Genomic DNA, 461,373 nt, shown 5'->3' on the forward strand with positions numbered 1-461,373 from the left:
TCTACTTAAGTCCTAGAAAACCGTGTAAAAGTGAATGTTTTTTGTCGAAAAAACATAAGCATCCTGACGGAAAAAGATTGAATCTATTTCCATAATTTCTAAAGAGAGGAGGGCGATTATGAATCTTTTGAATGATATTAGTTTTCAAAGGTTACAAGGTGCACTCGATGCCTCTAACATTAGACAACGAACGATTGCTGACAACATTGCGAATGCGGACACCCCGTATTTCAAGCGTTCGGACGTTTCTTTTGAAGAAATGCTAGAGGACCAAATGAATGGAGATATGCCTGTTCTTAAAGGGAAAGTAACGGATTCAAGGCATTTTGTCATAGGTCCTTCCTCTTCCATACCTACACCAGTAGTTAATATGGACCAGTCAACTTCTATGAATAACAACCAGAACAACGTCGATGTAGACAAAGAAATGAGTCTTCTGGCGGAGAACCAGCTGCGTTACAACGCTTATATTCAGCAAGTGAATGAACAGATCAAAATGATGCGTGTTGGAGTCGAAGGGAGATAACTTAGGTGAACATCAGTAACAGTTTCAGTATCAGTGCATCGGCTCTAACAGCTCAGCGTTTGCGGATGGACGTTATATCTTCCAACATTGCCAACGCGGAGACGACGCGCGCAAGTGTAACCAATGGCGAGGCAGTTCCTTACAAGCGCAAGATGGTTGTGCTTGAACCCAACAAGACTTCCTTCAACAGTTTGCTTCAAAATCAGATGAAAAGCAGTGGGTCTGGAGAGGGAGTAAGAGTATCGGAGATTCGTGAAGATCAGTCACCTCTGAAACCGGTCTATGACCCTTCACATCCGGATGCCAACGCTGAGGGATATGTGTACATGCCTAATGTGGATATCGCGAAAGAAATGGTGGACATGATCTCGGCTTCACGCTCATATGAAGCAAACGTCACAGCTTTGAACTCAACCAAAGCAATGATATCCAAGGCATTGGAGATAGGAAGAGCCTAGTTAATGGCTTAAAGATGGAAATATCCATAAAACCAAAGAACAGAAATGAAAGGGAGGGACATTAATGATTCAGAACAACATGTTTAGCACACAGGGGATTCAACCGCTTCAGATGCAAAGTACGGCACAAAGTAAACCATCTACACCAGCCGAAACCATTCAGAGCTTCGGTACATACCTACAGGATGCGCTAGGGTCTGTAGCTGCACAGGAGACCCAAGCACATGAAATGTCAAACCAATTCCTGGTTGGAAAAGTGAACGTTGATCAGGTGATGATCGCTTCTGAACAGGCCCTGTTGAGTCTTCAACTTACGACTCAAGTCCGAAACAAAGTAGTCGAAGCATATCAGGAGATTATGCGTACGCAATTGTAAATTGGCTTAAATGCGCTTCGACAACAGCGCTGATTACTACAACAAGCAGCTGCGATGCTGCTCCTGACCGTTAAACTTTAGAACATATAGAGATTGCGGAAGGACAGACCAAGCAAAGTTTCGGATGGGGTGACAGAGTGAATGAGAGAATTGCCCAGTACAGGGATAAGGCATCCCAGTATTGGAATAGTTTTAGCAAAAAGCAAAAAGTATTATTTATTTCCACCTTCCTGTTTTTAATTTTGGCTGCAGTTGTACTAACCATGCAATTGTCAAAGACGGAATATGAAGTTGCCTTCACGGATTTGAATGCAAGTGACTCTGCAGGCGTCATTAGTTATCTTGATTCATCCAGTATTCCATACAAATTAAGTGCAGACGGCAAGACCATATCTGTACCGAGCACGGATGTAGCTATTGCAAAAGTAAATATCGGATCACAAGGAATTATTCAGAATGGTTCATTAGGATATAAGTCATTCGAGGAGTCATCATCTCCAATCGGGATGACGGATAAAGAGTTCGATGTGAAGTATAACAATGCATTGAACGGAGAAGTGGAGCAGTTGCTTCAACGGATGCAAGGCATACAGGATGCTAAAGTACTGGTCAATATGCCCAAAGATAATATCTTTGCTGGTCTAGAAGAACAGGATAAAGCATCTGCATCGGTGGCCCTGCAGTTTAAACCGGGTTATCACCCTAATCAGGCTGCGGTAGATGGATATTTTAATTTGGTCAAGACAGCCATTCCCAATCTACCTATTGAAAACATAACGATTACTAACACGGATGAAGCGGAACTGATTCCGACGGCCCGAGGTGGTAGCGGGGGATTATCTTCTGAAGTTCAAGAGAACATGGCGTTACAGAAGAAATTCGAAAATGATGTTCGCAATAACGTGAAACAATTTCTTTCCCAGATTGTGGGTGACGAGAACGTCAATGTTCTGGTTGCTTCCAAGCTTAATTTTGACAAGGAAACGCGGAAAGAAAACCTGGTTACACCGGTCGATGTAGATAATATGAAAGGCATCGAGATCAGTGTACAAGAGATTCAAAAGAGCTACACTGGGGCAAGCAATCCGACAGGCGGTGTTGCTGGCACAGGTCAAGAGGAAGTTCCGGGTTATCCATCATCGGATGCATCAGGTAACTCAACCTCGGAAGAAACATCTAGCACCAAAAACTACGATGTCAACCGAATTGTTAAAGATATCGTTTCTAGTCCATATACTGTAAAAGATTTAACCATTAACGTTGCGGTTGAACCACCGGCAGGACAAACAGAATTACAAGCGCCGGTTCAGGATGCAATTGAAAATATTTTGGTTAACATTGTTCGTGCATCATTGGCGGACTCAGGCACTGTAACAAGTGACGCAGACTTGGCCAAAAAAGTTTCAGTAATGTCTCAAGGTTTCCAAACTGCTGCGGCAACCAATACAGGCTTCCAGCTTTCCACCGGAATGATGTGGGGTATAGGAGCACTGGTGGCAGCACTGATTGCAGCGGTTGTTATTTTGTTAGTACGCCGTCGTCGCAAACAAAACGAAATAGAAGAAGAGGATATTCCTCTTCCGGTAGCAACAGAGTTTCCGTCCATTACGTTGGACAGTGTAACGAACGAAAGTCAAGTGCGCAAACAATTGGAGAGTTTGGCCAAGAAAAAGCCAGACGAATTCGTCAATCTGCTGCGTACGTGGCTGGCTGACGAATAGAGGTGAACGCATTGGCGAAGGCAAGCAGTCAAGGTCTGACTGGAAGACAAAAAGCAGCAATTTTGTTGATTACATTAGGTCCGGAAGTATCCGCGCAAATCTTCAAACATTTGCGGGATGAGGAGATCGAACAACTGACGTTGGAAATTGCCAATGTTCGCAAAGTGGATGCTTCTGAAAAAGATATGATTATGTCTGAGTTTCATCAGATCTGTCTGGCACAGGAATATATCTCTCAGGGCGGTATTACGTACGCGAGAGAAATTCTGGAGAAAGCGCTCGGGTCGCAAAAAGCACTTGAAGTTATTAACCGTTTGACGGCTACGCTGCAAGTTAGACCATTTGACTTTGCGCGTAAGGCGGATCCGAATCAAATATTGAACTTCATTCAGAACGAAAGCCCGCAAACGATTGCTCTGGTATTATCGTATCTGCAATTTGAGCAGGCAGCAGCAATCTTATCCTCGTTACCACAAGAGAAGCAGGCCGATGTAGCACGCAGAGTTGCTGTTATGGACAGTACGTCTCCAGAAGTCATTTCTCAAGTGGAGCGGGTGCTCGAACAGAAATTATCTTCTACTGTTACGCAAGATTATACAAATGCGGGTGGTATCGAATCCATCGTTCAGATCTTGAACGGCGTCGACCGTGGTACGGAACGTACTATTCTCGACTCGCTGGAAATTCAAGATCCGGAACTTGCAGAAGAAATCAAAAAACGCATGTTTGTATTCGAAGATATCGTCAATGTGGACGATCGTTCGATCCAGCGTATTATCCGGGATATCGACAACGGAGATTTGCAGTTAGCACTCAAAGTGGCAAGCGAAGAAGTACGGGATGCTATATTCCGGAATATGTCGAAAAGGATGTCCGAGACATTCAAGGAAGAAATGGAATTCATGGGACCCGTTCGGTTGCGTGATGTTGAGGAAGCTCAGACTCGTATCGTAGGAACGATCCGTAGATTGGAAGAAGCCGGTGAGATCATTATTGCTCGCGGTGGAGGAGATGATATCATTGTCTAATTTGATTAAATCTTTCCAGTATGTACCGGTCGATGACCGCAAACGACTCGAAAATCATCATCATTATGGTGGACCGGAGTCTGATGCGGAGTTAGATGGTGAACGTGCTGAAGGTTCCGAAGCTGAGATGCTTCAAGCACGAGTGGACGAAGAAACACAACGTCTTACCGCGGAGATGCTGGAGGATGCCAAGGAGTTTGCAGAAAAGCAGGTACGTGAAGCTTCGGAGGAAGCGGAGCGATTGCTTCAAGAAGCCCGTGAACAGATTGATAGCTGGTGGCAGGGACAGCGTCAGCAGGATGAACATCTGACTGAAGCGCTTCGTTCACAAGGTTTCCAGCAGGGTTTTGAAGAAGGCAAAGTACAGGCCGAACTGGATCTCCAGGTGAAGATCGAAGAGATGATGAAGGAAGCCCGTGGGGTGCTTGAAGAAGCTTACGTTGCCAAAGATCAGATTATTCAGGAAGCAGAGCCTTTCCTTGTGGATCTCGCCTGTGGTATTGCTGAGAAGGTGATTGACAAACAACTTTCGGTTGAACCAGAACACACGCTTGAACTGATTCGTCAGAGTTTGTCTCGCAAACGTGAACAGGGGATGATCACCTTATGTGTGGCACCTGATCAATTTGCTTTTGTGCAGGCCGCACGTGAAGAGTTGGCTATGGCAATTGACTCTCAGGCAGAATTGCAGATTTTGCCTGATGCTACGGTAAAAGACAAGGGATGTGTTATACGGTCGTCGTTTGGAAGCGTAGATGCCAGAATTGATACCCAGCTCGCTGAAATTAAAAAAGAACTGATCCGCATAGCACTTGAGGATGAGGGGCGAAAAAATCAACATGAAGATTCTTAGCTCACAGCGATACATGGAACATCTTAAGCAATTTGATCCCGTTCGCATTAACGGTAAGGTCACTCAGGTCATTGGTCTTATGGTTGAGTCGGAAGGTCCGGATGCTAGCATTGGTGATGTATGTTACATCTACCCCGGAAAAGCTGCCAAGCCACTTCAGGCAGAGGTTGTCGGGTTTCGGGATAACAAAGTTTTGCTCATGCCACTCGGTGAACTTCAATCCATTGGTCCTGGATGTGATGTGGTCGGAACGGGTAAACCACTTGGGGTTCAGGTTGGATCAGAATTGCTTGGTAAGGTGTTAGATGGATTGGGACAACCTTTGGACGGATCCTTGTTACCTTCCAGAATGCCGATGTACTCTACATCCAATACGCCAGTGAATCCGATGGACCGTCCACGGGTACTCGAAACGATGGGTGTAGGTGTGAGAGCCATTGACGGTCTGTTGACGGTTGGCAAAGGACAGAGGGTCGGCATATTTGCCGGATCGGGTGTTGGTAAAAGTACGCTGATGGGCATGATCGCCCGCAATACAGCAGCAGATGTCAATGTAATTGCTTTGGTGGGGGAGCGGGGCCGTGAGGTTCGTGACTTTATTGAACGAGATTTGGGTCCGGAAGGACTGGAACGATCCGTCGTTATTGTCGCTACCTCTGATCAACCTGCTCTGATTCGAATCAAAGGCGCGGTCATCGCAACTACGATTGCGGAGTATTTCAGAGACAGAGGCATGAATGTCATGTTGATGATGGACTCCGTTACACGTTATGCCATGGCACAGAGGGAAGTGGGACTTGCCGTGGGAGAACCTCCTGCAATGAGAGGATACACTCCTTCTGTTTTTGCAAGTTTACCTAAGCTGCTTGAGCGAGCGGGGACTGGACCCACAGGTTCGATTACGGCTTTTTACACCGTCCTTGTCGACGGGGATGATATGAACGAACCGATTGCAGATGCGGTGAGAGGTATATTGGATGGTCATATTGTACTGAATCGGTCCATCGCAAACAAAGGTCATTTCCCAGCCATTGATGTGCTTGCGAGCATTAGCCGGGTTATGAAGGATATTGCTCCTGAAGAGCAGCTGGAAGCCGTTAATAATATGAAGAGACTCATGGCTGTGTACAAGGAATCAGAGGATTTAATTAACATTGGGGCTTATCAAAGAGGTTCAAATGCTGCCATTGATGAATCGATAGAACAGATTGATAGCATCTGGAATTTTACAAGGCAGAAAGTCGATGAAAAAGTAACGTTGAGTGAAGTGCAGGAACGTTTGATTCTTGAATTTGCAAGGAGATGAATGGGTAAACGATGAAATTTCGATATCATTTCCAGAAGGTTGTTGACCTGAAAAGCAATGAAAAAACGCAAGCGGAGTGGATGTTATCCACAGCGATCGGGAAACTTCAGACTGAGGAAGAGCATCTTTTACAACTATTGAATGATAAAAAGGAACTGATTGATGTCATTCAATCCGCTACGGAAAGTACGGCTTCCGTATCCAGCTTGCAGGAGATACAGCGGTATGTACATCACCTTGACGAGTGCATTTCACGCAAAAGTAGTGATGTCAGACATGCTGAGGTCAATGTGCAACGGAATCAGACGTTTCTGAACGGCAAAATGATGGACGAAAAAGTATGGCTTGGGGCGAGAGACAAGGCCAAAATCAAATTTCAGCAGGAGATGCTCCTCCGGGAACAGAACGATCTGGACGAGATGGCTACTGTACGCTTCGCTGCCAAAGTCGGACGCGCGAATTGATGTGGCCGGACGCGAAGTTGTCTCGTGAAGGAGGGAAGAACAATGGCTGTTAAAGACACAGATATGGAAAAAGAGTCGAGCGGCGGTTGGGAAAAGTTTCTGATGATTTCAATCCCAATTGTGTTCACTGTGGTTTTGTTGGGTGTTTTGCTCACTCTATTTAATGTAGATATTCGCAACAACCTGCTTGAAGTAGCTAACAAAATTCCTGTCGTAAAGGACTGGGTACCTGATCCTGTGCTAGATCCGGAGAAAAAGAAACTGGAGAAGAGCGAGCAGCAGGTCGAGAGTGCAGAAGCGACAATAGATAAGCTGAAGGCACAAGTAAGCGAGAAAGAAACAGAGCTCAAAGTAGCGAAGGATGCCACAACCACAGAAGCAAAGAAAGCAAGTGATTTGCAAAAGAAATTGGATGATGCGGAAAAAGCTGCTGAAACCGCTGCGCAGAATCCAGAGACCGAGTCTGATTATCAGAAACAAATTAAAGATTTGGCTAAGATGTATGCGGACATGAGTCCCAGTAAAGCCGCTCCGATTTTGCAAAATATGACGAATGAAGAGATGGTATTGCTTCTGAATGCGATGCAATCGGCTGCACGGACCAAGGTGCTGGAAAAGATGGACCCAAAAACAGCGGCTGATGTCACGATGATGATGAAGGATGCGAAACCATCCGGTGATCTGGCCCTGGATGCACTGCAATCCCGCTTAAAGAAAGAGACTGCAACGACATCTACGGCGTCTACAACTAACTCCAAAAATTTGGATAAAAACCAACTTAGTCAAACGTTTGCTTCCATGTCGGCCTCTAGTGGAGCCAAGCTGTTACTCGAAACATACAAGCTGAGTCCGGACAAAACCTTGACCATTTTGAATTCTGTAGATGATGCTACACGGTCTCAATTGCTTGAGAATATGTCGACTGAAAATTCGGTAGAAACTGCAAAAATATTAAATAAATTAATGGGTAACAAGTAGATTAGTAGCGTCTGTTTACTAAGGAGAGGAGGTGAAAACAAATGTCGATTGTATATCAAATGACATCTACATCATCCGCCAAGACAACAGGAGCAGCGCAAACAGCTGGAACTGGATCCAAAGGTGCAACTGCTGGAAGCGGTGATTTTCTGCAAACTCTTGCCCAATCATTGAATGGTGGTGCAACGGCGGAGAACAGCTCGACTGCAGCAGGGAGCTTAACAGCGGATCCGCTTATGTTTACCTTTGCAGCTAGTGAAGATGGAGAACAAACATCGATCACCGATATCTTGAGTTCGTTATTCGCAGATTTGGATTCGCTAGATGAAGCTTTGGAAAATGATCCGTCACTGCTTGGGGAATTACAAAGTCTGATTCAGCAGATGTACGCTCAATTAGATGCTAATTCTGGTATTCAAGCCGAAGGTTCTGATGAGCCTACAAGTGAAACAGGAAATGCAGCATCAGCAATTGATCTGACGGAACATCCAGCAGCAGTGCGCTTTGTATTACAGGATGTGCTTACACAGTTAACTGCGGGTATGAATGAGCTGGATAGTACCGTTGTTAAAAACGCTCCAGAATTCAAGCACCTGCTTCAATCTCTTCAAAGTCAGCTGCAAGATGCTGGCGTTGACACCAGTCTTAACAAAGGGTGGACTGAACTTAAATCCATTCTGGATACATTAGCGGTGGCTAAGGATCAGGCTGTGCAAGTGGTTCCAACAAATCCCGTTCAAACGTCCAAGCAAGACTCAGTGGCATCACAAGTTCTTGTTGCGGCCGCTTCAAATAATGGAACTAAAGTTTCAGTTGAAACGGACTCAACACCTACTGCAAATGAAGTTGGAGAAGTGGACCATTCAAGTATCATTACGGCAGGAGAGTTGTCCTTACGTTCATCAGGTACATCAGCAGGTAAACCGGCTGAACCTGTCATGCAAACATCCCAGTTTGCAAAAGAGATGACACAGTTTGTTGTGAATAAGTTGGATATTGTGCAACAAAAGGGATTTTCGGAAGCGACTATCTCACTACGTCCGGAGCATCTGGGTAAGCTGGATGTGCAGATTACTTTGCAAAACGGACAATTGGTTGCACGTTTTATGACCGAGCATACGATGGCGAAAGACATGCTGGAACAGCAAATGATGCAACTGCGTAGCTCTCTTCAAGCTCAAGGCATTCAAGTGGAACGACTTGAGGTTACTCAGAACAGCTCACTTGGTTCACAAATGTACCAGGATGGGGGACGCCAGCCAGGAAGCAATTCTCAGCAGCAACGTCGCTCACGTGAACGTGAAGAACAATCGGATGATGCTGTAACTACAGCAACTCTCCAGGAAGAATTGCGCAACTGGCGCAGTGAACATGAGGAAGGCAACGACCTGCGGAGAGACACGTTTACAGCAGAAGCTTAAACAGAAATGAGGTGAAAATATGGCTAATGAAGCGATTTCTACCAATAATACCTGGCCTAACTATTCGGCAGCGAATAAAGCCACAACAAGCGCTGCAACAAAAGAGCTGGGCAAGGATCAGTTTCTTAAAATATTGATCACTCAGCTACAAAATCAGGATCCGATGCAGCCAATGGAAGATAAGGAATTTATCGCTCAGATGGCTCAGTTCAGTTCGGTAGAACAACTGGTGAATATTTCGTCTCAGCTTAAGACTTTGAATCAGTCTCTTGGGACAGTTTCTGGCATGATTGGCCGCGAGATCAGTTGGCTTTCTTCTAATAAAGAGGATAACGGAACCCTCCGTCAAGGAATTGTGGATTCCATCATCGTACGAGATGGTGTTCAATACGCAAAAGTGGGCAATGACGAAATCAAGTTGGATGAAATTATTCAGGTAACTAACCCAACACAGGCTGAGGAAAATGAAACTCCAGTTCAGGACGCTGCAGATTCAACTGTAACGAACGAAACCAAGGAACCAGAACCATCAGCACAGCCTGAAGACAATGGAAACATGTTATGAGTGACCGCATAACAGTAGGCCAACTGTACACAGGTCCAATTACACCCAATTTGCTTAACCGCTCCAAAGCGGGAGAAGCATCGAATGTACCTGAACGCCCTTTTGCACAGGTATTGGAAGACAACCTCCTGAAATTGAGTAATCATGCTGCCAAAAGGTTGGAACAGCGAGGTATTGAACTCAAGACTGAGCAGATGCAGCAGATTGGAACTGCACTGGATAAGGCTGCTGCCAAAGGAGCCAAGGAATCCTTGATTTTGATGAAAGATATGGCTTTTATCGTTAATGTCAAAAATCGTACTGTTGTTACAGCCATGGATAGTGAAAGCATGAAGAATAATGTATTCACCCAGATTGATAGTGCTGTAATCATTTCTTGACCGGCTGGCCCTTCTCGGGAGCCGGAATGCCGCTGACCGACTGACGCGGTAACCAAATTAAGGCTGGGAGGATTTTTAAAAAATGTTGAAATCAATGTACTCAGGCGTTTCCGGGATGCGGGGTTTTCAAACGAAACTTGATGTTATCGGTAATAATATTGCGAACGTGAATACGGTTGGTTTTAAAGGTAGCCGTGTCATGTTTAAAGATATTATGAGCCAAACAACGGCGGGGGTAACAGCGCCTGGAGATGAAAACGGTGGTGTAAATGCAAAGCAGATTGGTTTGGGTGTATCAGTAGGATCGATTGATACGCTGCATCTTGCGGGCAGCCCAATGACAACTAATAATCCAACCGACCTGCGTCTCAATGGTGATGGTTTCTTCCTGGTGACCCTAGGCGGGGAACAAGAAGTTCCTTTTTTAACCCGTGCAGGAGATTTCCATGTGGATGCTAACCGTAACCTCGTGACATCCGATGGTCTGTTCGTTGTTGATAGTGGTGGAGAACCTATCACTTTGGATGAAGCAGTAGTTTCTTTCACTATTGGTCAAGATGGAATTATCAACCAGACGATGGATGATGGAACAACTGAAGCTGGAGCACAACTGGGCATAGGGAAAGTAACAAATCCAGAAGGTCTAGAAAAAATCGGTGGTAACTTGTATCGCATTACTGCCAATGCCAATGCTGACGGGGAATTCGAAATTGTCACTGCCAATAGTACTGAATTTGGTACAGGCTCCGTTATTGCAGGACAACTTGAAATGTCCAACGTGGATCTAACAGGTGAATTTACAGAGATGATCGTGGCTCAGCGTGGATTCCAGGCGAACTCACGGATTATCACAACGTCCGATGAAGTGCTTCAGGAAGTTGTTAACCTGAAACGTTAATAACTGATTAGTAATTTTTAATGCGTGGGGGAGCTTGCTCCTCCACTCTGATCGAGGGGGCTTAGCATGATTTCGGTTACGCGGTTAAATGGTTCTCCCATGTGGTTAAATGCGCTGATGGTTGAAATTGTGGAAGAGACACCAGACACGTATATTACTCTGGTAACCGGAAAGAGACTTATTGTGCTTGAGAAAGCCGATGAGGTTATTTCCAAAATTAAAGATTACAACCGTGAAATCGGGGTTCAGGCAGCCACTATTAAAGTGCAGCAAACGGAGGAGTCCTGATGAAAAAGATGTTGCCTTGGCTTGCAACAAGCTTGCTAGCTATAACACTCATTGTGGTGGTTGTGTTTGTATTTATGCAAGGACAGAACGGGAATAAGATTGATACACATACGGCATCCGCTGCAGAGAAGAAGATGACTGCGGATGAGATTGTTGCAGTTTCCTCAGAGCTTGGAGAAATTAAAACTAATTTGGCTGATATAGACCATATTGTAGTTGTAAGTTTTTCTTTCAAATTATCCGACAAAAAGGCTAAAGAAGATTTTGAGAAAATCAAGGAAATCACGGTGAAGCCTATTATCATCCAGACTTTTGCGGATACCAAGTCTGATGAACTGGCTACAGCGAAAGGTCGCATTCAATTTAATAAAAAATTGACTGAACTTATTAATGAAGCTTTACCAGAAGGTAAGCTGGCCAGCACTAGTTTTTCTGCTTTTGTGATGGCGCCAATGTAATGAACAGGACACGCTGTAAATCTGTAAGGGGGTGAGAACATGGTGGATGTATTATCACAAAATGAGATTGACGCCCTATTAGCTGCCCTTTCCTCTGGTGAGATGGATGCTGAGGAATTGAAAAAGGAAGAAACTCAAAAGAAAATTAGATCGTACGATTTTAAGCGGGCGGTTCGTTTTTCCAAAGATCATATTCGAAGCTTGACCCGTATTCACGAAAACTTTGCACGCTTTCTCACCACTTATTTTTCAGCCCAACTGCGGACGTTCGTTCAGATCAATGTCGTTCAGGTTGAACAGTTGCCTTATGACGAGTTTATCCGTTCTATTCCGAAGATGACGATATTGAACATATTTGAGGCGGAGCCATTACAGGGACGGATGGTGATGGAGGTTCATCCCAACGTGGGTTATGCAATGCTGGATCGCCTGCTTGGCGGAACAGGAAATGCACCGACAAAGATCGCATCGATGACGGAAATTGAGACGACGATTATGGAGCGGATTTTCAGCCGTGCGTTTGAGAGTTTGCAGGAAGCATGGAAGACTGTGTTGGATATTTCTCCAAGGATGGAAGCGCTGGAGACCAATCCGCAATTTATGCAGATTGTTTCCCCCAATGAGACCATTGCTTTGATCTCACTGAGTACCAAAATCGGTGACACCACAGGCATGATCAATTTGTGTATCCCGCATGTCGTTCTTGAACCTATTATGTCCCGGTTGTCGACTCATCAGTGGTTTGTTTCGGAGAAAAAGACGAGAGCTCCGGAAGAATATGATGCTCTCAAAGAGCGTGTGAACAAAGCCAAATTGCCCGTCGTTGCGGAGTTGGGAGAATCTAGGATTTCGATTGCTGAATTTTTGGGTCTGTCTGTTGGCGATGTCATTACGTTGAACAAGCCCGTTGATGAGGGACTGTCCATTAAAGTTGGAGATAGGCTGAAGTATATGGGTAGCCCGGGAACCATCAAGGATCGTGTGGCTGTGCAAATAGACAAGATTGTCACCGAAGGAGTTGAAGAATTTGACGAGTAAGGATTATTTATCCCAAGAAGAAATCGATGCTTTGCTCAGACAATCGGAATCGATGAACAGTTCGGAACCGGCTGAGAAAACAGTTGATGATTTTTTGACCGAGCTGGAACAGGATGCCTTGGGGGAGATTGGTAACATTACATTTGGTAGTGCGGCGACAGCTTTGTCCACGCTATTGGGCCTAAAAGTAGATATTACAACACCTAAGGTGTCCATCATCAGCCGTACACAGTTTGATGAAGCATTTCCTAAGCCCCATGTTGCAGTCCATGTGAATTATGTAGATGGATTTGAAGGAATCAACTCGCTAGTCATCAAAAAACGGGATGCTCAAGTCATAGCCGATCTGATGCTTGGCGGTGAAGGAAATCCGGTTGATGAAGAACTGAATGAAATCCATATCAGTGCAGTACAGGAAGCGATGAATCAGATGATGGGTTCGTCTGCTACATCCATGTCTACAATCTTTAACCGTTTCGTGAATATTTCTCCTCCGGGAATTGATATTCTCAATATGGAAAGTGGCGAGGGAGTCAGCAATCTTCCAGATGATGAGACTTTAATTCAAGTATCGTTCCGTCTGTTGATTGGCGATCTGATTGATTCCAATCTCATGCAGCTGCTTCCCGTGCATTTTGCGAAAGAAATGGTAGAGATGTTGATTGGCGGAGCCCAAGAGTCTACTGCTAGTGCGCCAGTTGCATCTACGCCTGAGCCAGCACCGGCAGCAGTACCTGTTGCCCCTGAGCAACCTCCAGTTCAGCAACAGATACCGCCACAGGCACAACAGCCGCCTGTTCAAGATTATAATGGCTATGGTCAGGCTCCAATGGGGATGCCGCAAGGAATGCCGCCACAGCAGCCTTATGGCATGCCTCCGCAGCAACCTTATGGTGTACCGCAGCATTACGGCGGTGTGCCGAATAGGAATGTAAACGTACAACCGGTTCAATTCGCCAATTTGCAAAATGGGGCGTTTGGCCAGGTAGACGAAAACAATTTGAATTTATTGATGGACATTCCCCTTAAAGTCACCGTAGAATTAGGAAGGACCCAGAAGCAAATTAAGGATATTTTAGAACTGTCACAAGGTTCAATTGTCGAGCTGGACAAACTGGCCGGTGAACCTGTCGATATTTTGGTGAATAACAAGTTGATTGCCAAAGGTGAGGTTGTCGTAATCGACGAAAACTTTGGTGTTCGTGTTATAGATATCGTAAGCCAATGGGACCGAATTCAGAAATTACAATAAGCACAATTTAGGGAGGACTTGAATCAAGATGGCAAACCGAATTTTAGTCGTGGACGACGCTGCATTTATGAGAATGATGATCCGGGACATTTTGTCCAAAAACGGATACGAGGTCGTTGGCGAAGCACAGGATGGATCACAAGCAATTGAGAAGTTTAAGGAGCTTCGTCCTGATCTGATCACAATGGATATTACCATGCCTGAGATGGATGGTATTGCAGCTTTGAAAGAAATCAAAAAAATTGATGCTAACGCAAAAGTGATTATGTGCTCTGCGATGGGTCAACAAGCGATGGTTATTGATGCAATCCAGGCCGGAGCTAAAGATTTCATCGTGAAGCCGTTCCAATCTGACCGGGTTATCGAAGCAATCAGCAAAACGCTGGGCGTTTAAGAGACATGATGATGGCTCAGGATAAGATTCCAGATGATGTGGGCACGGGAGTCAATTATTATTTTCAGCTTGTATGGGTGATTGTTGTCCTGGCCGTCATTCTGGTTCTTATAGTCTATCTGATTCGTTTTCTAAACAAGCGGAATCAGCGATGGTTCCGGAACGGCACAATTCGTATTTTGGGTGGGGTCGGACTGGGACCAAACAAGTCGCTGCAAATTATAGAAATTGGCGGTAGCGTTTATCTACTCGGTGTGGGTGATGACATACAGCTGGTGGATAAGATTTCGGATCTTGAAGAGGCTCAGCGAATCATTGATTCATTTGAACGGGATGCTTCAGCGCAACAGGGAAGCCTTTCGCCTCTCATTGCAAAGTTGGCAGCCCGCTTGCGCAAAGATGAACCGCCGCGAGAAATGGAACTCGAGGATACAACCTCTTTTCACGAACTGTTTGAATCTAAACTTCGGCAGATGCCTAACCGTAAAGAGAAGATGGAGAAGGTCCTGGAAGAAGACAATACTACAGATCGGTCGAGGGATTCATGAAGAAAAAGATTTGGTTAGCGTGTTTTTTCATAGGACTCATCAGTCTGGCCTCCGTCACTGCTGCCTTTGCCGAACCGATTCCGAATATTGATATTCAAATTGGAAACGGGGATGGGGGCACACCAAGCACGAGTTCACTTTCCATTATCCTGTTGATCACGGTACTTAGTATCGCACCAGCCTTGCTGGTACTGATGACCAGTTTTACCCGGATTGTTATCGTTCTCGGTTTTGTGCGGACATCCTTGGGCACGCAGCAAATGCCACCCAATCAGGTGCTGGTCGGTTTAGCACTTTTTCTGACACTGTTCATCATGTCTCCGACGTTGTCATCCATCAATCAGGTAGCGCTTCAGCCCTATCTCAAGGGTGACATCACACAAACCGAAGCGTTGGAAAAAGCTGCGGACCCCATGAAGAAGTTTATGTTCTCCCACACTAGGGAGAAAGACCTATTGCTGTTTATGAAGTACAATCAAACCGAAAAGCCTAGCACATACCAGGATATTCCAATTACTGTGATGGTACCGGCATATGCAATCAGTGAGTTGAAGACAGCATTCCAGATGGGATTCATGATCTTTATCCCATTCTTGGTTATAGACATTGTAGTTGCGAGTACACTCATGGCTATGGGGATGATGATGCTTCCACCTGTCATGATTTCATTACCTTTTAAAATACTGTTATTTGTACTTGTCGATGGCTGGTATCTGGTCGTGAAGTCACTGTTGCTGAGTTTTAACACTTGAGCCGGAATATTAAAGGAGGACGGTCATGACTTCGGAGTTTATTATCGGTCTGGCCGGGAAAGCGGTCTATACTTCACTGCTGGCCAGCGCACCCATGCTTATTCTAGCTCTGGTTGTAGGACTCATTATCAGTGTGTTTCAGGCAACCACTCAAATTCAGGAGCAAACCCTGGCCTTTGTACCTAAAATTATTGCTGTACTTCTGGCAGTACTTTTGTTTGGTCCTTGGATATTGAATATACTGGTCGATTTCACGTATAACATTCTCGATAATTTATACAGATACATAGGGTAGGCTGTTGCAGATGGAGACATTATTGCAAAGTTTTCCTGTCGCTCTGCTTATGTTTTGTCGAATAGCATCATTTTTTGTAACTGCGCCAGTCTTCTCGGCTCGGAATGTGCCGAATTCTCTAAAAATTGGTTTATCGGCATTTGTAACCTTTACTGTGTATATGGTATACGGCATAGACCAGGTTGTACCTACAGATCTGAGTTATATCCTGCTGGTTATCCGTGAGATATTGATTGGCTTGCTCCTAGGCTTTGTTGCTTATCTGTTAATGACGGCTATACAGACAGCAGGAACCTTTATTGATCTTCAGATTGGTTTTGGTATGGCCAACGTATATGATCCAATGACAGGTGCATCTGCACCGCTTACAGGTAACTTCAAATATGCTTTTGCGGTATTGCTCTTTCTGACAATGAACGGACATCATTATCTGCTCGATGCCATTGTATACAGTTATCGCTGGATTCCGTTGTCGAATGTATTTTTTCTACGATTGGCAGATGGAAGTATTGCTGAATTTTTGGTTCGTACATTAGGCCAATCATTTATGTTGGCTTTTCAGATGTCTGCGCCGATTGTAGTTGCTCTGTTTTTGACGGATGTAGGATTGGGATTCTTGGCGAAGACGGCTCCTCAATTTAACGTATTTGCCGTTGGAATGCCGCTTAAGGTACTCGTTGGGCTTGCTATTTTGCTTTTGCTGGTTCCCAGTTTTGCCTTTGTGTTTAGTCAATTGTTCGAAGTAATGTTCAGATCCATGGAAAACTTGCTTGGGACCATTGGACAAAGGCCAGGCTGAGTGAAACGGAGGACAAGATTCGAATGAAATATCAACTCGACCTCCAGATGTTCGCAGGGGAAAAAACAGAGAAGGCTACCCCGAAAAAGAGGCAGGATACGCGAAAAAAAGGACAGGTTGTCAAAAGCATGGAGCTGTCCGGCGCATCCATTCTCCTATTCACCTTTTTGATCATGATGATGTTCAGTAACTTTTACAAAGAACGTATGGTTCGACTGTTTACAGACATCTTCATTAATCGGCTGAGTATGGAGGTCACCGGGGAGAACGTCGTAGCCTTAATGATGCGTTACGGCATCGAGGTGATGCTATTGCTTGCTCCTGTTTTGCTCGGTGCAGTACTTGTTGCGTTAATCGTCAATTACATGCAGGTAGGTTTCCTGCTTGTAGGAGAGGGTTTAAAGCCGAAACTGGAAAAGCTGAATCCGATTAAAGGGTTCAAAAACATTTTTTCTCTTCGTTCTTTGGTGGAGTTTGCTAAATCAATTATGAAAATGTCGATTATCGGCTTTCTGGTTTACAGTACCATCACAGGTTATCAGTCAGATATTGCTTCACTGTCCCATTTTTCATTGGATGCGATTCTGCATTTTGCTGCTTCAATCACCTTAAACTTAGGAATCAAGATTGCAGTAGCCCTGTTAGTACTTGCTGTACTCGACTATATGTACCAGAAGTATGATTACGAGAAAAACATTAGGATGTCCAAGCAAGACATCAAGGACGAATACAAAAAAATGGAAGGTGACCCACTGATCAAGGGGAAAATCAGGGAGCGTCAGCGTCGTATGGCTGTTCAGCGCATGATGCAGGAAGTTCCCAAAGCGGACGTAATTATCACCAACCCGACCCACTTTGCCGTTGCGCTTAAGTATGAGGGCTCGGAGATGGAAGCGCCGCAGATTATAGCCAAAGGTCAGGATTACGTCGCCTTGCGCATTAAGGAAATAGCCAAAGAGCACGGTGTCATTACAATGGAAAACAAGCCGCTGGCACGGGCATTGTTCCAGAGAGCCGAGATTGGTGACGCCATACCGGCTGATTTGTTTCAAGCGGTAGCCGAAGTGCTGGCTTATGTATATAAATTAAAGGGCAGAACGAAATAAAAAGGGATCGGAGGCCGTACATCCATTGAAAATTAAAGATATAGCTGTCCTTGCGGGTATCATCGGCATCGTGTTGATGATGATTCTCCCGATCCCAACCTGGTTGTTGGACATACTGCTTGTCATCAATATTTCACTGGCATTGATGATATTGCTTGTTGCGATGAACAGCAAAGAGGCACTGCAATTTTCCATCTTTCCTGCATTGCTGCTGATCACGACGTTGTTTCGGTTAGCACTCAACATATCAACAACAAAACTGATTTTGGGTCAAGGAAACGCAGGATCGGTAGTCGCTACCTTTGGTAGCTGGATTGCTGGCGGACAGATAGCCATCGGATTTATAGTGTTTCTGATTCTCGTCGTTGTTCAGTTTATCGTTATCACGAAGGGATCAGAGCGTGTAGCTGAAGTCGCAGCACGATTCACCCTTGATGCGATGCCTGGTAAACAGATGAGTATCGACGCAGACTTGAATGCCGGTCTGATCAACGAGCAGCAAGCACGTGAACGTCGTTCCAAAATTGAACGCGAAGCTGACTTCTACGGGGCCATGGATGGAGCGAGTAAATTTGTAAAAGGGGACGCTATTGCGAGTATCATTATTCTCCTGATTAATCTCATTGGTGGATTTATCATCGGAATGACGGTTCATGGTCTCGATTTTGCAGAATCGCTGTCTACCTACTCTGTGTTAACGATCGGGGATGGACTGGTAAGCCAGATTCCTGCACTCCTGATATCTACAGCAGCAGGTCTTATTGTAACAAGAGCATCATCGGAAGGGAATTTGGCCGATGACATTACGGGACAATTGTTTACATACCCGACGCTCCTTTATATTGTATCTTTTGTAATAGCAATGCTCGGTTTTTTCACGCCGATCCACATTATTACAACGTTGCCCCTTGCAGGTTTGTTGGCTTTTGCCGGATGGAGGATGCAGAACAATCTGAATCAGAAGCAAGAGGCAGAGGAGCAAATGGAAGAGGAGCAGCAGATCGAAGAAGTTAGAAGTCCGGAGAGTGTAATCAACCTTCTTCAGGTGGACCCTATTGAGTTTGAATTTGGTTACGGTTTGATTCCTCTGGCTGACAATCAGCAGGGCGGGGACTTATTGGATCGGATCATTATGATTCGTAGGCAGTGTGCTCTTGAACTGGGGTTAGTCGTTCCAGTAATCCGGATTCGGGATAATATCCAATTAAGACCGAATGAATATGTCATCAAGATTAAGGGTAATGTTGTTGGCGGCGGAGAACTGTTGCTGAATCATTATTTGGCCATGAGTCCGGGTTACGAAGAAGAATCTGTTACAGGAATCGAAACGACAGAACCAGCTTTTGGACTTCCAGCGTTATGGATTGATGAAGTAACCAAAGACAGAGCTGAACTTGCAGGATATACAGTTGTAGATCCTCCTTCAGTTGTAGCCACACATCTGACTGAATTGATTAAGAAGCATGCGCATGAGTTACTTGGCAGACAAGAAACTAAAGCACTTGTGGATAATCTCAGAGAGAATTATGCTGCGCTGGTGGATGAACTCATCCCATCTGTCCTCTCCATCGGAGATGTACAGAAAGTGCTCGCCAAGTTGTTGCGTGAGAAAGTTTCCATTCGTGATATGGTTACAATCTTCGAGACACTGGCGGACTACGGGACGTATACCAAAGACCCGGATGTGCTGACGGAATACGTGAGACAATCCCTCTCTCGTCAGATTACCCAACAATTCTCCCAAAAAGGGGAGACACTTAGAGTAATCACTGTTGGACCTGGTCTGGAGAAGAAAATTGCAGAGAGTGTACAGCAATCCGAACAAGGCAGTTACCTTGCATTGGATCCGGCTTCAACACAAAGTGTATATCAAAAATTGACTGAACAAGTCAATCGATTGATCCAGTCGGGCCAGCAGCCTGTTGTATTAACTTCTCCAACCATTCGTATGTATCTGCGCCAGGTGATTGAACGTACCATGCAGGATATACCAGTGCTTTCCTATAGTGAGTTGGAGCCGAATGTTGAAATCCAAAGTGTCGGGGTGGTGAACTTATGAGAGTAAAACAATACGTCGTTGAGACCATGCCCGAAGCTATGCTTCAAATTCGTAAAGACCTGGGAAGTGATGCCGTCATTTTGTCCACCAAGGAAATCAAGGTGGGCGGTGTGCTGGGGATGTTCCGTAAGAAAAGGATCGAAGTTGTAGCAGCTGTAGATAAGGAAGAAAAAAAACAGGCTACAAATCAAGTGCAAAATCAATTTTCACCCGTACCTCGTGCATTTGTACCTGAAGCATATCGACAAACGGCTCGTTCGTTTGTCGTTGCTTCTGACGAATCGGCTGCGAGTATCGCTGAAAAAAATGTGCAAGAGAAAACTACGGATGCCACAGCTGTGTCTGAATCGAGTAAACTCGGTTCAGACATGAGCAACGGCAGATCTTCTTTGAGTATCGAGCATAAACCGCGACCGCAAGGGGCGGATTTTTCGGGTTTAACATCAGCCAGAGGGCAGCAGGAGCAGGCGACCGATCCGCAGCAGGGCCAACTGATGTCTGAATTGCAGGAGCTCAAACTGATGATGACCAAGTTGTCTAAGCAAGGAGCTTCGGCAGACCCGTTACCAGAGGAGTTTTATGCTCTTCGAGAAAGGTTGATGGAGCAAGATATTTGGCCAGAAGTATGGGAATCTTGGTTTGACGTTGTTCTGACGAAGCTCTCTGAAAAAGGATTAAATGAAGTAGAAGCTGTTCAAGCAGTTCAATTAGAAATATCACATTTTTTGGAGAAACGTATTGACGTGGGCATTTTGCCGACCACACGCATTGTATATGTAGCTGGGCCAACTGGCGTTGGTAAAACAACGACCATTGCCAAGCTGGCTGCTGAACAGATGTTCAACAATCAGCGAAAGGTAGGCTTCATTACTTCGGATACCTATCGTATCTCAGCGGTAGAACAACTTAGAACATACGCATCCATTTTAAATGTCCCGCTTGAGGTCGTACAATCCCCAGGTGACACACAACGAGCGATCTCCCGTCTCGAGGAATGTGATCTGATCTTCATGGATACAGCCGGAAGAAACTATAGAAATGAGTTGCTTGTTTCAGAACTGCAAAGTTTACTCGCGCCTGTGGAAAATAGTGAAACCTTTTTGGTTTTGAGCATGACTTCCAAAAGTGCTGATATGGTTCAAATTACGGAGCATTTCAGCAAATATGGGCTGGATAAGGTCATTTTTACCAAGATGGATGAGACCGGAAGCTACGGCCCGATGTTTAACCTGCTGCATCGTTTTCCACTTAAACTTGCTTATGTGGCTAACGGACAAAATGTGCCGGATGATTTACTCAAGCCTGATGCGGGTTCTCTGACCAAACAATTGTTAGGAGAGCTTGTACGATGAAGGACCAGGCAGCCTCACTCAGAAGTATGGTCTCAATGCCTAACGGAGTGGAGGGAAGGGGACGTGATTCACGCTCCTCCAAAATCATAACCGTTGCCAGTGGAAAGGGAGGGGTGGGTAAATCTAACTTCACACTTAACTTTGCACTGAGCTTACAGGCAATGGGGCAAAAGGTATTGGTGTTTGATGCAGATATAGGGATGGCTAATATCGATGTCCTAATGGGAACCTCATCTCCCTATAATCTGTACCATCTGTTATACCGACAGAAATCCATACAGGAAATCATACAGCTTGGTGCAAGCGGGTTGCCTTATATCGCCGGAGGTTCGGGGATGAAAGAATTGTTCTCATTGTCAGATCGAGATCTGGAGTTTTTTGCTGGACAAGTTGAAGAGATCGCACAGGAGATGGACTATGTCATTTTTGATACAGGGGCAGGACTTTCCAGAGAAAACATGAAATTTATCGGTGCAGCCGATGAATGCCTGATCATCACCACACCTGAACCGACTTCAATAACCGATGCTTATGCTTTAGTTAAAGTTATGCATGGCCAGGAAAATGCCACACCCTTTCGGATGATCGTTAACCGGGTTGAAGACCAACAAGAGGCGGAACGGGTGGCGGATAAAATAGCTGCAGTGGCAAAGAGGTTTTTACAGATCGATATCCCGCTGCTTGGATATATTTCCGAAGATGCCCAGGTTGTAAAGGCAGTTAAAAGGCAAGTGCCATACAGTCTGGCATATCCGAATGCAAAAGCTTCCAGGGATATAGAGAAACTCGCACATCACTATTTGGCTGCACCTGCTGCTCCGGGATCCGAAACCTTGACAGGAATCAGAGGATTTATGAAAAAGTGGCTAAAGCGGACAACATGATTTCTGAATAAAGGAAACAGGGGTGGAAACAACATGGCGGTGTATCAAGTATTGGTTGTCGATGATTCCGCTTTTATGCGTAAAATTGTTTCAGATTTAATTGAAGCAGATTCGGAGTTTAAGGTTACGGCAACAGCCTCAAATGGTAAAGAAGCTATTCAAAAAGCAATAGATTTGAAGCCCGATGTCATCACAATGGACGTTGAGATGCCTGAAATGAATGGGTTGGACGCATTAAAATCGATCATGAAGCAATCCTTCGTTCCGGTGATTATGCTGTCGGGTATCAATGAACAAGGCATGAAGGAGACCATCATGGCGCTCGAGGCCGGTGCGTTTGACTTTATTCGTAAGCCATCGATTGTGCATGATCAGGATATTGCCCAAGTAGGTAAAGCGCTGGTTGAGCGGATGCGAGCAGCTATGGATGAAATTAAGCGAAAAGCCGATCGTGAAGCATCGATGAAGAAACGGGATGAAGCACAGAGCAAATTGCTGCAACAGTCCCAGCGAGTTCAGGTTGATCATCCCTTACAAGACCGCAAAGGTGCTTTGAGGAAAACAATAGAACCTGCCCAGCAGCCAGGAACGCGACTTGGTAGCGGACAAACTGAATCCTTACGAGCAAAACCGAAGCAACCTGCTGTTCCACTGACGAAGCAGAATACGGGACGTCTGGACAAAAAGATGGAGCCTTTGAGAGATGCAAATCGAGCTTCGGATGCCAGCACTGACAACCTAGCAAAGCCAAACAAGCTAACGCAGCCTCCCAAGGAAAACCGTTTGTCCAATATATCTCGATTGGCAGAACAGGAGACAGCTGCAGCTTCAGCTGAACCATCCAAAGATATTGCCAAGGTAATTCCGTCTCATAAGGGAGCAGGAGGACCAGAAGGATCATTTAACAAACTTGTGGCTATTGGTTGTTCAACTGGCGGACCGAGAGCCCTCAAGACTTTGCTGGAGCAACTGCCAGGTGATTTACCTGCTCCAGTCATTATTGTACAGCATATGCCGCCCAACTTTACCCGATCCCTTGCCCAGCGATTGAATACGTTCAGTGAACTGCATGTGGTTGAAGCTGAGGAAGGCATGGTTCTACGAAAAGGAACGGCCTATATTGCTCCTGGTGGCTTTCATGTCAAAGTCAACAAAACTGCAGATGGAAGGTTCACCATAAAGCTGACAGAGGAAGAACCAGTCAATGGACACAGGCCTTCAGTAGATACGATGTTTGAGTCGCTGCTGCCGTACACGTCATTGCAACGACATCTGGTTTTGCTGACAGGGATGGGCAGTGATGGCGCTCGTATGATGAAAGAATTGTATGAAGCGGGTGTCACATCAACCTTTGCAGAGAATGAAGAAACTTGTGTTGTGTATGGTATGCCGCGTTCTGCTGTAGAGCTGCAATGCGTGCGTCATCTTCTGCCATTGCAGGAGATTGCGCCTAAACTTGTTCAAGCTGTGAAATAAACGGAGTGTAACTCATGGAGGAGGTGCCTCACAATGGACATGAATCAATATTTATCTATGTTTATTGATGAGTCTAATGATCATCTGCAGTCCCTTAACGAAAATATGCTTCAACTCGAAGGCAGTCCGGAGGATCTGGGAATTGTTCAGGTCATATTCCGCTCTGCTCATACGTTGAAGGGTATGGCTGCTACAATGGGTTTTGAGGATTTGGCATCATTGACGCACAAAATGGAAAATGTGCTGGATCTGGTGCGCAACGAAAAGTTGAAAATGCAGGATTTCATTTTTGATACCCTGTTCAAGAGTTTGGATGCTTTGGAAACAATGGTTCAGGATATTACCGAAGGTGGAGAGGGTAAAGCGGATGTCTCCTCCATCGTAGCTTCTCTCCAAGCAATTGAGAGTGGTGAATGGACGGGAGGTACTGCTCCCGTAGCCGCAGTAAACCAATCACCAAGTACAGCGACACCAAGTGCGGTTGAACTGGACGAATTCCAGTACTCCGTATTGGATCAGTCCATAGCCGAAGGCCACCGTGTGCTCTATGTTGAAGTTCTTGTCAGCGAGCAGAGCCAGCTGAAGGGCGTACGTGCTTATATGGTCTTCGATCTATTAGAACGCTCGGGTGAGGTTGTTAAATCGTTCCCAACAGTTCAGGATATCGAGCAAGAGAAGTTTGAGCGCAGTTTCTCGTTGTATTACATAACGACCAAAGAGGCGCAGGAACTTGAAAAAGGCATTATGAGCATCTCTGAAATTGAGAGTGCCAAAGTCATTCAGCTGGATCAAGAGACTCTTCAGCAGATGACCAATCAGGCAGCGGCAACAGCTGAAGTGGAAGCTGCACCTGTTCCTGCTCCAGTAGAAGCATCCTCGGAACCGAGTTCTTCATCGAAAGAAGAACCAAAGAAACCGATAGCCACCAAAACAGCTGCACCAAAACAAGCTGCTGCACCTTCACGTACCATCCGCGTGGATATAGAACGTCTGGATGTACTGATGAACTTGTTCAGCGAGTTACTGATCGATCGTTCACGACTGGAGCAGTTGGCCAGCGAGACGGGTAATAATGATTTATCAGATACGGTAGCTCATCTGAGTAGAGTCAGTACAGATTTGCAAAATATTGTACTGAAATTGCGGATGGTTCCTGTGGATACGGTATTCAACCGTTTCCCGCGTATGATTCGTGACCTGGCTAAAACACTCGACAAAAAGATTGATCTGGTCATTACGGGTGCCGAAACGGAACTTGATCGGACGGTAATTGATGAGATCGGCGATCCACTGGTGCATTTGCTGCGTAATGCAGTTGACCATGGTGTTGAATCGATCGCAGAACGTGTGGCAGCAGGTAAACCTGAATTGGGAACAGTTAATCTTCGGGCTTTCCACAGCGGAAATCATGTATTTATCGAAATCGAAGATGACGGTAAAGGCATTTACCGCGATAACCTTTTGAGAACAGCGGTCAAACGTGGAGTTGTTACCGAAGAACAAGGTGCCAAGATGAGCGATGATGAAGTGAACCAGCTGTTGTTTGCACCAGGCTTCAGTACCGCTGATAAAATCTCGGATATTTCCGGCCGTGGAGTAGGTTTGGATGTTGTGAAATCCAAAATCACTTCTCTTGGTGGTAATGTAACCATTCATTCGACACCGGGTAAAGGAACCAACTTCTCTGTTCAGTTACCATTGACCCTGTCCATTATCGCTGCGATGCTTGTTCGACTTGGATCCGAGAAATACGCCGTTCCTTTGTCTTCCATTGTGGAAACAGCCATTGTACAGCGCGAACAGGTTCGCAACATTCATGGCAATAAAATGATTACGTTCCGGGAGTCTCTAATTCCGTACCTGTCATTGAGCGAAGTTTTTGGAGTGCCTGATTTCAATGATGCGGACGAACAGGAAACTGAAATCGTGGTCATTCGCAAAGGTGAACGTCTTGCAGCTGTAGCCGTTGAAGAATTTATTGGACAGAGTGAGATTGTTCTTAAATCGATGGGTACTTATCTTCCTTCCATTGAAGGGATCTCTGGTGCAACGATTTTGGGAGATGGACAAGTAGCTCTGATTCTTGACCCTAATGCATTTATTAAATAAGCACATAAGATAAGTCTTACATTTAATAGGGAGGTTTTTTCCATGGAAGAAGAGTTGAAAGTCATTGTCTTTAAATTAGGTTCCGAAGAGTACGGTATTGAAGTAGACAAGGTTCAGACGATTGAGCGTATGATGCCTATTACCCGTGTTCCTAAGACCTTCTCTTTTGTAAAAGGAGTTATTAACTTACGCGGTGTTGTTATTCCTGTCATTGATCTACGTGGTCGATTCTCTTTGCCAGAAACAGAATACACCGATCAAACTCGTATTGTCATTGTAGGTGTGGACGATATGCAAGTGGGCTTTATCGTTGACTCTGCCAATGATGTTATTGACATCAAGCGTGACGCTATTGATAGTCCGCCTGAAGTGGTAGGTGGAGTTAAAGCAAGATACCTGCGCGGTGTAGCTAAGCTGGAGGATGCGCGCTTGTTGATTATGCTTAACCTGAACGAAGTATTAAATAAAAGCGAGGTTGTACAGCTGGAAAGTATCGAGGGCTAACACCGTGGAACTGTTCAACCGATTTGAGGGATTCCAAATGGATGTGCTCAAAGAGGTCGGTAACATTGGAGCAGGCAACGCCGCAACGGCGTTGTCTCAGCTTCTCAATAGACCGATTGACATGGGTGTACCTACAGTACAGATGCTTCCTTTTGAAGAAGTTGCTGAAAAAGTGGGCGGAGATGAACGTATTGTTGTTACCGTATTTCTTCGTGTTGAAGGCGAAGCACCAGGCAATCTGTTCTTTATGATGGCACCTGAGGCTGCCAAAATGCTGCTGAACCGGCTTGCCGGTTTTGATCTGAAGGAAGGCCTTGCATTCACGGAAATGGAACAATCGGCTCTATCCGAAATCGGGAATATTTTGGCGGGTTCATACCTTTCTTCTTTGGCAGATTTCACGAAACTATCTATGTATCCGACCGTTCCTGGACTTGCTATTGATATGGCAGGAGCTATTTTGAGTTATGGTTTATTGCAGTTTGGTGAAATGGGCGACGATGCATTATTGATTGACACTTCCTTCTTTGAAGGCGAAGATCAGGTAGAGGGTCAATTTTTCCTGATTCCGGATCCACCCTCATTTGCTAAGATATTTGAATCTCTAGGGGTGCCACTGGATCATGATTGAGGACAAAAGCGTCGTTAAAGTCGGTATGGCGGATTTGAACATTGCTCATCTACCCGGCGTAATCCGTACGACTGGCTTGGGATCTTGTGTAGGATTAACGATGTATGATCCGCATTTGAAGCTTGCCGGAATGGCGCATGTCATGCTCCCCACTTCAGAGATTGCTCGTGAAGGAACTTTGAACAAAGCCAAATATGCGGACACGGCATTGCCGGAATTGTTACAAAGAATGATACAACTCGGTGCATCTCGTTCACGTATTGTGTCCAAAATGGCTGGAGGATCTCAGATGTTTGCCTTCGCTGGGGCAGGGGATACGATGCGTATCGGACCGAGGAATGCGGATTCTTGTCGGGAATGGTTAGAAAAGCTTGGGGTTCCACTTCTTGCCGAAGATACCGGTGGGAATTACGGACGAACGATTGAAATGGACTGTGAAACTGGACTTTTGACTATTCGAAGTGTCCAAATGGGTGTAAAGGAACTATAAGACATGATAGGAAACTACCGCATTAATCTTGGAGCAGGCATAGTCGGATTTATTCTGACTTTTTTTGTAGCATACAGCAGCAATGTGTTGATGACCAGTTTAATTCGTGGGTTAATCGGCTTTGTAGCCTGGTTTGTCCTTGCTTATGGTTTACGCTGGGGACTGGGATTGTTGCTAATCCCTCGGGCAGAGGGAATTGGGTATGATTCACCGGGCGCTGAAGAACTAAGAGGTTCACAGGTGGACATTAAACTCGAAGACGATGGACAAGAGCTGAACGACTTGCTCAAACATGGACAGAACGCCTCCTCTGGGGAGAACCTTCCACCATCTGAGACGAAAGCTCCAACGGGATTTGCCCCTTTGGATCCGCCTAAACTTGTCCGGACCAAGGATCCGGAGGAGTTGGCGCAGGCCGTTCGTCACCTGACAGACAAATAAGGAGGGTGAAAGCAATTGAACGAGCGTAAAGCTTCACATTTGAACCACGCTGATTTGTGGGAAAAGTGGAAAGAACAAGGCGATCTTGAAGCCAAGAAAAGTTTGATCGAAAAGTATCTTCATATTGTAAACTATGTATCCGGGCGTTTGGCTGTCGGTCTGCCCAAAAATGTCCCGAAAGATGATCTGGAGAGCAATGGAGTCATGGGATTGATTGATGCGTTGGAGAAATTTGACTATGAACGTGGTCTGCAATTTGAGACGTACGCATCCTGGCGGGTCCGTGGTGCGATCCTTGATGGTTTGCGTCAGGGAGATTGGGTGCCTCGTTCCGTGCGGGAGAAAGCAAAGCGGATTGAAGATGCTTATCAGCAACTAGAGCAGACGTATTTGCGCTCTGTTAGTGATGAAGAAATGAGTCAGTATCTCGACGTGTCGACGAAAGACTTTCAACATATGCTTCAGGAAGTGGCAGTTATGTCGCTTTGCTCTCTTGAAGACCCGATCCGGGAAGAAGAGTCTGAGACTCGACTCTCATTAATGGTCGACGAAAAAGCCAAAAACCCGGATTATAAAGTAAATGAATTCTATTTAAAAGAAGCTTTGGTGCAAGGGCTTGAGAAATTGACGGTCAAAGAGAGAACAGTTGTTTCACTGTTATATTATGAAGATCTGTCTCTTAGTGAAATTGCTGAGGTAATGTCTCTTTCTCCGTCACGTATCTCGCAGCTGCACTCAAAGGCCATTTTACGGTTACGTGGAACGCTGGATAAACAAAAAGACTTGCTTATGCGTAAAGATTAATATATTAATATATTAATATATTAATAGAGAGCTTTAAACTTGGATATTGGGGAGTGGAAAGTCTAAAAGGGGGAAGAAATGCATTGACACAGCGGACTGTTTTGGAACAGTGTTTGAGCATTGTTTTATCAGATGATAAAAGTACGGCCTACCTTGAATTTTCCAAACAGGAAGAAGGTTTTGCCAGTACACCGGATGAGCTCGAGAAATATATAGCGAGTCAGGGTATTAAGTATGGTGTGCTGCGCGAAGCGTTGCTTGTTTTTGTGAGTCATCCTGAGAGGTATGTGAAGGATCGATACAAGATTGCCGAAGGTATTAAACCAGTACCGGGAACTAATGGCTTTATTAAAGTGCTGGTGGGCATGGACGATTCCAATGAACGGCGCCCTCTGGAGGCAGAGGACGGAAAAGTTGATTACAAAGAAGTGACTCGCTTAAACAATGTTAGAACAGGTCAAATTATTGCCGAACGAATTCCTCCTGTGGATGGCACGGTGGGTAGGGCTGTAACAGGTGAAGAAATACCGTTTCGTCCAGGGAAAGAAGCACGCTTCAAAGTGGGGAAAAATGTTGTCGTTAACCCTGATGGATCTGCGATGTATGCCGCTCTGGATGGATTGGTTACCAAAACAGACGGCAACAAATTGAATGTGTTTCCGGTATACGAGATCAATGGCGATGTGGATTATAACACCGGTAACATCGATTTTGTGGGTACAGTTGTCATTCGCGGCAATGTGCTTACCGGATTTAAAGTAAAAGCGGCGGGCGATATACGTGTCGTCGGAGGTGTCGAGGGAGCGGAGCTGGAAGCAGGTGGCTCTGTCGAAATTACCGGCGGTATTATTGGTTATAACAAAGGGCTTATACAAGCTGGACATAACGTGAAATGTACCTTTATTCAAGAAGGTAACGTCGATGCGGCTGAAAATGTCCTTGTATCTCAAAGTATTATGCATTCCACGATTCGTGCAGGTAATGCAGTAATCTGTGAAGGCACAAAAGGACTTATCGTTGGCGGGTCGATCCAGGCTGGTGAAAACGTCTCAGCACGCGTCGTCGGCAACAGCATGTCTACTGTGACTTCCATTGAAGTAGGCGTATTGCCTAAGCTCCGTAATGAGCTGAATGACTTGCGTAAGGAAGCCAGGGAGCAGATGGATGCTTTGGATAAAACGAAAAAAGCTTTGACATTACTGGATCAGTTAGCTGCTGCAGGCCAGCTGAGCCCGGATAGAATGTCCATGCGAATCAAACTGAGTGCTACACAAAAATCTGCCCTTCGTCTTAGCGAGGAAACAAAAACACGTATCTTTGAAATTGAGAAGGTACTTGAAGATACAAGCAGGGCTCGCGTCGATATTCATAAGATGATTTATGGTGGCTCTAGAATAGTTATCGGCAGATACACCAAATTTATTAAAGATCCGGTGAGTCGAATATCTTTTTATTATCATGATGGGGATATATCGATGGTCCCATTCGTATAAGTACAGCATTCAAGCACATGAAGAAATCCATTCGATACCGTGAGGTGAGCGTATGAGTTTCAAAGCGGTTGAGTTGCAGATTGCCGTACCTAGAACAAGTGAGGCGGGGCGTTATCAGAGTGAAGCTCAGCAGAGACCGGTCATTGACCAGAACCTGCTAGCGGAACAAACGGCCAAAGAAGCAAATGAAGCAAGGCAACGAAGTGAGGCGCTGGATGAAACAGCGCACACAGATGTACGCGATGGTCAATCTAGAAACAAAGAGCAGCAGAGCAGCTCCAACGAAAATGAAACTATTTCAGCGCTGGAAACTGTCAAGCCTGCTGAGCATCCATACAAAGGTAAACATATTGACCTGTCGTTGTAATGGATGATATGTGACTCACATGTAGTCTTGAGCACCGATGGTTGCATTAAAAGGAGAGAACCCAATTTGTCACCATGGATCATTATTGTCATATTAGGAGCCTGCGCAATTGCATATGCGCTTATCATGCCCAAGAAAAACAAAGTGCAGGAGCCTGGGCATCACCTGGTGCAAGAGATGGAATCTACGCTTGAACATTATATGGCTGAGATAGAAAACGATAATGATGCTCTCATTCAGCGTGTTGCTGAGATGAAGGGTGAGGCGACGGCGGCAGATCAACGTATGCAATCGCAGCTTCAGGAATTACAGCGGAGGCTGGATCAACTGGAAGAAAGTAAAACGACTGAAACAGATATACCCTCCAATATAATTCCGCTACATAGCGCAAGCGGATTGCAAGCTCAGGCACTTGTAGACAGTGTGCGAGCAGATTCGGCCCAACAGGTGTCAGAAGCAGAACAGCAGGCCGCTGAACAAGAATCTAAGCCGGCACGTGAATCCATTAAGGACCGATATGCAGAGCTGTTTAATTTATATGCTGAAGGAAAGTCAGTGGATGCCATTGCCAAGCAAACGGGCATACAACGTGGAGAAGTACAGCTAATTTTACAGCTGGCAGAACGGGAGGAGAGCTAACAGATGGACAAGCGCTCCTTATGGATTGGACTTGGAAGTGGCATGATTGTTGGTGCGGTATTGTTGCAGCTTGCAACGGTTGGACAAAACGCATTGTCTGAGAGTAATCTCGACCCGGAGCTGGCTACAGCCGACCTGACAAAGGAACAGTTGGAAGCGGTCGCGAAGAGCATGGATATGAAGCTTGTAGCTTCTGATGATGAGCTGTATACAGAAGCTGAGTGGGTAGGGAAGAAGAAACAAGAAAGCAGTGAACTGCAGGGGAAAACGGCAACAGCACCTGAAGCGGCAGAATCGGCTGTGAAACCGGAGCAACCTGACGATCCAAAGCAACCTGTCACCAATGAAAGCGACAAACAGGACGAAGTCGATCAGCCAAAGACGACCGAACCGTCAACTCCTAACAGTCCCGAAACTGCGGCTACTGTATCGTTCAAAGTACGTTCAGGCAACAGTCTGGCCATTGTGGCGGGGAATTTGGAGAAAGCCGGTATTGTCGATAGCGCGCAAGCTTTTATAAAGGCGGGCAGAGCAGAGCGAATTAATACTAAAATACAAGTCGGCACCTATGACTTGGAAAAAGGCGAAAGTTTCAAATCCATTATTGCCAAGATTACAAAAGAACCGCCAAACTGAGTGCGCTCAGGCAGGGCGGTTTTTTTTGTGTAAATAATGACAAGTTTTGTGTCGCTATGAAGGAACGGAAATTTGCTTTGAAAGACTGTTGCATCAGGCAATCAGTTATGCTATATTAGATAACGGTGTTAAAACACACGCATGTGCTAATTTTGTTGAGGGTGCTTTCCTGATGGAGAGTCTTGGCGAAAAATGATGCCGGCGGAGGACACAATAAAACCATATTAGGAGGTGTGTGAAGATGGCAGTAATCTCCATGAAGCAGCTTCTCGAAGCTGGGGTACACTTCGGTCACCAAACTCGTCGTTGGAACCCAAAAATGGATCGTTATATCTTCACTGAAAGAAACGGAATTTATATCATTGACTTGCAAAAGACAGTGAAAAAAGTCGAAGAGGCTTACAACTTCGTTAAAGGAATCGCAGGAGAGAATGGTAAAATTCTTTTCGTGGGTACTAAGAAACAAGCTCAAGATTCCGTTAAAGAAGAAGCTGAACGCGCTGGTCAATTCTACATTAACCAACGTTGGCTCGGCGGTACCCTGACTAACTTCTCAACTATTCAAAAACGTATTGATCGTTTGAAACAGTTGGAAGCTTGGGAAGAAGACGGTACTTTCGCTGTATTGCCTAAAAAAGAAGTAATCTTGCTTCGCAAAGAGAAAGATCGTCTGGAGAAATTCCTCGGCGGTATTAAAAATATGAAAGGCCTGCCAAGCGCCCTGTTCATCATCGATCCACGCAAAGAGCGTATCGCTGTTGCGGAAGCTCGCAAATTGGGTATCCCAATTGTAGGTATCGTTGATACTAACTGCGATCCGGATGAGATCGATTATGTTATCCCGGGTAACGACGACGCAATCCGCGCCGTTAAGCTGTTGACAGGTAAAATGGCTGATGCCGTTATCGAAGCTAACCAAGGCGAAGAAACTTCCGCTTAATAGATTCGAACATATCTAATAAATTAAATGAAAAGGGTGGTTGGTAGGTGGATAACCTCTCACTGCCCTTTTTTTAGAGTGTACGTACAATTACTTATTTTGGAGGGAATTAATAATGGCAGTTAATGCGAGTGCAGTAAAAGAACTCCGTGAAAAAACGGGCGCAGGTATGCTCGATTGCAAAAAAGCACTGGAAGAAGCAAACGGTGACATCACGAAAGCAGCTGAATTGCTTCGTGAAAAAGGTCTTTCAGCAGCAGCAAGCAAAGCTGGCCGTGCAGCAACTGAAGGCGTTGTAGAATCTTATATCCACGCTGGTGGCCGTATTGGTGTACTGGTAGAAGTTAACTGTGAAACTGACTTCGTTGGTAAAACAGACCAATTCAAAGAGTTCGTTAAGGACATCGCTATGCAAATCGCAGCAGCGAACCCGAAATTTGTTACTCGTGAAGAAGTTTCCACTGAAGAACTGGAAAAAGAGAAAGAAATCTTGAAAGCTCAAGCTCTGAACGAAGGAAAACCAGAAAAAATCGTTGAGAAAATGGTTGAAGGCCGTATCGGTAAGTATTACGAAGAGTTCTGCCTGTTGGAGCAACCTTTTGTTAAAGATCCAGACAAAACGATCTCCCAACTGTTGAACGAAAAAGTTAGCCAAATCGGTGAAAACATCTCCATCCGTCGTTTCGTTCGTTACGAACTGGGTGAAGGTCTTGAGAAAAAAGTAGACAACTTCGTAGAAGAAGTAATGTCCCAAGTAAACAAATAAGACGGTTTTCAAACCGGCAAGCAAGAATGATTTTCGAAGATATAAGAATGATGAAACTTCGAAGCGCTACTCCCTTATATCCTAGGAAAACAATGCCTTACCGGTTGAACGTTTTTCCTAAAAGAGCGGAACACAACTGTGTTCCTTTCTTTTTAAGCAGGAGGCCATGCGCGAGAAGTTTTGTTGGTTGAACGCCGAGGGTGTTCAATTCAAAGTGGAGGGTGAATAATTGGAACAGCCAGTATTTAAACGTGTTGTCTTAAAGGTCAGCGGAGAGTCTCTTTCCGGTCAAAACGGCTACGGTATTGATGCAGAGACGATCTCGTCGATTGCCCAGCAAGTAAAAGAAGTAGTTGAACTAGGTGTACAGGTTGCTATCGTATGTGGCGGCGGAAACATCTGGCGTGGAATTGCCGGTAGCGAAAACGGCATCGACAGAGCGACTGCGGATTATATGGGGATGCTGGCGACGGTTATGAACTCGCTCGCACTGCAAGATGCACTGGAACAGATTGAAGTGCCTACACGCGTACAGACATCGATTGCCATGCAACAAATTGCAGAGCCTTATATTCGTCGTAGAGCTATTCGTCATCTGGAGAAAGGCCGGGTCGTTATTTTTGCAGCAGGTACAGGTAACCCGTTCTTCTCCACCGATACAACAGCAGCACTGCGCGCAGCGGAGATCGAAGCAGAAGTCATCTTGATGGCCAAAAATAAAGTTGATGGTGTATACTCAGCAGATCCGTTTAAAGACAGCACCGCTGTCAAGTTTGATCAGTTGACTTACATGGATATACTTAACAAAGATCTTGGTGTAATGGACTCAACGGCGTCCTCACTTTGTAAGGACAACAACATTCCGTTGATCGTATTTGCCATTACGGAACAAGGTAACATCAAACGTGTTGTTCTTGGTGAACGCATCGGGACAATCGTTAAAGGGAGTGTAGATTAATGCCACAAGCGGTTAAAAAACATGCCGAAGAACGTATGGATAAAGCGATTCAAGCGTTACGACGTGATCTTGCCACTTTGCGTGCAGGTCGTGCAACTCCGGCTCTTCTCGACCGGATTCAAGTGGAGTATTACGGTGCAATGACTCCGCTCAACCAATTGGCTAATATCAGTACACCGGATTCCCGGACACTGATGATCCAGCCGTGGGATAAATCCTCTATGGGGGACATTGAGCGTGCGATTATGAAATCCGATCTTGGCCTTACGCCAGCGAACGACGGAACTATGATTCGTCTGTCCATTCCAGCACTTACGGAAGAACGCAGATCAGAACTGGTGAAGTTGACGAAAAAGTTCGGTGAAGAAGGCAAAGTAGCCATTCGTAATATTCGCCGTGATGCGAATGATGATATTAAAAAAATGGAGAAGTCAGACATTTCCGAGGACGAGTCCCGGAGACATCAAGACGACATCCAAAAATCGACCGACAAGTTTATTGCTGAAGTCGATAAGGTACTCGCTGCCAAAGAAAAAGAAATCATGGAAGTGTAAGACAAGCGCAGCCCCTCCAATACGGTGGGGTTTTGTCTCTTTTTCCAAGCTTCAGGTGAAGAAACTTCAGGGATTTTGGAGGAACAGGAATGATCAAACGGGTTCGGTCGTGGTGGAATGGGGCTGACAAGCAGGAAACGCTGACTATATCCGAGGATAATATCCCGCAGCACGTCGCCATCATTATGGACGGCAATGGACGATGGGCGAAACGTTTGGGTCTCCCACGAATAGCTGGCCACCAGAATGGGATGAAGGCGGTCAAACGTGCGACCATCGCGGCGGATGAACTGGGCATCAAATATCTGACGATGTACGCTTTTTCGACAGAAAACTGGACGCGTCCAAAAGAAGAAGTTGATTTTCTGATGCGGCTTCCGCAGGAATTTTTGGCGATAGAGCTGGATGAGCTTATAGAAAAAAATGTACGCATCCGTATGATGGGCCAGGAGGAGCACTTGCCTTCCCATACCATTAATGCTTTGCGTGAAGCTATTCGTCTTACGGAACATAACACAGGGCTTGTTTTGAATTTTGCAATGAATTACGGAAGTCGTCGCGAAATGACGGACTGTGTCAAACAGATCGCTCTGCAGGTAAAGTCGGGGGAACTATCGGCAGACGACATTACGCCTGAACTCATTGACAGACATATGCTCACTGGGGATATGCCTGATCCGGATTTGCTGATCCGGACGAGCGGAGAGTTGAGATTAAGCAATTTCATGCTTTGGCAGCTTGCTTATAGCGAATTATGGTTTACGGATATATACTGGCCCGAATTTGGCAAAAAGCATTTGCTTGAAGCAGTAGCCGAATATCAGCGCAGAACAAGGCGTTACGGCGGTTTGAAATAGATGGAGGATGAAGCCGTTGAAACAGCGATTAACGACAGGAATCATAGCAGGTGTGTTGTTTTTGGGTTTTTGCATGCTGGGCGGACCCTGGTACCATGGCTTGGTATTGCTTATGGCTCTCATCGGTTATTATGAATTTGTGAAAATGACCGGGGTACAGCCTTTTTCAGGTGTAGCCCTAATCGGTTATGCAGGTATCTTTGCGATTGTGTTTCCTTGGGAAATGGTTTGGGAAGCCAGACCACTAACGTTATTCCAGATCGGATGGCTTGTGATGCTTGTATTAATGACGGCCTCTGTGGTAACTAAAAACAAGATTCCTGTAAACACTGTTGCCATGCTCTTTCTTGGAGTAATGTATATTGGAATCGGTTTTTATTACATCGCAGAATCCAGACATTTGCATCATGGGTTGTTCTGGACGTTTCTGCTTTTGGGCTCCATATGGGCAAGTGATGCAGGTGCCTATTTTGTAGGGAAACTTATCGGGAAGAACAAACTTTGGCCGTCGATCAGTCCTAACAAAACGGTGGAAGGTGCACTGGGTGGTATTGTGATCGCGGTAGTCACTTCTGTTGTTTTTGCACTGGTGTCAGACGGCTTGTTGTCTTGGCAAAGAGCGGTATGGATTGGGATTGCATGCGCGGTTGTAGGACAAATGGGAGATCTGATTCAATCTGCTTACAAACGTGTGTATAACATCAAAGATTCCGGCACTTTGCTCCCGGGGCATGGCGGTATTCTGGATCGATGCGACAGCTGGATTGTCGTTTTTCCATTCGTACATATACTAATGCTTCTGCCCTATTAAAAATGAGCACAAGCCATATGACGAACTATTCGTCATAGGCATTGGATAAATAAAGATGAGGTGCAGCATGAAAAAAATTGCGATTCTCGGGTCAACCGGTTCCATTGGAACTCAGACACTGGATGTAGTCGATATGCATCCCGAACGCTTTCAAGTAGAGGGACTGGCTGCTGGGAGCAATATAGAGCTGCTGATTGAGCAAGCGAAGCGTTATCGACCCAAAAAGGTATCAGTTGGCTCAAAAGAGCTAGCAGAGACCGTGGCACCGCACTTACCTGTCGAAACACAGCTCTTTTATGGCAAAGAAGGACTAGTGGAAGTTGCTGCCGGAACGGATGCAGATACGGTTGTTACTGCTGTAATGGGGAGTGTTGGGCTTGAGTCGACCCTGGCTGCTATTGATGCAGGCAAACAGATCGGGCTGGCTAACAAAGAGACGCTAATTACAGCGGGACACATTGTTACTGCCAGAGCGGCAGCGAAAGGGGTACCGATTCTGCCTGTGGATAGTGAGCACTCGGCTATCTTCCAATGCTTGAATGGAGAACCTCGTGGACGAGTGATGGGAATTACGCTTACGGCCTCTGGAGGATCATTCCGTGATCTGACTCGTGAACAGCTGAAGGAAGTTACCGTAGAAGATGCACTCAAACATCCGAATTGGTCCATGGGATCGAAGATCACGATAGACTCAGCAACGATGGTGAATAAAGGACTGGAAGTTATTGAAGCGCATTGGCTTTTTGGACTAAGTTATGATCAGGTTGATGTATTGCTTCACCCGGAGAGCATCATTCATTCCTACGTGGAGTTCAATGATACTAGCATTATTGCGCAGCTTGGCAATCCGGACATGCGCGTTCCGATTCAGTATGCACTGACCTATCCAGACCGCTTGCCATCACCTGCACAACGTCTATCCCTAGCACAAGCGGGCAAGCTGCATTTTCGTGAGATGGATATGGAACGGTTCCCTTGTTTAAGAATGGCATACGAGTGTGGTAAAATGGGGGGAACCGCAACAACGGCGTTTAATGCAGCCAACGAGGTTGCCGTAGCGCGTTTCTTGCGTAAAGAGATTTCGTTCCTTAAAATAGAGGATATTATTGCTTCTGTGCTGGAAGCACACCGCAATGTGGACGAGCCTGATCTGGAGGAAATCGCAAGATGTGATCAGGAGAGCCGTCAACTTGCGTTCAGTCTGTAATCTCTTTTTTCAAGATAAAATGGAAGAAGTGATTCTCTTGTGCGGCATCAGAGAATAATGATAATCTAAAGGGACAGACTGCGGTTCGTGCCGTGAAGGAGGATGGATAGGGATTGGAAACCATACAAGTGGTATTTCTAACGGTGCTCATGTTCTTTGTCATCGTGACGGTTCATGAATGGGGACATTATTATTTTGCCAAACGCGCCGGTATTCTTGTACGGGAATTTGCGATCGGTTTTGGTCCCAAATTGTTCTCATATAAAAGAAACGAGACCCAGTTCACACTGCGTCTGCTGCCTTTTGGCGGATATGCACGTATGGCTGGGGAAGACCCGGAACTGGTAGAAATACAAGAAGGTCAGACCATTGCAGTAAGGTCGGCTGATGACCAAGTCAAAATGATCTACCTCGATCAATTGGATAATCGCAAAAATGTAATTCGTGGTGAAGTGATCTCCATTGATATGGAGAATGCATTAAAATTGCAACTCGATGTGGATGGCGAAATTCAGCAGTACCGGATACATCCGCAAGCGATGTTGGTAAGTCGTGGAAAACAAACCCAGATTGCACCGAAAGATCGCCAATTTGGCAGTAAAACGGTGGGTCAGCGGGCAATGGCGATTTTTGCCGGACCACTCATGAATTTCATTCTGGCATTTGTTTTGTTTGCAGTCTATGCACAGATGGCTGGGGTTCCAGTTGAGAATCCGAAAAATCTGGAGATTGGTGAAGTGCTTGAAGGTGGAGCTGCCTACCAAGCGAACCTGCAAAAGGGAGATATCATTGAGACGATCAATGGTACTGCTATTGGTACGGATTCGCAAAAAATGGTGACGATGATTGCCGATTCCAAAGACAAACCGATGGAATGGACACTGCGTCGGGGGAATGAAACGTTTAATATAACGATTACACCTCGTGCCGTAGAAGGACAAGAGGGTGGAAAAGTTGGAATTGTACCTACGCTCCCAACCCGATCTGTTGGATTTGTGGAGACCTTTAAGGTTTCGGGAATTGCAATGGTCGATACAACCAGAGTCATCTTTGAAGGCTTCAAACATCTGATCAATCAGTTTAACATGGATGATATTGGAGGTCCTGTTCGTACTTTTGAAGTAACAGGCCAAATTGCGAAGCAGGGGATTGAACAGTTGACGAGATGGGCGGCTATTTTGAGCCTGTACCTGGGTATTTTCAACTTGTTGCCGATTCCTGCACTGGATGGAAGCCGTCTTGTATTCCTCGGAATTGAAGGTCTGCGAGGCAGACCCGTTGACCCCAACCGGGAAGGCATGGTTCATTTTGTCGGATTCGCCATGTTGTTTGTACTGATGCTAGCTGTAACATACAATGATATATTACGATTAATTAACGGATAATTATGGTTTGACTACACTCTGACTATTCAGAGATAGTCGTTATGGGAGGACGCTGGAGTCTTATGTCAAAGGAAAATGATAAACAGTTCGTGACTGAAATTACACCTCAGGGAGAGGATTTCTCACGCTGGTACATTGATGTTATTAAAAAAGCTGATCTCATGGACTATTCACCCGTACGCGGTTGTATTGTTTTCAAACCAGACGGCTTCGAAATCTGGGAGCACATTAAGGATGAGATGGACCGTCGTTTCCGTGAAACGGGTCATCGTAATGCTTACTTCCCGATGTTCATCCCCGAGAGCTTTTTCCAAAAAGAAAAAGAACATGTTGAAGGCTTCAATCCCGAATTGCCTTGGGTAACGGAAGCAGGCGGAGAAAAGCTGGAAGAGCGTCTGGCGATCCGCCCAACCTCGGAAACCATCATTGGTCACATGTACTCCAAGTGGATTCAGTCTTACCGGGATCTCCCGGTATTGATCAACCAGTGGGCTAACGTGGTTCGCTGGGAGAAGAGAACATTGCCTTTCCTTCGCACAACAGAGTTCCTGTGGCAAGAGGGCCATACGGCGCATGAAACAGAAGAAGAAGCACGTGAAGAGACGATGAAAATGCTTGAAATCTACCGCGAAGTTGTGGAAGAATATTTGGCAATTCCCGTTATTACAGGTCAAAAAACAAAATCCGAGAAGTTTGCAGGTGCTGTAGACACCTTCTCCATCGAAGCGATGATGAAAGATGGACGTGCGGTACAAGCCGGAACTTCTCATTATATGGGTACGAATTTTGCAAAAGCATTTGAGATTCAGTATCTTAGCCGCAACAACGTGCTGGAACTGGCTCACACCACTTCATGGGGAACAAGCACACGTCTGATCGGTGCGTTAATCATGGTTCACGGGGATGACCGTGGTCTGGTGCTTCCTCCTAAAGTTGCACCAACACAAGTGGTTATGATTCCAATTGGACCGCCAAAAACGCGTGAGGCCGTTGTAGGTCGTGCGGACGAGTTGTTCGCTGAACTGAAACAAGCGGGAATTCGTGTGAAAATGGATGATCGCAGTGATGTTCGTCCAGGCTGGAAATTCAACGAATATGAGATGCGTGGTGTTCCGATTCGTCTCGAAATTGGTCCGCGTGATATGGAGAACGGTGTATGTGTTCTCGTTTCCCGGATTACTGGAGAGAAGAAAGTTGTTGAACAAGCAAATCTAGTGGAAGAAATCCAGACTATGCTGACTCAAGTGCAAGCTGATATGCTGCAACGTGCTCGCACGTTTATGTCGGACAACTTCTACTCTGTAGATACGCTTGATGAGATGAAGGAATTGATGGAAAACAAACGCGGTTTCACACTGGCTGGATGGTGCGGTTCAGATGCTTGCGAAGATAAAGTAAGAGAAGTAACAGGTGCAACAAGCCGGAACATTCCGTTCCAGCCTGCGGAAGAAAAGCATACGTGTCTGGCTTGTGGTGAAGAAGCGAAACACACGGTAGTGTTTGCAAGAGCGTACTAAGTCAGAAAGACTTGACTAACGGCACTTATTCACCGTAAGAGTAAGGAATGGAGAGCTTCTGTCGGATAAAATGAGTCGGTGCGGGTTCGGATCGGGGACATTTTTGAATGCAGAGGCTTTTCCTGTTTTAAGGGGGTACAAGGAGGAACACGATGAGTGGATTCGAGGAGAAGAGAAAACGGTTTGAGTTGTTGATGAAACAGACGGAGCTTCCGGCTGGCCTAATAGAGCCCTACTTTTTGGATGGATGGATTGAACGGGTGGAGACAAGTCGTAGCAACCGCGACTGGACTATTGTGATTGCAAAGGATACCTTGGTTCCTGCTCCAATCTATCGTACATTTTGTCTGCACATCCAGGAGAAAATGAATCATATCTCTAAGATTACGTTTGGTTTCAAATATAGTGAGCAGGTCGAGATTGGTGATATTGTCAGTGAGTATTGGAACTTGTTCCTTGAGTGGGTTACACGGGAGATTCCATCCGTTAATGGTTGGATGAATCGTACCAAGTTTGAATGTGAAGCGGATCTGCTGCAATTGACCATGAGTGATGCAATGTCGATGGAGCTCGCGAAGAAGAAGCAGATCGATCAGGCTATAACCACTTTTTATGATAAGTATTTTCAATTACCCTTGCGGGTCAAATTGCTGGTTGGTGAGGTTGAAAGCAACAAAGAGGCGATGGAACAATTCCAGCTCAAGAAGCGGGAAGAAGAGCTTCAAGTTATCGAACAAATGATGAGTGAAGTGGACTCAGAAATGCCTGAAGAGGAAGATCAGGGCGATGTTCGCTTACAGATGGGATATGAGATCAAGGAACCACCTGTACCTATGCAGGAAATTCAAGATGAAGAGAAAAAGGTTACGTTGCAGGGAACGGTCTTCGGTCTGGATCGCAAGGAATTGCGGAACGGGAATACCTTGTTTACTTTTTATCTGACGGATTTCACGGATTCCATGCAAATGAAGATGTTTGCCAAAACAAAAGAGGATGTCAAAATCTTGAGTTTGTTGGCAAATGGAAAATGGGTGAAAGTGCGTGGCCGTGTAGAATACGATCGGTTCATGCAAATACCGGAACTTGCCATGATTCCGTCAGATTTGGTTGAAGTAAAGGCACCGCCATCCCGTAAAGATAATGCAGCTGAGAAACGGGTTGAGTTCCATCTGCACTCCACAATGAGTACAATGGATGCCGTAACTTCGATCGACAAATACGTAAAGACTGCAGCGGAATGGGGACACAAGGCAATCGCCGTAAGTGATCATGGTGGTGTGCAGGTGTATCCGGAGGCGTCCAAAGCGGCCAAGAAAAACGGAATTAAAATGATCTACGGCCTTGAGGCCAATGTGGTGAACGATTCGGTTGCTGTTGTACTGGCACCACAGCCGTTGGAACTCAAATCAGCGACATATATCGTCTTTGATATTGAGACCACAGGTCTGTCTGTAACCCAGAACAAAATCATCGAAATTGCGGCAGTGAAGGTAGAGGACGGTAAAGAAATTGACCGCTTTGCTACGTTTGTAAATCCGCATGAGCGCATCCCATATAACATTCAGCAGTTGACTAACATTAACGATGAAATGGTGAAGGATGCACCTGAGCTAGAACCAGTTATCCGTGATTTTGTAAAGTTTGCCGAAGATGGCGTATTGGTTGCGCATAATGCTCGATTCGATATGGGCTTTATTCAGGCTTCGCTGAAACAGCTTGGCATGCCTGAGCTTCAGAACCCTGTACTCGATACGTTGGAACTGGCACGGTTGTTATATCCAAAAATGAAGAATCACCGTCTGAATACGCTGGCGGATAAATATAAAGTAGCACTGGAAAGCCATCACCGGGCGATTGATGATACGATTGCGCTCGCAGGGATACTAAATGGATTGGTTAATGATGCCGCCCAGATGAAAGGCCTGACAATGCTTGATCGGCTAAACGATTATGTCGGAGTTGATCTTTCAAATACGCGACCATTCCATTGTGGAATCTATGCTTTGAATGATGTCGGCAAAAAGAATCTCTATAAACTGGTATCTCTTTCCCATACGGAGCATTTCAAACGGGTACCTTGTATTCCAAAATCGAAGCTGATCAATTTACGTGAAGGCCTCATTATTTTATCCGGTTGTGAAAAAGGTGAGTTTTTCGAGGCTGTGCTAAACAAATCGCTTGAAGAGGCGGAAGAGATAGCTCATTTCTATGACATTCTGGAAATCCAGCCTCTGACAATGTATATGCATTTGGTGGACAAAGGGCTGGTGGCTACACCAGAGGAATTGAAGCTCGCTGTTCGTAAAGTTGTTGACATTGGTCAAAAATTGGGAAAACCGGTAATAGCCACAGGTAACGTGCATTATCTGGAGCCGCGCGACAAGCTATATCGGGATATCACCATTCATGGCATTACAGGGTTCAGCCCGCTCAAAGATCAACGTAAACCGGATGCTCACTTAAGAACGACGGATGAAATGCTGGAAGAGTTCAAGTATCTGGGCCAGGATAAAGCCTACGAAGTTGTCGTTACGAATACGGTTGAATTGGCGGATCGATTCGAGGAAATCAAACTGTTCCCGGACAAGTTGTTCACTCCGATTCTGGAAGGCGCGGACGATGAAATCCGTAATACCTGCTATAATACCGCCAAGTCGATTTATGGTGAGGAACTACCGGAAGTAATTGTGGCACGACTGGAAAAAGAATTGAATCCAATCATCAAATATGGTTTTTCTGCGAACTATCTGATCTCGGAACGTTTGGTTAAAAAGTCGAATCAGGATGGCTACCTTGTCGGCTCCAGGGGATCAGTTGGTTCGTCTGTAGTTGCTACTTTCCTGGGTATTTCCGAGGTTAACCCGTTGCCAGCACACTATATTTGTGTGAATCCGGAGTGCAAGCACAGTGAGTGGTTCCTAGACGGCAGTGTGCCGAGTGGATTTGACCTTCCTGAGAAAGAATGCCCTGATTGTGGGGGCCGATTAAAAGGCGAAGGGCAGGATATTCCGTTTGAGACCTTCCTTGGTTTTAAAGGGGACAAGGTTCCCGATATCGACTTGAACTTCTCGGGTGATTATCAACCGCATGCCCATAACTATACGAAGGTGCTTTTCAGCGAAAAAAGTGTGTTCCGTGCGGGGACGATTGGCACGGTGGCTGAAAAGACGGCGTTTGGTTTTGCCAAGAAATATGAGGAAGAACATCATAAGAAATGGCGCGGGGCTGAGCTGAACCGTTTGGCTTCCGGTTGTACCGGGGTTAAACGTAGCACAGGACAGCATCCCGGTGGTATTGTCGTTGTACCGGATTATATTGAAGTAGAAGATGTAACGCCTGTACAATTCCCGGCGGATGACGTTAATGCGGAGTGGAAAACAACACACTTTGACTATCACGCCTTCGAAGAGAACTTGCTAAAACTCGATATTCTGGGGCACGATGATCCAACCATGATGCGGATGCTGCAGGATTTGACGGGTATCGATCCAACAACCATTCCGATGAATGATCCTAAGGTCATGAGCATGTTCAACTCTACGGAGGCACTCGGTGTTACACCAGAGCAGATTCGTTCACCAGTTGCCACTTTTGGTGTACCAGAGATGGGGACGAAGTTTGTACGTCAGATGCTTATCGAATCCCAGCCTTCGTCTTTTGCCGATCTACTCCAGATCTCCGGATTGTCTCATGGTACGGGGGTATGGCTTGGTAACGCACAAGATCTTATCAAAAATGGAACATGTAACATCAAAACGGTGATTGGTTGCCGGGATGATATCATGTTGTTCCTAATTTATAAGGCGGGCATGGACGCCAGTCTTGCCTTTAAAATTACGGAGAGTGTGCGTAAGGGACGTGGTTTGCCGCAAGAATGGATTGATGAGATGAAAAATTGCAAGGTGCCGCAATGGTACATTGATTCCTGTCTTAAAATCCAGTACATGTTTCCGAAGGCCCACGCGGCCGCTTATGTTATCTCGGCAGTGCGTACAGCTTTCTTTAAGCTGTATCACCCAATTGAATACTACGCGACATACTTCACAGTTCGTGCGGATGAGTTTGACATTGAACTGGTATGTCAGGGCTATGAGCCCATCTATCGCAAGATCGTAGAGATCGAACAATTAGGTTTCCAGGCACCGCCAAAAGAAAAAAACATGCTGCCTGTTCTTGAGATGGCATTGGAAATGGCAGCACGCGGATTCTCGCTCAAGCCGATTGATCTGTATCGTTCGGAAGCGACGAAGTTTATCGTTGACGGAAATTCACTTATTCCTCCGTTTTCGGCACTGGGAGGAATCGGGGATAATGCTGCACGCAATATCGCTGCGGCAAGAGATCATGGAGAATTCCTTTCGATCGAAGATTTCCAGCAGAAGTCCAAAGCAAGTAAAACAATTGTTGAGCTGCTGACGGGTATGGGATGCTTCCGTGGTTTGCCGGAAAGCAATCAATTATCCTTGTTCTAAAATGGCATTTTGAGTATCCATTTATGGTCTATGATGTGATTACGTAAATTTTTCTTCATTAGTGGTTAAAATGGCTGAGTGATCGCTTACTTGTCACTATTACCAGACTATGTTATAATTTTTGAAGTGAACGAGATAGTACGAATTTCTAAAGAGTGGGGAAACCCACTCTTTAGTCTTTGGTATACAAGAATCTTGGGTAATGAAGAAATTGCCAGTCATTATTTGCTGGTGTAACCTAAGTTGGAGGTTATCGGTTTTGAGCACAACGAACATTAAATCTACCGTGGAAGAAATGATCCAACCCTACTTGAACGAACAAGGCTTCGAGCTGGTTGACATCGAATACGTCAAAGAAGGCAGCAACTGGTTTTTACGGGTGTATGTCGACAAAGAGGGTGGCATCGACATCGATGATTGTGTCTTGATCAGCGAAAAGCTAAGCGCCAAGCTGGATGAGAACGATCCGATTCCGACCATCTATTTCCTTGAAGTGTCTTCTCCCGGTGCGGAGCGTCCACTGAAAAAACCAGAGGACGTTTCCAAATCCGTAGGTAAAAATGTATTTGTTACAACCTACGAGCCGGTAAATGGAATAAAGGAATTTGAAGGCAAGCTGCTTTCCTTTGATGACGGGGAACTTGTGATCGAAGCAGGCAAGAAACAGCATGCCATTCTTTATGACAAGGTTGCGAGTGCGCGCCTGGCCATTCTGTTTTAAGTGCCTTGTTCACTTATTAATGAAAAAAGACACATCTCACGATAACGGCAAGGTGCTCATGAGTCTAGAGCCTTTCGCCGTTTTACGTATGAGATGCCATGTTTGAAAGGGGGATCAACATTCATGAGTATGGATTTTATTGAAGCAATGAATGAATTGGAGCGGGAAAAAGGGATCAGCAAAGATGTGCTGTTTGAAGCGATTGAGGCAGCACTCATCTCCAGCTACAAGCGTAATTTCAACACCGCCCAGAATGTGCGTGTTGACATGAACCGCAATACGGGTGTTATACGGGTGTATGCCCGCAAATTGATCGTGGAAGAAGTCCTGGATTCACGTACCGAAATTTCATTGCCTGCTGCACGAGAGATCAACCCACACTTCCAGCTGGAAGATATTGCGGAGATTGAAGTTACGCCGCGTGATTTCGGACGTATCGCCGCACAAACTGCCAAACAGGTAGTGACCCAGCGGATTCGTGAAGCCGAACGCGGCCTGATCTACAACGCTTTCGTTGATAAGGAAGAAGATATCGTTACGGGAGTGGTGCAGCGTCAGGATTTGCGCAATATCTACATCGATCTGGGCAAAATCGAAGCGGCATTGCCGCTGACCGAATTGATGCCGAACGAGAAGTTTGTTCATGGTGACCGTATTAAAGCGTACATCACCAAGGTCGAGAATACGACCAAAGGGCCGCAAATCATTCTGTCCCGTACACATCCGGGCTTGTTGAAACGTCTCTTTGAACTGGAAGTACCTGAAATTTTCGATGGTGTGGTTGAGATTCGCTCCGTCGCACGTGAAGCGGGCTTCCGCTCCAAGATTGCTGTTCATTCCCGCAATGAGGAAGTTGATCCGGTTGGATCATGTGTAGGTCCTAAGGGAATCCGCGTGCAGACCATTGTGGGTGAGCTGCGCGGTGAAAAAATTGACATCGTTCGTTTCTCCGATCAGGTAGACGAATATGTGGCTAATGCACTTAGTCCTTCCAAAGTATTGGAAGTTCAAGTATTCGAGGAAGAAAAGATGGCTCGGGTTATTGTTCCTGACTATCAACTGTCCCTCGCCATTGGGATCAAAGGCCAAAATGCCCGATTGGCAGCCAAACTGACCGGTTGGAAAATCGACATTAAGAGCGAGAGCCAGGCGGAACAGGAATTCGGCAGAGAGAAAGATTCTTCTTCGGAAATGCACCAAGATTCCGTCTCCGTCGACTAAAGTAAAGCACGGGGGGGCGCTAACGTATGAAAACTAAAAAAGTGCCGCTGCGCAAATGTGTGGCGTGTCAGGAAATGATGCCCAAAAAGCAGCTGATCCGTATCGTTAAAACACCAGAGGATCAAGTGCTGATCGATTTGACTGGCAAAAAGTCCGGACGTGGTGCTTATTTATGCGGCAAAGAGTCCTGTTTTAAGCTTGCACTCAAAAACCGGTCTTTGGATCGGGCGCTAAAGGGCAAAGTCTCACCGGAAATTTATGAGCAATTGGCAGCTGATTTCGTTGCGGTAGAGGACGAATTCATAGCAGCACAGGAGCGTGAACATGATGAATAATAAAACATTGTCTTATCTGGGACTCTCCATGCGTGCAGGCAAACTTGTGACAGGTGAAGAAATTGTACTTAAAGCGATCCGTTCTTCCGAAGCTAAAATGGTTATTGTTGCGGGTGACGCCTCGGCCAATACACAAAAGAAATTTCGCGACAAATGCGGGACATATAAAGTTCCACTGGTGATCGGATTTGACCGGGATAGTCTGGGTTCAAGTATCGGTAAAGAAACGCGGGTTGTTCTTGCAGTAACGGATCGAGGGTTTGCAAAAATGATCTCCAAGCAAGTCGGTATAATGTCGGAGGTGGAGTATATTGAGTAAACAGGAAAACAAGGATAAATTGCGAGTTTATGAATATGCGAAGTCCCTTAATATGAGTAGTAAAGAAATTATAACCATTCTTAAAAAGCTGGATATTCCCGTAAACAATCATATGAGTGTCATGGAGAATGGTTCAGTCGGTAAGGTGGAACAATTTTTTAAAGATATAAAATCCACTGCCGCTTCCAAACAAAGTAACGAAGCAAAATCCGTTGCTACTTCGTCAGTGCGCAGTGACAAAACAGTGGACAGCAACAAGCCGGCCGGCGGAGTGAACACGCCGAATAGCAGCAACCCATCCGGTAGTCCCGTACAAACAAAAATACAACAGGAAAAGCAGGTAGGTATGAACAATAGACCAAATTCCAACAATAACAATGGCTCCCAAAGACCTAGCGGCCAAGACAGCCGCAACAGAACGAACTCTTCCCAAGGCTCAAGCCAAGGAGGACAATCAAGTAATCGTCCAAGACCAGCTCAAGGTGGACAAAGTAGTACAGCATCCCGTCCGCAAAGTACGGGACAACGTCCATCGAACAGCGGTGGCGGTCAAGCAAGAAGTGCAGGCCCGAACAGCGGTGGCAACACTGGCACTGGCGGCAACCGTACTGGTGGCCAAGGACAGAGCTCAGGACAAGGCCAACGCAGAGGCGGCCAAGGTAATTCCGGCAACAACAACAACAACAATAGCGGCAACCGTTCGAACAGCGGTGGCGGTGGACGTCGTTATGACGACAACCGTGGCGGCAACTTCCGCGGTAATCGTGGTGGCAAGAACAATCGCAACAGAAATCAACAACAGTACCAACAACGTGAGAAAATTGATAACACACCTAAGAAAATCATCGTACGTGGTGACATGACTGTTGGTGAAACAGCGAAGCTGCTCCATAAAGATGCTTCCGAAGTTATCAAAAAACTCATTGCCATGGGTGTTATGGCAACGATTAACCAAGAGCTTGATATCGAAACGATCCTTCTGCTTTCGGGTGAATTCGGTGTTGAGGTTGAAGTGAAAATCGTGCTTGAAGATGACCGTTTCGAAACACTGGAAGAAAATGATGATCCTGCAGAATTGCAATCCCGTCCTCCAGTTGTAACGATCATGGGTCACGTTGACCACGGTAAAACAACATTGCTCGATGCGATCCGTTCCACGAATGTAACCGGCGGAGAAGCAGGCGGAATCACGCAGCACATCGGTGCGTATCAAGTTGAAATCAATAACAAAAAAATTACGTTCCTCGATACTCCGGGTCACGAAGCGTTTACCGCCATGCGTGCACGGGGAGCACAGGTTACGGATATGACGATTATTGTTGTAGCTGCAGATGACGGTGTTATGCCACAAACGGTTGAGGCGATTAACCATGCCAAAGCTGCTGGGCTGCCAATTATCGTAGCTGTCAACAAAATTGACAAGCCGGGTGCAGATCCGGATAAAGTTAAACAAGAATTGACCAACTATGAACTCGTTCCGGAAGAGTGGGGCGGAGACACCATCTTTGTTAACGTTTCAGCGAAACAAAGAATGGGTCTGGAAGGTCTGCTTGAAATGATCCTGCTCGTTGCAGAAGTAAACGAATACAAAGCAAACCCGGACAAACGAGCTCGCGGTACAGTGATTGAAGCCGAGCTGGATAAAGGACGTGGCCCAGTTGCTCGTATCCTCGTTCAGCACGGTACACTGAAAGTCGGAGATGCATTTGTTGCAGGTAACTGCTTCGGTCGCGTACGTGCGATGGTGAATGACAAAGGTCGTCGTTTAAAAGAAGCTGGACCTTCAACACCAGTAGAAATTACCGGTCTGACTGAAGTTCCAGGTGCGGGAGATCCATTTATGGTGTTTGAAGATGAGCGCAAAGCGCGTTCTATCGCTGACAAACGTGCCATCACACAACGTGAATCCGATCTGGGTACAAACACACGTGTGACACTGGATGATCTGTTCCAACACATCAAAGACGGCGAAATCAAAGATCTGAACGTAATCATCAAAGGTGACGTACAAGGTTCGGTTGAAGCATTAAAAGGTTCCCTTGCGAAGATCGAAGTTGAAGGTGTACGCGTGAAAATCATTCATAGCGGCGCTGGTGCAATCACAGAGTCCGACATCATTTTGGCTGCAGCATCCAATGCCATCGTGATTGGTTTCAACGTTCGTCCTGATAACCAGGCGAAAGCGACTGCAGATCAAGAGCAAGTAGACATTCGTCTGCATCGCGTTATCTACAGTGTTATCGAAGAAATTGAACAAGCAATGAAAGGTATGCTTGATCCGATTTACAAAGAAAAAGTAATCGGTCATGCTGAAGTTCGTAGCACGTTCTCCATCAGTAAAGTCGGCACCATTGCTGGATGTATGGTTACCTCGGGTAAAATTACGCGTTCCGCGGAAGCACGTCTGATTCGTGATGGCATCGTCCTTTACGAAGGCAAGCTGGATTCCCTGAAACGTTACAAAGATGATGCCAAAGAAGTAGCCCAAGGTTACGAGTGCGGTATCACGCTGGATAAATACAATGATCTCAAAGAAGGCGACATTATCGAAGCCTTCATTATGGAGACAGTACAACGATAAGCAAGGAAGCATGAGGTGAACAACAATGGCTAAGATTCGTACAGGTAGAGTGGGCGAGCAGATCAAGAAAGAATTAAGTCTGCTCATCCAGTCTGAACTGAAAGATCCTCGTATCGGCTTTATTACCGTAACGGGAGTCGAAGTGACAGGCGACTTGTCGCAAGCCAAGGTTTATCTGAGTGTCTTCGGTGAACAGGAACAAAAGGATAACTCGCTTAAAGCGCTGGCAAAAGCAAATGGATTTTTGCGTTCAGAACTGGGCAAGCGTATCCGTTTTCGACATGTTCCCGAGTTGATATTCAAGATTGACGAATCTATTGCATATGGCAGCCGAATTGAGAAGCTGCTTGGTGATATCGGTACCGACAAGAACGAATCCGAGTAACAGAATAAAGGAGACGGCAATGCACACTTATGAACAGGCGCTTCAGGACGGAAAGCAATTTCTGCTGGAGCATGATGATTACCTGGTCGTGTCGCATGTACAGCCGGACGGTGACGCAGTCAGCTCGACGGTAACGGTGGGCTGGCTGCTGTCATGTCTGGGCAAGACATTCACGATGATTAATGAAGGTGAAATTCCACAACGCATGAATTTTCTGTGGGAAGCTGGTAAGATCGTGAACATGACCGAACAACCACCGGCGCGGAAATACAAAGCGATAATCTGTGTGGATTGTGCAGACTTTTCCAGAGTAGGCCTGACTCGTCATTATTTCGAAGAAGATGCTGTCATTTTAAATATTGATCATCATCCGACCAATGACGCGTATGGAACAGTAAACATCATTAAGCCAGACGCTGCAGCAACGGCTGAAATTCTGTTTGATTTCATCAACCTTTTCCCAGTGAAATGGAACAAGGATGTGGCTACAGCAGTCTACACGGGATTGTTAACAGACACAGGTGGATTCCGCTATGCCAATACGAGTCCTAATGTGATGACCACCGCATCCAAATTGCTTGAACATGGTGTGGATGGACCTTATCTCGCACAGATTTTGCTTGAGCAGGTTACGCTTCCCCAAGTCCGTATATTGAATCAGGCACTCTCAAGTCTGCAAATGACTGACGATGGCAAGATTGCTTGGGTAGTCATTACACCAGAAGATATGATCGCTTGTGGTGCGGCCAATGAAGATCTTGAAGGGGTAGTCAATTACCCGCGTAACATTCTAGGTGTGGAAGTGGGCATCTTTTTTAAAGTGATCAATGACAATGCGGTGAAGGTATCTCTTCGGTCAGCTGGCAAGGTTGATGTTGCTTCGCTTGCACAGAACTTTGGTGGAGGCGGTCATGTACTCGCAGCTGGATGTCGCGTTGAGGGTAAGTTGGAAGATATTGTCGAACTAGTGCTGAAGCAGGTGAATGCTCAATGGTAAAACCATTTGAAGGCGTACTTCCGGTGTACAAACCAGCGGGATTTACTTCTCATGATGTTGTGGCCAAAATGCGTCGCATTCTCAAAATGAAACGTATTGGTCATACAGGCACATTGGACCCGCAAGTTACTGGTGTACTTCCGCTCTGCCTTGGACGGGCAACACGTGTGGTAGAGTACATGCAGGAGCTTCCCAAGGAGTACCTGGCAACGCTACGACTGGGTCTGTCTACTGACACGGAGGATATGACGGGTGAAGTTATTGAGCGGTCGGAGACGGCTGTTGAGGTGACACAGGAACAGGTTCAGCAGGTGCTGGAGCAATTCCTGGGCACCATCTCACAGGTTCCGCCTATGTACTCTGCGGTTAAAGTGGATGGAAAGCGACTCTACGAGCTTGCTCGTGAAGGCAAAACGGTAGAGCGCAAGAGTCGTGAAGTTACGATCTATGAGCTGGAATTGACAGGAATTGAGAATCAAGGCGACACTACGGATATATCGTTCCGTGCTTTATGTTCCAAAGGGACATATATTCGAACGTTATGTGTGGATATCGGTAGAAAATTGGGATATCCGTCCACAATGCTACACCTGGAACGCACGATATCGGCAGGGATTTCTGCTGATCATTGCCTTCATTTCGAAGAAGTGGAACAACGCATGATCGATGGAACGTTAGCCGAGGTGTTGATTCCGGTTGATGAAGCCATCGCTTCCATTCCGGCACATACGGTGGGTGCGGATCAGACCAAGGGAGCACTTCAGGGCCAGAAATTGTCGGCGCGTTTGCTCGAACCGCCTGCAGAGCAACCGGGTCTACTGCGGTTATATGATCAGGATGGGACGTTTCTGGGGATATTTGAGCGGGATGAATTGAAAGCAACGGTGAGAGCTGTTAAAGTCTTTTTGCCGGAATAAAGAGGTTCCTGGTTTGAGTGGTGGTACTCAAGCCTGGCCTATCAAGTGAAATGCAGGTGAATGATTGTGAAAACCGTAATGCTAACCTATCCGCAGACGTTACAATCGGCTGTTCAGGGCACACATCCCCAAGTGCTCGCGATCGGTCAATTTGACGGGCTGCATCTCGGACATGCAAGTGTCATTTTGTCAGCTGTCCGCATTGCACGCGAAACGGGCATGCAGGCAGCGGTGATGACCTTTCATCCTCATCCGAAGGAAGTTATGCGCAAAGGGGATTACGAGGGTTATCTAACTCCCTTGAGAGATAAAGAAGACATCCTGGCAGGCATGGGTGTAGACGTGCTCTACGTGGTCGAATTCAATGAGGAGTTCTCAAGGTTGACGCCGCAGCAATTCGCACATGATCTGCTGCTCCCGCTTCAGACTCGAACAGCGGTAGTTGGTTTTGACTTCCGCTTCGGTCACAAGGGAGCAGGGGATGAGCAGCTTCTTCGCACATTGGGAGAAGGCGAAATGACGGTGGAGACTGTGCCTCCATTCCTGTTAAATGGTGAGAAGGTAAGCAGTTCTCTCATTCGTGGCCTGTTGAAGCGTGGAGAAATCGACGAAGCCAGTCAATGGCTCGGACGACCTTACAGCATCAGGGGAACCGTAATTCATGGGGAGAAACGTGGACGGACCATTGGTTTTCCTACCGCTAACCTTGAACTTACGGATCATTATGTTACGCCAGCGAAAGGCGTTTACGCTGTTCGTGTGCAGTATGGGGAGCAGGAACTGCGTGGCGTCATGAACCTTGGTGTGAAACCTACCTTTCACGAAAACGGGATGAAACCTACGTTTGAGGTGCACTTGCTTGATTTTGATGGGCAGATATATGACCAGGAATTAAAGGTTGATCTCGTTCACTACATTCGTGCAGAACGAAAATTTGACTCGATTGATGCCTTGATCAGTCAGATTCGTGAAGATGCATTAACCGCTGCCCGCCTGTTATCTTAAGTCTCAGGATAAAATATAGGTTTACATTTACTTTGTCTGGGCAACTATGATATAATGTACTACGTTGTCGTTTGAGACAACACATAACCTTGGCTTGGTTACTTGCTCTCACCGGCGGTGACGAGGCTAATGGCGATTATAATGAAGGAGGTGAATAGGATGGCATTGACTCAAGAACGTAAACAACAACTGATCGACGAGCACAAAACTCACGAGTCCGATACTGGATCACCTGAGGTGCAAGTTGCTATCCTTACGGAAAACATCAGAAGTTTGACAGACCACTTGCGTACGCACAAGAAAGACCACCACTCACGTCGTGGACTTTTGAAAATGGTAGGTCAACGTCGTAAGCTTTTGGCTTACGTGAAAAACAAAGATGTTAAACGTTACAGCGCACTGATCGAAAAACTCGGATTGCGTCGTTAATTATCGTACATGTTTTCAAAATCAACCTGGCTGTTATCCGTCATTCCTTTGTCTAAAAGGACAAGCGGAGCTTACAGCCGGGTTGTTTTGTAGATGAACATGTTGCCATATATTTGTAGCTGCTGGCTCCGCAAGGAGCTTTTGTTTTGCAAGTGAGCATGTTGCTGTGGAGTTAATGAATGCAGGACAAGCAGGAAATACTGTGAAAATGCAGAATCCATTGTGTTAGGAACGAATAAAAGGAGGGATTTCATGGAACAGCGTGTTGAAATGCAGCTTGGTGGAAGAACGCTTACGCTTGAAACAGGGCGTTTGGCCAAGCAGGCTAATGCTGCCGTTAAGGTAACGTACGGGGATACCGTTGTATTGTGTACCGTAACAGCATCAAATGAGCCTAAAGATCTGGACTTTTTCCCATTAACGGTAAACTATGAAGAAAGATTGTATGCCGTAGGTAAAATCCCAGGTGGATTTATTAAACGTGAAGGCAGACCAAGTGAGAAAGCGATTCTTTCGAGCCGTTTGACAGACCGTCCGATTCGTCCTTTGTTCCCGGAAGGTTTCCGTAATGATGTACAAGTTCTGAATATCGTTATGAGTGTGGATCAGGACTGCGAACCGCAAATTGCTGCCATGATCGGTACATCGGCTGCACTGAGCATTTCGGATGTTCCATTTAGCGGACCGATTGGTGGCGTAAAAGTTGGACGTATTGATGGCCAGTTCATCATTAACCCAACGATTGCACAGCTTGAAGTAAGTGAGATTGAGCTCGTTGTTGCAGGAACTAAAGATGCCATCATGATGGTTGAAGCGGAAGCGAACGAAGTTCCGGAAGAAGTAATGCTGGAAGCAATCATGTTCGGACATGGTGAGATCAAAAATATTGTTGCAGTAATTGAACAGCTCGTACAAGTGGCTGGTAAAGAAAAAATGGCTGTGAAATTGCATGCCGTTAATGCTGAAGTTAACAGCAGTGTACGTGAGTTCGCCAGTGCTCGTCTGGTTGAAGCTGTTAAAATCGCTGAGAAACATGCGCGTCAGGATGCAATCGATCTCGTGAATGACGAAACCGTTGCTCACTTTGAAGAGAAGTATATTGAGACTCCAGAACTGCTCAAAGATGTGAAAGAAGTGCTGCACGATATCGTCAAAGAAGAAGTGCGCCGTCTTATCACACATGATAAAGTTCGTCCGGATGGACGTGGACTCGCTGAGATCCGCCCAATTGAATGTGATACTTCCCTGCTGCCACGTACTCACGGTTCAGGTCTGTTCACTCGTGGGCAAACACAGGCGCTCAGCATTTGTACACTTGGTGCACTGGGTGATGTTCAGATTTTGGACGGAATCAGTCTTGAAGAAACGAAACGTTTCATGCATCACTACAACTTCCCGCCGTTCAGCGTAGGTGAAGCTCGTCCATTGCGTGCTCCAGGCCGTCGCGAAATCGGACATGGTGCTCTGGGTGAGCGTGCTCTTTCCAAAGTAATTCCTTCCGAAACAGACTTCCCATACACGATTCGTCTGGTATCCGAAGTATTGGAATCCAACGGTTCAACTTCCCAGGCAAGTATCTGTGCCAGCACACTGGCTATGATGGATGCAGGTGTACCAATCAAAGCTCCAGTTGCGGGTGTAGCTATGGGTCTGATCAAAGACGGAGATCATGTATCCATCCTGAGTGATATTCAAGGTATGGAAGATCACCTCGGTGACATGGACTTCAAAGTAGCAGGTACACCTGATGGTGTAACAGCTATTCAAATGGACATCAAAATTGATGGTATTGATCGTCAAATTTTGTCCGAAGCATTGGCTCAAGCCAAAGAAGGTCGTATGCACATTTTGAGCAAAATGACCGAAGTGATGAAAACTCCACGTGAGCAATTGTCACAATATGCACCTAAAATTACAACCATGCATATCAATCCGGACAAAATCCGTGATGTTATCGGTGCAGGTGGTAAAATTATCAATAAAATCATCGAGGAAACCGGTGTTAAAATTGATATTGAACAGGATGGACGTGTCTTTATCGCTTCTTCCAACCAAGAGATGAATGATAAAGCCAAATCGATCATCGAAGGCATCGTACGTGAAGTACTGGTCGGCGAGATTTATGTAGGTAAAGTGAAACGTGTTGAGAAGTTTGGTGCATTCGTTGAAGTGTTGCCGAACAAAGAAGGTCTGGTACACATTTCACAATTGTCCACAGAGCGTGTCGCTAAAGTGGAAGATGTTGTTGCCATTGGTGATTCCATTACGGTAAAAGTAACGGAAATTGACCCACAAGGCCGTATCAACTTGTCCCGCAAAGCCGTATTGACTGCCGAAGCTCCGGCTCAATCATAGGCTGTGTGCCACCGTTTTTTTTGAAAAGATAGATTGAATGAAGAGACAGAATGTGAATTTCTGGCTCTTTTTTTAACGTTTAAATACCTTTATGAAATCGTTTGGCTACCCATAAAGCCTTTGAATCAAGCTTTGAAGATACTTTACATGAACAGCTTGTTTTATTCATATTCTTGCCCTTGTCCTCATATGATGGGGACAAAGACGGCGGGAGGATGGAGCTGTGGGAAACCAATCCAAAAAGCTGGCGGCTGTTCTGGTAGGTATGGCAGCGGTCATACTGGTCGGACAAGTGGGCAGTGTACGTACATACATTACGGAAATCCGTGATGGGCCAGGCACGCAAAATGCATTTGATATGTTCAAAGAGGCAACCGGAGAAGATCAGCTGTTGTCGGCGATCCGGGATAAAGCGGCCGAAACGAAAATCGCTCCGGTAAATGCCAGAGTGGATCGGGTCTGGAAAGCGATACCCGGGTATAACGGAATAGAGATCGATGTGGAAGCCACGTATCGCAAAGCACTTGGTGGGACGCTGAATACCAAGATAGCGTATGTCTATCGGCAGACTGTACCTGAAATTCAGCTTAAAGATTTGGGTGCACACCCCATTTACCGGGGGAATGCCGAAAAACCAATGGTGTCTTTCATGATTAATGTTGCGTGGGGCAATGAATTCATTATCCCGATGCTAGATACGCTTGATGCTGAAAAAGTCAAAGCTACTTTTTTTCTCGATGGAAGCTGGTTGAGCAAAAACGAGGAACTGGCCAAAGAAATCCAAAAGCGTGGACATGAGTTATCAAATCATGCATACTCACATCCGAATATGAGTCGGTTGAGTACGGAGCGGGCGAAACTGGAAATCAGCAAAACCCAGGACCTGCTCAAAGATAAGTTGGGTGTGGAGAACCACTGGTTTGCTCCACCTTCCGGTGATTTTAATCAACAAACGGTCGACATTGCTTCCGGCATGGGGCTTCAAACGGTACTTTGGACACTGGATACCGTGGATTGGCGCAAACCAAGTTCTGATTCTGTTGTAGCCAAGATCGCCAAAAACGTGGAAGCCGGTACATTAATTCTGATGCATCCCACTGCTGCTTCTTCAGGAGCTTTAAAAGGAATGATTGATTCCATACGGGCCAAGGGTTTGACGCTTGGAACTGTTAGCGAAACATTGTCATCCGAGCGGGTGAAGGGATCAGCGGTTGAGTGAATGATGTTTTTTTGTTAATATCAAACAGTTGGAACCAAATGTCGATTTCAATTTCACGTTGAAATCCAGGCAATTATAGAGATGTAGGAGGGCCAACCGTGAAAAAAATTCAGCTGGGCAATGGCCTCAGAGTTGTCATGGAACAGATTCCGACCTGTCGTTCCGTGTCATTTGGAATATGGGTCAAGACAGGTTCTCGCAATGAGCAGCCTGCAAGCAACGGAGTATCCCATTTTATTGAGCACATGCTGTTCAAGGGAACGGATCGTTATGATGCCAAGGCGATTGCGGAGCAATTCGATGCCATTGGTGGCAACGTGAATGCGTTCACTTCGAAAGAATACACTTGTTATTACGCGAAAGTATTGGATGAGCATCTGCCAATAGCTGTCGATGTGTTGTCCGATATGTTCTTCCGCTCTAAAATGGATGATGGTGAACTGCTCAAGGAGAAAAACGTCATTCTGGAAGAAATATCGATGTATGAGGATACGCCGGATGACATGGTCCATGATCTTATGGCCTTGGCCGCCTATGGTGAGCATCCGCTCGCTTATCCGATTCTGGGTACCGAAGAGCGTCTCAAAGCGATGGACTCCAGCCATCTGCGTGCATATATGAAAGAGCACTACACGATTGAGAATACCGTTATTAGTATTTCAGGTAATATTGATGACAGTGTGATCGATTTGATGGAAAAGCATTTTGGTGCTTTTGATGTCAACGGTGTAGCTGAACAGGTAACTCTGCCTGCATTCCAGAGCGGACAACTCTTTCACAAAAAGAAAACGGAACAGAATCATATCTGTATCTCGTTCCCGGGATGTAAGATCGGAGATCCGCTTCAGTTTGCCATGGTCGTGCTGAATAATGCAATTGGCGGAGGTATGAGCTCCAGACTGTTCCAGGAAATTCGGGAGAAACGCGGTCTTGCTTATTCCGTTTATTCGTATCATAGTTCCCATGCGGATAGTGGACTCTTCACCATCTATGCAGGTACAGCGCCGAAACAGACGAAAGAAGTTCTGGATCTGACCAAAGAGGTCCTGCACGACCTGGCTGTAAATGGTTTGTCTGAAGATGAGCTCCGCAAAGGAAAAGAACAGCTGAAAGGCAGTCTGATCCTCAGTTTGGAAAGCACGGGTAGCCGGATGAACCGTCTGGGCAAAAATGAGCTGATGCTGGGCAGACACCACACGCTGGATGAAATGATAGCCAAAATAGAAGAAGTGACGATGGACGATGTCGATGCTGTTCTGAACCTGATGTTTGCTGAGCCGTTTGCGCTCGCTATGGTTGGTGCTTCGGATCGTACGATCGCTGGATTAAGAAGGGATGATTTTGTTGCATTACGTTCAAATTCAAAAGTTACCGGGCAATGAAGATATTAAGTTGCCTCAAAAAATGTCAGAGCTGGCCTCCGGCTTTGATGTAGTTGCGGCATTACAGGAAGAGGTTGTATTGCAGCCGGGACAGCGTACGTTGATTCCTACGGGACTCGCGATGGCTATGCCAGCTGGATTGGAGGCACAGGTTCGCCCTCGCAGTGGTTTGGCTTTCAAACACGGAATTACTTGTCTGAACACGCCGGGCACCATTGATGCCGATTATCGTGGTGAAGTTAAGGTCCTTTTGATTAATCTTGGCCAAGAGCCATTCACCATTGTACGTGGGGAGCGTATTGCCCAAATCGTCTTTCAAACCGTTCCAGCAGTTGAATTAACAGAGGTAGCCGAACTGTCGGAAACTGTACGTGGAGAAGGTGGATTCGGTCATACCGGAAAATAAAAGCTCCGAAACCAAGCTGTAAATAGGAGCATCCTCTGTAATTAGAGCTTCACAGTTTGCTTTACTGAGCATGTTCTCGAAGAGTCGTCCCCGAGGGGGGCGGCTCTTTTTCTTTTTTTTAACGATAGAGACAATAGAGACAATGTTTTCTTTGCATGCTTCAATTTTAATGTTTCACCCCCCTGTGGGCCACTGCATACGATAAGGCATACATGTGGTGAAAGGAGTGACGTCCCGATGCTGACCGGTGTCCGGATTATAGTCCTGGGCGGAGATGCGCGGCAGCTTGAAGTCATTCAAAAATGCGCAGAGCTGGATGCTACGGTAAGTGTGGTGGGCTTCGACAAGCTGGAGCGTTCCATTCCGGGTATCGAACACCAGGAATTGGAGGACGATGTATTTGCTTCGGCAGATGTGCTGGTGCTTCCTGTGGTTGGGTGTGATGATCAGGGGAAAGTGAGCACTTCGTTCAGTGATACACCGATTTTTCTGAAAAAGGAACATATTGCGGCATTGCCGGAGCATTGTATTGTGTTCACGGGTATGGCGAAGCCTTTTTTACGTGATTTGTGCCGGGAAAATGGTCTACGGCTTGTTGAAGTACTCGATCGTGATGACATCGCACTCTACAACTCCATTCCGACAGCCGAAGGCGCCATTGCCATGGCGATTCGGGAGACGGACTTCACGATCCACGGCTCGGAATGCATTGTGCTTGGCTTGGGTCGAACAGGTTTCACAATGGCCAAAACGCTTCAGGGACTTGGGGCAAATGTAAGGGTGGGAATCAGGCGCGAAGAGGATGCTGCTCGAGCAGCCATAATGGGCTGGAAGCCTTTCATGACAACGGATTTGGCCGCTCAAACCGGGGAAGTTGACTTGCTTTTTAATACGATACCGACTATGATAATCACAGCACAAATCCTGTCCAAAATGCCGCAAAAAGCAGTCATTATCGACCTCGCATCCGCTCCTGGCGGCTGTGATTTCAGGTATGCCGAAAAACGCGGTATCAAAGCGCTACTTGCGCCTGGCCTCCCCGGCATTGTTGCTCCCAAAACGGCTGGCGGCATTATTGCCGACGTGTTAATCCGTTTGCTTTTGGAAGAACAAAACGCACGGGAGGTTGAACAATGAACTGGCAGGGAAAAACGGTAGGTTACGCAATTACAGGTTCTCATTGTACGTTTGAAGAGGTTATGCCGGTGATTAGCCGCTTCGTGGCCGAAGGTGCCAATGTTGTCCCGATTATTTCCAATTCGGTTCTGACTACGGATACACGCTTCGGTACCGCGCAAAATTGGCAAAAACAGTTGAAAGATATAACGGGGAATGATATCATTTCTACAATTGTTGAGGCAGAGCCGTTAGGTCCTTCCAAGCTGCTCGATGTGCTCGTAATTGCTCCGTGCACAGGCAACACGACGAGCAAGCTGGCTAACGCGATGACGGACAGTCCGGTTTTAATGGCAGCCAAAGCCCAGATGCGAAATCAGCGTCCGCTGGTACTCGCCATTTCCACTAATGACGGGCTTGGGTTGAATGCTGCGAACATCGCCAAACTGCTGGTGGCCAAATATTTGTATTTTGTGCCATTTGGGCAGGATGATCCGGTGAAAAAACCGAACTCGTTAGTGGCCAAAATGGAGCTGATTCCGGAGGCATGCTGGAGTGCGCTTGAAGGCAAACAGTTACAGCCAATGATTGTGCAGCGTTCTGCACAGGCTTGATGGTTCTTGGATCCGCCGTAACATTAGTTTGTTATTATAGACATAGTTCTGTACAGACTTAGTTACGGGGATAACGGTTATACGCTTGAAGAAATGAAGATGGTTCGAGAGACAAAGAAAATCATGAGGGACGTTATGCTGGCATAAACAGCTACCTGTGTCCACGTTCCTTTCATTAAAAGGGAATTCCTGCTTGCAACGATTAGGTTAGGCAAGCGGGATCAGTGCACGGGGAACGTGTGCGTCATGATCTCGATAACAACCGCGGCCTTCATTTGGGATTGTTTCACTAATCTTTGATGAGGAGCGGCATGAAATGCCGTATAAAATGCTGAAATTATCGCATCGGAACGCTCCCTAGGGTGATCCATTTGTTGATTGACCCGTGTCCAGTCTTCTTGCGTACACAAATGGAGGAATAAAGATGCGCATCATGGTACAGAAATTCGGAGGTACGTCTCTCTCTACCGTTCAGGCGAGAGAGCATGTGCTCCGTCATGTTAAACGTGAACTTGAAGCAGGATTGAGTCTGGTCATTGTTGTGTCAGCGATGGGTCGCCGCGGTGAGCCTTATGCGACTGATACGTTACTGGACTGGGCTGCACAGAACGGAAATGCACTCTCCGCACGCGAAAAGGATTTACTGCTGTGCTGTGGTGAAATTATTTCTGCGACGACTTTGAGCAGTCTGCTCGAACATGAAGGCATTCCAACTACAGTACTGACCGGTGCACAAGCAGGTTTTGTGACGGACGACAATTTCGGGAATGCCCGAATTTTGGATGTCCGTCCTGTTCGTGTGCTGGAGCAGCTTCAGAGTGGGCGTGTTGTTATTGTTACAGGTTTCCAGGGGCAGACCGAGAACGGTGACTTTACGACACTTGGTCGTGGAGGAAGTGATACGTCAGCCACAGCCCTTGGTGCAGCATTACACGCTGAGATGGTGGACATATACACGGATGTAAATGGGATACTGACAGCAGATCCACGTATCGTGGAGGACGCTCGTCCATTGACTGTTGTAAGTTATGCCGAGATATGTAATATGGCCCATCAAGGAGCCAAAGTAATTCACCCACGTGCAGTCGAGATTGCGATGCAATCCCAGATTCCAGTGCGTGTACGGTCTACCTTTGCAGATAGTGAAGGGACGCTGGTAACGCATCCTGAAGGATTCCAGGATGTGCAGACAGGCATTGTAGACCGATATGTAACAGGGATTGCTTATGTAAGTAATGTTACGCAAATAACGGTGGAAGTGCCGGGCGGTGCAGATCGTTTGCAGCTAAAAGTGTTCAAAACGATGGCTGAAAATTCGATTAGCGTAGATTTTATTAATGTTACCCCCTTGGGAGTTGTCTATACCGTTTTCGATAGTGATTCCGAGAAAGCCATACATGTACTGCAGGAAATTGGTCTTAAACCGCAAAGTCTTTCGGGATGTGCCAAAGTTTCCGTCATCGGCGGAGGCATCAACGGAGTGCCAGGCATTATGGCACGGATCGTGGAATCCTTGACACTGGCGGACATCCAGATCCTGCAATCTGCAGATTCCAATACAACGATTTGGGTACTTGTGAAAAAAGAAGATATGGTTCAAGCTCTGAGGGCACTTCACGCCTCATTCGAACTTCACTTGTAGGACTTTGAAGTCAGCGGAGCCGGACCTGTTTTGAAGGAGGAATCGAATTGGACTTTGGAAGATTGATTACAGCAATGGTCACTCCGTTCAACGAACAAGGGGAGATCCATTGGGAGGAAACTGCACGTCTAATTGACTATTTGATTGAAGATCAAAAGTCAGAGACGCTCGTTATTTCAGGAACGACTGGAGAATCTCCCACGCTTAGCGACAAAGAAAAAGTAGAGCTATTCGAATTCGCAGTAAAACATACGGCTGGACGGTGCAAAATCATTGCTGGAACGGGTAGCAATAACACCGCCCATTCAATCCATCTGACTCAGGACGCTGAACGTGCTGGTGTAGATGGCGTTTTGCTGGTTGTTCCTTATTACAACAAACCAAGTCAAGAGGGAATGTTTAGACACTTTGAAGCGATCGCAAACGCGACGAAACTGCCGGTTATGTTGTATAACGTTCCTGGACGTACGGCAGCCAGTCTTTCGGCTGCAACAACGCTTCGTTTGGCACAGATTCCTAACATTGTAGCTACGAAGGAATGTGTATCGTTGGAGCAAGTCACGCAGATTGCTGCGGGTGCACCGGGACATTTCAGGGTGTATTCCGGTGACGATGCTTCTGGCTTGCCAGCCATTGCTGTAGGTGCTTACGGGATCGTTAGTGTTGCTAGCCATGTGGTAGGCGCTGAGATGAAACAAATGATTGATGCCTACTTCGGTGGTGCGCCTGTACAAGCGGCTCAGATACATCAGAAACTGTTTCCAGTATTCAAAGGTCTGTTCGAGTGCCCGCAGCCTTTACCGAACCCTGTAGCGGTGAAGTACGCTCTGACATTACGCGGTCTGAACGTAGGATCTGTACGCCTTCCGCTTATAGCAGCAACAGAGGATGAGCAGGGCTTTATTCGTGCCTTGTTTAACTAGCAATAATACGATATCGAACTGATTTGTTAACTTTTATAAACCCTATAGAAATTGCAGAAGAACCGCTTCTCATTTAAGAGGAGGCGGTTCTTTTTTTGACGATGATTGTTAGGTTTCTTTTCACAACTGAAGGCAAACGTAGAGGTTAACGAGAGAGTGACTTGTTTTTTTTGTTTTTAATCATGTATAATGATGTCAAGTGACTGGGTGCGGTATTTTTTTGAAATTGAAAGCGACATCGTTTCTTGGTGTAGCTTTGTGGTGAAAAAGGAAGGAACGGCTAAGAAGGATCATTTCAAAATCCATCTTGTTGGTGAAGGGGAATAACTTCGAAGAACTTCTTCCAAATATCGTGAATAAAGGTGCTCTTTTGCATTCATCCCTATTTACGGGCATGGGTGTAATGGACTGCTTTTCTTAACTTACAATAAAATAATAAGGTACGACGTCCAACTACCATAGGAGGTTTAGATTCATTTGTCTAAGAAAAATAACAACGATAAACTGATGATTTTTGCATTGGGCGGCGTAGGCGAGATTGGTAAAAATATGTACGTCATCCAATACGCGAACGACATTGTAGTCGTAGATGCTGGCCTTAAATTCCCGGAAGAAGATATGCTTGGAATCGATATTGTCATTCCTGACATTTCTTATCTGACTGAAAACCGTGACAAAGTAAGAGGTATTATTTTGACTCACGGACATGAGGATCATATCGGTGGTCTGCCATATGTTCTGAAACACTTGAATGTTCCTGTATACGGAACAAAGCTCACTCTCGGACTTGTAGAGAACAAGCTGAAAGAAGCCAATTTGCTGGGTGAAACAAAACGCATCCTGATTGATGCGGATTCCGAGATCCAACTCGGCTCTGTATTGAAAGCAACGTTCTTCGCTACTAACCATAGTATTCCGGATTCCGTCGGCGTATGTGTCGAAACACCGGAAGGCGCTGTTGTTCATACAGGTGACTTCAAATTTGACCACACTCCAGTCAATGGTCAATATGCAGATCTCCAGCGTATGGCACAGATCGGAACCAATGGCGTACTTGCCCTCTTGTCCGATAGTACCAACGCAGAGAAACCTGGATTTACACCTTCGGAGAAAAATGTGGGTATCGTTCTGGAAGATATCTTCCGTAAAGCAAGCCAACGTGTCGTTGTAGCAACATTTGCTTCCAACGTACACCGGATTCAACAGGTTATCAATGCAGCTGAAGTAACTGGACGTAAAGTCGCAGTTATTGGACGCAGTATGGTAAATGTGGTGGGTATTGCTTCTGAACTGGGTTACCTTGAGATTCCAGACGGCATGATCATTGAGCCGGAAGAAGTAGGCAAAATGGCTGCTGACCGTGTAGTAATTCTCTGCACAGGTAGCCAAGGCGAGCCGATGTCAGCATTGACACGTATGGCTCGTTCTACTCATCGTAAAGTAGATATTTTGCCTGGAGATACAGTAATTATTGCTGCAACTCCAGTTCCAGGTAATGAGAAATATGTAGGCCGTACGATTGACGAACTGTTCCGTCTAGGTGCTAACGTGCATTACAGCGGTGCAAACAGTGGCGTTCACGTATCCGGTCACGGTAGCCAGGAAGAGCTGAAATTGATGCTTAACCTGATGAAACCGAAATATTTCCTGCCGATTCACGGTGAATTCCGTATGCAACGCCGCCACGCGGTATTGGCTGAATCTGTAGGTATTGATCCAGACAACATTTTCATTACGGATATCGGTGAAGTGGTTGAAATTCAAGGCGGAGCAGCACGCAAGGCAGGTAAAGTTACTGCAGGTAACGTGTTGATCGACGGCTTGGGTGTAGGCGATGTAGGTAACATCGTATTGCGTGACCGTAAATTGCTGTCACAGGATGGCATTCTGGTTGTCGTGGTAACACTGAGCAAACAGGATGGAAAAATTGTTTCCGGTCCGGACATCATCTCCCGTGGATTTGTCTATGTACGCGAATCGGAAGGACTGCTTGATGAAGCCAATCGCATCGTCAGCAGCACATTGCAGAAGTTGATGAGTGAGAACGTTAACGAATGGGCTTCACTCAAAACGAATGTTAAAGATGCACTCGGACGCTTCTTGTATGAGCAAACTCGTCGTAGACCGATGATTTTGCCAATCATTATGGAAGTTTAAAATAAATCAAACAAAAACATAAATTCAGGCACACAGTCGCCCCTTCTCTACGAGTAATATTGGACGGTTCCTCGTAGAGAAGGGGCTTTTTTTGTTGTTTTCTGGCCCTACACCAGATTATGGAGAAATAGATGAGTAATCGGGTATAAGTCAGCTGGAACATTCCCCATACTAAGGAAATACATTACATGTTTCTGGAGAAGGGGAGTAATCGAATGAGCGAATACATGAAAAACAAGCAAACACCGAAATCGGAACAACCGGGCACGGAGGCACCGGAAGTGCCTGCACAAGAGGAAAAGGGCATGTCGCCTGTAACGGAGGCTATTCAGCAATTTGGACAGACGCAGTCACCCGCAGCTGAATCGAACATTTTCTGTATGACCATTATCGGTCAGGTGGAAGGGCATTTAATTTTACCTCCGCAAAATAAAACAACAAAGTATGAACACCTCATTCCGCAGCTGGTTGCAGCAGAGCAGAACCAACGAATCGAAGGCATTTTGATCATTTTAAACACGGTAGGAGGAGATGTAGAGGCGGGTTTGGCTATTGCGGAAATGATTTCTTCACTCAGCAAACCTACGGTTACCGTCGTCATTGGAGGAGGGCACAGCATCGGGGTTCCAATCGCAGTAGCCTCAACCTATTCCCTGATCGCGGGTAGTGCAACAATGACCATTCATCCGATCCGTATGAACGGACTCGTTATAGGCGTGCCTCAGACGTTTGAGTACATGGAGAAGATGCAGGAACGTGTCGTAAGATTTGTTACGTCGCACTCCAATATCTCTGAAGAAATGTTCAAAGAACTGATGTTTAAGACAGGTGAACTCAACCGCGATATTGGAACAGCTGTGGGTAGCGCAGATGCGGTCAAATATGGATTAATGGATGCCGTAGGCGGGATCGGCCAGGCTATCGCGCAGTTGAATCAACTCATAGGAGACAAAAGACAGACGCTGCAGGCAGGGGGTTATACCCAATGACACTCTACACAGTGATGCCACCTGAACTGCTGTGGTCAGGGATGTGGAATGAGGGAGAAGACACCCGGGAGATCAAGATGAACGGATTATTGATGCAGGTAAGACCTGTTAATGAAAATGAGGCTGTCATTGTACGTTTACTTGAATGCCCCTTGGAAGCTTATCTGAATCCCGCCAATATGCCCGGATCGATCGTTCCACTTTCGGGTAACCCGGGACCAACATAACGCGACGAAATAAGACAAATTGAGCAGAAAAAGAACATATGTACGGAATATATTTGTATGGTATAATATTCTTCTGGGGGTGACCTGATTTTGGCCAGAAGAAAAAAGAGGAAAAAAAAGGCTGCAGCATTTAGCGGCGTTTTAAAATATGAAATTTACGGCATTGTGCTTATTACCCTTGCCGTCATTGCTTTGTCGGGTGAAGCAACCGTAGGACGCTCGCTCTCCAAGATGTTTGGATTGATGCTTGGCAAGTTCTATTTTGCGATTCCACTTATAGGGATTTATTATGGCTTAATGGTGATGATTCATCGAAAATGGCCAAGCGGTTGGACAACGCGCAAGACAGGGCTCGTATTGCTGGTGTTTGCTTTAACCCTGATGAGTACCGTCTCTGCCATGCACCAGAAGCTTATACCGGTTGGAGCTCTTGAGCCTGGTGCTGTACTTACACAGATACATAATGATATGCAAACCGAGTTGCTCACGCCTGCTGCGCCGGGCGAACGGGATTCGATGCTCAATAAGGACATTAGCGGCGGTTATATTGGAGCGGCGCAGTTTGCCTTGTTCTTGTGGTTGTTTGGCAGCTTGGGGGCACGATTGATTATGATCGTCATGTTCGTTATCAGTTTCATGCTGATTACCAATCTTTCTTATGTCGATCTAATTCGCATTTTCAGAACCAAGATATGGGATGCAGGAAGTGCGATGTACAAAAAGCTGGAAGCTAGACCAGCAGCACGTGCCACTTCAAGCTCTGCGGGCAAGAAAAACGGGAATGTCCGTAAAGTGGTGCCTGTTCCAGTGGACGACGAGGAAGATGATGACGATGATATGCAGGATCAGCAACTACCGAAACGAAAAGCACCGATATTTTTCCAACTCTTTGGAAAATGGGGTTCTGATCGGGAACGGACGAAGGCTGAGCGTGGAGTGGACGAGGATGATTCTTTAGATACGGAACATATCGTCTACCGAGCCGAGCAGGAAACGCCTGCAGATTCATGGCATGACGAGCCAAACATCGCATCCGATGTTATGGCTCCCGCAGCAGTTCCTGCGCAATCAAGACCTAATTCAGCTCCAATTATCCGTGACTTCTTTGAGCATGTCAGATCCGAGGATGCAAGTAAAGATGATGATCTGGATGATGCGTATCCTTTCCCAGATGATCTAACGGCTAACATGCAGGGAGAAGAGCTTCCAATCAAGATCTCAGATGAACTTGTGGATAACAATGAGTGGCCTGGAGCGGCGGATGCTGGAACAGCTGTAATAGATGCTGTTGAAGGTAGTTCAGACGTTGGATCTACGTTGAGCAATGCGGCTCAAGGTTCGGTTGCTTCGGATATGGAGGGGCAGGAAGTGCAGCCAGTTAAGCCTCCATCACCACCTCCGAAACCTTATAAACTTCCGTCATTCAGGCTTCTTTCCAAGCCGAACAATGGAGGCAAGGGTGGCGACCAGAAGGATTATATGCAGACTGCACGCAAGCTGGAAGCAACGCTGGAAAGCTTCGGCGTTCGCGCCAAAGTACTTGAAGTAGTCAGAGGACCTGCTGTTACACGATATGAGATACAGCCGGACATTGGTGTGAAGGTCAGCAGAATTGTAAGTCTGACAGACGATATTGCATTAGCCCTAGCGGCAAAGGATATCCGGATGGAAGCACCAATTCCCGGCAAATCCGCTATCGGTATTGAGGTACCTAATGGAGAGGTATCCGTAGTAACAATGCGGGAGGTTATGGAAACTGCCACATTCCAGGAAGCCGAATCCAAAGTGACCATTGCATTTGGACGAGATATCTCTGGACAGACGATCATCGGTAATCTGGCGCGTATGCCCCATTTGCTGGTGGCTGGTGCGACGGGTTCAGGTAAATCCGTATGTATCAATGGCATTATTACCAGCATTCTGTACAAAGCGAAGCCGGATGAAGTGAAATTTTTGATGGTCGATCCCAAAATGGTCGAGCTGAACGTATATAATGGTATTCCGCATCTGATGGCACCGGTCGTAACTGATCCTAAAAGGGCTTCACTTGCTCTCAAAAAGATCGTTGTTGAAATGGAGAAAAGGTATGAGCTGTTCTCCAAATCCGGTACACGTAACGTTGAAGGTTACAACAATCTAATGAAAGACAACCCAGCGGCGGTTTTGCCTTACATCGTTGTTATCGTGGACGAGCTGGCTGACCTCATGATGGTTGCCGCGGGTGACGTGGAAGATGCGATTGCCCGATTGGCTCAGATGGCGCGTGCCGCCGGTATCCATCTGATCATTGCCACGCAGCGTCCTTCTGTGGATGTTATCACTGGTGTAATCAAAGCCAACATCCCATCCCGGATTGCCTTCGGTGTATCCTCTCAAGTGGATTCTCGAACCATTCTGGATATGGGTGGGGCCGAGAAGTTGTTGGGTCGTGGAGATATGCTGTTCATGCCAATGGGAGCTTCGAAGCCGGTTCGTGTACAAGGCGCTTTCATGAGTGATGAGGAAGTTGAAAATATCGTGAATTACGTGCGTGGTCAAGGTGAAGCGCAGTATGACGAATCCATTGTGCCTGAGGTGGATGATTCCGTTCAGGCAGCAGATGAAGTGCAGGATGAGTTATACGAACAGGCGGTGCAGATTATTTTGGAGGCGAAGCAAGCCTCGGTTTCTCTGCTGCAACGCCGAATGCGAGTTGGTTATACCCGTGCAGCACGTTTGATTGACTCCATGGAAGCCCGAGGCGTAATCGGTCCTTACGAGGGTAGCAAACCAAGGGAAGTATTGATCTCGCTGGAACAGTATCAACAGAATAAAATAAGCTCGTAAATACACAGCATGTGTAAACGATCCAAGCCCTTAACCTTATTGGTTGAGGGCTTTTTGCATGCCATTTGACTGAAGATTTGCCATGATGTCCAATGATCGGAGGATTTGGTGCATAGGAACGAAGTATGCTTGTCATAATAACCTTAGCGATTCTGTTAATCCCACAAGAGAAAGGTAGAGCACAGTCGATGCGAAAAATGAACATATGGCTTTTCACTGCTATTTTGCTGATGTCCGCATTGGGAATTCGTTATTTGCTTCCTGGGAATACAGCAACCGAAAGTCCAAACCCAAGTACCCCGCAAGTCGAAGAGAAGTCGTTACCCACCTTTAGCACCAATGCTGTGAAATATGGAAGTTACGGTCAGGATGTATACGAGCTTCAAGGCCGGCTGAAATATTTGGGATTTTACAATGGTAAAATTGACAGTAATTTCGGCAGCACTACATTGAAATCGGTAAAATGGTTTCAATCGGAATTCGGCATGAAGGCAGATGGTGTCGTTGGAGCCAAAACCAAGCTGAAACTTTACAATGCTTCAAAACAATGGTCGCCAACAGAAACACCGTTGCACAAGGATCAAACTTCAGGAGATAGTGGGAAAAATAACAATACTGCGGATAAAGAGCAGGACAATATGGGCTCAGCCAATTCCATGGGTTTGTCGGAGAACGAAATCAAAATTATGGCTAACGCCGTATATGGTGAATCTCGCGGAGAGCCGTTTGAAGGTCAAGTGGCTGTAGCGGCAGTTATCCTGAATCGCGTTAAATCGCCGAGTTTCCCGAACACACCGTCAGGAGTAATTTTCCAGCCGGGTGCGTTCACCGCCGTTGCAGATGGCCAGATTTATCTGGAACCGAATGCGCAAGCTAAAAAAGCAGTTGAACAGGCGATGAATGGTTGGGACCCATCCGGTGGATGCCTCTATTATTTTAATCCGAAGACAGCTACATCCAAATGGATCTGGACACGTCCTCAGGTGAAAACAATCGGGCAGCATATATTCTGTATGTGATGATCTTGGAAGCAACCAGAAGGCGTGACTTCGGTTGCTTCTTGCCTTTTGAATGGGTTAAAATGGTTGTTACGTTTAAGCTTCACTTATTGCACGACAAATGACGCCGTAAAGGGGTTTTGACATTTGAATACATCAGGATTTGAACGAGGAAACCGAAAAGAATTCCGCATACATGTTCTTCCTACGAAACGTTTTAAGACATTTGCGATATCACTTTACGCAGGGGTTCCCCTGCAGGAAGATACGGTTACCAAAGTAGCCTTAACACCTTTCGTGCTTCGGCGCGGGACCGAATCCTATCCGGAAACAACGCAATTTCGTGAACAGTTGGAACATTTGTATGGAGCGGGTTTTGGCTTTGACGTCTATAAACGTGGCGATTACCAGATCGTACAGTTCCGTATGGACACCATTAATGATTCCTTTGTTGGCGGGGATGAGCAACTGTTGGATCGTTCTTTTGCTTTTCTGGGAGAGGTACTAACACGTCCTGCACAGGAGGATGGACATTTCCGAACCTCTTATGTGCATGCTGAGCGGGAGACTGTTCGCAAAATGCTGGAGTCCATCGTCAATGACAAAATGCGTTATGCTGCGGAACGTAGTATTGAGGAGATGTGTAAAAACGAACCATACCGTTTGCACCCGCTTGGTGAGCGCAAGGATTTGTCGGGCATTGATCCAGATACATTGACAGCTTCGTATCAGGAATGGTTACAGCAGGCAAATATGGACTTGTATGTGGTGGGGGACACCACGCTGGAAGAGGTAGAGAACCTGGTGCAGCGTTATTTTAATGTAGAACGTGTGACCTCTTCAGATTATCACACACAGGAAGCTATTCGTGGAGATAAAGAAGTGGAAACTGTTGTAGAACGGCTTAATGTTAATCAGGGTAAGCTCAATATGGGGCTTCGCACGTCGATCACTTATGGTGACACTCAGTATGCAGCAGCATTGATGTATAACGGCATTCTCGGAGGATATCCTCATTCCAAGCTGTTTGTTAATGTTCGTGAAAAAGAAAGTCTTGCGTACTATGCCTCTTCGCGTTATGACGGACACAAGGGTATTGCAACGATCCAATCCGGGATAGAAATCCCCAATTACGAAAAAGCCGTCATGATTATCAAGCAGCAGCTGGATGAAATGAAGAACGGGAATATCACTGACCTGGAGATGTCCCAGACCAAAGCGATGATCCGTAATTTGCTCAAGGAAATGCAGGATTCTGCATTTGAACTGATTGCTTATGATTTCAATCGACAGTTATCCGGCAAAGAGCGGACCGCCGAGGAACTGCTGGCCCAGGTAGAACAGATCAGCAAAGAAAATGTTCGTGAGGCGGCAGAGAAATTCCGTCTGGATACGATTTATTTCTTGCGTGATGAGAAGGGGGAATAGTCGGTGGAGAGCATAACATACGATCGTTTGCAGGAAACGCTGTATTACGAAGTGATGGATAACGGGTTGCATGTTTATATTTTGCCTAAACCGGGATTCCAGAAAACATATGCCACTTTTGCAACCAAATACGGTTCGGTTGACAATCATTTTCGGGTTGAAGGACAGGAAGAAGTGAAGGTTCCGGACGGAATTGCTCATTTTCTGGAACACAAAATGTTTGAAGAACCAACTGGCGATATTTTTGCAACATTTGCTTCTCATGGAGCTTCTGCCAATGCCTTTACCAGTTTTGACCAGACGGTTTATTTGTTTTCGGCAACGGAGCATGTCAATGAAAATATACAAACATTAGTTGATTTTGTGCAAAATCCTTACTTCACCGATCAGAATGTGGAAAAGGAAAAAGGGATCATCGCTCAGGAAATTAATATGTATGCTGATAATCCGGATTGGCGCGTTTATTTTGGCTTGATCGAGGCGATGTATCAGAAACATCCCGTGCATATTGATATCGCAGGAACCGTTGAATCCATTGGTACCATAACCAAAGAAACGTTGTACACGTGTTACAACTCTTTTTATCATCCAAGCAACATGCTTCTGTTTGTCGTGGGTGGAGTAGACCCGCAGGAAGTGATCGATATGGTTCGTTCGAACCAGGCAAAGAAAAATTACAAGCCTCAAGGGAAAATCGAGCGGATATTTGAACCGGAACCTAAGCAAGTGGGGGAAGCCAGACGTGAATCCAAATTGGCCGTTTCCCTGCCCAAATGTTTGTTTGGTTTTAAGGAAACGGATGTGGGACTTACCGGAGAAGAACTGTTGCGCCGAGATATGACAACCAAACTAATGATGGATCTGTTATTTGGTTCCAGTACCCCGCTATTTCAAAAATTGTATGATGAAGACCTAATTTCGGACAGCTTTGGACATGAATATAACAGTTCGCCGCAATATGCTTTTTCTGCTATTGGCGGGGACACCAAAGACCCGGATCAACTGCTTGCCCGCATCCGTGAAGAAGTCGATGCTATTGTGGAAAAAGGATTTGATGCAACCGACTTTGAGCGCGCACGCAAAAAGAAAATAGGTGGATATTTGCGTATGCTCAATTCCCCAGAAAACATTGCAAATGAATTCACGCGGCAGCAATTCCGTGGTGGTGATTTTTTCAACATGCTCCCGTTATATGAATCGCTTACACTGGAAGAGGTAAACCGCAGATTGAAAGAGCATATTCGTTGGGATCAACTGGCGATATCGCTTGTCGTGAGTCCTTAATATGGAGAGGGGAACAGGACAATTGAAGCCAATTGGAGAAATGACGGTACTTGTAACGGGCGCGAGCGGAGGCATTGGAGCGGCCATCGCAGAGCGTTTTGCCAAGGTGGGCATGAATGTAGTGATTCACTATATGAAATCGCATGAAGCAGCTAATGAAGCTGCGAGAAGGTGCATGGAACAAGGCAGTGGTAAAGTCATGACGGTGTCTGCTGATCTTCGCAGTCGGGAGCAAATCGAACGTATGCGTGAGAAGCTGGAATCACATGGGCTGTTGCCGGATATTCTGGTGAATAATGCAGGGATATCTCATTATGGAATGCTGTCCGATGTTACGGAAGAAATCTGGGATGAAGTGATGGCGATCAACCTGAAAGGCACGTTCTTGTGTACACAGGAAATGATGCCTCACATGATCTCCCAAAGATACGGTCGAATCATTAACGTGTCGTCTATCTGGGGACTGTCGGGTGCCTCTTGTGAGGTGTTGTATTCTACTACCAAAGGCGGTGTAAATGCATTCACCAAAGCTCTTGCCAAAGAGTTGGCTCCATCTGGCGTAACGGTGAATGCTGTAGCTCCGGGTGCCGTTCAAACATCCATGTTGAATCATCTGGACCAGGATGAACTAAAAATGCTAGAAGAGGAAATTCCGGCAGGAAGACTCGCCCAGCCAGATGAAATCTCATCGCTGGTCTACTTCCTTGCACTTCCCGAGTCTGGATACATTAATGGGCAGATTATAAGTCCAAATGGTGGCTGGCTCACGTAATATATTGGGGCGCGAATTCAATTTTGTTTTAATTTCGGGGTAGTTTCTTGATGGAAATTAATGATTCGTAGATGATCTTCGATTAATTCAAAAATGCTCGTATATAAAATGTCCGGGAAGCACATATTACAACTGTTGATTTTAAATCTCATGCGTCAAGCAAAGGAGGATTTATCATGTCAACAGACAAAACGGTGCTCACGAGTTTTGACACTTGGAAGAAGTTTTTGGGTGACCGCGTACAGCAAGCAGAGAAGATGGGGATGAATGAAGAAACCATCAACAAACTTGCGTATGAAATCGGTGACTTCCTGGATGAGAAAGTAGATCCGGCGAACCCTTCCAACCGGGCATTGAAAGAACTATGGGAAGTCGGCGACGAGAATGAACGTCGTACGATTGCGTGCCTGATGGTCAAATTGGCCAAACAAAACGCATAAGATTACAGATGGAAAGCTCCCGCAAGGGGGCTTTTCTCTAATGATTACACATTGATTACAGACCTGTTCTTGTAATTCATTTTCTTTTTATATATCATTAACGTGACCCATTTTTAGAAGATATCTCAGATTGTCGTCCAATGGACGCGTTCTGTTACTGTCGAATAATGTGGAATAATGCTTTACGGGGTGTTTAAATGGAATCTAAACAATGGTATATGGAGTATAAAATACATAAGAACAGACCCGGCCTTTTAGGGGATATTGCCTCTATGCTGGGGATGCTTGAAGTAAATATATTGACCATCAACGGTGTTGAAGGCAAAACCCGGGGGATGCTTTTGGAATCGGACGATGATGAGAAGATCCGTCTGCTGGGTGAAATGCTTGGCAAAGTGAACAGCATAACTGTGTCTGCTTTGCGTCAACCGAAACTGGTAGATATTCTGGCTGTGCGTCATGGTCGTTATATTGATCGTGATTCGGATGATCGCAAAACATTTCGTTTTACGCGGGACGAACTTGGGTTACTTGTGGACTTTTTGGGTGAAGTATTTAAGAGGGAAGGCAATCAAGTCATTGGTTTGCGTGGAATGCCGCGTGTAGGCAAAACGGAATCCATTATTGCGGGCAGTGTATGTGCGATGAAGCGCTGGACGTTTGTTTCCTCCACACTTCTTCGTCAGACCATAAGAAGCCAGATGTCCGAGGACGAATTGAATCCAAACAATGTGTTTATCATTGACGGAATTGTCAGTACGATTCGTTCAAGCGAACGGCATTATAATCTGTTACAGGACATCATGACGATGCCAAGCACCAAGGTTATTGAACATCCGGATATTTTTGTGCAGGAGTCTGAATATGATTTTAATGATTTTGACATTATTATTGAACTGCGCAACAATCCGAATGAAGAAATTATTTATGATACGTTTACGGCCAGCTACACCGACGAACTGTAACGCTCCGTACGGGATCATGAAATAGATAAGCAACAACCATAGAGATAAACATAAGGAGGAGATGGCATGTCTGAACTGGGTCAGCAGTTAAGAGAGGCCCGGCTGCAAAAAGGGATGAGTCTTGACGATGTACAGGAAATGACTAAAATTCGCAAGAGGTATTTGGAGGCAATAGAGGCAGGAGACTACAAAGTGCTGCCTGGTAGCTTCTATGTGCGTGCATTTATCAAAACCTATGCGGAAACGGTGGGACTAAATCCTGATGAGCTGCTGGAGGGACATAAGAAAGATGTACCTGCAGAAGAAACGGAAGCAACCATGGAGCCGGTTATTCAAAAGCGTTCAAGCCGCCCGGTAGAGCGCAGTAACCGCTGGATGTCTGTTGCACTGATGTGGACTTTTCCGGTATTAATTCTTGTGCTGTTGTACGTGTATGTAGTGATGAACAGGGATGATTCGGATACACAAGGGCTGGATCAGACGAAGATCACAGACAGCCAGCAGCAACCTCAAGATAAACCGGATGAGCCTACAGATAATGGCCAAGCTTCTAATCCTCCAGCCAATGAATCAGGTAGCGGAGAAACGAATGAAGGCGAAGCAGGCGGTAACGGTGGCGGAACAGCAGAGGGGCAGACTGACGGACAGACGGATGGGCAAACGACGGGTGAAAATGAAGAGAATCCAACGGATAATCCGCCAGCTTCTGTAACTGTTGCTGAAGACGGAAAATCAGGCAATATTACGAACTTCAAAGTAAACGGCAGTGCAGGGCAGCCTGTGACGGTTACGATTAAAGCAACGGGGCACAGTTGGCTGGAAGTATACAAGGGTGAGAACTCTAGTGGAGAAAAGTTGGAGTACGGCAACACCGCTGAGGGAGACAGTTATACTTTTGAATTGGACAGTGCAGGAATGTACATTAAGTCCGGTTACGCTGCAGCGACCACGATTGAGGTTGCAGGGCAGGTTGTGACAGACGGGAAAGCGACAAACCGCATTCGGTTAAGACTTGGTGAGGATACGTCCTCCACAGGTACTGAAGGCACTACGACGAATGAAACAGGAAGCACTACCGAAGGAAACACCGGCACTAGCGGCGAATAACCAAAGTTTCTGCGGGAGACACTAACCTTGTCTTAACTTGCAGTCAACTTTTGGTGAAGTGAGGTGGATGGCTGTGACAGTCAGCTGGATCGTAACAGGTTTGGGGATCATTGTCAGCCTCCTGGGTTATTACTTGACTCCAACTGCCTGGGGTTACGGAATTTTGGGTTTTGGACTTGCACATGTGCTTCTGGGTGTGCTCGACATGTTCAGACAGCCTAATCGCAGCCGTTATTAGAATGGCAGCCGCACGGCAAGCATTTTTGGCAACCATCTCAGTGGCAGCCAAAAATGCTTTTTTATTTTGAAAAACCTCATAAAATTAGACTTTTGCTTGGCGTATCCTCTATAATGTTACAGAACATATGATTAACTGAAAGGGTGACTGGTTTGAGTTCAGAAAATTCATTTGATATCGTGTCCAAAATGGACTTGCAGGAATTGACAAATGCCGTTACACAAACGGAAAAGGAAATTGGCACGCGTTATGACTTCAAGGGCAGCAAGAGCAGTCTGAAACTGGATAAGGATGCGTTAACGATCGTATCTGATGATGAGACCAAACTCAAGGCTGTTATCGAGGTGCTGCAATCCAAGATGGCTAAGCGAGGTTTACCTTTAAAAAACATTGATTATGCAAAAGTAGAGCCGGCTTCTTCAGGTACAGTCCGCCAGCGTTTGAATTTCAAGCAGGGGATTGATCAGGATATCGCTAAAAAAATTAATATTCTGATTCGTGACTCCAAGATGAAAGTGAAGAGTCAGATTCAGGGAGATCAGCTCCGGGTAACAGGTAAAAGTAAGAATGATTTGCAAGCAGTTATGCAGTTGTTGAACGGTGCCAATCTACCTCTGGATCTTCAATATACAAACTTTAAGTAATATCTCCTCATTTGTAGCTAGGCATGTTTTTTGACACTGCAATTGGCGTATATTATACTAAGTGTGCATTGCTGGCAGATAAGCATCAAAGTCCAGTCATCATCGTTTGCTGACTTTGTGAAAAGCAGTACATCTTCTGAAGTCACCGGAACGTTTAAAACGGTTTTGCGTTTGAACGGTTGACTTTATTTTTTGCGTTTTTACATAGTGAGAGCACTTTAGTGCTGATTGACAGTGAAACTGTAAATTTCATGTTCCGGATGATGAATACGGGATTAAGATGAATGTTTGGAGTAATGGAGGATAAGAGGGAGGGCGTCTTGTGAATTTACCCAACCGGATTACGCTTGCACGAATTTGCTTAATCCCTTTTTTGATGGTGTTCCTGCTCGTAGATTTTCCGTTCTATCCAGAGCCGTTGCAATTGGGAAGCTTATCGCTTCCGTATAATCAATTGATTGCTGCTATCATTTTTATCATTGCAGCAAGCACGGATGGAATTGACGGCTATCTGGCGCGGAAAAATAATATGGTCACCAATCTGGGGAAATTGCTTGATCCGCTGGCTGACAAGTTGTTGGTTACTGCGGTGCTGATTTCGCTTGTGGAAATGGGCAAGTTGGATTCCTGGATTGCTGTGGTCATTATTAGTCGTGAGTTTGCGGTTACTGGCTTGCGTCAGATTGCATTATTGGATGGTTCGGTTGTTGCGGCAAGTGCCTGGGGCAAACTGAAGACCGTCGTGCAAATTGTGGCGATTGTGCTGCTGTTGTTGAATAATTTCCCGTTCTCATTCACGGGTATTCACATGGACGTTATCGCCGTTTGGGCTGCAGCGATTATTACGATTTGGTCAGGCATTGATTACTTTATCAAAAACAAAAATTTGCTTCATTTATCAAAAGCGTAACGTTTTTAAGGTTAAATGGGGAAGCATGAAGAAATCATTTGTACGAAGGGCAATAGGAAATTATCCTATTGCCCTTTGATCACTCACCACGTGTACAGGAGGATGCTGAATGAAGGCAGAAATCATTGCAGTTGGCACAGAATTGTTGCTTGGACAAATTGTGAATACCAATGCCAGATATCTATCCCGTGAATTGGCTGCGATCGGGATTGATGTATATTTCCAAACGGTGGTTGGTGATAATCTAAATCGACTTAGTGACGCCATTCGCATCGCTCAGGGTCGTGCAGACGTCATTTTATTTTCTGGGGGCATCGGTCCTACACAGGATGACCTGACCAAGGATGCGATCGCGGCGGTCTTGAACCGCAAGCTACATATAGATCGAATGGCCATGGACAAAATCGAGAGCTTCTTCCGAGATCGCAATGTAGACATGACCGAAAACAATCGTCGTCAGGCGATCGTTATAGAAGGCGGGACACCGCTGGCGAACGAAACAGGCCTTGCCGCAGGAAATGCAATTTCCGACAATGGCAAGCATTATGTAGTGATGCCTGGACCACCGAAAGAGCTAATTCCTATGTTTGAACAGGAAGTTAAGCCTTGGTTGTTCCAGCATGTACTGACAGAAGAAATGCCGATCTACTCGAAAATGCTGAAGTTTGCAGGAATTGGCGAATCGGCATTGGAAGACCGACTCCTTGATCTGATTGATACACAGACAGATCCTACCATTGCTCCTTATGCAAGTGAGGGAGAAGTTACGGTACGTGTATCTACAAAGGCTCCAAGTGAGAGTGAGGCAAAGCTGAAGCTGGATGCAATGGAAGTTCAGATTCGGGAACGATTGCCAGAGCATCTCTACGCGAACGAGGATGTGCCTATAGAGTACACAATTGTTACCATGATGTCTGATATGGGTTTGACCCTTAGCGCGGCTGAGAGCTGCACAGGAGGGCTCGTCATGCAGAGTCTGACATCAGTTCCTGGCAGTGCGTCGATGCTTAAGGGCGGAATTGTATGTTACTCCAATGAAATTAAAGAAAAGCTGCTCCATGTGCCGCATTCCTATCTGGAAGGTGAAGATGCACCGGGCGCAGTGAGTCCGGAAGTCGCCAAAGTGTTGGCAGAGCAGATTCGCATGATTGGGGATGCCGACTTCGGTCTGTCAGTGACAGGTGTAGCGGGACCTGGTTATTCCGAACGCAAACCGCCAGGACTTGTCTTCATCGCTCTGGCCCAACGTGGTAAAGAGACAGAAATTCATGAACTGCGCATTAATGGCAATCGGGAGACGGTTCGGATCCGTTCAGCGAAAGCGATTCTTTACCGTTTGTGGCGCAAGCTTGTGGAGATGGACTAGTCACAGTTCGGATTGCATTTGCCATGGCAAACAAGTATAATAAAGGAAGACGGAAGAACCGTAGAATCAGGCTCTACAGCCTTGTTTACGGTTCTTTTTTCTGTTTAATGGAAAGTTTCCTTGAGGAAGAGGCGCCTCGGCCTTTGCAAAAAAAACGAATGTATGTTCGAAAAAAAGCTTGGCAAACGTGTTAAAACAAGGTATCATTATCTTATAAACAGTAAAGGGTGTGAGCTTATTGTCAGACCGTCGTGCCGCGCTTGATATGGCGCTCCGTCAAATAGAGAAGCAATTTGGTAAAGGATCCATCATGAAACTGGGTGAGTCGACTCACATGAATGTGGAAATTATACCCAGCGGTTCCTTGGCTTTGGATATTGCATTAGGAACAGGCGGCTTGCCTAAAGGCCGTATTGTTGAAATATATGGACCTGAATCTTCTGGTAAAACAACCGTAGCATTGCATGCTATCGCTGAAGTACAAAGAGTGGGTGGACAAGCTGCATTTATCGATGCCGAGCATGCTCTTGACCCACAATACGCAAGCAAACTTGGTGTTAACATTGACGAATTGCTTCTGTCTCAGCCAGATACGGGTGAGCAAGGGCTTGAAATTGCAGAAGCTCTTGTACGTAGTGGTGCTGTGGATATTGTCGTTATTGACTCTGTGGCTGCATTGGTACCAAAAGCAGAAATCGAAGGCGAAATGGGTGATTCCCATGTCGGTTTGCAAGCGCGTCTGATGTCTCAGGCACTGCGTAAACTGTCTGGTGCAATCAGTAAATCCAAAACGATCGCGATCTTTATCAACCAACTTCGTGAAAAGGTCGGGGTTATGTTTGGTAACCCAGAAACAACACCAGGTGGTCGTGCCCTGAAATTTTATTCCACGGTACGTCTGGATGTACGCCGTATTGAGAGTATCAAATCAGGAAATGACATGATTGGTAACCGTACGCGTATTAAAGTGGTGAAAAACAAAGTAGCACCTCCGTTTAAACAAGCGGAAGTGGATATCATGTACGGTGAGGGTATTTCGAGAGAAGGCAGTATCATTGACATTGGTACAGAGCTGGACATCGTCAATAAAAGTGGTGCATGGTACTCATACGAAGGTGAGCGTTTAGGACAAGGCCGTGAGAACGCGAAGCAGTTCATGAAAGAGCATAAAGATATTGCTGAAATCATTGAACAAAAAATTCGTGTAGCCAGTAACTTGACTACTGCAGTTCCTGCGCCAACTAGCGAAGAGCAACAAAAAGAAGCAGCAGAAGAACAAGAACTATTTGAAATTAACGAGTAACCCTCCCTTGTAGGGAGGGCGCTGCCCTCTGAACTCCCAAAGCTTGTCTGATTGAGCTTGGGGTATGGTTTGTGCGCTCGCGCTGTCCAACAGCCTCTGTCCGAATGGGCAGGGGCTGTTGGCACGTTTACTGTTAGGGAGAGGCCGGATATTGTTTCCGGCCTTTTGTATTAGCGTCTGATGTCTCTATGAAGATACGCTAAACGTATTCAGTGTAGCTGTGTTATCTCCGTCGGAGATGTGCTAATCGTATCCGAGGAAGTCTTTTAATTTGCTATGTACTTGTCAGTTAGGCCGTGCAGTTCACAGACACACAAAATGACATGGAAGGGGAGACCGAAATGGATCAACATGAAGATGATTTATATGAAGAAGCCGAGCTGGAGGGAATCTCCCAATTCCCGGATAACGAAGAACTTACCATTACACGAGTTGAACGAACGAAGAGCAGGGAAGCTCGTTACCGAATTACCTTTGGTTTATATTCGATCACGGTGCTTGAAGATGTAATGATTAAATATCGGATGACCCGGGGAAATACGTTTCTGAAAAAGGACTTGGAAGATATCATAGTAGCTGACGAGCGACAGCGGACGTATGTGCAGTCTTTGCGATTTCTGGAGCATAAACCCCGCACACGCCACGAATTAAGTCAGAAGCTTCGTCAGAAAGAGTTTGCTGCACCGTTGATTGAAGAGGCCCTGGATCGGCTTGAGCGGGAGAATTTGGTCGATGACGAACTGTTTGCGAAGGAATGGACTCGTCAGCGTATGGAGGGCCAGCGGAAGGGAAAACTGTGGATAAGGCAAGAGCTGCGTCAGAAGGGCATTGCCAATGAGCTAATTGCTGAAGCGCTGGAAGGTGTAAGTACAGATGCGGAATATGAGACAGCTCTAACCGCCGGACGCAAAAAATGGAATCAGGTCAAAGGAGACATCCAGGAGAAGAAACGTAAAACGCTTCCCTTCTTGATGCGACGAGGTTTTTCCATGGATATGGTGCGTCGGGTCGTGAATTGTTTAATTGAAGAAGACGAGGCTAAAGACCTCGAAGATGACGAAGCGTTGTTATGGGATTAGCAGACTGGACTCACTATACTGCATTCTCTTGACAATTTCTTTCGTCAAATACTAAAATGGACATGAGTCTGTAAGAAATGGACAACCCTTTTTCCTTCCAAAAAAGCGGTTTCTGTTTTTTAAGATTTATACCATTCATGATTATGGGTTCGCTGGAAACGGTGAATAGTACATGGAAGCATGTACATGTGAAATGAAAATCGGCGGGGGATCGCCGTGAGTATTCGTTATTCCCAAAAATATGTAAGGCTTGAAAACAACAAATTGACCCAAGGAGTGCCTTGGAGGAACCAACGAGGAGGTGAACAGTATGGACATCGTAATCACGATCGTTCTCGTTGTGGCCGCGCTCGTTATTGGGTTCGGAGTAGGGTATTTTATTCGCAAATCTCTTGCAGAGGCTAAAATCTCCAGTGCGGAACAAGCTGCCGTGCAAATCGTGGAGAACGCGAAGAAAGAGGCAGAGGCACTGAAGAAAGAAACGGTGCTGGAAGCGAAGGACGAAATCCATCGCATTCGCGCCGAAGCTGAAAAAGACACTCGTGAACGTCGGAACGAAATTCAACGACAAGAAAGACGATTGTTGCAAAAAGAAGAGTCGCTGGATAAAAAATTGGAATCACTCGAACGTAAAGAAGAGCAAGTGGCTAACAAAGAGAAACGAATTGATGAGACACAGCAGCAGATCGAGATGATCTACAAAAACCAGGTGACGGAGCTGGAGCGCATATCCAACCTCACTATGGAAGACGCACGCAGTATCATACTGTCCAACGTAGAACAGGAAGTTCGTCATGAGACGGCTCAAATGATCAAGGACATTGAACAGCAAGCGAAGGAAGAAGCGGACAAAAAGTCCCGCGAGATTATTACACTCGCTATCCAACGCTGTGCGGCTGACCACGTGGCGGAAACAACGGTATCCGTTGTTACTTTGCCAAATGAAGAAATGAAAGGCCGGATTATCGGTCGTGAAGGACGTAACATCCGTGCGCTTGAAACCCTTACAGGGATTGACCTCATTATCGATGATACGCCAGAAGCTGTTATTCTGTCGGGCTTTGACCCGATTCGCCGTGAAATCGCCCGTACTGCCCTCGAAAAACTGGTGGCTGATGGACGTATTCACCCGGCACGGATTGAAGAGATGGTGGAGAAATCCCGCAAAGAAGTGGATGAGCGTATCCGTGAATACGGTGAGCAAGCTACCTTTGAAGTGGGCGTGCATGGTCTGCATCCGGATTTGATTAAAATTCTGGGCCGGTTGAAGTTCCGTACAAGCTATGGTCAAAACGTCTTGAAACATTCGATGGAAGTCGCTTATCTGGCTGGATTGATGGCTGGCGAACTCGGAGAAGACGTAACCCTGGCAAGACGTGCAGGTCTATTGCATGACATCGGTAAAGCGCTGGATCACGAAGTGGAAGGATCACACGTCGAAATCGGCGTGGAACTAGCGAAGAAATACAAAGAACATCCGGTTGTAATCAACAGTATCGCGTCCCATCACGGGGATTGCGAAGCGACTTCGGTTATTGCCATGTTGGTTGGTGCAGCAGATGCGCTTTCCGCAGCAAGACCAGGCGCACGCCGCGAAACGCTGGAAACGTATATCAAACGACTGGAGAAGCTGGAAGAGATTTCGGAATCGTTCGAAGGTGTCGAGAAATCGTATGCCATTCAGGCCGGACGCGAAGTTCGCGTTATGGTACAGCCTGAGAAAATCGATGATGCTGAAGCATTCCGCCTCGCGCGTGACATCACGAAGATGATCGAGAACGAACTCGATTATCCGGGTCACATCAAGGTCACCGTCATCCGGGAAACCCGTGCGGTTGAATACGCAAAATAGAGCATTACGGAAAAGTGGCCGCAGTAGTGGGCCACTTTTCCTGTTGATAGCCTGTTAAAAGGCATTTTCATAATAAAATTGGTGAGCAAGAGATAGAGATCCTGCGAAGTTTCGGATGCTTTGAAGAAGGTTCCGCTTGGTAGGGATTAAGGAGGCAGTAACATGAAAGTTTTGTTTATTGGTGATATTGTGGGGAACGTGGGGCGTAAGGCATTGAAGGAGAACCTCCCCTACCTCAAAACGAAGTATAAGCCACATGTGGTCATTGTAAATGGGGAAAATGCAGCGGCAGGCCGGGGAATCACCGGGGCAATTGCGAATGAATTTTTCAACTGGGGTGTGCATGGCATCACTCTTGGTAATCATACCTGGGACAATAAGGACATATTTGATTTTATAGATGATGAGCCACGTATGATTCGTCCTGCGAACTTTCCTCCAGGAACACCAGGGCGTGGATACACCGTAGTCAAAGGAGAAGGCAAGGAGCTGGCGATTGTCAATCTGCAAGGGCGGACGTTCCTGCCCGCTCTGGATTGTCCATTCCGCGTTGCTGATGAAATTGTGGATGAACTGCGTCAAGACCATAAATGCATTCTGGTCGATATGCATGCCGAAGCAACGTCAGAGAAGATTGCCATGGGCTGGCATCTGGATGGACGTGCATCGCTGGTCGTAGGTACACATACACATGTGCAGAGTAACGATGATCGTATTTTGCCAGGAGGAACAGCTTATTTAACCGATGCAGGCATGGTAGGGCCGCGTGACGGCATATTAGGCATGGAGCGTGAAGCGGTGCTTCGCAAGTTCTACACCCAGCTTCCGGTACGATTTGTTGTGGATGATGGCAAATGGCATTTCCACGGTGTATTTGTGGAGATTGATGAAGCCACAGGTGCTGCAACACGCATTGAAAAAATTCGTCTGATGGAGGACGAGTGGCGCATGGAATAGGGGTATTGTCCCAATTTGAAGGGAAACCCGTCTAAAAAGAAGGAATTTTTTTGCCTCCCGCGAATAACATCTATTAAGTGGAAACAAACATTCAACATTCCCAGGGAGGTACTTACCATGGATGTATTAAAAGTTTCAGCAAAGTCCAATCCTAATTCTGTAGCCGGCGCTCTTGCAGGGGTTCTTCGTGAACGTGGAAATGCTGAACTGCAGGCAATTGGAGCGGGAGCACTGAACCAAGCCATTAAAGCGGTAGCGATAGCCCGGGGATTTGTAGCACCAAGCGGAGTTGACTTGATTTGTATTCCAGCTTTTACAGACATTGTGATCGACGGCGAGGACCGAACGGCCATTAAGCTGATTGTGGAGCCCAGATAATACATGCACTTATGCATTGAACCTGTTTACGAAGTAGACAGGTTTTTTTGCGTTTTATTACATAACATAACCGTGTAGAAGGAGAGATTGTGATGCACAACTGGCGAGTAGCCGATTTTCATTGTGATGCTTTGAGTAAAATGCTGATGAACCCAAGCCTTTCATTTAAAAATGCTTCACAACTGGATGTGAATCTGGAACGCCTGAGGGAAGGCAACATTCGTTTACAGGCCTTTGCAATCTATTTGCCCGAAGTGCTTGGCAGAGGCAAGTTTGAACATGTGATGGGGCAGTTGGACATCTACCGCAAACGAGTGGAGATAACCAAAGAACGATCTGAAGGTACACATACATTATTATGGCGGGAACAGCTTACGCAGGTAGAGCAGACGGACAGACCATGGGGGCTACTTACACTTGAAGGTGTCGATGGACTGGAAGGCAACCTCTTTTATCTGGAGTTGTGTTATCAAATGGGTGTGAGGATCGTTGGACTTACCTGGAACTATGCCAATTGGGCAGCTGATGGTGTTTTGGAGAAACGTGGGGCGGGACTAACCGAGAAGGGCAGGGAGCTGGTTCACCTTTGTAACCAAATCGGCATGCTGCTGGATGTTTCACATCTGACCGAGGAAGGTTTCTGGGAGCTTGCTGACCTTAGTGAACGCCCTTTTATCGCTTCGCATTCCAACAGTTACGCCATATGCCCGCATGTGCGTAATCTGAAAGATGATCAGATTCGGGCCATTATTGCTCGGGAAGGTCGTATCGGACTGACGTTTGTGCCTTGGTTTGTGAAGCAGGAAGGCGAAGTATGTATTGAAGATCTATTGCCTCATATTGAGCGGATATGTGCTCTGGGTGGGGAGCATCATCTGATGATGGGGTCTGATTTTGACGGAATTGCTACGTATATCCATAACCTTGAACATACCGGGCAGTATCCAAAGCTGATCAATACTCTGCTCAAGCACTACGACGAATCACTGGTTCGTGGTTGGATGTGGGGTAATGCGATGAGTTATTTAGGAGAAAACTTGCCGGAGAAAAATTTGAAGATGGAACATTTAAAATGATGAAGCTGTAGGTCCCTGAAGAAAACGAGATGGAAGCAAAAGTCGCACATGTTCAGACGAATTTACCAAATGCAGGGGATTAATGATTGCAAAATAAGTGTATTTCATGAATTTTCAGCAGTTCGTTTTCATTTCACTTCAAAAAGGGGTATAATACCATAGGATTGTTAAGAGCCTGGCTACAGGCCATAGATAAATAAGGAGTGAAATTCACAATGAGCAAAACAGTACCTGTGGGCGTATCTGCCCGTCACATTCATGTATCTCAAGAGCACGTTGAAATTTTGTTTGGTAAAGGCTACGAATTGACTGAATTTAAACCTCTGTCCCAACCTGGGCAATATGCTGCTAACGAAACAGTAGCGGTTATTGGTTCGAAAGGACAGTTTGATAAAGTGCGTATCCTTGGACCTGTTCGTCCGGAAACACAACTGGAAATCTCGATGACAGACTCTTTCGCTATTGGTGTTAAGGCACCTGTACGTGAATCCGGAAGCATCGAAGGTACTCCAGGTATCACGATTAAAGGACCTGCTGGCGAAGTTACAATTGATAAAGGTGTTATCGTTGCTGCTCGTCACATCCACTTCCATACTTCTGATGCTGCTAAATGGGGTATTGAGGACAAACAATTGCTGAAAGTCCGTCTGGGTGGAGATCGTGGTCTGGTACTGGAAAATGTACTGGCTCGTGTATCGGATTCCTTTGCACTGGACATGCATATTGATACGGATGAAGCTAATGCAGCTGGCGCTCGTAACGGCGATACTGCTGAAATCATCGACTAATCACATGGAACAATCTTCAGGCGCGATCCTAGCGGCTTGAATGAACCTATAAACCTGAGTATATCCACAGCGTCGACTACAATCGACCTAAGGGTAAGCTCAGGTTTTTGTGTGTTTTCGGGGTGTTCAGCAGACCTGCGCAGATTTCGGGATAGGTGAAGGGGCAGCGGCTTTGGATGTGGAACTACAGCCCAATTCATGTTATAATTTGCTGTAATGCTCTTTTGATGTATAAAGCGTGCAAATCACGTGAAACAAGATGAAAAAACGAATTTTTATTAATAGAGGCTGTAAGGAGTGACCGAAGGAAATGGCTAAAGACTCAAAAAAGGATTACTCCCAATATTTTGATTTCTCCGATGCCAAAGTAATTTCGCAAGATGAATTCAGCAGAAAGATAAGAATCCGGGGCCGGGAGATTAACATCAAGTCGGAACCCAATCATCGTCAGGAGAAACAACGGGGCAAGGAAGACGTTCAGGTGCTTTACGAAACGGCCGTACCCGATGAACTGAAAAACGTGGGGAAAGGCAAACGCTATATCGTATATACGTATGGATGCCAGATGAATGAGCATGATTCGGAGACTATTAAAGGATTACTTGAATCGATGGGCTATCAGGCTACCGAGGATCGCAAAGAGGCAGATATCATTCTGTTAAACACATGTGCGATTCGGGAAAATGCGGAAGATAAAGTGTTTGGTGAACTGGGCCATCTGAAAACCCTGAAAACCGAACGTCCAGGCTTGTTGCTGGGTGTGTGTGGTTGTATGTCGCAGGAAGAAGGCGTCGTGAACCGGATCATGCAGAAGCATGGCTTTGTGGATATGATTTTTGGTACACACAACGTACATCGGCTGCCACATCTGATTCAGGAAGCGCTGTTCAGTAAAGAAATGGTTGTTGAGGTATGGTCCAAGGAAGGCGACATCATTGAGAACCTACCGAAAAAACGTGAGGGCATGCGCGGCTGGGTGAACATTATGTATGGTTGCGACAAGTTCTGTACATATTGTATCGTCCCGTTCACACGGGGTAAAGAGCGCAGTCGACGTCCAGAAGATGTTATTGCCGAAGTTCGCGAACTGGCAAGACAAGGCTTCAAGGAAATTACGCTGCTCGGCCAGAACGTCAATGCTTATGGCAAGGACTTCACGGATCTGAAGTACAGCTTCGGTGACCTGATGGATGATATTCGAAAAATCGATATTCCACGGGTTCGGTTTACAACCAGTCATCCACGTGACTTCGATGATCATCTCATTGAGGTGCTTGCAAAGGGCGGGAACCTAGTGGAACATATCCATCTGCCTGTGCAGTCTGGCAGCACGGAAGTGCTGAAACGTATGAGCCGCAAGTACAGTCGGGAACACTACTTGAAGCTTGCTGACAAAATTAAAACTGCAATTCCAGATGTCGTGTTAACCACTGATATTATCGTTGGTTTCCCGGGGGAGACGGAAGAACAGTTTGAAGATACGCTGTCACTGGTCAAGGAAGTCGGCTACGACTTTGCCTATACATTCATCTACTCTCCGCGTGAAGGTACACCTGCTGCGGTGATGGAGGATAACGTGCCGATGGACGTGAAGAAGGAACGTTTGAAACGCTTGAACGAGACGATCAATGCATACAGCCATAGCAGCAATGAGAAGCAGCGCGGCAAGGTTGTTGAGGTGCTGGTCGAAGGTGAGAGCAAACGGAATTCCAATGTTCTGGCAGGACGTACACGCAGCAACAAGCTGGTACACTTTGAAGGACCTAAAGACTTGATCGGTACTTTTGTGCATGTGGAAATCACCGATCCAATGACTTTCTATATTCGGGGCAATCTGCTCTCAGAGCCAGTAGCCGCCAATCAGTAATACACAAACCTAATAAGATGAAATCGGATGTTGGGATATTAGAATTTGGAATGACAGCGAAAGTAGCGAAGGAAACGGAATCCATTCTGTAGAAGCGTAGCGTTCGCCTTTGTCCCCAAATTTTAACCGTTAAAATTCAATCAGAAAAATTTGGGGACAACAGCGATCGAAAGAACGATCCGTAGCCGTAGCGGGCATGGAGCAGTTGTCCGACTCTAATATTATTCATCCGTTTCATCTTATATCATCTCATAGAATGGAGCGATTTCGAGTGGCGCAGGAAGAAGTGCAGTACAACGATTATGGAATGCCTACCTACGATACGCGCAATCTGGTTATACGCGACGACATTATGGGAAAAGCCAAAGAATTGGCTGATATGCTTGGAACGAGCGAGGAAGTTAAACAGTTCCAACAGGCTGAGTCCAAAATTCGTGATCATGAACGCATCCAGCAATTGATTGCAACGATCAAGAAAAAACAAAAGGAAATCGTTGCTTTTGAAAGCTTCAAAAATGCAGATATGGTCAGCAAAATCGAACAGGAAATTGAGGATCTGCAGGAAGAGATGGACAGCATTCCACTGGTTACGGAATTCCAGCAAAGTCAAAGCGATATCAATTATTTGCTTCAGCTTGTTATTTCTGTAATTCGGGATACCGTCTCCGAGAAAGTGAACGTGGAGGCAGGTACGGATTCACCTCCGACCAGCTGCGGGTAAGTGAACGGAAGGGTGCGGACGCAGTCCGCGCCTTTTTTGATCATTTCAGACTCTACGTGGTGGGGTTATTTTGTGTGGTGGCCTGATCAAGACAACTTCACTGGATAAGACCTGTTCCGTAAGAGCAGGCTTTATATAATGACGAAGCACTTTAAATCAACTACGAAGAGAAGCAATGCTGGAAATATCATTATTTAAAAACAACATACATCATGGGCTTTATACTTAAAGTGCACTAAAGGGGAAATCAATAATGGGTATTTTGGACAAAATGGTTGAAGAAGGAAACGGAAGATTTTGGGGCTTTCTCGGTTGTCGTTTTATTAAAGGCGACGGAAAAGAAGTACAGATCGCGCTGACAGCGGGTGAACATCACACCAACTCCATGGGGATTATTCATGGTGGTGTGCTGACATCTCTCATGGATCAGTCGATGGGTATGGTAGCTACAGCCGCAATGGCAGTTGACAGTTGTGTGACCACCAATCTGAATGTGCATTTCTTGGCACCCATGAAACAAGGGGAATTAATCGTGACATCAACGATCCTGCATCAAGCGGGGCGTAGTGTGACGGCACAATCTGAGGTCCGGGATGCATCTGGTACGTTAGGGTGCATGGCAACAGCTACATTCCGTATAGCGCGAGTAAAAGCGCAAAACACGGAATCTCAAGGTTGACAAAAGATATTATTATGTCATAATGAAAATATCAAAATGAGAATAGTCGGTGGTGCCCATGAGCGAAAACTACGAACAATTCAATACTGAAAGCGATGAACAGGCAGCACGTGCCTATAGTTCCAAGAAATATCGTACCCCCGATGGTGTTCCCGCGGATATCGTCATGTTCACCTTGACCAAGCGGGAGCGCAAGACCGTAACCAAGACACTCCCCATCCGGGAGTTGAAGGTCATGCTGATCAAACGCAAAGGTTGGCCTTTTGCGGGAAGATGGGCGTTGCCAGGTGGATTTTGTCAGGAAAATGAATCCATCTATGGTGCTGCAAAGCGCGAGTTGATGGAAGAGACAGGTGTGGACGGCGGACATCTGGAGTATTTGAATGTATATAGTCAGCCTGGGCGTGACCCCAGAGGATGGATTATCTCACATGCGTTTTTTGCACTGGTAGAGGAATGGATGCTGGAACACCGTCAGGCGGCGGATGATGCTGAGGATGTTGGATTGTTTACGATTCAGGAAGCATTGCAGGAGCTCGAACTTGCCTTTGATCACCGCACGATTATAGAAGACGCGTACCGGCGTATTCAGCAGCAAATGCTGGAAACGACAATTGCACGACAGTTCCTGCCTCGTGATTTTACACTAAGCGAGTTATACCAAGTGATTCAGAGTGTTGTACCTGACTTTGAAGAACCGAATTTCATTCGGAAAATCACTTCAACACGCAGCCGCAAAGGCATTGTGGAAGAGGTTCGGGATGAGGAGGGCAACCTGCTAAGCTCCAATCAATACTCACAGCGTCCGGCGCAGTTGTACCGTTTTACCGAGCTTGTACCTCGTCTTTCCATCTATACTTAATTCGCAAGCGAATCATGATGGATTGAATCAGGATCAACCTATTCTCAAAAAGGGAGTGTGGACGATGAAAGCACTGATTGTAATCGATTTTACACGTGATTTTGTGACAGGTTCGTTGCCTGTAGGCCAGCCTGCTGTGGAGATTGATGAGACGATTGCAGCGATAACGGAGGCTTATTGCCATAACAAGCATGAGGTTGTTATGGCTGTGGACTTGCATGAAGAGAATGATCCTTACCATCCGGAAACTGCCCTTTTTCCGCCCCATAACATCAGGGGTACGGAGGGAAGACAGCTTTATGGTCGTCTGGCCCAGGTTATGGAAGAACGGGAATCCCAGATTCGTTGGATGGATAAAACAAGATATAGCGCATTCTGTGGTACAGATCTGGAGCTGCGGCTGCGTGAACGTGGAATAACAGACATTGCACTGATCGGTGTTTGTACAGATATTTGCGTACTGCACACTGCAGTGGATGCTTATAATAAAGGTTTTCACATAACGGTATATGAAGACGCCGTAGCGAGCTTCAATCAAGCGGGACATGATTGGGCGCTCGGACATTTTCGTTCTAGCCTTGGGGCTCAGGTAGTCAAAGCGAGCGATACCGTTCTCGCAGGCTTGAACCTGTAAACGAACCTGTGATCATATCCATCATACCTTGTTGAACAAGTGTTATGATGCAGGGGAATATGGTGAATAGGAATAACCGGAGACTTATGCAATCGTAACCAGAATCATGAATCATGAGCAATGAGTCTCCACATGTTGACCCGTGTCAGCAGGCAGAGCCTGCCGGCACAAGCGGAAGTCAGAGAGGATGAGACAAATGCAGACGACTAGCCTGGCTTTACATACGGATAAATATCAAATCAATATGATGTACGCCCATTGGGTGAATGGAACTCACAAACGGAAAGCGGTGTTTGAAGCCTATTTCCGCAAGCTTCCTTTTGGCAACGGATATGCCGTATTTGCCGGATTGGAACGCATTGTGAATTATATCAGCCAGCTTCGGTTTACGATGGAGGACATCAAATACTTATCCAAACAAGAGGAAAATTACGATCCGGTCTTTCTGGAAGAGTTGCTCCAGTTTTCATTTCAGGGGACGATTCATTCCATGAAGGAAGGGGCGCTCGTTTTCCCTGATGAACCGCTCATTCGGGTAGAAGGCTCCATTATGGAGACACAACTGGTGGAGACGGCGATACTTAACTTCATGAATTATCAGACGTTAATTGCAACCAAGGCTTCCCGGATCAAACAGGTGGCAAGTCAGGACACGTTGCTCGAATTCGGGACACGACGCGCACAGGAAGCGGATGCGGCCATTTGGGGGGCGCGTGCCTCGTATGTGGCAGGTTTCCATGCAACGTCCAATATGCTGGCTGGAGAGCGCTTCGGAATCCCGACAGCAGGGACACATGCCCATTCATGGGTGCAGAGCTTCATGAGTGAGCAGGAGGCGTTTGACGTCTATGCCAAAGTGCTGCCAGATCAAGTGACACTGCTGGTGGATACCTTTGATACATTGAACAGTGGTGTTCCCCATGCAATCAAGACCGCCAAGAAACTTGAGAGCCAAGGCAAAAAGATGAACGCGATTCGTCTGGATAGCGGGGACCTTGCTTATCTATCCATTCAAGCTCGGCAGATGCTGGACGATGCCGGACTGGATTACGTGAAGATTGTAGCTTCCAACGATCTGGATGAAAATACAATTTTCAACCTTAAGGCGCAAGGAGCTCGCATCGATACATGGGGAGTGGGTACACAGCTAATTACCGCTTCCGACCAACCTTCTTTGGGTGGCGTGTACAAATTGGTGGAGCGTGAAGTGGATGGTGCCATGCTGCCTACGATCAAAATTTCGGCCAATCCCGAAAAAGTCTCCACACCAGGTAAAAAAGAAGTTTTCCGGATCATTGATCCGAAACATGGCAAGGCGATTGCAGATTATATCTGCTATCCAGGAGAAGAGCAGCCGCTACAGGGAGGGCCGCTCAAGCTGTTCAACCCGCTACACCCTTATCTGAAAAAGACGGTAACCCGCTACGAAGCAGTGAACATGCTGGAACCGATCTTTGTGAATGGACGCAAAGTGTATGAACTGCCTACCCTGGATGAGATTCGCAGTTATCACCGCGAGCAGATGGATCTCTTCTGGCCGGAATATTTGCGTAAACTCAATCCTGAGATTTACCGTGTAAATATCAGCCCTGCGGCCTGGAATATGAAGCAGAAGCTCATTGCTGAGCACGTGCAATCCACCGAAGAATAAATCAAATAAAGGGGCATAACCGGAAGGAAGTAAACCGGGTTATGCCTTTTTGCTCTTCCACCATTGTGTTCAAAGGACGACGGATGGTGTGTGAAACATCATGGACAGACAGTCCATGAACTGCGGTATACTATACCTTCAACGGACGCAGGTTTACAGGGAAATGAAGCAATTATTTCTCGGGAAAGCGCAGGAGACGTCAAATGCTGCATCTTTCAGAGCTTGCCTTTCGACAGGATCCGTTTCTGTGTCTGTTTCAATTGCGTATCTGCCGGGGATGAATGAAAGAGGAGGTGCAACCATGAGATGGATTTTGGCACTGATCTGGCTGGCCTTCATTGTGTATGCCTGGTTTTGGGTACCTGGGCAGCCGCTTGGGATTGACCCTGTGTTTAAAGAGCTGGTTACACTGCAAAGTAAGGAACCCTGGCTGCTAACCGTATTTTCGTGGCTTGGGATTTATCCGGCCATTTTTGCTTGCCTGCTGTTAAGGAGGTCAGGGAAAGCGAGAGGATCTCGTGTACCGGCTTGGCCCTTTGTGTTGCTGTCTTTCGGTTTGGGAGCCTATGCGCTGCTGCCTTATTTTGCGTGGTCCTCACAAACGCACAGAGGTTCGGGGTACGAACGCCTCTCCTTTGGCAGTCAGCGTGAATCAGGTATTGGACGTGTGGCAGCTCATAAGCTGACCCATGTGGTTCTTTTGCTGCTTACATTGGGCACAGGCCTCTATGCAGTGACTCAAGGCAATCCTGATGTATACATGGAAGCGTTCAGGGAGTCTTCCTTTGTACATATTATGACGATTGATTTCGTCATCCTGACTTTGCTTTCCGTGATCGCATTGTTCAGAGATTCTTCTGACAATCGTCGTTTTCGCGGGTGGGCCGTTGCAGGGGTGATCCCATTGATAGGCCCACTCATTTATTTAATGACAAGCCGGAGAGATTGAGTTTGACGGATGCCGCCCTTATACTTATTTAATTTGAAGACGAACAATTCATGATGTGAATAGAAAAATATGTAAATCATAATTAAGGAGAGGATAACGAATGAAAAACACTTTTCCTGCGTATGTCGTGCGTAAAGAAGAACAAGGTGGCGTGAAGGCTGCTATGGAGCAGCTGACGAAAGAGGACTTGCCTAATGGTGACGTAACCCTACAGGTTCAATACTCAAGCGTCAATTTTAAAGATGGACTCGCCACAACAGAAAAGGGCGGTGTGGTTCGCGAATATCCGATCGTACCGGGAATCGATCTTGCAGGGATTGTTGAGGAATCCGTGAGCGGCCGGTTTGCACCGGGGGATCGGGTGATCAGCACAGGCTTCGAGCCGGGTGTGTCTCATTTTGGAGGGTATAGTCAATATGCGCGTCTGCGCAGCGAATGGCTTGTTCCTCTGCCGCATGGACTCAGTGAGAAGGAAGCGATGGCAATTGGAACGGCAGGATTCACGGCAGCACTTTCGGTAGATGCTTTGTTGCGGGCTGGAGTGACTCCGGAGATGGGCAATATTCTGGTGACGGGAGCTACCGGAGGGGTAGGAACTATGGCGGTGGCTATTCTGGCGAAGCTGGGATTTGAAGTGACAGCAAGTACAGGCAAAAAAGATCAACAGGAGCAGCTGCTTCGGAATCTGGGAGCCTCACATGTCATTTCACGTGAAGAAGCGGATGCGCCAGCCAAGGGAGCAATGGGCAAACAGCTGTGGGCTGGTGTTATTGATCCGGCAGCAGGTCCGGCACTGGCCGAGCGTCTGAAACAGATTCAATACGGAGGCGCTGTCGCCGTATCAGGCTTAACCGGAGGGGCTGGGTTTGAGTCCACCGTATTTCCATTTATTTTGCGGGGGATTCAATTGATTGGGATTGATTCTGTCTATTGCCCGATGGAACGGCGGGAACGGATATGGAAGCTGCTTGGCGGAGAATGGAAGCCGGATCGAGCTCTGGAGCTGGGGATTCAGGAAATCTCATGGGCACAACTGCCTCAGACACTCGAAACGATCCTCAAAGGCGGTGCTGTAGGTCGTACTGTAGTTAATACGCTGTCGGAAACGCCTGCCGAATAAGATTCTTTTCTCCTAGACATGCTAACTCTACCTGAGAGCGTCACCCTGCATGTGGCGGGAAAGGAAGGATGAGTATGCGTGTTAACAGAAAAGGATTGCATCATAGATCTGGACTTGTGAAGTCTGTTCTGGTCAGTATGATCGTGGTGCTATGTGCTATATCTGCAGTGGCTTGTTCGGCCTCAAATGTTGAGCAGGAACGGAAAATATATACCCGACAAGCGACGGATGAAGGAAATGTTCGGGCAAAGAGTCAGGGTCACGGGTTAAATGGTCCATTAATTCAGGAGCTGGATGAAGCTTTTGCTGCAAAAGGCATGAAGTTGATGAATAATATGTCTGCTGATGATGGTGAGGGTGGAATCTCTTACATGTACTTGCTGAATGGAAGTGGCAGACATATTATAAAGGTCCACATTTTCAGTGATGCCCCTACAAGAGTAGCCCAGATGAACGAAATGTACGGTAATGATGGCGATGAGGCTGTGATGGAAAATGTACTTGGCAAAACAACGATTCGCAGCAAAGACTATGTGTCACTGGTCTATACGGCTTCAGGTGGAGAAAAGGACGATTATGAAGAAGACGTTATGCAGGTATTCCAGCAAGTGCTTGAGCAACTGAAGTAATCGACTCCACTAAAATAAATCCGAAAAACCCGTCTGATTATTCAGACGGGTTTATATATTTCACGCATGACATGCCTCAGCTCTGGCAAAATGAGTTTTTCCATTGCCAGCTTGACAGCTCCCTTGGAGCCTGGCATGGAGAATACGGCTGTACGCCCAATCGTTCCGGCAACCGCCCGGCTAAGAATGGCAGCAGAACCGATATCCTCGGTATAACTAAGGAAGCGAAAGATTTCACCAAAGCCAGGCAACTCCTTATCGAGGAGTGAGGATACTGCCTCATATGTTGTATCACGAGGTGCAATTCCGGTTCCGCCGCTGAGCAGTACGGCTTCGATATCGTCACGAACGGCTGCATCTTGCAGGATGCTTTGAATAGTTTCGGTCTCATCCGGTGTAATGATATAATCGACGATCTGGTAGCCTGAATCGGTTAGCAGCTTGTGCATAAGTTGTCCACTTGTATCGGTGTCCTTGGTGCGGGTATCCGATACGGTTACAATCATGCAGGATACCGTGTCAGGCGCTTCCTGTCGATGTTGTTCCACTGAATTGGTCATCATGCATCCTCCTCTAATCAACACGTTCTCATAGCATAGACCATTAAGAAGAGTGAGGCAATGGACTTGCAAATAGAAGGCCAGGATTGCGCAAAGATTGCAGGATAGTGTACACTCGCTAGGATAGTGATAGACCAGTTTCATTGGACAAATAGAGAGGTGAACAACGATGAGTGAATTAAAAACAAATGAATCATCCATACCTGTATATATATTGTCAGGCTTCTTGGGTAGTGGCAAAACGACACTGCTTGTTCAACTGATTGAACATTGGCAGCAACAAGGTCTCCGGCCCGCAGTGGTCATGAATGAATTGGGTGAAGTGAATCTGGATGGTCAGATTGTGGATGCTTCCGTGCCAATGATGGAAATGTTAGGAGGGTGTATCTGCTGTACTGTTCGCGGTGACTTGGGGCTGCAACTTGCTGATCTTGTGCAGGAGGAATCGCCTGATGTCATTATCATCGAAGCAACGGGTGCAGCAAACCCGATGGAGATTCTGGATGCTGTAACGGAAACTTCCCTCTATATGCGACTGAAACTGAAAAGCCTGATTACTGTGGTAGATGCAGCTCATCTGTCAGGGCTGTACCAGGAGCAGAAGGGCCAAACCTTCAAGCTGATGCAGGAACAGATTCGCTGTGCGTCTGTACTTCTCCTGAACAAAACGGACAGGGTGAATGAGCAGCAGTTGGCAGATCTGCGAGACCTGTTGGCACGCTGGAACGGTTTTGCTCCGGTACTGCCTACGGTGAAGTGTGAAGTCGACATGGATATGCTGCTTCGTAGCGGAGACAATGTGCATGCCTATCAATCTGTAGAAGAAGCGAGTAAGAATGCAGAGCAGGCACATCACGTTCATTCCGAAGCTTGTGCGGAGCATGGATGCAGTCATGGTCATGAATACCATGAGCATGTGCATCATGATCACAAAGCCCATCAACAATCCCAGGAGAATGTCCATGGTTCTCCTCATGATCATGACCATAATCATGCCCATACCCATGCTTCGCATGAACATGTCATGGTGTATACGCACTATTTCACCCAGCCGGTGAACAGTGAGGCCTTTGAGCGTTTGATAGCTGAGTTACCACGCGACGTGTATCGGGCAAAAGGGATTTTATCTTTTAGCGATACGTCCAGTCGGTTCTGGTTCCAATATGCTTACCGGGAATCGGATTATATGAAGATCACGCCTCAGGGGGATGTGCCTAACGTAGCTGTGTTTATAGGTGAGCATTTCGATCAGTCGGTCATTCGCAACCAATTGCTGGAATTAGAGGCAATAAATCAGGCTAAATGATTCAAGGTTCCTCCAGACGGGGTATTAAGAAGCATAGCAAACTTAGTCTGGGAGGTAACTTTAAATGACACAACAACAATATCAACAATGTATCGATGCTTGCCTGGAGTGTATGAATGCTTGCAATGTATGTTACATATCGAGTCTGAAGGAATATGATCTGGCGATGCTGCGTGATTGCATTCGTTTGGATCGGGAATGTGCAGAGATCTGCAATTTTGCTGCTCAAGCCATGACACGCGGAAGTGATTTCATTGCCGAAATTTGCGAACTGTGTGTGAAAGCGTGTGAAGCTTGTGCTGCTGAGTGTGGCAAACATCAACATGATCACTGCCAGGCTTGCGCAGAAGCTTGCCGCAAATGTGCAGAGGCTTGCCGCATGATGGCCGCAGTAGCGTAAATATAACTCCATTGAATTGAATTAAATTGAAAATAAAAAGCCTGGGCATATGCAAGATGCTAGGCTAATCCCCTCACAGAAAACAACGAAATAAGGCATCCGATAAGATGTTTTTCAACGTTGTCTGCTGGAGGGGATTTTTTATGGATACAGCATAGTAACATTCTTCACCATCAGCAGGCGAGAACTTCTATTGTAAGCAGGTTCTCCATGGGGAAATGCATGTAACAGGTTGCCAAAGCAGAGCTTGATCTGTATAATGATGGCAATGAATTGAAACGATGAATATCCGTGATCGGGAGAGTAGCCAGAATCCATGCATGACAGCGAGCCGGGGCAGGTGGAAGCCGGTATGACATGACCTGAGTGAAGCGCACCCGTGAGATGGTTGTCCGAAGGAATGTTTACATCCTTAAGGGGTGCAGAGCAGGTAGTAGAGGGCAATCCGGTAGGCGGCCGTTAATCGCACCAAGCGGAGCAGGCTGTGAATGTACTATGATGTGCATTCGCAATCTGCTCACTAAGAGTGGTACCGCGGGAACTGTGAAGATCAGCTCTCGTCTCTGATATAGAGACGAGGGCTTTTTTTGTTTTCTATAGCATGGCTAAATACGATAATGATTAGGAGTGTTCGACATGTTGATGAATCAGGCAGCAGCACATATTGCTCCCTTAACGGGATTGAAGCAAGACGAGGTGTTGAGATTATTGGAGGTTCCACCACAGGTGGAGATGGGAGATGCGGCGTTTCCCTGCTTTATTCTGGCCAAGTCGTTGAAAAAAGCACCCGCGATCATCGCTGCTGATATTGCAGCCGAATTACAGACAGTTGGGCTGGATGCTTCACCAGCAGGACCCTATGTAAACATACGTTTCAATCGGGAAGATCTGGCGCCGAAGCTGCTGCAAGAACTGGGACATAAAACATTTGGCAAGCTGCAGCTGGGGGCAGGTGCACGCGTCGTAATCGACATGTCGTCGCCTAACATTGCCAAGCCGTTCGGAATCGGTCATCTGCGCTCCACCGTGATTGGGGCAGCATTGTATCGGTTATATAACGAGGCAGGCTATACTTCGGTCAGTGTGAATCATCTGGGGGATTGGGGAACGCAATTCGGTAAACAGATTGCAGCCTACAAACGTTGGGGTAATGATGAAGCGCTACAGGCTGAGCCGATTCGTACATCATTGGAACTGTATGTGCGGTTTCACGATGAGGCGGAGAGTGATCCATCTCTGGAGATTGAAGCACGAGATTGGTTTCGCAAGCTGGAGCAAGGGGATGAAGAAGCACAGCGGTTATGGACCTTTTTTGTAGAAGTGAGCATGAAAGAATTCAACCGGATGTATGAGCGTCTGAATGTACAGTTTGACCATACGCTGGGTGAGAGCTTTTATAACGACAAGATGGGTGCTGTAGTTGAAGAACTGAAATTCAAAAGATTGCTGGAAGAGAGTGAAGGCGCACTGGTGGTACGTTTGGAGGATGAGAATATGCCACCTTGCCTGATTATCAAAACCGATGGAACAACCATCTACCCAACACGGGATCTGGCAACAGCCGTTTATCGTCATGATGTGATGAAGGCGGATAAGATGCTGTACGTGGTTGGGGGTGAGCAGAAGCTTCATTTCCGTCAGGTATTTGCGGTATTATCCCGGATGGGGTATGCGTGGTCTGAGATTTGTGAACATATTCCGTTTGGTTTGATGCGTTTCGAAGGACGGAAGATGTCTACCCGCCGGGGGAAAGTCGTCTTTTTGCAGGAGGTACTGGATGAGGCGGTTGCTCGGGCATTACAGATTATTCAGGAGAAAAATCCGAATCTTCCGAATTCGCAGGAGGTTGCGGAAGCGGTTGGTGTAGGTGCGATTGTATTCGGAGATCTGCGCAATAACCGGTTGAACGACGTCGATTTCTCGCTTGAAGATGCGGTGAGCTTTGAAGGAGAGACAGGACCTTATGTGCAATATACGCATGCCCGGATTAATAGCGTGCTTGCCAAGGCGGCAGAGGCAGAGCGTGTGGAAAATGAAAATCAATTGGACCATGTTAGTAGTAGTAGTAACAATGCTGCGGCAAACTCAGAGAACAAACCGGTCATGGTCGGTGACACTTCATGGGCATTGCTAAAACTGCTGGCAGATTATCCGCAGCATCTGGAAAAAGCAATTCATCGCAATGAGCCTTCAGTCATTGCCAAATATGCGATAGATGTTGCCCAAGCGTTCAACCGCTTCTATCATGCGGAACGGATTGCGGATGCGCCGGCTGATGTAAAACCCTTCCGGGTGGCGTTAACAGAGCGTACGGCGGAGCGTCTGGCCAACAGCCTATATTTACTTGGCGTTCAGGCTCCTGAACGGATGTGATTCTATGGGATGGAGGGCAAGTAGATTCTTCGATAAAGCAGGAAAAGCAGCAGCAGACTCAAACGGACGTATCATATCGCTACAACAGGTGAGCAAACGACTTGGGGATGTGCAGGTATTGAATGATATCAATCTGGAAGTAGTTCAGGGTGAGTGTATCGTCCTGGTGGGCAGGAATGGCTCAGGCAAAAGCACGTTGCTGCGTGTGCTGGCGGGCATGTTAATGCCTGACTCAGGTTCGCTGCGCAAGCCCAGGCATGGGCGGATTATGTATGCACTGGATGGACTGTCACGCCTGCCCTTCACATCAAGAGAGTACCTGTGGGAAATGGGACGTATTCGTGGCATGCGCCCTGAAATATTGCGTCAACGGATAGGCGAATTGAGTGAGCTGTTATTCTTGGGCACGGCGCTGGATCAGATGCTGCCGCAGCTGTCCAAAGGTACTTTGCAGAAGGTGAATTTGATTCAGGCTTTGCTGCCTGGCCCTGATGGGTTATTGCTGCTTGATGAACCATTGTCCGGTCTGGACGTTCCGGCGCAGGAAGCAATCGTAGCTTTGCTCAGACAGTGGAAACAGGAAGGAAGCCAGATCGTTACAGCTTGCCATGAGCCATTGCTGATTGAATATCTCGCTGATCAGGTCATCGTGTTACAGAATGGAACGTTGCTTCGTCGCTGGAGTCAGGAAGATTTGCAGCAAGCTGGTGAGCCCGCTGTGAGTATCCAAAGTGTGATGGAAGGGCTGGAACAATCCGTTATCGATGCGCTGCTTGTTGATCAACCGGGAATCATTGAATCCCATCGCATCATGGTTCGTCAGGATTATGGTCGAGAAGTATGGGATTGGAAGGTGTCACGCAGTTCGGCAGATCGGATTCTTGGAATGATTCTGGCAGCTGGCGGTTCCATTGTGTCTGTACAGCCGGAAGAGAGCCGATTAAATATGGAAGGATTGATGGAGGGGCGGCACCCAGGTGAGGCTATAAGCAGGGAAGTTGCTGAGAACCTTTCCTCCATATCTACGGCAGGAGGCGACCTCCAATGATCTACTTGACTCGTTATTTGTTAAAACATTACATACGTTCACAGAAATATGTTGCGCCGGTGATCTTTTATATCATTACGATGCTGCTTATCTATTCCTACAAACCTAATCCGGTTGCGGACAGTTACAGTGTTACGGCCATGCTGCTCTTTTTTGGTGCGGCCTGGCTGGGCTTGACGGTAATGAATACGGAACCTGCTGGGCAGTATCAATTGCTTGTTCTGCATGCAGGAAGCAAACGTAAGGTTGTCTTCGCACAACTGATCTGTGCGTTGATCATGCAGTTTGGTCTGACTGCAATTACCGTGTTATATCCGGTTATTACGGGCATGTTTGGAAGTGTACCGAGTACTGGGGAGTGGATCATGGCTTGGGCCGGACATTTGGCTTTGTCGCTCCTGGGTCTGGGGTTCAGTGTTTTCTTCCAAAAATCATACATTCCCATGCTGAGCCGCAGCATGCCGCCTTTCATTGTGGTGATGTTGTTGTCGTTTGTCCAAGGTTCATTAAGTGGACGTTTGCCTGAATCCATACAGTGGGTTGTCAAGATTCTGCCACCGGCATTTTATCTGGTTCGTGAGATGATGTTATTTAAAGAATCGGAGTTGGGGGCTGTTGTTTTGACGACAGTGTGGGCTGTACTCTATGCCATAGTTCTACTTATCATTCATGTGTGGTTATCGGGAAGAAGGGATTTACGGAGTTAGATGCTATTATTCTGCTTAACTTGAATGTTAGTCTATGTTTCGTTACCATAGAGGGACGTTAGAATGGAACGTATTGTACGGAGATAAAGGGGGCGCTCGCTTATGCAAAATACAGACATGCAGCATGGTGACATGCTGGACAGCGAACACTCCAGAGAATTGTTTGCATATTACGGATTGGCTGTATATTATGGACAGGCGCTTGAACAGCAACTGGTCAATCTGATTTTATTAATGAAAATGTCCCAGGGCAAAGTTGTTTCCGAAGAAGATCTGGAAGATCTGTACGAACGGAAGATGAGCAGTTCACTCGGGCAACTCATTCATGAGGTGCGCCATCACTTTACTTTTTCGGAGGAAGAGACTCGTCAGTTGAATGAACTATGGAAGCAGCGTAATAGCATTGTACATCACTATTTCAAGGAACGAATTCATGAGACATTCAGTCCTGAAGGACGATCACGCATGATCAAGGAGCTGGAAGATTTCAAAGACCGTGCACAGGAACTGGAGATTAGTCTTCAGCAGTACACAGGTGCCTGGATTGCAGAGCTGGGGTTGGATGCTGAATCCGCTGCAGCGCTGCAGACACTCGAACGTATGCATGCAGAGAGCATGCACGCCCGGGCACTGGAAGAGGATGAATCATTGTGATGGAAGGCAAGTCCCGGATACGTAAAATAAAAAGCAGACACTGGCTTGTAATCTCCATTGCATCCCTAGTAATGATTGGGGTTATATGGACGTTAACTACGGCCTCGCTCATCTGGACCTTCACCGATGAGGAATCTTCCAGAAAGAGTGATGCGGCTATTATCCTCGGTGCAGCCGTAGAAGGGGATAACCCTTCACCCGTATTTCGCGAACGTATTGAACATGCCATTTTATTATATCAACAGGGGACGATCAGCCATCTGCTCTTTACTGGTGGTTCTGGCAGTGCAGGAGAACGAGCCGAAGCCGAAGTAGGACGAGATTATGCTGTTGCATATGGTGTAGATCCTTCAGATATTCAAATGGAGACAGAGTCGAGAATTACGGAGGAGAATCTGGTGAACTCGCTTAGCGTTGGGAAACAGGCGGGGTTTAACACCTACACGATTGTAAGTGACCCGCTGCACATGAAACGGGCGATGAAGCTCGCTAGCGGACTCGGCATGGATGCTGTTCCGTCCCCAACACGAACGACGGCTTACCAGACCTGGCGCAGCCAATTTCCCTTTCTGGCAAGAGAAACGATACTATATATGGGATATATGGTCAAAGGATGGATAGACAATCCGCAACAGCATGGAGAGTGACTGAACTGCGAGATTGTCTTTTTTTTGCGCATTTTTACCCGCTGTTTCTATGTTCCGGGATAATTAATCGCTGCACTAACCAATGCAGCCACCCCAAAACCGATGAACCACCAAGGCCAGCGCCGATTATTGTTTTTGCGCATGCTGCTGATCAAACTGATGATCCCCGTAAGTAATACCACGGTAGCCAAGCTGCTGCCAACGATCCAGCCGATGCTCATATGTTTACCTCCTCTATATGGAATGGAATGAATAGCTCCCTATGGTGAGCTTCCCACCTCTGACTTCTGCTTGAAATGGATAAGTACCGTTACGATACGTATGTTGATTATGATTGGATTGAAGCGGGAGATCACTGTTGAATCGGCCCCCAGCCTGCTTGAAGTCTAACTTGAATCCATCGTTTTCTGGTGGGATTCGCACTTCAACGTTACAACCTGTGGAGCGACTATCCAGAGATTGAAGCATCGTTGAGGAGTGAATGGTGAGTTGGCTGCCTGTCACTTTGGATTGAATATGGGTGAACTGACCGGATAACTGAACAGGTGAAGAAGTGGCTTGCAGTTGCATATGTTCGGCATGGAGGTCTGTTGCTGTAACCCGACTGCCCACTGATCGTAGACGGATATGCTGGGCATGGCCAGTTAAGGTGAGCTTGCCGGATGTACAGTCACAATCCCATTGTTCCGAAGAAACGTTATCTACAAGAAAGTGGGAACCAACTCCGTTGATCGATAGCCTTTTCAAGACCGCAGGCGGCAGTGCAATGTGGAGCGATGTGCGGTGAAAGTTTATGCCAAGCGGAAAAACTTGTTTTCGTCCATCGATCAGATGGAATAAACCGTGGCTGACGTTAGCTTCAAAACATCGAGTTCTTGGAAAACGAGCGGATCCCCATTGAGTAACACGGATAACCGCTTCTGTACCTTGGCTGATATGCACTTCACCTTGCATCCATTCCAGAGAAAGGGCGAGAAGGGGTTCTTCGGACAACCATTCTTTGCAAATCATATGTCTATTAGGTTTCAAAATGGTTATCCCTCATTTCTGTCATCCTCTTCATCCAGAATAGGATAAGCGCCCATCGCAGCATGTTGGTCTAGAATACGTTCAATTAGTGATTCACTCACAATATCGGCACCAAGCATTTCCATCAACCGCTGTAAAAAATAAAGACGTTGCTTTGTTTCGCTTGAATTGCGGCCGAACAGTGTTGGATTAATCCATATATTGACCAGCATCATGAATACTTCTGCACAAGCTTCGGGATCTTCGGTATGAATAGATCCATCTGTAATGCCTTCACGCAAAATCGCTGCAATCACCGGGGCATCGATTCGCACGGCCTGTTGAATCCCTCGTACAATGAACACTGGATTTTTGATCTGGGTTCGAAGTATGCGATCCAGGGAATGGGCCTGTTGATCAGAGACGACATGCTCCAAAATCTGAACTAACTTCTCTCTTGCTGGGGTGGTCGTTGTATTTGTAACTAATTGATCCAGCATTTGAGCCGAATAGTTGAACTGTTGTTCCATGACCGCGTCCAATATCTCCTCTTTGGATCTAAAGTGATGATACACAGCTCCCTTGGACATGCCTAGGGCAACAATGATGTCCTGAATACTCGTCTTTTCAAATCCTTTATCTGTGAACAACTGCGCAGCGATGTTCAGAATCTGCTGTACCGTCTGTTCAGGGTGCTTGTTTCTGGCCATAATAACCTCCTTATATTTTAGATACCGACCGTTGGTATGTATAATACAGGGAGATTTATCCATTGTCAATAAGAGGAAATTAGAAGTTATGAATATATTAAAGGAAATCTAAACCCAATTGAATCTGAGTTAATTGAGAAATAGGTAAGGTCAAGAAGAGATAAACAAGAGCGGAGAAATGTAGAGTGGAGCAGAGTAAAGTAGATTAGAGGACCCAACCTTCTTTCGGATTTTGGGTCATGGTGGACAAAATAAAAACCGATATCCCTACAGACCAAGAGGTCCGCGGGCATATCGGTTGGTGTTGAATTATATTTGCATTCATTCCCGTGCTACTACACGCCGCCTCCAGCAAAGGAGGAAGTGGTTCGAATGGCCTCACCCAATGGGTTGTTTCCACTCGTATCCGGTGCTGCTTGAGCACCTTGTTGCAGCTGATACATCTGATAATAGCGTCCCTTGAGTTCCATCAGCTCATCATGAGCACCTTGTTCAACAATTCGTCCGCGATGCAGGACTAGAATCTGGTCTGCTGAACGAATCGTGGACAGACGGTGGGCGATGATGAAGGTGGTCCGTCCTTTTTTGAGGACTTCGAGCGCATTTTGAATTAATGCTTCTGTTTCGGTATCAATGTTCGCCGTAGCTTCATCGAGAATCAGGATGGCTGGATCGAATGCCAGTGCACGAGCGAAGGAGATCAATTGCCGTTGTCCGGCAGATAAGGTGCTCCCTTTTTCGATAACCGGCTCGTCGAATCCTTGTGGAAGATGGGCAAGAATTCGCTCTGCACCTACGTCGCGCAGCGCCTGTTCAATCTGTGCACGAGTAATCTTTTCATCGCCGAGACTGACATTGGACGCCACGGTACCCGTAAACAGGTACGGATCTTGCAATACAATGCCCATATGTTCGCGAATCCACTGTTTAGGCAGATCCTTGACGTTCTGACCGTCGATCGTGATCTTGCCTTTCTGTGGATCATAGAACCGGAACAGCAGGTTGATGATGGAGCTTTTACCGGAACCGGTATGGCCCACCAGCGCGACCGTTTGACCTTGTGATGCTTTGAACGAGATATTGTTCAGCACATAATCTTTTTTATAAGCAAAGGATACATCGTCAAACACGACATTCCCCTTGTATCTCGGCATCGATCCATCGGTTACCGGTTCACCTGGTTCATCCATCAGTTCAAATACACGTCCGGCGGATACCAGGGAGGAGTCCAGGTTCGCGAGTTGGTTCACCATACCTGTAATCGGCTGGAACAAACGTCCGAGAACATCAACGAATGCATACAGCACACCCAGCGAGATGATACTTGTGCCGTCCAGCACACTAGAGCCGAAGTACCACAGAACAACCGCAAAAGCGATATTCCGCAAAACGTTAACCAGGTTGTGTGAGGTGAAAGCGTTCAGATTGAGCATTTTGTTCTGGTGTTTCATATAATCATCATTTAGATCCTCGAATTCCTGCTTGGTCTGTTTCTGATGACGGAATACCCGAATAATGGACATCCCCTGAATGGATTCGTTAATAATTGCATTAATCTCGCTCAGACGTGAACGAATAATCGTATTGTAACGAGTAGCGATTTTACGATAGAGCACAATCCACAGAACCAGCATCGGTACAACGAACAGCGAGATCAATCCGAGACGGAAATCCAGCAGAAAGAGCGCAATGTACACTCCAGTAATTGTAATGATCCCTGAGAAAAAGTTCGACAAAACTGCAACGAACAAATCCTTTACGGCTTCGGTATCGTTGGTGACCCGAGAGACCACTTTACCTGCAGGCAGGTTGTCGAAAAAGTGTACAGGCAATCGCTGGATATGTGCATACACATCGTTACGAAGTCTTTGGATGACTTTGTTGGCAGATGATTGCAGCCAGTATGTTTTACCAAACTCCATAATGACAGAGATGACAAGGAAGATCATGTAATACACAATCAATTGATAGATGCTTGGCATTTCGGGGTTGTAAAAGGCAAAGAGTTCACCAGCGGATAAAGGCACCGCCGCATATTGACCCGTCACTTCCCCTGCGCGTGTAACCGTCAGTGTTCCGTCCGCATAGGTTCGATCCCCATTGGGGGCACTAACGGGTTCATTGACAAAATAAAAACTTCTTCCGGCTTGCAGTACGCGCACCTGGGTACCTTTCGTTTCATCCGTTGCAAACCGGCCTTCACGTTTGTAGTTCTTTCCATTGTAGACCGCCGCTTCGCTTGAAGCTGTAGTCTCATAGAAAGGCTGCTCAATAGCGAGCAAATGATTGTCGATCATGGACTTGGCGATGAAAGGGCCGGCAAGTTCAGCCGCAACTCCAATCGTAAGCATAATTAAAGCGGCAATAAACGTACCTTTGGCTTTTAGAGCATATTGAAGCAGCCGTTTGCCTGTATTAGACTTCAAAGCGTTGACCTCCTACGTGGACAAATTAGACTCCACCTGTTGCCGTTCATACTGTTCACGGTACCAGCCGTTCATAGCAAGCAGTTCCTGATGGGTTCCTTCTTCCGTTATTTTCCCTTGCTCCAGTACGATGATTCGGTCAGCGTGTTCAATAGCGGACAGGCGGTGAGTCGAGATCAGCGTTGTTTTGCTCGAGCGTTTGTTGCGTATATTTTCAATAATTTTGGCTTCGGTTCGTGCATCGACGGCAGATAAAGCATCATCCAGAATCAAAATGTCCGGATCGGCGATAAAGGCACGCGCCAGCGATACCCGCTGTTTCTGTCCACCGGACAGCGCAATTCCTTTTTCACCAACGAGTGTGTCCAGTCCATCGGATAATGTGCCCAGATCTCCATCAAAGGCTGCAGTGCGAATCGCTTCCATAATTACACTATCATCTGCACCCGGCTTGCCGAATTGAATGTTCTGGCGAACCGATTTGGAGAACAGCACCTGTTCTTGTGGAACATATCCAATCCAGCTGTGCAGGTCATCTTTGGCGATATCCTGAATCGGATGACCGGAGATGCTTAACTTACCCGATCCGGCCGGGTATTCATGAAGCAATTGTTTGAGCAGGGTGGACTTGCCGCTACCTGTACGTCCCACGATACCCAGTGTCTGCCCGCGTCGAAGTGAAAAGCTGACATGACTGAGATTGTCTACAGTAGAACTAGGATACCGGAAAGTAACATCCTGCATGGCGATTTCTTCAGGATTAGTAATATGAGCAGGCTGATCAACATCTTTCACGGCAGGTTCTACAGATAGAGTCTCATTAACACGATCCAGTGAGGCACTACCACGCTGCATCAGGTTAATCAATTCTCCAATGGCGAACATTGGCCAGATCATCATCCCCAGGTACATATTGAACGATACGAGATCCCCTAGGGTAATTTCATTATGAAAAACAAGATAAATGCCGTAGGCAAGTGCAATCACATAACTGAGTCCGACACATAACCGGATGGTAGGTTCGAACAGTGCATCCATCTTGGCAACGGCCAGATTTTTGCGGTACACATCTTCGGTGACATCAGCGAACCTTTTCTCGTCCATACGTTCCTGAACATAGGCACGCACGACTCGAATGCCGGCAATAGATTCAAGCACCTGATCGTTCATATCCCCGAATGCATCCTGTGCCAATGTGTATCGTTGATGGACGGCTTTACCATAGATCATCATGGCGATGGCGATAAAAGGCAGAGGCAGAATTGCGGCCAAGGTCAGTTTCCAGCTAACTAGAAAACCCATGGCGAATAATACAGTTGCCAGAAAAGCAGTGGAGTCGGTTAACGTCAGCATGCCGAAGCCTGCTGTGGTGGCAATGGAACGAAGATCATTCGTGGCACGTGCCATCAGATCGCCGGTTCTGTTTTTCTCAAAAAAGGGAGGGGTCATCCGCAGCAAATGGTCCATAAAGCGTGACCGCAGCAAGCGTTCAACCAGATTGGCACCGCCAAACAGTTTGTGCATCCATATGTACGTTGTCAGATAGATAATGATGACCGATCCTAGAATAAGTAAAATGTAGCGTGTGAGTGAGGCGCCGGTGACGGAACCGCGTACAATCTCGTCAATGGCATTGCCCAGAAGACGAGGTGGCAGCAGTTCAATGATGCCCACCATAATAAGCAAGGTGACACCAATGAGGTATCGTTTGCGTTCCAGCCGGAAAAACCAGGCCAGATTTTTAAGTACAGAGAACAAGTGGTATCCCTTCCTTTCAAGTTCGTGAAATGCATGTTCCGTTCATGTTTAGCCATTTGAGCCCACAAAAAAAGACATACCGCACGCAGGCGGTATGTCTTGGGTATCATTCATACGGCAGCATGGCTCCGAGAGCAGAGCCACCACCGTAGATAAAGTTCGATTTTGAGAGTACAAAACAGCAAACCTGATTAGAGGCTTCTGTGATGCGGTCTTATGAACGGAATAACGATTTCATGGGTGCTCCGGTATTTAGTTGTATGCTGAATTGATGTAGATCGTCATTGTTAAACACCGTAACCACCCTTTCTTTTTTGGTAATAAATTGCATGTGGATCTCGTATGTTTGCATCTTAACACCGACTTTTACAATCTGTCAAACGTTTTTCCAAAACAGAAGATGCTGCGCATTGTGATGAAATTATGACAAGTGAATGAACTTTTTTTGCGTATTTGGGGTGGTTGAGGTTTGTAATCAGGCCATTGTAGCGATATGATGGAACATATATATAGAGAAGGAGCTGACACCAAATGAGTACCATACATGTATCTGACCGCGCTGCTCGCTGGTATAAGGAAGAACTGAATTTGAACGAAGGAGACAGCATTCGATTCTTCGCCCGTTATAGCTCCGGCGGAGGTCTTCATCCTGGCTTCTCCCTCGGAATCGCCGTGGAGGAACCGAGACATCCTGCTGATCAAACGAAGGTATCGGGTATCCATTTTTTTATGGAAGATCATGATTACTGGTATCTGAAGGGTCATCAACTTCATGTAGATGTCGTTGAAGAGGGACAGGATATCGAATATCGCTACACTGAGATTTAACGTGATATCTCTGCGTATATAGAATGGCTCATCACCGGTCGCACCGATTTTCGAACAGGAGGAGATACGACATGAATCCGCCAGCCCGAGATTTGGCCCAGTATATCGCGAATCGCTCTCATATTGTTGTTAAGGCGGCGGTTCGGGCCGAGAATGAACAAGGTGAATTATTGCTGATCCAGCATGCTGAACACGGACATTGGCGTATTCCTGCGGGACAAATGCGCCCGGGAGAAGCCATTGAGGACACCGCCCACAGGGAACTGTGGGAAGAAACGGGGTGGACCACCAATCATATGACACTTGAAGGATTGCATTCTGGTCCGAATCTGAGACATTTGCATGCCAGTGGGGATGAAGAATATTATGTCATTGCTATGTTCAGGGCACAAATTGTCCAGAATTCGCTCGTAGAATCACGAGTAAATAGCGAAGCAGGGCTGAAGTTTTTTGATCTCAAATCATTACCCAGGCTGAATGATTTTAGCCGCTTGCTGCTCAGGTCTTCCGAAATAGAATAAACACAACAAAGAAGACGCCTTTCCTGTCGGGAAGGCGTCTTCTTTGTTGTGGCAATCAAAATCTATGGACCATTATCCATGAGTACAATGATTATTCTTGTGAACCAGCAGGTTCATGTCCTAACTAGACTTGATCAAGCGGTTCTTCATCATCCATCGCAAAATCAAAATCGTCAATATCGAAGACCTGCACGGGAGATGCCGATTCAATAATACGTGCGATCAATTCGACCTGATCGGTAAGTATGGGGGTATCCAGGCGCTGTGAAGTGAGAAGCAGCTCGGTCTCAATGGGATCAAAATATTCACCATATTGTGCGGTATCAACCGCATTAATGATGGCGATGGAGACCTGATCACCAAACAGAATGGACGGACTTTTGGCCCAGGGAACAGCCAGGGCGCGCTCTATTTTTTTCTTATTCAAAGGTTCTTCAAAATAAGAAATCATTTCGTTAATCTTGGATTTCACATGCTGGTCATCCGCCGGATTATCCATCAAAGGGTCAGGGCTGGTCTGAAATTCATATAACTCAAGGATGGTGGTGTAAGGAACAATATATTCAACAGGCGCCGGCGGCGCGAGCAATTGACCGTAAATTGCCACCATCACGGCTTCTGTAACAAACTGACGTGACATGGGTTCCTGAATCCTCCTGCGGCCATTAATAGTTGCGAGGTGAATCAATTTATTTTGTATGAAGGAACATCAAATTGATTTCTCTGCTATGGACTTGGATGCTTGAATTGCATGAATAGAAGTATATCATACAACGGTGGGAAAAACAGCCAGTCAGCAGAAGGATGTCAAGTCCCAACTTTGATCATGATTTTCCGAGCAGTAAGGATAAAATTCCTGCTGCAATCAGGGGACCGACAGGTACACCCTTGAACAAGGCAACCCCAAGCACCGTACCAATAAGCAGCCCGGCAACGACGGTAGGCTGTGTACTCATTAGCGTAGCTCCTCGTCCTCCGAGATGGGCGACAAGTAATCCCACACCAATGGCGAGCAGCGATTTCCAGTGCAGAAAAGACTCTCCAATTGTCTGCAGACTGATTTTGCCGCTGGCGAGTGGTGCCATAACACCAATGGTCAGGATGATGATACCAATCGTAAGTCCGTACTTTTCCAGCCAGGGAAAAGCCTGATTTAGGTTCAGTACCCGCAGCAACAACAGAAATACCATGGCTACGGTTACGGGTGTATTACTGCTGATAATACCTAGCGCGGCGAACACAAGCAACAGCAGTGAGGTCATATCCATCGATTTCATTCCCCTTCGGTCTGCCCGCGATGACGACCTACGATATGTTCTGCAATATATCTTCCGTGCCAGCGCCCGGATTCAATAAATACTTCATTAGCATTGCGTCCTGATGCGATTACTCCACCAACGTATATGCCTGGTACGCTGCTTTCCATTGTCTGCGGGTCATATACCGGTTTATCCATATCCTCGGACATCTCGACACCTACGGAAGAAAGTAGCTTGCGGTCAGGACGGAATCCGGTCAAGGCCAGCACAAAGTCATTGTCGAGTTCACTTGTGGATCCATCAGAATGGAGTAAACGAATGGAATCGTCCAAAATTTCATTTACACGTGAGCCAAGGTGAAGTGAGATTCTGCCTTTTTGCACCATGCTTTCGAATAATGGACGAACCCATGGTTTAATATGTTCCGAAACACCGCTACCACGATAAACCATGTCAATATGTGCACCGACACGAACCAGCTCCATGGCAGCATCGACAGCTGAATTACTGCCTCCAATAATGGCGACACGTGTACGTGTGTAAGGATGAGCTTCACGGAAATAATGAGTGACTTTATCCTTGTCTTCTCCAGGGATGCCAAGATAGTTAGGGTGGTCAAAATAACCTGTAGCAACAACGACATTTCGTCCTTCATGAACGATTGCCTGCCCACGCCGATTGACCGTATGTACCTCGAACGTGCCATCGTCCTTGCGTTTGATTTCTTGGGCTTCCTCATAGTTATGAACACGCAGGCCGAAACGTTCGGCTACCTTGCGATAATAGGCGAGTGCCTCGTAACGAAAAGGTTTGTCGTTCGGTGTGCTGAACGGAACATTCCCAATCTCAAGCAATTCCGCTGTACTGAAAAACTGCATATGGGTTGGATACAGATAAATAGATTGGACGATATTGTACTTCTCAACAATTACAGCGGACAGTCCCAGCCGCTCGCATTCAATGGCAGCAGATAGACCGCATGGGCCTCCGCCGATAATAATGACATCTTCCATGTTCTTAATCCTCCTTATTTCAAGCACTATAATCCTACCGTAAATATAGGTTCAATGCCAGTTCAAGAAGGATACGGACGTAAAGAAATGATCTTGATCCTGGGGAATTGACTTAAGAGAGGGAAAAGACTAATATCAAATTAGATGATCATCTAAACGGAAGTGAGTTGAACGAAATGCAACTGGAGAAGATTGTGGCTTACCATAAAGCCCTGGCTGATCCGACCCGACTTCGGATGCTGCTGCTGTTATCCCAGGGAGAACTTCATGGTCAAGCGCTTGCCGAGAAGCTTAACTTGTCTCAGCCAACCGTTACACATCATGCATCCAAGCTAAGAGAAGCAGCGCTAATCAAAGAACGCAGAGAGAAAAATACGGTGTTTTTCTCGCTCAATCCTTATTTTATCCGGGAGCACGCACAGGCTTCAGTAGATTTTATTTTTAGACAAGAGGAGGTTGCCGATATGAGTGATGTGAATGAGACGCTGAAGGCATCCGTGATGCGGAATTTCTTCTCGAAGGATGGACGATTGCGTCAGATCCCGGCTCAATATAAGAAAAAGTTGATTGTACTGGGTCATTTGGTGGAGCAGCTTGAATCCGGACGGAAATATACGGAGAAAGAGATCAATGCATTCATTCAAAACTATCATGAGGATTTTGCCACCATTCGTCGGGAGTTTATCATGCACCAGTTCATGTTTCGGGAAGATGGGATCTATGAACTGAATCCGAAGGAGATGTGGACACGGTGGGATCAAGTAAAATAAGTGAAAAATAATTAGACTTGACAAAAGCGGTTGAAGCTGTGTAACATGATGGATAATTCTACAAGGGAGGCGATGTTAAATGACAAATCTAATGGCAGTATACGTTAATTTGAATATGAACAGCGTCTCCGGAACGGATCAAGGCATGTAATTTTACGGCAGTTGGGCAATATTGTCCATATGTACGTAACACAGAATAACATGCACAGATGAAGCCACGGGTGACGTACCCGTGGCTTTTTGTATGCCGAAAATGGGTTGTTTCTGGATAACGAGTATCGGATTGTCGTAATGATGCGTCCGATATGAAAGCCATACAAACAATCCTCTATTCGGCTAACTTCTTATTGCCGCGGGTGCAGTGCTGCTCGTGGCTTATTTGGTTTTGATGCCGGACCGGAGCATTCATTGTTGATTGTTGTCAATGTCAATGAAGGATAACACACCATTTATCGGGAGGAATTTTTATTTTGAATAACACGATGGAGAAATACGGCTGGTCTGCTAAGTGGCAGGAGTTGTGGGAGCAGACTGGTATGGAAGAACAATTAAGAAAACCGGCAAGAATTATTGCGGATCACGGGCAATTGCTTCGCCTGATTACGGCTGAGGGAGAATGCTGGGGACGGGTATCCGGGCGGATGCGTCATGATAATGAGGAGACTGGCATTGTACCAGCTGTTGGGGATTGGGTCGCTGTTACAGGGCAAGCTGGAGAAGAAGCCATCATTCACAGCATTGTGCCACGTCAGAGTAGGGTATCCCGACAAGCCGCTGGTCCAGTGACCAAAGAGCAATTGATTGCGGCGAATGTGGATACATTGCTGATTGTTGCCGCTCTTAATCATGATTTTAATCTGAGACGGCTCGAAAGATACATTATGATGGCCTGGAATGGTGGAGTCAGACCTGTCATCATTCTAAGCAAAAGTGATCTGAGCGAAGATGTGGAAGAACAAATTTCGCTGGTGGAAGGCATTGCTCCTGGAATTGAAGTGTTGGCAATATCGGCTGTTCAGGATCAGGGCAAATCTTTACTTGAAAAATTTCTGTCTCCAGGCACAACGGTAGCCTTGACGGGTTCTTCCGGTAGTGGCAAGTCTACCCTGGTCAACTGGATGATGGGCGAAAGTGTACAGCTCACGCAGGCCGTTCGTGAGGACGACAGCCGCGGACGACATACGACCACTCATCGGGAAATATTTGTACTGCCGCAGGGAGCGGTATTGATTGACACACCGGGAATGCGTGAACTCAATCTGTGGGATGAAGGTCAGGATGGTTTGTCACATGCTTTTGGTGAAATTGAGCAGCTTGCAACGGAATGCAGGTTTCAGGATTGCACTCATACCGGGGAAGCTGGTTGCGCCGTCAAGGAGGCTATTCAGGAAGGTTCATTGGATGAAAAAAGGCTGGGCAACTACTTGAAAATGCAAAAGGAACTGAAATTTCAGCAACGTAAGGAAGAGGCCGCATCCAAAAGACGGACCGCTTCAAGCAAACCCGTCAGTTCCCGCAAACCGAAACATGTCCGCAGTACAAAAGACTGGGAAGAGGCCTGAGACCAGGTGGGCATCCCTCTATATCCTGCATAGGATAGATCAGGAGGGATGTCATCATGCCAGATTACAGCATCATCGTGGACCTGTCGGATCATATGTTATATCTTTTGGATGGCTCACAGGTGGTTAAGGGTTATCCTGTCGCTATAGGCAAGATGCTCACGCAGACGCCTAACGGCGTGTTTACGATTATTAACAAACAAGAGAACCCTGGAGGGCCATTTGGCGTTCTTTGGATGGGGTTGTCGGCGCCGCATTATGGGATTCATGGAACGAATGATCCTTCATCCATTGGCAAGTCCGTTTCTCATGGATGCATACGCATGTATAACTCGGATGTGCTGGACCTTTCTTCCAAAGTGTCAGTCGGCACACAAGTAACGATCCGGCCCTAGGGCCGGATTTATCTGATGAAGGGGATTGTAAAGTCACGGCTTGGCCGAGAGAAAGGGAGTAATAACATGCAAATCAGACCAGCGCGTGAAGGGGATGCGGAAGCCGTAGCCCATGTACATACAGAGAGTTGGAAGACAACATATCGAGGGATCGTGCCGGATGATTTTTTGGACAATCTGACTACAGAATCAAGGTTGTCCCAATGGGAACGAAATATCCGTTCTGGCGAAAAGGATCAGATTCTGGTGGTGGCTGAGCAGGAAGATGGGAAAATTGTCGGATTCGCCTGCGGTGGAAAGGAACGTGAAGGCAAATTGCCTTACGATGCTGAGTTGTATGCTATTTATTTACTGAAAGAAGTGCAACAAACGGGTATCGGCCAGCAGCTGGCGAAACACGTCGTTCGTTATCTCCATTCCCTGGACATGAGGAACTTGCTGATCTGGGCACTGGAGCAAAATTCAGCCTGTCGTTTCTATGAAAAAATGGGCGGAATCCCTGTCCAAACACAGCAAATCCGAATTGGGGGTCAAGATCTGTTAGAGGTTGCTTATGGTTGGGAGGACTTGACTCTATTTGGAGAGAACGGTTCCCAGTAGTTGAATAAATGCAAATTTAGATTAATCTATTAGGCTTTGAGAAGCATTTTCCCATCAGAGGATGAAAGGATTCATCTGTTCTTCACGTTTGCGCAATCCTTAACAAGGTTAATGAACTACTACACCGCTTTGAGGTGTGACATTCAATCTTGATTGGGAGGCGTTATTCAGATGACTTTAATGGAGACAGAACATACAACATGGACGAAACAATTTATTAATGGCGAATGGGTAGAAGGCTCCGGCGAGAAAACAGTGGAAAATAAAAATCCGTACACGGGAGAGGTCATCGCAACCTGGCGATCCTCGAACAAGGAAGATATAGATCAGGCATATGAGGCGGCTCGAAAGAGCTCGGTGGAATGGAAGAAGTCTCTGCCGGCGGTAAAAGAGGGTGTACTCCGCATAGTTTCGGCTCTAATGGTTGAGCGCAAAGAGGAAATTATAAAATTGCTGATTACGGAATCCGGGAGCACACGCATCAAGGCCGACGCGGAGTTTGCTTCTGCGAAACGGATTGTGGATGAAGCAGCTTCGTTCCCTTATCGGATGAAGGGGGAGATTCTGCCTTCAAATACACCCGGGAAAGAGAATCGTGTTGTGCGGGAACCCAAGGGAGTTATCGGCGTTATCGGCCCTTGGAATTTTCCTTTGCACCTGTGTCTGCGTTCCGTAGCTCCGGCTATTGCTTTGGGTAATGGAGTCGTTATTAAGCCTGCGTCCGATACTCCTATTACGGCTGGTTGGCTTATTGCTGATCTATTTGAGCAGGCTGGATTGCCTGAAGGTGTACTGAATGTGGTAGCTGGGAGCGGGAGTGAGATTGGAGATTATTTTGTAGCGCATCCGGTACCCAAAGTCATTTCCTTTACAGGCTCCACAGAGGTGGGGCAGGGCATCGGTAAACTCGCGGGTGAGCATTTGAAAGAAACTGCGCTTGAACTTGGGGGGAACAATGCGATGATTGTCCTGAAAGATGCGGATATCGAACGTGCTGCAGAGTCTGCGGTGTTCGATAAATTCCTGCATCAAGGGCAAATCTGTATGGCACTTAATCGTATTATTGTACATGCTGATATTTACGATAAGTTTGAGGAGTCCTTTGTCGCCAAAACGAAAAAAATTCAGGCTGGTGATCCTTCGGATTCCCAAACGCTGGTAGGTCCGCTCATTCGTGAGAAGGAAGTGGAGCGCCTGCTGGACTTGATTAAGGGAGCCCAGGCGGAAGGAGCAAGATTGCTGCTGGGCGGTACTAGCAAAGGCAGTGTGCTGGAGCCGACCATACTCGCAGATGTGAAACCTGAGCAGCATATTGTGCAACAGGAACTGTTTGGACCTGTCGCGGTATTAATGAAAGCCCGGGATGAGCAGGAGGCCGTGCGTTTGGTTAATGATACGCCCTATGGATTGAGCGGCTCCGTATTCACCGGAGATCTGGAAAGAGGGTATCAAGTTGCCCAGCAGATTGAATCAGGCATGGTGCATGTAAATGATCAATCCGTGAATGATGAGGCGCATGTGATGTTTGGTGGTGAGAAATCATCGGGTATTGGTCGTTTTGGTGGCGATTGGGCTATTGAGAAGTTCACACGGACTCGCTGGATCAGCATTCAGTATCAATATCGGGAATATCCGGGAGTGCAATAATTCGACAGTGAACATGGATTAGAAAATACTTTATTTTATAATCAGATAGGGTTCGAGAAAGAGTGACAAAGATTGCGCAGAGTCCGCCACAAGCTTGATGGGGCGGCCTTTTTCATGTTTTTACACGTTTGAAAAACAGGCGAGGAAATGGTGTGAATAAGCTGTTTGGCATACCTGTAATCTGGTTATTTATGGATACACGGGCAGAACAGATCCGTAAATCCAATAGGTAAAGGGGCCTGAACTTCATGTCCATTGACCGTTTCATTCTGAGAAAGCTGAATACTTGTCAGGAAGAAAATACACGTGATAATCTGGTTCGGTTGTTTGTCATTCGAATCCAAAAGGCCGAGATGGAAGAAGAACACGAAAATGCTTATGTCGTCAGCCGATTGCATTAGAAATAGATAAAAGAGATGTGGTACACAAAAAAAGGAAGCTTGTCCTTAGCGGCAAGCTTCCTTTTCCTTATGTTCGCGAATGAATGAATTCGCAGTTTCCATGTTGAATTAAACAACTGACTCATCTTAATAAAGCGATAAGGCGAGGGAGTCATTTTCGCTACGGCTGTGAAGAATGGCTTCACCACCGACAATCTCAATACTAATCAATGATTGCAGACATTTCTGTAAAGCACGTTTACCATTGCTAATCTTGTTCTCAAGTGCACTGCTAAGCAATCGTAGTGTCTTTTGTACAGGTTGTTTGTTTTCTTGATTGAAATATACAGGGATTGATTTGTTTTGAAAAGTTATTAGTGTTCTCACTAGAAATCACCTCACGAGAGTTATTTCTTACTGGTTATATTAAATTCCAATGCTTAAAATTACCTTAAAATCAGCTTATGAAAACATAAAGGTGAGCAATGTTTGAAAAGTGTTCACAATTCAATTGTGGGCGAAGCATTAAAAAGTCCCGAAAAATCAATATACAGCTTCCATTTATATGGAAGAAAGACATGTAGTTTCGCATCCTTGCAATAATTAACGTGACTACTGCCTCGAAAGTTCTGAGTCGAATGGACGATATTTTAATATATACGTGGGTCATATGTAACAAAATTACAGGTTGCACATTGCAAACAGGGTGTTTATGTAAGAAAATAGGGATGGAATAGCGTTTCATCTGCATTTTTTTGATTTAATTTGACACTAGGACAATTTACATATGAGACCATGGGAGGGATTATTTTGATTCTTACCGTGTATTCCGGTCGGGAGGAAGGCGAGTGGTTCGACATCGAGGTACCGGATGAATGTACTATTGAACATCTGAAGACATTGCTGGGAGTCCGTATTTTCGGTCAGGCACCGGGAGAGGGCATTCAGTACATCCTTGAAGCCAAATTTCCGGAAGGATTGTGGTTCTCGCCACAAAACTCACAACAGTTAATGGAAACAGGGCTGCGTCAAGGAAGTTGTGTACGGGTCCAGCGGGCGTTTTCCACCACTTCTGAAGAAGCGCCGGTGTATGGAAGACGTTCATTGTTTCAGCAGGACAGCAACGAATGAAGAATCTGAACGTATATATTGTTTACGGCAATGAAATATAAGGAGGTCTTCTCTTCGTGAATGTGTTATATCAGCGTTCTCCAAGAATGACACCGGTTCTCAAGGAAGAAAGGCTGGAAATTCTAAGGCCTCCTGCAGAACCAAACAAACCTACATTTTCAATGATTTCTATTATTGTACCGATCATGATGACGATGGTCAGCATCGGTTTCTACGTATATATCAATATGAGCGGCAAAATGAACAATCCCAATTATATGATGTTTCAGATGATGACGGTTATGATGATGCTTACTTCATACACGATTCCGTTTTTTGTATATCTGAGCAACAAGAAGTCCTATCGCAAAAAGTTGGAAGAGCGTACTACCATGTATCGTGCACAACTGGAGAAACATCGTGAAGAGCTGAAGGAAGCTCAAGCGGAGCAAGTGAAGAGTCTGTATGAAATTCATGGGGATCCCAATGTATGTCTTCAGTTGGTGAAGAATCGCAACAGTTCGTTATGGGAACGTTCCCCGGAAGATGATGACTTCTTGCAGGTGCGAATCGGCACAGGCGAAATTCCGTTTCGAATCAAACTTCAGGTTCCTCGTGTGGACGGTTATGAAAAGGATGAGTTAATTGAAGCGGCTCATGAATTGGCAGCTGAGTTCGAGACGGTGCCCGAAGCATCGATTACACTGCCTTTATTTCAGTCGAAAGTGATGGGGTTGGTCGGCAATCGTGAGGAAGTACTCGCTTCATTGCGCGTAATTATTTCACAACTGACCGTCCGTCATTCACCGGATGAATTAAAGATTGCTGCCTTTTATGAAGAAAAGGAATCAAAGGAATGGGATTGGCTGCGCTGGTTGCCCCACATTTGGGATGAAGATCAGGGACAACGCTATATGGCCGACAGGCACAGCGGTGCGCATCAATTGGCGGACAGCTTGTTTTCCGTGTTGAACCGTAGGCGCAATAATAAGGAAGATCGCTACAAGAAAACCGTGCAAACTCCATGTTATGTGGTGGTTCTCTCGGATACGCAATTAATAGAAGAAGAGCCGTTGCTTCCCCTGCTGCTGGAATCAGCTCAGGAGATCGATGTATGTACCATCATATTGGCAAACCGTAAGGAATCGCTACCCATGCATTGTCAGTTAATTATGGAGGCTTCCAAAGGCAAGGGGCTTTATATCAAAAAAACCGAGGATGCCGACGTGATCAGGCAAACGTACACGCCAGATGTGATCTCCAGAGAATCCGCAGAGGCGCTCTCGCGTTATATGTCACCGATCCGCCTGAAACGTTCATCCGCTTCGGATATACCACAGGTGCTTCCATTATTCGACATGTTAAGTACATCACGAGTAGAGGATCTAGATGTGGTCACACGCTGGAGCCAGACACGATACCCGGACACACTTCCCGTACCTATGGGCGTGCGAGCTGGCGGCAAGAAAATTGCGATTAACTTACATGATAAAATTGAACGTCAGGGTCATGGCCCGCATGGTCTGATCGCAGGGACAACGGGCTCAGGCAAAAGTGAAGTTATCCAGTCGATTGTGGCCTCTCTGGCTGCCGAGTTCCATCCACATGATCTGGCCTTTATGTTGATTGACTATAAGGGCGGCGGGATGTCCAATACATTTGTGGGCTTACCTCACGTTGTCGGCACGATCACCAATCTGGATGGGAATTTGATTGAACGAGCCAATATCTCACTGCGGGCCGAACTGGTCAGAAGGCAAAAAATATTAAATGATGCTGGAAATCTCCAGCACATTGATGAGTATTACAAAATTCTGCGTTCCAGACATGAACAGCCGTTGCCGCACTTAGTTATCATCATTGACGAGTTTGCGCAATTAAAGCGGGATCAGCCGGAGTTCATGGATGAATTAATCAGCATAGCGGCCATCGGCCGGACACTAGGTGTACATCTTATACTGGCAACCCAGAAGCCTGCAGGTGTGGTTGATGATAAAATATGGAGCAATTCGCGTTTCCGTATCTGTCTTCGCGTTCAAAGCGAAGGGGATAGTCGGGATATGATCAAAATTCCGAATGCGGCTTGGATCACCAAGCCGGGTCGTGGATACTTCCAGGTAGGCAGTGATGAAGTGTTTGAGGAAATGCAATTCGCCTGGAGCGGTGCGCCGTATAATCAGCAGGAAGATACAACGACGGTACTGCCTGTTATGGAAGTTCGTTTGAATGGGAAACGGGAGCCACTCTTGACTGGAGAGCGCAGAGCTGTGCTCAAAGGTGAGGATGTGCCCAAGCAGCTTCAGGTATTTATTGATTATGTGGCAGAAGCGGCAGCAGAGGCGGGGATCACCCGATTACCGGGACCTTGGTTGCCACCGTTGCCTGAGACACTCGAATGGGAAAGCCTTAACGACTGGCAGGAAGAAGAGAATCGTGAAGTATTGCTTGACGGCGGTGCCTCTGGCCTGAAACCTGTAGTTGGCCTGCTGGATGATCTGCCTAATCAACGACAGCAGCCGCTCGCACTTCCGGTGGATCAGGGACATCTGGTTGTATACGGTATGCCTGGTCTGGGGAAAACGACGTTTGTGCAAACCTTGCTGATGTCACTGGCACGTTCTAAGCGGACTGAACCTTGGCATGGCTATATTATTGATATGGGCCGGATGATGAAGGATTTCGCAGGCTTGCCTCAGATCGGTGCGGTAATGATGTCTGAAGAGGAAGATCGGATCAAGCGGTTATTCCGATACATCCTGAAACTGTCTGCACAACGCAAAGACATGATCTCGGAAGCCGGGGTTAAGACAATATCAGCCTACCGTCGCACAGCCCATGCAGCCGTGCCGCAAATTGTAGTTGTTATCGATGGTTATCTTTCTTTCCGAAATGCGTATCCCGAGGAGAATGAACTTCTGGAAACGATCCTTCGTGAAGGCGGTAGTCTGGGAATCACATTTATCCTCACGGCCAACCGTGTTACGGATGTATTTGAGAAATTCAGAAGCAATATTCCCAATGCGGTTTCGTTTGAATTATCTGATCCAAGCGACTATTATTACGCAGTGGGTCGGCCGTCCAAGGCACCTAGCCAGCTTCCACCTGGAAGAGGACTGGTCAAAGGACAGGTTCCTCCATTGATGTTCCAGGCGGCATTGCCGTCATCCGGAGCAGATGAAGGCAAACGTTCTTCCGCTCTGCGGCGCACGATTGCAGAGATCAGAGAAAACTGGAACGGAGAAGAAGCACCGCAGATTGCGCCGCTCCCGGAAGAGGTTAAGCTCAAAGATGTGCTTATCCGTACAGGAACCTTCGGGCAAGTCGGAGACGTATCATCCTTAACAGTACCCGTAGGTTTGCTGACTGATGATCTGGAACCCTTCCAGTTAAATTTGCGTGAAGGGCCACATTTCATGGTTACGAGTCCGATGGAAGGTGGCAAAACGACATTTTTGCTGACCTGGATGTTATCCCTTGCCTATCATGCGTCTCCTGAAGACGTGCAAATATACACGGTAGATATGCGGTATGGTTCCGGAGGACTGGGGGAAATCAGCAGTTTGCCCCATGTCCGTGGACATGTATCCCGTGAAGAACAGCTTGCACCTGTGATCCAACAGTTGTACGATGAAGTTCTAAAAAGAGGCGAGTTAACCGGTGGACCGGAGATCGTTCTCGTTATCGACGATGCGGATACGTTATCCAAGCAATTAAATGATTTTAATGTGAAGGATCAATTGGGAGCGATCGTTCGTCAAGGCAGGGATCGAGGCATACATGTGATTCTGTCAGGAGTTCCGGCAGACTTTCCAACCTTTGGTTCTGACTGGGTGAACGATGTGAAGGCTTCCCAGAGCGGATTGTTGTTCGGGACTTTAGACCCTAATGATCTCTCGTTCTTCCGTATACCTTATTCGGAGTCCGGAGGGAGTTCAACTGGGCTGAAGGTACTGCCTCCGGGTCAAGGTTATTATGTTAAACGTAAATATTCCAGGGTTAAAGGTGCAATTCCATGTGATGGCACCTGGAAAATGACCGATTGGATTTCTGAAATTCGTGACCGATGGCATGTTGTAGTTTGAGGGGAGGTGGCTCATAATGTTGACGGTTCATGATTCCAAGCAAAAGGTAGTCACTTTGCAAATAAAAGAGCTTTTTTTCCTGGCCGGTATTCTCGGTTCAGACCGATTGCTTGGCGTGGAAGATCCGTTCCGCGGGTATATGGCGGAAGACATTGCTTTGGAGTGGGAGCGTGTAAAGACCTCCCTGCTCGACAAAGGATATCTGATTCAGGATCAGGACAGCAATGAGCTGATCATGACACCGACCGTTTTCTCCAGGGTAGCCATTGCGGGACTGTCCGACAGGGCTTGCTGGATTCGCTACACGCACAGCGGCAAGTCGTATGAAAGTTATGTGCACTGCACGGATGAACGTGTCGTTGAAGTATCCCGTGTTGCAGACGAACCGGACTCGTTCCGGCTGAGTGATTTGGGGAATGTTCGTGAAGCGATTGATTTTCTGATTCAAAGAATGAATTGGAGTGGTCATTCTCCGGCGGAAAAGCCGGCTCTGATGTGCTCCAAGAAAAAATTCTATGATGTGATGAATGATCTGAAGAACAAAGAATTACAGGCAGTGGCTGATGAGTTAGTACAAGAGACAAGCGATCCCGAGGGGTCACTTGCGCTTGCGCGCTGTCTGGTGAACAAGGAATCTGAAGGGGAACTGCGGTTGCTCGTATGGAACGGAGAAGGATGGAAATCACAGTCTGCGGCTTTCGCTGCAAGTACGATATCCAACTGGCTGTTCCGCATGAGTACTGCGGCTTCGGATGATTGGCTTGTTGCAGCACTGACGACAAGAGAACAGTTTCACGAGATGCTGCTGGACTGGCTTAAACAGCCTGCAGGGGAAGAGGAAAGGTGATGGTAAATGCGCATTCGTGTGGAACCGGATGTGCTTCGGGCACTGAGCAGGCAGATTCAGTATGCGGCGGAGCAAATACAGCAAAAGATGACAGTATTGGATCAGGCCATTCATTCGCTGGAGTGGGATATTGAAGCCCGCGCCGCGATCATGAATGAATGGAATCACAGCAAGCGACTCTGCGAAGCAGCAGTACTTCGTTTTATGGACTTGAGCGTACAGCTGGGACGCAAGGCCTTGTTATTCCAGCAGGTGGACATGGAGTATCGTACAGTGTTGAGTCATGTGAACACAGCCTATGGCAATGCGGTCAATATGTTGAATGTTCTTCAGACGGAGCGTGCAGGAGAAATTATGCCTGCGCATTCGGCAACTGCTGCTGTTGTATCCGATCCATTTTCCGCGGTAGCGGCAGTGTACCGTGTACAGGATGCCGCACCGCCTGATGGCTCACCGGCGACCTTGATTCAGGCCATGCAGCCTGAACCTGTGGCGTGGAGATTCACAGATCCCTCCTTTCGTGGGAGAAGAGGAACCGAACCTGTGGTTTCCTGAGCTCACGGGGTACAAGGCTGAATAAGCAAGACAGCAGAAAGTGATTTTTTTTATAAATAGGCTGTTAGGCGAAGTTTCGAATGCCAAAAATGGGGTAAATAGGATTAGGTCCTTCGGCTTTTGTCCGATCGATCCTTGTATAGTACAATTTGAACAAGTGAATTTAATTGCACAAACCAAGGAGGTATTACAAATGGCAGGACGTATTTTAGTTACCCCAGAACAGCTTGATCAGGTTTCCAACCAATTTAAACAAAGCGGTGAGCAAAGTCAGCAAATCGTTTCTACATTGACTCAATCCATCACAAGCATGGAAGGACAATGGGAAGGTATGACGAAACAACGCTTCTTCCAGGAATTCCAGGAAGCCAGCAAACAAATGCAATCTTTCGTTCAAACGCTGAATAGCATCAGCGCGGAACTGACGGCTATTGCCAACAAATTCCGTACGGCAGACCAAGCTCGCTAATCTGCGATACATAGTTCGGGCAGGTTCCATATCCGAATTCGCCCAGAATCATATGCAGGAAGCAAGCTGAAGATTTACAACTACAGCAAAAACCGGGCGTTTTCACAACACCCGGTTTTTGTTGCACTATAACAGAATGACAGAGAGAGGGATGAGCATGTCTTTTCAACCAAATCCCGGGGATGAAGTGGTGATTAACGACATTGCCTATATCATTGGGCAGCATCCGGCTGCACCTGGTCTGGCTTACGCCCAAGCTGGAAGGCAGGGTATCGTCTATCAGTTGTTACCCCGTAACGGTTCCATAAGTGGGGCCAAAGCACTAAAAGTATTTTTCCCTAAATTCCGTATCCCGGCTATGGTGTATCAGTCTGAGCATATGGAGTCTTATAGTGAACTGCCAGGTTTGCAGGTATGCAAGCGTGATGTGCTCACTCCGGAAAGAAACGGAGCGCTCATTGGAGAACATCCTGATCTGTTGTATGCGGTATTGATGCCGTGGGTGCATGGTCTGACCTGGTTCGATGTAATCAGCGATCAGAAGCAGCTGACAGCAGAGGAAAGTCTGAAGCTGGCGAGAGCCCTGGCCGGGATCGGCTCGGCCATGGAACAGCGTGGACTGGCTCATTGTGATTTGTCCGCACCCAATGTGATGATTCCGTTTTTTTCCGAAGTGGAGAACCTGAGAGGGGTTTCAGCAGTTGAACTGGTAGATGTAGAGCAGATGTACGGTTCCAGAATGGATCGTCCGGATGCATTGCTTGCCGGTTCACCAGGGTATGCGGCCCATCGGACAGTGCACAGCGGTTTGTGGAGTGCGTATGCCGATCGTTTTGCCGGAGCAGTTATCATTGCTGAGATGTTAAGTTGGTCTGATGCAGCGATTGTGGAGAAAGCATGGGGAGAAAGTTATTTTGACCAGCACGAAATGCAGACGGTAAATGAACGTTATTATGCAATGAGAGAATCGCTCCAGAAGCGCTGGGGCTCCAAGGTGTCAGATCTGTTTATTCGTGCCTGGGAGAGTCATGATCTCAGCAGCTGCCCTACGTTTGGCGAATGGTTTGTGGCGCTGGCTGCTGTGGACATCCATCTGGCAAGCGCAGCATCTGTTGAAGAATCTGAAGTCATGGCTTCAGACCAGACAAATGCAGTCGAGACGAACCAGATTAAAGGGACAGGAGCAGCAAGCGGTATATCGGATAAGCAGGGAAATACGGACCAGAACGTGCCCGCTGTGGAACCTTCTCCTGGTCAGGAAGCGGTAGTGAATCGCCTCTTCCTTCAGGCGAGAGCATTGGAGGATGAAGGCAAACCGGCCGCGGCGTTGGAAGTGTATCGTTCATTACATCATTTCATTCCGGATAACAGTGCGATGCAGATGGAAGTTGAGGCTGCGATTCAAGAGCTGGACGCGAAGCTAAATCCCAAGCATGATGATGCAGCTCAGCCAGCCAAGATTCCTTTTTACCGATCCAAAAAGTTTATGATTTCTTCGGCGGTGCTGATTGTTCTGCTGGCTGGAAGCGTGCCAACGGTTAAAATATTGGCCGATCAGGCTGAGGTTAAACAGAAGGAGCAGGAGGCGGCTGCCAAACAGGCCGAACTAAAGGCTGCGGAAGAGGCCGAAGCTGTGAGGGTGACTGCTCTGAAGCAGCAGGAAGAAGAAAAGAAACAAAAAGAAGCAGATGCGGCGAAACTTGATGCAGAGGAAAAGAAAAAGCTGGCTGAAGCGGAGAAAAAGCAGGCAGAGGCCAAGAAGAAAGAAGAAGAGCGTAAAGCGCTTCAGGCCAAGTATGATAAGCAAGCGAAATATGAGGCTTATCTTGCCAAGCAGAAGCAACAGAAGCTTGAAGCAGCCAAGAAGGCTGAACAGGAAAAGTACGACAAACAGGCAAAATATGAAGCCTATCTGGTGTGGAAAAAAGAAAATGACGCCAAAATTGCGAAGCAGGAAGCCGAGCGTAAGGCAGCAGCCGAGGCTCAGCGCAAACAGGAGGCGTCCCAGAAAGCTGCGCTCAAGAAAATACGGGCCCAGAATGTCGTCACACTGATTGCCCATTACAATAAAACGTATAATGCGCAAAAAGGCAGAAAAATTGAGAATGCCGAATCATACGCGCGTGATTTCAAAAATCTGTACAACACCGACGCGTCCTATTTCAAAGGTGTCGGTAAAGTGGCAGCACGAATGAATGCAATCAATAAATTCCTAAGCAATACGGATTATACATTACCCAACTTGTAAAATAACGTAAACGACGGAGGTGACACATCCCAGATGAACTACACAATTCAAGCATCCCAGCGCACACCCGCACTGATTATCTATTTAATTGATATTAGCGCCTCCATGAACATGGTTCTGGACAACCGTCGGCGGATTGATGTCGTCTATGATGCCTTATCTCTGGCTATTCGCCAAATGGTGTTTCGTTCGACCAAGGGGAACAGATTGACACCCCGTTACAGGATCGCGATTCTGGCATACAGCGACGATGTGTACGATCTGTTGAACGGGATTAAGGGCATCGACGAAATCGCTGCTGTGGGTTCCTTGCCCGACTTAACGCCGAAAAGATTCTCGGATTCAGCGAAGGCTTTCCTGCAGGCCGAGAAAATTCTACAGGCTGAAATTCCAAATATGCAGGATTGTCCTGCGCCGCTTGTATGTCATATGACCGATGGGGTAGCTACAGGCGAAGATCCGGAGCCCATTGCCAAAAGAATCATGGGTATGAGTGTGCCTGATGGCAATGTACTCGTTGAGAATATTTTTATATCCGATCATCTGCTGGAAGGCCCTATTCCGGAGCCCCGAAGATGGAAGGGAATATCTCAGGAAACGGTCCTTCAGGATGAACATGGGGAGAAGCTGCGCAATATGTCCTCGGTTCTGCCGGAAAGTTATCGTGAAATGCTGGTTGAGGCGGATTATTTGCTTTCACCTGGTGCACTGATGATGCTTCCTGGTACTTGTGCAGAACTGGTATCCATCGGGTTTCAGATGTCCGCTGCTACGCCTGTGAGATAGGAGGGGAATCATGAGAGCGATGCGTTTGGCAACATTGTCTGCTGGAGATAAGGGAAGCCGTGCGGACCATTATCAGGGCAACTTTCGCTATGTGAGTGTCCAGACGGGGGAACAGCCCTTGACCCGTTATCAAGGTACATTCAAGTGCAGGTACGGTTATGGAAGAGCGGCGGAGACCGTTAATCAGGGAGACACCGGACAGGATTTTGCTGCTGTTCGCATGAATGGTAATGTGTGTACTTTCGTATTATGTGATGGGGTAGGCATGAGTTACCTTGGTGATTTTGCTGCACGCTTTCTGGGGAACGCCTTGTTGGAATGGCTGGAAACGACTCAGCATCCTTCTTTGGATGCTATGGAACGTCTGCTTCATGATTTAACCAGTCCGGCATCCGAACAGCTGGAGAAGTTGCAGCCTTTGGAGAACTCGCCTATACTGCTTCGGGAAGTGCTGATGGAGAAGCGGAGCAAGGGAAGTCAGGCCATGTATGTGTGTGGACGCATCGAGCTCTCGGCAGGCAATCGAAAAAGCAAAGTGTGGCTAGCCTGGCAAGGAGACTCGCGAATCCGTCTCTGGCGTAACGCTCAGGAACAATCGGCAGCATTTCAGGTGAACTGCCGTACGAATGAACGTTGGTCTACATTAGAGGGGCCAGTTGGTGGCAAACCGCATATCTATGAGGCGAAAATGTCTGCGAATGAAGTGATTCGTCTGCAAATGTACACGGATGGCCTGAATGACCTGGATGCGATCCAGGCTTATATTCCGGATGAGCACATCCAGGTGCTGCTGGATGCGAGACATACGGGCGGGCTTGAAGATGATGCCGCTTTCATTGAGCTGGAATGGTGAGGTCGGGTGAAGCATTACAGGATGATCTGATCATCCTGCTGAAAATGGTGAGCATCACCCACGAAAAAACTTGTCCGTGTTGATTTAAAAGAGACTCTTTTTGGGTAATCTTGTGAAGAATCTACTTACAGATATTGCATGAACGTACATTCTTACATAATTACTGAGCGAGAAGGAGTGGAATGGATAATGACACAACATAACGGCAAGTCACGGTTCGAAGGCAAAGTCGCCATTATTACAGGGGCTGGTTCGGGGATTGGCAAAGCGGCAGCGCTTAAACTGGCGAGTGAGGGAGCACATGTTGCGCTGCTCGATCTGGTTAATGATCGGATCTCGGAGACGGAAGCCGAAATTAATAAGCTGCGTGCAGGTGCGGCAAGAGCATTCGATGTAGATATTTCCGATCCTGCCCGGGTGGAAAAAGCAGTCCTGGAGACCATTGAATTGTTCGGCGGTCTGGATATCGTTTTTGCCAACGCAGGCATTAATGGTGTATCGGCACCGATTGAGGAAATTCAGGTTGAGGATTGGCAGCAGATTATTACGACGAATCTGAACGGGACTTTTTTCACGATCAAGTATGCACTGCCTCATATGAAGAAACGTGGTGGCGGCAGTATCATTATCACGAGCTCCATTAATGGTAATCAGCGCTTCTCCAGCTTCGGCATGTCGGCGTACAGTACATCTAAGGCGGGGCAAGTTGCTTTTGCGAAGATGGCTGCGCTGGAATTGGCGAAGTTCAAGATTCGTGTCAATGTCATCTGTCCTGGAGCGATTGCAACGAATATTGACCAAAGTACGGTCAAAACGGATGAGTTGCAGCAAATTGTCATTCCAATGGAATTCCCGGAAGGCCAGCAACCGCTTGCGGACGGACCGGGTCAGCCAGAGCACGTCGCTGATCTGGTAGCGTTCCTGGCTTCTGCGGAGTCCAGACATATCACAGGTGCGGAAATTGTCATTGACGGTGCAGAGTCGCTGCTGAGCTAAATGAGCATTTTGTATTCATCCATAGAGCTACTTTCAATCAGCGTTGTGAGCGAGTTAAATGGAAGGATGTAAAATGTTGAAATGGATGTATCTATGAAGTCGTTCCTCTGGAACGGCTTTTTTTGTTATAATGCTAACATTCGAATAGACACGTGGAACATTAATTAGGAGAGATGAGATGAAGACGGATTTACCGATACAACCAATTATTCCTGAGCTGAGGCGGTTATTTCAGGAGAAGGATACAGGTGTGTTAATTGCGGAGCCGGGTGCGGGTAAAACGACCATAGTACCGCTGGCACTGCTGGAGGAGCCATGGGTTGCCGGACGGAAAATCATTATGCTGGAGCCTCGTAGACTCGCGGCTCGCTCGGCAGCTGCACGAATGGCAGCTTCACTAGGTGAAAAAGCGGGACAGACCGTAGGATATCGGGTGCGGATGGATACGCGTGTAAGTCAGCACACTCGCATAGAAGTGGTGACGGAGGGTGTATTGACCCGGATGCTTCAACAGGACCAGGGCCTGGAAGATACGGCGATGATTATCTTCGATGAATTTCATGAGCGGCATCTGCATGGTGACCTTGGTCTGGCGCTTGCGCTTGAATCCCGGGCCATGCTGCGTCCTGATCTGAAACTGCTGGTGATGTCGGCCACGCTGGACCCTGTTCCTGTCTGTGCGTTGCTTGGCGAGGGAACCAGATGGATTGACTGTCCTGGACGAACGTTTCCGGTGGAAACCCGATATGTATCCAAACCGGCATCTGAGCAGATCGAGACTTTTACAGCTCAGGCCGTCGTTAAGGCACTGGTAGAACAGGAAGGGGATGTGCTGGTTTTCCTACCGGGCGCAAAAGAAATTCATCGCACAGAGCGAGAGCTGTCAAACCTCATGCTTCCTGCTCATGTTGAGGTACATGCTCTATATGGCAGCATGCCTGTAGAACGGCAGGATGAAGCTGTGCGACCCGCAGATGAAGGTAAACGGAAGGTTGTACTGTCCACGTCCATTGCTGAATCCAGTCTTACCTTGGCTGGAGTTAAAGTCGTGGTGGATGCGGGACTGAGCCGTGCCTCGGTATTCTCGCCGCGGACCGGCATGAGTCGGCTCGTCACCCTGCCGGTGTCCAAGGCGTCAGCCGATCAGCGGCGGGGGCGCGCGGGGCGAATTGCACCGGGCGTGTGTTACCGGCTATGGAGCGAAGAGGCCCATGGCGTGCTGCCTGATGCAGCAAAGCCGGAGATTGCCTCCGCGGACCTTGCGCCGCTGGCGCTGGAGCTTGCCGCCTGGGGTGTCCAGTCCCCTGCAGAGCTGCAGTGGCTGGACACCCCGCCTGCCGCAGCCTACGGCCAGGCACAGGCGCTGCTGCGCCAGCTGGGCGGCCTGGACGATGCAGGCCGCATCACGCCCTTCGGGCTGCGGATGAACACGCTTGGCGTGCATCCGCGACTGGCCAGCATGCTGCTCCGCGCGGCGGAGCTTGGGCTGGCCAGCTACGCCAGCATGCTGGCGGCACTGCTGCAGGAGCCTGCCGGCCTCCGCAGCAGTGGTAGTGCAGGCGCGGGCACCGATCTGCGCCCGCGCGTGGAAGCGCTGCTGACTGCGGACAGCAGCGGCATGCCGCAAGCGGCAGCGTCTGTCGCAGACAGTGCTGCCGTGCGGCGCATGCTCCAGGAGAGCCGCCAGCTGCGCTCGGCGCTCGGCCCGGCGGCCGATCCGGTACGGCCGGATGAGGACAGCTGCGGATGGCTGCTGTCCTTCGCTTATCCGGACCGGATCGGGCAACGCCGGGAGGACGGCCGGTATCTGCTGAGCAGCGGCCGCGGGGTACGGCTCGCAGCGACAGAATCGCTGAGCCGTTCAGCCTATCTGGTCGCAGCCGAAGCCGACGACCAGGGCGCGGATGCGCGCATCCTGCTGGCTGCGCCAGTGCAGGAGAAGAGATTGCTGGACTTTGGTCCGCATATGCTCCATGAAGAGGTTCAGGTAGCCTGGGACCGAAACACCCGCAGTGTGCGTGCACATAGAAGGCTGCGAATTGGAGCCATTACGTTGAAAGAGAGCAGCATTGCACAGCCACCCGAAGACCAGGTGCTCGAAGCATTACTCTCAGGAATACGTATCGAGGGGCTGGATTGTCTGCCCTGGACAAAATCATCGCGACAGCTGGCGGACAGGATGCGCTTTTTACATCATCATTTGCCGGAATGGCCTGATCTTATTGAAGATCATCTGACCGAAGAACTGGCAGAATATCTCAGCCCTTTTCTGACAGGCATGAGATCTGCTGCGGATCTCAAGAGATTGTCGATGCAGGATGTGCTGCTAGGCGGACTAAGCTGGGAGCAGCGACAGCAATTGGATCGTGAAGCTCCTACACATATTCAGGTGCCTAGTGGTTCGCGCATTCCGGTGGATTACAGTCGTCCTGAAGATCCTACGCTCGCAGTGAGACTGCAGGAGATGTTTGGGCAGCAGGAGACCCCGCGTATTGGCGGTGGTCGAGTACCACTGACCATACATTTGCTGTCCCCTGCACAGCGGCCTGTACAGGTCACACGAGATCTGGCCAACTTTTGGCGGGAAACTTATTTTGAGGTCATGAAAGACTTGAAAGGACGTTATCCCAAACATTATTGGCCGGATGATCCGCTCGAAGCGATAGCGACTAACCGGGCCAAACCGCGAGTTTAGTTAGAATGGGTTTTCAAACCTCGGTCTGAAAGTTGGATCTGGACATGCCCTGAACGGGATAGTATGCGACGATGGGCAGATTAGGCGTCTTGGGCGCTAACGAACATGAGACGTGTTATACATGAGTTTGAAGCGACTACAGAAGGATAGCGAACCTGAGACACGTTATATCGGAATTTGGAGCTGTTTGTGGCGTTATTTAGGGCGTTTTAGGGGAATAACGTGTCTGGTGCTCCTTACAATTGAAAATTAGAGCATAGGGTCCAATTAAGACGTCCTATGTTCTTTAGAAAAAAGCATGCTGAGCCCACTTGGACTCTTCTGCCCGATTGCTCCGAAATAGGAGCCAACTCCAGATCAGGCTTGGCATATCAACAGTTTATTTTCTGTGTTCGTCTTCGTATCACACCACGTGCAGCTCCTAGCGCGGTGACTCGCTGAATATCAATGGTCGGTCATTCTCCTAGGCCTTCAAGGATATGATTTTGCGGTGGAAGCGTTTGAAAGAAAACAAGGCGGGTAATAACATAGCGAACCACTCAATTAGATGAGGAGGGATTCACTATGCAGAAGAAAATCGTAGGTGTGTTTAATACAGAACGTGAGGCATCATCAGCAATCGAGGGATTGAAAGCGCAAGGATTCACTTCAGACGAAATCTCGGTAGTCACACAGGATCGGGATGAGCTGAAGGCCATTCGCGAAGAGACGGGTACAAAAGCACCCGAAGGTGTAGCTGCAGGTGCGGCAACAGGCGGGGTGCTCGGCGGAGTAGCCGGATTGCTCGCTGGTATTGGGGCATTGGCGATTCCGGGCATAGGTCCTATTCTGGCCGCTGGCCCAATTGCCGCAGCCTTTACGGGTGCCGCTGTAGGTGCAGGAGCAGGCGGACTTGTAGGTGGACTCGTCGGTCTCGGTATTCCGGAAGAGGACGCCAGACAGTATGAGGAATACGTGCAAAGTGGTAAAATTCTGTTGCTCGTGGACTCAACGGATCGGGATACTGATGTTTATGACGTGTTCAGCAGTAACAGTTATGTGAACCGGGACAGTATCGATGCCCATCGAGAAGATGTGCCTACTGAGCGCCCGGATCTCGATATGGAAGAGCGCAGACTGGAAGCTCGGGATAAGGCAGCTCGATTTGGCAACAATACTTTTCTATAATTCGGATCACCAAAGACAGGATTCTTCAACTGGAATGATATATGTGAACCACCAGGTGGTCATCAGCCGGTTTCCTTAGAGGAAGCCGGCTTTTGTACCTGTGTATGATGCATAAATGAACGTCAGAGGTTCAGGTGTTAAACCTGCCAGGCAGGGAATAACAATACATACAGTAATACGGCCAGGGCCAGTCCAATCACCAGCAGCATCAGTGTCAGGAACCGAATCAATTTCGTGGATGCCTGGAACGTTTGTGAATTGATCTGATTGCGTTTTCGGTGGTAAGCGGCTGCAGAACACAGGATGATCAGAATACCGCTGACCAAGGAAGTAATACCAATGATGATTGCCGCGATATGGGCCATCCGATCATAGGCCGTTGAACTGAAGCCGAAGCCGGCTGCAAGAAAGCCGATCCCAATCATGGCAATGCCGGTACGAACCCAGGCCAAAAAGGTCCGCTCGTTAGCCAGATGCTGTTGTACATATTTGGAGTCAATGGTAGTTATGTCTTGGTCTGTATCTGAGATGTGAATCACCCCGTTCATCAATATATGGCTTCATTGTACGTCGTTTTCATGGCAAAACCAAGAAAGGAGGCTGTCTGTTATGCCTCGTAAAGAACGAATTACAGGAATTGAGAGTCTGAGGGGAATTGCTTTTGCGGCAGTCGTCCTTCAGCACTCCATAGCTCATTATTCCGTGGTCCCAGAAGCGGGACTGGAAGACGGTGTATTGCTCGCGATCCTGCTGATGCTGTCCAAATTTGCAGTACCCCTGTTTATTTTTATCACAGGTATGGTGCTTTTCTATAATACAGGAGACAAGTTGCATTATGGACGTTTCATGCAAAAGCGATTAACCGATGTAATCGTCCCCTATATTATCTGGTCACTGATCTACTTCACACTCGCGCCTCGCGGCTGGAACGGATTTGGTTGGCAGGATATTCCTGACCTTGGTTTAAAATTAATCACGGGTAAAACGACCTCGCATTTTTGGTACATTATTATGCTTATTCAGTTTTATCTGTTGTTTCCCCTTTTTCTGCGAGCAATCCGTTATTTCTATAATCGATATGAGGGGAAGGGGCGCACAATAGCTCTTCTGATCTCGGGTGTGGTGTACCTTGTGCTCGCGGATCAATTGCGAAATATCGCCAAATTTATGGAATGGTTGAATATCCCGGTGCTGACCGATGCCTTTACAACCTATGCGGATCGAAATTTCCTGTATTTCTTTTTTTATTTTGTGCTTGGTGCGGCAGCCGGGCTATCGGTTCAACGCTGGAATGAGTGGATTCAACGTTTGCGCTGGGGATATTGGACCGTGTTTATTGTACTTGGTCTTCGGTTTATATATAAGTTAATGCAGGAGTTCCAGAAGCCGGAGGGCATACAGATTACGTTCTATACCGTCAGTCTCATCCGGCCGGATATGATCTTATTCCTCATTGCTTCCATCATGGTGATGTACCAACTGGCTGGCAAGCTTCACAATATCAGAGTAACACGATTGCTGGCGTGGATTGGCGGGGTTTCGTACGGGGGATACCTGATGCACATGCTGATGTTGCGCTACAGCTACATTCCGGATGAACAGTTTTATGTGGCATTGGGTTTAAACCCCGTAGTTCGCATGATCATCACCTGGTTGCTGGCGCTTACGTTATCCTGCGTACTCACATGGCTCATCTCTCGCGCAAGCTGGGGCAAGTGGATTGTGGGAACCGTACCGAAGTCAAAACCTGATTAACAGGTGAATACATCATTATATGAAAAATTCAGAACAACAGTGAGTTGAGGGCCAATAAAATGAAGGCAACAACCTGAAAAAAAGTGACGCCAATACCATGATTAACACTTTTTGAAATAAATTTAAAAATTTCATTACATGAAAAATTCATAATAGAAAACCCAAATTCTCGCTCTACCTTACGTTCCTGCCTATCCATCATTTCTCCTTCTTGCCTTCCAACGCCCATGGATTAAAGGGAGAAAGACGGATAAAGATGGCAGAAGGGGAACATAAGATTTATAATACTAGATATATAGAGCTGACAGGAGGGGAATGAACGTGGCTTTTATGATTGCGCAGCGGGCATTTATTAAGCTGTATCTGATTACGATGGTCGAACAGCACAGGGGATACGGTTATGAGATGCTGGAGGCAATGAAGCAGGAATTCAAAGCCTACGGTTATGTACCACCCCAGAGCGAGATCTACCGGGCGCTGCATGAATTGGTTCAACAGGGTGTCTTTTATCGTACGAAGAAGCTGAAGGGCAGTGATCCCAAAGTCGATTTTCAGGAAATCGTTTTATATCACTTCACGGATGATGGTGCGGAGAAAGCCGAATTATATAAAAAACAGGTTAAAGCCGATCTCGATCGTTGTCTCGGCATGTTACACAAGGCAGAAGAGGACAATTACGGAGTGAAAGGAAGATAAGCATGGACAGACACTTACAGTGGGGTGTACTTGGTACATCTACAATCGCGAAAAATGCAGTCATTCCGGCGATTCAACAATCCGAAAGTGGTGAGGTCTTGGCGATAGCCAGCCGCAGCAAAGAGAAGGCTGAAGCACTTGCGAATGAACTCGACATTGCCAGAGCGTATGGCAGCTATGATGAACTCATTGCGGACCCGGATATTGAAGCTGTGTATATTCCTCTGCCGAACCACATGCATAAGGAGTGGACGATTAAGGCTGCTCAGGCTGGAAAACATGTATTATGTGAGAAACCGGCTGCTCTGAATTCAGATGAAGCGGCGGAAATGATTGAGGTATGTCAACAGCACGGTGTACTGTTTGCAGAGGCCATTATGTATCGATACCACCCCAAGCATAAACGTGTGCAAGAAATTATAGCCAGTGGGGAGATTGGTACGGTCAGAGCCCTCCACGGCAACTTTACCTGCAATACCGCTGACGATAAAGACAATGTAAGATTCAAAAGGGAGATGGGCGGAGGATCATTATTTGATCTTGGCGTATATCCAATCTCGGCAGCCCGCATGTATCTGGGGCAGGAGCCGGAAGCGGTAACGGTACACGCTCTATTTTCCGAAGAACATGATGGCGTCGATATGATGGCTTCAGGACTTGTGGAGTTTCCCAATTCAGTAGCGTTAACGTTTGACTGTGGCATGTGGGCCTCTGGACGAGCTGAGATGGAGATTCTCGGTACCGATGGTCGGATTGAACTGCCCAAGGTGTTCGGCTGGGAGAACAGTGATATTCCACCACAGATTATCGTGCACACCGATTCCGTCAGCCGAGAGGAACGTGTATCGGTATCCAACTCCTATGTTTTGCAGGTGGAGACATTTGCAGCCGCGGTGCTTGAGGGAGAAGCATTGCCGTTCAGTCCGCAAAATACCATTGAGAATATGCGTGTCATTGATGCATGCCTGGAATCGGCACGAACCCGTCAACGGGTGCAATTAGTGGATTAAAACAGGAGCTAACATAATAGCATGATAGATGATAGGACATGATCGAAATGGTAGACTCCATCCCCCGGGATGTGAGTCTTTTGTTGTAATTAATTGTTATGTTTATATATTTTTACAATAATAACGGTTAAATTTGATATTTACTCCAAAATGATGTGATATAAATAGTAAATAGATGGCTTGTTCACTATAATCTAGCAGAACGTACATCCAGGCAGAATTATTCACATCTCATATTACTTACATAGTGGCAACGTTCATCCATTTTAAGTCATTGGGAGGCTGGATTTATGAAAAAGTTTTTGTCTACAGCTCTGCTCGCGGTTATGTTAACGATTGTCTTCTTCACAGGTTCACAGTTCGCTCCGGTTGGACAGCAGAAGGCTGCAGCGGCAACGTGTACCATCATCAATACGTTTACTGGTGTGGCCAACTATCTCAGCGCCAATGGACAACTGCCATGCAATTACATTACCAAAGCACAGGCAACGGCACTGGGCTGGGTATCGTCGCAAGGTAACCTCGCTACGGTTGCTCCGGGCAAAAGTATCGGTGGAGACGTGTTTAGCAACCGGGAAGGATTGCTTCCAGCAGCGAGTGGCCGCACTTGGCGTGAAGCGGATATCAACTACACTTCCGGTTTCCGTAATTCTGACCGCATCCTGTACTCCAATGACGGCTTGATTTACAAAACGACAGACCACTATGCATCATTTACTCGCTTGAAATAAGGAAGGACATGACCGACATGAAGAGGGTAGTGCTTAACGGTGAGGACTTTTCTAGCACGACAGAGTTGCATGAGTTGTTGAAGCAAAAGCTTGAACTGCCAGACTTTTACGGTGCAAATCTGGACGCCTTGTGGGACTGCCTTACAGGCATGATTGAGCTGCCGCTTGAATTAACCTGGACGAACTACCAGATCAGCAAGGAACGGCTGGGTAGTGAGGCAGAGAAGGTGTACCAGTTGATGCTGGAGGCGGAAGAAGAGAGTATTGGATTTCAATTCAAGACTGAGGACTAGTAGATGAACTACGAATCATAACAGCAAATTTTGGTGCAAAGAGAACAGACCCTTCGGTCTGTTTTTTTGTGTTTTATGGGGACGAACACATCGTTAAAAATATTTTCACGAAAGGGTTGATTTTCGCATATCATACGTTAAAATAAAATTAACATTAAAAATATTTTCACGTTGAGAGGCGGAGTAATCATGAGCGAAGGTACAGTCGCACGCAAACAAGGGATCGGGGAATTAATTCGGATTAAACCTTATGTGCAGTTTATGGTGAGCAAGGTTGTATCCAGATTTGGCGATTCGATTGATTCCATTGCCTATAGCTGGATGGTGTACATTCTGACAGGTTCAAAGCTGCTGATGGGAACACTGCTGGCTGTTAATTTTTTGCCGAGTATCTTTCTGGGGCTGTTTGTCGGTGCACTGGTTGATCGCATGTCGCCCAAAAAGGTGATTGTGCTCACGAATACTGGTCGAGGATTATTTGTTGGCATTACAGCACTATTGTTTGGTCTGGGTGAGCTGCAAGTCTGGCATCTGTTCGTCATCACCATTTTGAATTCCCTTCTGGAATGTTTCGCGTCACCCGCAGAGGTATCCAGTGTACCGCGATTACTTCCCAAATCGATGCTGCTGTCTGGTAATGCCATGGCCTCATCTGCAACCCGGGTTGCAGAACTCGCAGGACTTGCAGTGGCGGGAACGTTAATTGCAACGGCAGGGATTACATGGACGATATTGATCGATGCGGGCTTGTTTGCCTTAAGTGCACTCCTGATGAGCCGTGTGGGGTACCCGAAAACCTCAACATCATCTAACAATGAAAATACATCACTAGATTCATCTGATTCTCCTCCAGCAAGAAAAAGTATATTCTCTGAAATGACAGAAGCCTTTCATTTTATGCGTAAACATGTGTTGTTACTAATCGTCTCGATTCTGTTTGCCTTCGTCAACTTCTGTCTGATGCCATTCAATGTCCTTCGCACGCCATATGTCATTGAAACGTTGCACGCCGGCGCGGGAGGATTAAGTCTACTCAGTGGGCTGATTGTGGCAGGCATGGTACTGAGCGGCTTGTGGCTGTCTCACCGAGGATCGAATTACCGTAAAAGTGTGCTGGTCATCGTAGGCATTGTCATGTTGGGGCTCAGTTATGCCATGACTGCACTCCCGGCTTACATGACGTCCTACCAGCTGCCTGTTGCTGCTGTCTTTTGTCTGATGATGGGCGTGGGGATTCCACTCGCTACAACACCCCTTGCGTCCTATCTGATGGAAGTTACGCCTTCCGATATGCTTGGCAGAGTGTATGCCCTTCAAAGTATGCTCGTCGTGAGTGTTGCTCCATTAGGCAGCTTGGTTTCAGGAGCTCTTGCCGATTGGGTAGCAGTGCCGATTCTGTTTATCGTGTTTGGTGTTTTGCTTGCTATGTCAGCCGCTCTGGTGCTTCTGAGCAAGACTTTCCGCACTGTTCTATAATAGGGCTTCCTGAAGCCTGTTATCTTCAGCCTGTTTTGACCGAAGCCCTGTTCTGACGGTATAATATACACATGATGGGCAACAGGTACCCCGGAAATGAGGATACAGGTATGCAGCGCAAAGTACTTTCAACGATTGAAGAAATTAAGGTCTACTCCGATCCGTATCGGATACAGATCATGAATATGTTTAATAAACAGGGCAGACCCTCTACGGTTAAAGAGATCGCAGACCAGATGGGCGAAGTACCAGCCAAGGTACATTATCATGTGAAGAAACTGGAGAAAATCGGTCTGCTCACCATCGTATCCACTCGTGAAATTAATGGAATCATCGCCAAATATTATGAGCCCTTCAAGGGAGAAATCCAGCTCCGTAACGAAGATGAAGAGAATTCACCTTTGAAGGAGGTATTTCGTTCCGAAACCTTCAAATTGTTAAATGAAATGTTTGAGCAGAGCCGTAGGCGATTTATGAATCAGGCGGAAAACGGGGACCGTATGTTTATCTCGGATATGACGTTGTATGCTAGCCGGGAAGAAGTAGAGCAGTTGTACAACAACATTACGAAGATGTGTGAACCCTATTTAACGAAAGACAGGCATGATGCGGACCAAGAGGTCTTTCATTTATTCAGTTCCCTATCCAAAGATACGGTGAATAAGCCCGTTTTGAAAAACGCTGGAAAATTGAAAAAGAAGGCTTCACCCGATAAGGGCAAGTCTGTTGCGAAAACGTCAAGACCTGCTAAAAAGCAGAAGGAATCCTCGTCTGGTGGTCAGGCGGAAGAGTAACCGAAGCATATTCATCGGCTTTATTGAAGTTCCGTCTGTGTAAAGACGATATGCTGGACCAAGAAAAAAGCCGCCATTGGCGGCTTTTTCATGCGTAATTTGGCATGATGGAAGACATGTACCTATTTTAGCGTAAACGACCTTAATTCGTTCATAAACTACATGTTTTCATCATAATCTTTCACGTCACGTTTGGCTGCGGTTGCGGGGGAGTTCGATGTGCCATATTCCTCGACAGCTTCCCAGGCGTCAGCGTTATCGAACTTGCCAGCATTGCGCTGTCTTACTTCACCGGCACCGCTTGGCGGCATCGTCATGACTTCCTCCTCAACGGGCCGTTCGTTGCTTAACTCGCGGTTAGGCGTATCATCGATACAGTAGGCTGTGTAAGGGATCGCTTCGAGTCGTTCAAAGGGAATATCCTTACCACAGGTCACACAGGAGCCATACGTTCCTTGTTCGATTCGCTCCAGCGCTTCATTCACCTGGTTGAACTCGTCGGTTAACGTATCATCTATCGCCAGGTCACGGCTTCGCTCAAACGTCTCCGTCCCAGCATCTGCTGGGTGATTATCGTATGATGACAGCTCACCAGTTGAATCTTTCAGGGACTCGGCTGGAGCACCGTCTTCCATGCTGGATTCAAAATGACGCTGTAGGTTTTCACGTTGTTCCAAAAGAGCGTTTTTCAGCTCTTGAAGTTGATCTTTGGTTAATGTACTCATAAGGACATGCTCCTTTCCCGCAATGGGGTTGTAGTCAGTCCTTACCCGAATTTCATAAGAAGCAATCAGTTTCGTGTGTAAAGAGGGTCGTTCGATTTTATATCTGACGGATAATGTGTTATAAAAAATATAGAGAGAAAATGCGGCGGTATCGAAGATCTTCTTGTGCTTACCGCGGCGCGTTTGATAATGGAGGGTTGTCAATATGGATGAGCATATGAAACGAAGATTGGACAAACAAAGACAATTGTTCAAACAATTGGGCGTGCAGCTAGACGCTTTATCGATTCATGAAAAACAATTCAATTATAAACTTCGTGGTTATGATCCGGATGAGGTGGATGCTTATCTTGATTTGGTTATTAAAGATTACGAACGTTTCTATGCCAATATAGCGGATCTGATGGACAAGTGGCAAGAGCAGCAGTTAACGATTCGGGATCTGAAGTCATCGGCGAAGCCAGTGGAAGATCCAACGAAGATTGATCGCAAACAACTGGATGATATTGTGAAACAATTGGAATACAGCGTTCGGCAGTTAAAAATTCGGGCACGCCCTGAACAGGACCTGTTCTCCGAGTAAGTCTACACATCTGGGATTATATAAAATCAGCATTATAATGCTCAAATAAAAGGTGGTTAATCATGAGTACTCATTTTTCGGTCAGTGTGCATTGTTTGTTGTTGTTGTCTTTCAGCGCGCCTGAACGAATCACTTCGGCACTGATTGCAGGTAGTGTGAATACCAACCCTGTCGTGGTCAGACGTATTCTGGGCGGGTTGAAAAAGGCAGGACTTGTGGACTCCTCACCGGGAACAAGAGGATTTTACCTCGCCAAACCCTCAAGCGAAATCACATTAGCCATGATCTATCAGGCTGCCAAGGATGAAGGCCCATTGTTTCCGATTCACGGTAACTGTAATCCGAATTGTGATGTTGGCCTTCGTATTGACAGCCTTCTGACCAATCTGTATCAGGTTGCCGAATCAAAGGTGGAACAATTCTTCGCATCCATTACACTTGAAGATATGGAGCGTTCCTGTTCCCAGCTTGAAGTTCTTCCATCACATGCCGAATAAAGCGTAATATAAGGGAAAGGGAAGGTGTGCTGTACTATGAAAATTATTGTCATTTCGGACACTCATTTACCTCGAAGAGCACGTAAGTTACCCGATCCCTTGGTTGAGGCGCTATCAGATGCCGATCTGATTCTCCATGCCGGGGATTGGTCGGACTGGAGTGTATACAAGCTGCTCAGCGCTTATGCACCAGTTGAAGGTGTTGCAGGCAATACGGACCCGCCAGAAATAGGTCGAAAACTCGGGTTCTCCCGCATCGTTGAGGCAGACGGTTTGCGTCTTGGTCTTGTACATGGTCATCTGGGAACGAAGTCTACCGAGCAGAATGCGATCCACACTTTTGCAGGGCAGCAGGTGGATGCCGTGATTTTTGGACACTCGCACATTCCGGTGATGCATACGGTCAATGATGTGCTGATATTTAATCCGGGTTCTCCTACGGATCGGCGCTTTCAACCCCAATATTCTTTTGGTATCATGACTACAAATTTAGGGGGATTGCAGGCGGAACATGTCTTTTTTGATGAAAAATAAAAGTTGAAAACCAGGCATCTCGAATCAGAAGGCTCTTCTGTTATTCGGGGTGCTTTTTGCTATGTGCGTGTTCAAAAAGGAACTTGCAAGTTATCTCTGAATGGGGAATATGGTCTGCTGTTTATCTGTCATTCATCTCTTCTCGTTGCCCCCTATGGTGGCCTTCGTATGAATGATACAATGCGTTTACAACAATAAATTGAATACGTTTACATAAGGAGATGAATGTTGATGAAATTGTCTGTATTCACTGTTGCCACACCGGACTTGACCGCAGAAGAATTGGCTTCTGCTGCAGCCGCAGCAGGCATTGAAGGGATCGAATGGAGATATCGCGGAATACCGGAGGATGCTTTGGCTGAAGAACCTTCTTATTGGAGACATAATCGTTGCTCGATAGATCCAGACCAATGGGAGGAACAGGTACCTGCATTTCGAGAAGCGGCAAAAAAGCATGGCAGACAGTCGATTGCATTGGTGCCATATCTGAGCTGTGGAGATCTGCTTGCCACGGAGCAAGCATTTCAAACTGCACAAGCCTTAGGAGCATCCATGATGCGTGTTGGGGTTCCCGGTTATGATCGCAAAACCAGCTATCCTGAATTATACAAACAAGCTGTGCATTATCTGAACGAGGTTCAAGAGATGGCCCAACAGTATAAGGTAAAAGCTGTAGTAGAAACCCATCATCAAACGATTGCCCCCACTGCATCACTAGCTTATCGGCTCGTGCAATCGCTGGATTCACAGCATGTAGGGGTGTTGTACGATCCAGGCAACATGGTGCATGAAGGATATGAGAACCATCGTATGGGACTGGAATTACTGGGACCTTATCTGGCACATGTGCATGTGAAGAATGCGGCTTGGTTCAAGGATGAATCAAACAAGAATTCGAATTCCAGTGTGAATGAACAAAATACAGAAATCTTGCTAACATCAAACTGGCATTGTCAGTGGGCCCCCTTGACTGAAGGCGTGGTGAACTGGTTGCAAGTATTCCGTGACCTTAAATCCGTTGGGTATGATGGATATTACGGGATTGAGGATTTTAGCGGGGTCTTGCAATCGAAGGCGATGTTACAGCATTTTGCAGATGTTTTTGCCGAAATTGAACGTCGTGTGGACGAGGAGGTACAGGTATGAGTTTGGTTCGAGTAGCCGTTATTGGAATTGGGAATATGGGTGCAGCCCATGCCAGAACGTTGGTAGCAGGAGAGGTACCTGGTGCAGAACTGGTGGCTGTGTGTGATGTGAGACAAGAAATGGAGAGCTGGGTATCCAGCAATCTTCCGGCTTCAGTCACTTATTGGCAGGATGCGGAGCAGATGATGTCATCAGGGACGATTGATGCGGTAATTATAGCAACCCCGCATTATGACCATCCCGAAAAGGCCATTCAGGCTTTTCAGAATGGTTTGCATGTCATGATTGAGAAACCTGCCGGAGTATACACCAAACAGGTACGCAAGATGAATGAAGCCGCGGCTACCAGCGGCAAAGTGTTTTCCATGATGTATAACCAGCGAACCAACCCTTTATATATCAAACTAAAAGATCTAATTGCCTCGGGAGAACTGGGTGAGGTACGGCGTACCAACTGGATTATTACGAACTGGTATCGCTCTCAGAGCTATTATGATTCAGGCGGCTGGCGGGCAACGTGGGCTGGTGAAGGGGGCGGTGTCCTGATCAACCAAGACCCTCATCAACTGGACCTGTGGCAATGGACCATCGGCATGATGCCGGTGCGTATGCGTGCCTTCTGTTCATTCGGCAAATACCGGAACATTGAAGTGGAAGATGATGTAACGGCATATGTCGAATATGAAAATGGAGCAACAGGTGTATTCGTGACCACAACGGGTGAAGCACCAGGCACCAACCGATTCGAAGTCAATGGGGATCGTGGGAAAATTGTCATTGAAGATGGTCAGTTGACCTTCTGGCGTCTTCGTGAACCCGAGCCTGAATTCAATCAGAGATTTACCGGAGGATTTGGACAGCCGGAATGCTGGAAATGCGAGGTGCCAATTACGGGTGTGGAAACCGGACATCCTGGCCTGATTCGCAACTGGATCGATGCCATCCTGAACGGGACACCGCTCATTGCTCCCGGTGAAGAGGGTATCCATGGTTTGACTTTGTCTAATGCTATGCTGCTGTCAACCTGGACGGATAACTGGGTAGATCTGCCGATCGATGAGGATTTGTTCTATGAGCATTTGCAGCAGCGGATTGCCAGTTCAAATACAAAGAAAGACAAGGTAGGCAGCAGCAGTCAACCTGCTGATCTGTCAAAGACATTTAAGTAAGTGGAACTTATACACCAAGCTGAACTTAAGGCGTGTACAGGATAACTGAACCGATAAACGGAAAATCCAATTGAATTGGAAAGGTGGAGAAGGTATGGCTAAAGACGGCATGTTTTATGCACCAAAGAGTCTGAAAAAAGAGATCGTATGCGGTCCAGGTGAGTTTACCATTGCTGCTGTAGCGTTGGACCATGGACATATCTACGGCATGGTTGGCGGGCTGGTGGAAGCTGGGGCAACGCTTAAATGGGTATATGATCCTGACCCAGCTAAAGTCGAGGCTTTTCGGAAACAGTTCCCGCAGGCACAGATTGCGGCATCTGAAGCAGATGTACTTGCCGACGATGAAGTACAGCTCGTAGCCGGAGCAGCCATTACATCGGAACGTGCGCCACTCGGCATGAGAGTCATGGCCGCAGGTAAAGATTATTTTACGGATAAAGCCCCTTTTACTACATTAGATCAACTGTCCCTTGCACGTGAAGAGGTTAGACGCACTGGGAAGAAGTATATGGTCTATTACAGTGAGCGTCTGCACGTGGAAAGTGCGATCTATGCCGGACAACTGATCGAACAGGGAGCCATCGGCAAGGTTGTTCAGGTTATGGGGACAGGGCCGCATCGATTAAACGCGGGAGGTCGGCCTGAATGGTTCTTCCAGCATGAAAAGTATGGCGGCATCCTCTGTGATATTGGAAGTCATCAGATCGAGCAGTTTCTGACCTTTGCTTCGTGTACGGATGCAGAAGTGGCGTTCAGTCGGGTGAACAATTTCAATCATCCACAATTCCCGGAACTGGAGGACTTTGGCGAAGCATCACTCATCGGCGACAACGGGGCTTCCGGTTACTTCCGCGTAGACTGGTTTACACCGGATGGTTTGGGTACCTGGGGCGATGGGCGAACGGTTATTTTGGGAACGGACGGATACATTGAGCTGCGCAAGTATATCGACGTGGCCAGAGAGGCTGAGGGTGATCAGGTGTACCTGGTTAACCATGAAGGGGAATATCGCTACAGTGTTAAAGGACAGGTCGGTTATCCATTCTTCGGTGAACTGATCCGGGATTGTCTGGATCGAACAGAGAATGCGATGACACAGGAGCATGCGTTTAAAGCGGCAGAACTCTGCTTAATTGCACAGCATAAGGCAATGAGTGAGAGAGTGGTATGGAGCAGTGGTACGAAGTAAAGGGTTTTATTTAAGATAGTAATAGAATATGTAGGTGGAGAGCGGCCTGATGTAATGGCCGCTCTTTTGTTTGTTGTAGTACCTTCGCAAATGGAACAATATGGTTTATTATGTATGTAGTTCAGAAATCGAGATTGATTGTGTGGTGTTTATGAAGTACATAAATTAGATGTTATACGGAACACTTCGAAAGCAGGAAAACATGAAAACAAATAAGGCGATGAGAAATTTATTGAATGAGCTTGCTAAATCAAAGGAATCGATCAGTTCGAATTTATTTAACCCTACTTTTCATGAATGGGACGATTGCATTTTAGTTGATGCTTCAAGTTTAAGAGAGACAGATTCTATTGAAGAAACCATTTATCAAGATCGAACAGATTTAGAAGCCTCAATTAATCATTACCATATAGAGGATTTAAGGACTGGAATAAAACTCATTTCGAATTGGAGAGAGAATATAAAGTTGAACTACCCTGAAAAAGACTTTATTTTAATTTTAAGTTCTACAATCGAAGGAGAAGATGTGGTAATTAGATTCTATCAATTTAGAGATCATGAACCTGAATGGATTAAACTAAACGATCTTGAAGGTTATAAAGAAGAAGCTATTTTAGTCATTGAGATTTTGAATGCAGTTCAATGAAGCGAAGTGCTTCGTATAACATAATATTCATGCTTTGGCTCCGATGGAGCCTTGGTCTGCTAGATGGATTTCGAGGAGGCATTTCGGCAGACAACCCCTTTGGGGTTCATGAATACAGAAACGTTATGCGAAACCCAGTAAAACATATTTATAAGTCTGAAGGAGGAATAATGAAAAACCTATTTCTTATTTTATCTTTTATACTGATCCTCACGGGATGTTCAATACAAAAAGAGCAACAAAAAAAGGATTTGGCAAGTGAGATGGATAGTGTTATCAATTACAAGTTGAACGCAGTAGAAGCGGAACATGCAGAAAAGGTCAATCAATGGTTAGCGAAAGCGCGAGATACTGGAGAAGTAGGACAATATTTCATTTATCAAGATGGTACTAATAAAGAAGATTTGTATTCTTACGTATATCGAAAAGGCTATATCGATTATGAGGTTTCATTTATTTATAACCCAAGTGATCCCAATAATAAAGGAAAGATTCATGTTACAGGGCTCAATAAAGATCTAAAAAACGACAATTTTGTACAAATCAAATCTATGAATGATCTCTCAATTCTCTTCATATTATCTGATGAAAGTTTAAAGAGTAAATTAAAAGATTAAATTGAGGTATTTCAAGGAAGACGGGGAATCGTATAACAATATATTCACGCTGCGGCCTGACGGCCCTTGGTTCGCCCGATGAGGAAGAAGCTGAATGTGAAATCAGGCGAACAACCCTGCGAACCTAACCGCATCGCGGCCGGCAGTTAAAGCTGCCTTAAGGTTCTCGGGTTCGTGAATACGGAAACGTTAAGTGAAATTACTGAAGAGAGGGAAAGTACTTGATTTTAGAATATTTAGATAAATATGCTCAGAAGGCTTATCGAGAGGTTACTTCAATAATAACTTGTCCAACTTTTTTGTTTTCTAATGACCCTACTCTAATCAGAAATGAAGCAAATTATAATTACGTGTACATCCATGGATTCAATAGACTTATAAAGAATAATAGAATATCATCAGATCAATTGATTGAAGTGTTTTCTTTTCTTGAGAAAGAAATTGAGATATACCTTATGAAGCACTACACAGGTAAAAATTTTATGTATTACTTGAAGGCGGATGCTCTAGTCCCGGCATTTACAATAACAATTGTATCGCATTATGAAGATAAGGAGGTGCAAGAAAGTGTATCTTTATTTGAATTAATTGATTGGTACAAAGAAAATGCATGTTTTGATGGATTGGAGATAATTGCGAGACAGATAAGTGATGAAAGTAAAGAAGCAGAGTCTAAAGGAGCTTTTCCGGATTCAGTAAAAACATATACAAAGACAATTAATACCTAGACAGCAATTCAAAGAGGTTCGTAACTCCACTTAACATAATATTCACACATCGGGCATACGCCCTCGGTGCGGCTGAGGGATTTCAGGGAAGCAGGAGCAGGCGGACACTTCCGACTCCGTCGGACGTCGTGAATACAGGAACGTTATATGTAATAGCTGCAAAGAAATAATAAAAAAAATTTAAATTACTTTGGAGGTAAGTCGAGATGGAAAGCAGAAAAATCGATAGTAATGAATTCCCGATATTGGAATTTGATGAATCGCGAGTTGCAATAATAGAAGCAACTAATTTTATCAAGCCAAAAGAAGAATTTGAATACTGTGTAATAACATTTTTTCGAGATGTAATTGAAAAAATGAAAACGGAGGGAAAGTTGAAAGAAGTTGCATCTCTACATTGCGAGACTGTAGATTTGCCAATATATGAAACATATTATCAAGGAAAAAAAGTACATATTACTTTGGGGTATTTAGGAGCTGCAGGTTCAGCAGGATTCTTAGAAGAACTGATAGCCTATGGTTTTCAGAAATTTATAGTTTGTGGTGGTGCAGGTGTATTACAGAAAGACATTGCTGTTGGACATGTAATAGTACCAGTTTCGGCAGTGAGAGATGAAGGAGTATCATACCATTACATTAAGCCATCAAGAGAAGTTGAATGTAATCTAGAGGTATTAAAATTCATAGAGGACGATTTTAATATACATAATATAAGGTATATTAAGGCCAAAACTTGGACGACAGATTCATTTTATAGAGAGACTAAAGAAAAGGTTGAGTTGCGGAAAGCAGAAGGGTGTGTAACTGTAGAAATGGAAGCAGCAGCATTTATGGCTGTTTCACAATTTAGAAATGTAAAATTAGGTGTTATCTTGTATGGCGGTGATGATTTAAGTGGTGTCGAATGGGATAGTCGAAGTTGGAATAGCAGATCAGAAATAAGAGAAAACCTTGTTCAAATATCAATGCGGATATGCAGTTCTTTATAACTGAAATAGCTATAATTCATTTATTAATGCATTTATTAAAAGGGAAATGCTAAATAGACAACACCGTATTCACGCTGCGGCCCCTGATGGGTCTTTGGTCTGCAAGGCGCATTTTGGAGAGGTGGATTCAGCAGACAATCCTGCGAGGCTAAGTGGCGGAGCCACCCGGTCTTAGCGGACCTTAAGCCTCTCGGGTTCGTGAATACAACAACGTTATGCGCCATTACCGGTAAATATTAAAGATAATATTTAAGGAGATAATTTATGAAAGGTAAGATACTCTTCTTATTTTTTATTACGATAATGTTTTCATCTTGTCAAAATATTAGTCAATCGACTACTTTGAATAGCGAAACTAAATCAATAATGAATTCTGAACTGCCTCCTGATGTAGAGAGTAAAGGTAATGGAACAGAATCGAAAGAAATAACTGAAGGTCGATCAGAGCCTTCTAACAATGAAGTGTTATCCATGAGAATTGGGAACTACGATTTAAAAGGAGAATTTTATGATGAAATGCTTCGAAATCCTATAGATCATGATTATGAAGTAGAATTTAATGAATTTCAAAATTCCAAAGAGATTATTACAACAATGGGATGGGGAGCGTTGGAAAGCAAATATACAGAAATTTGGGATAAAGAGTTGAATCAAATATATAAAAAGCTTCTTTCTAAGTTGGATAGAGAACCAAGAGAAGCACTAATCAAATCGCAGAAAGAATGGTTACAGTATCACTTAAGGGAAACAAAATTTGTAGAGAAGACATTTATTAATAATGGTTACCTTGGATCAAAAGGATCGGTAAGCCTAGGCACGGTTATACGGGAGAGAATTAGGGAAAGAACAATGCAATTATTTGAATATCGATATTTGCTAGATAGTGAAGTTGAGTTTTTATACCAAAGTAAAAAATAGAGTGGGAAGCTTGATCAAAGGTTTCTAGGTGATGCTTCGAAGACAGTAACGGCACATAACAATGTATTCATGTTGCGGGGCTACAATCTCGGTTATCAGATGTATAATCATGGAAGGATACTCAGACAACAAACGACCCAGCTTAAGAGAAGAGCTATCTAAGGCTGGGTCGTTTCGTGAATACAAGAGCGTTATGTGAAAGATATTCAGATCTAAATCAGAAGGGAAGTCAAACATAATGATCAGAGTCGATGTAGCTTATTCCTTAATTACTGACCCAACCAATTCCAAAATATTAATGGTAAGGAATGTAGATGATTCTAGTGACCGATGGTCACTTCCAGGCGGGGCTGTTGAAAGAGAAGAAGCATTAGAGCAAGCAGCAATAAGGGAAGCTAAAGAAGAAACTGGACTAGATATTAAAGTTCATGGAATAGTGGCAGTAAATGAATGTAAATTTCCGAAAAAAGAAGAACATGTAATATTTATAACATTTAAAGGTGAGGTAATCGGTGGGAATGAAGAAATAGTTAGACCTAATGAAATTTCTGAAATAGCTTGGATTGATATAGAGAAGGCTGAACAATTGATGCCTTACTATAAAGATGGATTAAGAAGACTAATAGATGGACATGAAATAACATATTTTAACGAAGGCAATAAGTAATTTTGTTAGTTGTTCGCGAGGTCCATTTCCCTAAGATAAGAGCTCTCTAAGGGGAATGGACCTCGCGAATACAGAAACGTTATTTGAAACTTTGGAATGGCGGAAAAAAGAAAAAACAATAAAGGAGATTACCTCAATGTGTACTAGTTTCGCTGTTCATTTAGACAAGACATTTATTGGTATGAACTTTGACATTTCTCGAAGACCAATCAAAATTGTTTTGATTGGTGAAGATCAACTATTAGTTCTTCAGAATGATGATGGACAATTTTATCCAGCATTCGGTTTGAATAGTAGTGGTACATTCATGAACTTATTAATGGTCGATCCAATTGAAGAAGGCAAATATAGACGTGGAAAGAATTGCGTACATATTATGAAATTGTTTGATGAAATTCTTTCAGGACGGATCGAGTTATCTCAATTAAGTGAATATTTAACCAATAACGTAATTGTTAATGTCCCGAGTCATAGTGTCCACAGTTTGATAGCCGGGAGAAATCGGAAGACATATATTGTTGAGCCTGGAAGAAAGAACATTGATATTAACTCTTCCGATAGGGACTTCATGGTACTAACTAATTTTCCTGTATCGGATAATTTCGATAATGAATATAAGAATGTTGAAGGACCAGGAAAAGATAGATATATAAAGGCCTATGAAGCCATTACAAATAACAAAGAAACATTTAATATTGCAACAGGCCTTAACTTGCTTAAGGATACTGCTCAGCAAAGTGGGGATTATCCAACCCAATTTTCACTTATATTTATTCCAGAAGAAAGTAAAGTTCATTTTACTTTGAATGGAGATTTTACAAAGATATTTGAATTCTCATTTATCAATAAGCAAATTCAGAGTATTGAAGGTTTTACAAGCAATAATAGTCTTAAACTTACCAAAAAAGGTGTATTACTTTCAGAACTTGAAGAGTGGTAATGACTGTATAGATATAGGAATAGGATTTTGAGAGTTATTCAATGAATACGGAAGCATCACATAACACTATATTTATGCTTAGGGCCACTAGGCCCTTGTTCCGACCGGAGTTAGAAGAGGATTCGATGAGGCATTTCAGCAGCAGGGAAGTAGATTCAACCGGACACACCCGCACCACCTAACCGCATCGCGGCCGTCCCTTCGGGTCTTAAGGTGGTGGGGCGTCGTGGATACGAGAACGTTAAGTGAAAGATCGGTAAAAACCATAATAGAAATAGGAGAGAATCTTATGGACCGCTTGGTAGTCATGACGGTTGGTAAAACTCATAGTGGCAAAACCACCTTTGCCAAAGAATTAGAATCCGTATTACAACAAGCCATTGTAATTGATCAAGATAATCATGCTGAATTTATTAATGAGCATTACAAGAAACTTCGCCCTATAGAAGGCCCGAACACTTTAAAATTCTCTGTAACTGACGCAATTGTTAACTATGCTATGGAGCAAAGCAATTTCCACATTATCTTAAGTAACTCTAATTTGAATAAATCAGGAAGAGAAAAAGTTCTCCGATATTTTCATAACAAAGAATTTAAAAGTATTATTGTTTATTTTGATTTACCCAATGATTTACTGAAAGATCGTGTTATACGCACTCAAAGAAGCAAAGCTATATTTAGAAGTGCTTCAAGCTTTTTGGAAGTATTGGAGAGACAAGAAAATTTGTCAGAAATACAACCTAGTGAAAATGAAGCAAATTATATATTTATCATTAAGGACCCAAATAATACAGCGGAAGTTATTCAACAAATAATAGCAATCACGGGTACGAGATGATTCGATGAAGGCTGATCCTTCAGATAACATAATATCCAAGCTGCGTGGGTTTACGCCCCTTGGTCGTCCCGATGTATAATCATGGTAGATAATCGGACGACACACGAGCCGGCCTAAGATAGGAGCTATCTAAGGCCGGCTCGCGTCGTGAATACAGGAACATTAGGTGAAATTACCGTAAAGCAGGTCAGAGAGGGAAATCAAAGATGGAAAACCTATATCTTTTAAAACATGACTCATCTAAAGATATTTACACAAAAATTGACGAGATAGTAGACGACTTTTGGATATGGTCAAAACTCTAAATAACTTATTATATTTAATTGCAAGAGACAATGAATGCGAAACGATAATAGATAAACTAAGTGAAAGATCATCAAGTTTTTTGTTCCTTGCAGAAGAGGCTCTTAGGTATTCTGATAATGATGCTAGGTGGCAATTCGCACACTATTTAATACAGGTTAAAGACCAGAAAACTAAAGTAATAGAATTAATTAAGAAATATAGTGAGGACTATGTTGAATATGTAAGAAGGAGAGCTCTTGCAGCTCTAAGAATAATCAATGGTAAGTAACGGAAGAAGACGGTAAAATCAACTAACACTATATTCGAACTGAGGTCTATACGGCCCTTAAACTACCAGAAAGTATATTCGAGAAGAGTAATCAGGCAGATAGCTATTCCCCTAAGAGCTATCTAAGGCGAATGGACGTCCCTAATATATCAACTTTATATGAAATCATAGAGTGATATTTAATGAAAGCATCTAAAGGAGGCTTGTATGAAGACAATTATCTATATGGTTAGGCATGGAGAATCACCATATAACGAAGGAAATGAAAGAACAAGAGGGCTTACCCCAAAAGGAAAGATCGATATTGAAAAAGTAACGAAGTTACTTATAGGTGAAGGAATAGACATGATTATATCAAGTCCTTATACTCGAGCAATTCTGAGTGTTGAAGGATTGGCCGAGCACTTAAAGTTAGATATTAAAGTATTTGAAGATCTTAGAGAACGAAATTTTGCATCTTATAATATTGAAAATGCAGAGTTAATGTCTAGTATCAGAGAGAGTTTTAATGATTATGATTATACCTTGCCGGGTGGAGAGTCCAATGCTGATTGTCAGAAAAGAGCACTCTCAGTTCTAAAACCCATATTAAAGGAACACAGAGGAAAGAAAATAGTAATCGGGACTCATGGTCTTGTGATGACTTTGATGATGAATCATTTTGATTCAGCTTTTGGTTTGGAGTTTTTGAATCAATTAAAGAAACCAGATATTTATAAAATGCAATTCGAGGACTTAGAATTAGAAGAAGTAACAAGAATGTGGAATGATTAGATTTCCTAAGGTTTATTAAAGAGGATTGTGACATTACATGACAGAGTATTCACGCTGCGGGGACAAGCTCCCTTGGTCTACCCGAAGCAATTCGGTGAAGATACCTATTTGAAATTCAATTCGACTGCTAGAAATACTCCACGAACGCTTTATTATTCTCCTCAATAATCTATCCCCTTATGACTTTCAGAGGAAGCTAAGAACTCAAGTTCTAGGCGTAATAACATTAGATATAGCACTTCAAAGGTTTATATGGCATAACCGCCATCACACTGCACAAATTGAATCACTAATAATATCAAAAGGTTGGTAAAGTGGTAATTTGTAAGTTTTTCAAAGAAGACAACAACTACGCCTAACATCATCGGCCCTCGGTCAACGAGAAGTCAACCGGCTGTGAATCGAATTTAGCAAATACCTCTGAACCGAGTAACGGCATCGCGGTCGGCTCTTAAACGCAGCCTTAAATCGGTAGGACGTCATGAAAATCAGAAAGCTGAACGAAATATTTGCAATTTTAAATCTAGTCAGAAACTATATTATAGAGTAAATTGAGATCTCAATTTTAGAAAAGGATGGTGTTTCTTGTGTCGAACAACAGCCAACTTACAAGATCTCAGAACGCAGCGATTGAATATATAAGTAATTGCGCGAGATCCCAAAAAAGAGAAGCTCAAGCATCACTCAAAGAAATTTTTCAGTTTTCAAATATTCCTTGGAATACCTTTGAAGAAGCAGTTCATAAGATTAAATCCCATGCACGGGTGGCTTTGCATTTTCATCCGGATCGTCCGGTTTTAGATATGAAAAGTGTAGCTCAATCTTTATTAGAGCATGGAATCTATAAAAGTCAGTTCGAGACTTTCATATCCAATGGGAGCGTATCTGCATACGTAGGTGGTGCAAGAGATCTTTGGGAGGAAAAACTATTTGGCGGAGCATATCAGTTAGAAGGTGCAACCAACTTTGAACGGCCAAAGTATGGTGCTCTTCATTTGTTGTTACATCCGGATGGGCCCTCTCCACGATTCGGCTCTTGTTATTTTCTTTTAAAACCGAATGCTTCACATCGCTGTACGTTCACTTACGGTGGCTCTCAAGATGCTCCAAAGGAAAAGGGGACATATGAGGAATTAGACGATATTTTATCTGCGCTTTTTACGGATGCTTTCTTTCGGGATTATGCTATTGGAGAAAAAGATCTTACTCCTAAAAAATTGATAGATCAGCTATTGTACAATCTGGAACGTCCGTTAGAGGATCCGTCAAAACTGGCCCCACATCGGAATCTTAACCATTTTATCGAAACGCAAATTCATGGAGATATATATCTTGAAGATGATGTGGAAATTTTAGTAGCTGACTCATCGTTCAAAGGAAAGGAAATAGGGAATTACTTAGAGCAAATCTGCATCAAATATTCCATTGAACTATTTTGGCATATGGGATTTGCGATGCGTGTAGAAGAAGTGCCCTCTGATTTTAGAGGTCCAACCATGCCATCATTAGCGAAGCGAATTGCAAGCAATGGTATCATTGACGCAAGTGTGATCGGGAAAGCTGTCAACGATTTGAAACGCAATCCTGATCTCTGGTCTGACAGAGGTAACTACGAAGAAGTGCTTCAGGAATTAAAATACATGTGGCATATACTCGTTCGATATGGAAAATCGATTGAAAAGCGGTATAAAGGATGATTCTACTGAGGACATCATTATTAATAAAATTAATAAGTGCTGTATTATCAACGATTATTATGTCTTTTATCTGCGCAACGATATTCTTTCCTGATGAGTTCGGAAGTACATTTTTATTGGGGATAATAATGTTCATGCTGTTATATGGTATTGGAGGCATTCCATTTTCAGTAGTAGCATCAGCGATAATAAAAACCTCAAGAGTTTCTTATAAATTCAACCTAATTGATTTAATAGTGCATCTATTGGGTGGGTTAATAATTACAATACTATTGTTAGCAATTACAGGAGCTGAACATGGAATAGATCTATTCTTTTCGCACGAAGTTATCATCTTTTACGAAATTGGTATGTGTAGTGGCCTCATATTCAACTTAATTGAACAGTTCATAAAAAAATTGAAATTAAAAGAGGTACAGTTTTAGATATTTAGCAATTCGAAGAAGTCGTAGACACTCAAACATAACCCATGCAGAGGAAGATGAGAAAATGGATAAAGGGAAAATTATATTTCTGAATGGCGTAACCAGTTCAGGTAAAACTTCAATCGTAGAAGCGATGCAAAATTACGCTGAACCCTTTTTTTATGTTGTGGCCAATGATCTTTTTGAAAATACGATTGGTGATAAACATTTGCAAACAGACTACTGGAAGTATTTAAGTGAAGCCATCATTCTAATGTATCATACAGCAAAATTATTTTCGGATCATGGAAAGAATGTTTTAATCGATGGGGTACTTGTTGAAAGACCGGAATTAAAGCCGCATTATGATAAAGTCCAAGATATATTTGATGGATATCCTTTGGATATCGTTGAGGTGTACTGCCCGTTAGATCTTTGTCGTAAGCGAAATATAGAACGTGGTGACAGAAGAGAAGATCAATCCGATGAGCAAAATAAAATAATGTCCCAACACATTCACTATAGCTTTTCAGTCGATACGAGTTTGAATACGCCGGAAGAATGTGCAGAAATGATTATCACATCAGTATTCAAAAAATAATGATTGGAAATATCAGTTTAAGAAAGCAAAAACACTTCAAACTTTCATTGAAGGGAGGAAGAAGTATGGGTTCAAGAATAATGCATCTGATTGTAGCAAATAGAATTGCAGATTCCCTATCTATTGTAGATAAGACGTCTTTTTTACTTGGAAATATTGCACCGGATGCTGTTACAACAAAAGATTCATCACATTTTTTTGCTGGTGAAATTCAGGATTATTCAAGGAACGTAGACTATAAAGGATTTTTACATAAGTATCGATCACATTTTCCTGATAAATATTATATTCTCTATGCCAATAAGAAGAGATACTTTCAAGCTTCGAATGATTTTTGCCCAGGTTTAGTTTGTTTTATTGAGTCGGTCGATATCGAGAGTAACGTAAAGAAGATAAGAAGTGAAATGCCAAATTGTAAGAATGCTCATAGATATTCGATAAAAATTTTTGAATTTATGGTTAATTGGTTACGGACAAATAAGGCAAGTCATGATAGTAAACTCGAGGAAGGGGCAATCATCTTATAATAATATGTTCACGCATCGGCGGACAAGCCGCCTCGGTCCCGGAAGGATAAGTTGAAGAAGAAGTTACCAGGACGCATCCGTACGACCTAACCCTATCGCGGGCGGCTCCTATGGAAACTTAATGTGGTGGGACGTCCTGAACACGAACACGTTATGCGAGATAATTTTAAGTATTCTCTACACAAGATTTATGGGGGGATTATTTGATAGATGAATAAACAAGACATTTTTTATAATATATTCTTTGATGAACTAGAGTCTCTGTTCTCTGCAGACATAATGTGCTGTCAAACATGTATAGATAGATTTATTATTCAATGGCCTGGAGTATATAACAGGGATCAGGATTTTCAAAGGAACGTCATTTCTTTAAAGTCTTTTTATTTTAGTTCGCGTGTAAGTGATTATTATAGCGAGAATGAATTTAATAAGTATTCTCGGAAACTTAAATGTCCCAATTGCGGAAATTATCTCAATGGATACATTTGGCCATATAACATGAATTTTGAGGTTCCTGAAGGATTTCAAAATAACTTATTTGAAATTGCGGAAATTGCATCAGAAACTCCCTTTTTATTATTAAAGCACCCATTTGCACAACAAGTTTATAGTGAAATAAATAATATATCAAATACTATTCTACCGGTGTACTTAAGTAAAAACTTGTTTCGTGCTCGTGTGTTTGAGCAAGAAAAGAATTATTCCGATAATGATTTTTTAGCTCCTCCAAAACGCTTGATTAAAGAAGGGAGATATAACCATACTGGTTACCAAGTTCTGTATTTGGCAGAAGATCCAGATACTTGCTTTTACGAGATGAGGTTACCTGATGAAGGAATAATGATAGCTACTGTAATTATTGAGAAACCAATAAAAATATTAGATTTGATGAAAGATTCAACTATTGAGAATAACATAGTCGATGTTATTAAATCGTCATCACTTTTATCCTCTCCAGAGGAAGGGGAGGGTTGGCACAAACCACATTATATTTTCACAAGGTTTATAGCAGATATTGCTAAAGCAACTGGTTTTGATGCAATAAGATACCCGAGTGTAAGATTTAATGAAGGCTATAACATCGTGATAATTAACTTTGAGAAGTTAAAAGAAAGTATTAAAATAATTGATATGTACTCCTTTAATAAGGAGGATTTGGAAATTAATAAGGATACAGAAATATTAAGTCATTATTTAGAGACATACTTAACTAATTCAAATAGAAAAACCTGAAAGTAGTGTCTAAGAAGAATTACATCGCAATCATTATATTCACGCTACGTTTCCTATCGGAGTTTTCTACCGGAGGCGATTCGAGAGGAGTCGTATAAGGCAGACAACCCTGCTAAGTCTTCGACCCGGCGCTAACGCCCCTTACCCTTCTCGGATTCGTAAATACGAGAACGCTAGATGAAATAGCCGGCATTTACGCTGTCAAACGGAGTAATCCCTTCAGTTAAAATCGATCTTTACCACTGAACTATGGGAGTAAGGGATATAGATTATTTAAGGTTTGTTAGGTGCATTAGTATTTTATTGTGACGTAAAAAAATTATATTATAGGGTATGGGGGATTGAAATGAAGATTGTTTTTAGAAATTTCGATGATTCTTATTATGAACAAGTTTGTGATTTTTTGATTGAATTATCAAAAGATGACCGTAGGCATATAAATTGGAACTGGGCAAGGTGGGAGTGGATGTTTTATCATCCTGAATTTAATCGAGATTTAATGGATAAGATTGGCTTGTGGTATTGTAATGACGAGTTAGTAGGTATAGCAACCTATGACCACTATTTTGGTGAAGCATTTTTTGCTACTAGACAAGGGTTTGAAGAATTAGAAGAAGATATATTAGAATATACCACTACTACTTTCGGTAATGAAAATGGCGTTGGGATTGCGGTGAATGACAAAGATACTCACACTCTAGATTTATTGCGCAGTCAGAAGTTTGTGGAGAATGATCTGACTGAAAACATACTTGAACTTACACTAGAGAATGTTAGCCTTGAATATGTAATTCCTGAAGGCGTAATTTTAAAGAATATGGATGTCAAAAATGATTTATTTAAGTATCAGAAATTACTATGGAAGGGCTTTAATCAAGAAGGTCCTGTGCCTGATGATGAAATCACCATTGGTAAGAAAAAAAGAATGTTGTCAGCAAGAAATATGAATTCATTCCTACATATTATTGCTGAAAATGAAGATGGGGAATATGTTGCTTATTGTGGCTTGTGGTACAGTCAGAAAACGGACTATGTTTATGTTGAACCTGTATGTACAATTCCGGAGTATCGGCAGAAGGGGCTTGGAAAAGCAGTAGTTTTAGAAGCCTTGAAAGAGGGCACTCCTTAGGGGCTGAAAAAGCAAATGTTATTTCGGATAGTTCTTTTTATAACTCAATAGGCTTTCAACAGCACTCTCATTATACTTTCTATTTGCATAACATCTGATACTTTCTTTAGCCTTTCGGGTTCGTGAATGTAGAGAACGCTATCTAAAAGGGAAAGAATTGTAAGAAAGGATGAACGCATGAATATTCAGGACCTCCCAAATGAAATAATAGAACAAATCGGAAAAGTTCAGAGAATTACTTTTCCCAGGCAAGGTCATACTTCTATCGTGGCTATTTTGGATACGTGCGATAAAAAGTACGTAATCAAAAAGACAGAAAACGATCTCTATAATGAATGGTTGTCAGAAGAATACAAGGTGCTTCAATATCTTTATCATACGGGACTACCAGTTCCGCAAGCATATTTATATCATGTCGAGAATCAATCGAGATGGCTTTTAATGGATTATATTGATGGAATAAGTTTGAGAGAATTTCTATCTAAAGAGCCCGATCTCAAAGATAAAGAAAAAGCTATTTTTAACTTTGGACTTTGTTTAAAGAAAATACATGAATGTTCTTGTCCTAATGAATTATTAAAAAATGATAATTCTTGGTTAGATACGATGCTAAATAAAGCAGAATATAATCTAACCCACTTTGCTGTAGACGGAACAGAAGAACTACTTAAACGATTGAAAAAAGTAAGACCTAAACCAATAGATAACACTTTAATTCATGGCGATTTTACAATAGATAATGTATTAGTTAATGAATGCAATATAGTTGGAGTTATTGATTGGTCAGGAGCTACGTACGGGGATCCAAGATATGATTTAGCATTGGCAATTAGACCAAAATATAATGCTTTCGATAATGATAGAGATAAAGAAATATTTTTTAACGCATATGGCAACTTAAGAATAACTGATGAAGAGTATAACTACTTTGAAGACGGGTTATATAGCTTCTTTTAGTATCCCTTCGCAACGTATCCAGCAGATAACAACATGTTCAGGCATCAAGCCATTTGGCCTTTAAGTCGATGAAGGTTCGAGATTTCAGTGAATTTTTAGGAAGTGAACCTTTATAGATCATCATGAGATTTTACCGATTATTAGAAGGTTTGAGGAGAATGAATTAATTTATGATGGTTCGACAAAAACATAATATTTGCTGCTCAAGAAGTGCTGACTGTAAGATCGATTACAAAGGGCATTAGCTAAACTAATGAGCAACGAACAAAAAAAATTATATTGAGGAGGTAATCAGGATGAATAAGCATAGTGTTTATGAAACAAACAGCGCCTATTGGGATACAAAAGGAAGAAAAACAAATTGAAAAGGCAACGCAACATTTGACAACGTGCGGTCTTTCAGCAAAATTGATTTGTTCTCCCATGGAAGAAGAGTGTGACCTCCCCGTGGATTATTTTGACTTTGTTTATTCGATTTACGCCATAGGTTGGACAACCGATCTTGAAGGTACTTTTTGCCGGATCGCTTCTTATTTGAAAAAGGACGGTATATTTATTTTCAGTTGGTCTCATCCAATTCACAAATGTGTTGTTGAAGAAAATAATAGATTGGCTTTTAACAAGTCTTATTTTGATGAATCTTGGTATTCGGTCGCTCCTGATTTTTGTCAAGGCGAGCTAACTTTGTCTGATCGTAAACTATCAACCTATATAAATGCGTTAGCGAAAGCAGGGTTTGTTATCGAACAAGTGAATGAAGAAACCGATCAGGAAATAATCCAATTGCATGATGAAAACAATGATCTCGTAAAAAGAGCGAAGATGTTTCCTGTAACCTTCGTTATCAAAGCAAGAAAACTTTGAATCTACGGGGGGTTACTCATGGTAACGTTAAAATTACATACAGAGAAACCGATTCTACAATCTGAACTAATGGGTCTTTATCAAGATGCTGGTTGGTGGCCTAACCGGGATGAGAATGGAATATTACAGCTACTTGTTAGTGGTGTTGCAGTAGGAGCTTGGAAAGATGATATATTAATTGGTTTCTGTAGGTCTATTTCAGACGGAATATATCGGGCTTATGTAGAAGATGTTGTTGTACTAAGTACGTACAGAAATAAAGGAATAGGAGAACTAATGGTCAAAAGACTTTTAGATGAACTGAAAGATATTGACGTTATTAGTTTGTTTTGTACAGAGGATTTGGATGGTTTTTACGAATTGTCAGGTTTTAAACGGACAAAGCAAATTGTAATGCATTATAAGAATCAGAGAATTTAAAAGTCTAGGCAGCATCACTGACCCTTTTAGGTCTGGCTGAAGATGAAGATCAGGAAGACAACCTTGCCAGGCTAAGTGGCAAAGTACCTCGGGGATACGATTTTTAAGCATTTAAGGTTAATAAATTAAGTGTAAAACAAAAAGAGGGTCCGAAGACCCTCTAAATGCTAGAGTTTTGTAACTCACAATAAAGTTGGAGAGCATCTTTGAAACCTTGTATGTAGATACTTCTTTCTAGAATGGACTGGAGAGAAATTTGAGCGTCTTCGTAAAGAAAGACGGTATGTTGAAGTTGATCGGGTAAAGCTTCACGAAGCGTTCTGAAATATTGATCTGTTTCTGAAGAAAGCTGACTGTACTCGTTATGATGTTCTGATAGTTCAGTGTAGAGTAATTCCAGACGCATTCTTATAAGTGGTTCTACTAGTGAATCTAATGTATTAACCATTGACACTCCTCCTAATTAACTCTATAGAGTTAATATATAACCTCAAAGAGTTAATTACAAGGTGAATTTTTAACTTTATAGAGTTAATAGTTCTCTTTTCATTGATGATTGCTGATATGGGAGATAAGATGGAATTATGGAGGGGAAAAGATGACCGTAATCAAGTGCAATATTAGAGAACTCATGGCAGAACATCGAATCGATGATATAACAGAATTGATGGCGAAATCCGGCTTAAGTAGGAATTCAATCAATAAGTTATACCGGGAAACCAATATAGAAACAACTAAATTAGAAACCTTATTCAAGCTATGCGATACATTTAACTGCAAGTTATCTGATTTGATTGAATATGTACCTGGAGAAAAGATTTAGCGAAGGTAGATTCAAGAAGAGTTTCTGTCGTTTAACATTATAATCAAGCAGCGGCTCCATTGGAGCCTTGGTCTGCTGGAAGGATTTTGTCGAGTTTCTTTAGTAGATACGCTCAGCTATGTCAGACGTTATGAATATTGAAACGTTATAGGCAATTGTTCTAGAACTTAATATTACCGTCTAGAAAACTTGAGGAAGCAGGCATTAGCATATAATTTATGTTTTTGCATCGGGGATACAAGTCGTATGAATGAATACAGAAAGCATAGATGAAATTACAAGCAAAATTTAATACATAGAAATAAAGGAGAGCGAAACAATGTTTAAATACGAAATGGATGATCATTCTTATTTATCGCTATTGGAAATTAAAGATGCAGAACAATTATATAATTTGATTAACAGTAATAGGGATCATATAGGTGAGTGGTTGAAGTTTCCTAGTATTACTGTAGAAGCAGATGATTCAAAAACCTTCATAGAAAGAACACGGATAAGATATGCCAAGGAAGAAGGTTACTGGTTAGGAATATGGAGTGAGGATAAACTTGTGGGTTCTATTGGTTAATTATATCTAGATCAAGAGAACAAAAAAACTGAAATCGGATATTGGCTAGGTAAAGAATATGAGGGTAAGGGATTAATTACTAAATCTATTAAAGTACTAATAAATCATGCTTTTGACGAACTGAAATTAAATAAAATTGAGATAGGAGCAGCTACAAACAATTTAAAGAGCCGTGCATTCCTGAGAAATTAGGGTTTAAACGTGAAGGTGAACTAAGAGATTACGAGTATATCAATGGAAGGTTTCTAGATAGAATAATCTATGGATTGAAAGCTAATGAATGGATAACGGAATAGTATTTTTTATAGAAAGCATATGACATCATCTGAGATTAAATTTTTACGATTGGGCTTATGCCCTTGTCGTTCAATGAACAATCAGGGAAGTTGACTCTGACGACATGAGCCGACCTTAGATAGTAGCTATCTAAATCTAATATAGTGACAGGAGGCGAAAGTTTGATTTCACAGAAAAAGCTTAAACGGGTTGAACTTGTTCGTACTCTTGTTCTTGAAACGCTACTTACTATAGAGAATACCTCCAAGAAAGAGGAAGCATTGGTTAATCTTTTCGGGGTTTCTAGCTTCGCTTCTTTACTTGCCATACGAAGAGAACAAAATTCGGAAATTGCTGCGATCGCAGGGTTGCTCCATGATTTTTATTTCTATAAAACCGGCCTAAAATACTTCCCTGGCCTTAACAGTGCGGATTCGGTAAGACCGATTTTGCGTAGCACCCAAATCTTTACCAACGAAGAGCTATCTGTCATTCTTCGATCGATCTTTTATCAAAACGATAAACATCAGGTCCATGGACCATATGAAGAAATTATTAAAGACGCCATACTTATACAGATGTATGTTCAGAATCCGGAGGATCTTTTTTCTGATATTGAGATAAATAGATTACAAAAAGGTTTTATTGAATTAGGGATTCCGGTAGAACAGGTAGAGGTGAAGTGCAAGAGTAACAGAGGAACGATAAACAAAGGAACTGAAGATAGACGGTTTAATTTGGCTGAAATTGCGGAAGCGCTTGCAGGTCAAGGGATTTTGGGTATTCCAGAGGATGAAAACTTTCGGGAAATATGCAAGTACTGGCCTGACTCGGATATTTATAAAGTACTGGAATCAAATTGGTGTGCTGCATTCGTCTATCATTGCTGTATGCAGGCTGGCATCATACTCCCTATTCGATACCCGAATCATAGTTATCGATTAGCTGGGGCTGGCGCGTGGTTAGATTGGGCTCAGCTACCTGAAACCAATTTTTTATATCAAGATGGATATCATGGTTTTAAACCAAAGCGTGGTGATATTGTCATTTTTGAAAAGCTTCTATCCGATAATTCGCATGATCATATTGGAATTGTTTTGGCATGCGAGGGAAACCGATTATTGGTTGCAGAAGGTAACAAAGACAATAAAAACTTCTCCAGCGTTTTTTACAGGGATAGAGAACATTGTATTTACGGATATATACGTATTGACGACAGCTATCAATTTCATTTTGATGGGGAATACAACCCGATCGTTTCTAAATGGAGTAAGAAACTTTAAAACCGAAGGAGATGGTCACTATACTCCTAGTATATTGGCGGTATTTTCTTTATGTTTTGGATCATAAATTAAACGTTCTAATCGAATGTTGGCAAGAAGGATTATATCTTCAAGGGATAATCCATGACATGTCTAAATTCTCTCCTCACGAATTTTTTCCTTATGCACGTAAATTCTATTCAAATCAGAAGGACGAGAATTCCGAGCTGAGTTGGAAGAATGCGTGGCTGCACCATCAAAATCATAATAAGCACCACTGGGAATATTGGATAGTAAATAAAAATACTAGAGAAGCCTTACCAATGCCAAAGAAATATTTGATAGAAATGGTATGTGACTGGCGGGCTTTCTCAAGAAAATGGGGGCGTAAAGTTAAAGAAACTAATTTATCAGAAAGAATGATGACATCTGAAAGTATAATATTACATCCAAAGACAAGGGAAGAACTTGAAAACTTCATGAAGAAAAAACAACAACAATAAACATTTTTGAAATTTATTTCAATGAAGTCGATCATTTTATATAATTTCGACTTCGTGCTGCGAACCGATTAACATTGTCCCTTGTCCCGCTCTAGGCTATAGCAGTAATTTCAAGGAGGATACAACATGTCAAGATCCGTTTATATTATTTCTGGCCCTGCCGGTGTTGGAAAATCAACTACTTCAAGGAAACTTGTTGCACATTTGAATCGCAGTTCATATATATCTGGTGATGATATTAGTCATCTACCTGTAAACGGGAGGGGCAAGCCGTGGATCTGTCAAGAAACTCATAAGCTAACGTGGATAAATATTTTAAGTTTAGTGAAGAATCTAATTCAATTTAATTACGATGTTGTTATAGATTATGTGACGTTTCCATCGGAGGCTAATTGGTTAGCTAGTGAGCTGGAGAGTATGAATGTAAGGATTATTTATGTAGTATTTATGGTCGATGATGAAACAATTATTAGAAGAGATCAGTTAAGAGATCCATCGATACAAATGGGAGAACGAAGCCTAATCCTATTGAATGAATTTAGAGAAGTATTAAAAGACGACAGACATATATTAAATACCCAAGAATATTCTGTTGACCAGGTAGATGAAGTGATTGAAGAGATATTAAACAATGATAGATTTTTGATAAGCTAATTTGAAGAAGTGGTGACATCGTTTAACATATAATCAAGCTGCGGCTCCTGGGAATACCTGATTCAGCAAAATGGGTCTGGAAGAGGCATTTCATGCTAGTCTAATGATAAATTTTTACTGTATAAGAATATATGTTCTGATATAATTAAACTGAGAATAGTAAATCTCTTCCTCTAAATTTGGTTACAAATAAAAACAGTGAGGTGAGTGAGATGGAACAAAGGAATGCGCCAGAGGTAAGAATTGAACTATGGGACGAAGGAGATCTAGATTTGCTTCGCCAATTAAATTCGCCTGAGATGACAGTACACTTCGGAGGACCAGAGACTGAGGAGGAAATTCTAGCTCGCCATAAGCGCTATTATGAAATCGCCCAAAATGGAACAGGGAAAATGTTTAAGATCCTTTTGCTTCCGCATCTTGAAGTCGTAGGTAGTGTGGGATATTGGAATCAGACTTGGAATGAAGAATCTATTTACGAGATAGGGTGGAGTGTTTTATCGGAATTTCAAGGTAGAGGAATAGCGACAGAAGCAACAGCGAAGGCCATAGCTTCCATCCGTTCTGAAAAGAAGAAACATAAATTCATTCACGCTTTCCCTAAAACCAAAAATCCCGCTTCGAATGCCATTTGTCGCAAGCTAGGCTTTTCGTATATTGGTGAGTGTGATTTTGAATACCCTATTGGGACTAACATACGATGTAACGACTGGAGATTGGCAGTCGAGGAAAATTAAGATTAAGAGCATGGTGGGAAATTTATATCACCTGCATGGCTTTCTCCATATTTCAGGGCAGATGAGAGACCATCTGCTTTTTTTTTGCTTGATTTACTTCATATATGTAATAATATGGGTTAGTACTTAGTGCATATAATTTCCTGATTATAGGGACATGATAGATGCCTAGTCTCTATGGATTTATCTTTATTTGAATCCTAGAGATGCTGAGTGAAACTACTTAAACCATTAAGGAGAACTAAAATGTCGCAGTTTCCCGAATTAGAAACAAAAAGACTTGTATTAAGAGAACTAACAGAGAATGATTCCACAGATATATTTCAATTTTTTTCATTGGATGAAGTTACGAAGTTTTATGATGTGGAGAGTTTTACAAATATTAAACAAGCAGAAGATTTATTTCAAAGATGGAATGAAAGATATGAAACAGGACAAGCCATTCGTTGGGGAATCACTTTGCAGTCGGAAAACAAAGTAATTGGAACATGTGGCTTTCATGGCTGGATGAAGAAGCATTATAAAGCTGTCATTGGATATGAACTAACACCAGAATATTGGCATCAAGGTTTTATGACCGAGGTTGTTGAAAGGGTAATTGAATATGGATTTAATACGCTTGGCTTAAACCGAATTGAAGCATTTGTAGAACCGGAGAATGTGGGATCAAGAAAGGTTCTTGAGAAAATCGGCTTCAGAGAAGAAGGCATATTGAAGGAAAATTATTATTGGAAGAATCGATTTGTTGATAATGCCATTTATGCATTTCTCAAGAGTGACTATAAAGTTCATTAATAGCTAACGAAAGAAGGATAACCAGATGATTACAATCAGATTTGTTTCAAATGAGGATATCCCACACATTCAATCCATAGCTCAAGAAACATGGAATTATACTTATAAAGGCATATACTCCGAAGGCTACATACAAAATTTTCTAAGTAGAGCATATTCAGATGAGAATTTAAGTCGATCTGTCGAGAGAGATCTTCATAGTGCCAAACGGAGTTTTTTAATAGCAGAATATAATGGCAAAGTCGTTGGATATGCTCAAACAAGACAAGTGAAAGAAGAAGAACACGAATTACAAAGAATCTATATACGACCTGGATATCACAAAATGGGAATAGGTCAAGAGTTCATTCGGAGATTCACTCAAGTTTTAAAGCCAATAAATCAACTGTTTGCCTGGGTAGGGAAAGAGAATTATATAGGAAGAGCATTTTATGAGAAAAGTGGATTTAAAGAAATAGAAGAGATGATTGAAACCATAGAAGGGCACAGCAAAACGCAAGTTAAATATGAATTGGAAATCTCGTAGGGATAGACAAGCAGCTCATATTCAGAAAGGAGAGGGGACAATGAAACGAGTCAACGTAACATACACTTTAATTACAGACGAATCAAAATCGAAAGTCTTAATGGTCAAAAATGTAGGACGTTCGAGCTGGTCTTTACCAGGAGGAGCAGTAGAACCAGATGAATCATTAGAGCAAGCTGCTATCAGAGAAGCCAAAGAAGAGACCGGTTTTGATGTTAAAGTCTATGGCATCGTGGCTATAAATGAATGTAAATTTGAACATTTAAATGAACATGCAATTTTTATAGTCTTCAGGGCTGAAATTACTGGAGGTACTGAACAAATTGTAAGACCTAATGAAATCTCCGAAATTGCTTGGAAGGATATAGAGGAGGCGGATAAATTAATGCCCTTTTATAAAGGCGGGATAAGGAACTTAATTGTCGGTAATGAAATAACATATTTAAATGAAGGAACTAAGTAACTAACATATAAAGTGAATTGATAAAAACATACGTACTGTGGCGTTCGCCCCCCTGGTTTGACAGGTACATGTTCTAAGACTAGGAGAACTAACCTGATACGCTCAGCTTCTTAAGATAAGAGATTTGAGAGCTATCCAAGCGTGAGGGGCGTCATGATGAGTACATAAAACGTTATATGAGATGGGGGAATACTATTATTAAAATACAGAAAACGCACATTATCACGGTAGTACTTCTTCTTGTAGCTTATTTCTCTTATCAATATCTAAATCAAAAAAATGAACAGTTAAATAAGGAGATTTCTATTAATCAAATCAAAAGTACCCAAATGACAAAAGCAGTCTACTCGCACAAAACACCTAACATTACATTTGTGGATATTAAATTGACAAATGAACAAATTAACAAAATTGTTGGCTGGATCAATTCTGTGCCTGAATCCTCAATTATCGAACTTCATCAAACGCCTTCAAACATCAGTGCTGGAATAGCATTTCGACTTCATTCAAGAAGAGATATTACAATCCAATATGATCTTGAGCAAATATATATCACACGAACAGATATAAAGAATAAAGATACGAAGTATTCCATTGTACAAAACGAATTAAAATCATTTTTTGATGAACAACTCAAGGGATTTTATTATGGAAAGGATAAAGTAAACGAATAACCCTAAGAGAGGACTATCTATATCTATGAATCCACCTAAGCTATCGTTTCGGCGGCAGCGATTGTAATGAATGAGAACAATGAAATTTTGCTAATCCGGGGACCTAGAAGAGGATGGGAAATGCCTGGAGGGCAAGTTGAAGAAGGAGAATCCTTACAGGATGCGGCAGTCAGGGAGACAAAATAAGAATCAGGGATTGATATAGAGATTATTCGATTTTGTGGAATATTTCAGAATGTAGATGGTTCAATCGTGAATACATTATTTTTAGCAAGACCGATTGGGGGAGAACCCATAGTAACTAGTGAAAGCCTGGAGACAGGATGTTTTCCAATAGAGGAAGCATTAAATAAGGTGACTTGGAAGAACTTCAAACAACGAATTGAATATTGTTTAAGGCCAGATTTGCAACCATTTTATATTGAATTCTAAAACAAGATTACGATAAAACTGGAGTGTGCTCATGGAAATTGAATTAGAAGTAATTCAGAGTATGTTAGTTAAATTTAAGTCTGAAGGTAAATGGACTCTCCAAGCAATCTCACAATTATCAGAAGAAGATATCACCTGGTCACCAAATCAAGAAAGTAATAGTATTGCAAATCTGGTTGCACATATAAGAGGTTGTGTTCACTCAAGAATAGAAACGATATTTTATGATATTGCTGATTCAAGAGACAGGGATAAGGAGTTTGAACATGGGCTTAAAATGTCGATAGAAGAAGCCTATAACATGACTAAGGAATCATTTGATATTATCATTCAATATCTCGAACACCTCAGTTTCAACCCAAATTTGTTGTTATCTCAACCGTTCACTAATCGTCCCCCTCTTACATTCAGTCAAGTAAATAATGAAACAACGGTTTTGAATCTAATGATAGCAATGGTAAGAGAAATTCACTATCACACTGGTCAAATCATATATGCAGCCAAAGTCAGGAAAGGACAGCTAGTTTGGCAATACGATTGATATCAACACAAAGTAATAATGATCTGAAAAAAGGAGAATTAAATGATACAAATCCTAGAAGAACCAACAGGAGCAACATATAAACAATTGGTATCTCTGGCTTTTAGCTTGTGTGATGAGTTCATATTGGTCAAAAGAGATCAAATTAAATTAAATGTAGATGGAAAAAGATTTATTGAAGAAATAAAGCCTTATATTAAAGAGATTAAAAAGCAGGAGGGCTGGCCCGGGACGCAATTATTTGGCCATTACGCAGATGTTTTTTATTTTGATTGTAACGAGGAATTGAAACAGATCGTATTAAAAAAAGTCGATAGACTATATGAATGGTTACAACCAGAATTACTAGAAGATCTATGCTTTTATAAAAATAATAAAGAATGGCTAGTAACAATTGCTCATGAAAAACAGGGGATTATAAAAACAACAGATCATCAAGAAATACTAATGATAAGGGAAATCGAAGGCATAATGATATATTACCATGAGTAGAAATCAACGAAAATCTTAACAAAAATATTTGATAGGAGTTGGATTGATGGATTTTATATATGGAGAATATCTTATCAGTGACAACAAAGAGCTTATGGACATCCATGCGGTAAAGGGTTTCTTATCTAGAAGCTATTGGGCCAATAGGAGATCCGATGGAAAAATTGAGAAGTCCATCCATTCTTCAATATGTTTTGGGATTTATAAAGAAGAAGTTCAAGTTGGTTTTGCAAGGGTTGTCACAGATGATGCGACAATGTATTGGCTTTGTGATGTTTTTATTCATGAGGAAAATAGGGGCCAAGGACTTGGTAAGAAACTAATTGAAGTGATAACACAATCGGATCGCTTTAAAGATTTAATGGGGTTACTCGGAACATTGGATGCACATGAATTATATGAACAATATCAATTTAATAGAAATAGTGAACGCTTCATGATAAGACTTCCTGATTATTTGAGGGCGTGATGACTTTGAAGAGAGCTGTTTATTTTCTTTCTTTGATCATTGGAATAGTTTTTATAGCCCTTGGAGTACTACCAGCTATTTTTGCCTATCCCTTCAGTGATGAACCAAACTCCGGGCCGGCAAGCTTTTGGGAACTGATTCTAATCATTAGTTACGAACAATGGATATTGTTTCTGATTGTTGGTCTGATATTAAGTCTGTTTAACGTGTTACAACTACGAAAGATATAAAGGGAGATTTTATCAATGTACAAACTTAAAACAAAAGAAACAGACAACAGCGTCATTGAATTTATTGAAAGTGTTGATAGTCCCAAAAAACGTGAAGACGCGTATCAGCTATTAGATATTTTCACTGAAACAACAGGGTATAAAGCAAAGATGTGGGGACCGAGTATTATTGGATTCGGCGCTTATCATTATAAATATGAATCTGGTCACGAAGGTGATGCACCACTGGTGGGCTTTTCTCCTCGAAAAGCAAAAATCAGTTTGTATTTTGCGACAGGTGATGCCGAGCGAGAGAATCTATTAAAAGACTTTGGAAAACATACGACAGGAAAAGCATGTGTATACGTCAATAAAGTTGCAGATATCAATCTAGATGTATTACAAGCGTTGATCAACCAATCCATCAAGTTCTTGAAAGAAACCTATCCGAATCATTAATTCCTATTAACTGTTATTATTGGAGGTCACGTGATGAAAGAAGAGAACATTCATATACGATGGGCGAACGAAAATGATGCAGCGAAGCTTCTAAAGCTCAATGATGCTTTTAATGGAGTAGGTACATCCATAGAAGAAGTAAAAGAGAGCCTTGCTTTATCTAATGAGTTGATTGCTCTAGCTGTTATTGACGGCCAGACAGTTGGATTTGCTTGTGCTCAATATTTTAAATCTTTATGTTATCGTGGTCTCCAGGGAGAGATCACAGAAATGTATATTGCTGAAGTTGCCCGGAGAAGAGGATTGGCTACGTTGCTAATTGCTTTTATAGAGGAGGAACTCAGAGAACGAGGTGTTACCAGTGTAAAGATTCTGACAGGCCAAAGAAATGAAATGGCTATAAAGACATACGTAAAATCAAACTATGTGAGAACAGAAGAAGTATTGCTTCAAAAGAATCTATGAACCAATAAACGTCGTGCACACATGGACAGGCGCTCAAACACTAAAAATGCACAATAGGGAGCATAATCGAATGTCTGAATATTATTGGGATAATAAAATTGAATACCTAAGAAATACGAGATGGCTTTATTACAATGACGATTACCTGCAATTTTTAGTGCAATTTGTTTGGAAGATAGATAAACCTGTAAGCGTTATCGATTATGGGTGTGGGTTTGGTTATTTGGGTCTTAAACTGCTGCCTTTGTTACCAAAAGGGTCAACCTACACTGGAGTAGATAAGGGTGAAACATTAATCAATGAAGCTAAGACGATCTTCTCCCAACTTCCTTATGATACAGAATTTATTACTTGTGATATAGAAGACGTTGTATTGGAGAGGAAGTATGACATTGCATTGAGTCATGCTTTTTTATTGCATATGGATGACTCTGTGAAAACACTCCAAAGGATGATTGAAAGTGTGCTGGAGGGTGGAAGAATCATCTGTTTTGAACCTCATTGGATTGGAAATATGGCGAACTATCATGTGGAAGGCGTTGAACAAAGTGAAATCATTAAACTAGGCGTTTTACAGAGATTATTTGAACAAGATCATATACGTACAGGTAAAGATGGAAATATTGGAATGCGATTGCCCATATTAATGAGTCAATTAGGATTAACGAATGTGGAATGTAGAATGAGTGATAAGGTCAACTTTCTAGATCAAAACATGGACTCTGCCAGAAAAAACATTCTCTATCACTCAATTAAAGAAGAAGGTATAGGACAGGACCCTGGTGATTCAGTAGAGGTAACCGAATGCTTATCAACTCGGGGCTTAACCCAAAATGAAGCAAAGGCGCAGTATGAAGCTGAATTAATACTCTCCAAAGTTTTTAATGATGAATCTTGGTTGACTTATGCAGCCAGCATGAAGATTTCATTTGGAACGGTCCGAAGGGAAGGGTGATAAGAACTGTGGGTTCACATGAAGGTATCTTGAAAAACAACATCGTTGTTGTGGTTAAGGGAGTCATTGAAAATAAAGGCAGGATATTGATATTAAAACGTTCAGGTGCAGATGAAGTTGCGGCGGAAAGTTGGGAAACCGTTGGTGGAAAGATCGATTTTGGAGAAGAACTAGAAGAAGCTGGGCTTAAAGTGAGTGTTGAGAAGTTACTATTTGCTACTACTTTTTTTACGGATCCGCATAGACAGATCGTGTTACTGACATATTTGTGCAGAGCAATAGATGATCAAGTGATACTTTCAGAAGAACATAGCGAGTATATGTGGGCAACCCGATCAGAGTTATATGACTATTTACCACAAACTATTTTAAATGATTTTAAAAAATATAACGTAATCGATACAGTTGAAATCATAGCTAAACAATATGAACTCAAGTAAGTCATTAATCTACTCCAACGAAATATAATTCGGCAAACGAAAGGGATATTTGAATGAACCCAATTACTATAGAGCCAATCGATAAAATGAATTGGGAAGAAGCGATCGCGATATCTTTACTTGAAACGCAAGTAAATCTTGTACCGACGGTCATCGAATCTTTAGCATATGCATACGTGAAGCCTTGGGATGCAGCTTTTGATCCATATCTTTTGCGTGAAGGCGATAAAGCTTTCGGTTTTTTCTATTTATCCTACACACCAGCAAGTACGGATAATTATTGGATTGGAGGATTTCAAATAGATAAGGACTATCAAGGAAAAGGATTAGGAAGTCAATCACTTTATACGATACTGGAAAGTATTCAGGAAAAACATCCACAATGCCAAATCATCTCACTAACCGTAGAAAGAAGTAATGCTCATGCAAGAGTGTTATATGAGAAGATAGGATTTATTGATCAGGAAATGGAAAATCAGGATGGTGAAGTGGTATATAAAATGAAATTGAAATAAGCAGAAATCAGTCATTTTGAAGGTGAAATGATCCATTTTAATAAAAAAAAGTGGGGATAGTATGATGTACGACGATCTCAATAAAACGATGACCACCGAGAGGTTGCTGTTAAGATTATTTATAAAAGCAGATGCTGAAACCGTTACCAGACTATGTAATGACTACAACATTTATAAAAGTACCCTGACATTACCCTACCCATATACATTAGAATGTGCAGTGTCTTGGATAGAGCACCATAACGAAAATTTTAATGCGGATAAATTATATGAATTTGCTATTTGTGATAGGGAAACAGGTGATTTATACGGGGCAATAGCATTATCTAATCAACAACGTTACGATAACGGTGAGTTATCTTATTGGGTAGGTCAGCCGTTTTGGGGAAAAGGTTATGCAACGGAAGCTGCTAAAGCCATGTTAGACTTCGCTTTTGATGTGAAAAAATATCATAAGGTATATGCGCGACACTTTGCTTCTAACCCGGCATCCGGACAAGTTATACAGAAAATCGGCATGTTAAAAGAAGGAGTACTGATGGATCATGTCAAGAAAGAAGGCCTGTATGAGGATCTGATTTACTACGGAGTAGTGAGAAATAAGATGAAAGAATAAATTTCAAACCAAATGGGGAAGGAATACATATTGAAAATTAAACCGGGTAAAAAAGTTTTACTTTTTTGATGGATTGTTAGAGATCGCCTGACTGCTTTCTGTTTTTTATAAAACCATATGCAAATTCTATTGTTATTTTTAATGGAGGTAAAGATATGAATCCACTGATTCCATCCTTAGATTTGATTAAAGAAATTGAAATCTCTGAAATCGATTATATGACAGATCGCATGCTTGCTATACAAGGTCGGGACTCTAATCCAGAAGGAATTGAGATTCAGCAATTTGGAAATGCCATCTGTTTCTACAGTAAAACCATGCCATGGCCCACGTTTAATACGGTGAAGGGCTTAACAAATAATGATCTGGAACATATGGATGCTATCATTGATTTTTATAGACAGCGTGATCGAAAGGTTCAGTTCGAAGTCATTCCATCTGTGGTGGATCAGAACTTCTTGAAACGTTTAACCGACTTAGGCATGTATGCATCGGGATTTCATTCATCTCTTATCATCAAGCCTGAAGAAAAAAAGAATCACTCAGATCATATCCGAATTCAAGAACTTGAAGAGGATCAATTCGAGCTATACGCTACCATTCATTGCAGGGGGACCGGTTTGTCGGATGACGGTATCCCTTATGTCGCCCAGAATAATCAGGTTCTTTATCACCGTCCAGGTTGGAAATTTTACATCGCATATGTCAATGACATCCCTGCTGCGGTAAGTGTTCTGTTTATTAAAAATCAAAAGGCATCCTTAACCTTTGCAGCAACATTACCTGAGTTTAGAAATCAGGGTGTACATCAGCAGCTTTTAAATAGACGAATAATGGAAGCTGTGAATAAGGAATGTAATCTGGTGGTAGGGCAATGTTCATTTTTATCTCAAAGCCATCGAAATATGGAGCATGTTGGCATGAAGTTGGGATATATCCGAACAGCATGGACTGAAAGATAAAAACTAGATTGAATTAGGAGGCAGCTCATGAACAATACAAATAAAATCCTGGGTGCGGTTCTCATGATTAGCAGTATTTTTATTTCAACCTTAGATAGAATTTCCGTGAGAATATCCATAGCCATAGTCGAAGCGGGATACGCTTCAGGTGGGAAAACACGCGAGATAATCCCAGCGAGCGATAATGGTTTCACGGGTTTTCTCGTATACTTCTTATTTTTCGTCGGATTTGTGTTATTGATTGCTGGATTCCCGGGGAATTCCAGAAAGGATAAAACAAATAGGTACCCACAAAATCGATCATAGGAGGAGTTCATTTTGCCAGAGTACGAAGAAGCCCTAAACGGAGGCAATGTGAATAAGGTTGTAAAAGTAGGTAGCACAGTTCGGCGTGACGCTATACCGAATCCGTATGTATATGAATTGCTTAAGCACCTTGAAAAGGTGGGTTATGCGCATTCCCCTAGATATTTGGGAGTAGATGAGCAGGGTAGAGAAGTCCTTTCTTACCTGGATGGTGTGGTCCCGGGAAATGACTATCCTGAGATTGAAAGTTATATGTGGTCTGATGAGACCTTAGACAAAGTAGCGAAACTTTTAAAAAGCTATCATGATGCTACAGTGGATTTTGTTACATCTACGGTTTCTTTAAATAATTGCCCAAAGATATCTTCAAAGGAAGAAGTAGTCTGCCATAACGATTTTGCATTGTATAACGTTGTGTTTAAAGATCGGCTTCCTGTCGGAATCATTGATTTTGACATGGCAGGGCCTGGTTCGCGTCTATGGGATATCGTTTACAGCTTGTATACCTCTGTTCCACTAGCAGGGTTTTCACCGGATAAAGATGAAAGGGAAGTCGTTCCATATAATAAACAGGATCATGCATCTGAGCGGAAAAGACGTATAGCGTTATTTTTTAATGCTTATGGTATGGATGTACCGACAGATCTAAAGGAATGGATGATTTCTCGAATTCATTTCATGTGTACCACACTATCTGATCGGGCGGCGTCTGGAGAAATAGCTTTTATCAAAATGATTGAAGAGGGTCATTTGGCTCATTATGAGAAAGAAGTAAGGTTCCTTGAGAAGCATTTCGGTGACTGGAGTTAATCGAAAAAAACGAAACGAGTGATATTATTGTGATCAGATTAATACCTACTACAAGAGAGAACTGGAAAGATGCATTAAACTTACAAGTTCAAGCCAATCAAAATCATTATGTTCCATCAGTAGCCGTGTCCCTAGCGAAGGTGCACATTCGTCCAGATGGGGATGATTACAAGTATCTACCATTTTGCATATTTAATACGGAGGATAGCTTAGTGGGTTTTGTCATGATCACAGTCGATGAAACAACAGATTGGTCCTATTGGTTAAATGGTTTTATGATCGATGTAAGCTATCAAGGTAAAGGATATGGAAGAGCAACGATAGATGCAGTAATTAGCTATATAAAAGAGAACTATGTCCATAGCAAGTGTTTGAATTTAACTGTATGTGCAGAGAATGAAGTTGCCAGAAAGCTTTATGATAAAATGGGTTTTTCAGAGACCGGAGAAGTATATGATGATGAAATTGTATATCGATTCGTTTTTTAAAAAGCATTTTAACTTACTCCTACTTCTGCTTGACCAGTACAACACCGATGATGATGACCACAAGCCCAATCCACGTTTTCCAAGAAGGAACTTCCTTCATGAACCAGTATCCCATCCATATGGAGATGAGCACTTCTATGCATTTGGCAATGACCAGGACATAGCCCAGTTGGCTGACAGCTTTCATTCCAAACTTGACGCCGTATCCTACGCTCAGATTAGCGGCGAGAAATAAAGGTAGCATCCAAAGATGGAATTTAAATGTGGACCAGAACTGAGTGTCAATATGCTTGCTTTGATATGAAAAAATAATGTTGATACAGGCTAAGCCAGCAAACATGAGCACAAAGCTGATAAGGTACAGCATAACATCACTCCCAAGGATAAGTAGTATGATTAATGTTTCCTCGAACCAAAAATTTTATCCATGGGCATGAAATGATGTTAGCGAAGATGAGTGGACCAGCTAAACCGATGATAGTGAGGTTGTTTCGAAGGGTCAATGATTCCAAAAATCAGGCGATATTCGTTACGTTCAGTCAAGTAATCTGGAAAACATTTCTATGATAAATTTTACATAAAAGCAATATAGAATTCATTAAATTCCACACGTCCTTTTATATACTTAGTTTGTTTGACTCAGCGAACTAAAAGGACTAGGTGGTCGTTTAAATGTTGAAAAAACGAGACTTGCACGAATGTTACTCACTGTATGATTTGATGGTGGATCCCGCTGTTTTTCCATACGTTCGTCATAAGTGCCGATCTTATGAGGAATATTTATTTGCAACTAAACAGGTGATTGATGAAGAAGAGCAAAACACATGTATTTCCAGAACGATCCTTAATGAGCTGGGACATCCCATCGGAACCATTGATTTATATCACATGGAACATAAGACAGGTTTTCTTGCGACATGGATTGGAGCCCCTTATTTTGGAAAAGGTTACAATCAACGAGCAAAGGAAGCCTTTTTCGCTGAGTTGTTTCTTCAACGTGAAATTGAAACAGTATTTCTTAAAATTCGAAAACAAAACATTCGATCCAAGAAAGCGGTTGGGAAATTGCCTTATGTCAAATTAGCCAATGATATATACCACGAAGTGTATAAGTTGATAAACAATACGGAACAAATTTATGATTTGTATTACGTGAATCGTTCTGACTTTATGGCAAGTGAAGAGATGAAGCATGTGGTTGCTACGTAACAACTAAAAACGTCTTTCTATCTATTCAAACGAAATCCCGCCAGGTTTATCCTGTCGGGATTATTATTATTTTCTTTGACAGTCCATAATTTTGCAGATAGGAAACAATAAGTAGGGATGCAGGAATATGGAAATTAAGGTCGAAAGAAGAGATATAAGCAAGAATGAAACAACGTTATAAGCAAATCGCAAAGTATTTTAATTCTGAGGTGTTGTAATGGAGATCAAAAAAATAGAGAATCTATCCAATGAAGATTGGCTTCAACTTGGAAGCTTTGGTTATAAATCTACTCAAAAATATCAGCTTACCAAGAAAGAGACACAAGGTTCCTTTAGTATGCATTTAACGTTAATAAATTTGGATGACATATACGAAAAAGAAGAAATGAACAGTACAGATGATTTGGAACGATATGAAGAAATCATACAACTGGGATTTTCTTATGGAATATATATAGATGGGAAAATCATAGCGCTCGCCATTTCCGAACCACAAGCTTGGAATAATACGCTGATGATATGGCATCTTCAGGTGAATGAAAAATACATAAGAAAAGGATATGGGAGACTGTTGATCAATAAAGTGAATGAGATTGCCCAGGAACAAGGCTTCAGAGCTATCACGTTAGAAACCCAGAATACGAATGTTCCAGCCATTAATTTTTACATGCAATGTGGTTATCAAATTGAAGGAATTGATGTATCACTATATTCAAATAATCATATCCAAAACGAAGAAATAGCTTTGTATATGAGAAAAAAGATCCAATAAGAGTAACTGGGTATTACCTTGAAACCGCTTAAATCTATTGTGGTAGGGCTTCCGGTAAATCGATAAGTCTTGGAGGTAGGTTCAGTGACGAAAAAGCGGAAAATAGTAGTTGCTTTATCACTCATTGTATCTGGAATCATTGGTGTATATTTAATATTGAATCAATATATAGTGCTTGATCGAACGAGTCAAGAATTAGGCAATTATGATTTCGTTACATCCCAAGCTGATGTGGAGGTTTTAGTTGAAGGAACAGGTAAACAAAATATACTAGGAGACAGAGTTTCTACCAAGATAAAAATTGTAAACATCTTATTTAACAATACCTCCAGTAATCTTGTTGAGGGAAGTGAAATTGAAGCTAATGAGTATTTAGTAGTGCATCATAATAGACAAGTGAGTGGACTGCAATGGACCCCAGGAAGAAGTATCTTCAGTATGGGCACAAGCTACAAACGGTTGGAAAAAGGTGAACAAAAAACAATTCACTTAAAACTTAATAAAGAAACGAATCAATTTTGGATAATGCCTGAAGAGTTAATTATACAGTGAATTTAAGGCTAATCAATGAAGTTATGGAAGCGTATATTCAATTCAATCTACATGCGTTGTAGTGACGAAAAAATAGTATAAGGGTGAATGCAATGACTGTTGGAAGAAAGGTTTTTGTTTTAAAGGATGAATCACGTATTGATCCGATAAGTAAGGAAACCAGAGAAGTGCTCATTAGTATATACTATCCTTCCAATCCTGTGGAACATGAGTCGAAGTATATTTCGTTATTTGAACCTAATATCACTTTAGCTGTTGATATGCTCTCTAGTATGGGAGTGGATAAGGATTATATTTGTAATCTGAATACAAAAATACATAATGATGAGAGTGTTGATATTAATGCTAAAAACTGTCCCATTATTTTTATAGCTCCGGCTTTTGGTGTAGTTAGGGATATGTATTCCTTTTGTGTAGAACATTTAGTAGAGTGCGGATTTGTTGTCATTACTATAGGAGCCACTCATGAATCTATATTTTCAATTTTTCCTGACGGACGTTTTGTCCAGCAATCCAATGAGATATCTGAAATAGACAGTTTAGATATTCATTCTTGGAAACAATTATTGAAGCTTAGAGTAGAAGATATGAGTTTGGTTATGAAAAATGTAGATAAGGTCTTGGATTCAGATAAGGATCTTAGGGCCATAATCGATGTGAATGAAATGGGGATCATTGGTCATTCATTAGGTGGGGCTGCTGCTTACGAATTGCTTAAAAGAGAAAAGAGAATTAAGGCTAGCATTCTATTAGATCCTAGTTTCCATTTAATGACGACGAATAAGGAAGAGGGAGTATCTGTTCCGTTATTGATAGCTCGGCAAGAGAAATGCTCGTTTGAAGAACTGGAAAATGAAATCTCTCCAGACCTATTGCCTTTGTTGCTGACTGGGTATGAGTCTTTGTTTAACTCGAGTGATCTGAATAGTTCATTTATTAAATTAAACGGTGCTCATCATATGACTTTTAGCGATATCCCGATACATTACAACGAAGATGGGATAGAACACAAGCATTCCACTATTAATAAGTATATCTCTGCTTTCCTTGAGGAGCATTTAAAGAAGGAAGAAAGTAAATTTCATGAGCTGCTGAAAAATAAGATTAATGATGGAATTGATCAAGTAAATAGTAAAGGACATGTTATTTAAGGAGGGGACTAGAAATGTTTAGATAACACATGCCTTAAATATTTTATAGGTAGTTAGCATTGATGAGGAGGAATGACGCATGGAATTAAATAATTGGTCTGAGGAACTTAATTTTCATGATTTATCAAATGAATATTCCATTCAAAAGGCTGAGCCCGAAGAATGGGGACTGTATTGTTCTGTCTATTATAATATGGCCTATACTGGATTTTTTAGAGAGGAAGGCTACTTCAATGTTTCGCGGAATAACTCTTTTTGGATTTATAAAGGAGAGTCAAAAATCGGTGGGGTAAGGATGGCACCCAATACGTTATATCATCTATTCTTTATGCCCCCATTCAATGATTCATTTGAGGTACTGAAACTTCTTAAAAGAATACTCATAAAATGGTCTGATCCAACTCAACGTATCAAGATATATGAAATTCTCCCCGATCAAGTACATTTATTTACGAGGGCTGGATTCTGGCCAGATGAGTTCAGATGTCGCTGGATGCAGCGCCCGACAGATCATTTCAATGTGCGTTGGGATCATGATTTTATAGTTAAGAGCCCCGAAATTATCGAGAATGAAACGGGTGCTAAGCAATACATTAATGAAGATGAAATTGCTCAGTGTGACTTTGAAAGCTTTGTAGGCGGTTTCGAAGCCTTACGCAGAAAGAAAACATCCCTTGAAGACTTTATCCCGAACGAAGAAGTCCATTATACCAATGAGGACCTAACTCAAGCTTCTACACTTGTATATGATAAGGTTACTGGACAGCTCATAGCCAACTGTCGCCTATGTTTGCAGGATAATCAAGCAGCAGTATATAGCATCGGAGTCAACCCCGCTTACAGAGGAAAAGGACTTGCTACACGCATGCTGCAAAGAGCCTTGACTGAACTTAAAGACAAGTATCCAGTTCTAAGGTTATATGTCATGGAAGGCAATGATGCCGAATCAGTCTATTTTAATCTTGGATTTGTTCCTGGCGTTCAAGAGATACAAACGATGTATATTCCTGTAAATGAATAGTCACGGTTAAATTAATCAACTAACAACCCGAGAGGATCTTTTGAATGGGACAGTATCAACTCATAGCACGGCGTGTCATGTTCCTTGTGGAAAGGAAGGTTATTATTGGAGACTATATTAATGTTGGTAGTGTCTTTGTTTCTTGGTATTTTTGTTGTGAAAATTGGAATAGATAATTCCAAGAGTAACCAGTATACCAAAGAAATATTACAAGAATTAAGAGAGATCAAGGAAATTCTAAGAGATCAACGATGAAGACAATATCGAGGAGGAGTTAAGGTGCTTTATGATTTAAAAGGCGAAGCCAAAATGTCACCTGTTGTTGGTATGTTATTTGCTGCGGTTATAGAAAACAGCCAACGACTCCAACGAATCACGGACGGTATGTCGAAAGAAGAAATAGATTATAAAGGACCTAATAACAACTTCAATAGTACCGCTCAATTAATAAAAAATATCACCTACGTCGATCTGAATGGGGCTTATCGAATAAAGGGACGACCACTTCCTCAAAACTTAAGAGAGCAACATGGTCCTATAATTGATGAAAATGGCAGACTTCCGATGGTTCAGGAAATATCTTTGAGTACACTTATGTCGACATATGTAGGTGTCATAACCATGTTAAAGGACGCGTGTACACAATTAACGGATGATGATCTAGCGAGGATTGTCACTTTTGGACATGAGAATGAGAAGCAAGCGAGCATACGCTGGGGTATATGGCATATCGCTGATCACAGTCGTTATCATCAAGCCCACATTAATCAACTTCGAAGATGGTATCATGAGGCTCACTAAAGAACATTGAAAAAGCGTTGTGGTGATAAGTTGAGGCACAAAGAAGAGGTGAGGGTATAGAAACTTTATCTGAACTGAGCCATTTTAATGTTGAAGAAAACACGATTTTTGAAATACAGGCTGCCCTGGAAAAGGGAGAGCTTTGCTCAAGAGACCTGGTTCTGTATTACTTATATCGTATTGCACAATATGATCAAAATGGGCCAAAGATCAATTCCGTGCTGGAAATAAACCCGGATGCGATTTTTATTGCAGAGGCCTTGGATACTGAGAGGAAATCAGTGGGAGCGAGAGGAGTTCTACACGGAATTCCGGTTCTGTTGAAAGATAACATAGAAACCAACGACAGAATGCATACAACTGCTGGAGCACTGGCTTTGGAAACTCATATTAGTTCTAAGGATTCTTTTCTTGTTAGTAAACTGAGGGAAGCCGGGGCAATCATACTTGGAAAAACTAATATGACAGAATGGGCAAATGGCATGTCTTCGGATATGTGGGCAGGGTACAGTGCTAGAGGTGGACAAGTTTTGAATCCTTATGGCGATTTTTTTCCAGGGGGTTCAAGCACAGGTTCCGCTGCTGCGGTAGCTGCTAACTTTACGATGGTTTCCGTAGGAACGGAAACATCTGGTTCCATATTAAGTCCATCCATTCAGAACTCTATTGTTGGTATCAAGCCAACTGTAGGTTTAATAAGTCGTGCTGGTATAATACCGTTCTCACACTCGCAAGATACTGCTGGTCCAATGGCAAGGACTGTAACAGATGCAGCAATTCTATTAGGGATACTTTCTGGAAAAGACGAGGATGACCCTGCTACTTGGAAAAATCCGTATTCTACAATAGACTATACAACATGTTTAGACTTTAATGGGTTGAAAAATGCAAACATAGGCATCTTCCGGAAAGCCCCCCTTACACGATATCGTGATAACGAAGAATATGATGAAGTTCTATTGGAGAACGCTGTTATTCAGATCAAAGAAGCTGGGGCTAATATTATTGAAGATATAGACATCCCATCGTTTGACCGGAAGTGGGAGTGGAACAAGTTGAATTATGAATTTAAGCATAGCGTTGAACATTATTTGCAAAGTCTTCCATCGCATCTACCTGTGCATACCCTCAGTGAATTAATCGAATGGAACAAGCAAAATGCAGAAAGGGCTTTAAAATATGGGCAAAACCATCTCGAATATAGAGAACAGTTGAATAATCCATTGAATAATTCGAATTACATCTTAGAGTTAATAACGGATCTATATCATTCGCAAAATAACGGCATAGATTATGCTTTACATAAATTTGGACTGGACGCCATTGTTTTCCCCTCTTACGTTGGTGCTGATCTTTGTGCAAGAGCTGGGTATCCATCAATCGCTGTACCTGCAGGATATAAGGAGAGTGGAAGGCCATTCGGAATAACGTTTGCTGGTAAAGCTTTTAGTGAATCAGTGCTGATTCGTATTGCATTTGCCTTTGAACAGCTAACAGCGGATAGAAAAAAGCCGAACTTATAACATCGAAAGAGCACCTGGTGAGATGAGGAACATTCAGTTCATATGAAAAAACAAAGGATGTGATTCCATTGGTAAACAAATAAAATGAGAAAATCTAAATGTTGATTTAAATAAGCATGTAGATTTTCTCTCTTATGAATCAAGAATTTATTATAGAGGAGAATGTACATGCTAAATCAATTAAGTGAATCCATCTATTATCTATCTAACCAAAATGATAAAGAAAGACCGACATTGGGGTTAGTTTGCGGTGATAAATACAGCCTCGTCGTTGACGCTGGAAATTCGGTTCAACATGCCAAGGATTTCTTACATGAAATAGAGAAGTTAAACGTTCCGCCTGTTAAATATGTGGTCATCACTCATGCCCATTGGGATCATTTTTTAGGAATGAATGAATACGGAGCTACGATTATTATGAATAGTCTAACTAGCCAAAAGATGAATGATTGGCGGAACTATTCTTATGATGACCGCTCTCTACAGGAGTATGTGGATTCCAAGAAGATGAACACACTGTGCATGGAAACGATACAAAATGAAATACCGGAGAGAGACACATTTCAATTAAGTCTCCCGGATATCATTTTTGAAAAGTCTCTCCATCTGGACTTGGGCAATAAAGTTTGTGTGCTTGAAACCATTCGAAGTACGCATACGGATGATTCAACAGTCGTGTATATTCCGGATGAAAAGGTCATTTTTCTGGGCGACAGTGCTTACAACACAACTACAAATTCGCTATATCATATTAAACAAGATAAGTTATTGCCTATGATTGAGGACATTCAGCAATATGATGCCGTTCATTTCTTGCTTGGTCATGAGTCGATCTGTGACGTGGAGGAGATGGATACGTTTTGGAGAGAACTCATCTCAGCCAATGATGCTGTGAAATCCACATCCTTAGAGGAAGCGATCGAGCGATTTGAGGCAGCCAATGATCGAACAGCAAATGACAATGAGCTTTTCTTCTTACAAGGATTCGTGAATGATCAGATATTACAATCAAAAGCAACGGAATAAAAGAACATCCTTGAAAACCCATTTCAATTGATCTATGTGAAGTTCTCTGATATACTTTTCGCAAGATATTTGATTGGGGGTTACTCAGATGGCAATGCTGAATTGCTCGTTAGCTAGAAATAACTCATGCAAAGCCTGATCGGGGGCGATACTTTGCGTGGGGCGCGATAGCTTAGATTCTTTCGCCCATACTTAATTTTATCGTTTCTAATAACAGGCTTTGCCCTTATTGATTTTTTTCTATGAAAAATAAGGAGCTGAAAGCTATGAGTACACCATTTATTAGAAACCACCAATATAATTTGATTAAAAGACAAGCGGAATTTGTTCGCAAAACCGTGCAATCCGCCGCGGATCGCAGGGTTCTGGAGACTGTAAGATACAGTGCTGCAACAAACATCATTGATGCATTTACGAATCTGACAGAGAACCAGCAGCAAATGCTGGAGCAAATCTCGTCGCTGGGGACAACAGACGATTTTCAACGGTATATGAAAGCATTAGAACCATACCTGGAGTTGTATCCACCGATTACGTTGAAACAAATTCAGAAGTTATTTCCGAAGAACAAAAAGATGAAAATGCCTGATCTACAATCCATTGATTTTCGATATGTAACGTATCTGAGCTGGGTAGATATTGCGACGAACAAATTATTCGTTGTATATCCGTTTGAAGGACAGTTTATTGGTATTGAGGGAAGAATAACGCCGACACACAAGAAGGGGTACTGCCTATTCTGTAATCGGCATCAAGAGCTTGCATTCTTCACGGTCAAGACCAAGAACGCTTTACCGGATAATTATTCTGCGATTGGTCAATACGTATGCATGGAGAACCAAGGATGTAATCACAGCATTACCAATACAGAATCGCTTGAGAAGTTCATTCTCTCCATTCGTAAATAAGGTTATATCAAGTAAAGGGCTGCCTGCAAAGGCGGCCTTTTTTACTTATGCTTTCATTCCTAAGGCAGTTCAGAAATCATTGGAAAAAGAGGTTGATAATTGTTAACATATAATCATACTGTGTGTAAACGGAGAAGAGGTGGGAAATTGGAAATCAAAGATCGTCCAAAGATAACAATCCCAAAAACATTACTGGAAAAAATTTTAGATATCACAACCATCATTTTATTTATTATTGGCATTATATACTGCTTACAACAATGGATGACCTTACCGGATCAGATACCGATTCATTTTAATATGAAGGGGGAGCCTGATGGCTGGGGAGGAAAATGGGGAGTGTGGTTGCCCTTAGTCATTGGCCTTATATTATGGATTGGGCTTTCCCAACTGGAGAAGTATCCTCATACGTATAATTACCTCAATTTGAATATGGAGAATGCCGAGAGACAATATAAAAATGCACGGCTCATGATTAATCTGATGAAGACGGAGATATCCATATTTTTTATTTATATCAGTTGGATGATCATGGAGTTTTCAAGTGCGGACAAAGTCACTCATAATAATTGGTTGCCCGTTGTCATATTCATTATCGTTTTATTTAGTTCCATAGGTTTCTTTATATACAGATCATTTAAACTCAAATAAAGTTGGAACTTTGCTCTGATTGAAGAAATGAAACGGAACTATAAAACTCACAAAGGAGAACGTATATGACGGTCGTTGGGATCTTGGGGACAATTCACAATCACGAGTTAAGAGAAAAGTATGGAACGACTCTTGCGCTTTATAGAGATTTGATTACAGAATTCAATCCGGATATCATCTGCGGTGAAGTGCATCCCCTGAGTTGGAAGAAGTATATCAAGGATAAACAGGATAAGGGATATTGGGGGGAGCCAGCCAGTGAGTATTGGGAGCTTATCTTTCCTTTATGCGAAGAACGGAATATAGAGTTTGTGCCTATTGACTGGTTTGAGTTAGATGTCTGGAATGATTTTGATCCATTTAACGGATTCTCAGAAGAGCAGCGTAAAGCGTTGGAGAGGATCGATGATGAATGGTTTGCTAAACAAATGAATACACATGACGTTGGAGCGATTCCCTTTAACTCGGATGCGTTTGATAACATGACCAAACAAAAATATGAATGGTTGGATCAGATTAATCCAAAAGCAAATAACTTTAGATGGATCGTACGAAATCAGATTATGATTCAACGTGTGAAGAACACGTATCATTCGAATCCTGGTAAGAAAATTCTATGTGTTGTGGGAGCAGATCATAATTATATTTTCAAAGAGGAATTAATTAATGAACCTATTGAATTGGTATATCCATTACGATAGTTCAATTAATAAACTATAAACCTTCAGGAGGCTTATTCCATGATCAGATTGTGCAACAGTATGGACGCAGATGCAATGGTTGAGATCATTAATGATGCAGCAAAGGCATACCAGGGTGTAATTCCTGAGGATCGCTATCATGAACCTTATATGCCATTGCAAGAATTGAATCAGGAAATCCGTGATGGGGTCGTATTTTGGGGCTTTGAAGAAAATAATAGAATATGGGGCGTTATGGGAATTCAGGATAAAGGTGATGTTGCTTTAATCAGGCACGCATATGTAAGAACTCACCAACGGGGAAGTGGAATAGGCACCAAACTGTTGGCTCATCTGGTGGCATCAACCAATAAACCGATATTAATAGGAACCTGGGATTCCGCAGAATGGGCTATAAAATTCTATTTGAAAAATGGCTTTACCCTTGTTTCATCGGATGAGAAGAAGCAGTTATTAACTCGATACTGGGACGTTCCCGAAAGACAAATCGAGACCTCTGTCGTTTTATGTGACGGGAAGTGGGGCTCCGTTGGAATTTAAGAGCATTTTTCCGAGGCTTAAGAATCACTAAATGATGTGAGGTGCTTGAATGCTTTATCATTTTAGCGAGGTTTCAGATATCCAAGTTTTTATTCCAAGAGAGAAACAAAACAGAGCTGAATTTCCAGCAGTGGTGTGGGCCATTGATGAAGAGCATGAATATTCATATTACTTTCCAAGAGATTGCCCGAGAATCATTTGCAAAAAGACAGACACTTTAAGTGATGAAAATAATGATAAGTTTTTCAAACATTCTAATGCAGCTATCATAGTTACGGTTGAAAGTTCATGGTATCCGAGGATGATGAATCAGATCATATACAGGTACCATTTTGATAACACCAATTTTGAACTCTTTGATCCAACGGCGGGATACTACATTTCTGATCAGGTTACAAAGCCTCTACATATAGACCGTATGGATTGTTTAATGGAGAGATTATTTAAGAAAGGAATTGAACTCAGATTTACTCCAAATCTGTACCCACTGAGAGAGGCGATACTTACATCGGATTTCAAAGAATTTGGAATACATAGATTCAATAACGCAACGAAAGTTTAGAGCGATTACTTTTCGCTATGACTTGCACGCACAATGGGCTTGAGATTGATTTGTTCGTAGCGTTGCAGTAGTTATAGGCTTTTTTACGATACAGAATCTTCTATTTCGTATATAATAGAAATTCATATGAGTCTGTATAACTACATAACATCGAGAGGTGCACCAATCTTATGCCAACCATCTATGACTTTAGCGTAACCAAAACGAGTGGAGAACGTTTCCCGCTCTATCAATACGAAGGAAAACCTGTACTGATCGTGAATACAGCGAGCAAGTGTAAGTACACGCATCAGTTCGACGACATGCAGAAGCTTTATGATCGATATAAAGAGCAAGGGCTTCAGATCATTGGTTTCCCGTGTAATCAGTTTGCGGAGCAAGAACCGGGAAGCAGCGAAGAAGCGGAGTCCTTTTGTCAGATTAACTATGGCGTGAAATTCCCCATGTTCTCCAAAATGGATGTCAATGGAGAAGCGGCGCATCCGCTGTATGACTTTTTGAAAAAGTCGGGACCTTTTGCAGGCTTTGATGAGTCGGATGTACAAGCGAAACTGCTGAAGCTGATGGTGGCGGATAAAGCACCGGAATGGTTGCATGGTGATGCAATCAAGTGGAACTTCACGAAGTTTCTGATTGATGCCGAAGGGCATGTGGTTAATCGTTTTGAACCTGTTGACTCGATTGACGAGATCCAGGCGAGTATTGAACAGCTACTGTAAGTTATCTTTCAAAATCCTAAAGGGCCATGACACGTACCGTGCAAACAAACGGGTATGTGCATGGCCTTCTATATTTCAAAGTCTGTCCAGTACTATCCGATATGATGTGAAACGGGTAAAATGGTAAGAAACCTCTCCAGAACAGGAGGTACTTGAACGTGCCAAGTGTAATGCAATTTAGTGGTCCACTGGAATATAGCTACCGCTCCACCAGCACGTACGACCCTGGAGCATCGGACGGATTTCATTCGCATCCGCAATATGAAGTGTACTATTTTCATGATGGTGAATGCACCTATCTGATTGGAGATCGAGTGTACAACCTTGAACCGGGTGATCTGGTCCTGATGCATGGCATGACCCTTCATAGGCCACATCCCATGCCAGGCAGACCGTATGTGCGAACGACGCTGCACTTCGATCCCTCGGCTATCCGCAGCAGTCTGCACCCGGACCGGGTGAGCGAAGTGTTAAAGCCGTTCGAAGAACTGAGAAACTGTCGGATCAATCTGACAGGCAATATCCGCTCCGAATTCGAAGCTTTGCTGCTGAGTTTGCATCAGCTTACGGTGAATCCGGGGGATTTCAAAGAGGAACGCATGAATGTTCGCTTATGTGACCTGCTGTATGTTATAGCGGGGATCTGCCGAGGCAGGGTCGAGGACCACCTTCCCTCTTCCGAGAAGGAGCGGCATGTACAGCATATCATTGGTTATGTTGAAACCCATTATATGGAAGATATTGGTCTGGATGATCTGGCAAGTGAGCTTCATCTGTCCAAGCCTTACTTGGCAGGATTGTTTAAAGAAATGACGGGTAGTACCATATTTAAATATGTGTATGACCGCCGCATTAATCAGGCCAAGCTGTTATTCCAATTCCAGCCGGATATCAGTGTGACAGAGGCCAGCCGGTTGGCCGGGTTCAAACGTTTATCCCATTTCAGCCGTATGTTCAAACAAAGTGTAGGGTGTGCACCAGATCTGTATCGCAGTCGATTACATCGATCGTTTGATTAATGTAGTGTTACGGATCAAAAATTTTACATGCTGCACAGCCTGAGGAGGTTTACTGAATGCAATCTGAACAACCATTCAAGCTTGATTACCGAATTGGATCAGCCGATGCCGATTACAGATCACAATGTCGTCCATCTGCGTTACTGGAACATATGCAGTTGGCAGCAGACCGCGATTTAGCAGGTATGGGAGTTACCGTATCGCAGATGCTGGATCAGGGATTGGGCTGGATGCTATTAACGACAGATGTCACGATCATGCGCCCAGCCCGATTGGAAGAAGAAGTATCCTTGCAGTCGTGGCATAAAGAAAATAAAGGTGTGACATGGTTAAGGGATTATATCCTTACAGATGGAGAGGGAACACATCTGGCTGAGGCTCTCACGGCTTGGGCGTTGGTCGATCTTAAGAGACGCAGAGTCGTCAGACCATCAGCTTTGCCTTTTGAAGTGAAATCGCATCCTGATTTATCTTTAGGTGAAGCCCCTGCTAAAGTGACAGTTCCCTCTGAACTCAGCTTGCAGGAACAATATCGTCTAACTGTGCAATACAGCAGCACAGACAGTAATGGTCACATGAATAACGCCCGGTATGCAGACGTATGTTGTGATGCATTAACACTGGATGAACTGGCTGTAGGCATGATCCGTCTGCAAATTTCATATCATCGTGAGATTCGTATGCAGGAGCAAATGATTGTTGAGCGTTCAGCGGTTACGCAGGGAGCTGTGTGGATACGAGGGAGATTGGCTGAAGAGAATGAGAGTATTATTTTTGAAGCCAAATTGACTCTCGGAGATTTCATTGCTTTGCCCAGTGATCAATAAAATGGAACTGAATACAAGTAGATGAAGCCACCAGTCCGTTCTGGTTGGCTTTTTTTCTATTTTACCTCCTGATGCAGACATAGATGCACCTGTTACGTTCATCTCATATCCGCTCCGTGTTTAGAAGCCAGACAGAAAAGGTAAAAGAAGGGTAAATGAAAACTGAGGAGGAATCACGAATGAAAGAGCGCACACCGGATCAAAATAACAAGGATGCACATAAGGATCGTTTCCATGATAATCCCGAGCAGTATCGGACAGAGCAGGAGAGTTTGCTTGATTTACATGAGGAAGAGCAGACGGTGGACCCGATTCCAATGGAAGATCTGAATATGGAGAAGCAGGAAGAGAAGGATAAGGATCAGACCAAGAGCAATTCGTCATCGGAAGAGAAATATCGAGCAGATTACCGCGAGTCCAAGTGATCATATTCATGCAATAGCTGTTTGAAATAAATATAATGTACATTTAGTGAAAATAAAATAGTTTGTTGACTAATGTATGTTACTATATTATAGTTACTGTGTTGGCAATTTAGGAAATACCATTTTGGGAGGCGAATATTTATGTCTAAATCTTTCTTTGAAGCGTTGAAAAACAGAAGATCTTATTATGGAATCAGCAAGGAATCCACAATCTCGGATGCTAAAATCCAGGAAATCGTGGAAGAAGCGGTAAAATACACTCCAACTTCATTCAACTCACAAACATCTCGTGCCGTAGTATTGCTCGGCGAACAACACGACAAACTGTGGAATCACACGGAAGAAATTTTGCGTGAAGTGGTTGGCAATGAAGAAGCTTTCCAATCTACAGCTGAGAAAATGGCTGGATTCCGCAGCGGTTACGGTACAGTACTCTTCTTCGAAGACAACAATGTGATCGCGCAGCTTCAACAAAATTTTGCAGCTTATGCGGATAACTTCCCGATCTGGGCGAACCAGTCCAACGGTATGTTGCAACTGGTGATCTGGACTGCATTGGAGCAAGAAGGTCTTGGCGCTTCCCTGCAGCACTATAACCCGTTGATTGACGAGAAGGTCAAACAGGAATGGAACATTCCCGAGAACTGGAGACTGATCGCTCAAATGCCATTCGGCAAACCAACAGCAACACCAGGCGAGAAAGAATTCCAACCGATTGAACAACGTGTAAAAGTACACAAGTAAGACTTTTGCCTGAACCCGATTGTGACCTCGATTCATAAAAAATTGAGGTGACATCGCTCAGCGAATTTCCCAATATTTAAGCACATACGGCCTCGCTTCAATTTGATACGATGATGTAGATCGTACTCCATTGAAGCGAGGCTTTTTGATGTGAATAATAGAATATACAAACGTACCCGGCGAAAGCTATGGAATGCTGTTTTGTGCGGCGTACTGACCATAGGATCAATCTCCATCGGTGCATCCACAGCTCAGGCAGCAGCGGCTCAGCAGGTGTTCCATGATACAACCTCTAGTTATGCTAAGGATGCCATTGCACACCTGGTCAAGGCGGGAATTGCTGCCGGAACCTCCGAGAATACGTTTGAGCCCAAAAAGGCAGTCACTCGTGCTGAATTTGCAACATTTGCTGTGAGACTGCTAGGTTTGAAGCCCGTTAAAAACAATATTAATCCATATAACGATGTCAGCATAAACGCTTGGTATTACGGCAACGTTGCAGCCATGACCAATCTTTCCATTCTTGAGGGCAAGAGTCAGGGAGTGTTCCAGCCAAACGCCTCCATTACTCGGGAAGAAGCGGCTGCACTGCTGGTGAGGATGCTGAAACAATCTTCCAAATCAACGAACCTCCTTTCATCCACATATAACGATGCAGCTGAGATATCCGACTGGGCGCGTCCTTATGTGCAGACCGTATATCAGCTTGGCTTGATGCGCGGCAGTGATGGCAAGTTTCGCCCGCATGACCAAGTGACCAGAGAAGAGGCAGCAGTTATGCTGGATGCCATTTTGCAAAAGAAAACCTGGTCAGATCAGCTGAAAAGCGAGGATCAGCTCGGTATTCAGCTAGGATGGCAATATAACGCTTCTACAGCTGAGTTCAAGAAACAGATTGAACAGTCGGAAGCCAACACACTGGTTCCCCGTTGGTTCTTCCTAAATAGCAGCATGAAAGTCACGGATCTCACGGACACGTCGCTATTATCCTGGGCATCTGCTACAGACAGACAGGTATGGCCGTTGCTTGGCAATCGTTCGAACCCGGACCTTACCCACCAGATGTTATCGAGTTCAGCCAACCGGGCAGCCGTGATCTCACAGGTCACATCTTTTGTGAAAACATATAAACTGGATGGCATTAACGTGGATTTCGAGAACGTACTGCCAGCTGATCGTGAAGGAATGACCGCATTTATTACTTCACTGACAACGGCTCTGCATGCACTTGGCGCTGTTGTGTCCGTAGATGTATCACCAGATCTGGGGACAGACTGGACCGATGCATTTGATTATGCGCAATTGGGTGCCGTATCGGATTACATGGTACTAATGGGATATGAGGAACATTGGAACGGCGACCCGCAAGCAGGGTCTGTGGCATCTCTTCCTTGGGTTGAAAAGGCTCTGGATACCATGCTCGCTGAGGTAGTTCGCGCCAAAACAATTCTGGCCCTGCCTTTATATACACGGGATTGGTCTTCCGTTAATCCGGGAGCCAGTTCATGGGACATCACTTTGGCAGAACAGGGAACACGTGCACGAGCTTCAGGTTCTGTGAGACGATGGGATGCAGATCTGGTCCAATATGTCATCGGCTACAACAGTAATGGGACGCCGAGATATATATGGGCAGAGGACAGCCGTTCATTATCCGCGAAAGTAATGATGAGCGAAGAGCGTAATATTGCCGGATTGGCCTACTGGTATATGGGCGGAGAGACGGCAGATGTATGGAATGCCATTTCGAACGCTTCACGATTTGAATCATACATTTTCTAAATTCCGGAATAATAATTCTTTCTTAAACCGACCCAAACGCACCGTTATTCAGACGGATGGTTTGGGTTATTTTATTTTGGTAAAAGCTAAGTTGTAACGGATTACGTTTGATTCTGGTTGAGCGGTGTAAATGGATAGAAGGATAGTGAACTGTCCAATAACATATAAGAGATAGAAGCATAGGAGGGAGATGGAGCATGCGAGAGTATGATTGCATTATAGTAGGTGGAGGACTCGCAGGACTTCAGGCAGCCATTCAGATGGGGCGTTACTCTTCCCATCGGGTGTTGGTGGTGGACGCAGGAGAAGGCAGATCAACGTTATGCCGAACCTATCATAATATTCTTGGTTTTCCCGATGGAGTCTCCGGTGAAGAGCTGCGGTCCAAAGGAAGAATGCAGGCAGAGCGGACTGGAGTGTCTTTTGAGAAAGACCGTATCATTAAGGCAGGACGCCGGGGGGAACAGATTCAATTGTTCGGCTCTTCCGGCTCTGAATATATGGCAAAAACAGTCTTACTGGCAACTGGACTAACGGACAGGATACCGGCCATTCCAGGATTAACGCCAACCTTAGGACGAACAGTATATGTGTGCCCGGATTGCGATGGATATGAGATTCAGGATCAGCGCACGATATTGCTGGGTGCAGGCGAAGCCGGTGCAAACATGGCTATGGTTTTGATTCAACGTACCAATGAGTTGTTGTACATCAACCATGAGCAGTCGCCAATCTCCGCTGAGCTTCATCGAAGCATGAAAGAGGCAGGAGTTCGTTACCTTGAGGCGGCCGTCCAAGAAGTGCAACAGATGGAAGATGGCCATATTACGGGTGTGCTGACGGAAGATGGACAGATTTTTGAGTCAGAGCGTGGATTTATCGCGTTTGGAGGCAATCGTGTACATTATGAACTGGCAGAGCAGCTTGGAGCCGTCATCTCGGATAATAAACACGTGGAAGCCAACGCACGAAGCATGCAGGCCGCACCTAATGTATGGATTGCCGGGGATCTGGGCCTGCACGCGGAACAAGCTACGGTTGCCATGGGCGAAGGTTCGATTGCCGCGATCTGGATTCACAAGGCATTGCAGCAGATGAAAAAGGAAAACAAAGTGAATCAGATCTAAACGCCACTGGTGAACAGCCCCATTCATAGAAAAAATAATTTAAAAGTCCCCCGACCGTTATGATTAAGGTTGGAGGACTTTTTGCATTGTACGCAAACTGCTTGCAAAAGGATGGTCAGAATTTATTTGCTGTTTGTATTGCGGATCTCGGTCGTTTTGGCTTTGTGAGGATGAGTGATGTTGTCTACGATTTCTCCTACGGCTTCTTCAATCATGTCGGTTGGGCCGGGATTGTTCGGATCGGGTTCAATAATTGCATTCACACCAGGCTCAAGATCCTTGTTTTTTCGCTCTTTTTTATATTCATTCATGGAAAATCCCTCCTTATTCAGGTATGTTTAAGGTGTTCCTTAACATATCCAATCCTTGTAATCTATATGTAAACGATTAACCAATCAAATCAAATTGAAACGCTATGTGTTAGGGGAGGAGGAGTTCATCTGTTCAAAAAAACGAGCATGCTCCTGTTACTTCTGATTTTATGTGTGTGGACATATTGGAGAACAGATAGCGATGATCAGAATCCATATCTGATTACCGACTACAGCCGCCTTCATCCGGTTAAGGTTGAACGTGTAGTGGAAGGTCATGAAGAGCAGCAGCTCGTTGAACTGCTTCAGGATGCCCGAGAGCGGAACCTGACAATATCCATTGCCGGGCAGCGGCATAGTCAGGGAGGACACACCTATTATAAAGATGGCATTGTCATAGATATGACCTCTTATAACAAAGTGCTGGAAGTCAATACCGATGCCAAAAAGGTGCGTGTACAGGCAGGGGCGACCTGGGCTGACGTACAGCGAGCCATTAACCCATATGGATTGGCGGTCAAAAATATGCAGTCCCAAAATATTTTCACCGTAGGCGGATCTATCAGTGTAAATGCACACGGTCGAGAGCTTCATCAAGGTTCCTTGATTGAAAGTGTCGATTCCTTTCATCTCTTGACGGCAGATGGTCAGATTCGGCAAGTGAGTCGCACCGAGAATGCCGAGCTTTTCCCGCTTGTACTCGGGGGTTACGGACTGTTTGGCGTGATTCTGGACGTTACGTTGACGTTAACGGATGATGAAGTCTATAGTCTCACAACGGAGCAGGTGCAGGTTGGGGACTACCCGTCTTATTTTCAAAAGAATGTCCTGGGAGACCCGATGATGCGTATGCATCTGGCCCGAATTTCAGTTCAGCCCGGTGAAGGCTACTTTCGCGAGATGTACGCATTGAATTATGCCTCTGATCCAACGGCTTCACTGGATGATTATAATCATCTGGATGAACGTGAAAGGGGCGTGCTCACGAGCAAACTACTGTTCAACCTGAACCGTGAATTCGAATGGGGGCGGGCCTGGTTTTGGCCGCTGCAACAGCGGTATTTCGAGTCACAGGATGGCAAGAGGCTCAGCCGCAACAATGCGATGGCTTCTGCGTCTGCCTTCATGGAGTATCATCAGCCGGGTGAAAATGATCTGCTGCAGGAATATTTTATTCCGGTTGATGCCTTCCCCGCATTTGTTCAGGAGATGGGTGAGATTGTATCTCAGGAGCAATTGGATCTGCTTAACATTACAGTCAGGTATGTGAAACATGATGAAGAAGCTGTGCTTTCATATGCGACGCAGGATATGTTCGGACTCGTCTGTTTATTTCACGCTTCGTTGTCCGAGGCAGAGCAAGAAAAGTTTAAGCACAGTATGCAGCAACTGATAGATGCCGTCCTTCGATATAACGGAACATATTATCTTCCCTATGCAGGTTATGCAACTTTAGAGCAATTCGAACAGGCCTATCCACGAAAGAATGAGTTTTTTGCAGACAAAGAAAAGGTTGATCCCAATCATCTTTTTATGAACTATTTTATTGAGCAGTATGGAGGGAATCATCCATGAATATCAAGTGGCTTGTTCGATCTCAAAGTATTGTTACGCTCGCTTCGGGCATGATTTATCCGTATTATCTTTTGTTTCTCAAAAATCTGGGTAACAGCTTCTCCAAATATGGGCTTGCCTTTGCCGTATTTACAATCAGTTCGGCTGCTGCTTCGCAATGGCTCGCTCCCCGGATGGATCGACACGCCAAGCAGTGGCTCATTGTGAGTTCGGTGGGGATGGCCGCAGCCATGATTGCATTTCCTTGGGTCATTTCCTACATTTGGGTGCTGCTGCTGCAAATCATGATGGGGATATGTAATGCGATGCAGCGAATGAGTGAACGGGTGCTACTCGCCAATTATACGGTGGCTGGGCGACGTGGCACGGCTATAGGTAACTATCATTTCTGGACATCCGCCGCGTCTGGATTTGCGGTTATTGTTGGCGGTGTGCTGATTGATTGGCTGACGATCGATGTATTATTTTATCTGAGTGCCATGCTGTATATGTGGGGAGGTCTGGCAGTATGGCGATTAGGAAGCATTTCTGAGGAAGCAGTTGATGGCTAAAGGATAGAAATGGTCTGATTAATCTCCAGCGAGAAGTTTATATTATAGATAACCTGGTATGATTAAGCATTTTGCTTACATTCCACAAAGCGAGTATTCTCAAGGAGGTTTTTCAGATGAATGAACAAAATCATGTTATCCATAAAGATGGCCAAGTTTCAACCGACAAGGTAGACAATGCGATTGATAAGATTGCGCCGGAGGAACGGGAACAGATTTTACAGAACTTTGATGCCTTTAAAGGATATCTGGGCAAACGAATTGCAATGGGAGAATCGATTGGACTGGGTGAGGAACAGATGGCCAAAATCGCCGAGAAAGTAGCCGACTATTTGGCAGCCCGTGAAGAGCCGCTTAACCGTGAAGAGAAGTTGCTCCAAGAACTGTGGAATGTTGGGAAAGAGGAAGAACGCCATATGCTGGCACATATGCTTGTGCGTCTGGCACAAGGTTCAACCCCGAATCATTAAGATCGAGCTGAAACTAAAAGCTAAGCCAATAGTGACTCTGGATGCCATGGCGTTCAGGGTTTCTTTTTTATGACACCTATTGTAACTATTTTTCATCTGGCTGATACTTTTGCAGTGTGTACACCCAGTATGATAGGGAGAGTAAAAGAAAGATTAAATATTCATATGAGCGTTTGAAGAGAAAGCCTTCCGGTTAAGGAATAGTAACGTTCATAATAAGGAGAGATGCTGCCTATGAAGAACGCGGCGAAACAATGGAAATTACGAATGCTGGGTGCGGCTGTTGCATTGCTTGGCATGATTGTGCTTGCTACATATTTGCTTACACCAGCGAACGCTGAGGAGAGCACGGACTCTGTACAGGCTTCTGCCAAAGCGCAAGCTGCAAACTCCGAGATGTTTACAGCGTATGTGGAAGACATACAGCATGAGAATGGTAAATTGTACTTGATTGTAGACAAGATTGGCTGGTACCAAGGTGCAGAGGCTGATAAAGTTTTTGAACAACGTAATCCGGGCTCTGGTATAGATGGTGCTCCTGATGGTTATTATATTGTCAATGACAGCAAAGAGCAGGAAAAGGTAGAAGTAAGTGCTAATGCTGAAGTGTTGATGCAGTTGTATGATCGTGATGGTACAGTGTCGGGCACCACCATTCAATGGAATGAGTCAGTGGCGCTCAGCAAATTCGAATCCTTGTATGACAATACCAATATTCTTGATCTGTCCGTATTCCCGTATCACCTCACTGTGCAGGACGGAAAAGTGATCAAAATTGTACAGCAGTACATTCCTTAAAAGTAAATCAAAATTAAACGGTTAAGCATTCCTCCGGTTCCATTGAACCGTTGGGATGCTTTTTGGTTATGACAAATTCATGAAGGAGATTGTAATTCATGGTATGTACATGTATCATTATAGGAATGGTGTTTTTACATAGTTCAGGAGGCTTCTCATGCTTAAAGACATGATTGCATTAACGAAACCCGGACTTTTGCGGCTAAATGTGTTTGCGGTAGCGGTAGGGTTCTGGGTCGCTTCAAAATGGGATATCTCGTGGATATCTCTGCTCATGGTGTTGATTGGATCAACCTTGGTCATCGCTTCGGCTTGTGTAATTAACAACTACTGGGATCGTGAATTGGATCAGAAGATGGAGCGCACCAAAAAGCGGATTGATTACATCAACCATCTCAGTCCAAAGTTTGTACTCGGGTATGGAATTGTTCTTGGTGTGGTTGGTTTTGCGCTACTGTACTTCCTGGTCAATCCGTTATCCGGTTGGATGGCACTGCTCGGATGGTTTGCTTATATCGTGATCTACACGATGTGGCTCAAACGCAGCTCGACCTGGAGTACGTCATTAGGTGGAATTGCGGGGGCGATGCCGCCTGTAATCGGTTATTGCGCGGTAACCAATCAGATTGATGTAGGTGCCTGGTTGCTGTTTGCGCTGTTATTCCTGTGGCAGCCACCTCACTTCTGGTCACTCGGGATTCGCAGAGTGGAAGAATATCGTGCAGCCGGTTTCCCACTGTTGCCAGTAGTCAAAGGTGTGAAGCGTACAAAGGTGCAGATGATTCCTTATGTGTTTCTGTTGCTTCCTGCTGTATTTCTGTTGTATTACTACAACTATGTTGGGCTTGTGTTTCTGCTTGTATCCGTCATTGGTGGTCTGATCTGGTTTGTCCATACACTAAGCGGATTGAAAACTCAGGATAATGAGAAATGGGCTAAGGTTAACTTTCTGATCTCCGTCAATTATCTCATGGTTGTATTCATTGTAATGGTGGCAAACACAACCTGGTCCTGAGCGATTCATCACTTTTGTGAAATATTCGAATATGAAGATGCCAACATAGCTGGCACCTTACGAAAAAGCACACTGTAGAATAGGCTTGGACAACCTCTGGTTGTTCCGGCCATACTTCTCAGGGTGTTTTTTTGCTATAATTATACTATGGAAAATGATTTTGGAAGAATGGGAAGTGGAGTAGATGAGCGATTTGGAGCAGGCTATCCTCTTGAGGACGGAGGGGAAAATGCAGGAGGCGATAGAGCTGCTGCAGAAACTGGCATTAGAAGAACCGGACAATGCGCAGGTTTGGTACCAGCTCGCTTGGGCTCATGATTCACTTGGACTGGAACGAGAAGCGGTACCGCATTATGAGAAGGCTCTAAGTCTAGGGCTTCCGGTTGAGGACAGGACAGGTGCCATACTTGGACTTGGCAGCACGTATCGGACTCTGGGGCAGTATGAGCAGGCGAAGGCCTGGTTTGAAAAGGGGTTAAGTGAATTCCCGGAGAACCGGGAATTTGAAGTTTTTCTTGCCATGGTGCTCTACAATCTGGGCGAGCATGCGGAGGCAATGAAGCGGCTGCTGGTACAACTGGCCGATACATCAAGGGATAAGGGAATAACCGACTACAGCAGAGCAATCCGTTTCTATGCAGATCAGTTGGATCGGGTATGGGATTAGGTTGAAGCAACTGGGAAGCGATTATAAAGATGGTGTGAGCCATTCCTGTACCGCTTCAATAAAACGACGCGAAGCAGGGGACAGGTTAGTGAGAGACGGGCAAGCGATGCCAATTGTACGATAAGGATCTCCAGTGAGTGGAACGAGAGAGAGCTCGTTCGTATGGTGTTGAAGAACCATTTCAGGCAAAAGACTGATGCCAAGACCGTTTCGAACCATCGCCATGATGGCCTGATCTTCGGCGACCTCATAGACCACATTCAGCTTGGCCGCATGCTGTCGGATCAACCGTTCGATCTCGTTATCACCACCCCATTTAGGTAAAATAAAGGGCTGTTCCAGCAATACATCAAATGAGACAGACTTCTCCGTAGCGAGTGGATGTTCCAGAGGCAGGATGCACATCATCCTGTCTTTTTGTAATGGAATCGCCTAGGGACAGAAAACCGAGATCGATAGCACCTCCTGCCAGCCAGCCTTCAATTTCTGCGTAGTCCCCTTCCCACAGCTTAATTTCGATTCCGGGATGACCGAGGCGAAATTGCTTCAGGATGCCAGGCAGCCACTGTGTGGATACACTGGCGAATGTGCCGATGCGCACGGTTCCAATCTCGGCGCCGCGAATCAACGAAATCTCCTGGTTCATCAGTTCCGTCCAGCGCAGAATTTCACGAGTATAGCCCAGAATCCGTTCCCCTTCGGCAGTTAGTCGTACACCGGAGCGGCCGCGATTCAGCAGTGAAAAACCACACTCGGTCTCCAGACTAGCGATAGCATGACTGACCGCTGATTGGGTAATATTCAATGCTTCTGCTGCTTTGGTGAGGCTGCCGTATTCCACTACGGCATTCAAAATTTCGTATTTGACCAATGACATGAAAAATTTCGTTCCTCTCTTCATTTAATACATGAGTTTATTTCATATTATCTATTATAAATATTCATTTTTATAATGCAAAGAGATCGTTTATACTTGCCAAGGCGAGTTAGTTCGACAGAGCCTTGGTTAGATTATAATACATAGAATGAAGGTAGAAGCAAGATGAACGGAGTACGTGCACCACAAGGTCAGGCATCAAGAAGAGCGGATTTGCAGATGCTGCTCGCAACGGTAATATGGGGATCATCCTATCTGTTTATGAAATCAGGACTGGAGTCCATGCAGGAGCTGAATTTGGTCGCTTTCCGGTTCGGAATTGCCTTTATCGCGGCGGCTGTCCTTTTCCATCGGCGACTGTTCAGAATGGATCGAAGAACGCTTGCAGCAGGGGCTATTATGGGAACAGCGTTATTCGCGGCCTTTGTATTTATCACTTATGGAGTACAGCGCACAACGGCTTCCCAGGCAGGATTTTTGATCAGTTTGGCAGTGATCTTTGTGCCCATCCTGACGACAATTCTGCATCGCAGAATGCCAGACTTGCGGTTAACGATAAGTATTCTCGTGGCGGTAACCGGGCTCGCATTGTTGACACTTCAACATGAGCTTAGCCTGCATATGGGGGATATCCTCTGCATTCTCGCAGCATTAATGTACGCGATCTACATTATGATTGCTGGCAAGTATACGCCGAAGCATGATCCGCTAACCCTGGGTACGGTTCAACTGGGCGTTGCAGCCCTGTGGGGGCTGGCTGCTACATTTATGCTGGAGACACCACGTCTGCCTGACACACCACAATCTTGGGTAGCCATTCTGGGTCTGGGGGTACTATGCAGTGGCATTGGTTACATTTTGCAGATACTCGCGCAGCGGCATGCATCACCAACGAGAACGAGTCTGATCTTTTCGCTCGAACCGTTGTTTGCGGCAGCATTTGCGTTTACCTTTCAAGGGGAGTCCCTTACGCTGCAAGGGTATGCGGGTGCAGTACTGATGCTCATTGGTGTTCTGATTACGGAGATCAGAGTTCCTTATCCGTTATTCTGGCGCAGAAAGCGGACAGCATTACAGACCGAACTGGGAGATCAGGGAGCACCAGGTGTATAATTCTGAAAAAATCAAGAGTTCTTCTATCATCTTCAGGTTGTGAAGGTGGTGGAGGAACTTTTTTTGTTATTTATCCGAGAGAGTTTCAGAATTCCTAGCAAATCATCAACCTAACAAAATGAATTTTTGCATAACTTGTTTTGTTGAATCACTTTTTTTATGCTACACTAAATGAAAAAATAAAGGAAAAACGGGTGAGAAGGATGGCCAAAAGAGTAACCATGCAGCAAATTGCCGATGCTGCGGGGGTATCCAAATTCGCAGTTTCTCGTGCGTTGACCGGCAAACCTGGCGTCAGTGAACATACCCGGGAGATGATTGTTAGGACGGCAGGACAGCTCGGATATTTCAAAGCTGAACCGAAACGTTATCTGGTGGAATCCCCTGCTGAACAGGAGATGAAGATGGATAGACAGGGAACTATTCTGATCTTATTTCCTAACATTCGTTCGCAGAATCGTTCCTCCCTGTACTGGGGACCCATCTTTGACGGAATATCTGCACGCCTGAATGAGAAGGGCATGGATATCCTGACCTTGACGGAACCTTCCTCGGATCGCATGTTTTCGGTCCTTAATCCCGAAGCCATCAGCGGAATTATTACTGTCGGTTCCATTTCCACATCCGTATTGCTCGAGATTTATCGACTGCATATTCCACTTGTGATGGTTGATCATGAAGACCCGGCAATTCATGGAGATACGGTGTTTACAGATAACATGAAATGCATGAAGGAACTGGTGTTGATGCTCGTTGGAAAGGGATACAGACGGCTACAGTTTGCTGGTGAATTGCCTGATGCAGCCAGTTTCAGAGAGCGATGGCTCGGCTATCGTTCGGTACTGGAAGAGATGCAGCTGCAGGTTTCGCAGCAAGCAGATTTGCTGGGACCTGATCTGGATCACATTCGGGAATCCATTGTGGGCATGAAGATGGAGGATATCCCCGAAGTGATGGTCTGTGCCAACGACCACATGGCCGCTGTTGTGATTGGTGCACTCCAAAGCAGGGGCATCGAGGTGCCGGAGCGCTGTGCAGTAACCGGATTCGATAATACCCGTACAGAAGAGCCTATTCTTGCTACGGTGCATATCGATAAGGAGAATCTGGGCAGACGTGCGGTGGACCAGTTATTGTGGCGCATGGAGCATCCGGACGGGCCTTTTGAAAGAAAGCTGATTTATTCGGAATTAATCATTCGTGATGAGTACAATGCTATTTTAACGTGAAGCTAACGAACGTGAATTTAGAAATGTTAAAAATAACACACACCAGTACGCTATAAACTTGGGGTGAAAAGACATGGAGAGATTGAGCTTCATGTCTTTTTTTGTTTGTCGGATAGGTTTTTTAGAAATAATTCACAAAACAGATTGACTGAATTGAGCATATCATGTTAATTTTGTTTTGTGAGTTATTCATTTTTATAATAACAAAACCTAACAAAGTGTTTTCTTTAAACTACTTCAATGATAACGGAGGCTGTCATGAGCAAAATACAATCGCAGACTTTTCAGAATTGGATGTTCAAGGCTTGTGAGGATCAGGAATGGATGCCGGCTCACGTACCCGGCTGTGTGCATACGGATTTGCTGAAACTGGGTAAAATACCGGATCCTTTCTATGGAACTAACGAAAAAGAAATTCAATGGGTCGATAAGAAAGACTGGGAATATCGCACCGAATTTGATGTGAATGATGCACTGCTGTCGTCGCAGCATCTGGAGCTGGTCTTTGATGGTTTGGATACATATGCAGATGTGTATGTGAATGAACAACATCTGTTGTCGGCAGACAATATGTTCCGGGTGTGGACAGTCGACGTGAAATCTGTTGTAAAGACAAGTGGCAACGTTCTCCGAATACGTTTTCGTTCCCCGATTAATGAAGATCTGCCGAAGCTGGAGAAGCTCGGATATGCCCTGCCTGCATCGAATGATCAATCTGACGTGGGGGGATTAGGCGATAAAAGAGTGAGTATTTTTGCACGGAAAGCCCCGTATCACTACGGTTGGGACTGGGGTCCACGTTTTGTAACCAGCGGAATCTGGCGCGAAGCACGCCTTGAAGGCTGGACGGACGTACGAATTAATGATGTATTCATTCAACAAAATGAAGTAACCGCTGCTTCCGCTTCGCTCACTGCGGTCGTGGAAGTGGAGTCTACGCAATCGATAGAAACAGTTATTCGAGTAGGAACGGATGAACAGAGTTGGGAGCAGGCTGTAACCCTGAAACCGGGCGTCCAAACTGTGGAGGTTCCAATCTCTATTGTTGAGCCGAAGTTGTGGTGGAGCCGCGGATTGGGTGACGCGCATATGTATTCTTTCCATACGGAAGTGATTCAGGGCGAACAGGCTGTGGCTGAGTCTACAGTCAAAACGGGTATTCGGTCCATTCGTCTGGTTCGTGACAGTGATAAAGCGGGAGCATCCTTTTATTTTGAGTTAAACGGAGTTGCTGTTTTTGCCAAAGGTGCGAACCACATTCCCAATGACAGCTTCATAACAGAAGTGACACGTGAGCGCTATCTGCATGAGATTGTATCTGCTGCCGAGTCGAACATGAATATGCTCCGTGTATGGGGTGGTGGCTTCTATGAAGAAGACGTATTCTACGAATTGTGTGACGAATATGGTTTGCTCGTATGGCAGGACTTTATGTTTGCATGCAGCATGTATCCTGGAGACGAGGCTTTCCTGAACAGTGTGAAGCATGAGGCGATTGATAATGTGAAACGTCTGCGTAATCATCCAAGCATCGTGCTGTGGTGTGGTAATAACGAGATTGATTCAGCGTGGGCACATTACATTGAGGATGGCGGCTGGGGTTGGAAAAAAGATTACAACGCGGAGCAAAGAGAACGCATTTGGGCGGATTACGAAGCTATTTTCCATGATCTTTTGCCTGAAGTGGTTGAAGCCTATGCTCCTGGTGTGGATTATTGGCCTTCTTCACCACTGGTATCACTGTCGGGAGACGAGAAACAGCATGCTCACCCATCCACATCTGAAGGGGATATCCACTATTGGGGTGTGTGGCATAATGTGGAGCCCTTTGAGAACTACAACGTTCATGTTGGACGCTTCATGAGTGAGTATGGCTTCCAGTCCTTCCCTGAGTATGATTCGGTTCGCAAGTATGCGGAGGAAGAGGATTTGGCATTGGAGTCTGAAGTCATGCTGGCGCATCAGAAGAACGGGGCAGGTAATCGTCTGATTAAACAATACATGGATATGTACATGCATGAGCCGAAGGATTTCCCATCCTTCCTCTATATGAGCCAAGTGCTTCAGGCTGAGGCGATGAAAACAGCCATTGAGGCTCACCGTCGTCGCAAACCGTTTTGTATGGGAACGCTCTACTGGCAGATGAATGATTGCTGGCCGGTGGCTTCCTGGGCGGGTATGGATTACTTCGGACGTTGGAAAGCATTGCAATATTACGCGAAACGCAGCTTCAGTGATATCTTGGTATCGGTAGATGGTACGAAGGAAGATGTGACAGATATTTACCTCATCTCGGATCAGCTTGAACCTGTGAAAGGCAAACTCCAGATACGCCTGATTGGCTTTGATGGCACAGTATATCGTGAGGAAGAGCATGAAGTCGCTCTGGCATCCAACTCTGGTCAACAGGTGCTGTCATTGAGCCAGGCGGAATGGCTGGAAGGTCGCGATGCTGCAACAACATTGCTGCGTATTGATCTGAAGCAGGATGGGGCATCCGACATCACACAGGAACATTATTTTGCACCATCAAAGGATATTGCATTGCAACCAGCGCAAATTAAGGTAACCGAAGTTACCGAGAATGATGGCGTGCATCTGGTCCTGGAAAGTGATGTGCTTGCAAAACAAGTATGGATTTCTACTGAGGCAGAAGGGGTGTTCTCGGACAATTTCTACGACCTCATTCCGGGTATTCCTGTGAAGGTCAAGTTCACCGCCAGAGGGGAATTGCAAGGATCTGATGGTGCTGTCTCCAAGGCGGGGGCCATCCAGGTTCGTTCCATGGCTGACTTTATCAAATTGTAATCAAGTAAGATTGGTTTATGTTGTTAACGCCCAATTCTTTAAGGCCCGGATGCACTTGATGTGCATACCCGGGCCTTTTCATGGTTCATTTTGTTTTAAGCGCAGAGATGTTACATATTATTGAATCTCCAAGATTTCGATATCATACGGCCCCAGTTCCAGTCGAGGTCCTTTCATAGTTCCATCCAATGCACTGGTGTATGATGCTTGCAACGGAATGGAGACAGATTCAGGACTTAAATTCAGGATGAAACGAAACGTTCCATTCGGTCCTGAGCGGGTTGTCACCTGGACACCGTCTGGCAGGGATTGCATCTCGGACAGGCCACATTGTTCAGCGATGGTTCGCAATAACTGGCTCAGATAAGCTTCATCCGGCTGGGTCGCCACATAATAGACAGCACCTTTACCCCAGTTGTTTTGAGTGACAGCTGCACTTTCAGCATAAAATTGATTCGCATAAACCGCAATCGCCTGTGCCGTGTCCAGTTCCAACACATCAGCCCATTGTGAGGCAGCATATGTATTGCCCTTCTCATCCCGAATCTGAATTTGGTCACCACCGATGGGATCATATTCGGTAACACGCACGCCCGAGCAAGCAGATAACATACCTGGAAGTGGCGCCATGACACAGACGTTGTTATCGTTTTTGACACCGGTGCGATGCGTTAAGACCAATATGCCACCATCCGCTGCAAAAGCTTGCAGACGTTCGGCGGTGTTCTCGTCCAGCAAATATAAGTGCGGGGCGATGATGATTTTGTAGCCATCCAGCGCTTCCGAGGAATGGATAACATCTGTACTGATTCCCCCTTTGGTCAAGGCACGATGCCATACTTTAATATTTTCGTAGTACTCCAGTTCTTCCGCCTGTGGCTGAATTCGTAGAGCGTTTAACTGATCATGCGAATGCAGAATGGCGACTTCGTTCTGTAAGGTGGAGCTCTGAAGGCGTTCACCCAGACTGTTCACTTCGGTACATAGTTGCTGAAACTCATTGAACCGTCGCCCTGGAACATTGCTGTGATCAATCAGTCCATGCCAGAACTGTTCTGCTCCTATAGTGGCACTGCGCCAGCGGAAATGCACGACCGCATCCGCTCCTCGGGCAATAGTCTGCCATGAGTAAGCACGCAAGAAGCCGGGCTGGGGTGTGCGCCACATCGGAAACCAGCATCCCGGAGGTCCGCTAAGCTGCTCCATAATCCAGAAATTGCGGCGTTTGATACCACGTGTCAGATCTAGCGACAATGCGCCACTGTAAGGTGCGGTGTCCGTTTTGTTCGGTGAAGGGTTGGGATAGTAATCAAAAGAAGCGAAATCCAGGTCCTGACCGATTTTATATTGATCTGCCTTTTGCGGATAGCTGTGAAAATTATGAGTGACAAAATGATCGGGACAGTTATGCCGAATGATCTCGATTTGGATGCTTTGAAAAGCCACAATGGAATCCGACTGAAAACGGGAGTAGTCCAGCAGGAACGAAGGATTCTGAAACGGAGAGCCGCCATATGGTGGCGTCACCTGTTCCCAATCGCTGTATTCTCCACTCCAGACAACAGTACCCCAAGCCTGGTTGAGCTGCCCTAGTGTAATGTAACGGGCACGAACCCACTCGCGAAAAGCCTCTGAACAAGCAGTACACTGACAATCCGTGAAACTGAACTCATTATCAGTCTGCCAGCCAATCACAGCCGGATGTCCTGCATATCGCTCGCTCAGCTTCTGGACAATTCGTGCACTGTACGTCCGCATGCTCGGACTGTTATAACAGCGGTGGCCGCGGACTCCTTCATGGTACAACTGTCCACTTGCCAACACCGGAAGAATATCAGGACATTTTTCGGTGAGCCAGCGCGGTGGTGTCATCGTTGGTGTACCGATCACCACCTGAAGCCCATTGCGATGAAGGGTATCGAGCGCCTGATCAAGCCATGTCCAATCGAATTGTCCATCGGCAGGCTCCATTCGGCTCCAAGCAAATTCACCCACACGTACAATACGTACACCACTATCGGCCATTAATCGGGCATCCTGCTCCCACAGGTTAGGGTCCCAATGTTCAGGATAATATTCAACGCCCATTTGTATAGGTCGGTTTTGGTTCATGTATGTTACTCTCCTTCGGTGTGGAACATAATGATTTTCATGCACGGTCAAGCCCGTGCTTAATGACTCCACTATCATCATCTTGTGGAAGAGTGTCGAGTCTATTTCATCTTATAATAGATAATGAGAGGGGAATATAATAACATGTTGCGATAGGGTATCATGATCTTGCTATTCTGAAAGGTTGAGCACATGCGAATACATTGGTTTATGCCGGAGCCCGGGCATGCAGGGTATACATGTTATCCGGTAGCCTACGGAAGATATCTCGATCCAGAGCACAGGGAACATCGTCCGGACGGAATACGGGAGTATAATCTGCATCTGGTTTTCAACGGACAGGGTGAAGTGAGAACCGAGCAGGGCAGCGTCCGATTAACGGCTGGACAAGGTTTTCTATATGCGCCTGGACAAGCACAGCAGTATTATGCCAATCCATCTGATCCCTGGGATATCAGATGGATTCATCTGCAAGCCCACGATCTGGAGCGGTTGCTGGGCTTGCGGAATCCGGATAAAGTGTGGCTCTTTTCATTCTCTGGAGAGGACCGTTTCGAGGAGTTGCATGAACAATTATGCCAGCTCGGTGCAGGTTATGAGAGTGTGCATGAACCGAAGTTGTCGGCGGTACTGTATGAGTTGCTAGTTGAACTGGCACGAAATTCGGAATCAATCGAAGGAACGTCTTTACTGAACCATCAGGATACAATCCGCTCAACTGCCGATTATATTCGTCGTCACTGCACACAACCGCTAAGTCTTGCTGAAATGGCGGATACAGCGTGTATTATTTTAATCGCATGTTCAAGAGCATCATGGGGGTTCCGCCCGGCAGGTTTCTGCTGAACTGCCGCATTCTGGTTGCGAAGAGAATGCTCGCAGACTCGGAACTATCCGTGAAACAAATTGCTTCTCAGTGTGGATTTACACACAGCAGTTATTTTATTCGCTTGTTTCGGACCTATAACGGGATGACCCCGCAGCAGTTCAGGCTTCTCTATAGCTCAGGCAGTGAGAAATAGGGAGATTTCACACGGTTACTGATGCTTTCTATGCAAGCATGCATAATTTCCCTGCAATAACAAACAATACAATCAAATTCAATTCAAGCAGGGAAAGGAAGTGCCTAAGCATGTGTAACCGTTTTTCATTGGCAGCCGATTTGGATGAGGTCAGGGATCATTTTAAGATTGAACGGGTGATGTATTATTACAAAAACCGTTACAATATCAGCCCAACCCAGCATACACCGATTATTTTGCATCAGGATGGTGAGCGGGTATTGGACGAGTTCCGATGGGGATTCATTCCGTTCTGGGGACGCGATGCAGTTAACGCCAATCTCATGACGGTGCATGAGAACCCAGCCTACTACAAGCTGGTAGAGACGAAGCGTTGTGTTATCCCATGCAATGGTTTGTATTACTGGCGTCAGGAAGGCAAGAAAAGCTGTGCGGTGCGTGTGGTTATGCCGGATCGCGGATTGTTTGGCATTGCGGGATTATACGAGGTCTGGAAAGATACGCGCAAACAGCCACTGCGTACCTGCACGATGCTGATGGCGGGGGCGAACATGGTTACACGGGAGTTTGGCAGCAAAATGCCGGCGATTCTGTCTGAAGAAGAGATCAATACTTGGCTGGATCCGGCGAACACACGCGTGACACAGCTGCTTCCACTTTTGAAATCGTACAACAGTACAGAAATGAATCTGTATCCGGTTACTCCGATGGTAGCCAATGATGAGCATGACTGCTATGAATGTGTGGAAGAGATGGATCAGAAGCTGGCATACGTACGCAGTTTCTAAGCTGAGCAAGCAGTTTTATGAGGCGGAGAGTCATAGGACACTCCGTCTCTTTGGGTTGAGAAACAAGAAACAAGTGTAATGGACAAAAGGCGGGAAGCGAATGGAGCAGCGAGCTTTAAGCATGGAATGGATATGGGTAAAAAATGAAAAGTTGAAATGTGAGTGAAACGTAACTATAATCATTACAGTAATCGAACGCATATATTCATATATCTATTAAAAGAGATATTTAATCAGGAGGGAACCACGAATGAATCCAAAGTATAGCCCAATGTTTGAACAAGTTTCACTGCCAAGCGGCATTACGCTGAAAAACCGGATCGTGCTCGCTCCCATGACTCATATGTCCTCGAATCCCGATGGTACTGTATCAGACGCTGAACTTGCTTATTATGCACGTCGTACTGGTGGTGCTGGTATGTCTGTTACAGCGGTAACCCATGTAACTCCGAATGGAATTGGTTTTCCAGCTCAATTTGGTAGTTATGACGATAGCTTTATTCCCGGTCTGAAACGTCTGGCCGATACAATTAAGCAGCAAGGTTCCAAAGCCGTACTACAAATTTTCCATGCAGGTCGTCTCACGCCAGAACAAGCGGTACCAGCGGGTCAAGTCGCTGCTCCAAGCGCTGTTGCCAGTGAGCGTCCGGGATCTCCTGTACCAAGAGAGCTGTCGGATGACGAAATTACGTTCATCATCAAAGACTTTGGGGAAGCAACCCGCCGTGCCATTGAAGCTGGCTTCGACGGTGTTGAGATTCATGGTGCGAACGGTTATTTGATCCAGCAGTTCTTCTCTCCGCATTCCAACCGACGTGAAGATCGTTGGGGTGGAAGCATCGAGAAACGTCTCACATTCCCACTGGCTGTGGTGGATGAAGTCCAGAAGGCTGTAGCTACACATACGAAACTGCCGTTTATTGTTGGATACCGTTTCTCACCAGAAGAGCCGGAAACACCGGGATTGACCATGGAAGAGACGTATGCACTGGTGGATGCGCTGAAAGATAAAAATCTGGATTACCTGCATGTATCCGTTAACGAGTTCTGGTCCAAGCCAAGACGAGGTGAAGCAGATACTCGCTCCAGAATTGAATTTATCCTTGACCGCGTGGACGGTAAACTGCCTATCATTGGCGTAGGGGCCATCCATACAGCAGACGAGGCAGCCGAAGCTCTTCAGAGTGGTGTGCCACTGCTTGCGATCGGTCGTGAGCTGATTATCGAGCCTGACTGGGTTGAGAAAATCGAAAGCGGACATGAGGAAGATATCGAGACGATTCTCACCAAATCGGATCAGGAACGTCTGGTTATCCCTGACGGTCTGTGGAATGCAATTATTCACACGCCGGGCTGGTTCCCTATGGCTGACGATAAATAAGACACAATTTCATTCGAAATGGAGGGAGCGTAAGCTCCCTCTTTTTTGCACCTTCTGCGCCCTCGATGAAATTCTCCTTCCGGGGGCACTGTGGTATGATGGGATGAACAGGATTCATCTTGGATAATCAACGGTTTGGAGTGAATGAAGATGCTCGTGGCTGAACGTTATGAGAAAATTGTGGAATGGGTAGATGCGCAGGGAAGTATGCGCGTAACCGAGCTTAGTGAGCGCTGCGGTGTGACGGAAGAGACGATCCGTCGTGATCTGGACAAGCTGGAGCAGGCGGGAAGGCTCAGACGTTCCCATGGCGGGGCTGTCAGCGTAAAATATAAAGAAGAGGGGCAGTCGGAAATCCCTTATCCGGAGCGGGCTGTAACTCATGCAGAAGAGAAACGCAAAATTGCGGACGAAGCGGTGAAAATGGTAGAGCCTGGTGACCGGATAGCGCTGGATGCCAGTACAACGGCGTGGTATATGGCGGCAGGACTGCCAAACATACCACTCACCGTGTTGACCAACTCCATTAAGGTCGCGGCGGAGCTTAGTAACAAGGAACAGATCCGTGTAATCGCGACAGGCGGGCAGCTTGCTTCGAAGTCCCTATCGTTTGTGGGGCCGCTAGCTGAACGGTCGCTTGATGCTTATCATGTGGATAAAGTTTTCTTATCCTGCAAAGGTGTACATCTGACCAAGGGCATCAGTGAGTCGAATGAATTGCAGGCACTGGTGAAGCAGAAGATGATTAGCATAGCCGATGAAGTTATTTTGCTGGCAGATTCGAGTAAGTTTGGCGTGCAGGCTTTTACAAGAGTGGCAGAACTCAGCAGTGTGGCAAAAGTAATAACTGATCTGGGCTTAGAGGAAGAGCAGGTTAGCGCACTGAATGAACAATCTATAACATGTGTCCGTGTCTAATTAGAAAGGAATGAATATAATGAAACATCCTTTTCACCTGAAAGCTACTTGGAATGGTGGACGTAACAGTGAAGGGCATATTGATGCAGGCGGGTTAAAAACAGTCATTTCGATTCCACAGGAGATGGGTGGTCCGGGTACCGGTACTAATCCGGATGAAATGCTGCTGGGTGCAGCGTCTACCTGTTATTTGATTACGCTGGCAGCAATGCTGGAGCGATCGGATATTACACCGGATGAACTGACACTGGAGTCCGAAGCGACGGTGGATGTTACCAATAACGTATTTACGTACGAACGGATCATACACAGACCTCGAATTGTGCTCAAAACGGATGCATCTGATGCTGATGTAACGAAGGCAGAGCGCCTGGCACATAAAGCAGAAGAGTCCTGCATGATCTCCAGAGCGGTAGCAGGTAACGTCGCCATCGAGACACAGCCAGTGATTATAACAGCAGGCGTTAACGCGGTGTGATATACTGAAGAATAGGCGACTTGAGCCGTCATTTGTGTAAGATAAGGGGAAGTTCGGTATGAACCTACAGAAAAGCAAAAACTCACGTTTTGCACGTTTAATACGTGCTTTGAAGCTTAATTTTCTCAAATTGTTACGTGCTCCCGGCGGGGCACATAAAGTATCTACCGGATTTGCTTTAGGTTTTGGTCTGGAACTGATCGTCATTTCCACAGCATCACTGGTATATCTCGTGTTCTATCCGATTGTACGTTTGTCCGGTGGTTCGCTGCCAGCTGCTATTGTGGGAAACGTGGTCGGCAAGCTAACATTCCTACCCATCATATTGATGCCACTTGCCAAGCAAATTGGTTCCTGGATATTGCCGGCGCACAGCATGGGGCAGGGACTAGTTCATGAGAGTGCCTTTATGGAGCTGTTTCGCGGCAACTGGTCTGCGCTAAGTGAACTATTGCGGGGTGGTCTGGATATTTTGGCAGGCATGTCCGTCTTTGGAGTCATCCTGGGTGTGATTTCTTACTTTGTCGTCAAGTTCTTCTATGTCAGAGCACTCAAACGCCGCTTTGAACGCCGGTTGGAGAAACGCAAGCAGGCGGCGATGTCTCCAACTTCAGCTTCCGTGCTGATCAGGAAGACATCACAATCATGATCGGCAGAATGACCATGGACGCGGCGGTTGTCCACAGAATACAACGGGACACAAACTGCGGAGAGGCATTAAATTGCTCGGCCAAAATTACTGTGTTCACTGCGGTCGGCATTGACGCCAGGATCAGCAGCACACTGAATAACGTTCCTTCAATCTGAAGTGCAGTCAGGATTAGATATGAGAGTACTGGTGCTGCGGCAAGCCGTACTACAAGTCCAGTCCAGAATGCTTTGCGGACGTTGGGTTTCCAAGGTTCGACGGAACCACGCGGTCTTAGCATCTGCGCACCGAGAATCGCCAGTACGACAGGGGAGTAACCGGCTGCGAGCATGGAGATGCCTCCATCCAGTGCCACTGGCAAGCTCAGATTGGATGCACGCAGGATGATGGCTATCGCAGCAGCATAGATGGAAGGCATACGGAAGACGGACAGAATCGCATTTTTGACGGTGAATTCGGATCTGGCGGCAAAAAAGATACCTACTGTGTTTACAATGATCATCTGTCCGATGACATATACCGAAGCCTTATCCAATCCAAGCTGTCCAAAGGCAAGCAACACAAGCGGGAGCCCATAATTCACGCAGTTTGTAAACGTGGAGACAAGGGTAAGTCCCGCTTTTTCGCTTGCCCCAAGATGGAATACTCGGCTCAACAGTTCAGCCAGTGCCCACAGGGCGATTAAATTAATAATAGAAAACCAGAACGTGCCCGTTACGTCCGTCCATGTAATCTCGGCATGCAGCAGTGTATCAAAGATAAGCGCAGGGCTCAAAATATAAAGGGAAAGGGTCGACAGCGGCCGAGTATCCCAATTTTTGAACTGTTTTAGCAGAATGCCTCCTATCACCGGAAGGGATATGGGCAGAAATACATGATATAACGTGAGTAGAAATGAATTAAACAACCGAATTCAGTCCTTTCTGGATGAAAAACCTATTTTATCATAGCAGAAGTTGACCTTTGTCGGGAATGGATTTTGGTATTGACTTGCGTAATGAACATATGTTTGAGGCCGCTTCTTTGATGGATGCGCAGGGGCGGTGGATTGCTATTTTGATATGGCAGATTTATTATAGAAGAGGTGCAACCAGATTACATACACATAGAGGAGGAAACTGTAATGAGTGAATCAAAACGCTTGCTCGTATTGGTCGGCTCTTATGCCGAAACGGAAAATGAGGGCATTTACGCATATGAATTGAATGAGGATACAGGTAACCTCTCCAAGCTTGATGGCATCTCCGGCGTGAAAAATCCAACGTTTGTAAACGTGGATACTGAAGGTAACAAACTGTATGCGATCGGTGAAACGGCGTCTGCCGAAGGCAATAAAATGTCTGAAGCTGTAGCTCTGAGCATTGATCCTTCTACAGGAAAATTGTCATTGCTGAATCGTCATGACTCCATTTCGGCTCCACCATGTCATATCCAACGTGATCCTTCCGGACGTTACTTGATCCTGTCCAGCTACCACGGTGGTCTGGTGGGTCTGCAAGCCCTGACGGATAACGGTGAAGTTGGCGTGCTTCTGGATGAGAAGAAACATGAAGGCAAAGGTGCGCATCCTGAGCGTCAGGACAAGCCACATGTGCATTCTGCATTCTTCAGCCCGGATGGTAAATACATGATGGTACAGGATCTGGGTGCGGACAAAATCGCAATCTACTCCATTGATGCAGATAAGAATGAACTCGTACTGCACAGTGAAACCAAAACACATCCGGGTGCAGGACCTCGTCACCTGGCATTCCATCCGAACGGTCAATTCGCCTATGTTATTAACGAAGTGGATTCTTCCATTACGACTTTCCGTTATGATGTAGCAGCAGGCACGTTGACAGAGGTTTCCAGCGTGTCCACATTGCCTGACGGTTATGACGGCAGTGAAAACACAACAGCTGAAATCGCCGTATCAAACGATGGTCGTTTCGTATACGGTTCGAACCGCGGGCATGACAGCATCGTGGTATTTGCAGTAGACGCTGAAACAGGACATTTGAAACTGGTTGAGCATGTATCTGCTGAGGGTGAACACCCACGTCACTTTGCTTTGACTCCGAATGGCAAACTGCTGATCGCAGCTAACCGCGATACCAACAATATCGTTTCCTTTACAGTGGATCAGGAGAGCGGACGTCTGAAATACACAGGTCACAGCACAGGTGTATCCAAGCCGGTATGTGTGAAACCTGTTTATCTGTAAACCATGGATTTGAATGATTAACCGAGAGGTTTGAATTAGGTTTCGGGATCAATATGTATGATCTTGTTGACCTGAAACTTTGGAAAGACCCTGTCCTTGTGGAGGGGTCTTTTTTGATGAGAAGAGCACATGAATTCGCGGATGATCTCATATGTGGATTGTGAACGATAACTTATTTTCAAGATTTAAGTTCATATAACAATGTTATTTAATCAATAGTATCGTGGAAGTAACTACCTGACTTCAAAGTGCGTACTTCCTTAACGGATAGTCAGGTTCTACAATGAATGAGTAGCCATGACAAACATTGCATGCATCTGAACTGGCTGAACGGTGCAGGCTAAATATTTTAACATCCTTTACAGGATATACTCATACTCGAACAACAAAGGAGAAATGAATCGTGAAATTGCAATTGGCATTGGACTTGGTAAACATCCCTGAAGGTATTGCACTTGTTAAAGAAGTTGAACAATATATCGATATCGTTGAGATTGGTACTCCAATCGTTATTAATGAAGGTTTGCACGCGGTTAAGGCGATGAAAGAAGCCTTTCCTAATCTGCAAGTACTCGCCGATCTGAAAATTATGGACGCGGGTGGCTATGAAATCATGAAAGCAGCTGAAGCTGGCGCGGATCTGGTAACGGTCCTTGGTGTGAGCAACGACATGACTATCAAAGGCGCTGTTGAAGAAGCGAAAAAACAGAACAAACTGGTTCTGGTTGACATGATCAACGTGTCTGATATCGAAACACGTGCACGTGAAGTGGATGCCCTAGGCGTAGATTACATCTGTGTACACACAGGTTATGATCTGCAAGCGGTTGGACAAAGCCCGTTCGAAGATCTGCGAACAATCAAACGCGCTGTGAAAAACGCGAAGACTGCTGTAGCTGGTGGGATTAAGCTGGAAACATTGCCAGAAGTGATCAAAGCACAACCGGATCTGGTCATTGTGGGTGGCGGTATCACTGGACAAGCAGACAAAGCTAAAGTTGCAGCTGAGATGCAACGTTTGGTTCAACAAGGGTAAGACAGATGAGCAGCCGACAATACGCAGTGGACATCTTGAAGGAGCTGGAACGTACGCTGAGCCAGATCGACGACTCGGAGATGCAGGCCATGGCGGAACATATTCTGGCTGCCGAACAGGTTTTTGTAGCGGGAGCAGGCCGATCCGGTCTGATGGGAAAGGCCTTTGCCATGAGATTGATGCAGATGGGTCTTCGGGTATATGTAGTTGGAGAGACCGTTACGCCAGGGATCTCTCCGAAAGACTTCCTCTTATTATGCTCAGGCTCAGGGCAGACAGGCAGTCTGGCAGCGATGGCTCAGAAGGCCAGTAAAGCAGGTGCAACTGTAGGTCTGATTACGATTAAGCCCGAGTCCACGATCGGACAACTGGCGGACACTGTCGTTCGTCTTCCGGCATCCGCCAAAGAGGATACGGCGACCGCCGGAGCAGCAGTGACCATTCAGCCGATGGGCTCCTTGTTTGAACAGGGGCTGCTGCTGAGCATGGATGCATTGGTGCTCACCATGATGGAAATGAAGAGTATGACTGGAGCAGACATGTTTGGGCGTCATGCCAACTTGGAATAGTCCATATGTCATAGACTTCATGAATTAGAATAGATGGAAGACCGGAATTCCCTTAAACAAGTGGGAGTTCCGGTCTTTTCTGCTATCGTTGTCTGTGGTCTGATTCGGGTCTGCTTAACATCAGGGTTGTACTGTAGTAGAATGTATACAAGCTGTATCGAACCAATGAAGCCCGTTATGTGATACAAGGCAGCGGCAAGTTCTCCTGTTGCGGAGTATTCTTGTGATATGCGAAGTGCATTTTAGCGATATAAGATTGATTGGAAGAAAAGGGGGCTCGGAGCCATGGCAGCCGAAGTCAAGGAACGCATCAACTTGAAAGAGATCAACTGTGAGAAAGAATTGACCCTTGCTGTTATTGGCGGCAAATGGAAACTGATTATTTTATGGCATCTGGGTCTTGAAGGCACCAAACGTTTCAGTGAATTGAAGCGATTAATTCCTCATATTACCCAAAAGATGCTGACCAACCAGTTGCGTGAGCTGGAGGAAGACAAGCTAATTGAGCGCAAGGTGTATGCAGAAGTACCTCCTCGTGTGGAATATACACTGACCGATCATGGTCAAAGTCTGATGCCGGTTCTGCATGCCATGTATGATTGGGGCAAGAACTATGGTGAAAATGTGATTTGGAAATCAGAATAAATTTAAGTTAAAACGAACCGCCGGGTAATGGATACTTCCATTACCCGGCGGTTTTTATATATTTTTAAATTTTGGTCAGTGTACCAACAGTTTACTCCAAACGAAGCGGGCAGAAATGGCTTGAAGAAGTAGAGCTAAAAGCTTTCTGAAAGAAAGCTACATCGGAAGCATGCGCCTCGCCTTTATCCCTAGATTTCCCCCTTTTAGTTTGGATTGAACTAAACGTTCACACGAGAACGTAGAGGACAGAAAGAACCTGAAGAAGCAGAGCGTTCGCCTTTATCACCAGATTTTCACCTTTGTAAAATTGAATCAAAAAATCTGGGGATAACAGCGATCGGAAGGTTGTTCTGTCATCGGAGTGGTAAGTGTGAATATTCTTTAGTCCAATCTATAATCCCTTGAACCAAAAGTCTCATTTTAGGATATGTAAGGTATAAATGCTCCGAATATGATACGATGAGAGATATTGGAAATGCAAGGAGGAGGACATTTAACGATGGAAAAAATACGTACACGCGATGAAGTAAACCAAGAGACTACCTGGGACTTGCGAGACTTGTTTGGGACTGACGGAGAGTGGGAGCAGGAGCTTAGATCACTGCCTGAAGCTGCTGCCCATATCGAAACATTCAAAGGACATCTGGGCGAAGGAGCAGAGCAGCTGCTGGCCTGTCTGGATGCCCGCGAAGCTTTGCAGGAACGCATTAGCAAAACGGCTTCATATGCCCGGCTGAAACAGTCGGAGGACAGTACCAATCCCGCGAATATTGAAAATTCAGCCAAGGCGGGAGACATCTTATCGAATTTGTCGTCGTCCTTGTCTTTTGTGAATTCCGAGATCGTGAATCTTCCCGACGGAACGGTTAAACGTTATATTGAAGAACTTCCGGGTTTGCAGCCGTATGCCCGCAGTCTGGATCGTCTAATTCAGGAAAAGGCACATCGTCTTTCGCCCGAAACGGAGAAAGTACTCGCTTCGCTTGGGGAAGTACTGGATTCGCCATATCGGATCTATCTGCGCGGTAAACTGGCAGACATGACGTTCGACGATGCACTTGATGGCGATGACAATAATCGCCCGCTGTCCTGGTCATTCTATGAGAACAATTATGAAATGTCATCGGATACAAAGCTGCGCCGCTCTGCGTATGCTGCATTCAGCTCCAAGCTGAACGATTACAAAAATACGTTTGCTGAAGGTTACGCAACCGAAGTGAAGAAGCAGGTCGTCATGTCCAGGCTGCGTGGATATGATGATGTAACGGATATGCTGCTCAGCCCGCAGCAGGTAAGCAAAGAGATGTATAACAATGTACTTGACATCATCCAGCAGGAACTTGCACCTCATATGCGCAGACTGGCAGCTCTCAAGAAACGTGAGTTAGGTCTGGACAAGCTGATGTTCTGTGATCTGAAAGCACCACTGGACCCTGAATTCAGCCCTGCCATTACATATGAGGAAGCCTGCACGCTCATTCGTGAAGCTCTTGCCGTGATGGGACCGGAATATGGCGACATTGTGGAACGTGCATTTAGTGAGCGGTGGGTAGATTACGCAGATAATGCGGGCAAATCGACAGGAGCTTTTTGTTCGTCCATATATGGTTCTCATTCCTATATCCTGATCTCATGGGCAAACAATATGCGCGGAGCATTTACACTTGCCCATGAAGTGGGACATGCTGGACATTTCATGCTTGCCGGGCATTACCAACGTCTTACGAATACACGACCGTCCCTCTATTTCATAGAGGCGCCTTCAACAATGAATGAAATGCTGCTGGCAGATCATTTGTTGAAACGTTCTGATAATCCGAGAATGCGTCGTTGGGTCATTTTGCAATTGCTCAATACGTACTACCATAACTTTGTTACGCATCTGCTTGAAGGTGAATTACAGCGTCAGGTGTACGCACTCGCAACCAAGGATGAACCTATCACAGCGAAGACGTTAAGTCAGCTGAAAGGCAACATCCTCTCCGAGTTCTGGGGGCCTGAATTGGTTATTGACGAAGGGGCGAAACTGACCTGGATGAGACAACCTCATTATTATATGGGATTGTATCCATATACCTATGCAGCAGGTCTGACGGCATCTACCGCTGCTGCACAGCTGATTCGGGAAGAGGGGCAGCCTGCCGTAGACCGCTGGCTTGACGCATTGAAAGCGGGAGGAAGCCTTGATCCGCAAGAGCTGATGAAGCTTGCGGGTGTGGACATGTCTGGGCCAGAGCCGATTCGTGCTGCTGTGGCCTATGTTGGTAGTCTGGTCGATGAACTTGAACGTCTGTATTCGTAATCAGGTTCATATAGTATACGGACAAGGCTTGTAGGGTTGTCTACGTGCACCGTCTCCTTGGCAGGGGGGCGGTGCATCTTAATTTGCAGGGAGAAGGGAACGATGATGAATGACGTCATTGAGCATATCTTCATCACTGGGCTGGTTAAGCATGGATGGCTTCGGTATTTTTGATGACATGAATGATGTTCCGGGATTTGAGGGCAATCAGGGTGGTTTTTTTGCTGGATTCAATGAGTTTGGTGCAATGAGTGCGTTTGGATCCATTTTTATCGGTGGCGTTTTTCTCATCATTGCTGGTGTCATTGTTTATGCCATTATTTCAGGGGTACGCACATGGTCATCGAATAATGCATCAGCGCTGTTAACCTTGCATTCAACGATTGTGGCAAAGCGAACGAGAGTTAGTGGAGGATCAGGGGACAGCAGTGCTTCCACCTACTATTACATTACATTTGAGCTCGACAACGGTGAACGGGTAGAACTGAATGTCGATGGGAGTGACTACGGTATGCTTGTGGAACATGACCGAGGCATGCTGACGTATCAGGGGACAAGGTTTAAGCATTTTGAAAGAGATGTGCAGCCCCAGTCCGGTGTTAGCAAAAACAGCTTTTATACGTGAAATAACAGGAAGGCGGCTCCTCCCGAGTGGAGAGAGTCGTTTTTGGTATGGGTAAAAGAAACCAATCACAGGGTATTCAAACGCTTACAATGATGATATACTCGTAAAATAAAGCTAAACAGTATAAAACAAAAATAAACAAACAAAAAAATAAAGAATAAAGTACAGAGCAGTCATCAATGAAATCAAGAAATATTCAAGGGCGAAATATAGTATGGGATGAAGGGCTGGTGAAGAGCGGTGAGTGTGCTGGCGTATGATTTGGGTGCTGGAAGCGGGAGAGCACTGCTGGGTCATCTGAATGATCGGGGAATGGAAACGATGGAGATCCATCGGTTCAAGAATGAACCGGTAAAAGCGGGGGAGCGGCTGCACTGGGATATATTGAGGCTGCACCATGAATTGCTGGAAGGGCTGAACCTTGTTAAACAAAAAGGAGAGCAGCCTGAAAGTCTGGGGATTGATTCCTGGGCGGTTGATTTTGGACTGCTTGGGAGTCATGGTGAATTGTTGGGCAATCCATATCATTACCGTGATGCACAGTTTAACGGCATGATGGATCAGGTGCGTAAGGAATTGACCTCTCAGCGAATATTCGAACGTACGGGCATCCAGTTTCTTAGCTTTAACACACTGTACCAGTTGGCTACGCTTAAGGGGAAAGGCTCCCCACTGCTTAACGAAGCGGAGCGTTTCCTCATGATCCCCGATCTGCTTCGTTACTTTCTGACCGGTGAAGCGGTGAATGAGTTTACCAACGCCACCACAACACAGCTATACAATCCAACCACAGGGCATTGGGACGGTGAACTGCTTGCACATATCGGTATTTCGGAGACACTGTTTGGAGATGCGGCCATGCCAGGGACTCGTGTGGGACAGCTGCGCAGCAGCATTTGCAGTGATCTTGGCTTGTCTGCCATTCCGGTTATTGCCGTTGCAGAGCATGACACAGGTTCAGCGGTCGTGGCTGTTCCGGCAACAGAGCGTTCATTTGCTTACCTGAGCTGTGGAACCTGGTCACTTATGGGCACGGAGATTGATCACCCCGTCATCAGTTCCGAGAGTCTGGGGCTGAACTTTACGAATGAGGGTGGGGCAGGTGGTACGTTCCGTTTGCTCAAGAACATTATGGGCCTGTGGATTTTGCAAGAATGCATGCGTGAATGGGAACGGAAGGGACAGGGGATCAGCTATGCGGAGTTACTGAGCAGGGCGGAACTTGCTCCTCCATTTGCGAGTCTGTTTGATCCCGATGATGAGCGGTTTATGCCAGCAGGGGATATGACCTCTCGTATACAACAATATTGCCGTGATACAGGGCAGGCTGAGCCGCAAGATCAGGGGGCCATTGCCCGTTCCATTCTGGAGAGCCTTGCACTGAAGTATCGGAGAGTGCTGGAATGGACAGAACAACTGTCCAGACAGTCTTTTAATGGATTGCATATGGTCGGTGGTGGCATTCAGAATCGCCTGTTATGTCAGTGGACAGCCAATTCTATTGGCAAACCGGTATGGGCGGGGCCAGCAGAAGGTAGTGCGATCGGGAACATGGCTGTACAGTGGATGGCAAGCGGAGCTTTTAAGGATATATGGGAAGCCCGCAAGGTCATTCGTGATTCATTCTCAGTTACTGATTATGAACCAAAGGACAGACCAATCTGGGAAGAGGCCTATGGTAGATTCCAAAGGTTGACGGCTTCGCCCAAATCACAAGCCGGGAGCGAGGTGTAACATGCTGGCAGCGGAGCGCTATGACCGGATTGTGGAGATGGTTAATGTTAAGGGCAGCATGCGTGTATCCGAGCTTAGTGAGCACTGCCGGGTAACAGAAGAGACCATTCGGCGAGATCTGGACCGGCTGGAGCAGGCAGGGCGACTGCGTCGTTCCCATGGCGGCGCTGTCAGCGTGAAGGAAGAGCAGCCGGAGATCCCTTACCGGGTAAGGGAAACAACACATGCTGAGGAAAAGAAAAGAATTGCCCAAGCGGCTCTATCCATGATTCATCCGGGTGATCGAATTCTACTGGATGCCAGCACAACAGCAGGCTACATGGCGGCCAATATGCCGGATATGCCACTGACTGTATTGACCAACTCTATACAGGTAGCCACTGAACTGAGCAGCAGGGACAAGATTGAAGTCATCTCGACTGGGGGCCAGCTGGCTCAGAGATCGCTGTCTTTTGTTGGACCGCTCGCCGAACGTTCCCTGGAAACATATCATGTCGATAAATTATTCCTGTCTTGTAAAGGTGTGCATCTGGAAGGCGGCGGAATCAGTGAATCCAATGAGCTTCAGGCACGGTTGAAGCAGAAAATGGTCGGCATATCCGACCAGGTCATTTTACTTGCAGATACGAGCAAGTTTGGGGTTCGTGCATTTGCCCGGGTAACCGGGTTAAATGCGGTTCATGCGGTGATCACAGATCAGTCGCTTGATGATGATTTGATAGAACGTCTGAACAGCTATGATATCAAAATTACAAGGGTGTAAAACAATACGGTATTCGATACTTATATGTGTTAAAACAACAATTCATCAGTTATAGGAGCGTGTAATCATGAAGGTCTCCTTATTCATTACCTGCCTCAGCGATGCTATATATCCCCGTGTGGGGGAGGCGATGGTGAGATTGCTCGCCGCTCATGGCGTTCGGTTGGATTTCCCGCCCGTGCAGACCTGCTGCGGTCAGCCTTCCTACAACAGCGGGTATTGGGATGAGACACGGGTAGCCGCCAAAACGATTCTGGAAGCCTTTGATGATAGTGATTTTGTCGTCTGTCCCTCCGGCTCCTGTACGTACATGATTCATCATTATCCCGAGCTGTTTGTCGATGAACCTGTATGGCTGGAGAAGGCTAAACGTTTGGAAACCAAAGCCTACGAATTCACGCAGTTTCTGGTTCAGGTGCTTGGCATCACGGATTTGGGTGCACATTTTCCGCATAAGGTTACATACCATCCCTCCTGTCATGGCAGCCGTTTATTAGGCGTAAAGGATGAGCCTATGGCATTACTTTCGGCAGTAAAAGGTTTAGAATTTGTTCCCCTTCCTTACGGAGAGGATTGCTGCGGCTTTGGCGGTACCTTTGCTATCAAAATGCCGGATATATCTGGTGCCATGGTCACAGAAAAGGTAGATCACATCAAAGAGACGGAAGCTGAAGTATTGGTAGGACTGGATATGGCTTGTCTGATGAATATCGCAGGTAACCTGCGGTATAGGAATGAACCAGTGCGAGTGATGCATTTGGCCGAACTGCTGTATGAGGGGGTGCAAACAGGATGAGTCAACCCGGTGTAATGGATGTTACCGTCAAAGAACGTGCAGAACTGGCTTTGAATGATGACTTCCTGCGGAAAGCCGTCAAGTTTACGACAGAGCGATTGCGTAATGGCAAGAAGTCCGCATCCGAAGAACATGGCAACTGGGAAGAATGGCGCGAACGTGGACGTCAGATTCGTCTGCATACGATCGCACATCTGGATTATTATCTGAATGAATTCGTCAATAATGCACGTGCCAATGGGGTTCATATTCATTTTGCGGATACTTCGGTAGAGGCAGCAGCGATTGCACTTGATATTGCGGCTCACAAGCAGGCTTCAACCGTGGTGAAATCCAAGTCCATGGTGTCCGAGGAAGTACATCTCAACCATGTATTGGAATCCGCAGGCATTGAAGCGATAGAGACCGATCTGGGTGAATACATTATTCAATTGGCGGGTGAAGCCCCATCTCATATCGTCATTCCGGCTATCCACAAGAACCGTTACCAGATTGCGGACCTGTTATCCAAGGAAGCGGGTGAAACTCTGGAACCGGACACCACCGTACTTGCTGGATTTGTACGCAAAAAACTGCGTGAGAAGTTTCTTGAAGCCGATATTGGCATGACCGGCTGCAATTTTGCCATTGCGGAGACGGGTTCCATGGTCCTATTTGAAAATGAAGGCAATGCCCGCATGGTATCCACTGTGCCAAAAACACAGATTACCTTAATGGGCATGGAGCGTATCATTCCATCCTGGACGGATCTCGAGGTGATGGCGACTCTACTCCCACGCTCCGCGACAGGTCAAAAATTGACGATGTATATGTCAGGCATTACCGGCCCTCGCCGAACAGAAGACGGGGACGGGCCAGATGAAATGCACATTATTATCGTGGATAATGGACGTTCACTTCAGTTGGGTGATCCCGAATTTCAGGAGCTTTTAAATTGTATTCGCTGCGGTGCCTGTCTGAACGCTTGTCCAGTGTATCGTCATATCGGCGGGCATGCCTACGGTGGAACCTACAGCGGACCGATCGGAGCGGTACTTACACCTGCACTCAATGGCAATATCGATGAATGGAACGACATCGCGGGTGCATCCAGTCTGTGCGGAGCCTGTTATGAAGCCTGTCCGGTCAAAATTCCGCTGCATGATATGCTCGTATATTTACGCAGACGCAAGGTGGAAGAGGGCCATGGCAATAAGCTTGAGAGCGCTGGCATGAAAGGTTTTGCAGCGGTTGTATCCAATTCTAAACGCTTCGGTGCGGCTATACGTCTCGGACAGATTGGTCAGAAAGCCGTTGTGCGGAATAACGGAATTTCACTTAAACTTGGGCCCCTCAAAGGCTGGAACAGCTATCGGGTTGCGCCAAGCCTCGCGAAGCGTTCCTTCCGGCAGCAATGGAACAAGCTGGATCAGGAGCTGAATCAGGAGAAGAAAGAGATGGATTCTTCCGTTAGGGACCGAATGGAACGGATTCTTCGTGAGCGTGAGGGGGGCGGTGGCCAACATGAACACTGAACATCAGGAATGGCTGGAGCAATTGGAGAAGAAGTCCCGTGCGAAGCAGGAGCATTTTATGAATGACATCGCCTCCAAATTGAGAAGACCACGGCAGACCCATGCTCCGACTCAACCTTTTCGCGGTGCACCCGCGTTCTGGACGGATTTGGAGTGGGACATCGATAAGCGCATACAGGCATTCACTGATAATTTTGTGAGTGTAGGTGCTCATATTGCGCGGGTAAGAGACATTAGCGAAGCTTCGGACTTTATTGCTAATAAATCTCATGAATTGAGTGCGAAATATATCATACGTCAGAATGAACAGGCGCTGACGGATCTTGGATTGGAAGAGCAACTTCCCGATGTGCAGATTTCTGTATGGAACAGCCAAACAGAGGAGAACTGGAAGGCACGGGCAGCCGAGGCAGATATCGGTGTAGTGATGGCGGATTATGCCACAGCATATACGGGTTCCGTCACGGTGCTTTCTTCGCCAGAAAAGGGACGCTCAGTTAGTCTATTGCCCACCGTACTCATCATTATTATTCCAATTGAACGGCTCTACACCAGACTTGGTGAAACGCTTGATCGCTTCGATGAAGCGGGAAGAGAGAATCTTCCGGCAGGCATTCATTTTATTTCCGGTCCTAGTCGTTCTTCTGATATTGAAAATGATTTGACGATTGGGGTACATGGGCCGGGGATTGTATATGGTCTTATTATGGGGTAACTGCATTTCGAAATGCATATCATCACGAATGACTGTCCAAAAGCAGCTTTTTATCTGCGAAGGGCAGTTTTTTCTATTTCTAGTATGTCCATTATGAAAGGGATAATGAGCCATTCAATCATATGGCAGTAGATAAAATATTTTATAGATAAAAACTATTAATATTATAATTATTATATATTTAACCTATTAAGATAAGCGCGGTATAATCCATTTCAAGAGAGGGTTCATGTGATAACCGACCAAGGAGGCGTTATGAATGAGTATATTTACTTATCAGGTTCCATTCATGGATGGACACACGGGCGATTTATCTGTTTTTGAGGGGAAAGTGCTACTTATCGTGAATACAGCCAGCAAGTGCAGTTACTCTCGACAATTTACGGAGCTTCAACACCTGTATGAGCAGTATCGTGATCAAGGGCTGGAGATCCTGGCGTTTCCCTGTGATCAGTTTAATCACAAGGAACCGGGCAGTAATGATGAGATAGCTCAGTATTGCAGGAATCATTTTCATATATCCTTTGCGATTTTTGAGAAGATCGAGGTTACCGGACAGTCCATACATCCTTTGTTTCGCTATCTGGTCGATAAGGCCCCATTTGAGGGTTATGACATGGAATCGGAAGAAGGTCGGTGGATGGATCAATTCGTCAAGGAGAAACATCCCGAATTATACCGGGGAGACGGGATCAAATGGAATTTTACCAAATTTCTGATTAATCGAACCGGGGAAGTGAGTGGTCGCTATGAGACTACGGTTGCACCGATAGAGATGGAGTCCGCGATTCGGAACCTGCTGAGACAGGCCTAGTTTGAGTTTGAGTGAACTGTGTATCTTCGAAATTCTAGTATTCGTTCAGAGCAAAATAATCTCTATATGTAGGGACCAAAGGGGAAATTTACTCATGCCAATTCGGATGGATACCCATTGGTCCTACGACTTTGAGACTGTTGAAGATTAGGACTGGAAATGTTAGGGTAAAAGAAAGATAACGAAGGAACCCATTTTTTTTAATCTAAACTGACCAATATACCATTTTGGTCAGTTGGTTCCGGTATAATTTTCAGGTTATCTGGATGAAATATGAAAATTTGCAGAAAATGAAGTCATGTCTATTGATCTGAAGTCGTAGTTGAACGAAGGTATTATTTCTTAGTCGAACGTATTACTTGGAAGAGGAGTGAGTATTATGGCGCAAATTTCAGTTCCCCAACCCAAAACTTTTGGGCCTTTAGGAAACTTACCACAGTTAAATACCGATGAGCCTGTACAATCACTGGTGAAACTCGCTGAAGAGTATGGACCCATTTTTCGAATGGATTATCCTGGCCGAAGTGAATTGTATATTTCAGGTCATGAACTGGTAGCTGAGGTCACCGACGAATCCAAATTCGATAAACGGGTATGGGCACCGCTGGAGAAGGTACGTGCATTTGCCGGAGATGGCCTGTTTACGAGTTGGACTCAAGAACCTAATTGGAAAAAAGCTCACAATGTGTTGCTGCCCAGCTTCAGCCAGCGTGCGATGCAGGGATATCACAACAAAATGATTGATCTCGCTGTACAGCTGGTGCAGAAGTGGTCCAGATTGAACCCGGATGAGACGGTTAACGTACCTGATGATATGACTCGTCTCACCCTGGATACGATTGGACTGTGTGGATTCAACTACCGGTTTAACAGCTTTTATCGGGAAGAGCCGCACCCTTTCATTACAAGCATGGTGCGAGCATTGGACGAATCGATGAGTTCGTTGCAGCGTTTGCGTCTGCAAGACAAGCTGATGATCACCAAAAAGAAACAGTTTGAGCAGGATATCCGTTCGATGTACTCACTGGTGGATCATATTATTGCGGAGCGTAAGGAGCAGCCCCAGGAAGGGGCGGACGATCTGTTGTCCCACATGCTTAGTGGCAAGGACCCGGAAACCGGGGAAACGCTGGACGATGAAAATATCCGTTACCAGATCATCACCTTCCTGATTGCTGGACATGAGACGACGAGTGGCTTGTTGTCCTTTGCCATCTATTATTTAATGAAAAATCCGGATACGCTCGCCAAGGCTCAAGCTGAAGCAGATCAGATTCTGAAAGATCCGGTTCCGACATATAATCAGGTCCGCAATCTGAAATATATTCGCATGGTTCTGAACGAAGCATTGCGGTTGTGGCCTACGGCTCCAGCATTCTCCTTATACGCGAAGAAAGACCTTGTTCTGGACGGGAAATATCCTTTGCAAAAAGGGGATAGTGTCAGTGTACTCATTCCCAAGCTGCACCGGGACCGCGACGCTTGGGGAGACGATGTGGAGGAATTCCGTCCGGAACGGTTCGAAGATCCGAGCAAGGTGCCACATGACGCCTATAAACCGTTTGGTAATGGTCAACGGGCCTGCATTGGTCAGCAATTCGCCCTTCAGGAAGCAACACTTGTGCTAGGTATGGTCCTGAAGCATTTTGAATTCATCGATCATGCGGACTATCAGTTGAAAGTGAAAGAAACGTTGACGCTCAAACCCGATAACTTCACGATCCGTGTTCGTGCACGCGGGGGTCAACCGGTCATGGCTGTGCCGGGTGTTGCCGTGGAGGAACCGACTCCGGTTGCCAAAAGACAAGAGCCGGATACAGCAAATGCCCATCACACCCCGATGCTTGTCCTGTATGGATCCAATCTCGGGACTGCGGAAGGCATTGCGCGTGAAATCGCAGATACCGCAAGATATCAGGGCTTCCGCAGTGAGGTGGCTACCCTGGATGATCGTGTAGGCAAACTTCCGAAGGAAGGCGTCGTCATCATTGTGAGCGCATCCTACAATGGTCAGCCACCAAGCAATGCCAAGGATTTCGTCGAGTGGATTGAACATGCGGATGCAGGGGAATTCCAAGGCGTTCGATTCTCCGTTCTCGGATGTGGGGATCACAACTGGGCCAGCACGTACCAGCGTATCCCGCGTTTGATTGATGAGCAGTTATCTTCCAAAGGAGCAGAACGGTTATCACCCATCGGAGAAAGTGATGCCAGCGGGGACTTTGAGAAACAGGTTGGAGACTGGACTGAGCAACTATGGCCGGATCTGGCACGAACTCTGGGCCTCAAGTTGAACACAAGCTCAGGTAGTGAGCGCAGTTCCTTGTCAGTACAGTTTGTCAGCGGACTGGCGGTAACGCCGCTCGCGGATACGTATGATGCACACGTTGCTGAAGTGCTTGAGAATCGGGAACTTCATGATGCGGGCAGTGAACGAAGCACACGTCATCTGGAGATTAAACTGCCTGAAGGCGCAACGTATAAGGAAGGCGATCACCTGGGCATTTTACCGCAAAACCCTTCTGAGCTCGTAGAACGAGTACTGAAACGATATGGATTCACAGGTACGGAACATCTGGTTCTTGATGCCTCTGGTCGCAGCGCAGCTCATCTGCCATTGCACCAACCGGTTAATTTGGTCGATCTGCTCAGTCACAGTGTGGAACTTCAGGAAGCAGCAACTCGGGCCCAACTGAGGGAACTCGCGGCGTACACAGTGTGTCCACCGCATAAGAAGGAGCTCGAAGCGCTTCTTGATGAGTCTGTATACATGGAAGAAGTGCGTAAGAAACGCATATCTATGCTGGATTATCTGGTGAAATACGAAGCATGTGAGCTGCCTTTCGAACGGTTCTTGGAACTGCTGCCTTCCCTGAAAGCCCGATATTATTCAATCTCCAGTTCACCACGAGTGCAGCCAGAGCAGGCAAGCATAACCGTCAGCGTAGTGCGTGCTCCGGCGTGGAGTGGTCAGGGAGAATATAAAGGCATAGCGTCCAACTATCTGGCGAACCTGAAGCCGGGTGAAGAGGTAGTCATGTTCATACGCACGCCTGAGTCCGGGTTCGAACTGCCAGAAAATGCAGAGGCTCCGATCATTATGGTTGGTCCGGGGACGGGCGTGGCTCCATTCCGTGGTTTCCTGCAGGCAAGACGTGTACTGAAGGAACAAGGTCAGCAGGTTGGCGAGGCCCATCTGTATTTTGGATGTCGTAACCCGGAACATGATTATTTATATAAAAATGAACTCGAAACGGCCGAGCAAGAGGGTCTTGTCCAGCTTCATACCGCGTTCTCCCGCGTGGACGGGGAAGAGAAATGTTACGTGCAGCATTTAATGAGAGATGATGCCCACAAATTGATTCCTCTGCTCGAACAGGGTGGACATCTGTATGTTTGCGGCGATGGCAGCAAGATGGCACCTGATGTTGAAGCAACACTCAAGAAAGCTTACGCTGATGTCAGCGGTAACTCCGTGGAGCAAGCCGATGCATGGTTAGAACGTTTGCAGCAGGAAGGTCGTTATGCCAAAGATGTGTGGACAGGTATCTGAGTGATACGTTCCTGATTCCAATGATGGATAGGCATCTGCGCGGTGAGACACAGAGGGGTTGTGCTCACCGCTTTTTGCTATGGCACAATATCCGAGCAGATCCATGCACGTATGAGTTATACTAGGAAAGAGAAATATGCATATCATGACATGGGGTTGACCCAAGGTATGAATCGTAACTCTAATCGGGCGATTGCAGGTACAGATATGAGTTCAGCTATGTCTGGTCTCATGATTTCTTCTTTTTATTCGTTGGACGATAGATCGATTCGACCTGAGTTAGCGGAAAGAGAATACGTGAGGAGAATTTACCTTTTCCCTGCAGCTCAATGTAATCCAGTCCAACACCAACAAGTCGGATATTGTTAAATGCGTTTCCGGATGGGAATACCGTGCGGATGCCTACCCGTATGCCTCGCCGTGCTCGTGGTACATCAAATACACGAATGGAAAACAAGCTGAGTGGAATAAATAGCTGCCGATTGACTTTGATGAAATTGCGCGGAAATACTTTGCTAATGATTCCAGGCTCCAGACCGGACAATGGAGCATTCAGTTCTGCCAGATGTCCCTGGAACTCGGCCAGACGCTGCTGAAGTGTTTTTCCTGTATGAAGTTGGTGCCAATTCATAAGCAATCCTCCGTTCGCCATTTATACCTACTATATGAATGGACGAGGGCAAGAGGTGAGCAAAATGGCGCCCATGTTACTCATGATAAGGTACAACTTAAGATATAGGGAGTGATTCAGATGGACGTGGAAATGTATAAAGACCTCATTCGGGATGAACGTGGCAACTATTATATCGCGGTACAGATAGAGGGTAATGAGCTTACGCTTGTCAACGCATTTGTTGAAGCATCGTTTACACCGGAACTGATCTATAATGAAGAATTTCGGAATAAACATAAAGAGATGGAAGGCGGCTTTGTAGGCAAAATCGCAATGGATCTTCTCCGGCATGATGTGGTCATGGGTTTGAAACAAATTGACAGAAAGCTGCTGGAGCTGTCGGAAGTTGAACAGAAGTACACGGTGAACTATATAGATACGATTGAGTTCTATCGCCACCCTGCGTGGGAGCGGAAAGCATAAGCGAAGGTTCATTTTCGTGGACAGTCCATTAGGATAGTAAAATCGTAAAAGCGCAAGTACAGGGGAGCTACCCTTGCCACTTGCGCTTTTGGCGTTGCAACTATTCATCGGGAATGGCCTTGTTATTGTTCCTGAGGCGAGCGCACTACTTACTTCAACGCACTAGCGATAGGAAGGATAGATGATGCCGATATCCCGTTCTGTTTTTAAGCTTCCCTCAGCATACCGCTGGAGTTCATTTCCTTTGATTCGAATCGGAATGGATTTTCCTCGATAGATCAGTTCACCCTCAATCGTGCGCACGCTCATTCCGATGACGCCTTCCAAATGTCCACCCTGATCCGTAATTAACCGAATTCCTGCTGGCCCCTCCATAAGAATCTTACCATCCTGATATACCGTTACCCGTTCTGGAGTGTTCACCAATTCAAAATGCAGCCCATTCACCGTACGGCTGTACGCCGTATGACCAGCGACTTCTTCGCCATGATCCATGTCGATGGGGAGAAGACCAGTAAACCACAGTTGGTCCGATCCAACCGACATGATGCCGCATAACCGTTCCACATAATCAAGCAGGCAAAGAATGGAGGGGGAATAGGTTTCCGTGAAACCCTCCTCCCCGGTCCATGGGCTTAAAGCCTGCGCAAAGCGCGTTGCTTTGGAAAGGGACGACAAGATGGGTTGCAGTACCCAGGTCAATTCCACATAGCGATGGTGATATTCAAATGCATGCGGTGCACGGATCAGACTCAGGAAATTGGATGCTCCACCCCAGCTGTTATAAGAGGAGAACGGATCGAACCGTGGATCATCCATCGACATGGAGGTAAACGGGTATTTGGCAAAAAACTTACTTGTATTCAGCAAATACCGGCGCAGCATGTTATCAAACAATTCACGGTCGCCCACCTCGCAGGCCATCACGCGCAGCAGCACATCGGACTGTACCCTGACGAATTCGTCATTGCGATCCCGGTCGTAGAAGAACATATCCTCTTCGTCATAACAGTAGCGGAAGAGACTTTCCAGGCTGGCTTCAGCTTTTGCTTTCCATTCACCACCAGACTCCCCAAGTTCCTCGGCCATTCGGGATAAATACATGCGCTGGCAATACATATTGGCGGTTAAGTCTGGTGCCAAAAAAGGCAGAACTGGAGAGTCCGGATGGTAGGACGCGGCATCATTCATATATGGTGTATCCGGGACATGCCAGAACCGGGGGGACAGATCATGCCCGGTATCAAAGGTACTAAATGCCTCCACACAGCCGGTCCCTCGGGTATTGCGATACGTTGCAATCCATTCGTCGTATTGTACCATGGCCTTGTACATGGTCTTCAGGAAGGAGCGGTTCTTTCCATGAAGTTGGTAGTGGTTCCATACGCTTCGTGCCAATGGTGTAACGAGCTGAATCTGGCGAAAGGATGGACCGTTCTCCGTTAGCTTATAAGGCAGCAATCCATCTTCTCTTTGGTGTCGGGCAAAAGCGAGATAGGTCGTTTCCGATACGGAAGGAATCAGACGTGACAGCAGCTCCGCATTAATGGTGCCTGTACTCTCCAGCCAGCAACCCAGATAGATGCCACCTTCCTGAAGGATGGGCTCACTGCCGTTCAGGGGCACAATGCAAGTCAGTAACTTCTCCAATGCGGAATAATAAGTCGCTTCCAGTCTTCCGCCGGATGCCGAGAATCGAACACCCGACGCCTGCCATTCCTGTATTAACTTTTGATCTTCCGGTTTACCTGGCTGCACATGATCGTGGATCGAGATCTGCCGCAGCTTGTTCAGCAGGGCTTCTGTCATGTCGACCTCCTTGTAGCGGTTATTTATTGATTGGATTCAAAAATTCGAACGGTGCCATTATAGAAGTCAGTCACAGCTTGCTCCACACTTTTTCGGCCAAAGCCGATTTCCTGGTTGGTTGTCTGGGCCAGCTTGGAGAATTCAGCGAATCCTGGAGGATTATAGCTCACGTCAAAAGGCTCCGTTTTCGTAGCTTCAGATACAAAGCTGGTGTAATTATATACGATCTCCTCAACAGGTCCCGCTTCTTGCTGAAGCAGATTGCGGTTGGCTTCCGTAACGGGCACGCCGCGGTCGTTGCCGAGAATTTTGGCTGCGTCCGGATCATTAATCCAGAAATCCATCAGGATCGAAACTTCTTTTGCATGTTTGGTATTCGCATAACCGGACAACCCCTGACTGGATTCAAATACAACCCCAGTTCCTTTTGGACCTCTTGGTACAGGCAAAAGAATTAGCTTATCTTCCGTGAGACTCTGGAAAGCAGCCAGTTGATTCGAAGGAAGTAGGCTCATAGCCGCCTTGCCCGTAATAAGCAAGGATTTACTCGTATCATCCGGTGGATTGGAAACCTGCAATTCAGGAGTGACCACACCTCCGGATTTGGAAGCTTGCTCCCAGTAAGTGAACCATTCCAAAATGTCTTCTTTTGCAAATCCGAGCGTGCCATTCTTCATATCATATAGCTGTTTGCCGCGTTGTTTCAAAAAGATGTCCATACCGTCAACCGTGAAATTATAGGTTCCATAATAGCCCTTGCCGAGTTTGTCGGACAGTTCTTTGCTGATCGCAGCATAATCTTCCCAAGTCCAATCCGAAGCTGGCAAAGGGATTCCCGCTTGATCGAATAGCGCCTGATTAACGACAATACCCCGTGCATTCGCACCAGCGGAAATATGCTGCAACTTTCCATCAAGACGCCCATACTCAACCATGGTGGCATCCATGCCATCCAGATTCAGTTCACTACCGACATAAGGGTCCAGGTTCAAAAGCACATCCTTCTTGGCGTAGTCAACCACATTACCCCCAAGGAAGAAAATATCCGGTGCCGTGCCTGACGCCAGCTGTGTATTCAACTTGTCGAAATATCCGGAGGAAGGCGCAAATTCACCTACAATTTTAATATTCGGATGTTTCTCCTGAAAAACCTTCAGGGCTTCGTTCGTAATATCTGCCCGTTTTTGATCGCCCCACCACATCATGCGCAGTTCGACTTGCCCGTCTTCCGCGGTCTTTGTTCCTGTCTGCTCATCAGCGCCGGTATGATCCGTTCCAGAGCAGGCAGTCACCAATAACAGGAGTGAAGCTATAACAGTGATCATTAATCGTTTGAACATGAGAAATCCCCCTGACAATGGATAATGAAAAACATAATATCTGTTGTACACGTATTGCGTCTGGAGAGGTATTTCGTAATCACTTCAGCCCAGTCGTTGCAATCCCCTCTAGAAAATAACGCTGAAATACCAGAAAGATGATGGTCACAGGAAGCAGAGAAAGCGTGGACATGGCGAGCAGTGCGCCCCAATCCGATTGTCCCGATGGATCGAACAATGACCGAATCCCAAGCTGTACGGTAAACAGATCAATTTTGCTCAGGTAGATCATCTGACTAAAGAAGTCATCCCAGCTCCAGATGAAGGTGAAGATCGCTGTTGTGATCAGGGCAGGAACGAGAAGAGGAACCACGATTCTGAAAAAAATCTGCGATTGCCCGCAACCGTCAATAGTTGCACTCTCGTCCAGCTCCCGTGGGATACCACGGATGAATTGAACCATGAGCAGAATGAAGAAGGAATCCTGTGCCAGCCACTTGGGCAGAATGAGCGGGAAATACGTATTAATCCAATGCAGCTCGTTATACAGAATGTACTGAGGTACCAGGGTTACATGGTAAGGAAGCATGATTGTGACCAGCATAATGCTGAACCACAGGCCTTTGAACTTGAACTTCAATCTGGAAAAGGCGTAGGCTGCAAGGGAACAAGAAATCACATTTCCCAACACACTCATGACTGAGATCAGCGCCGAGTTGCCGAAGAATCGGCCAAACGACACCCCTTGCAATCCTTTCCAGCCATTCACAAAATGATCGAGGGTGAAGCTGGTTGGAATCAGGCTGCTATTGGTGAAGATGAGATGATTCGGTTTAAATGAACTGAGAATTAACCATAACACCGGATACAACATCAGCAGACCGAAGAGGATAATGGCGGCATGCCTCCCGGCTTGAACCAAACGTCGCTTTAGTGGCATGTGTACTATCTCCCTTCCTGATTGTCGCCGTAGAACACCCAGAATTTCGAGGTGAGAAAGACGATTGCGGTGAATACCCCGATAATGACCAGCATGATCCACGCCAGGGCAGAAGCATAACCCATATCAAAGAACGAGAAGCCTTTCAGATACAGGTACAAGGTATAGAACATTGTGGCGTCGAGCGGGCCTCCGCGTCCATCCCCGATCACATAAGCGGGTGTAAAGGCTTGAAACGAATTGATCATGCTCATGATCAGGTTGAAAAAAATAACAGGCGAGAGCATCGGTAGTGTGATGCCAAAGAACTGGCGTACCTTTCCGGCCCCGTCGACGTCCGAAGCTTCATATAAATCGGCTGGAATTTGCTTTAGGCCAGCCAGGAAGATAACCATGGCCGAACCAAACTGCCATACAGAGAGTGTGACGATCGTATAGACCACATAATCGGGATGGGCAATCCAGGCGGGTCCGGTAATTCCGAACCAGCTCAGAAACTGATTGACCAAACCACTTCCCTCAAAAATCTGACGCCAGACGATCGCAATAGCGACGCTGCCTCCCAATAGGGAAGGGATGTAATACACGGTCCGGTATAAGCCGAGTCCCCGAATCCCTTTGTTCAGCGCCATCGCTACAAGTAGGGCGAAGGCAAGCCTTAGCGGAACGGATAGAAATACATAATAAAACGTTAGCCCCAAAGATCTGCGAAAGGTATCGTCTTCGGTAAAAATCTGGACATAGTTGCTGAGCCCCGTCCACGTTGGTGATGTTAACAAATTAAATTTCGTCAAGGACAGGTAGAGCGACGCAACCATCGGTCCGAGTGTCAGACAGACAAGTCCGATGAGCCAGGGCAGCAGAAACAAATAGGCTGTCATATTCTGCAGGCCGTATAACGGCTTGGACAGCTTTCTCATCATAGGCCTCCCTTCAGGATTGGATGTGAATTCGTGATCACCGCAGAATTGAATCCGCTTACAATATTTGCGGCGATTCTCTTGGTAAATTCATCATACCGGGGAGGGGGAGAAGCTGGAATCTCATTTCTTCGGATCATGATTATCAATTTTTTCGGAATGCAGCAAACGATAATCCGAAGGGCTTATGTTGAACATTTTTTTGAATTTTGAACTGAAATAGCTTGGGGAACGGAAGCCTGTCAGCTCTGTAACATCCCAAACGGTTAGTTGGGTTTCCTTCAGTAAACGTATGGCATGTTTCATTCGCACCTCGGTTACATATTGAATAAAAGAGATGCCGGCAGCTTCTTTGAATATCTCTGAAAAATAGGTAGAGTTGTAGTTATATTGCTCAGCTAACGAAGTTAATGTCAGTTCCAGCATGTAACTTTCCTCGATATATCGTTTGGCCGATTCAATAACCGTATCTTCTCCAACCTCGGATGGCTGCTGTTGATTCACAAAATCTTCCGCCCAATGCATCAGCAGCAGTTCTGCCTGGTCTGGAGTCTTTAGCCAAAGCACCCATTCCGGGGAAATCCACGAGGATTCCTGTTCGAACAATAATGAAATTTGAAAAAGGCTTCGGATCATATGGGAAGTGGATATCCGAAATGAGTCAGCAAGCTCCTTTCGAATCACGCTGCGGAAGGAATCCAGCTCTCCACGAATGAGGCAACGATGCAGCATGCGACTGGTTTCCTCAGGCAGTAATGGACTATGATCTACTACGGGCACACGGTCCTGTGCACCTTTGCGTCCAGCAGAGTTCCATGCCAATAGGGAATGAATATAGCCTTCTTTCCAGCGCTCAAACCCAGACACGGACAATCCCAATCCAACTTGTACATCCATCGTTAAGACAGAGCGGGTCTGTGCTGTGATCTGCTGAGCAAATTCGTGCTGAATACCTTCCAATGTTATGAAATGCATGATTCCAGGGTGGGCTCCGTCATGGAATATTTGCACGTTATCTGGATAGGATTGAGCCATTTCGTGACAAAGCAGCTCAAAGGGAAGGTAGAGCTTTTCGGGAACACGTTCCACTGAGGCAGTCTGTATACCGGAGTTTCGCATGCCAGCGGTGATGAAACAGACGCTGTGATCCTGCCAGGATTCCAGATGAAACAGCCGCATCCGCTCTGGCAGTGAAGAAGGTGGGAGGCGGTGTCCCCTAACAAGATCAAGCAGGAAACGTTGCTTCATTTCTTTGTAATACTGGGAGAGACGCCATTGCATCATTTCGGAATCGCCGTGCAGCTGTGTCTTTTTATCCAACTCATCTTTGATTTTATTTAAAGTGGTTTTCAGTTCATCCCGGGTTACAGGCTTCAGCAAATAGTCCATGGCCTGGCTGCGCACACCTGCTCTGGCATAGTGGAAATCTTCATATCCAGTGATGATCATAATTTGAATGGAAGGATTAAGGCTTCGGCAAACGTCCAGCAATTGGACGCCATCCATGACAGGCATGTTCATGTCTGTAATTAACAAGTCAAAATGTTCAGCTTTCAGAAGATCTTCCGCTTCGATGCCGTTTGCCGCTTCACCTGAAATGACAAAGCCCAGGTCTTGCCAGTTCACTTTCAATTTTAGTCCTTCGCGAACCTCGATCTCGTCATCTGCGATCAATACGTTGTACATCATATTCCTCCTGTGCGGGTAGAATCAGTTCAATAGACGTGCCGTTATGTTCTCCGTTCTCGATCTGAATGGCAAACAGACTTCCGTAATGCAAGCGGCAGCGTGCAACCACATTACCCAGTCCAATGTGCCAGCTTTGGCTTCGCAATAGGGGTTCCAGCTGAGATGTTTCAATAGGATCATGGAGTTTCTGAATGATTTCGGCTGGAATCCCGGGCCCATTGTCTGAAATGTTGAAATGCAGGCGGTTATTCCGTCTGGAGATCCGGATGTGTACTTCTGCCGTCGTCTGATGCTGGAAGCTGTATTTGACGGCATTCTCAATAAGCGGCTGAAGAATAAATTTGATGATGACCAGGGAATCCAGCCTGCCTTCCTGTGTCAGAGTAATGTCCAGCTTATGACCGAAACGGGTTTGCAGAATGGAGATATAGTGCCGGATATAAGCCAGTTCCTCTGCAAGCTGTACCCTGTCGTCACTTGTATTCATGGAGAATCGCATCATTTTGCCCAGATCCTCAATGACCTGAATTGTATCATCTGTTCGGCGCTGCATGGCGAGACTGCTCACCAGTTCCAGCGTGTTAAACATAAAATGAGGATTAATCTGCATGAGTAGCGCTTTATACTCAGCTTGCTGGCGGAGCAGCTTCAACTCGAATTCATTCTGGATGTGCTGTCGCAATCGGCTGATCATGTAGCGGAAAGTGGAGATGACATAACTGACTTCGCTTTTTACATTTTTATCTGGAGGTAGAAGGGACTCTGCTTGATCGAATGCGCCGCGCTGTACCTGTCTCATAGCCAGTACTAGTCGTGTTAAAGGTTTGGTGACGCCATAAGAGAGCCATGCAGCGGCAAACAAAGAGACGAGAATGAGAACAATGGTGACCACCAGGATAGTACTCTGAAGTTTGTGAAGAGAAGAATATAGCTCTTTTTCCGGTGCCAGACCAGCCAGCATCCAGCCCGTACGCCCCAGCTTTTTGTATACCAGAATATCACGCTGTCCTTCATCATTGTTCAGGTACACCACACCCGATTTGAGCGAGTTGTTCCGAATCTTATCGATTTCTGCTAAAGCTTCGGCACCAAGCTGATTGGCCTGTTGTGAAAGAATAGGGCTTCCTTGTTCGCCCAGCAGAAAAATAGTGCTGCTCTCGGCCAGATGGATTCGGTTAAGCGGTTCCAGAAAGTAAGATTCGCTGACATTAATTTTCATCACATTCTGAGCTGTAGCATGGTGAAAAGTCCCGAGGGGCATCAGCAGACTAACTACCGGGTTGCCATGATCCCTTATGTTTTCATGTTGATCGGTATGTGCAGGCAACCAGTGATTTCCAGAGATGAAGAAATTTTTGTACCACGATTCTTGCAAAAAGAGAGGGTCAGTCGTTACTTGATTCTCACTGCCAATCCGCAGTCCATTTCGTCGATAGATGGATACATCGGAGATACTGGTGTAGCTGTTCGTAGCCTGGGTCAGAAAGCGGCTCATCGCCAGACTGACAAGCATCTTTTCCCCTTCAGGTAGGTTGGGATCAGTTATCGCGTTATCCCAGTTCTTGGCGATATCGCTGTTGAAGACAAGAGAGGCTACATCATAGATCTGCATTTGAACCATATCGACATAGGAGCCGTATTCCTCCATCTTCTCAAGAGCAGAGGATTCAATGTAGGAACGAATTACGGTGCGTGATTCCTTAAAGAGTAGGAAGGAGAGTGTGCCAAAACAGAGAACGAAGAGCACAACGATAAAGGCGATCAGGCGGCTTTTTAATGAGAAAAACATGGGTTCCTCCTTAAGCGAATAGACTTGAATGCCGTCGTCAAAATGTGAAAAAAGACTGCGTAATATACGCAGCCTTTAATTAAATGTGGTTGGAGCGGCCTTGCGTTCCTAGAAACGAACCAGATTGTTGATGCGAACAGGTAAACCAGTTGCTATGGCGCGATTGGCTGCAATTCCGGTGAGGATGGATCTCGCTCCATCCAACTGGTTGGCAGCGCGGTGGTATGGATCTTCCGCTGGCTCTCCAAACAGATCATTCAGAAGTACAGGATCGCCTCCGCCATGGCCGCCTTCTTTTTCCTCGACCTGAACCTCGTACGGGGCATCGAACATGGGAAGGACCCGCAGTGTTTTCCCAATCAATGCACCTTCAAGATTTTTGTCACCCAGCGAGTTAACATAGGATTGTTCCACAATGTTCATTTCGATCCGGCCTTTAGTGCCGTTAATGGCGATGCGATAGCCTTCCCACGGCTGGTATGCAACCAGTGAATAGGTCAAAATGGCTTTATTCTGATACTGGACAAGAACGCCCATCGTATCCTCAATGTTGATGCCATCTCCGAATACGCTTTGATCCCGCTGGTAGCCGTCTTCCGGCTCAGCATCCAGATACATGGCTTTGAGATGTGCATCCGAATCCAGGTGCAGGGCAAAAGGATCTTCTTGCGCAAGCGGGTTGCCTGTTGCGCGAGTGTAAAACTGGGTCACGCCTCGTTCCTCAGCGTTTTCTCTACCATAATACATGAGATCGCCAAATGCGAAAACGGTCTCAGGCTGCGAACCGATCCAGAAATTGACCAAGTCGAAGTGATGCGTGGATTTGTGCACGAGCAGTCCGCCACTATTACGCTTGTCCCGGTGCCAGCGGCGGAAGTAATCTGCGCCATGGCGCGTATTTAGCAGCCATTCGAAGTGGACCGAAGTCACTTTTCCGATCGTGTCATTCTGAATCAGTTCACGTATCTTGGTATGGTGCGGCGCATAGCGGTAGTTAAAGGTGACGCGTATATTTTGTCCAGTCCGCTTGACGGCATCAAGAATATCCTGACATTTGTGCTCATCGATGGTCATGGGCTTCTCAGTCACAACATCACAGCCAAGCTCCATTGCCCGAATGATGTATTTGTGGTGGGTGCGGTCGATGCTGGTTACAATGACGAAGTCCGGCTTCTCGTTCTCAATCATTTGATCGAACTGATCTGCAGGATAGGTTGGCACCTCATTGTATTTATATTTTTCCCTCAGCAGCTGATTGGCGTAATTCATGCGGATCTGGTTAATATCACAAAAAGCTGCAAGTTCGGATGTTTCCCTGAAATTTTGGGCTAATGCTCCATAGAAAAATTCAGCACGGCCGCCTGTTCCGACCAATACGTAGCGTTTTTTGTTACTCATGTCTATCGCCTCCTTGAATATAGCTCTAGACTATAACAAGGAAGCACTTCTTTCGCCGCTTTTTGTGCGTAATCGCTTTCAAATGCCGCTTATTTTGCTATAATTCAACTAAAGGGGGCAGCTGCATGATACAGACATTTCGAGCGGATTACAATGATCCCACCGGATATTTGAATATCGAATATGATCGCCGCATTGGATATTTTTCCATGACGGATGACCATCTGCATGACCATTACGAGCTGTACTACCTGCTATCGGGTGAGCGCATATACTTCATCAAGGATCGAACTTACCGGGTCCAAGCCGGAGATTTCATATTCATTAACCGGAATACCGTTCATAAAACGATGGAGAGTGGAAGGCCAGACCATGATCGAATTGTTCTGTATATCAAGCCAGAGCTGTTCACCGAACTGGCCATTTTACCTGAACTGGCTGAGGGACTGAAGGAGCCATTCGGCTGGAATATTCCCATTCTGAGGCTTCCTTCACAGGAATGTGAAACAGCGGACCGAATGGTCAGTGAAATGATTGATGAGATGGTCCATACCAGAGCTGGAAGCAGTCTGCTTCTGCGTCATCGATCCGTTGAACTGCTGTTGTTTGCTTACCGTAACAAACATCTGGGCACCGTGCACTCGGCCGACAGTGAGCCGGTTCTGCATCCCAAGGCACAGGCGGTGGTGCGCCATCTCAACGATAACTATCAGCAGGCTTTAGCGCTGCCTGAAGTGGCTGCATTATTTCGAATTAGTCCCCATTATCTCAGTCGCCTGTTCAAACAGACCACAGGTTTCACGTTCAGCGATTATCTCAACCTGCTTCGCGTGAAGGAGGCGCAGCGTTTGCTGCGTGAAAGCGAGGATTCCATAACGGAGATCGCTCTGCGAGCGGGATTCAGCAATTTTTCACATTTCGGGAAGATGTTCAAGCGGACGGTTCAGGTGTCACCAAGGACATATCGTCAGGAGTATAGAGAAGCAAGTTCGATGAGAGTGCTGAAATAGGGTGAACTGCGATATAGATATAGTATAGATATGAAAAGATAGATTTAATGAATAGAAGAAGGACCTGACAGGCCCTGTTGAAACAGGGATATGCTCAAGTCCTTTAGGAGAATTCAATGATTGGCTATTACACTTTGATTATTTGCTATACATCATGGACAACGCCGCTCAAACCGAAATTTGACTTGTATCGTTCTCCGGTCGCAACTTCATCTGTAACTCTTCATCTCGTGGACAGACCATCACACCATCAATGACATCAAGGCGTGCGGCTTGAATGGAGGAACGACGTGCAGGTTCGCTGGCATGATCGATACCTTCGCTCCGGTCCGGGTGGGTAAAATAAAAGATATAGGCTTCATCATCTTGTACGACTACATCTGCATGCAAACCAATTACACCATCATCCTCACGATTCCCCGGCTGATCGAGAATCAGACTGTTCCATTCCCAATGCTCCAGGTCATCCGATTTGTAAACGGCCTGTCCTCTCCATTCGTCAACAATCATCCAATACGAATCATTGAAACGAAATACGTTCGGCCCTTCATGTGCACGTCCTGTAATGACCGGACCGATGACTTCCCAATGGTAGAGATCTGGGCTGTCTGCTGCATACGTATGGGACGAATTAGCTTCATCCTTGTACCACATCCGGAATTTTCCGTTCGGAAGCGGGTATATACATGCATCAATCACACGATCCGAGCTAAGCTCCAGTTTGCCGTGGAATGTCCAAGAGAGCAGATCCATACTGGTGTAATGCAAAATGTGCCGATCATGGCCCGCCCAGTCATGAGGCACCCCTTGAATGTAACTGACATACATGTGATACGTGCCTTCATGCCAGAAAATTTCGGGTGCCCAGAACGTATTATGTCCCCATTCATGCTCCAACCCGGTTAACGTACCGCGATATGTCCACGTCTGTCCACCATTAGCCGAAGAAGCTACGCCCAGATCCGTGCCATGCACCCAGGCGAACTTTGGCCCTCCGGCTGTGGCTCTGCGATTGGTATAAATCATCCACCAGGTTTGTTCGGAACGATTCCACACAACGACCGGATCAGCAGCCCCATCAAAGATGGGATCACGAAACAATGGTGCACTCATGATTGATTCCTCCTTATATTCAATTCCATTGATTTTGAGAGTCATTACTTCTATCGTAAAAGAAATGATTTGAAATTACAATATAACGTTTTCAGTATTTAAGGAATTATATATTTATTAATTCTTTTATCTTTCAATTAAATCTAACATCGTAAACAGTACCCTTGTAATGTAGTTTGGTGCAATTGATACAGATCGACATTCGCAATGTAATTAATTACTTATATAGAAGGAAAATAACCCTTCAACCCATTTTACATCTTGCGGTTCAAGAGCAACCGGCGTATATTGAGATTTAACTAAATTGGGAATAAATTGAAAGATTGATAGCTTGTAAAGACATTTTTGTACATAAAGGAGAAGCCGATGATACAGACCAGATTGGACGAATTGGGCATTGTATTGCCCCAAGCAAGTACGCCGGCAGCAAAGTATACCAATGCGGTAATTGTAAATGGAATCATGTATGTGTCCGGTAAAGGGCCGGATACGCGAGAGCATGGCAAACTAGGGGACCAGTTTACGACGGAGCAGGGATATGAATTTGCCCGAAATGCTGCCATCGAGGTGTTGGCTGTCGTTCAGGAAGTCCTTGGTTCGCTGGATCGGGTGAAGCGGGTGGTTAAGGTGCAGGGGTTCATCAATGCCACTGCCTCGTACGAGGAGCACCATAAAGTGTTAAACGGGTTCTCGGATCTCATGCTGGATGTGTTCGGAGAACAGGGAGTACACGCCCGTTCCGTATTTGGTGCTGTATCCGTGAGGGATAACTTGCCGCTGATCATTGACTCGATATTCCAGGTGGAGGAGTAGAATTCATGACCAATCCAGCTTCGATTAATCCGTTAATGCTGTCTTTTCCCGAAAGTTTTGATACACCGCGTTTGACTATTCGTGCCCCGAGGTGGGGAGATGGAGCGGCAGTGAATGAGGCAATTCGTGAAAGTGCGGAGCAATTACGTTTGTGGCTGCCTTTTGCCGAGAACATACCTTCACTGGAGGAATCGGAAGCGAATGCTCGCAAAGCCAGTCTGCAATTTCTGGAGCGTACCGACATGATGCTTCATTTACGTGACCGATTTACGGATGAATTCGTGGGCAGCAGCGGACTGCATCGAATCGACTGGAATGCACGTTGTTTTGAGATCGGTTACTGGATTAGAACTTCGCGTGCCGGTGAGGGTCTCATGACGGAAGCAGTCAGAGGTATAGAGCAGTTCGCAATATCTTATCTAGAGGCGAATCGGCTGGAAATCCGCTGTGATGCCCGCAATGTGCGAAGTGCCAAAGTGGCTGAGCGTGCAGGCTATACGCTTGAAGGTGTACTGCGCAAGATGCGGCGTGACAGTACTGGTACGTTAGTAGATATGATGGTGTTTGCCAAAGTAAGAGGGGATGAGTTTGAATAAAATAGGTTGAATTGAGATAAGAAATGAATCGTAAGAATGATTTAAAAGAAAGAAACGGCTCCTGGAAGAACACGTTGTGTTGTTCTCCAGAGCCGTTTTTTTGCTATGGCTGTCTTGAAGAAAAGTGAAGGCAAGTTCCACGATTCGCATGCTGCTAATTGCTGTAGTCATATTTGCAAGGCAGGGTCTGTACGGACGAACACGGAAATATTATTGAAATTTATTTCTTTGTAAGCTGATTCTGTTTCTACTATATATGATGTATTTGCTGTTACGACGCAGGGGGATATAATGAAGAAAAGGATCCAGAATGGAAGAAAGAGTGATGCATCTTTTCATGCCATCATATAAACGAAGCCAATTGGGCCAGGAACAAATCACCAACATGCAAGATAGCCACCGGACGATTGGCATTCAGGGAAATGAATGTATGATAGCTGTGGGTGAACATCAATAGGCTGAATGAATCAAGCGTTCATATCAGGAGGAATGAAGAATGAGACGGATTGGGCAAGGACGAACGGCTGAGATCTATGAGTACCCATCAAATCAGATTATGAAATTATACCATGCGGATTTTCCAACCGAAGCTGTCCAGAATGAGTTTCGAATTACCGAGGCAGTATTCCAAAAGGGCTTGCCTGTGCCACAGGCGAGGTTGTTTATGGATGATGTATCGCGTAAAGGGATTATATTTGAACGGATTGAAGGCAACACGATGTTATCCCTCATGATTCAGGAGCCCGTGTTGATCGAAGAACTATCGCGTCAAATGGCAGTCTGTCATCATAGCCTTCACGCCCAACAGGATGATGAAGGAGCATTCCCCACACAAAAGCAGATTCTTACTGGAGCCATTCGAAATACCTCTCTGTTGTCGGAAGAGGATAAGACGCAGGTAATTGCTTATTTGTCGTCTCTTCCAGAGCGAAAGCAAATTTGTCATGGCGACTTTCATCCCGATAATGTCATGTTAAATGAAATGAGAGATCAATATTGGGTTATAGACTGGATGACAGGCATGTCGGGTGATCCAGCGGGTGATGTGGCACGCAGCTGGGTAATATTAATGAGCGGAACGTTGCCGGAGGATACAGACCCGGCTGTTCATAAGGGATTTGAATTGGCTCGCAATGTAATGTTGGATCATTATATCCAACATTACATCCAGATTTCCGGGATATCCCGCCAGGAGTTGGATGCCTGGATTCTGCCTGTCGCGGCTGCACGTTTAGACGAGAGGTTACCTGCAGTGGAAGCGGATCAGTTAATCAAGCTTGTGCAGGATCGTATTCGTCTGCTGAAATGACATTTTTAGTTTAACTAACAAGGATAACGAGGTGAAGAAATCCATGCTGAACGCATTAAAGGCCATACAATCTTACAAATCAGGCCATCTCCCGGAAGGGGAGCAACCGCTGTGGCTGCAGCTACTGGCAGCGGCAGAGCAGCCGAATATTAACCTGGAACGCATTCATTCTATAGCTGAGCTGGAAGGCACGAATCCGGTACTGGATTACATAGAACGCACACTCCAGGTGCTGGAGCAGCTTCAAGTTTCTTTTTGGATGCGAGAAATTCTGGAGGATGTGCTGGTCTGGTCGGAAACGGCAAAGGCAGGATCACCGAAACAGCGGCGAAAATGGCAGAAACAGGGGGTTAACCTGTTCGTGCACAATGTGGGTTCAGCACAGCTATATGACATGTACGGAAGTGTTGGAAATTTGCATGGCAAGCAAGGCCATCGTGAGGAGGAAAATTCATCTCGATCGGAATCACCGAGTGATTTATCAAATGATGATCCAAGTGACAGTACACTAATTGCACAAACTGCATATGGTTCACCCACACCTCGGTATGAGATCATTCGTACCCTTATTGCCACACACGGACTTATTGGTCAGTACATAAGAGGAGAAATCCCATTTGCCGAAAATGCCCCACTGCACTCGTTCATAACGCAAGGGTGGCTGACCGCAGATGAATTGCAGGCCATCCTGATGGCATTAAATGAATGCATCATTGCTGGCGTTGATCCATCGCTGTGGAATCAAGTTCAGGCTGAAGTGCAGCGTATCGTAGGCTGGATCATTACAGAGCCGCATCATACGGACTGGAATGTGAAGGAGCGGCTGTCACGCTTACGGAGCTCGTCTATACGTCAGGGAGAAGCGATGGATGAAGCATATGCCAAACTTCAAGCCCAGCTTGAGATAGAGAAACTTCTCGCTCCTCTGGCTCATCGGACCTTATGGTATGTGGAGTCAGCGATGCATGATTTTTCGTTGCAGGAGATGGTTAAGATCTTCCTTTTGACACTGCATAGTGAAGCTATGGTGTTATCTGTAGATGATTTGATTATGAACAGCACAGGTACAGTCATAGTAGCCGACGAAGAAGCAGTGGGCTTGAATTTGACTTCGCAGGAACAACAAATGGATGTGGTAAGGCATATCAGCTTCGAACCATTAATGAACACGATGTATTACGACTACAAGGGTGTCAAGAAACTGAATATTTACAAGAAACGAATGATTGAAAAGTATTTGGAGCAATATTCGTGGGAGCAGATTGAAGCAGGTGAGACGATTACTTACCCTCATTTGACACATCGAATTGAACGGCATCCGGATTTGCGGGATACGGTATTTGTGACATTTGAATTTTCCCCGGCGGCGGAGAAGCTGATTGCTTTCTGTATTGAGGCAGAAAAGTCTCCGTTATACGAGAAGGCTGTGCTGTTGTTATTTGACCTATTTGGATTGCGTCGGGATGCGTATGATCGGTTCCATAATGAAGAGACGTATCTGGCCGACATGAACAGCTCAGGTGATTACAAGAAAGTACTACTGGATTACATGGTTGGCAAACGTGTGCTCGATATCGGTCCCGGCGGTGGAATATTGCTCGATCTGATTGAACAGGAACGACCTGAGATGGAACCAATCGGCATTGATATTTCAGCGAATGTCATTGAGGCGTTGGAGCGCAAAAAGCAGCGGGAGGCACATCGCTGGCAAGTATTGAAGGGGGATGCTCTCCAACTGGATCAATACGTGCAGCCAGGCACGGTGGATACGGTTATTTTTTCATCCATTCTGCATGAACTGTATTCGTATATTGAGCGTGACGGACGCAGATTTAATAGGGATACGGTTGTTGCTGCGCTAAGAAGTTCGTTTAACGTGTTGTCCCCCGGGGGCCGGATTCTGATCAGGGATGGTATCATGACTGAACCCGAAGCACAGAAGCGTCGAATTCGTTTCCTTGAACCGGATGGGATGCGATGGCTAGAGCGGTATACGCAGGATTTCCAGGGACGCAGCATTGAATTTGAGCGGATTTCCGATAACGAGGCACTACTGGATATCAACGATGCGATGGAATTTCTGTACACCTATACATGGGGCGAAGAAGCATATGTCCATGAGATTCAGGAACAATTCGGCATATTTACCCCATCGACATATGAGCACTGTATTCGCGAAGCGCTAGGTGAGCAAGCCGAGATTATTACATTCCGGCACTTTCTTCAAGAAGGATATACGGAGGCGCTTGGAGAACGAATTATATTTATGGATGAACAGGGTCAACCTGCATCTTTGCCAGACAGCACCTGCCTGATTGTGATTGAAAAGAAGAAAGGAATGGCGGACAGATGACAAATGAAGCCAACACGGCTTTATATTTTGTAAGGCATGCGGAATCTGAATATATCGAAGGGCAGGAACGCGAGCGAGGTCTAACGGAACAAGGAAAAAGAGATGCGGCTAGCGTTGCGGGTCTGCTCCACTGGGAGCAGATACAATCGTTTTATTCCAGCCCGTATAGACGGGCCGTGGATACGATTCAGGGATTGGCTGAAGTGTCAGGCGGCATGGTGGTCACCGAAGAGGATTTACGTGAGCGTGAGCTGTCAGGTCCTGAAGTGAAGCATGAACATTTTCGTGAAGCCAAACAAAGGCTTTATGATGATCCTGCGTTTGCTTATTCAGGTGGAGAATCCGGCGAAGTCGCCGTTTCGCGTGCAATCGCTGTTATACAGCTTATCCTGGATAGGCATCCGGGACAAAAAATAGTGATTGGCACCCATGGGGATATCATGACCCTGATTTTCAATTATTATGATCCATTCTATGGTTATGACTTCTGGGCAAACACAACGATGCCGGACATCTACAAACTGGAGTTTGATCGTGAAGGCAGGTTGGTTCAAGTAACTCGATTGTGGGAAGAACAGGTTTAGTTTCTCTAGGTAACACGTTCTAACGACGATAGGAGGCGATCATGTTGAACCTCAAGTTGATAGGGTCCGTTTTGGAGCAACAAATCCGTTTTAATGACAATAAAAGTTTATTTTATAATCGGGGCAAGTCTACATTAGGGCCATCTCCGCGAACGTTGTGCTGGCTATTGGAATATCGCGCTCAAGTGGCAAAAGCATTAGAACGTATTTTTACAGATGGATTATTGAATCATTTTACAATTAAACTAGCAGAGCAAGGAATCCGCCATTTTATCCAGGTGAACCAGTTTATGCAGTTTACGAGCAAAGACAAGTTGCAATTGGCAGAATTATATAAAGATCAATTTATGCGAATCTGGTCTCTTTTGCAGAACGAGGGGGCAGGGGAAGAGGTAGTGCAGCAATTTTTCCAAAAGCATTATCAACAGTTAAGAACATTTCTAATACAGACCAACGGCGAGGAATTGTTTAAAAAATATACAATGGATCCACATCTGTTCTGGGTGCCTTGTGAGGAGTACTCGGCGGATCTGCAGGTATCCTGGCTCGGCTTGGATGTAGAGCACCTGCATCCACCGGTGCTTGATCTTGGCTGCGGCCCGCAGGCCAATTTGGTCCAATTTTTACGTGGAAAAAAGATAGAAGCTTATGGGATGGACAGACAGGTGGAGGAATCGGAAGAGCGACCGTTTTTGCGACGTATGGGCTGGATGGAATCTTCTTTTGAACAAGAACAGTGGGGGACAATAATATCCCATTTGGCATTCTCCAACCATTTTACACATCATCATCTCAAGGCAGACGGCGAACCAGAAGCATACGCTCAGAAATATATGGAGCTATTAAGAGCGCTAAAACCAGGAGGTTCCTTCTTCTATGCGCCGAGTGTTCCTTTCATAGAGTCATTCGTAGATCAACTTCCCCAGTACTTTGTATGTCGAACCTGGATAACACCAACACAGCAAATGACGCGAATTACACGGCTGGACTAGATGAAAAGGGGATAGCTGAATGAAGATTACGTTTATGCCGGATACGTACACTGTTGAAGAGCTAAAAGTCTCTCATTTGCAAGATAGGACGTACTGCATATTTGATCTAGAGGGGACAGGGATTAATCCGGCAGAGGAGAGTGTGACCCAATTTGGTGCGATGTATTACAAAAAAGGAGAATCATTAGATTCATCGTTCTCTTCACTTGTGCGTGCCTCTAAAGCGATTCCGGAAGCGGTCGCGAAGTTAACGGGCATTTCAAATGAAGATATGATTCAGGCCTCCTCATTCGCAGAAGTATATCACGCTTTCCTGGAATTAATCGGGGATAAGGTATTAGTAACGCAGGCGGGTTATGAGTATGATTGCCCATGTTGAAACGGCATTGTGATATGAATGGGCTGCCGATGTTTACCAATCCGGTTTTGGATACAAAAGCGATGTTTACATATATTCATCCTGAAATTTCCGAGGTTATCTCTACCGATTTCCTGATCCGGTATTACGAGCTGAACACAGACGGAATTCACAGGCACAATGCCTTGGCCGATTGTGGTGTGATTGCTCGTATATTTGAACATGTCCTGGACGAATATCAGGAGCTTCAATTGGATCATTTTACTGCGGATGGGGAACGTGTAATGAAGCGTTTTGTGATTCCCGAGATGTATTTGACAACGCCGATTGGAGGAGAGAAGCCAGATGAGTAGAATGGATGCGGATAAATTGCTGGCTGATATGAATGAGGGGCGGATTCTTAGTCAGCAGACATTCGAAGGACTGGAAGTGGAAACCTATCTGGATCAACGGGATGCTTCCGAATTTGCCGATGTGTGGATGCAGGCATTTGAAAGGTTTGCTCAGAAGTCTGACGTCGTGGAAGAAGAAGTGCTTCGTGCATGCAGGGAACTGGCTTTCAAACGAACGATTGCTCTTGCGGGCGATCCTGAACTGGCGGGATATGTCAGTGATGATATTGGTTTGATTGGTGCTGCTCTGTTACAGGACGAAATGCAGGATTCATTTGTTATGCAATTACTTGAACGTTATCAACAAGGTACATTGCCCCTGCGTTAAGCGGGGGTGACGGTTGTATATTCTTTTCGTTTGTATAAAAAAATAGCTTCGAATGTGTATTGTGAGTTTTGCACAGCGTAAGGTACAATTCATCTAAGCATTGAGTGAGAATGATAATCATTATTTATAAAGCGTGTTCTCACCGATACAACAACAGATTACATAGGGGTGAAGGGTATCATGGTAAGGTTCAGTAAAGGCTTCAAAGGGTGGACGATCATACTGCTACTCATGGTTGTAGTTATATCGGGCTGTGGTGCAAATTCTGAGTCAAAAGCAGAACAGGCTCCTGCATCTGAGACAACGGTTTCGGATGGCAGTACATCTGAAACAACAGAAAAAGAAGCAGAGACACGTGTCGTTCAGGATGAATTCGGTGATGTGACGATCCCGGTGCATCCGCAGCGGATTGCTGGTATCTATGTGGAAGATTATCTCAAGGCTCTTGATATCACACCTGTAGTACAGTGGTATAATCCGATGTGGGGCGTGCAGGAATATCTGGATCTGGATGTGCCTCAATTCGATACTACAGGTAGCATTGAGGCTTTGTTGCAATATGATCCGGATCTCATCATTGTGGATGGCGGAGTGGACATGGAGAAATATGAGATGTATTCAAAGGTGGCACCGACGTATCGCCTGCCTGAAGATATTTTGCAGGATTCCAATCAAATCTTGACGACCATTGCCGATGTTGTCGGTAAACCGGATAAGGGTAAAGAAGTTGTTGCGGCATTTGAGGCCAAGATTGCAGATGCTAAGGCGAAACTTCAGGAAGCCGTTGGGGATGAGACCGTAGCGGTTGTCCGATTGAATATCAGCAATAATACATTGGCATTGTTCGGTGTGAAAAATCGATTTACCGGATTTATTTATTCGGAGCTTGGTCTAACACCTCATCCACTGGTCGGCAACATGGAAGAATATCAGGAAATCCTGTCCGAAGAGGCTTTTCCAGAGCTTGATGCGGATCACATTATTGTATTTCCATCCAATGGAGAGTGGTCATCTCCAGAGAACAAGGAAGCTTTGAAGGTGCTGGATAGCAAGTTGTGGAAATCTCTCCCGGCAGTCAAAAACAACCATGTGTACATGATGGAAAGATCGTATTGGCAATCAGGTGCGATTACGGCAAACACAATGAAGATTGATGATCTCTTGCAAAAAATGACGCCATAAGCCTTTTACAAAAGAAAGTTCTTCCCTCAGGGTTGAAGAGCTTTCTTTTTTCGTTTACACTATTGTAAATGATAACAATTCTCAATTGAGGAAGATGAATATGTGTCCCACTATTGTACAATTGATTCCCAAGCCCTGGTTATGCATGCTTCAACATATGAAATACATGGATTATAGCCAAGTCGATATCGCCAACAGGCAGACATATCACATGACATCATCACACGCTCTTTTCGTAGTGACGGGTGGGCATGGCTCAATAGACACTTTGGACAATAGGGACACTCGTCTGGAAAAAGGGATGATTATGTTTGTTCCGGCTGGACGTACCATTGTAATTGAAGGCTCTAGTGAGTTGCAATATTATAGACTTGAACTGATGGTAGCTGAGGTGAAAGAAGATACGTCCAGTAGGTTGAGTATAAAAGACGAAACGGTGCAACAAGGGCTTCCAGTATTGATTTCAGATCAAGACCGGTTGCCTCTTATTGAGCTGAATTATAGTCCATGGAGTTCCTGTCTGAAATCGTTAGAACAGATATCGCGTGGGGAGACTGCTCATGATTGGCTGGATCAATGGGAGATGCAACTGCGTTTCCAGGAGTGGTTCCGAGTGCTGCTTCGGCAAAATGATCCCGAGATTGAATCGCCGGATGACCGTGCTCGGCTTCAAAGTTCAATTCGTTATATTCGTGAGCACTTTGATCAACCCATAACGGTTGACGATCTGGCAGCAGAGGTCCGGCTTACCAGATCCAGTTATACCCGACAATTCAAGGGGATTACAGGCAAGCTTCCGCTTGATTATGTGAATGCTGTTCGACTGGAGCATTCGAAACTGCTGTTACAGATGACCGATGATCGCTTGCATGATATTGCACAGAATGTGGGATTTAATAACGAATATTATTATGGTCGCCGATTCAAGCAATATGCAGGTGTTTCTCCAGGGGTATATCGGCGCCATTACCGTCAAGAAGTACGTGTGTTTGCTCCATATCTGGAGGACTTTGTTCTTGCCCTTGGAATAAAACCGATACTGCAAACTTCCCATCGTTCTTGGGGAAGACAGCAATATTTAGGGTTGGAAGATGTTCCTGAATTTGATGTTACTCAGCTGGACGTAGGGTTTAATGAGACGAATGTACCTGAATTTATTATGCTGAACAACGGATACCAACGCTGGAATCTGGAGCGGTTTGAGCAAGTAGCACCGACGTTTTATATGGAGCACGAGGGTGAGGACTGGCGTTCCATTTTGAAATCGACAGCAGATGTATTGGGGAAAGTGAATCGGGTTCAGGATGTAATAGGTGCCTATGAGGATAAGGCCGTTGAGGCCAAGGGACAGTTGGCACGTCATGCGCGGGGACAAACGGTAGCTCTTTTACGTATTTCGTCATCTGAAATTATACTCTACGGGGACCAATACGGATACGTTGGGCCTGTATTGTATCAGGATCTCGGATTAACCCCGCATTTCCGTGTACAGCAATGGGCGAGTCAAAGTAGAAGAATTAGCATTGGGCTGGAGCAGTTATGTCAGCTTGAAGCAGATCATCTCTTTATTACATTTGACAATATGTATTCTGCCTACCCCGAAGAGGAGCGGAAGCTCTTGGAAAGAGATGAGTGGAAACGACTGCCTGCCGTAAAAAGCGGTCACGTATATGAGGTGGATTTTATGACTTGGATGAATTATGGTGTTATATCCCATGGGAAGAAGATCGATGATATATTGCGGTTTATGGCCTGAATTATACTTGAGTAATGTAAAATCTCCTGAACCATTATACTTCCAAGGTAGTTGCATTCCCAATCCTTCTATTACTTTTGGAAGTTTCTGAAAGTCAGTATTAAAGCAGCCACTGAGATAAACAGTCCCGTTAAAGAGATTATCCAAATTGCGATGTTCATACTGAGCCCTTCTAATGAAAATTTAATTGCTGTTTATGTTAAGATTGGGGTGAACAGGCGTTGTGTTAGCCATTACTCGGGAACTTGCGTGGCCTGTAGCGTTTGGTTCATTTTTTTCTTTTTCTTGCTCTTAGCGTCATTTAGCGTATTGACGAAGGCCGTCGTCTTGTTTTCGATCGCACACAGTCGCTGACATGGCTGAGAATAAATCATAGGCGTGATCGCCTGACAACCTGAATAAGATTATGAAAGCATTAGAGCTTAATGATATATCTCAATTAATTCATTACGAAAAGGAGCAGCGGGGATGACCTCGCTGCTCCTTTTTATTCTTAACTGACCTCTTTGATCAATTCCTCGTTATTATTTCTCACATTACCTACTGCAGAATCCACCTTGTATGCTATCATTTCATCGGCCTCATGTGGCCTGAGAAGCCTCAAAACGCTTTCCTTGTCCGACTCCTTGTTTAGCCAATCTGCTTCATCTTGCGGCCGGAGAATGACTGGCATACGATCGTGGATGTCCGCCATAAGACTGTTAGGTTCAGTAGTAATGATAGTGCATGTTGAAAGCTTGTTACCTTCTGGATCAATCCAAGTATCGTATAGGCCAGCAAGCGAGAAGATGGAGTCATCTTTCATTAAAATCCGCATTGGTTGCTTTACGGATCCATCCTTTTTCCATTCATAAAATCCCGAGCATGGGATAATACAACGCTTGGAACTGATCAGGCGTTTAAAGGCTGGTTTCTCTGTGAGTGTCTCTGCACGGGCGTTAATCATCTTATTTCCTATTTTTTCATCCTTTGCCCAATTAGGAACTAGACCCCATCGGAGCGCCCCCAATCGATTACCGTCTTTGCTACCGATAATTGTCGGGATGAATTGCATAGGTGCAGCGTTGTAATTAGGTTTGTACTCAAATCCTTCAGCAATAGAAGCATAGTACCTGTCCATAATTTCTTCGATTGGATCTGTAATCGTGAATCTTCCGCACATATCGAAGCCTCCTTTAAAACGCTATAGTCTGTAATTTAACTCAAATCTTTAACGTTAGAAACGGGTAATATGTGGAGCTGCATATCCAATTAAAAATAAATATGCAAATAATCACGTGGAATTTCTGCGCAACAACATGGGAAAACAGCGATGTATGCAGGCAGGTTTGCATATGAGCAAAATATATAGAAAAAAAGCCTGTTCATTACTGAACGGGCTTTTTGGTGTGGTATTACCTTTAAGCCAGGAGATTTAGTTTTTCTCCATAACAGCAAAGTAATTGTTTTCGTCATCTGCAAAGTTGAATACTCTTCCGCCAGGCATCGTTACAATCTCGCCAACCGTAACTTGTTTATTGGATAAGTGAGTGTAAAGTTGATCCAGGTTATCTGTGAAAAGCATAAGAGATGGTGTGCCAAGGTTTAATTCAGGGGACATTTTGGCAACGAATTCCTTGTCGTGCAGGATGATGGTAGTTTGAGCATCCTTCACAGGAGCAATCTCGATCCAGCGCATGCCATTCCCATTAACTTCGTTAACGATATGGAAACCTGCTTTTTCCGTCCAAAATTGAAGAGCCTTGTCCTGATCATTTACATACAACATAATTTGTCCGACTTGAGTAAACATTGATTTACACTCCTTATATACGTAGTTGATCATGGTTGAAGCAGGTATGCATTTGGATGTAGCTATTTAGATTGAGTCAAGCTTTATATTACCATATACGAGCGCCCAACATACAACTTCAATTCAAGCACAAAAAGAGGAAGCAAATGTCCTTGACTGCCGCATTGCGACATACCATTAGATAAAGGACAATTCGAGCGACCGAATTACCTTTTAAGCACAGCCATGTAATGGCAGATGGGAGCGCTGTAATGACGAAACGGGTAGTTCTATTGGAAGAAGGTACGGCAGAGATGAAAGGGCTGATGGGTAGTAAAGGGGCTGGACTTGCAGCATTGCTCCAGGCAGGTTGGCCCGTTCCGGCCGGGTTCATTGTAACAAAGGAAGGCTGTCGCGCGTTCTGTACCCGTCTTGCACATCTTTCAGCTGAAGGAGCCCAAGAGATTGGGAGGGCAATTCAGCATCTTGAGAAGCAATCCGGCAAATTCTTCGGCGATTCCTCAGTACCGCTGCTGCTTGCCGTCCGGTCAAGTGAATCGTGTTCCTGTGGTACAGCATCCCATGCTTTGCTTCATGTAGGACTGAATGATGTGACGGTGGAGGGCTTCGCGAGGCAAACGAATGATCGTCAGTATGCCCTTAATTGTTATCGAATTTTATTGCAGGATTATGGTCAACTGGTACACGACATTCCGTATGCCCTATTTGAAGAAAAATTGGGTGATATCTCGATACTCGATGAAGCGAAGCTAGAATTCGCCATCGCGGAATATAAACGTTTAATTGAAGAGAGAGGACATCAGCCTTTCCCTCAGGATGTGCAGTTACAGTTAAAAGAAGCGATGCGTGCAGTTTCTGATTCACAACGTGTTCTAAAGCCAAACTCACAACAAGAACTTCGCAAGCCTTCTCATTTCTCCGATGAAACTCAAGGAGCAGCTGTTCTTATACAGGTGATGGTCAATGGCGAGCGTAGTGACCGCAGCGGAATCGGAACGGTATATTCTCGTCATCCGGGTACTGGGGAACGAGGCATGACAGGTGATTACGTTTCATCTGCTGCTTCCTGGCGTTCAAATGAAGGACTGGATCAACTGCGGAGTGAAGAGTCTGAACTGTATGATCTTTTGCAGGATGCTTGCGGTTATCTGGAGTCCCACACGAGAGAGGTACAGGAGATCCAATTTGTTGTGGATTCTGGGACCCTGTATCTTGTGGAAATCAGTGAAGCGAGGTTAACCTCGCAGGCGACGCTGAGGAGTACTGTAGATCTCGTGGATGAAGGAGTAATCACCAAAGAGGATGCAATATTGCGTATCCAGCCTTGGCATGTGACGGAATTGCTGAAAGCATCTTCAAATTTATCACCAGAGCTGCAGCTTCTGCTCGAATGGGCTGATGAAATGAAGGGACTTACAATACTTTCGAATGTGGATCATCCAAAGGACGCCGTGAAGGCCCGCTCGTTAGGGGCTGAGGGCATTGGATTGTGTCGAACAGAACAACTGTTGTTGTCTGCTTCGAGATTTCCTTTTGTACAGAAAATGATTCTGGCAGACAGCGAAGCTGAGCGCAAACGTGGACTGGATCGTCTGCTGCCAATGCAGCAGGCTGATTTTGAACAACTCTTTGAAGCGATGGATGGTTATCCGGTAACCATTCGATTGCTTGATCCGCCTCTGCATGAGCTGCTGCCTGATATTGAAAGGTTAAACGAACGACGTGAGCAGTTGGCTCTCTGGAAATTGGAGGAAAACAACACCGAAGTGCAGGAGCTTGAGCGTGTCATCCGCAGGGTGCTGGAATTGCATGAACAATATCCGTTGCTAGGACAGCAGGACTGTCGACTGGGAACCGTGTTCCCGGAAATCTACGATATGCAGCTTGAAGCCATTTTTCGTGCAGCGGTGAAGGGCATCCGCCAAGGGCAGTGGGTGAGGCCTGAGATTATGATTCCTTTGGTAGGTCATGCCAATGAACTTCAGGTCATGAGAGATCTGGTGGATCATGTTGCGGACCAGGTGCTTGGAGAGGAGAAGCGTCACTGTCTTTACAGAGTTGGAGCACGGATTGAAGTTCCTCGAGCGGCACTGACCGCAGCTCCTATCGCCCGTCATGCGGACTTTTTCTCGTTTGGCACCGATGAGCTGACACAGATGACGTTTGGTTACAGTCGTCACAATACGGAGAAGCCATTTCTTCATTTTATTGAGCCACAACGCTCACTGCCCAGCAATCCATTTCAAGTGCTGGATATCGACGGAGTGGGGCAGTTGGTGGAGATGGCTCTCGTTCAGGGCCGAATTCGGAAACCTCATCTAAAAGCAGGCATCTGTGGCGAGAATGCAGCCGATCCGGCTTCCATTGCTTTTTGCCACCGTATTGGTCTGGATTATGTGAGCTGTCTGCCAGAACAGGTACCGCTTGCCCGTATTGCTGCCGCACAGGCGTCACTCCTTGCTCAGAAGATGGACCCAAACGAAAACAGGCAGGACGGCGATATATCGACGATTGCGTAATGTTTCCATATCCCCTCATGGAATACCAACCCCAAAACTGTTATACTGAAATATGCGTTTTGTAAAAGGAACGTAAAAATTTCAGATAAGGGTTGAAAGCGACCATGTTTAATTCCAAAAATGAGCGGACCTCATCACGGACTTTATTTGCCGTGTTATTTATTCTTATGCTGCTGAAGCTGTCGCTTTTGCGGTATTTCTTTTTCCAGGGTCTGTCCGGCATCGGTTTCGTTACTGACGCATTGGGGGCTCTGACAGTGGTATGTATCCTCGATCTGATCGTGCCAAAAGGCTGGAAGCGTGCAGTGTACGCAGGATTCAATGTGTTGTTCTCGCTGGTATTGTTCGCGGCGACACTCTATAACGTACATTTCAGTTCGGTTCCCACATATACGGCACTCAGCGAACTGGGCCAAGTCGCCCAAGTGAGGGGCAGTATCGGACCTTTGGTAAGACCTGAGCACTTCCTGTTTTTTGTGGATATCGTACTGGCTCTACCAGTATGGTTTATCTTGCGCAGTCGTCGTGCCTCAGTTCGTAACAGCAGCTATCGCGACAGTGGACTCCATTTCGGCAGAAGCCGGAGGCGGTATTGGGGCAAGTTGGGTGTAGCCCTTACGGCTGCATTTTGCATCGTGCTGTCAGGCAGCTTCATTGTCAAAGGGGAAACGATTGATAATGAACTTGTTCGTGCCGAAAATCTCGGTTTCCTGAATTATCAGGTGTCATCGGCGATTCTGACGAGCAAAGAAAATGAAGCCATTGCGAATGGCAACATTAACGAAACAATCGACAAGATTAATCAACTGGTTAGCAAGTATCCGTATCAGGATAAGTCGAGTCAGGGCACGGCTATTAAAACCAAATATTTTGGTCAGGCCAAAGGAAGCAACCTGATTGTCCTCCAACTGGAGTCATTTCAAAACTTCCCGATTAATGCTTCACTCGACGGTCAGGTATTAACCCCTGTTCTGAATGATCTGGCCAAAGAAAGCTATTATTTCTCTCATTTTTTCCAACAGATCGGACAGGGAAATACATCGGATGCCGAGTTCATGTCGAACACATCCATCTATCCAACCGGAGTTGTACCTATGTCAGCAGGGTATAGTGACCGTGATCTGCCAAGTCTTCCAAAATTGCTTGGGAAAGAAGGATATGAGTCAGAAACGTTCCACGTCAATGACGTCACCTTCTGGAACCGGAACAAAATGTATCCAGCGCTTGGATTCAATCGGTACTTCGACAAGCCTAGCTTCAAGAATGATAAGTTTAATGATTTTGGACCATCGGATGAGGAATTATATCGTGTAGGTGTGGAAAAAATGGCTGCGCATCAGGCTGCTAATCAGCCGTTCTATGCTCAGTTCATTACAGCATCCAGCCACTCGCCGTTTACGGTTCCTGCGGACCGAGCGAGAATTACCATCCCGGCCACGATCACCAATACGTTACTGCATGATTATCTGCAAGCGATCAATTATACGGATTATGCGGTAGGTCAACTGATCGATGAACTCAAGGCAAACGGGTTATGGGATAACACAACACTCGTTATATATGGCGACCATTTCGGTCTGCCGGCAAACGATGAGATTACTCAGCAGATACAGACTAATCTGGGCGTGCCCTATGACGGTAAAGTTAGTCGTTTCAACATCCCGCTCTTAATCCACACGCCGAAACAGGCGAAAGGTCAAGTTATAGAACAGCCTGGCGGTCAATTGGATATTTTACCAACGGTGATGAACCTGATGGGTGTCTCTTTGAAGGAAGAGAAATTCACAGCCTTTGGACACGATTTGCTTAACATGGACCATAATTCGTTCGGTATCCGGTATTACTTGCCTACAGGTTCATTTGTGAATAATGACATTATGTTTATTCCGGGTGCGGGCTTTGATGATGGAACAGCTTACTCGTTAAAAACGTATGAACCCGTCACGGATTTGGAGCCGTATCGTTCCGATTATGAGCACGTGCTCAGCTTGATGAAGCTGTCTGACGAGTATGTAAAGCTGTTGCCCAAACGTGCACCGTAATTGAATTCTTATATGTATGAAATACTATAGCGTCACTGGCTCACGAGCTGGTGGCGTTATTTGTTTATTCATCGTACATCTATATGTGTAATGAAAAGGAGATATCCTTTGAAACTGTAATCAATAATGTTACAATGGAAGATGCAGCCACTAACGCAGGATGACGAAAGGAATGAATATAGATGAAACTTAGTGTACTTGAACATGGACATATTAATGAAGGACGGACGGTACAGGATACCCTTCAGGAGACTGTAACTCTTGCCAAACATGCAGATGAATTGGGATTCTCCCGCTTCTGGATGTCGGAGCATCATGGCAGCGGGGCACTGTCATTTTCCAGTCCGGAAGTTATGATTGCACACGTTGCAGCACATACAGATCGAATTCGCGTAGGTTCAGGCGGCGTTATGCTGCCCCATTACAGTGCATATAAAGTTGCCGAGAACTTCCGTTTGCTGGAAGCGCTACACCCTGGGCGAATCGACCTTGGTATTGGCAGAGCACCGGGCGGCATGCCGATTGCCAGCAGGGCTCTGAATGAAGGAAAGTCATCGAATGTACAATTCTTCCCGCAGCAAATTGCCGATCTGGGTGGATACTTTTATGAACAGCTGCCGGAGGATCATCGTTTTGCTTCCCTAGTAGCCGGACCATCCGTACCAACTGTTCCGGAAGTATGGTTGCTCGGTTCCAGTTCCGAAGGTGCGCGAATTGCTGCGGCACAAGGGACCGCTTACGCGTTTGCCCAATTTTTTGGAACGCCGGGTGGGGAGGAAGCGATGAAGCATTATCGCAGACATTTCAAGCCTTCCATCCTGAATGACCAACCACATTCCATGATTGCGGTGTCGGCATTCTGTGCAGAGTCTGAAGAAGCGGCCGCTGAACTGGCTCGCAGCAATGAGTTATTCTTCCTGCGGCTTGGCCGGGGTCTGGAGCAGAACTCATTCCCATCCCTGGAAACGGTGAATAACTATCCATTTACGGCCATGGAGATGGAACAGATCCGTCAACGCCGTTCTTTTTCCATCGTGGGTACACCGGATCAAGTGAAGGACAAAATTACGGCAATGGCTGAACGCTATGAAGCGGATGAAGTTATTATTGCATCAGCGATTCACTCATTCGAGGATCGTTTGCGTTCATTCAGCCTGATAGCGGAAGCCTTTAATTTAAAGCAGGATTAATCGGTACTGAACGGGAATTAGTATTCTGAAATGGCTGGAGCCTTGTCTTGCAAGGTTCCGGTTATACTCTTGCGTGATCAGGGAGAGGAGAGATTCACATTCGCAGATGTGTCATTAGTGATATTCATGGCTGTTACGACGAATTCATTGCTCTGCTTGAGCAGGCAGCATACGATCCGAAGCAGGACGAGCTGATTTTGTTAGGTGATTATGTCGATCGCGGACCGAAGAGCAAAGAGGTCGTGGAACAGATTATGCAGATGCACGAACAGTACAACATTATTGCGATCAAAGGAAATCATGATGCGATGATGGTCAAGGCGCTGAACCATGATGTCGAGGAATATGACAAACACTGGATTCGCAATGGAGGTTTACAGACGCTGGCCAGCTATGTTGAGGTTTCTTTGGATGATGAGCAGTTGGACTGGGATGTTTATACTGAAGCCAAACGGTGGCTCCGTACACACTATGAGCATCATCTTCGTTTTTTGGAACAGCTTCCCCTTGTATACGAAATTCCTGGTTATATCTTTGTACATGCCGGGATTAATCCGGAGGTGGAGGATTGGCGGACCCAGTCAGAGCGTGATTTCATTTGGATTCGTGAGCCGTTCTATTCGAGACCAACCTCGCTTGAGGAGACGGTGGTATTCGGTCACACTCCAGTCAAAAACTTGCATAACGAGCCAGGTGTCTGGTTTGACCCTAGTGGAGACAAGATTGGCATTGATGGCGGATGTGCTTATGGTGCTCAATTGAACTTGCTGGAGATCAGCGAAGACGGAAGTGTGCAGACTCTTTTTGTGAAAAGAGGAGAGACCCGTCAGGGTCCCGAGATCTAATCCACGCGGCGGATTTCAAATAAATCATTAGGTGTGATATCGAAGTATACACAGAGTTTCACAATGAGGGATGCAGAAATCTTTTTCTTATCCATATTGGTGTTGTGCAACAGTTCCATAATGGTTGTTCTACGATGTCCAATTTCTTCTGACAATTTGAGGACAGACATGTTGTTGTGCTTTTTCAAGATCTCATCGAGTTTGCAGTGTAGTGTGACTTTATCGAAATCCATAGTGATCCTCCAGAAAGATTATTTAAAAGTTTTAGTTGGATATGGTTGCACTTTCAAAGTGCAGATGATATATTTGGAATATGAATTGCACTATGAGAGTGCAGGTTGTCTTCTTGAAACTAGAAATTCAATTTCAGACTCCTAAAGTGGAGGGGATTGATGGATGAGAGACGTTACACCTATGGTAAATCAACAGGCTGTAATACATATTGTTAGGAAGAAGCCCGTTTGGACTGAGTTGGCAGCTATACCTGATGGCATTCATTTCTATCATATTACAGATTCATTGGGAAGAAAATGGAGATCAATTGGTCAGCATATCACAGATGCTATTGAAGTTTTTGGTTTTGGATATCGCGAACCTTGGACAATCATTTTGGAGCAGGCTCCGTATGATTCCGAATTGAGTGTAGAAGAACTTCTACGGAAATTGAATGTCACTATGTACGACGAAGAGTTAATCTGTGATATGCATATCATATTAAATACTCTGGATCGACGCAATGAGTTTGTCCAGCGGATTCTGGATATAAATCCACATAGCATATTTCAACTGTTGTATGAGTTAAAGGCAGAGTATTTGGTGCAAGACTCGATATCAGAGGTCACCTTTAAACAAAAGTATAAATTAAATCCTATTGAAGCTCTAACCTTTTACTTTCTTGAGAATGTGGATTGGTATACATACCGACAATGGATCGAAGCTGGCGGAACGGCAGAGTTGTGCATTCGTTTACGGAATGATAATCCATATATAAGCCTGACTGAAGCTATCGAAAGGGCGGAACAGAATTTATGCTCACTGTGAGTATAAAGGCAAGACCCTGACATGAATTTGTAATTAATTCGCTGTAAAGGGATTGGAATTAAGCCTTATTAACGCTATAATCAGTAAGGGTATGATTGAAATATTACATTTTATTAATCTAAATCAGAATTGACGGAGGGCTATTAATATGGAAAAAGCATTAATCTTCGGTCACAAAAATCCCGATACGGATACGATCTGCTCGGCTATTGCCTATGCAGACTTGAAAACAAAATTGGGTCAGGACGTTGAAGCTGTTCGCCTCGGCGAAGTAAACGGCGAAACTCAATTTGCATTGGACCAATTCAAAGTGGCAGCGCCACGTTTGATCAAAACAGCAGCCAATGAAGTGAACAAGGTCATCCTGGTTGACCACAACGAGCGTCAACAAAGTGTCAGCGATATTGAGGACGTGACGGTTGTTGAAGTTATCGACCATCACCGGATCGCGAACTTTGAGACAAGCCAGCCTTTGTATTTCCGTGCAGAACCTGTAGGTTGTACAGCAACCATTTTGAATAAATTGTACAAAGAAAACGGCGTGGAAATCAGCGCACCGATTGCTGGTCTGATGCTGTCCGCGATTATTTCCGACTCCCTGTTGTTTAAATCCCCAACATGCACAGAACAGGATGTAGCAGCAGCACGTGAACTGGCTGCCATTGCTGGTGTGGATGCAGACAGCTATGGTCTGGATATGCTGAAAGCGGGCGCGGATCTGAGCCAGAAAACGATTGCTGAACTAATCTCCCTGGATGCGAAAGAATTCGCAATGGGCCAAGCGAAAGTGGAAATTGCGCAAGTGAACGCGGTTGACGTGAATGATGTGCTTGTGAAGCAACCAGAGCTTGAAGCAGCGATTGAAGCGATTATTTCCAGCAAAGGTCTTGACCTGTTCGTATTTGTCGTAACCGACATCCTGAACAACGATTCTGTTGCATTGGCTTATGGTGCTTCCACCAAAGCTGTAGAAAAAGCGTACAATGTGACATTGTCGGATAGCAGAGCGCTGCTCAAAGGCGTAGTATCCCGTAAATCGCAAATTGTTCCAGTTCTGACCGAAGCGTTCAACTCGTTGTAAGATGCACAAAACCGACGTATAACCATTACGTCCAGATACGATGAATATTCAGTTACAACATCCAAGCCTGCTCTTGATCTGTCATAGGTCAGGACAGGCTTTTGTTGTAGAGGAGGATGTACCATGATCAAAAATGAAAAGATTAAAGCGACTGAAGTGCAACTGACCGGCCTGAACGGTGAAGATCTCGGCATCATGTCTACTCGTGACGCACTTGCACTTGCGAAGCAGCACAAGGTTGATCTGATCTGTATGTCTCTAATGACCAGCCCGCCACCTTGCAAACTGATTGGCGCTGGAGCAGCGAAGCAGGAAAAGCAGCAAGAGAAGAAGAAAGCTGCGAAATCACCGGATAAACGTAAAGTGAAGGAGATTCGACTGAACCTGCAGATGGAAGACCACGATCGGGAGACCAAGCAATCTCAGGCAGAGCGCATCCTGACGAAGGGGGACTCGGTGAAGCTCGTCATTCAGGTGCATGGAGCAAAGGAAGGAACAGCAGGCAAGGAATGGGCAGAACAGTTGTGCAAATCTCTTGCTGAGTATGGCAGTAAAACGACAGGTATTCAGGTGAGCGGCAAACAGGTCGTTGTACAGTTAGACCCCATTGGATAATCGATGAACGAAATCAGCTAAATAACAATGGAACTGTGGGACAATCCGGTCGTTTGGGACTGGTTGTCCCAAGTGCTCCAAAAAACCCCGGAGAGCAGCAGTTGACTTACTGCTCTCCGGGGTTTTCAGCATGAAATATCGTTATAGCACTTCAGTAACCCTAATGACAATTACGCTTCAAGCTATTTAGGTTCGTAAGTAACGGCTGCCGCCAATGCGTACATACAACTGTCCCGGTAAGACCGGGGTAGACGAGGCTGTCTGTGAATTCGCGTTACTGTTCTTGGCATACCGGGATAGATATAGAAAGTCCGGATAAATAACCGTATCCATTAAATAGGCTGACACTGTACTTCCGGGAATGCGGTTTTGATTCAGTGAACGAATGATTTCTTCCCCGCTTGCAATCCCGATTCCATGACCATAATATAGGTCTTCGCGCAGCATAATGGTATTCTCTCCCTGCCACTCTGGTGTTTCAGGGGAAACGTCCGGATTTTTGAAGTACAATACATCTCCAGGAAGCGCAGAGTCGCTGCCGTTCTTCTCCGTTAATCGTAGATCGCTGTCATAGTGCCAGTCGTAGAGCAGCAGGTTGCGAAACAGTGAATTGAAATCATCTTCCCGAATGCTGCCCAATACTCCGCCATACAGTACGATCACTGTCGCTGTTGCACATTCAAAGGCATACAAATGACCATTCTTCCAAATGTCCCGGATTCCCTCCGCAGGCGTCACCTCAGCCCTTAGCTCAAAGCCACCTTCAGCATTTCGATTCCAATATGCCGGGTTGCACCTGGATTTCTCGAATGAGGCAAAGCTGACCCCGCTTCGATCAAGCGCTTCCGCTGCATCAACCAGAGACTCGCGCAACGTCCATTCAAAGTGAAGATGATCCATGGATTGATATGTGTATACTGTTGGACTGTTCTGTAGTTGCTGTAACCAGTGCCATGCAAAAGCAGACCAATCCGAACGCACCAGCTCAATCGGTTGATTCGCAACAATGATCATAATCATAACCTCCAGTATCATTGGGATGTTCAGCCTTGTACAAAAGGGTATGCACGCGTATTCTGTAGTATATGACGCCACTTATGCGGTTTTGTATGTCTACCAGGTGCAGACAGCATGAACACACGATAAGAATGTCGATTATTGCCTGGAATTTTGTTGATCTCGTTTATAAATCATTACTTTTGGGGTACTACTCTTATAAATGAAGTTATGTTCAGGTCGATCTGTTCATACGGAATATATTCAGATTCCCAATAAAGGAGGATATGTGGTGTCGAATCCAATTGTAGAGAATCGCTCTCTGTTCGAACAGTTATATACACATGCACCGATCGGCATTGCTGTTGCCTCGCATGTGAACGGACATTGGCTACAGCTTAATCCGGCATTTTGCGAGATGCTGGGATGCAGTGAAGATGAATTGATTGACTCCCCGATTGTACATATGATTTATGAGGAAGACCTAGAAATGGAGGAGTTTAGATCCAAGTTCTGGGATATGACTAATGGATTAAGCCTGATGTATGAAACCGAGTTACGACTTAAGCGTAAGGATGATTCTCTTCTGTGGGCGACATTACGAGCCTGCATCGTCAGGGATGAAGCGAGAGGCGAGCCGCTTTATTTGCTTGTACAGGCAGCGGATATTTCAAAGCAGAAGGACGCGGAGAGTCGACTGATTGTACAGCGCAAGCAGTTGGAAGAGAGCAGTCGAATCTCAAGATTGTTGACCGAATCCTCGCTTGACCTGATTGCCATACACCAGGCCGACCCGGAGCGGACGTTCAAGTACGTATCTCCAGCCAGTCAAAGCATGTTGGGATATGATCCAGAAGAAGTCGTTGGTCAATCTGGCCTGTTCTGCATTCACCCCAACGATGTGCCTCTGGTCGAAGCTTACGTGGCTGGTCAAATTCAGGGTCTTGCTCCTGATCGAATGAGCTATCGGCTCCTGCATAAAGATGGTTCTGTTGTATGGGCAGATACCATCACTCATTATCTATATGACAAACAGGGAAATCTGCAGGAAATGATCGCGGTGACCCGTGATATTACAGCAAGCAAGCAGCAGCAATTAAGTCTTCAGGAATACCAATCATTGTTCGACAGTAACCCACTTGGAGTTGCTTCATTGGATTTGCACGGAAACTTGCTGAAGGCCAACGCAGGTCAGGAGCAATTGACAGGCCATACCAAGGAGGAACTTCTTAGTTCATCCTTTGATCATCTCATTGACCCGGTGGACCTGGATAAGACGAGGCATCACTTTGAAGAGACCGTAAAAGGAACCGCACAGAGCTATGAAGTGGGGTTGATTCACAAAGACGGACAGCGTATTGAAACGAGTGTGATTAATGTTCCGATTTTGCTCGAGGATCGGGTCGTAGGCGTCTATGGAATAACTAGCGATATTACGGAGTCCAAAAGGTATGTAGAGGAAATTGAAAATCTCAGTTATGAAAGGGCGTTGATTCTCAATGCCATGTCTGAGGGAGTCATTGGCCTGGATCAGAATGGAAACTTGATATTTGCCAACCCGATTGCAACGGAGATGATGGATTTCTGCCCGTCTGAAATGAATGGCAAGCCGCTTGAAGAGATTATGTTACAAATGCAAAGTGAGGGTATCCCTTATCCATCCAATGGCACTCCGATTCTTCAAGCTGTACGTGAAGGGCGAAGCCTGCCGCGATCTGAGTCTGTATTTTGGAAGCAGGATGGCTCCAGCTTCCTGGCGGAGTTCCAACTGAAACCGATTATGGAGCAGGGGGACAATCGTGGGGCAGTACTGGTTTTCCGCGATATGACATCGGTGAAGGACATCATTCGTGCCAAAGAAGTGGCAGAACATGCGGACCGGGCCAAGTCCGAGTTCCTGGCGATTATGAGTCATGAGCTACGTACACCTCTGAATGGAATCATGGGCATGGCTCATCTGTTAAAAGAAACAGAGCTGGATGAGGAGCAGAATGGCTTCGCTGATATCATCATCGACAGTGGTGAATCACTGCTGCATATTCTGAATGAGATCTTGGATTTTAGCAAGATTGAAGCAGGCAAAATGGATCTCGAACGCCAGCCAGTTGATATCAAATCCGTTCTTGGCGGGGTCATGGAACTATTCGCACTTAGAGCTTCCGAAAAGAATATTGAACTATACTGTGAAATGTCAGATCAGATTCCCGAACGCGTAAGAGGCGATGAAACACGGATTCGTCAGATTCTAATAAATCTGGTAGGCAATGCCGTCAAATTCACGGAGAAGGGAAGCATTCAGGTTCATGTGAACGTTAAGCCAGCGGAATTTTACAATGAGAATCACCTTATCTTGTTAGTTTCGGTCAAAGATACGGGGATTGGCATTCCGTTCAACAAGCAGCATCAACTGTTCCAGTCCTTCTCACAGCTCGATCCGGCTATCAATCGCAAATATGGAGGTACAGGTCTGGGGCTGGCTATCAGCAAGAAGCTGGTGGAACTGATGGGCGGCGCCATTGGTGTACAGAGTGAGACAGGTGAGGGAGCAGAGTTTCAATTCACCCTGTTACTTGAACGATGGCAAGATGAGACCACGGATCCGATTGAAGAGGTGGCTGATAGCGACCTGAAGCTAGATCGAACAAGTCTGGCAGCGGGGATCAAAATTCTTATAGCTGAGGATCAGTCATTGAACAGTCATTTGCTGGAGGAAATGCTTCGTAAGCTCGGCGGTGTATGTGATATCGTGGAGAACGGTGCAGAAGCGGTGAAAGCATTGGAAAGGGAAACATACGATCTTCTCTTTATGGACATCCAAATGCCTGTTATGGATGGGATTGAAGCGACCTGCAGAATTAGGCAAACCCACCCTGAAATTCCGGTCATTGCAGCCATCACCGCATTTGCAGGAGCGAACGACCGTGAAGCCTGTCTGAAATGCGGCATGCAGGACTTCATCAGCAAACCGTTCAGCTCTACGGAAATAAGTCGTGTGCTAAATACATGGGTTCCGTACATTCGGTCCCATCACGAGCGCTGATGGGCGTTTGTACTGTGAATAGTGGGATAAGAAAATAACCTGCCCCTAATTGAGGGAGCAGGTTATTTTGCATACCGTCGGTATAACCCTGACAGATGTCAGGACCATCCTCCAATTAACCCCGAAAGGGTTACGCACTCGTCATCTTCCAATTCTGCAATTAGGGTAAGTTCTTCGTTGTCATTGGGGTCCACCGAGAATAATTCACGGCGTCCGTCTTCGTGGACAATAATGACCAACTTATTACCGCTTTTTGTATCAAACTGGTACTTTACTCCGATACCAGGCAATGGGCATTCCCGGATATTCATGAAACCTGTCACCTCTTTAGCTTTTCCATAGTTAAGTTAACCGTTCACACAGTACGGATGTATTCTACTATCCATAACACCGTTTGGCAAGTCAGAATTGAAATAGTAGTCATCTCATCCAAGCTTCTTGAGCTGTGGTTAGTTATACATTCCGACCCTGTCGGGTTCGTCTGCGACGGACCATAAACCAGATAAGTAATGCAATGATCAGCACCAAGGCAATGCCCCCCGTAATTATGATGTTCCGAATATTCGGGACCTGTACGGTCAAATCCAGTTTATTCGTATTCAATGGGGAGACGTGCCAAATAAGGGTTTTTCCATGATCTTCGACCAGATCTGCATTGGAATCCTGCGCCTTGATCGGCAGCGTCAGCTTGAAATCAAAGTTGACATCTTTCAGCAGCAAGTTTTTGAGAAATCCAGGGACCTTGCTGATTTGGTCTTTGACTTCTCCATCTGGTATAGTCTGCAACAGTTCTGCTTCCGCAGCAATATGCAATTTGGAAGTGAAGAAGCCGGGTGTAGTGGATTGCTCCACCTTGATTCCATCAGGCAGATCCGACGTGCTGAAAGTAGAGACGGTATTACTTTTCTCATAATGGGTTGTCGCTTTGAGTTGTGTCCGATCTCCCTGATCCGAAACTTCGGCCTGGAAATTGTTCTGTTTCAACGTATCTGCGAGCAGTGTCATGAGATTGTCTTGTCCTATCATACCCAAGGCTGAGTCGGTTACGCTGAGATTCAGATCCAGATCGGATGAACCGTCCATATTAACCGTGACATGAGCTTCACCATCAGCGCAGGCGGATAGTATAAACAGCATAAGAGTTAGTAAACAAGCGAATAATAGCTGACGATAATAGGGTATTCGAGTCGACATTCAGTTCAAACCTTTCTGCGTATAATCCAATTCCAATTCATAGAAGTATAGTATACACCGTAAGGATGGCGGATGAAACTTTGTTCACTACAAGAGCAAGGTAAATCGTACGCTATGATATGATATATCTATAGAAAAAGAGGAATGTTGAATAATCGAATATCATTTAAATCAGAGGGAGTAATGCGATAACGGTTGGAATTACAATGAAAAAGGACACAATATGTTGAGTGGAAATGAAGATTTCGTATTTTTGTCAATGTTCAGTCAATTCAAAATGGGTTTCACCGTGTAAACTGATAGTAGTGTGAAGAAATACGGAGCAGGGGGGTTACATTCATGACATATATCATTATTATGGGTATCATTATGGTTGTGGGAATGGTCGGAATGGGCTGGTTCTACAAGATTATGGACAACGATCAACACTAGGGTATATTGAAAAATACTTGAAAAGACAAGCCTATAAGCTGGCTTCGCAATGGATGCGAGGCGGGCTTATTTGTATATAATGCCAAAAAGTCTAAAAATAGCATGAAATAATGTCGGATTTAAGTGGTATGCTTGTATATGGGAATGTTTTACACTTACATCTGTAAGCGTTTACATTAAAGTTAACGGGAGGCTAACATTATGGGTTTGAAGATGAAAAAAAGATCAGGCAAGAAAGCATGGATGCTGCTGGTCATGTCATTACTGATTGCGGCCGTTCCAATTACAGCCAGCGCAGCATCGGATTCCACAGCGTATGCCAAACTTAATTTCAGCAACAACAAGTACTATATATTCAACAATAGCTGGGGTAGTTCGAGTGTCAGTGGCTGGTCTCAGTCCGTGTATGTGAACAGTAATACAGATCTGGGTTACGTTTGGAACTGGCCAACAACTGCGGGTGGAGTCAAAGCTTATCCTTCTCTTGTCAGCGGCTGGCACTGGACAGAGGGCTACACGCCAGGAAGTGGGCTGCCAACACGATTGTCTGCGAACAAAAGTATCAATACCGGAGTAAGTTATTCTAAGGCGTCCAACACCAATGGGGAATATAATAATGCGTATGATATCTGGCTGCATGACATCGGTAATGCGACTTGGTCGAGTACACCTACCGAGGAGATCATGATCTGGAACGAATGGACTTCCGGTGTAGGTCCCATTGGTTCCAAAGTGTTCTCGGATGTATCCATTGGTGGACAAACCTATGATCTGTATCGCGGGGAGATTACCGACAACGGAGTGCATCAATGGTGGGTATACTCGTTCCTGAAGAAGTCAAAATCTCCTAACAACTTTAGCATCAACGTCAAAAACTTCACTGATTATCTGATCTCCAAAAGTTACTTTACCAACAGCAAATATGTCAGCAGTGTTGAATATGGAACCGAGATTACAAAAGGCAACGGCCAGATCAATTACTCTAACTGGTATGTGAACGTTCAGTAACGGCTCCGTTTATCACGTATATTCCTGATTCAATGAGATGCTGCTCGGAGGAAAACCCATTTCCTGCTGATGCAGCATCTTTTACTTGTGTATTGTACCTAACATTCATGCGTAACATATGTAACGAGTGATGTAGCTCCATTTGACCGATGGACAAATATTTTTCGTAAAGTTGGGATTTTTAGGCTGCTCTTTTGTATAATAGGGTTTAGTTCAACTCGGGGAATCCCGAAATATGCCTAACAGGAAAGGGTGTACATAAATGAAATTTAGTGAGTATACGTATACACGTCCCGATCTGGAACAAATCAAAACGTCATTCCGTGAGCTTCTGAGTGGTTTTGAAGCCTCGACTACGGTTGAAGAGCAAAGTGGATATATGGACAAGATTAACGCTTTGCGCAGTGACTTTGAGACTCAGGCACAATTGGTCTACATCCGTCATTCCATTGATACCAATGATACATTTTACAAAGCAGAAAATGAATTTTTAGATGAAAGCTCTCCGATCATTCAAGAATACATCACCGATTATTATCGGGCATTGGTAAACTCCAAATTTCGTGCTGAACTGGAACAAAAATGGGGGTCACAGCTGTTCCAGCTGGCGGATCTGTCCCTGAAAACATTCAGCCCTGAAATTATCGAGGACCTTCAGAAAGAAAACAAACTTTCCACGGAATACAACCAGCTGATTGCTTCGGCCAAAATTCCGTTTGAAGGTGAAGAACGCACATTGCCGCAGTTGCATCCTTTTGAGTTGTCCACGGATCGCACCATGCGGGAACGCGCATCGGAAGCAAGATATACGTTCATGGCTGAACATGAGGCTGAATTCGATCGCATTTACGACGATTTGGTGAAAGTGCGTACGCAGATCGCGAAGAAGCTGGGATATCCATCGTATGTTGAACTCGGTTATGACCGTATGAACCGTACCGATTACAACGCGGAGATGGTGTCCAATTTCAGAGCACAAGTCCGTGATTATATCGTGCCTGTAGCGACGAAGCTCAGAGAGCGTCAGCGCAGCCGGATTGATGTGGATACCCTCTATTTTTACGATCAGGGCTTCAGCTTTAAGACAGGTAACCCGACACCTAAAGGGGATGCCGACTGGATCATTGACAATGGTAAGAAAATGTACGCTGAATTGTCACCGGAAACAGATACGTTTTTCCAGATGATGACCGACAATGAACTAATGGATCTGGTGAGCAAAAAAGGCAAGCAGGGTGGGGGCTATTGTACCTTCCTGAACGATTACAAAGTGCCGTTTATTTTCTCCAACTTTAACGGTACATCGGGCGATATCGACGTATTGACACACGAAGCGGGTCACGCGTTCCAGGTCTATGAGAGCCGTCACTTCGAAGTGCCTGAGTACAACTGGCCGACGTATGAATCCGCAGAGATTCATTCCATGAGCATGGAATTCTTCACATGGCCGTGGATGGAATTGTTCTTCAAGGAAGATACGGACAAATACAAATTTGATCACCTGTCTTCTGGACTGCTCTTCATTCCTTACGGCGTAGCAGTCGATGAATTCCAGCATTTTGTCTATGCAAATCCGGATGCAACACCAGCGGAGCGCAAGCAGGCTTGGCGCAATATTGAGAAGACTTATCTGCCCCACATCAATTACAAGGATAACGCCTATTTGGAACAAGGCGGATTCTGGCACAAGCAGGGTCATATCTTCTCGTCGCCGTTCTATTATATTGACTATACACTGGCACAAATCTGTGCATTCCAGTTCTGGAAACGCAGCAACCAGGATATGAAGTCCGCATGGGCTGACTACCTGACATTGTGTAAAGCCGGAGGAAGCCTGTCCTTCACAGGGTTGGTAGAACTGGCAGGTCTGAATTCTCCGTTTGAAGACGGCTGCGTATCCTCCGTTATCGGCGATATCGAAGCATGGTTGGATGCAGTAGACGATAAGGCGCTGTAAACTATATATATTGAACTAAACATTTACACGATAACGCAGAGGACAGAAATAACCTGAAGAAGCGGAGCGTTCGCCTTTATCCCCGGATTTTCCCTTTAAATAGGGAATCAAAAAAATCTGGGGATAACAGCGATCGGAAGGTTGTTCTGTCATCGGAGTGGCAAGGGTAAATATTCTCTAGGTCAATAAAAATAAAGGTCGAAGAGGTGAAAGGGAACGAGGAATAAACCTGACGTTACAGCATTCTGAGGCAGGGTGGATTTGAATGTATTTATTTACCTACCCTATACAAAGAATGCGAGGTTATACCATGTTGGTTTTACTGGATCAACCGTCCCAAAGGAAGCAATTGGCGCCCATCATCTCGGGTACAAACGGGCATGTGGTCATGGGAGGAGTACTTGCAGGACTTCAATGCGGGCGTGTCTATGCAGATCAGCTTCATGCTCCGAAAAGCGCCCTGATTTGGGCCAAAAACGAAATGTTTTACCTGATCGGAAGATCGGATAATGAACAGTTCAACAGGCTTGTCAGTGAAGTGCTTGTTCAGGAGCTATTACCTGAAGCGTTAGGTGCTGGCGAAGACATGCTGAATCTTGAAGTTTACCCCGAGCCCGGCTCGGGTTGGTCTCCAGTCCTGGATCACATGTTCAATGGACGTTTGCGAGAAGGATTGCGAGTTCCTTTTCAATTCAATCTTGCGAAGTATGAGCAGTGGCTGGAACGCAGTTCCAGCTCCTTGTTCGTTCCCCCTGGATATGAGCTTCAAGTTATCGATCAAGCTGTAATGCTGGAGGACAAAAGCTGTATCATTGAGCATGAAATTTTGAAATTCTGGCATTCGGTGGAGGACTTCTTCCGATACGGAGCAGGCACATGCACGGTATGTGAAGGGCAGGTTGTAGGTACATGTATCTCAGTGTTTGTCAGTGGTATTCACCATGAAACAGGCATCAACACCTACGATCCAATACACCGTGGCAAGGGTCTGGCTACGGCCATGGCAAGTGCTTATGTGCAATTCGTTCTGGAACGGGATTGTGTTCCACACTGGACGACAGAAGATTTCCGTCATGATTCCATTTCAATAGCGGGTAAGCTTGGTTTTGAACAAGGCAGAGCCTATCCCGTCTATTACATGCCGATTCAGGAGCTTCTAAATTGCTGAAGATCTGTAGGGGGCTGTCCCAGAAGTCATGAAAATGACCAGGGACAGCCCCTGTTTTTCGATAGAGTTATGAATTCTGTGAATCCCAAATTCACTTGTCTTTTTTAATCACGCACCGATGAGCCAGTTACTGAAGAACAGTCATAATTATTGGATAAATCCGTCCAAATGAAACATTTATCAACTTGGTTGTGATTTATTTCACTATATCTGAAAACGGATTCAGTTACAATAAAGACAGTAAATCAGGGGTAACAGGAGGCTGGTTCAGATGGCAACACACGCTTATTATGTTCCGCCCGTGAACTTGATGGGCAGAGGGTGTTTACACGAAGCAGGCAAGATGATTGAGAAAATGGGTATTCGCAAAGCGCTTGTCGTAAGTGATCGTCGATTGATTTCTTCCGGCGTTGCTGAACAAGTGCTGTCTATACTAAGAAAATCAGGATTAGACTATGTGGTATATGATGAGGTTCAGCCCAATCCAACCTGTCAGAATGTACATGACGGACTTCACGTATTTCAGGATCATGGCTGTGACGCCATTATATCGATAGGCGGAGGTTCACCTCAGGATGCTGCCAAAGGTATTGGCATTGTAGCAACCAACGGTGGACATATCCGTGATTATGAAGGCTTGCATCAATCGAAACACAAGTCCGTGCCGCTTGTTGCCATTAACACAACGGCTGGCACGTCGAGTGAGGTGACCATGAACTACGTGATTACAGATGAGGAACGCAAGGTGAAAATGGTGATGGTGGATCGAAACAGTCTCGTTGACCTGTCGGTGAATGACCCGGAACTGATGCTGAGCAAGCCAGCCAGTCTTACTGCGGCTACGGGCATGGATGCATTAACCCATGCGGTGGAAGCTATGGTGACGCCTGGTGGGTTCACAGTGACGAGTGCTACAGCGGCGGCTGCCGTTGAGCTGATCTTTGAATATTTGCCAAGAGCCGTCAGGGACGGCAGTGATCTGGAAGCAAGAGAGCATATGACGTATGCGTGTTTTCTTGGCGGGATTGCTTTTAACAATGCAGGCTTGGGTTATGTTCATGCGATGGCCCATCAACTTGGTGGAGTCTATGATCTGCCGCATGGGGTATGTAACGCGATGTTGCTCCCTTATGTAGAGGAATTGAATGCAAAGCATGTGCCAGGTAAATTCCGTCATATTGCCAAAGCAATCGGTATGGATGTAAAAGGCAAACGAGATGAGGAGTGCTCGGAGTATGTGATTGAAGCCATTCGTCAGCTTTCCAAGGAGGTTGGCATTCCCGAGAAACTGTCTGAATTAGGTGTGAGAGACCCTGATGTTGAGTTGCTGGCGGATAATGCCATGAAAGATGCCTGTGCACCGGGCAATCCGTATCAACCATCCAGGGATGAAGTCATGGAGCTGTTCCGCAAAATCATATAGAGTTAAGAACAAAGAGAGCCAGAATATAATCTGGCTTTTTTGTGTTGTGCGAACTTCTGAGACTTATAAATACGGATACATTTCCTTCATTGGATAAAATAGTTTTTATCCCGCAATAGTCATTATTTTTTGTTTGACAGAGGGGGTGCTTTAATCCATAATCAATCCATACTAAACACATAAGCTTTATTGGAAGGGGAGAGTCAGTCATGTCACAGTTTAAATCATCAACCAGAAAGTCATTATGGGTAGGAGCGTTAGCTGTTCTATTATTGGTAATCGTTAGCGGTTGCTCCGGATCGAACAATGATCCCGCTCCCAATGCAACAGCCCAGCCAGGTACGAGTCAAGGTACGGATGAAAATTCAAAGACGGACGAGACTGCAACGGGAGGGACTTTTGTATATGGTCGGCCGGCTTCCGTAACCTCGTTTGATTTGCATAATCAGATTACATCGAACAATGCTTTTGCCATTGATAAAGTATTTGAACCTTTGGTTGCTTTTGACAACAAAGGCGAGATTGTGGACTGGCTTGCCAAGTCGCATAACATCAGTGATGACGGTTTGACGTATACGTTTGTGTTGCGTGATGGCTTGAAGTTCTCCAACGGCACAGATGTTACGGCAGAGGATGCCGTATTCTCACTGGAGCGGCACTTGAAGGTTGGCGGCCCATTGGCGATATCGGCCAAGGTAGACACTGTCAAAGCAACGGATAGCCATACATTGGTTATTACGCTTAAAGAGCCGTATACGCCGTTTATCTCGGAGCTGTCCAACTTCTCGAACGGTATTGTTCCGAACAATTTTGGCGGAGTTACCGAGGAAGAATTTTTCAAGAAACCGATTGGTACTGGACCGTTTGTGGTTGAGCAGTGGGACCCTGCAGGCGATGTAACCTTTACTAAGAACACTCACTACTGGCAAGAAGGAAAGCCATCGGTTGATAAACTTGTTTACAAGCTGATAGAAGATGACAGCCAAGCAATCAACCAGTTGAAAGCAGGAGAAGTGGATGCCATTGAGTCGCTGGCTCTGCAAAATGCCGATGAAATTAAAAATGGCGCAGATACAACTGTTGTAACCAGCGGCAGCTGGGTGACAGAGCAATTGTTCTTTAATACGTTGGATAAGCATTTTTCTGATGTGCATGTTCGTCGGGCCTTGGCTCTAGCACTTGATCGTGACGGTCTGACTAAGGCGCTTACCTTTGGTTATGCACAGACGGCTAATTCATTGCTGCCTACAACGATTCCTTACAATTCGAATGATACACTCAAGGCATTAAATTTTGATGTAAATGCAGCGAAAGCGGAACTGGCTAAATCGGCCTTCCCTGATGGATTCACTACAAAACTGCTTGTAGCTTCAGGCAACAGCACTAGAGCCCAAGAAGCGCAAATCATTCAGGCAGCGGGTAAACAAATTGGCATTAACATCGAGATTGAATCGATTGAATTAGCCACCTTCCGTGAACGATTCTTTGCTTATGATTTCGCAGCGATGCTGAACAGTGGGCAAGCCGATTCTCCAGAAGCGAACTCGATTATTGCTTTCCAGACCGACCCAGATGGTTTCAGCAAATCTTACTGGACGCATTACACCAATGATGAAGTAACTAAGCTTCTGTATAAAGGCCAACAAACACCGGACGGTGATGGTCGTGCCGAAATATACTCCAAACTGCTTCAAACGCTTGCCGATGAAGTGCCTTACATTCCGCTTTATTATCCGGATATTCTGATTGGCGTTCGTTCTTCAGTAGATGGCATTGTTGTTTTGCCTAACGGCAGTGTGCGTTTTGAAGACGTTCGTATTCAGAAATGAAGAAGTTTTGGTTGATCAGTACTGTGGGAAGAGCGTTGGCAGTGATCCTTTGTGTGATGACAGCAGTCTTTTTTCTCATCAGAATGGTACCAGGTGATCCTGCCAAAATGATTCTTGGCGAGTACAGCACCCCCGAGGCCGTTGAGAGCATGCACCATGCTCTCGGGCTGGATCTGCCGCTGGGGGAACAATTCATACGGTTTGTGAAGACACTGTTCACTCAGGGGGATACCGGCAATTCCATTATTAACGGAACCTCGACCAGAGAGTTGATTGCTGATCGGGCACCCGTTACCTTGCTGCTCATTGGCATGGCGTGTGCATTGGCAATTGTCATTGCACTCGTGCTTGCTACATTGGCCGCTACACACAAGGATAAGCTGCTGGATCATTTGATACGTATTTTTCCTACGGTAACGCTAGGTATGCCAATCTTCTGGGTTGGCATCCTTTTGATTCTGCTGCTGAGTGTTCATCTTCACTGGTTTCCCGTTGGTGGAGTCGGTGAAGGGTGGTGGGGCACCTTATACAGTTTGACACTTCCCGCCATTACCGTAGCTTTTTCACAGATTCCAACATTGGTTCGTTCATTAAGAGCCCAGATGCTTGAAGTACTGGAATCTGATTTTGTAGTTACATTGAAGGCTGCGAGATTACCGAGCCGGGTCATTCTATTCAAACATGTCCTGCGCAATGCGGCGCTTCCGACGCTGATCCTTCTTGGCGTTAATATCTCTTATCTCATTGGCGGCACATTGGTCGTTGAACAGGTATTTGGTATCAAAGGAATTGGCAGTCTTTTGTTTAGTTCCATTTCCAAACGGGATTTCCCGGTCATTCAAGGCATAGCCCTTTACTGTGCTGTATCTGTCGTGATCATCAGTCTCCTGATAGAGCTTCTGTCCAGGTGGCTTGATCCCAGAACGAAAGGAAAACCATGAAAACGATACGAACAGAACCTCAGTTATATGAAGACAGCCAAAACACCAGTCTCATGAATCGTATATTGAAAACACCTACCCTGCTTGTGGGAAGTCTAATGTTTGCCGTGCTGATTATCTTGGCTGTAATCATACCGTGGATTAGTCCTTATGATCCTTCGGAGCAAAATTTGAGTGCCTTTTTGCAACCTCCGTCTGCTGAACATTGGTTGGGCACAGACCAACTGGGACGTGATTTGTTTACTAGACTGATTTATGCCGCGCGAACCGATTTGAGCATTATGGTGCTGGCGGAAATTGTACCCTTTTGCATGGGCGTATTTCTAGGGATGCTCGCAGGGTATTACGGAAAATGGATTGATAAGGTCATATCGTTAGTTACCGATACACTTATCGCTTTCCCTTTTTATCTAATTGTCATTATTGTGGCTTTTGCCAGCGGAGCAGGTGAGCGGGGGATTTATATTACGTTTATGCTCGTTGGCTGGATTGTATTTGCCCGTGTGGTCAGGGGGCTGAGTGCATCGTACCGCAAGCAGGAATGGATCGCATCCGCACAGACACTGGGCTTACCAGGAATACGGATTATTCTTCGTCATCTCCTGCCCAATGTATTGCCTCAGGCGATCGTTGTCCTAATGACGGATATGGTGGGGCTGCTGGTGGCGATTGTTACGCTTGGATACCTGGGTATTGGCATCGCACCACCGACCCCGGATTGGGGCACGATGATCTCGGATGGACAATCCTTTATCACGACAGCCTGGTGGCTCTCGGCAGTTCCGGGATTAGCAGTCGTTTACACGGGAATTGCTTTGTCGCTTGTCGGTGATGGATTGGCCGATGTATGGAGGAAAAAATAATGTCCACAGATCCGATTCTTGAAGTCAAGGCACTGTCTCTGTCAACCAAGTCAAATCAAAAATTAGTTCAAGATGTACATTTCTCGCTCGGGCGAGGGGAGAGCCTGGGGTTAGTAGGTGAATCTGGTTCCGGGAAATCACTTACACTACGTTCGATTCTGGGACTGTTGCCAAGCGGTGTGGAGCAAACGGGCGGAGCCATTCGGAGTGACGTGAACAGCTCAATGGTATTTCAAGACCCGAGAGGTGCGCTCGATCCGCTCTGTCCCGTTGTTAAACAGCTGGCGGAAGTTGTCTATTACAGGCAAAAGTTAAGCAGGAAGGCCTCCAGGATAGCAGCGCTGGAATTACTTGAACTGTTGGGGCTCCCCGACTCGTTGAAGCGTGAGGACCGATACCCTAGCCAGCTGTCAGGTGGGCAGTGTCAGCGGGTAGTCATTGCACTGGCCCTGGCGTGCAAGCCAGGCATTCTGCTCTGTGATGAGCCAACAACAGCGCTGGACGTTACTGTGCAGCGTCAAATTATGGAGACGATTCAATGTTTGCAGCGTGAACTGGGATTCGCCATGGTCTTTGTAACACATAATCTGGCGATTGCAGCCACGCTGTGCTCGAAGCTGTGTGTGATGAAGCAGGGGCGGATTGTGGAGCACGGGGCTTCGCTTGACCTTTTGCAAAACCCGCAAGATCCTTACACCCAGATGCTTATTAACTCGGTGCTTCCTTTACCGAAGCTTGAAGGGAGCGAATAACGATGGAATTTTCTTTGCAAGTCCAGAATGTAACGGTTCAATATGGTGACTTTACTGCGCTGGACAATATTAAACTAAATCTTCAGAAGCATACCACGCTCGGTCTTGTCGGTGAGTCCGGTTCGGGCAAATCTACCCTTGCGCGAGTCATTGCCGGGTTAATTACGCCGGATGAGGGGCAGATTTTGCTGGGGGATCAACAATTAAAGAAGAAAAGAAGCCGTGAGCAGTATAAAAGCATACAGATGATCTTCCAAAATCCGGATGCTTCACTGAATCCCAAACATTCCATTCGCCAAATTCTTGCTGAAGCACTGTTGTTTCATCGCATTGTAGACCGTTCACAGGTGGAGAAAAGATCGAGAGAGCTCTTGGCCCGTGTTAAGTTGGAAAGCAGGGCACTGGACAAGTATCCGCATGAATTTTCCGGCGGTCAGCGCCAACGGATCGCCATTGCACGTGCATTAAGCGTAGAGCCGAGTCTGCTGATTGCGGATGAGCCGACGAGTGCATTGGATGTTTCTGTACAGCGGAGTGTGCTCGATCTGTTCAGTTCACTTAAGAAGGAACTTAATCTTACACTACTGTTCATTTCCCACGATCTTGGAGTTATCCATGCCATTAGCGATACGGTAGCAGTCATGCGGCAGGGTCAACTTGTGGAGATTAGTCCCAAAGATCAATTCTTCACACGACCTGAAACGGCATACAGCCGAGAGCTGCTGTCCGCAGTTCCAAAGATGCCGGAATCAAGTTCTTTAGGAGGTTTATATGAGCCAACAATATAAAGGGAACATACCCCTTACCCTGTCGGAATACGATACGCTTACACAATTGCTCTCCAGGCTTCTGTCTACGAAGTATCCTCCGGTGATCATCCCGGGAGAGGCCATCTTGGGCATAGAGGCCGTGGCAGCTGGAATATCTGCACCGGGTCGTACGATAGTTAATGTCGTAACAGGGCCTTATGGCAGTTTGTTTGGTCAGTGGCTTGAACGCGGAGGGGCAACGGTTATTGAAGTCAAAGTTCCTTTTGATGAAGTTGTACCTGTGGAGAAGGTAGCTGCCGCGATTGAAAAATATCAACCATCCGCGCTATCCTTTGTTCAAGCAGAGGTGGTTACAGGCGGATCTAATCCCGCAGAAGAAATTATAAAGATTGCGCGTGCCCATAACCTGATTACGGTGAGCGACTCCGTCTCAGCAATTGGGGGAGAGCCTCTGCTGGTAGATGAATGGGGCGTTGATTTTGTAGCTGTTGGTGCACAAAAAGCCCTGGCCGGGCCTAACGGCATCAGCGCAGTAAGCATTTCGCCGCGTGGATGGGAATTTCTCGAATCTAATGCGCACGCACCGCGCAACTCCATCCTGTCTTTGCTTGATCTGAAGCCCTCCGGCGAAGGGGCTGCACCCGTTCGGGTTCCTCCCAACATTCCAACGCTGGAAGCCAGAGCACTGATTTTGGCTTTGACAGCTATTGAGTCTGAAGGTTTGGAGCAGGTGATCAAGCGTCATGAACAGGCTGCGTTATCTGCTATAGCGGGAATTCAGGCCTTGGGTCTGGAGCCTTGGCAAAAAGATAACAGAACATATTCGACACTGACTACGACGGTTCGGATTGCAGGGGAGGAGAAGTTGCATATCGATCAGCCGATCGGCATCGTTGCTCCGGGGGACGGAGAACTTTTTGGTCAGCTTCTGCGAATTAATCATTTTGGGGGTAATGCGTCCTTGGCAGGTGTGGAGGAAGCTGTTGCGACCATTGCGGCATTATTGAATGAGGACCATGAGCAAGCAGTCCAGGCTGTTCGCCTCGTTTGGGGGGAATGAATATGACCCAGGTGAAATCGGAGGAGCAAAGCTTTAAACATATTTTTATAGCAGGTATTGAAGGCAAACGGTTCGATATCTCCATTCAGAATGGACGGTTTGCATCTGTTACAGAATCCGTGACACAGAATGATAACCCATCGCCTCCGGGTACAGATTTATGGATAAGTCCCGGAGTTATTGATCTTCATACGCATCTGGCCTGGACAGACTTTGACCATGCAGATCAATTGAAACGTGACAGCCATGAGGTTGAAGAGATGCAGGCGCAAGCTTTTGCAGCTACCCTCCGGACGGGAGTAACTACGGCTCGCGATGCAGGTGGAATGCTGCCAAGCACCGCTCGGCATCTCGCTCAGCACTATCAACATCCCTTAAGAGTTGAAACCAGCAGTGAAATGCTGGGAGCGGCAGATGCCCGTGGTGTGAAGCATCTAGAACAACGGTTGAACGGGATTTTTGATACAGGCGCGGGCTGGATTAAAATCATGGCGACAGGTGGGCTGGGAGCCCCTACGGAACAAGTGCTCGATCCTGTATTTTCGGAGGAAGAGTTCGCGTTCATCGTTCGTCATGCCCATGCTCACCATAAAAAGGTGTTAGTTCATACCTGGGGTGGAGTGACGATAGACTGGTCAATTCAGGCCGGGGTGGAATCGGTGGAACATGGAATGTTCTTATCGGAGGATCAGGCCAGCAGACTTGCGCAGTCCCGAACGGCCTTTGTGCCCACCACATCGATTTATCGTATTGCCGCAGATCCAAAAGGCGTGCTGGCGTTGCCTACTGTTATCAGTGATCGTGCTGCTCGCGCTACGGAAGCTCATTCTACAGCCATCGGATATGCCAAAAGAGCAGGAGTTCGTTTCGGTTTCGGTACCGATTACGCCACACCTTCACTGCATGGCTATAATCTGCAAGAGTTGGATACGCTGATCGATTATGGCTTGACCCGCGCAGAGGCGTGGCAATCTGCGACGACCAATGCTGCTGAGATTCTGGGTCGTGGCAACGAATTGGGACAGATTGCAGAAGGCTATATTGCGGATGCTATTATTTTCAATGCAGATCCGTATCAAACGAAAAATGCAGATCAGCTGAGGGAGAGCATCGTATCCGTAATTATTGGGGCGCAGAAACCATAAATTGGTTTCTGCGTTTTTTTCTTTACTCGTGAGTGCAGTGAGCGATATGTTGCTCGGAAGGAAAAGGGAGCGATAATTAAATCCCCAAAAAGTTTTCCAAAAGGATTTTGCAGACCCATCATCGAATACAATATTTAATAACAGCGGCATAAAGGAAGGAGTGATATCCACTTAAACTTTTGTCGAAGTTTTCCAGCAAGATTCCTCAGCCCGTTTCGTGTTTAATGTTATATAGGAGTAATGTATTGCATTTTTCACGGGGTACACCTTAATTTTTACATCCACCTATCACCTCTACACAACAAGTACAGGCAATTCTGCATGTATCATCTACTTTCAGACATTACAAAGAACAACGTTTGGCTGCATTTTCAATGCAACACAGTCTGTACAGCATGCTCCTAATCATGACAAAAGTGTCCACACAACAGCATATCGGATTATGGGCTCTGAAATGAATTAGAACGAATGCACATGGAGGAGGCTGTAATGATGGCAAAAAAAGAAGTTGTAGCGATGCTGCTCGCTGGAGGGCAAGGCAAAAGATTAAAGGGACTGACCAAATCACTGGCCAAGCCTGCTGTTTATTTTGGCGGAACCTACCGCATCATTGATTTTCCTCTAAGTAATTGCTCCAATTCTGGCATCGACACGGTCGGTGTATTAACCCAATACGAACCTCTGGTGCTGCACTCCTATATCGGCATTGGCAGTGATTGGGATCTGGACCGCAAAAATGGCGGGGTATATGTACTTCCTCCTCACGAACGTGAAGACGGTAGTAACTGGTACCGCGGTACGGCGGATGCGATCTACCGTAACCTGAATTTTATCGAACAATTCGATCCTGAGCATGTGCTCATCTTGTCAGGGGATCATATCTATAAAATGGATTACGAGAAAATGCTTCAATACCATAAAGAAAAGGATGCAGATTGCACCATATCGGTCATTGACGTTCCGTTGGAAGAAGCCAGCCGGTTCGGGTTGCTCAACACCCACGATGATTATCGCATCTATGAATTCGAAGAAAAACCTCCTGAACCCAAGAGCACGCTTGCTTCCATGGGTATCTATCTCTTCAAGTGGGATGTGCTGAAACGTTTCCTGATCCAGGACGAACAGCAGGCATCCACCTCCTATGATTTTGGCAAAGATATCATTCCCTTGTTGCTTGAAAATGAAAAATCACTATACGCTTATCCATTTGAAGGGTATTGGAAGGACGTAGGTACGATCCGCAGTCTGTGGGAATCCAATATGGACCTTCTGGATGAGGAAACCCCGTTTAATCTGAACGACCCGGACTGGCGTATCTATACCCGAAATCCGAATCAGCCTGCGCAATATATTTCACCATCGGCGAAGGTGCGGAATTGCATCATCAGTGAAGGCAGTGTTGTGCATGGTGAGGTTAATCATTCCGTCATGTTCTACGGAATCGAGGTGGGGGAGAACAGTTCCGTAACCGATTCGGTGATCATGCCAAAAGTGAAGATTGGACAAAATGTACGCATTCACAAAGCTATTATTGCCGAAGGATTGGTGATCCCGGATGGAGTACATCTGTCACCCGCCCCTGATGATGAGAGTGATATATTACTGGTCGATCAGGAAGAACTGGAACGTCAGCTTCTCGAGGGAATGACAAGCAAAGCCTAATCTAAACCCCAAAGGACGGTGCATGCGATGAAACCATTGATCGGAGTTATTAACCTTGACCATGAGCTTGAGGAATTGAAGGAATTGACGTACTTTCGCTGCGGAGCCGCGGTGCCTTATGCCGGGCGTTACCGTCTGATTGATTTTGTATTATCCAATATGATGAATGCTGGCATTGAGAGTATCGGTGTATTTGTGCGTCGCAAGTACCGTTCACTCATGGATCATCTGGGAGACGGCAAGCCGTGGGATCTGGATCGCAAGCATGGCGGTATGTTTATTTTACCACCGGACTGGAACGATCCAACCGATACGTCACAAGGGGATTTGCAGCATTTTCACAATAATCTCGATTTCTTCCGCCGGGGTTCAGGGCAATATGTTGTCCATGCAGGTAGTCGGCACGTAACCAAAGCAGATCTGCAGGATGTGTACAGGTACCATATAAGCAAGGGCGCGGATGTAACGCTGGTCTGCAAAAAAGTGGATCAACTGCTGCCTGAACATGACGCCTGTGTCAAAGTAGAAGATGACGGGAACGGTAATGTGGTGGACATTCACCAAAGCGCCGATCACCCGAATATATATACAGAAATTTTCATTATGGAAAAAGAACTGTTCCTGCGCCAGGTGCAACGCTGCATCGCTCATGGCGAAAGCCATTTCTTCCGTGATGTGATTCAGAAAAACCCGGATGGCTTGAACATTGCTGCGTATGCCTATGATGGCTATCATGCCGTGATCAATTCGATCGACAGCTATTACCGCAACAGTCTGGAATTGTTGAATAGTGGACTGTATGAGCAGCTATTCAAGGAACAGCCTGTTCAAACCAAGATTAAATACGAGGCACCTGCCAAATACTTGGACACCGCTGAGGTGAAACATTCCTTGCTCGCGAACGGCTGTATTGTGGGTGGGGAAGTGGAGGACAGTATCCTGTTCCGTGGGGTGCATGTGGCGAAAGGTGCCAAAATTAAAGGCTCCATTATTATGCAAAAATGCTACATCGGAGAAGGCGCCGTTCTGGAGAACGTCATTCTCGACAAAGATGTGAAGCTAAGCGGCGGCCAGACGCTGATCGGCGACCCGTCGAACCCGTATATTCTGGCGAAGAGTACTATTATCTAATACCAACACTTAACCGATATCATCTATAAATATATATAAAATAAAAATCCTGTAGGATGGATTTAAGGTTCATGGGCGAAAGTTGAAATGCAACTTCGATTGTGCTTGCCAACGTGCAAACGTAGTGGAGGGAACGAAATCGATTCTGGAGAAGCGTAGCGTTCGCCTTTATCACTGTATTTTCACATCTGAATAATACAATGAAGAAAATATAGGGATAACAGCGATCGAAAGAACGATTCGTACCCGTAACGGCCACTTTGCTGGATGTTCGAGCACTTAAGTGTATGAACCGCCACTATCCTACAGGATTTCACCGGGAGGAACCTTCTTTTGTTTGACAACAAGGAAACGTTCAAGAGTATTTTTAGACGCAATCTGGTCAGCAAATTGGGCAAACCACTAGCAGAAGCAACGCAGGAGGATGTCTATCACGTACTTGGAAGCATGATCCGCGAATATGCGGGTCAGGATTGGGCGGCGTCGAATCAGGGGTTTAAGCAGCGCCAGGATAAACAGGTCTATTACTTCTCGCTGGAATTCCTGATTGGACGTCTGCTCGGCAACAACCTGTTAAATGTAAATGAATTGGAACTCGTTCGTGACAGTCTGGCTGAACTGGGCTTCTCTTTGGAAGAGGTGGAAGAACAGGAGGCAGACGCAGGTCTCGGCAACGGAGGTCTAGGAAGACTCGCAGCCTGTTTTCTGGATTCACTGGCTTCCCTCGGCTATGCAGGACATGGATGCGGAATCCGATATAAATATGGCTTGTTTGAGCAAAAAATTATTAACGGCAATCAGGTGGAATTACCCGATAATTGGCTCGAGAAGGGCAATGAATGGGAAGTACGCCGCCCGGACAAAAAGGTGGAAGTGCAGTTCTGGGGCCGTGTGGAAGCCTATGAACAGGATGGACATTACCAATTTGTCACGAAGGATGCCGAATCGGTTGTAGCTGTACCTTATGATGTGCCTGTGATTGGTTATGGCCAGCCCCATGTGAACACCTTGCGATTGTGGAGTGCGGAACCCAAGCGGGAGACTTCGCTCGATACCCCTTCGAACTATTACGGATATCTGGATTACAGTCGTTCGGTAGAATCGATTTCAGAGTTTTTGTATCCGGATGATTCCCAATACGAAGGCAAGCTGCTCCGTCTGAAACAGCAATATTTCATGTGTTCGGCAGGCGTACAGAGTGCTTTACGTACATTTAACAAGCTTGAGCTTTCGTATGATCGATTGCCGGATAAAGTGGCGTTCCATATCAACGATACTCACCCAACACTCGTGATTCCCGAACTGATGCGCATTCTGATCGATGTCAAAGGCTATGGATGGGATGAAGCGTGGGATATTACGACCCGCACCGTATCGTATACCAACCATACAACGCTAAGTGAGGCGCTTGAAAAGTGGCCTGTAGCCATGATCAGCAAGCTGCTGCCACGCATTTACATGATTATTGAAGAGATCAACAAACGTTTCTGCGGCATGCTGCTCGAACGTTACCCCGGAGACCAGGATCGTATTCAGCATCTGGCGATTGTTGCGAACGATCAGGTGCGGATGGCTCATCTGGCGATTGTGGGCAGTCATAGCGTCAACGGTGTCGCGGCATTGCATACCGAAATATTGAAGGAACGGGAAATGGCTCCGTTCTATGCACTATATCCCGAGCGTTTCAATAACAAAACCAATGGCATTACCCATCGCCGTTGGCTGATGCATGCTAATCCGAAGCTTTCGAATCTGATCACAGATACGATTGGAAGTGAGTGGATTAGGGAGCCGGGCAGACTGAATGAGCTGGTAGGCGTTGCAGACGATGCTTCATTCCAGCAACAGTTCCATTCCATTAAACGTAATAATAAGGAGCGACTGGCCGCGTACATCCTGGATCATACCGGAAAGGCTGTCAATCCGGATTCCATCTTTGATGTACAGGTGAAAAGGCTGCATGGGTACAAACGGCAGCTGCTGAACATTCTGCATGTCATGCATTTGTATAACCGCCTCAAGAGCGATGCTTCGTTTGATATCGTGCCACGTACGTTTATTTTTGGAGCAAAGGCAGCGCCGAGCTATTATTTTGCCAAGAAAATTATTAAGTTGATTAACACGGTGGCAGATACGGTCAATCGCGATGTGGCCGTGAAAGATCGCCTGCAGGTATTTTTCCTGGAAAACTACTCGGTCTCTCTTGCAGAGAAAATTATTCCTGCCGCGGACGTCAGTGAACAGATTTCAACCGCAGGCAAGGAAGCCTCTGGTACGGGGAACATGAAGTTTATGATGAACGGTGCGTTAACCATTGGTACCATGGACGGCGCGAATGTCGAGATGGCAGAGCAGGTCGGTCAAGACAATATGTTTATCTTTGGTCTGAGTTCAGACGATGTGCTTGATTATTACCGTTCCGGCAGTTATCTGCCGAATGAGATTGTACAGCAGGATGAACGAATTCGCGAGGTAGTGGAGCAACTGGTACATCCGGGAGCGTTCTGTGAGCGTGATGGTGAATTCTGGGATATCTATGATTCCTTGCTGGCCCATGGTGACGAGTACTTTGTGTTGCGTGACTTTGCTGCCTATGCCGATGCTCATGCTGCCATTGATTCGGCATACCGCGATGTAGCGGGCTGGACACGCAAGGCGGTACTGAATACCGCTCAATCCGGCATTTTCTCCAGTGATCGCACCATCAGTGAATATGCGACTGACATCTGGGGCATTCATCCGGTGTCCGGATACTGGAAAGGTTAAATAATTATTGTTTAACAATGAAATCCCCTTGTACACTAGGTTGATCTCTGTTGGGTTCATATACCTTCATCAGAGATCATTCCTTGTAGCACAAGGGGATTTTTGTATAAATCAGCCGACTGGTCGTGACACACTTTGGGCGCTATCGCGCCGCTTTTCACGACGAAGGATGATTGGAACCGTGATCACAGCAGCGATCACCAACAACGGAGCTAGTAAACCAGCGATGGGTAACGCCGATGCGCCATTCGCTGAGAAGACGCTCAAGTCCCAGAACCCGTGCAGGAATATGGAGGCCACGAGTGATCCGGTAGACCGCCGAGCAAGATAGAAGATCGAACCAAGGCCGAAAGCGATTATTACCTGGAACAGGGCACCCGCTCCGATGCCCCAGAACATGTTCGGCAGGTGAAAGACTGCGAACATCGCTGTTGAGAGCAGCCAGACCCCGGTTTCGCCGAATCGGCTGCGCAGAGCAACCATTAACTGACCTCGGTTGATCATCTCTTCATTGAAGCCGACCATGATACTGCCGAAAATGAGATACACCCACATGAGGGGGGTGACACGGGTGAAATCGCCGGTCAGCATGTTCACGATCGCGATGACCATCATGATGATCGGGAGAGTCGTTGTCCATCGAGAAAGATGCCGCCCTTCAACCAGGCTAGGACGCCACCATCCGTAGATCGTGACCATTGTGATGGTCAGCACGGCACCGCCGGACAGCGGTGCTATATACCAGAGAAGAAGGGTCCGCTCACTCTCACCCACTCGCGTGTAGTCAATGCCGTTGAGCAAGAAGATCGCGTAAAAGACTGCGCTGTAGAGGAAATATGTGAGAACACCCCATCCTACGCGGGGACGAACCCGAAGGGTAGGGTCCAAAGTTTCTTGCAGCTTGTCCCTATTAATTGACATTATAAACACTCCCACTATAAATTAATATTTTTTCATTTGTTCTTGTTTTCTTATGATTTTAACTTCGATTAAGTCAAGATATAGTCCCGCAAAGTCTTTGGAAAGAGTGCCGATAATACTGCGGAGTTTAATACAAAGGTTGCGAACGTCCAGCCTTTCATCCCCCCTACCTTCAACGAGCTCTTTTATGGTTAGGATCATGCGTCCTCCTTCTCGCAAATTCTATTTTCTCTGTGCTAATTTTTCCAACCACTAGGCGCAACAACAGTCTCATTGAGCTGGCAAACGCGAAAAGAAAGTAACACTGTATTGCTCCCTCATTTACAATTCTAGTAGGCCAAGTTAAATAGAAGCTAAACAAATGGATGAAAACCAGCTGAATTTTTACTGCTGTAGTTTAGGTTCTGTTTAGGTAACTATGTTTTACGGTGGAAGGGTCGGGACATGTTATCCGCAAAATGGTTTTTGGCAGCTGGCTGCCGCAGTCTGACTATAAACGAAGGGAAGGACCGGATTTTGAGGTGACGGATGTATGGGAGTCCACGCCTGAGCAGCTGGACATGAAGATCTATATCCCTTTAAAATAGACCTTACCGCTCCGCGGAAAAAAAGGTCGGAGGATTTGAGGGAATGAACGAACGTTCGTGGTTCCACTCCAGATGGATGCTTGCAATCATTGCCTGCATGGCAGTACTGTACATGTTGATTATGGGGAACTTGCTCTTTGTCAGCGGGAGAACGCCTGGTGTGAATTATCAATATAATCTGGTACCACTAGAAACAATTAAGCCTCTTCTTTTTGAAAAGAACAGATACCATACGGAAGCCTGGGTGAAGAACCTGTTTGGGAACATTGTTTTGTTCCTACCGCTTGGAATATGGATTCCTTGGTTATTCCGCAGGTGCCGAAAGTTTTTACCATTTACAGGTATTGTCGTCTTACTTTTGTTTGCTGTTGAGATTACGCAATTGATTACCCGTGTTGGTTCGTTTGATGTCGATGACATTATTTTGAATACGGTGGGTGCCTGGATTGGATACATAGGGTTTGCCTTATTCATATACTCACAGGGAAGGACTCGAAATTGAACTGCGAATAGCAGTTAATGATCGGGTCTTTATGTGTTACTGGATCTTTTCTGTTTATAAGAGGAGCATTTCGGATAAAACATACTAACGGGTTATATAGTAAAGAGTGATGAAAGCGAGGTGGTCTATATCGTTTGGTGGAAAGAGAGTGTGGTGTACCAGATCTATCCCAACAGCTTCAAAGATTCGGATGGGGACGGTCAGGGTGACTTGCAGGGGATATATGACAAGCTCGATTATTTGACTGGGCTGGGCGTGGATGTGATTTGGATCTGTCCAATTTACGATTCACCTGGGCATGATAACGGATATGACATCCGAGATTATTACTCCATTTTACGCAAATATGGAACGATGGAGGATTTTGACCGTTTGCTGGCTGAGGCGCACAAGCGTGGTCTAAAGATCATGATGGATCTGGTGCTGAATCATACGTCGGATGAACATGCGTGGTTTGCCGAGTCACGTTCATCGAAAGTGAATCCGAAACGGGATTATTATATTTGGCGTTCAGGCAAAAATGGTCAGGTTCCAAACAACTGGGAGTCCTACTTTGGGGGTTCTGTGTGGAAGCATGATCCGGAGACGAATGAATATTATTTGCATCTCTATACTGAACACCAGCCTGACCTGAATTGGAACAATGCACAGATGGCAGAAGAGATGTATGGGATGGTGCATTGGTGGTTACAAAAAGGTGTGGATGGTTTCCGTTTCGATGCGGTGGCACATATCGCGAAGGCAGAGGGGCTACCGAGCGCACATAATCCGGATAATCTGCCGGTCGTTCCTGCGTACCAGCTTTTTTCCAACCTCGAACAGGTACATTCGATCCTGAACAAACTCAACGACATGATCCTGAAGCCTTACGGTCCAATGACCGTGGGAGAGACTTCGGGGCTTGGACCGGAACAGGCACTGGCCTATGTTGGGACAGATCGGAATGAGCTCAATATGGTGTTCCAGTTTGAGCATATGTTTGTGGATGCGAAGTCGTCTGGAATCGGCAAATGGAATTATCGGGAGTGGAAGCTGCCCGAGCTGAAAGAAATTATGAGCCGCTGGCAAACCGTGCTGCATGACAGAGGCTGGAATGCCAATTACATGGGCAATCATGACCAGCCGCGTCCGGTATCCCGTTTCGGTGATGATGGAAGGTACAGGGTGCGCTCTGCCCAAATGCTGGCTACGTGGATGCTCACTCTGGAGGGTACGCCTTACATTTATCAAGGGGAAGAGATCGGCATGACCAATGTTGCTTTCCCTGATATTGAGGATTATCGTGATATTGAGACGATGAATTATTATCGGCAGCATATTGGTGAGGGGCGAGCGAAACATGAAGTTATGCAAGCGATCTGGCGCAAGAGTCGTGATAATGCCCGTACACCGATGCAGTGGGATGATACGAAACATGCGGGATTTACCGATGGTGAGCCATGGATTCAGGTGAATGAGAATTATCCTGAGATTAATGTTGAGGATGCCAAACGTGATCCCCAGTCCATTTTGCATTATTACCGTAAACTAATCGCACTTCGCAAACAACATAAAGTACTCATCTATGGGGTGTATGAGCTGCTTTTGCCGGATGATCCCGATATCTATGCCTACACCCGAACATTGGATGATGAGCAGATGCTGGTTATTCTGAATTTCCGCGAACATGAATCTGAGATGCAATGGCCTGAAGGTTGGAACGATGAAAATGCCAAGACGGTCATCAGCAATGTCAGCAGACGTTATTCCACCGATAAGGGCGCGATTCTTCTTCAGCCTTATGAAGCACGGGTTTATCGAATGCAGCGATGAGACATCTTTTTGCTTTGGCGAAGAGTTTTGAATTATAATATAGGTTGAAAATTAAACTAAACGAACGCATATGTCAGGAGGATACCAAGTTGCTGAATATTACTTACCACGGACACTCCAGTGTACAACTGGGCACAGAAGAGAAGTCGTTGATCATTGATCCTTTCCTGCGTGGCAATGAACTTGCTGTCACCAAACCGGAAGACATCAAGACGGATGCCGTTTTACTGACACATGCACATATGGATCACATTTTGGATGCTGAACCCATCGCCAAGGCCAACAATGCCAAGGTGGTTGCGATTGTGGAACTGGCTACATATATGTCTTGGAAAGGTCTGGATACACTCGGAATGAACATGGGTGGAACGGTGGATCTTGGTTTTGCGCAAGCCAAAATGATCCAGGCTTTCCATACGTCCGGAATCGTGCTGGAAGAGGAACAACGGATCATGTACGCAGGATTGCCTGCAGGATATATTATTAACATTGGTGGCAAAACCATTTTGCATGCCGGAGATACTAGTCTGTTCGGTGATATGAAAATGATTGGTGACCGCCATGATATCGACGTAGCACTATTGCCTATTGGTGGACATTTCACCATGGGACCGGAAGATGCTCTGCAGGCCGCCGAATGGTTCAATGCCAAGCTGACAATTCCAGTGCATTATGATACGTTCCCGGTGATTCGTCAGGATGCCGAGAAGTTTGTGGAGCAGCTTGCTTCCAAAGGTCTGGAAGGCCGTGTGCTGGCACCGGGGCAATCCCTTACCCTGTAATGCTCTTTTAATCACTGTTCAATCATAAAAGGTATACGAAGCTAAAGACGAATATCACGTCAAGATAACTGACGTGATATTCGTCTTTTTTCGGTTTCAAGTTCAATTTAGTACTCCATAGTTGGTCTGAATGACAAAAACCGTGAAATCCCATTGTTGAAGTTCATGCAGCAATGTTATAAAAAGTTACACGGAAACCAAACGGAAATCCGAATTGACCGAAAAACAGGGGGAGCGTTCATGTCATTTGTGAAATCATTGTTTTTTCAAATCATTGTAGCGGTTATCATCGGGATTGGTGTAGGCATTCTATGGCCTAATCTGGGCAGTCTGCTGCAACCGCTCGGAACAGGTTTCATCAAGTTGATCAAAATGATCATTGCTCCATTAATCTTTATGGTGATCGTGACAGGCATTGCCAAAATCGGTGATCTGAAATCGGTTGGACGCATTGGATTCAAAGCCATTCTGTGGTTTGAAATCGCAACGACGGTTGCCCTCGTCCTCGGACTCGGCACAGCCAATCTGCTTCGTCCGGGTGCAAGCATGAACGTGGACCCCTCGACCCTTGATGCAAGTGGCATCGAAGCCAAAACCAATGGCTCTGAACTGCCGCATGTGGTCGACTTTATTATGAACATTATTCCAACAAGTGTTGTAGATGCTTTTGCACAAAATGCATTGTTGCAAGTGCTGCTCGTTGCCTGTTTGTTTGGGGTAGCCTTGGCAGCAACGGAAAGTAAGGCGAAGGAGAATGTGCTGGCGCTAATTGAAAATGTATTGGGTATCTTGTTCCGCATGATTGGATACATTATGAAACTGGCACCGATTGGAGCATTCGGAGCCATGGCATACACTGTTGGAGCATATGGAGCATCCACGCTGTCCTCCTTCGGTTTGCTGATTATTGCCTGTTACGGAGCAGCGTTACTGTTTCTGGTGATGCTTGCACTGGCTGCCTGGTGGATTACAGGACTGAACTTTCTGCAATTTGTAAAATATACACGTTCCGAAGTGATGCTCGCGATTGGTACAGGTTCCTCGGAAGTCGTTATGCCCCGCATGATGGACAAGTTGACCAAGGCAGGATGTGACCGTGCTGTCGTCGGTCTCGTTGTCCCGACAGGGTACTCGTTCAATCTGGACGGAGCCTCGATCTACCTATCGCTAGCGACGGTTTTTCTAGCTCAGGCGGTTGGCATTGATCTGACACTGGGACAAGAGATTACGATTTTACTGGTGTTAATGCTTAGCTCCAAGGGTATGGCGGGTGTACCTGGCTCCGCATTCCTTGCTCTGTCTGCTACAGCTGCAGCCCTGAATGCATTCCCAGTAGCGGTTGTTGCCTTACTGCTCGGTGCGGATCGCTTCATGGACACCATGCGAGTATTCACGAATTTGATGGGCAACTGTGTTGCGGCATTTGTAGTGGCGAAATGGGAAGGGCTGTTGGACCAAAAACGTATGCGGGCGGTGCTTTCCGGGGAGATTAGTGCAGAAGAGCTGGAGAGAGAAGAACAAGCATCCTTGTCCTCGGTGAAGTTGAACAAAAGGGAACAGGGAAAAGGAATGGTTTCAACGGATATACTGTAAGAAACAGGAAGTGAACGAGATCCGTGTGAAGTTTTAACTCATCCTATCTTTAAATTTGAACCGTCTGTTACCCGCATGAAATCATGGGGTAACAGACGGTTTTTTTTGTTTCAGATACAGATATCATGGAGTTCTCGAACGCAAGCAGCAAAATAATTGTTACAGAGGAATCATTAATGGGGAATGTGTAGAAGAGGAAAAAGATAGCATATTGAAGTTTCAACTTGTATATACATGTTTAGTTATGTAATATATAAATGGAGTTAGGCCAAGAGAACCACATAAGCAATACAATTTATTGGAGGCGTTAACATGAGTTCAACCAACACAACTTCATCATCGTGGTGGAAAACTTCCACGGTGTATCAGGTATATCCCAAGAGTTTCAACGATACAACTGGATCGGGTACCGGAGACATTCGGGGATTGACCGAAAAGCTGGATTACTTGCAACATCTCGGTATTGATATCGTGTGGCTGCAGCCCGTATATGTCTCTCCACAGCATGATAACGGTTATGACGTAGCGGACTATTATCGGATTAATCCTGATTTTGGTACGATGGAAGATTTTGACGAACTGCTTAAAGGTCTGAAGGCACGTGACATGAAGCTGATGATTGATATTGTGGTGAATCACTCTTCTACGGATCATGAGTGGTTCCAGCAATCGCGTTCTTCCAAGGATAACCCATATCGTGATTATTATATTTGGAAAGACCCTGCTCCGGACGGCGGTGTGCCGAATAACTGGCAATCCAAGTTCGGCGGACCTGCATGGCAGTATGATGAGCAAACAGGACAATATTTCCTGACGTTGTTTGACAAAACACAAGCTGATTTGAATTGGGAGAACGAGCAGGTACGCAAGGCAGTACGGGACATGATCAAGTTCTGGGCGGAGAAGGGTGTAGATGGTTTCCGTATGGACGTCATCAATCTGATCTCCAAGGACCAGCGTTTCCCCGACGATGATGGTAGCGTTTCCCCAGGCGACGGACGCAAGTTCTACACCGATGGACCACGTGTGCACGAGTATATTACAGAGATGTATGAAGAAGTGTTTGGACCATACAATATGGTAACGGTTGGGGAGATGTCCTCGACTACGCTGGAGCACTGCATCAAATATTCAAACCCTGCTTCCCGGGAATTCTCCATGACGTTCAACTTCCACCATCTGAAAGTGGATTATCCGAATGGACAGAAGTGGGAACTGATGCCTTACGCTTTTGAAGCGATGAAACAACTGTTTAGTGAGTGGCAGACAGGTATGCAGGCAGGTGGGGGATGGAATGCGTTGTTCCTGAACAACCATGATCAACCGCGGGCATTGTCTCGTTTCGCTGATGATGGCGATTATCGTGCTGAGAGTGCCAAAATGCTCGCTACGACCATTCATGGCATGCAGGGAACACCTTATGTATACCAGGGCGAAGAGATCGGGATGCCGAATCCGGTCTGGAACGACGTTAGCGAGTTCCGTGATATTGAATCGACCAATATGTACCGACTGCTTCAGGAAGAACGGGGCAAATCCGCCGAGGAAGCATTCAAAATTGTGAAAGAGCGTTCCCGGGACAATTCCCGGACACCGATGCAATGGGATGGAAGCGACAATGCCGGATTTACAACGGGTACACCGTGGATTAAAGTGGACGAACGATATCCGTCGATTCATGTGGCCCAGCAGATGGCTGACCCGAATTCGATCTATTATCACTATCGCAAGCTGATTGCTCTGCGCAAACAGGTTAGTGTGCTGACCGATGGTCTGTATGAACGTTTGGACGATGCACATCCGGATGTATTCGCATATGCGCGGACCAATGGAAGCGAGACGCTGCTTGTGGTATCCAACTTCAGCAAGCGGGAGGTAAAATTTGCTTTCTCTGAAGCCGTCTGGAATGATCACATTGTGGGTAAATCAGCAGAGTTGCTGATTGGCAATACGGAGGTATCGCCTGCACTTGAGCAAGAAATCTCCCTGAGCCCGTATTCATCCTATATGTGGCTTGTACCGCAACAGGACTAATTCACATTATATAAATGGGAAGTGACAATATGGCAATTGATAAAAAACAGGTTGATGAGATCGTACGCGCGGTCGGCGGCAAGGAAAATATTGAAGCTGCAACGCATTGTGTTACACGCCTCCGGTTCGCCCTGTACGACGAAAGTAAAGTAGATACGGAAAGTCTGGAACAGAACGATCTGGTCAAAGGCCAGTTCTCCTCTCAAGGACAATTTCAGGTAGTTATCGGACCTGGGCTTGTGGATAAAGTGTATGATGAAATGATTCAGATTACCGGGGGCGAACGCGCTTCCAAGGATGACGTGAAGGCTGTTGCGGGTAAAAAGCAAAACCCGATCCAGCGTGCGATCAAAACGCTATCGGACATCTTCATCCCGATCCTGCCAGCCATCATCACGGCCGGTCTCTTGCTCGGTATTAATAACATTCTTACAGGGCCAGGCATATTCTTTGATGGAAAATCACTGGTGGATGTATATCCGGCATGGAAGGACCTCGCATCTATTATTAATACCATCGCGAGCACAGCCTTTACCTTCCTGCCTGCGTTAATTGGTTGGTCCGCTGTAACAAGGTTCGGCGGCAGTCCGTTGCTCGGGATTGTACTTGGTCTAATCCTGGTTCATCCCGATCTGCTGAGTGCTTATGGCTACGCCAATGCAGTCAACGAAGGCACCGTGCCTACGTGGAATCTGTTCGGATGGCATATTGAGAAGATCGGTTATCAGGGGCAGGTTCTGCCGGTATTGGTATCAGCCTATCTGCTTGCCAAGCTGGAGATCTTCTTGAACAAAAGGGTGCATGATTCGATCAAACTGCTTGTAGTTGCACCTGTCACCTTATTGATTACCGGTTTCCTGGCATTTACGATCATTGGTCCGGTTACATTTGCCATTGCGAATGGAATTACATCCGGCTTGATCTATATTTACGATTCATACGCGGCTCTGGGCGGTCTGATCTACGGTGGACTGTACGCATTGCTCGTTATTACAGGAATGCACCATACGTTCCTGGCGGTAGACGTACAGCTGATTGGTAGCCAAGGCGGAACATTCCTGTGGCCAATGCTGGCACTGTCCAATATCGCGCAAGGTTCAGCCGCACTTGCCATGATGCTCGTGCTTCGTGAGAAGAAAATGAGAGGACTTGCGGCAACTTCGTCCGTTTCAGCCTTCCTCGGGGTAACCGAGCCGGCGATCTTCGGAGTGAATATCCGTTATCGTTATCCGTTTATCTTCGGTATGGTCGGTTCTGCGATCGGCGGTGTACTGCTTACGATGAATAATGTTCAGGCCACCTCTATCGGTGTAGGTGGCGTACCTGGATTCTTGTCCATTTTCCCGAACAAATGGGGAGTATTCTTCATCGGTATGGCGATTGTACTGGTTGTTCCGTTCGTACTGACTGTTCTTTTCGGAAGAGCGAAGTTGAGAAAAGAAGACCGCAACGCAGGTCAAGCTACTGTAGCTGGTGGTCAAACACCTACAGCGAAATCAGCTTCTAGCACAACTACAACAAATGCCGTTGCAGAGCCACGCACACGCAGTGCTGCTCAGGTGGCGGATGAGCCTGTGAATACACTGGAAATCATGGCACCATTAACAGGTAAAGCTGTTCCGCTTGAACAAGTACCTGACCCGGCGTTTGCGGAAAAACAAATGGGTGAAGGGGTTGCCATTGAACCTTCCGGAAATCAGGTTGTTGCCCCGTTTGATGCTCAAGTTGCCCATGTCATCAAGAGCAAACATGCTGTCATTCTTGAGCACGCGAGTGGCTTGCAGATTTTGATTCATGTCGGGATTAATACGGTATCGCTCAAAGGCGAAGGATTTAACATGCATGTTGAAACTGGAGAGAAGGTAAGAGCCGGGCAAACGTTGCTTGAATTCGACCGTAAAGTGATTGAAGCTGCGGGATATCCGCTCATTACGCCAATCATTATTCCGGACGGTCAGGACATGGTTGATCGGGTGGAGGTCACTACAGGTGATGTTACCTCCAATCAGAACGGTGTGCTTAAGGTTCATTTGAAAGGTTAAGTTTACGAACAAATGGGGAGCTGCGATATTCGCAGCTTCTTTTTTCATCTCGATACCGAGATAAAGCTGAACGCATACCAATTTGTATGGGTTTACTCTTTATGGATTTCGTTTTTTTTATTGGTTACGTGGTAAACTGTATCTAGGATACATGTGGCAAAATCTCATGTTTGCAGCGATCGGAAAGCTTGTTCATTAGGACTATGCATGTTCAGGTTGAGAAGTTCATATGGTTCAAAGAGAGTGGCTAGTCAATGGACGGAGGAGGAGAGCCATGACTCGTGTTGCGGTAATGGTCATTCATGGTCTGGGTATGCAAAAGGAAAATTATGCGGATACACTGATTTCGCGATTGCATAAGGAATTGGATCAGGTTATGGTGTTGCCCGGAGCAGCCAAACAGATGCTGGATATTGAGCCCGTATTTTGGGCTGACGTATTTGAGGATCGGGAAGAGGCGCTGTTTCAGCAGCTTGTCAGCTCTCAGGGATTGAACTATCAAGTGTTGCGTCGATTTGTTATACATTATCTGGCTGATGCCGTCGCGTATCAACCTGTGGAAAATCAAGGGCATAACTATGATGCGGTACATTATACGCTGAATCGGGCGATGCACGCACTTGCACAACGGAATGGGCCAGAAGCTCCACTCTGTATCATTGCACATAGTTTGGGAGCTGTGATTGCAAGTAATTTCTTCTATGATCTGCAATATCCGTCTAGTCGCACGCCCTCCATCGTGGATGTTACTTCCGCATTGGAACGGGGAGATACCTTAACGAGCTTTTATTCCTTTGGAACGACATTGCCATTATGGAGCTTACGGTACCATGATTTTAGCCGGCCGATTCAGGTACCTTCACCGTTGGCAGGACAGTACTTTCCTGGGCTTGAAGGGGAATGGATTAACTTTTATGATCGGGATGATATTCTGGGTTACCCGCTGCGCCCTATTGATCCGGCCTATGAGGCAGCGGTCAACGAAGACGTGGAAATTAACTCTGGCGGTTTAATTGGGAGCTGGAATCCGCTGAGTCATGGCGGATATTTCTCGAATGGAGCCATGAATCGGAGAATTGCACAAGGTTTGGCTCGAACGTGGACGTGGGTGAATCGTGGATCAGATTAAATGCCAGATATGGAGGGAGGACAATAATTATGGAATGCAGGACAGGCTGTGCCGCATGCTGTATCGCGATTTCGATCTCATCGCCGATACCCGGGATGGCTGACGGCAAGCCCGCAGGTGTGCGCTGTGTGCAGCTGACGGAGGACAATCGCTGCGGAATCTTTGGTCAGAAAGAGCGCCCCGCTGTTTGCAGCGGATTACAGGCTTCGGAAGAGATGTGTGGCAGCACGGATCAGGAGGCTTTTGAACGATTGAGCTGGCTGGAACAGGAAACTGAACCGAGTTCAGCGTGACAGTCGGGTTTATTCATAAGTTGAGCAAACACATAAAAGAGAGTATCCGCAGGCTGGAAATCAGTCGGATACTCTCTTTGGTATGTCCACTTCCTAGTTTACGTGACCGAAGAGTGGGTGCTCGCCTCTTTTTTCCTCAATAAATGCATGAGAATCATCTTAAGGAGCGAAGAGACGATAAAGAATATAAATAAGATGCGAAACAACTGGTAACCGGACACCACTGATAGGTTGGCATTAACTTCATGGGCCATGATGCTCATCTGATCCATTCCGCCAGGTGCCATGCTCAGCAATGATGTAGCCGCCGAGAGGGAGAACATCTTCATTAATATATAGCTCAAGCCAAGCGAGCCTGCAATGAGGAGAACACTGCTCGTGATTGCGAGTGTTACGGTCTGCATCTTGCGTTGCAGCTGTTGAGGCCGAAGCATCAGACCGACATGGCTGCCAATCATTAATTGCGAAATATTAAGCAGGGACGGCGGCAGATTGGGTGTGTGCATCGTTGTGCTTAATTGAATAACACACATGACTATCATAGGTCCAAGCATAAATGCTGTGGGGAACCGAAGCTTGCGTGCAACCCACGCACCAGCGATACAGAGCGGGGAATAGAGCAAGATTTCGGGGAAGAGTGCTGCCCAAGTTGCTGTCTCAATCATTGGCTGATCCGTACCTCCACCTGTCGTTCCCCCGATCCATGGACTAAACAGCAGGAACGGAACACAGAATACAATCATGATCAGCCGCGTGACCTGCAAAAAAGTAACGAGCGTCAGATTGATGGATTTCATCTCATCCGCAAGGGAGACCATCTGGGACAGTCCGCCGGGAATGCTGCCAACCAGCAGGGAGGGGAAGTCAAAGTCTGTCAGCTTTGAAGCAACATAGGCGGTCAATGTACATAATCCGATTAAGAGCAGGGTCATGAGCAGCATCATAGGTAGCTGGTGCAGAATGCCTTGCAGCGCTTCTCCCGTCAGTGTTAATCCAATAGAGTAACCCACGATTAGAATACCGTAGTCCCGAATGGAAGTAGGCCACATGAGCGGCAGCTTGGCAATCTGTGAACCAACCAGCATAAAAATCATCGGGCCAAGAAGCCAAGGGATGGGGGTATGTATTGCTGTAAATAGTAACCCGCCAAGAACAGAGACACCCAAACTTAGAAAAAACCGAAAGACAACGTGGGAACCGAGCTTGTGCATCAGTTCCATCCGCGTCGTCTTTCGGCTGCATGAGGTAGATTGAAGTACATGTAAGATCACTCCTGATGATAAGATACAATGATTGATCCTTGGACGTTGATTGGCTCATTACGAAGCAGGACAGGAAGCTGATTCATCCACTGTCCTGCTGAATGGTTATCATTTATCTGTTCGCGGCAAGAACACGGGCAGAAGGCTTAGGTTCTTTGAACATCATATAGTACATCAGCGATGAAATCACGTATAAACTGCCTGTAATGCTGAACGTGATCGCGTAACCCCAATACGTGCCATAAGTGGTCACGAGGTAGGATTGAACGGGTCCCATGGTGGCCCATCCAATCATAAAGGCGGTCTGCATCAGTGAATTGGCGATTCCACGGCGTTTGTCTGATACTCTGTCCACCAGTATGGCGGATTGAATCGGGTTGGCTGCATTCATCAGCGCTTGTCTGAATAAGAAACTCACTGAAGCGATGAGAAGCAGATTCGTGAAGCCGGTTAACAGCAGGAAGGGCAGTGACATGACCTGGAAGATGACGACAGCTCGAACACTTCCCACCTTGGCTGCGAGTGTAGGTCCAATCAGCATCGATACAATGGTCATGATCTGACCCAATGAAATGAGCAGACTCATGGCACTTAAGGATACCGAAAAACGGTTGGTGAAATACAGATTCAAATAAGGCACAACCAGCCCGGAACCAAACCCGATTAATAATTGGGTTATGACAAATTGACCGATCAACCGGGAATCTTTCTTTTGGCTAAGAGTATCGTTCTTGCTGCCTTGTTCTGCGGAATGAACGACATCCTGTTTGCCATCAGTTGCAGATGTTGCAGATTCAGTGACAGGTTGCGCCAGAGTATCCGCTTGTGGTGCCTTCTTATCCTCGGATACAAACAACATCGGAATAAACGCAACCAATGTAGCTGCCCCACCTACGAACAATACCGTTTGCAAACCAGTGACTTTGGCAAGGCCTGCCGTATGAAGCAGGTCTGCAAATACGCCACCACCCAAGCTGCCGAGTACCTGAGAAGCGAGTACGAGGCAGGAGTAATAGCTGAACATCTTCAGTCGTTGACTTTTCTTCACATTCTCAGCGAGGAAGGGAATGGCCAGTACCTGAAATACGCCAGCGAAAAGTCCTGAAAATACAGCAAACCAGATCAGTCCGCTGGCAGAATAATCGAAAGAACGGCCAATCAGAAATATTCCGCTGAACAAGGCGCCGGTAATCAGCAGCCGCTTACGGCTGAAGAAATCGCCGCATAGTCCGATGGGAACAAACATAATCGCTGTCGCAAGTGATTGAATACTTACAATCTGGCCGTTCATTGTATCATTGTAGCCTAGACCCTGAATGTACAGATTGTACAAGACAGAGAACATGCCATTTCCGATCTGATACAAGATGCTTGCCAGAAAAAACAATTGAATATTGCGGGACCAGCCCCGAATTTCAGCATGAATCTGTTGTAGAAGTCTCAAGTGGTTTCCCCCAGTCTGCCTGTGCAGTGATTTTAGTTTAACAGGAATGGGGGATTTGCGGAAGAATTGACCACTGTTTATTTTGCAGTAGAGGATTCCAGCACTCGGGCAATCACGAATCCATCGTAGCCTTTAGTGCCTACAGTTTGCAGTGCTGTAGCTTCAAGACGCGGGTTATCGGCAATTAATTTCAGGAATGACTGAACGCCCTGAACTCTGTTGTCCGTACTGTTTGCATTGATAACTTCACCGTCCCTGACGATGTTGTCACCAATAATCAGACTTCCCGGACGAGCCAGACGCAGCGCCCATCGCAAATAGTCTGGATTACTCGGTTTGTCAGCATCGATGAAGATGAAATCAAAGGGTTCTCTGTATTCTTCCTGAACGTCGGGAAGAGTAGTCAGGGCAGGACCTACTCGAAGATCAACCTTGTGCATAAGTCCTGCACGCGTGAGGTTGGTTCGTGCCATCTCTGCATGGCGTGGATCTGCTTCCAGTGTCACGATACGTCCGTTTTCGGGTAGGGCTCTGGCCATCCAGATCGTACTGTATCCGCCAAGCGCCCCGATTTCCAGCACACGAGTTGCGCCTTGTATTTGAAGCAGGAGCTGAAGCAATTTCCCTTGATTAGGTGCTACATCATGAGCGGGCAAGCCGGCTTCCGCATTGGTACGTAGTGCCTGCTCCAGCAGGGAATCCGAGGGGATTAATAAGGCGTTCAAATAGTCGTCGACTTGAGTCCAGGTTTTCTGTTGAGCAGAACCATTCACATTGTTCATCGTTATATGTTCCTTTCCGATTGCATGTATTGGATTTCATACTTCAACTATAAAGTGAATAGATATATAAATGAAATATATATTATGTATGTTAATATAACCTTAGATTATATAACTCAAGTAGAGAAGGTGTAACGGTTGAATTTGCACGGATTACGATTGTTTCATGCCATTGTGAGATATGGGGGAGTCACGCGTGCGGCGGAAGAACTCAACATTAGCCAGCCAGCGGTATCCTCTCAGGTGAAGAAGTTTGAGCGGGAATTGGGCATTCCGTTATTTGCTACGGAGGGGAGAAGACTGGTTCTTACCGATGCAGGAATGCAATTAACAGGCTACGCGGAGCGTCTGTTCATGCTGGAGCAGGATGTAGAGAACTTTGTGCAGGATTTTCGGGCAGGTAAGAAAGGGCTGATTCGTCTTACCGCAACCTATTTGCCTTCGAATTTTCTGCTGCCGGGCTGGATTGCCCGTTTCAAGCAGATGCATGAGGATGTGGAGCTGGTTGTGAGCACAACCAACACCCGGATGGCTTTTGACCAACTGTTGCGTTATGAGGCCGAGATTGCGGTTTATGGTGGAAGTGGCATTACACATTCAGGTGTCCATTGGGATGAATTGTTTGAAGATGAAATGTGGTTTGTGGTACATCCTGATCATCCTTATGCAGGGAAAGAAATTGAGCTTCGGGAAATGGTGGCAGAGCCCTTCATCATGCGTGAAGAAGGCAGCGCTACACGGGAGCGTCTGGTCTCTCTTTGCACAACAAATAACCTGGCCGCTCCCCGTATTGCGCTTCAGTTCAATGGGTTGAACGAAACGATTAGTGCGGTGAAGGCAGGTTATGGAGCCAACTTTATTTCTTCTCTGGTTGTAAAGGAAGATGTACAACAAGGCAGGCTGGCACGTGTATTCGTTCGAGGTGTACTGTTGAAAAACACCGTAGCCGTATGTACACGAGCAGGGGAAGTGTTATCTCCAGCTGCACAGCATCTGGTTGAACTCATCAGACAGGAAGCATCATTAATGAAATGAATAGTTCAATAATTGCATGAGAGCTAACTTTAAATGTCATCCGTCGACGCTGCTTTGGTAGTTCCTCTGGAGTATAACCGTGCGTACAGGGTGACTCCACCAACGATCAGAACAGGTATCCAGACTGCCATCATGGGTACGTGGTGGAACAACATCGCAGCTAGAATAACGCCGCCCAAATAGATCACAACGGCACCTGCACGAAGGTATGCATCTGCTGATAGCGCTTTGACCAGCGAGCGGATATTGGCGTGTCGCAGTCGCTGAAGGATGCTTACCGCATCCTCAACCACGGCGGCCAGATTATTGGTGAGCACGGTCGTTGAGATACCGGCAATCCCAATGCAGCGTGCCGCAGTCGTTTGCATCCCCATGGCGGTGGCCAGCATGGCAATCAGCAAATAGGATAGTTGTTCCGAATAAGGACTGATCATAGCGATGGCAAAGAGCAAAAGCAATATACTTTCTACAGTGAACACAGCTGTGACCCGGGAAGACCAGCCATTTTTCATCTGCACATGTCCGATCATGTATGCCGCAATGGCATTACCAGCAATAAAACCAATGAGGGCAAGGAGTGCACGCAGCACGACAAATTCCTGAGCACGGGCAATCGCGATCCCCAGCAGCACAATATTGCCCGTCATATTGGCTGTAAGCACATGCCCTAGTCCCAGGTATCCGATCACATCGACCATTCCGGCAGACATGCACAGCAGCAGCATCGCGTACTTTTGGAGGGTATTTTGTTTCATAATCATCCGTCCTTTCAAAAAAACGTAACCCCTCCAGTATACATCCACAACGCATGATCCTTCAAAATGAAGTTTATGATGCAAGCCAAATTTCTCATAGCAGCAAACTTGTTTAAATCGTCCCTACCTTGAAGCTAAGGTGCTGCAAGCCAGTCAAACATATTGTTCACTGCCGCCTCATGCACCCTCTCCTGAAAACGATGATCCTGTCCCCCATAAGCGTGAAACGTAACGTCGGCGCCTCTACGTTTCAGCCAATGATACATCCGGGTTCCGTGACTGTAATTCACCTGCGTATCAGACGTGCCGTGCATGATTAGCACAGGACAATGAAGTTTGTGTGCCTTCGACAAGGGGGAACGGGCGAGATAAGCTTCCGGAACTGAACGTGGTGAACCGCCAAGCACCCTTTTCAAAGTGCGTCTCAGGTCGGTTCGTTCATGATAGGTGCGTTCCACATCGGCGACACCGCTCCAAAGCACCAGTTTATGTACCTGCTGAGGTCCTTCATTGTAGGTCGTTGCTGTATGTACGGCATTAATGGCTCCACGAGAAAATCCCATCATTGAAATTCGCTTTGTATCGGCAAAGGGCCACTCTTGCACAAGTCGGTAAACGGCATGTACATCCTCGGCATCTCGTCCGCCATACTCGTCACGTCCTTCGCCACCCTCGTTACCACGATATGATGGAGCGAACACGATATAACCTTTATGGACAAATTGCTCCAGCCAAGCGGTATTTACCCCACCATAGTTGCCCAGCCCGCCGCGACAATAGATCAGAACCGGCCAACGTGCATCAATACCGTCCATGGTGTGCTGTTTTACAGGAGGGTAGCGGCTTGCGAGCTTTTGCATTTGCATGGATTCTTGCGTTACGGCGAAGTCTTGGAGGGCAGAGCTGGTATTGGTGTTTTCATACGGAGAGAAGGCGGGTAAAGAGCAACCGTCAGGCAGGCATAAATAGCCTTTTACCCGAAGCGCATCGGACGAATACGTCACATGATAGAGCAGGGGGATCGACCTCTTTCATCGGAAATGGCGTGCCAATTGACCATGATTCTTCTTTAGGATGCGCCTAAACGAGGTTCCCATACCTTTCCTCCAGCAACAGCCGTTCGGTGCGAGAAATTCGTTTATTGGCTCCATATGATTTATAATGGTTCAGGAGACATGTGGATTGACCCCTGTCCTCTTATTTATAAAACTAACTTTAGTGTGCACGAAGAAAGGAAGAAAACCATGATGAACGCTCCACATCCGATTGATCAATTCAAGAAATTCAAATATGAAATTACGAGATTTATGATGATCTATAAATTTGCTTTGGATCAAATGGAGACCAAAATCGAGGTGCTGAAGGAAGAATTTCAGTCCCTGCATGATTACAGCCCGATCGAACATACGAAATCCAGATTGAAGTCACCTGAGAGCATTATGAACAAGATGTTCCGTAAAAATCATGAGTTAACATTTGATAGTATCAAGGAAAATATTAAGGATATCGCAGGTGTGCGAATTACCTGCTCCTTTATCTCCGATATCTACCGGATTAAGGATATGCTGTGCAATCAAAGTGACCTGCGTGTGCTGGAAGTGAAAGATTATATCCAGAATCCGAAGCCAAACGGTTACCAGAGCCTTCATCTTCTGGTTGAGGTGCCTGTTTACATGTCTAATGGACAAGAGCGGGCGTGTGTGGAAATCCAGATTCGTACGATTGCGATGGATTTCTGGGCGAGCCTGGAGCATAAAATCTTTTATAAATACAATAAGGATGTTCCCGAGCGTTTAACAAAAGAACTGAAAAGTGCAGCAGACTCTGCCAACGCACTGGATCAACAAATGGAGAGACTGCACCGGGAGATTCAGGAGATCAAGGACGCCGAGAATGAGCGGGATGAAGAAGAACTACGCCGTATTATCATTAACAATCAACAGTTCACACTACCTTCCAACCTGCTCAAGCTGTTAGGAAACGGGGAACAATAAGGAAACGAGAACTACCGCAGGGAAAGGAATATGTTATTCATATGAAAAGTACACCAGCTTCATTAAGCATCAATTCTACATCCCGTGTACGTATGGCATTGATTCTGGGGACACTGTCGGCCTTTGGGCCGCTGTCCCTGGATATGTATTTGCCAGCACTGCCTACACTGGCCGATGAATTCCAGTCATCCACTTCTTATGCCCAGCTCAGTCTAACGGCATGTATGGTCGGACTGGCCGTAGGGCAGCTGCTGGCTGGACCTCTAAGTGATGTGCGTGGTCGTCGTACGCCGCTTATTGCAGGTCTTATTCTCTATACGATCGCCTCCATACTCTGCCTGGTCAGCCCAACGATGGGCTCTTTTGTTGTGCTGCGTTTCATTCAGGGTGCAGCGGGAGCCGCGGGAATAGTCATCTCGCGCGCAGTGGTGAGGGATGTGTATTCCGGGCCGGAGCTTACACGTTTTTTCTCCCTTTTGATGTTGATTAATGGGGTTGCACCGATTGCTGCACCAATTATCGGCGGGCAACTGCTCGCATATACGTCGTGGCGCGGTGTATTTATTTTGCTGAGTATCATCGGTATTTTGACTTTAATTGCTGTTGTGGTTGGTCTAGGGGAGACACTGCCTAAAGAACGACGATCCAGCGGAGGACTGAAGCAGACGCTGGTTACATTCCGCAAAATCGCAGGGGATCGCCTGTTCATGGGATACGCTTTAACCCAAGGGTTTGTATCTGCTGGCATGTTCGCCTACATATCGGGTTCACCATTTGTGCTTCAGAAAATATATGGCATCTCCCCGCAAATGTTCAGTGTCTGCTTCGCCATTAACGGTCTGGGCATCATATTGGCAAGTCAGATCGCTGGAAGACTTGCGGGTAAAGTATCTGAAACCCGTCTATTAATCGCAGGGCTGATAACTGCTGCTCTGGGAGGAACATCGCTGCTCATCGCCATTCTGGCAGGAGGTAATCTGATTTCGGTCCTGATCCCGTTATTTCTCGTGGTATCCAGTGTGGGTCTGGTTAATACGGCTTCCTTCGCACTGGCGATGGCCAACCAGGAGAAATCAGCGGGCAGTGCATCGGCACTTATTGGAGTTATGACGTTCTTGTTCGGAGGTATTGTCGCTCCGCTTGTAGGTCTTGGAGGAGAAGGCACAGCTGTGCCAATGGGCATTGTAATCGCTTGTGCGGATCTTGGTGCATTGCTGATTTACTTTGTTATGGTAGGCAAAGGCAAGAAGGGTATACGTCAGGATAAACAACCGCTGGCGTGAAATGTATTGCATTGTTGTTCTGATTAGAAAAATGTCTTGCTGACAATAAAGAATATTGTGACTATAAAAAAGCGCCCCAATTTGGAAGGTTCTGTCCTTCAACTGGGGCGCTTTATCTATGTCTGAACGTACATTAGCAGAGAGCAAACAAAATCTGTGTATTGAGCAGGATGCCTGGAGTTAGGAACGGATAGAAGTATCCCACGACAAAACCGAACAAATTGATGGCTGGCCACATCAGGTAAACATCATTGTACGTAAATACAAGAGACCATCGGTTGTAACAGAAATTTTGCAATACACGCTGCTCCGGATCACGGGGTGTTGCTACTCCTGATTGGGCAAATTGCACGGCCTGGGTCAGATTCTGTGGTTGTTGCTGGATAAATAGCGGTAGAAGGCCGGGGCTGCTTTTGATCAGGTTATACAGAAAAACCATTTCTGCTGGGGGTTGACCTACAGGGCGTGGATAAGCGCTTAGCAGGGTGGGCAGATTGCCCTGTGCCAACTGAGCAGGGACACCCGGTGCTGTACCGGGGGCGCCTCCAGGAAAGTAAGGAGGTTGACCGCCACTACCTCCGCCCGGAAAGAATGGGGGATAGGAACCTGGTGCTCCTGGAAAACCTGGCATAGGCTGACCTCCTGGAGCGCCTCCCGGGAATAGTGGTGGCAATTGAAACGAACGATCCTCATCATATCCTGAATAGGTGTTATAAACGTAATCCATGTACGAACATCCTTCCTGTCGTCGTATTCTGGAATCAGCATATGGCGGCATCCGCCTAAATGTGAATCTTTCGAATGAAGGTGCATTCGACCTTAAAAGGCAAAAGCTGCATTGACAATTTCGTTGATAACAATTATCATTGTCAATGGAATTGGACAAAAGTACATACAAGTATTATATGCATGAATAATGTATAAACGTCTAAGTCTGTCATAACAACTCAATCCATTGAGCTGTTCATATTGAAAGGGGATAGTCACGTGTTTAAGAAAAATAAAAAAATGATCTTGCTTCTGATCACTGTAATGGTCATGTCCATCTGGCTGGCAGCATGCGGATCGAAGCCTGCAGACAACGGTACAGCAGCAGGAGAGAACAATACAGCAACGGAGACAGAGACACAGACAGAAGCTCCGACAGAACGTACATTGACAGATGCAATGGGTCACGAAGTGAAAATACCTGCAAATCCGGAGCGTATCATCGCTTCGTATCTGGAAGATAATCTGGTTACACTCGGCGTTAAGCCAGTTGCCCAATGGTCCGTAGCCAATGGAATCCAGGAATATCTGCAAAAAGATCTGGACGGTATTCCAACGATTGCCTTCGATCTTCCTTTCGAAGCGGTGGTAAGCTTCAACCCGGATCTGATTATTATTGGTTCCGAAAGTGTGGTTGAAGGCGAGAAATACGCACAATACAGCAAGATCGCGCCTACTTATGTACTTGGCGATGAGATCAATAGCGACTGGCGCAAAGCGCTGCTGAAAATCGGCGAAATTCTGAATAAAGGCGATGAAGCACAAAAAGCGCTGGATGATTACGAAGTGAAAGCCACAGAAATCAAGGAAAAAATCAATACCGTTACAGGTGGAACAAAATCGGCAGCGGCCATTTGGTTGGTTAGCGGCAAATTCTTCATCGTAAGTGACAATGTATCCAGTGGTGAAGTAATGTACAAGGAACTGGGACTTGCTGAGCCTGAAGTGGTGAAAGAAATCTCTGCTAATGCGACAGGTAACTGGTCTTCCATCTCGCTGGAAAAATTGGCGGAAATGGATGTAGATTACTTGTTCTTTGTGAATAGTGATGAAGGTACTGGTTCAGAAGCACTGAAAGATCCGGTATGGCAAAGCATCCCGGCAGTGAAAAATGGTAACTTATTCGAATTTACCCGTTCGAGCAGCTGGTTGTATAGCGGAGTTCAAGCGAACCTTCAAATTATGGAAGACATTCAGAACAGTATTGTAAAATAATAGATCAAATACGAAACTGAATATTTATACTCCTTGGTGCGATGGCACCAGGGAGTTTTTTGTGATTTCAACATTTTACGATATATAATAATAAATGAAGTGAAGCTCGTGAGAGATGAGTATCGTTTTACGATCACGGAAGGGGATAGCTTATTATGCATACTTTGGACCCGCGAGAATTGACGGGCAGAGATAACTATAAACTGATGAGTGGTTCGGTGGTGCCACGCCCAATCGCATTTGTGACAACACTTTCACATGATGGCAGCGTCATTAATGCAGCGCCCTTCAGTTTTTTTAATGTAGTCAGCTCTGACCCGCCGATATTATCCATATCCATTGCTCGCAAGGATGGCGTTATGAAAGATACGGCGCGCAATGTGCTTTCTGGGCAAGAACTCGTTGTACATATTTGTGATGAATCGATCGCTCTTGACATGAACGAGACTGCTGCCATGCTGGAGCCCCACGAAAGTGAGCTGGAACGGACAAATCTGACGACTGTTCCAAGTACTGTGGTTTCCGTACCTGCAATACAGGAAGCACTCATTCGGATGGAGTGTACGTTGTATCAGCATATTCCGATATCGAACGATGAGGGAAAACCTGTGAGTGATCTGCTTTTGGTTCGCATTGTACAATATCATTTCAGTGAGAACGTGTATGATCCTACCACCAAATATATATTGATGGATCAGCTGAAACCGATCAGCAGGCTGGCCGGGAATGACTATGCCAAACTTGGCGAGAGATTTACGGTGGTAAGGCCGGATTAGCAGCGGAGCAGTCTGAACGACCTGTTGAAGGAAGGGTCTGGATAAGATATACATAGTAATCGTCCTTTAATAAGACGGACAACATGTGCGGAATTCGCATGTGTTGTCCGTCTTTGCGTGTTTCATGAACATAAAGGGGGCAAGCCTCGAATAGACTTGTACTATATCCTGCACATGTGACATGAACCTATTTTATATATAAGGAGGTTGGAGCCGATGAACCAACTCGATGTAACCGTAGCCGCAAGTATCAAGGGAATTGGAACGGCATTGCCTGTTCACCGCATTGAGCAAAAGGATGTGTCTGCTCGGCTCGCACAAGCGCTGGAGGATGAGCCGGATTCCAGACGATGGGCCAAGCGAATATTCAACCAGTGCGGTGTCGAGACACGTTATACATGTGAACCGAACCTGCTGGAGCCTGTAGAGTCTTGCCGTTATCTGCCCTTTACCCAGACAGAGAACGTTCCGACCACAGCCGAACGTATGGCCAAATATAAGGCGGCAGCCTTTCCACTTGGAATTCAGGCAGCGCGTCAGGCACTCGAGGATGCCGCCGTTTCGACTTCGGAGATTACACATCTTATTACCGTCAGTTGTACAGGGCAATTCCTGCCCGGCCTCGATGTTCGGCTGATTCTGCAGCTTGAACTATCGCCGCGTATTAACCGGATTCCGCTTGTGTTCCAGGGTTGCGCCGCCGGTCTGAAAGCTGTACAGTTGGCGAATTCGATTGTGACGAGTGACAAAGACGCTACGGTTCTTATCGTATGTGTGGAGCTGTGCACCCTTCATTTTCAGCCGTCCGCCAAGCGGGATGACCTGTTCGCAGCGTCCTTCTTCGGGGATGGCGCATCTGCCTGTGTTGTGGGCCTGTCCGGATTAGGATGCAAAGAACTGTTCAGATTGGGTAGCGGGCATTCCGTGTTGCTGCCAGACTGTTCGGAAGAGATGATCTGGGAAGTGGGCAATACCGGTTTCGATTTGTATCTCTCGCCACAGATTCCTAAGCTGCTCGGTTTACATCTTGGTCCAGAGGTTGAACGATTACTGAACGGCAGCGATCTACCGGAGATCTGGGCGATCCATCCCGGAGGCAGAGGTATCGTGGATGCGGTGCAGAAGCTGTACCAGCTGTCAGATGAACAGGTCGCTTACAGCCGAAACATTTTACGGGATTATGGAAATCTATCCTCTGTGACGATTTTGTTTGTTTTACAAGCCATCCGCGATGATTATCGTAAAAGGGAAGAAGCTTCCAGCGGAATTGCACTTGCATTTGGACCGGGCCTGACGGCGGAATTGCTTCCTTTTACTTATGTTCCTGCATCCGTTGGAGAAAGAGAACCAGTGAATCAAGGCGCAATTTAAAAGAAACGGAATTACCAATCTGATAGCAGAGGAGCTTGGGTATGGGTTATCGCAGCCTTGCTGTCCTCATTAGCCGATATCCGCGGTTCATCATTCTCTGCTGGGTGTTTGTCATCGGGATGTCAGCCATCTGGGCATGGAAATTGCCTGGCATTGTTCAGGATCATGGTTTGAACCTTGAACAGGGGGACGCTCATGCTGTAGAGCTTACTCTTGAGAACGAATTCCATGTGCCTGCTGATCCGGTTATTCTTCTATTTGAAAAAAAGACAGGCACCACCCCTGTTGAATTCCGAGGCTGGATTAAAGATCGTCTGCAACAGGTGCGCACACTATCAGGTGTAACGTCCATAATCTCTCCGTTAGAAGCACGTGGAAGCCGGATGCTGCGGGGGGATGTGGCTTATGCTCTGCTGGCATTTGATGTACCGCCTCACAAGATGGGTGAGCCGTTAGAACAGCTGCGTGCCGTACTTACAACAGACGGTCCTGGAACGATCCGAATAACAGGGAAATCTGTTGTGCAGCAGGATGTAAACCGTCTCAGTTTTCGCGATTTGGAACGGGCAGAGGTTGTCGGGTTGCCGCTTGCTTTCGTCATTTTGTGTTTTGCATTCAGAGGTTTTTTTGCAGCGCTGATTGCAGTCGTTATGGGAGTATCCGGCGTCATAACGGCAATGGGAGTTACATCCATGATGGGTTACCATCTGGCGCTCTCCAACTTTGTGATCAACGTCATTCCGATGGTGGGGATGGCGCTCAGCTTAGACTTTGCCCTGATTATTCTTAGCAGATACAGGGAGGAGCTCCAGCGAGATCGGAAAAGTAAAGAAGCAGGTACAGGGGAAGAGGAAGTTCTGCAGAGAATGCTGTGTACAGCGGGAAGAGCCGTATTCTTTTCTGCTGCTTGTGTGCTGTTAGGACTGCTCGGTCTGCTCTGGATTAGACTGCCGATGTTCCTGAGTGTATCCCTGGGAGCCATTATCGTGCTCGTCATATCGGTCCTGCTGAATATAACACTGCTGCCAGCAATACTATCCCTATTTTCTGCGCGAATCTTTAGACAACATTCCGGACATTCCATCTCTTCAAAACAGGGCCAGCACCAACAATCGTTGCCGTCACGCGCGATTTGGGCATTCTGGTCAGGTATGATTATGAAACGCCCGGTTCGGATGGCCCTGCTTGGAACGGGTACGCTGCTTATTTTTGTTCTACCGGTTACCCGGTTGGAGCTGGCCATCCCGGATGCTTCTTCCTTGCCTGACAGGATGGAGTCTCGCCAGGCGACTGAGCAGATCCAGAGCATTTTTGGACAAAAGAACGTCTCCGCCGTAGAGATTGTGATTGGTGGAACAGCAGAGTCGTTGACTGCATCCCACTGGCGAATTGCGCTGAATAAAATGCGAGAGCTTCAACAGGATTCGAATGTGGTGATTGTTGAATCTGCATGGGGAATCATGCTGCCGGACAAGCTCTCCAACCAAGCCCAATCTCAAATCCAATCTCAAATGAACATTTTATCACCATCTTTGCGTGAAGCGCTGAAAGAAACCAAATCTCAGCCACCTGCATGGGTGCGTTCATATGTGTCCGACCACTCCATTCGTATGGTGGCTACCATTCACGGAGCACCGGGCTCAGATGAGGCTGCATCCTGGCTCGAACAGATGAGGGCAAAGGACATCGCTGACTCCATTTCCTCCATACCCCTGCGTTATGGGGGAGAGGCAGTCAAGCAACATGAAATCATGCAAGAAGTTTCAGGCCAACTGCCTAAAGTGCTGGTGTTTGTTGTGGTATCGAATTATCTCGTATTGCTTGCTGCATTCCGGTCACTGCTCATTCCAATTAAAGCCATTCTGATGAATCTGCTCAGCTTGGCTGCTTCATTTGGCGTGCTAGTACTGGTCTTCAATCAGGGCCATTTTGGCATGGAGCCATCTGCCATTGCCATTATGATTCCCGTGTTCATTGCCGGGCTTGTCTTCGGTATCTCGATGGACTATGGCGTATTTATGCTGACCCGCATCCAAGAGGTTTACAGACGAACAGGGGATAGTGATCTGGCCGTACAGCAAGGACTAGCTTCAACCGGACGTCTGATTACATCGGCGGCGGCGATTCTACTGGCAGTGACTATACCGTTTGCCTTTGCTGACGTGGCGGGTGTGAAGCAGCTGGGAATCGGAATTACAGCGGCGGTGTTCATTGATGTAACCATTATCCGCCTGGTGCTGGTACCTGCACTTATGAAACTGATGGGCAGGTGGAACTGGTGGCTACCAGGGCACAGGGAATAAAAGGCCGGATTAAGAAGGATGTTCTCGGAGCCTGAAGATCAGGTATGCGAGGACATCCTTTTTTCATCAAAATAGTGTGAATTCAGTCCAAAACAGGCAATAATGTTCAATTCACCGACTGTATGGTGATTTATAATGGATTGAACAAGTCCAACATATATTTTCTTACATACGTCTATATAAATTGAACAAAACATTTACACGAGAACGGAGAGGACAGAAATAACCTGAAGAAGCGGAGCTAAAAGCTTTCTGAAAGAAAGCTCCATCGGAAGCATACACCTCGCCTTTATCCCCGGATTTTCCCCTTTGAAAAAGGGAATTCAAAAAATCTGGGGATAACAGCGATCGGAAGGTTGTTCTGTCATCGGAGTGGCATTTGAATCCACAGGAGGGATAAACGGTAATGTCGGATATTGAATCTTATTTGCAAAAACAAACAAGCCCGCGTGGACGTTCCGCGTATCAGACGGGTCAATCTCTTGAGCAATGGCGCAGCCAATTGCGAGCAAGGATTATAGTTCGGCTGGGCGGTTTCCCAACCTTGGCGGCGGAGCTGAATCCCGTATTGCTCGAACGCACCGCATGTGACGGCTATATCCGGGAGCGGGTTGAGATTACGACCTATGCGGGGTTGCGCATGCCCATTTATATGTTGATACCAAATATAGTAAGCGCTACCAAAGAATCACGCCCAGCCATTATAGCCTGTCATGGACACGGGTATGGTAGCCGGGAGATCTCCGGCATGGAACCCGACGGTTCACCGCGTAAAGGAGAGCCAGGCTTGCATAAAGACTTTGCCGTTGCTCTTGTACATCGTGGATATGTGGTGGCCGCTCCAGAATTGCTTGGATTTGGTGACCGAAGGCTGGAGGAGGATCGGGATGCACCACCCGGCGCAAGCTCCTGTACCAAAATTGCCTCCCATCTGCTCATGACAGGGCAGACTCTGGCCGGGCACCGAATCTATGAAACGATGCGTGTGCTGGATTACGTAACTACCCGTCCTGAAGCTGATCCATTGCGGATCGGTAGTATGGGCATCTCGGGTGGCGGACTCGTGACGGCATTCACTGCTGCGCTGGATGAACGGTGCCGTGCGGCTGTCGTGAGCGGTTATGCAAGTACATTCCAGGGCAGCATACTGGACAGAAATCATTGCCTCGACAATTATATTCCAGGAATTCTGAGGGAAGCAGAGCTGCCGGATATCATGGGTCTGATCGCGCCAAGGCCGCTATTTATTGAAGCCGGAAGTGAAGATCAGGTATTTCCGCTGCCAACAGCAAAAGAAGCCTACGCACGACTGACAGAGATCTATGAACAGGTGGGAGCACAGAAATGGCTCGATGCAGACTTTTTTACAGGTGGACATGAGATCAGCGGAGCGAAAGCCTATGACTGGCTTGATAACGTTCTGTAAGGCAATCATACAAATGAACCTTTGAGAGGAGAGTTTAATTAAGAAATGGTTAAAATCCGTGCGATATTTGCTCTGTCTTACCCTGTTTACTAGTCTGATTGGAGGTGCTCTGGCAGCTAATGGCGGACAGGTCGCCCAAGCTGCGGCGAATGAGTACAAATTTGATTTTGGTGCGGGTGTAGTTGAGAACGGTTACACTGGTGTATCAGCAACGGAGGCGTACAATTCAGCAAAAGGTTATGGATTCAATACACCTGCTAATATGCGTAATGTATCTGCATCTGGAACGGGTGTTGCAAGTGATGCCGTTCAGTTTGTCACCTTTGGCACGAAGAGTACGAATACGTTTAATGTGGATCTGTCCAATGGTCTCTATGAGGTCAAAGTGGTACTGGGCAATACTGCAAGATCGAGTGTGGCGGCAGAAGGCGTATACCAGATCATTAATATGACGGGGAATGGGGCGACCGATCAATTTCAAATTCCGGTAACGGATGGACAGTTAAATCTACTGGTAACAGAAGGGAAGGAAGGCACGGCATTTACACTCAGCGCACTTGAAATCCGAAAAATATCGAATCAGACGGTGACGAACCGTACGATCTATATTGGCGGCGATTCGACGGTCTGCAACTACTATCCACTCAGCAGCAGTGTACAAGGTGGCTGGGGACAGCTGTTCCCTTCCTACGTGAACACTAGTACATTTCAGGTTCGTAATATGGCCTCTAGTGGTCAATTTGCAAGAGGCTTCCGCGATGATGGACAGATGGAAGCGATTCTGAAGTATATTAAGCCAGGGGACTATTTTATTTTGCAATTAGGGATTAACGATACAAATGCCAAGAACAATACAACGGAAGCGGAGTTCAAGGAGATCATGCGTGACATGGTCCGTCAAGCTAAAAATAAAGGAGCCACGGTCATTCTATCGACACCTCAGGGTCGGGCAACTGATTTCAATTCAGCCAATGTGCATACTGCGGAGAATCGCTGGTACAATGCATCTACACGTGCACTCGCTCAGGAAGAGGGCGTGACGCTTGTAGAACTGAACAAACTCAGTTCGGCTTATTTCACTTCCATTGGACCGGCTGCAACACTTGCCTTGTATATGACAGGAGACACGCTGCATCCGAATCGTGAAGGGGCTGCTCAGCTTGCACGAATCGTTGCTGCTGATCTGAGAAGACAGGGACTGAATGGATTTTGATTGGATTAAAATATAGCCTATTTCCGCTGCTCCACGAACATAGCTTGGACTAAGCTGGAGCGTATAACCCCAAAATACCCCCGGGACGGCCAAGTTATATACGGCATATCCCGGAGGTATTTGATTGTAAACCAAGTGACTATTCCATCATATCCTTGGCTTCGTGGTTGACCTTTTTACCTTTCAAAAGTGGTTCAAGTTCATCCTGGACACTCTGTTCCCATAGGGGTACGTCTGTGCGATAGGCAGCCCGTCCGTTCAGATGTCCGGCTACCGGTGCTGTGATAAATACAAAAACAATGCCAAGTAATACACGGGCACTGATATAGTTATCGAAATACCAGAAGAAGAGAAACGTTCCGCTCAGTACACAAAGTACGCCGAGTGTAGTGCTTTTGGTGGCGGCATGTGCCCGTAAATATACATCTGGCAGTCGGATCAGTCCGAACGCGCTAAATGCGCTCAGTAGTGCTCCCAACAGGACAATGAGCCCAATGACAATTCCGGCGGTTCCATCAACGATCTCCTTCATTTTTGAATACCGCCCCCCGTTCAATATATCGTGCAAATGCAACTGTGCTTAGAAAAGCGAGAATGCCAATCAACAGAATGATATCCAGATAAGCTTGGGTATGAAGCATCATGGATAGAACAGCAACGATGGCAATGACGTTAATACCGATCGTATCCAGTGCCGTAATCCGGTCGGCCATGGAGGGTCCCCGCAGTACCCGGTACAGACAACCGAGAATTGCCAGGGACAGAATAAGCAAGGAAATGAACAACAGTGAGGATAACATTATCGTGTCACCTCCATAATGGCTTTTTCGAACGTATTTTTGATATCATCACTCATTTTCTGTTCGTCTTTGATATCCAGCGCGTGAATAAATAATTTGCGTTGATTCCCCGAAATCTCAAGTGGAAGGGAACCTGGCGTCAGTGAGATGAGCAGGCACAAAAGTGTAACTTCCCAGTCGGAGGACAACTGTGTCTGATAGGTAAATATGCCGGGCCGAATATCAAGCTTCGGCTTCACAATCTGACGAATAACTTCAATACTGGCCCGTACCAGTTCCTTGATTAGCAAGGCAATCAGCTTGATGATCGCCCAGACACGAACGATATAGAAGCGTTGCGGAAAGAACCGTCGCATGCTTCCAATCAACAGCAGACCCAGCAGATAACCGGTAAGAAAGCCAACACCATTCCACGCATTATTCAGAAACATCCATACAAAGGCAATGATCAGATTCAGCACAATCTGAAAGGCCATACGCATCTACTCCTTCAACACTGCATCAATATAAACATTGGGATGCAGCAGAATGTCGCCTGCGCGGGAGGTCAGTTGGAACATACCCTCAGCCCCCACACCCATCGCGATGATGAACACAAACAGAATTCCGGCAGGGATGAGCAGGCCATTCACGGCATAAGGTCTTCTCACTGCGCCTGCTGGCGGTTCACCCCAGAACGCCTGGATGAAGATGCGCAGAACCGAATACAACATCAGCAGGCTGGAAAGGACGGCAATGCCTGTCAGACCGTACAAGCCAGCCTGTAACCCGCCTTCAAATAACAACAATTTCCCAGGAAATCCACTGAACGGCGGAATGCCTGCCAGCGCAAGTGCACTGATGAAGAACATCCAGCCAAGCAGTGGATAGCGGTGGATCAGCCCGCCCATATTGTCGAGTTTGGAGGTGCCTGCGACTGCGATCAGAGCGCCTCCGAGCAGGAATAGCAGTGTTTTGATGAGCATATCATGCAGCATGTAAAAGAGTAGACCTTCTAGTGCAGGACGGCTGGCAGCAGCCATCCCGAAGGCTACAAATCCCACCCCTGCGATCACGTTGTAGATCAGTATTTTATTGACGTCACGATAGGAAATAGCCCCGATTACCCCGAGTACCATGGTCGCTCCAGCCATCCATCCGATAAGGGCATGGAAGAAATCCGGATCATGATAGAAAATTAGTGTGAATGTTCGCACAATGGCATACAGGCCAACTTTGGTCAGCAAACCGGCGAATAGGGCGGTGACCACTGCCGGAGGGGCTGCGTAAGAGCCGGATAACCAGAAGAATAGGAACAATCCAGCCTTGATACTGAATACGATCAGGAAGAGGACAGCGATCAGGGTAATGACTCCACTCTGTCCAACTTCGGCGATCCGATTGGACAAGTCTGCCATGTTTAATGTGCCGGTAACAGAATAGAGAAAGCCGATAGAGGCAACAAATAGTGCAGATGAGACAATGTTAATCAAGACATACTTGATTGTTTCCCGTAGTTGTCTTTCTGTACCTCCCAATACAATCAGTGCATAAGAAGAAATAAGCATCAGTTCAAAGCAGACAAACAGGTTAAACAGGTCTCCGGTAAGAAACGAACCGTTCACGCCTGCAATCAGGAAATGAAAGAAAGGGTAAAAATGATGTTCTTCCCGTTCCTTATTGACACTGCGGAAGGCGTAGAGCAGACACGCCAGTGCAATGATCGAAGCGGCCACGACGAGCAAGGCCGATACCATATCTGCAACAAGTACAATACCGTATGGTGGCTCCCAGCCTCCCATATTGAGTGTCTGTATGCCGGACTGTGTCACTTGGGTAATCAGGACGGTTGAAGCGGCTGCGGTCAGCAAAAGACCAATAACACTCACAACCCGCTGGATGTTTATCTGCCGGAAGAATAGAAGGGCTATAACCCCGGTAATCAGTGGCAGCAGAATGGGCAGAACAACGAGATTATTCATAAGGACGCCCCCTTACTTCTTCCATATCGTCTGTTTTCAGCTTCAGATAGGAACGATAGGAGAGTACAAAGAAAAAGGCGGTAAGTCCGAAATTAATGACAATGGATGTCAATATAAGCGCTTGGGGAAGTGGATCAACGTAGCGTTCAGCCTGCTCCCCAAGCAGCGGTGGTGCTCCAGTTTTGAGACGGGACATCGTAATCAGCAGCAAATGCACCCCGTGAGTGAGTATGGACATGCCGAGCACGATTCGGAGCAGGCTCCGCGATAAGATTAAAAAGACGGCGACTGCAAACAAAATGCCAACGGCCACACACATCAATATTTCCATATCAGCGATCCTCCCCGATCTGTAGAATGATATTCATGGTGACTCCCAGGACGGCGAGATATACGCCGAGGTCAAACAGCATGGCGGTTGCAAGTTCCGTTTCTCCAAGTATTGGAAGATCGAAATAACCAAAGGTCTGACTCAGGAAGGGTACGCCGAACAAAAACGAGCCTGCTCCAGTCAATAAGGCAATGCCCAGCCCGATGGCTGTCAAGGTGCGAAAATCGATAGGTAACGCTTTGCGTACAGTATCTGTACTGAACGCCAGCGCAATTAACACTAGACCAGCGGCGGTCACCAGACCGCCAATGAACCCGCCACCCGGGTTATGATGTCCTGCGAAGAACAGATGCAGCGCGAAGGTCAAAATGATAAAGACAACAACCTTGGTCGTCGTTTGTAACAACACATCGTTGCTTTGAAGTGGTACGGTATCCCAGGTTGACGAGCTGCGTTCACGGTTGCCATACTTTTTTGTATTGTCCGCTTTGTCATCCGTATCTTCTTCGGTTTCTTCAGTCTGTTCTTTCTTGCGGAATTTCAGTCTTGCGCCAAGGTCCCTCGCTTCGAGATTCAGATTAATCATGGAGTAGATGGACAACGAAGCTACCCCAAGTACCATAATCTCCAGTAGGGTATCAAAACCACGGAAGTCCACCAGCAACACGTTGACGACATTTTTGCCGCCAGCCAGATTGTAACTTTCCTGAATGAAAAAGTCGGAAATGCTCTCCAGTGACGCGGTTCCGCTTGCAGCTAATGCAACAAAGGTCATGACCACACCTACAGCAATGGCAACAATCATATTCACACTAAGATAGCTGCGGCTTGATTTGCCTCGTTGCAGTTCAGGCAGATGGTAGAAGCAGAGCAGGAACAGTGCAACGGATACCGTTTCGACAATCATCTGGGTCAATGCCAGATCCGGCGCTCGGAACAGCACGAACAGTAATGTGACGAGGTAACCCACTGCGCCTGTCATAATGACTGCGGATAGTCTGTTCTTGGCAAAAGGGATCGAAACCGCTGCTGCAATCAATGCGATGAGCAGTACTGCTTCATAGAAAGAGAAGGGGGCGTTGCCCTTGAAATTCCAGGTGATATTTTCCCCTGAGCGGAAAAAAGCATAAACCAACAATGCAACGGTGAACGAGAAAATGTATACCAGGTAATTACGAACCGAGCCATTCATATAGGCTTCCGTCCATTTGCGTGCATAATGCTGAAGATTATCGAGTACGACATGGTACATATTGTTTATCGTTAATCCCTGTGGGTAGTGTTCATAAATAGTTCTCCAGCGTGGCAGCAGTTTGTACAATGTAATACCGAGGGCGATTACACCGATGGTCATGAGTAATTCCGGTGTAATGCCATGCCATAAGGAGAAATGAACATCAAAGTACTCATTTCCGTTCAACAGTGATGGAAGTACAGCAGCCATTGCCGGTTCAATTAATGATCCAGCCAGCAGATTCGGGAATAGACCGAATATGATCACGAGTATCCCAAGAATAACCGGAGGAATCAACATGCCAACGGGAGCTTCATGCAGCTTCTCGGCAGGGATCTCGCTGTGGGTGCGACCAAGGAACGTTTTGAACACAATAATAAGCGCATAGATCAGAGTGAACACACTTGCGAGCCAAGCGAAGACAGGTAAGAGTATACTCCATGATCCGAGTCCAAAGATGCGCAGGTGTGTCACTTCCACCATAGCCTGGAAGAACAGCTCCTTGCTCAGAAATCCGTTAAACGGCGGAATTCCGGCCATGGCGAGTGCTCCGACGAGCGCTACCGTAAAGGTCACTGGCATAAATGAAGCAAGTCCACCGAGTTTCCTTATATCCCGCGTGCCTGTCTCATGATCCACAATGCCAACGACCATGAACAGTGCCGCCTTGAAGGTAGCGTGATTGAACAGATGAAGCAGTGCTGCCGTAATGGCAACCGTGTACATCGCGGAGGATTCGCCATATCCGAAATAGATGGCCGCAGAGCCAACGCCGAGCAGAGACATGATCAGACCAAGCTGTGAGATGGTAGAATAGGCCAGGATCGCCTTAAGGTCATTTTTTTTCACGGCAAGGAATGATCCATAACATAGGGTGAGCAGTCCAACCCCGGTGACGAGCCAGAACCATAATCCCTGTCCACCAAAGATGGGTGTAAACCGGGCTACGACATACAGTCCCGCCTTGACCATGGTCGCCGAATGCAGATAGGCGCTGACGGGTGTTGGGGCTTCCATGGCGTCAGGCAGCCAGATGTGGAACGGGAACTGCGCCGATTTTGTAAAAGCCCCGATCAGAATCAGCACAAGAGCAGGCAAGAATAGTGCACTATCCTGAATCTGTCCCCATTCCGTAATGGTTGCACGGATGCTAAACGTGCCTGTCATGAGATACATCAGCATGAATCCAGCAAGCATGGCGAATCCGCCAAATACGGTAATGAGGAACGATTTCTGTGCGCCTGAGGTGGACGCTTTGCGTTTGTAGTGAAAAGCGATCAAGAGAAAGGACGTAATACTGGTTAACTCCCAGAATCCATACAACACAATCATATTGTCTGACAGCACCACGCCAAGCATGGCTCCAATAAACATCAGCAGATACAAATAAAAGCGGTTTAAGGCTTCTTTGGTATCCATGTAGAAAATGGAGTAGAGCACCACCAGTGTTCCTACACCGGTGATTAACAATGTCAGCAGCAAACTTAGACCATCCAGATATAGATTAAATCCAATGTCCAGTGACGGAATCCAGGGGATATACCCGGATACCGTGATCCGCTGAGACACGGCGGGTACGAGGCTCGCAAAATAAACAAATAATAGGGCCGGGACAAGTAAAACCAGCCATCCCATATGTATTTTACGGAAGAAACGATGCAGCATGGCAAGTACAATACCAGCGGCAAAAGGCAGAATTACAGCAACATGAAGCAGGCTCAACATTACACCCCCAATGACTGAATTTCTAATGCTCTTTGTTGTGGCAAACAGCGCCCATATGGCTCTGTGAGCATGCTTGCTCTCTATATTCATAACCCAAGTATGTATATACAGAATCGTGACTATTCTTTGAATGGAAGAAACACAGTGCGAATAGTGTCCCCATATTGTATGGATGTTTATAATGAAAAAAGACATTATTTCCGATAAAGATGAAAACGAATAGGTGACATCCCGTAGTTCTTAACAGCATGAATGATGTTGAAAAAAGCAAGCTGGTTTCACCGTTTATTGGAGGAAGTTATGTCATTCAAGCTTAAAACTGTTCTCACCATGACCTTCGCTGTGTTATCCCTGTTGGTTACACTCACGATTGGTTATATTCTGAGTCAAAAATCATCCATAGCTGTCGAGACTGAGATTGGTCATTCCCTTATCAGCACGGCTTCTCAGACTTCAGACAAGCTGGATCGCTTTATGTGGTCGCGTTCAGGCGAATTAGATCTTCTGGGCCGAATGATTGCCCTGGAAGACCGTTTTCAGCCTGCCGAAATGCAGGTGCTGCTGAATCAGCTTCAAGATAGCTTTCCCACTTTCTCATGGGTTGGATTCATGAATCCCAAAGGAAAAGTGCTGGCTTCCACAGACGGTATATTGCGCGGTGAAAATTTATCGGAACGACCTGTGTATCAGGAGGGCATCAAGGGGAAATTTATTGGAGATGTCCATAATGCTGTCCTTCTGGCGAAGCTGCTTCCGAACCCAACCGGCGAACCACTGCAATTTGTCGATATCAGCTTTCCGGTCAAATACAAAAACGGAGAGATTGCTGGCGTGCTTGCCGCACATTTGAGCTGGGCCTGGGCGAAGGAAGTGGAGGAAAGTGTCCTGGAGCCGCTGAAACACGAGGAAAAGTACATCGAGATGTTTATTGTCAGTCAAAAGGAAAATACGGTGCTGCTTGGTCCAAAAGAATGGATTGGTCGTCCTTTGAAGCTATCGGGCATTGAAGGGGCAAGACTGAACAAAAGCAGCTGGTCCATAGAAGAATGGCCGGATGGAAAAGAATATGTAACAGGATTTGCGACCAGCCAAGGGCATCTGGACTATCCCGGTCTTGGGTGGACGGTAGTTATTCGTCAGCTCAAATCAGCGGCGTTTTCCTCCGTGACCGACATGCTCTGGTTCAATGTGTGGGCAGGGCTCTCGGTTACGGTGCTGTTTGCACTGATTGGCTGGCTAATCTCCCGCCAGATCTCGGCCCCGATTGCTCGGCTGACTCAAGTCGCGAATCGACTTGGTGCTGGAGAACAAGTACAGATTCCGGAAAATCGAGGCTTTAGGGAAATCGAAGTGCTGTCGCGTTCCCTGGGAGATATGCTGACTTCGCTAACGAATAAGGATTCGGAACTGGTTGTTATGCAGAATCTGGCCCACTACGACCAATTGACCGGATTGCCGAACCGAACAGCACTCGAACTCTATCTGGAAGAGTCATTGGAGATGGAAAGTGAAAATCACATCTTAACGTTCCTTTATCTTGATCTGGATGGATTCAAAAGTGTGAATGATACGCTTGGACATCAGACCGGAGATGTTCTGCTACAGAAAGTGGCTCAGCGTTTGACCAGTCTCAGTCATGAGAAGGGGATCACGGTAAGGCTTGGCGGAGATGAGTTCCTCATTGTGCTCCGCTCTGTGGGAAGCAATCCAAGAGAAGAAGCTCGTACCTATGCAGAAGATATCATACAGAGCCTGAATAAGCCGTTTATTATCGAATATGAGCGAATTCATATTGGCTGCAGCATTGGAGGCGCTGAGTATCCTACCAACAGTGGCAATCCGAGTGAAATTATCCGCATGGCAGATGAAGCGCTGTATGAATCGAAACGTGCGGGCAAAAATAGAATGACATTCTTTCCAGAATTGAAGAACACGGTTAGAGAATAATATAATATAAAGTATGAGGTAACTGATCAGCATACAGGCAAGGAGCGATGAGATGTCTGGAAAATATACCAATGTACCCTATGGCTACGAACCGCCCCCGGCTACCCGGAAAGGCACGCTGATTTTCTATGATTCATTTGAGCACGTAACAGATGAACAGCTTGAACGGGCCGCTGTTATTGCGGACACACGTTCTTTTGTGCAACTTGTGCTTTATCCACTGCATGAGAATACAGTGAAGCGAATGAGCAAGGATGGTGTGCAGCCATTTTACAAAAGGGAAGATCGCCTTCATGACTGGAGAAGGGAGCAAGCACCCTCTCGCGTTCGGGTGGAAGGCTGGGAAGGCAAGCGAAAGAAGTATACGCCGATCGAAGCAGCCCTGCGTCATATGGCAGAAGAATACCCAGCTCCCCATTTTCTGTATCTCACGGTGGAGATGGCGAATCAGTTCGCATCATTTGACTCGTTCAAAGATTGGATTAAGGAAGTACGTCTGATTATTGATGGAGAGCCTGTTAAGCTCCACGCGAAGCTGGAGCAAAATGCACATCGCTGGGAATGGGCAGAGTGAACCAATAAATTCGGAGTGACGATTAGCGGTAAAAAAGTAGTGCTGTACAGCCGGCTTCCCGGTGAGCAGCACTACTTTTCGCGTTTTTTTGGAGGACTAAACCAGATCAAGGGACGTCATCGTTTTATTTTCCCCCGTTCGTTTGGCGGCATAGAGACACGCATCCACTTCCTCAAACAGCTTGTCCTTGGACAGATGGGCGCTGTAGCTTTTGAGTCCGACACTTACCGTAATATAAGCGCCCTCAAGCTCTAGATGAACGAGACGGGCGATCTTCTTACGGATCTGCTCCACCAAGGCATATGCCTGCTCGAAAGGTTGCTCAAACATTAACAGTGCAAATTCTTCTCCACCATAACGCGCCGCGATATCGCTTGATGTGATGTTCTCCTGAATGACCAGAGAGACTCTCTCCAGAATGGCGTCTCCCACCCGATGCCCATATGTATCATTAATTGACTTGAAGTTGTCAATATCGATCAGAGCTAAATGTAGACTCATGCCATTATTGGCATACTCAAACGCTTTTTCATAGTAATCCTTAAAGGAGCTTTGATTATACAGATTGGTTAAGCCATCTGTCTTGGACTGCTTGCTCATAATTGCGTTTCGCACAATCAGATCCTGCTTGGCAAGCATACTGGCCTGAAGATCATCCAGTACCTCGACGCCGCTCGTAACAATCAACTGTGCAACATATGTACCTACAATAAGAAAAGCCGGAATGGAAACCATATCAAACGAAGTTAAGTATAATCGGTAGGTGGGGTCGAAGAGTACGATGACATAGCCAATCATTTGCATCAGGCATACCGTCCAGACCCTTTTCTTGCTGAAGAACAGAACCGAAGCAAAGATCGGTAACAGGCAGATGGCCAGTATAATCCGAATATCATAATTGACATGAATGATGGTCCAGGCAATAACCGTGCTGGCCATGGACATGGAATAGAAGGAAAACGAACTGAAATGTCGATCCACCCAACTGGCGATCAGAATAGACAAAGCGCTTGCCAATGTAGGCCAAAATAAAACATGGATCATGAAATCTCCAGGAGTGCGATCATAGTCCAGAAACAGAAAGCAGCCTATTTGAATGACGAAATGCGTTAAAACGACGACCCAGTAAGCTCGAAGCATTTTTTTGATCCATTTGGAGTGCTTGAATTCGTAATCTGTTGGGATATGGCTGTTATGCATATGGGAACTCTTCAATATATCACCGCATATCACCGCTGACTGCATCATAATGATACGACAGATTACTCTCGTATTACCTGATTATAAAACACATTGTGCGAAACGCAAATCATTTAATTTGTAAATGAAAACAAAGCTTACATAAGTGCAAAGAGCATAAAGTTCTTATTAAGGACAAACAAAAATCCGAATTAGACTCATAGACTGTGTAGGAAGGCTCCAATTCATATGATTGCAATTATGATGAAGGGGAGGTGAGATCAATTCCTCTTGTCGTTCGTTCAACCGTTAATGCTACGGGAGCAATTACATTTACAGGCAATACGCTTGGACTGAGTCGTTCGGAAACAGCCGGAGTACCCGGAACACAGGACAGTATTGGAGCTTTTACGACAACCAACGCCTCCGTCCAGTACGGAACCTATCCGCTGGGAACCACGAGCCTGTATCAGAGCAACAGTTCAGCGGCGATACTCGTTCTTCCTGTTGGCAGCACTGTCTTGTATGCAGAATTGATCTGGGGTGGAAGTTACATCAATGGGACAGTCAATCTGAGTGCTGCAATCAACAATCCGGTTACGTTTATTACACCAGCAGGTACATCCAGTGTTACTCCTGACCCCGCTACTTATAATCAATTTGATCTGGGGAACGGCGCTGCCGGCTATGTGCGTTCAGCCAATGTTACTTCGCTTGTACAAAATGGGGGAGCCGGTACATATACCACCGGAGCAGTTGTAGGAACGATTGTCATCACTAATGATGCTACAGCCAATCATGCAGGCTGGACACTTGGAGTCATTTATCAGAACCCCAGCCTGCCCTTTCGCAACATGTCCTTACGTGCAGGTGGAGTGCTCGTCCAGTCTACCTCGGCGCCAGTTGTTACCACACTGACTGGATTTGCCACTCCGCTTTCGGGTGCATTGGGAGGGAGAGCACTGTTCAGTGCGCAGGAGGGGGACGCGAACCGGACTGGGGATCAGGCATTATTCGGGCCGACCTCGGCAACTTCGGTTGCCTTGTCCGGACCAAACAATCTGGCTGCGAACTTTTTTGCTTCCCAAATCAACGGAGATACTGGAGCACTTAATACAACAGGAACTTTCGGAACGCGGAACCAGACGAACGGCGCCCCAGGCACCAATATTATCGGCGGACGTCAAGGCTGGGATATTACCAATGTGGATGTGTCAGCGAGACTGATCAACAACCAGTCTTCTGCGGTGTTAACGTTAACGACCTCCGGGGATGCCTACATTGTCAACGCCAATGCGATTCAGGTTGACATCAATGCACCCAAAATTACAGTAGCGAAGGCATCTGTTGCCTCAGGTGCGGTAGCGGGAGATAGCATACTTTACACCGTTACCGTCAGTAATGCAGGTACAGCCAGCGCGGCGAGCGTTGTGCTATCCGATTCACTTCCTGCAGGTCTCACCTTCATTCCAGGGAGTGTAACGGTCGCTGGTGTGTCCCGCCCAACACTCGATGTGACCACCGGCATTCCGCTTGGTTCATTAAACCTATCCAACAGTATCGTTGTAACCTACCGTGCGCTCATTGGCCAGGATGCAAGCATATTGCAGCTGGTGAATTCAGCGAATGCCGCCTTTACGTTTCAAAGTGTGGCAGGAGGCTCAGTGATTACGGGAGTAATTCCGTCCAATAACTCTACACTTCCTGTTTATTCTCCAAACCTGTCCATTGTGAAGTCGGCGAGCACAACCAACGCCACGGTGGGCGACCAGGTCACGTATACGCTTCAGGTGAACAACGGGGGGAATGTTGCTGCCAACGTGACATTAACGGATAACATCCCGAGTGGCAGCTCTTACGTGGCTGGCAGCTTCCGATTGAATGGAAATGTGATTGCAGGCGCCAATCCTGCGACTGGCGTTAATTTGGGGAGTCTCGCGGCAGGAAGTACAAATACCGTAACCTTCCAGGTACTTGTAACAAGCTTGCCCACGCCTCCAACCCTTGTGGATCAGGCCACGGCCTCCTATTCCTTCAACTCTCCTGATGGTCGCACCATTAACGGCACATTAGCCTCGAACACCTTGACGATTCCCGTTACATTGCCCAATGTAACCACGGTAAAATCGGCATCAGTCACTGATGTTGCAGTAGGGGAGACATTTACGTACACCATTGTTACGACCAACAGCGGCATCCAGGTGATTAACAATGTGGTACTCACGGATTCTCTTCCCGTTGGGACTACATTCGTACCCGGCAGTGTGACCGTCAGAGGAACTGTCGTACCATCGGCCAATCCGAGCAGTGGAATTTCGCTAGGAACGCTGGCAGCCGGAAGTTCTGCTTCGGTGACGTTTCAGGTTAATGTGCAGTCCCTGCCTGCTTCAAGTTCGCTAGTCAACCGAGCCGTAGTGTCTTATAGCTCGGGTTCGTTCACGGGTATTTCCAACTCCAATTCCATCACAACCCCTGTATATCAGCCGATCATTGGCATCAACAAGTCGGCGACTCAAACGAATGCGACACTGGGAGATCAGCTTGCATATACACTAGTGGTGACAAACACTGGAAACTTAGGGGCTCAAATAACGGTGACCGATACGATTCCAGTAGGCCTGACGTTTGTCCCCAATTCAGTAACCGTGAATGGTGCTGCACGTCCCGGAACCAGCCCGTTAACCGGAATAACGCTGGGAAGTCTCCTGCCAGGAGCAACTGCAACGGTTGTGTTCCGAGCCACACTCACTACACTCCCATCTCCGCCAACACTGGAGAATCAGGGGACTTCTAGTTATACGTACCAGCTTCCGAGTGGACGGAATCTCTCAGGCAGCAGCCAATCCAATATCGTACGCATATCTGCATCGGCCCCCAATATCTCTATTAGCAAAACAGTAAACACTCCGGATGCAACTGTAGGAGATGTACTTACCTATACGGTTATTGCAACAAACGCGGGAACTAGTGCAGTACAAAATCTCGTGATCTCGGATACGCCGTCCGGCTCCGAGTTCGTACCAGGCAGTGTCACTATCAATGGAACTGCTGCCGGAAGTGCAAGTCCGGTTTCGGGTATTGCTGTGGGAACCTTGACCAGCTCGAGCAGCGTAACGGTGACCTATCAAACAAGAGTGACATCCGTTCCGTCCACGGGTTCAGTCAGCAACCGGGCAAGTGCAGCATTTACGTCAGGCAGTTTCAATGGCGTATCTTCGTCCGTTACGGTGAATACACCGATATATCAGCCAGTGATCCAAGTAGCGAAAACAGCAAGCACATCGAATTTGACAGTAGGGGATTCCTTCAATTACTCCATCCAAGTCAACAATTCAGGCAATATTGCCGCAACGGTTACCTTGACAGATCCGATTCCTGCGGGAGCTGTATTCAGTACGAACAGCGTCATTATTAATGGTGTACCTACACCGGGTGTTAGCCCGGCAACAGGAATCAGTCTGGGGTCGATCGCTGCAGGATCAAGCGCAACGGTTACCTTCGTTGCAACGGTCACAAGTTTGCCTGATTCAAGACAGTTGACTAATCAGGCAGTAGCATCATTCGCCTACACTCTTCCAAGTGGGAGAACGGTTGCCGGTTTCATGTCATCGAACACCATTAACATTCCTGTATCCCTGCCCAATGTATCGATTGTAAACAGTGATAATGTAGAGTACGGCGTAGTCGGGGATGTCATTCGATACACATCTGTTATTCGCAACAACGGAACCGTAGCCGTTAACAATGTGGTATATGTCAACCCTCTTCCTCCGAATACCCCATTTGTACCCGGAAGCGTCATTGTGAACGGGAGTTCGTTCCCGCTCTCCAATCCGACCGCCGGCATTCCAATCGGTACTTTGGCTCCAGGAGCCGAGGTTACCGTAACTTTTGAGGTGACGATTACTATGCCGATCCCTTCGCAGATTAACAATCAGTCGACGGTCAGCTTCACATCCGGTTCATTTTCGGGGTCATCATCGTCCAATACAACACAGACTCCGGTCATACAACCGCAAATTTCACTCGTCAAAACGGCGAATACAGTAAATGCGACCGTAGGTGATACGGTTGTATACACGGTAACTGTCAGCAACACAGGAAATCTGGAGGCAAACGTTACAGTAACAGATACGATTCCTGCTGCCACTACTTTAGTAGCCAACAGTGTTGTGGTATCTGGTGTGCCACAGCCTGGAGCGACGCCTGGAACGGGCATTCCAGTAGGAATTGTGGCAGCAGGAGCGACAGCTGTTGTCACGTTCGGCGTTGTAGTGGATTCACTACCATCTCCGCAGCAGCTTAGCAATTTTGCTACGTCATCCTTTACATTCACACCTCCTGACGGACGAACGTTAACAGGAACAGCTACTTCAAATACGCTGACGTTTCCAGTCTCCTCGCCAAACGTTGCCGTGGTTAAAAGCACAGCTTCGACTGCGGCTGCCGTAGGCGATACAGTCACTTACTCTATTCAGGTAACGAACAGCGGAATAGAGCCGGTAAACAATATTCATTTTTCAGATCCGATCCCTACTGGAGCCTCCTTTGTGGCAGGCAGTGTCACAGTGAATGGGGTGGTGCAGTCCGGTGCCAATCCGGCAGGGGGGATATCGCTCGGTACGCTCGCTCCCGGAACGTCCGCTACTGTGACTTTCAGTATCAATGTCAATGCGATCCCACCAAATGGACAATTAAGCAATCGATCCACAGTGAGTTTTACCTCGGGGACATTCTCAAGCACAACGTTCTCCAATACCGTGGTTACACCGGTATTTCAGCCCATTCTATCAGCACAAAAAACGGCGAGTACACAAAATGCTACCGTTGGGGATACCGTCAGTTACACGATTAACGTCAACAATCAGGGGAACTATAGTGCCCAGATTAACCTAACGGACAATATCCCTGCAGGAACCATTCTTGTTCCGAACAGTGTGATTGTGAATGGTCAACTATTACCTGCTGCCAATCCCGCAACTGGCATTCCGGCAGGCACCGTCGCTGCCGGGGCAACAACAACGATTACCTTTTCCGTGGTTATTGATACCTTGCCAACCCCACAACAGCTGGTGAATCAGGCTTCGGTCGCTCTTTCCTTTACATTGCCGGACGGCCGGAACATTACAGGATCTGTTCTATCCAATGTGCTGACCATTTCGGTCTCGGCTCCGGATGTCGATGTGGTGAAATCGACGACATCTACGGCTGTATCCGTTGGTGATGTCGTAACGTACAGCATCGCAGTAACCAATAACGGAATTGCGACTGTCAGCAATGTGGTCTTCACGGATGCAGTGCCAACAAGTACGGTTCTTACAGCAAACAGCGTGTTTGTAGATGGTGTTCTTCGACCAGGAGCCAACCCTTCTACCGGAATAACGCTCGGTTCGATCGCACCAGGAGTTACCGTAACCGTTGTGTTTAGTGTGCAGGTTACAGCACTCCCGGCCAGTGCGGTGCTGAATAACCAGTCCACGGTAAGCTTTACATCAGGTGTGTTCTCGGCAACTACATTCTCCAATACGGTTACAACATCGGTTTATCAGCCGATTTTGTCGGCGGTCAAAACGGGAGACCAGGCTATAGCTACAGTAGGGGATACCGTTGTGTACAGCATTGCCATCTCCAATGCAGGGAACTATGGGGCATCTGTCACGTTAACCGATACCATTCCCGCAGGAACCGAACTTGTGCCGAATAGCGTCATTATTAATGGGGCATCGGCACCAGGAGCCGATCCGGCTTCAGGGATTCCGCTGGGCGTAGTCTCCACAACAACTGTAGTCATGTTCTCGGTCGTGATCATCACCCTCCCTTTAAGCCAGGCCATAACCAATCAGGCTTCAGCAACCTATTCCTACACGTTGCCAGATGGAAGAACATTGGGAGGCAGTCTATCGTCCAATTCTCTCAATATTCAGGTGTCTGCTCCGAATGTCAGTGTTGTCAAGACAACACCAGTAATCGATGCTGTAGTGGGTGATACGATTGTATATGAGATGGTCGTAACCAATAACGGAATTGATCCTGTCAACAATGTCGTGTTAACCGATCCAATTAGTTCGGCTGTTACCTTTGTTACTGGAAGTGTCCTGGTTAATGGCGTTCCGCGTCTCTCGGCAAACCCGGCACTGGGTATAGCGCTTGGTTCCTTGGCACCTGGAGCATCTGTAGCGGTATCGTATGCGGTACGTGTCAATACGCTGCCTGCACCACCGCAAGTGAGCAGTCAGTCATCGGTAAGTTTCACATCGGGTGTCTTCTCGGGAGCGGCCTATTCGAATACCGTGGTAACGCCAATTTATCAGCCGATTATTGCCGTAACCAAAACAGCGAGTACGTCCAATGCCACCATCGGTGACATCATTACCTATTCTTTTACCATTTCCAACAGTGGGAATTTAGCAGCCAATTTGACACTTACGGATAATATTCCGAATGGAGCAGTACTACTTCCCAACAGCGTCCTGATTGATGGTGTTCCACAGCCAGGTGCGAATCCGGAGACAGGGATTGTTGTTGGCACCATACCTCCAGGAGGGTCCGTTAATGTAACGGTCACCCTTGAAGTTACTGTGGATTCATTGCCGCAGAATCAGCAGCTGGTCAATCAGGCAGTGGCCAATTATACATTTAGTCCGCCGGATGGGCGTCAGTTGACGGGCACAGTATCCTCCAACGTTCTGGTGATTCCTGTATCTGCACCAAATGTTGTTGTTGTCAAAAGCACAAGTGCAGTTGATGCTGTCGTCGGCGATGTGATCACCTATACAGTTGTTGTAACCAATAGTGGCATCGAAGTGATCAATAACGTGGTCATGGTAGACCCTGTACCAACAGGCACCGTACTTATCCCGGGAAGTGTTACCGTGGATGGCGTTGCAAGGCCTACCGGGAATCCGAATACAGGAATAACGCTCGGTTCGATTGCTGCCGGTGCTTCAGTTACCGTTACATTCAGAGTAGAGGTTGTGGTGATATGAGCCAATCTTCCGGTTCGTTGTCCCACACGCTACAGAATCAGTCACTGGTTCGATTCAGCTCGGGTGCGACTGAACTGGAACAAGTGGCCTATTCCAATACGGTAGTTACACCATGGATCGGCCCCAGGCTTGAGGTTCACAAGTTTTGCAACGTTGCTGAGGCTGCTCTGGGGCAGACGCTGACCTACCTGATTGAAATTGTGAATTCCGGTAATTGTCCTGCCATGGTCCTTGTGCTGGATTCGCTTTCGCCGGAAACTTCACTTCTTCCCAATAGTGTACTTCTGGGTGGGACTCCGCTACCGGGAGTATCACCAGAGAGAGGGATTCCGGCGCAGGAAGTCGTACCCGGAGCGACGTTGCGAATTCATTTCCAGGTGATCATCGTCGGTCTCCCACCGGCCTTGAAACTGGTGAATCAAGCGCAGGCGCGTTATGAGTTTGTGACGCCGGAAGGACGAAAGGTTGAGGGAGAAGAGAAATCCAACGTGGTAGAAGTAAACCTGGTCTCGTCAAGTCTGTCGTTGGTTTTGAATGCAGATCGTGTACAGACCTTTGTCGGGGATATCGTCACTTACAACCTCTTGGTGAGCAATCCGGGTTTTGTGATAGGAAACGATGCAAGGGTAACGATCCCATTGCCCAAAGGCATTGAATTTCTACCGGGAAGTGTCATTGTGAATGAGATTTTTGTTCCCGAGACGACGCCTGATTCCGGAATTATGATAGGCGAGGTACTGCCCGGAAGATCGGTTCCAATTCAATTTCGAGTACAGGTAACGGGAGGAAGCATAGCAGAGAGTTTAACAACCCAGGCAGTTCTAGAGTACACTTCAGGTGACAAGTTGGAGACTGTATACTCGAACGTAGCAACTTTGCAAGTCATTCAGCCCCGAATTTCGATTGTAAAAAGTGTGAATCCGTCTATCGCTACTCCTGGGGATACCGTTCAATATCAGATAACGGTACACAATGAAAGTTCATTTGCAGTGGATGCTATCGTGACGGATTTTCTTCCGCCAGGCTTGCGCTATGTCGAGGGAAGTCTCGGGTGGAATGGTGTGAAACGGCGTGGAACAAGTCCGGTCAAAGGCATCAATCTGGGAACGCTGACTGCACGATCTACGATTAATATTCAATTTGAAGTGAATCTTACAGAGCAGGAGCAGGATGTTCCTGCAGTCTTCGAGCTGATGAATCAGGCTCGCCTGATCTATACATTTCGCTTACCAGATTCTCGTTCTGTGCAACGAATAATATCCTCCAATTTGGCTGTCATTCAGTTGAAGTTTCCCATCATCTCGGTCCATGTGGAAGTGAAGCCTGACCTGATCGAAAGGGGAGGAAATGTAACCTTTCATGTACATGTGACCAACACAGGGTCCTGGCCCGCGCGGGTGCAGTTAGCTGATGTCCTTCCTCCAGGTGCCAAATGGATTGGGGAGGCAGTAGTTAGGGATCGAGCGATCATTTCAGAGTATTCTTCGCCAAGATATTTACATTTGGGTGAAATGGAACCCGGAGCAGAGAGATGGATCACTTACGTTGCACAAATATCCTCCGCTGAACAACTGGGAATCCAGCAGGGTTCCGTAACTGCAATGTATACCTACGAGTTGAACGGTCTGAAGCATTCAGGACAGTCCATTTCGAATGTATACACCATTATTGTTGAAGATGGCGATGAATAATGGGGAGACAATAGCTTTACCTGTAAATGTAAGGGGATTTTTGCTTCATTTTGGAGTCATGACATTACACGAACGTGAATGAATGGTATACTAATTGAATATGACCTCGGCAAATAACCCGTGGATTCGGGACGTCGGATTAGCTATAGAGGAGGCCGCTACATTGGCAAAAGCAAAAGTTGCAAAAAGACCTACCCGGGATGAGTTTGAGCTTGAAGAGCTGGGGAATCAGTTGGTCGAAGCATACCGTGAACGTTCGGAAGTGTTACTGACCGTATGGGGCAAGGAAGATCAGGTTCATGGGATGATTGTCAAGCTGGATTCACGTACCCGGCTTGTGCATGTGGAGTATACGGAAGAGGAATTTACGGCCAAAGTGCCGTTCCTGGATATTATGCGTATTGATTCCCCCCGTTACTGAACGAAGATTATAAACAGGATCTGAACAATTAGGGCATCCGCCCTGTCAAAAACGTTCTCTCTGCATAAGATAACCCATACCTGTTGCAGAGGAGGTACGGTCAATGAGCGAAGTATTAGGTGGAGAAGGAAGAGGCTACGGATACGGAGGTTTTACTTCTGTAGGTGCCATTCTGGTTCTGTTCATCCTGTTGGTTATCATCTCCAAAGCGTTCCTGGTATAATTATTAATTCCAGATGAATAAAGGAAGCTCTGCCATCGCGGCAGAGCTTTTTTTGTTTATATGTTGTGTTGTCGTTTGCGGCTGAGCAGTCCGTAGAGAACGACGATCACCACCGGGTAGAGAACGGCCCACCCGGCAAAAGGGAACACAATGGCTGTCGCCACAAAGGAAATCCAACTGATTGTTACCCCAGTACGACTGCCCTTGAGTAATCGAATTCCGGCTGCGCATCCGCCAAGATAGGTGAGAATAAACGTTGCATTAGGCAACTGAATAAGTGTCGTGAGTGACACCAGACCTGATCCGTATATGCCTAACACGAGAGTGAAGCAGATGGCCAGGAAGCCGATTGCAGCAATTGGTGTATGGTACCGACTGGATAAGCGGGACATCCATTGCGGGGCGGATCCTTGTCTTGCCAGTGCATAGGCAACACGAGATGCAGCACCAGCGTATGCAATGACCGTAGCGGTGCAAATAAATATGCCGGTCAGCCCAGCGAGTAATCCTCCCCAGGAACCGAGAGCCTGACTAATAATCCATACGAGGGAGACATCTGCTCCGCCATGAAGATAGCTTTGAGTTCCGACTGTCGCCAGTGCAGTCAGGAAATAGAGCACACCTACAATGATGGCTGCAATCGTTACGCCTTTAATAGCTGCCTTGCGTGGATCAGTAAATTCTTCAGACAGATGAGATACAGCTTCCCAACCGATAAAACACCAGAATAGAATGGCTCCAGCCTGTCCCACGCTGACCCAACCACTTGGCATAAATGGTGTGTAATGTATGGATTCCATATTCGGAATAGCGAACACAAATGCCATGACGAGCACGATAATAATCGCCAGCACAACGCCAATTTGTACCTTTCCGGCGACCTGCATGCCCACGATGTTAATGAGCAGTCCAGCCGCCAGCATGAGGGCGGCAATCGCTGTTCTGTATCCTTCCCCGAGTCCCAGCGCAGCTGTCATGTAGCCTGCACCTGTAAGGGCAGCCACGGGAGCACCGATGGGAACGGACATTAGAAAGAACCAGCCAACTACGGCTCCTGCCCGTTGTCCGAAAGCGAGGGTAACGAAATGGGATACACCGCCTGCGTCCGGGTAACGGGCTGAGAGTAATCCCATGGACAGGGCAAGCGGGAGAATCAGCAGCACCATGCCTCCCCAGGCGAGAAGTGAAGCCGGCCCTGCCAGTTCGGCAGCAAGTCCGGGTACAATCAGGACACCTGAACCGAGAACTGCACTTATATAAAGCGCAACAGCTTGCGGCATACCTATCGTTTTTTTGAGCTGCGAAGAAGATGTGTTCATGAAATAAAATGGCCTGCCTTCCAGAATGAAATGATTTTAGAGCGAGAACTATGTAATTATATAGGAAGAGATGCAATCAGTCATTGGCGAATTTTGTAGAATTTTCGATATCAGTCGTGTGGACGTTATGATAAAATAAAACCATCCCTAGAGAAAGAATGAGGTGTACCCCTAATGAGTAAAGAGTTGACAGAAGCTTTGAACGAACAGATGAACTTCGAATTTTATTCGGCTCACGTATATCACGCGATGGCCGCATACTGTTCCGGCGAAAGCCTGGACGGATTTGCCAACTTCTTCATCGTACAAGCAGAGGAAGAGCGGTTCCACGCCATGAAAATATACAAATTCCTGAATGACCGCGGACAACGCGCTACCCTTGCTGCATTGCCAGAGCCGAAGAATGAATATTCTTCAATGCTGGATGTGTTTGAACACGGATATGCACACGAGCAGCAAAACACGAAGAAATTCTACAATCTGGCTGACATTGCCCTGAATGAGCGTGAACATGCCACGATGTATTTCCTGAAATGGTTCATCGATGAGCAAGTCGAAGAGGAAGCTCTGTTTGATAATATCATCCAGAAGTTGCGCCGTATCGAAAAAGACAGCAATGCTTTCTACATGCTGGACGCCGAATTTGGTAAACGTTCGTTCACAGCTCCTGCGGAGTAAGAGGCGACTTAGCAAAACAATCAGGATTTATCCGAACGACAAGAAAATCGATCTACATATGAAAAGTCTGCTTTCGAGCAGGCTTTTTTGTTATATCATTTTAAGATTCTTCGCTTGCTTCATATAAATTCCAGAATGAATCTATCAGAAACCACAATTTGGGTTAATAGAATATATGTCAACATTGATCTATCCCGACGGATGTTCTTTTTCGAGCAAATCTATCAAATTCGTTTTATTTTTTTGGGTAATCTGACAAAAGTGTAACTCGAACGTAGCATTTGAAGCGAGAATGGGACGCACTCTTTTTGATAGTATTAGGATTATCGCCAAGGGCTGCAATGAGAGAAACATAGACACCCGGGGAAATACAAGACATAAGGGAGACTTTTATTATGCTACATATTCGTAAAACGTTCATCACCGCACTTGCTATTCTATTTATCATTCCATTGCTATTGCCGCAGTCGGCTTCAGCTACATCATCCGCATCCAAGAATGCTGGAAATAAAGCGAGCTCCAAGATCATATATCTAACGTTTGATGATGGGCCGACCGCCCACACGGGACAATTACTGGATATTTTGGATCAGTACAATGCCAAAGCGACATTCTTCATGCTTGGACCTCAGATGGAGAAATTTCAGAAGGCCACCAAGCGTATTGTTGCAGACGGACATGGACTGGGCTTGCACGGCGTAACGCATGTTCCCGGTAAATTTTATAAATCCGCATACAGCGGCTTGAAAGAAATGCAGCAGGCAAATGAAAGCTTGAATAAAGTGGCAGGTGTCAAAACCAGCCTCGTTCGTACTCCATACGGCAGCAAGCCATATCTCAAACCGGCATATCGCAATGTTCTACTGGGTCAGGGTGGATTCCATCTGTGGGATTGGAATGTCGATTCCGAAGATTGGAAATACAAGAAGGATCATCAGAAAGTTTACAACAGCGTGATGAAGCAGATCCATAATGTTCAAAAGAGCGGAACCACCCCTGTGGTACTGATGCACGACCAGGAAGCAACATTGAAAGTACTTCCGCAAGTGTTAAAAACACTGAAGGCAGAAGGATACCAGTTTGAAGTGCTGACCAAGAAAATACAGCCCGTGAATTTCTGGAATGACAAACGTTAAAGTTCTGGCTAGACAACAATGTAAGCTGATTCCAATAACGGCTTCAAGGAGGACAACAACATGAGTAAACCTAAATTATGGATGACGATTCCTGTGACAACAGCAGTGCTGCTTGCTCTTGCGGGGTGTGGTGGTCAGGATACCAAACCATCATCAGCGGACAACACATCCCCTGCGGTTGGTGAACAGGCTCAGTCGGGAAGTGGAGGCGCTGATTTCTCCAATGGAACGAAAGATAACGGAACCGATACAACGGAAACAACGGGGACGGAAGGTTCTGCGGGAAGTGGAACGTCGAATTCGGAAACGGGCAGTAACGGCCAAACCCAGCAAAGTGCGAACGATGTTATTAAGGACATTCGCAGTCAGCTGAAGATGAAAAACGCTTCGTTCCCTACTTCATTTTCCCTGGAAAAGGGAAAACATCTGACTGCATCGATCAAATCGAATACTTCAGATGCTTTCCACATTAACTTTTATTCCACTGACCAGCCTGTTGCGGTGAATGATGTTTCGTTGACGGCCTCTAGCAGTAAGGTGCCTGTTCTGGCATCCTATGAAGTGAAGACATATAAAGATCCAAATAGTACAGATATTTTCCCTGAGACAGACTTGAAAGACTTTCCTAAGGATATGACAGTGGATCTGGGACATGGCATCAAGGGCATGACTGAAGGCGCGGCGGGCAGTCAGTATCTGACTTGGACAGAAGGTAGATGGACACTACAGATTCGTTCCATTTCCGAAGATAACATGAATAATCCGGGAATTGCGAAGAGAATGGTGGAATATTTGGAGTCCCATACACTGCCTGCACCGAAGGATAAAGGATTCGTGAACGTGGAGTACCCAAGCGGTGGTGAAAGCGTCAATGTAACGATCTCCTGGCAAGATGGCAAGCAGATTCATCAGCTCCAGACCCAGCAGGTGCCACTGGAAGCTTTGGGCATGGTTGTTTCTGTAAAATAGCATGGAACTAAAATAAGGTTCCAAAAGGGAATAAGCTGGACCGGAGTGAGTACTCCAGGCCAACCTATCCTTGTATAAGCAAGGTGCACCGAAGGGACGGTGTACCTTGCTTATTTATGTTTCATTGGGTTAAAGCGGTACTTTCATTTAAACCACCCTTTTTCTTTGGAACGGGTAATGGCTTCAATGCGGTTACTCGCATTTAACTTGTTGAGGATAATAGAGATGTAATTTCGCACCGTACCGGTAGTAATAAATAGATGTCCGGCTATTTCCTTTGTATTTTTACCGTCTGCCATCAGGCCGAGAACGGCATTTTCACGTTCGGTCAGCGGGTTCTCCTGTACATAAGCCTCGTCCACCAGGTCGGGTGCAAAAATACGTCTTCCATTCATGACCTGACGGATTGCTTCGGCCAGTTCCTCGATTGGGCTATCCTTTAACAGATAACCGCGTACACCGCCTTTCAAAGCACGTTCGAAATAACCGGTACGGGCAAAGGTTGTCAAAATAATGACTTTACAGTTCAAGCCCTTAAGTTCCTCAGCGGCCTCCAGGCCACTTTTGACTGGCATTTCAATGTCCATCAGACAGATGTCCGGTGTATGCTCCCTGACTAGAGCAAGAGCTTCCTGTCCATTGCTTGCGCGTCCTACCACTTCCATATCTTCTTCCAGATTGAGTAGGGAAGACAATGCCCCCAGCATCATACGTTGGTCTTCGGCGATTACGATCCTGATCATTGTTCAACCTCCTTTATCGGTTTGCGGACCAGCTTGGGAACATGGATGACAATGCCTGTACCATCCATGTCTGCTCCGGAACGAATATCCAAACAACCGTTCACAAATTCAAGTCGTTCTTTCATTCCCAAGATTCCGGTACCGCGCCGTTCATGCTTGCGGGTACGTTCGATTCCGACTCCGTTATCCTGAACCGTTACTATATTATCGGACAGTGTTTCCTCGATACGGATGGTGCATACCGCTGCCTGACTGTGTTTTACGACATTCGTAACGGCTTCTTTCAGACACATGCCGAGTACATTTTCATTTAGTTGTGACGTATCCTGCAACTTCGGATTGCCTTCCAGTACAAATTCAATGGAAGCGGCCTTTAAAATCTGTTCGGCACGGAACAGTTCATCCACCAGCTGTGTGCCACGCATGGTCGTTACCATTTCCCGGACTTCCTTCAGGGCCGTACTTGCCGTCTGTCTCAGATCGTTCAGCTCAATCTCGGCTTGATCAGGATTCATGCGGAGCAGACGCTTCGCCAGATCGGTTTTCAGACCGATGAGAGAGAGCTTTTGTCCAAGTGTATCGTGCAGATCGCGTGCGATACGTTGCCGCTCTTCCATTTTCACAAGATCATCCAGCCGTTTGTTGGCATTCTCCAGTTGGCCTTCCAACTGTTCACGCTTATTTTTGTTATACGTACTGATCGGAAGCAGAATGGATGCCATGAGACTAATGAATACAAACGGGAACTGACTGAGCAATAGGGTGCTCTGTTTGATGAAACTATAATTAATAGTTAGAAAACTGGCTGCCAGGTTCACCGAATAGAGGGTGAAGAAACCGGCTTTATTTTTAATATTCCCAATAAAAAAAGCAAGAAACAATGAGAAATAGGCATAATCATAAGCGATGGTCATCGTAATCGATATGGCGATCAACAGTCCAATCCACATATAGACCTGCCAGCCCTTTGTGATGAAGGCAAGCAGATAACAAACAAAGAAGAACAGAATGATGAAAATCCCCGCAACCATGGGCCACAATTTGGAATATTGTGAAATATAATAGAAGGGCAGGATGAAAAAGACGAGCCATACATATGGATTTAAACCTGTATTTTTATAAAAGAGCTGCATCCACTTTTGAATGAAAATTCTCCTCCTCGGACTTGCATTGTACTCAAACTTAGCCTGACTGTAGCATGACTTTAGCCTGAATACAAGAAAACGAATCCGACAGAGTTAAGGCTTCTCTGTCAGACCCGCTTGTTTGTTTACTCGAATAGGCGGTTGAACGTAAGGCTTGCGGGATAAGGTTTTGATCTCGCCGAAGCTGATGAATCGCTTGGATTCTTCATCCCACAGACGGAAGCGCAAGGCAGCCAGACTGGAACGCAGCGTAATCGTTGTAGCCTTCTGCAATGGCGGTGTTGCATTATGTGCTTCTTCCAAATAATAGTTGGGTACACGTGGGCTCAAGTGATGCACATGGTGGAACCCGATATTGCCGCTGATCCACTGCAACAGTTTAGGCAGTTTATAATATGAACTACCTTCTACAGCAGCCTTTACATAACTCCATTCATCTTCATGTTCAAAGTACGTATCTTCGAATTGATGCTGTACGTAGAACAGCCAGATACCGAAGAAGCCGGAGAAGAAAAATACGGGTGCTTGCACCAGTACAAAAGCCTGCCAGCCGATTAACCAGCACATGGAGGCATAAAGAGCTACGATCAACACTGTAGTCAGGTGAGTATTAATACGTTCTTTGCGTCTTGCACCTTTACGGTTAAAACGGTAGGCGAACAGGAATACATAAATGGGTCCAATACCAAACATGACAAACGGATTACGATAAATACGGTAGAAAAGCCGACCCCAAGGGGAAGCTGCTTTGTATTCTTCAACGGTCATAACCCAGATATCGCCTACACCACGTTTGTCGAGATTGCTGCTGGTTGCGTGATGTATGGAATGCTCGTTTTTCCATTGCAGGTAAGGCGTCAGGGTTAATACACCTGTAATCGTGCCGAGAATGTCGTTGGCACGTTTGCTTTTGAAGAATGAACCATGACAGCAGTCATGGAAGATGATAAACGTTCTAAGTACAAATCCCGAGGCTACGAGGGCAATCGGAAATGTTAACCAGTAGGACACGGACAAGCTAAAGTACGCTGCGGCCCATAATAATAATAATGGCAGTATGGAATTCACTAATTGTTGAATACTCAGGCGAAGATTATTTTTCTCATAAGGGGTGACTTCTTTTTTTAGCGCCATTTCCTTGGTTCTGCTCATAAACGTACGTCCTCCTTCAATGGTCAATAACTGTAATCAGTTATAACCTAACGCTTCCTAGGAAGAGGTCTCCAAGTGAGGCGTTTTTATCATTGTATAAGAATGCGTCCAGTGCAGTAAGTCATAAACGTCAGTATAGTGTAATGATGAATATCAATGATGACCCATGACATTTGTCATGGGTGGATGAAGTGAAGATGAAGTGAAAATGCTCTGTAGAGCCTAAAATAACAGTAATTTCAGATTCCTTTGTACAATTCGCGCAACAATTTGTATTATGTATACAAATTTTGTGCCGGGCATGGTAGAATCTATCATTGAGTGGTTATGACAACTTATGAAATTGGTTGATAGGTTGATTTTCTGATGGATTGGATGGAGTGCATGATGAAGAAAAGAATAACGGATATTCTATTTATTATGGCGGGTGCATTTCTGTTTGCACTTGCAGTAAACCTGTTCGTCATCCCGAATGATCTGGCTGAAGGTGGCGTTACGGGGATTACAATTATTTTGTATTACCTTTTTGAATGGTCTCCTGGACTGATGAACTTGCTCCTGAACGGTATTTTGCTACTTGTGGGGTACAAATTTCTGGACAGAACGACAACGGTGTATACCATTATTGCGGTGGTATTTAACTCGCTGTTCCTGCACCTAACCGAGAGCTGGACGATCGCATCGGACGAGCTCTGGATCAATACTATTTTTGGTGGATTATTTGCCGGTCTGGGTATCGGCATGATTGTTAGAGTAGGCGGCACAACGGCGGGCACCGTTATTCTGGCCCGGCTTGCCAATAAATATCTGGATTGGAACATCAGTTATGGACTGTTATTCTTCGATCTGATCGTGGCGTTCTCGTCTTTCTTCATTATAGGGCCGCAAGGTTTGATGTGTACGATCGTCATGTTGTTCGTCGGAACCAAAACGATGGAGTTCATTATTGAAGGTCTCAATCCGAAAAAAGCAGTTACGATTATATCTACCAAACAGGATGCCATTGCTCAACAGGTCATTGAGAAGATGGATCGGGGAGTCACCGTCCTGTCTGGTCATGGCTACTATACAAAGAACCCGAAAGAGATCTTATATATTGTCATTAGCAAACAAGAAGTTCCAATGCTGAAGAAGATTGTGCGAGCGGAGGACGAAATTGCTTTCATAACGATCCATGATGTGCGTGACGTATTTGGTGAAGGATTCATTGAATTGTCCAAATCGTAATGAAACGTATATATAAGGAAGTAAGGAGCTGCGGTGTTTATCACTGCGGCTTTTTTTGATTTACATAATGTAAAGTCGAAATTGAATGATTACGATGAGATCAGGCCTTGATTTTGAAATCATATCATCCGATACAGACAAAAAGCTGTACACGTTTTAAAGCCGATGATATATTAAATTTAATTCGTTAAGAAACTTAACTAACTATAAAAAGGAGGCGATAAAATGGCTGGCACACCGAAATATATCCGCAATCTGAACGAGAATTTGATTATGGATGCGCTGATCGCAACTGGTGCGATGTCCAGGGCAGATATCAGTCGTCAAACCGGACTCAGCAAACCTACGGTGTCGTCAGCAATTGAACATCTAATTGAACGAAACTTGGTGCTGGAAACCGGTAGAGCCGATAATGCCCAGGGTCGTAAAGCGACACTCATTCGATTCAACGAAACAGCTTATTATGTCTGTGGCATCGATATTGGGGCAACCCGAATTCGGATCGCACTCTCTGATCTGAATGGTGAGATTCTGGATTACAGAACGTATCCAACGTTATCGGTCCAATGTGGTGATCGAGCAGGGACGGCAATCCTTGATGTTCTTCGAAGCCATATGGGTGAATTACTGACGGAAAACCAATTGAACTGGGAGCAGATCCAATGTATTGGTTTTGGCATTCCAGGTGTTGTACTGCCGGATTCTGGAGATATTGATCGAATCGTTGCCCCGTTAGAGGGATTGGAAAAGTTGCTCTCACTTGAATCATTGTCGGAAGCCTTCCCGTGTGAAGTGATCCTGGAGAACGATGTGAACCTGGCTGCACTGGGGGAGTACAGGAGGGGAGCCGCAGCGGATTCCAATCTGTTTGTTTTTTTCTCCATCGGTACTGGAACAGGTGCAGGCATCATGGTGAACGGACAATTGCTACGAGGTATGGGTGGGTTAACAGGCGAGCTCGCGGAGATGTTGTTGGAAGAGGATCGTCGATTGGAGGATGTGTTGTCAGCGGAAGGTCTGATGGAACTAGCCAAGCGTCAGTTGAATGCAAATCTTCCTGAGGGCCCTGATTCTGGTATAGAAGGACATCGTGAACACCAGACTCCTGAGGAACTGTTCGAAGCTGCCCGAAGTGGAGAAACGCAGGCTGTGCAGATTCTGAAACAATACAGCCAAATGATCGCTTCGGCTCTACGTCATATCTGTGTCGTTCTTGCTCCCCATCTCATTGTACTTGGCGGAGGTATTGGGGGAAATGGGGATGTGTTATTGCCATTTCTGAGACAGATCGTATCTGAACAATTCCCGGTGAAGCCGGCACTGATCTGTTCAGAGCTGGGCGAGCGGGCTGTAGTGACTGGAGCAGTGCAGGTGGCATTACAACAGACGGTGCTGAATCTTCAGCAAGAGGCACTGGAATAAAGGCGTTACTTCATTATAGAGGTAAGTTGGATGAACCGGACGAGATTGATATTGGCTTAACCGCGAACAAAATGAGATTTGAATTAAACATCAGCTAGGCTGATTTAAAAATAGAGAAGATTCATCAGACATTGAACGGGTTGAACATCACATATTAGGAGGACAAAGCTATGTTTACCGACAAAAAGGAATATTCATTTTCGACTTGCTGGAACATCAAACGTCATACTACTGGTGAGGGCATGATAGAGGAGATCAAATCCTTGGGGTTCAGACATGTGGAGCTGAACTATAACGTGACGGACGAATTGCTGCAAACGATTGAACCGATGATTGAACGGGGAGAAATCGGCATATCCAGTGTGCACAATACATTTCCGCATGTAGCTGATCCCGATTATGGAACCGACTCGGTTCTGCTCGGTTTCGACGATGAGCCTCGTCGTAAGCGCGCCATTGAACTGCTGCTCCGTTCAGCTGAATATGCACACCGGTATGGTGCGAAGGCAGTCGTCGTGCATCCAGGCGAGGTGCCGTTTGAATATAATATTGATGAAGCATTGAAAAAGATATATCACGATCAAGGGCCGGACTCCTCGGACTATCAATCGTTGTGGCAAGAAATGCTGGAGAAGCGTGAGGCGAGTAGCGCACATTACCTGAAGCGGATTCAGGAGAGTCTGGAAGAAGTGTGTGAGTTGTCTGAACAGCGCGGATACGGAGTGAATTTCGGCATTGAGACCCGATCACGCTGTTACCAGATGCCGACGCTGCAGGAGGCGGGCGCACTTATCCGCGGTATGAAAGGGGCACCCCTCGGCTTATGGTACGACATCGGTCACGGCATGATGATGGACCGAATGGGGCTCTATGATAATGTACGCGAAGCAAATGAATTGATCGACCATGTCGTCGGGGTCCATATTCATGAGACGGTAGGCTTGTCGGATCATTGGTGTCCTTATATCCATAGTAAGGACATGGCGTTTTTTGATTCATTCCTAGATATCATTGATCGTTCTCCGGTCAAAGTATATGAGTTGAAAGCAGCCTGCACACCGGGAGAGATTGATGAGAGTCACCGGTTAATTACAGCTCGTATCGCTGGACGTCAAGCGGCACGTCAGCACGGATAATCTGGCAAGTGAACAGCGACGATAAATAAACGTAAAGAGAGCGGGTCAGAATAATCTTACCTTTCGGGTTAAGTGGTATTCTGCCGCTCTCTTTCCCCATGTGATATTCTCTAATCTGCAATTATAAGATATAATATGCATTAATCAGGCTATGGTATCCCTTCCTTCTGAACTCTTACAATGGCATTAGGGGTACCGCTTCCCTGATTTTTTAGTTTTTGGACCGTGTCATACATATGAAGAACCGCCACAAGCTAGGCCAAGTATACCAATGCTGAATATATTATCGTCATGTGGGAGAGTACAAGTGATGGACTTATTCTCAATCTATTTCAGCAGGAATTTGAAAGTGATCATCGCAGAGCGCAAGGGCAAGCTGCCTGTGCGTATATTGGCGACTGCACTGAGAAATTTGGAATCGCTGGGATATACGTTTTCGACGAAACTGATAGATGTGCTGCGCACCTGGGAACGTGATAGATTCATTTCCTGGTTCGAGCGACTGATGGACGAGCTTCGACAGATAAAAGGAATCAATTTAAAGGAAACCCTCGTGTATCCCAGATTTCCCAAGCAGAAAATGAATATTCAGGAAAGTAAATTTTATTTAAATGCTTTGATGCATTGCTGGAGACAGCAGTCTTTTGAACAGGAGCAGCGCATATTACTGCTCAACAAGCTGCGGCTGCGTGTGATTCATCTCGGCAGTGAAGCAGATTTTTACCAAGTAGGAAAGGACCTGCTTACAGCAAAATCTTCGTTAACGCCAGTTGCAAGAGAGCAGTTGATCTGGTTTGCAACAAAATACGAAGGCTGGGCTGCATTTGAGCCAGAGGCAGGGCAAATACCTGTGAGGGAAAATGCAGCCGTTTATTGTGCGGCTTTATTAAATGCGGGACGGACTTCGATGGAGCAATTCCAGCGGCATTTGCGCACAGCAACAGATATACTGCGGCTGGCGGTGGCCTGTTCTGATGGAGATGTCAGTCTGAAGGAGAATACCCGCTTCCGTTCATTTACTCGATCTGAACGCAGGGTAATACTTGCTTTAATGGAAAGTGTTTCGGACCCGTTGGAAGATTTGTTTCGATATAAAGGGCGCTGGCAAAGATTGGCCGAACGACTGCATCCGGGTGAGTATCGACACCGTTATCCAGGGGCAGTAGCGGCGCTGGACCAGTTGCGAGGCGGGGAACGACCGCTTACCTTTCATGGCAAAGTGGAGCGGGCATTTGAACAGATGGATAATCAGCTTATTGTGGAGACGCTTGCGGAACGTCCGGGAGAGATGATCGGTCAGCTGGACCGAATGATACGTTCCGGTGTTCCGGTACAGCAAGTGATCGACAAAATGGAAACTGTGGAAGAGAAGGTATCGACAAGGGCGCTGCTTCGAGTGTTGGCCCATTTCAGCACACGGACGGAGTTTCAGGTCAGGAGGAGCTTTTTCCCAAAAGGCAACACGGCAAATCTGTATGTCTCCACTCAGCCGCTGCCGCCTCTCAACGTTGAGGATGTTCATACGGTAATATCTGCGGTAGAGAATACTCTGTTGAAACGGTTTGCCGTGCTTCCACCACTCGGTAATGTCTATATTGATGAAAGACTTCAAGAGTTTTCGGTTCCATGGGGAAAACGTCGGGCAAGCGAATCCCTTCGAGCTCTATCGCGTGCGTCATGGATATCGTTACCCACAGGAGATACCGTTCGCTTTTTCCTGTGGTGGAGGGAAGGCATGGTGGGTGATGAACCAACTGGTCATGTGGATACCAATCTATCAAATGTACTGAATGATGAGGATTGGCGTTATATGGACCAAACATCCCGGAATCATCTGCAATCGAATGAATATATAGCTGCAAATAGCGGGTTTATGGTGACAGCACTGGATGGAGCGGCGAGGTATATGGATCTGCATTTGCCGTCCGTTTCTAGGTTAGGGGCACGTTATATTGTAATTATGGTTAACGCATTGAGGGATAATACTTTTAAGGATTTGCCGGAGTGTTATGCTGGCTGGATGATGCGTCAGGGGCCACAGTCGGATGAAATGTTCGAACCTTCAACGGTGCAGGAGCGAATTGATCTGACGGCAGATTCCCGTATTTGTATTCCGGCCATTATTGATATACAGGAGCGGCGCATTTTGTGGTGCGATCTTGGCTTAAAGAGACAGCCTAAAGCGCATCTTCCGGTGGAGAACTACAATGCCGATTTGGCTTTGATCGCTCGAGCAATGACGGAGTTGAAACGACCGGATTTATATACCTTATTCATGCTTCATGCTAAAGCGCGGGGAACATTGGTTGAGACATTAGGGATGGCCAATCTCGTATTTACAGCAGAACTGGAATCCAATCGTGTGGCTGAAGTAGCAGAGTATCTGACAGAAGGCCCACCCGTGGAGCGCACCGTGATTACACCTCTGGAGCAAGAGTATATTATGAAGCAGTTTTTGTAACGATGTAGGTTCGAATGTATGGTCATAGATCATTGTAAAAGGGGTATTTGTCACGTTGGACCTGCGCGGGTCACCATGACAAATACCCCTTTTGGGTGTGGATTATATATTTCTGAGCCTATAAGTAGCATGAAAGAGAATGGAGAAGTTAAAGGTCATTCCATTCCATTTCATATTTTATTCGTACATTCGTTGTTCCACTTCAGCAAAAGCGATATCAAGGTTCTCATCGGAATTATCGATATAAGCCACGGCTGAGGAAGGCAACGGCCAGGCCACTTGCTTACGGGCAAGTGAAGCTGTGAAGGCATCCCAGTTCTCCAGCTTCCACTCATCCAGAGGTGATTGTCTGGCTGTAATCCGCTCACGATATAACGCTTCATTTGCAAGATAAATATAGGCCACACGTACATCCGTATCATCCAGGTAACGTCCAATCCGTGCGAGTTCCTGCTCGATCCAGTCCGGAGTTCCGATTTCTTTGGTAAAGGGCCCCACAACCACGGTATCGATACCCAATTGCACGTTGTCCAGTGCAGCATCCATCGTAATACGGTATCCCAAGTCACGACATAGCCTTTTGTATTCCGGTGAATCCCGATCGGATGGATCGAGTCCTTGTAGGGTCATTATTGCTTCAGCAGCTGGACGCAGCAGGATATCCATATCAAAAAAAGCAGCTTTATATTTACGCGAGAGGGCTTTAGCAAGGGTTGTTTTGCCGCTCCCGGCCCCGCCAAGAAAGAAAATCAGTTTGCTCATGGTTTGAATTGCCTCCTCATAATCGATAGAAAGAATATGTAATGTGTGAGTAAGAATAAGAGATTCATGATGACACCTCTGGTGTGAAATAACTTGTTTATTTTATCATAAACGCCTGCAATTGATAGCTAGACAGAAAAGGAAGGATCAGGTAATATTATACCTAGTTTTACTATGCATAGATTTCCGATGTATATAGCTAAGTAGTTTTATTAGGTTCATGTTGAAGTTTTAAGAAGTCTGGTAAAAGTGGTTGTTGTTATTGGACGTGGAAGCATGAACAAAAGGGAGTGACAGCTTTGCAGGTAAACAAACAAATGATTAAAGGCAGCACGGAGACATTGATTCTTACGCTTCTGAAGGAACAGCCACTTTACGGTTATGAATTGATCAAGGAACTCCATCGTCAATCCGAAGGTGTGTTTAATTTGAAAGAAGGTACGTTATATCCCATTCTGCACGCGATGGAGCTTGAGGGATGGGTGGAGTCTTACTGGATGGAGGTTGAAGGTAGGAAACGTAAATATTATTCCATTTGTGACAAGGGTGTGGAGGCGTTACAGCATAAAAAAGCCGAGTGGCTTTTATTCCGCGGTGCCGTGGATCGGGTGCTTGGGGAGGGAGGCTTAACATGACGGATCGACATGAGAAGATTAAACATTATCTTGATCAACTGTGTAGTCAGGTTAAGGCACGTGAAGTACATACCGATCTACGTGATGAGCTTGGTAACCACATGGAAGAAATGATGTTGGACAAGGAGCAAGAGGGACTGAGCCAGGATGAGGCAGCTGCATACGCCATTGAGCAGATGGGTGATCCCGAATTGGTGGGCAAAAGTATGCACCGCTTGCATCGTTATCGTATGCATTGGGGGCTGTTAGTTGGATTAATTGGATTGTCTACAGTAGGCCTGTTGTTAATGTGGATTTTTACGATGAATGTAACAGAGGAAAGGTATCAGTTCTTATATCGCGGTCATGTGGTGTACACCGTTATAGGTGTAATGATAATGTTGTTCTTTATTTACTTTGATTATCGTAAGTTGAAAAGAGCAGCCTGGTGGATCTACATTCTACTTAATGTCATGTTGTGGATCAGTCCAATGATAACTACGGATATTCATGGTAATAGCAGGTACTGGAGCTTATTTGGATTAACGATAGACCTTACCATGGCTTCAGTGTGGATTTTGCCACTTGCTATAGGTGCCATTATGCTTGATAAGCTTCGTTCCAATTGTAATATGCAATCCATTTTGACCTACATTGCAATGGTAACGTTCCCCGCAGTACTATTGTTTCAAACGTTGGACTGGGTTCGCTTGTTTCTGTTTGGCATAATGTGCATTATTTTATTTGGCTGGCTCACGCTAAAACGGCTTTATACCATCGTAGGTGCTGTTATTACAGGAAGTGTTTTTGTATTGTTATTGTTTTTTGCAGATCAATACGGACGCCTGAAGAGGCTCTCTGTCGTTTTGAATCTTCAGGATGACCCATACGGAAGTGGCTATAGCAACAATTCCATTATTGAAATTATTCGATCATCCGGCTGGTGGGGTAATGGGATTGGTACAACGTTCGACATGTTTAAAACGAGTTATTTCGATTACCCAGGTGTGCTGCTCATTGATGTGTTTGGCTGGTCAGCCGGGATACTGTTATTGGTGGGTGTCATCTGGTTTGTTGCCAGTATGATGAAGATACTTCCTCGCATTCGGGATGATTTCGGTCGAATGATTATTGTCAGTATTACCGCCGTGTTTGCATTGCAAATCATCTATTCGTTGGCGATGACCACCGGGATGGCTCCGATTCTTAGTATTTCTTTTCCTTTTATTGGATACGGAAATCACCTGATGTTTGATTATGCCATGCTCGGTTTACTCCTCGGTGTGTACCGTCGGAAGGATACCATTTCGAAGAGAAATGAAAAAATACGGCAGAAGGTGGATGCCGAGCCAATGACCAGTTCATAGGCATCCAAAATCATTACCGCATCTTGAAACGAAGGGATTGTTATGCTCGTTTAACGAGCATTTACTTTACGGGAACCAGATGTGTCGGAGATTTACCCATCCCTGGCTGTTGAAGGAGAGACCACGAACGGAAGGCAGATAAGCAGTCTCCACAGGTTTTTCAGTTAAATGGAATAATAGACTCTGCTGCACCAAAAATTGTTCAATCCGATCCAGTTCGGCAGTTCGGTCTGCGGATATTTGCGAAGCAACAACGGTTTGCAGCATCTCTTGTACACTCTTCTTGGAAGAGTCCTCCAGATGCTCGGATAAAGTGAGATAAAGATCGTATCTGCGCAATTCTTCATCCCGGTCCCGAATCAGGGAGAAGAGAATCAGATCGGATTCCAGTCTCAGGTTCCCTTTGAATTGCTCCATCGTGCCTATGCGGACAGTACATGTGAAGCCGTACATTTCCAATGACGATGCCAAACGTCTGGCATCCATCCGATATTGAGGAATGGTTGTGATGTGCAAGGGGATAGGTAGATCAAAAGTAGGGTGCTGAGACAAATAAGTCAATTCTTCTGCATTCATCAACACTTTATCAGCATCTCCTGGATCACCTTCATTACTTTCATTCATGCCATTCCCATACAATTTAGTAATACACTCCTGAACATGTGCTCTTACATCCGGATCGCTTAGCGGTCTGGTTTTTTGTGTATTACAAGTGAGTAATTTGCGCACCATCACGCCTGCACTAATCTGTGTCCAGTCCCTACCCTCAGACGAGGATGGATTATGAACAAGGTGGAAGAAGGGAGATTCGATATCTTGTTTTTCATCCAAATGTGCAGGGGTACTCCACGGAATTTGTAGAATATCTACTCGGTCCAGGTGGGCTCTGCCTTGAAAATACATCGGAAAAGCTTCAAGTCTGCACAGGTGATTATCCCAGGTTGTGACCTTGAAAGGGCCCGTTCCTATAGGCTTCTGCATGGTATTCGGTAGATCTGGTTCATTTTCTTCATCTTTATGTTGCCCGTACGGGGCTTGTGAAGCAACAATCGCTGCACGGCTCGTAGAAAGAAAGGGCAAAAACAATTCGTGTGGGGCTTTGAGTTTGAAACAAACGGTCAAAGGATCTGTCGCTTCAATCGATAGAATTTGTTTGCTCACATCGCGGTATAATGTCCGTCGTTCTGTGGATTGCAGTCGTTCAAATGTATACACCACATCCGCGGCTGTCAGCAGATGTCCATTGTGAAAAGTAATGCCTTTACGCAAATAAAAGAACCATGTTTTCCGATCTGAACTGACATCCCAGGTATGAGACAGACAGGGAACAATCTTTCCATTTTCATTACGTTGAACCAGCCCGTCGAACACATGGCTGGTGACAAAAGATTCGGCGAGCAAATTGATGTAAAGGGGATCAAGCGCATGCAGCTGTTGGCGGATCGGTAACCTGAGCGTATCAATCCGCTCGTTATGGCTACCAGCTTCCGTATGGTGTCCAGAATAACCAAGCAGCCACTGGTTTAGGTGATCCTGCATTGTCGTAGAACTGGAGAAAGCACCAACCTGTTCGGCGGCTTGCTGCAACTCGCGGCGATTCATGGCCTGCATCATGTATTCTGCTGCAATTTGGTCAGCCGGAACAAGCAGGGTCAGTGTAGAACGCCGTCCACGTCCGCGCTGGGACACCCACCGAATCCATTCGTGGGCAACCATTTTTTTGACGATCGTTAACGTGTTACGGTGTGTACAATCGAGCAGTTCCGCGAGGTCAGAGAGCGTTACTTCATGTTCTAACAGTTGACCAAACCGGCTATGGAGCAGCAAATATTGCTGATGTAATTTCAAGGTTTTGATTCCTCCTGGAGGTTGTAGCTGATGCAATATAATAAAATAAGAAGTTTTATCGTTTTTAATTTCTATTTATATTCTTATTTTATCATCTAGAATGAAACCTAGAAAGTTTAATGGAGGTTTTTCCCATGATTGATAAAATAATGGCTTCACCCAACCGCGCTTTAATTACGCTACTATCCGCATTAATGTTAGCTATCATTCATCAGTATTTGTTCTATGGTAATGAGATTGGTGTTTCTTATCCCATCTTTGTTATCCTCTTTTATGGCTTTATGTTCTTGTTTGCCGGGGACCGCATGCGGCCATTGACCATGATTGATGCTTTTATGGCTGGGGTGGTGCTGATGCTGGCGCTAACGTTTCTGTTATACGACAATGAACCGCTGCGTATCCTTAATTTCCTGGTCGTACCGGGACTTATTATTTTACATATGACTTATCTGGTCGGCAGAAAACAGAGACAATGGTGGGACATTGGATTGATCGGTACCGCGATGGACCATTTGCTGCCACAATCCATCCGTCATTGGGGAACGGTCGCAAGCATTGTTGTGAAAACAGGAGGACGTGGGTTAGGTAAAACGCAGAAAACGGCTGCTTTCAAAGTATTCATTGGCCTTATCGCATCCGTTCCCATCCTCATCGTGGTCGTAGCACTGCTCTCCTCTGCAGATGGGATTTTTAATCAGTATTTATCTGGTTTTCCGGAATGGTTAAATCAACTGACACTGACACCAGGGCTGCCGAGAGTGATCTGGATTCTCATTGCGGGCGTTTTATTGTTCAGTTACGTATGGGGATTCGTGCAGCCGATGCAATATGAAGCAGAGAAAAGAGAGAATGCACATTGGAAAAATGAAAAAGCTATTGTATCTGCTTCAGAAATCGAAAAGCGAGAAGACGTTTCCGTGAATTCCATACAAGAGAATCAGACAACGAATAAGATCTCACCAGACACGATTCATTCTCAAGCTCATCGTGTACCTTTTAGATTGGACCCCGTCATTGTGGGCACTATGCTGCTGGTTATCAACTGTGTGTACGTTTTGTTTGTGCTTGTACAATTTTCTTACCTTTTTGGAGCGGGTGAAGGACAGCTTCCGTCAGACTTGTCCTATGCAGAGTATGCAAGAAGTGGATTTGTGGAGCTGATACTGGTAACAGGCATTAATTTTTTCATCCTGATCATCGCCCTTCAGTTCACGCGTTCAAGCGGCAAAATAGGTTCTGTTGTGCAACAGGTGCTGCTCTTTGTCCTGGTGGGTTGCTCCGCAATCATGCTGTACTCGGCGTTTATACGCCTCAACCTGTATGAACAGGCTTACGGATATACCTACATTCGATTTCTCGTACATGCATTTATGATTTTTCTGGCCCTGCTGCTGCTTATTGCCGCTCTTCGAATCCGTTATACATCCATACCCTTGATCCGCTGGTATATTGTACTGTCCCTTGCAGCCTATGTGGCAGTCAACTATGTTGGCATGGATAATCGTATTGCAGAGCTTAATATTGCACGATATCATCAGACAGGCATTATTGATGCATCCTACTTGGCGAGTTTATCTGCTGATGCCGTTCCTCTACTACGAGAGTTTGCCCAGAGGGAGTACCCGAATTTGAAAGGGGAAATGTTGGATCGTCAAGCCAACTTCTACTTGGGTGAAGCAGAGAGTTCATGGACTTCTTTTAATACGGCAAGACATAGAGCTAAGCTAGAATTGTCCACATTGAGAATGGAATGAATTCATCCACCTGTTTTCCAGCAATGAATTTATGCAAAATCAATATGTAAGTGTTATACTATAAAAACTAACCTATAAAGGGGGTGAATCCCTTGTTTGAACTTCAGGAATTGATACCGTATATATTTTCACTCGGACTCATTTTCACAGTCAGTTACGCTTATATTGCCCATCTGCATTGCGGCATTACAGAGTACTGGATGGAAGGTGGGGCCGGAGGTGGTCTGGAACCTGGATTGCCAACCTTGTCCTTGGACGGACAACACAGACCTGAAGCTTTAAGTCGAATTGTCAGACGAAGAGAATCCCCGGATGAAGATGAACCAGATTGCCATTCCTCGTTGTATGTACTTTCTACAAAACAACGAGGAGGATATATATGGAACATAAGACAAGCAAGGGGTTCACTTTTACATCTGGCAAGGGACGGATCTATGGCCTAATTGCAATTCTTTTTGCGGTTATGCTACTGGCTGGATGCAGTAACAACGTCTCAGAGATTAATTCATCAACACCAGGGTTCTTTAACCATTATGTTGTATTTCCACTGTCGTATCTCATTCAGCACATCGCAACGATATTTAATGGAAGTTATGGGGTAGCCATTATTGTGATTACCCTCGTTATCCGTCTTGCGTTGTTGCCATTGATGATGCGACAAGCAAAATCTCAGCAAGGAACCCGAGTGATCATGAATGCTATGAAGCCGGAGATGGATGCGCTCAAGAAAAAGTATGAGGGCAAAAACGACCCAGCTGATAAGCAGAAGCTTTCGCAGGAAACGATGGAGCTGTATAAGAAGCATAAGTTCAATCCGCTGAATATCGGATGCTTGCCACTGCTGATTCAGTTGCCCATTTTGTCAGGTATCTACACGGCTATCCGGCTTACGCCGGAGCTGTCTTCACACTCTTTCCTGTGGTTCAAATTAGGAGCGCCTGACTATGTGCTTGCAGTCGTGGTAGCAATAATTTATCTGATCCAAGCCAAGGTTTCGCAAGCCAACATGGCTCCGGAACAACGAAAACAGTTCGCAATCATGGGATACATCTCTCCTTTGATGATGGCCTTTTTCTCGCTTTCGGCACCTGCAGCGATGCCGCTGTATTGGATGATCGGCGGTTCATTCCTGGTCTTGCAGACGTTATTGTTCCGCAAATTGTATCCGGTTGAACACCCGCAAGAACCCGTGGCTGTGCAGGTAAAGAACAAAAACATCAAACCTGCGAAGCCCGCTAAGTCCTAAGTTTTCACTCATGAGAATGGTGCAGTAGAAGCGTATAAATATAACGTATGTGTTGATCTAACTGATGTTCTTCACCATAATGTAGCGCAAAGATGCCTTGTCCCATGGGACAAGGCATCTTTTTGTATGTCCAGGTTATAACCTTCAAATAGCTGGTTCATCAGACAACTGGAAACGGGATACAAAATACCAGATTAGCTCACGGCGGGAGGATACGTCTGTTTTGGAAAAAATGGATTTTAAATGATCTTGTACCGTGTAGGCTGATATATGCATCGCTTCAGCAATTTCTTTGGAAGAATAACTGCGCAGCACGTAACCCAATAGTTCCCGTTCCCGAATGGACAACCCATGACTCTCGGCGAGTAAAGGCAGTAAGTCCTGTGGCATAGCCTGTTCAAGCCTGATCGCAATCTGATCCGGGCCTGAAAACTGTTGCATGCGGCTGGCATAAAGCACGAGGTAACGACCATCCAGGAGTTGAATGCAGACTTTGGAGGGCGAAGGATGGGAAGGCTCTTGCGGAACTGTCGAATCGGTATGTGTACGAATCTGACGCTGTAAATGCGAACTGACTGCACGGACTGGGCGTGGCAATACATCTGGTCCCACATGCTCCAGTAAACGTAATTGCGATAGCCAATATTGAGCGGGAGCGTTCACGGATAACAGCTCGAAAGCGTCGGATGTGATCATAATACCTGGGTCAGAGGGACTTCCGCTCTTAATCTCGTCCACAAGAGTCAGACTTGTGGATCGTAACATCAATGCAATAGAAGGTGTCCAGGCCTGAATGCTCAGTCGCTCCTCTTCCGTGAATAAGGGTTGTTCCGTCTTGCGATATAGGGTTAGATACCCCCAACAGGCTCCGCCACTGACCAGTACAGCCCGAAGTTCATCACCGAAACCTGCTGGTTGAAGGATGTTATGATATCGAGCGCTGGATACTGGGTTTCCGCTTATCGATGCCCGAAGAATCGCTGTATACTCACCGCTGCGAATCAAATCAGCATACTTATGTATGTCTTCTTCCATGTATTCATTAACGAACAGCCGATTATGAATGGCTTCAATGCCGTCTTCCGTCACGGCACCCGTTGAGAGAAGAGTCTGTGGATCAACCGTTGTGAAGCAATACGCTTCATAGGGAACGATATTCTGAATTTGTTTCAATACAGCTTCCCGGTAGGTGCGCGAGGTCCAGGTTCCTTTTTCGAGAGAAGTAATGAGTCGCTGGTTCCGTTCCATACGTGATGTCATAAAGCTTTCTCCTCTCCTCATGCAGATATCCCATTGTTCTGGGATTGTACGCTCTGCGTATCCTTTTATAATGAAATTAGACGAACGAAGAGTCAAGTCTAACTTGAATCCATGAGGAGTGTAGTACGATGGACCACAATCAACCATCTATGAGCTGGGATACGGCGGATGAAAACCGTTACGAACAATCGATAGCCCTGAAAATTCCGGGTTATTCTCATATGCATGATCTGATGGAGCGGCTGCTTGCCGCTTCTATCACGGATAACAACGAGGCTAAAATACTAATTGTCGGAGCCGGTGGAGGTAAGGAAATAGCTCTGCTTGGTTCTCGCCATGCGGGATGGACGTTTACTGGAGTAGATCCTTCCCAGCCGATGCTTCAGTTAGCAGAGAGAAGAGTCCAGGAAGCGGGGGTCGACGCCAGAGTGCAACTTAAATCAATAACGCTTGAATCGTTGCCGGAAGAGGGGGTATACGACGCGGCGACAAGCATGCTAATGCTGCATTTTATTCAGGGGATCGAGTCCAAAAGACGGTTCCTGTCCAACCTTGCGGCCAGACTTAAGCCTGGAGCTCCACTCATTATTGCAGCAGTGAATGCCGATCTTCATTCGTCTGTATATCCAACCATGATGCAAGCCTGGCAGGATCACATGTTAAGTAATGGTATTCAGCCTGAAGAATGGGAGCGGTTTGCAGCTTCCCTTGGCCGAGAGTCGGATCCCATCTCATCTGAACGAATGATAGAGCTTATGGAAGAATGCGGATTCTCGCACATTACACGTTATTTCGGAGCATTCTGGGTGGAGGGATATTATGCGAAACGAATCTAAAGTAGAGTCTGTGAAAGACCAGATTTGGGTTGTTGGCGGATATGGTCAGGTGGGGCAAATGATATGTACGCAACTGGGACGCTCGTTTCCCGGCAAGGTATGGGCGGCAGGTACGCGGATGAACCGGGCTGAGGAATTCAGCCGATCTACGGGTGGTATAGTCCAGCCGCTTCAATTGGATGTACGAAAAGCGATTGATCCTGTTGTGCTTCAATCGGTCAAGTTGGTGATCATGTGTGTGGACCAGACGGATACCCGATTTGTCGAGGCTTGTGCGAAAGCAGGGACAGATTATATCGATATTTCGGCCAATTATGACTTTCTGGGTCAGGTCGAACAGTTGCATTCCAAAATGCAGCGTTCCAAAGCAACAGCGATGCTCAGTGTGGGACTGTCGCCTGGTGTGACCAATCTGCTTGTGCGTGAAGCAGGTGCCCGTATGGAACAAGTGGACGAAGCGGACATCACCGTCATGTTGGGACTGGGTGAGAAACACGGGAAAGCCGCGGTGGAGTGGACTGTGGATCAGATGAATGCTACCTATCAGGTCATGAAAAAGGGCAAGCCAGCCGAAGTGCAAAGTTTTCACGATAGTAAATGGATTGATTTTGGCGCAGACCTGGGCCGCAGGAAAGCGTATCGGTTTAACTTTTCGGATCAACACGTCGTTGCTCGTACACTTCGTATTCCAACGGTGTCCACCCGGTTATGTCTCGATTCCCGTTGGATGACCAGATCCATGGCAATCTCGAAACGTATTGGTCTGTTCACGCTACTGCGTATTCCCTCCCTTCGTAATGGTACGGTCAAGGCTTTTGGGGTTATTCCCGGAGGGGAGCCGATGTTTGCAGTTAAGGTAGATGCAGTGGGATGGAAAAAGGGCAAACAAGTCCATGTCGAGCAGCTGCTGGTTGGCGAGCGTGAAGCAGATGCAACAGCAGCAGTTGCGGCGGCAGTAGCGGAGCGAATGTATCGGACGGAACTGCCGCATGGTGTTTTTCACATTGAACAATGCCTTTCCTTGCAGCATATTCAGGAAGCACTTCGTTGTCCATTGAAAGTAACAACGAAGATCACGTAAATCATATATGTTGTTGGATCATTTTTTTGCTCAGGCTCTCCGATCTGCTATGATGGAACAAATAATCATGCTAGAACGGAGGGAGATCATGAACTGCATTGCTGTATTGCCTTATTACAAAGTACAGAGAGAAGTGACGGGTCTCGCACAGAAAGTACTGCAGAGCGATCGGTCCATGATCCTGTACTCGGACAAGATTGTAACCAAATACCGCGAGTTTAACATTACTGAAGTGTTCGACATGTCCTTTCGGAGAATGGGGAATGAAGGTGGTTTTTTCTATCTACATACCAGCACCGGGGTCTATCCTTATATGGTCAACATAGATCCCAAGCCTTTTATCCAAAGTTTCAGAACAATGACGACTCAAAAATTAACTTAATCTTGACCTTACCGTTACGTGAAGGCTTATCCTCGGATTTGGAAGTAAGGCAATCCAAACCTAGAGGAGTTGTGAAACGAATGAGTATATTAATCCAGCAAGCCACAATCTTAACGATGAAAGACACCGATTCCCCCTTCAAGGGGGATATTCGCATTGTAGGCGACCGTATCGCAGAGATTGCTCCCCACATTCAGGCTCAACCGGGTGATGAGATTATGGATGGTCAACATAAACTGGCAATGCCGGGCCTGATCAATGCTCACCAGCATACACCGATGAGTCTGTTACGAGCATTCTCGGATGATCTGAAGCTGATGGACTGGCTTGACCGTAAGATGCTGCCTGCAGAAGCCCGGATGACACCCGAAGATATATACTGGGGAGCACAATTATCCATCGCCGAGATGATCCGTTCAGGAACTACAGCTTACGCTGATATGTACATTCACATGAATGAAATCGCAGAAGCGGTAACGGAAACCGGTATTCGGGCATCGCTCACACGCGGAATGGTATTCGTGGAGGATGACGGAGGGCGCAGATTACAGGAAGCGGTCGATTTGGTGCAGCGTTGGTCGGGTAAGGCTGAGGGTCGAATTACGACGATGTATGGCCCGCATTCTCCCTATACTTGCCCAGTAGAACCTTTGCGGGAAGTCATCGCGATGGCGGAACAGGAGAACGTGCCCATCCATATTCATCTGGCTGAGACGAAAGAGGAAGTTGTGAAGATTCGTGAACGCTATGGCATGACGCCAACGGAGTATTTGGAAGAGGCAGGTGTGTTTGAAAAAGCACACGTACTGCTTGCCCACGGCGTACACCTGAATCGCAGAGATATTGGCAGATTGAAAGGCATGCGTGGTGGAGTAGCGCACAATCCGGTCAGCAATCTGAAGCTGGGCTGCGGAATTGCCCCAATTACCGAGATGATTGCACAGGGAATTAATGTGGGTCTTGGAACCGATGGGGCAGGAAGTGCGACAACCGTCGATATGTTTGAAGAGATCAAGGCTGCGACCTGGCTGCAAAAGCTGGATTATGGTGACCCTACCCGGTTGTCGGCAAGAGAGGTACTACACATGTCTACACGGGGAAGTGCAGGTCTGTTGAACCTTCAGGATGAAGTAGGTGTGCTGAAAGTTGGGCGCAAGGCCGACCTGATTCTGATTGATCTGAAGAAACCGCATTTGCAGCCGGTTCACGAGCTGGAATCATTGCTTGCATACAGCGTGAATGGCGCCGATGTAGATACCACCATTGTGAATGGCCGTGTGCTAATGAGAGGCAGGCAGCTGCTAACGATTGATGAGGAAGAACTTTTCCGTCAGGTAGAGGTTCGGGCGAAGCGTATTGTTGAAGGGATTTGATTTTTGACACTTGCAGTGACTTGATATGGTTCACACCTCAAGTTGCTGCAGGTGTATTTTTTTTGCCAGGCAGACGCGGATTGTCCAGTTCATTATCAGTTCACACAAATTTGTTAGAATGTGAAACATCAACTAAACAGATAGAGCGCATGACTTGGAGAGGAAGAGATCAAGATGACTATATTAGAAGTAAAACATGTGAAGAAATCATACACGCTGTATGGTAAGGAAAAGGTTCCTGTGCTCCACGATGTGAATTTGAGCTTTGAGACAGGAGAATTCGTCTCGATCCTTGGTGAATCGGGTTGCGGAAAGTCAACCCTTATGAATATTATTGGCGGAATGGACTCCGATTTTGAAGGGGAGATCCTTGTTCGTGGAAAGAACTTAAGTGCCATGACTGAGAAGGAAATGGATGATTATCGGAAGAATAATATCGGCTTTGTGTTTCAAAATTTCAATCTGATTCCGCATCTGTCTGTGCTGGAAAATGTTACGATTGCTATGCAAATGACGGACACAAGTGAAAAGGAACGCAATAAGCGCGCTATAGATATTTTGACCGAGGTCGGGCTGAAGAATCATCTGAATAAACGGCCTAACCAGCTGTCAGGTGGACAGAAGCAAAGGGTTTCCATTGCTCGTGCATTATCGAACAATCCAGACATTATTTTGGCGGATGAACCAACAGGTGCTTTGGATAAGGAAAACGGGGATCAAATTCTGGCTTTGCTGGACAGCATTGCGCAAAAAGGAATGCTGGTCATTGCAGTAACTCACTCGCAGAAAGTAGCTGATTCCGGTACACGTATTGTGAAGGTAGAGGAGGGACGGATTAAGGATGATATCCATTTAAAAGATCGTTCCTTGACTACCTATGAGGGCAGTAGTGGTGCTTCCAGAAACTTGGGCTTACTGGCTTCTTTCAAAATGGCTCTCAAAAATATGAAACTCAACGGCAAGCGTAATGTACTGGTTGCATTGGGTGGGTCGATAGGGATTTTAAGCGTACTCCTGATGCTCTCATTGGGTAATGGAATAACGACATATATGAACGACGAAATCAATTCAAGTATGGACCCTTTGCTTGTGGATATAACGAAGCCCAGTGCAGATGCCAAAGATATACAAGGCCCGCAAGCCTTGATGGCAGCAGGCGAACCTTTTACAACAACCGACATTGAGACCATTCGCAAATTCCCTAATGTGGATCATGTAGAGACCATCACTACCATTACAGGCAAATCGACTATGGTTAATGCAAAGCAAAGTGTGGCACTTACGCAGTTAACGACGTTAACGGATGCTTTTGATCCAGCAATGATAACAACGGGTACACTTCCGGTAGAAAATGAGATGTTGTTACCCCTCGATACGGCGAATAAATTAAGCGGGAATGACCAAGCTGAATCCATGATCGGCAAGTCTGTGTTTCTATATATCAATGAGATGGATGGCAATAATAAACCGGTAACTTTGGAGAAAGAAATAACCATATCTGGTATTTATGAAGCGTCAGATCAAAGATCACCAATGCAGCAATCACCGGGTTACATTTCATCACAGACGTTGGAGCAAATGTATACGGACAAAGGAATAACGATTGGGCCAATTCAGGTTAACGCTTATGCAACCGATATGAAATATGTCAATGATATTAATGCAGCAGCTGTTGATGCAGGCTTCTCAGGCTCCCAGACGGCAAAAATCATGGAAAATATCACGACATATGTGAACATGGCCACGATCGTTCTGTCTGGTATTGCAGGCATTTCGTTGATCGTATCCGGTATTATGATATTGGTTGTGCTTTACATTAGTGTCGTGGAACGAACGAAGGAAATCGGAATCCTTCGTGCGATTGGAGCAAGAAAGAAGGACATCAAGCGAATTTTCTTTTCTGAATCTGCTCTATTGGGGGTATTCAGTGGTATCATTGCGGTAGTATTTGCGATAATTATTAGTTATGTGTTGAATATTCTCTTGGACAATGCCTTTGGAGCAAAACTAATTAACTTGTCCGGATATTATATCGTGTTCGGAATCATTGTAAGTACAGTGATTAGTATCATCGCTGGATTGATGCCATCATCCAAAGCTGCCAAGCTGGACCCAATGGAATCCTTACGATATGAATAAATTCAGTTGTGAATAATGAACATTGCGGAAAGGATAATGCATAAATGAACACGATTCTTGTGGTTGATGATGATTCCCATATCCGCAAATTGATTCGAATATATCTTGAAACCAATCAGTTTTCCGTGGTGGAAGCGGCGGATGGGCAAGAAGCACTGAACATCTTGTCTCATACCAAAATTGATTTAGCGATTGTAGATGTGATGATGCCACGTGTAGATGGTATTGAACTGACCGAAGATATTCGATCTTATATGGATATTCCGATTCTAATGGTGACTGCCAAGGGAGAATCCAAGGATAAAGTCAGAGGATTCAATGCAGGGTCAGACGATTACTTAGTAAAACCTTTTGATCCAGTAGAGTTAATCTTGCGTGTGAAATCTTTAATGAAGAGATACAACAAGATTTCATCGAATGTTATTCATATAGGCGGTGCAACGATTAATCTGAGCAATTTGACAGTAGATGCAGGAGCTCAAACGGTTGAGTTGAAAAAGAAGGAATGTGAATTGTTGTTTGCTTTGGCGAGTTTGCCAGGGCAAATATTCACACGTACACAGCTTATAGAAGATATATGGGGAATCGATTATGAAGGTGATGAGCGTACCGTTGATGTGCATATCAAAAGGTTAAGAGTACGGCTTGAACCAATCCCGGAACTGATTATTTCGACAATCAGAGGACTAGGATATCGTCTGGAGCTTGTATGAAAATAGTGAGTAAAAGCCTGCGCCTACGAATCGTAGCTACATTTATTGGTATTGTGATTGTCAGTTTGATTTTCTCCTTTATACTAAACATGCGACCTCAGGAAAAGACACCGAATCATACCATGGTTACCATTGCCGAAGATATCGCTTCGATGATAAACCTGATCGATGATCCGGAAAAGGTGAAAACTGGATTGAATCTCTTTGCGCGATATGGCTTGAACATAAATGCTGTGAATGAACAAAGTGAATTGCTTGCTTCCTTTCCAGCTGATAAAGTTCATGAATTATTTGATGAAAATACCACGGAAGCGTTTATTCTTTCCAATAAAGATGAAACAGCGTTCGTTGGTGTTCCCAGGATGAATGAAGAGAAAGATGCGCTCCTTATCAAAATTAATTTTTCATCGATTTTTCATAATGTGAAACGTACACTATTTATATCGCTACTGACTGTCCTGGTTATAGGAAGCTTATTAATCATGTTTATGTCTGGGTACATTGTGAGACCTATCAAAAGACTAACGGCTGCAGCTAAGAAAATGGCATCAGGCGATCTATCTGTCCGGTTGAAACATAATAATCCAGATGAGTTTGGTGAGCTGATGGAGAGCTTTAATCATATGGCCCGTGAGCTGCAAAAAATAGACTCGGTGCGTGATGATTTTGTCAGTAACGTCTCTCATGAAATGCAGTCTCCACTAACATCGATTAGAGGATTTACAAGAGCGCTGCAAGATGGTGTCATCCCTTTGGAAGAGCAGAAAGAGCATCTGGATATCATATACGAGGAAACTTTACGCCTTTCCAGGCTTAGTGATAATTTACTCCGGTTAGCCTCGCTGGATTCGGAGCACCATCCGTTTAATCTCAGTACGTTCCAATTAGATGAGCAATTAAGAAGAACGATCGTATTAGCAGAACCCCAGTGGGCGCGCAAAAATATCAAGATTGAATTGGATTTATTGCCTTGCGAAATCACGGTTGATAAAGATTTGTTTGAGCAAGTCTGGCAGAATTTAATCAACAATGCTATAAAATATACGGGTCCCGACGGTGTCATTCACATCGAAATCGAGATGTCCATGTCATTCGTGAAGGTATCAATTAGAGATTCAGGACAAGGAATACCCGAGGAGGCGCTTCCGTATATTTTCGATCGATTTTATATGGTCGATAAAGCACGGAGCAGTGCTCTTAGAGGGAATGGATTAGGGCTTTCCATCGTGATTAAAATTTTGAAATTACATGATTGTACTATTGATGTGGAGAGCAGGGTTGGAGAAGGAACGCAGTTTACGGTTACGATTCCCAGACCTTCGACTACATCTTAAGTAAGCTCAATTAGCAATATTTAAGCAATCGTGGTCCTTATGAATATAGGACTCCTGTTGCCTGAATATTGCTTTTTGGTGAGTGCTGCGTGAAAGATCTCATATATTGTTTTGTTTAGTGGCAGATGATTTGATAAGATAGAAGAGATGCGAGTATCAATCCATTTGTAGGGTGACGAGAGTGAAGTAGATTCAACGTTTATTCTATCCGCTACCCCTGCACATCTATGTGAATATATGAACATAACAATTTATTATATACAGAATGGAGCCATCCAATGAAATATCGCAATATGGAAGATTGCATTAATGATCTGGAGCAGCATGGACATTTGATTCGAGTGAAGGAAGAAGTTGACCCTCATTTGGAGATGGCAGCGATACATATGAAAGTGCATGAGGCGAAAGGCCCAGCTCTGCTTTTCGAAAATGTGAAAGGCTCCAAGTTCCAGGCTGTTTCGAACCTGTTCGGTACACTGGAACGAAGCAAATTCATGTTCCGTGGAACGCTTGAAGGTGTACAACGTGTCATGGCTGTACGGGATGATCCAATGAAGGCACTCAAGACGCCTTTTCAGCATATCAGCACAGGTCTTGCCGCCTGGCAGGCTCTCCCTAAGCAGAAGTCCATCAGTTTGCCTGTAACCGCGCAAGAGATTCAAATCTCGGATCTGCCGTTGATCAAGCATTGGCCTATGGATGGTGGAGCATTCGTTACGCTGCCTCAAGTCTATTCGGAGGACCCGGACAAGCCAGGCATCATGAACTCCAATCTGGGCATGTACCGGGTACAGCTAAGTGGTAATGATTATGAACTGAATAAGGAAATTGGACTTCATTATCAGATCCATCGCGGAATTGGTATTCATCAGGCCAAAGCAGTCAAAAAGGGAGAACCCCTGAAAGTGAGCATCTTCATTGGGGGCCCGCCGGCACATACACTTTCTGCAGTGATGCCTTTGCCTGAAGGGCTCAGTGAGATGACTTTCGCGGGGCTACTTGCCGGCCGTCGTTTCCGTTACAGCTATAAGGATGGGTACTGCATCAGTAATGACGCCGATTTTGTCATCACCGGTGATATTTACCCTGACGAGACGAAGCCTGAAGGACCGTTTGGTGATCATCTTGGATATTACAGTCTGACCCATCCGTTCCCACTAATGAGAGTGCATAAAGTGTACGCCAAGCCGAATGCGATCTGGCCATTTACCGTGGTGGGTCGTCCGCCACAAGAGGATACGGCATTTGGGGATCTGATTCATGAAATTACGGGTGATGCGATTAAACAGGAAGTTCCCGGTGTAAAAGAAGTCCATGCGGTCGATGCAGCAGGAGTGCATCCGCTTCTGTTCGCGATTGGAAGTGAGCGGTATACACCTTATCAGACGGTAAAACAGCCAACAGAGCTGCTGACGATTGCGAGTCGTATTCTGGGTACAGGCCAGCTCAGTCTGGCGAAGTATTTGTTTATCACAGCAGAAGATCAGCAACCGCTGGATACTCACCGGGAAGTGGAATTCTTGACGTACATCCTGGAACGAATGGATCTGCAACGGGACATTCATTTCCATACCAACACAACGATCGATACGCTGGATTACTCGGGAACCGGGTTGAACAGCGGCAGTAAGGTTGTATTTGCAGCCTATGGGGACAAGAAACGGGAGTTGTGCCGTGAAGTATCGGAGACATTGAAGGATATTCGGGGGTATAGCAATCCTCAGCTCGTGATGCCAGGAATTGTAGCCATTCAGGGTGTGCCATTCACCAGTTATGTGGATACAGAACAAGAAATGAAGGCATTTACAGACATGCTGAAGGAAAAAGGAGACCTGTCTTCATGTCCAATGATTATATTATGTGACGATAGTTCTTTCCTGAGTGCGAATCTCAGCAACTTCTTGTGGGCGACATTTACCCGCAGTAATCCGTCCCATGATATGTACGGTGTGAATAGCAGTTACAACTATAAACATTGGGGTTGTGACCAGATCATTATCGATGCCAGAGTGAAGCCGCATCAGGCACCACCGTTAATTCCGGACCCATCTGTTGAGAAAGGCATTGAACGCTTTTTCGTACAGGGAGCGAGCCTGAGCTCGATCAAAATTTAGTTGAATTCAATAAAAGCCCAAAGATTTTTTTGGGCTTTTTGGTTATATATGTGTAAATCAAGTTGTCCGTTATCTAAATACAAAATCAAACCGGGACTTTTTTGAAAACGGGACTGAGAATAAAGTCTTATACGTTCGTATTTCCTTTTGCGATTAAGGTCGTTTGGACTATGGAGAAAAAGAATGTATTTATCGATATAAAGTAGTATAGGGATTTTTGGGACCCGATCAACGGGTACTGTTGACTATAAATGATTGTTCAGGGGGAATACCGATTTGAGAATCCATATTATGAACCTGCAAGATGGAGACCGTCTAACTGCGGATACATTCAGCGAAGCGGGATTACACGTTCTGGGTCAGGGTACTGTGATCAAAAGTGAAGATATCACCTTGCTGATGCAGCACCGCGTAGACTATGTGGATATTGAACCACGCGAGGAAGAGATCACGGAAGCGGAATTCTTTGCTGCTGCAGCAAAATTTGCATCTGGAGCAAGCACAAGCACCAAGGAAGAACCGCCTGAAGAAGAAATGAAATCCCAATTTATACAAACTGTACATAATTATCAATCCGCGTTTCTCGAAGCGCTGACTGTGGGCAAGTTCAACGCAACAATGGTGGACGATGCGCTTCAACCGATGGTGGAGGGACTGGACGAGCAAAAGGATGTCGTACATCTCCTGATGATGCTGGAACGGGATGATGTTAATAACTACACACATTCCATTCAGGTTGGACTATTGTCATTTTATCTAGCCAACTGGCTTGGTTATTCCCAAAAAGAAAGTTATCAGATCAGTCGTGGTGGCTATCTTCACGATATCGGCAAATGCAAGGTATCTCATCGGATACGCAACAAGATGGAACCGTTAACCGCAGATGAACAGCTCGAATTGCAGCGTCACACGATCTATGGACATGATATTATCAAAAGTTCCATGACGGATGAAGCTACAGCGCTGGTAGCTCTTCAGCATCATGAACTGGAGGATGGTACCGGATATCCGATGCAACTGAAGAAAGACGAGATTCATCCATACACACAGATCGTATCTGTCGCTGACATATACATCGGGATGAGATCCGGTAGTCACGGAAGCAGCAATCCGAATCTGATCAACAACTTGCGCGATATCTATGCGATGGGATTCGGCAAATTGAATGAGAAGCCGGTTCAGGCCTTGATGCAGCATCTGCTTCCTAATTTTATTGGTAAACAAGTGTTGCTGAGTAACGGCGAGCGGGGTGTTATTGTCATGAACAATACATCCGATATTTTCAAACCACTGATCAAGGTGGAATCGGAACAATATCGTGATCTGTCCAAAGAGCGCACTCTTGCCATTAATGAATTAATTATCTAAGTTTGAATAACAAATGAATTCATACAGAAAACGGGCCTCCTATACCATGACAGGGGACCCGTTTTTCATTTATATCATGAACTGCGTTGTTCTTCATGGTGACCAAGAGTATACTTTGCAAAGACCTTAATCTTCCTTTTTAGGAAAAGGGGGCAGAAAAGGAGAGATCGTCTTTGATTGAAGTGGTAACCGAGATCACGATACATGCGCCCATCGAGCGATGCTTTGACTATGCGCGGGACATTGATATTCATACCCGGACAGTCTGGAAACATACCCGTGAGCAAGCTGTAGCGGGTGTTACAACGGGCAGAATTGGTGAAGGCGATACGGTAACTTTCGAAGCGAGCCATTTCGGGATAAGACAGAAGCTGACTTCCCGGATCGCCGAGTACAATCCGCCGTATCTCTTTGTGGATCAGATGGAGAAAGGTGCTTTCAAGAGCATGAGACATGAACACAGCTTCAACAAGCTTGGAGAGCAGACCACTTCTATGAGGGACACACTGAGATTTGAAGCTCCCCTTGGTGTTCTGGGTTGGGTTGCAGAGCGGATTGTACTCAAGAGGTATATGCAGGCTTTCCTGGAGAGCCGTAATTTGAAGCTAAAGGCGTTACTAGAGAATAGATAGGGCCGATCTGTAAGGAGGAAATGATAGTTGATGGAAAACGAATATTTTGTAGGTTGGGGCACACTTGCCCTTATTAATGCCGGACTTGCTCAGGGAAAAAACAGAAGTGGCCGTAACTGGTTTCTGATTTCCCTGTTATTTGGTCCGTTAGCCACTCTGTTTATTGTGGTATGGAATAAGCTGGATTAAGTTCTTTTATTGATCCGAATTCCGATGGATATATCGATCAATGGTCCAGAACAGAAGCGCAGCGGCACTCACGCCTGCACCCAGCCAGCAAACGCCAGTCCAACCTGCCCATGCGTATACTTGAGTAGACGCAATGGAGCCGGTAGCACTTCCTATTGAATAAAAGATCATGTAGGCGCCCGTCAAACGGCTCTGCGCCTCAGGTCGAACTTCATAGATCAGACTCTGGTTGGTGACATGTACGGCCTGAACGGCAAGGTCCAGCATAATTACCCCAGCTACAAGCAGCCATAAAGAGTGGTGAACATAGCCAATGGGCAGCCAGGATAGAAGCAATATGACAAGAGCGACGCCCGTCGTATTTTGTCCCAATCCCCGATCAGCCAGTTTTCCAGCACGTGCAGCAGCCAAGGCACCAGCAGCTCCCGCGAGACCAAAGGCTCCAATAGCAGTATGTGACAGGGAAAGTGGTGGAGCGCTAAGTGGCAACACCATGGAAGTCCATAACGTGCTAAAGGCTGTGAAAATTAACATGGCGAGAACGCCGCGTGTTCGCAGAATAGGCAGCTCACGGTACAGTTGCATGACTGAAACAATTAATTGGGTGTAGCTGAGTTTCTCTCGCTTGGGTTCGTGTTTTGGGAGTACAAGAAACAGGGCGATAATCCCGAGTAATGTCAGACTGGCAGAGAAGAGATAGACTGATCTCCAGCCGATCCAATCGTTTAAGGTGCCTGCTATGGTTCGCGCCAGTAATATGCCTATGACGATTCCGCTTGTGACCAGACCGACGATACGCCCTCGTTCTGAAGGTACAGCCAGGGAGGCGGCAAAGGCAACGAGTGTTTGTGTAATCACGGCAAGCAGCCCGATGGCGGCCATTCCAATGAATAGAACCTGGCTGGATGATGAGGTACCGACAGTAACCAGGGCGATTACGGATAAAAGCATCTGGATAATGATCAGCTTGCGCCGGTTCAATAGATCACCAAGTGGGACCAGTAATAACAATCCGAGGGCGTAACAAATCTGGGTTACGGTAATAACGATTCCAATAGAGGAATGAGAGATTCTAAACTCGTCAGCAATGGAGTCGAGCAAAGGCTGGGCATAATAAATGTTGGCTACCGCCAGTCCGCTGCACAGGGCAAATAACAGCGCGACAAGTCGGGACATGCCTGGACGTCCTTCGCTGAAGGGATGTGCTTGATAAGATGGATTTTGCATGGATGATTCACCTTTCTGTATTCGAATGTGGTAAGTTAGGGGGAGCGGTAAGAACACTGTTGAATTTAAATTTACCGATCAGTACATTATGATTCCGAATAAACATACTTCACGCTTTGACACGATGTCAAGAAATAAAATGGAATGAGTATATTTTCTTTTATAAATTGAGATATGTTTGACGTGGGAATTGGATATAGAATAAAATAGATGTATACTGATCGATACATAAAGAGGGTGAATACATGGTTAGACAACGGGAATTTGATACGGATCAGGCACTGGAAGCAGCGATGCAGATTTTTTGGGATAAGGGATTTGAGGCGACGTCCCTAAGTGATTTGACAACAGCCATGGGAATTCAACGTCCCAGTCTTTATGCGGCTTTTGGTGACAAAAAGGAATTGTTTGAAACGGCACTTCGCAGATATACAACTTTGCATGCTGCGCAGGTCAGATCCAGGCTTCAACATACATCCTCTGTAAAAGAAGCCTTCCGTGCCTTATTTGAACATATCGGAGCAGAAGGGGATGTGACAGATACTCGTCATGGCTGTTTTTGCATTAATACGATGGTTGAACTGGCTCCACGTGACCCCAAATTCGCTGTTCTGACACGCGAGCACCAGATGTATCTGGCGGCGATTTTCAAGGAGACGATTGAACGGGGGCAGGAAACAGGGGAATTGTCTAATGATCTCGACGCAAGTGCGTTGTCCAAGTCTCTGGTTGTATCGATGATTGGATTGACCGTGATGATGAAATCGGAGCCGGATCGCTCATTTGTGCAGCAGAGTATTAAGGTTACGTTATCGTTGCTTGAGGAGTGAGGGAAGGATTTCATTTTTAGAGAGGGTGTTCATATGGAGCGTTATTTTCATAGGATCTACCTAGTCGTTTTATACATTATAGGTGTGCTGCTGACGACATACGGCGGGATGGGGATCATCGAGTTCAGTTTGATTGTGATTGGCATGCTTGCTTTTATTGCTATTGTAGGTTCGCTAACTGAGAATGATCAATCGAAATTAGATACGATTTTTTGGAAAATACGGTCCTTGCTTCAAGTGGCGATGGCCATACTGATGACGGCGCTGCTTTTCAAGCTGTTCTGAAGTGAGAGCGAGAAGCGGGAATCTGTTCCTGCTCTTTTTGTGTCTGAGGACATTGGGCAGATGAGGGCTTGAGTTGATACAATACAGATAGGGTATAGATTAAATTAGGGTGTATACTATGATTTACATATTCGGGTAACATGTTCAAAGAATGTTTGATGATGCACATATATGAGGAGGAGATTCAACCATGCAGACGAAGTTGCGTTGTGCCATATTGGATGATTATCAGAATGTAGCCCTTTCTTCAGCGGATTGGACTCCTATCCTGAATCGAGTTGAGGTTCAGACGTTCAATAACTATTTGGGATCAGAAGAGAAGGTCGTTCAGGAACTGCAGGATTTTGAAATTATTGTCTTGATGCGTGAGCGTACACCATTTCCTGAATCCGTGATTACACAATTGCCCAAACTCAAGCTTCTGATTACAAGCGGCATGCGCAATGCCTCCATTGATCTCCGGGCTGCGGAAGAAAGTGGAGTAATCGTCTGTGGCACGGAAGGCAGCTCGAACCCGCCGACGGAACTGACATGGGCGCTGATACTGGGTCTGTCCAGACAGCTGGTAACTGAAAATAACGCACTGCGTTCCAATCGGAATTGGCAGAGTACAGTTGGCATGGATTTGTACGGAAAGACACTGGGACTGCTCGGTTTAGGCAAGATTGGCAGTCGGATGGCAGAGATTGCACAAGCCTTTGGCATGAACGTGATCGCCTGGAGTGAGAATTTGACACAGGCAAGAGCAGAGGAGCAAGGAGTCCAGTGGGTAGAGACCAAGGAAGAACTGCTTGAACAAAGCGATATTGTTTCCATTCATCTGGTGCTCAGTGATCGCACTCGTAATCTGATCGGACGAGCCGAGCTGCAACGGATGAAAAATACTGCTTTATTGATCAATACGTCCCGTGCAGGCATTGTGGATCAAGAGGCGATGGTCGAAGCTTTACAGAATGAGTGGATTGCCGGGGCCGGTCTAGACGTATATGAACAGGAACCTCTTCCTGTGAATCATATGTTGCGTACACTGCCCAATCTGCTGGCAACACCGCATCTGGGTTATGTGACTCAAGGCAACTATGCCATTTATTTTAACCATACCGTAGAGGATATTGAGATGTTTATGAAAGGAACACCGATTAGACAATTGCTTACGAAGAAGTAATTGCTCGGAGGTGGGTTTGAGATAAAAGGGTGTGAATGAAGATAAAAAAAGGTGTTTCTCAGGACAAAATTCATTCCTGGTGAGCACCTTTTTGTGTTTATCGAAGGTTTGGACTGTCCATTAAATCCGGTGTCTTCGCAATCATTCTTATGCGCGTGGTCCTTGTGAAGATGAGCGGATCATGGCAACGCTGGACTCGCGCACAATTAACCGTGGCTCAAATTGAATATGCTCGTAATCCGTGGTGCTCATCTCTCGAATCCGTTTTAACAGCAATTCCGTAGCAAGTCGGGCCACTTCTTCGCCCATAATCGAGACTGAACTGATCTGCGGAGACGTAACGGTAGTCCATTGGTTATTATCGACGCCCACAACAGCGATATCTTCAGGCACACGAACGCCCAGTTCTTTAAACCGATTTACCAGTCCGATGGCAACCATATCATTAATCGCGTATACAGCATCTGGCATGTGAGTCAGCCCATAGAAATAATCTGCTGCATTAGCTCCCGTATTCAATGAAAAATCTTCTCCGAAGTAAACAAGCGAGATGTCTACATGTCCGAGCGCCTGCTCATAAGCCCGATAACGCTCTTCAATAATATCTTTGGGAGCACCGGCGTATGCAATGCGGGTTCGTCCAATCTTAATCAGATGTTCCATCACCAGTTTCCCTTCAGGCTGTGAAAGAGAAACGACATCTGCTTTCATGCCAGGGTCCAGCTTTTTACCGTAATTGATCATGGAAATGGGAAGGGGAGCTTTATCAATTAAGCCAGGCAATGTTTTGGGATATGCCAAAGGCATGAAAATAAGCCCGTCTACGTGCAGTTTTTTGATCGTACGAATGGTTTCCAGTTCCGTTCGTGCATTGCCCGCCGTATTGATTTGAACCACATGATACCCATGCTGCTTCGCCGTTTGTTCAACAGACCAAGAGATCTCGGGAATGATGGCATTGCGTATGTCAGGTACAACCAGTGCAATCTGATGCGTCTGGCGTATTTTCAAACTCTGGGCAGAGGTATTGGGGACAAATCCAAGCTCATCAATGGCTTGCATGACTTTATCCCGTGTTTTGTTGCTGATGCCATCGGAATTGTTGATGGCTCGGGAGACGGTAGCGATACCTACACCTGCAAGTTCTGCAACGTCCTTGATCGTAACCTTCTGATCTTTACTCACGTTTAGTTAACCTCACTTCATCGGAAACGATTCCGAATTTTAAAATATATACGGATGGAATGACAATCCTATACCTTGATTATAACATTTGATCCAATAAGTATCCCGTGAATACGATTGAAAGGTCAGAGATGTCTGTTGTTTTCCAAAAGAACCGAATGGATAAATAGCGGATTCTATAATAAATTGAATTAAACATTTACACGAGAAGGGAGAGGAAGCCACAGAGCAAAAAAACTATCGATACATTGAAAACGCTATCATTACACCAAAGTTATCGACGTGAAATTCATAAGATAGACATATGTGTGACAAATTATGTTTGACAGCCTATTTAAAATGTGACATATTTAACTTACGGAAACGTTTCCGATTATATCAAAACTTATGATCTGGGAGATGAAACAAATGAAAGCATTGCGTTGGCACGGAGTAAAAGATTTGCGTCTCGAAAATATTGATGAACCCCGCCCTGAACAGGGAAAGGTTAAAATAAAAGTGGAGTGGTGTGGGATCTGTGGCAGTGACTTACACGAGTACACTGCTGGCCCGATCTTCATTCCGGCTCAAGCACCACATCCGCTAACAGGGGAACAAGCACCTGTTGTGATGGGGCATGAATTTTCAGGACAAGTCGTTGAAGTAGGAGAAGGCGTGACACGTTTTCAGGCAGGTGACCGCGTTGTGGTAGAACCGATCTATGCATGTGGTCATTGTGAAGCCTGTAAACAAGGGAAATATAATTTGTGCGATCAGATGGGTTTCTTGGGCCTGGCTGGGGGAGGCGGGGGTTTCTCGGAGTATGTAACGGCTGAGGAATACATGGTGCATGCCATTCCTGATTCCATCTCTTACGAGCAGGGAGCATTGGTGGAACCTTCCGCAGTAGCTCTTCATGCTGTTCGTCAAAGCAAACTGAAAGTCGGCGACACTGCGGCTGTTTTTGGTGCGGGTCCAATCGGGTTGTTGGTTATTGAAGCGTTGAAAGCTTCTGGCGCATCGGATATTTATGTCGTGGAATTATCCGAAGAACGTAAAGCCAAAGCGGAAGAACTTGGCGCCATTGTTATTGATCCTACACAATACAAAGTAGTGGAAGAAATTCATGCACGCACCCAAGGCGGCGTGAATGTAGCTTATGAAGTAACAGGTGTTCCGCGGGTGCTACAACAAGCGATTGATTCAACGCGTATTGGCGGTGAATTGATGATCGTCAGCATTTTTGAACAGGAAGCACCGATTCTGCCAAACTCCATTGTCATGAAGGAGCGTACGGTCAATGGCATTATTGGTTACCGTGACGTATTCCCGGCGGTTATTAGCTTGATGGCTAAAGGTTTCTTCCCGGCAGACAAGCTGGTAACCAAACGAATCAGCCTGGACGAAGTGGTAGAGCATGGATTTGAAGCGCTGCTGAAAGAGAAAAACCAGGTTAAAATTCTGGTGAAAGCAGAGTAAATTTACCAAGCAAATAACAAGACGAAATAATAGAGTGGAAGTCCGCAAATGGCAACAGGCAACCAGCTAAAGCTCAACTGGAACTGATGTGCAAAGGGTAGGCAGCCACAACGAATGAATGACAAATAGACAACGCATCTTCGGATGCGATTGTCTATTTTTTTTGCACAGAACGGGCGGAATTTGTTGCAAGTACGTGTCATTTTACATAATATGAAAAGATACAATTTGTATCATTTTGATGTAAAGGTGTTATCTCATAAAAATAAAGGAGGAAGCGGACATGCAGAGCAATACAAAATGGGCAGCCGTGATTTTGACGATCGTTGCAGGCATGGGCTGGCTGCTTATGGGTAATTCGAAACCCAAAAACAATGTTTCAACGGATCAGCAGCCGACTGTCGAACGGGCACTTGCCAAGGTGTCCAATGCGCCTATCACATCCGCCGATGTGACGTCCAAGATCCAGTTGCTTGGAAGACCTTTTAAGAAAGCGCCATATGCCAATAATGTTTGGGACTTGCAGCTGTACAGAGGGAAAATATATATGGGTCATGGGAACAGCAGTAATTTAGGTGTTTCACCTAATGCGGGTCCTATTCCAGTCATTTATTACGATACAGCCAATCCCAAATTTATAACCCAGTCCGTCACCAATAGCAATCCGAGCATCGTTCCTTCGACCAAATTGTTCGTGGATGAGGAACAGATTGATATTTATAAAGTGCTGAATGACAAATTGTATATTCCCGGAAATGATTCGGATGGTGAGCAGTGGGATATGGGAAATTTCTATCGGTTAGATGGAGATGTATGGACAAAGTATCGCAATCTGCCGTTAGGTGTACACGTATACGATTTGGCTTCCTATCAGGGCAAACTGTTTGCAGCGCTGGGTACCGAGCAGAAACCGACCGTATTAATCTCTCATGATCAAGGCGAAAGTTGGCAAAAATTCGCCACTATCAATACGTTTGGCTTTAGGGCATATACGTTATTTGAGATCAAGGGCAAATTATATGCATCAGGCATGATGTATCCTGCTAATAAAATTTGGGGCGATAAAACCAATGTATTAGAGATTAATGAGAAGCTTGAAAAGAAAGACGTGGTCATTTATGGTAGCAAAATGCTCCCAGGGTTATCCTATCAAACGGGCACAGTCCCTTATAATAAAATAGGGAAAAACATTAATTTCAACAATAAGCTGCTTTATATTGCCGGAGGGGTATTCAATGATGGGCAACTGTTACCCAAATCCTTGAATGTGATGACCGACATTAATCAGGCAACGCGTGTCATTTTGCCAGATACTCAAGCTCTTCCTACGGATCTATTGCTTCGGGACAGGAAAGTCTATGTGCTTACTTACACACGCAAAAGTGCGAATCTCTATATAAACCGGGTGTATCAATCGACTGATCTGAACACATGGAATGAAATCCTCCGTTTTAACCAGGACACGTACGCCAAGTCTTTTGAAGAACACGAAGGTGATTTCTACTTTGGGCTGGGCACAGACCCCGACGTTCTATCGACTTCATCAGGCAAATTACTCAGAGTTAATCGCAATGATATCCCTGTTAATTCTAATTAAATGTAAGGGAGATTATGGATTATATACTATGCTTCATCCACATTTTTGGTTACAGAGAGAGCCGTTTAGGTTAATTGTACAGGGCAAGATCGTAGAACTTCTTAGATGAAGCTACATCGAGCTTGCTCTATTTTTGTGTTCAAGAGATTAGTAATACCCCTTTGATTGAAAATTTGAAAATAAAAATCAGAAACTATAAAATAGAAAGGTGATATATCTTAACCAATTCGCTGATTAACATCTGTGGTAGTTATACAAGAGCATGTGCAAGAAAGTGTACATGTTTTCTTCCAATCTAAACGTAAAGGAGCAATACACAATGAATGTGCCGTCAGCTTTGTTTAAACCATTTACCTCGGACAAGCTTACCCTGTCCAACCGGATCGTCATGGCACCCATGACTCGTGGATTTTCACCCGAAGGAGTACCCGGACCAGAGGTCGTGGAATACTATCGTCGCAGAGCAGCCGGAGGTGTAGGGCTGATCATTACGGAAGGAACGGGGATTAACCACCCTTCATCCATTAGTGGCGCAAGCATTCCGCTGTTCCATGGTGAAGAATCACTGCGGGGTTGGGCGAATGTAGTCAAAGCAGTCCATGAGGCAGGTGGCAAAATCATGCCACAATTGTGGCATGTGGGCACAGCCCGCCGTTCAGGCGATTTGCCTAATGCAGAAGCTGAGCCGGTAGGCCCATCGGGACTAAGCATGGCAGGTGAACCTGAGAGAGAACCTTTGTCAGAGGACGAGATCAAGGGTCTTATTCAGGCGTTTGCCCGAGCAGCAGCAGATGCGCAGCGTATCGGTTTCGATGGTATTGAGCTTCACGGGGCTCATGGCTACCTGATTGATCAATTCTTCTGGGAACACACCAATCGTCGTACGGATAAATACGGAGGTGATCTGGCACAGCGCACGCGTTTTGCTGTTGAAGTTATTGAAGCATGTCGCGCTGCAGTAGGCCCTGACTTCCCGATCGTACTGCGTTTCTCCCAATGGAAAATGGGGAACTACGACGCACGGCTGGTGGAAACACCAGAACAACTGGAGCAATTCCTTGCACCCCTCACGGCTGCAGGTGTAGATATTTTCCACTGCTCAACCCGTCGATTCTGGCTGCCGGAATTTGATGGCTCAGAGCTGAATCTTGCAGGCTGGACACAGAAAATAAGTGGCAAGCCGGCGATCTCTGTTGGATCAGTAGGGCTCGAAGCGGAATTCGTGGACAGAGCGAACGAAAATCAGGGAACGGGTGACGCTCATCTGGATCAGTTGAACGAGAAAATGGAGAATAATGAATTTGACTTGATCGCGTTGGGGCGTGTACTGCTGAGTGATCCTGAATGGCCGAACAAAGTTCGCGAAGGACGCCAGTCCGAAATCGTTCCTTTTACAGCAGAAGTGTTGAAAACACTCTATTAAGAGAAGTTTTAAGGGTCCGAAAGAACAAATGCCAACAGCAACGAAAACTGAAAACAAACTTGATGCCGCCGAAAGGCGGCTTTTTCGCCTCCCTATAATAATAATTTCAACATATGAAAAATTCACAATAGAAAATCGTTCTTCGCACCGCTGATACCTTTTCGCATCCCCTTCTATCAAACACGCCCAAGGAATAACACCATGAAGTACCACAGTTTAACCCCAAAAGGGGGAAATTTTTTGTGTTTTTAGGTGGCATCATAAGAATTTGTATTTGGGCCGTCTCCATTTTGAAATTGAAGCACCTTATGATAAGGTTATGCCTGAACCACATTCAGCCTGAATGAAAACAACGCTTAAGGAGGATGACCATCCTTGTATATCCATAGTCGCAAGTTAAAAAACAAACACATAAACACGCTTCAAATGTTGTTCCTGCTACTCGGAATAGTCCTGCTCTTATCCGCATGTGGGCAGTCACAGAAGCCTTCCTCGTCAGAGCAAAATAACAATAATGCCGGAACGGAGACAAATGCGAATTCAAACGCAGGTGCAAACGATCAGGATAATGATCAGGATGATCAACAGAATACAGTGCCTCCACAGGAAGAGAAGGATCCAGTACAAAAGCAGCTCGACCAATTGTCTTTGGATGAAAAGATCGGACAAATGATTCTGGCGGGTGTTCAGGGGACCACTTTGGATGCTCAAGCGAAACAGATGATCACGGATCAGAAGGTGGGAGGGATTATTTTCTATGCGAATAATGTCTCGACCCTTCAAGGGACAGCCAAGTTCGTACAATCCATTAAGGATGCGAATCGTTCCAATCCGGTACCAATTTTCATGAGTGTGGATCAGGAGGGTGGCAAAGTTAGTCGAATGCCAGAAACGGTAGAAACTATACCTTCCAATGGGAAAGTTGGCAAGACGAAGGATGCTGAATTGGCTGAAACGATGGGCAAATTGTTGGCAAGACAAATTCAGCTGGTAGGCTTTAACGTCGATTTTGCTCCAGTGCTGGATGTAAACAGTAATCCGAATAACCCGGTGATTGGGGATCGTTCATTTGGAAGTTCAGCCAGTCTGGTATCCCGAATGGGTATAGCCGAGATGAAAGGGCTGCGCAGCGAAGGGATTATTCCGGTGGTGAAGCATTTTCCTGGTCATGGGGACACGTCAGCGGACTCCCACTTGGATCTGCCTGTCGTGAACAAAACAGAAAAGCAACTTGCCCAGCTGGAGTGGATTCCGTTTGAGGCAGCGGTGAAGGAACAGGTAGAAGCGGTTATGGTAGCCCATATTTTGTTTCCAAAGCTTGATCCCGACCATCCGGCCTCCTTGTCGGACGTCATTATTGGTCAGCATTTGCGTGGGAAATTCAAGTATGACGGTGTGGTCATCACAGATGATCTGAGCATGGGCGCGATCGCGAAAAATTATAAGCTGAACGATGCCGCCGTAGCGACGGTTCAGGCAGGGAGCGATATTCTGCTGGTAGCTCACAGTTATGAGAGTGCCAAGACTATTTTTGATACGCTGATGAGCGCAGTGAAGTCCGGGAAGATTTCAGAATCCCGAATTAATGAAAGTGCATATCGAATTCTGGCTTTGAAGCAGAAGTATAACTTGTCCGATGAGGAGCAGCAGTCTGGCGATTTGAAGCAGCTGAACGCTGACATTGTGGATTGGCGCAAGCAGGTCGATGCCCGATAGTACCAACCTGTGTTATGATTTTGGAAAGAGAATTGCATATTCCATTACGACAGGTTAGAGGTGAGACCTTTTTATGTATACGATAATGATTATTGAAGATGATCCAAAGATTGCGGGTCTACTTCAATCCCATATCGAGAGATATGGTGACAGGGCCGTTGCGGTTGAGGATTTTGAGCAAGTCGTCCAGCAGTTCGAACAAATTAAGCCGCATGTCGTGCTGCTGGATATCAACTTGCCGAGTTACGATGGGTTCTATTGGTGTCGCCAAATTCGTTCCATCTCCACATGTCCGATTATTTTCATCTCGGCCCGGAGTGGCAAGATGGATCAGGTCATGGCGCTTGAGAACGGTGCGGACGATTATATTACGAAGCCGTTTGAGCATGAGATTGTCATGGCCAAAATTCGAAGTCAGCTGCGCCGGGTGTATGGTGATTACGCTGCGCGTCATGAAGAGCGCAAGGTGGAACTGGATGGACTAACTGTTTATCTGGAAAGATTGGAGATGGAGCTCGGTGATCGCAAGATACAGCTGACCAAGAAAGAAACCATTTTGCTGGAGACGTTGCTGCGTCGCAGTCCCAAACTGGTTAGCCGTGAAACCATCTTGGAAAAGCTGTGGGACGATTCCTTTGTGGATGATAATACACTTAGCGTGAATGTGACCCGCGTGCGTAAACGATTGACTGAGTTGGGAATTACAGATGCGCTGGAGACGGTAAGAGGTTCAGGTTATCGACTCAACAGTAATTGGAAGGCATCGTCGCCCTCATGAAGTTGTTTATCAAAGAACATATTGTACTGACTTGTTGGGTAATCGTTGTGCTGCTCACTGTGGTTGCGGTCTTCTGGTACGACGGCTATGACCACTGGTTAACGGCCGCGTATGCGGTATCTCTGGGGCTAGTCCTATATGCAGCCTATCTCATTTATCGGTATCTGTCCCATCGCATGTTTTATTCCCGGATGTCCCAACGAATGAATGATCTAAAAGAATTCGTTCCACTGAATGAGCCCGCGCCCTTGCCGCAGGCATTGTCAGAACTGCTGGACTCACAGTACGGTCATTATCATGCGCATCTGCATCGTCTGGAACAGCGTCAACAGGAATACCTGACTTTTATGAATCAATGGGTTCATCAGATGAAGACACCTTTGTCCGTCATTGAACTGACGGTTGAGGATCAGGAGGATGAGGATCCCCGTTTCATCAGCATTCGAGAGGAAGCAGACCAGATGAGACGAGGACTGGAAACGGTGTTGTACATGGCGCGGCTGGAGACATTTGAACAGGATTTCAGTGTGGAACCGGTATCCCTCAAGGCGGCCGGAGAAGAAGCCATCCATGAGCTGAAACGATTCTTCATTCGCAATCACGTATATCCCGAGATGAAAATTGATTCTGCGTTAATGGTTCAGTCGGATGCGAAGTGGATTCGGTTTGTCCTCGTACAGCTGTTATCCAATGCCATCAAGTACTCTTCCGGGGGAAACGGGCAAAAGGTAACCATCCAGGCTTATGAATCCACACGGTCCATCATTCTTGAAGTGAAGGATCAGGGAGTGGGTATTCCCAAGTCGGATCTTAACCGAGTGTACCAGCCTTTTTTCACCGGAGAGAATGGGCGTCACTTTAAAGAATCCACGGGGATGGGACTGTATATTGTTAAGGATGTCCTGACACGAATGAATCATCGGATTGACCTTACATCCGTTCAGGGAGAAGGAACCACTGTAACCATTACATTTGAAACCTGAAATATAAATCTGCATGATACGGAACGAAATGAGAAGACGTCTGGTGCCCTGACAGGGATCGGCGTCTTTCTCGTTTTCTACATATGAGAAGACGATTTTCGGATAGTGAGACATGTAACCTTACAATAATGTCATGAAGATGAAAGGTTAATCCATAGGAGAATGGTCGAAACTTCGATAGACTGAAGTCAGAAAGTAGAGAACGACCTCGAATTGCGATGAAGTTCAGCCCAACTTAGTTTAATTCAAATTCTAAATCTAAAAGGAGCCATTAACCTATGGAGATATGTTCAGTGAAACAGATTAGCAAAATTTATAAAGGGATCGTGTCATACGAAGCCTTGTCAGGTATTGATCTCAGTATTCAGGAGGGTGAATTCGTTGGCATTATGGGTCCATCAGGCAGCGGCAAAACAACGTTGCTGAACATGATTTCAACCATTGACCACCCTACTTCAGGGGAATTGCAGATTGCAGGAAAGAATCCCTTTGAACTGAATCATGATGACTTGGCCTTGTTCAGACGCCGAGAGCTGGGATTTGTATTTCAGTCGTTTAACCTGCTTAACACACTCACGGTAAAAGAAAACATTGTCCTGCCGCTCACGCTGGACGGAGTACCGGTTGAGGAGATGAATGAACGTGTTGATCGACTCGCAGAGAAGCTCGGCATCGCAGATCTTCTGAACAAACGCACCTATGAAATCTCCGGAGGTCAGGCCCAACGAACAGCAATCGCACGTGCCCTGATCCATTCACCCAAGCTGGTGCTGGCCGATGAGCCTACAGGAAATCTTGATTCGAAGGCGGCACGTGATGTGATGGAGATGCTGGACCGTCGTAACCAGGAAGATCGGGCGACCATGCTGCTGGTTACTCATGATGCTGTTGCTGCAAGTTATTGCAGCCGAGTTGTATTTATTAAGGATGGAAGGCTGTACAACGAAATTCATTATGGAGATAGCCGATCGACGTTCTATCAGCGGATCATCAACGTGTTATCCCTGATGGGAGGCTCGGGACATGAATTTTCGCCAGTTCGCCATTAATAATGTCGTTCGGAACAAACGAATTTACTTGGCCCATTTTCTGAGCAGTACGTTTTCGGTCATGATCTTTTTTACGTATGCGCTGCTCTTGTTTCACCCGGATCTGAAGGATGGACTGAAAGGTTCAAGCGGGACAGTGACCATGCTTGCGAATCAGGGGTTTCTGAGTGCAGAGATCATTATTTTCATCTTTTCGTTTCTCTTTCTGCTCTATTCCGTAGGTTCATTTCTAAAGACGCGTAAAAAGGAATTCGGCATATTTCAAATCATCGGCATGACTCGTAAACAGATGAACCGACTGTTATTTATGGAAAACATGTGTATCGGATTGGCCGCCATTGTGGCAGGCGTTGGATTAGGAATGATCTTTGCCAAGCTGATCCTGTTGATCTGCGGTTCCATGCTGGCTGTGGAAGAAAGTCTCCGATTCTATTTTCCAGTAAAAGCTATCGCACTTACTGTTGGAGCATTTCTGCTGCTGTTTGTTGTGATTGCGCTGAGCTCATCTCTGCTGATGCGAAAAGGGTCATTGATTGATCTTGTAAAATCAGAGGAAAAACCGAAACCCGAGCCAAAGGCTTCTCGTCTATTAGCACTACTCTCCGTCATACTCATTGGGGGTGGATATGCGGGTGTATTTGCCTTTGTATGGATCACATACTCCTTCCCTTTGCTGTTTGGTAGCGTTGTTTTGGTTATTGCAGGCACGTATCTGTTATTTACCCAACTTAGTGTGTATGCCATTCGGGCGCTCAAAGGCAATAAACGTTTGTTTTTCCGCAAAACGAATTTGTTGTTTCTGTCCGAACTTACCTATCGAATGAAAGATAATGCCGTCATGTTTTTTATGGTGAGTGTGATCTCTGCTTCCGCCTTTACAGGCATTGGAACGATGCTGGCGATCGCTGATCCGGGATTGTCATCCATGACAAATCCATATGCATTTACTTACCAAAATTCATGGGATACATCTAGTGCAGAACGCCACATCAGGAAGATCGAAGAGACTTTAATTGATAATGAAGTTCCATATCAGAAAGGTAGTTATATTCCACTATTTGATGACGAGGGCAACTATATTATCAAACTCAGTGAGTATAATCATCTTGCCAAGGCACTCGGTTACAAAGAGCGAACTCTGGAGAACGTCAACGACTCGTTTATGACTCCAGGTAATCTTACGAGCCGCAAGACATTACGTGCTGAAGCTGGGCAGGGTTCAACTCAGAAAAATATCGATATGAGGGTTGGAGAAACAAATAAAAAGATACGTCTAACAACACCTGAGACCGAGATCGTCATCCCGGTTGAATATACAAGGGAAGTGTATGTAGTTTCCAATGAGCTGTACGATAAAATGAATAAGGAATTTAAGAATGAAATCCAAGCGGATGAAAATTTTTATTTCGATAAAAAAACTCAATTTGTTGTGACAGATTGGATGGGAACGCGGAAGTTTGCTCCTGATCTGATCGAATCCATTCAAAATGACTCAGATGGTCAGGGCTACTTCGAGATCAGCGCTCTTGTGCTAGATTGGCTTAATTCCAAACAAACTAATGGTATTATCCTTATTCTGAGCGGATTGATTGGCATTGTCTTTTTCACCTTTGCTGCAAGCTTTACCTACTTCCGGTTATATGCAGATCTGGAACGGGATGAAGAGCAGTACCGCATGATTGGTAAGATGGGACTGAGTCGCCCGGAGCTTCGTAACATCGTAACCAGACAGCTGGTATTAATGTTTTTCCTACCAATAGTGTTGGCCATTATCCACAGTTCCGTTGCATTTGTCGCATTGCAGCAGTTGGTTGATTTCTCTGTTATGGGTTATACTTTGCGCATTTTCCTCGTATTTGCATCCATGCAGATTCTGTTCTTCCTGCTGGTACGCTGGCGCTATCTGCGTCATATGTATGCCAAATTGATCTAATAATAAATCTAATAGAACAGACACCGGACCTTAGGTTCGGTGTCTGTTGACTTTTTCCTCCAAAGCAAAGTACTATTTCAATAGATACAATATGTATCATTTCAGTTAACTTGAGTCTCGAAATGATTAAAAACATTATCACCATTGAGTTTCCTAGCCTTTCTAACTGAGAAGGAGGATTACATTGAGCATAACGATGTCCCGGGGACAAGCTTATCTGCAACGGTTGAACGATGAACGGAATGTATGGCTGGATGGAGAACGTGTTCGCGTAACCGAGCATCCTGCCTTCCGGGGAACCTTGCAAACGATTGAAAGTCTGTTCAATCTGGTGGATGATGCGGACACGAGAGAAACAGTGGCTTATTGGGATGAGCAGACGAATGGATATGTACATCAGGCTTTTCAAGTACCCCGCAATGCTCAGGAGATCAGCAACAGGGCGGCAGCCTTTCGATTGTGGTCTGATCGCACCTACGGGGTAATGAGCCGTCTCTCGGATTACGCTCGATCCCGCCTGACTGGATGGTACGCCACACGGGATGCCATGGCTGTATATGACCCGGCATACGGAGGTAAAATAGCTGCCTATTATGAGGAAGCAAAACGTAAGGACGCCTTCCTGACCATTGTGCAGCGGGACCCGCAAATTAATCGTGCTCTGCCTGTCGGGGAAGATGAAGATGCGATGCTTCGAATCATTCGTACCAATACAGAGGGCGTTGTCCTCCGTGGTGCCAAGATGGTGGCAACTGCTGCTCCATATGCGGATGATGTCATTGCATATCCGATTCAGCGCATTCCTGGACATCGCCCGGAATTGGCGCATATGGTTATTGTGGCAACAGGCAGTCCAGGATTACATATGGTATGTAGAGAATCTTTTGCAACATCAGATTCAGATAACGCTCATCCGCTTAGTATGCAGTATGATGAGATGGATGCTGTATTATTTTTTGACGACGTATTTGTACCTTGGGAGCGTGTACTGCTGCACAACAATCCGGAAGCGGTATGGCAGATCCGCTGCAACACAGCATCCTCCAGTTTGGCTTACCATCAGAGCGTTATTCGGCTGCATTCGAAGCTGGAATTCATTACAGCCATCACGTCTTCTATTGCCAAGGAAATTGGAGTGGATTCCTTCCTGAACGTACAAGAACAGCTTGGGGAGATGGTCAGCCAGATGCATACGATTGAAGGACTCATCATTGCATCTGAGGCACAGGCTACACCGGATGTTCATGGTAACTGGCTACCTGCATTCAAATATATCGAAACAGCCCGTAATCTGGGGACCCGTTATTACCCACGCGCTGTTGAGATTTTGAAGACTATAGCCGCAGGTGGCCTTATTCAGATCCCTTCCGGGAAGCTGGAGCTCGAAGGAAGTATCAGCCCCATGATGAACAAGTATCTTGGAGGCGTAACGATGCAGGCACCAGAGAAGATTCGATTATTCCAGCTCGCTTGGGAGCTGACAGGAAGTCCGCTGGGCGCCAGACATGATCTGTATGAACGTTTCTATGCTGGTGACCCGGTACGCAATCGGGCGAGTCAGTACGTGCAGTATGACAAGGAGCGATTATATGCACGGGTTGAACCCTGGTTACGTAGCAAGTGATGAATGAACTGATAAAAATTTACTTATTTAGCTTTATATTTGAAGCTCTGGCCTGATGCCCGGGCTTTTTATTTAGGTTATCTTTAGAAATGGTTTAGATTGAATTAAGAGACGTAGTATATAGTAGTAACGTATAGACATATGAACAATAGCAAACGGAATGTACGGATACGAATTCGATTGAAAATGAATTTATTGAAATAGGAATGAGAGGATTCGCATGAGATACACACTATTAATTGCAGATGACGAACCCGAAATTGTGGAACTGCTTCAGCTGTACCTCGAGAAGGACTACAACATTGTGACAGCAGTTAATGGAGTAGAAGCGCTAGAGTGTATCCGTTCAACTCAGATTGATCTGGTCATACTGGATATTATGATGCCAGTAATGGATGGACTCCAGTTAATCAAACAAATCAGGTCCACACATCATATGCCTGTTCTGTTCCTATCGGCCAAAAGCCAGGACCATGACAAAATCCTTGGACTCGGATTGGGTGCCGACGACTACATCTCCAAACCTTTCAATCCTTTGGAGATTGTCGCCAGAGTGGAAGCTTTGCTCAGAAGAGTCAATCAATTTGATGCACCTGACGTGCCTGCTGCTAAGGAGTTAAATCTTGTCCTTGGTGAGCTTAGGCTTGATCGATCCCAATGTATCCTTTTTCGCTCGGGTAAACCTGTGACATTGACCTCTACAGAGTACAAAATCGTGGAGCTTCTGCTTGAGCAGCCAGGCCGTGTTTTCACCCGTAAAAAAATATACGAAGCCGTCTGGGGAGATTATTACGCTCACGAGGACAGCACGATAATGGTACATATCAGTAACATTCGGGAAAAGATCGAGCGCGACTCCAGGCAACCGGAATATTTAAAAACGATAAGGGGACTGGGATACAAAATTGAAGCGCCCATGGAAAGCTAGAGAAAAGAGACTATTGCAAACGTCCCTGACACTGGACTTTTTGCTGTTTAACTTCTTTTTGTTGTTACTGGTAGCAATCGTGTACATTATCATTAATCTGGATGTGGTTGATTTCCGCATTTCGGATCAGGTGGTGGATCCTGATCTGAATGTGGAGGCACATGTGTATGTGACAGAACTGGAGAACGAATGGCTGTCCGGTAGTTCCGATGAGGCCAATAATACCGAGATTCAGCGTCTCAAGGACAGTGGGGGATGGATTGAAGTGCTGGATGCGGAGCGGAGGGTCATTCGTTATATCGGGGACAAGCAGGATACGTTCACTCAATACAGTGAAGCTGAGCTATATGCAGGACTCGAAAACCGAAATGAACAGCCGTACTATTACTCCATTAGTCCGCTTTCAACAGAGGGAGCTGCAAAGTACGTTTTGCTGAAGATTCCGCGCGACTTGGTCAGTGTGCGAATTAATGATAATCAACTGATTACCAATTTGAAGCATCCGTTATCGTTTTACATTATGATCGGGATCGGGTTGGTCTTGCTGCTGATATTTGTATACAGCTACTGGGTCGCCCGGCGAATCAAAAAGCCGCTAAGTATTCTCTCTCTAGGTCTTACCCAGATGATCCAGGGGAATTATAGTACGCGTATGTCCATCTCGGCAGAGAGGGAATTTGTCCAGATTGGAGAAACCTTCAATTATATGGCGGACGTCATTGAGAATACATCTGCGGAGAAACGTTATGCCGAAGAGAGCAAACAGCGATTAATTGTGGATCTGTCGCATGATCTCAAGACCCCTATCACGAGTATTCAAGGATACGCCCAGGCTTTGGTGGAAGGTCGAGGGGAAGACAAGGACAGGCAGCAGCGATATCTGGGATATATCTACAACAAGTCCGTTCAGGTTGCGCGCATGATTCAGAATATGCTGGAATTGCTCAAAGTAGATTCACCTGACTTCCGTATGCACATTCAACAACGGGAAATCGGCGAATTTGTACGTGAGATTATGGCCGATACGTATGGTGAGATTGAGCAGAACCATTTTGGCCTGCATGTGCTCGTCCCTGATGAAGAGATCTATGCAAGGTATGATCCGGAGCTGTTGTCCAGAGTGATTCAGAACCTGATTACAAACGCTTTGTCCTACAACCCGCGGGGGACGGAGTTGCGTGTGGAGTTAATCCCACTGGACAACCATGTGGTTATCGAGGTTGCTGATACCGGTGTGGGTATCCCTCAAGAGTTGTGGGCAACCATCTTTGATCCATTTGTTCGCGGAGATGAGGCTCGTACGGGAACCGGGGGTACTGGGCTTGGACTGGCAATTGCGCGGCGGAACACCGAGAAAATGGGTGGACGATTGACGCTTTCCCGACGTGGACGGGAGACGACGGTGTTCACTATACAGATTCCGAAATAAAGAACCGACATAAAGGATAAGGTTGACATAAACATTCTGTCATTCTGATCACATTTGCAAAATGCTTATATAGAAAAGGTTAAGTGGAGGGGAAACTTTTTGTTCAAAGTAAATTCGTTTGTACGTTTCAGTATTGCACTGGCACTGATACTGATTAATATCTTTCTGTTATCACGTGTCAGCTTTATTTTCCAACCGCTTGTTACCATGCTTACGGTGATTACCGTGCCGATGATGTTGTCCGTATTCTTTTATTATCTGCTGCGGCCACTCGTCAATTACATGGAAAAAAAGAAGCTGAATCGCACACTTAGCATATTGCTGATCTATCTGGTGTTTGGTATACTGTTCGCCCTGTTTATTATAGGACTATGGCCTTCATTACGCGAGCAGTTGATCAACCTGGTAGAAAACGCGCCAAATCTGATCAATTCACTGAGTTTGCAGCTTAAAGAGCTGGAGCAGAACGGTGTCATTACGGCTTTGTTCCCGGAAGGATCGACCCCATTTTCGCAGATTACGGATTACATTAACAAAGGCTTCACCTTTGTAACGAACTATGTGAGTGGATTCTTCTCACTCATATCAAGCTTTGCGATTGTTCTGTTTACTTTCCCGATCATTTTGTTCTACATGTTGAAGCAGGGAGAGAAATTCGGTCGTAAGCTGGTGCACATTGCACCTAAACGTTTCCAAAAAGACAGTCGTGATGTGGTACTTGAGATCGATCAGGCGTTAAGCGGCTTTATCGTGGGACGAGTTCTCGTAAATCTGGCTCTGGGCGTGCTGATGTATATCGGTTTCCTGATCATCGGGCTCCCGTATGCACTTCTGTTAACTGTGATTGCGGTCATTATGAACTTTGTTCCATTTATCGGGGCGATCCTGTCTTCGGTTCCTATTGTCATTATGGGACTGGTGGTGTCCCCTTCAGTTGCGATCTGGTCACTCATTATTATTCTGGTAGCGCAGCAAATTCAGGATAATCTGGTTGCACCGTATGTATTCGGCAAAAAACTCGATATTCACCCGCTTACCACCATTATATTGGTGCTGGGTGCAGGTGATCTGGGCGGCATTATTGCCATTCTGATTATCATCCCTGTCTACATGATCGTTAAAATTATTTTGGTTCGAATCTATCAGCTATTCTTCAAAGACAAATGGCAGAATGCTTAAACATTTATAAATGATATAGAAGGAGTGGAAATCATGTCTGAAATCATCCCACAACCATACACTGAACCTGAGTATATTGAGCCACAATCTGTTCAAATGGGCGCCATTCATATTTCCAACGATGTAGTATCCAAAATTGTCGGCATGGCCGCTCAGACTACAGAGGGAATATCCTCCATGTCTGTTGGTCTTACCGAAGGAATCGCCAAGAGCATCAGCGGAAAGAGCTTGCAAAAAGGGATTGACGTTGCGATAAAAGATGACCAGGCATCTATCCAACTGCGAATCAATGTTCAATTTGGCAAAAAGATGCATGAAGTCTGTCAGGAACTTCAACATAATGTGCAGCAAGCTGTCGAGCAATTAACAGGCATTATGGTGAATGAAATTAAAGTTCAAGTGGTAGGCGTGACTATGCAGGAGCAAGTTTAAAGCAGAACGAACGAATGGAATTCAGCCATAAGCAGGTAGTGATATCCTGTGTAACAATACAAAACAGCACTTTCCCATTAGCTGCATAAATGGGAAGGTGCTGTTTTGTGTTTGCGATAATACGTAGGGGCTTCGCCCATAACTTTTTTGAACATTTTCGAGAAAAGCAGCTGGTCGGCATATCCAACGGAACGGGAGATATCCCCAATGGTCAAAGCCGGGTCCAGCGTCAGCTCAGCCGCCCTGCGCATGCGGTAATTGACCAGATAAGACTGAATGCTGGTGCCCATCTTGTCTTTGAAGAGGGAACACAAGTAACTGCGCTGCAAGCCAACATGAGACGCAATGGACTGTACTGTGATGGTATTGGCATAATTAATCTCAATGAAATCCATCACCTGAGTGACATAAGTTTCTTTCGTATAATCCTGGAACGGAATAGGTCTGTCCTCACTGGCCCGGTCAATCAAAATGGAGAAAAACTGAAAGAGCAATCCCGTCATGCTGATCTCCCATCCCTTATGGGTGTTGCGAGAGCTAATCATGCGGTGCAGACAGGAACGAATCTCATCATCGTCATTACCCATCTCAAAGATCGGATGGTGCTCAGACAGGCAAGCCTGCTGTAATAACGAAGGGCAGGTGCTTCCTTGGAAAGCAACCCAGCTATACTCCCACGGATCATCCTGATCTGCTTCATAATGAACGACAGAATGGGGGACGATCAGGAATCCCTGGCCTTTACGCAGCGTAACCTTTTTGCCTCCGACTTCGAAGGTACCTTTGCCGTCCAAAATGTAATGGATTTTGTAATAATCCCGCATGGCCGGGCCGAAATGGTGACCGGGTGCGCAAGCTTCTGTGCCGTAATGAAGGAGCTGCAGCTCCTGAAAGTGATTGTTTTTGCACATATACGTAATCAAGGCTATTCACTCCTGTTATGAGGTCGTTATACCTTGCATTTTAACATATAAAAGGTGAAAAGGGATCGTTTTATAAATATCATTTGATGAAGATACCAATCATTTTTCCATATCGTTGTAGTGAAATGCCATATCGTTTTACATGGAAAGTGTCTAAGATGAAAGGGTATTCAATAACTTTTACAGGAAAAGAGAGATAAACCATGCCTTATACTGCGAGTGAACAACGATACAGTGAAATGAAGTATGCACGCTCTGGCAAAACCGGAATTAAACTGCCGCAAATAGCACTAGGCTTATGGCAGAACTTCGGTGGAAACCGCACCCTGGATATTCAGGAAGAGATGATCCTGCGCGCATTCGATCTGGGAATTAACCATTTCGACTTGGCCAACAACTATGGACCACCTCCGGGATCAGCTGAAGAGAATTTTGGTGTCATTCTCAAAAAACATCTGCGTCCTTACCGCGACGAACTGCTTATCTCAACTAAGGCAGGTTATCATATGTGGAACGGTCCATACGGCGAATGGGGTTCTCGCAAAAACCTGATTGCCAGTCTGGACCAAAGTCTCAGCAGGATGGGACTGGATTACGTAGATATTTTCTATCATCACCGTCCAGATCCGGAGACACCGCTCGAAGAAACGATGACTGCGCTGGATCATATCGTTAGACAGGGTAAAGCTCTGTATGTGGGCTTGTCCAACTATGATGCCGAACAGACCAAAGAAGCAGTTACTATTTTGCGTCGTCTCGGAACACCTTGTCTGGTTCACCAGCCAAACTATTCGATGTTGAATCGCTGGATTGAGGATGGATTGCAGGATGTGCTGGATGAGCACGGCGTAGGATCGATCGCATTCTGTCCGCTTGGTCGCGGACAGTTGACGAATAAATATGTGGACAAGATCAAGGAAGAGCGGGCCAATCCAACAGGAAATCTAAGAAAAGAAGCCTATACGGACGAACGGATCGCCAAGTTCGAAGCACTTCAGGCGGTTGCCGAACGTAGAGGTCAAACGATCTCCCAATTGGCACTGAACTGGATTTTGCGTGGCAACCGAGTTACTTCTGCTCTGATCGGCGCAAGCCGTGTGTCCCAGATCGAAGAAAACGTAGCCGCCCTTCAGGCATCAGACCTGACGACAGAAGAGCTGAATGAAATCGAAAGCATCTTGGATGGCATCGGAAACTACGCTTGGTAAGATTGTAACGCAGAGATACGACTCTGGAAATTCAGAGTCATGTCTACAATGATTAAATCAATCTATATGTTATAGATATGTTGGGATAACTAAGGTGTCTTCCTGTAGTCGGGAGGACACTTTTTTTGTCTTACTTATCTTCTTTATATGTAGAGATAAACCTTTTAGAGCTTCGTCTTAATTGACCTGTGTTTATTTTTTTTCTTAAACTATTTCATATCATAGCACCAGGTCCTAGGATTTAGGGTATAATATATAGATGCTATACATTTGAAATATGAAGGAGAGGCTCCATTTGAATTTTCAACAGTGGATTTCGCCTGAAACCTATAACCTGACATCCGAGATGGAGAATCACCCGTCGGATCGGGTTGCACTTAGATGGCTGAGCGATCATAAAGAATTGGAAGAGATCACTTATGGTGAGTTATTGAAGCAGGCAAATCGTCTTGCTGGAGGCTTGCGTGATCTTGGTTTGGAGAAGGGCGACCGGGTGCTGGTCATGGTACCACGCCGAATTATTGCCTATGTCATATACATTGCCTGCCTGAAACTGGGCATTGCTGTTATTCCTTCTTCCGAAATGCTGCGTGCGAAAGATCTGGAGTATCGTCTTCGGCATTCCGAGGCCCGGGCTGTCATTGTCTGGTCCGAGACGACTGCTGAAGTTGAAAAGATAAATGCAGATCTGCCAGCATTGGCACATCGCATCGTTGCATCACCAAATGGTGATGATAGCGTACCTGGAGAAGGCTGGGTCAATGTACACCAGTTAATGCAAGGCCAATCCGATACGATGGCTGCAGTGGAAACACATCGTGACGATATGGCTATTCTCGCATATACCTCCGGTACGACTGGCAATCCAAAAGGCGTAGTACATAGTCATGGTTGGGGGTATGCCCATCTGCGGATCGCTTCATCGTTATGGCTGGATATTCAGCCTTCGGATACGGTATGGGCAACGGCTGCACCTGGGTGGCAAAAATGGATCTGGAGTCCGTTTCTGTCCGTGCTTGGAAGAGGGGCGACCGGACTGGTTTATAATGGATCATTCCAACCCAAACGTTATCTGGAACTGTTGCAGGAGCATCAGATCAACGTCTTGTGCTGTACGCCGACGGAATATCGGTTAATGGCCAAAACAGACGATCTGGGTCACCATGATCTGTCCGCACTGCGCAGCGCCGTGTCTGCTGGTGAGCCATTGAATCAGGAAGTAATTGAAATTTTCCAGCGTCACTTTGACCTGACGATCCGGGACGGATATGGACAAACCGAGAGCACGCTGCTGATCGGCAGTTTAAAGGAGGCTCCCGTACGAATCGGTTCTATGGGGCAGTCCATTACACCAGGCCTCATTGAGATCATCAATGAAGAGGGACAACCTGTACCTGCAGGTGAGGTAGGAGATATTGCGGTGCATAAGGATATGCCAGCCTTGTTCCGTGCTTATTATCAGGATGAGGGACGGAAGGAAGCGAATCAGCGTGGGGATTATTTTGTAACAGGTGACCGCGCACGTAAAGACGAAGAAGGCTACTTCTGGTTTGAAGGCCGCAGTGACGATATCATCATCAGCTCAGGTTACACGATTGGACCGTTCGAGGTGGAAGAAGCGTTGATGAAACACGCCAGCGTGAAGGAATGCGCCGTTGTTGCAAGTCCCGATGAGATCCGTGGTAACGTAGTGAAAGCATTTGTAGTACTGAGAGACGAGTCTCTCGCATCACCAGAACTGGCGCGTGAACTACAAAACCATGTGAAGGAATGGACAGCACCCTACAAATATCCACGCAAAATCGAGTTTGTAGCTGATCTGCCGAAAACAAACTCCGGAAAAATCCGCCGGATCGAGCTGCGTGAGCAAGAAAAACGCAAGGTTTAAATAATTTTGCAGCAATAGTCATTCAAATATGAATCAGGAGTGAACACAACCATGAGTAATTTTGAACAAACCTTTGAAAAATCGTTGGAACAATACGCAGAGCTGGTTGTCAAAGTCGGCGTAAATATTCAGAAAGGACAGGATCTGCTCGTAACGGCACCCATCGAAACATTGGAATTCACCCGTCTGATCGTGCAAAAAGCGTATGCGGCTGGCGCCAAGTATGTACAGGTTGATTTTGATGATGACGATATTACACGCAGTCGTTTTGAACATGGCTCCGATGACAGCTTCGATTATTACCCGGCCTGGAAGGCGGAAATGATGGAGAAGTTTGCCGAAGCAGGTGGCGCTACTCTCACGATCAAAGTACCTGACCCTGAATTGTACAAAGGCATCAATTCCGACAACGTTTCGCGTGCAACCAAAGCGGCGGCTCATGCACGTCGCGGATATTCGAAATATACGCGTAACCACGAAATTAGCTGGTGTCTGATCAAAGCGCCAACCAAGGCGTGGGCGAACAAAGTGTTTGCCGACATTCCAGAGGAAGATCGCATTAACGTTATGTGGGAAACCATCTTCAAAATGAACCGTGTCGATGGCGGAGATGCTGTACAGAACTGGAAAAAACATCTGGACACTCTGAATGCCATGAGTGATTTGCTGAACAAGAAAAATTATAAAAGCCTGCACTACCGCGCACCAGGAACGGATTTGAAAATCGAGCTGGTGAACAACCATATCTGGGGTGGCGGCGGTGGAGAAAACAAGCAAGGTGTGTATACCGTTGCGAACATGCCGACAGAAGAAGTATTTACAATGCCGAAGCGCAGTGGAGTCAACGGATTCGTCAGCAGCACGATGCCGCTGAACCTGAATGGACAACTTGTAGACCAGATGAGAATTACGTTCAAGGATGGACAGGTCGTTGCTTTTACAGCATCTTCGGGTGAAGAGCATCTGAAAAACCTGTTTGCCACTGATGAAGGTGCACGTTATCTTGGCGAAGTGGCCTTGGTGCCGCATGATTCCCCAATCTCCAACTTGAATCGTATTTTCTATAATACCGGCATAGATGAGAATGCATCCTGCCATCTGGCCGTCGGAAGTGCATATCCATTCAACATGAAGGATGGTACGACGATGTCTAACGAGGAATTGCTGAAACATGAATGTAACGTCAGTCTGACCCATGTGGACTTTATGATCGGCTCCGCAGAGCTCGACATTGATGGTGAGTTGCAGGATGGTACGGTGGAACCTGTATTCCGCAAGGGAAACTGGGCATTTTAATTGGTGAAAAACGGAAACGGAAATAAGTAATAAACAAAGGCGACTTCAACGTTGAAGTCGCTTTTTTGTTATGGCATCCACAAATATGGCTGATTTAAAGCGGCTTAACCGGTACACATATTTCGCAAAAATCCAGAAGAAGGAGATCACCAGCATACCTTTCCAAAATGGGTTTGTTGTCCATGATATAACCATTGCTCTGCAAATATGGGAAAATCTCGGTCCAGGCTTGCTTCACATCTTCTGCTGTATGTTTGACTTTGCAAACCAGATATTGCCCGCCATGAAGTTCAGCTTCTTCAAGTTGTGAAGTCGACTCATCCAGGCAGTAATCCTCTGATATGACAATACAAGCATCATACCTGCATTGAGAGGGTAGGGCGGTTTCCGGGTTATCCTGCGGAATGCCGAACAAGATAGTCGACTTTGTAAGCAGTCCTTTGGATCTTGCCCAGGTCTTTAATGTTTCCATCGCGTGGCTGTTAGCAGGACCATACGGACCCACTTGTCGTACATAAGCAATCCGGGATGTTGGCAGGGTTTCGATGTGGAATTCCATTAGTTTTCATTCCTTTCGTTACGGTTATGGGTTACATTTCGAATGCTATCATGGTATAAAAAAATATTCATATGTATTTTTGGAAAAAGATAGATTGGTTTGACTAGAGCTGTGAGTGAAGGCTAAGCCAGTCGGAAGGCGAATCCTGATAAGGCTGTGAACGAAGTTGACGTGTGATTTCTTTATTCTGGGAAAATAGGAAAGAGGCCGATGATCTGATCATCGACCTCTCTTTCGTAATGGAATGAGTGAAAAGTTACGGATGTCACATTCCCAAGTTATTCGGCATGCATTTTGTTAAAGCTGACATATTCGTTAATCGGTTTGCGGTATCCGCGCGGACGTTGTTTGGCGTCTGACTTTTTGCCGATTGTAATCAGCATGGCAGGTACATAATGGTCGGGAATATCCAAGCAACGTTGCAACTCTTCAGCATCGAAGCCAATCATGGGGCAGGTGTCCCAACCACGATCCTGAGCGATCAGCATCAATTGCATCGCTGACAGGCTGGCATTACGAATTGCATCTTCCCGCTGGAAGAACCTTCCCCGCGTTTCGTAAAATTCGATGACGCTCTTCGATTCTTGCTCGTATTGGAACGGAGTAAGCGCGCCAAGATTCAGCAGGCCCTCATTAATCGTGCGGATGTGATGGTGTGCGTTGACATCGCCGAGGACAACAATGACCGCAGAGGCGGTTTTAACTTTATATTGCTGTGAAGCTTCATAGACTTTTTCTTTCTGAGCCGGGTCCGTCAGCACAAGATAGTGCGTATGCTGGAGGTTAAAGGCGGAAGGTGCGAATTTGTTCAGGGCAAACATTTCTTGCAGTTCCGACTCTGGAATCTCAATTCCTTCTTCAAAAATAATGGCCGATCTGCGGTTTTTGACCAGATTCTCCAATTCACTCATGGTAGTTTCCCTCGCTTATGTATGGTTTATAAACTGACTATAACACACTAGGTTACTTTATGTAAGTATTATTTTTGAATAAGACAAGATCTGCCTGCCATACGATAAAATAAAACAGATGAGGTGATTCATGAAAACATTCATCACAAGGTACAGGGCTGGAAAGTCGCGAAATGAATTTCAGGTATACGTCATCGAATCCTCCACGTTGAAACGTTTTTTGGTGGTAGAGATGGTATTGGGTACCCTCGCTTACAATGTTGCGCTTTATCTGTTTCATAATGCACTTCTTGCTGGCGTTGGTTCCTGGGCGGGAACGGAAAGCGTGAAAAGGCTGCCTGTCGTTTTCAGGAAGATTGTAGGTCCTTAAACTATGACAGAGTGTTATTTGCTGATGAATTATGTAGGTGTAGAAGTGATGCAGGAATGAAAGGCCCGATACCGGGCCCCGTCCTTTATAGTTCAGTTTGCTTTTTTACATACTATAGTCATAAGAGTGGAACGGACGTTTTTATCGTACAGATTCCTTGTGTTTATTTGGCGCGCTCCAGGTATTTTTCGAGTGTAAGGTTCTGGCTCGTAATTTCCCCAGCAATATATACGCCAACATAACGCACATGCCATGGCTCATAAGAGTAGCCTGTCAGTTTCTCCTGATCTTTGCCATAACGAATGATAAATCCGTATTTATGTGCATTGGCTTTCAGCCATTTGCCTTCTTTGGTGTTTCCAAAGCTTTGTTGCAAATCATATCCCGCTGATGCGCTGGAGATATCCATAGCGAGACCGGTCTGATGTTCACTTTGTCCAGGACGAGCACTGGTTTTATTGGCAACGGCTTCGCCTTTGATACTTGCATTACGGTCAAAAATGGATTTTTGGGTGGCATAAGAGCGATAACCGGACACGGCTTTGATATCAATGCCGTCTTTTTTTGCTGCTGCGAACAAGTTCTCGATTGCGGTAGCAGCCACTTTACGCATTTGCTTTTTCGGACTGGAGCCGGAGAAGCTAAATGGAATGTTAGGAACAACAAGATCCTGAGGGGCATAGGTTGAAGGCAAGTTTCTCTTTTTATTCACTAGCACAACCGTGCTTGATAGATTCGTTACCGTTGCCAGACCGCTGCTGCTCGTTTTGATTGTGCGACCAGGTGCATTATCATGCAGGAATTGAGTGAAGCTGGAGCTGGCAGCAGATGCGACCGGGTTCAGCTCTTTAGTGAAGGGCAGCGTTGTGAATGCTGAGCCTGCTACGACAGAACCTATAAGTATCGTGGATACGATGGATTTACGTGTAAAAGATTTCATGATGTGTGTTCCTCCTCGGGTTATATCAATCTCGTACTTTTGCTATATACCGAGTATACTAGAGGATTATATCCATAGGTTCTCCAATTGTTTCCGAGTTGTAAACAAAGTTTGCTAGATTCATAGCTTTTAATTGTCTGACGAGGAAAAGAGCACAAAAAAAGACTCTGCACCCTTTGTGCAAAGTCTTTCTGTATACATATAGGCGCATCAAAGGCTCATTATTTCAGCCACGAATCTTTGGATTACAGCTCGCATGAAACAGAATTGCCGGAGCTACCGGCAGCCACTGCGCGGGCATCCCGAACACGGACATTGCTGCTGAGTACACCGGAATCACTGCTTAATTTGAATGAAGGATAGTTGGGTTCCGTGTCTAGCTTCATGTGCTGCTCCAGATTTAACTGTTGCTTCGGATCGACATAGAACGGCACCAGATTGGTTTCAATTTGTACATCCAGAGTTTCGGGTTCATCCACGATCAGTATGGCGATAATTCCGTTACAGCCACAACCTTCCATGTCATAGATCACTTTGAAATAACCGGGCTGATCATTCAGTCTTTCAGTTAATCGCGCAGCAGCCAAATCTGTAATTTGAATATGCATATCGCTACACTCCTTTATATGTTGGCATGATCGTAATGGTAAATGAATTAATTTAACTTCTATTGTCATTATACCACTTTGCCAAAAATCAAAGCATTTATTTTCTTGACTGATCAGTCTGGAAAAGTGTATTCTTTACTTAAGCAAGCGGGAGGTGAGGTCTGAAATTGGGAAGAGCCAAGGAGTTTGACACGGAAAGTGTTCTAAGGAAAGCCACGGCTGTATTTGGAGCCTATGGTTATGAAGGTACTTCGTTGACCGTACTGCTGAATGAGCTTGGTATTGCACGGCAAAGTTTGTATGACACCTATGGAACCAAGCATGATTTATTTGTCTCTGCCCTGAAATTTTATATCCAGCAGAAAACAGAGGCGGGTATTCGGCTGTTGAATGAATGCACGAGTGTGCGGCAGGGGATGGAACAGCTTTTCAACGAAGCCGTTAACGTATTGAGTGACGAGGGGCGTCGCAATGAATGTTTTATCATCAATAGCGCCGTCGAACAGGCACCTCAAAATCATGAAATTGCCGACTTTATTCAAGCGAACAACAAGCGAATGGAAGATATTTTTCTTGCGGCGCTAATCCGTGGGAATAAAAACGGTGAATTTAACCATGCCGAGGATGAATTGCCCGGTATTGCCCGTTTTCTGAATTATTCCCGTCTGTCATTGACCTTCACAGCCAAGAGCGGTGCCAGTACAGAAGTGCTGCGGGAGCTAGTGCGTACGACATTAAGAGTTATGAATTAATGGCAGTATATGAGCAAGGATTATTGTTGGATTTCTGAAAATGAACGCTTAGGGCGTTTATTTTTTCACTATTTTAGACTGATCAGTCTGGAAAAAGAACACAAAGCAAACCGAAGGAGGAAGTGACATATGAAACATTCTTATCAGATGGAAGCCGGCAATGATATGCCACAACGTATTATGCACGGATTTACTCAATTACTGCTGGATGGAGAGCTGGATCAGTGGGTGGAGTTATATGCGACAGAAGCTGTCTTCGAATTCCCTTATTCCCCGCCAGGGTTCCCTAAGAAGTTGGAAGGCAAAGCTGCAATTGCGAATCATGTACATGATCTTATGAGGATGATTGAAATCCAGCAGTTTTCTGAACCGGTGATTCTGGCTGATCACGCGAAACAACAGTTTGTGGCCGAGTTCACGTGTGAGGGGCGTTCCCTGGTCACAGGTAAACCGTATAACCAAACCTACATCTCTGTAGTGAGCCATCAGAACGGCAAGATTACACATTATAAAGACTATTGGAATCCGATCGTAGTTCTCGAATCGGACTTAGGAGGAAATGAAAATGATCAACGATAAACCTTTAACCCTGATTACAGGAGCGAATGGAAAGACAGGAAGCCGGGTTGTGGCCATGCTTCAGAAGCACCACTATCCGGTGCGTCTGGCAGGGAGAAAAAAACCATCTGATTCTGGTGACAACTATGTCTACTTTGATTGGTATGATTCAACCACTTACGGTTCAGCGCTAAAAAATGTGGATCAAGTGTACCTTGTCGTGCCAGTCATGGACATGCACCCGGAAGCCGTAATGATTCCGTTCATCAAGGAAGCGTTATGGAGCGGCGTTAAACGATTCGTCTTGCTTGGCAGTGCTTCCGTTGATGAAGACGGACCTATATTTGGCAAAGTACATCAAAGCTTGAAGGAGCTTGCTCCCGAGTGGACTGTACTACAGCCTTCCTATTTTATGGAGAACTTTACAGAAGGACCGCATCGGGAGACGATGAAGCAGTTCGGGAAAATCTACAGTGCTACTGGTGACGGTAAAATTGGTTTTGTCAGCGCAGATGATATCGCAGCAGTTGCCTTCCATGCTCTGACAGATGTGGTCCCCCATAATACAGCTCATATCATTACGGGGCCGGAGACATTATCTTATGGCCAAGTTGCTGGTATGTTCAGTCGTTTACTGGATAAGTCCATACAGCATGAATCTTTATCAGATGCAGAACTGAGGAACAGCATGATTCAGGCGGGAATGTCAGAAGATTACGCCACGGCTCTGGCAGGACTGGATGTATTCATCCGGGAGGAAGGAAGAGAAGATCAAACGACGGAAACGGTACTTAAAGTCACAGGGCAAAGCCCGGTTTCTCTGGAGCAATTTATTAGGCAGCATATGCAATGAGGGAAATGATATAAGAATTATTATAAAAATATTGGAAGCTAATCCTGCTGAATAACATGAAGACGGTGCCTGAGGCCCGTCTTTTTTGCTGGTTGTTCAACCTTTGGAGGTATCCGTTCGTATTCCGATTTCTACAGAAACAACAATACCCCAGTCCAGCACGGTGATTATATGTGTACGCTTTTGGGGAAATAGATGAGAATGAATGTTTGATAAAAGGAGAGAAGAGAACGGATGATTCAGTTCGAAAATGTATCCAAGCAATACCCTGATGGAACCCATGCTCTGCGTCAGGTTAATCTCAACATTAATAAGGGAGAGCTGTTTGTCATGATTGGTCCGAGCGGTTGCGGCAAAACCACAATGCTCAAAATGATCAATCGCCTGATCGAACGGACAGATGGAACCGTACGAATTAACGGACGGCCTATTGATGAATATAACATTCATGAATTGCGTTGGAATATCGGATATGTGCTGCAACAGATTGCACTGTTCCCACATATGACGATTGCCGAAAATATTGCGGTTGTTCCTGAACTCCGAAAGTGGAAGTCAGAGCAAATCAAGGAGCGCGTACATACTTTGCTGGACATGGTCGGACTAAAAGGTACCACATACAGTGATCGCAAGCCTGCTGAGCTATCTGGTGGACAACAACAGAGAATCGGTGTATTGCGCGCACTCGCTGCCGATCCCGAAATTGTACTGATGGATGAACCGTTCAGTGCACTTGACCCGATGAGCCGCGAGAAATTACAGGACGATATTCTGGATATTCAGCGTCAGATGAAGAAGACGATTGTGTTTGTTACCCATGATATTCAGGAAGCGATGAAGCTGGGTGATCGTATCTGCATCATGAAGGATGGGCAAGTATTACAGGTGGGCACCCCGGAAGAACTAATCCAGCAGCCAGCGAATGAATTTGTACGTGACTTTGTTGGCAGTTCTGGTCCGGATAGGAGTTCACAGCCTATATCTGGTGGGGGAGACCCGATGTATGAATTACGAGCGGCCACTGGCGAACAAGAACGACTGAATTCAATATTTGATCTTGAATCGATCATGTCCCCGCTCTCACCCGGGCATGTGCCGAAGTCAGCCAAAACGGCTGTTCCTGTATCGATTACGCTGCCGGAATTTGTGGAAATCATGGCTTCTCATGATCATCTACTGGTCGAGAAAGAACACCAGATTATAGGCCAGGTCAGTCGAGCCGATCTGATCCGGTACTGGTCCGGTCAGCTGCAGGAACGGGGTGATGGACATGAGTAAATTTACGGAGGTGTTCAGTGAGCGCAAAGGACAGTTGTTGTCTGCCCTCCTTGAGCATATTCAGATCTCATTTATCGCGTTGTTCTTTGCCGTTCTGATCGCTATCCCGCTTGGCATTTATCTGACACGCAAGCCAAGAGTAGCTGAGCCGATTATTGGGGTTACAGCAGTATTGCAAACGATCCCGTCACTGGCCCTTCTCGGATTGCTCATTCCGTTATTCGGCATTGGTACACTTCCTGCGATTATTGCGCTTGTAGTGTATGCCCTGCTTCCGGTACTCCGCAACACGTATACTGGCATATCGGAAGTTGATCCTTCCATGGTCGAAGCAGCGAATGCGATGGGCATGAACAGTCGTCAACGTCTGACCAAAGTGGAGCTGCCACTTGCGATGCCTGTCATTATGGCAGGCATTCGTACCGCAATGGTTCTGATTGTAGGTACAGCAACGCTTGCAGCCCTGATTGGTGCTGGAGGTCTGGGTGAACTCATTTTGCTTGGTATTGATCGAAATGATACTGCATTGATTATTCTGGGAGCCATCCCGGCCGCATTGCTCGCCATTTTGTTTGATGTGCTGCTCCGCCAGTTCCAACGTTTATCGTTCAAGAAAACGCTGGTCACTCTCGGAACACTCGCTCTGGTGGCTGTTCTGGTAATCACGATTCCTGGGCTCTCCCGTGGAGGGCAAAAAGATCTGGTTATTGCTGGAAAGCTGGGTGCCGAACCGGAGATTCTGATTAATATCTACAAATTACTCATTGAAAAAGATACCGATCTGAAGGTTGAATTGAAACCAGGATTGGGAAAAACCGCATTTCTGTTCAATGCACTGAAATCAGGTGATATTGATATTTATCCGGAATTTACGGGTACCGCCATATCTGAGTTTATGAAGGAAACCGCAGTCAGCACTGATCGCACAGAAGTGTATGAACAGGCAAGAGACGGGATGTTGAGCCAGTTCAATATGGTTCTTCTGAACCCGATGGATTACAACAATACGTATACGTTGGCTGTGCCTCAGAAGGTTGCGGATCAGTATAATCTGAAGACTATATCAGATCTCAAGTCAGTGCAGCAGCAGATTAAGGCAGGATTCACACTGGAATTCTCTGATCGGGAAGACGGATATGTTGGAATTCAGAAGAAGTATGGCATCAAATTCCCGAACGTAGCCACAATGGAACCGAAACTACGTTATTCAGCCGTTCAGCGTGGAGATATCAATTTGCTGGATGCTTACTCCACAGACAGTGAATTGAGACAGTATAAACTCGTTGTGCTGGAGGATGATCAGGAATTGTTCCCGCCATATCAGGGAGCACCGATGCTCCGCAAAGAAAAAGCAGACCAATATCCGCAGCTGGTGGAGCTACTGAATCAACTTGCAGGTCGTATCACGGATGATGAGATGCGCCAAATGAATTACGAAGTGAACGTTAATGGAGCGATTCCAGAACAAGTTGCAACGGATTATCTGCAAAAAGCAGGGTTATTATAGCTTGATATTTACGGTTATACATGAAGAGGAGGAACTAACATGACACAAACTTATGATCTGATCGCGATTGGAACCGGGAGCGCTGCAAGCTCAGTTATATCCCGCTGTGCCGAAGCCGGATGGAAAATTGCCGTGATTGATGAACGAGAGTTTGGCGGAACCTGTGCATTACGGGGCTGTGATCCCAAAAAAGTACTTGCAGGAGCTGCTGAACTTGTCGACTGGAATGAACGAATGAAGGGCAAAGGAGTGGACGGTAACGCCTCTATTCAGTGGTCGGAACTTATGGCGTTCAAGCGAACATTTACGGAGAGTATTCCGAGAGCTAGCGAGGATAAGTTCAAACAGGCCGGGATGCATACGTTTCATGGCAAGGCTTCTTTCGTCGACGAAGATCACATTCGTGTAGGGGAAGAAGTACTGCAGGGGAAACATATTCTAATCGCAACAGGTGCGCGTCCGGCGCCACTACCTATTGATGGTGCAGAGCATCTGAAATATAGCGATGATTTTCTTGATCTGGAACAGCTGCCGGATAAATTGGTTCTGGTAGGTGGAGGTTACATTGCTTTTGAATTTGCACATATTGCGGCCAGAGCTGGCACGGAAGTTCATATTATTCATCGAGGTGAAGAGCCGCTGGAACAGTTTGATTCGGAGCTGGTGGACTTACTGCTGCAAAAATCCGAGGAAGTAGGCATTCACGTGCACTTGAATGCGGAAGTGAAGGCGATTCGTCAGCAGGGCAACGCATATGTGGTTAGTGGAACACGCAATGGGGCTGATCATCAATGGCAGTGTGGACTTGTCGTCCACGGAGCAGGGCGTATTCCAAATGTAGATGGGCTTGAACTGGAGAAGGGAAATGTCAGTTATACAAAAAAAGGCATCTCCGTTAATGAGTACTTGCAAAGCGAAAGCAATCCAAGAGTCTATGCGGCTGGCGATGTTACCGCAACGGAAGGGCTTCCGTTGACTCCGCTCGCAGGGCAGGAATCACGTGCAGTATTCTTGAATCTGCTTGAAGGCAATCAGAACAAACCTAATTATAAAGTAATGCCCTCAATTGTATTTACCGTGCCATCCCTGGGTTCTGTAGGTCTTACTGTGGAGCAGGCCAAAAAAGAGGGCTACGAGGTGAAGGTAAATGACATGTCGAAATGGTATACTTATAAACGTACGAATGAAAAATTTGCCATGGCCAAAGTTGTAATCGATAAGGCAACAGGGCGTATCTTGGGTGCCCATGTGTTGGGTGGCAAAACAGAAGAACTGATTAACCTGTTCGCAATGGCAATTCAGTTCGATTTGACGACCGATCAGTTAATCACCATGAATTTTGCATATCCTACAGCCGCATCGGATATGGGCTCTTTATTTTAATGTGATGGTGTGGAAGGAAGGGAAGAATCATGTCAGCTAATTTTCATCGGATTCATGATGCCGAGTGGACAACCGAACCGGTTCAAGCGCGGACGGAAGGTGACCGTCTGATTGTGGAGGCACAGGAGGGCAGTGACTTCTGGGAGAAGACCTTCTATGGTTTCTGTCATCAGAATGGACATGCCATGCTTGCTCCATGGGACGGAACTAAGGCAATCGAAGTATCATTTGATCTGAGTTCATTCACGGAATTGTATGATCAGGCAGGGTTAATGCTCTGGCATGGACAGGATCAATGGATCAAGGCGGGGGTTGAAGTAAATGACGGCGTGGCTCATGTAGGGGCGGTCGTAACGGATCGGTTTTCCGATTGGTCGCTCTCACCTGTACCGGAGTGGGGTGGACGCATCGTTACCATTCGGGCTTCATACCATGACGAAGCCGTGGTTATTCGTGCTCGCACGGATGAGCATCCTTGGCGTACCATTCGGGTCGCGAGGTTTGCCTATCCGACGAACAAGCAAGCAGGACCGTTTCTCTGTTCTCCGAAGCGTGCCGGGTTCGAGGTTGCATTTACCAAATGGAAATTGACTGAACCGGATCAGGATCTGCACACAGACCCTCCCATTGCCGATTAAGATGGGTTTGGTTGGGAAATGTGACCCTATCGCAACAAACGAAAACAAGCAAGTCTTTCTTGGTGGAGGACTTGCTTGTTTTCGTTTGCATTAGGCAGCGCCATAGGTTAATTTATCAAGCCTTCAACGATTATGGTGAGGCTTATTTGAATTTTTTTCACATGAAGTTGCAATACTGTTGTCGTTTATCCTCAAGGTCTTATTTGCTTGAGTCCGTATCCTTGGAGTCAGATTCGATGCCATCAGCATCCTTTTCACCATCATTTGTTTCGTTAAACTCACGCATACGTTCTTCGTAATCATCCAGAAACCATAATGGGTCCATGCTATCTTCCTCGCCATTATAATTAATCAATACTTCTTCGCCGGCTTTGATATCTGTATAAGCATAGAAGTCAAAAGTGTGGTTTTCGAAGTTGATATCATAGGTGGCGTTAGGCTCGTAGGAATGATTGATCAAACTGCCATAGCCCAGCAGGATAGCCGTATGATTGGCTCCGTATTCGAATACGTAATCTTCGAGAATTGTTTTCTCAACATGTTCGTGGTCTTCATTTGGATAAGGGACAACTGGAGCCTGATGGATCAGCTGACCTTTTGGAATGTCTACGGTTGCAAATACGCCGCGGTTAAATTCGCCATCACCCAATTTGGATTGTTTCACTTCAATCATGATTTTCACCTGATGCTCTCCAAGAGAGCTCCATTCTTATAGTAGTAAGTCGTTTAAGGAAAAATTTTAACTCATCCATACCTATAAGGCAAATGCCATTGATATCAGTTTGAGTGGATCAGGGGTCAAAACGAAGGACATTTCATCGAAAAATGGTGCTATATTTACAATAGGGCGTTGAGTTGTGCATGATATAACGCTTATAATATACAAAGAATTAAGTCTATATAGAAAAGGTGTCATGAATGAGCATATTAAATGTCGAAAAATTAAGTCATGGTTTTGGTGACCGTGCTATCTTTAACAACGTTTCTTTCCGCCTCCTGAAAGGCGAACATATTGGTCTGATCGGGGCTAATGGTGAGGGTAAATCAACCTTCATGAACATTATTACGGGTAAACTCCAGCCGGATGAAGGTAAAGTGGAGTGGTCCAAACGCATGCGTGTCGGATACTTGGATCAGCACGCTGTGTTGAGCAAGGGACAATCCATTCGTGATGTCCTTCGTGGTGCGTTCCAGTATTTGTTCGACATGGAACAAGAAATGAATGATATGTATGGCAAGATGGGCGATGTAACTCCGGAGGAATTGGAACAGCTGCTGGAGGATGTAGGTACGATTCAGGATACGCTGACTAACCAGGATTTCTACATGATTGATGCCAAAGTCGACGAGACAGCACGCGGTCTGGGTCTAACCGATATCGGTCTGGACAAGGACGTTAACGACCTTAGTGGTGGACAACGTACGAAGGTATTGCTTGCCAAGCTGCTGCTTGAAAAACCGGATATTCTGCTCCTGGATGAGCCTACGAACTATCTGGATGAATTGCATATCGAATGGCTGAAACGCTATTTGCAGGAATATGAGAATGCCTTTATTCTGATCTCGCATGATATCCCGTTCCTGAACAGTGTAATTAACTTGATCTATCACATGGAAAATCAGGATCTTACCCGTTATGTGGGTGATTATAGTCACTTCCAGGAAGTCCATGAGATGAAAAAACAGCAGCTGGAGTCGGCGTATAAGCGTCAACAACAGGAAATTGCTGATCTCAAGGACTTTGTGGCCCGGAACAAGGCAAGTGTGGCTACACGCAACATGGCGATGTCCAGACAGAAGAAATTGGACAAGATGGATGTCATCGAAATCGCCAAGGAAAAACCGAAACCACAGTTCAATTTCCGTGATGCCAGAACGTCCGGCAAGCTCATTTTCGAAACAAAAGGTCTTGTCATTGGATACAATGAGCCGTTGTCGAGACCACTGGACCTGCGTATGGAGCGTGGTCAGAAGATCGCTCTCGTTGGTGCGAACGGTATCGGTAAAACAACGCTGATGCGCAGCATTCTGGGCGAGATTCAGGCTTTGGAAGGAACCGTTCAGCGCGGTGAACATCTGGAGATTGGATATTTCCAACAAGAGATGAAGGATGCGAACTACAATACCTGTATCGAAGAGATCTGGCAGGAGTTCCCTTCCTATACCCAATTTGAAGTGCGTGCTGCACTCGCAAAATGCGGACTGACTACCAAGCATATTGAGAGCAAGGTCGCGGTACTGAGCGGTGGCGAGAAAGCCAAAGTTCGTCTCTGCAAACTGATCAATAACGAAACAAATCTGCTCGTACTCGATGAGCCGACGAACCATTTGGACGTTGATGCGAAGGATGAATTGAAACGCGCACTCAAAGCTTATAAAGGCAGTATTCTGCTAATCTCTCACGAACCTGAATTCTATCGTGATGTGGTTACGGAGACATGGAATTGTGAGTCGTGGACAACGAAGGTATTTTAAAGTAATATGGGCGAGTTTGCGAACAAACTCGAACGATGATACAAGGCGCGTATTTTGCTTGCGTAGCAGGCGGAATACGCGTTTTTTTGCATGTTACAGCGAAAAATGTCCGAGCTGAGTTAATGGTTGACAGCTTCAAATACGTAATCATATAATTCGAGAAAGCGATTACATTTACACAATATAAACCTGTTTCACTACATAGGGGCAAAGAAGACGAGATATTCCGTTTTGGTAACATTGCACTTAGGAGGGAAGACGGGTCTTTTTTTGCTCTGTAATGAAACCGGTTTCATTAAAAAAGGGAGGTGTAGCGCACTTTTTTACCGCATGCTCACTGCTGAGGACAGGTCGGATAACAACACCGCCTTCAAGAACCGTGCTTTCATCTTCCAAGTCAAAGGAGAGAATGAACATTGGATAAACTCAGGAAACCCTTGATATTCATGTTGTCTGCTACGTTGGCATTGTCTTCAGGACCGTTGATGTTACCAAGCCATGCATATGCCGATGCGGATAGAATGCCTGCTACGTTGTTGCAGGACGATTTTTCTGACGGGGATTACACGGCATCGCCAGTGTGGGACGTAAGCTCAGGTAGTTGGGCGGTAATGGCGGACCCAACAGATGCGTCCAACTCCACACTTTTTCAGAGCGATACTGGGGAAGGCATCATTTCAACCGGAGACGTCATGTCTGACGTGACGGTGTCCATGCGTTTTTACACGGGGGGCGGTCAGGGATTTCCGGGAATTTTATCGCGGCTTCAGGATAAGAGCAACTTTTATTATTTTCAAATGCAGGCCCCTAACAATAAACTTGTCTTTTCCAAGCGGGTGAACGGAACAGATATGACGTTGAAATCTGTGGACTATACGTTCACCAAAAATACGTGGTATACGCTCAAAATGGTGCTGTCGGGTTCTTCCATTCGCGGGTACATCGCCGAAAACGGTTCGGATCGGTTAGTTTTCGATTTGGTCGATACTACATACGGGTCGGGTACAGTTGGCATTCGCAATAAGTGGCAGTCGGTACATATAGATGACGTTATCATTGCCGAGCAGCCGCCAGGGAACGATCTCCAACTCTCCAACGATGAACAGACGGCGTCTTCGGTTTCGCTGCAATGGACCGAGGCAGCAGGTGCAACAACCTATCACCTGTACCGTTCCTCTACGCCTGAAAGTGGGTATTCCCTGATTACCAACACCGGGTCTTTGGGTTACGTGGATGAGGGATTAAATGCGGATATGGTGTATTATTACAAGCTCGCCTATGAATACGGGGGGATGACCGAATCGTTATGGTCTGCGCCTCTGGAGGTTCGGACGACAGCCGTTGCTCCACAGGCTCCAGGCGAATTGAAGGCCTTGGCACTCGATGCCACGAGCGTGAAGCTGTCCTGGCCGGCCGTGGACAAGGCGACTGGTTACCGCGTGGCTAGGGCTGAGGCTGGCAGCGACCAATATGAGCAGGTGTTCGAAGGTACGGCGCTCAGTTACACGGATCAGGGGCTTGAGCCCGGCAACAGCTACAGCTATCGCGTAACGGCCTTTAATGCTGCCGGAGAATCTGCGTTCACCGTTGCAGAGGCCAACACGTACTCGATTGACTCTCCTGCAGAGTTTGCCGCCACAGCTGTGACGGATACGTCAATCTCTCTGGGGTGGAACGTCCTGCCTGGATCTGATGTAACGTATACAGTGTCCCGTGCAACAAGTGCTGCGGGTACGTTTCAGCAGGTGTATAGTGGCAAAGAAAGTACGTTTATTGATAGTGGTCTGACGATGGGCACGGGATATTTTTACATGATCCAGGCAACCGTGGACGACATCGTTTCTCCGGCATCTGCACCGCTGGGCGTTGCCACCATCCGCACGAGCTTTACACCGGGGCAGTTATGGCCGGATCAGGACGGCAAGCCGATCGACGCACATGGCGCAGGATTTTTCTACGATGAACAGACTGAAAAGTATTATTGGTACGGTGAATACCATACGGGAGGATGGCCAGCTGTTGGCGTACGCGTATATTCATCCAAGGACCTGCTGAACTGGACAGATGAAGGCATGGCACTGACGATGATTCAATCGATGGATGATTTCGACAAGAACCTGTTGATCGCCAAGTTGTATGAAGGTCGTGACGACAAGGTGGACATTTGGGCCGATATCCGTAAAGGTCGGATTATTGAACGACCCAAGGTCATCTATAACGATAAAACGAAAAAATACGTGATGTGGGCCCACATGGACGGGGACAAGGACCCCTACAACGATAATGCGAACTACGGTAAAGCGCGAGCCGGTTACGCGATCAGTGACTCCCCGACAGGGCCTTTCGTGTATCAGAAGAGTTACCGGATGGACAGAACTCCCGAAGGAGAGAAAGTTTACTTCCCAAGCGATCGGGGCATGGCACGTGACATGACGTTGTTCAAAGACGACGATGGTACCGGATATCTGATCTACTCCAGCGAAGAAAACCTGACGCTGTATATCTCCAAACTGAATGAAGACTACAGTGACGTAACGGGGTGGCATAAGGAAGGACGAACGGATGACAAAGGCAATTCGGTACGTGATTCCACCTATCAGGCGGAATACGGCGTCGATTATGTGCGTGTGTTCCCAGGCGGACAGCGTGAAGCGCCCGCGATGTTCAAGTATCAGGGCAAATATTATATTCTGACCTCCGGCGCGTCCGGCTGGGCTCCTAACGAAAACAAAGTGACGGTGGCTGATAACATTTTTGGTCCTTGGTCAACGATGACCAATCCGTTCGTACGCACATTGCCGAGCGATCCCGATCCAGGTAAGGCATTCGGAACGCAGACCACTTCGGTTATTCCGGTCGATCCGGAAAAAGGAAAATTTATTTACGTGGGAGATACGTGGAACGGCGGCAATTTCTCAAACGACGGGGCAAAATACGTATTTTTGCCCATTGAGTTCGGGATAGGATCAGACATTGCTATCAAGTGGTATAACAGTTGGTCGCCTGATCTGCTGAATTCGATGGGCAAGGTAGACATCGCCGATCCGCTGCCGGAAGCTGTGCCGCTCGGGAAATTACCGTCCCTGCCTACGACAGTCAATGTGCGTGACGGAGGTACGCTTGTGTCAACGCCAGCGGTATGGACGGTTGATAACCGGGTCATGACGGCAGAAGATTTTGCGAAACCCGGACCAATCACCCTTCAGGTAACGACCCCGGAGTTCGGTAACAAAAAGCAGTCAATCCGAGTATATGTTATTCCGGAGAACGCACAGTATTTCGTGAACAGCGGTGGATACGAAACAGCTGATTACAAACTTATGGATGCCTACATGAAAGGCTCGCTCGTCAACTCGGATACGGCGGATCAGATGTACGCGCCGGTGGAGGGACGGAACTGGGGTTATGTCAGCGCCGATGCGTTGGCTTCCGGTTCGAGTGGTGGGGATATTTTCTCGACCGTCCGTTATTTGAACGGCAGCAATGTTAGCAACTCGCCCAAAGGCAGTGATCTGACCTATACCTTTGGTGTGTCGAACGGGACATACGATATATACGCCGGGTTCAACGATCCGTGGACGAACACATCGCGGAAAGCGAACTTCCTCATTAATGGCACGAATACCGGTGCAGTTACTTATACACCCGCCAGTGTAAGAGCTCACACAGGCATTGTCGTAACTGGCAACAAGTTGGAATTAACGGTACGTAATACGGCCTCACAGGACCCGCTGATCAGCTGGATTATAATCGCCAAGTCTGATGCGGTGCCACCTGCGGACGACAGCGCCGGTCTGAATGCTGTTATATCGGCTGCAACAAGCGCATCACTCCACTGGCATTCAATTCTTGGCGCAGCAAGCTACAAGCTCTATCGCTCCGATCGTGAGAAAGGAGAGTACAGTGTCGTCTATAACGGCAGTTTGCGAGAGTATACGGATAACGAACTGAGTCCAGGTACCAGTTATTATTACAAAGTGGAAGCTTTTGACGCGTCGGGGCATTCGATGCGCGGTTTGTCTTCCGCTTATCACGTGCTTACGGCCCAACAGACCGCTGCCGATGTGGCTGCAAGCATTACGGCACTGGAGCAACCTTCTGCAGGTGCGAAGAGGCTGAAGTTGCCGACCGTGCCGCAAGGTTTTGCCGTGGAGATCGCCTCTAGTTCGGTACCGACCGTCATTCAAGCCGATGGAATGATCATCCCGCCATCGAAGGAAACGTCGGTCACGCTGGAATTGGAGATTACTCGAACCTCTGATGACAGCAAAGCGATGACTATACCGCTGACGGTGAAGGTATCAGCGTACACACCATCACCAGGCGGCTCGGGTTCCGATGGTTCGGGCAGTGATTCAGGTGGAAATTCAGGCGGTAATTCAAGCAGCTCCGGAGGACTGCCGGGGAGTGGTACCCCGAGTACAGAGAATTCATCGCCACGACCAGAATCGCAAAAAGACCGTGCTGTTCTTGAGTTGCAAGGTATTGTTGACCAGAAGGGTGTAGTGCAGACGAAGGTGGATGCTTCAGCGATTGAAGAGGCATTGAAAGTCGCTCCTGCTAGTACGGGGCACCGTCTGGTCGAACTTCGGCAGAGCCCGGTATCGGGAGCAAATGCATATGAACTATTGCTGCCTGTCTCTGCGTTGGTGGGCCAAGGCGACGCAAATGTATTCAACATCGTTACGGAATTGGGGACGTTAGAGCTTCCTGCCACACTTTCAATGAAAGACTTGGCAGGGTATGAGACTGTATCGGTGCGATTGATTCGAACTCAGCTGTCGCAGACAGTCGCAGATCAACTCGGAACACAGCACGGGGTTCGATTCGAAATTGATCTGGACGGTGATGCTTGGCCAGCAGGAAGTGAGCTGACGCTGCGTCTGCCCTACGAAACATTGCAAAATGTACAACCGGATATGATCGTAGGGTTTGCCATAGATGCGAATTATGTGGCAACTCCATTGCCGCAAAGCCGTTATGATCAGAATAGCAGAGAGGTCGTATTCACTGTTACGTCCGCAGCAGGAAATTATGCTGCCGTGTCTGTACAGCAGACGTTCACAGATCTTGCGGATGTACAATGGGCCAAGAATGCAATGGAGGCGTTGGCAGCCCGAGGAGTCTTTGATGAAGGTGCGAGCAGAGATTACCGTCAATTCCATCCGAAACAGGAGATGACGCGTGGTCAATATGTGCAGTGGCTGATGACCGCACTGAGCTTGAATACGTTGCGCGGGAATGCGTTTTCCGATGTCAGCGCGGAGGCATCGTATTATGAAGCGGTAACCGCGGCGCGTGCGTTTGGCATCACTGGGGGCACCGGGGACGGGCGCTTTATGCCTGAGGCAACCATTACCCGTCAGGAAATGATGACGCTGACGGTGAGGGCACTTGGAGTGGCCGGATTGGTCGAGCCGGAATCAGCTTCGGCGGATAGCCTTGTACAGTTCCGCGATGCTTCCACGATCCGTCCATATGCCCGCGATAGCGTAGCCATGCTTGTGAAGCTGGGCATCGTCGGCGGATACAACGGAGAGGTGAAGCCTCTTGCCCAAGCGACTCGTGCCGAATCGGCAACGCTGCTGTATGCAATGATGAGCAAATTGGTTTGGCCCTAACTGACGATAACAACAATTTTAGTGTAAGAAGAGAAGGCTTACTTCAACCTGGATTACAGGATGAAGTAAGCCTTTTTCTTTTTGCATGTGCGCCCTGGCATGGGGGATAACTGGACGGTGAAGTCCACTCTTAACGAGCAAGTAGCTTTCTGTCCGATTGCAGAGGTTACTTGTAATGTCTGCCGATTTGATATGCTTGCTCCAGCAAGCCTTCGATGTGCGTTTTGGAATCAGATATGGTTTCATAGAGAAACTCGACTCGGGATTCCTGCAATCCTGCATAACCCGCGATCCCATTATTCAGATAATTCGAAATCATGTTGTAATAATCGTATTTATGGAATGAAGCCTCCGTTCCTCCAGCTAGTGCAATCCAGAGTGCCTTTTTGGAGTTTGCTTTGTTCAGCAGCCCCATGTTCCATACCTTGTCCAGATAAGCTTTGAGCATGGATGGAACGTTGTACCACCATACCGGGAAAATAAATACAATGGCATCAGCCGCGAGCACGCGATCCAGCTCTTTGCGAATCACAGGGGCATGCTGCTTATCGGGATTTTGCCAATCACGCTCATCTTCTACGCTATATAACGGATCGAATCCATCATGATACAGATCGAGGATATCAATTTCGTGGTCATTCTCCTTCATACCTTCTATAAAACGATTCATCACGGCAAATGTTAGGGAGTCCTGTCTTGGGTGAGTAACGACCAGTTTGATTTTCATGTATGAGTAACCATCCTTTTTTCTTCATTTTTTTGGTTTAACGTTCTGACCAATGTTATTATAAGTTTCATGACATCTTATTGAGAAGTACGCACCTTCGAGTGCTGTAGATACCTTGAGGTTCTTCGGTTACTTTTAATAATGGATATACATATATGTGATTTAAGGGGGATTCCCAGTGGAACAGGAACTGAAAAGATATGAGAGTGGTGTGCAGGCAATGCTGGAACTGGTCGGTGGAAAATGGAGGATTCTTATTCTGCATCAACTGATAACAGGTAAAAAACGAACAAGCGAACTTCGCAGAGCCATCCCTGGCATTACTCAGAAGGTCCTTACCCAGCAGCTGCGTGATCTTGAAAAGAATGAAATCATCCATCGAATTATTCATCCCCAGATTCCACCCAAGGTAGAGTATGAGCTGACCGAGTATGGCTTGACACTACAGGCAATCATCGACCGCATCTGTCTGTGGGGAGAGAATCATCTGGACAGAGTATATGGAGATAAAAACAAAGTACTGGAGAATCATTTTAGCGAATATATTCCGCTTTCGACTTCGAACTAACTGCTTCCAAATTAAAAAACAACAAAATCCTTCCTGAATTGAGGAGGAGGGTATTTGTTGTTTTTTTGTCCTTTATCAGTGAAACTGATAAATACCATAAAATCATCGAAATTGACCCCTACCATCGGGTATGGTAGGTTCAAGAGAGTAGAAATTAATATGATCATTTTAGTAGGAATTAAAATTGACGTAATGCGCGAGGTGGCAAATGGTGGAACTTCAAGTGACAAACAGCCCTTTTAATCAGGAACAGGTTGAGCTGCTCAATCGCCTTATTCCTACATTGAACGATGGACAGAAAACGTGGCTTAGCGGATATCTGACAGCCATTCAGGGATTTGCGGCTGTAGCTGCACCTGCTGGTGTGGTACAACAGCCTGCATCTTCAGCAGGTATTACTCCTGAAAGCGCACCTGCTGCGGTGTCCAGGGAAGTAACGGTACTTTTTGGATCACAAACTGGGAACTCCAGTGGACTATCCAAAAAAGTGGCGAAAAAGCTGGAAGAGCAGGGGCTTCAGGTGATCCTGTCGTCAATGGGAGATTTCAAACCGAACGGACTGAAAAAAGTAGAGAATCTTCTCATTATTGTCAGCACACATGGAGAAGGCGAACCGCCGGATAATGCAATTCCGTTGCATGAATTCCTGCATAGCAAACGGGCTCCGAAGCTCGATGGATTGCGTTACTCCGTATTGGCACTAGGAGATACTTCGTATGAGTTCTTCTGTAAAACAGGCAAGGATTTTGACATTCGTTTGCAGGAGCTTGGCGGAACAGCGCTTGTACCACGTGTGGACTGTGATGTTGATTTTGATGAAGCGGCTGCAGAGTGGATGAATGATGTGCTTGCTTCACTTAGCAGCACACCGGCTACTGCGGGAGTGGTAACCAGTGAAGCGGTTGGAGCCGCAGTAAGTAGCGGTGAATCTGAGTTCAACCGGACGAATCCATACAAGGCGGAAGTGCTGGAAAATCTTAACCTGAACGGCAGAGGATCGGACCGTGAGACACGTCATATCGAATTGTCTTTGGAAGGCTCCGATCTGGATTACGAGCCAGGTGACAGCCTCGGTGTATTCCCTGAGAATCATCCACGCCTTGTCGATGAGCTGATTGCATCCATGGAATGGAATGCGGATGAGCGCGTTACGGTTAATAAAAGTGGAGACCAGGTTTCTGTACGTGAAGCGTTATTGCGTTACTTCGAAATTACTGCTGTCACAAGACCAGTTGTGGAGCAGCTGGCAAAGCTGAGCCCGGGTAGCGGGTTGCCCGCTCTGCTCGCAGATGATTCGGAATTCCGCAAGGTCATGAACAGCTGTGATTTGCTGGATCTGGTACAGGATCATGGGCTTAAAGGTATTCCGGCTGCATCGTTCGTAGCTGTGCTTCGTAAAATCCCGGCACGTCTATATTCGATCGCAAGCAGTTCGAAATCTTTCCCGGATGAAGTTCATCTTACCGTTCGTACAGTACGTTATGAATCACGTGGCAGAGAGCGCTACGGTGTGTGCTCTGTTCATCTGGCTGAACGAGTCGAATTAGGTGATACATTGCCTGTATTCATTCAGCAAAATCCAAACTTCAAACTGCCGGAGAACCCGGATGCTCCAATCATCATGGTTGGACCAGGTACAGGTGTAGCTCCGTTCAGATCTTTCCTTGGAGAGCGTGAAGAGACAGGTGCAGAAGGCAAGACGTGGCTGTTCTACGGCGATCAGCATTTCTCCACCGATTTCCTTTATCAAACCGAATGGCAGCGCTGGCTCAAGGATGGCGTTCTTACGAAGATGGATGTCGCTTTTTCCCGTGATGCAGAAGAGAAAGTATATGTGCAGCATCGGATGCTGGAACACAGCAAAGAGCTGTATCAGTGGCTACAGGAAGGTGCAGTTGTATATATCTGTGGTGACGAGAAAAGAATGGCACATGATGTTCATGCTGCACTCGCAACCATTCTTGAACAAGAGGGTGGCCTAACACCTGAACAGGCAGCGGAATATCTGACACGGTTGCAGCAGGAAAAACGTTATCAGCGGGATGTGTATTAATTTCAGATCATATGCCGGATAAGGCATCCCGGAGATACGAGAGGAGAAAGCAGCATGGCTTATAATAACTTACTTAATCCGCAGCGCACGAACAGCGATGTGGAAGATATAAAGATCAAAAGTGACTACTTGCGTGGAAGTTTGACTGAAACGCTGGCGGATCGGATCAGTGGTGCGATTCCTGAGGACGATAACCGTCTGATGAAACATCACGGCAGTTATATGCAAGACGACCGCGACCTGCGTAATGAGCGGAATAAATCCAAGCTGGAGCCTGCCTACCAATTCATGTTGCGTGTGCGTGCTTCCGGAGGAATTGTTACACCCGAACAGTGGTTGATGATGGATCGTGTAGCGCATAAATATGCGAATGAAACCATTCGTCTGACGACGCGCCAATCATTTCAACTGCATGGTGTCCTCAAATGGGACCTCAAAAATACCATTCGTGAAGTGAACGATTCGTTGCTCAGCACCCTTGCTGCATGTGGCGACGTGAACCGGAACGTCATGTGTAATCCGAATCCGGACCAATCGGATATTCATGCTGAAGTATATGAATGGGCATGCCAGGTGAGCAATCATCTTGATCCACGCACTCGTGCTTACCATGAGCTGTGGCTGGATGGAGAGAAAATTATCGATTCACAGGACACGGATGAAGAAGTAGAACCGATTTACGGCAAAGTGTATTTGCCGCGTAAGTTCAAAATCGGAATTGCCGTTCCACCATCCAATGATGTAGATGTGTTTTCGCAGGATCTCGGATTTATCGCTATTGTAGAGAACGGCAAGCTGCAAGGCTTTAACGTTTCTGTCGGTGGTGGTATGGGGATGTCTCATGGTGATCCGAAGACTTATCCGCAGGTGTCCAAAGTCATTGGTTTCTGTACACCAGAGCAAATGATTGATGTTGCGGAGAAGACGGTTATGATTCAGCGTGACTATGGGGATCGTGCAGTACGTAAACATGCCCGTTTCAAATATACAATCGATGACCGTGGCCTCGCCTGGTTTGTGGAAGAACTGACGAGTCGTCTTGGCTGGAAGCTGGATGTGGCGCGCGAGTTCCATTTTGAACATAATGGAGATCGTTACGGTTGGGTGAAAGGCAGCAACGGCAGATGGCACTACACCTTGTTCATTCAAAATGGACGTGTGAAGGATGTGGACGGTTATCCGCTCATGACAGGTCTGCGTGAAATTTCCAAAATCCATACCGGAGATTTCCGTCTCACAGCCAATCAGAATCTTATTATCGGGAACATCAGCAGCCAGAAGAAGAAAAAGATTGAGTCACTGATTGAGCAATACAATCTGACCGATGGTGCTCATTACTCGGCGCTTCGCAGAAGTTCTATGGCTTGTGTGGCGCTTCCGACTTGTGGTCTTGCAATGGCGGAATCCGAACGGTATCTGCCTTCACTGATCGACAAGCTGGAGCCTGTACTGGACGAAGCGGGACTGAGAGACGAAGAGATTGTTATTCGTATGACGGGTTGCCCGAACGGCTGCGCGAGACCGATGCTGGCCGAGATCTCGTTTATCGGCAAAGCTCCGGGAAAATACAATATGTACCTCGGTGGAAGTTTTACCGGGCATCGCTTGAACAAATTGTACAAAGAAAATATCGGCGAAACCGAAATTTTGGATACATTGACTCCAATGGTGAATCAATATGCCAGAGAGCGCAATGATGGTGAGCATTTTGGAGATTTCGTCATTCGTGCCGGTTATGTGCCTGAAGTGCTGGACGGTCAGCAGTTTCATGCCTAATTAGATGGATTCGTGAAGAGAAGCAATTCCCTAGGGAATTGCTTCTTTGGCGTTTTTGGATCGTTTTCCTTTGGGATTTCTGAACGTGGCAAGGTGATATCGACTTGCCTTTTACCATTTTTTCGTGAGTCTAAACTTGTTGAAGTACGCCCAACAAGATATAATGACAAAGTAGAAAGCAGATTATATGTTGAAAGTGAGCGGAAACGATATGGGTCGTAAGTGGAATAATATTAAAGAAAAAAAAGCTTCAAAAGATGCAAATACTAGCCGGGTCTATGCTAAATTCGGCGTTGAGATTTATGTAGCTGCCAAGAAGGGCGAACCGGACCCGGAAGCGAACCGCGCACTGAAAGTCGTGCTGGAACGTGCCAAAACGTATAACGTACCCAAAGCAATTATTGACCGTGCCATGGAAAAGGCAAAAGGCAGCGGGGACGAAAATTATGAAGAACTGCGTTATGAAGGATTCGGGCCCAATGGTGCCATGGTTATCGTGGATGCCCTCACCAATAATGTGAACCGTACTGCACCGGAAGTGCGCTCTGCATTTAACAAAAACGCGGGTAATATGGGTGTGAGTGGTTCAGTTGCTTATATGTTTGATCCTACAGCGGTAATCGGGGTTGAAGGCAAAACTTCCGAAGAAGTGCTTGAACTCCTGCTTGAAGCGGATGTGGATGTACGCGATATCGTGGATGAGGATGAATCGGTAATCGTATATGCCGAGCCAGACCAATTCCATGCGGTACAGGAAGCGTTCAAAGCGGCGGGTGTGACTGAGTTTACCGTAGCCGAGCTGACCATGCTGGCGCAAAACCATATTGAACTTCCAGAGGATGCACAAGCTCAGTTCGAGAAACTGATCGATGCGCTTGAGGACCTTGAAGATGTTCAGCAAGTGTACCACAACGTAGAGTTCGTGTAAGCGAACTAAACGAAACGTGGTTCGATTGCCAAAAAGAGTGTCTAGCCAATCAACGGATTGGACAGACACTCTTTTTATTGTTCTCCTATGAATCGGATTGCAATGCACCAGGAGATTTTTTCGATTTTGCCGATTTGCTACCGCCAAACTTGAATAACACAATACCGCCCACGATGACGAGAACCCCCAGAAGCTGGTTCCACGAGAATGGGATTTGCTCCAGTCCAAGCCATCCCATGGAATCAAACAGCAAGGCGAAACTTAACTGGGATGTAAGTACGATAGAGATCGCAAAGGTGGGACCCAGCAGCTTCATGCCCTGAACGAGACAGAAGACCACCCCAACGCCGATGGCTCCGCTAAGCCAGTACCAGGGCTGCATATGTTGGAAGCTAAACGTATTTTTGCCCTCAACCATTAGAGAAATCAGAAACGAGGCAATAAACCCGGTGAAAAGCACCAGCGTTGTCGTGGACCACGAGCCGGTACGTTCATTAACCTTGCTATTAAAGATGGTCTGCAGACTGACAAGAGAACCTGCCAGTAACGCAAGCAAAATACCTGTAATGATCATAGGATATAGATCTCCTTATTCATAGATGTTGTGACCCGCTACTTCTGCCAGACCTGCCCGATCTTTGACCATAATAAAGCCCTGGTCCCGCATGATTAATCCATCTGCACACAGCTTCTGAATCACCCGATTCAAATGCCGATAACTCGTTCCGATCAGATTCGCGATATCTGTCAAATTGAAGGCGTCCAGTTCTTCGTGGACTACAGTTCCCGCTTCTTCGGTAGAGATGGAGAGCAGATAGCTGGCTAATCGAACCTCGACCGGATACATCAAGTTGAAGTTGGAGAAGTTCGAATCAATATAAAACTTGTGGGATATAATTTTGAGCAGAAATTTCAACAGGGGTGCGTAATCGCTGGCAAGTTCAGCTAACCATTGATAATGAATGCGCAGCATCACCACAGGGGAAACCGCCTGCACGGTGTTCACGACATTGCTCTCCCGAACGTACTCGATATCACCAACCACTTCAAGCGGTGTTTTGAAGCAAAGAACGAGTGTTTTATCCTGTGGTGAGGTCGTGAAGATTTTGACTTTCCCCTCGACCAGCACATATAAATATTCGGATGTTTCGCCTTCGCGGCAGATCAATTCGCACTTCTCGAAGTGGCATAACGTCATATGCGGACGCAGGGGCTCGTGAAATACCGATTCGAGTTGATACTGTTTTATATAGTGCAGCAATTGATGCTCATTCTGAAACTCTTCCATATTGTATTTCACCCCCGACTTTATGCTGACCTAGCTACAGTTTCATAATAATGACGCCAGTAACCATTAAAGCTATACCCAGAAATTGTGGTAGTTTCATTTTCTGCTTCACAACCCCAAACCATCCGTTACTGTCAACCAGAAAGGTCAGGAACAGCTGTGCAATCAACAGGGCTGAGATCGTAAAAGTTACCCCAATTTGTTGGATAGCGGTGACTTCACTGAAAATAATTACTGCACCAAACGCGCCTCCCGCCAGGTACATGGGCTTCACTTGCTTCAATCCTTGCAGGTTGATGTCCCGCACGAATACAAGGATCAGAGCCGCCAGGATGAACCCGGTGAGTTGTGTAATGGTTGCGGCTTGCCATGTACCGATGTCCGTACTGATTCGGGTATTGGCAACCCCTTGCAGGGTAATGCATGCACCGCCTAATAGTGCAAAAATAATTCCTCTCATGGTTGTTACTCTCCTTGTCGCGTCATTACTTCTTCGATTTCTATTAAATGATATATTCACTCAAAAAGCCAAGGACAAATGTCCTCAGCTCAGAAGTTATAGCATTTAGAGTACAATAAACCCTCCGCAAAATCCAGAAAGGACCTAGGATTGCTCGTTATTCTGAAAATCACAATACTTGAAACACCGGTTGCTCACCAATAAAATGAACAGGCACTTCCGGAAAAGCTGTAGCCAATCTTTCAGACAAAAGTTTCATTCCGGAAGCCTCACTCTCGGCATGACCGATCATAAGAAGAGCCTTTTCTTTTCCTTGCTGCACAGCATCACGTATGTACTCCGGTGTCTCCCATTCGAATCCTTCACCAGCGATAATTAGATCCAGCTCTTCCTGTTGAAGCAGAGGAATGGTTTGATTGCCGTTGCCTCGAAAACCAACAAGCACTGCTGCTCGTCTGCATATCATCTTTGGATCACCAGCTAGGCGTACATATTCAATTCCAAGCGAACGTTTAATATGTTCCGCAATAAGCTGAACTGTCATTCCTTCTGGAAAGGACAGAAGGTCAGCTTCTGGTCTTCTCTGCTCCACATAGAGGGACCACCCTAGTGCTTGAACCAAGCCTTCCGTAATGCCATCCGGTTGATAGCGGTGAATTGCATCATGGCAGCGATAGATCGCAATTCCGCCGTTCTCGATTAGCGTTCTCTTGGTTTCATAAACTGGATCATCAGCCAGCCAATCGGTATGGCTATGATGGTTATAGAAGGGAGGTTCATGAGCGATAATTAGATTAGCTCCACGCTGTATTGCATGCTCAATCACGTGTTGTGTAGGCATAAAAGTTACAAAAACGCCTGTGACCGTTTGGTTGGGAGAACCCGTTATCAGTTGATCCACGGTGGTTTCTGGAAGTTCAACTTCGACGGTAAGGTGATCCATAATGTGTTGAATGGTTATATTCATATACTTCATACCTCCAAGTACAGGATATGCCCAGTGTATCATGTTGATGGATGAACAGCATTATAGATATACCTTTAGTATAACAACGTAGATAGTATTCAAGATGTAACCTTGCCGGATTCATATAGTTTTCTGGAGCAAGAAAAAGTATACTTACATAGAGTCTTTATCTAAATGAAATGGAGTATCTATTCGAACCTACACTGTAGATTCAGTTAAGTATAAGTCTTAATTCTGATGAAGAGATCCGACATAGAAGGGCGATGATTACATGACAGCCAGTACCATTATGGAACGTCTGAAGAGTGAGACAGCTCATTATCACAGACAAGTGGAACAGAACGATTATGCCAAGGCTATTATGAATCAAACCGTTAGTTTGGGAGAGTATAAGAAATATCTGGAGAAATTTTACGGGTTCCTGAAACCATTGGAAGATCAAGCTGTACAGCAGCCTTTCTGGGAAAACACGGGACTGGATATCGGGATTAGAGGAAAAGCGAATTTGCTTGAAAATGACCTGAGGAATCTTGGCGCCAGTGAAGAGGAGATCAGCCAGGTTCCTTTATGTAAGGATCTTCCGGATATCTCGACACCAGCAAGGTTGTTCGGTTATTTATACGTCATTGAAGGATCTACGAACGGAGGTCAGATCATGACCAAACGCTTGTCGCAGTTCCTGCCGATTGAAGCAGATCGTGGGCTGGAATATTTTAATGCGTATGGTACGGAAACCAGAACGAGATGGGCGGAGTTCACGGAACTACTGCGTCAATCCATCACGGCGGAAGAAGATCACGACATCATGGTGCACACGGCTTCGGAAACGTTCCGATTACTTGATCAATGGATCAATACAAATACAGTTCATTTGTAAGTAGGAAGAGTTCATTATTTATTGTAATAACAAGGCAGCTGAACTACTTGGTTATGAAAATGCCAAAAATCTCATCGGCAAGGATTTCAGGGGATTTGTGCCCGACAAGACGAGAACCATTTTGCAGCAAAACCTGGAGGAACTGAAGCTCAATAATACTCGTCTGTTTACCAACCAGGCGTATTTCACCACAGCAACTGGCACGTCCTTACTGCTTGAGAATTGAGAAAGCCAGCCTAGCCCTTGCTCAAGCCAAGAGTGACGGGAAAAATCGGGCTATCATGGTTTGATACGAGGTTGTACTAACCTTGCTGTTAAGGGTGCAGCAAAATGGTATAGAGGGAAGGCATTTAAACTGGATATCAGTTTGAATGTCTTTCTTTTTTCTGCTAATAAGGAAAGTATTATTTTCATCACCGCAGGCACAGGACAAGTGTTATAATGATGAATATGGATACACTTGTTCGTATTCACACGTAGAGGACGGTGAAACGGAATTCAATGAAAGAGGATTCAAGACAACTGGAATTTATGGAGATAGATCTAAGCGAAGAGCCCATCACAGCGGCAGTCCCGGTTCCTGATCGTTCATCGATTGTCCGTGCTGATTTTGATATAAGATTGCCTGGCGGCATATTGTCTTCTGAGAAAAGGTTTGTAGAGGAAGCAAGGCAACTCATTGAAGTGGAAGGGGAGCAGGCTCCCTGGGTTCCTTTTATGAGTTATTGGCCGACTTATGGTGTAATGAACGAACCCCAGCGCCAGTGGTATATGTATTGGAGGACGGAAGTCCGGCAAGGACGGTTCCCTGATACGGATCTGTCCTATCTGTTTGTTCATATTTATGAGCTGATAAACGGAATTGGTTGGCAGGAACAAGAGGAAGGTTACGACCAATTAAAAGAGCTATGGATCAACTATCGTGAACGGCTTCCGCAGTTGGATGTGTACATGCAGGAATGGATTATTGATTATGATCTAGTCCATGAGTTGAACATGTCATTATCCGAGATGGTGGAGCTTTCGAATGGCAATCTTCCACCTGAGATTCTGGATATGGAATTGCAACGGCTGTTGAGCAGCAATATATCGGATATCTCGCTGAAGTTGTTACAAAGATATTATGACTACGACATTACGCTCAGCAAATTTTACAGAGATGGCGGCAAGAAGGTTCTGGAACAGTACATTCCCCGAGTTATGGTTTTGGTGGATTCTTATCTGCTGCGTACACGCAAGGCGGGCATATTGGATCAGTTCGAGTTAAATCATGAAAGGACTATCGAACGTACATTGTTTCGAAAGGCCGTATATGATGAATCCATTTATGGAAAATCGGTTCGAATAACATATGTTCCGATTGGAGATCATGCAGAGTTTGTCCAGTTTGTAACCCGAGTATTTCGATGCACGGAAAATAAATGCCGTGAACTGCTCGGTTTCAGAGGGAGGCTTCGTGGAAAGACCCTTGAACTTGAGCTTGCAAAAGTGATTGAACGATACCTGGACAAGGCATTTGCAGTCGAGCAAATGCCAGCAGTAGAGCAACGAATAGTTCGAATTGATGCGGAGAAACTTGCATCGCTGCAACAGGAAAGCGAATATGTGCGCAGAGCACTCATGATCGAGGAAAATCATCCCTCCGAAGTTGAGCATACAAACAATGTGGGCAGCCAAGCCCCTATGGCGATCCAGAATTCAACGGATGAAGCTGAAAGTGCTAAGCAGTCTAATCTATCGGAAGTTGACGTTGAGGGAGCGCTTAAAACTGACGGAGGTCAAGGAGACGGGAATAGCGAGCCATTATCATTACAATGGGAGGCGGATTTTTCTGCTGATCTGGATGAAGAGTGGATACAGTTCTCTGAAATGCTGTCTCCGCAGCATGTACAGGCCATTTATGCCTTGCTTGATGTCAACCCGGATACGGAGCTGATGCGGGTAGCTGAGCAATATGGAACGATGCCTGCACTTCTGTTGGATGAAATTAATGATGTGGCCATGGAAACGATTGGTGACCTTCTGATTGATGGTGATCGTATAGTTTCGGATTATATGAATGTGTTTGAACATGTGAAGAGGTGATTGGGCAGTGGCAGAACTTAAAATACCGAAGCGGCTGACTACCGCACTAGTGAATTCGTTGACCGCGGGCGTTGTGCCACGAATCGGACTGGAGCAGATTGCTGTTGGTCGGAAGTCTGAAGTGGACGCGATCTTGCGGGATATGGACAACATTGCCGAAGGCGGGGCAGCGTTTAAGCTGATTACAGGAAGGTATGGAAGCGGGAAAAGCTTTCTGTTGCAGATGATTCGGAACTATGCGATGGATCGGGAATTTGTTGTGGCTGACGCGGACTTATCACCTGAGCGCAGACTGGTGGGAACCAAAGGTCAGGGGCTTGCAACATACCGCGAGCTGATGACTCGTCTGTCTACTCGTACACGTCCGGATGGCGGGGCACTGGAACCGATTTTGCAGAAATGGATCGCTGGTCTTCAGCAGCAAGCGATGCAAAGTCAGGGCTTGCGCCCGGATGATCCGGCTCTTCCTGCTGAAGTCGAGAAGCAGATCTATGCAGTGACAAACGAAATGCAGAATTTGGTGCATGGATTCGATTTTGCCAAGGTGCTGGCTTCGTACTGGAACGGTTATAAATTGGCGGATGATGACCGCAAACAGGCGGCGCTGCGCTGGTTGAGAGGGGAATTCGCAACCAAGACGGAAGCCAAGAAAGAGCTGGCTGTCGGCGTCATCATTGATGATGATAACTGGTATGACTACTTCAAATTGTGGTCCGAATTTACGGCACGGATCGGTTATAAAGGACTACTGTTGTTCATAGATGAAGCGGTGAATCTGTATAAAATTACAAACAGCATATCCCGGCAAAGCAACTACGAGAAGCTGCTTACCATGTTCAATGATACGATGCAGGGCAAAGCAGAACACCTTGGTATTTTTGTAGGCGGCACACCACAATTCGTGGAGGATGAAAGACGGGGACTCTTCAGTTATGAAGCACTTCGTTCGAGACTCATTGATGGCCGCTATGCAGCAAGAGAATATGCGAATTATACCGGACCGATCCTGAAACTTTCAATGTTGTCCCATGAAGAGATTTTGATTCTGTTGCAGAAGCTGCGTCAGATTCATGCTCTGCATTTTGGATATAGTGCAAGTCTATCGGATGAGGATTTAGTTGATTTTATGCAAACAGCGGTCAACCGGCTCGGCGCGGATGAGTTACTGACCACACGTGAAGTGGTACGGGACTTCATGGATCTGCTGCACACGCTCCATCAGAATCCCGAAGTGACCTATGTTCAATTGCTTGGTGAGCGAGCAGTTAAACCACAGGAATCAGGAAAAGGAACGGATTCATCATCTGCTGATGATCTGGATGATTTTCTGGCGGAGTTTGAATTATGAGTGAGAACCCTTTCTATCGACTGGCTCCTTTTGTACAGGAATTTATTTATAAAAAAAGATGGGAATCACTTCGGCCTGCCCAGATTGAAGCTTGCAACATTTGCTTTCATACCCCGCATCATATGCTGATTGCGGCAGGCACAGCCTCCGGTAAGACGGAGGCGGCTTTTTTTCCTGCACTGACCGAGCTGCATGAACGGCCCTCCAAATCCGTGGGCATCTTGTACATCGGGCCGCTTAAGGCACTCATTAACGACCAATTCGAGCGACTAAAGGACTTGCTGTCCGAGGGCAATATTCCGGTATGGCACTGGCATGGAGATGTGCCTCAGGCAGAGAAAACACGTCTCATGCGAAGTCCATCCGGTGTGCTTCAGATTACGCCTGAATCGCTCGAAGGTCTGTTGATGAATCGTCCCAATGCCATTCCGGCGTTATTTCATGATCTGCGATATGTCATCATTGACGAGGTTCATGCATTCATGGGAGCGGATCGAGGCATTCAGGTATTGAGCGAACTGGCACGAATTGAACGTATGGCTGGATGTAAACCGAGAAGAGTGGGATTATCTGCGACACTAAGTGATTATGATGCTGCTACAGCCTGGCTCGCTGCTGGAACTAACCAGGGGGTGGATGTGGTTTCTTCACCCGGTGGCCGCAAGCTGCGTCTGCGGGTGGAGCATTTCTCGTTTCCGGATACACGAGATGAAGAACAAGCGGAACATCTGCATAACGCACGTAAAGTCTATTACGACTTCATCTATGAGAGTACACATCGCAAAAAGGCTTTAATATTCACCAATAGCCGGACGGATGCCGAAGTCACTATACTTGAGATGCGGCGTGTCGCCGCACGGAGACAGGAGCGGGACGTATTCCATGTTCATCATGGGAGCATTTCCGCGATGTTGAGAGAAGAGACCGAAGCCGCCTTACGAACCGGATCAGGGCCAGCAGTAGCTGCGGCTACCGTAACGTTGGAACTGGGGATTGACCTGGGTGAACTGGAGCGGGTTGTACAGCTTGGAGCGCCTTATAGTGCGTCAAGTTTTGTTCAGCGTCTTGGACGATCAGGCAGGCGTGAGGATATGGCTTCCGAGATGCTATTTGTATGTCCGGAAGAAGAGGATGAGGAAGCTCAATTGCCTGCTCGAATGCCATGGACACTCATGCGGGCTATTGCTGTTATTGAATTGTATGTAAAGACCAAGTGGGTTGAACCGCTTGAGGCCCGTAAGATGCCGATGGGCGTGCTCTATCATCAGACGATGAGCATGCTGAAAAGCATGGGGGAGGCCGAACCCAAAGAACTGGCTGAGGCCATGCTTTCGCTGGCACCATTCGCGCAGATTCGTGCAGATCAATATCAGCTTTTTCTAAATTATCTGATTGAGACTGATCATCTGCAATGGACAGAAGATCGGACTTTAATCATCGGGCTTACGGGTGAGAAAACCGTCAATAACTATCGCTTTTACGCGGTGTTCAAAGATGATGAAGAGCACAAAGTGCTGAACGGTTCCGAGGAGATCGGCTCCATTACAACCGTGCCCCCACCTGGATACTGTTTCTCCCTTGCCGGAAAACTGTGGAAAGTGGAAGAGGTGGATCACAAGCATAAATCCGTGTATGTGAAGGCGGCCAAAGGCAAAGTGGATACGTTATGGCTTGGTGCGGGTGGGGACATTCATACGACGGTCGTCCAGAAAATGCGTGAAGTACTGTCCGACACGGTGATATATCCGTATCTGTCTCCGCAAGCGGTAAATCGATTGGAACGCGCCCGTCGACTTGCACGTGAAAGTGGGTTGCTGAAACAGGTTGTCATTCCAGCTGGAGGAGATTCCTTGTATGTATTACCCTGGGTGGGAAGCAAATCTTTCCGCACACTGGAACGTTTAATGAAGCACAATTTGTCTGAAAAGCTTGCCTTGCGATCTGTTGTACCTATGGAGCCTTATTATTTTGTCGTGTCAGGAAAAGTGGATGGTCGCACACTTTTGGCCGAGATTATGAGTGAGTGTCGAACAGCGAAAGACGCATCTGCGTTACTTTCAGAAGATGAAGCACCGTATCTTGGTAAATACGATGAATTTGTGGCTCCTCCTTTGATCCGAGAGGCCTTTGCAGTGGACGGATTGGATTTAAATGGTCTCAAAGAAGGATTGCAGCAAACGTTAACATGGGATTCTTCATCTATGAAATGACGCAATAACGTATTCCTTTTGTTTTTAATTTGAATTAAAAAAATTTAAATTGTGAATCAGGGTTGACACCACCTCACCTGCCATGTAATATATGAAAAGTCGTCACACACGAATCGCAAACAACAAATGCATATTTCATTTCGTATAACCTCGCAGGCCGAAAGTGTACACAGGGCGAGGGTCTCTACGGGAAGCCTATACTTCCTAACTACGATGCCAGGAATCATTGTATTCCTTGCTCGTAGTTAGGATTTTTGCATTTGGATGGTGTCTGTGACCTTGGCATGGATCAAACATGCAGACGCATTTTTCGATCATCAGGAGGTTTATCTACAATGAAATATTATCTGTCCGTTCTCGCAGGAGCGATGAGCTATGGCATATTATCCACAATTGTGGTTCTGGCTTACGGCGAAGGGTACAAACTTGGAGAGGTCGTGGGCACACAGCTGATCACGGGCTTCATTCTGTCCTGGATGCTGGCATTATACTCGAAGTTTAGAATGAAACGGAAATCACAGGCAGATGGAAAAACATCAGCAGCCGTGGCAAAAGCATTTCAGAAATTAACGTGGAAGCAGCGTTTGGTGTTGATGGCTGCGGGGACGCCGACGGTTATTACCGGTCTTGTCTATTATCAGTCTTTACGATACATTCCCGCGTCACTAGCCATTATTCTTTTGTTCCAATTTACATGGATTAGCGTATTGATTCAGGCCGTGAGCAAACGACAGCGTCCAGACAAAGTAACGTTCCTGACTTTGATTATCCTGTTTGGCGGAACATTGCTGGCAGCAGGTTTCCTGGAACAGGGACTCGGAGAGTTTAACGGCTTGGGCATAGCACTTGGCTTGATGGCGGCTGTAAGTTACTCCCTGTTTGTAATGTTCAGTGGTAAAGCGGTTCCATCAGCACATCCGGCTTTTCGCAGTGCATGGATGGTCACTGGAGGTCTGGTCTTGCTGTGCATCCTGTTCCCGCCGACGTTCCTGTTTAACGGATTGATTTGGAGCCAGCTGCTTGTCTTCGGATTGTTGCTTGGCTTCTTCGGAGCTTTTATCCCACCAGTACTGTTCGCAGTAGGTGTGCCTCATATTGGGGGCGACATGGCCGGAATTCTTGGTGCAGTTGAACTCCCAATCGCGGTGCTGCTCTCATCCATTGTTCTTCACGAGCATGTGAGCCCATTGCAATGGATCGGAGTTATTGTGGTGCTAATCGGTGTAGCGCTGCCAGAGATTTATAAGTTGCGGATGAGACGAAGTCGAAATACACCTCTATATTCCTGAGTGGGATTAGATAGAATTATAAAGACAATAGCTATAGCTGAAAGAGCCTGAGTGACACAGGCTCTTTTTTTGATGAATTCATTTACTGGGCTAAGTGACGACCCATCGATATGGCCCATTCGAGTCATTTTCAATTTTAACCGGATGGGGTATGCTGAAGAAGAGTTGCAATAGAATGGGAACATAGACAGAGGAGCGTTGAGATGAAAAGCTGGATTAGCAAAACCTGGCCTTGGCTTACGCTGGGAATTACTGTAGTTGTGCTGCTTGGATCTTTTATGGTGTATTTTATGGGCAAGGACATGTCCCCAGGCTCAGGAAGTGCCGTAACGGCCAAAGCCGAGACGCCGGAGGACTTGAAGGGATATGAAGTAGTTAATGTTAACGTAAGCAATGACGGTTTTGAACCTGATGTTATTGAAGTTAAATCCGGAGTCCCTACCAAAATCAACTTTATTCTTACTCGGCAGGTCACACACGTTAAATCGGTGGCATCAAGAAAGCTTGGCATGGATCTGTACATGCAAAAGGGTGATAATTACTACACCTTGGACAAAGATCTGCAGCCTGGGGAATATGAGATACACTGCGGTATGTACATGATTTACGGAACGGTTAAAGTTATATAATGGACAGGAGCAAAGATTCTTCAATTGAATCTTTGCTCCTCTTTTGTGTGCGTGATATCATGGACTAGTGATCAATTTCATCTGGAGGTGGCCAAATATGAAAGCGCTATTTATTGGAGGAACAGGTACCATCAGTACAGCAATTACCGATCAGCTTGCCAAGCAAGGCTGTGAACTTTATTTGATCAACCGGGGAAATCAAAATGGCAATTTGCCTGCGCAAATCAAAGTGCTGCAAGCCGATATTAACGATGAAGCACGGGTAGCGGAGCTGATTGCCGACCTGGAGTTCGATGTTGTCGCAGACTTTATCGCGTTTGTACCTTCCCAGCTGGAGAGAGATTACCGTTTGTTCAAGGACAAAACGAAGCAGTTTATATTTATCAGTTCGGCATCTGCCTACCAGACACCACTTGCTGATTATCGGATCACGGAAGGTACGCCTTTATCCAATCCGTATTGGGAATATTCGCGCAACAAAATTGCTTGTGAAGACTATTTGATGAAACAGTATCGTGAAGAAGGATTTCCGGTAACCATTGTGCGTCCCAGCCATACGTATAGTGAACGTTCTGTACCTCTCGGTGTACACGGAGCAGAGGGAAGCTGGCAGGTCCTCAAGCGCATACGTGAAAATAAACCCGTACTCATTCATGGAGATGGTACATCTCTCTGGACCATAACGCATAACCGTGATTTTGCCAAAGGATTTATTGGCCTTATGGGCAATATTCACGCGATTGGTGAATCGGTACATATTACCTCGGACGAGTCAGTAACCTGGAATCAGATCTATGAGATTATTGCAGGAGTGCTTGGTGTCAAGCTTCATGCGGTTCATGTATCTTCCGAGTTTTTGGCGGCGTGCAGTGATCAGGATCTTCGAGGCGGTCTGCTGGGAGACAAGGCAAATACGGTTGTATTTGATAACAGTAAATTAAAAAGGCTTGTTCCGGAATTTGTGGCAACGATCAGGGCTGATCAAGGAATCCGGAGTACTATAGAATATATTCTTGCACATCCTGAATTGCAGACCGAAGATCCCGAATTTGATGCATGGTGTGACAAGGTGGTCGGAGCATTGGATGAAGCATTGCTGAAAATTAGAGATGAGAAGTGAGGCGAGCATATGTCCCAAACCGGGCATCGACTGGTAAAGGAAATCACCAAAACCGTCACTTTGGACTATTTGCTGCACATTCCTGAGAAGGAGGAACCACCTGCAGAGGACCAAAAATGGCCTGTCATTTTGTTTCTTCATGGTGCTGGGGAACGCGGTAATGATCTGGAAATGCTTAAAGCACACGGGGTTCCGCTTATTGCCGATCAGGACAAGAGTTTCCCGTTTATCGTGATTTCACCGCAATGTCCTGTGGACGAATTTTGGGGTATGCATCGCGAAGCTGTTATGGCCCTTCTGGAACATGTTTTGGAAAACGAAGCTGCTGACCCGAACCGGGTGTATCTTACAGGTCTGAGTATGGGCGGGTATGGTGCTTGGGATCTGCCACTGTTTTACCCAAATACATTTGCAGCATTGGCTCCTGTATGTGGGGGAGCAGACCCTTCCAAAGCGGAAGAACTGTATAATATACCGATCTGGGCATTCCATGGTGCCAAGGATGACATCGTTTATGTTACGGAATCCGAGAAAATTGTTCATGCGCTTGAAGCGTTGAACGCGGATGTGAAGCTGACGATATATCCTGAAGGTAATCATGATGCTTGGACCGAAACGTATGACAACCCGGAATTGTACAAGTGGTTTCTCAGCCATACGTTATAATCAATCAATCGTTCGTAATTGACAATATTCAGCATTATTAAGTATTTACTTTCGTTATTCGAATCGTTATAATCAAGAAAAAATGACACTTGTTAGGGGAGGCACCCCAACAGAGGACTTTGTTCCTTTGTTGGGGTGCCTCCTTTTTTGGTGTGCAGAAAAGGAGAGCAGACGTTGAAGAAATCTGAGAAACGTATTAAAAAGCAGGCCGAGCAGCTTACCAAAGTGGTACTTGCATTTGCTCTGCTGTCACCCCAAGCCTTGCTGGTCGAATGGGGTTCAACGGCCATTATGGCTGAAGCTGTGGAAACCATCAGTATTGTATCCGATACTTCCAGCATGAAGGCTGTTCAATCCTCCAAGGTGAAAGTGGAGATGAATAGTGATGGCAAATATAGAATTGTGTTGCTTCCTAATACAAACGTATTCTACGGTGGCGATACCGGGAATGTATCCACCATTATTGATCATAACGGAACGCCCGTTAATTTTAAGTCGCTGCCCCTTAATTATTATCGAATCAATAACAATGTAATCGAAATGTCCAGGCAGAAAGACAATGTAGAGTATATTTTGCGCGTGTCCATCGTTAATGCTACATCTCAGGGCGGTTATATGAAGGTGGAGCTGGAGGCTGTTAACCGCAGCGGCTCTACACTCAATCTGGGAGGTACGTTCTATTGGGATACGATGGTGAATGGCAACGATGCTTCTCCGTTTGAAGTGATTGAGAACGGCTGGCGCAATTACAGTGGAGGTGTTCAGGTAACCGCTTTTTATGCCAACACGTATAACGTTGTGGACGCAGATCGCATTTTTATGGGGCAGTACAATAGCCCGGACAATGCACAGCTGACAGGTGGATCTTCTCCATCTTCCTTTACGCCAGGGCAGACCGTTACTGCAACGGATACCGCTGCGCAGTTCTGGTGGAACGGCAAAGCAACCGCGAACCAGGCTTCACGCAAATTTTCGACGATCGTGGGGATTGGTCCCAAAAATGCACCGCCTTCATTTGCACTTTCGGCTCCCTCTTCGGGCCAGACCTATTACAAAGGAGAACAGCTTCAAATTTCCGGTACAACCCGGGATACGGATGTGGGAGATCTTCTGACTGTCAAATGGTCAATCGACGGAGGCTCTGAAAATATTTTGACACAGATGACGGCTACAGGTTCCAATCAGTCATTTAATACGAATTACACATTGCCGGATACGCTCGTAGATGGCGCACATACGTTGCAGGTGTGGGTTATGGATGACAAGGGGGGAGTCTCCTCAGCGGGCACTGTCAACTTCACGGTGAAAAGTTTCGTTGTTCCGGGAACGCCGACATTTACATTAGTTAACAATAATAATCTGACGGTGAACTGGGACAAGAAGGCAAATGATGCTTCCGTTACGTATGAACTGAAAAATGTAACGACGAATCAGAGCTTCGATACTGGTACATCAAATAGTCGGCAGGTGACCGGGCTTACACCGAATACCCAATATTCTTTTGCCGTGCGCGCCAAAAATTCGGTCGGTTCGTATACAGGGTATTCAAGTCCAAGTAGCAAATTTACACTAGCAAATGCACCTAGCGATGCAGCTGTGAGCCAGTCGGGTAACTCCGTTACGGCTAGTTGGAACAATAATGGAAATCCTGCGGGAACGAATTACAAAACAGAAATACGTAACTCAGTCGGACAAGTGCTTGCATCGGGTACAACTTCATCAACTCGGACTGAACTTGCGTTAACTGGACTTGCAGACGGATTGTATAACGTATATGTAGCGGCACTGAATGGAGAAGGCATACAGACTGCATTTACCTCTGCAGGTCAGATCACAAAGGACACAACTGGTCCCACCACTCCCTCTATAGCAGTCAATCCTTCTTCTTGGACCAAGGAAGATGTCCTGGTTACGATTACAGCAGGCACGGATGCCTTAAGTGGTGTACAGAAGACTGAGTACAAGCTGGGGATTGGGGGAGAATGGAAGGAATACACTGCTCCCATTACGGTTGCTTCTGAAGGAAACACACTCATTATTGCACGAAGTATAGATGCATTCGGCAATACAGGACAGGAGGCTTCTGTTACAGCGCGAGTGGACCGTACAGCTCCGACACCTCCCGTCATCTCGTTAAATCCTACGGAGTGGACCCATTCGGCAGTAACGGTGACGTTAACGGCAGGTACGGATGAAGCAAGTGGAGTGGGTCTTACGCAATATAGGCTTGGAAGTGAAGGAACTTGGGTCGATTATCGAGAGCCATTTACCATCAATACGGAAGGAATAACCGAGATTCAGGCGCGAAGTGTGGATCGGGCCTCTAATGTCAGTGCGTCAACTTCAGCCACTGCCCGGATCGACAAGACAGGGCCTGATGAGCCAAAGATTACACTCAGTGATGATGAATGGACGAATCAGGATGTATCCTTTGAAATAACCAGCGGTGAAGATACAGGCAGTGGACTTGCCAAAAGCCAATATCGTCTAAACGAACAAGGCCCCTGGATCGATTACACTGGAGAAGTGAAGGTTACCGAAGAAGGACAAACCACAGTATATGCGCGCTCGCTTGACCGGGTAGGGAATGTAAGTACTGTTGCAAAAGCAATCATTCGATTGGATAAGACCGCTCCAACAGAACCGGTTATTACATTAAGTCAGTCCGGCTGGAGCAAGGAAGCTGTACAATTTACGATTGTTGGCAGCGTAGATGAACATGCCATTTCGTATGAATATAGTTTGAATGGTGCCCCGTATATTCCAGGAAACTCAGGCACAGTGAGTTCAAACGGTCCCAATGTAATTCGAGCCAGAGCGAGAGACGCTGTCGGAAACGTTAGCAAGGAGATCAGTCGTACGGCTTATGTCGATCAGGTTGCTCCAACGATTACATTAACACCGAATGGACAAGGTTGGAGTGACACTAATATATCTGCTACCGTTCAATATGAAGATTCTGATTCGGGTATCAATGAGAATTCGCGATTGTACAGTGTGACCAACAGTACCGCATCGCCAGACAACTGGAATGAAGCCCGCTCGAATGAGCCTGTAATTTCAATTGAATCCGAAGGCATTTGGTATATCCATGCCAAAACAATGGATATGGCAGGGAATACATATGAGACCGTATCAGCCCCTTATCAGATCCAGCACAAGCCACAGCAACCGGGAAATGCGAGCATTACACAGATCAGTGAGACTTCGGCAGAACTTACGTGGGATTTGCCCACAGGAGAATGGTATACCGACGGGTATCAGTATGAAATTATAAACCATACGACAGGCCAGTCTTGGACACTGGATTATCCTAAACATACGCTCATTGATCATTCCCTAAGTGGTGGGCAAGTCTATGATTACGAAGTGAGGGTTCGAAACCATACTGGTATAAGTGATGCATTAACTGTCCGTGTACTGACAATCCCTGCGGCACCGGGATCATTACAAGTTCGAAAAGTCGATTCCCAGCCTGAGCTGGCAGAATTGCATTTCGATCCGGTTCAAGGTGCTAATGCGTACCGTATCACGGCTGCAACTTCGGATGGAAGAATTGTTTTTGATCAGACGATCTCCGATTCTTCCAATATTCCGTACATTACCAATCTGGTCCCGGGGAGCATTCATACGATTTCGGTCACAGCTCTGAATGAGAGTGGTGCAGGAGAAAGTAGCAGGGCGGGATTCCTGACATTGCCTGCAGCACCCGGTGAATTTGCGGCAGTGCAGATTCGGGAGCATGAGATCTCTCTGGCATGGGAGACGGTAACTTCAGCCACGTATTACAGCCTTTCACGCAGTGGAGCAGGAGTCTACGAAGGATTGGAAACGGAGTATGTGGACGCAGGTCTGGATAGTGGAACAGAGTATAGCTATGAATTGCTGGCCGCAAACGAGACAGGAGAAGGTCCGGTAACAAGTTTGCAGAAGCTGCTGACATTGCCGGGGGCCATTGAAAGCTTGAGTATAGATAATGCTACAACAACGAGCATGCATCTCAGTTGGGATCCTGTAAGAGGCGCGGAGCGATACGAAGTCTTTGTGAATGGGGAGAAGCGGGAGACGCTGCTTGCTGGAACTCATGAATATCTGCTAACGGGATTGACTGCGGGAACGTTGGTTCAGGTGGACGTTCAGGCAGGCAATGGAAGTGGACAAGGTCAATCCAATCGAGTATCTGGAACGACGCTTCCCGAGAGTCCTTCAGGTCTTCACTTTGTTCAGCCGACTGAAACGGGAGCAATACTCAGATGGGATGCAGTCCCCGGCGCGACGAAGTACCGGGTCGTTCTTGAGGATCAGACTTATGAGATATCAGATACACAGCTTGAAGTCCATCAGTTATCAGGCAGCCGCCACTATACGTATCAGGTGGAGGCCGGAAATGCTGCCGGTTACGGTGCACCCACAAGTGGTGAACTGCTTACTTTGCCAACCAGACCTGAAGGACTCACAGTAACACGTACGGATGAAACGAGTATTGGGGTGGAATGGGAATCTGTAAATACAGCCGAATCCTATATTGTGAGTATCAATGGGACCGAAATGGGTCGAACTTCTGGACTTGCCTATACGGCTGAAGAATTGTCGCCAGGCATGGAGTATTTAGTGGAAGTACAGGCCGTGAACACTTCTGGAGTCGGTCGGTCCGCCAGCTTGATTCGATTATCCAAACCAGCATCGCCTTCAGAAATCGTAGTTGAACCAGGGGTACATAACGCCAACTTGTCATGGGCCTCGGTAGCAGGTGCCTCGGAGTATGTAATTCAACAGGGGAACAAAGAGATTTACCGTGGAACAGAGCTGACGACCCTTATTTCAGGACTTGAGGATGGAACGATGCAACATTACACTTTTGTTGCAGTTAACAGACAAGGGACCCGATCCGAAGCGACGAATGTATCTGTATTGACATTGCCTGAGAAACCAGCTGAGATTAAGGCATTGGAAGTGTCGGAAAACAGTCTTAGTCTGGATTTTACCAAAACAGGGGTAAAGGGTGCAGACACATACATCATTGAACGCAATGGGCGAGAGATTGCTCGCATGGATGCGAGCGAAACCCGATTCGTAGATGAGAATTTGTCGCCAGGTACGAAATATACGTATAAGATCCGGGCGGTTAATGCAAGTGGTTCGGGTGCTTCCCTTACCTATGGAATAACAACTCAAACCCTGCCACTATCCTCAGATGGGATTGCAGTGATCAAGGGAACGCACGCGTTTGATCTGGCGTGGGAAGCAGTAAAGGGAGCCGCCGCATATGAAATACGCAATCAGACAACGGGGGAAGTACAGACCGTGTCCGAACCATTGGTCCATCTCGCCAGTTTATTGGATGGCACAACGTATGCGTTTGAACTTACAGTTATGAATGAGGATGGTCACCGTTCTTCTCCTGTTCAGGTTCTTTTGTTGACCAAACCCATATCCCCACAAACAGCAAGTATTGCTGTGGTAACCGATCAATCGGCAACGCTGGATCTGAGTGGCAGCGCCACACGAGGCGCAGAACAATTGATCATTTTGCGAGATGGTATTGAAATTGACCGTATTCCGGCTGACAGTATCTCTTATGAGGACAAGAATTTGACGCCGGGGGAGAAATATACCTATACGGTTAAGACTTCGAATGCTTCTGGCGATAGCGATATGGGATTTGATGTTCAATTACGTATGCTGCCTGCAACAATCACGGAAACGCTGCATCCAGATGTGATTGAAGAGACGGAGGTAGTGATTAAGTGGAAAAAGGTTCAAGGGGCAGAGGGTTACATTGTAATGATAGCCGATGATGAATTCACAACAATTACAGATAGTGACTTAACTTTGGTTACACTTAATGGACTTACCAGCGCAACTCAATATGATCAAGTACAGATGGTTCCTTATAATACGGCGGGTAAAGGAAGTCCAATGGTCGTTGCTCCATTTTTCACGCTGCCTCATGTCGATTCTGTTGAGATGAAGCTATATCCGGAGACGGATCATGCCAGACTGGAGTGGGAGTTCCCTTATCTCAACGAAACGTTTGTGGTTATGATGGATGGTATTGAGCTGTATAGAGGCAAACAAAAAGAGTATATCGTTAATGAGCTGCAGGGCGGAACGAACTACTCCATTGAACTTTATACCGAGAACGAGCAGGGGGATACATCACATAAGCTTGAGTATACGCTGTTAACCAAACCGGAAGCTCCCAAGCAAGTGGAATATCGTTCGACACAGGATAGCATACAACTTCAGTTCGAAAAGAGCCTTGTAAAGGGGGCTAAGCAATTCATCATTGAACGTGACGGTGCGGAGATCGGCCGAGTGTCTGTTGACGAGCCTTATTACGAAGATCAGGGGCTTGAGCCTGGTGTAAATTATGTCTATACCATCAAATCCGTTAATGCTTCCGGTAAGAGCGAGATCGGTTTCGATTTAAATGCAGTAACACTGCCTGGCAAAATTCCTTCTCCACCTCAGGTGGAAGAACGCGCTCAGCATGGTGCAGATATTGTATGGGATATGATTCCTGGGGCAGCAGGCTATCGCATCTATCAGGAAGACGAGTTGATTGCGACTACAATGGAAACGGCGATACATGTGACTGAATTGGAAAGTGCCCAGCGCTATTCCGACTTTTCTATTGTGCCTTTCAATGAGGCGGGAGACGGAGAGACAGTTAATGTACCCGAGTTCGAGACATTGCCATCAGAAGAATTCACCATTACAGCGATCTCCCAGAGCACAAGCAGCATTGCGTTGAGCTGGAGGCTGGAATCTTTGAATGAAACGATCGTGCTTTCTAGTAGTGGGCGGGAGATTTATCGCGGAAAGGATCGAAGCTACATATGGACAGGACTAGCGGGTGGGCAGCGCTATGATGTCATATTGTGGACTGAAAATTCAGCCGGGGAAAAAAGTGAAAGCCAGCAGGCCACTGCCGTGACTCTGCCATATCCACCTCCAAGCGGAAGTGGAGCTGGTTCATCTGCACCTTCCTCTAAACCGGAGGATGTTCAGTCTGGAGTGTCTCCAGCTGATCAAAATGATAAAGTGGAAACAACAGCCAAGAAAGAGGTTAAGTTCATTGATATTGGTCAAACATTCAATAAAGATCAGATTATATGGCTGGCAGAGCAAAACATCATTCAAGGTGTGAGTGAAACCCGTTTCGAACCCCGTCGTCCCATTACAAGAGCTGAGTTCACAGCACTTATTGTGCGATTAATGGGTCTGGATACATCTGCCGATTATCAGCATGCTTTTCGGGATGTGAACGATCAGGATTGGTTTGCTCCTGAGATCGAAGCAGCCGTAAGCCGTGGTATGGTACATGGTATGGGGAATGGTAAATTTGCTCCTTATGCGTTGGTAACCCGGGAACAGGCATCGAAGATCATTGCCAATGTAATTCGCAAAATCAAGCCGGAACCCGCAACTTTACGTCGTGCTTTTACTGATCAGATGGATGTGTCCGATTGGGCCAAAGAGGAGGTTGAAGAGCTTGCTGGAATGTACATGCTTACCGGGTACGAAGACGGCAGTTTCCGTCCCATGCAGCATCTGAGCAGATCTGAGGCCGCAGCCCTGATCTTCCGACTGAACAAACTGATCCGTATTATAGAAGAAGGGTCAAACTATGGACGACAACGAAACGGGTATAGATGCTGAGACTAAGACGTCAAAATCGGATTGAAAGACTTAGATTGAATCACATAGAAATTCATCATTTCATCATCCTCAGTAGCCACATTATCCGTTATTCGACTTTTAATGTTATAATAGGTTGCCAATATGATAAAAAAGGGTAATGGACAGTGGTGATGAATGATGAATAATAAATTTATCCGAATCTATGAAGATATTGCAGCTCGTATTCGGACTGGAGAAATTGAAGCAGGTACGTTGCTTCCCTCGGAACTGGATTTATCGGAAAGTTATCAAACGTCCAGAGAGACGATTCGCAAAGCGCTGAAAATGCTGTCTGAAGAAGGTTATATTCAGAAAATTCAAGGTAAGGGCTCCATTGTATTGGATATACGTAAAATTGATTTTCCTATTTCGGGCCTCGTTAGCTTCAAGGAACTGGCTAAAAAAATGGGACATCGGGCCAAAACGTACGTTAAGGTGTTTGAAGAAAAAAAGGTTGATCAAGCCTTGTTCAAGAAAATCAATTTTGGTCTGAATGAAAAGGTCTGGGAGATCAGACGTGTGCGCAAAGTGGATGGCGAATATGTCATTCTGGATAAGGACCATATAAGCCAGAGGCTTATTCCCGGTTTGAGCAAGGACATATGTAATGACTCCATCTTCGAGTACATTGAGGAAGAGCTCGGGCTGACCATCTCTTTTGCCAAAAAGGAAATTTTGGTGGAGGAGCCTACCGCTGAGGATAGGGAATTGCTTGATCTTGAAGGGTTCCACAATGTAGTTGTGGTTAGGAGCCAGGTTTACCTGGAGGATGCCAGTCAATTCCAGTTCACAGAGGCAAGGCATCGCCCGGACAAGTTCAGATTTGTGGACTTTGCCCGGCGCAGATGATATTCATTGACCATCCATATGAAACAGAGAGTACCTATTCACTTCTTTTAGGGGTGAAACGAGGTGCTCTCTTTGTTTTGAAAACGATTTGAAGTGTTTAGGGGGTCGATTGCCAAATAGGGAGTGTGTTGATGGGGGAGGTAGCGAGTACAAAATAAATTCCTTATCATGGTAAAAATAACTTGACCAGTAAGCGTTTTCATTTTATTATATGTCCATAACCTTAACGATAAGGTAAATAGAATTAAAATATTCATCTTTATGTAAAGTTATTTGTTGATTTTAATAACCTTATTTATTATGAGTTACTCTTGATTTTAGTTAACTTATTGCCTTGAGCAGGGTTAATTGAAATAAATAAAAAAAATGTAGGAGGTTCTAGCGAATGGTCAAGTTGCAAAAGTGTACAGTCTTTACCGTAATAGCTGCACTTATGTTGGTGATTCTGGGGAGTGCTGCACCCAAAGCGTCTGCTGCTACAGGATTTTATGTAAGCGGAGGCAAATTGTACGATTCCACTGGCAAGGCATTTGTTATGAGAGGTGTCAATCATGGACATTCATGGTTTAAGAACGACCTGAACACAGCTATTCCTGCAATTGCCAAAACAGGTGCCAACACCGTACGGATTGTGCTCTCCAATGGCGTGCAGTACACCAAAGACGATCTGAACTCTGTTAAAAACATCATTAATGTTGTAAGCGTAAACAAAATGATTGCGGTGCTCGAAGTACATGATGCAACAGGTAAGGATGACTATAATTCGTTGGATGCAGCGGTGAACTACTGGATTAGCATCAAGGAAGCACTCATTGGCAAAGAAGACAGAGTTATCGTAAATATCGCGAACGAATGGTATGGAACATGGAATGGCAGTGCCTGGGCTGACGGGTACAAAAAAGCGATTCCGAAGCTGAGAAATGCTGGTATTAACAATGCATTGATCGTGGATGCAGCGGGCTGGGGGCAGTACCCGCAATCCATCGTGGACTATGGACAAAGTGTATTTGCAGCGGATTCACAGAAAAACACCGTATTCTCGATTCACATGTATGAATATGCCGGTAAAGATGCTGCAACAGTTAAATCCAACATGGAAAGCGTATTGAACAAAGGACTTGCCCTGATCATCGGTGAGTTCGGTGGATACCACACGAACGGTGACGTCGATGAATATGCGATCATGAAATATGGTCAGGAAAAAGGCGTAGGCTGGCTCGCATGGTCTTGGTATGGCAACAGCTCCGATTTGAACTATTTGGATTTGGCTACGGGTCCTAACGGAAGTTTGACAAGCTTTGGAAACACGGTTGTCAACGACACTTATGGAATTAAAAATACTTCAAAAAAAGCAGGGATCTACTAGGGTCTAGCTTTGCTAAAATGATTCATCTACTCAACTAGTGACATTAAGCTTGTTGTGACCACAAAATCTCTTCCAAACACTCTGACCAACACGTCAGGGTGTTTTTTATTGAAAGAAAAATCATCAAAACAGAATTCTTTTGAATTTTTCCGTTTATATTTAAAATCTTTTGTTTTCAAAACAAAACAAAGATGATAAACTCTGATTAGGAATAAAACAAACATTATCGGAGGGGAACAAATGGTACAGAGTTTATGGAATTCATCACAGGCTTCGGAGAAAACAACCGGACTGGAGCAACTGGTCTACCGATCCAATCTGATTGGGTCAGATCGCCGTGTATGTAACATTTTCGGAGGCAACACGTCTACCAAAACGACGGTGAAAGATTTTCGCGGCCGTGATATAGAAGTGATGTATGTAAAAGGCAGTGGATCTGACCTGGCTTCCATGCAGGCGAAGCATTTTACAGGCCTTGGACTTGAAGACATTCGTCCATTAATCGAACGTGAATCCATGTCTGATGAAGAGATGGTCGAATATCTGGGACATTGCATGATCGATTCCAAGCATCCGCGTGCATCCATTGAGACATTGCTGCATGCATTCCTTCCATATAAACATGTGGACCATACCCATCCGGATGCGATTATTAGTTTGTGTTGTGCAGATAACGGAAAAGAACTGGCGAAAGAGATTTACGGGGATCGATTTGTATGGGTTCCTTATGTGCGTCCCGGATTCACACTATCCAAGATGATTGCTGAAAGCGTATTCTCGAATCCCAATGCCGAACTGGTTCTGATGGAAAAACACGGACTTGTGACTTGGGGAGAAACATCGGAAGAATGTTACGAGCAGACGATCAAAATTATTAATGAAGCGGAAGCCTTCATTGAAGCACGTGTTGACGAAGGAAACCTGTTTGGCGGAGAGAAGCATCCTGCGTTTGAGGCAGAAGTTCGTCGCCAGATCGTATCCAAAGTAATGCCGACCATTCGGGGAGCGGTATCGGATAGCAAAAAAATGATTTTGTCCTTTGACGATCAGGAGGATGTGCTTGCCTTTGTTGGTGGAGTGGATTCGCTGAAGCTGTCACAGGTAGGCGCGGCGTGCCCGGATCATTTGGTGCATACCAAAGTGGTACCTCTATTCATCGATTGGACACCGGACGCGGAGGATATTGAAGGGCTGAAATCCAAGCTGGTGGAAGGCGTGGCCGCCTACAAAGAACAGTATCAACAATATTTTGAGAGCAACAAAAATGATGGTGACGTGATGTTCGAAGCTGCACCTCGCGTCATTCTTATCCCAGGTGTGGGCATGATCAACACAGGCAAGAGCTGGGCACTGTCCCAGGTAAGCGGGGCATTGTATCATAGAGCCATTGCCGTGATGCGCGGTGCGACTAATCTGGGCCAATTCGTATCCCTCAGCGCCAATGAATCCTACAATGTAGAGTACTGGCCGCTTGAGCTTTACAAATTATCGCTGGCTCCGGCGGAGACTGAGTTTTCTCGCAAAGTGGCGTTTATTACCGGTGGTGCCGGTGGAATTGGAAGTGAAACCGCACGCAGATTGGTATCTGAAGGGGCACATGTCGTTCTCGCGGACCTCAACCTTGAAGGTGCACAGAAGGTAGCTCAGGAAATTAACGACCAATATGGTGCCAATCGTGCATATGCATTGAAGATGGATGTGACTGATGAGGAAGCCGTGCAATCTGCGTATGCCGAAGTTGCCGTACAATATGGCGGCGTGGATATTATCGTGAACAATGCAGGCCTGGCCACCTCGAGTCCATTCGACGAAACATCGTTAAAAGAATGGAACTTGAACATGAATGTGCTGGGTACAGGGTACTTCCTCGTGGCACGCGAAGCCTTCAAGCTGATGAAACAACAGGGGATTGGCGGCAGTATGATATTTATCGGGTCCAAAAACTCGGTATATGCGGGTAAAAGCGCCTCAGCTTACAGTTCAGCCAAAGCACTTGAGGCTCATTTGGCCCGCTGCATCGCGGCTGAAGGGGGGGAATACGGCATTCGTGTAAATACGATTCTCCCGGATGCTATCCTGCAAGGTTCTGCGATCTGGAACGGTTCATGGAGAAATGAACGTGCAGCGGCCTATGGTATCGAACCGGATCAACTGGAAGAGTACTATCGCAAACGTACAACTTTGCTCGTCAATATTTATCCAAGAGATATTGCGGAAGGCATCGCCTTTTTTGCCTCTTCCAAATCGGAAAAAACAACCGGATGTATGATGACGATTGACGGCGGTGTGCCAGCAGCATTTACACGATAATAAGGAGGGTTCTCGCACATGGAAAATCAGGTCAAGCAAGCATATGAAGCAGCCAAATCATTATATGCTCAGCATGGAATTGATACGGATGAAGTGCTGAAGAAGCTCGTGGAGATCAAAGTATCTGTTCACTGTTGGCAAGGGGACGATGTGAAAGGTTTTCTGAATAAAGACGGGGAACTTACGGGCGGAATATCCGTTACAGGTCAGTATCCGGGGGCTGCAACGACACCTGCAGAGCTTCGGGCAGACCTGGAGCAAGCCTTCTCCATGATTCCCGGCAAACATAAGGTCAATTTGCATGCGATCTATGCGGATACGGACGAACAAGTGGAGCTGGATCGGATTGAGCCGAAGCATTATGAGAACTGGGTGAAATGGGCCAAAGAACAGGGGCTTGGTCTGGATTTCAATCCAACCTGCTTTTCACATGAAAAATCAAGTGAAGGCTTCACGCTAAGTCATTCCGATCCGGCGATTCGCAAGTTCTGGATCGATCATTGCAAAGCATCCCGCCGTATTGGCGCTTACTTTGGTGAGCAGCTGGGCCAGACCTGTGTAACCAATGTGTGGGTACCGGACGGGTTCAAGGATAATCCGGTCGATCGGATGACACCGCGGAAGCGGTTGAAAGATTCACTTGATGAGGTGTTTGCCGAGAAGCTTGATCCGAAGTATCATCTGGATGCGGTCGAGAGTAAGCTGTTTGGCCTCGGTTCCGAAGCGTATGTCGTTGGTTCTCATGAATTCTATATGGGCTATGGTCTGCAAAATGATACGTTAATCTGCCTCGATGCAGGACATTTTCATCCAACGGAAGTCATTTCTAACAAACTGTCTTCACTGGCCCTGTTTACCAACGGCATTCTGCTGCATGTCAGCCGTCCAATGCGTTGGGACAGTGACCATGTTGTCATTATGGATGATGAGCTGCTGGAAATTACCCGCGAATTGGTACGTCATGATCTGCTTCCAACAACACATATCGGACTCGATTTCTTTGATGGAAGCATCAACCGGGTTGCTGCGTGGGTAGTTGGCACACGCAACACGATTAAAGCGTTGCTACGTGCGATGCTGGAACCTGTGGATGCTCTGAAATCAGCGGAGCTGGAAGGGGATTACACCCTTCGCCTTGCTTTGACGGAAGAGTTCAAGTCCTATCCTTTCGGCGCGATCTGGGATTATTATTGCGCCCAGCAGCAAGTACCTGTACGTGAACAGTGGATCGCTGAGATCAAAAACTATGAGCAGGAAGTTTTGCTTCAACGAGATAAATCTTTCGTATAGGATGATGCAGGCCACAGTGGAGAAGTTCTCCGCTGTGGCTTTTTTGCATGGAAATAGCTCAGAAATGCATAACTGCGGTCAGAATTTCCATACTAAAAATACATAGAAAAATGCAAAGCATCAATGCTAATACTGCACGCAGAGGAGGATCAATCCGATTTGAATCTCGCCCACAACAAATTGTATATCGCGGCACTTGGCGGCTTGAATGAAATAGGCAAGAACATGTATCTTATCCAGTATAATCAGGACATCATTGTCATCGACTGTGGTTCCAAATTTCCGGATGAAACCCTGCCGGGCATTGATCTCATCATTCCGGATGTAACGTATCTGCTGGAAAATCAGGACAAGGTGAGGGCGCTTGTGGTTACTCATGGACATGAAGACCACATTGGCGGCATTCCCTATTTGTTAAAACAAATCAATATCCCTGTGTATGCATCCAGACTGACACGAGGATTGATTGAACTGAAACTGAAAGAGCATGGGCTGCTGCGCAAAGCGGATCTGCATACAGTTGATTCCAAATCCAGCATTACGCTGGGTGGAATTCAGGTTTCTTTTTTTGCGACCAGTCACAGCATACCGGATTGTCTAGGTATTTTCTTTCAGACACCTGGCGGGAATGTCGTCCATACTGGGGATTTCAAGTTTGATATGTCTCCTGTAAATGGGCCATATCCTGATCTGCACCGTATGGCCGAGATTGGCAAACAAGGTGTGCATGTGTTGTTGTCCGAGAGTACCAATGCAGAGAGACCCGGGTTTACGCCTTCCGAACGGATCGTTGGTGATCACATATTGGACGCGTTCATTCGTGCGAAACAAAAAGTGTTTATTTCAACCTTTGCGTCCAACGTAAGCAGGGTTCAACAGATTGTAAATGCAGCATTCGAGACGGGGCGCAAGCTGGCTCTGCTGGGCAGAAGCATGATTAATGTAGTGTCCGTAGCCAGTGAACTGGGATACCTGGATGTACCTGAGGGGCTGCTCATTGAGGCCATTGATTCGGACCAGTTTCCACCTGATGAGGTCGTTGTGCTCTGTACGGGAAGCCAAGGTGAAACGATGGCTGCATTATCCCGTTTGGCCGCCTCCAAACATCCTCATGTGAAGATCGCACCTGGAGATACCGTCATTATTGCCGCTGGGGCGATCCCGGGGAACGAACGCAATCTTGCGCATGTCATTGATAATCTGTATGTGCTAGGAGCTCGCGTCATTTACGGTTCAAGCGGCGCAGCAGGCATGCATGTATCAGGACACGGCAGCCAGGAAGAACTCAAATTGATGCTAACCCTGATGAAGCCTGATTATCTAATTCCAGTTCACGGTGAGTTCCGCATGCTGTATCAGCATAGACAACTGGCGGAGTCTGTGGGGATCGAACGGGATCATGTATTTATCGTGAACAATGGGGATATGATTCAGTACAAAGACGGCGATGCTTCTTCTGGTCCCAAAATTGCTTCAGGCAACAGTTTGGTCGACGGTCTGATCATGGGCGATGTCGGGAATATCGTGCTGCGTGATCGCCGGCAGTTGTCATCCGATGGAATGTTGGTGATTGTGACTACGTTGAGCAAAACGGAGAAACATATGGTGACAGCACCTGAGATTATTTCCAGAGGTTTTGTGTTTGTGAAGGATTCCGAAGAATTCATGAAAGAGATTCATGAGCTGGTTCAGAACAAGATGGATGAGTTAACCGGAAGCGGAGCGAATCAGTGGAATGTAATCAAAAGAAAGCTAAAAGACGAGATCGGTCATTACATCTACGCCCAGACGAAACGAAGACCGATGATCCTGCCCATTATTATTGAAGTTTGAGAAAAGTGGAGCAGAGCGGATGTATAGAGATTAAGTTTAAGATAGTCAAAAGCCTGAGAAATGTAGGGTCATACCGTTTTTCGTATGAACCACACATTTCAGTCAGGCTTTTATTTTTAACTAGCCTATTGATCCTTCAGTAACCCGGATTGTCTCACAGTGGAGAGGAACTGATGGAATTGCTCGATGTTTAATTGCTGTGCACTATCTGAGAGGGCTACCGCCGGATTCGGATGAACCTCAACCATAACACCATCCGCACCCGCTGCAAGAGCAGCCTTAGCACAAGGGGCAAGGATATCTTTACGCCCGGTAGAGTGGGTGACGTCCACAAGCACAGGCAGATGGGTTTCCTGTTTCAGAATCGGAACAGCAGAGATGTCTAGTGTGTTACGTGTTGCTTTTTCATAGGTGCGAATTCCACGTTCAATCAGCATGACCTGTTTGTTCCCACGGGAGACGACGTACTCCGCAGCATGAACGAATTCATCAATGGTTGCCGCCAAACCACGTTTCAGCAGAATAGGAATCCGAACATCACCGGCAGCCTTGAGCAGTTCAAAGTTTTGCATGTTACGGGCACCGATCTGGATTACATCAATATACTGGCCAGCCAGTTCAATATGACTTGGATGCACAATCTCACTAATTGTCTTCAATCCGAACTCGTCGGCAACTTCCTTCAGAATTTTCAATCCTTCGATTCCGAGTCCCTGGAAGTCATATGGGGAAGTACGAGGTTTGAATGCACCACCGCGCATCACGGTAATGCCGGCTTCTTTCAGCGCTGCTGCGACCTCGCGTACTTGCTCGTAACTTTCAACCGAGCACGGTCCGGCGATCATAATTGGTTTGCCTGCGCCAACCTTGACGTTTCCGATGGACACGACAGTATCTTCCTGCTGATTTTTGCGGCTCACGAGCAGCTGTTTCTTGTGTTCGTCGACCTGAAGATTCAGGGAAGCCTGGAAAATCTGTTTGAACAGAAGTTTGATGGCATCATCTTGGAAAGGCCCCGGATTGGCGGCAGTCAGTTCCTCCAGCATTTCTTTTTCGCGAACCGGATCAAATTTGGGGACACCCTGTTTTTCCTTGATTTGACCAATTTCCTGTGTAATTTGGGCCCGTTCTGACAACAAGTGCAGGAGGTTATGATTAATCTCACTCAATCGGCCTCTTAATTGTTCCAAGTTCATGCTTTGATCCATGCTGATCCACTCCTTCAATTTAGATATATGAAAAAACACAAAAAGGCCCTTCATCCGTAAGGGACGAAGAAGCCGTGGTACCACCCTAATTAGAAACGTACTGCTGATTGAATACAGCCGATCTGTTTCTCACTTTGACCTTTTAACGCAAGGAACGGATTGTCCTAGAAGCTATATCCATGAGGAGCAGCTCTTCAGCAATCGGCTCGGGAGTGAACTTCGGCGGCGTGTTCCTTTCGGGTGCTCTCAGTCTTCGGCACCGCGTCCCTGTAATGAACGATAACTCCGCGTACTCTTTCCGTCATAGCCTGTATGAATAATGATGTTCTGTTCTGTATTTCATGATGCACGTTATGAATTGAAGTTATACTAGCATCTCATGTTCCTTGTCTGCAAGAAGCTGAATTAATGCCATGCATCAATAACGCTTTACCGTGACGCATTGCACATGCACGTTCAGAGTTGCGTGAGATTTACTAATATCTCCATGGGAATAGTATTCGCAAGGGTTTGCCATTCGAAGTATAATATAAGGTAATATAAGTGAATTCAAGCGAATGAGAATAAGAGGAGAAGTTATGAATAAAACGATTTCGGATATCGCCCAAATGGCAGGCGTGGCGAAGAGCACCGTCTCTCGTTTCCTGAATGGTGGTTCTGTTAGTGACGATACACGGCAGAAAATTGAGCGCATTATTAAACAATACAATTACGTACCCAATACGTTCGCACAGAGTCTTAAAGCCAAAAAAACCAGTATTATTGGAACGGTTGTTCCTCGTCTGGATTCCTTTGCAACCTCTCAGACATTGATCGGCATCGATGAAGAATTAAGAAATAATCAGTATCAGATGCTAATCGCGAATACGAGCCAGGATATGCAGCGCGAGATTGATGCCATATATGACTTTGCCAGACAGAAGGTATCCGGCATTATTCTGCTTGCCGCAGAAGTGACCGATGCACATCTGAAAGCTGTTGAAGACATCGGAATTCCGGTGCTATTGGTAGGGCAGCAGCATGAACAGTTACACAGTCTGGTTCATAATGATGATCAGGCGGGGTATGAGATGGGTAAACATGTTGTGGAAAAGGGCCATCGGAAAATCGTCTATATTGGCGTTACCGAGAGAGATCAGGCGGTAGGTATCCATCGCAAACAGGGGTTCAAGCGTGCGATCGACGAATGCGGTGGATGTGATGTGACATATTACGAGACAAGCTTTAAAATGTCCGAGGCGATCATTACCGCAGAAGCGATTTTGAAAAAAAGCAAACCGACGATTATTGTGGGCGCAACAGATAACATCGCACTGGGTGTGATGAAGATTGCTTTTTCCAATAAGATACAAATCCCGCAGGATTTATCGGTTACCGGATTTGGTGGTTATGAAATTACCGAGATGATTCATCCTACACTAACGACAGTAAAATATCATTATTTTGAGGCAGGTCAAGTGGCGGCCCAGCACATTATTCGTCTGGTACAAGGCGATCCGGTGGAGCAGTGCACGATTCTTGATGTGGAGATTATTCCACGAGAAAGCGTTGACAAGATATAAATGAATCCTTTATGATAATTCCATCGAACCGGTTCCACTCCGAATATCCATTAAGGATATGGGAACACGGTGGCAGGCGAAAAAGCCATATGGAATTATTTTTTTGAGCGTGTTGGAACCGGTTCCTCTAATTTTTGGATTTTTAAAATAAATTAAATTAAGAGTTACACGATCACGGAGAGGGCAGAAAAAATCTATAGAAACGTAGTGTTCGCCTTTATCAACGGATTTCACCCTTTAGAAAAGGGATCAAGGAAATCTGGGGATAACAGCGATCGGAGGATTGTTCTGCCATCGAAGTGGCCAAGTGTAAAATTTCTTGGTCTAATTTATATTAGCTAGGATGGAGAACACTTTTTATGAAAATGACTAGAGAGCAACGCTACAGACGAATCGAGCAGGCAGAGCCTGGAGAAATAGGCAAGCTGGAAGCTTTGATCTCTGCTTGTCCGTGGAGACAGCATTACCATATCCAACCTATAACCGGACTGCTTAACGATCCTAACGGATTCTCTTATTATCAGGGGTATTATCATCTGTTCTACCAGTGGTTCCCACTCGGGACCGAGCATGGATTGAAGTATTGGTACCATACCCGTTCAACGGATCTGGTGCACTGGGAAGAAGTTGGAATCGGAATTCAGCCGGGCGACACATATGACTCACACGGGGCATATTCGGGCAGTGCTATTGAAAAAGAAGGCCAGCTCAATCTGTTATACACAGGCAATACAAGAGATGAAGATTGGATCAGGCATCCGTATCAGTGTCTGGCGATTATGGATGAAAGCGGTTCAATAACCAAAGTGCAGCAACCTGTGATCACAGAAGTACCTTCTGGCTACACGGAACATTTCAGAGACCCCAAGGTTTGGCAGCAGGGTGACACGTATTATTGTGTGATTGGAGCCCAGCGTGTAGATGAAACGGGATGCACGGTATTATATCGCTCGTCAGATCTCAGAAACTGGACGTTTCTAGGAGAGATTCATACTGGGCTACCTAACTTTGGCTACATGTGGGAGTGCCCCGATTATCTGGAGATGCAGGGTCAAGGTGTACTGATCTTTTCGCCACAAGGAATAGAGAGTCAGGAAGATGAGTATCAGAACATTTTTCAGTCGGGCTATCTGATTGGTGAACCACTGGATCTTCAGACAAGGCACTTCGAACATGGTCTGTTTCAGGAGCTGGATCGTGGATTTGACTTTTATGCCCCGCAGACGATGCAGTCGCCGGATGGAAGACGAATTTTGGTGGGCTGGATGGGACTTCCCGATTTGGAGTATCCGACAGATAAGAGTGGATGGGCACATTGCCTCACGATTCCTCGGCAGTTGTCACTCCGAGAGGGGAAGTTAATTCAGCAGCCAGTCTCTGAAATGGTGAAGCTGCGCGGGGATTCTGAAGGGACTCATATGGAATTCACACTTGATCATGAGACTCGATCTTTCGCAGACTTTGCTGGAATGGCTTATGAATTGGAGTGTGAAATCCGTGATTTTGACGCAGAGGTTGTAGGCCTTGAATTGAGGGCGAGTGCAGAAGAGAAGACCGTGCTGCAGTATGATCGGTTGGCACAGAAAGTAATCCTGGATCGCTCCCAGTCAGGCGCCACGCTCGCGGATCAGAATGGGAATGTACGGCGCTGCGCATTGAATGCAGACGTGCTTAAGTTCCATATCTTTGTGGATTCTTCTTCCGTTGAGATCTTTGTCAATGATGGAGAAGAGGTATTCACAAGCCGTATCTTCCCAAGCAAGGAAAGTGTGGAGATTCGCTTCTTTGCACATGGGGGTAAGGCAGGATTTCAGGCATCAAAATGGGATTATTAGATATAACGTGAGAGGAATGAAGAACCATGTCGGATAATCAGCAGATTGCCCAGGACGTTATTCGTGCCATCGGGGGCAAAGAAAATATCGCATCATTTGCACATTGTGCAACACGTCTTCGCATCATGGTGAATGACAAGGACAAGATCGATCAGAAGCAGGTCGAGAACATCGACAAAGTTAAAGGGGCCTTTTTCAACTCGGGCCAGTATCAGATCATTTTTGGAACAGGAACAGTGAACCGGATATTTGAAGAGGTTGAGAAGCTGGGCATCGAAGGGTCTTCCAAGGAGGACGTGAAGAGTCAGGGTAAAAATGAAGGCAATGCTTTTCAACGGGCCATTCGCACGTTCGGTGACGTTTTTGTACCGATTATTCCTGTGCTGGTCGCAACGGGGCTCTTCATGGGTCTGCGGGGGCTGCTCACTCAAAATGAAATTCTATCGCTGTTTGGTGCAACACCGGGGGACATTTCGCCCAATTTCCTGTTATTTACTCAGATCCTGACGGACACGGCATTTGCATTTTTGCCTGCACTCGTAGCCTGGTCTGCGTTCCGAGTGTTTGGCGGGAGTCCGGTTCTCGGCATCGTTTTGGGTCTGATGCTTGTGAATCCGGCGCTGCCGAATGCATACGCTGTGGCCGATGGATCAGCACAACCGCTGCATATGTTCGGATTCATACCGGTGGTCGGGTATCAGGGTTCCGTACTGCCTGCATTCTTCGTAGGATTGATCGGAGCGAAGTTTGAGAAGGTTCTGAGAAGACGCGTACCAGAGGCGCTTGACTTAATTCTTACCCCTTTTATTACACTGACGGTTATGATTACGCTTGGTCTCTTCGCGATTGGTCCGGTATTCCATTCCCTTGAGGAGTGGGTGCTGCATGGGACAACAGCCGTATTGGGACTGCCATTTGGTATTGCGGGTATTATTATTGGTTTCTTCCATCAAATTATTGTTGTTACCGGTGTACATCACATCTTTAACTTTCTGGAGATTCAATTGCTGGAGAAAACGGGCTTTAATCCGTTCAACGCGATCATTACATGTGCCATGGCTGCGCAAGGAGCAGCTTGTCTGGCGGTGGGGTTGAAAACCAAAAATACAAAGCTGAAGGCACTCGCACTTCCTTCGTCATTCTCTGCATTTCTAGGGATTACTGAACCTGCAATCTTCGGGGTTAACTTGCGATACATGAAACCGTTCATCATGGGTCTTGTCGGAGGCGCTGTGGGTGGATTTATCGCATCTTTGTTCCATTTGCAAGGTACAGGTATGGCGGTGACGGTTATTCCGGGCACGCTCTTGTATTTGAATAGTCAATTGCCTTTGTACATTTTGTCCAACGTAGTGGCTATGGGAATTGCATTTGCACTTACCTGGTTCTTCGGATATAAGGATCAGCCTGTTGCGGAGGAAGTTCCGAGCAATGCAGGAGAAGAGAGCAAGTCGGAAGTTCTGTCACAAAATTCAAACTCATCTGCCAGCCAGGCCGTTAACCATCGCACCAAGGTAGATATGTTGGAGATTGCATCACCGATTACAGGTACAGCTGTTGCTTTGGAGCAGGTTCCTGATCCTGCATTCTCGGAAAAGCATATGGGAGAAGGGATCTCTATTGAGCCTTCTGAGGGCAAAGTATTTGCACCTTTTGACGGTGTCATCGCTCATGTAATGAACAAGAGCAAACATGCCGTAATTCTGGAACATGAAACAGGTGTTCAGATGCTTGTGCATATTGGAATTAATACCGTTGGAATGAAGGGTGAAGGTTTTACCGCATATGTGAATAGCGGAGACACCGTTACCGCAGGACAAGTGTTGATTGAATTTGACATGGAAGCGATCCAGGCTGCCGGGCTGCCATTGATTACACCTGTGCTCATCCCGAATGGGAACGAAAGGATTGAACAGGTAATGGCAACTATGACTGGCCCAGTTCAAGCCAATGGGGAAGCACTAATTGTTGTGAAATTTACTGAACCGCAATAAGCGTAAACTTTTGAAAAAGTCAGGTTGAAAAATGCAAAGAGACCCGGTGTATATCACCAGGGTTTCTTTGCACTTTTATGTATCTTTTCTACTAAAGGAAAGGTGTTAAAAAGAATAATAAGTGAGTGCGTATTGCATCAGAAAGATACGAATTTCTTCCCGGCTTAACATCACATCAGATGCGCTGCCTTGCTCCAGGTTGAGAAGCAAATCGCTAAAGGCTTCGTGCAGGAACAGCATGCGTTTATTTCCCCATAGCTCTTGATGCTGCTGAATATATTGCGTGACCTGTGACAGCTCCATGCCTTTTAAAGCTCTGAACACCGAAGCCCATTTTACCAGATCAGGGGGATGGGAACCCTCAGGTAATTCAAATTCGGCAAAACCATGAACATTCCCGCATGAGATTTTGAACAACCCGCAGTAACAGGATGAATGTTCCCGCGCTATGAAAGGTAATTTTCGCATATCGTACCGAATAATCTCCATGGAACTAATCCGAGAATCAACACGAATCTCCGATCGAATCTCCACATCACAACTTGCAATCACACGATCCAACCTCCGTAGGAAAAATCATCTTATTGTTTTCTATTGTTTTCGTTATCCTGCCGATTATGTTACGACTGAACACAGCTCAAGTAAAATCAAATGGGATGGATATACGCCTGATTTTCCGATTGTTGGTTTGGAATTCACACATGTAAGCGATTAACAAGAGATATATCTGCATTTTGGACACGAATAACTCGATTTTTTCTTCCGCTCATGACAGACCGAGCAATATGCCGTATGACAGCGAAAAGAGGAGATTAGGCAAGAAATGCTCACCTGGATTGTCTGGAATCGATCAGAACGCTGCAGAAATCGGATGCAGTTCAATTGCGGAGATGCAGACAGA

Annotated in this window: 430 protein-coding genes and 2 pseudogenes; 362 read left to right on the forward strand and 70 right to left on the reverse strand. The window is 45.8% G+C overall.

Features of this window, described 5'->3' with window-relative positions:
• Positions 1 to 118 precede the first annotated feature (118 nt).
• The 96 genes from flgB (at position 119) to ACDJ58_RS10285 (ending at position 96,719) form a co-directional block, all read left to right on the forward strand.
• Positions 119 to 526: a flagellar basal body rod protein FlgB gene (gene flgB / locus ACDJ58_RS09810; protein WP_413377468.1), complete on the forward strand. Its 408-nt coding sequence runs from the start codon at positions 119 to 121 to the stop codon at positions 524 to 526.
• Between the two features lie 5 nt (positions 527 to 531).
• A complete protein-coding gene (flgC, locus tag ACDJ58_RS09815) occupies positions 532 to 984 on the forward strand; it encodes a flagellar basal body rod protein FlgC (protein WP_090895951.1) in 453 nt (150 codons plus the stop codon).
• A 64-nt stretch (positions 985 to 1,048) separates the two neighbouring features.
• Positions 1,049 to 1,360 carry a flagellar hook-basal body complex protein FliE gene (gene fliE, locus ACDJ58_RS09820; RefSeq protein WP_024630209.1) on the forward strand — a complete coding sequence of 104 codons (312 nt, stop codon included), beginning with the start codon at positions 1,049 to 1,051 and terminating at the stop codon, positions 1,358 to 1,360.
• 137 nt (positions 1,361 to 1,497) lie between these two features.
• Complete coding sequence (gene fliF, locus ACDJ58_RS09825) at positions 1,498 to 3,081, forward strand: flagellar basal-body MS-ring/collar protein FliF (RefSeq protein ID WP_413377471.1); 1,584 nt, start codon at positions 1,498 to 1,500, stop codon at positions 3,079 to 3,081.
• Positions 3,082 to 3,092: 11 nt separating this feature from the next.
• Positions 3,093 to 4,109, forward strand: coding sequence for a flagellar motor switch protein FliG (fliG, locus tag ACDJ58_RS09830; protein ID WP_413377473.1), 1,017 nt, complete (start codon positions 3,093 to 3,095; stop codon positions 4,107 to 4,109).
• Positions 4,102 to 4,962, forward strand: a complete 861-nt coding sequence (locus tag ACDJ58_RS09835) for a FliH/SctL family protein (RefSeq protein WP_413377475.1) — start codon at positions 4,102 to 4,104, stop codon at positions 4,960 to 4,962. Before fliG ends, ACDJ58_RS09835 begins: the two co-directional genes overlap by 8 nt.
• Positions 4,949 to 6,268: a flagellar protein export ATPase FliI gene (gene fliI / locus ACDJ58_RS09840; RefSeq protein WP_413377477.1), complete on the forward strand. Its 1,320-nt coding sequence runs from the start codon at positions 4,949 to 4,951 to the stop codon at positions 6,266 to 6,268. The genes ACDJ58_RS09835 and fliI overlap by 14 nt, the downstream gene beginning before the upstream one ends.
• A gap of 11 nt (positions 6,269 to 6,279) precedes the next feature.
• The gene (gene fliJ / locus ACDJ58_RS09845; protein WP_413377479.1) at positions 6,280 to 6,732 is read left to right on the forward strand and encodes a flagellar export protein FliJ; all 453 of its coding nucleotides are present in this window, start codon (positions 6,280 to 6,282) and stop codon (positions 6,730 to 6,732) included.
• Positions 6,733 to 6,774: 42 nt separating this feature from the next.
• A complete protein-coding gene (locus tag ACDJ58_RS09850) occupies positions 6,775 to 7,710 on the forward strand; it encodes a MotE family protein (RefSeq protein WP_413377481.1) in 936 nt (311 codons plus the stop codon).
• A 41-nt stretch (positions 7,711 to 7,751) separates the two neighbouring features.
• Positions 7,752 to 9,131: a flagellar hook-length control protein FliK gene (locus tag ACDJ58_RS09855; RefSeq protein ID WP_413377483.1), complete on the forward strand. Its 1,380-nt coding sequence runs from the start codon at positions 7,752 to 7,754 to the stop codon at positions 9,129 to 9,131.
• 19 nt (positions 9,132 to 9,150) lie between these two features.
• On the forward strand, positions 9,151 to 9,696 hold the full coding sequence (locus ACDJ58_RS09860) for a flagellar hook capping FlgD N-terminal domain-containing protein (RefSeq protein WP_090895972.1): 546 nt from the start codon (positions 9,151 to 9,153) through the stop codon (positions 9,694 to 9,696).
• On the forward strand, positions 9,693 to 10,076 hold the full coding sequence (locus tag ACDJ58_RS09865) for a TIGR02530 family flagellar biosynthesis protein (protein WP_413377486.1): 384 nt from the start codon (positions 9,693 to 9,695) through the stop codon (positions 10,074 to 10,076). Before ACDJ58_RS09860 ends, ACDJ58_RS09865 begins: the two co-directional genes overlap by 4 nt.
• A gap of 82 nt (positions 10,077 to 10,158) precedes the next feature.
• Positions 10,159 to 10,974 (forward strand): flagellar basal body rod protein FlgG, encoded by an 816-nt coding sequence (gene flgG, locus ACDJ58_RS09870; protein WP_315795327.1) that lies wholly within the window; start codon positions 10,159 to 10,161, stop codon positions 10,972 to 10,974.
• A gap of 66 nt (positions 10,975 to 11,040) precedes the next feature.
• The gene (locus tag ACDJ58_RS09875) at positions 11,041 to 11,262 is read left to right on the forward strand and encodes a flagellar FlbD family protein (protein ID WP_024630220.1); all 222 of its coding nucleotides are present in this window, start codon (positions 11,041 to 11,043) and stop codon (positions 11,260 to 11,262) included.
• Positions 11,262 to 11,720, forward strand: a complete 459-nt coding sequence (locus ACDJ58_RS09880) for a flagellar basal body-associated FliL family protein (protein ID WP_413377488.1) — start codon at positions 11,262 to 11,264, stop codon at positions 11,718 to 11,720. Before ACDJ58_RS09875 ends, ACDJ58_RS09880 begins: the two co-directional genes overlap by 1 nt.
• Before the next feature lie 39 nt (positions 11,721 to 11,759).
• The gene (gene fliM / locus ACDJ58_RS09885; protein WP_024630222.1) at positions 11,760 to 12,758 is read left to right on the forward strand and encodes a flagellar motor switch protein FliM; all 999 of its coding nucleotides are present in this window, start codon (positions 11,760 to 11,762) and stop codon (positions 12,756 to 12,758) included.
• Positions 12,748 to 14,010 carry a flagellar motor switch phosphatase FliY gene (fliY, locus tag ACDJ58_RS09890; RefSeq protein WP_413377491.1) on the forward strand — a complete coding sequence of 421 codons (1,263 nt, stop codon included), beginning with the start codon at positions 12,748 to 12,750 and terminating at the stop codon, positions 14,008 to 14,010. The genes fliM and fliY overlap by 11 nt, the downstream gene beginning before the upstream one ends.
• 28 nt (positions 14,011 to 14,038) lie before the next feature.
• On the forward strand, positions 14,039 to 14,404 hold the full coding sequence (locus ACDJ58_RS09895) for a response regulator (RefSeq protein WP_017689175.1): 366 nt from the start codon (positions 14,039 to 14,041) through the stop codon (positions 14,402 to 14,404).
• A gap of 8 nt (positions 14,405 to 14,412) precedes the next feature.
• On the forward strand, positions 14,413 to 14,952 hold the full coding sequence (locus tag ACDJ58_RS09900) for a flagellar biosynthetic protein FliO (RefSeq protein ID WP_413379578.1): 540 nt from the start codon (positions 14,413 to 14,415) through the stop codon (positions 14,950 to 14,952).
• Positions 14,949 to 15,704: a flagellar type III secretion system pore protein FliP gene (fliP, locus tag ACDJ58_RS09905; RefSeq protein ID WP_072732405.1), complete on the forward strand. Its 756-nt coding sequence runs from the start codon at positions 14,949 to 14,951 to the stop codon at positions 15,702 to 15,704. The genes ACDJ58_RS09900 and fliP overlap by 4 nt, the downstream gene beginning before the upstream one ends.
• Before the next feature lie 25 nt (positions 15,705 to 15,729).
• Positions 15,730 to 15,999, forward strand: coding sequence for a flagellar biosynthesis protein FliQ (gene fliQ / locus ACDJ58_RS09910; protein WP_024630226.1), 270 nt, complete (start codon positions 15,730 to 15,732; stop codon positions 15,997 to 15,999).
• A 10-nt stretch (positions 16,000 to 16,009) separates the two neighbouring features.
• On the forward strand, positions 16,010 to 16,798 hold the full coding sequence (gene fliR / locus ACDJ58_RS09915; RefSeq protein ID WP_063566399.1) for a flagellar biosynthetic protein FliR: 789 nt from the start codon (positions 16,010 to 16,012) through the stop codon (positions 16,796 to 16,798).
• A gap of 23 nt (positions 16,799 to 16,821) precedes the next feature.
• Complete coding sequence (flhB, locus tag ACDJ58_RS09920; protein ID WP_179132114.1) at positions 16,822 to 17,904, forward strand: flagellar biosynthesis protein FlhB; 1,083 nt, start codon at positions 16,822 to 16,824, stop codon at positions 17,902 to 17,904.
• A gap of 25 nt (positions 17,905 to 17,929) precedes the next feature.
• Positions 17,930 to 19,963 carry a flagellar biosynthesis protein FlhA gene (gene flhA / locus ACDJ58_RS09925; protein WP_413377494.1) on the forward strand — a complete coding sequence of 678 codons (2,034 nt, stop codon included), beginning with the start codon at positions 17,930 to 17,932 and terminating at the stop codon, positions 19,961 to 19,963.
• Complete coding sequence (flhF, locus tag ACDJ58_RS09930; protein ID WP_413377496.1) at positions 19,960 to 21,315, forward strand: flagellar biosynthesis protein FlhF; 1,356 nt, start codon at positions 19,960 to 19,962, stop codon at positions 21,313 to 21,315. The genes flhA and flhF overlap by 4 nt, the downstream gene beginning before the upstream one ends.
• Positions 21,312 to 22,199: a MinD/ParA family protein gene (locus tag ACDJ58_RS09935; RefSeq protein ID WP_413377498.1), complete on the forward strand. Its 888-nt coding sequence runs from the start codon at positions 21,312 to 21,314 to the stop codon at positions 22,197 to 22,199. Before flhF ends, ACDJ58_RS09935 begins: the two co-directional genes overlap by 4 nt.
• Before the next feature lie 33 nt (positions 22,200 to 22,232).
• Positions 22,233 to 23,675 carry a protein-glutamate methylesterase/protein-glutamine glutaminase gene (locus ACDJ58_RS09940; RefSeq protein WP_413377500.1) on the forward strand — a complete coding sequence of 481 codons (1,443 nt, stop codon included), beginning with the start codon at positions 22,233 to 22,235 and terminating at the stop codon, positions 23,673 to 23,675.
• A gap of 33 nt (positions 23,676 to 23,708) precedes the next feature.
• A complete protein-coding gene (locus tag ACDJ58_RS09945) occupies positions 23,709 to 25,784 on the forward strand; it encodes a chemotaxis protein CheW (protein ID WP_413377502.1) in 2,076 nt (691 codons plus the stop codon).
• Positions 25,785 to 25,826: 42 nt separating this feature from the next.
• Entirely contained in the window at positions 25,827 to 26,288 is a 462-nt protein-coding gene (locus tag ACDJ58_RS09950; protein ID WP_063566392.1) for a chemotaxis protein CheW, read from the forward strand.
• A gap of 37 nt (positions 26,289 to 26,325) precedes the next feature.
• Complete coding sequence (locus ACDJ58_RS09955; protein ID WP_090807429.1) at positions 26,326 to 26,919, forward strand: chemotaxis protein CheC; 594 nt, start codon at positions 26,326 to 26,328, stop codon at positions 26,917 to 26,919.
• Positions 26,912 to 27,409 carry a chemotaxis protein CheD gene (locus ACDJ58_RS09960; protein WP_413377504.1) on the forward strand — a complete coding sequence of 166 codons (498 nt, stop codon included), beginning with the start codon at positions 26,912 to 26,914 and terminating at the stop codon, positions 27,407 to 27,409. The genes ACDJ58_RS09955 and ACDJ58_RS09960 overlap by 8 nt, the downstream gene beginning before the upstream one ends.
• Before the next feature lie 3 nt (positions 27,410 to 27,412).
• On the forward strand, positions 27,413 to 27,850 hold the full coding sequence (locus tag ACDJ58_RS09965) for a hypothetical protein (protein ID WP_413377506.1): 438 nt from the start codon (positions 27,413 to 27,415) through the stop codon (positions 27,848 to 27,850).
• Between the two features lie 15 nt (positions 27,851 to 27,865).
• On the forward strand, positions 27,866 to 28,654 hold the full coding sequence (locus tag ACDJ58_RS09970) for a FliA/WhiG family RNA polymerase sigma factor (RefSeq protein WP_072732409.1): 789 nt from the start codon (positions 27,866 to 27,868) through the stop codon (positions 28,652 to 28,654).
• An 83-nt stretch (positions 28,655 to 28,737) separates the two neighbouring features.
• The gene (locus tag ACDJ58_RS09975) at positions 28,738 to 30,147 is read left to right on the forward strand and encodes a DUF342 domain-containing protein (protein WP_413377509.1); all 1,410 of its coding nucleotides are present in this window, start codon (positions 28,738 to 28,740) and stop codon (positions 30,145 to 30,147) included.
• A 52-nt stretch (positions 30,148 to 30,199) separates the two neighbouring features.
• The gene (locus ACDJ58_RS09980) at positions 30,200 to 30,514 is read left to right on the forward strand and encodes a hypothetical protein (protein ID WP_413377511.1); all 315 of its coding nucleotides are present in this window, start codon (positions 30,200 to 30,202) and stop codon (positions 30,512 to 30,514) included.
• A gap of 66 nt (positions 30,515 to 30,580) precedes the next feature.
• On the forward strand, positions 30,581 to 31,153 hold the full coding sequence (locus ACDJ58_RS09985) for a DUF6115 domain-containing protein (protein WP_413377513.1): 573 nt from the start codon (positions 30,581 to 30,583) through the stop codon (positions 31,151 to 31,153).
• A gap of 3 nt (positions 31,154 to 31,156) precedes the next feature.
• Complete coding sequence (locus ACDJ58_RS09990) at positions 31,157 to 31,789, forward strand: hypothetical protein (RefSeq protein ID WP_413377515.1); 633 nt, start codon at positions 31,157 to 31,159, stop codon at positions 31,787 to 31,789.
• Positions 31,790 to 32,030: 241 nt separating this feature from the next.
• Positions 32,031 to 32,729, forward strand: coding sequence for a 30S ribosomal protein S2 (rpsB, locus tag ACDJ58_RS09995; protein ID WP_413377517.1), 699 nt, complete (start codon positions 32,031 to 32,033; stop codon positions 32,727 to 32,729).
• Positions 32,730 to 32,844: 115 nt separating this feature from the next.
• On the forward strand, positions 32,845 to 33,495 hold the full coding sequence (tsf, locus tag ACDJ58_RS10000) for a translation elongation factor Ts (protein WP_413377519.1): 651 nt from the start codon (positions 32,845 to 32,847) through the stop codon (positions 33,493 to 33,495).
• A gap of 229 nt (positions 33,496 to 33,724) precedes the next feature.
• Positions 33,725 to 34,453: a UMP kinase gene (gene pyrH, locus ACDJ58_RS10005; RefSeq protein ID WP_024630245.1), complete on the forward strand. Its 729-nt coding sequence runs from the start codon at positions 33,725 to 33,727 to the stop codon at positions 34,451 to 34,453.
• Entirely contained in the window at positions 34,453 to 35,007 is a 555-nt protein-coding gene (gene frr, locus ACDJ58_RS10010; RefSeq protein WP_053783820.1) for a ribosome recycling factor, read from the forward strand. The genes pyrH and frr overlap by 1 nt, the downstream gene beginning before the upstream one ends.
• 89 nt (positions 35,008 to 35,096) lie before the next feature.
• A complete protein-coding gene (locus ACDJ58_RS10015; RefSeq protein ID WP_063566384.1) occupies positions 35,097 to 35,864 on the forward strand; it encodes an isoprenyl transferase in 768 nt (255 codons plus the stop codon).
• Positions 35,865 to 35,880: 16 nt separating this feature from the next.
• Entirely contained in the window at positions 35,881 to 36,675 is a 795-nt protein-coding gene (locus ACDJ58_RS10020) for a phosphatidate cytidylyltransferase (RefSeq protein WP_163760910.1), read from the forward strand.
• Between the two features lie 67 nt (positions 36,676 to 36,742).
• The gene (locus tag ACDJ58_RS10025; protein ID WP_413377522.1) at positions 36,743 to 37,882 is read left to right on the forward strand and encodes a 1-deoxy-D-xylulose-5-phosphate reductoisomerase; all 1,140 of its coding nucleotides are present in this window, start codon (positions 36,743 to 36,745) and stop codon (positions 37,880 to 37,882) included.
• A gap of 113 nt (positions 37,883 to 37,995) precedes the next feature.
• Positions 37,996 to 39,267, forward strand: coding sequence for an RIP metalloprotease RseP (gene rseP, locus ACDJ58_RS10030; RefSeq protein ID WP_063566381.1), 1,272 nt, complete (start codon positions 37,996 to 37,998; stop codon positions 39,265 to 39,267).
• Between the two features lie 62 nt (positions 39,268 to 39,329).
• A complete protein-coding gene (gene proS, locus ACDJ58_RS10035) occupies positions 39,330 to 40,784 on the forward strand; it encodes a proline--tRNA ligase (RefSeq protein ID WP_413377525.1) in 1,455 nt (484 codons plus the stop codon).
• 152 nt (positions 40,785 to 40,936) lie between these two features.
• Positions 40,937 to 45,256 carry a PolC-type DNA polymerase III gene (locus ACDJ58_RS10040; protein WP_413377527.1) on the forward strand — a complete coding sequence of 1,440 codons (4,320 nt, stop codon included), beginning with the start codon at positions 40,937 to 40,939 and terminating at the stop codon, positions 45,254 to 45,256.
• 259 nt (positions 45,257 to 45,515) lie between these two features.
• The gene (gene rimP / locus ACDJ58_RS10045) at positions 45,516 to 45,977 is read left to right on the forward strand and encodes a ribosome maturation factor RimP (protein WP_413377529.1); all 462 of its coding nucleotides are present in this window, start codon (positions 45,516 to 45,518) and stop codon (positions 45,975 to 45,977) included.
• A 123-nt stretch (positions 45,978 to 46,100) separates the two neighbouring features.
• Positions 46,101 to 47,198, forward strand: coding sequence for a transcription termination factor NusA (gene nusA, locus ACDJ58_RS10050; protein WP_063566378.1), 1,098 nt, complete (start codon positions 46,101 to 46,103; stop codon positions 47,196 to 47,198).
• A gap of 26 nt (positions 47,199 to 47,224) precedes the next feature.
• Entirely contained in the window at positions 47,225 to 47,533 is a 309-nt protein-coding gene (rnpM, locus tag ACDJ58_RS10055) for an RNase P modulator RnpM (RefSeq protein ID WP_413377532.1), read from the forward strand.
• A complete protein-coding gene (locus tag ACDJ58_RS10060) occupies positions 47,523 to 47,852 on the forward strand; it encodes a YlxQ family RNA-binding protein (RefSeq protein ID WP_029880929.1) in 330 nt (109 codons plus the stop codon). Before rnpM ends, ACDJ58_RS10060 begins: the two co-directional genes overlap by 11 nt.
• Entirely contained in the window at positions 47,845 to 50,433 is a 2,589-nt protein-coding gene (infB, locus tag ACDJ58_RS10065; protein WP_413377534.1) for a translation initiation factor IF-2, read from the forward strand. The genes ACDJ58_RS10060 and infB overlap by 8 nt, the downstream gene beginning before the upstream one ends.
• A 25-nt stretch (positions 50,434 to 50,458) precedes the next feature.
• Entirely contained in the window at positions 50,459 to 50,818 is a 360-nt protein-coding gene (rbfA, locus tag ACDJ58_RS10070) for a 30S ribosome-binding factor RbfA (protein WP_062326091.1), read from the forward strand.
• 19 nt (positions 50,819 to 50,837) lie between these two features.
• Entirely contained in the window at positions 50,838 to 51,815 is a 978-nt protein-coding gene (locus tag ACDJ58_RS10075; RefSeq protein WP_413377537.1) for a DHH family phosphoesterase, read from the forward strand.
• Positions 51,809 to 52,732 carry a tRNA pseudouridine(55) synthase TruB gene (gene truB / locus ACDJ58_RS10080; protein ID WP_413377539.1) on the forward strand — a complete coding sequence of 308 codons (924 nt, stop codon included), beginning with the start codon at positions 51,809 to 51,811 and terminating at the stop codon, positions 52,730 to 52,732. Before ACDJ58_RS10075 ends, truB begins: the two co-directional genes overlap by 7 nt.
• 66 nt (positions 52,733 to 52,798) lie before the next feature.
• The gene (locus ACDJ58_RS10085) at positions 52,799 to 53,737 is read left to right on the forward strand and encodes a bifunctional riboflavin kinase/FAD synthetase (RefSeq protein WP_413377541.1); all 939 of its coding nucleotides are present in this window, start codon (positions 52,799 to 52,801) and stop codon (positions 53,735 to 53,737) included.
• A 159-nt stretch (positions 53,738 to 53,896) separates the two neighbouring features.
• On the forward strand, positions 53,897 to 54,166 hold the full coding sequence (rpsO, locus tag ACDJ58_RS10090; protein WP_056700672.1) for a 30S ribosomal protein S15: 270 nt from the start codon (positions 53,897 to 53,899) through the stop codon (positions 54,164 to 54,166).
• Between the two features lie 252 nt (positions 54,167 to 54,418).
• Complete coding sequence (pnp, locus tag ACDJ58_RS10095) at positions 54,419 to 56,521, forward strand: polyribonucleotide nucleotidyltransferase (protein WP_413377543.1); 2,103 nt, start codon at positions 54,419 to 54,421, stop codon at positions 56,519 to 56,521.
• Positions 56,522 to 56,744: 223 nt separating this feature from the next.
• Positions 56,745 to 57,740 carry a polysaccharide deacetylase family protein gene (locus ACDJ58_RS10100; protein WP_413377545.1) on the forward strand — a complete coding sequence of 332 codons (996 nt, stop codon included), beginning with the start codon at positions 56,745 to 56,747 and terminating at the stop codon, positions 57,738 to 57,740.
• A gap of 98 nt (positions 57,741 to 57,838) precedes the next feature.
• On the forward strand, positions 57,839 to 59,122 hold the full coding sequence (locus ACDJ58_RS10105; protein ID WP_413377547.1) for a M16 family metallopeptidase: 1,284 nt from the start codon (positions 57,839 to 57,841) through the stop codon (positions 59,120 to 59,122).
• On the forward strand, positions 59,082 to 59,528 hold the full coding sequence (gene dut, locus ACDJ58_RS10110) for a dUTP diphosphatase (RefSeq protein WP_170867769.1): 447 nt from the start codon (positions 59,082 to 59,084) through the stop codon (positions 59,526 to 59,528). Before ACDJ58_RS10105 ends, dut begins: the two co-directional genes overlap by 41 nt.
• A 237-nt stretch (positions 59,529 to 59,765) precedes the next feature.
• Positions 59,766 to 60,665: a dipicolinate synthase subunit DpsA gene (gene dpsA / locus ACDJ58_RS10115; protein WP_413377549.1), complete on the forward strand. Its 900-nt coding sequence runs from the start codon at positions 59,766 to 59,768 to the stop codon at positions 60,663 to 60,665.
• On the forward strand, positions 60,662 to 61,258 hold the full coding sequence (locus ACDJ58_RS10120) for a dipicolinate synthase subunit B (protein WP_024630269.1): 597 nt from the start codon (positions 60,662 to 60,664) through the stop codon (positions 61,256 to 61,258). Before dpsA ends, ACDJ58_RS10120 begins: the two co-directional genes overlap by 4 nt.
• Positions 61,259 to 61,682: 424 nt before the next feature.
• Complete coding sequence (gene dapG, locus ACDJ58_RS10125; RefSeq protein WP_413377552.1) at positions 61,683 to 62,900, forward strand: aspartate kinase; 1,218 nt, start codon at positions 61,683 to 61,685, stop codon at positions 62,898 to 62,900.
• Positions 62,901 to 62,947: 47 nt separating this feature from the next.
• Positions 62,948 to 63,823 carry a 4-hydroxy-tetrahydrodipicolinate synthase gene (gene dapA, locus ACDJ58_RS10130; RefSeq protein WP_413377554.1) on the forward strand — a complete coding sequence of 292 codons (876 nt, stop codon included), beginning with the start codon at positions 62,948 to 62,950 and terminating at the stop codon, positions 63,821 to 63,823.
• 477 nt (positions 63,824 to 64,300) lie between these two features.
• A complete protein-coding gene (locus ACDJ58_RS10135) occupies positions 64,301 to 65,980 on the forward strand; it encodes a ribonuclease J (RefSeq protein ID WP_053783840.1) in 1,680 nt (559 codons plus the stop codon).
• Positions 65,981 to 66,195: 215 nt separating this feature from the next.
• Positions 66,196 to 66,969, forward strand: a complete 774-nt coding sequence (locus ACDJ58_RS10140; RefSeq protein WP_413377556.1) for a ClpP family protease — start codon at positions 66,196 to 66,198, stop codon at positions 66,967 to 66,969.
• Entirely contained in the window at positions 66,966 to 67,196 is a 231-nt protein-coding gene (locus tag ACDJ58_RS10145) for a YlzJ-like family protein (protein WP_063566367.1), read from the forward strand. Before ACDJ58_RS10140 ends, ACDJ58_RS10145 begins: the two co-directional genes overlap by 4 nt.
• Positions 67,197 to 67,286: 90 nt before the next feature.
• Positions 67,287 to 70,022 (forward strand): DNA translocase FtsK, encoded by a 2,736-nt coding sequence (locus ACDJ58_RS10150; RefSeq protein WP_413377558.1) that lies wholly within the window; start codon positions 67,287 to 67,289, stop codon positions 70,020 to 70,022.
• Positions 70,023 to 70,210: 188 nt separating this feature from the next.
• Entirely contained in the window at positions 70,211 to 71,041 is an 831-nt protein-coding gene (gene sleB / locus ACDJ58_RS10155; RefSeq protein WP_413377560.1) for a spore cortex-lytic enzyme, read from the forward strand.
• A 126-nt stretch (positions 71,042 to 71,167) separates the two neighbouring features.
• Positions 71,168 to 72,448 (forward strand): EF-P 5-aminopentanol modification-associated protein YfmF, encoded by a 1,281-nt coding sequence (gene yfmF / locus ACDJ58_RS10160; protein WP_413377562.1) that lies wholly within the window; start codon positions 71,168 to 71,170, stop codon positions 72,446 to 72,448.
• A gap of 3 nt (positions 72,449 to 72,451) precedes the next feature.
• On the forward strand, positions 72,452 to 73,732 hold the full coding sequence (yfmH, locus tag ACDJ58_RS10165) for an EF-P 5-aminopentanol modification-associated protein YfmH (RefSeq protein ID WP_413377564.1): 1,281 nt from the start codon (positions 72,452 to 72,454) through the stop codon (positions 73,730 to 73,732).
• Between the two features lies 1 nt (position 73,733).
• Complete coding sequence (gene ymfI, locus ACDJ58_RS10170) at positions 73,734 to 74,504, forward strand: elongation factor P 5-aminopentanone reductase (protein WP_413377566.1); 771 nt, start codon at positions 73,734 to 73,736, stop codon at positions 74,502 to 74,504.
• A gap of 176 nt (positions 74,505 to 74,680) precedes the next feature.
• Complete coding sequence (locus ACDJ58_RS10175; protein WP_053783846.1) at positions 74,681 to 74,944, forward strand: DUF3243 domain-containing protein; 264 nt, start codon at positions 74,681 to 74,683, stop codon at positions 74,942 to 74,944.
• Between the two features lie 197 nt (positions 74,945 to 75,141).
• Positions 75,142 to 75,909, forward strand: a complete 768-nt coding sequence (locus tag ACDJ58_RS10180) for a DUF3388 domain-containing protein (RefSeq protein ID WP_024630282.1) — start codon at positions 75,142 to 75,144, stop codon at positions 75,907 to 75,909.
• Positions 75,910 to 75,975: 66 nt separating this feature from the next.
• Entirely contained in the window at positions 75,976 to 77,016 is a 1,041-nt protein-coding gene (locus ACDJ58_RS10185; RefSeq protein WP_413377569.1) for a helix-turn-helix domain-containing protein, read from the forward strand.
• Between the two features lie 67 nt (positions 77,017 to 77,083).
• On the forward strand, positions 77,084 to 77,254 hold the full coding sequence (locus tag ACDJ58_RS10190) for a hypothetical protein (protein WP_157258470.1): 171 nt from the start codon (positions 77,084 to 77,086) through the stop codon (positions 77,252 to 77,254).
• A gap of 152 nt (positions 77,255 to 77,406) precedes the next feature.
• Complete coding sequence (locus ACDJ58_RS10195) at positions 77,407 to 77,898, forward strand: YajQ family cyclic di-GMP-binding protein (RefSeq protein WP_413377570.1); 492 nt, start codon at positions 77,407 to 77,409, stop codon at positions 77,896 to 77,898.
• A gap of 322 nt (positions 77,899 to 78,220) precedes the next feature.
• A complete protein-coding gene (gene pgsA, locus ACDJ58_RS10200) occupies positions 78,221 to 78,808 on the forward strand; it encodes a CDP-diacylglycerol--glycerol-3-phosphate 3-phosphatidyltransferase (RefSeq protein ID WP_413377572.1) in 588 nt (195 codons plus the stop codon).
• Between the two features lie 109 nt (positions 78,809 to 78,917).
• Complete coding sequence (locus tag ACDJ58_RS10205; RefSeq protein WP_413377574.1) at positions 78,918 to 80,174, forward strand: competence/damage-inducible protein A; 1,257 nt, start codon at positions 78,918 to 78,920, stop codon at positions 80,172 to 80,174.
• Positions 80,175 to 80,412: 238 nt separating this feature from the next.
• Positions 80,413 to 81,477 (forward strand): recombinase RecA, encoded by a 1,065-nt coding sequence (gene recA, locus ACDJ58_RS10210; RefSeq protein ID WP_053783851.1) that lies wholly within the window; start codon positions 80,413 to 80,415, stop codon positions 81,475 to 81,477.
• Between the two features lie 341 nt (positions 81,478 to 81,818).
• Positions 81,819 to 82,556 (forward strand): regulatory protein RecX, encoded by a 738-nt coding sequence (locus ACDJ58_RS10215; RefSeq protein ID WP_413377576.1) that lies wholly within the window; start codon positions 81,819 to 81,821, stop codon positions 82,554 to 82,556.
• A gap of 310 nt (positions 82,557 to 82,866) precedes the next feature.
• Complete coding sequence (gene rny / locus ACDJ58_RS10220) at positions 82,867 to 84,408, forward strand: ribonuclease Y (protein ID WP_062326115.1); 1,542 nt, start codon at positions 82,867 to 82,869, stop codon at positions 84,406 to 84,408.
• A 162-nt stretch (positions 84,409 to 84,570) separates the two neighbouring features.
• Positions 84,571 to 85,365 carry a TIGR00282 family metallophosphoesterase gene (locus ACDJ58_RS10225; protein WP_024630289.1) on the forward strand — a complete coding sequence of 265 codons (795 nt, stop codon included), beginning with the start codon at positions 84,571 to 84,573 and terminating at the stop codon, positions 85,363 to 85,365.
• Positions 85,366 to 85,482: 117 nt separating this feature from the next.
• Positions 85,483 to 85,743: a stage V sporulation protein S gene (locus ACDJ58_RS10230; RefSeq protein ID WP_007430104.1), complete on the forward strand. Its 261-nt coding sequence runs from the start codon at positions 85,483 to 85,485 to the stop codon at positions 85,741 to 85,743.
• 92 nt (positions 85,744 to 85,835) lie between these two features.
• Positions 85,836 to 86,819 carry a dipeptidase gene (locus ACDJ58_RS10235; protein ID WP_413377579.1) on the forward strand — a complete coding sequence of 328 codons (984 nt, stop codon included), beginning with the start codon at positions 85,836 to 85,838 and terminating at the stop codon, positions 86,817 to 86,819.
• 215 nt (positions 86,820 to 87,034) lie between these two features.
• Entirely contained in the window at positions 87,035 to 87,607 is a 573-nt protein-coding gene (pduL, locus tag ACDJ58_RS10240; RefSeq protein ID WP_053783855.1) for a phosphate propanoyltransferase, read from the forward strand.
• Between the two features lie 310 nt (positions 87,608 to 87,917).
• Positions 87,918 to 89,474 carry a tRNA (N6-isopentenyl adenosine(37)-C2)-methylthiotransferase MiaB gene (gene miaB / locus ACDJ58_RS10245; RefSeq protein WP_413377581.1) on the forward strand — a complete coding sequence of 519 codons (1,557 nt, stop codon included), beginning with the start codon at positions 87,918 to 87,920 and terminating at the stop codon, positions 89,472 to 89,474.
• Positions 89,475 to 89,730: 256 nt separating this feature from the next.
• Complete coding sequence (locus tag ACDJ58_RS10250; RefSeq protein ID WP_413379580.1) at positions 89,731 to 90,195, forward strand: RicAFT regulatory complex protein RicA family protein; 465 nt, start codon at positions 89,731 to 89,733, stop codon at positions 90,193 to 90,195.
• A 253-nt stretch (positions 90,196 to 90,448) separates the two neighbouring features.
• A complete protein-coding gene (locus tag ACDJ58_RS10255; RefSeq protein ID WP_413377583.1) occupies positions 90,449 to 90,874 on the forward strand; it encodes a PaaI family thioesterase in 426 nt (141 codons plus the stop codon).
• A gap of 58 nt (positions 90,875 to 90,932) precedes the next feature.
• Positions 90,933 to 91,736 (forward strand): NUDIX hydrolase, encoded by an 804-nt coding sequence (locus ACDJ58_RS10260; protein ID WP_413377585.1) that lies wholly within the window; start codon positions 90,933 to 90,935, stop codon positions 91,734 to 91,736.
• A gap of 64 nt (positions 91,737 to 91,800) precedes the next feature.
• Positions 91,801 to 92,370: a cysteine hydrolase family protein gene (locus ACDJ58_RS10265; RefSeq protein WP_413377587.1), complete on the forward strand. Its 570-nt coding sequence runs from the start codon at positions 91,801 to 91,803 to the stop codon at positions 92,368 to 92,370.
• A 196-nt stretch (positions 92,371 to 92,566) separates the two neighbouring features.
• Positions 92,567 to 94,021: a nicotinate phosphoribosyltransferase gene (locus ACDJ58_RS10270; protein WP_063566350.1), complete on the forward strand. Its 1,455-nt coding sequence runs from the start codon at positions 92,567 to 92,569 to the stop codon at positions 94,019 to 94,021.
• Between the two features lie 301 nt (positions 94,022 to 94,322).
• Positions 94,323 to 94,970, forward strand: a complete 648-nt coding sequence (locus tag ACDJ58_RS10275; protein ID WP_413377589.1) for a hypothetical protein — start codon at positions 94,323 to 94,325, stop codon at positions 94,968 to 94,970.
• A 100-nt stretch (positions 94,971 to 95,070) separates the two neighbouring features.
• The gene (locus ACDJ58_RS10280; protein ID WP_413377591.1) at positions 95,071 to 96,090 is read left to right on the forward strand and encodes an oxidoreductase; all 1,020 of its coding nucleotides are present in this window, start codon (positions 95,071 to 95,073) and stop codon (positions 96,088 to 96,090) included.
• Between the two features lie 74 nt (positions 96,091 to 96,164).
• Positions 96,165 to 96,719 carry a hypothetical protein gene (locus tag ACDJ58_RS10285; protein WP_413377593.1) on the forward strand — a complete coding sequence of 185 codons (555 nt, stop codon included), beginning with the start codon at positions 96,165 to 96,167 and terminating at the stop codon, positions 96,717 to 96,719.
• A gap of 41 nt (positions 96,720 to 96,760) precedes the next feature.
• On the opposite strand, the gene ACDJ58_RS10290 is transcribed toward ACDJ58_RS10285, so the two are convergent.
• Positions 96,761 to 97,282, reverse strand: coding sequence for a MogA/MoaB family molybdenum cofactor biosynthesis protein (locus tag ACDJ58_RS10290; protein ID WP_413377595.1), 522 nt, complete (start codon positions 97,280 to 97,282; stop codon positions 96,761 to 96,763).
• 166 nt (positions 97,283 to 97,448) lie between these two features.
• Here ACDJ58_RS10290 and ACDJ58_RS10295 point away from each other — a divergent pair, with 166 nt between their 5' ends.
• From ACDJ58_RS10295 to ACDJ58_RS10325, 7 genes are all read left to right on the forward strand, one after another.
• Entirely contained in the window at positions 97,449 to 98,585 is a 1,137-nt protein-coding gene (locus ACDJ58_RS10295) for a GTP-binding protein (protein ID WP_413377597.1), read from the forward strand.
• A 64-nt stretch (positions 98,586 to 98,649) separates the two neighbouring features.
• Positions 98,650 to 98,985: a four-helix bundle copper-binding protein gene (locus ACDJ58_RS10300; protein WP_413377599.1), complete on the forward strand. Its 336-nt coding sequence runs from the start codon at positions 98,650 to 98,652 to the stop codon at positions 98,983 to 98,985.
• 636 nt (positions 98,986 to 99,621) lie between these two features.
• The gene (gene argS / locus ACDJ58_RS10305) at positions 99,622 to 101,358 is read left to right on the forward strand and encodes an arginine--tRNA ligase (RefSeq protein WP_413377601.1); all 1,737 of its coding nucleotides are present in this window, start codon (positions 99,622 to 99,624) and stop codon (positions 101,356 to 101,358) included.
• A gap of 4 nt (positions 101,359 to 101,362) precedes the next feature.
• Positions 101,363 to 102,406, forward strand: a complete 1,044-nt coding sequence (locus ACDJ58_RS10310) for an ATP-binding cassette domain-containing protein (protein ID WP_413377603.1) — start codon at positions 101,363 to 101,365, stop codon at positions 102,404 to 102,406.
• A complete protein-coding gene (locus tag ACDJ58_RS10315; RefSeq protein WP_413377605.1) occupies positions 102,403 to 103,113 on the forward strand; it encodes a hypothetical protein in 711 nt (236 codons plus the stop codon). The genes ACDJ58_RS10310 and ACDJ58_RS10315 overlap by 4 nt, the downstream gene beginning before the upstream one ends.
• Before the next feature lie 102 nt (positions 103,114 to 103,215).
• Positions 103,216 to 103,767, forward strand: coding sequence for a hypothetical protein (locus ACDJ58_RS10320; RefSeq protein WP_109999877.1), 552 nt, complete (start codon positions 103,216 to 103,218; stop codon positions 103,765 to 103,767).
• Positions 103,767 to 104,414: a YdcF family protein gene (locus tag ACDJ58_RS10325; protein ID WP_413379582.1), complete on the forward strand. Its 648-nt coding sequence runs from the start codon at positions 103,767 to 103,769 to the stop codon at positions 104,412 to 104,414. Before ACDJ58_RS10320 ends, ACDJ58_RS10325 begins: the two co-directional genes overlap by 1 nt.
• A gap of 47 nt (positions 104,415 to 104,461) precedes the next feature.
• Here the strand turns inward: ACDJ58_RS10325 and ACDJ58_RS10330 are convergent, their stop codons facing one another.
• The 5 genes from ACDJ58_RS10330 to ACDJ58_RS10350 all read right to left on the reverse strand — a co-directional run bounded on the left by ACDJ58_RS10330 (position 104,462) and on the right by ACDJ58_RS10350 (position 110,316).
• Positions 104,462 to 104,635, reverse strand: coding sequence for a hypothetical protein (locus tag ACDJ58_RS10330; RefSeq protein WP_413377608.1), 174 nt, complete (start codon positions 104,633 to 104,635; stop codon positions 104,462 to 104,464).
• Positions 104,636 to 104,648: 13 nt separating this feature from the next.
• Positions 104,649 to 105,443 (reverse strand): DUF4097 family beta strand repeat-containing protein, encoded by a 795-nt coding sequence (locus tag ACDJ58_RS10335; RefSeq protein WP_413377610.1) that lies wholly within the window; start codon positions 105,441 to 105,443, stop codon positions 104,649 to 104,651.
• A 5-nt stretch (positions 105,444 to 105,448) separates the two neighbouring features.
• Complete coding sequence (locus ACDJ58_RS10340; protein WP_413377612.1) at positions 105,449 to 106,132, reverse strand: TetR/AcrR family transcriptional regulator; 684 nt, start codon at positions 106,130 to 106,132, stop codon at positions 105,449 to 105,451.
• Positions 106,133 to 106,467: 335 nt separating this feature from the next.
• Positions 106,468 to 108,558, reverse strand: coding sequence for an ABC transporter ATP-binding protein (locus ACDJ58_RS10345; RefSeq protein WP_413377614.1), 2,091 nt, complete (start codon positions 108,556 to 108,558; stop codon positions 106,468 to 106,470).
• Positions 108,559 to 108,570: 12 nt separating this feature from the next.
• On the reverse strand, positions 108,571 to 110,316 hold the full coding sequence (locus ACDJ58_RS10350; protein ID WP_413377616.1) for an ABC transporter ATP-binding protein: 1,746 nt from the start codon (positions 110,314 to 110,316) through the stop codon (positions 108,571 to 108,573).
• A 531-nt stretch (positions 110,317 to 110,847) separates the two neighbouring features.
• On the opposite strand from ACDJ58_RS10350, the gene ACDJ58_RS10355 reads away from it, so the two are divergent.
• Both ACDJ58_RS10355 and ACDJ58_RS10360 read left to right on the forward strand, forming a co-directional pair.
• A complete protein-coding gene (locus tag ACDJ58_RS10355; RefSeq protein ID WP_413377618.1) occupies positions 110,848 to 111,144 on the forward strand; it encodes a HesB/YadR/YfhF family protein in 297 nt (98 codons plus the stop codon).
• Between the two features lie 71 nt (positions 111,145 to 111,215).
• The gene (locus ACDJ58_RS10360) at positions 111,216 to 111,665 is read left to right on the forward strand and encodes an NUDIX domain-containing protein (protein WP_413377620.1); all 450 of its coding nucleotides are present in this window, start codon (positions 111,216 to 111,218) and stop codon (positions 111,663 to 111,665) included.
• Between the two features lie 124 nt (positions 111,666 to 111,789).
• On the opposite strand, the gene ACDJ58_RS10365 is transcribed toward ACDJ58_RS10360, so the two are convergent.
• The 3 genes from ACDJ58_RS10365 to ACDJ58_RS10375 all read right to left on the reverse strand — a co-directional run bounded on the left by ACDJ58_RS10365 (position 111,790) and on the right by ACDJ58_RS10375 (position 113,937).
• Positions 111,790 to 112,305 carry a hypothetical protein gene (locus ACDJ58_RS10365; protein WP_063566333.1) on the reverse strand — a complete coding sequence of 172 codons (516 nt, stop codon included), beginning with the start codon at positions 112,303 to 112,305 and terminating at the stop codon, positions 111,790 to 111,792.
• A gap of 184 nt (positions 112,306 to 112,489) precedes the next feature.
• Positions 112,490 to 112,933: a DUF441 domain-containing protein gene (locus tag ACDJ58_RS10370; protein ID WP_024630316.1), complete on the reverse strand. Its 444-nt coding sequence runs from the start codon at positions 112,931 to 112,933 to the stop codon at positions 112,490 to 112,492.
• Between the two features lie 5 nt (positions 112,934 to 112,938).
• Positions 112,939 to 113,937: a YpdA family putative bacillithiol disulfide reductase gene (locus ACDJ58_RS10375; RefSeq protein ID WP_413377622.1), complete on the reverse strand. Its 999-nt coding sequence runs from the start codon at positions 113,935 to 113,937 to the stop codon at positions 112,939 to 112,941.
• Positions 113,938 to 114,113: 176 nt separating this feature from the next.
• On the opposite strand from ACDJ58_RS10375, the gene ACDJ58_RS10380 reads away from it, so the two are divergent.
• From ACDJ58_RS10380 to ACDJ58_RS10405, 6 genes are all read left to right on the forward strand, one after another.
• Positions 114,114 to 114,707, forward strand: coding sequence for a metalloregulator ArsR/SmtB family transcription factor (locus tag ACDJ58_RS10380; protein ID WP_413379584.1), 594 nt, complete (start codon positions 114,114 to 114,116; stop codon positions 114,705 to 114,707).
• A 482-nt stretch (positions 114,708 to 115,189) separates the two neighbouring features.
• Complete coding sequence (gene rsgA / locus ACDJ58_RS10385; RefSeq protein ID WP_413379587.1) at positions 115,190 to 116,269, forward strand: ribosome small subunit-dependent GTPase A; 1,080 nt, start codon at positions 115,190 to 115,192, stop codon at positions 116,267 to 116,269.
• A 56-nt stretch (positions 116,270 to 116,325) separates the two neighbouring features.
• Entirely contained in the window at positions 116,326 to 116,664 is a 339-nt protein-coding gene (locus ACDJ58_RS10390; protein WP_079346840.1) for a L,D-transpeptidase, read from the forward strand.
• A gap of 66 nt (positions 116,665 to 116,730) precedes the next feature.
• Complete coding sequence (locus ACDJ58_RS10395; RefSeq protein WP_175381324.1) at positions 116,731 to 117,264, forward strand: GNAT family N-acetyltransferase; 534 nt, start codon at positions 116,731 to 116,733, stop codon at positions 117,262 to 117,264.
• A 171-nt stretch (positions 117,265 to 117,435) separates the two neighbouring features.
• Positions 117,436 to 118,911, forward strand: coding sequence for an aldehyde dehydrogenase family protein (locus ACDJ58_RS10400; RefSeq protein ID WP_413377625.1), 1,476 nt, complete (start codon positions 117,436 to 117,438; stop codon positions 118,909 to 118,911).
• Positions 118,912 to 119,159: 248 nt separating this feature from the next.
• Positions 119,160 to 119,312: a hypothetical protein gene (locus tag ACDJ58_RS10405; RefSeq protein WP_170867771.1), complete on the forward strand. Its 153-nt coding sequence runs from the start codon at positions 119,160 to 119,162 to the stop codon at positions 119,310 to 119,312.
• Between the two features lie 126 nt (positions 119,313 to 119,438).
• On the opposite strand, the gene ACDJ58_RS10410 is transcribed toward ACDJ58_RS10405, so the two are convergent.
• Complete coding sequence (locus ACDJ58_RS10410) at positions 119,439 to 119,678, reverse strand: hypothetical protein (RefSeq protein ID WP_063566326.1); 240 nt, start codon at positions 119,676 to 119,678, stop codon at positions 119,439 to 119,441.
• Positions 119,679 to 120,101: 423 nt separating this feature from the next.
• On the opposite strand from ACDJ58_RS10410, the gene ACDJ58_RS10415 reads away from it, so the two are divergent.
• From ACDJ58_RS10415 to ACDJ58_RS10465, 11 genes are all read left to right on the forward strand, one after another.
• Entirely contained in the window at positions 120,102 to 120,422 is a 321-nt protein-coding gene (locus ACDJ58_RS10415; protein ID WP_090896181.1) for a hypothetical protein, read from the forward strand.
• A 56-nt stretch (positions 120,423 to 120,478) separates the two neighbouring features.
• Complete coding sequence (gene essC / locus ACDJ58_RS10420) at positions 120,479 to 124,483, forward strand: type VII secretion protein EssC (RefSeq protein WP_413377627.1); 4,005 nt, start codon at positions 120,479 to 120,481, stop codon at positions 124,481 to 124,483.
• A gap of 16 nt (positions 124,484 to 124,499) precedes the next feature.
• On the forward strand, positions 124,500 to 125,330 hold the full coding sequence (locus ACDJ58_RS10425) for a hypothetical protein (RefSeq protein WP_413377629.1): 831 nt from the start codon (positions 124,500 to 124,502) through the stop codon (positions 125,328 to 125,330).
• Between the two features lie 6 nt (positions 125,331 to 125,336).
• A complete protein-coding gene (locus tag ACDJ58_RS10430; RefSeq protein ID WP_413377631.1) occupies positions 125,337 to 125,885 on the forward strand; it encodes a WXG100 family type VII secretion target in 549 nt (182 codons plus the stop codon).
• 193 nt (positions 125,886 to 126,078) lie between these two features.
• Positions 126,079 to 126,354: a WXG100 family type VII secretion target gene (locus ACDJ58_RS10435; protein WP_017689071.1), complete on the forward strand. Its 276-nt coding sequence runs from the start codon at positions 126,079 to 126,081 to the stop codon at positions 126,352 to 126,354.
• Positions 126,355 to 126,511: 157 nt separating this feature from the next.
• Positions 126,512 to 128,602: a hypothetical protein gene (locus tag ACDJ58_RS10440; RefSeq protein ID WP_413377633.1), complete on the forward strand. Its 2,091-nt coding sequence runs from the start codon at positions 126,512 to 126,514 to the stop codon at positions 128,600 to 128,602.
• Between the two features lie 33 nt (positions 128,603 to 128,635).
• The gene (locus ACDJ58_RS10445) at positions 128,636 to 129,388 is read left to right on the forward strand and encodes a vWA domain-containing protein (RefSeq protein WP_064639011.1); all 753 of its coding nucleotides are present in this window, start codon (positions 128,636 to 128,638) and stop codon (positions 129,386 to 129,388) included.
• 10 nt (positions 129,389 to 129,398) lie between these two features.
• On the forward strand, positions 129,399 to 130,241 hold the full coding sequence (locus tag ACDJ58_RS10450; RefSeq protein ID WP_413377635.1) for a protein phosphatase 2C domain-containing protein: 843 nt from the start codon (positions 129,399 to 129,401) through the stop codon (positions 130,239 to 130,241).
• Positions 130,242 to 130,430: 189 nt separating this feature from the next.
• Positions 130,431 to 131,237, forward strand: a complete 807-nt coding sequence (locus ACDJ58_RS10455) for an SDR family oxidoreductase (protein ID WP_063566319.1) — start codon at positions 130,431 to 130,433, stop codon at positions 131,235 to 131,237.
• Positions 131,238 to 131,415: 178 nt separating this feature from the next.
• The gene (hrpB, locus tag ACDJ58_RS10460) at positions 131,416 to 133,932 is read left to right on the forward strand and encodes an ATP-dependent helicase HrpB (RefSeq protein ID WP_413377638.1); all 2,517 of its coding nucleotides are present in this window, start codon (positions 131,416 to 131,418) and stop codon (positions 133,930 to 133,932) included.
• A gap of 564 nt (positions 133,933 to 134,496) precedes the next feature.
• Positions 134,497 to 135,099, forward strand: coding sequence for a general stress protein (locus ACDJ58_RS10465; RefSeq protein WP_413377640.1), 603 nt, complete (start codon positions 134,497 to 134,499; stop codon positions 135,097 to 135,099).
• A gap of 137 nt (positions 135,100 to 135,236) precedes the next feature.
• Here ACDJ58_RS10465 and ACDJ58_RS10470 read toward each other — a convergent pair whose 3' ends face one another.
• Entirely contained in the window at positions 135,237 to 135,647 is a 411-nt protein-coding gene (locus tag ACDJ58_RS10470; RefSeq protein ID WP_413377642.1) for a YidH family protein, read from the reverse strand.
• Positions 135,648 to 135,708: 61 nt separating this feature from the next.
• Here ACDJ58_RS10470 and ACDJ58_RS10475 point away from each other — a divergent pair, with 61 nt between their 5' ends.
• From ACDJ58_RS10475 to ACDJ58_RS10505, 7 genes are all read left to right on the forward strand, one after another.
• Positions 135,709 to 136,854 carry an acyltransferase gene (locus tag ACDJ58_RS10475; RefSeq protein WP_413377644.1) on the forward strand — a complete coding sequence of 382 codons (1,146 nt, stop codon included), beginning with the start codon at positions 135,709 to 135,711 and terminating at the stop codon, positions 136,852 to 136,854.
• Positions 136,855 to 137,175: 321 nt separating this feature from the next.
• The gene (locus tag ACDJ58_RS10480) at positions 137,176 to 137,550 is read left to right on the forward strand and encodes a helix-turn-helix transcriptional regulator (RefSeq protein WP_063563231.1); all 375 of its coding nucleotides are present in this window, start codon (positions 137,176 to 137,178) and stop codon (positions 137,548 to 137,550) included.
• A gap of 2 nt (positions 137,551 to 137,552) precedes the next feature.
• Positions 137,553 to 138,560: a Gfo/Idh/MocA family protein gene (locus ACDJ58_RS10485; RefSeq protein ID WP_413377646.1), complete on the forward strand. Its 1,008-nt coding sequence runs from the start codon at positions 137,553 to 137,555 to the stop codon at positions 138,558 to 138,560.
• 290 nt (positions 138,561 to 138,850) lie between these two features.
• Positions 138,851 to 139,291: a ribonuclease gene (locus ACDJ58_RS10490; RefSeq protein ID WP_413377648.1), complete on the forward strand. Its 441-nt coding sequence runs from the start codon at positions 138,851 to 138,853 to the stop codon at positions 139,289 to 139,291.
• 17 nt (positions 139,292 to 139,308) lie between these two features.
• Entirely contained in the window at positions 139,309 to 139,584 is a 276-nt protein-coding gene (locus ACDJ58_RS10495) for a barstar family protein (protein ID WP_247902255.1), read from the forward strand.
• 189 nt (positions 139,585 to 139,773) lie between these two features.
• Complete coding sequence (locus tag ACDJ58_RS10500; RefSeq protein WP_413377650.1) at positions 139,774 to 141,060, forward strand: MFS transporter; 1,287 nt, start codon at positions 139,774 to 139,776, stop codon at positions 141,058 to 141,060.
• 110 nt (positions 141,061 to 141,170) lie between these two features.
• The gene (locus tag ACDJ58_RS10505) at positions 141,171 to 141,854 is read left to right on the forward strand and encodes an ArsR/SmtB family transcription factor (protein WP_413377652.1); all 684 of its coding nucleotides are present in this window, start codon (positions 141,171 to 141,173) and stop codon (positions 141,852 to 141,854) included.
• Between the two features lie 158 nt (positions 141,855 to 142,012).
• Here ACDJ58_RS10505 and ACDJ58_RS10510 read toward each other — a convergent pair whose 3' ends face one another.
• Positions 142,013 to 142,579 (reverse strand): TraR/DksA C4-type zinc finger protein, encoded by a 567-nt coding sequence (locus tag ACDJ58_RS10510; RefSeq protein ID WP_076289586.1) that lies wholly within the window; start codon positions 142,577 to 142,579, stop codon positions 142,013 to 142,015.
• Positions 142,580 to 142,784: 205 nt separating this feature from the next.
• Between ACDJ58_RS10510 and ACDJ58_RS10515 the strand changes: the two genes are divergently transcribed.
• The 26 genes and pseudogenes from ACDJ58_RS10515 to ACDJ58_RS10640 all read left to right on the forward strand — a co-directional run bounded on the left by ACDJ58_RS10515 (position 142,785) and on the right by ACDJ58_RS10640 (position 163,223).
• A complete protein-coding gene (locus tag ACDJ58_RS10515; RefSeq protein WP_024630343.1) occupies positions 142,785 to 143,162 on the forward strand; it encodes a DivIVA domain-containing protein in 378 nt (125 codons plus the stop codon).
• Positions 143,163 to 143,224: 62 nt separating this feature from the next.
• Positions 143,225 to 143,659 (forward strand): Rrf2 family transcriptional regulator, encoded by a 435-nt coding sequence (locus ACDJ58_RS10520; protein ID WP_413377655.1) that lies wholly within the window; start codon positions 143,225 to 143,227, stop codon positions 143,657 to 143,659.
• Positions 143,660 to 143,695: 36 nt separating this feature from the next.
• A complete protein-coding gene (locus ACDJ58_RS10525; RefSeq protein WP_413377657.1) occupies positions 143,696 to 144,193 on the forward strand; it encodes a metallophosphoesterase family protein in 498 nt (165 codons plus the stop codon).
• Positions 144,194 to 144,424: 231 nt separating this feature from the next.
• Positions 144,425 to 145,339, forward strand: coding sequence for a sugar phosphate isomerase/epimerase family protein (locus tag ACDJ58_RS10530; protein ID WP_413377659.1), 915 nt, complete (start codon positions 144,425 to 144,427; stop codon positions 145,337 to 145,339).
• Positions 145,336 to 146,508 carry a Gfo/Idh/MocA family protein gene (locus ACDJ58_RS10535; RefSeq protein ID WP_413377661.1) on the forward strand — a complete coding sequence of 391 codons (1,173 nt, stop codon included), beginning with the start codon at positions 145,336 to 145,338 and terminating at the stop codon, positions 146,506 to 146,508. The genes ACDJ58_RS10530 and ACDJ58_RS10535 overlap by 4 nt, the downstream gene beginning before the upstream one ends.
• Positions 146,509 to 146,602: 94 nt before the next feature.
• On the forward strand, positions 146,603 to 147,700 hold the full coding sequence (locus tag ACDJ58_RS10540; protein WP_413377663.1) for a Gfo/Idh/MocA family protein: 1,098 nt from the start codon (positions 146,603 to 146,605) through the stop codon (positions 147,698 to 147,700).
• Positions 147,701 to 147,902: 202 nt separating this feature from the next.
• The gene (locus ACDJ58_RS10545) at positions 147,903 to 148,346 is read left to right on the forward strand and encodes a hypothetical protein (RefSeq protein WP_072732452.1); all 444 of its coding nucleotides are present in this window, start codon (positions 147,903 to 147,905) and stop codon (positions 148,344 to 148,346) included.
• A gap of 170 nt (positions 148,347 to 148,516) precedes the next feature.
• On the forward strand, positions 148,517 to 148,963 hold the full coding sequence (locus ACDJ58_RS10550; RefSeq protein WP_090949194.1) for a hypothetical protein: 447 nt from the start codon (positions 148,517 to 148,519) through the stop codon (positions 148,961 to 148,963).
• A 221-nt stretch (positions 148,964 to 149,184) separates the two neighbouring features.
• Positions 149,185 to 149,691: a hypothetical protein gene (locus tag ACDJ58_RS10555; RefSeq protein WP_079694633.1), complete on the forward strand. Its 507-nt coding sequence runs from the start codon at positions 149,185 to 149,187 to the stop codon at positions 149,689 to 149,691.
• A 206-nt stretch (positions 149,692 to 149,897) separates the two neighbouring features.
• Positions 149,898 to 150,680: a nucleoside phosphorylase gene (locus tag ACDJ58_RS10560; RefSeq protein ID WP_063563246.1), complete on the forward strand. Its 783-nt coding sequence runs from the start codon at positions 149,898 to 149,900 to the stop codon at positions 150,678 to 150,680.
• Positions 150,681 to 150,944: 264 nt separating this feature from the next.
• On the forward strand, positions 150,945 to 151,598 hold the full coding sequence (locus ACDJ58_RS10565; RefSeq protein ID WP_413377669.1) for a lysozyme inhibitor LprI family protein: 654 nt from the start codon (positions 150,945 to 150,947) through the stop codon (positions 151,596 to 151,598).
• Between the two features lie 238 nt (positions 151,599 to 151,836).
• On the forward strand, positions 151,837 to 152,265 hold the full coding sequence (locus ACDJ58_RS10570) for an NUDIX hydrolase (RefSeq protein ID WP_064638994.1): 429 nt from the start codon (positions 151,837 to 151,839) through the stop codon (positions 152,263 to 152,265).
• A 136-nt stretch (positions 152,266 to 152,401) separates the two neighbouring features.
• Complete coding sequence (locus tag ACDJ58_RS10575; protein ID WP_413377671.1) at positions 152,402 to 153,205, forward strand: hypothetical protein; 804 nt, start codon at positions 152,402 to 152,404, stop codon at positions 153,203 to 153,205.
• 289 nt (positions 153,206 to 153,494) lie between these two features.
• A complete protein-coding gene (locus ACDJ58_RS10580) occupies positions 153,495 to 154,043 on the forward strand; it encodes an ATP-binding protein (protein ID WP_413379589.1) in 549 nt (182 codons plus the stop codon).
• 283 nt (positions 154,044 to 154,326) lie between these two features.
• Positions 154,327 to 154,617 carry a hypothetical protein gene (locus ACDJ58_RS10585; RefSeq protein ID WP_413377673.1) on the forward strand — a complete coding sequence of 97 codons (291 nt, stop codon included), beginning with the start codon at positions 154,327 to 154,329 and terminating at the stop codon, positions 154,615 to 154,617.
• A 207-nt stretch (positions 154,618 to 154,824) separates the two neighbouring features.
• Positions 154,825 to 155,391 carry a histidine phosphatase family protein gene (locus tag ACDJ58_RS10590; protein ID WP_413377675.1) on the forward strand — a complete coding sequence of 189 codons (567 nt, stop codon included), beginning with the start codon at positions 154,825 to 154,827 and terminating at the stop codon, positions 155,389 to 155,391.
• A 133-nt stretch (positions 155,392 to 155,524) separates the two neighbouring features.
• Positions 155,525 to 155,704, forward strand: coding sequence for a DinB family protein (locus tag ACDJ58_RS10595; RefSeq protein WP_413379591.1), 180 nt, complete (start codon positions 155,525 to 155,527; stop codon positions 155,702 to 155,704).
• Between the two features lie 274 nt (positions 155,705 to 155,978).
• Entirely contained in the window at positions 155,979 to 157,088 is a 1,110-nt protein-coding gene (locus ACDJ58_RS10600; RefSeq protein ID WP_413377677.1) for a DUF3626 domain-containing protein, read from the forward strand.
• The gene (locus ACDJ58_RS10605) at positions 157,085 to 157,513 is read left to right on the forward strand and encodes a hypothetical protein (RefSeq protein ID WP_413377679.1); all 429 of its coding nucleotides are present in this window, start codon (positions 157,085 to 157,087) and stop codon (positions 157,511 to 157,513) included. Before ACDJ58_RS10600 ends, ACDJ58_RS10605 begins: the two co-directional genes overlap by 4 nt.
• Before the next feature lie 64 nt (positions 157,514 to 157,577).
• Positions 157,578 to 158,093 (forward strand): phosphotransferase-like protein, encoded by a 516-nt coding sequence (locus ACDJ58_RS10610; protein WP_413377681.1) that lies wholly within the window; start codon positions 157,578 to 157,580, stop codon positions 158,091 to 158,093.
• Between the two features lie 65 nt (positions 158,094 to 158,158).
• Positions 158,159 to 158,620, forward strand: coding sequence for a hypothetical protein (locus ACDJ58_RS10615; RefSeq protein ID WP_413377683.1), 462 nt, complete (start codon positions 158,159 to 158,161; stop codon positions 158,618 to 158,620).
• Between the two features lie 210 nt (positions 158,621 to 158,830).
• Positions 158,831 to 159,853: an RES family NAD+ phosphorylase gene (locus ACDJ58_RS10620; RefSeq protein WP_413377685.1), complete on the forward strand. Its 1,023-nt coding sequence runs from the start codon at positions 158,831 to 158,833 to the stop codon at positions 159,851 to 159,853.
• Positions 159,854 to 160,199: 346 nt separating this feature from the next.
• Positions 160,200 to 160,982 (forward strand): GNAT family N-acetyltransferase, encoded by a 783-nt coding sequence (locus tag ACDJ58_RS10625; RefSeq protein ID WP_413377687.1) that lies wholly within the window; start codon positions 160,200 to 160,202, stop codon positions 160,980 to 160,982.
• A 177-nt stretch (positions 160,983 to 161,159) separates the two neighbouring features.
• Complete coding sequence (locus ACDJ58_RS10630; RefSeq protein ID WP_413377689.1) at positions 161,160 to 161,939, forward strand: phosphotransferase family protein; 780 nt, start codon at positions 161,160 to 161,162, stop codon at positions 161,937 to 161,939.
• 336 nt (positions 161,940 to 162,275) lie between these two features.
• Positions 162,276 to 162,803, forward strand: a pseudogene (locus ACDJ58_RS10635) (class I SAM-dependent methyltransferase); the annotation flags it as partial.
• A gap of 18 nt (positions 162,804 to 162,821) precedes the next feature.
• Positions 162,822 to 163,223 carry a GNAT family N-acetyltransferase gene (locus ACDJ58_RS10640; protein ID WP_413377691.1) on the forward strand — a complete coding sequence of 134 codons (402 nt, stop codon included), beginning with the start codon at positions 162,822 to 162,824 and terminating at the stop codon, positions 163,221 to 163,223.
• A gap of 160 nt (positions 163,224 to 163,383) precedes the next feature.
• Here the strand turns inward: ACDJ58_RS10640 and ACDJ58_RS10645 are convergent, their stop codons facing one another.
• Entirely contained in the window at positions 163,384 to 163,671 is a 288-nt protein-coding gene (locus ACDJ58_RS10645; RefSeq protein WP_413377693.1) for a DUF6809 family protein, read from the reverse strand.
• 150 nt (positions 163,672 to 163,821) lie between these two features.
• On the opposite strand from ACDJ58_RS10645, the gene ACDJ58_RS10650 reads away from it, so the two are divergent.
• The 25 genes and pseudogenes from ACDJ58_RS10650 (at position 163,822) to ACDJ58_RS10770 (ending at position 178,663) form a co-directional block, all read left to right on the forward strand.
• Complete coding sequence (locus ACDJ58_RS10650) at positions 163,822 to 164,046, forward strand: helix-turn-helix domain-containing protein (RefSeq protein ID WP_413377695.1); 225 nt, start codon at positions 163,822 to 163,824, stop codon at positions 164,044 to 164,046.
• A 319-nt stretch (positions 164,047 to 164,365) separates the two neighbouring features.
• Positions 164,366 to 164,614: a hypothetical protein gene (locus tag ACDJ58_RS10655; protein WP_413377697.1), complete on the forward strand. Its 249-nt coding sequence runs from the start codon at positions 164,366 to 164,368 to the stop codon at positions 164,612 to 164,614.
• 33 nt (positions 164,615 to 164,647) lie between these two features.
• A complete protein-coding gene (locus ACDJ58_RS10660) occupies positions 164,648 to 164,806 on the forward strand; it encodes a GNAT family N-acetyltransferase (protein ID WP_413379593.1) in 159 nt (52 codons plus the stop codon).
• A 266-nt stretch (positions 164,807 to 165,072) separates the two neighbouring features.
• A complete protein-coding gene (locus ACDJ58_RS10665) occupies positions 165,073 to 166,173 on the forward strand; it encodes a CHAP domain-containing protein (protein ID WP_413377699.1) in 1,101 nt (366 codons plus the stop codon).
• 11 nt (positions 166,174 to 166,184) lie between these two features.
• Positions 166,185 to 166,655, forward strand: coding sequence for a DUF5662 family protein (locus ACDJ58_RS10670; protein ID WP_413377701.1), 471 nt, complete (start codon positions 166,185 to 166,187; stop codon positions 166,653 to 166,655).
• 126 nt (positions 166,656 to 166,781) lie between these two features.
• Positions 166,782 to 167,309, forward strand: a complete 528-nt coding sequence (locus ACDJ58_RS10675) for an AAA family ATPase (RefSeq protein ID WP_413377703.1) — start codon at positions 166,782 to 166,784, stop codon at positions 167,307 to 167,309.
• 212 nt (positions 167,310 to 167,521) lie between these two features.
• Positions 167,522 to 168,046: a GNAT family N-acetyltransferase gene (locus ACDJ58_RS10680; RefSeq protein ID WP_413377705.1), complete on the forward strand. Its 525-nt coding sequence runs from the start codon at positions 167,522 to 167,524 to the stop codon at positions 168,044 to 168,046.
• A 246-nt stretch (positions 168,047 to 168,292) separates the two neighbouring features.
• Positions 168,293 to 168,841 carry a GNAT family N-acetyltransferase gene (locus ACDJ58_RS10685; protein ID WP_413377707.1) on the forward strand — a complete coding sequence of 183 codons (549 nt, stop codon included), beginning with the start codon at positions 168,293 to 168,295 and terminating at the stop codon, positions 168,839 to 168,841.
• Positions 168,842 to 168,866: 25 nt separating this feature from the next.
• The gene (locus ACDJ58_RS10690) at positions 168,867 to 169,367 is read left to right on the forward strand and encodes a GNAT family N-acetyltransferase (RefSeq protein WP_413377709.1); all 501 of its coding nucleotides are present in this window, start codon (positions 168,867 to 168,869) and stop codon (positions 169,365 to 169,367) included.
• A 40-nt stretch (positions 169,368 to 169,407) separates the two neighbouring features.
• Positions 169,408 to 169,830, forward strand: a complete 423-nt coding sequence (locus tag ACDJ58_RS10695) for an NUDIX hydrolase (protein ID WP_413377711.1) — start codon at positions 169,408 to 169,410, stop codon at positions 169,828 to 169,830.
• Positions 169,831 to 170,006: 176 nt separating this feature from the next.
• A complete protein-coding gene (locus tag ACDJ58_RS10700; protein WP_413377713.1) occupies positions 170,007 to 170,504 on the forward strand; it encodes a hypothetical protein in 498 nt (165 codons plus the stop codon).
• A 66-nt stretch (positions 170,505 to 170,570) separates the two neighbouring features.
• A pseudogene (locus ACDJ58_RS10705) lies at positions 170,571 to 170,936 on the forward strand (NUDIX hydrolase).
• 31 nt (positions 170,937 to 170,967) lie between these two features.
• Positions 170,968 to 171,477, forward strand: coding sequence for a DUF1572 family protein (locus ACDJ58_RS10710; RefSeq protein WP_413377715.1), 510 nt, complete (start codon positions 170,968 to 170,970; stop codon positions 171,475 to 171,477).
• Positions 171,478 to 171,519: 42 nt separating this feature from the next.
• Positions 171,520 to 171,969 carry a hypothetical protein gene (locus ACDJ58_RS10715; RefSeq protein WP_413377717.1) on the forward strand — a complete coding sequence of 150 codons (450 nt, stop codon included), beginning with the start codon at positions 171,520 to 171,522 and terminating at the stop codon, positions 171,967 to 171,969.
• 46 nt (positions 171,970 to 172,015) lie between these two features.
• The gene (locus ACDJ58_RS10720; RefSeq protein ID WP_413377719.1) at positions 172,016 to 172,438 is read left to right on the forward strand and encodes a GNAT family N-acetyltransferase; all 423 of its coding nucleotides are present in this window, start codon (positions 172,016 to 172,018) and stop codon (positions 172,436 to 172,438) included.
• A 245-nt stretch (positions 172,439 to 172,683) separates the two neighbouring features.
• Positions 172,684 to 173,106, forward strand: coding sequence for a DUF1801 domain-containing protein (locus ACDJ58_RS10725; protein ID WP_413377721.1), 423 nt, complete (start codon positions 172,684 to 172,686; stop codon positions 173,104 to 173,106).
• A gap of 33 nt (positions 173,107 to 173,139) precedes the next feature.
• Positions 173,140 to 173,571, forward strand: a complete 432-nt coding sequence (locus ACDJ58_RS10730) for a GNAT family N-acetyltransferase (protein ID WP_413377723.1) — start codon at positions 173,140 to 173,142, stop codon at positions 173,569 to 173,571.
• Positions 173,572 to 173,641: 70 nt separating this feature from the next.
• The gene (locus tag ACDJ58_RS10735) at positions 173,642 to 174,526 is read left to right on the forward strand and encodes a class I SAM-dependent methyltransferase (RefSeq protein ID WP_413377725.1); all 885 of its coding nucleotides are present in this window, start codon (positions 173,642 to 173,644) and stop codon (positions 174,524 to 174,526) included.
• An 8-nt stretch (positions 174,527 to 174,534) separates the two neighbouring features.
• Positions 174,535 to 174,966 carry an NUDIX hydrolase gene (locus tag ACDJ58_RS10740; protein WP_413377727.1) on the forward strand — a complete coding sequence of 144 codons (432 nt, stop codon included), beginning with the start codon at positions 174,535 to 174,537 and terminating at the stop codon, positions 174,964 to 174,966.
• A gap of 53 nt (positions 174,967 to 175,019) precedes the next feature.
• A complete protein-coding gene (locus ACDJ58_RS10745) occupies positions 175,020 to 175,481 on the forward strand; it encodes a GNAT family N-acetyltransferase (protein ID WP_413377729.1) in 462 nt (153 codons plus the stop codon).
• A gap of 61 nt (positions 175,482 to 175,542) precedes the next feature.
• Positions 175,543 to 176,097 carry a GNAT family N-acetyltransferase gene (locus ACDJ58_RS10750; RefSeq protein ID WP_413377732.1) on the forward strand — a complete coding sequence of 185 codons (555 nt, stop codon included), beginning with the start codon at positions 175,543 to 175,545 and terminating at the stop codon, positions 176,095 to 176,097.
• A 155-nt stretch (positions 176,098 to 176,252) separates the two neighbouring features.
• Positions 176,253 to 177,059: a GNAT family N-acetyltransferase gene (locus ACDJ58_RS10755; RefSeq protein WP_413377734.1), complete on the forward strand. Its 807-nt coding sequence runs from the start codon at positions 176,253 to 176,255 to the stop codon at positions 177,057 to 177,059.
• A 27-nt stretch (positions 177,060 to 177,086) separates the two neighbouring features.
• On the forward strand, positions 177,087 to 177,365 hold the full coding sequence (locus ACDJ58_RS10760; protein WP_413377736.1) for a hypothetical protein: 279 nt from the start codon (positions 177,087 to 177,089) through the stop codon (positions 177,363 to 177,365).
• Between the two features lie 12 nt (positions 177,366 to 177,377).
• A complete protein-coding gene (locus tag ACDJ58_RS10765) occupies positions 177,378 to 178,175 on the forward strand; it encodes a phosphotransferase (RefSeq protein ID WP_413377738.1) in 798 nt (265 codons plus the stop codon).
• Positions 178,176 to 178,201: 26 nt separating this feature from the next.
• Entirely contained in the window at positions 178,202 to 178,663 is a 462-nt protein-coding gene (locus tag ACDJ58_RS10770) for a GNAT family N-acetyltransferase (RefSeq protein WP_413379595.1), read from the forward strand.
• 19 nt (positions 178,664 to 178,682) lie between these two features.
• Here the strand turns inward: ACDJ58_RS10770 and ACDJ58_RS10775 are convergent, their stop codons facing one another.
• Complete coding sequence (locus ACDJ58_RS10775; protein WP_063563286.1) at positions 178,683 to 179,030, reverse strand: hypothetical protein; 348 nt, start codon at positions 179,028 to 179,030, stop codon at positions 178,683 to 178,685.
• A gap of 305 nt (positions 179,031 to 179,335) precedes the next feature.
• Here ACDJ58_RS10775 and ACDJ58_RS10780 point away from each other — a divergent pair, with 305 nt between their 5' ends.
• The 20 genes from ACDJ58_RS10780 (at position 179,336) to ACDJ58_RS10875 (ending at position 196,723) form a co-directional block, all read left to right on the forward strand.
• On the forward strand, positions 179,336 to 179,872 hold the full coding sequence (locus tag ACDJ58_RS10780; RefSeq protein ID WP_413377741.1) for a GNAT family N-acetyltransferase: 537 nt from the start codon (positions 179,336 to 179,338) through the stop codon (positions 179,870 to 179,872).
• Between the two features lie 217 nt (positions 179,873 to 180,089).
• On the forward strand, positions 180,090 to 180,644 hold the full coding sequence (locus ACDJ58_RS10785) for a GNAT family N-acetyltransferase (RefSeq protein WP_413377743.1): 555 nt from the start codon (positions 180,090 to 180,092) through the stop codon (positions 180,642 to 180,644).
• An 84-nt stretch (positions 180,645 to 180,728) separates the two neighbouring features.
• Positions 180,729 to 181,196, forward strand: a complete 468-nt coding sequence (locus ACDJ58_RS10790; protein WP_413377745.1) for a hypothetical protein — start codon at positions 180,729 to 180,731, stop codon at positions 181,194 to 181,196.
• Positions 181,197 to 181,288: 92 nt separating this feature from the next.
• The gene (locus tag ACDJ58_RS10795) at positions 181,289 to 182,347 is read left to right on the forward strand and encodes a hypothetical protein (protein WP_413377747.1); all 1,059 of its coding nucleotides are present in this window, start codon (positions 181,289 to 181,291) and stop codon (positions 182,345 to 182,347) included.
• A 79-nt stretch (positions 182,348 to 182,426) separates the two neighbouring features.
• The gene (locus tag ACDJ58_RS10800) at positions 182,427 to 183,368 is read left to right on the forward strand and encodes a GNAT family N-acetyltransferase (RefSeq protein ID WP_413377749.1); all 942 of its coding nucleotides are present in this window, start codon (positions 182,427 to 182,429) and stop codon (positions 183,366 to 183,368) included.
• A gap of 279 nt (positions 183,369 to 183,647) precedes the next feature.
• Positions 183,648 to 184,169 (forward strand): DinB family protein, encoded by a 522-nt coding sequence (locus tag ACDJ58_RS10805; RefSeq protein WP_413377751.1) that lies wholly within the window; start codon positions 183,648 to 183,650, stop codon positions 184,167 to 184,169.
• Between the two features lie 56 nt (positions 184,170 to 184,225).
• A complete protein-coding gene (locus ACDJ58_RS10810) occupies positions 184,226 to 185,692 on the forward strand; it encodes an amidase family protein (RefSeq protein ID WP_413379597.1) in 1,467 nt (488 codons plus the stop codon).
• A gap of 168 nt (positions 185,693 to 185,860) precedes the next feature.
• Positions 185,861 to 186,718: an MBL fold metallo-hydrolase gene (locus tag ACDJ58_RS10815; RefSeq protein WP_413377753.1), complete on the forward strand. Its 858-nt coding sequence runs from the start codon at positions 185,861 to 185,863 to the stop codon at positions 186,716 to 186,718.
• Positions 186,719 to 186,984: 266 nt separating this feature from the next.
• Positions 186,985 to 187,626: a FusB/FusC family EF-G-binding protein gene (locus ACDJ58_RS10820; RefSeq protein ID WP_413377755.1), complete on the forward strand. Its 642-nt coding sequence runs from the start codon at positions 186,985 to 186,987 to the stop codon at positions 187,624 to 187,626.
• A gap of 147 nt (positions 187,627 to 187,773) precedes the next feature.
• On the forward strand, positions 187,774 to 188,277 hold the full coding sequence (locus tag ACDJ58_RS10825; RefSeq protein WP_413377757.1) for a DUF1648 domain-containing protein: 504 nt from the start codon (positions 187,774 to 187,776) through the stop codon (positions 188,275 to 188,277).
• Between the two features lie 65 nt (positions 188,278 to 188,342).
• Positions 188,343 to 188,978, forward strand: coding sequence for a hypothetical protein (locus tag ACDJ58_RS10830; protein ID WP_413377759.1), 636 nt, complete (start codon positions 188,343 to 188,345; stop codon positions 188,976 to 188,978).
• Between the two features lie 39 nt (positions 188,979 to 189,017).
• Positions 189,018 to 189,518 (forward strand): GNAT family N-acetyltransferase, encoded by a 501-nt coding sequence (locus tag ACDJ58_RS10835; RefSeq protein WP_413377761.1) that lies wholly within the window; start codon positions 189,018 to 189,020, stop codon positions 189,516 to 189,518.
• 49 nt (positions 189,519 to 189,567) lie between these two features.
• Positions 189,568 to 190,080 carry a DUF6886 family protein gene (locus ACDJ58_RS10840; RefSeq protein WP_413377763.1) on the forward strand — a complete coding sequence of 171 codons (513 nt, stop codon included), beginning with the start codon at positions 189,568 to 189,570 and terminating at the stop codon, positions 190,078 to 190,080.
• 170 nt (positions 190,081 to 190,250) lie between these two features.
• The gene (locus ACDJ58_RS10845; RefSeq protein ID WP_413377765.1) at positions 190,251 to 190,799 is read left to right on the forward strand and encodes a glutathione peroxidase; all 549 of its coding nucleotides are present in this window, start codon (positions 190,251 to 190,253) and stop codon (positions 190,797 to 190,799) included.
• A 158-nt stretch (positions 190,800 to 190,957) separates the two neighbouring features.
• Positions 190,958 to 191,818, forward strand: a complete 861-nt coding sequence (locus ACDJ58_RS10850; protein WP_079694585.1) for an AraC family transcriptional regulator — start codon at positions 190,958 to 190,960, stop codon at positions 191,816 to 191,818.
• 56 nt (positions 191,819 to 191,874) lie between these two features.
• Positions 191,875 to 192,645 (forward strand): acyl-[acyl-carrier-protein] thioesterase, encoded by a 771-nt coding sequence (locus tag ACDJ58_RS10855; protein ID WP_413377767.1) that lies wholly within the window; start codon positions 191,875 to 191,877, stop codon positions 192,643 to 192,645.
• 179 nt (positions 192,646 to 192,824) lie between these two features.
• The gene (locus ACDJ58_RS10860; RefSeq protein ID WP_413377769.1) at positions 192,825 to 193,070 is read left to right on the forward strand and encodes a hypothetical protein; all 246 of its coding nucleotides are present in this window, start codon (positions 192,825 to 192,827) and stop codon (positions 193,068 to 193,070) included.
• Between the two features lie 141 nt (positions 193,071 to 193,211).
• Positions 193,212 to 193,814: a nitroreductase family protein gene (locus ACDJ58_RS10865; RefSeq protein ID WP_413377771.1), complete on the forward strand. Its 603-nt coding sequence runs from the start codon at positions 193,212 to 193,214 to the stop codon at positions 193,812 to 193,814.
• A 150-nt stretch (positions 193,815 to 193,964) separates the two neighbouring features.
• On the forward strand, positions 193,965 to 195,596 hold the full coding sequence (locus tag ACDJ58_RS10870; RefSeq protein WP_413377773.1) for an S-layer homology domain-containing protein: 1,632 nt from the start codon (positions 193,965 to 193,967) through the stop codon (positions 195,594 to 195,596).
• Between the two features lie 197 nt (positions 195,597 to 195,793).
• Positions 195,794 to 196,723, forward strand: coding sequence for an NAD(P)/FAD-dependent oxidoreductase (locus ACDJ58_RS10875; protein ID WP_413377775.1), 930 nt, complete (start codon positions 195,794 to 195,796; stop codon positions 196,721 to 196,723).
• 122 nt (positions 196,724 to 196,845) lie between these two features.
• Here ACDJ58_RS10875 and ACDJ58_RS10880 read toward each other — a convergent pair whose 3' ends face one another.
• Positions 196,846 to 197,034, reverse strand: coding sequence for a hypothetical protein (locus ACDJ58_RS10880; RefSeq protein WP_413377777.1), 189 nt, complete (start codon positions 197,032 to 197,034; stop codon positions 196,846 to 196,848).
• A gap of 147 nt (positions 197,035 to 197,181) precedes the next feature.
• Here ACDJ58_RS10880 and ACDJ58_RS10885 point away from each other — a divergent pair, with 147 nt between their 5' ends.
• From ACDJ58_RS10885 to ACDJ58_RS10910, 6 genes are all read left to right on the forward strand, one after another.
• Positions 197,182 to 198,609 (forward strand): FAD-binding oxidoreductase, encoded by a 1,428-nt coding sequence (locus ACDJ58_RS10885; protein WP_413377779.1) that lies wholly within the window; start codon positions 197,182 to 197,184, stop codon positions 198,607 to 198,609.
• Positions 198,606 to 199,160, forward strand: coding sequence for an MFS transporter (locus ACDJ58_RS10890; protein WP_413377781.1), 555 nt, complete (start codon positions 198,606 to 198,608; stop codon positions 199,158 to 199,160). Before ACDJ58_RS10885 ends, ACDJ58_RS10890 begins: the two co-directional genes overlap by 4 nt.
• Before the next feature lie 116 nt (positions 199,161 to 199,276).
• Entirely contained in the window at positions 199,277 to 199,630 is a 354-nt protein-coding gene (locus ACDJ58_RS10895) for a DUF3243 domain-containing protein (RefSeq protein WP_413377783.1), read from the forward strand.
• Positions 199,631 to 199,864: 234 nt separating this feature from the next.
• Positions 199,865 to 200,428: a hypothetical protein gene (locus ACDJ58_RS10900; protein ID WP_063563311.1), complete on the forward strand. Its 564-nt coding sequence runs from the start codon at positions 199,865 to 199,867 to the stop codon at positions 200,426 to 200,428.
• A gap of 157 nt (positions 200,429 to 200,585) precedes the next feature.
• Positions 200,586 to 201,443, forward strand: a complete 858-nt coding sequence (gene cyoE, locus ACDJ58_RS10905; RefSeq protein WP_413377785.1) for a heme o synthase — start codon at positions 200,586 to 200,588, stop codon at positions 201,441 to 201,443.
• Positions 201,444 to 201,627: 184 nt separating this feature from the next.
• Positions 201,628 to 202,110 carry a tetratricopeptide repeat protein gene (locus ACDJ58_RS10910; RefSeq protein WP_413377788.1) on the forward strand — a complete coding sequence of 161 codons (483 nt, stop codon included), beginning with the start codon at positions 201,628 to 201,630 and terminating at the stop codon, positions 202,108 to 202,110.
• Positions 202,111 to 202,131: 21 nt separating this feature from the next.
• Here ACDJ58_RS10910 and ACDJ58_RS10915 read toward each other — a convergent pair whose 3' ends face one another.
• Both ACDJ58_RS10915 and ACDJ58_RS10920 read right to left on the reverse strand, forming a co-directional pair.
• Entirely contained in the window at positions 202,132 to 202,518 is a 387-nt protein-coding gene (locus tag ACDJ58_RS10915) for a LysR family transcriptional regulator substrate-binding protein (protein WP_413377790.1), read from the reverse strand.
• A complete protein-coding gene (locus tag ACDJ58_RS10920) occupies positions 202,460 to 202,987 on the reverse strand; it encodes a LysR family transcriptional regulator (protein ID WP_413377792.1) in 528 nt (175 codons plus the stop codon). The genes ACDJ58_RS10915 and ACDJ58_RS10920 overlap by 59 nt, the downstream gene beginning before the upstream one ends.
• A gap of 165 nt (positions 202,988 to 203,152) precedes the next feature.
• On the opposite strand from ACDJ58_RS10920, the gene ACDJ58_RS10925 reads away from it, so the two are divergent.
• The 3 genes from ACDJ58_RS10925 to ACDJ58_RS10935 all read left to right on the forward strand — a co-directional run bounded on the left by ACDJ58_RS10925 (position 203,153) and on the right by ACDJ58_RS10935 (position 208,137).
• Positions 203,153 to 204,100, forward strand: coding sequence for a DMT family transporter (locus ACDJ58_RS10925; RefSeq protein ID WP_413377794.1), 948 nt, complete (start codon positions 203,153 to 203,155; stop codon positions 204,098 to 204,100).
• 203 nt (positions 204,101 to 204,303) lie between these two features.
• Positions 204,304 to 205,329: a LacI family DNA-binding transcriptional regulator gene (locus ACDJ58_RS10930; protein WP_413377796.1), complete on the forward strand. Its 1,026-nt coding sequence runs from the start codon at positions 204,304 to 204,306 to the stop codon at positions 205,327 to 205,329.
• A 258-nt stretch (positions 205,330 to 205,587) separates the two neighbouring features.
• Positions 205,588 to 208,137, forward strand: coding sequence for a beta-mannosidase (locus tag ACDJ58_RS10935; protein WP_413377798.1), 2,550 nt, complete (start codon positions 205,588 to 205,590; stop codon positions 208,135 to 208,137).
• A gap of 117 nt (positions 208,138 to 208,254) precedes the next feature.
• Here ACDJ58_RS10935 and ACDJ58_RS10940 read toward each other — a convergent pair whose 3' ends face one another.
• Positions 208,255 to 210,249 carry a beta-galactosidase gene (locus ACDJ58_RS10940; RefSeq protein WP_413377800.1) on the reverse strand — a complete coding sequence of 665 codons (1,995 nt, stop codon included), beginning with the start codon at positions 210,247 to 210,249 and terminating at the stop codon, positions 208,255 to 208,257.
• A gap of 192 nt (positions 210,250 to 210,441) precedes the next feature.
• Here ACDJ58_RS10940 and ACDJ58_RS10945 point away from each other — a divergent pair, with 192 nt between their 5' ends.
• The 7 genes from ACDJ58_RS10945 (at position 210,442) to ACDJ58_RS10975 (ending at position 215,485) form a co-directional block, all read left to right on the forward strand.
• Positions 210,442 to 211,095 carry an AraC family ligand binding domain-containing protein gene (locus tag ACDJ58_RS10945; RefSeq protein WP_413377802.1) on the forward strand — a complete coding sequence of 218 codons (654 nt, stop codon included), beginning with the start codon at positions 210,442 to 210,444 and terminating at the stop codon, positions 211,093 to 211,095.
• On the forward strand, positions 211,065 to 211,271 hold the full coding sequence (locus tag ACDJ58_RS10950; protein WP_413377805.1) for a helix-turn-helix transcriptional regulator: 207 nt from the start codon (positions 211,065 to 211,067) through the stop codon (positions 211,269 to 211,271). The genes ACDJ58_RS10945 and ACDJ58_RS10950 overlap by 31 nt, the downstream gene beginning before the upstream one ends.
• A gap of 110 nt (positions 211,272 to 211,381) precedes the next feature.
• Complete coding sequence (locus ACDJ58_RS10955; RefSeq protein ID WP_413377807.1) at positions 211,382 to 212,059, forward strand: SOS response-associated peptidase; 678 nt, start codon at positions 211,382 to 211,384, stop codon at positions 212,057 to 212,059.
• Positions 212,060 to 212,309: 250 nt separating this feature from the next.
• On the forward strand, positions 212,310 to 213,440 hold the full coding sequence (locus ACDJ58_RS10960) for an NADH-dependent flavin oxidoreductase (RefSeq protein ID WP_413377809.1): 1,131 nt from the start codon (positions 212,310 to 212,312) through the stop codon (positions 213,438 to 213,440).
• Positions 213,441 to 213,590: 150 nt separating this feature from the next.
• Positions 213,591 to 214,358: a DeoR/GlpR family DNA-binding transcription regulator gene (locus ACDJ58_RS10965; RefSeq protein WP_413377811.1), complete on the forward strand. Its 768-nt coding sequence runs from the start codon at positions 213,591 to 213,593 to the stop codon at positions 214,356 to 214,358.
• Positions 214,359 to 214,377: 19 nt separating this feature from the next.
• Complete coding sequence (locus ACDJ58_RS10970; protein WP_413377813.1) at positions 214,378 to 214,836, forward strand: OsmC family protein; 459 nt, start codon at positions 214,378 to 214,380, stop codon at positions 214,834 to 214,836.
• A 58-nt stretch (positions 214,837 to 214,894) separates the two neighbouring features.
• Positions 214,895 to 215,485 (forward strand): DUF2062 domain-containing protein, encoded by a 591-nt coding sequence (locus ACDJ58_RS10975; protein WP_413377815.1) that lies wholly within the window; start codon positions 214,895 to 214,897, stop codon positions 215,483 to 215,485.
• Here the strand turns inward: ACDJ58_RS10975 and ACDJ58_RS10980 are convergent.
• The gene (locus tag ACDJ58_RS10980) at positions 215,463 to 216,392 is read right to left on the reverse strand and encodes an AEC family transporter (protein ID WP_413377817.1); all 930 of its coding nucleotides are present in this window, start codon (positions 216,390 to 216,392) and stop codon (positions 215,463 to 215,465) included. The two genes, ACDJ58_RS10975 and ACDJ58_RS10980, sit on opposite strands and share 23 nt — an antisense overlap.
• Positions 216,393 to 216,608: 216 nt before the next feature.
• Here ACDJ58_RS10980 and ACDJ58_RS10985 point away from each other — a divergent pair, with 216 nt between their 5' ends.
• The 13 genes from ACDJ58_RS10985 to ACDJ58_RS11045 all read left to right on the forward strand — a co-directional run bounded on the left by ACDJ58_RS10985 (position 216,609) and on the right by ACDJ58_RS11045 (position 232,757).
• A complete protein-coding gene (locus tag ACDJ58_RS10985; RefSeq protein ID WP_413377819.1) occupies positions 216,609 to 217,691 on the forward strand; it encodes a lactonase family protein in 1,083 nt (360 codons plus the stop codon).
• Between the two features lie 403 nt (positions 217,692 to 218,094).
• The gene (hxlA, locus tag ACDJ58_RS10990; protein ID WP_413377821.1) at positions 218,095 to 218,727 is read left to right on the forward strand and encodes a 3-hexulose-6-phosphate synthase; all 633 of its coding nucleotides are present in this window, start codon (positions 218,095 to 218,097) and stop codon (positions 218,725 to 218,727) included.
• A 5-nt stretch (positions 218,728 to 218,732) separates the two neighbouring features.
• Entirely contained in the window at positions 218,733 to 219,296 is a 564-nt protein-coding gene (hxlB, locus tag ACDJ58_RS10995) for a 6-phospho-3-hexuloisomerase (protein WP_413377823.1), read from the forward strand.
• A 285-nt stretch (positions 219,297 to 219,581) separates the two neighbouring features.
• A complete protein-coding gene (locus ACDJ58_RS11000) occupies positions 219,582 to 219,941 on the forward strand; it encodes a winged helix-turn-helix transcriptional regulator (protein WP_413377825.1) in 360 nt (119 codons plus the stop codon).
• A gap of 499 nt (positions 219,942 to 220,440) precedes the next feature.
• Positions 220,441 to 222,243, forward strand: coding sequence for an oligoendopeptidase F (gene pepF, locus ACDJ58_RS11005; protein WP_413377827.1), 1,803 nt, complete (start codon positions 220,441 to 220,443; stop codon positions 222,241 to 222,243).
• A gap of 109 nt (positions 222,244 to 222,352) precedes the next feature.
• Positions 222,353 to 222,868 (forward strand): DUF2500 domain-containing protein, encoded by a 516-nt coding sequence (locus ACDJ58_RS11010; protein WP_413377829.1) that lies wholly within the window; start codon positions 222,353 to 222,355, stop codon positions 222,866 to 222,868.
• A 240-nt stretch (positions 222,869 to 223,108) separates the two neighbouring features.
• The gene (locus ACDJ58_RS11015; protein ID WP_413377831.1) at positions 223,109 to 224,602 is read left to right on the forward strand and encodes a rhamnulokinase; all 1,494 of its coding nucleotides are present in this window, start codon (positions 223,109 to 223,111) and stop codon (positions 224,600 to 224,602) included.
• Position 224,603: 1 nt separating this feature from the next.
• Entirely contained in the window at positions 224,604 to 225,365 is a 762-nt protein-coding gene (locus tag ACDJ58_RS11020; RefSeq protein WP_413377833.1) for a DeoR/GlpR family DNA-binding transcription regulator, read from the forward strand.
• A gap of 67 nt (positions 225,366 to 225,432) precedes the next feature.
• Positions 225,433 to 226,161, forward strand: coding sequence for a (Fe-S)-binding protein (locus ACDJ58_RS11025; RefSeq protein ID WP_413377835.1), 729 nt, complete (start codon positions 225,433 to 225,435; stop codon positions 226,159 to 226,161).
• Positions 226,158 to 227,675, forward strand: coding sequence for a LutB/LldF family L-lactate oxidation iron-sulfur protein (locus ACDJ58_RS11030; protein WP_413377837.1), 1,518 nt, complete (start codon positions 226,158 to 226,160; stop codon positions 227,673 to 227,675). The genes ACDJ58_RS11025 and ACDJ58_RS11030 overlap by 4 nt, the downstream gene beginning before the upstream one ends.
• Entirely contained in the window at positions 227,665 to 228,390 is a 726-nt protein-coding gene (locus ACDJ58_RS11035) for a LutC/YkgG family protein (RefSeq protein ID WP_413377839.1), read from the forward strand. The genes ACDJ58_RS11030 and ACDJ58_RS11035 overlap by 11 nt, the downstream gene beginning before the upstream one ends.
• A gap of 259 nt (positions 228,391 to 228,649) precedes the next feature.
• A complete protein-coding gene (locus ACDJ58_RS11040) occupies positions 228,650 to 229,204 on the forward strand; it encodes a glutathione peroxidase (protein ID WP_413377840.1) in 555 nt (184 codons plus the stop codon).
• A gap of 379 nt (positions 229,205 to 229,583) precedes the next feature.
• A complete protein-coding gene (locus ACDJ58_RS11045; RefSeq protein ID WP_413377841.1) occupies positions 229,584 to 232,757 on the forward strand; it encodes a bifunctional cytochrome P450/NADPH--P450 reductase in 3,174 nt (1,057 codons plus the stop codon).
• Positions 232,758 to 232,986: 229 nt separating this feature from the next.
• Here ACDJ58_RS11045 and ACDJ58_RS11050 read toward each other — a convergent pair whose 3' ends face one another.
• On the reverse strand, positions 232,987 to 233,388 hold the full coding sequence (locus ACDJ58_RS11050) for a hypothetical protein (RefSeq protein ID WP_413377842.1): 402 nt from the start codon (positions 233,386 to 233,388) through the stop codon (positions 232,987 to 232,989).
• A 120-nt stretch (positions 233,389 to 233,508) separates the two neighbouring features.
• Between ACDJ58_RS11050 and ACDJ58_RS11055 the strand changes: the two genes are divergently transcribed.
• Positions 233,509 to 233,853 (forward strand): hypothetical protein, encoded by a 345-nt coding sequence (locus tag ACDJ58_RS11055; RefSeq protein WP_413377843.1) that lies wholly within the window; start codon positions 233,509 to 233,511, stop codon positions 233,851 to 233,853.
• A gap of 162 nt (positions 233,854 to 234,015) precedes the next feature.
• Here ACDJ58_RS11055 and ACDJ58_RS11060 read toward each other — a convergent pair whose 3' ends face one another.
• The 7 genes from ACDJ58_RS11060 to ACDJ58_RS11090 form a co-directional block, all read right to left on the reverse strand.
• Complete coding sequence (locus ACDJ58_RS11060) at positions 234,016 to 235,662, reverse strand: MGH1-like glycoside hydrolase domain-containing protein (RefSeq protein WP_413377845.1); 1,647 nt, start codon at positions 235,660 to 235,662, stop codon at positions 234,016 to 234,018.
• Between the two features lie 23 nt (positions 235,663 to 235,685).
• Positions 235,686 to 237,002 (reverse strand): ABC transporter substrate-binding protein, encoded by a 1,317-nt coding sequence (locus tag ACDJ58_RS11065; RefSeq protein ID WP_413377846.1) that lies wholly within the window; start codon positions 237,000 to 237,002, stop codon positions 235,686 to 235,688.
• A 79-nt stretch (positions 237,003 to 237,081) separates the two neighbouring features.
• Positions 237,082 to 237,921, reverse strand: coding sequence for a carbohydrate ABC transporter permease (locus ACDJ58_RS11070; RefSeq protein WP_063563342.1), 840 nt, complete (start codon positions 237,919 to 237,921; stop codon positions 237,082 to 237,084).
• Between the two features lie 5 nt (positions 237,922 to 237,926).
• Positions 237,927 to 238,841, reverse strand: coding sequence for a carbohydrate ABC transporter permease (locus ACDJ58_RS11075; protein ID WP_413379599.1), 915 nt, complete (start codon positions 238,839 to 238,841; stop codon positions 237,927 to 237,929).
• A gap of 123 nt (positions 238,842 to 238,964) precedes the next feature.
• Complete coding sequence (locus tag ACDJ58_RS11080) at positions 238,965 to 240,530, reverse strand: response regulator transcription factor (RefSeq protein WP_413377847.1); 1,566 nt, start codon at positions 240,528 to 240,530, stop codon at positions 238,965 to 238,967.
• Positions 240,502 to 242,319, reverse strand: a complete 1,818-nt coding sequence (locus ACDJ58_RS11085; RefSeq protein ID WP_413377849.1) for a sensor histidine kinase — start codon at positions 242,317 to 242,319, stop codon at positions 240,502 to 240,504. The genes ACDJ58_RS11080 and ACDJ58_RS11085 overlap by 29 nt, the downstream gene beginning before the upstream one ends.
• 108 nt (positions 242,320 to 242,427) lie before the next feature.
• Positions 242,428 to 243,717 (reverse strand): Gfo/Idh/MocA family oxidoreductase, encoded by a 1,290-nt coding sequence (locus ACDJ58_RS11090; protein WP_413377851.1) that lies wholly within the window; start codon positions 243,715 to 243,717, stop codon positions 242,428 to 242,430.
• Positions 243,718 to 243,842: 125 nt separating this feature from the next.
• On the opposite strand from ACDJ58_RS11090, the gene ACDJ58_RS11095 reads away from it, so the two are divergent.
• Positions 243,843 to 244,727, forward strand: a complete 885-nt coding sequence (locus ACDJ58_RS11095) for a helix-turn-helix domain-containing protein (protein WP_413377853.1) — start codon at positions 243,843 to 243,845, stop codon at positions 244,725 to 244,727.
• 168 nt (positions 244,728 to 244,895) lie between these two features.
• Here ACDJ58_RS11095 and ACDJ58_RS11100 read toward each other — a convergent pair whose 3' ends face one another.
• Positions 244,896 to 245,840: a glycosyl hydrolase gene (locus tag ACDJ58_RS11100; RefSeq protein ID WP_413377855.1), complete on the reverse strand. Its 945-nt coding sequence runs from the start codon at positions 245,838 to 245,840 to the stop codon at positions 244,896 to 244,898.
• Between the two features lie 366 nt (positions 245,841 to 246,206).
• Here ACDJ58_RS11100 and ACDJ58_RS11105 point away from each other — a divergent pair, with 366 nt between their 5' ends.
• The 11 genes from ACDJ58_RS11105 to ACDJ58_RS11155 all read left to right on the forward strand — a co-directional run bounded on the left by ACDJ58_RS11105 (position 246,207) and on the right by ACDJ58_RS11155 (position 256,503).
• Positions 246,207 to 246,653: a RidA family protein gene (locus tag ACDJ58_RS11105; RefSeq protein WP_413377857.1), complete on the forward strand. Its 447-nt coding sequence runs from the start codon at positions 246,207 to 246,209 to the stop codon at positions 246,651 to 246,653.
• 5 nt (positions 246,654 to 246,658) lie between these two features.
• Positions 246,659 to 247,249, forward strand: a complete 591-nt coding sequence (locus tag ACDJ58_RS11110) for a GNAT family N-acetyltransferase (protein WP_413377859.1) — start codon at positions 246,659 to 246,661, stop codon at positions 247,247 to 247,249.
• 496 nt (positions 247,250 to 247,745) lie between these two features.
• The gene (locus ACDJ58_RS11115) at positions 247,746 to 248,558 is read left to right on the forward strand and encodes a phosphotransferase family protein (RefSeq protein WP_413377861.1); all 813 of its coding nucleotides are present in this window, start codon (positions 247,746 to 247,748) and stop codon (positions 248,556 to 248,558) included.
• Between the two features lie 43 nt (positions 248,559 to 248,601).
• Positions 248,602 to 250,911 (forward strand): class I SAM-dependent methyltransferase, encoded by a 2,310-nt coding sequence (locus ACDJ58_RS11120; protein WP_413377863.1) that lies wholly within the window; start codon positions 248,602 to 248,604, stop codon positions 250,909 to 250,911.
• The gene (locus tag ACDJ58_RS11125; protein WP_413377865.1) at positions 250,908 to 251,495 is read left to right on the forward strand and encodes a histidine phosphatase family protein; all 588 of its coding nucleotides are present in this window, start codon (positions 250,908 to 250,910) and stop codon (positions 251,493 to 251,495) included. Before ACDJ58_RS11120 ends, ACDJ58_RS11125 begins: the two co-directional genes overlap by 4 nt.
• A gap of 41 nt (positions 251,496 to 251,536) precedes the next feature.
• The gene (locus tag ACDJ58_RS11130) at positions 251,537 to 252,487 is read left to right on the forward strand and encodes a class I SAM-dependent methyltransferase (protein ID WP_413377867.1); all 951 of its coding nucleotides are present in this window, start codon (positions 251,537 to 251,539) and stop codon (positions 252,485 to 252,487) included.
• A gap of 19 nt (positions 252,488 to 252,506) precedes the next feature.
• On the forward strand, positions 252,507 to 252,866 hold the full coding sequence (locus tag ACDJ58_RS11135) for a PolC-type DNA polymerase III (RefSeq protein ID WP_413377869.1): 360 nt from the start codon (positions 252,507 to 252,509) through the stop codon (positions 252,864 to 252,866).
• Entirely contained in the window at positions 252,860 to 253,198 is a 339-nt protein-coding gene (locus ACDJ58_RS11140; RefSeq protein ID WP_413377871.1) for a hypothetical protein, read from the forward strand. The genes ACDJ58_RS11135 and ACDJ58_RS11140 overlap by 7 nt, the downstream gene beginning before the upstream one ends.
• Positions 253,191 to 253,565 (forward strand): hypothetical protein, encoded by a 375-nt coding sequence (locus ACDJ58_RS11145; protein WP_413377873.1) that lies wholly within the window; start codon positions 253,191 to 253,193, stop codon positions 253,563 to 253,565. The genes ACDJ58_RS11140 and ACDJ58_RS11145 overlap by 8 nt, the downstream gene beginning before the upstream one ends.
• A gap of 180 nt (positions 253,566 to 253,745) precedes the next feature.
• Complete coding sequence (locus tag ACDJ58_RS11150) at positions 253,746 to 254,747, forward strand: ABC transporter substrate-binding protein (RefSeq protein ID WP_413377875.1); 1,002 nt, start codon at positions 253,746 to 253,748, stop codon at positions 254,745 to 254,747.
• A 211-nt stretch (positions 254,748 to 254,958) separates the two neighbouring features.
• Entirely contained in the window at positions 254,959 to 256,503 is a 1,545-nt protein-coding gene (locus ACDJ58_RS11155; RefSeq protein WP_413377877.1) for a helix-turn-helix domain-containing protein, read from the forward strand.
• A gap of 493 nt (positions 256,504 to 256,996) precedes the next feature.
• Here ACDJ58_RS11155 and ACDJ58_RS11160 read toward each other — a convergent pair whose 3' ends face one another.
• Both ACDJ58_RS11160 and ACDJ58_RS11165 read right to left on the reverse strand, forming a co-directional pair.
• Positions 256,997 to 257,665, reverse strand: coding sequence for an SOS response-associated peptidase (locus tag ACDJ58_RS11160; protein WP_413377879.1), 669 nt, complete (start codon positions 257,663 to 257,665; stop codon positions 256,997 to 256,999).
• Between the two features lie 252 nt (positions 257,666 to 257,917).
• Entirely contained in the window at positions 257,918 to 258,295 is a 378-nt protein-coding gene (locus ACDJ58_RS11165; RefSeq protein WP_053779906.1) for a VOC family protein, read from the reverse strand.
• Positions 258,296 to 258,546: 251 nt separating this feature from the next.
• On the opposite strand from ACDJ58_RS11165, the gene ACDJ58_RS11170 reads away from it, so the two are divergent.
• The 4 genes from ACDJ58_RS11170 (at position 258,547) to ACDJ58_RS11185 (ending at position 264,891) form a co-directional block, all read left to right on the forward strand.
• The gene (locus ACDJ58_RS11170) at positions 258,547 to 260,814 is read left to right on the forward strand and encodes a putative PEP-binding protein (protein ID WP_413377881.1); all 2,268 of its coding nucleotides are present in this window, start codon (positions 258,547 to 258,549) and stop codon (positions 260,812 to 260,814) included.
• A 104-nt stretch (positions 260,815 to 260,918) separates the two neighbouring features.
• Positions 260,919 to 262,856, forward strand: a complete 1,938-nt coding sequence (locus ACDJ58_RS11175; protein ID WP_413377883.1) for an LTA synthase family protein — start codon at positions 260,919 to 260,921, stop codon at positions 262,854 to 262,856.
• 182 nt (positions 262,857 to 263,038) lie between these two features.
• Positions 263,039 to 264,046 (forward strand): LLM class flavin-dependent oxidoreductase, encoded by a 1,008-nt coding sequence (locus ACDJ58_RS11180; RefSeq protein ID WP_413377885.1) that lies wholly within the window; start codon positions 263,039 to 263,041, stop codon positions 264,044 to 264,046.
• Between the two features lie 113 nt (positions 264,047 to 264,159).
• On the forward strand, positions 264,160 to 264,891 hold the full coding sequence (locus tag ACDJ58_RS11185; RefSeq protein WP_413379601.1) for a metallophosphoesterase family protein: 732 nt from the start codon (positions 264,160 to 264,162) through the stop codon (positions 264,889 to 264,891).
• Here the strand turns inward: ACDJ58_RS11185 and ACDJ58_RS11190 are convergent.
• Positions 264,888 to 265,124: a helix-turn-helix domain-containing protein gene (locus ACDJ58_RS11190; RefSeq protein ID WP_053779901.1), complete on the reverse strand. Its 237-nt coding sequence runs from the start codon at positions 265,122 to 265,124 to the stop codon at positions 264,888 to 264,890. The two genes, ACDJ58_RS11185 and ACDJ58_RS11190, sit on opposite strands and share 4 nt — an antisense overlap.
• A gap of 163 nt (positions 265,125 to 265,287) precedes the next feature.
• Here ACDJ58_RS11190 and ACDJ58_RS11195 point away from each other — a divergent pair, with 163 nt between their 5' ends.
• The 3 genes from ACDJ58_RS11195 (at position 265,288) to infC (ending at position 267,628) form a co-directional block, all read left to right on the forward strand.
• Complete coding sequence (locus tag ACDJ58_RS11195; RefSeq protein WP_413377888.1) at positions 265,288 to 265,932, forward strand: hypothetical protein; 645 nt, start codon at positions 265,288 to 265,290, stop codon at positions 265,930 to 265,932.
• Positions 265,933 to 266,080: 148 nt separating this feature from the next.
• Positions 266,081 to 267,013 carry a manganese-dependent inorganic pyrophosphatase gene (locus tag ACDJ58_RS11200; RefSeq protein WP_076289717.1) on the forward strand — a complete coding sequence of 311 codons (933 nt, stop codon included), beginning with the start codon at positions 266,081 to 266,083 and terminating at the stop codon, positions 267,011 to 267,013.
• A gap of 123 nt (positions 267,014 to 267,136) precedes the next feature.
• Entirely contained in the window at positions 267,137 to 267,628 is a 492-nt protein-coding gene (infC, locus tag ACDJ58_RS11205) for a translation initiation factor IF-3 (protein ID WP_413377890.1), read from the forward strand.
• A 186-nt stretch (positions 267,629 to 267,814) separates the two neighbouring features.
• Here the strand turns inward: infC and ACDJ58_RS11210 are convergent, their stop codons facing one another.
• Complete coding sequence (locus ACDJ58_RS11210; protein ID WP_413377892.1) at positions 267,815 to 268,642, reverse strand: protein-glutamine gamma-glutamyltransferase; 828 nt, start codon at positions 268,640 to 268,642, stop codon at positions 267,815 to 267,817.
• A 274-nt stretch (positions 268,643 to 268,916) separates the two neighbouring features.
• On the opposite strand from ACDJ58_RS11210, the gene ACDJ58_RS11215 reads away from it, so the two are divergent.
• Complete coding sequence (locus ACDJ58_RS11215) at positions 268,917 to 271,664, forward strand: PAS domain S-box protein (protein WP_413377894.1); 2,748 nt, start codon at positions 268,917 to 268,919, stop codon at positions 271,662 to 271,664.
• A gap of 98 nt (positions 271,665 to 271,762) precedes the next feature.
• On the opposite strand, the gene ACDJ58_RS11220 is transcribed toward ACDJ58_RS11215, so the two are convergent.
• Together ACDJ58_RS11220 and ACDJ58_RS11225 are read right to left on the reverse strand one after the other, a co-directional pair.
• The gene (locus ACDJ58_RS11220) at positions 271,763 to 271,975 is read right to left on the reverse strand and encodes a hypothetical protein (protein WP_053779896.1); all 213 of its coding nucleotides are present in this window, start codon (positions 271,973 to 271,975) and stop codon (positions 271,763 to 271,765) included.
• A 142-nt stretch (positions 271,976 to 272,117) separates the two neighbouring features.
• Positions 272,118 to 272,858 carry a hypothetical protein gene (locus ACDJ58_RS11225; RefSeq protein ID WP_413377896.1) on the reverse strand — a complete coding sequence of 247 codons (741 nt, stop codon included), beginning with the start codon at positions 272,856 to 272,858 and terminating at the stop codon, positions 272,118 to 272,120.
• A gap of 633 nt (positions 272,859 to 273,491) precedes the next feature.
• Here ACDJ58_RS11225 and ACDJ58_RS11230 point away from each other — a divergent pair.
• The 14 genes from ACDJ58_RS11230 (at position 273,492) to ACDJ58_RS11295 (ending at position 291,765) form a co-directional block, all read left to right on the forward strand.
• A complete protein-coding gene (locus ACDJ58_RS11230) occupies positions 273,492 to 274,298 on the forward strand; it encodes a glycoside hydrolase (RefSeq protein ID WP_413377898.1) in 807 nt (268 codons plus the stop codon).
• Positions 274,299 to 274,560: 262 nt separating this feature from the next.
• On the forward strand, positions 274,561 to 276,255 hold the full coding sequence (locus tag ACDJ58_RS11235; RefSeq protein WP_413377900.1) for a M3 family oligoendopeptidase: 1,695 nt from the start codon (positions 274,561 to 274,563) through the stop codon (positions 276,253 to 276,255).
• Positions 276,256 to 276,565: 310 nt separating this feature from the next.
• Complete coding sequence (locus ACDJ58_RS11240; protein ID WP_413377902.1) at positions 276,566 to 277,423, forward strand: GNAT family N-acetyltransferase; 858 nt, start codon at positions 276,566 to 276,568, stop codon at positions 277,421 to 277,423.
• A 271-nt stretch (positions 277,424 to 277,694) separates the two neighbouring features.
• Entirely contained in the window at positions 277,695 to 278,846 is a 1,152-nt protein-coding gene (locus ACDJ58_RS11245; RefSeq protein WP_413377904.1) for an iron-containing alcohol dehydrogenase, read from the forward strand.
• A gap of 209 nt (positions 278,847 to 279,055) precedes the next feature.
• Positions 279,056 to 280,675, forward strand: coding sequence for an ABC transporter substrate-binding protein (locus ACDJ58_RS11250; protein ID WP_413377906.1), 1,620 nt, complete (start codon positions 279,056 to 279,058; stop codon positions 280,673 to 280,675).
• A gap of 11 nt (positions 280,676 to 280,686) precedes the next feature.
• On the forward strand, positions 280,687 to 281,616 hold the full coding sequence (locus ACDJ58_RS11255; RefSeq protein ID WP_315795473.1) for an ABC transporter permease: 930 nt from the start codon (positions 280,687 to 280,689) through the stop codon (positions 281,614 to 281,616).
• The gene (locus tag ACDJ58_RS11260; RefSeq protein ID WP_413377908.1) at positions 281,613 to 282,479 is read left to right on the forward strand and encodes an ABC transporter permease; all 867 of its coding nucleotides are present in this window, start codon (positions 281,613 to 281,615) and stop codon (positions 282,477 to 282,479) included. The genes ACDJ58_RS11255 and ACDJ58_RS11260 overlap by 4 nt, the downstream gene beginning before the upstream one ends.
• Complete coding sequence (locus tag ACDJ58_RS11265; RefSeq protein WP_413377910.1) at positions 282,479 to 283,231, forward strand: ATP-binding cassette domain-containing protein; 753 nt, start codon at positions 282,479 to 282,481, stop codon at positions 283,229 to 283,231. The genes ACDJ58_RS11260 and ACDJ58_RS11265 overlap by 1 nt, the downstream gene beginning before the upstream one ends.
• A 2-nt stretch (positions 283,232 to 283,233) precedes the next feature.
• Positions 283,234 to 284,019 (forward strand): ABC transporter ATP-binding protein, encoded by a 786-nt coding sequence (locus ACDJ58_RS11270; protein WP_413377912.1) that lies wholly within the window; start codon positions 283,234 to 283,236, stop codon positions 284,017 to 284,019.
• On the forward strand, positions 284,003 to 285,061 hold the full coding sequence (locus ACDJ58_RS11275) for a pyridoxal-phosphate-dependent aminotransferase family protein (protein ID WP_413377914.1): 1,059 nt from the start codon (positions 284,003 to 284,005) through the stop codon (positions 285,059 to 285,061). The genes ACDJ58_RS11270 and ACDJ58_RS11275 overlap by 17 nt, the downstream gene beginning before the upstream one ends.
• 2 nt (positions 285,062 to 285,063) lie before the next feature.
• The gene (locus ACDJ58_RS11280; protein WP_413377916.1) at positions 285,064 to 286,206 is read left to right on the forward strand and encodes an amidohydrolase family protein; all 1,143 of its coding nucleotides are present in this window, start codon (positions 285,064 to 285,066) and stop codon (positions 286,204 to 286,206) included.
• A 492-nt stretch (positions 286,207 to 286,698) separates the two neighbouring features.
• Complete coding sequence (locus tag ACDJ58_RS11285; RefSeq protein ID WP_413379603.1) at positions 286,699 to 287,868, forward strand: glucose-1-phosphate adenylyltransferase; 1,170 nt, start codon at positions 286,699 to 286,701, stop codon at positions 287,866 to 287,868.
• Between the two features lie 27 nt (positions 287,869 to 287,895).
• Complete coding sequence (gene glgD, locus ACDJ58_RS11290; protein WP_024631848.1) at positions 287,896 to 288,999, forward strand: glucose-1-phosphate adenylyltransferase subunit GlgD; 1,104 nt, start codon at positions 287,896 to 287,898, stop codon at positions 288,997 to 288,999.
• Between the two features lie 333 nt (positions 289,000 to 289,332).
• Positions 289,333 to 291,765 carry a glycogen/starch/alpha-glucan phosphorylase gene (locus ACDJ58_RS11295; protein WP_413377918.1) on the forward strand — a complete coding sequence of 811 codons (2,433 nt, stop codon included), beginning with the start codon at positions 289,333 to 289,335 and terminating at the stop codon, positions 291,763 to 291,765.
• A gap of 111 nt (positions 291,766 to 291,876) precedes the next feature.
• On the opposite strand, the gene ACDJ58_RS11300 is transcribed toward ACDJ58_RS11295, so the two are convergent.
• A complete protein-coding gene (locus tag ACDJ58_RS11300; RefSeq protein ID WP_413377920.1) occupies positions 291,877 to 292,686 on the reverse strand; it encodes a CPBP family intramembrane glutamic endopeptidase in 810 nt (269 codons plus the stop codon).
• A gap of 428 nt (positions 292,687 to 293,114) precedes the next feature.
• On the opposite strand from ACDJ58_RS11300, the gene ACDJ58_RS11305 reads away from it, so the two are divergent.
• The 9 genes from ACDJ58_RS11305 to ACDJ58_RS11345 all read left to right on the forward strand — a co-directional run bounded on the left by ACDJ58_RS11305 (position 293,115) and on the right by ACDJ58_RS11345 (position 303,460).
• Positions 293,115 to 293,273, forward strand: a complete 159-nt coding sequence (locus ACDJ58_RS11305) for a GyrI-like domain-containing protein (RefSeq protein WP_413377922.1) — start codon at positions 293,115 to 293,117, stop codon at positions 293,271 to 293,273.
• 43 nt (positions 293,274 to 293,316) lie between these two features.
• Positions 293,317 to 293,775, forward strand: coding sequence for a VanZ family protein (locus ACDJ58_RS11310; protein ID WP_413377924.1), 459 nt, complete (start codon positions 293,317 to 293,319; stop codon positions 293,773 to 293,775).
• Between the two features lie 120 nt (positions 293,776 to 293,895).
• On the forward strand, positions 293,896 to 295,587 hold the full coding sequence (locus ACDJ58_RS11315; protein WP_413377926.1) for a glycoside hydrolase family 13 protein: 1,692 nt from the start codon (positions 293,896 to 293,898) through the stop codon (positions 295,585 to 295,587).
• Positions 295,588 to 295,676: 89 nt separating this feature from the next.
• Positions 295,677 to 296,369, forward strand: a complete 693-nt coding sequence (locus tag ACDJ58_RS11320; RefSeq protein ID WP_063563389.1) for a metal-dependent hydrolase — start codon at positions 295,677 to 295,679, stop codon at positions 296,367 to 296,369.
• 240 nt (positions 296,370 to 296,609) lie between these two features.
• Positions 296,610 to 297,962 carry a C4-dicarboxylate transporter DctA gene (gene dctA, locus ACDJ58_RS11325; RefSeq protein ID WP_413377928.1) on the forward strand — a complete coding sequence of 451 codons (1,353 nt, stop codon included), beginning with the start codon at positions 296,610 to 296,612 and terminating at the stop codon, positions 297,960 to 297,962.
• A gap of 312 nt (positions 297,963 to 298,274) precedes the next feature.
• Positions 298,275 to 299,996, forward strand: coding sequence for an alpha,alpha-phosphotrehalase (gene treC, locus ACDJ58_RS11330; RefSeq protein WP_413377930.1), 1,722 nt, complete (start codon positions 298,275 to 298,277; stop codon positions 299,994 to 299,996).
• Between the two features lie 29 nt (positions 299,997 to 300,025).
• The gene (treP, locus tag ACDJ58_RS11335) at positions 300,026 to 302,038 is read left to right on the forward strand and encodes a PTS system trehalose-specific EIIBC component (RefSeq protein ID WP_413377932.1); all 2,013 of its coding nucleotides are present in this window, start codon (positions 300,026 to 300,028) and stop codon (positions 302,036 to 302,038) included.
• Positions 302,039 to 302,312: 274 nt separating this feature from the next.
• Entirely contained in the window at positions 302,313 to 303,167 is an 855-nt protein-coding gene (locus ACDJ58_RS11340; RefSeq protein ID WP_413377934.1) for a chemotaxis protein, read from the forward strand.
• Positions 303,168 to 303,196: 29 nt separating this feature from the next.
• Complete coding sequence (locus ACDJ58_RS11345; RefSeq protein WP_413377936.1) at positions 303,197 to 303,460, forward strand: YkgJ family cysteine cluster protein; 264 nt, start codon at positions 303,197 to 303,199, stop codon at positions 303,458 to 303,460.
• A gap of 98 nt (positions 303,461 to 303,558) precedes the next feature.
• Here the strand turns inward: ACDJ58_RS11345 and ACDJ58_RS11350 are convergent, their stop codons facing one another.
• From ACDJ58_RS11350 to ACDJ58_RS11360, 3 genes are all read right to left on the reverse strand, one after another.
• Positions 303,559 to 304,680, reverse strand: coding sequence for an AbrB family transcriptional regulator (locus tag ACDJ58_RS11350; protein WP_413377938.1), 1,122 nt, complete (start codon positions 304,678 to 304,680; stop codon positions 303,559 to 303,561).
• A 154-nt stretch (positions 304,681 to 304,834) separates the two neighbouring features.
• Entirely contained in the window at positions 304,835 to 306,166 is a 1,332-nt protein-coding gene (locus ACDJ58_RS11355) for an MFS transporter (protein ID WP_413377940.1), read from the reverse strand.
• Between the two features lie 77 nt (positions 306,167 to 306,243).
• Complete coding sequence (locus ACDJ58_RS11360; protein ID WP_413377942.1) at positions 306,244 to 306,948, reverse strand: O-methyltransferase; 705 nt, start codon at positions 306,946 to 306,948, stop codon at positions 306,244 to 306,246.
• 138 nt (positions 306,949 to 307,086) lie between these two features.
• On the opposite strand from ACDJ58_RS11360, the gene ACDJ58_RS11365 reads away from it, so the two are divergent.
• Positions 307,087 to 307,983, forward strand: a complete 897-nt coding sequence (locus tag ACDJ58_RS11365) for a LysR family transcriptional regulator (protein WP_413377944.1) — start codon at positions 307,087 to 307,089, stop codon at positions 307,981 to 307,983.
• Positions 307,984 to 308,012: 29 nt separating this feature from the next.
• On the opposite strand, the gene ACDJ58_RS11370 is transcribed toward ACDJ58_RS11365, so the two are convergent.
• Positions 308,013 to 308,738, reverse strand: a complete 726-nt coding sequence (locus tag ACDJ58_RS11370) for a YoaK family protein (protein WP_413377946.1) — start codon at positions 308,736 to 308,738, stop codon at positions 308,013 to 308,015.
• A gap of 134 nt (positions 308,739 to 308,872) precedes the next feature.
• Positions 308,873 to 309,742, reverse strand: coding sequence for an alpha/beta hydrolase family protein (locus tag ACDJ58_RS11375; RefSeq protein WP_413377948.1), 870 nt, complete (start codon positions 309,740 to 309,742; stop codon positions 308,873 to 308,875).
• Positions 309,743 to 309,985: 243 nt separating this feature from the next.
• Between ACDJ58_RS11375 and ACDJ58_RS11380 the strand changes: the two genes are divergently transcribed.
• Together ACDJ58_RS11380 and ACDJ58_RS11385 are read left to right on the forward strand one after the other, a co-directional pair.
• Positions 309,986 to 310,732, forward strand: a complete 747-nt coding sequence (locus ACDJ58_RS11380; RefSeq protein WP_413379605.1) for a GTP pyrophosphokinase family protein — start codon at positions 309,986 to 309,988, stop codon at positions 310,730 to 310,732.
• Positions 310,733 to 310,773: 41 nt separating this feature from the next.
• Positions 310,774 to 312,015: a multidrug effflux MFS transporter gene (locus ACDJ58_RS11385; protein WP_413377950.1), complete on the forward strand. Its 1,242-nt coding sequence runs from the start codon at positions 310,774 to 310,776 to the stop codon at positions 312,013 to 312,015.
• A 133-nt stretch (positions 312,016 to 312,148) separates the two neighbouring features.
• Here ACDJ58_RS11385 and ACDJ58_RS11390 read toward each other — a convergent pair whose 3' ends face one another.
• Positions 312,149 to 312,742, reverse strand: coding sequence for a hypothetical protein (locus ACDJ58_RS11390; protein WP_413377952.1), 594 nt, complete (start codon positions 312,740 to 312,742; stop codon positions 312,149 to 312,151).
• 260 nt (positions 312,743 to 313,002) lie between these two features.
• On the opposite strand from ACDJ58_RS11390, the gene ACDJ58_RS11395 reads away from it, so the two are divergent.
• From ACDJ58_RS11395 to ACDJ58_RS11420, 6 genes are all read left to right on the forward strand, one after another.
• Complete coding sequence (locus tag ACDJ58_RS11395; RefSeq protein ID WP_413377955.1) at positions 313,003 to 313,998, forward strand: iron-hydroxamate ABC transporter substrate-binding protein; 996 nt, start codon at positions 313,003 to 313,005, stop codon at positions 313,996 to 313,998.
• A 155-nt stretch (positions 313,999 to 314,153) separates the two neighbouring features.
• On the forward strand, positions 314,154 to 314,774 hold the full coding sequence (locus ACDJ58_RS11400; RefSeq protein WP_413377957.1) for a flavin reductase family protein: 621 nt from the start codon (positions 314,154 to 314,156) through the stop codon (positions 314,772 to 314,774).
• A gap of 216 nt (positions 314,775 to 314,990) precedes the next feature.
• Positions 314,991 to 316,145: a type III polyketide synthase gene (locus ACDJ58_RS11405; RefSeq protein WP_413377959.1), complete on the forward strand. Its 1,155-nt coding sequence runs from the start codon at positions 314,991 to 314,993 to the stop codon at positions 316,143 to 316,145.
• A 41-nt stretch (positions 316,146 to 316,186) separates the two neighbouring features.
• Positions 316,187 to 318,448, forward strand: a complete 2,262-nt coding sequence (locus ACDJ58_RS11410; protein WP_413377961.1) for an MMPL family transporter — start codon at positions 316,187 to 316,189, stop codon at positions 318,446 to 318,448.
• Positions 318,449 to 318,854: 406 nt separating this feature from the next.
• Entirely contained in the window at positions 318,855 to 319,874 is a 1,020-nt protein-coding gene (locus ACDJ58_RS11415; protein WP_413377963.1) for an alpha/beta hydrolase family protein, read from the forward strand.
• A 94-nt stretch (positions 319,875 to 319,968) separates the two neighbouring features.
• On the forward strand, positions 319,969 to 321,087 hold the full coding sequence (locus ACDJ58_RS11420; RefSeq protein WP_413379606.1) for a rhamnogalacturonan acetylesterase: 1,119 nt from the start codon (positions 319,969 to 319,971) through the stop codon (positions 321,085 to 321,087).
• Between the two features lie 139 nt (positions 321,088 to 321,226).
• Here ACDJ58_RS11420 and mnhG read toward each other — a convergent pair whose 3' ends face one another.
• From mnhG to ACDJ58_RS11450, 6 genes are read right to left on the reverse strand one after another with little or no spacing between them, the layout of a single operon-like run.
• Positions 321,227 to 321,619, reverse strand: coding sequence for a monovalent cation/H(+) antiporter subunit G (mnhG, locus tag ACDJ58_RS11425; RefSeq protein ID WP_062324636.1), 393 nt, complete (start codon positions 321,617 to 321,619; stop codon positions 321,227 to 321,229).
• Positions 321,603 to 321,887: a Na(+)/H(+) antiporter subunit F1 gene (locus ACDJ58_RS11430; RefSeq protein ID WP_053782045.1), complete on the reverse strand. Its 285-nt coding sequence runs from the start codon at positions 321,885 to 321,887 to the stop codon at positions 321,603 to 321,605. Before ACDJ58_RS11430 ends, mnhG begins: the two co-directional genes overlap by 17 nt.
• The gene (locus tag ACDJ58_RS11435; RefSeq protein ID WP_413377966.1) at positions 321,887 to 322,363 is read right to left on the reverse strand and encodes a Na+/H+ antiporter subunit E; all 477 of its coding nucleotides are present in this window, start codon (positions 322,361 to 322,363) and stop codon (positions 321,887 to 321,889) included. The genes ACDJ58_RS11430 and ACDJ58_RS11435 overlap by 1 nt, the downstream gene beginning before the upstream one ends.
• 6 nt (positions 322,364 to 322,369) lie before the next feature.
• Positions 322,370 to 323,848, reverse strand: coding sequence for a Na+/H+ antiporter subunit D (locus ACDJ58_RS11440; RefSeq protein WP_413377968.1), 1,479 nt, complete (start codon positions 323,846 to 323,848; stop codon positions 322,370 to 322,372).
• A complete protein-coding gene (locus ACDJ58_RS11445) occupies positions 323,841 to 324,179 on the reverse strand; it encodes a Na(+)/H(+) antiporter subunit C (RefSeq protein ID WP_024631879.1) in 339 nt (112 codons plus the stop codon). The genes ACDJ58_RS11440 and ACDJ58_RS11445 overlap by 8 nt, the downstream gene beginning before the upstream one ends.
• 1 nt (position 324,180) lies before the next feature.
• Entirely contained in the window at positions 324,181 to 327,135 is a 2,955-nt protein-coding gene (locus ACDJ58_RS11450; protein WP_413379608.1) for a Na+/H+ antiporter subunit A, read from the reverse strand.
• Between the two features lie 303 nt (positions 327,136 to 327,438).
• Here ACDJ58_RS11450 and ACDJ58_RS11455 point away from each other — a divergent pair, with 303 nt between their 5' ends.
• The gene (locus ACDJ58_RS11455; protein ID WP_413377970.1) at positions 327,439 to 329,085 is read left to right on the forward strand and encodes a diguanylate cyclase domain-containing protein; all 1,647 of its coding nucleotides are present in this window, start codon (positions 327,439 to 327,441) and stop codon (positions 329,083 to 329,085) included.
• Positions 329,086 to 329,137: 52 nt separating this feature from the next.
• Entirely contained in the window at positions 329,138 to 329,659 is a 522-nt protein-coding gene (locus ACDJ58_RS11460) for a hypothetical protein (RefSeq protein ID WP_413377972.1), read from the forward strand.
• 96 nt (positions 329,660 to 329,755) lie between these two features.
• On the opposite strand, the gene ACDJ58_RS11465 is transcribed toward ACDJ58_RS11460, so the two are convergent.
• On the reverse strand, positions 329,756 to 330,859 hold the full coding sequence (locus ACDJ58_RS11465) for a GGDEF domain-containing protein (protein ID WP_413377974.1): 1,104 nt from the start codon (positions 330,857 to 330,859) through the stop codon (positions 329,756 to 329,758).
• Between the two features lie 254 nt (positions 330,860 to 331,113).
• On the opposite strand from ACDJ58_RS11465, the gene ACDJ58_RS11470 reads away from it, so the two are divergent.
• From ACDJ58_RS11470 to ACDJ58_RS11485, 4 genes are all read left to right on the forward strand, one after another.
• Entirely contained in the window at positions 331,114 to 337,824 is a 6,711-nt protein-coding gene (locus ACDJ58_RS11470; protein WP_413377976.1) for a hypothetical protein, read from the forward strand.
• Positions 337,821 to 339,515 (forward strand): hypothetical protein, encoded by a 1,695-nt coding sequence (locus tag ACDJ58_RS11475; protein ID WP_413377978.1) that lies wholly within the window; start codon positions 337,821 to 337,823, stop codon positions 339,513 to 339,515. The genes ACDJ58_RS11470 and ACDJ58_RS11475 overlap by 4 nt, the downstream gene beginning before the upstream one ends.
• Before the next feature lie 163 nt (positions 339,516 to 339,678).
• On the forward strand, positions 339,679 to 339,936 hold the full coding sequence (locus tag ACDJ58_RS11480; RefSeq protein ID WP_413377980.1) for a YolD-like family protein: 258 nt from the start codon (positions 339,679 to 339,681) through the stop codon (positions 339,934 to 339,936).
• 103 nt (positions 339,937 to 340,039) lie between these two features.
• Positions 340,040 to 340,159: a dihydroorotate dehydrogenase gene (locus ACDJ58_RS11485; RefSeq protein ID WP_105409415.1), complete on the forward strand. Its 120-nt coding sequence runs from the start codon at positions 340,040 to 340,042 to the stop codon at positions 340,157 to 340,159.
• A 56-nt stretch (positions 340,160 to 340,215) separates the two neighbouring features.
• Here the strand turns inward: ACDJ58_RS11485 and ACDJ58_RS11490 are convergent, their stop codons facing one another.
• Positions 340,216 to 341,478 (reverse strand): amino acid permease, encoded by a 1,263-nt coding sequence (locus ACDJ58_RS11490; protein ID WP_413377983.1) that lies wholly within the window; start codon positions 341,476 to 341,478, stop codon positions 340,216 to 340,218.
• Between the two features lie 174 nt (positions 341,479 to 341,652).
• Here ACDJ58_RS11490 and ACDJ58_RS11495 point away from each other — a divergent pair, with 174 nt between their 5' ends.
• From ACDJ58_RS11495 to ACDJ58_RS11505, 3 genes are all read left to right on the forward strand, one after another.
• Positions 341,653 to 342,156, forward strand: coding sequence for a ferritin (locus ACDJ58_RS11495; RefSeq protein ID WP_413377985.1), 504 nt, complete (start codon positions 341,653 to 341,655; stop codon positions 342,154 to 342,156).
• A 395-nt stretch (positions 342,157 to 342,551) separates the two neighbouring features.
• On the forward strand, positions 342,552 to 343,292 hold the full coding sequence (locus ACDJ58_RS11500; RefSeq protein ID WP_413377987.1) for a polysaccharide deacetylase family protein: 741 nt from the start codon (positions 342,552 to 342,554) through the stop codon (positions 343,290 to 343,292).
• Positions 343,293 to 343,352: 60 nt separating this feature from the next.
• Positions 343,353 to 344,261 carry a hypothetical protein gene (locus tag ACDJ58_RS11505; RefSeq protein ID WP_413377989.1) on the forward strand — a complete coding sequence of 303 codons (909 nt, stop codon included), beginning with the start codon at positions 343,353 to 343,355 and terminating at the stop codon, positions 344,259 to 344,261.
• A 143-nt stretch (positions 344,262 to 344,404) separates the two neighbouring features.
• Here ACDJ58_RS11505 and ACDJ58_RS11510 read toward each other — a convergent pair whose 3' ends face one another.
• The 3 genes from ACDJ58_RS11510 to ACDJ58_RS11520 form a co-directional block, all read right to left on the reverse strand.
• Positions 344,405 to 345,004: a response regulator gene (locus ACDJ58_RS11510; RefSeq protein WP_413377991.1), complete on the reverse strand. Its 600-nt coding sequence runs from the start codon at positions 345,002 to 345,004 to the stop codon at positions 344,405 to 344,407.
• Complete coding sequence (locus tag ACDJ58_RS11515; RefSeq protein ID WP_413379610.1) at positions 345,001 to 346,149, reverse strand: sensor histidine kinase; 1,149 nt, start codon at positions 346,147 to 346,149, stop codon at positions 345,001 to 345,003. The genes ACDJ58_RS11510 and ACDJ58_RS11515 overlap by 4 nt, the downstream gene beginning before the upstream one ends.
• Before the next feature lie 93 nt (positions 346,150 to 346,242).
• Positions 346,243 to 347,301 (reverse strand): fatty acid desaturase, encoded by a 1,059-nt coding sequence (locus ACDJ58_RS11520; protein ID WP_413377993.1) that lies wholly within the window; start codon positions 347,299 to 347,301, stop codon positions 346,243 to 346,245.
• A gap of 387 nt (positions 347,302 to 347,688) precedes the next feature.
• Here ACDJ58_RS11520 and ACDJ58_RS11525 point away from each other — a divergent pair, with 387 nt between their 5' ends.
• The 4 genes from ACDJ58_RS11525 to ACDJ58_RS11540 all read left to right on the forward strand — a co-directional run bounded on the left by ACDJ58_RS11525 (position 347,689) and on the right by ACDJ58_RS11540 (position 353,547).
• Positions 347,689 to 348,528, forward strand: coding sequence for a YitT family protein (locus ACDJ58_RS11525; RefSeq protein ID WP_064640909.1), 840 nt, complete (start codon positions 347,689 to 347,691; stop codon positions 348,526 to 348,528).
• A gap of 225 nt (positions 348,529 to 348,753) precedes the next feature.
• Positions 348,754 to 349,950 carry an ROK family transcriptional regulator gene (locus ACDJ58_RS11530; RefSeq protein ID WP_413377995.1) on the forward strand — a complete coding sequence of 399 codons (1,197 nt, stop codon included), beginning with the start codon at positions 348,754 to 348,756 and terminating at the stop codon, positions 349,948 to 349,950.
• A 170-nt stretch (positions 349,951 to 350,120) separates the two neighbouring features.
• Positions 350,121 to 351,086, forward strand: a complete 966-nt coding sequence (locus ACDJ58_RS11535) for a sugar phosphate isomerase/epimerase family protein (protein ID WP_413377997.1) — start codon at positions 350,121 to 350,123, stop codon at positions 351,084 to 351,086.
• A 310-nt stretch (positions 351,087 to 351,396) separates the two neighbouring features.
• On the forward strand, positions 351,397 to 353,547 hold the full coding sequence (locus ACDJ58_RS11540; protein ID WP_413377999.1) for a cytoplasmic protein: 2,151 nt from the start codon (positions 351,397 to 351,399) through the stop codon (positions 353,545 to 353,547).
• A gap of 177 nt (positions 353,548 to 353,724) precedes the next feature.
• Here the strand turns inward: ACDJ58_RS11540 and ACDJ58_RS11545 are convergent, their stop codons facing one another.
• On the reverse strand, positions 353,725 to 354,309 hold the full coding sequence (locus ACDJ58_RS11545; RefSeq protein WP_413378002.1) for an AAA family ATPase: 585 nt from the start codon (positions 354,307 to 354,309) through the stop codon (positions 353,725 to 353,727).
• Positions 354,310 to 354,608: 299 nt separating this feature from the next.
• Here ACDJ58_RS11545 and ACDJ58_RS11550 point away from each other — a divergent pair, with 299 nt between their 5' ends.
• Together ACDJ58_RS11550 and ACDJ58_RS11555 are read left to right on the forward strand one after the other, a co-directional pair.
• The gene (locus tag ACDJ58_RS11550) at positions 354,609 to 354,944 is read left to right on the forward strand and encodes a PadR family transcriptional regulator (protein WP_024631897.1); all 336 of its coding nucleotides are present in this window, start codon (positions 354,609 to 354,611) and stop codon (positions 354,942 to 354,944) included.
• Entirely contained in the window at positions 354,941 to 356,290 is a 1,350-nt protein-coding gene (locus tag ACDJ58_RS11555) for an FtsW/RodA/SpoVE family cell cycle protein (RefSeq protein ID WP_413378004.1), read from the forward strand. Before ACDJ58_RS11550 ends, ACDJ58_RS11555 begins: the two co-directional genes overlap by 4 nt.
• A 66-nt stretch (positions 356,291 to 356,356) precedes the next feature.
• On the opposite strand, the gene ACDJ58_RS11560 is transcribed toward ACDJ58_RS11555, so the two are convergent.
• Positions 356,357 to 358,138: an ABC transporter substrate-binding protein gene (locus ACDJ58_RS11560; RefSeq protein WP_413378006.1), complete on the reverse strand. Its 1,782-nt coding sequence runs from the start codon at positions 358,136 to 358,138 to the stop codon at positions 356,357 to 356,359.
• Positions 358,139 to 358,272: 134 nt separating this feature from the next.
• Here ACDJ58_RS11560 and ACDJ58_RS11565 point away from each other — a divergent pair, with 134 nt between their 5' ends.
• From ACDJ58_RS11565 to yidC, 3 genes are all read left to right on the forward strand, one after another.
• Positions 358,273 to 359,892: a DUF4153 domain-containing protein gene (locus tag ACDJ58_RS11565; RefSeq protein ID WP_413378008.1), complete on the forward strand. Its 1,620-nt coding sequence runs from the start codon at positions 358,273 to 358,275 to the stop codon at positions 359,890 to 359,892.
• A gap of 92 nt (positions 359,893 to 359,984) precedes the next feature.
• Positions 359,985 to 360,335 carry a hypothetical protein gene (locus ACDJ58_RS11570; protein WP_176854315.1) on the forward strand — a complete coding sequence of 117 codons (351 nt, stop codon included), beginning with the start codon at positions 359,985 to 359,987 and terminating at the stop codon, positions 360,333 to 360,335.
• A complete protein-coding gene (gene yidC, locus ACDJ58_RS11575) occupies positions 360,272 to 361,138 on the forward strand; it encodes a membrane protein insertase YidC (protein ID WP_413378010.1) in 867 nt (288 codons plus the stop codon). Before ACDJ58_RS11570 ends, yidC begins: the two co-directional genes overlap by 64 nt.
• Before the next feature lie 144 nt (positions 361,139 to 361,282).
• On the opposite strand, the gene ACDJ58_RS11580 is transcribed toward yidC, so the two are convergent.
• Entirely contained in the window at positions 361,283 to 362,398 is a 1,116-nt protein-coding gene (locus ACDJ58_RS11580; RefSeq protein ID WP_413378012.1) for a helix-turn-helix transcriptional regulator, read from the reverse strand.
• Positions 362,399 to 362,526: 128 nt separating this feature from the next.
• Between ACDJ58_RS11580 and ACDJ58_RS11585 the strand changes: the two genes are divergently transcribed.
• The 11 genes from ACDJ58_RS11585 (at position 362,527) to ACDJ58_RS11635 (ending at position 374,559) form a co-directional block, all read left to right on the forward strand.
• Entirely contained in the window at positions 362,527 to 363,234 is a 708-nt protein-coding gene (locus ACDJ58_RS11585) for a class I SAM-dependent methyltransferase (RefSeq protein WP_413378014.1), read from the forward strand.
• A complete protein-coding gene (locus ACDJ58_RS11590) occupies positions 363,218 to 364,315 on the forward strand; it encodes a saccharopine dehydrogenase family protein (RefSeq protein WP_413378016.1) in 1,098 nt (365 codons plus the stop codon). Before ACDJ58_RS11585 ends, ACDJ58_RS11590 begins: the two co-directional genes overlap by 17 nt.
• A gap of 88 nt (positions 364,316 to 364,403) precedes the next feature.
• Positions 364,404 to 364,697 (forward strand): hypothetical protein, encoded by a 294-nt coding sequence (locus ACDJ58_RS11595; RefSeq protein ID WP_413378018.1) that lies wholly within the window; start codon positions 364,404 to 364,406, stop codon positions 364,695 to 364,697.
• An 80-nt stretch (positions 364,698 to 364,777) separates the two neighbouring features.
• Positions 364,778 to 366,070 (forward strand): amidohydrolase, encoded by a 1,293-nt coding sequence (locus tag ACDJ58_RS11600; protein ID WP_413378020.1) that lies wholly within the window; start codon positions 364,778 to 364,780, stop codon positions 366,068 to 366,070.
• Positions 366,071 to 366,244: 174 nt separating this feature from the next.
• On the forward strand, positions 366,245 to 368,209 hold the full coding sequence (locus ACDJ58_RS11605) for an ATP-binding cassette domain-containing protein (protein ID WP_413378023.1): 1,965 nt from the start codon (positions 366,245 to 366,247) through the stop codon (positions 368,207 to 368,209).
• Between the two features lie 44 nt (positions 368,210 to 368,253).
• Entirely contained in the window at positions 368,254 to 368,922 is a 669-nt protein-coding gene (locus ACDJ58_RS11610) for a response regulator transcription factor (protein WP_413378025.1), read from the forward strand.
• Between the two features lie 5 nt (positions 368,923 to 368,927).
• Positions 368,928 to 370,256 (forward strand): sensor histidine kinase, encoded by a 1,329-nt coding sequence (locus ACDJ58_RS11615; RefSeq protein ID WP_413378027.1) that lies wholly within the window; start codon positions 368,928 to 368,930, stop codon positions 370,254 to 370,256.
• Between the two features lie 278 nt (positions 370,257 to 370,534).
• A complete protein-coding gene (locus ACDJ58_RS11620) occupies positions 370,535 to 372,370 on the forward strand; it encodes a UbiD family decarboxylase (protein WP_413378029.1) in 1,836 nt (611 codons plus the stop codon).
• Between the two features lie 276 nt (positions 372,371 to 372,646).
• Positions 372,647 to 373,738 carry an HD-GYP domain-containing protein gene (locus tag ACDJ58_RS11625; protein ID WP_099852681.1) on the forward strand — a complete coding sequence of 364 codons (1,092 nt, stop codon included), beginning with the start codon at positions 372,647 to 372,649 and terminating at the stop codon, positions 373,736 to 373,738.
• 182 nt (positions 373,739 to 373,920) lie between these two features.
• On the forward strand, positions 373,921 to 374,370 hold the full coding sequence (locus ACDJ58_RS11630; RefSeq protein WP_413379612.1) for an SRPBCC family protein: 450 nt from the start codon (positions 373,921 to 373,923) through the stop codon (positions 374,368 to 374,370).
• A gap of 27 nt (positions 374,371 to 374,397) precedes the next feature.
• On the forward strand, positions 374,398 to 374,559 hold the full coding sequence (locus ACDJ58_RS11635) for a hypothetical protein (protein WP_157258459.1): 162 nt from the start codon (positions 374,398 to 374,400) through the stop codon (positions 374,557 to 374,559).
• Between the two features lie 6 nt (positions 374,560 to 374,565).
• Here the strand turns inward: ACDJ58_RS11635 and ACDJ58_RS11640 are convergent, their stop codons facing one another.
• The gene (locus ACDJ58_RS11640; protein ID WP_413378031.1) at positions 374,566 to 375,786 is read right to left on the reverse strand and encodes an MFS transporter; all 1,221 of its coding nucleotides are present in this window, start codon (positions 375,784 to 375,786) and stop codon (positions 374,566 to 374,568) included.
• A 245-nt stretch (positions 375,787 to 376,031) separates the two neighbouring features.
• Here ACDJ58_RS11640 and ACDJ58_RS11645 point away from each other — a divergent pair, with 245 nt between their 5' ends.
• The 3 genes from ACDJ58_RS11645 to ACDJ58_RS11655 all read left to right on the forward strand — a co-directional run bounded on the left by ACDJ58_RS11645 (position 376,032) and on the right by ACDJ58_RS11655 (position 378,066).
• Positions 376,032 to 376,616, forward strand: coding sequence for a TetR/AcrR family transcriptional regulator (locus ACDJ58_RS11645; RefSeq protein WP_413378033.1), 585 nt, complete (start codon positions 376,032 to 376,034; stop codon positions 376,614 to 376,616).
• 33 nt (positions 376,617 to 376,649) lie between these two features.
• The gene (locus ACDJ58_RS11650; protein WP_072732596.1) at positions 376,650 to 376,901 is read left to right on the forward strand and encodes a hypothetical protein; all 252 of its coding nucleotides are present in this window, start codon (positions 376,650 to 376,652) and stop codon (positions 376,899 to 376,901) included.
• 190 nt (positions 376,902 to 377,091) lie between these two features.
• Positions 377,092 to 378,066, forward strand: coding sequence for a D-2-hydroxyacid dehydrogenase family protein (locus ACDJ58_RS11655; RefSeq protein ID WP_413378035.1), 975 nt, complete (start codon positions 377,092 to 377,094; stop codon positions 378,064 to 378,066).
• A 147-nt stretch (positions 378,067 to 378,213) separates the two neighbouring features.
• On the opposite strand, the gene ACDJ58_RS11660 is transcribed toward ACDJ58_RS11655, so the two are convergent.
• A complete protein-coding gene (locus ACDJ58_RS11660; RefSeq protein ID WP_413378037.1) occupies positions 378,214 to 379,251 on the reverse strand; it encodes a LacI family DNA-binding transcriptional regulator in 1,038 nt (345 codons plus the stop codon).
• 408 nt (positions 379,252 to 379,659) lie between these two features.
• Between ACDJ58_RS11660 and ACDJ58_RS11665 the strand changes: the two genes are divergently transcribed.
• The 13 genes from ACDJ58_RS11665 (at position 379,660) to ACDJ58_RS11725 (ending at position 395,780) form a co-directional block, all read left to right on the forward strand.
• Complete coding sequence (locus tag ACDJ58_RS11665) at positions 379,660 to 380,709, forward strand: 2,3-butanediol dehydrogenase (protein ID WP_413378039.1); 1,050 nt, start codon at positions 379,660 to 379,662, stop codon at positions 380,707 to 380,709.
• A 283-nt stretch (positions 380,710 to 380,992) separates the two neighbouring features.
• Positions 380,993 to 382,306 carry a hypothetical protein gene (locus tag ACDJ58_RS11670; protein WP_413378041.1) on the forward strand — a complete coding sequence of 438 codons (1,314 nt, stop codon included), beginning with the start codon at positions 380,993 to 380,995 and terminating at the stop codon, positions 382,304 to 382,306.
• 319 nt (positions 382,307 to 382,625) lie between these two features.
• A complete protein-coding gene (locus ACDJ58_RS11675; RefSeq protein WP_413378043.1) occupies positions 382,626 to 383,729 on the forward strand; it encodes an NADH:flavin oxidoreductase in 1,104 nt (367 codons plus the stop codon).
• Positions 383,730 to 384,104: 375 nt separating this feature from the next.
• Positions 384,105 to 385,445, forward strand: coding sequence for a beta-N-acetylhexosaminidase (gene nagZ, locus ACDJ58_RS11680; protein WP_413378045.1), 1,341 nt, complete (start codon positions 384,105 to 384,107; stop codon positions 385,443 to 385,445).
• A 73-nt stretch (positions 385,446 to 385,518) separates the two neighbouring features.
• Positions 385,519 to 386,223 carry a response regulator transcription factor gene (locus ACDJ58_RS11685; RefSeq protein ID WP_053782085.1) on the forward strand — a complete coding sequence of 235 codons (705 nt, stop codon included), beginning with the start codon at positions 385,519 to 385,521 and terminating at the stop codon, positions 386,221 to 386,223.
• Positions 386,220 to 387,206 (forward strand): sensor histidine kinase, encoded by a 987-nt coding sequence (locus ACDJ58_RS11690; protein ID WP_413378048.1) that lies wholly within the window; start codon positions 386,220 to 386,222, stop codon positions 387,204 to 387,206. The genes ACDJ58_RS11685 and ACDJ58_RS11690 overlap by 4 nt, the downstream gene beginning before the upstream one ends.
• A 278-nt stretch (positions 387,207 to 387,484) precedes the next feature.
• Positions 387,485 to 388,255: an ABC transporter ATP-binding protein gene (locus ACDJ58_RS11695; protein WP_413378050.1), complete on the forward strand. Its 771-nt coding sequence runs from the start codon at positions 387,485 to 387,487 to the stop codon at positions 388,253 to 388,255.
• Positions 388,230 to 390,188, forward strand: coding sequence for an FtsX-like permease family protein (locus tag ACDJ58_RS11700; RefSeq protein ID WP_413378052.1), 1,959 nt, complete (start codon positions 388,230 to 388,232; stop codon positions 390,186 to 390,188). The genes ACDJ58_RS11695 and ACDJ58_RS11700 overlap by 26 nt, the downstream gene beginning before the upstream one ends.
• A 196-nt stretch (positions 390,189 to 390,384) precedes the next feature.
• Positions 390,385 to 391,812 (forward strand): 4-hydroxyphenylacetate 3-hydroxylase family protein, encoded by a 1,428-nt coding sequence (locus ACDJ58_RS11705; protein WP_413379614.1) that lies wholly within the window; start codon positions 390,385 to 390,387, stop codon positions 391,810 to 391,812.
• A 220-nt stretch (positions 391,813 to 392,032) separates the two neighbouring features.
• Positions 392,033 to 392,740: a response regulator transcription factor gene (locus tag ACDJ58_RS11710; protein WP_063563457.1), complete on the forward strand. Its 708-nt coding sequence runs from the start codon at positions 392,033 to 392,035 to the stop codon at positions 392,738 to 392,740.
• Positions 392,718 to 394,169: an ATP-binding protein gene (locus tag ACDJ58_RS11715; RefSeq protein WP_413378055.1), complete on the forward strand. Its 1,452-nt coding sequence runs from the start codon at positions 392,718 to 392,720 to the stop codon at positions 394,167 to 394,169. The genes ACDJ58_RS11710 and ACDJ58_RS11715 overlap by 23 nt, the downstream gene beginning before the upstream one ends.
• 99 nt (positions 394,170 to 394,268) lie before the next feature.
• Positions 394,269 to 395,348: an AI-2E family transporter gene (locus ACDJ58_RS11720; protein WP_413378057.1), complete on the forward strand. Its 1,080-nt coding sequence runs from the start codon at positions 394,269 to 394,271 to the stop codon at positions 395,346 to 395,348.
• 33 nt (positions 395,349 to 395,381) lie between these two features.
• Entirely contained in the window at positions 395,382 to 395,780 is a 399-nt protein-coding gene (locus tag ACDJ58_RS11725; RefSeq protein WP_053782092.1) for an Asp23/Gls24 family envelope stress response protein, read from the forward strand.
• Positions 395,781 to 395,857: 77 nt separating this feature from the next.
• Here ACDJ58_RS11725 and ACDJ58_RS11730 read toward each other — a convergent pair whose 3' ends face one another.
• A complete protein-coding gene (locus ACDJ58_RS11730; protein ID WP_413378059.1) occupies positions 395,858 to 396,703 on the reverse strand; it encodes an AraC family transcriptional regulator in 846 nt (281 codons plus the stop codon).
• A 203-nt stretch (positions 396,704 to 396,906) separates the two neighbouring features.
• On the opposite strand from ACDJ58_RS11730, the gene ACDJ58_RS11735 reads away from it, so the two are divergent.
• The 3 genes from ACDJ58_RS11735 (at position 396,907) to ACDJ58_RS11745 (ending at position 401,095) form a co-directional block, all read left to right on the forward strand.
• Positions 396,907 to 397,911, forward strand: a complete 1,005-nt coding sequence (locus ACDJ58_RS11735) for an aldo/keto reductase (RefSeq protein WP_413378061.1) — start codon at positions 396,907 to 396,909, stop codon at positions 397,909 to 397,911.
• 346 nt (positions 397,912 to 398,257) lie between these two features.
• A complete protein-coding gene (locus tag ACDJ58_RS11740; protein WP_413379616.1) occupies positions 398,258 to 399,799 on the forward strand; it encodes an acyl-CoA synthetase in 1,542 nt (513 codons plus the stop codon).
• A 51-nt stretch (positions 399,800 to 399,850) separates the two neighbouring features.
• Positions 399,851 to 401,095, forward strand: coding sequence for an aminopeptidase (locus tag ACDJ58_RS11745; RefSeq protein WP_413378063.1), 1,245 nt, complete (start codon positions 399,851 to 399,853; stop codon positions 401,093 to 401,095).
• 94 nt (positions 401,096 to 401,189) lie between these two features.
• Here ACDJ58_RS11745 and ACDJ58_RS11750 read toward each other — a convergent pair whose 3' ends face one another.
• Positions 401,190 to 401,654 carry an AraC family transcriptional regulator gene (locus tag ACDJ58_RS11750; protein ID WP_413378065.1) on the reverse strand — a complete coding sequence of 155 codons (465 nt, stop codon included), beginning with the start codon at positions 401,652 to 401,654 and terminating at the stop codon, positions 401,190 to 401,192.
• Positions 401,655 to 401,932: 278 nt separating this feature from the next.
• The gene (locus ACDJ58_RS11755) at positions 401,933 to 402,565 is read right to left on the reverse strand and encodes a nitroreductase family protein (RefSeq protein ID WP_413378067.1); all 633 of its coding nucleotides are present in this window, start codon (positions 402,563 to 402,565) and stop codon (positions 401,933 to 401,935) included.
• A gap of 130 nt (positions 402,566 to 402,695) precedes the next feature.
• Here ACDJ58_RS11755 and ACDJ58_RS11760 point away from each other — a divergent pair, with 130 nt between their 5' ends.
• On the forward strand, positions 402,696 to 402,935 hold the full coding sequence (locus ACDJ58_RS11760; RefSeq protein WP_413378069.1) for a hypothetical protein: 240 nt from the start codon (positions 402,696 to 402,698) through the stop codon (positions 402,933 to 402,935).
• A gap of 163 nt (positions 402,936 to 403,098) precedes the next feature.
• On the opposite strand, the gene ACDJ58_RS11765 is transcribed toward ACDJ58_RS11760, so the two are convergent.
• Entirely contained in the window at positions 403,099 to 403,875 is a 777-nt protein-coding gene (locus ACDJ58_RS11765) for a D-alanyl-D-alanine carboxypeptidase family protein (RefSeq protein WP_413378071.1), read from the reverse strand.
• A 245-nt stretch (positions 403,876 to 404,120) separates the two neighbouring features.
• Positions 404,121 to 404,483: an iron-sulfur cluster biosynthesis family protein gene (locus ACDJ58_RS11770; RefSeq protein ID WP_413378073.1), complete on the reverse strand. Its 363-nt coding sequence runs from the start codon at positions 404,481 to 404,483 to the stop codon at positions 404,121 to 404,123.
• 167 nt (positions 404,484 to 404,650) lie between these two features.
• On the opposite strand from ACDJ58_RS11770, the gene ACDJ58_RS11775 reads away from it, so the two are divergent.
• The 7 genes from ACDJ58_RS11775 to ACDJ58_RS11805 all read left to right on the forward strand — a co-directional run bounded on the left by ACDJ58_RS11775 (position 404,651) and on the right by ACDJ58_RS11805 (position 411,452).
• A complete protein-coding gene (locus ACDJ58_RS11775) occupies positions 404,651 to 405,235 on the forward strand; it encodes a TetR/AcrR family transcriptional regulator (protein WP_413378075.1) in 585 nt (194 codons plus the stop codon).
• A gap of 129 nt (positions 405,236 to 405,364) precedes the next feature.
• Positions 405,365 to 405,814, forward strand: coding sequence for a nuclear transport factor 2 family protein (locus ACDJ58_RS11780; protein ID WP_413378077.1), 450 nt, complete (start codon positions 405,365 to 405,367; stop codon positions 405,812 to 405,814).
• On the forward strand, positions 405,801 to 406,646 hold the full coding sequence (locus tag ACDJ58_RS11785) for an NmrA family NAD(P)-binding protein (protein ID WP_413378079.1): 846 nt from the start codon (positions 405,801 to 405,803) through the stop codon (positions 406,644 to 406,646). Before ACDJ58_RS11780 ends, ACDJ58_RS11785 begins: the two co-directional genes overlap by 14 nt.
• 234 nt (positions 406,647 to 406,880) lie before the next feature.
• Positions 406,881 to 407,924 (forward strand): ABC transporter ATP-binding protein, encoded by a 1,044-nt coding sequence (locus ACDJ58_RS11790; protein ID WP_413378081.1) that lies wholly within the window; start codon positions 406,881 to 406,883, stop codon positions 407,922 to 407,924.
• Entirely contained in the window at positions 407,917 to 409,431 is a 1,515-nt protein-coding gene (gene opuFB / locus ACDJ58_RS11795) for an osmoprotectant update ABC transporter permease/substrate-binding subunit OpuFB (RefSeq protein ID WP_413378083.1), read from the forward strand. The genes ACDJ58_RS11790 and opuFB overlap by 8 nt, the downstream gene beginning before the upstream one ends.
• Before the next feature lie 39 nt (positions 409,432 to 409,470).
• Entirely contained in the window at positions 409,471 to 410,814 is a 1,344-nt protein-coding gene (locus ACDJ58_RS11800; RefSeq protein ID WP_413378085.1) for a dihydrolipoyl dehydrogenase family protein, read from the forward strand.
• Positions 410,815 to 410,843: 29 nt separating this feature from the next.
• Positions 410,844 to 411,452 carry a DUF1349 domain-containing protein gene (locus ACDJ58_RS11805; protein WP_413378087.1) on the forward strand — a complete coding sequence of 203 codons (609 nt, stop codon included), beginning with the start codon at positions 410,844 to 410,846 and terminating at the stop codon, positions 411,450 to 411,452.
• 199 nt (positions 411,453 to 411,651) lie between these two features.
• Here ACDJ58_RS11805 and ACDJ58_RS11810 read toward each other — a convergent pair whose 3' ends face one another.
• On the reverse strand, positions 411,652 to 412,125 hold the full coding sequence (locus ACDJ58_RS11810) for an SET domain-containing protein (RefSeq protein WP_413379618.1): 474 nt from the start codon (positions 412,123 to 412,125) through the stop codon (positions 411,652 to 411,654).
• A 245-nt stretch (positions 412,126 to 412,370) separates the two neighbouring features.
• Here ACDJ58_RS11810 and ACDJ58_RS11815 point away from each other — a divergent pair, with 245 nt between their 5' ends.
• Together ACDJ58_RS11815 and ACDJ58_RS11820 are read left to right on the forward strand one after the other, a co-directional pair.
• Complete coding sequence (locus ACDJ58_RS11815; RefSeq protein WP_379435121.1) at positions 412,371 to 413,927, forward strand: ABC-F family ATP-binding cassette domain-containing protein; 1,557 nt, start codon at positions 412,371 to 412,373, stop codon at positions 413,925 to 413,927.
• 416 nt (positions 413,928 to 414,343) lie between these two features.
• Positions 414,344 to 419,548, forward strand: a complete 5,205-nt coding sequence (locus ACDJ58_RS11820; protein ID WP_413378090.1) for an S-layer homology domain-containing protein — start codon at positions 414,344 to 414,346, stop codon at positions 419,546 to 419,548.
• A gap of 166 nt (positions 419,549 to 419,714) precedes the next feature.
• Here ACDJ58_RS11820 and ACDJ58_RS11825 read toward each other — a convergent pair whose 3' ends face one another.
• Positions 419,715 to 420,275, reverse strand: a complete 561-nt coding sequence (locus ACDJ58_RS11825) for an NAD(P)H oxidoreductase (RefSeq protein WP_413378092.1) — start codon at positions 420,273 to 420,275, stop codon at positions 419,715 to 419,717.
• A 178-nt stretch (positions 420,276 to 420,453) separates the two neighbouring features.
• Between ACDJ58_RS11825 and ACDJ58_RS11830 the strand changes: the two genes are divergently transcribed.
• The 4 genes from ACDJ58_RS11830 (at position 420,454) to ACDJ58_RS11845 (ending at position 425,600) form a co-directional block, all read left to right on the forward strand.
• Positions 420,454 to 420,843 carry a winged helix-turn-helix transcriptional regulator gene (locus ACDJ58_RS11830; protein ID WP_163753083.1) on the forward strand — a complete coding sequence of 130 codons (390 nt, stop codon included), beginning with the start codon at positions 420,454 to 420,456 and terminating at the stop codon, positions 420,841 to 420,843.
• Between the two features lie 211 nt (positions 420,844 to 421,054).
• A complete protein-coding gene (locus ACDJ58_RS11835) occupies positions 421,055 to 422,896 on the forward strand; it encodes an assimilatory sulfite reductase (NADPH) flavoprotein subunit (protein WP_413379620.1) in 1,842 nt (613 codons plus the stop codon).
• A 54-nt stretch (positions 422,897 to 422,950) separates the two neighbouring features.
• Positions 422,951 to 424,672 (forward strand): assimilatory sulfite reductase (NADPH) hemoprotein subunit, encoded by a 1,722-nt coding sequence (gene cysI / locus ACDJ58_RS11840; protein ID WP_413378094.1) that lies wholly within the window; start codon positions 422,951 to 422,953, stop codon positions 424,670 to 424,672.
• Positions 424,673 to 424,883: 211 nt separating this feature from the next.
• Positions 424,884 to 425,600: a YebC/PmpR family DNA-binding transcriptional regulator gene (locus tag ACDJ58_RS11845; RefSeq protein WP_024633833.1), complete on the forward strand. Its 717-nt coding sequence runs from the start codon at positions 424,884 to 424,886 to the stop codon at positions 425,598 to 425,600.
• A gap of 85 nt (positions 425,601 to 425,685) precedes the next feature.
• Here ACDJ58_RS11845 and ACDJ58_RS11850 read toward each other — a convergent pair whose 3' ends face one another.
• The 4 genes from ACDJ58_RS11850 to ACDJ58_RS11865 form a co-directional block, all read right to left on the reverse strand.
• On the reverse strand, positions 425,686 to 426,171 hold the full coding sequence (locus tag ACDJ58_RS11850) for a DMT family transporter (RefSeq protein ID WP_413379622.1): 486 nt from the start codon (positions 426,169 to 426,171) through the stop codon (positions 425,686 to 425,688).
• Between the two features lie 18 nt (positions 426,172 to 426,189).
• Positions 426,190 to 426,888, reverse strand: coding sequence for a Crp/Fnr family transcriptional regulator (locus ACDJ58_RS11855; protein WP_413378096.1), 699 nt, complete (start codon positions 426,886 to 426,888; stop codon positions 426,190 to 426,192).
• A 34-nt stretch (positions 426,889 to 426,922) separates the two neighbouring features.
• Complete coding sequence (locus tag ACDJ58_RS11860; protein ID WP_079344274.1) at positions 426,923 to 427,348, reverse strand: DMT family transporter; 426 nt, start codon at positions 427,346 to 427,348, stop codon at positions 426,923 to 426,925.
• A gap of 169 nt (positions 427,349 to 427,517) precedes the next feature.
• Complete coding sequence (locus tag ACDJ58_RS11865; RefSeq protein ID WP_413378098.1) at positions 427,518 to 428,315, reverse strand: Nif3-like dinuclear metal center hexameric protein; 798 nt, start codon at positions 428,313 to 428,315, stop codon at positions 427,518 to 427,520.
• Between the two features lie 271 nt (positions 428,316 to 428,586).
• On the opposite strand from ACDJ58_RS11865, the gene ACDJ58_RS11870 reads away from it, so the two are divergent.
• The 15 genes from ACDJ58_RS11870 (at position 428,587) to ACDJ58_RS11940 (ending at position 453,873) form a co-directional block, all read left to right on the forward strand.
• Positions 428,587 to 429,192, forward strand: a complete 606-nt coding sequence (locus ACDJ58_RS11870; RefSeq protein WP_413378100.1) for a biliverdin-producing heme oxygenase — start codon at positions 428,587 to 428,589, stop codon at positions 429,190 to 429,192.
• 16 nt (positions 429,193 to 429,208) lie between these two features.
• Positions 429,209 to 429,418, forward strand: a complete 210-nt coding sequence (locus ACDJ58_RS11875) for a hypothetical protein (protein ID WP_413379624.1) — start codon at positions 429,209 to 429,211, stop codon at positions 429,416 to 429,418.
• Positions 429,419 to 429,693: 275 nt separating this feature from the next.
• A complete protein-coding gene (locus ACDJ58_RS11880; protein ID WP_413378102.1) occupies positions 429,694 to 431,277 on the forward strand; it encodes a TerB N-terminal domain-containing protein in 1,584 nt (527 codons plus the stop codon).
• A 7-nt stretch (positions 431,278 to 431,284) separates the two neighbouring features.
• Entirely contained in the window at positions 431,285 to 432,625 is a 1,341-nt protein-coding gene (locus ACDJ58_RS11885; protein ID WP_413378104.1) for an ATP-binding protein, read from the forward strand.
• A complete protein-coding gene (locus tag ACDJ58_RS11890) occupies positions 432,622 to 434,835 on the forward strand; it encodes a DEAD/DEAH box helicase (protein ID WP_413378106.1) in 2,214 nt (737 codons plus the stop codon). The genes ACDJ58_RS11885 and ACDJ58_RS11890 overlap by 4 nt, the downstream gene beginning before the upstream one ends.
• 335 nt (positions 434,836 to 435,170) lie before the next feature.
• Positions 435,171 to 436,124, forward strand: a complete 954-nt coding sequence (locus ACDJ58_RS11895) for an EamA family transporter (RefSeq protein WP_413378108.1) — start codon at positions 435,171 to 435,173, stop codon at positions 436,122 to 436,124.
• 203 nt (positions 436,125 to 436,327) lie between these two features.
• Positions 436,328 to 436,753, forward strand: coding sequence for a cupredoxin domain-containing protein (locus tag ACDJ58_RS11900; protein ID WP_413378110.1), 426 nt, complete (start codon positions 436,328 to 436,330; stop codon positions 436,751 to 436,753).
• Positions 436,754 to 436,850: 97 nt separating this feature from the next.
• Positions 436,851 to 437,873, forward strand: a complete 1,023-nt coding sequence (locus tag ACDJ58_RS11905) for an SDR family oxidoreductase (RefSeq protein WP_413378112.1) — start codon at positions 436,851 to 436,853, stop codon at positions 437,871 to 437,873.
• A 9-nt stretch (positions 437,874 to 437,882) separates the two neighbouring features.
• Positions 437,883 to 438,539 (forward strand): prolyl oligopeptidase family serine peptidase, encoded by a 657-nt coding sequence (locus ACDJ58_RS11910; protein ID WP_413378114.1) that lies wholly within the window; start codon positions 437,883 to 437,885, stop codon positions 438,537 to 438,539.
• Positions 438,540 to 438,713: 174 nt separating this feature from the next.
• Entirely contained in the window at positions 438,714 to 446,204 is a 7,491-nt protein-coding gene (locus ACDJ58_RS11915) for a fibronectin type III domain-containing protein (protein WP_413378116.1), read from the forward strand.
• A 159-nt stretch (positions 446,205 to 446,363) separates the two neighbouring features.
• Positions 446,364 to 447,074 (forward strand): trehalose operon repressor, encoded by a 711-nt coding sequence (treR, locus tag ACDJ58_RS11920; RefSeq protein ID WP_413379626.1) that lies wholly within the window; start codon positions 446,364 to 446,366, stop codon positions 447,072 to 447,074.
• Positions 447,075 to 447,507: 433 nt separating this feature from the next.
• Positions 447,508 to 448,440 carry a glycoside hydrolase family 5 protein gene (locus ACDJ58_RS11925; RefSeq protein ID WP_413379628.1) on the forward strand — a complete coding sequence of 311 codons (933 nt, stop codon included), beginning with the start codon at positions 447,508 to 447,510 and terminating at the stop codon, positions 448,438 to 448,440.
• 240 nt (positions 448,441 to 448,680) lie between these two features.
• Complete coding sequence (locus tag ACDJ58_RS11930) at positions 448,681 to 450,750, forward strand: bifunctional aldolase/short-chain dehydrogenase (RefSeq protein WP_413378118.1); 2,070 nt, start codon at positions 448,681 to 448,683, stop codon at positions 450,748 to 450,750.
• An 18-nt stretch (positions 450,751 to 450,768) separates the two neighbouring features.
• Positions 450,769 to 452,040 (forward strand): L-rhamnose isomerase, encoded by a 1,272-nt coding sequence (gene rhaA / locus ACDJ58_RS11935; RefSeq protein WP_413378120.1) that lies wholly within the window; start codon positions 450,769 to 450,771, stop codon positions 452,038 to 452,040.
• Between the two features lie 123 nt (positions 452,041 to 452,163).
• Positions 452,164 to 453,873 (forward strand): ribonuclease J, encoded by a 1,710-nt coding sequence (locus ACDJ58_RS11940; protein WP_413378122.1) that lies wholly within the window; start codon positions 452,164 to 452,166, stop codon positions 453,871 to 453,873.
• A gap of 125 nt (positions 453,874 to 453,998) precedes the next feature.
• On the opposite strand, the gene ACDJ58_RS11945 is transcribed toward ACDJ58_RS11940, so the two are convergent.
• Positions 453,999 to 455,081 (reverse strand): bifunctional 3-deoxy-7-phosphoheptulonate synthase/chorismate mutase, encoded by a 1,083-nt coding sequence (locus ACDJ58_RS11945; protein WP_413378124.1) that lies wholly within the window; start codon positions 455,079 to 455,081, stop codon positions 453,999 to 454,001.
• A gap of 578 nt (positions 455,082 to 455,659) precedes the next feature.
• Between ACDJ58_RS11945 and ACDJ58_RS11950 the strand changes: the two genes are divergently transcribed.
• From ACDJ58_RS11950 to ACDJ58_RS11960, 3 genes are all read left to right on the forward strand, one after another.
• A complete protein-coding gene (locus ACDJ58_RS11950) occupies positions 455,660 to 456,643 on the forward strand; it encodes a LacI family DNA-binding transcriptional regulator (protein ID WP_063563502.1) in 984 nt (327 codons plus the stop codon).
• A gap of 359 nt (positions 456,644 to 457,002) precedes the next feature.
• A complete protein-coding gene (locus tag ACDJ58_RS11955) occupies positions 457,003 to 458,478 on the forward strand; it encodes a glycoside hydrolase family 32 protein (protein ID WP_413378126.1) in 1,476 nt (491 codons plus the stop codon).
• Positions 458,479 to 458,504: 26 nt separating this feature from the next.
• Positions 458,505 to 460,472: a sucrose-specific PTS transporter subunit IIBC gene (locus tag ACDJ58_RS11960; RefSeq protein ID WP_413378128.1), complete on the forward strand. Its 1,968-nt coding sequence runs from the start codon at positions 458,505 to 458,507 to the stop codon at positions 460,470 to 460,472.
• A 105-nt stretch (positions 460,473 to 460,577) separates the two neighbouring features.
• On the opposite strand, the gene ACDJ58_RS11965 is transcribed toward ACDJ58_RS11960, so the two are convergent.
• The gene (locus ACDJ58_RS11965) at positions 460,578 to 461,024 is read right to left on the reverse strand and encodes a hypothetical protein (RefSeq protein WP_413378130.1); all 447 of its coding nucleotides are present in this window, start codon (positions 461,022 to 461,024) and stop codon (positions 460,578 to 460,580) included.
• Positions 461,025 to 461,373: the final 349 nt, after the last annotated feature.

This window comes from Paenibacillus taichungensis, from assembly GCF_047302525.1.
GTDB lineage: Bacteria > Bacillota > Bacilli > Paenibacillales > Paenibacillaceae > Paenibacillus > Paenibacillus taichungensis_B.

Excerpts from the sequence above, each read along its gene's own strand:
- ACDJ58_RS10330 (WP_413377608.1), bottom strand. The coding sequence starts at position 104,635 with ATGAGCATCGGCTGGATCGTTGGCAGCAGCTTGGCTACCGTGGTATTA.
- ACDJ58_RS10755 (WP_413377734.1), top strand. The coding sequence starts at position 176,253 with ATGAATCCACTGATTCCATCCTTAGATTTGATTAAAGAAATTGAAATC.
- rny (WP_062326115.1), top strand. The coding sequence starts at position 82,867 with ATGGACATCGTAATCACGATCGTTCTCGTTGTGGCCGCGCTCGTTATT.
- ACDJ58_RS11040 (WP_413377840.1), top strand. The coding sequence starts at position 228,650 with ATGAGTATATTTACTTATCAGGTTCCATTCATGGATGGACACACGGGC.
- ACDJ58_RS10235 (WP_413377579.1), top strand. The coding sequence starts at position 85,836 with ATGCACAACTGGCGAGTAGCCGATTTTCATTGTGATGCTTTGAGTAAA.
- ACDJ58_RS10320 (WP_109999877.1), top strand. The coding sequence starts at position 103,216 with ATGCAAAATACAGACATGCAGCATGGTGACATGCTGGACAGCGAACAC.
- ACDJ58_RS10300 (WP_413377599.1), top strand. The coding sequence starts at position 98,650 with ATGACACAACAACAATATCAACAATGTATCGATGCTTGCCTGGAGTGT.
- ACDJ58_RS11925 (WP_413379628.1), top strand. The coding sequence starts at position 447,508 with ATGTTGGTGATTCTGGGGAGTGCTGCACCCAAAGCGTCTGCTGCTACA.
- ACDJ58_RS10900 (WP_063563311.1), top strand. The coding sequence starts at position 199,865 with ATGAAGAACGCGGCGAAACAATGGAAATTACGAATGCTGGGTGCGGCT.
- ACDJ58_RS10505 (WP_413377652.1), top strand. The coding sequence starts at position 141,171 with ATGCAGCGCAAAGTACTTTCAACGATTGAAGAAATTAAGGTCTACTCC.
- ACDJ58_RS10215 (WP_413377576.1), top strand. The coding sequence starts at position 81,819 with ATGGATCAACATGAAGATGATTTATATGAAGAAGCCGAGCTGGAGGGA.
- ACDJ58_RS11200 (WP_076289717.1), top strand. The coding sequence starts at position 266,081 with ATGGAAAAAGCATTAATCTTCGGTCACAAAAATCCCGATACGGATACG.
- ACDJ58_RS10960 (WP_413377809.1), top strand. The coding sequence starts at position 212,310 with ATGAATCCAAAGTATAGCCCAATGTTTGAACAAGTTTCACTGCCAAGC.
- ACDJ58_RS10445 (WP_064639011.1), top strand. The coding sequence starts at position 128,636 with ATGAACTACACAATTCAAGCATCCCAGCGCACACCCGCACTGATTATC.
- ACDJ58_RS10225 (WP_024630289.1), top strand. The coding sequence starts at position 84,571 with ATGAAAGTTTTGTTTATTGGTGATATTGTGGGGAACGTGGGGCGTAAG.
- ACDJ58_RS10075 (WP_413377537.1), top strand. The coding sequence starts at position 50,838 with ATGCACACTTATGAACAGGCGCTTCAGGACGGAAAGCAATTTCTGCTG.
- ACDJ58_RS11095 (WP_413377853.1), top strand. The coding sequence starts at position 243,843 with ATGATACAGACATTTCGAGCGGATTACAATGATCCCACCGGATATTTG.
- ACDJ58_RS10895 (WP_413377783.1), top strand. The coding sequence starts at position 199,277 with ATGAATGAACAAAATCATGTTATCCATAAAGATGGCCAAGTTTCAACC.
- ACDJ58_RS11110 (WP_413377859.1), top strand. The coding sequence starts at position 246,659 with ATGACCAATCCAGCTTCGATTAATCCGTTAATGCTGTCTTTTCCCGAA.
- ACDJ58_RS11600 (WP_413378020.1), top strand. The coding sequence starts at position 364,778 with ATGAGTATATTAATCCAGCAAGCCACAATCTTAACGATGAAAGACACC.
- tsf (WP_413377519.1), top strand. The coding sequence starts at position 32,845 with ATGGCAGTTAATGCGAGTGCAGTAAAAGAACTCCGTGAAAAAACGGGC.
- yidC (WP_413378010.1), top strand. The coding sequence starts at position 360,272 with ATGGAACATAAGACAAGCAAGGGGTTCACTTTTACATCTGGCAAGGGA.
- ACDJ58_RS11870 (WP_413378100.1), top strand. The coding sequence starts at position 428,587 with ATGACAGCCAGTACCATTATGGAACGTCTGAAGAGTGAGACAGCTCAT.
- rbfA (WP_062326091.1), top strand. The coding sequence starts at position 50,459 with ATGGCTAAGATTCGTACAGGTAGAGTGGGCGAGCAGATCAAGAAAGAA.
- ACDJ58_RS11525 (WP_064640909.1), top strand. The coding sequence starts at position 347,689 with ATGAAGAAAAGAATAACGGATATTCTATTTATTATGGCGGGTGCATTT.
- ACDJ58_RS11905 (WP_413378112.1), top strand. The coding sequence starts at position 436,851 with ATGAAAGCGCTATTTATTGGAGGAACAGGTACCATCAGTACAGCAATT.
- ACDJ58_RS10260 (WP_413377585.1), top strand. The coding sequence starts at position 90,933 with ATGAGCGAAAACTACGAACAATTCAATACTGAAAGCGATGAACAGGCA.
- ACDJ58_RS11120 (WP_413377863.1), top strand. The coding sequence starts at position 248,602 with ATGCTGAACGCATTAAAGGCCATACAATCTTACAAATCAGGCCATCTC.
- ACDJ58_RS11700 (WP_413378052.1), top strand. The coding sequence starts at position 388,230 with ATGAATTTTCGCCAGTTCGCCATTAATAATGTCGTTCGGAACAAACGA.
- ACDJ58_RS10400 (WP_413377625.1), top strand. The coding sequence starts at position 117,436 with ATGACTTTAATGGAGACAGAACATACAACATGGACGAAACAATTTATT.
- ACDJ58_RS10425 (WP_413377629.1), top strand. The coding sequence starts at position 124,500 with ATGTTGACGGTTCATGATTCCAAGCAAAAGGTAGTCACTTTGCAAATA.
- ACDJ58_RS11495 (WP_413377985.1), top strand. The coding sequence starts at position 341,653 with ATGAGTAAAGAGTTGACAGAAGCTTTGAACGAACAGATGAACTTCGAA.
- ACDJ58_RS10455 (WP_063566319.1), top strand. The coding sequence starts at position 130,431 with ATGACACAACATAACGGCAAGTCACGGTTCGAAGGCAAAGTCGCCATT.
- ACDJ58_RS11755 (WP_413378067.1), bottom strand. The coding sequence starts at position 402,565 with ATGAGTGAATTGGAGAATCTGGTCAAAAACCGCAGATCGGCCATTATT.
- ACDJ58_RS11235 (WP_413377900.1), top strand. The coding sequence starts at position 274,561 with ATGAAATTTAGTGAGTATACGTATACACGTCCCGATCTGGAACAAATC.
- ACDJ58_RS10510 (WP_076289586.1), bottom strand. The coding sequence starts at position 142,579 with ATGAGTACATTAACCAAAGATCAACTTCAAGAGCTGAAAAACGCTCTT.
- ACDJ58_RS11145 (WP_413377873.1), top strand. The coding sequence starts at position 253,191 with ATGAGTAGAATGGATGCGGATAAATTGCTGGCTGATATGAATGAGGGG.
- ACDJ58_RS10315 (WP_413377605.1), top strand. The coding sequence starts at position 102,403 with ATGATCTACTTGACTCGTTATTTGTTAAAACATTACATACGTTCACAG.
- ACDJ58_RS10440 (WP_413377633.1), top strand. The coding sequence starts at position 126,512 with ATGTCTTTTCAACCAAATCCCGGGGATGAAGTGGTGATTAACGACATT.
- ACDJ58_RS10910 (WP_413377788.1), top strand. The coding sequence starts at position 201,628 with ATGAGCGATTTGGAGCAGGCTATCCTCTTGAGGACGGAGGGGAAAATG.
- ACDJ58_RS10430 (WP_413377631.1), top strand. The coding sequence starts at position 125,337 with ATGCGCATTCGTGTGGAACCGGATGTGCTTCGGGCACTGAGCAGGCAG.
- ACDJ58_RS10520 (WP_413377655.1), top strand. The coding sequence starts at position 143,225 with ATGAGTACTCATTTTTCGGTCAGTGTGCATTGTTTGTTGTTGTTGTCT.
- dapG (WP_413377552.1), top strand. The coding sequence starts at position 61,683 with ATGCGCATCATGGTACAGAAATTCGGAGGTACGTCTCTCTCTACCGTT.
- pduL (WP_053783855.1), top strand. The coding sequence starts at position 87,035 with ATGAGCAAAACAGTACCTGTGGGCGTATCTGCCCGTCACATTCATGTA.
- ACDJ58_RS11705 (WP_413379614.1), top strand. The coding sequence starts at position 390,385 with ATGTCCCGGGGACAAGCTTATCTGCAACGGTTGAACGATGAACGGAAT.
- pepF (WP_413377827.1), top strand. The coding sequence starts at position 220,441 with ATGGAAAAAATACGTACACGCGATGAAGTAAACCAAGAGACTACCTGG.
- ACDJ58_RS11815 (WP_379435121.1), top strand. The coding sequence starts at position 412,371 with ATGAGCATATTAAATGTCGAAAAATTAAGTCATGGTTTTGGTGACCGT.
- ACDJ58_RS10830 (WP_413377759.1), top strand. The coding sequence starts at position 188,343 with ATGACGGTCGTTGGGATCTTGGGGACAATTCACAATCACGAGTTAAGA.
- ACDJ58_RS10930 (WP_413377796.1), top strand. The coding sequence starts at position 204,304 with ATGGCCAAAAGAGTAACCATGCAGCAAATTGCCGATGCTGCGGGGGTA.
- ACDJ58_RS11415 (WP_413377963.1), top strand. The coding sequence starts at position 318,855 with ATGTCGGATATTGAATCTTATTTGCAAAAACAAACAAGCCCGCGTGGA.
- ACDJ58_RS11685 (WP_053782085.1), top strand. The coding sequence starts at position 385,519 with ATGTATACGATAATGATTATTGAAGATGATCCAAAGATTGCGGGTCTA.
- ACDJ58_RS11745 (WP_413378063.1), top strand. The coding sequence starts at position 399,851 with ATGAGTAATTTTGAACAAACCTTTGAAAAATCGTTGGAACAATACGCA.
- ACDJ58_RS11665 (WP_413378039.1), top strand. The coding sequence starts at position 379,660 with ATGAAAGCATTGCGTTGGCACGGAGTAAAAGATTTGCGTCTCGAAAAT.
- ACDJ58_RS10580 (WP_413379589.1), top strand. The coding sequence starts at position 153,495 with ATGGACCGCTTGGTAGTCATGACGGTTGGTAAAACTCATAGTGGCAAA.
- ACDJ58_RS10275 (WP_413377589.1), top strand. The coding sequence starts at position 94,323 with ATGAGATGGATTTTGGCACTGATCTGGCTGGCCTTCATTGTGTATGCC.
- ACDJ58_RS10890 (WP_413377781.1), top strand. The coding sequence starts at position 198,606 with ATGAATATCAAGTGGCTTGTTCGATCTCAAAGTATTGTTACGCTCGCT.
- ACDJ58_RS11770 (WP_413378073.1), bottom strand. The coding sequence starts at position 404,483 with ATGCATATTCAAATTACAGATTTGGCTGCTGCGCGATTAACTGAAAGA.
- ACDJ58_RS10670 (WP_413377701.1), top strand. The coding sequence starts at position 166,185 with ATGGTCACTATACTCCTAGTATATTGGCGGTATTTTCTTTATGTTTTG.
- ACDJ58_RS10840 (WP_413377763.1), top strand. The coding sequence starts at position 189,568 with ATGCTTTATCATTTTAGCGAGGTTTCAGATATCCAAGTTTTTATTCCA.
- ACDJ58_RS10815 (WP_413377753.1), top strand. The coding sequence starts at position 185,861 with ATGCTAAATCAATTAAGTGAATCCATCTATTATCTATCTAACCAAAAT.
- ACDJ58_RS09850 (WP_413377481.1), top strand. The coding sequence starts at position 6,775 with ATGGCTGTTAAAGACACAGATATGGAAAAAGAGTCGAGCGGCGGTTGG.
- ACDJ58_RS11190 (WP_053779901.1), bottom strand. The coding sequence starts at position 265,124 with ATGGATTTCGATAAAGTCACACTACACTGCAAACTCGATGAGATCTTG.
- ACDJ58_RS11275 (WP_413377914.1), top strand. The coding sequence starts at position 284,003 with ATGAGCCAACAATATAAAGGGAACATACCCCTTACCCTGTCGGAATAC.
- ACDJ58_RS09965 (WP_413377506.1), top strand. The coding sequence starts at position 27,413 with ATGATAGGAAACTACCGCATTAATCTTGGAGCAGGCATAGTCGGATTT.
- treR (WP_413379626.1), top strand. The coding sequence starts at position 446,364 with ATGAATAATAAATTTATCCGAATCTATGAAGATATTGCAGCTCGTATT.
- ACDJ58_RS10525 (WP_413377657.1), top strand. The coding sequence starts at position 143,696 with ATGAAAATTATTGTCATTTCGGACACTCATTTACCTCGAAGAGCACGT.
- ACDJ58_RS11150 (WP_413377875.1), top strand. The coding sequence starts at position 253,746 with ATGGTAAGGTTCAGTAAAGGCTTCAAAGGGTGGACGATCATACTGCTA.
- ACDJ58_RS11195 (WP_413377888.1), top strand. The coding sequence starts at position 265,288 with ATGAGAGACGTTACACCTATGGTAAATCAACAGGCTGTAATACATATT.
- ACDJ58_RS11555 (WP_413378004.1), top strand. The coding sequence starts at position 354,941 with ATGACGGATCGACATGAGAAGATTAAACATTATCTTGATCAACTGTGT.
- ACDJ58_RS10785 (WP_413377743.1), top strand. The coding sequence starts at position 180,090 with ATGGAGATCAAAAAAATAGAGAATCTATCCAATGAAGATTGGCTTCAA.
- treC (WP_413377930.1), top strand. The coding sequence starts at position 298,275 with ATGAGTTCAACCAACACAACTTCATCATCGTGGTGGAAAACTTCCACG.
- ACDJ58_RS11030 (WP_413377837.1), top strand. The coding sequence starts at position 226,158 with ATGAGTCAACCCGGTGTAATGGATGTTACCGTCAAAGAACGTGCAGAA.
- hrpB (WP_413377638.1), top strand. The coding sequence starts at position 131,416 with ATGAAGACGGATTTACCGATACAACCAATTATTCCTGAGCTGAGGCGG.
- ACDJ58_RS11620 (WP_413378029.1), top strand. The coding sequence starts at position 370,535 with ATGAAATATCGCAATATGGAAGATTGCATTAATGATCTGGAGCAGCAT.
- ACDJ58_RS11670 (WP_413378041.1), top strand. The coding sequence starts at position 380,993 with ATGCAGAGCAATACAAAATGGGCAGCCGTGATTTTGACGATCGTTGCA.
- ACDJ58_RS11260 (WP_413377908.1), top strand. The coding sequence starts at position 281,613 with ATGAAAACGATACGAACAGAACCTCAGTTATATGAAGACAGCCAAAAC.
- ACDJ58_RS10725 (WP_413377721.1), top strand. The coding sequence starts at position 172,684 with ATGTACAAACTTAAAACAAAAGAAACAGACAACAGCGTCATTGAATTT.
- ACDJ58_RS11370 (WP_413377946.1), bottom strand. The coding sequence starts at position 308,738 with ATGAAACAAAATACCCTCCAAAAGTACGCGATGCTGCTGCTGTGCATG.
- ACDJ58_RS11540 (WP_413377999.1), top strand. The coding sequence starts at position 351,397 with ATGGACTTATTCTCAATCTATTTCAGCAGGAATTTGAAAGTGATCATC.
- truB (WP_413377539.1), top strand. The coding sequence starts at position 51,809 with ATGGTAAAACCATTTGAAGGCGTACTTCCGGTGTACAAACCAGCGGGA.
- ACDJ58_RS11650 (WP_072732596.1), top strand. The coding sequence starts at position 376,650 with ATGGAGCGTTATTTTCATAGGATCTACCTAGTCGTTTTATACATTATA.
- ACDJ58_RS11585 (WP_413378014.1), top strand. The coding sequence starts at position 362,527 with ATGGACCACAATCAACCATCTATGAGCTGGGATACGGCGGATGAAAAC.
- ACDJ58_RS10745 (WP_413377729.1), top strand. The coding sequence starts at position 175,020 with ATGAACCCAATTACTATAGAGCCAATCGATAAAATGAATTGGGAAGAA.
- ACDJ58_RS11475 (WP_413377978.1), top strand. The coding sequence starts at position 337,821 with ATGAGCCAATCTTCCGGTTCGTTGTCCCACACGCTACAGAATCAGTCA.
- rpsB (WP_413377517.1), top strand. The coding sequence starts at position 32,031 with ATGGCAGTAATCTCCATGAAGCAGCTTCTCGAAGCTGGGGTACACTTC.
- ACDJ58_RS11380 (WP_413379605.1), top strand. The coding sequence starts at position 309,986 with ATGAACGCTCCACATCCGATTGATCAATTCAAGAAATTCAAATATGAA.
- cyoE (WP_413377785.1), top strand. The coding sequence starts at position 200,586 with ATGCTTAAAGACATGATTGCATTAACGAAACCCGGACTTTTGCGGCTA.
- ACDJ58_RS09980 (WP_413377511.1), top strand. The coding sequence starts at position 30,200 with ATGAGTTTCAAAGCGGTTGAGTTGCAGATTGCCGTACCTAGAACAAGT.
- ACDJ58_RS10695 (WP_413377711.1), top strand. The coding sequence starts at position 169,408 with ATGAAACGAGTCAACGTAACATACACTTTAATTACAGACGAATCAAAA.
- ACDJ58_RS10940 (WP_413377800.1), bottom strand. The coding sequence starts at position 210,249 with ATGAACCAAAACCGACCTATACAAATGGGCGTTGAATATTATCCTGAA.
- ACDJ58_RS11865 (WP_413378098.1), bottom strand. The coding sequence starts at position 428,315 with ATGAATATAACCATTCAACACATTATGGATCACCTTACCGTCGAAGTT.
- ACDJ58_RS10965 (WP_413377811.1), top strand. The coding sequence starts at position 213,591 with ATGCTCGTGGCTGAACGTTATGAGAAAATTGTGGAATGGGTAGATGCG.
- ACDJ58_RS10920 (WP_413377792.1), bottom strand. The coding sequence starts at position 202,987 with ATGTCATTGGTCAAATACGAAATTTTGAATGCCGTAGTGGAATACGGC.
- ACDJ58_RS10835 (WP_413377761.1), top strand. The coding sequence starts at position 189,018 with ATGATCAGATTGTGCAACAGTATGGACGCAGATGCAATGGTTGAGATC.
- ACDJ58_RS09875 (WP_024630220.1), top strand. The coding sequence starts at position 11,041 with ATGATTTCGGTTACGCGGTTAAATGGTTCTCCCATGTGGTTAAATGCG.
- ACDJ58_RS11340 (WP_413377934.1), top strand. The coding sequence starts at position 302,313 with ATGACTCGTGTTGCGGTAATGGTCATTCATGGTCTGGGTATGCAAAAG.
- ACDJ58_RS11010 (WP_413377829.1), top strand. The coding sequence starts at position 222,353 with ATGACGTCATTGAGCATATCTTCATCACTGGGCTGGTTAAGCATGGAT.
- ACDJ58_RS10190 (WP_157258470.1), top strand. The coding sequence starts at position 77,084 with ATGGCTGTGACAGTCAGCTGGATCGTAACAGGTTTGGGGATCATTGTC.
- ACDJ58_RS10485 (WP_413377646.1), top strand. The coding sequence starts at position 137,553 with ATGGACAGACACTTACAGTGGGGTGTACTTGGTACATCTACAATCGCG.
- ACDJ58_RS11900 (WP_413378110.1), top strand. The coding sequence starts at position 436,328 with ATGAAAAGCTGGATTAGCAAAACCTGGCCTTGGCTTACGCTGGGAATT.
- ACDJ58_RS10945 (WP_413377802.1), top strand. The coding sequence starts at position 210,442 with ATGCGAATACATTGGTTTATGCCGGAGCCCGGGCATGCAGGGTATACA.
- ACDJ58_RS10395 (WP_175381324.1), top strand. The coding sequence starts at position 116,731 with ATGCAAATCAGACCAGCGCGTGAAGGGGATGCGGAAGCCGTAGCCCAT.
- proS (WP_413377525.1), top strand. The coding sequence starts at position 39,330 with ATGTCAAAGGAAAATGATAAACAGTTCGTGACTGAAATTACACCTCAG.
- ACDJ58_RS10650 (WP_413377695.1), top strand. The coding sequence starts at position 163,822 with ATGACCGTAATCAAGTGCAATATTAGAGAACTCATGGCAGAACATCGA.
- ACDJ58_RS11505 (WP_413377989.1), top strand. The coding sequence starts at position 343,353 with ATGAGTAAACCTAAATTATGGATGACGATTCCTGTGACAACAGCAGTG.
- ACDJ58_RS10140 (WP_413377556.1), top strand. The coding sequence starts at position 66,196 with ATGAGCGAATACATGAAAAACAAGCAAACACCGAAATCGGAACAACCG.
- ACDJ58_RS11360 (WP_413377942.1), bottom strand. The coding sequence starts at position 306,948 with ATGAACAATGTGAATGGTTCTGCTCAACAGAAAACCTGGACTCAAGTC.
- ACDJ58_RS11790 (WP_413378081.1), top strand. The coding sequence starts at position 406,881 with ATGATTCAGTTCGAAAATGTATCCAAGCAATACCCTGATGGAACCCAT.
- ACDJ58_RS09880 (WP_413377488.1), top strand. The coding sequence starts at position 11,262 with ATGAAAAAGATGTTGCCTTGGCTTGCAACAAGCTTGCTAGCTATAACA.
- ACDJ58_RS10270 (WP_063566350.1), top strand. The coding sequence starts at position 92,567 with ATGCAGACGACTAGCCTGGCTTTACATACGGATAAATATCAAATCAAT.
- ACDJ58_RS11500 (WP_413377987.1), top strand. The coding sequence starts at position 342,552 with ATGCTACATATTCGTAAAACGTTCATCACCGCACTTGCTATTCTATTT.
- mnhG (WP_062324636.1), bottom strand. The coding sequence starts at position 321,619 with ATGAAGGAGATCGTTGATGGAACCGCCGGAATTGTCATTGGGCTCATT.
- flgB (WP_413377468.1), top strand. The coding sequence starts at position 119 with ATGAATCTTTTGAATGATATTAGTTTTCAAAGGTTACAAGGTGCACTC.
- ACDJ58_RS11890 (WP_413378106.1), top strand. The coding sequence starts at position 432,622 with ATGAGTGAGAACCCTTTCTATCGACTGGCTCCTTTTGTACAGGAATTT.
- ACDJ58_RS10620 (WP_413377685.1), top strand. The coding sequence starts at position 158,831 with ATGAATAAACAAGACATTTTTTATAATATATTCTTTGATGAACTAGAG.
- ACDJ58_RS10325 (WP_413379582.1), top strand. The coding sequence starts at position 103,767 with ATGGAAGGCAAGTCCCGGATACGTAAAATAAAAAGCAGACACTGGCTT.
- ACDJ58_RS10490 (WP_413377648.1), top strand. The coding sequence starts at position 138,851 with ATGAAAAAGTTTTTGTCTACAGCTCTGCTCGCGGTTATGTTAACGATT.
- nusA (WP_063566378.1), top strand. The coding sequence starts at position 46,101 with ATGAGTATGGATTTTATTGAAGCAATGAATGAATTGGAGCGGGAAAAA.
- ACDJ58_RS11230 (WP_413377898.1), top strand. The coding sequence starts at position 273,492 with ATGGGTTTGAAGATGAAAAAAAGATCAGGCAAGAAAGCATGGATGCTG.
- ACDJ58_RS09960 (WP_413377504.1), top strand. The coding sequence starts at position 26,912 with ATGATTGAGGACAAAAGCGTCGTTAAAGTCGGTATGGCGGATTTGAAC.
- ACDJ58_RS11455 (WP_413377970.1), top strand. The coding sequence starts at position 327,439 with ATGTCATTCAAGCTTAAAACTGTTCTCACCATGACCTTCGCTGTGTTA.
- ACDJ58_RS10675 (WP_413377703.1), top strand. The coding sequence starts at position 166,782 with ATGTCAAGATCCGTTTATATTATTTCTGGCCCTGCCGGTGTTGGAAAA.
- argS (WP_413377601.1), top strand. The coding sequence starts at position 99,622 with ATGTTGATGAATCAGGCAGCAGCACATATTGCTCCCTTAACGGGATTG.
- ACDJ58_RS11860 (WP_079344274.1), bottom strand. The coding sequence starts at position 427,348 with ATGAGAGGAATTATTTTTGCACTATTAGGCGGTGCATGCATTACCCTG.
- ACDJ58_RS11180 (WP_413377885.1), top strand. The coding sequence starts at position 263,039 with ATGAAACTTAGTGTACTTGAACATGGACATATTAATGAAGGACGGACG.
- ACDJ58_RS10360 (WP_413377620.1), top strand. The coding sequence starts at position 111,216 with ATGAATCCGCCAGCCCGAGATTTGGCCCAGTATATCGCGAATCGCTCT.
- ACDJ58_RS11535 (WP_413377997.1), top strand. The coding sequence starts at position 350,121 with ATGTTTACCGACAAAAAGGAATATTCATTTTCGACTTGCTGGAACATC.
- ACDJ58_RS11165 (WP_053779906.1), bottom strand. The coding sequence starts at position 258,295 with ATGTTTACTCAAGTCGGACAAATTATGTTGTATGTAAATGATCAGGAC.
- ACDJ58_RS11310 (WP_413377924.1), top strand. The coding sequence starts at position 293,317 with ATGAACGAACGTTCGTGGTTCCACTCCAGATGGATGCTTGCAATCATT.
- ACDJ58_RS09955 (WP_090807429.1), top strand. The coding sequence starts at position 26,326 with ATGGATGTGCTCAAAGAGGTCGGTAACATTGGAGCAGGCAACGCCGCA.
- ACDJ58_RS11225 (WP_413377896.1), bottom strand. The coding sequence starts at position 272,858 with ATGTCGACTCGAATACCCTATTATCGTCAGCTATTATTCGCTTGTTTA.
- ACDJ58_RS10820 (WP_413377755.1), top strand. The coding sequence starts at position 186,985 with ATGAGTACACCATTTATTAGAAACCACCAATATAATTTGATTAAAAGA.
- ACDJ58_RS11945 (WP_413378124.1), bottom strand. The coding sequence starts at position 455,081 with ATGGATCAAAGCATGAACTTGGAACAATTAAGAGGCCGATTGAGTGAG.
- ACDJ58_RS11805 (WP_413378087.1), top strand. The coding sequence starts at position 410,844 with ATGTCAGCTAATTTTCATCGGATTCATGATGCCGAGTGGACAACCGAA.
- ACDJ58_RS11645 (WP_413378033.1), top strand. The coding sequence starts at position 376,032 with ATGGTTAGACAACGGGAATTTGATACGGATCAGGCACTGGAAGCAGCG.
- ACDJ58_RS11750 (WP_413378065.1), bottom strand. The coding sequence starts at position 401,654 with ATGGAATTCCACATCGAAACCCTGCCAACATCCCGGATTGCTTATGTA.
- ACDJ58_RS11090 (WP_413377851.1), bottom strand. The coding sequence starts at position 243,717 with ATGAGTAACAAAAAACGCTACGTATTGGTCGGAACAGGCGGCCGTGCT.
- ACDJ58_RS11350 (WP_413377938.1), bottom strand. The coding sequence starts at position 304,680 with ATGGAACTGATGCACAAGCTCGGTTCCCACGTTGTCTTTCGGTTTTTT.
- ACDJ58_RS10310 (WP_413377603.1), top strand. The coding sequence starts at position 101,363 with ATGGGATGGAGGGCAAGTAGATTCTTCGATAAAGCAGGAAAAGCAGCA.
- ACDJ58_RS10865 (WP_413377771.1), top strand. The coding sequence starts at position 193,212 with ATGTCTAAATCTTTCTTTGAAGCGTTGAAAAACAGAAGATCTTATTAT.
- ACDJ58_RS09865 (WP_413377486.1), top strand. The coding sequence starts at position 9,693 with ATGAGTGACCGCATAACAGTAGGCCAACTGTACACAGGTCCAATTACA.
- ACDJ58_RS10365 (WP_063566333.1), bottom strand. The coding sequence starts at position 112,305 with ATGTCACGTCAGTTTGTTACAGAAGCCGTGATGGTGGCAATTTACGGT.
- ACDJ58_RS11940 (WP_413378122.1), top strand. The coding sequence starts at position 452,164 with ATGCTAATACTGCACGCAGAGGAGGATCAATCCGATTTGAATCTCGCC.
- ACDJ58_RS10700 (WP_413377713.1), top strand. The coding sequence starts at position 170,007 with ATGAGATGGGGGAATACTATTATTAAAATACAGAAAACGCACATTATC.
- ACDJ58_RS09990 (WP_413377515.1), top strand. The coding sequence starts at position 31,157 with ATGGACAAGCGCTCCTTATGGATTGGACTTGGAAGTGGCATGATTGTT.
- ACDJ58_RS10380 (WP_413379584.1), top strand. The coding sequence starts at position 114,114 with ATGCAACTGGAGAAGATTGTGGCTTACCATAAAGCCCTGGCTGATCCG.
- frr (WP_053783820.1), top strand. The coding sequence starts at position 34,453 with ATGCCACAAGCGGTTAAAAAACATGCCGAAGAACGTATGGATAAAGCG.
- ACDJ58_RS10955 (WP_413377807.1), top strand. The coding sequence starts at position 211,382 with ATGTGTAACCGTTTTTCATTGGCAGCCGATTTGGATGAGGTCAGGGAT.
- ACDJ58_RS11690 (WP_413378048.1), top strand. The coding sequence starts at position 386,220 with ATGAAGTTGTTTATCAAAGAACATATTGTACTGACTTGTTGGGTAATC.
- ACDJ58_RS11400 (WP_413377957.1), top strand. The coding sequence starts at position 314,154 with ATGCATACTTTGGACCCGCGAGAATTGACGGGCAGAGATAACTATAAA.
- ACDJ58_RS11640 (WP_413378031.1), bottom strand. The coding sequence starts at position 375,786 with ATGCAAAATCCATCTTATCAAGCACATCCCTTCAGCGAAGGACGTCCA.
- ACDJ58_RS11405 (WP_413377959.1), top strand. The coding sequence starts at position 314,991 with ATGAACCAACTCGATGTAACCGTAGCCGCAAGTATCAAGGGAATTGGA.
- ACDJ58_RS11155 (WP_413377877.1), top strand. The coding sequence starts at position 254,959 with ATGACATCATCACACGCTCTTTTCGTAGTGACGGGTGGGCATGGCTCA.
- ACDJ58_RS10935 (WP_413377798.1), top strand. The coding sequence starts at position 205,588 with ATGAGCAAAATACAATCGCAGACTTTTCAGAATTGGATGTTCAAGGCT.
- ACDJ58_RS10610 (WP_413377681.1), top strand. The coding sequence starts at position 157,578 with ATGGATAAAGGGAAAATTATATTTCTGAATGGCGTAACCAGTTCAGGT.
- ACDJ58_RS11245 (WP_413377904.1), top strand. The coding sequence starts at position 277,695 with ATGGCAACACACGCTTATTATGTTCCGCCCGTGAACTTGATGGGCAGA.
- ACDJ58_RS11530 (WP_413377995.1), top strand. The coding sequence starts at position 348,754 with ATGGCTGGCACACCGAAATATATCCGCAATCTGAACGAGAATTTGATT.
- ACDJ58_RS10205 (WP_413377574.1), top strand. The coding sequence starts at position 78,918 with ATGAAGGCAGAAATCATTGCAGTTGGCACAGAATTGTTGCTTGGACAA.
- ACDJ58_RS10435 (WP_017689071.1), top strand. The coding sequence starts at position 126,079 with ATGGCAGGACGTATTTTAGTTACCCCAGAACAGCTTGATCAGGTTTCC.
- ACDJ58_RS10730 (WP_413377723.1), top strand. The coding sequence starts at position 173,140 with ATGAAAGAAGAGAACATTCATATACGATGGGCGAACGAAAATGATGCA.
- ACDJ58_RS11590 (WP_413378016.1), top strand. The coding sequence starts at position 363,218 with ATGCGAAACGAATCTAAAGTAGAGTCTGTGAAAGACCAGATTTGGGTT.
- ACDJ58_RS11855 (WP_413378096.1), bottom strand. The coding sequence starts at position 426,888 with ATGGAAGAGTTTCAGAATGAGCATCAATTGCTGCACTATATAAAACAG.
- ACDJ58_RS10285 (WP_413377593.1), top strand. The coding sequence starts at position 96,165 with ATGCGTGTTAACAGAAAAGGATTGCATCATAGATCTGGACTTGTGAAG.
- ACDJ58_RS11740 (WP_413379616.1), top strand. The coding sequence starts at position 398,258 with ATGGAGAATCACCCGTCGGATCGGGTTGCACTTAGATGGCTGAGCGAT.
- ACDJ58_RS11390 (WP_413377952.1), bottom strand. The coding sequence starts at position 312,742 with ATGGATTACGTTTATAACACCTATTCAGGATATGATGAGGATCGTTCG.
- fliR (WP_063566399.1), top strand. The coding sequence starts at position 16,010 with ATGGAGACATTATTGCAAAGTTTTCCTGTCGCTCTGCTTATGTTTTGT.
- ACDJ58_RS11735 (WP_413378061.1), top strand. The coding sequence starts at position 396,907 with ATGCCTTATACTGCGAGTGAACAACGATACAGTGAAATGAAGTATGCA.
- ACDJ58_RS11465 (WP_413377974.1), bottom strand. The coding sequence starts at position 330,859 with ATGCATAACAGCCATATCCCAACAGATTACGAATTCAAGCACTCCAAA.
- ACDJ58_RS11845 (WP_024633833.1), top strand. The coding sequence starts at position 424,884 with ATGGGTCGTAAGTGGAATAATATTAAAGAAAAAAAAGCTTCAAAAGAT.
- ACDJ58_RS10625 (WP_413377687.1), top strand. The coding sequence starts at position 160,200 with ATGAAGATTGTTTTTAGAAATTTCGATGATTCTTATTATGAACAAGTT.
- ACDJ58_RS09900 (WP_413379578.1), top strand. The coding sequence starts at position 14,413 with ATGATGGCTCAGGATAAGATTCCAGATGATGTGGGCACGGGAGTCAAT.
- ACDJ58_RS11485 (WP_105409415.1), top strand. The coding sequence starts at position 340,040 with ATGAGCGAAGTATTAGGTGGAGAAGGAAGAGGCTACGGATACGGAGGT.
- ACDJ58_RS11100 (WP_413377855.1), bottom strand. The coding sequence starts at position 245,840 with ATGAGTGCACCATTGTTTCGTGATCCCATCTTTGATGGGGCTGCTGAT.
- ACDJ58_RS10405 (WP_170867771.1), top strand. The coding sequence starts at position 119,160 with ATGTCCATTGACCGTTTCATTCTGAGAAAGCTGAATACTTGTCAGGAA.
- ACDJ58_RS11510 (WP_413377991.1), bottom strand. The coding sequence starts at position 345,004 with ATGATCAGGATCGTAATCGCCGAAGACCAACGTATGATGCTGGGGGCA.
- flhF (WP_413377496.1), top strand. The coding sequence starts at position 19,960 with ATGAGAGTAAAACAATACGTCGTTGAGACCATGCCCGAAGCTATGCTT.
- ACDJ58_RS11780 (WP_413378077.1), top strand. The coding sequence starts at position 405,365 with ATGAAACATTCTTATCAGATGGAAGCCGGCAATGATATGCCACAACGT.
- ACDJ58_RS10605 (WP_413377679.1), top strand. The coding sequence starts at position 157,085 with ATGATTCTACTGAGGACATCATTATTAATAAAATTAATAAGTGCTGTA.
- ACDJ58_RS11220 (WP_053779896.1), bottom strand. The coding sequence starts at position 271,975 with ATGAATATCCGGGAATGCCCATTGCCTGGTATCGGAGTAAAGTACCAG.
- ACDJ58_RS11070 (WP_063563342.1), bottom strand. The coding sequence starts at position 237,921 with ATGCCACTAAAGCGACGTTTGGTTCAAGCCGGGAGGCATGCCGCCATT.
- ACDJ58_RS10120 (WP_024630269.1), top strand. The coding sequence starts at position 60,662 with ATGAACTGGCAGGGAAAAACGGTAGGTTACGCAATTACAGGTTCTCAT.
- ACDJ58_RS10255 (WP_413377583.1), top strand. The coding sequence starts at position 90,449 with ATGGGTATTTTGGACAAAATGGTTGAAGAAGGAAACGGAAGATTTTGG.
- opuFB (WP_413378083.1), top strand. The coding sequence starts at position 407,917 with ATGAGTAAATTTACGGAGGTGTTCAGTGAGCGCAAAGGACAGTTGTTG.
- ACDJ58_RS10680 (WP_413377705.1), top strand. The coding sequence starts at position 167,522 with ATGGAACAAAGGAATGCGCCAGAGGTAAGAATTGAACTATGGGACGAA.
- ACDJ58_RS10340 (WP_413377612.1), bottom strand. The coding sequence starts at position 106,132 with ATGGCCAGAAACAAGCACCCTGAACAGACGGTACAGCAGATTCTGAAC.
- fliM (WP_024630222.1), top strand. The coding sequence starts at position 11,760 with ATGGTGGATGTATTATCACAAAATGAGATTGACGCCCTATTAGCTGCC.
- ACDJ58_RS11880 (WP_413378102.1), top strand. The coding sequence starts at position 429,694 with ATGAAAGAGGATTCAAGACAACTGGAATTTATGGAGATAGATCTAAGC.
- ACDJ58_RS11910 (WP_413378114.1), top strand. The coding sequence starts at position 437,883 with ATGTCCCAAACCGGGCATCGACTGGTAAAGGAAATCACCAAAACCGTC.
- ACDJ58_RS11025 (WP_413377835.1), top strand. The coding sequence starts at position 225,433 with ATGAAGGTCTCCTTATTCATTACCTGCCTCAGCGATGCTATATATCCC.
- ACDJ58_RS10185 (WP_413377569.1), top strand. The coding sequence starts at position 75,976 with ATGTCTGAACTGGGTCAGCAGTTAAGAGAGGCCCGGCTGCAAAAAGGG.
- ACDJ58_RS10925 (WP_413377794.1), top strand. The coding sequence starts at position 203,153 with ATGAACGGAGTACGTGCACCACAAGGTCAGGCATCAAGAAGAGCGGAT.
- ACDJ58_RS11490 (WP_413377983.1), bottom strand. The coding sequence starts at position 341,478 with ATGAACACATCTTCTTCGCAGCTCAAAAAAACGATAGGTATGCCGCAA.
- ACDJ58_RS10560 (WP_063563246.1), top strand. The coding sequence starts at position 149,898 with ATGGAAAGCAGAAAAATCGATAGTAATGAATTCCCGATATTGGAATTT.
- ACDJ58_RS11895 (WP_413378108.1), top strand. The coding sequence starts at position 435,171 with ATGAAATATTATCTGTCCGTTCTCGCAGGAGCGATGAGCTATGGCATA.
- ACDJ58_RS11825 (WP_413378092.1), bottom strand. The coding sequence starts at position 420,275 with ATGAAAATCAAACTGGTCGTTACTCACCCAAGACAGGACTCCCTAACA.
- ACDJ58_RS11055 (WP_413377843.1), top strand. The coding sequence starts at position 233,509 with ATGGACGTGGAAATGTATAAAGACCTCATTCGGGATGAACGTGGCAAC.
- ACDJ58_RS10540 (WP_413377663.1), top strand. The coding sequence starts at position 146,603 with ATGGCTAAAGACGGCATGTTTTATGCACCAAAGAGTCTGAAAAAAGAG.
- ACDJ58_RS11020 (WP_413377833.1), top strand. The coding sequence starts at position 224,604 with ATGCTGGCAGCGGAGCGCTATGACCGGATTGTGGAGATGGTTAATGTT.
- ACDJ58_RS10290 (WP_413377595.1), bottom strand. The coding sequence starts at position 97,282 with ATGATGACCAATTCAGTGGAACAACATCGACAGGAAGCGCCTGACACG.
- ACDJ58_RS10590 (WP_413377675.1), top strand. The coding sequence starts at position 154,825 with ATGAAGACAATTATCTATATGGTTAGGCATGGAGAATCACCATATAAC.
- ymfI (WP_413377566.1), top strand. The coding sequence starts at position 73,734 with ATGGAGAGGGGAACAGGACAATTGAAGCCAATTGGAGAAATGACGGTA.
- dpsA (WP_413377549.1), top strand. The coding sequence starts at position 59,766 with ATGCTGACCGGTGTCCGGATTATAGTCCTGGGCGGAGATGCGCGGCAG.
- ACDJ58_RS11075 (WP_413379599.1), bottom strand. The coding sequence starts at position 238,841 with ATGAGAAAGCTGTCCAAGCCGTTATACGGCCTGCAGAATATGACAGCC.
- cysI (WP_413378094.1), top strand. The coding sequence starts at position 422,951 with ATGGCTTATAATAACTTACTTAATCCGCAGCGCACGAACAGCGATGTG.
- ACDJ58_RS10550 (WP_090949194.1), top strand. The coding sequence starts at position 148,517 with ATGAAAAACCTATTTCTTATTTTATCTTTTATACTGATCCTCACGGGA.
- ACDJ58_RS11060 (WP_413377845.1), bottom strand. The coding sequence starts at position 235,662 with ATGACAGAAGCCCTGCTGAACAAGCTGCGGCAGATCTCGATCCACGAT.
- ACDJ58_RS10060 (WP_029880929.1), top strand. The coding sequence starts at position 47,523 with ATGATGAATAATAAAACATTGTCTTATCTGGGACTCTCCATGCGTGCA.
- flhB (WP_179132114.1), top strand. The coding sequence starts at position 16,822 with ATGAAATATCAACTCGACCTCCAGATGTTCGCAGGGGAAAAAACAGAG.
- ACDJ58_RS10040 (WP_413377527.1), top strand. The coding sequence starts at position 40,937 with ATGAGTGGATTCGAGGAGAAGAGAAAACGGTTTGAGTTGTTGATGAAA.
- fliQ (WP_024630226.1), top strand. The coding sequence starts at position 15,730 with ATGACTTCGGAGTTTATTATCGGTCTGGCCGGGAAAGCGGTCTATACT.
- ACDJ58_RS11785 (WP_413378079.1), top strand. The coding sequence starts at position 405,801 with ATGATCAACGATAAACCTTTAACCCTGATTACAGGAGCGAATGGAAAG.
- ACDJ58_RS09895 (WP_017689175.1), top strand. The coding sequence starts at position 14,039 with ATGGCAAACCGAATTTTAGTCGTGGACGACGCTGCATTTATGAGAATG.
- ACDJ58_RS10370 (WP_024630316.1), bottom strand. The coding sequence starts at position 112,933 with ATGGATATGACCTCACTGCTGTTGCTTGTGTTCGCCGCGCTAGGTATT.
- ACDJ58_RS10950 (WP_413377805.1), top strand. The coding sequence starts at position 211,065 with ATGGGGGTTCCGCCCGGCAGGTTTCTGCTGAACTGCCGCATTCTGGTT.
- ACDJ58_RS10530 (WP_413377659.1), top strand. The coding sequence starts at position 144,425 with ATGAAATTGTCTGTATTCACTGTTGCCACACCGGACTTGACCGCAGAA.
- ACDJ58_RS10880 (WP_413377777.1), bottom strand. The coding sequence starts at position 197,034 with ATGAATGAATATAAAAAAGAGCGAAAAAACAAGGATCTTGAGCCTGGT.
- ACDJ58_RS11605 (WP_413378023.1), top strand. The coding sequence starts at position 366,245 with ATGACTATATTAGAAGTAAAACATGTGAAGAAATCATACACGCTGTAT.
- ACDJ58_RS11175 (WP_413377883.1), top strand. The coding sequence starts at position 260,919 with ATGTTTAATTCCAAAAATGAGCGGACCTCATCACGGACTTTATTTGCC.
- hxlB (WP_413377823.1), top strand. The coding sequence starts at position 218,733 with ATGAGCAGCCGACAATACGCAGTGGACATCTTGAAGGAGCTGGAACGT.
- ACDJ58_RS10565 (WP_413377669.1), top strand. The coding sequence starts at position 150,945 with ATGAAAGGTAAGATACTCTTCTTATTTTTTATTACGATAATGTTTTCA.
- ACDJ58_RS10640 (WP_413377691.1), top strand. The coding sequence starts at position 162,822 with ATGGTAACGTTAAAATTACATACAGAGAAACCGATTCTACAATCTGAA.
- ACDJ58_RS09935 (WP_413377498.1), top strand. The coding sequence starts at position 21,312 with ATGAAGGACCAGGCAGCCTCACTCAGAAGTATGGTCTCAATGCCTAAC.
- ACDJ58_RS11930 (WP_413378118.1), top strand. The coding sequence starts at position 448,681 with ATGGTACAGAGTTTATGGAATTCATCACAGGCTTCGGAGAAAACAACC.
- ACDJ58_RS10465 (WP_413377640.1), top strand. The coding sequence starts at position 134,497 with ATGCAGAAGAAAATCGTAGGTGTGTTTAATACAGAACGTGAGGCATCA.
- ACDJ58_RS11210 (WP_413377892.1), bottom strand. The coding sequence starts at position 268,642 with ATGATCATTGTTGCGAATCAACCGATTGAGCTGGTGCGTTCGGATTGG.
- ACDJ58_RS11765 (WP_413378071.1), bottom strand. The coding sequence starts at position 403,875 with ATGAAATCTTTTACACGTAAATCCATCGTATCCACGATACTTATAGGT.
- ACDJ58_RS11300 (WP_413377920.1), bottom strand. The coding sequence starts at position 292,686 with ATGTCAATTAATAGGGACAAGCTGCAAGAAACTTTGGACCCTACCCTT.
- ACDJ58_RS11170 (WP_413377881.1), top strand. The coding sequence starts at position 258,547 with ATGACGAAACGGGTAGTTCTATTGGAAGAAGGTACGGCAGAGATGAAA.
- ACDJ58_RS10915 (WP_413377790.1), bottom strand. The coding sequence starts at position 202,518 with ATGATGTGCATCCTGCCTCTGGAACATCCACTCGCTACGGAGAAGTCT.
- ACDJ58_RS09855 (WP_413377483.1), top strand. The coding sequence starts at position 7,752 with ATGTCGATTGTATATCAAATGACATCTACATCATCCGCCAAGACAACA.
- ACDJ58_RS11580 (WP_413378012.1), bottom strand. The coding sequence starts at position 362,398 with ATGACATCACGTATGGAACGGAACCAGCGACTCATTACTTCTCTCGAA.
- ACDJ58_RS11435 (WP_413377966.1), bottom strand. The coding sequence starts at position 322,363 with ATGGCCTTTCAGATTGTGCTGAATCTGATCATTGCCTTTGTATGGATG.
- ACDJ58_RS10450 (WP_413377635.1), top strand. The coding sequence starts at position 129,399 with ATGAGAGCGATGCGTTTGGCAACATTGTCTGCTGGAGATAAGGGAAGC.
- ACDJ58_RS11610 (WP_413378025.1), top strand. The coding sequence starts at position 368,254 with ATGAACACGATTCTTGTGGTTGATGATGATTCCCATATCCGCAAATTG.
- ACDJ58_RS10355 (WP_413377618.1), top strand. The coding sequence starts at position 110,848 with ATGAGTACCATACATGTATCTGACCGCGCTGCTCGCTGGTATAAGGAA.
- ACDJ58_RS11960 (WP_413378128.1), top strand. The coding sequence starts at position 458,505 with ATGTCGGATAATCAGCAGATTGCCCAGGACGTTATTCGTGCCATCGGG.
- ACDJ58_RS10760 (WP_413377736.1), top strand. The coding sequence starts at position 177,087 with ATGAACAATACAAATAAAATCCTGGGTGCGGTTCTCATGATTAGCAGT.
- ACDJ58_RS10470 (WP_413377642.1), bottom strand. The coding sequence starts at position 135,647 with ATGAACGGGGTGATTCACATCTCAGATACAGACCAAGACATAACTACC.
- ACDJ58_RS10630 (WP_413377689.1), top strand. The coding sequence starts at position 161,160 with ATGAATATTCAGGACCTCCCAAATGAAATAATAGAACAAATCGGAAAA.
- ACDJ58_RS10715 (WP_413377717.1), top strand. The coding sequence starts at position 171,520 with ATGATACAAATCCTAGAAGAACCAACAGGAGCAACATATAAACAATTG.
- ACDJ58_RS11265 (WP_413377910.1), top strand. The coding sequence starts at position 282,479 with ATGTCCACAGATCCGATTCTTGAAGTCAAGGCACTGTCTCTGTCAACC.
- ACDJ58_RS11760 (WP_413378069.1), top strand. The coding sequence starts at position 402,696 with ATGAAAACATTCATCACAAGGTACAGGGCTGGAAAGTCGCGAAATGAA.
- ACDJ58_RS10265 (WP_413377587.1), top strand. The coding sequence starts at position 91,801 with ATGAAAGCACTGATTGTAATCGATTTTACACGTGATTTTGTGACAGGT.
- ACDJ58_RS10985 (WP_413377819.1), top strand. The coding sequence starts at position 216,609 with ATGAGTGAATCAAAACGCTTGCTCGTATTGGTCGGCTCTTATGCCGAA.
- ACDJ58_RS10175 (WP_053783846.1), top strand. The coding sequence starts at position 74,681 with ATGTCAACAGACAAAACGGTGCTCACGAGTTTTGACACTTGGAAGAAG.
- ACDJ58_RS10855 (WP_413377767.1), top strand. The coding sequence starts at position 191,875 with ATGCAATCTGAACAACCATTCAAGCTTGATTACCGAATTGGATCAGCC.
- ACDJ58_RS11955 (WP_413378126.1), top strand. The coding sequence starts at position 457,003 with ATGAAAATGACTAGAGAGCAACGCTACAGACGAATCGAGCAGGCAGAG.
- ACDJ58_RS10145 (WP_063566367.1), top strand. The coding sequence starts at position 66,966 with ATGACACTCTACACAGTGATGCCACCTGAACTGCTGTGGTCAGGGATG.
- ACDJ58_RS10475 (WP_413377644.1), top strand. The coding sequence starts at position 135,709 with ATGCCTCGTAAAGAACGAATTACAGGAATTGAGAGTCTGAGGGGAATT.
- ACDJ58_RS11270 (WP_413377912.1), top strand. The coding sequence starts at position 283,234 with ATGGAATTTTCTTTGCAAGTCCAGAATGTAACGGTTCAATATGGTGAC.
- ACDJ58_RS10885 (WP_413377779.1), top strand. The coding sequence starts at position 197,182 with ATGCTCCTGTTACTTCTGATTTTATGTGTGTGGACATATTGGAGAACA.
- ACDJ58_RS10495 (WP_247902255.1), top strand. The coding sequence starts at position 139,309 with ATGAAGAGGGTAGTGCTTAACGGTGAGGACTTTTCTAGCACGACAGAG.
- ACDJ58_RS11345 (WP_413377936.1), top strand. The coding sequence starts at position 303,197 with ATGGAATGCAGGACAGGCTGTGCCGCATGCTGTATCGCGATTTCGATC.
- ACDJ58_RS10780 (WP_413377741.1), top strand. The coding sequence starts at position 179,336 with ATGTTGAAAAAACGAGACTTGCACGAATGTTACTCACTGTATGATTTG.
- infC (WP_413377890.1), top strand. The coding sequence starts at position 267,137 with ATGATCAAAAATGAAAAGATTAAAGCGACTGAAGTGCAACTGACCGGC.
- ACDJ58_RS10655 (WP_413377697.1), top strand. The coding sequence starts at position 164,366 with ATGTTTAAATACGAAATGGATGATCATTCTTATTTATCGCTATTGGAA.
- ACDJ58_RS10970 (WP_413377813.1), top strand. The coding sequence starts at position 214,378 with ATGAAACATCCTTTTCACCTGAAAGCTACTTGGAATGGTGGACGTAAC.
- ACDJ58_RS10860 (WP_413377769.1), top strand. The coding sequence starts at position 192,825 with ATGAAAGAGCGCACACCGGATCAAAATAACAAGGATGCACATAAGGAT.
- ACDJ58_RS11115 (WP_413377861.1), top strand. The coding sequence starts at position 247,746 with ATGAGACGGATTGGGCAAGGACGAACGGCTGAGATCTATGAGTACCCA.
- ACDJ58_RS10250 (WP_413379580.1), top strand. The coding sequence starts at position 89,731 with ATGGAGCGATTTCGAGTGGCGCAGGAAGAAGTGCAGTACAACGATTAT.
- ACDJ58_RS11250 (WP_413377906.1), top strand. The coding sequence starts at position 279,056 with ATGTCACAGTTTAAATCATCAACCAGAAAGTCATTATGGGTAGGAGCG.
- ACDJ58_RS10015 (WP_063566384.1), top strand. The coding sequence starts at position 35,097 with ATGATCAAACGGGTTCGGTCGTGGTGGAATGGGGCTGACAAGCAGGAA.
- ACDJ58_RS10690 (WP_413377709.1), top strand. The coding sequence starts at position 168,867 with ATGATTACAATCAGATTTGTTTCAAATGAGGATATCCCACACATTCAA.
- ACDJ58_RS11565 (WP_413378008.1), top strand. The coding sequence starts at position 358,273 with ATGATTGATAAAATAATGGCTTCACCCAACCGCGCTTTAATTACGCTA.
- ACDJ58_RS10720 (WP_413377719.1), top strand. The coding sequence starts at position 172,016 with ATGGATTTTATATATGGAGAATATCTTATCAGTGACAACAAAGAGCTT.
- ACDJ58_RS11130 (WP_413377867.1), top strand. The coding sequence starts at position 251,537 with ATGTTGAACCTCAAGTTGATAGGGTCCGTTTTGGAGCAACAAATCCGT.
- ACDJ58_RS10500 (WP_413377650.1), top strand. The coding sequence starts at position 139,774 with ATGAGCGAAGGTACAGTCGCACGCAAACAAGGGATCGGGGAATTAATT.
- fliI (WP_413377477.1), top strand. The coding sequence starts at position 4,949 with ATGAAGATTCTTAGCTCACAGCGATACATGGAACATCTTAAGCAATTT.
- ACDJ58_RS11385 (WP_413377950.1), top strand. The coding sequence starts at position 310,774 with ATGAAAAGTACACCAGCTTCATTAAGCATCAATTCTACATCCCGTGTA.
- ACDJ58_RS11950 (WP_063563502.1), top strand. The coding sequence starts at position 455,660 with ATGAATAAAACGATTTCGGATATCGCCCAAATGGCAGGCGTGGCGAAG.
- ACDJ58_RS10180 (WP_024630282.1), top strand. The coding sequence starts at position 75,142 with ATGGAATCTAAACAATGGTATATGGAGTATAAAATACATAAGAACAGA.
- fliE (WP_024630209.1), top strand. The coding sequence starts at position 1,049 with ATGATTCAGAACAACATGTTTAGCACACAGGGGATTCAACCGCTTCAG.
- ACDJ58_RS11545 (WP_413378002.1), bottom strand. The coding sequence starts at position 354,309 with ATGAGCAAACTGATTTTCTTTCTTGGCGGGGCCGGGAGCGGCAAAACA.
- ACDJ58_RS11695 (WP_413378050.1), top strand. The coding sequence starts at position 387,485 with ATGGAGATATGTTCAGTGAAACAGATTAGCAAAATTTATAAAGGGATC.
- ACDJ58_RS11085 (WP_413377849.1), bottom strand. The coding sequence starts at position 242,319 with ATGTTTTTCTCATTAAAAAGCCGCCTGATCGCCTTTATCGTTGTGCTC.
- ACDJ58_RS10710 (WP_413377715.1), top strand. The coding sequence starts at position 170,968 with ATGGAAATTGAATTAGAAGTAATTCAGAGTATGTTAGTTAAATTTAAG.
- ACDJ58_RS10575 (WP_413377671.1), top strand. The coding sequence starts at position 152,402 with ATGTGTACTAGTTTCGCTGTTCATTTAGACAAGACATTTATTGGTATG.
- ACDJ58_RS10750 (WP_413377732.1), top strand. The coding sequence starts at position 175,543 with ATGATGTACGACGATCTCAATAAAACGATGACCACCGAGAGGTTGCTG.
- ACDJ58_RS11280 (WP_413377916.1), top strand. The coding sequence starts at position 285,064 with ATGACCCAGGTGAAATCGGAGGAGCAAAGCTTTAAACATATTTTTATA.
- glgD (WP_024631848.1), top strand. The coding sequence starts at position 287,896 with ATGAAACCATTGATCGGAGTTATTAACCTTGACCATGAGCTTGAGGAA.
- ACDJ58_RS11080 (WP_413377847.1), bottom strand. The coding sequence starts at position 240,530 with ATGATGTACAACGTATTGATCGCAGATGACGAGATCGAGGTTCGCGAA.
- ACDJ58_RS11445 (WP_024631879.1), bottom strand. The coding sequence starts at position 324,179 with ATGGAAATATTGATGTGTGTGGCCGTTGGCATTTTGTTTGCAGTCGCC.
- ACDJ58_RS10375 (WP_413377622.1), bottom strand. The coding sequence starts at position 113,937 with ATGGAAGATGTCATTATTATCGGCGGAGGCCCATGCGGTCTATCTGCT.
- ACDJ58_RS11135 (WP_413377869.1), top strand. The coding sequence starts at position 252,507 with ATGAAGATTACGTTTATGCCGGATACGTACACTGTTGAAGAGCTAAAA.
- ACDJ58_RS11105 (WP_413377857.1), top strand. The coding sequence starts at position 246,207 with ATGATACAGACCAGATTGGACGAATTGGGCATTGTATTGCCCCAAGCA.
- ACDJ58_RS11240 (WP_413377902.1), top strand. The coding sequence starts at position 276,566 with ATGTTGGTTTTACTGGATCAACCGTCCCAAAGGAAGCAATTGGCGCCC.
- ACDJ58_RS11810 (WP_413379618.1), bottom strand. The coding sequence starts at position 412,125 with ATGATTGAAGTGAAACAATCCAAATTGGGTGATGGCGAATTTAACCGC.
- rpsO (WP_056700672.1), top strand. The coding sequence starts at position 53,897 with ATGGCATTGACTCAAGAACGTAAACAACAACTGATCGACGAGCACAAA.
- ACDJ58_RS11410 (WP_413377961.1), top strand. The coding sequence starts at position 316,187 with ATGGGTTATCGCAGCCTTGCTGTCCTCATTAGCCGATATCCGCGGTTC.
- ACDJ58_RS10570 (WP_064638994.1), top strand. The coding sequence starts at position 151,837 with ATGATCAGAGTCGATGTAGCTTATTCCTTAATTACTGACCCAACCAAT.
- ACDJ58_RS11285 (WP_413379603.1), top strand. The coding sequence starts at position 286,699 with ATGGCAAAAAAAGAAGTTGTAGCGATGCTGCTCGCTGGAGGGCAAGGC.
- ACDJ58_RS10390 (WP_079346840.1), top strand. The coding sequence starts at position 116,326 with ATGCCAGATTACAGCATCATCGTGGACCTGTCGGATCATATGTTATAT.
- rsgA (WP_413379587.1), top strand. The coding sequence starts at position 115,190 with ATGGAGAAATACGGCTGGTCTGCTAAGTGGCAGGAGTTGTGGGAGCAG.
- ACDJ58_RS10775 (WP_063563286.1), bottom strand. The coding sequence starts at position 179,030 with ATGCTGTACCTTATCAGCTTTGTGCTCATGTTTGCTGGCTTAGCCTGT.
- ACDJ58_RS10800 (WP_413377749.1), top strand. The coding sequence starts at position 182,427 with ATGGAATTAAATAATTGGTCTGAGGAACTTAATTTTCATGATTTATCA.
- dctA (WP_413377928.1), top strand. The coding sequence starts at position 296,610 with ATGTCATTTGTGAAATCATTGTTTTTTCAAATCATTGTAGCGGTTATC.
- rnpM (WP_413377532.1), top strand. The coding sequence starts at position 47,225 with ATGAAAACTAAAAAAGTGCCGCTGCGCAAATGTGTGGCGTGTCAGGAA.
- rhaA (WP_413378120.1), top strand. The coding sequence starts at position 450,769 with ATGGAAAATCAGGTCAAGCAAGCATATGAAGCAGCCAAATCATTATAT.
- ACDJ58_RS10545 (WP_072732452.1), top strand. The coding sequence starts at position 147,903 with ATGAAAACAAATAAGGCGATGAGAAATTTATTGAATGAGCTTGCTAAA.
- ACDJ58_RS09940 (WP_413377500.1), top strand. The coding sequence starts at position 22,233 with ATGGCGGTGTATCAAGTATTGGTTGTCGATGATTCCGCTTTTATGCGT.
- ACDJ58_RS10975 (WP_413377815.1), top strand. The coding sequence starts at position 214,895 with ATGAACCTACAGAAAAGCAAAAACTCACGTTTTGCACGTTTAATACGT.
- ACDJ58_RS11160 (WP_413377879.1), bottom strand. The coding sequence starts at position 257,665 with ATGTGCGGAAGATTCACGATTACAGATCCAATCGAAGAAATTATGGAC.
- ACDJ58_RS11710 (WP_063563457.1), top strand. The coding sequence starts at position 392,033 with ATGAGATACACACTATTAATTGCAGATGACGAACCCGAAATTGTGGAA.
- ACDJ58_RS11050 (WP_413377842.1), bottom strand. The coding sequence starts at position 233,388 with ATGAATTGGCACCAACTTCATACAGGAAAAACACTTCAGCAGCGTCTG.
- ACDJ58_RS10615 (WP_413377683.1), top strand. The coding sequence starts at position 158,159 with ATGGGTTCAAGAATAATGCATCTGATTGTAGCAAATAGAATTGCAGAT.
- ACDJ58_RS11140 (WP_413377871.1), top strand. The coding sequence starts at position 252,860 with ATGTTGAAACGGCATTGTGATATGAATGGGCTGCCGATGTTTACCAAT.
- ACDJ58_RS10535 (WP_413377661.1), top strand. The coding sequence starts at position 145,336 with ATGAGTTTGGTTCGAGTAGCCGTTATTGGAATTGGGAATATGGGTGCA.
- ACDJ58_RS11035 (WP_413377839.1), top strand. The coding sequence starts at position 227,665 with ATGAACACTGAACATCAGGAATGGCTGGAGCAATTGGAGAAGAAGTCC.
- ACDJ58_RS11440 (WP_413377968.1), bottom strand. The coding sequence starts at position 323,848 with ATGAATAATCTCGTTGTTCTGCCCATTCTGCTGCCACTGATTACCGGG.
- flgG (WP_315795327.1), top strand. The coding sequence starts at position 10,159 with ATGTTGAAATCAATGTACTCAGGCGTTTCCGGGATGCGGGGTTTTCAA.
- ACDJ58_RS11125 (WP_413377865.1), top strand. The coding sequence starts at position 250,908 with ATGACAAATGAAGCCAACACGGCTTTATATTTTGTAAGGCATGCGGAA.
- ACDJ58_RS10845 (WP_413377765.1), top strand. The coding sequence starts at position 190,251 with ATGCCAACCATCTATGACTTTAGCGTAACCAAAACGAGTGGAGAACGT.
- ACDJ58_RS10280 (WP_413377591.1), top strand. The coding sequence starts at position 95,071 with ATGAAAAACACTTTTCCTGCGTATGTCGTGCGTAAAGAAGAACAAGGT.
- ACDJ58_RS10735 (WP_413377725.1), top strand. The coding sequence starts at position 173,642 with ATGTCTGAATATTATTGGGATAATAAAATTGAATACCTAAGAAATACG.
- ACDJ58_RS10875 (WP_413377775.1), top strand. The coding sequence starts at position 195,794 with ATGCGAGAGTATGATTGCATTATAGTAGGTGGAGGACTCGCAGGACTT.
- ACDJ58_RS11675 (WP_413378043.1), top strand. The coding sequence starts at position 382,626 with ATGAATGTGCCGTCAGCTTTGTTTAAACCATTTACCTCGGACAAGCTT.
- ACDJ58_RS11065 (WP_413377846.1), bottom strand. The coding sequence starts at position 237,002 with ATGTTCAAACGATTAATGATCACTGTTATAGCTTCACTCCTGTTATTG.
- ACDJ58_RS11000 (WP_413377825.1), top strand. The coding sequence starts at position 219,582 with ATGGCAGCCGAAGTCAAGGAACGCATCAACTTGAAAGAGATCAACTGT.
- ACDJ58_RS11800 (WP_413378085.1), top strand. The coding sequence starts at position 409,471 with ATGACACAAACTTATGATCTGATCGCGATTGGAACCGGGAGCGCTGCA.
- ACDJ58_RS10515 (WP_024630343.1), top strand. The coding sequence starts at position 142,785 with ATGGATGAGCATATGAAACGAAGATTGGACAAACAAAGACAATTGTTC.
- fliP (WP_072732405.1), top strand. The coding sequence starts at position 14,949 with ATGAAGAAAAAGATTTGGTTAGCGTGTTTTTTCATAGGACTCATCAGT.
- pnp (WP_413377543.1), top strand. The coding sequence starts at position 54,419 with ATGGAACAGCGTGTTGAAATGCAGCTTGGTGGAAGAACGCTTACGCTT.
- ACDJ58_RS11725 (WP_053782092.1), top strand. The coding sequence starts at position 395,382 with ATGTCTGAAATCATCCCACAACCATACACTGAACCTGAGTATATTGAG.
- ACDJ58_RS09945 (WP_413377502.1), top strand. The coding sequence starts at position 23,709 with ATGGACATGAATCAATATTTATCTATGTTTATTGATGAGTCTAATGAT.
- ACDJ58_RS11595 (WP_413378018.1), top strand. The coding sequence starts at position 364,404 with ATGAACTGCATTGCTGTATTGCCTTATTACAAAGTACAGAGAGAAGTG.
- ACDJ58_RS09860 (WP_090895972.1), top strand. The coding sequence starts at position 9,151 with ATGGCTAATGAAGCGATTTCTACCAATAATACCTGGCCTAACTATTCG.
- fliJ (WP_413377479.1), top strand. The coding sequence starts at position 6,280 with ATGAAATTTCGATATCATTTCCAGAAGGTTGTTGACCTGAAAAGCAAT.
- ACDJ58_RS10230 (WP_007430104.1), top strand. The coding sequence starts at position 85,483 with ATGGATGTATTAAAAGTTTCAGCAAAGTCCAATCCTAATTCTGTAGCC.
- ACDJ58_RS10795 (WP_413377747.1), top strand. The coding sequence starts at position 181,289 with ATGACTGTTGGAAGAAAGGTTTTTGTTTTAAAGGATGAATCACGTATT.
- ACDJ58_RS09950 (WP_063566392.1), top strand. The coding sequence starts at position 25,827 with ATGGAAGAAGAGTTGAAAGTCATTGTCTTTAAATTAGGTTCCGAAGAG.
- ACDJ58_RS11460 (WP_413377972.1), top strand. The coding sequence starts at position 329,138 with ATGTCTGGAAAATATACCAATGTACCCTATGGCTACGAACCGCCCCCG.
- treP (WP_413377932.1), top strand. The coding sequence starts at position 300,026 with ATGGCAATTGATAAAAAACAGGTTGATGAGATCGTACGCGCGGTCGGC.
- ACDJ58_RS11520 (WP_413377993.1), bottom strand. The coding sequence starts at position 347,301 with ATGAGCAGAACCAAGGAAATGGCGCTAAAAAAAGAAGTCACCCCTTAT.
- miaB (WP_413377581.1), top strand. The coding sequence starts at position 87,918 with ATGGCTAAAGACTCAAAAAAGGATTACTCCCAATATTTTGATTTCTCC.
- sleB (WP_413377560.1), top strand. The coding sequence starts at position 70,211 with ATGCGAAAAATGAACATATGGCTTTTCACTGCTATTTTGCTGATGTCC.
- ACDJ58_RS11655 (WP_413378035.1), top strand. The coding sequence starts at position 377,092 with ATGCAGACGAAGTTGCGTTGTGCCATATTGGATGATTATCAGAATGTA.
- ACDJ58_RS10645 (WP_413377693.1), bottom strand. The coding sequence starts at position 163,671 with ATGGTTAATACATTAGATTCACTAGTAGAACCACTTATAAGAATGCGT.
- ACDJ58_RS10025 (WP_413377522.1), top strand. The coding sequence starts at position 36,743 with ATGAAAAAAATTGCGATTCTCGGGTCAACCGGTTCCATTGGAACTCAG.
- ACDJ58_RS11045 (WP_413377841.1), top strand. The coding sequence starts at position 229,584 with ATGGCGCAAATTTCAGTTCCCCAACCCAAAACTTTTGGGCCTTTAGGA.
- ACDJ58_RS10295 (WP_413377597.1), top strand. The coding sequence starts at position 97,449 with ATGAGTGAATTAAAAACAAATGAATCATCCATACCTGTATATATATTG.
- ACDJ58_RS10685 (WP_413377707.1), top strand. The coding sequence starts at position 168,293 with ATGTCGCAGTTTCCCGAATTAGAAACAAAAAGACTTGTATTAAGAGAA.
- ACDJ58_RS11430 (WP_053782045.1), bottom strand. The coding sequence starts at position 321,887 with ATGTTATCCTCACTGTTGTTCATTTCCTTGCTTATTCTGTCCCTGGCA.